The organism is Amycolatopsis jiangsuensis (assembly GCF_014204865.1).
In the GTDB taxonomy this organism is placed as follows: domain Bacteria; phylum Actinomycetota; class Actinomycetes; order Mycobacteriales; family Pseudonocardiaceae; genus Amycolatopsis; species Amycolatopsis jiangsuensis.
In genome coordinates this window covers 1,605,016-2,058,535 of record NZ_JACHMG010000001.1, presented here as the reverse complement: position 1 = coordinate 2,058,535, position 453,520 = coordinate 1,605,016, and the positions used below count along the sequence as shown (strand labels likewise).

Here is a 453,520-nt window from a genome sequence, read left to right as displayed (position 1 = left end):
GGCGGCCGGACGGGCGAACACGCCGGACAGCCGGTTCGCGCCGAATCCGAGCGCGCAGAACCACACCGCGCTCGCGACCGCCGCGCCGGCACCGAAGATCCAGCGGTCGCCGTCGTGCCCGGCGGCCACCGAACCGAGCAGCAGCACGGTGTCCAGGTAGACGTGCGGGTTGAGCCAGGTGAGTGCGAGGCAGGTGAGCAGCGTGCGCCGCGGTGCGGCGAAGGCGTCCGGCTCCGCGATCGGGGCCGCAGGGCGGACGACCCGGCGTGCGGCCAGCAGCCCGTAGCCGACCAGGAAAAGCCCGCCGGCCACCCCGATCACCCCGAGCGCGGCGGGCCATTGCTTCAGCACCGCACCGATTCCGCCGACCCCGGCGGCGATCAGCACCACGTCGGACAGCGTGCACACGAGCACCACCGGGACAACGAGCCCGCCGCGCAGTCCCTGGCGGAGCACGAAGGCGTTCTGCGCGCCGATGGCGACGATGAGCGACAGGCCGGTACCGAATCCGGCGGCGAGTGCGGCGATCACGGTCTCGACGCTACGACCGTTCTCGGGCTTCACTCCAGGTAAAGATCGTGACCTAGGATAAGCGATCGTGATGTCGGATCTTCCGCTCGACCAGGTGCGCACGTTGCTCGCGGTGGTCGACGAGCAGTCGTTCGACCGGGCGGCGGCGGTGCTGCACGTGACCCCGCCCGCGGTGAGCCAGCGGGTGAAGGCACTCGAACAGCGGGTCGGCCGGGTGCTCGTGCTGCGCACGAAACCGGTGCGGCTGACCGAATCCGGGCAGGTGCTGGTGCGCTTCGCCCGGCAGCTCACGCGGCTCGAATCCGACACCCGTGCCGAACTCGGGCTGGGCGGCCCGGAGCGGGACGGACCGGCGGCGACCGTGGCGATCGCGGTCAACGCGGATTCGCTGGCGACCTGGTTCCTCGGCGCACTCGAGGACGTGCCGGCCGATCCGCCGGTCTCGTTCGACCTGCGCAGCGACGACCAGGACCACACCGCCGCCCTGCTGCGGGAGGGACAGGTGATGGCCGCGGTCACCTCGGCCCCGCATCCGGTGCAGGGCTGCTCGGTGACGCGGCTGGGCACCATGCGCTACCGCGCGGTGGCCGCGCCCGCGTTCGCCGCGCGATGGATCGACGGCGGCCCGCTCGCGCAGCGGCTGCCCGCCGCGCCTGCCGTGCTGTTCGACCGCAAGGACGATCTGCAGGACCGTTTCCTGCGCCGGCTCACCCGGCGGCGCCGTCCGGAACCGGTGCGGCACTACATCCCCGCGTCGGTGTCCTTTGTGGACGCCGTGGCGGCGGGTCTCGGCTGGGGCATGGTGCCCGAGCTCCAGCTCGCCGGTCGCGGTCTCACCGACCTGGCCCCGGACCGGCCCACCGACGTCCCGCTCTACTGGCAGCAGTGGAAACTCGACTCGCCGCCGCTGGCCGGCCTCGCCGCGGCGGTGGCCAGGGCCGCGGCGCGGGCGTTGGCCCGCTGAACGCCGCGCTCGGCAGTGACAGGAACTCCAGGCCCGCTCAGTACTGCGGCAGTGGCCACAGATCGTCGCTGAGGAGGCGTTTCACGACCTTCCCGGTGGCGTTGCGGGGCAGTTCCGGCACGAAGTACACGTCGCGCGGTACCGCGAACCGGGCCAGGCGCTGGTGGATGTGGTGGCGCACGTCCTCGGCGTGCATCCGCGCTCCGCGGTGCAGCACCAGGTAGGCGGCCAGCCGCTGGCCGAACTCCTCGTCGGGCACCCCCACCACCGCCGCGTCCGACACCCCGGGCAGCGCGGCCAGTGCCTCCTCCACCGGCCGCGGGAACACGTTCTCCCCGCCGGAGACGATCATCTCGTCCGCGCGGCCGGTCACGAACAGCCGGCCGGCCGCGTCCTGGTAGCCGACGTCGCCGGTGGCCATCAGGTCGTCGGCGCGCGACACCGTGGTGCCGTTGGTGTAGCCGTCGAACAGCATGTCGTTGCCGACGAAGATCTGCCCCTCGTCGCCCGGTGGCACGCGGTGGCCCTCGTCGTCCAGTACCGCGATCCCGGTGCCCGGCGGGCAGCGGCCCGCGGTGGTCGGCGCGGCCCGCAGGTCGGCCGGATCGGCGATACTGGCCCAGGACACCTCGGTGGAGCCGTAGAAGTTGTAGAGCACGTCGCCGAAGGTGTCCATGAAGGCGGTCACGAACGCGCCCGGCATCGCCGATCCGCTGCTGGCCACGATCCGCAGCGACGACAGGTCGTAGCGGGTGCGCACGCGTTCGGGCAGGTCGAGAATCCGCTGCAGCATGATCGGCACCGCGAACAGCGCGTCGCACCGGTGCTCGGCGATGGTGCGCAGGGTGTCCTCCGCGTCGAACCGGCGGATCAGCGCCAGTTCCGCACGCACCGCCATGCCGATCTGCATCGCGGCCAGCCCCCAGCTGTGGAACAGCGGTGCGGCGACCGCGATCCGGTCCCGGGCGTGCAGCGGGATCCGGGCGAGGATGCTCGCCGACGTGCTGATGCCCTTGGGCGTCGGACGGCGCGCGCCCTTCGGCGTGCCGGTGGTGCCCGAGGTGAGGACGACGATGCGACCCGGCCGGGAGCTCGGCTTCGGCCGGGTGGCCGGCGCTTCGCGGATCAGCTCGTCGAGCGTGCGGTAGCCCGCCTCGGCGTCGTCCCAGGTGCTGATGCGCGGGAAGTCGCCCCGCACGCCGGCGATGATCGGCGCGAACTCGTCGTCGGCCAGTACCGCGGCCGGCGGATGCTCGGTGAGCACCTCCTCGACCGCCGCGGGGGACAGGCCGGTGTTGAGCAGCACCAGATCGGCGCCGAGCTTGCTGGTCCCGACGAAGGTCTCGATCATCGCCGCGTGGTTGCGGCACATGATCGCGACTGGACTGCCGGCCTCGACGCCGAGGGCGGCCAGCGCGTTCGCCAGCTGGTTGCTGCGCTCGTCGATCTCCCCGAAGGTGCGGCTGCCCCGCTCGTCGTGCACCGCGAGGTCGCCGGGCCCACGCGCGGTGGCCGCCAGGTAGCCGCCGGCGACCGTGGCGCCCCACTGGGTGATCGAGTTGAGCTGCCGGATCATCCGGTCCGGCCGTCCTGCGGCCAGCACACCCGCGCGCACCAGGGTGTTCGCGGTACGCAGCGACGTCGTGCGCTCCGGCGGCGGCTGCTCGGCCGGGGTGCCGGACAGCTGCTGCCCGATGCGCGTGCCCAGTGCCCGGAGCAGGGCCTTGACCGAGCTTCGGGAGGCCAGCCCGGAATGCTCCTCCGGCAGCGACGGCAGCATCATCCGCAGGATCAGCTCGGTGCCGCCGCGGGGGACCGGGCGCAGTTCGAGCGAGACCCAGGTGCGTTCGTCCGGAAGGCCGCACCAGACCACGTGCTCGCCGGGGCGGTACACCGCCGCGTGCACGGTGCCCTCCACGAACGTGTCCCGGTCCGGGGCCAGCCGCACCAGGCAGCGCGGGCCGCGGCCGCGTTCGGCCGCCTGGGTCACCTCGCACCAGCTGATCTCCGGGACGAACCTCGGGTACAGCTCCGGTGCTCCGACGATCTGCCACACCTGCCCTGGCGGGTGCCCGATGACCGCACTCGCCTCGACCACATCGTCTCGCATCGCGATCCGCCTCACCTCCGCACGCGTTGCGGCTCCCCGGCACCCACCGGACGCGTGTTCAGGTCGCGGGCACGCTACCAGCAGACGGCATGATCCGGGTACTGCCGAACCATCGGCGTTCCTACCTGGTGGGATGGTCACGGCAGGGCGGGGAGCGTGGCCGGGTCCGGACCGGGCGGCGATAATGACCGCGTGGAGCAACTGGTCGAGGAGTACGGCCCGCGCTGGGAGCCCGGGCCGTACGAACGGGGTACCGACGGACCGCTGGTGGTGCTGGCCGGGGTGGACACCTCGCCGACCGGGATGCGTGCGGCCGCCTACGCGGCCGGTCTCGCCCGAAGGCAACGAGCCCGTCTGGTGGTTGTGTACGTCGTCTCGCCCACGGTGTGGAGCGGGCTGGCCGCGGCCGCGGCGGTCGACGTGCAGCAGGAGACCTTCGCCGAGGAGATCCGGCAGCTGCGCGAAGAGCTGGCCTGCCGTGCCGAGGAGCTGTCGGTGCCGGTCCGGTTCGTGGTCCGGCGGGGGGAGACCTTCCCCGAACTGCGGCAGGCCGCCCTGGACGAGAACGCCGACCTGGTCGTGGTCGGCGCGTCCGAGCAGGGCGGGCACCGGCTCGTCGGCTCGATCGGCAACCGCCTGGTCCGGACCGCGACCTGGCCGGTCGTGGTCGTGCCCTGACCCCCCGGCTGTGCGCAGTCCTGAGTGGACAGTGTTGCCGGATGAAGATGCTGGTGTACAAAGACTTTCAGGTCAGCCGAGAATGAGGAACGGGTGGACTACGCCGACGTCGTGACGAGCCTGCGGGCCGCCGGATGCGTCTTCGCCGAGGATGAGGCGCGGCTGCTGGTGACCTCCGGTGCGCCGCTCGGGCCGATGGTCGAGCGCCGCAGTGCGGGAGAGCCGCTGGAGCACGTGCTCGGCTGGGCGGAGTTCGCCGGACGCCGGTTCGCCGTGGAGCCCGGCGTGTTCGTACCCCGGCACCGCAGCGAACTGCTGGTCCGGCTGGCCGCCGGGCTCGCGCGCGCCGGGTCGGTGGTGCTCGACCTGTGCTGTGGCTCGGGGGCGCTCGGGGCCACGGTCGCCGCCGAGATACCCGGGATCGAACTGCACGCGGCCGACCTCGAACCCGCGGCGGTGCGATGCGCGCGCCGGAACGTGCCGGGCCCGGTGTACGAGGGCGACCTCTACGAGCCCGTGCCCGCGCGCCTTCGGGGCCGGGTCGACGTGCTGATCTCGAACGTCCCGTACGTGCCGACCGAAGACATCCGGCTGCTGCCGCCCGAAGCACGCGAGCACGAACCGTGGACCGCGCTCGACGGCGGTGACGACGGGCTGGCCGTGCTGCGCCGGGTGGTCGCCGAAGCGCCGCGGTGGCTCGCCCCTGGCGGGCACGTGCTGTTCGAGACGAGCGAACGGCAGGCGCCGGTCGCGGTCGCCGAGGTGCGCCGCGCCGGGCTGGCCGCGCGGACCGAGCGTTCCGCGGATCTCGGGGCCACCGTCGTGCTCGGCGGCCGGTGATCTTCGCCCACTTTCCGTACTGCGCTTGACCGGCCGGGACGTCTAGGGTCGGGTCATGAAGGTCGGCTTGCTCACCCGGGAGTACCCACCGGACGTCTACGGGGGAGCGGGGGTGCACGTCGAGTTCCTCGCGCGGCAGCTGCGGTCGCTGGTCGAGCTGGACGTGCACTGCTGGGGTCCCGACCGGCCGGACGGCGCGCGCGGGCACCGCGACGCCCACGGTTACGCCCAGCCCGCGTTCGCGACGATGGACATCGCGGTGTCGATGGCCGATGCCCTCGCCGGCCACGATCTCGCGCACAGTCACACCTGGTACGCCAACCTCGGCGGGCATCTGGCGAAGCTCACGCACGGCATTCCGCACGTGATCACCGCGCATTCGCTCGAACCGCTGCGGCCGTGGAAGGCCGAGCAGCTCGGCGGTGGTTACCGCGTGTCGTCGTGGATCGAGCGCGAGGCCTACGAAGCGGCGGACGCGATCATCGCGGTCAGCGCGGGGATGCGCCGCGACGTGCTCACCGCGTACCCGGAGGTCGATCCGGCGCGGGTGCACGTGGTGCACAACGGCATCGACACCGGTCTGTACCATCCGGACCCGGGTACCGACGTGCTGGCCAAGCACGGCATCGACCCGGACCGGCCGTACGCGCTGTTCGTCGGGCGGATCACGCGGCAGAAGGGCGTGCCGCACCTGGTGCGCGCGGGTGCCGAACTGGACGAGGACGTGCAGCTGATCCTGTGTGCCGGCGGTGCCGACACTCCGGAGCTGGACACGGAGTTCCGCGAGCTGGTGGCGGACCTGCAGGCGAAGCGATCCGGGGTGCGGTGGATCCCGGAAATGCTGCCGCGGGCCGAGGTGGTGCAGCTGCTCACACACGCGCTGGTGTTCGTCTGCCCGTCGGTCTACGAACCGCTCGGCATCGTGAACCTCGAGGCGATGGCCTGTGGCACCGCGGTGGTGGCCAGCGATGTCGGCGGCATCCCGGAGGTGGTCGACGACGGGGTGAGCGGGCTGCTCGTGCACTACGACGAGGCCGATCCGGCGGCTTTCGAGGCCGGGCTCGCGGCCGGGATCAACGCGCTGGCCGCCGACCGTGACCGGGCCGCCCGCTTGGGCCTGGCCGGGAGGGACCGTGCCGTGGGAGAGTTCGGCTGGGCCGCGATCGCCGCCGCGACGGTCGCCGTCTACGAGGCGTGCGGGAGGGTTTCGTGATCGACGGATCCGATGTGCTGGGCATCGTGCTCGCCGGCGGCGAGGGCAAACGGCTGATGCCGCTGACCACCGACCGCGCGAAACCCGCGGTGCCCTTCGGCGGGGTGCACCGGCTGATCGACTTCGTGCTGTCCAATCTGGTGCACGGCGGGATCCGCCGGATCTGCGTGCTCACGCAGTACAAATCGCATTCGCTGGACCGGCACATCTCGACCACCTGGCGGCTGTCCTCGCTGACCGGCGAGTACGTCACGCCGGTGCCCGCGCAGCAGCGGCTGGGCCCGCACTGGTACCAGGGCAGCGCGGACGCGATCCACCAGAGCCTCAACCTGGTGCACGACGAGTCGCCTGCCTACATCGCGGTGTTCGGCGCGGACAACATCTACCGGATGGATCCGCGGCAGATGATCGACGAGCACATCGCCTCCGGTGCCGGGGTCACCGTGGCGGGCATCCGCGTCCCGCAGTCGGAGGCGCGGTCGTTCGGCGTGATCCAGACCGGCGACGGTACCCGGATCGACGCCTTCCTCGAAAAGCCCGAGGACCCGCCGAGCCTGCCGGACTCACCCGGCGAATCGTATGTGTCGATGGGCAACTACGTGTTCACCACGCAGGTGATGCTCGACGCGCTGCGGGAGGATTCGCGCAACGTCGGCTCGAAGCACGACATGGGCCGCGACATCATCCCGGCGCTGGTGGCCAAGGGCGAGGCCGCGGTGTACGACTTCACCGGCAACGTCGTGCCCGGCGAGACCGACCGCGATCACGGCTACTGGCGGGACGTCGGCACGATCGACAGCTACTACGACGCGCACACCGACCTGATCTCGACGTCGCCGATCTTCAATCTGTACAACCGGAAGTGGCCGATCCTGGCGCATCCGGGCCAGCGTGCGGCGGCGAAGTTCGTGGAGGGCGGCTCGGCCACTCAGTCGATCGTGAGCAACGGCTGCATCATCTCCGGCGCGCAGGTGGTCGATTCGGTGCTGTCGCCGGACGTGTTCGTGGAGAACGGCGCGGTGGTGCAGGGTTCGGTGCTGCTGGACGGCGCACGGGTGGGCCGCGGCGCGGTGGTCCGGCGCGCGATCCTGGACAAGAACGTGGTCGTCCCCGCGGGAGCGCACATCGGCGTCGACCTCGCGCGCGACCGGCAGCACTACCACGTGAGCCCGTTCGGCATCGTCGTGTTGGGCAAGGGCGAGACGGCGATTTAGGTTTGTCTGGCACAGGATTCGTCTGGCGGCTGTGATGCTGGTGGGTGTGTCGCGGTTTCAGTTCCTCTCGGATGCTCAGTCGGCGTTGATCGAGGATGTGCTGCTGGTCGCACTGGTCGGCGTGGTCGTCCGTTTTCTGATGCTCGGGCGATGGTCGAGGGGATCATCTACCGCGACCGCGGCATCACCGTGGTGATCCCCGAGCCGGCTGATCAGGTCGGGCATCGCACACGCCGCGGTCCGGCCACTCGGTATGACTCGCCATCGTCTACCGATCAGCGGTAGTCCTGCATACGGTGATCACCTGGACCACAGCATTGTCCGACACACCCTCGGTGTACTGACCCGCCGCCCGGCCCCAGAACGCGACCGTGGTTTCCCGGGCCTCATCGGTCAGGGTCCCGGGGTAAGCCAGGCGGGTGTGGGGTCATCCACGGCGTTGTGCAGGTAGGCGATGCGGGCCGGTCCCCAGCGCCGCACCCAGCTGTCCTGACGACACAGCGGGTCGGGCCACACCGTGCACCCTAATTGTTGACTGATCAGTCCAGATCAGGCAGAGTTGTGGACGTAATGGTCAATAACTCGAGGAGGTGGGCGGCGTGGCCGTCCTGACAGGCAAGGTCGCAGTGGTCACCGGTGGCAGCAGCGGCATCGGGCTGGCGATCGCGCGGTCCTTCCGCGACGAGGGCGCGAAGGTGTTCATCACCGGCCGTCGCAAGGAAGCGCTCGACGCGGCCGTCGCCGAGCTCGGCGAAAACGTGACCGCCGTGGTCGCCGACTCTGCGGTGCCGGCCGATCTCGACGCGCTCTACGAGACCGTCCGCGAGCAGGCGGGGCACCTGGACATCGTGGTCGCGAACGCCGGCATCGGCACGCAAACCCAGTTCGGTGCCGTCACCGAGGAACAGATCGACGAGCAGTTCGCCGTCAATGTCAAGGGAACGATCTTCACCGTCCAGAAGGCACTGCCCCTGCTGCGTTCCGGGGCTTCCCTCGTGCTGATCGGCTCGTCCGCCGCCACCAGCCCTTCGCCGGGCCTCGAGGTCTACGGTGCGACCAAGGCGGCGATCCGCAACCTCGCCCGCGGCTGGGCGCACAGCTCGCTCCAGCACGGCTTCCGCGTCAACGTGCTCTCGCCGGGCGCGGTCCCGACGCCGGGCCTGCTCGACCTCGTTCCCGCGGAAGTCCGGGAGCAAATCAAGACGACGGTCCCGCTGGGCCGCCTGGGCACCCCGGAGGAGCTGGCCGCGGCCGCCACGTTCCTGGCCTCGGACGCCTCGAGCTACATGAACGGCGCCGAGCTCGTCGTCGACGGCGGGGTCACGCAGATCTGATGCCCTTCACGACGCGTGGCAGGCGGCGACGGCGCGGGCCAGGACGCTGGCCGGGGTCGGCTGTGCGGCCATCTCCGCGCGGACTTCCGTTGCCGCGTCGCGGAAAGCGGGTTCGGTGAGCAGCCGGTTTACCAGCGTGCGCACGGTGGTGGCGTCGATCGTGGACGGATCGTGGGTCAGGCCCACGCCGCGGTCGGCGACACGCTGCGCGGACAGCGGGTTGTCCGCGAAGCCCGGCAGCACGAGCTGCGGCACGCCGTAGAACAGCGGCGCGGCAGTGGTTCCGGAGCCGCCGTGGTGCACGATCGCCGAACACGACGGCAGGAACACCGACAGCGGCAGGTAGCCGACCGAGCGCACGTTCGGCGGCAGCTCGCCGAGTTCGCTCAGGTCCGCCGTGCCCGCGGCCAGCACCACCTCGACGTCCATTCCGCCGAGTCCGGCGAGCACCGCGGCGAGACTGCTGACGCCGCTCACGCTCGGCACCACCGTGCCGAGCGTGACGGCGACCCGCGGGCGTTCCGGGCGGTGCAGTGCCCACTCCGGAACCACCGCGCCGCCGTTGTAGGGCACGAACTGCATGGGCCACCATGGCGCGGCGTCGCGTTCGTCCGGGTGCTCGTCGTCCGGATGCAGGCCGCCCATGCTGGGGGCGCGCGGGTCGATGCGGGCGAGCGTGCGGGTGCTGCCGATGCCCAGCTTCTCCCGCATCGCCATGGCGCCTTCGTTCTCGCCGAAGCTGCCGTGCCCTTCCCGCCAGTCCGTGTCGCGGACCGACCAGGAGACCCGGTTGCCGACCTCGAGCACGGGTACGTCGAGCGCGGCGGCGGCGAGCATGCCCGCGGCGTGGTCGGAGGTGGTGACCACCAGGTCGGGGCCGAACGCCCGGCCCGCCTCGATGGTGCCCTCGGTCATGGTCACGGTGAACAGCCCGAACGGCCCGTTGCCCAGGCGCAGGTTCCGGTACTCCTCCGGCAGCTCGGTGGTATCCCCGGTGTCCCTGCCCTGGCCGCTGACCATGGTCAGCAGGTCGTTCCAGACGTTGCGCTGCGGGAACACGTCGTACACCGGCAGCCCGGCCCGCGCACCGGCCTCGGTCATCTCGGAGGTGGTCGCGAGCAGGACCTCGTGCCCGGCGGCGCGTGCCGCCCAGATCAGCGGGATGACCGGCAGCGTGAGCCCGTACCCGGGCGCGGAGGAGAACAGGATCTTCACGCCCGCGAGCCTGCCAGAACCCGGGTGTCCCGCGCACGTGGATTGCCGCGCCGCGGTACCGGGCATCCGGCAAACGCCGACAAAGCTGCCGAAAACCCCCGAGACCGGGCTCCGGCGACTGGTCAGCGGCTGTGGTCGAACGGCAGCCACGCCGCCGCGCCCGGTACCGCGGCGCCGGCACTCACCCGGGTCAGCTCCGGGCCGGTCAGGGCCCGCCGGTAGAGCCGGGTGTCGTCGAGTGCGCCGGCCAGCTGCTGGGTGCCGTCGGGTCGTTCGCCCAGCAGCAGCTGGAACGAGACGGTTTCGCTGACCGACCCGGGGGAGTCCGGCCCGGTGGCGGCGACTGCTCCGTCCACCAGGATTCGCAGCGCCCCGCCGGTGCGTTGGAGTACGAGGTGGTGCCACTGCTGGTCGTCGTAAGCCTGCGCGGTGGTCACCGAGCGGCTGCCGGCCGAGGTGGTCATGGCGGCGACCAGCCGCCGGTCCGCGGGTTCCGCGCGCAGCCATAGCTGCGGTGCCGTCGCCCCCATCCCACTCAGCCACAGCAAAGCTTGCGGCTGTTTCGAAGCCCCGTAACGGAACCACGTGCTGTAGGTGAAGTCGCCCGCGCCCACGAGCTGGCCCGGCGAATACCGCACGCGGACGAAATCGTCGACGCCGTCGAGCCGTACCGCACCGCCGAACCGTCCGGGTTCCACGGTGGCACCACCGCCCAGAATGCCACCGGAGTGCCGGTTCGCCAGGTCCGGAGTGGACGGACCGGGGGAACGCCGCCAGCCGAGGTGGTTCTCGTCGAAGCGAACGAAGCGGATCTCGTCCCGGGCGTCGACCGCGCCGCCCTCGTACAGCAGGCCGATCCGCGCGTCGCGCTCGTGAGGTCCGCTCAGCTGCACCAGATCGGAGTATCCCGACCAGTCGGTGGTGATCCGTGTGCCCTGCTCGGTGTTTTCCCAGGTGCGGCCGCCGTCGTAGGACGAGCGGATGGTCATCCAGCGGCGACGGTCGGTGTCGGCGGGGGAGGCGAACAGCAGCCGTTGCCCACCCGGGCGTTCCAGTCGCAGCAGGCAGCCCTGCACCATCGGGGTCACGAGGTCCGGGATCGTGGTGAACCGACGGCTGAACGTCGCCCCGCCGTCGCGGCTCAGCGCGTAGTCCCGGTTGCCGACGTCGGTGCCGCCTTGCTCCCTGCCGCCCGCGTAGATCGTGCCGTCCGGCAGTTCGGCGACGCTGATCTCCGACGGCTTCTGCGCGTAGGTACCGCCCACCGGATGCGGGTAGCTGTCCACCGCGCCCACCTGCCAGCTCCGCCCGTGGTCGTCGCTGTAGACGAGTGCGCCGTAGTTCTCCACCGAGTCGGTGCCGGCACTGCGTTCGGCGTTGACACCGAACACGAGCCGGCCCGCGTGCCGGCCGTGCGCCAGCTGGATGCCGTGCACCGGACCGGAGGCGTACCACGAATCCCACTCCGGCAGCTTGGCCTGCGCGCTGATGTCGACCGGTACGGACCAGGTGCGGCCGTCGTCGTCGCTGTACTGCGCGTGTGGCGCACGCGGGCACGGCACGTCGCAGGCCTGGTCGTCGTCGCGGCCCTTGTTGTAGGTCGTGATCAGCACGATCCGGCCGGTCGTACTGTCCACGATGGGCACCGGGTTGCCGTGGGTGTCGCCGCCACCGGGGTTCACCACCCGCAGTGGTGACCAGGTGGTGCCGCCGTCGGTGGACCGCTTCACCACCAGGTCGATGTCGCCGGTGTCCCCGCAGTTGTCACGGCGGCCCTCGGCGAAGGCGAGCAGCGTGCCCGAGGCACTGCGGACGATCGCCGGGATGCGGAAGCAGGCGTAGCCGGTTTCCTGGTGCGGGTTGAAAAGCACCTGCTGGTCGAACGCGGGCGCGGCGTGCGCCTGGCTCGGCACGACGCCGATCAGCAGCAGGAAGGCCAGTGCCACCCGGGAAAGCCGGTTCATCGGTGCTCCTCCCGGTTCGCCGCGGCGAGCACCGCCACGCCGTACGGTTCCAGCGCCACCTCCGTCACGGACCGGCCCGGGTCGGCGAGCAGGTCCGTGCCGGGTTCCGGCAGCGCCACGGTGACCGCTTCCGTGCCGTGGTTGAGCAGGAACAGGTAGTCGGCGTCGCCGTGTCGTACCACGGCCTGCACCCCCTCGGGCAGGCCGGGCAGCACCGGCACCGCGCCGGCACCGGCGGTGATCCGGTCGAACAGCTCGCGCATCGCCTCCGGGGACGGGCGGGTGCCGAGGTACCACGCCACGCCCGCACCGAACTCGTGGCGCGTCACCGCCGGGCGCCCGCTCAGCGGCCCCTCGGCGAAGGTGGCCACCGTCGTGGCGCCCTCGGGTTCGATCCATTCCGACCAGATGGTGGCGGGAACGGTGGTCCCGTCCACCTCGATGCTGGTCGAACCGTCCTCGGGCAGCGGCCAGAACTCGTCCACCCGCAGGCCGAGGACGTCCCGCAGCGGGGCGGGGTAGCCGCCGAGGTACGCCCGGTCGTGTTCGTCCACGATGCCGGAGAAGAACGACACCACGAGGTGCCCGCCACTGTCCACATAGGACCGGAGATGGGCCGCCACTGCCGCGTCCATCAGATACAGATTGGGCACCACGACGAGCCGGTAGCCGGACAGCTCGCGGGCCGGGTGCACCACGTCGCAGGTCACGTTGGCGTCGAACAGGGGTGCGTAGTGCGCCAGATGCGCGTCGAGCTGGCGCAGGTCGTCGGACGGGTGCGAATCCAGTTCCAGCGCCCACCAGCTGTTCCAGTCGTGCAGGATGGCGACGTCGGCCCGGACGCGGCTGTCCGCGATCTCCGGTACGGACGCCAGTTCCCGGCCGAGATCGCGCACCTCGCGGAACGTCCGGGTGTCGCGCCCGCCGTGCGGGACCATCGCGGAGTGGAACTTCTCCGCCCCGCCCGCGGTCTGCCGCCACTGGAAGAACAGCACGGCGTCCGCTCCGCGCGCCACCGCCTGCCAGCTGTCCAGCCGCATCGCGCCCGGCGGCTTCGGCCCGTTGCGCGTCCGCCAGTTGACCGCGCTCGGCGCCTGTTCCAGCAGCAGCCAGGGTTTGCCTTGTTTGGCCGACCGCACGAGGTCGTAGGCGAAGGCCGCTTCCACGTGCCCGCGCGGATCGTGGGGGTCGGGATACGAGTCGAGGCTCACCACGTCCTCGTGCTGGACCCAGCTGTGCCAGTCCAGTGCCTTCTGCACCCGGCCGACGAAGTTCGTGGTCACCGGCACGTCCGGGGTCACCCGGGTGAGCACCTCGCGTTCGGCGCGGTGGCAGGCGAGTGAGGCATCCGAGGAGAACCGGTGGTAGTCGAGCTGTTGCGCCGGATTCGGAAAAGTCGGTGCGACGCGGGGCGGCTCGATCTCGGCCCAATCGTCGTAGCGCTGGGACCAGAACGTCGTGCTCCACGCGGAATTGAGCGCTTCGACCGTGCCGTAGCGCTCGCGCAGCCAGCGCCGGAAGTCCTCGGCCGACGCATCGCAGTAGCACGCGCGGATGTGGCAGCCGAACTCGTTGCCGATGTGCCACATGGCCAGCGCGGGATGCCCTGCGTACCGCGTGGCGACCTGCTCGACCAGCCGCACCGCGTGCTCCCGGTACACCGGGCTGGACGGGCAGAACTGTTGCCGCGCGCCCGCCGATAGCCGGGTGCCGTCCGCGCGTACGGGCAGAATTTCCGGATGCCGGTGGGAAAGCCACGGCGGGGGAGAGGCGGTCATGGTGGCGAGACAGACGGAGACACCGCCCGCGGCGAGCTTGTCCAGCACCTCGTCGAACCAGCCGAAGTCGAACTCACCCGGCCGCGGCTCGACCTGTGCCCAGGAGAAGATCCCGGCGGTCACCATCGACACGCCGGCCTCGGCCATCAGCTTCAGGTCCTCGTCGTGGACTTCCGGCGACCAGTGCTCGGGGTTGTAGTCCCCGCCGTAGTAGAGCCGGTCCATCTCAGAGCAACCCCGATTCCGCCAGTTTTTCCTTGATCTGCAACAGCTCCTCGGCGTTCAGCGGCAGCTGCGGAGGTGCGGTCACCGCGTTGTCGATGAAACCGCGCATCTTCATCGCCGCCTTGAACGCGCCGAGCGCGGCCGAGCCGCGGCCCATCCGGGCAGGTGGTGCGACGTCGGTGATGCCGAACAGGGACAGCAGCCGTTCCTGCTCGCGACGGGCGGCTGCCGTGTCACCGGTGCGGAAGTGGTCGTGGATCCGCACGTAGCCGGCCGGATCGACGTTCCCGAGGCCGGGTACCGCGCCGTCGGCACCCAGCGCCAGCGCGGAATCGACGAGCAGTTCGGATCCGGTGAACACGGCGAAGGAATCGAGCCCACGCTCCCGGCGTCCCTTGAGCAGGAAGCGGAATCCGGCCTCGTCGCCGCTGGAGTCCTTGACCCCGGCGAGCACCCCGTCCGCGGCCAGGGCCAGCACCAGCTGCCGGTCGAGCTTCGTGTGCACCGCGACCGGGATGTCGTAGGCGAAGATCGGCAGCTCGGTCCCGTCGTGCAGCAACCGGAAGTGCAGGTCGATCTCCGCGCTGTGGGTACGGGTGTAGTACGGCGCGGTCACCACCATCGCGTCCGCGCCGGCGGCCTCGGCCGTCTTCAGGTGCTCGGCCACCCGCAGGGTCGTCATGTCGATGCAGCCGGCCAGCACCGGTACCCGGCCGGCGACCTGGTCCACCGCGGTTTCGATGACGACTTGCCGCTGCCGGTCGGGCAGGAAAGCGACCTCGCTCGACGAGCCGAGCACGAAGACCCCGTGCACACCGGCCTCGAGCTGGAAGTCGATGTGGCGCCGCAAGGACGCGGTGTCCACCGTGAAGTCGTCGTGCAGCGGGGTGCACAGGGGCGGGATGATGCCGGCGAATTTCGGCGCGGTCATGAGGCGTTCACTCCGGTCGGGATCTCGGGATGGATGCAGCGGTAGGTGTGCCCGGCCGTGCCGTCCACCGGGGGCAGCGCGGCCGAGCACTCGGCGGTGGCCCGGGGGCAGCGGGTGTGGAACGGGCAGCCGGGCGGTGGCGCGGTCGCCGATGGAACGGGCCCGCTCAGCACGATCGGCTCGACCGGATGCAGCAGGCTCGGGGTGGCGGAGAACAGCGCCCGCGTGTACGGATGGTGCGCGTGCCCGGGCAGGTCCCCGGCCGGCGCCTGCTCGACGATCCGGCCGAGGTACATGGTCACGATCCGGTCGCTCATCCGCCGCACGGTCTGGATGTCGTGGGACACGAACACCATCGCCAGGCCGAGCCGCTCCTTCAGATCCAGCAACAGGTTCAGGATCTGCGCCCGGACCGACACATCGAGCGCGGACGTCGGTTCGTCCGCGACCAGCAACGCCGGGCGCAGCGCGAGCGCGCGGGCGATCGCCACCCGCTGACGTTGCCCGCCCGAAAGCTGCGAGGGCAGCGCGTCGGCGACGCTGCCGGGAAGCCCGACCAGGCCCATCAGCTCCCGTACCCGCTCGGCCCGCTGTGCGGCAGTGCCTTCGTGATGCACGTCGAGCGGGTCACGCAGGATCTTCTCGACCGGCAGCCGCCGGTTGAGCGCGGTGGCCGGGTCCTGGAACACCATGCCGACCGTGCGGCCGAGTTCGATCGGGCGCAGCGCGCTCAGCGGGGCGCCGGAGTAGCGGACCGTGCCCTCTGCCGGCTTCTGCAGCCCGACCAGCACCTTGGCCAAAGTGGACTTGCCGCACCCGGATTCCCCGACCACGCCGACGGTTTCGCCCGCTTCGATGGCCAGGCCCACGTCGGTCAACGCATATACCTGCTCGTGCCCGAACAGGCTCGCGCCGCGGACGCGGTGCACCACGTGCACGCCTTCGACTTCCACGAGGCTCATGCCTGCGCTCCTTCCGCCACCGCGGGCGACGTGCTTTCGGCCGGGTAGTGACAGGCCACCTCGTGGCCGTCACCGCGGGTTTCGGGCTGCACCTCGAAACAGTGTCCACGCGCGGCCGGGCACCGGGTCGCGAACCGGCAGCCGGGCGGGAAGTCCGCGGGAGCGGGCACGACGCCCTTGATCTGGGTGAGCGTGGTTTCGTTCTCCTCCAGCGACAGCACCGCGCTCAGCAGACCGCGGGTGTAGTGGTGCCGCGGCGAGCCGACGACCTGCGCGGTCGTCCCGCTTTCGGCCACCTGCCCGCCGTACATCACGACCACGCGGTCCGCGACGTCGGAAACCAGCGCGAGGTCGTGGGACACCAGCACGAGCGCGAAACCCAGTTCCTCCTGCAGCCGCAGCAGCAGCGCGATGATCTGCGCCTGCACGGTCACGTCGAGCGCGGTGGTCGGCTCGTCGGCCACGATCAGCTTCGGGCTGCGCGAAAGTGCCATCGCGATCAGCACCCGCTGGCGCTGGCCGCCGGACAGTTCGTGCGGGTACGCCCGCAGCGTCCGGTCCGGATCGAGGTTCACCAGCTCCAGCAGCTCCGCCGGGCTCCGGGTGCCGCCGCGGCGGGTGAACTGCTTGAGCTGCGCGCGGATCGTCATCGCCGGGTTCAGCGAACTGAGCGCGTCCTGGTAGACCATGGAGAGGTCGTGCCCGAGGTGCCGGCGCCGGGTGCCGGGCTTCATGGTCAGCAGGTCCTCGCCGGCGAAGCGGATCGCGCCGCCCAGGCACGCCCCCTCCGGTGCCAGACCCATGACCGACAGCGCGGTCAGCGATTTGCCGCAGCCGGATTCGCCGATCAGGCCGAGCACCTCCCCGGCCCGCACGGTGAACGACACGCCGTCGACCACCCGTACGCCCCGGTGCCGCTCCGGGAAGGAGACGGTGAGCTGGTCGACCTCCAGCACCGCGGGCCGGGCGGAGAGGTCGCGTGCTTTGGCCGACAACCGTTCCCCGGCTTCGCGGAGCCCGCGCAGCGGCAGGACGGGTGCGGTGCTCGTGGCCGCCTCCTCGACCAGCTGCGCGGCCTCACCCGCCTTGGCGGTGCGAGCGGGCGGCGCGGCCCAGGCGTCGGAAATCCCCTCGGACAGGATGTTCAGCGCCAGCACCGTGATCAGGATCAGCAGGCCGGGGAACAGCGTGGCCCACCAGCCGCCGGTGAGCACCAGGTCCTTGCCGTCGGACAGCACCGATCCCCAGGACGGGTTGGGTGGCTGGATCCCCGCGCCGATGAACGACAGGGAAGCCTCGAACACGATCGCGTCGGCCACCGTCACCGTGCAGTAGACCAGGATCGGCGCGGCACAGTTGACCGCGACGTGCCGGGCCAGGATGAACAGCCGCTTCGCGCCGAGCACCCGTTCGGCGGCCACGTAGTCCTCGCCGTACTGCGCCTGCACGTTCGCCCGCACCACGCGGGCCACCGGCGCCATGTTGAGGAACCCGATCGCGAGGATCAGCACCAGGATGCCGCGGCCGAACACGGCGACCAGCACCGCGGCGAGCGCGACCCCGGGGAAGGCCATCAGCACGTCGAGCACCCGCATCACCACGGAGTCGGTGCGCCGCCCGGTGGTCGCCGCGAACGAGCCGAGCACCGTCCCGGCGACCAGGGCCAGCACGGTGGCGCCGAGGCCGATCGCCAGCGACCACCGGGTGCCCGCCACGAGCCGGGAGAAGATGTCGCGGCCGGACTGGTCGGTGCCGAACCAGTGCGCCGCGCTCGGCCCGCCGGTGTCGGTGCTCAGCGCGTCGGGATCGTGCGTCACGAACAGGGCGCCGGCCACCGCGGTCAGCACGAGCACGAGCAGCACGGCCAGCGCGAGCCACGAGGACAGCGGTAGCCGCCGGAAGCGGATGCCGGGCCGGGACAGCCGGGCGGTCAGGCCCGGGCGCAGCACGGGGCGCATCACGACCGGCTCCGCAGGCGCGGGCTGGCCAGCAGGTAGAGCACGTCGACCACGAGGTTCACCAGGACGAAGGCGATCGCGATGGTGATCACGAAGCCCTGCACCTTGGCGGTGTCCCCGTCCTGTACCGCTTGGATCATGTTCTGTCCCATCCCGGGCAGTGCGAACATCGTCTCGATCACCACCGCGCCGCCGAGCAGGTAGCCGATGCGTAGGCCCAGCACGGTGAGCGGGGTGACCAGCGCGTTGCGCAGCACGTTGCGGCCCACCACGACCACCGGCGGCAGCCCGCCGCCGCGCGCGGTGCGCACGTAGTCCTTGTCCAGTTCCTCCACCATCGACGTGCGGATCACCCGGGTCAGTTGCGCGGCCACCGGCAGCGACAGCGAGATCGCGGGCAGGGTGAGCGCGTTCAGCCAGCCGGAGAACGAATCGCGGGGGTTGATGTAGCCGCTGGTGGGGAAGAGGCCCTTGCCCACCGCTAGCCACTGCACGAGCAGCAGCGCGATCCAGAACGCCGGAGCGGCCACCCCGGCGAGGGTGACCACCCGGATCAGGTGGTCCGGCCAGCGGCCGCGGAACAGTGCCGAGGTCACCCCCAGCAGCAGGGCCAGCACGAGCGCGAGCACCAGCCCCAGCAGGGTCAGCTGCACGGTCAGCGGGAGCGCGGTCGCGATGGTCTGGCCCACCGGCTCCTTGGTGATCACGCTGGTGCCGAAGTCGCCCTGCAGCAGATGCCACACGAAGTGCACGTACTGCAGGGGAAGCGGGTCGAGCAGGCCGTTGGCCGCGCGGAACTGCTGCAGCTGCTCCGGCGTGGCGTTGGCCCCGTTGAACGCGGCCAGTGCCGGATCGACCGGCGAGAACCGCATCACGATGAACACGAACAGGATCACGCCGAGCAGCAGCGGTATCAGAGCGAGGATGCGGCCGGCCAGCATCCGGACGACGACGAGCACAGTGGACTCTCCTAGTACTCCAGCCGTAGATCGTGATGTTCATGGTTCTCGGGTGGCTTGTCGCTGGTAGTGGGCCTGCCGTGCTCGGTATTGGTGTTGTCTGCGCCAGATCGAGCAGCGTAGTCGGTGCGCGATGTCGGTGATCGGTGTGATGGCGAGTGTGGCGAATAGGTGCTGGACTTCGTTGCAGGTCAAGGAAATCCAGTCGGTCGAGGTCGCTTGCCGGGTGCGCTCGGTGGCGGCAACGATGGTGAGGAAGGCGTGGGCGAGCATCGCCAGGATGGTCCAGCGGTGCCAGGAGGTCCAGCGGCGGACTTGGTGCTGGTCAAGTCCGGTGAGTCCTTTGCTGGTTTGGAAGGATTCCTCGACGCGCCATCGGGTTCCGGCCACCCGCACCAGAACGGGCAGCGCGGTGGCAGTGGCTGCGAAGCAGCGGTAGAACGCGAGTTCTTTCGTGCGGCGGTTGCGCCGGATCAGCAGCCACCGGTGTCCCGCCGGTGTGGTGTCAGGGTCGATGTCGATCAGGGCCCAGTCGTAGTAGCGGTGTCCTTTCGCGCCCGCACCGGCGGAGAAGCGTTGCCACACGTGTTTCGGCAGCCGTCCCGCGAGGTCGTCGGGGCGGAAGGTGCCGACTCCGGTCGCGACGCGGCGGTCGCGTCCGATGGCCAGCACGTAGCCGGCACCACGGTGTTCCAGTTCCGTGCGCAGGTGCGGGTCGGCGCCATACACTTCGTCGCCGGTCACCCAGGACGCCGTGATTCCGGCGTCGAGGGTGCGGGCGATCATCTCGGTGGCCAGCGCCGGTTTGGTCGCGAACGCGATGTTCTCGTCGATTCCGGCCGCGTGGCAGCGTTCGGGGTCGCTGGTCCAGGACTTCGGCAGATACAGGGCCCGGTCCACGAAGGCGTGTCCCGCGGTGGTGGCGTAGGTCAGATAGACCGCGACCTGGGAGTTCTCGATCCGCCCAGCAGTGCCCGTGTACTGGCGCTGCGTCCCGACCGTGTGGCTGCCTTTCTTCACATCCCCGGTCTCGTCCACGATCAGGACCGCGTCAGTCTCACCGAGGTGCTCGACCACGTAGTCACGCAGGTCGTCGCGTACCGCGTCGGCGTCCCACACCGCCCGCGCCAGCACATGCTGCAACCTGTCCGGGCTCGGGTCCCCGACATACTCGGCGATGGTCCAGCAATTCTTCCGCGGCAACTCAGACATCAACCCCAGCAACAACTTCTCCGCCCCACGACGCGGTTCGACCCGCCCGAACCGGCCCGCGATCCGCCCCATGAGCTCATCGAACATCGCCCGCCACCGGACAGGGTCTATGCTCACACCTGCGGCCGTCAGGCGATCTTGGGAAGTCCACACAACCAACCATGATCAACTGTCGGCCGCACCCATCTCCAGGCACCCCCCCACCAGCCCCGATCACGAAGTCCGGCTGGAGTACTAGCTGCCTCGTGAGTGCCTGCGCCGGTTTCTCACCGGCGCAGGCAATCAGGGGAGGGTGGGGGTCAGGCGGGTTCGGCCTGGTTGAGGTTGATCCCGGGATAGCCCTGGGCCCGCACACCGGAGATCTCCCGCGGATCCCACGCCGTGCCCATCCGGGTGAAGACGAGTGGGTAGATGACCGCCTCCCGTGAGATCAGGTCGAGCAGCTGCCGGTACCGGGCGGACCGCTTCGTGTCGTCGGTCTCGGCGGCGGCCCGGTCCTGCAGGGTGAGCAGGGCCTGGGCGTCCGCGCCGGTCCAGCGGGCGTACTCGGTCATCATCAGCGACTGCGCGTCGTAGTAGTAGCGGATCAGCAGATCCGGGTCGTTGCCGAACTGCATGGCGTTGGCCGTGGTGGCCACGGCCTGGAAGTCGGTTCCGTTGTCCAGTTTGGAGAACAGCGCCTTGGTGTCCTGGGAGTCCAAAGTGGTCTGCACGCCGATCGCGTCCCAGCCCTCCTTGATCACCTTCACGCAGTCGAGCACGAGCGAGGTGTTGGTGGTGGACAGGGACATCCGCAGGTTGGTGACGCCGGCCTCGGCGAGCAGCTTCTTCGCCTTGGCGGGGTCGTGGCGGAAGTCCTCGGCGGCGGGCTGGGACTGCGGCAGTTCCGGGTTGATGAACGAGGTGCCCGGGCTGCCCGCGCCACGCAGCCCGATCTCGATCATCTTCTCCTTGTCGATCGCGTAGTGCAGGGCCTGGCGCACGCGCCGGTCCCCGAACGGCGCGTGCGCGGTGTTGAACATCAGGTACAGGTTGTTCCCGCCGTCGGCGAATTCGACGGTGCGCCCGGCCGCCCGCAGCTGATCCGCGTTGGCCGGCGGGATGTTCTCCACGATCTGCGCGTCCGGCCGGGCACCGGAGACCGCCGCGACCCGGGGCGCCGAATCCACCACGGACTTCCAGATCATCTTGCGGTAGGCGGCCGGGCGCGGGCCGTTGTAGTCCTCGAACCGTTCGAACACGGTGTGCGACAACGGTGCCTGCTCGCTGACCCGGTACGGCCCGGAGCCGACGACCGTGCCCGCCGCGGCCGCGCCCCAGTTGTTCTCGAACACGTGCTTCGGCACGATCTTGCACATCTGGATACGTTGCAGTGCATAGGAGAACGGGAACTTCAGCACGAACTCCACGGCCCGTTCGTCGACCTTGCGCACCTGCGTCAGCCACTGCGAGAAGAAGCTGTGGATGAGCACGTTCTCCTGCGGATCGAGGACGCGCGCGTAGGTGAACACCACGTCGTCGGCCAGTACCGGCTGCCCGTCGTGCCATTTCGCGCCCGGACGCAGCTCGAAGCGCAGGCGCGTGCCGCGCAGGTCGGCCGGCAGCGCCTTGGCCAGTCCCGCGTACGGCTCGCGGCTCACCGGATCGCCCTCGACAAGGGATTCGTAGCTGTGCAGAAACCCTGCCATCGAGAACGCGGAGGCGGTCTGCAGGGGATCCCACGACTGGTTGTTGCCGTAGCCGATCACCGCGGTGATCAGATCGGCGGAATTGCCGACCCTGATCGTCGACGGCGGGCCGCCGCACGCCGCGAGCGCGGGCGAGAAGGCCACCGCCGCGAGCCCCGTGTAGCGCAGCAGCGCACGGCGGTCGAACGAAGGACCGGTCCCCGTGGTGGATCGGGACATCGAGTCTCCTGACTGGCGGGCAGCGTCGCCCGCCGGTGCAACCCCAGAAGTAGGACGTGGGATGTCCTAGGACTGCGCCGAACTGTAGGCCGAGCGGATCCGCCGGTCAAGGGGAATTCGCGCGCCATGACGTAGGATGTCCGGTAATGGCAGTGGGCCAGTGGAACGTGTCAGGGACCGTGCCAGTGGACAGGACTCCGGGAGAGACAGTGGTGGCGCGCCCCCAACGCAGTGAAGAGATCACGAAGCGGATCATCGACCTGATCGTCGACCGGGCACTGCCGCCGGGTGCGCCGATGCCGACCGAGCTGAGCCTGGCCGAGGACATCGGCGTCAGCCGCAATTCCGTGCGGGAGGCGGTGAAGGCACTGCAGGCGCTGGACATCGTGGAGGTGCGGCACGGCTACGGCACCTTCGTCGGGTCCGCGGGTTCGGAGGCCCTGCAGACCTGGCTGCTGTTTCGCACCCGGACCCGGGGCGCGACCGACGCCGGCCGGCTGCGCGACCTGCTCGAGGTGCGCGAAATGCTCGAGACGGAGCTGACCCGCCGGGTCGCGCGCGAGCACCGGCCGGAGCTGATCGGCGAGCTGGCCGCACGGGTGGCGCGGATGCGCCGCAAGGGACCGGACGCGGCCGTCGCGGACCGCGAGTTCCACGACCTGATCTGCGCCGAAGCCGGCTTCGACCTGGCCCGCGAGCTGACCGGGCTGTTCTGGGACGTCTACCGGGTCGCGGAAGCCGAGTTGGGCGGCCCGGCCTCGACCGCGAGTACCGCGAAACGGCACCAGACCATCGTGGACGCGCTCGTCAGCGGGGATCCCGACGCCGCGGAGGCGGCCGTGCACCGGCACTTCGACGAGGTGCGCAGGCGGGCGAAAGCGGGTCGCTACGGTGGGTTCGGCGAGGCCCGTCCTGGCGCCTCCGATCCGGCCGCGAGCTGACGGCCGGGCAGCCGGCAGGAGGAACCGTTGACTGCTCCGGAGATCACGCTGCTGCCTCCGTCGGCGGCCGGGGACGCCGCGCTGGTGGCCGCGGTGAGCACGCTGATCAACCTTGTCTACGCCCACTCCGAGGAAGGACTGTGGACGGGCTCGGCCGATCGCACGGCGCCCGGGGAGATCGCCGGGTTCGTGGCGGCAGGGGAGATCGCGGTGGCCCGGCTCGGCGGTCGCGTCGTCGGCTGTGCCCGGGTGCGCAGCCTCGATGCCGGCACCGGCGAGTTCGGCCTGCTCGCCGCCGCGCCCGCGGTGCGCGGCACCGGGCTCGGCCGGGAGCTGGTGCGCTTCGCCGAGGAGCGCGGCCGGGCCGCGGGGCACCGCCGGATGCAGCTGGAACTGCTCGTCCCTCGCGAGGGAACGCATCCGGCGAAGGAATTCCTCGACCGCTGGTACCGCAGGCTCGGCTACGGCGTGGTGGGCAAGTCGACGCTGGACGCGGACTTCCCGCAGCTGGCCCCGTTGCTCGCCGTGCCGTGCGATCTTCTCGTCTACCACAAGGACCTGGCCGCGTCCTGAGCCACGCGTCATCGCGGGTGAACCCGGTGCTCGACGCCTGGTGTCAATTCTGACCAGGTGGTAGGGATTGTTCCCGGACGCCTCTCCGGCACGACCACCCAAGGAGCGGGAATGGGCAAGCCTTCCGTGCAGCTGTACTCGGTCCGCGAAGCCTTCGCGGCCGATCCGGCCGAGGTCCTGCGGCGGCTGGCCGCGATCGGGTTCACCGCGGTCGAGCCGTACGGCGTGGTGGAGAACGCCGAGGCACTCGGCGCCGGCCTGCCCGCACACGGGCTGCGGGCCCCGACCGCGCACGCCAGTCTGATCGGCGCGGACCAGGACGCGGTGTTCGCCACCGCACGCGAGCTGGGCATCGGCGTGGTGGTCGAGCCGTTCGTGCCGTCCGAGCTGTGGCAGGACCCCGCCGGCGTCTCGGCCACCGCGGAGGCGCTCAACGCGGCGGCGAAACTCGCGCAGCGCCACGGCGTGCGCGTCGGCTACCACAATCACTGGTGGGAGCTGGAAAACCGGATCGACGGCCGCAGCGCGTTCGAGCTGTTCGCCGATCAGCTGGACCCGGAGATCGTGCTCGAAGTCGACACGTACTGGGCCACCGCCGGCGGTGAGGACGCGCCGGCGCTGCTGCGCCGTCTGGGCGGGCGGGTGCACGCGATCCACGTCAAGGACGGTTCGCTGGCCACCGACGCGACCGGTCAGGTCCCCGCGGGGCAGGGCCGGATTCCGCTGCCCGAAGTGCTGGCCGCGGCGCCGGAGGCGTTACGCGTCGTGGAGTTCGACCAGTACGACGGAGATGTGTTCGAGGGCATCGCCGGCAGCTTCGCCTACCTCACCGGTGCCGCGCGGTGACCGGCGGGCCGGTCGGCGTCGGCGTGATCGGCGCGGGCGTCATCAGCGATGCCTACCTGGCGAACCTCACCACGTTCCCGGACGCGCGGGTACACGCGATCGCCGACCTGGACGTCGGCCGCGCCCGCGCGCAGGCGGACAAGCACGGCGTGTCGCGCGCGGGGACGGTGGCCGAGCTGCTCGCCGAGCCGGCGATCGAGCTGGTGGTGAACCTGACCATCCCGGCCGCGCACGTGGAGGTCGGGCTGGCCGCGCTGGACGCGGGAAAGCACGTGTGGACGGAGAAACCCCTCGCGCTCGACCGGGAGTCCGCGGCCAAGCTGCTGGAATCGGCGCGGGACAAAGGATTGCGCGTGGCGAGCGCGCCGGACACCGTACTGGGTGCCGGGCTGCAGACCGCGCGGCGGGCGATCGAGGCCGGCCGGATCGGCGAGCCGCGCACGGCACTCGCGCTGTTCCAGACCCCCGGGCCGGAAAGCTGGCATCCCGCCCCGGAATTCCTGTTCCGCACCGGTGGGGGACCGCTGCTGGACATGGGGCCGTACTACCTCACCGAACTGGTCACGGTCTTCGGCCCGATCCGGAAGGTCACCGCCGCCGGTGGGCGGGCCCGCGAGACCCGGGTGATCGGCTCCGGCCCCCGCGCCGGCACGGAATTCCCGGTGACCGTCCCGACCACGGTCACCGCGCTGATCGAATTCGCCGGCGGGGGCAGTGCGCAGCTGGTGCTGAGCTTCGATTCCGCGTTGCTCCGCGTGGGTTTCCTCGAGGTGTCCGGAACGCTCGGCACCGCGGTGCTGCCCGATCCGAACCGGTTCGACGGCACGACCCTGCTGCACCTGCCGGGGACAGCCGAACCGGACACGCTGCCCGCGCTCGGGCACGCCGCCTCGCGTGGGACCGGAGTGCTGGAGCTGGCCAGGGCGATCCGGGCCGGGGTGCCCGAACGGTCGTCCGGGGACCTGGCCTTCCACGTGCTGGACGCGATGCTGTCGCTCGACGAATCGATCACCCGGGGCCACTCCGTGGAGCTGACGAGCACGGCGCGGGTGCCGCCCGCGCTGCCCGGCGACTGGGACCCGCATGCGCGCACCCTGTGAGACGACCGGCGCTCAGGGCTGCAGCGGAACTGTGAGCAGCGTTTGCAGGAAGCCGCGGAGCGCGCCGGCGAGATCCACCTCGGACGGGGTGGTGAGCCACTGGACCTGCAGGCCGTCCATGAGCGCGATGAAGGCGAGCGCCGCCTCGTCGGGATCGACGCCGGGACGCAGCTCGCCGGTGTCCGCGAGCACGCGCAGGGAGTCCCGCACGCGGTGGCGGGCGTCCCGGTAGTGGCGCTCGAAGTACTCGTGTGCGGGATGGCCGGGGGTGACCGCCTCGGCCGCGAGCCGCGAGTACAGGTCGACGATGCCGGGATGGCGCGCGTTGTGCTCGGCCAGCGTCAGGAACCGGCGCAGCACCTCGAGCCCGGGCGGCACACCGAGCTGCTCGCGGTCGGCGTCCTCGGCGTCCCGCCGTTCGAGCACCGCGGCCAGCAGCGCTTCCTTGGTGGGGAAGTGGTAGAGCAGACCGGCGTGGCTGATCCCGGCGCGTTTCGCGATCTCCCGCAGCGAGCCGCCGTGGTAGCCGGCCTCGCCGTACACCACGGCGGCCGCCGAAATCAGGTCCTCCCGGCGGATCCGGCCCTTCGGATAGCCCCCGCTCACGGCAGGGCGGTCGGCTCGGCGGCGTGCACCCGCCCATCATGCCCCAGCGTGGAAACCGCTGCCGACGCCGGGACCCGGCGTGCGACCATCGGGCGGACCCGCCCGCAGCAGGAGAATCGAGGACGATGACCGAGGTGTCCCCACCCGCCGGACAGACCGCCGCGCCACCGCGTGCCGCCCGCGCCGCGACGTGGGCGGTGTTCGCGATCAACGGGTTCACGGTCGGGATGTGGGTCGTGCACATCCCGGTGGTGGAGCATGCCACCGGGATCTCGCACACCACGCTGGGCGCGCTGCTGCTGGTGCTCGGCGCCGCCGCGCTCGCCGGCATGCAGATCTCCGGACCGCTGGCCGACCGGTTCGGCAACCACCGGATCGTGCCCGTCGCCGGGATCCTGCTGGGCGTGGCGGTGACCCTGCCCGGACTGGCGGTGAACTGGTGGACGCTGGGCCTGACCCTGGTGGCCTTCGGGTTCTCCAACGGTTCGCTCGACGTGTCGATGAACGCGCAGGCGGTGGTCGTGGAACGGGCCTACCCGCGGCCGATCATGGCGGCGTTCCACGCGATGTGGTCGATCGGGGGTGCGCTGGCCGCGGTGGTCGGTGCCGCGGTGCTCGGCGCCGGCGTGCCCACCGAAGTCTCACTCGGCGGCACCGGACTGCTGTGCGCTGCGGTGATGGCACTGGCGAGCCGGTTCCTGCTGGCCGCCCCGGCAGGCCCGGCGGAAGCGGCCACTGTGGACAATGGCGGCCGGCGGATCCCGGCGCGGACCGTGTGGCTGCTGGGGATCCTGGCGCTGGCCCTGATGCTGTCGGAGGGCGTCGCGAACGACTGGGCCGCCCTGTACCTGCGCGACGGGCTGGGTACTTCGGAGAGCACCGCGGCGCTCGCCTACGGTTCGTTCGCGGTCGCCATGACGGTGGGCCGGTTCGCGACCGACCGCGTCTCGGCGTTCGCCGGCCCGGTCGCGGTGGTCCGCTACGGCTGCGCGCTCGCCGCGGTGGGGCTGACCGTGGCGTCGGTGGCGCCGTGGGTGCCGCTCTCGCTGGCCGGGTGGGCAGTGTTCGGGCTGGGTCTTTCCGGCGGTGTCCCGCAGCTGTTCACCGCGGCCGGCAACCTGGACACCCGCGCGTCCGGCGCGCTGATGGCCCGGGTGGTCGGCCTGGGCTACCTCGGCCTGCTCGCCGGCCCGGCGGTGATCGGCGGGCTGGCGCACTGGATGCCGCTCAACGTCACGTTCGCGCTGCCGATCGTGCTGTGCGTGCTGGGCGTGGTCTTCGCACCCGCGATGAAGCCGCCCCCGCGATGAAGCCGCGGCAGTGCCGGAAGCGTTCAGAGGGAACAGGACTGCGGGGGCAGGAAGTGACCTCCGCCGCGCAGGGTGACCTTGCTGTGGCCGGCCCGGCTGGTAGCGGCGAGCAAGGTGCAGACGAGCTGTTCGGCCGCGTCCGGCGGCAATGTGGCGACGTCGGTGCTCAGATTCGCTTGGACGCTCGTGCCGGACGTCGTGACGGTGGCGGGCACGGCCGCTCTCGGCACTTCGGTGCGGAGGCCCTTCGCGCGTTCGGTGTCCTCCGGCCCGTAGGCGAGCAAGGTGACCAGACCCGCCGCGGGCGCCGTCATGTCCGATCGCACCACCGGAACCACCGCTCCGTCCCGCACGAAGTACAGCGTGACCTCGGGTGTGCCCGAGGACGCATCGGTGGGCACCGCCGGACCGCTCGGCGCCTCCAGCCCCGGGATCACCCCGCTCGGCCGCACCCCGCACCCGGTGACCAGCACCGCCGCGACGGCCAGCACGGCGAGTGCTCGCCTCATTCGCACGTGCCCGCGCTCGGCCGGTCCACGCCCCGGCGTCGATCCGGCCGGTGCCTGCTTCACCGCCGCCCGCTCGCGCCCGTCGCTCACTGGTCCGCCTCCGTGTTCCGGGGGTTCCGGGGCAGCCATACCGTGAACACCGCGCCCGCGGGGGAGCGGTTGGCCGCGGTCAGCCGTCCGCCGTGCAGGCGGGTGTTCTCCCAGGAGATCGCGAGCCCGAGCCCGCTTCCCTCGGAACGGCTGCGTGCGGTGTCGGCCTTGTAGAACCGGTCGAACACGTGCGGGAGCACCTCCTCGTCGAGTCCCGGGCCGCTGTCGGCGACCTCGATCGTGATCCCGGCCGGGTCACCGGTCAGCCGCACGGTGACCGGTTCGGCGCCGTGCCGCAGTGCGTTGCCGGCGAGGTTGGCCACGATCACGTCCAGCCGGCGCGGATCCACCCGGGCGCGGATGCCGTCCGGCAGCTCCGCGTGCACCGAATTCGTGAAGCCGCGGGTGCGCAGGGTGGTGCGCACGGCCTCGGCCACGTCGATGTCGTCGAGGGCGAGCGAAGCCGTGCCGGAGTCGAAACGGGTGACCTCGATGAGGTCGTTCACCAGCCGCGTCAGGTTGTGCGTCTCGCGGCTGACCAGCCGCACAGCCTGGCCGGACACCCCGGGCAGCCGTCCCGCCTCGGCGTCGAGCATGTCGGTGACCGCCGTCATCGCGGCGAGCGGGGTGCGCAGCTCGTGCGAGACGTCGGCGACGAACCGGCGCGCGTCGGCCTCCATCCGGCGCAGCTCGCCGACGTGCTGCTGCAGGGATTCCGCGGTCGAGTTGAACGTGCCGGCGACCGCGGCCAGCTCATCGCCGCCGCGCACGGTGAGCCGGGTGTCGAGATCGCCTTCGCCGAGCCGGTGCGCCGCGCGCTGCAGCTCCTGCACCGGCCGCAGCACGCTGCGCGCGGCGAGCACCGCGAGCAGCAGGGCCAGCAGCAGCGCGGCGCCGCCGATGAGCCACGCGTCGCGGGCGAGACCGTCGATGGTCTCGATCTCGCCGCTGAAGTCCCGCAGCTCGTAGACCTCGATCCCGGACGGGCTCGACGATTCGGCGTCCGAGCCGCCGGTGATCCGCACCTGGGAGCCGAGCGTCAGGAACGTGACCCCGCCCAGGTCGACCCGCTGCCAGGCGACCCGCCCGGACGCCACCTTCTGCCGCAGCTCCGGCGTGATCGCCGACTCGGGCATGTTCCCCGCGCTGCGGTCGCCGAGATACACGCGTGCGGAGTTCGACCGCCCGTTCATCTTGTCCACGAGCGTGGCCAGCCTGCCCTCGTACGCGTCGTCGGTCGGCACCGGGTACAACTGCCGGATCTGGTTGGTCATCTCGATCGCGGCGTTGTCCTGCGCGCGCTGCACGATCGCGTCCCGCGCCCGCCCGTAGCCGATCCCGGCGACCGCGGCCGCGGTCACCACGCTCACCAGTGCGAACGCGAGCAGCAGCCGCGCCCGCAGTCCCCAGTGCTGCCAATGCCGCCAGTGCTTCACAGCGGGCCGAAGCGGTAGCCGAACCCGCGCAGGGTCTGCACGTACACCGGCGCGGCGGGATCGTCCTCGATCTTCGAGCGCAGCCGCTGCACACAGGCGTCCACGAGCCGGGAGTCGCCGAGATATCCCTGATCCCACACCGATTCGAGCAGCTGCTGGCGGCTGAACACCCGGCCCGGCGAGGCGGAGAGTTCGAGCAGCAGGCGCAGTTCGGTCGGCGCGAGCGCGATCGGTTGCCCGTGCTTGCGCACGACGAGCCCGTCGCGGTCGATGATGAGGTCGCCGTGCCGTTCCGGTTCCGGCTTCGCTGCGCCGGCCTGGCGCGGTTCGGCCGCGCTGCGCCGCAGCACCGCGCGGATCCGGGCCTCCAGCACCCGGGCCTGCGCGGGTTTGACGACGTAGTCGTCGGCGCCGGCTTCGAGGCCGGCGACCACGTCGATGTCGTCGTTGCGCGCGGTCAGCATGATGATCGGCAGGTCACCGGACGCGCGGATGCGCCGGCAGACCTCGAACCCGTCCATCCCGGGCAGCATCAGGTCGAGCACCACCACGTCGGCCGCGTCGCCGGCCAGCCGGGCCAGGCCCTGTTCCCCGCTGTCCACGGCGTCCACGGTGTGGCCTTGGTAAGTGAGGGCGATCTGCAGGCCCTCCCGCACGGCCTGGTCGTCTTCGATGAGCAGCACCCGAGGCATGGTCCTCACTATCGCAGCGGTAGCCGGCCTCCGCCCGCCCGGCTCCCGGACAGTCCACAGCGGACACCACCGGACAGCGTTCCGGTCCGGCCTCATCGCGCCGTCCGCGGAGTGTCATGAGCCGGTAACGGACGGCGGCTGTCACAGAGCTGTTACCGAGCTGTCGGGCAGTGCGTACATCGCGTGCACCGGGCGCGCATAGTGGTGCCCGACTGTGGTCAACATGATCCGGTTCCTGCTCCGTCCCCGGCTGCTCGCGGCGATCACCCGGCTGCTCGGCGTGCTGCTGCTCCCGGCAGCCTTCGTCCGGGCGCCCGGCCGTGGCCGGCACCTGGCCTGCCAGTGGGCCCTCGCGCTGCGGTTCCCGGCCGAGGACCTGGCCGGCCTGGCCCCGCCGGTCCGCGCGGCGTTCACCGCGGCTCGCGCCGAGGCGTTCTGGCGGGACGGCCAGTTGGTCGGCCTCACCTCCGGGCACCGCGACGCGGCCGAACAGCACCGGCTCTTCACCGCGGAGACCGCGCGCACCGGATCGGTCGCCGCCGCACGCAGGCGGGTGCTGCCGCCGGGGGAGTCCGCGCACGTGGCGGGCACCGCACTCGACGTGCGCCCGGCCGAGGGTGCGGCCTGGCTGGAACGCCACGGCGCGGCTTACCGGCTGTACCGCCGCTACGACAACGAATGGTGGCACTTCGAGTACCACCCGTCGACGGTGCCGCTGCGGCTGCCGCGACCCGACGTGCTGCCGCGCCGCGGACCGTCCACAATGGCCTGTGCGACGACGGTGCCGTTACCGTCGCGCACCGGAAACCGGCTGTGAGCAGAGCGGTGGCGCACGTCAGCCGGCCGGCTGCGAGAGCCCGGCGAGCACGACGTCGACGGCACGATCCAAGGTGTCGCGCCGGATCTGCATCGTCGCCGACGCCTGGGACAGTGCGCGAATGAGCAGGTAGACCTCCTCGATCGTGGCCGAAGAGCGCACCGCACCGTGCTCCTGTGCCTGGCGGAGTACCTCGCCGACCGCGGTCTTCACCCGGTTCGACGCGGCGACAGCACGGTCCGGAAAACCTCCGGAGCCGGGCAGCGCCGAGGCCAGCGTGAGTTTCGTGGCTCCGGTCCCGATCATGGTCCGGACGAGGGTGTCCCAGGCCGCGGCCGGATCCGGACCGGCGGCGAGCGAACGGACCCGTGCGGCGAGCCCGTCGAAATGACGCAGCAGCGCCGCCTCGACCAGATCCTCCTTGGCCGGGAAGTGGCGGAAGACCGTGGCGATGCCGACCCCGGCCTGCCGGGCCACCTCCTCGGTCGACCCGGCGGCCCCGTGCGCCCCGAAGACCTCCTCGGCCGCGGCCAGGATCCGCTCACGGTTCTCCTGTGCGTCCTGCCGCATGCGGCTCTCTCCTCTGGTCGGGATCTTCCGGTCGGGACTTGACGCGAGCTTAACCGGAGTCGAGACTTCGGTATCGTACCGAAGTCTAGACTCCGCTTTCTGGGAGGATGCCATGCCGCAGCCGTCCACGCCGGCCGAAGTCGTCCGTGCCGTCGCCGCCGGGGTCAGCCGCCTGGCCGCCAGCGCTCTCTCCGAACAGGACGAGCGGGCGGAACTCGACCACCTGGCCGGCTGGTACGCCGAGCGCACCGATGTCCGGCACCTGTTCGCGCCGCTGGGGGACACTCCGCTGCGGACCCGGGCCGAGCTGCGCCGGCACTTCGCCGGGGCTGCAGCCCTGCTACGCGGAGCTGAGCGGTTCGCACCCGTCGGGCAGGTGCACGAGACCGCCGATCCGGAGGTGGTCGTGTTCGAGTTCAGCTACGTCGGTTCGGTACTCGGCCGTGCGGTGAGCGTGCCGTGTATCTTCGTGACGCGAGTGCGGGACGGCCTCATCGTCGAATCACGCGACTACGCAGACCATGTGGGCATGGCCCGCGCCTTCGGGCGGCTCGATCAGCTGGCCGCCGCACTCTCCGCGGGCCTCCCGTGACGGTCTCGGACAGGCTGCGGAGCCGCCGGAACCGGGTCAGTGGCTGATCACCACCTTGCCGACCCGTGACCGGCGGGCGAAGTACTCGAGCGCGAGAGGTGCTTGCTCGAACGGGAAAACGCGATCGATGACGGGGCGGAGGCGGTGCAGTCCGATCGTCCGGGCCAGCTGTTCCAGGTCCTCGCGGTTGCCCACGGTGATGGTGCGCAGGGTGGCACCGCGCTGGAGGAACCGGGTGAGGTCCATGCCTTCGCCCGAGGCGAGGTTGCCGACGAGGGAAATGCGCCCGCCGTAGGCGAGGGCGGTGAGGGACTGGGCGATCGTGCCGGCACCGCCGATTTCGACCACGAGGTCGACGCCGCGGTCGTCGGTGAGCTCGCGCACTCGCTTTCCCCAGTCGGGGAACCGGGTGCGGTCGAGGACGGTGGACGCGCCGAGTTCACGTAACCGGGCACCCTTCTCGGCGCTGGAGGTGGTGACGATGACCTGCGCTCCGAAGAGCCGCGCGAACTGCAGGGCGAAGACCGAAACGCCGCCCGATCCCTGCAGCAGCACGGTGTGGCCGGCTCCGGTTCCGGCGAGAGCCGACCACGCGGTGAGGGCAGCGCACGGAAGCGTGGCCGCCTCCTCGAACGAGAGGTGGTCCGGCACCGCGACGACGTTCTGCTCGCTCACGGTGATGCGCTCGGTCAGCCAGCCGTCGAGCTGCAGTCCGTACAGGTTGTTCCAGCCGGGCAGCGGGCCGTAGATCCAGTTCGGGTGGAAGCTGCTCAGCACGCGGTCGCCGGTGCGGAACCGCGTCACCCCGTCGCCGACCGCTTCGACGACACCCGCGCCGTCGGAGAGCGGCACCCGCCCCGGCGGTACCGGGCGGGAGTAGCGGCCGGTGGTGATCGGGAGGTCGCGGGCGTTGAGCGAGCTGGCCCGGACCCGCACCGTGAGCTGTCCGGCGGCGGGCGCCGCCACTTCGCGCTCGCGGGCGACCAGCGGAGCGCCGTCATCCTGGACTTCGAAGGCATGCGTGCGGAGTGCTCGTGGGGGAGGCATGCCTCGACCATAATTCGCGCCATCCGGACGTTCAGTAGCATTCTGTCTGAGATTCGGTTCCGATCGTCCGGGAGCTGCGATGGCGACCCCGCAGGTGAACGACCTGCTGACCACGATGCGGATCGAGGAGACCCGGTACGTGCGCGTGGTCGCGCGAACGCCGTGGGGCGTGGCTTTCCCCGCCCGGCAGGTCGCCCGGCTCCTGCTGATCACCCGGGGTTCGTGCCTGCTCACGAGCGACGGGCAGGCCGAGCCCCAGCAGCTGGGCGAGAACGACTGCTTCCTGGTCCGCGCGGGTGTCGAGTTCGCCTTGCAGGACGCACCCGGGCGGCCGCTCGTCGGCTGCGAAGGGTCGAAAGGCTCCGTGGTCGAAGCCGGTGGCGACGGCGAGCTCACCGAGATCGTCTCCGTGCGGTTCACCTTCGACGCGGTGGCGGCCGAGACGCTGTTCGCGTTGCTGCCGCCGGTGTTCCGCGTGTCCGCGGACGCGAGTACCGGGCAGCTGCTGCGCGCGACCTTCGACCTCATCGCCCGTGAGACCGCGGCGAACGGCCTCGGCGCCGGGTTCGTCGCCGGGCGGCTGTCCGACGTGCTGTTCGTGCAGGCGCTGCGAGCGTGGTGCAGTGACGTCGGCAGCGGCACGATCGGCTGGATCGCGGCGCTGCGGGACCCGCAGCTGGCCGCGGCGATCACCGCGCTCCACGGCCGGCTCGACCACCCGTGGACGGTCGGCTCACTGGCGGCGGTCGCCGGGATGTCGCGGTCGGTGTTCGCCGCCCGGTTCAAGGAAAAGACCGGCGACACCCCGCTGGACTACCTCACCGCGTGGCGCCTGTACCGCGTCAAGGTCCTGCTCCGCGACACCTCACTCAGCGTCCAGAAGATCGCCGAGCGGACCGGTTACCGGACCGGCACCGCGCTCAGCCGCGTTTTCCTGCGTCGCGAGGGTTGCGCGCCCGGAGCGTGGCGGAAACAGGCGGTCGGAACCGGCGCGTGAACGGCAGTCGGCGGCGAGGCGAGCTGATCGCCGCTCGTCCCGGGCGAACAGTAGAGTCACCGGACATGAGCGCGTTCCAGGTCTGCCTGTGGGTTTTCGCGGCGGTGTGCCTCGTCTGCTGGCTGCTCTCGGTGCTGACGCGGGAGTACTCGTGGGTGGACCGGATCTGGTCGCTCGTCCCGGTCGCCTACGCCGGGATCTTCGCCGGCCACGCGGGTTTCGCCGACGTCCGGCTGGACGTGCTGTTCGTGCTCGTGGCCCTGTGGGGCGCGCGGCTGACGTTCAACTACGGCCGCAAGGGCGGCTACGCGCGCGGGGGCGAGGACTATCGCTGGGCGATCCTGCGGGAGCGGATGGCGCCCTGGCAGTTCCAGCTGTTCAACCTCTTCTTCATCACGCTGTATCAGAACGTGATCCTGCTGCTCATCGCGCTGCCCGCGTGGACCGCGCTCGAGCACCGGACACCGTTCGGGGTGGCCGACGTGGTGCTCGCGGTCGCGTTCCTCGCCTGCCTGGCCGGCGAAACCGTGGCCGATCAGCAGCAGTGGGATTTCCACCGCTGGAAGGCGGCCGAACGCTCCGCCGGGCGCACCCCGGATCCGCGGTTCCGCCAGACCGGGCTCTTCCGGTACTCGCGGCACCCGAACTTCTTCTTCGAACAGGCGCAGTGGTGGCTGGTGGCCGGGATCGGCGTCGCCGCGGGCGGCGGTCTCACCTGGACGGTGGCCGGTGCGATCCTGCTGACGCTGCTGTTCCTCGGCTCCACCATCTTCACCGAGAGCATCACCCGCGGCCGGTACCCGGAGTACGCGGACTACCAGCGGCGCACTTCGCCCGTCGTGCCGTGGTTTCCCCGCCGAACTCCGTCCACTGTGGACTGATCAGCCGGGCACGCCCTCGTCGCCGAGCAGCCGGCGCAGCCCGGGCAGCACGGCGGAGAGGTCCTTGCCGGTGCGGAACGCGATCACGGTGGTACCCGGTTCGTCCGCACGCGTGCCGAACACCGCGACGGTGTCCGCCATCGCGGCGTCGAACTCGGCTTCCGGGTTCGTGCTCTGCCCGCGCAACCAGCGTCGCAGCACGTGGTTGTGCGCGGTGACCACCGCCGCGGCCAGCAGCTCGGCCCGCAGCGCGGTGCTCTCGCCGCCGCCCAGCCAGCGGTGCACGAACTCGCGGAAAAGCCGCTGGTACTGCTGGGTGCCGGCGATCTCACGCGCCCGCAGCGCGGGCACGCTGCGGGTCAGCCGGTAACGCGCCAGTGCGAGGTCGCCCTCCGCGACGTAGTGCCGCAGCACCAGCCGCGCGGCCTCGGTGACCGCGACCAGCGCGGTCCGCGGGTCCGCGCCGTCCAGCCGGTTGCCGATCGCGCCCAGCAGGATTTCGTGGTCCGGGAAGATCACCTCTTCCTTGGAGCGGAACGCGCGGAAGAACGTGGTCCGGCCGACGCCCGCCCGCTCGGTGATGTCCTCGATCGTGGTCGCGTCGTAGCCGCGTTCCTCGAACAGCGCGAAGGCGGCTTCGGTCAGCCGCTGCCTGGCCGGCTTCGCTGGCATCCGATCACCTCTCGCCGCGCTGTGCTCAGCCCGGGAGCGGTCGCGTGCGACCCGGCTTCCACTACCGGCTGGTACTGAGTACCGTATCAGGGGAACCTGGTACCAGTGGAGAGGAGACGCGGCGTGGAGCTCGTCGGCGTGGTCGGATGCGGGCAGATGGGGGCGGGGATCGCCGAGGTGTGCGCCCGGGCCGGGCTGGACGTCGTGGCGGTCGAATCCAGCGGTGCCGCCGCCGAGGCCGGCCGGGCGCGGCTGGAGGCGTCGCTGGCGCGTGCGGAGAAGAAGGGCAAGATCGACTCCGCGGCCACGGTGCTGGAGCGGATCCGGGTCGGCACGGACCTCGACGACCTGGCCGACCGCACCCTCGTGGTCGAGGCCGTGGTGGAGAACGAGGCGGTCAAGGCGGAGCTGTTCGGCCGGCTGGACAAGATCGTCTCCGCGCCGGACGCGGTGCTGGCCTCCAACACCTCGTCCATCCCGATCATGAAGCTCGGTACCGCGACCGGCCGTCCGGCGCAGGTGCTCGGCGTGCACTTCTTCAACCCGGTGCCGGTGCTGCCGCTGGTCGAACTGGTGCCCTCGCTGCTGACCTCGGAGGAGACGACCGCGCGGGCGCGTACGTTCGCCCAGGACGTGCTGGGCAAGCACGCGATCCTGTGCCAGGACCGGGCCGGGTTCGTGGTCAACGCGCTGCTGATCCCGTTCATCCTCGCCGCGGTGCGCATGCTCGAGTCCGGCTTCGCCACCAAGGAGGCGATCGACGAGGGCCTGGTGCGGGGTGCCGCGCATCCGCAGGGTCCGCTCGCGCTGGCAGACCTGATCGGGCTGGACACCACGAAGGCGGTCGCGGAATCGCTGTACGAGGAGTTCAAGGAGCCGCTGTACGCGCCGCCGCCGCTGCTGGCGCGGATGGTCGACGCGGGCCTGCTGGGCCGCAAGACCGGCCGCGGCTTCTACACCTACGCCTGAACCCCGCACGCCTGGTTCCGCACGCCCGATTCCGCACGCCTGATTCCGGAGGCATCGATGACTTTCGACCTGTTCACCGTGACCGAAGACCACGAGGCGATCCGCGAGGCGGTCCGCGCGGTCGCCGACGAGCGGATCGCCCCGCACGCCGCGGAGGCCGACGAGCGCGAGGAGTTCCCGAAGGCGTCCTACGACGCGCTGGTCGCCTCGGACTTCCACGCCCCGCACGTCCCGGAGGAGTACGGGGGAGCCGGCGCCGACGCGCTCGCGACCTGCATCGTGATCGAGGAGGTCGCGCGGGTGTGCGCGTCGTCCTCGCTGATCCCGGCGGTGAACAAGCTGGGCAGCATGCCGCTGCTGCTGGCCGCGAACGAGGACGTGAAGGCGAAGTACCTGCCGCCGCTGGCCTCCGGCGCGGCCGGGTTCTCTTACGCACTGTCCGAACGCGACGCCGGCTCCGACACCGCGTCGATGCGGTGCCGCGCAACCCGTTCCGGCGACGACTGGGTCCTGAACGGACAGAAGTCGTGGATCAGCAACGCGGGATTCTCGGAGTACTACACGGTTTTGGCGGTCACCGACCCGGACGGTGCCCGCGGTTCCAACGTGAGCGCGTTCGTGGTGGAGAAGTCCGACCCCGGTTTCTCCTTCGGCGCCAAGGAACGCAAACTCGGCATCAAGGGCTCGCCGACGCGTGAGCTGCTCTTCGAGGACACGCGCATCCCCGGCGACCGGCTCGTCGGCGAGGTCGGGCAGGGCCTGAAGATCGCGCTGCGCACGCTGGACCACACGCGGGTGACCATCGCCGCCCAGGCGGTCGGGATCGCGCAGGGCGCGCTGGACCACGCCCTGTCCTACGTCCGCGAACGCAAGCAGTTCGGCAAGCACATCGCCGATTTCCAGGGCATCCAGTTCATGCTCGCGGACATGGCGATGGCGGTGGAGACCGCCCGCCAGATGGTCTACACCGCCGCCGCGAAGTCCGAAAGGGGCGACGCCGACCTGTCGTTCTTCGGAGCCGCCGCGAAATGCCACGCCTCGGACGTGGCGATGCGCGTGACCACCGACGCGGTCCAGCTCCTCGGCGGCTACGGCTACACCCGCGACTTCCCCCTGGAACGCATGATGCGGGACGCGAAGATCACCCAGATCTACGAAGGGACCAACCAGATCCAGCGCCTGGTGATGGCCCGGCAGCTGCTGAAGGGCTGAGTTCTCGCTCCGGAAGCGGCCGGGTGTTTCGTGATCAATCCGCTTCCGGCCGGTGGCCCGCGTCCAGGTGTCTGGCTTCATTCCTCTGGGTGCAGGCCTGCTCGGGACAGCACCTCGTCGGCCAGTTCGGCCGGGGTGAATTCGTCCGAAGCGGAGCAGGAGTGTCCCGGGCGGCTGCCGGGAAGCGGCGGCCACGGCGTCGTCCACCGGGGTCAGCCCGAGCCGGCGGCCCGCCTCGTCCCAGCCCGGGCCGCCCGGGTCGACGGCGCGGGCGCGGGCGTCGAGCCGCTCGTGGAGCACGGCGGCGTCCGCTTCGAGGAAGACGTGCAGGACTTCCTCGCCCAGCTCCCGCCAACTCGGCAGATGCTGGAAATCGCCGCGCGGTTCGAGCCACTTCCAGAGCACGAGGTCGACGTCCTCGGGGTCGTACACGACCGCGTCCGGCAGTAGCCGGTTCTCGGGTCGCAGTGATCCAAGTCGCAACGCGCAGGGCCGGCGTTGAGGTCCATTGTGGATCAAATCTGTCTGCTGTGGACAGACCCCGGGCCGCGGAAATGCGCCGGGGCGGAGCTGTCCGAGTCGATGGTGTGGAGCGGGCGGCGGGAGTCCGGGCCAGTGGTGCGGATACGGTGACGGGCTCCCGTGAGCAGTGGTGCAGAGGACGCTGGCTCGAAGCGTTTCGCGCTGCGGGACGGCGGCATCTCCTACTCAGCAGTGCAGTGAAGCGTCCGATCACCCCTGTGTGCCGAATCGTGTAACTGGTTCAGTTGTCGTAGTACGACGACGGGGGTTGCTGGGGCCACTGGCGTGTCGGGGGAGGGGGTTCGCGGCGGGTGCGTTTGCGGTGGTGCAGGGTTCGGGCGTTCGCGGCCATGCTGCTGACCACGAGTGCGATCACCAGGCCGATCACCAGGTTGATCACCGCGGTCGCGATCTTCGCGCTCGGCGCCACGGTGAGGGTGAGCGGGAGGACGACCGCGATCAGCGTCACCAGCACCATGATCCAGCCGAAGAACTGGCCGGGTGCCGGGGTGGCGACGCTCAGCAGGTGCATCAGCCCGGTGGCCAGCAGGGCGACGGCCGCGGCCGTGACCGCGTACGTGGTGGTGCTCGCGTTGCCCCAGATGCCGTCCCCCTTCGGGGCGAGGACGGGCACGTCGAAGATGCCGCGGGCGATCAGCAGGCCGACGATCGCGACCAGCGCCGCCACCACCGCGGTCGCGACGCCGCCCGCCCACAGCCGGCCCGCGTCCACGCCGGGCCGGACGTCCTGCTCGTTGCTGCCGCGCGGATACTGCGTCATCACCGATCCCTTCGCCGCCGGGTGGTCGTGCTCCGATTGTCGCGCTATCGGCGCTGCCGCGCTGGCTCGGATTTCGCGAGCCGGCGCAGCCGGAACGCCAGCAGCACGAGCGCGATCCCGTACAGCAACGCGGCCACGCCGATCACGATCGCGATGCCGAACGCCCCGGCGATCGGGTGGATCAGCACCAGTATCCCGGCGGCGACCGACACGAGGCCGGCCACGATGAGCACTGCTTCGCCGGTGATCTGCTTGCGCAGCCGGATCGCCGCCGCGATTTCCGCGACGCCGGTGACCACCGCCCACGCACCGGCCAGCGTCGCGAGCACCAGCACGGTGACCGTGGGCCAGGCCAGCACCAGCACGCCGGCGACGAGCCCGAGCACGCCCAGCACTCCGTAGGCGAACCGGTGTGCGCCGTCGCCCGGCCGGAACGCCTGCACGAGCGCGCCGACCGCGTCGACCAGCGCGTAGATCCCGAACAGGACGGCGAGGGCCAGCACCGTGACCCCGGGCCGGACGAGGGCCAGCACACCGAACACCACCGCCAGCGCGCCGCGCACGGCGACCAGCGGCCAGATCCGCCGGGGATCCAGCACGGCCGGCCCGCGGACCGGCGTGGTCGGGGTTGCGGACATGCGTACCTCCCGGACAGGGTGCCGACTCCGGGGACGCTAGCGGCGCCGGGGCGCTCCCGCCGGGACGTCACTCGATCGAGGGCGCCACCCGCAGGGAAGCCAGCCGCCAGGTGCCCGGGTCCGGTACCCGCGGCGCCTCGAGCACGCGCAGGGCGGGGAACCGCTCGAACAGCGCGGCGAGCGCCACCTCGATCTGGACGCGCGCGAACGAAGCGCCGAGGCAGAAGTGCGGTCCGGCAGCGAATCCGAGGTGGGCTCCCGCGGCCCGGCGGACGTCGAGCCGATCCGGCTCGGCGAACACCCGCGGGTCCCGGTTCGCCGCGGCGATCGACGCCGTCACCTGGTCGCCTTCGCGGACGAGGACCCCGGACAGCTCGACGTCTTCGGTCGCGCGCCGGGGAATCGTCAGCAGCTGCGAACCGCACCAGCGCATCAGCTCGTCGACCGCGTTGGGCCAGCGCCGGGGTTCCGCACGCAGCAGGGCCAGCTGATCCGGGTGCGAAAGCAGCGCATCGACGGCGTTGGCGAGGAAGTTCGCCGGCGTCTGCCCGGCGAGCACGAGCTGCCAGACGAGGGCGACGGCTTCCTGCTCGCTGAGCCCGGCGTCGCCGGTGAGCCGGCGGAGCAGGTCGCTCTCCGGCTGGGCGACGAGGTCTCGTGCGCCGTCGATGATGCCCGGAACCGCGGCGGCGAACCCCGCACCGGAACCGCGGACCACGTTCGCGCCGTATTCGTGCCAGCGTGGCCGGTCGGCCTGCCGCACGCCGACCAGCTCGCAGATGACCTCCATCGGCAACGGCTGGGCAAAGGTGGTGAGCAGGTCGAACGGCTCTCGCGTGGGGAGCTGGTCGAGCAGCAGAGCCACGGCGCGTTCGATCCGCGGCCGGAACTCCAGCGCCCGGCGGGCGGCGAACGCCGGCGTGGTCAGCCGGCGGAGGCGAGCGTGTGGTTCGCCGTCCATTTCCTGCATGGTGCGCAGATACGGGCGGCAGTGCTCGGGCACTTCGAGCGCCTGGTAGGTGCCTTCGCCGAGCACGAAGCGCGGGTCGGTGAGCATCGCGCGGGCCTCGGCGTGTCGCGTCAGCACCCACAGCGGGCCGAAGCCGGGCCCCGCGAGTCTCGCGACCGGGCCCCGCTCCCGCGCGACGCCGTAGGCGGCGAACGGGTCGGTGACCAGTGTGGGATCGGACAGATCGAGTTCGAGAACGGCAGGCATGGCGATCTCCCTGGCATCGGGATGGTCAGTTCAGATGATCTCATCATATACCCGCGGAAGATACCGTGGCGGAGAGCGGAACGGAGGACCCACCATGGCCCGGCTGAGCAGGGCGGAGACGCAGGAACGCAACCGTGCGAAGGTGCTCGACGCCGCGCGGGCGGAGTTCACCGAACGGGGGTTCCGCGAGGCGAAGATCGACGTGATCGCCGAACGTGCCGAGCTCACCCGGGGGGCGGTGTACTCCAACTTCCCGGGCAAGCGGGCGCTCTACTTCGCCGTGCTGGCACGGGAGGCGGAAGGGTTCGCCGACGGACCGTCGAGCACGCGCTCAGTGCTGACTGCCGGCGACGCGCTGGGCGCTTTGGCTCGCGCGTGGGTGGCGCGGCTGCCGCTGGCGTCCGACCCCGGTGCGCGCCTCGGCGTGGACCTGCTGCCGGAAATCCTCGCCGAGGAGCTGACCCACCGGCCCTACGCCCAGCTGCTGCGGTTCGACGCGATCGTGTTCGGACTGGCTCTGGAACGGCTCTCGCGGCCGGAACAGGAGAACGGGCGGCTCGTCCGCGTGGCCGAGGCGGCGTTCACGATGCTGCACGGGGCGAGCCAGCTCGCGGCCGCCGCACCGGGCTTCGGGGAACCGTTCAACGTGGTGCGTGCGTGCGAATCGCTGCCGCTGCTCCGGTTTGACGACACCTGGCCCACGCCGCCGATCGTGCCGCAGGCGCGTGCCGCCGGGGAGCCGTGGGCGCCACCGGAGGCGTTCGACGCTCTGCGTGCCCGGCCGGCCCGGCTCGACGGTGACGGAGTGGTGGCGGTGCTCGGCTTGCACCGGCTGTCGGCGATCGAAGAGGCCGTGCGCGCCGCGTTCACGACCGACGAGGTGACGCTGGTCGTGGTCACCGGGCAGCCGGCCGAGCTGACCCCGCTGGTGACGCTGGTGCTGGCCGACCTGCGTGGCCTGCTCCGGCAGTCCTGTCCCGAGTCCGCGTGGCCGCGGCTGCGGGTGATCGTGGACGAGGCGGGAACGATCGCGTCCGCTGCGGGCGTCTCGGCGGTGAGCGATGCGACGGAAACCGCGATCCGTGTCGAATCGGGCCGGATCGCGGTGCGGGCGGAAGGTTTCGGCGCCTGCCATGCCGCGGCGACCAGCGCGCCGTGAAACCCCCGTCAAGAGGTTCCATCACCGCCCGGGATCGGGCAGGTGCCGGCGTGAGTGCCGGGCGACCACGAGCGTGCCGGCCAGCGCGAGCGCGGCGAGGCAGCCCAGCAGCAGGGGATATCCGGCCACTCCGCTCAGTGCGGCCAGCGCCGAGGGCAGGAGGAACCCGAGGTAGGCCAGCGCGTAGTAGACACCGGTCAGCTCCGCGATTTCCTCCGGACGGGCGAGCCGCTGCAGTTCCAGCAGCCCGGACACCACGACGATGCCGTAGGCGGTGCCCAGGACGAGTGCGGTGGCCAGGGCGAGCCACGGCGAACGTGCCGCGGCCGCCACGGCGCTCAGCACCAGCCCGGCGCACAGTACGGTCATGCCGGTGAGCACGGCCCGCGCGCTGTTCGCCCGGTCGACTCGTTTCGCGATCGGCTGAATGCCCACGCCGGCCCCGATCGCGCACACCGTCAGCAGGGTCGAGTAGCCGAGTGACCACGAGCCGAGACGGTCGTGCACGAGCTGCGGCATGATCGCGTACGCCACGCCGCACGAGCCGAAGATCCACGGCGCCATCGGCACGATCACCCGCCGGAAGCGCGGATGCCGCGTGGTGCCGGGCAGTCCGCGCCGCACCGGCGCCCGGTGCGTGGCCGGATCGACGGTCTCCACGCCGCGGGCGGCGATCGGCAGGGCGATCAGGGTGAGTCCGATGTGGACGAGGTAGGGCAGGACCATCGGCCACGGGCCCCACTGGGCCAGCACACCCGCGACGCCCGGGCCGACACCGAGCCCGAGCGTCAGGCACAGCGCGGCGCGGCGGGTGCCGAGGTCGCCGGCCGCGTGCGGATCGAGGTCGGCCTGCTCCTTGATCCAGGTCGAGCCGACAGCCATCGCGACCGCCACCGCCACCCCGGTGAGAAACCGGCCGGCGGCGATCCACGCGACGCCGAGCGGGCCGAGCGCGATCAGGGCGCTCGCCACGAGCGAGAACACGGTGCCGGCCAGCATCACCGGCCGGCGGCCGAACCGCGCGGACAGCGCCCCGGACAGCAGCAGGCCGGGCACGAGACCGACCACGTAGGCGCCCAGCAGCGTGTCGACGGTGAACGCGGAATAGCCCGCGGCCTGGTACATCACGAGCAGCGGGGTGAACTGGTTGCCGCCCCAGCCGCACACGAACACCGCGGCGGCGGCCGGGAACCAGGCGGTGCGGGCGACGGTGGCGGGGGAGCGGTACGCGGTCGTGGTCATCGGCGGTGCACCCGGTCCAGATGGGCACGCAGCGCCGGCGCGAACGCGTCCGCCTCGGTCTCCGCCGCGGCGATGATGCTCAGCAACCGCTCGTGTTCGCCGACGATGTCCGGCAGCTGGGCCCGGATGGGGCTGAGCGCGTGCACGTTCATCCGGCGCTGGCGATCGGCGAGCGTGGCGTAGAAGTCGAGCAGCAGCGCGTTCCCGCCGGCGGCCACGATCGTGCGGTGGAAGAGCTCGTCGGCTTCGGCGAAGGCATGCAGGGCGCCGGACTCGGCGTGCGCCCGCTGGGTGTCGAGGACCCGGCTCAGCTGCCCGAGCGTGTCGGGGATCAGCTCCGGACGGCGAGCCAGCCGCCGCACGGCGGAGGCCTCCACCGCCTCCCGGGCGTCCAGCACGTCCTCGGCCTCGCCCGGCGGCACCGGGACCACCACGGCGCCGCGTTTCGGGATCAGGTTGAGCAGGCCTTCCACCTGCAGCCGCAGGAACGCCTCGCGCACCGGGGTCCGGCTGACCCCGAGGCGTTCGGCGATCTCGCCTTCGCTGAACAGATGTCCGCCGGGCAGTTCGCCGGAGAGCACGAGCTCCTTGGTCAGTTCGTAGGCACGGTCGGCGGCGCCGGGCACGCGCTGCTGGGCTGCGTTCACCTCTGAGACGCTAGCATGCATCTCAGCTTGTATCTAAGCGACTGTGACCTGCGCTGCACCGACCCCGGTCGGGCCCCGGTGGACGGCGGCTTTCGCGCGGGACTCTCCGGCGCCGAAACGCTCGGCCGCGGAAACTTTCCGCCGCCGAAACCTTCCAGCGTCGAAGCGCTCCGGCACCGATTCCCCGGCGGGCTGATCGAAGCGACCACTGTGGACGGAGCACCCGCGGTGGTGCCCAGGATCACCGCGGTGGCCGGACGTGCCTCGCGGTGCTTCCTTGATCCGGGTGGCTCCTTCCGGGCAGGATCGCGGCTGTGAAGGTCCTGCTTGACGCGAAACCCACTGTGCACCAAGCCATCGAAGCACTGCGGACGGCGCTGGCCGGCGGGCTCGATCCGGACGCGGACCCGGCCCGGTCGGTGGTGCCGGTGCCCGCCGGGCAGCTGCTGCTCATGCCTGCTTCCTGGGGCGGGTTCACCGGCGTCAAGGTCGCGTCCGTCGCGCCGGGGAACGCGGAACGGGGACTGCCCCGTATCCAAGGCCACTACCTGCTGCTCGACGAGCCGACGCTGAGCCCGTTGGCGGTGCTGGACGGCGTCGCGATCACCTCGGTGCGCACGGCCGCGGTGTCCGCGGTGGCGGCCGCCGCGCTGGCCGAGCCCGAAGCGTCCCGGCTCGTGGTGTTCGGCACCGGTCCGCAGGCGCACAGCCACGTGGCCGCGTTGCGCGCCGTGCGGCCGGTGCGGGACTTGGTCGTGGTCGGCCGGGATCCGGCGCGCACGCAGGCTTTCGTCGCGCAGTACGCCGAGTTGTCCGCTCGGGCGGGGACGCCGGCGGATGTCGCGGACGCGGACCTCGTCGCCTGCTGTACGACGGCCCGGGCGCCGCTGTTCGACGGCGCGGCCCTCCCGGAGCACGCCACGGTGGTCGCGGTCGGCTCCCACGAGCCGGAAGCCCGTGAGGTCGACGACACGACGGTCGCACGGTCCACTGTGGTCGTCGAGGCGATCGCTGCCGGGCTCCGGGAAGCCGGTGACGTGGTGCAGGCCGTGCGCTCCGGCGCGCTCGCCGAGGAGGACCTGGTACCGCTCGCCGACCTGGTTTGCGGGCGGGCCGTGCCCGGACCCGGGCCACGGCTGTTCAAGAGCGTCGGAATGTCGTGGGAGGACCTGGTGGTCGCCGCGGCCACCTATCGGGCCGCAGTGGGGACGTGACCCGGAAACACCGGCCGCCCGTACGACTGTCGTCAGCCCAGCGCCAAGGAATCTCCCCATCGAGCACGTACACGGGCGCTGGCCGGGATACCGTGATTCCCGCCGACGAGGAGGGGAGTCCACGATGACCGGAACCGACCCGGCCCGGAAAGGCGGTGCGGCCGAACTGTTCGACGCGATCGGCGCCGGCTACGAGGAGGCGTTCGGCCGTCCGCCGATGGTGAACGCGGCGGTCCGCGACCTGATCGAGGTGCTGCCGCCCGGCTCGCGGGTGCTCGACCTGGGCAGCGGAACCGGCCGTCCGGTCGCCGCGGACCTCGCCGCGGCGGGGCACCGGGTGACCGGTCTCGACGTGTCCGCGGAGATGGTCCGGATCGCCCGCGAACAGGTCCCCGACGCCGATTTCGTGCACACCGACCTGCGGCAATGGCATTCGGAACCGTCGAGCTGGGACGCGGTCTGCGCGTTCTTCCCTTTCCTTCAGATGCCTCGCGCGGACACCGAAGCTGCGCTCGCGGACATCGCGGGGTGGCTCGCTCCCGGTGGCCGGCTGGCCCTCGTGACAGTGCCTTCCGACGTGGAGGACGTGCCGGTCGAGTTTCTCGGACACCGGATCCACGTGACCAGCTTCTCCGCCGGAGCACTGCTCGAGCGAGTACGGGCGGCCGGCCTGGTCGTGACCGAGACACGCTCGGAGACGTTCGCGCCCGACCAGCCGGGCGCCGAGGCGGAGGAGCACCTGCTGATCTCCGCCCGCAAACCCGGCTGACCCCCGACGCGGCCGGGTTCGCCGGGCCCGGTGGACGATCGGCCACCGGACACCCGGCTCCCGGCGCGGCGACAAACAGGCGGCCGACGCTGCGGACCACGCGGGCGGAATTGGCGCCCGCCGATTCCGGGCCGTTCGGGCCGCCACGGCTTTCGTCCGCCACTGTTCTGGTTCGCCGCTGTTCTCGTTTGTCATGGGCTTTCGCCGCCACGGCGTTTGCTCGCCACTGCCGCGTCGGCCGACTGCGTTCACCCTGGGTGCGCACCACCGCATTCACGCCGGTTTCCAGTCCTGGTCGCACCCGGTTCTTCGCCGGCCCTGCCTCGGCCCGGACCGGAATACGGCCCGGACCGAGGGGACAGTCCGCGGGAAGGACGGGTTACTGGCCGCCCTGGTCGCCGCCGGGCTGCGGTCCGCCGCCCTGCTGCTCGCCGCCGAACCGGTCCTTCAGCTTGTCCGCGCCCTGGCGGATCTGGTCGCCGTGCTTGCCGCCGGTCTTTTCGTCGGCGAAATCGGCGGCCTTGTCGACTCCCTGGCCGACCTTGTCCGGGTTCTTCCCCGCGAATTCCTGGATCTTGTCCTTGGCTTGGTCGAAAAAGCTCACGATTCGCTCCCTTGATTCGTTCGTGATCGTCGCGGACTGGATATCACTCGGGTACCCGCGCGGCTCGGTGGCGAGACATGGGGTCACCAGATCGGGGGATGAGCATCGTGGTCGCGGCGGGGGCCGCGGTACGGACGAGGTAACCCACGTCGCGCGGCCCGGCCGGTAGGGTCGGTTCGCAGTCCAGGAGAACCGAACCGAGGAGGGCGCGTGCCGGGACCGTTGGCGGGGCTGAAGGTCGTGGAGCTGGCGGGGATCGGGCCGGGTCCGCACGCGTGCATGGTGCTGGCCGACCTCGGCGCGGACGTCGTGCGGGTGGAACGCCCGTCCGGCTCACTGGACCTCACCGGCGGGCGGCCCGATCCGCTGCTGCGCGGGCGCCGGTCGGTGGCGGCGGACCTGAAGGCCGCGGACGGCCGTGACCTCGTGCTACGGCTGGCGGGCAAGGCCGACGTGCTGGTCGAAGGCCTGCGCCCGGGTGTCGCGGAGCGCCTCGGGGTCGGCCCGGCGGAGTGTCACGAGCGCAACCGGCGGCTGGTCTACGGCCGGATGACCGGCTGGGGCCAGGACGGGCCGCTGGCGCAGCGCGCCGGGCACGACATCAACTACATCGGCCTGACCGGCATCCTGCACGCGATCGGGCGGGCGGGTGAGCGCCCGGTGCCGCCGCTGAACCTCGTCGGCGACTTCGGTGGTGGCTCGATGTTCCTGCTCACCGGCGTGCTTGCGGCATTGTGGGAACGGGAACGCACCGGCCTCGGCCAGGTCGTCGACGCGGCGATGGTGGACGGCGCCGGCGTGCTCGCGCAGATGATGTGGGCGCTGCGCGGCGTGGGCTCGTGGTCGGACGAACGCGGCACCAACCTCCTCGACGGTGCTGCCCCGTTCTACGACACGTACGTGTGCGCGGACGGCCGCTACGTCGCCGTCGGCGCGCTGGAGCCGCAGTTCTACGCGGCCTTTCTCGCCGGCCTCGGCCTCGCGGAGGCCGGCCTCCCGGCTCAGCTGGACCGCGAAGGCTGGCCGGTGCTGCGCGCGACGTTCACGCGTGCCTTCCTCACCCGTACCCGGGACGAGTGGGCCGCGCTCTTCGCCGAGGCCGATGCTTGCGTCACGCCGGTGCTCGCGCCGGACGAGGTCGCCGCGCATCCGCACATCGCGGCCCGCTCCGGCCTGGTGGAGCTGGACGGCGTCGTCCAGCCCGCTCCCGCGCCGCGGTTCTCCCGCACTCCGGCGGACGTTCCGTCGTCACCGCCGGTCCCCGGCGCGGACACCGCGGAGGTGCTCGCCGACTGGGGTCTCTGATCAGCCGTACAGCCGCACCGGCAGCGCCAGGTGGCCGTTGGTGATGAAGGAGGGCAACGGCCGCAGCGCTCCGGCCGGGACGGCCGGCGCCAGGTCCGGGAACCGGGCGAACAGGGCGGGCAACGCGATCTCCGCCTCCAACCGGGCCAGCGGCGCGCCCAGGCAGTAGTGCACGCCGTGGCCGAAGGCCAGTGACGTCTTGTCGGCACGGGAGAGGTCGAACCGGTCCGCGTCCGGGCCGTAGTACTCCTCGTCGCGCCCGGACGGGGCGATCGAGGCGAGAATCGCGTCGCCCGCGTGGATCACGGTGGTGCCGGCCTTGATGTCCTCGCGGGCGAACCGCAGCGGAAGATGCGCTGCCGGCGACTGCCAGCGCAGCGTCTCCTCCACGACGTCGGACCACGCGCGGGTGCCGTCGAGGACCTGCCGCAGCTGCTCGCGATGCGTCAGCAGCGCGGTCACCGCCTGGTCGAGCAGGTTCACCGTGGTTTCGTGACCGGCCGTGATCATCAGGATCAGCGTGTCGACGAGCTCGGTCTCGGTCAGCCGCGAACCGTCCTCGTCGCGGGCCGAGATGAGCGCGGTCGCCAGGTCGTCGCCCGGGTCCGTGCGCCGCTGCGCGACCAGGCCGGCCAGGATCCGGTACAGCCGCTCGACGGTGGCCGTGGCGTCCGCGGGAGTCGCCGAGGTGGCGAACATCCCGGCGATCGCGGTGCGCAGCCCGGCGCGGGTCCGCTCCGGCACGCCGACCAGCCGGCAGACGACCTCGATCGGCAGCCGGTAGCAGTAGTCCTCGCGCAGGTCCGGATCGGGCGGCCCGGCGGCGAGATCGTCGAGCAGCCGCTCGGTGATCGCGGTGACCGCGGGGCGCAGTGCGGCGATCCGTCCCGGGGCGAACGCCTTGGACACCAACGAACGCAACCGCCGGTGTTCGTCGCCGTAGGCGGTGAACATGTTCCGCACCGACACCCAGATGTGCAGGGGCCAGTCTGCCGGGATCTCCCCGGAGACATAGGCGGGCCAGTGCTGCCGAGGGTCCTTGGACACCCGCGGGTCGGTGAACAGCTCGCGCAGCAGGGCGGGACTGGTGACCGCCCACGCGAGCACCCCGCCGGGCAGCTCGACCGGGGTGAGCGGCCCGCGCGCGCGGAGCCGGGCGCCTTCCCCGTGCAGGTCCCGGGCGAGCGGGTCGAGCACGAGGGGCGGGACGGCGTGATCCATCGGCACTCCTTCGCCACCGGTGGTCCACAGAGGACGTTCTGGGGTTTCCTTTCCCGGCCACCGGCTGAGTCCCGAGAGTAACGTACGAACCGGTTGGTATGTTTCGCAGGAGGGGTGCGCGTCTGCAGGGGTTGACCCGGGCTGTGGGGCGACGGGTTCGAGCCGGGGGCCGGGAAGCCGCACTCCGGGCTCGGTCAGGAACCTGGGCGACCCGGATGCTGCCCGCCGCCTTGAGGGGCTCCCGCCGGGAGGATCCGCGCGGTCGACGGGTTGAGCTCGATCGGCCCGTTCTCGCCGACGATCACCGTGCCGCCCAGGTAGGCGAGGTGACGTCCGACGACGTAGTTGGGTTCCAGTGCGAACGTCATGCCGGGCCGGAGTTCCAGGTCGGCGGCCATGGTCGGGTGGTCGTCTTCCGGGGGATAGGCGCCGGCACCGGCGAGCCGCCTGCTGGCGTCCGCGGGGAAGCCGCTCGCCGCGATCATCGGGTTGAGCGCGTGCAGTGAGGGACCGAATTCCCATCCGCCGGCCTCGTGATACGGCTCGCGCAGGTCGCGGACGACGTCGCCGAAGGTCCGGCCCGCGTGTAGTGCTCGCAGGCAGGCGTCGTAGGCCGCGCGTGCGACGTCCGCGGCTCGCAGCAGGTCTTCGTGTGGTTCGCCGACGGCGATGGTGACCTGGTGCTGCGTGTGCCGTCCGCCGACGTTGCTGAACACCTCGGCGGACACGATGTCGCCGTTTCGCAGGGTGCGGGGGCCTTGCGGGCGGTAGCTCCATTGCGGCAGACCCGAGGCGAGCGGGTCACGGCCCGACCAGAAATGCATGGCGGCCGGAGTCGTTCCGTGGGCGTAGCCGGCGGCCATCCCCGCCGCGTACACGACGCTCTCGGAAACGCCGGGTGCGGCCGCGGCGGCCATGGCGTGCGCCATCGCGTCGCCGATCGCCGCCGAGCGGCGGACGACGGCGATCTCCTCGGTCCCCAGCGGCATCATGAGCCGCGACAGAGCCATGCCCACCGGCTCGAACCGCGCGCCGGGGAATTCCCGCAGTACCGCGCTCCACAGCCGGTACGGCACGACGCCCTCAGGGTGCCACGGCGGGTAGGGCTCGAGGCCGACGACACCGATCGCCGCCCGGTCGAGCCCCAGCCGGTGCAGTTCCGCGATGACCGCGCGGGCATCCCGGGACGCCCGGATGCGCTCCGGCGGAATCCAGACGGGATCGCCCCGCCGGGTGGACTCGAGGTGGTCCTTGGTGAACATCTCCATCGGGAACAGGGAGATCGGCTCGCCGTCGCGGGGGAAGACGACCGTCGTGCCCGCCCTGCCGTTGGTGAACCAGGTGTCGTAGGCGAACGGCGCCGGCCCGGCGTCCTCGTGTTCTCCGAACACGAGCAGCGCGTCCAGGTCTTCACGCTCCATGAAGGCTCGCGCCAGCTCCCAGCGGCGATCGCGTTCCGCCATCGAAAAGGTCGGTACTTCGCTCGTGTCGATGCTGTCCATGTCGTTGTCCATCACCAGGGCAGCACGCCGGCGCGATCGCGGTACTGCGCGGTCTGCCCGGGTGAGGTCGTGGCCAGTTCGACGATGGCGTCGGTGCCTTCGGTCACCGTCTGGCTGCCCCGGTGCCCGTTCAGGTCGGTGGCGGTGAAGCCCGGATCGGCCAGATTGAAGCGGATTTCCGGGATGGCTTTGGCGTACTGGACGGTGATCATGTTCAACGCAGCCTTCGAGCCCGGGTACATCAGCTGGGGAAAGACGTCCTTGCGTTCGCCGTCGGTGGTGACCCCCATCGACCCCGCGCTGCTGGAGACCATCACCACCCGTGGGTCGTGGCCGGCCCGCAGCAGCGGCAGGAACGCGTGGGTCACCCGGACCGAGCCGAACACGTTGACCCGGAAGACGGGGATGAGGTGCTGCGGCAGCGTCTGTTCCGGCCCGATCAGCTCGCCGGTGACGCCCGCGTTGTTGACCAGCACGTCGAGGTGACCGGCGTGCTCACCGACGATCCGGACGGCGTCCGCGACCGATTCGTCGGAAGTGATGTCCAGCGGGACGAAAGTGACGTCGGCGCCCCCGGCGGCGAGTTTCCCTGCCGCTTCCCGGCCGCGGGTCTCGTCACGCGCGCCGAGGAAGACCCGCCAGCCGAGTTCGCCGAGACGGCGAGCGGTTTCGTGGCCCAAGCCCTTGTTGGCTCCGGTGATCAGGACAGTGGTGGTGTCCGGTGATTCGCTCATGTGCCGAGCGTGCCGGTGCGGCCGGAAGCCATCCAGGGACGTCCGAGGCTGGGAGCGGCCGTCCCAGGACGGCGCGCGCAGGAGAGCGCACACTGGCTGGATGGACCGTGCTGAGCTCGCCAACGTCCTCAAGGCTGCCCGTGCCCGCCTCATGCCCGAGGAGGTCGGCCTCCCGGCGGGCCCCAGACGGCGAGTGGCCGGGTTGCGGCGGGAGGAGGTCGCTCAGCTCGCCGGACTGAGCGTCGACTACGTCGTGCGCCTCGAGCAGGGTCGTGGGCCGCAACCGTCCACGCAGGTGCTCACGTCGCTGACGCAGGCCCTGCGGCTCGAACGCGACGAACGTGACCAGGTCTTTCGCCTCGCCGGTAGCGCACCGCCGCTGGCCGGCCGGATCGAGACGACGATCCGGCCGAGCGTGCTGCGGCTGCTCCAGCGCCTGACGGACCTGCCCGCGCTCGTGCAGTCGGCCAAAGGGGACGTCCTCGCGCAGAACGCGATGTCCAAGGCGCTGCTCGGTGATCTCGGCCGGTGGCCGGAAGGACGGCGCAACGTGATCTGGCAGCGCTTCCTTGGCGACGGCACCAAGCACGTCGCGCTCAACCCGCAGGAGGACGAGAGAGCGGCACAGCAAGCCGTCGGGCTGCTCCGCACCGCGGTGTCGCGGTATCCGCGCGATCCGGATCTCCTCCGGCTGATCGAGGAGCTGATCGCGGGCAGCGAGAGGTTCTGGAGCATGTGGGAGGAACGACGGTCCACGCTGTCCCGGTCGATGACCAAGACCATCGAGCACCCCGAGGCCGGACGCCTGACGCTGGACTGCGACACCCTGCTGCTGCCGGACACCGATCAGTCGATGATCGTGTATTCCGCCGCCGCGGGGACCGACGCGGCGGCTGCCCTGGACGAGCTGCGAGCCACCACCGGGGGACAGGCGACCGGTGAACTCGTGCTCGCGGTCCCGGCCGGGCATCGGGACGACGGACACCGGCGGGACTGAGCGGCCGGGTGGCGGGAGGGTGCGGCGGGCAATGCGTCAGGATCGATTCAGTGTCTTCTGCTAGCCTGCGTCCGGATGTGCGGCTCACCGTGGTGCCGCCTGCTGCCGCGGTGCCCACGGTGATGTCGCAGAGCGCTTCGGCCGGAACCTTCCGAGGAGCGCAATGACAAGCATCGTCTCGATCAAGGGCCGCGAGGTGCTCGACAGCCGCGGCAATCCCACCGTCGAGGTGGACGTGGCCCTGGCGGACGGGTCGATCGGCAGGGCGGCCGTCCCGTCGGGGGCCTCGACCGGCACCCGCGAGGCGGTGGAGCTGCGCGACGGGGACAAGCAGCGGTTCCACGGCAAGGGCGTGCGCAAGGCGATCGAGGCGGTCAACGGCGAGATCGCCGAAGCGGTCACCGGCCTGGACGCCGAGGCGCAGGGTGACGTGGACCGGGCGATGATCGCGCTCGACGGCACCGCGAACAAGGCGCGGCTCGGCGCCAACGCGACGCTCGGAGTTTCGCTCGCGGTCGCGAAGGCCGCCGCCACGGCCAACACCCTGCCGCTCTACCGCTACGTCGGAGGTGTGTACGCGCACCTGCTGCCGATGCCGATGATGAACATCGTCAACGGCGGTGCGCACGCGGACAACCCGATCGACTTCCAGGAGTTCATGATCGGCCCGGTCGGCGCGGAGACGTTCGCCGACGCGGTGCGGATGGGCTCGGAGGTCTTCCACACGCTGCGCAAATCGCTGCACGAGGCCGGCCACAACACGAACGTCGGTGACGAGGGCGGGTTCGCCCCGCAGCTCGGCTCGGCCGACGAGGCGCTGGAGTTCGTGGTCCGAGCGATCGAGGAGACCGGCTACACCCCGGGCGAGGACATCGCCCTGCTGCTGGACCCTGCCGCCTCCGAGTTCTACCGCGACGGCGTGTACGACTACACCGGCGAGGGGCGCAAGCGCAGCGTCGAGGAGCACGTGGCCTACCTCGCCGAGCTGACCGGGCGGTTCCCGATCGTGTCCATCGAAGACGGACTGGCCCAGGACGACTTCGCCGGGTGGAAGCAGCTGACCGACCGCATCGGCGACCGGGTCCAGCTCGTCGGGGACGATCTGTTCTGCACCAACGTGGAGATCCTGCGTGACGGGATCGACCGCGGCATCGCGAACTCGATCCTCATCAAGGTCAACCAGATCGGCACCCTGACCGAGACGCTCGCCGCGGTCGACACCGCGCACAAGGCGGGCTACTCGGCGGTCATGTCGCACCGCTCGGGCGAAACCGAGGACACCACGATCGCCGACCTCGCGGTGGCCACCGGATGCGGTCAGATCAAGACCGGTTCGCTGTCCCGTTCCGACCGCACGGCCAAGTACAACCAGCTGCTGCGCATCGAGGAGGAACTCGGCACCGAGGCCCGGTACGCGGGCCGGGAGACCTTGCGCCGCAAGTGATCCCCTGGTGGCGGCCCGGATCCCGGGCCGCCACCGCGGTGCGGCATCCGAGCCGTGACGGGGATCAGGAACAGGCCGGGATCGCCGGCTGACCCGACGCGGTCTTCACGTAGGCGTCGGAGATGAAGTTCCCCGGCCCGATCCGGTCCCACACCTTGCTGGTGCCGTACTTGCCGGTCACGGAGTCGCCGTTGGCGTGGCATTCGATGGGCACCTTGGCGTAGTTCGCCGCCAGGCCCTTGGCCGCGGCGCTCGTGCTCGCGCCGGCGCGCACGGTCACCGGGTCTCCCGCGGTGCCGACCACGCCGGTGGCCGCGTCCGAGCCGGTCCAGAGGTAGGTCACCTTGACGTTGCCGTTGTCGCTCAGCTTCAGGCCGGCGGTGAACACACCGTCGGCGAGGTCGATGCCCGCCGGATTGCCGACCTTGTAGCCGAGGTCGTCTCTTCCGCCGTTGTAACCGTTGTGATAGGCCGCGTACGCCTCGGGCTGTCCCTGCGGGAGGTCGGTGTACTCGGCGCGGACCGAGGCCGGGTTCCAGTAGTCGTCCTTGGTGTTCCACGGGCCGACATCCCACACCGGCGCGTACTCGCACCGGCTGCCGCTGGTGGTGCACACCCGCACCGAATAGCTGCCGCTTCCCTTGGCGGACAGGGACTTCCCCGAGGGCAGCGCGACGAAGTGGTCGTTCGAGGTGATCACGTGCCCGTTCGCCGTCGTGTGGCCGACGAGGCCTTCCCGGGTCGCGTAAATCGGGTAGGTGTGCGGAGCGGCCGCGGTGAGGGCGTTCGCCTGCGGATCGAGTGCGGCACCGAGCTCGACCTCCCGCACGACGGGGGTGCTGCCGTCGGTGGTGCTGGACAGGGAAACCCGGGTCTGCACCTCGCGTACCGGCTGGGTGAAAGCGGCCGGTCGCTCGCCTGCGGGAGTCCACTCCGTCCAGTCGTCGGCGCCGGCACGGCCCCGTACGTCGACCTCGACGCTGGTGCCCTTCGGCAGGTCCGCGGTGACCTTCGCGCGGACCCGGTTCACCGGCGTGTCGAGGCGCCGCACGGGGGAGACGAGGTAGCCCTCACTGCCCGAGGCCCGCACCTGCGTGCGGTGCCATGCGAGGTCGTGAAGCCTCAGCACGCCACCGGCCGCGGCCACGTTCAGGTCGTCACCGTCGACTGTGGACAGATCGGCACGCCAGTCCCCGGATCCTGCCGGTGGTGCCGCCCCGGCGGCCACTGTGTTCCCGGCCGTGAGAGCCCCCGCCGCGAGCAGTACCGCGGCCGCGCGCCGGACCATCGCATTCCCGACCACCATCGGTCTCCCGTCACTCGTCCGAATCGAACGGGACGGAGTCTGGGCACGGTGCGTACATGATCCGTACAACCGGCGTGACCGGTTCGTGTACTCCGGGGGCGGGCCCGCCGGCCTCCCCCTTCCGGAGGCCGGCGAACCCACCCGAGCACAGGGAACACCGCCCGACGACCGGAGACCAGCCCTCGAACGGGCGACGCGGGGTCCGAAGTGGACAGCCGCCACGTGGCGGCGGGGCGGCCCGCACCGTGGGGCCCGGGTGGGTGGCGTCGGTCTCAGTACCGGGTACGAACGGTGCTGGACCAGTTAGGTTGCCGAAAAGGACTCACCTGGGAGGGCCCGTGACCACGACGACGTTCGCCGCGGTGTCCGGCGTCAAGCAGCGGTCGGCCACCACGTTCGACGCCGACCTCAGCGCGGCGTGGACCATCGGCGGCCGCCCCAACGGCGGCTATCTGCTGGCCACGATCGCGCGGGCGGCGGGAATGGTCGCCGGGCAGCCGGACGTGCTCGCGGCGAGCGCCCACTACCTGCGCCCGCCCTCACCTGGGCCAGCCTCAGTGGTGATCGAACCGGTGCGTTCCGGTCGTACGGTGAGCCAGCTGCGCGGCCGGCTGGAACAGGACGGCCTTCCACAGGTCGAGGCCCTGCTGACCTTCGGTGTCCTCGGCGGTGGCGAGCCGTTCTGGCGTGACGGTGTTCCGGACCCGCAGCTCGACGCACCGCGCGGCGCGCGCGTGGAGACGGCATCGCCGTCCGGGCTCACCGTCGCTCTCATGGACGAGATCGACCTGCGGCTGGACCGGCCGATCCTCGAGGTCCCGACCGGCCGCGGGGAGCTCCGCGGCTGGCTCGCACTGCCCTCGGACGAGCCTTTCGACCCGGTCAGCCTGCTGTTCGCCATCGACGCGCTGCCGCCGGCCACCGCCGACGTCGCGAAGTCCGGCTGGGTGCCGACGCTCGAGCTGACCGCCTACGTGCGGGCCCGTCCGGAGCCCGGCCCGGTGCGCGTGCTGCACCGGGCGCACCTGATCGGCGACGGCCGGGTCGACGAGTCCTGTCACGTCTGGGACCGCACCGGCCGGCTGGTCGCCCAGGGCACGCAGCTGGCCGGCATCCGGCTCGACTGACTCGGGAAGTCCCGGCAAGCAGGGGAGTTCAGCCGAGTGCGGCGAGCTGCCGGGGGCCGATCAGCCGGTAGCCGGTCCGGCCGGAGAATTCCGCGGTGAGCGCGAACCGGTCACCGCGCACCAGGGTGTGCCGCCATTCGACCGGCGTGCCCGCGCTCGTGCCCAGGCGGCAGATGGAGAACGCGGCCGACGTGGGGGAACAGCCGAGCAGGGTGCGTTCGGCCGGGCTGGGCACGAGCGCGCGGATCTGCTCCTCGCCGTGGTCGAGCCGGACGCCGGCGCGGCGGTGCAGTTCGCCGTACAGGCTGGTGTGCTGGAAGTCGGCGGCCAGCAGCGGACGGGCGATGTCCGCGGGCAGCCACACCCGGTCGACCGCGAGCGGTTCGTCGCCGGCCAGCCGCAGCCGTTCCAGGTACAGCAGGGGAGTGGAGCCCTCCAGCGAAAGCCGCTCCGCCACGACGGCGTCCGCGCGGACGTCCAGCGTGCGTACGACGCTGTTCTGCGAGAGCCCGGCGGCCTCCACCGCGGCGAAGAGGCTGTAGAGCGCGCCGAGCGGCTGGACGATCTCGGTGGCTTCGGCGACGCGCGGCTGCTTGCCCCGCTCCGCGACGAGCGTGCCGTCCGCGCGCAGCTCGCGCAGCGCCTGCCGGACGGTCTGGCGGCTCACGCCGTACTCCTGTGCCAGCGCGAGTTCGCCGGGGAAGGTCCGGTCGAACTCGCCGGCGCGGATCCGGACGAGCAGCCGTTCCCGCAGCTGCCGCCACAGCGGCTGCCCGCCGGACCGGTCCAGCTCGCCTTCGTCCATTTCGCCTCCTCCGCTGCGGGAACAGTACCGCCCGGCCAGGGTTGTCAAATGTACGTACATCTCCTAAGTTAAATGTACGTACATTGGAGGTGCGTGTATGACATCGGACGGGGCCGCGGCGCTGGGCCGGACTGCGGCGGTGCCGCAGTGGCTGGTGAACTTCGGCCGCAAGGTGCCGGGCCTGCTGGTTGCGGTGCTGGTCGCTGCGGTGGCCACGGCGGGCGGGAAGCTCGTCCCGGTGGTCGGCGGGCCGGTGCTCGCGATCGTGCTGGGGGTGCTGGCCGGGACGGCCGTGCCCGGTCTGCGTGCGGTGCGCCTGAGCCCCGGGTACGCGTTCGCGTCGCGGACCGTGCTCCAGCTGTCCATCGTGGTGCTCGGCACCGGTCTGTCGTTGCAGCAGGTGGTGCACGTGGGCGGGCAGTCGCTGCCGGTCATGCTCGGCACGCTGGCCGTCGCCCTCGGCGGAGCGTGGCTGCTCGGCCGGGTGCTGGGCGTCCGCGGCGACACGCAGACGTTGATCGGGGTCGGTACCGGCATCTGTGGCGCGTCCGCGATCGCCGCGACGAGTGCCGTGCTCAAGCCCAAGGAGGCCGAGGTCGCCTACGCGCTCGGCACGATCTTCACCTTCAACGTGGCCGCGGTGCTGCTTTTTCCGCCGCTGGGGCACCTGCTGGGGATGTCGCCGCACGCGTTCGGGCTGTGGGCCGGCACCGCGGTGAACGACACTTCGTCGGTCGTCGCCGCCTCCTACGCCTACGGCGGCGACGCGGGGTCCTACGGGATCGTGGTGAAGCTGACGCGGACCCTCATGCTGATCCCTATCGTCCTGGTCCTCGCCGTGCTCGCTGCCCGCCGCGACGCGCGGTCCGGTCGGCTGTCCCTGCGCACCTTGCCGTGGCACCGGCTGGTGCCGCCGTTCCTGATCGGCTTCCTTCTCGCGGCCGGCCTGGACAGCGCCGGGCTGATCCCGGACTCCTGGCACGAACCGCTGTCGACCGCGGGCACGTTCCTGATCACCATGGCGCTCGCCGGGATCGGGCTTTCCCTCAAACCGGCCGACCTCCGCGCCGCCGGGCACCGGCCGCTGCTGCTGGGTGCGCTGCTGTGGATCGCGGTCGCCGCATCGAGTCTCGGCCTGCAAGCGTTGACCGGCGCACTGTGACCGGTTCCGCTCAGCGGACCCGGGGATTGCGCTTGCGCTGGCGCCGGGCGCTGAAGGCGGACACGATGCGGGGCAGTCCGCGCTGCCGGGTCACGAAGATCACCGGGGCGTCCGGTCCGGGTTCTTCGGACCGGCTCGCCGTGGCGGCCGCACGGTCGTGGAACTCGCGCAGCCCGGCGGCGAACTCGGCCGGATCGCCCCCGACGTCCGGATGGTGGGTGCGCACGAATTCCCGGTAGGCCGCCCGGTCCGCCTCGGACCACGCCCGCCGTTCGTCCGCCATGGCGCACCTCCCTCCCGGCCAGGATAAGGGCGCCCGCGGTTCACCGGGGAGCCTCGTGGGTAGTTCAGGGGTCGCCCCCTACTCCAGGAGGATCGGCGATGGCCGACCAGTCCCCGCCCGCCGCCGCGACGGCGGTCTTCGCCGGTGCGGACACCGCACCCGCTGCCCGCACCACGCTGCAGGCGATGCTCGCCCAGGTCGCCGGTCCCTTCGTGGCCGATGCGACGCTCCTGCTCGACGAGCTGCTCACCGACGCCTCCCGGGACGGCGCGGTCTGCCGCGACCTCCGCCTGGGTGTGCTGGCCGGGCCCGCGCGCCTGCGCATCGAAGTCACCCGCACCGAACCGGCTCGTCCGGTCACCGGCCCATCCTCGCCCGAACGCGGGTGGGGCCGGCTGCTGCTGGAGGACCTGGCCTCGGACTGGTCCTCGGACACCGACGGGGCACTGGCGACGACCTGGGTGGAGCTGCGGCTGCCCGGCTGAGACCGCGCACCGGCCTCAAGCCGGCCGGGTCAGCTCGGCCAGGTGTGCGCGCAGTACCGCGAGGCATTCCTCGCCGGTGGTGATCTCCGGCTGGAGCACCGCGCGGAAGGCGAGCCCGTCGAGCAGTGCGGCCAGCCGCGGCGCCTCGACGTCCGGATCGCGTGCCACGAACGCGCCGGTGCCGGCCAGCGCTTCGAGGATGCGCCGGGACAGGGTCACCGTGCCACGGCTCACTTCGGCGGCCAGATCGGACAGTCCCGGAACGGCTCGCGCGGCCATCAAGAACTCGACCAGCACGGTCATTTCGGTACGGCGCAGCTCGTCGAGCGGGAGTAGTTCGGCGAAGAGTTCGGTGAGCCGGCCGGCCACCTCGTCGCGTGGGCAGTCGGCCAGCGGTGCGATCTCCTCCCGGTGCCGGAGCAGCCGGGCACTCGCGCGGTCGATCGTGGCCCGCATCGCGAACCGCATCAGGTCGTGCTGGCTCTCGAAGTAATGCCGGACCGAGCCGATGTTCAGCTGTGCTTCGGCGGCCACGGTGCGCAGGGACACCGCGTGCAGCCCGTCCCGTGCGGCGAGGCGCAGCACCGCATCCGCGATGTGCGCCCGCCGCTGTTCTCCGTCCACCACTCTCGGCACTGGACTGTTCTATCACACCTGTGATACCAAGTGTTGTATCACAGGTGTGACAGAAAGGGTTGTGCGGTGGAGACGGTGCTGAACGTGCTGCTGATCCGGTTCGGGATCATCGCCGGTGTGGTCGTGGTCCTCGGCCTCGCGGTGTTCGCCGTGGTCGTCGCGCTGCGGCGGCGCGGTCAGGGGGACCGGGTGCGGGCCGGGGCGGCAGCGGTGGCCCGGTGTGCCGGGCGGGCGATGGACCAGCGCGGCGGCCGCGGCCGGGCCGGCGGGCGAGCCGCCCGGAAAGCGGTGCGGTGGCTGGAGGACGACCGGCGGCGGGACGCGCGGTGACCCGGCTCGCCGAGGGGGAGGAGATCCTGCACCACCTGCTGGCGGATCTGCTGATCAAGGGGCTGATCGTGGTCGCCGCAGTGGTCGTGCTGGTGCTGGGGGTGGTGCTGATCTGGAAGAAGGTGGGTCGCTGAGACAGCCTGTCCCGCGGTGCAGCTTCCGTGGTTCCGGCCGGGGCCGGTGGACGGCGGGGCGACGTCCGGCGGGCCGGTCCCGTGCGGAGCGCGACGGGTGGCGGGTGCCGGGAGCACCCGCGTCCCTGGAGGATGGCGGGACGAGGCCGAACTGCCGGAGGAGAGCCGATGAGCTACCGCTTCGATCCCGAAATCGCCGCCGCGATCTCAATGCTTCCGGACGTCGACGTGTCCGATCTGCCTGCCGCGCGCGAGCGGATGGCGCAGCTGCTGGAAGAGCGGCTCGCCGAAGTGGACGAAACCGGCGTGGAGGTGCGTGACGAATACGTGCCCGGCCCCGAAGGAGCGCCCGAGGTCCGCGTGCGCGTGTACACCCCGCAGCGGCGCGCGACGTCCGCGCTGCTGTTCGACGTGCACGGTGGCGGATTCGTCCTCGGCTCGCCGGAGGCCGGGCACGAGGGTTTCGTGGAGCTCTCCCGTGACCTCGGCGTCGTGGTGGTCTCGGTGGACTACCGGCTGGCGCCGGAAACGCCGTACCCGGGCGGGCTGGAGGACTGCTACGCCGCGCTGGTCTGGGCGGCCGAGCACGCCGACGAGCTCGGCGTCGACCCGCAGCGGGTGGTGATCCACGGGGTCAGTGCCGGCGGCGGGCTGTGCGCCGCGCTCGCGTTGCTCGCCCGCGACCGCGGCGGGCCGGCGATCGCGTTCCAGTACCTGGGCGTGCCGGAGGTGGACGACCGGCTGGAAACCGCGAGCATGCGGCGGTTCACCGACACTCCACTGTGGAACCGCCCGAACGCGGAGATCAGCTGGGACTCCTACCTCGGCCCCGGCGTGCGCGGCACTGGCGACGTTCCGGTGTACGCCGCGCCCGCCCGCGCGACCGACCTGTCCGGTCTGCCGCCCGCGTACGTCTCGGTGATGGAGTTCGACCCGTTGCGCGACGAGGGAATCGCGTACGCCCAGCAGCTGCTGGCCGCGGAGGTCCCGACCGAACTGCACCTGTTCCCGGGCACCTTCCACGGCTCGTCCCTGATCGAGCACGCCACGGTGAGCCGGCGCGAAGCGGCCGAGGTTCGCGCGGTGCTGGCCAGGGCGTTGGGTGTGGAGCAGCCGGGCAGCTGACGCGCGACTGGTCAGGCGGTCTCGGCCAGCCGCCTGGCCAGTAGCGCGAAGCGCGCGCGGAAGCGGCCCGCCGGATCGTCGAGTGACCAGCCGAGCACGTCCTCGACGTGCGCGAGCCGGGTGGCCACCGAACTGTGGTGGCGGTGCAGGGTGACCGCGGCTTGCCGCAGGGAACCCGTGCGGCAGAAGGCTTCCAGCGTTTCCAGGTCGCCGGCACCGGGCAGCGCGTCGAGCGCCCGCACGTCCGGCTGGGTCCGCAGCCGTTCGGCCGGGATGTCCGCGAGCAGGGTGAGTGCGCCGAGATCGCGGTGCACCACCAGCGGTTCGGCCTCGGGGACGGCGAACCGTTCGGCGAGCCGCGCCTGCAGCCACGAACTCCGGGCATCGAGCCCGTCGGCCGCGTCGCCCACGCCGATCCGGACGGTGCCGGGAAGGGCGTGCTCCCGTGCCCGGGAAGCCAGTGCCGCGCGAAGGGCGGTGACCACGGAGTCCGGACCTTCCCTCGGCTGCAGCAGTACGGCCGCGACCCCGCCGACCACCGCGACGCGCGCGCTGCTCGGACTACCGCCACGCGCCACCAGCGCGACCGCGGGGGCGCCCGGGTCGCGGCCGTCGCCGGCCCCGACCGCCACCACCCGGATCGGCCGCGTGCTGTCGAGGCCGAGGAGCACGAGGGCCCGCGCGCGATCCTCGTCGGCCGCCTGCTCACCGAGGACCAGCTCGACCAACGCGGGGTCGGCGAGGTGCGGCGTGGCCGGGCGGGGTTCCGCGGGACCGAGCAGCCGGGCGGCGATCGCGAACCGCTCCAGCACGAGGTCGTCGAGCGGCCCGGCACCGTCGGCGCGTTCCAGCCACACCTTCCCGGCGACCTCCCCGCCGAGCTCCGCGGAGACCGCACCGGCGGGTACCTCCGCGGTGTCCCCGGCGGGCGTCCCGCGCGGGCCGTACCGCAGCGGCGGCCGGTCCCCGTAGCGCAGCCCGGCCCCGCATTCGGCGAGTGAAGCCGCGGCGCGCACGAGATCCGGCAGCGTCGCACGGTGGGCGACCAGCTCGTCGAAGTACGCGATCACGCGTACCGCGGCCTCCGCACTGGAGTCGACCGCGGACAGCCGCAACAGCAACCCCTTCATGGCGCCAGCCTAGCGCTGTACGCGGGTCCGGTGAGTCGCATGTGGACGGTCGGCGCCGCGGTAGAGCTTCCCGAGCAGCGCCACCGCGGCGTGCGTGGCCGGATGCGGGTCGTCGCGGCGCCAGACCAGCCGTACCGGGACCCGCGGCGCGTCACGCACCCTGCGGTAGACGATCCCGTCCCGGCGGTACTGGGGCACTGTGCCGTGCGGAGTGACGCCCACGGACCGTCCGGTGGCGATGGCAGCCAGCCAGTCGTCGATGTCGTGGATCCGTTCGACCCGCGGGCGGGCGTCGGTGGGCCACAGATCAGTGGTCGTGGTGCCGGTGCGGGTGTCGATCACGAGCACCCGGGTGCCGACTTCGGCCAGGGTCACGCTGCGCCGGCTCGCCCACGGGTCGTCCGCGGCCATCGCGCAGTAGCGGTCCTCGTGCCCGACCGTGGCATCGGCGAACCGCCCCGCAGGCACCGGCGTACGGAGCACAGCCAGATCGCACAGTCCCTCGGCGAGCCCGCCGGTCGCGCTGTTCGTGCGGACGAGCAGGAGTTCGACCTCCGGATGGCGGCCCGCCCAGCGCCGCTGGAATTCACCGGTGTGGCGGCCCATCGCCGACCACGGGTGGCCGATGCGCAGCCGGGTGTGCCCGGTGGTGGCCTCGCGCACCAGGTTGTCGGCCTCGGCGAGCAGATGCCGGGCCCGCGCGAGCACCTGGACGCCGGCGGTGGTCGGGGTGAGGCTGCGGCTCGTGCGGTGCAGCAGGCGCACGCCGAGGACCTGTTCCAGCGAAGCCAGCGTGCGCGACACCGCGGCCTGGGAGACCCCGAGTTCGAGCGCGGCGTCGGTGAACGTGCCGGCGTCCACGATCGCGACGAGGCAGCGCAGCTGACGGAGTTCCAGATCCATACGGCCAGCGTATCGATACTTCGGTCAATGCATTTTGCGTATGGATTTCCGCGCGGCACGCTCGGCGCATGGTGACTGCGGAAGTGGCCGGGCGGGCCCGCGCGTCCGGGGCGGCGATGCTGCTCGGCGGGGCACTGTCCAACCAGCTCGGCGCGGCGACGGCGGCGCTGGCGTTCCCGGTGCTCGGCCCGGCCGGTGTGGTGGCGGTGCGCCAGTGGGTGGCCGCCGCGGTGCTGCTCGCGGCGGGACGGCCACGGCTGCGGACGTTCACCGCGGCGCAGTGGCGTCCGGTGCTCGGGCTCGCCGCGGTCTTCGCGACGATGAATCTCGCGCTCTACGCCGCGATCGACCGGATCGGCCTCGGCTTGGCCATGACGCTCGAATTCCTGGGCCCGCTGGCCATCGCGCTCGCCGGTTCGCGGCGGCGGGTGGACCTGGCGTGCGCGCTGGCCGCGGCGGCTGCGGTCGGGGTGCTGACCCGGCCGGAGCCGAGCACGGACTACGCGGGCATCGCGATGGCGTTGCTCGCCGCCGGGTGCTGGGCCTGCTACATCCTGCTCAACCGCACGGTCGGCCGTCGGCTGCCGGGAGTGCAGGGTTCGGCCGCGGCAGCCGGCGCGTCCGGGCTCGTCTACCTGCCGGTCGGCGTGTTCGCGTTCCTGCACCACCCGCCTTCGGCCGGGGCGCTGGTCGCGGCGCTGACCGCAGGCGTGCTGTCGTCGGCGGTGCCGTTCCTGGTGGATCTGCTGGCACTGCGGCGGGTGCCGGCACGGTTGTTCGGGGCGTTCATGAGTGTGCAGCCGGTGCTCGCCGCGCTGGTCGGGCTGGTCGTGCTGGACCAGCGGCTGGACGCCGTGGCCTGGGTGGCGGTCGGGGTGATCGTGGCCGCGAACGCGGTGGCCGTGCTCCGGCGTGTCGGCTGACCGGCGCCGCGGCGGGCGCCGTAGCGTCGGGTGCGGCCGGTGGCGGAGGAGGTGCGGCCGTGACGCGGATCCCGGACCGGGAATGGCCGGCGACGGTCGTGCCCGGCGACGAGCACGAGCGGGCCCAGGCGACCGGCGTGCTGTTCCGCCGCCTCGGCTGGGTCACCGAGCGGCTGACCCGCGACGAGCGCGACGACGTCGAACGGCAGCTCGAATTTTGGTACAGCAACGGATACTGCCCGGACGCGCTGCTGATCGCGGTGAGCGCGCTCCCGGGCGGCGACCGCCAGCGTCCGCGCACGGCGGCCGAGCGGCCGGGAGACTTCCTGCGGTCGCGGTTGAACGGCTGGTTCGACGATGACGCCGGCGCCGCGATGAGCCAGGTGCACGAGCCACCGCGGCGGGGGCAGACGTTCGAGGCGTGGTTCGCCAACCGGCGCAAGCAGGCTCGTGAAGAGGGCGGCTACCGGCGTCCGTCGAGGCTCGGCGGCGCGGGGGAGCAGGCGCGAGCGCAGGCGCGGGAGATTGCCGCGGCCCGGCGTCCGGACCCGGTGGCCCGCGTCCGCGAAGCCGAGCGCCGGCGTTCGGCGGCGCTGGAAAGCCTGCGGCCGGCCGGAAGTGCCGCGCCGGTCGTCCCGCCGCCCGCGGAAACCCGTGCGACGCCGCGGATGGTGGCGTCGTTCGCCGGAAGGCAGGCCGTGGCCGCGCAGTCCCCGGCCGTCCAGCGGATCGTGGAGCGGCTGCGGGCCGAGAACCGTGGCCCGTCCCCGGCCGAGAAGGCCGTGCTGCGCAACGCCGTCCGCGACGCCCACCACCACGCCGGCCTCGGCAGCCTGGCCGCGGCGAGCGCGGAGGTCACCGACGACGCCGGCGAGCTGACCCCGCAGGCCCGGCAGATCCGCGACCTGCTGGCCCGCGCGACCGACGACCGGCTGCCCGTGGACGCGGCCGTCCGGCTGCTGCTCACCGGACCGGAATCGGCCGGCGATCACACGATGCGGTGAGCCCCGCGTGTCGGGCGCCCCGGCGCGGCCGGGATGCTCCCACACTCACCCGGTGACGAACACCGCCTTGGAGGACGCCGGCCGCTGCCTGCTCTCAGTAGCATGGAACATCCGCACCGGCGGCCCCAGGGCCGACCCGTACGCCGACGCCGTCCGGTCGAGGCTGCGGGACCTGTGCCGCACCCTGGGCCACGCCACCTGCCACCAGGCAGCCGCCGGCGGCGCCGGGGACCACGAACCCCTGCTGCGCCTTGCGGATCTGGCCTACGAGATCGACACGCTGTTCCTGCTGGTCGGCACGGCCCTCGTCCCGTCCCCAGCCCGCGACGAACGCCGCCGGCAGGAAATCGACACCCTGCTCACCCACGTGGACACCTTGTCCGCCGAGGCGGCAGCGGTACTGGAACCGGTCTGCGTCCCCGGCTGACGCGCCCTGCGGTCACCAGCTCGGTCCGGGCGGCGGGTGGCCGCGGAGCTTGAGCGTGGCGGGTGACTGCGGTGGGTCTGGGGTGGCGGGTGACCGCAGTAGTGTTGGCTGGCGCGTGATCGCGCTGGATCCGGGGTGGCAGGCGACCACGGGCGCTGGAGTGGCACGTGACCGCCGAGAGTTTGCTGTAGATGGCTGACCACCGGAGTTTGGGGTGGTAGTTGACCACCGGCGTTTGCGGTGGTGGCTGACCCTGGTGGGTCTCGGTCACAGGTGCCACAGTGGATTGGGTGGCAGATGACCACAATCGCCTCGGGGTCGTCGGTGATCACGGAAGCTTGTCGTGGCAGGTGATCGCGGAGGGTTCCGGGCGACAGATGAACACGGGGGCGGGCCGACCGGAACCGGCTTTTGGCCCGCTCAAACCGGCGCAGGCTAGGGAGCCCCAAGCCCACCTGATCGCCTACCACAACAAGAGTCCGTGGCTAGCTGCTACCCCGAGCGCTGGTGGCCGCCTACCACTGCAAACCCCATGGTCGGCCGCCACCACAACGCCCGTGGTCGCCTGTCACCCGGATAGCTGTGGCCGCTGCTCGCGCATGGGGATTCCCGTCGAATCCGTGAAGTGCTTTCAGGGATTCGATTTCTGTAGGCCCCTTCATGGCCTCTTCGCGCGCTCCCCGTGCAAGAGCGAGCGTCCGAGCTGACGGGGGCGCGTCCGTGGGCGGGTCGGCGTCAGCTCGGACGCGCCGGGCGTGCGATCGCGGGAAGCGGGCAGGGTCAGGGGCGGCGGCGGACTCCGGCGAGTACTGCGCTCAGGCTGGGCAGCCAACGGTGCCGCGGATCCGGTGCGGTGAGCCACTCCGGGCCCGCGCCGGGAGTGTGGTGGCCGGCGGGCAGGGGGAGGAGCGCGCCGCAGTCGAGGACGTCGACGTCGTCGGGGAGGGAGCCGCGGAGAAGGAGCTGGCCGTCGGCTTCGGCGAGGATGGCCAGGCGCGGGCCGTGCGGCGTCGGGACGACCAGGGACGGGCCCTGGGAACCCAGCGAAGACAGGTGGGCGAGCACCGGGCTCGCGGTCAGCTTCGGCAGGGTGACCGCGCACAACCCGCCTTCGAGGGCGAGGAACAGTCTCGACTCCTGACGGCGGATCGACCAGCCGAACACCCCGCCGTAGTAGGCGGCGGCCGGTTCGGCGCCGGCGTTCGGACCGGATCCGGCGTTCGGCCCCGGGCCGGGTCGCAGCTGCTGATCGAGAGTCATCGTCGACGCCTTCCGCTCGCGAGGGTGCTGTCCCATGCTAACGGCACTCAGTGCCACTAGCAAGCCTGCTGCTACCGTCCAGGTCATGACGGAAACGCCGCGCACCCGCGTCGGGGCGACTCCCGCCGGGCGGCGGCAGTTGCGCCGCGCGCTGGCATCGGCCGCGGTGGATCTGTTCGCGGCCAACGGATACGAGGCGACCACGGTCGACGACATCGCCGCGGCCGCGGGCGTCGGGCGGCGGACGTTCTTCCGGTACTTCGACAGCAAGGACGAGGTCCTCTTCGCCAACCACGACGAGATCGTGGCCGAGATGGAGCAGGTTTTCGCTAACGCGGACCCGGGGCGGGACCCGGTCGAGGTGGCGTGCGCGGCGGTCGCGCTGGTGCTCGACTCGTATGCCGCCGAACTCGACGTTTCGCTCAAGCGGTTCACCCTCACCCGTACGGTGCCTTCCTTGCGGGACAAGGAAGTCGCGACCGTCGACCGGTACCAGCGCGTGCTGGCCCGGTACCTGGGTGAGCGCTTCGCGGCGACCGGCGACGAGACGGCGAACCTCCGCGCGGCCGTGGCCGCGGCCGCGATCGCGGCCGCCAACAACCACGTGCTGCGGCGCTGGCTGCGCAGCGGCGGCACGGAAGACATCGCGGCCAGCGCGAGCGAGGCGTTCACCTTGGTCGTGAACGCGTTCCGGCCGGCCGCGGTGGCTCCCTCGATGTTTTCCGGGGCGCCTCCCGCGGCGCAGGCGACACTTGCCGCGACGTCTTCTGCGACGCAGGCGGCGGGTCCTGCGACGTCTTCCGGAGCGTCTCGTGCGGCGCAGGCAGCGGCGTCCGCGACGTCTTCCACGGCGCCTTCCGGGGCGTCCGCTGCGGCGTCGTCCGTGGGGTCTCCTGAGTCGTCTTCTCCCTCGTCGCCTGATGTCCCGTCGTCTTCTGAACCGTCATCTACTGCACGGTCGTCTTCTGCGCAGCGTTCTGCGCCGCCGTCTTCTACAAAGTCCCCCGGGTCGCAGGAGCCCTCCGGCGAGTCCGTTGTAGACCGTCCGTCCGGCGAGGGCAGCACACACGACCCGTCCGGTGAGCCCGGCACGGTGGTGGCCGTCATGAGCACCACGACGCCGTTGCACGAGGTCGTCACCCGCGTCGGCGCGGCTCTGCGGGAGGCGGAACGCCGTTCACGCTGAGCGTTAGTGCACTCAGTGCCATTCGGTGGCCGGCCCGTCGAGGGCACAATGGCGGCATGGCCTCTCCCGATGTGCATGTGGCCCGGGTGTACGACCCGCCTGCCTCTGCGGACGGTGAACGAGTCCTCGTCGACCGGCTGTGGCCCCGCGGGCTGGCCAAGGACGCGGCCGCCTTGGACGACTGGTGCCGGGACGTGGCGCCGTCCACGGAGCTGCGCCGCTGGTACGGCCACGATCCGGCGCGCTTCACCGAGTTCGCCCGCCGCTACCGAACCGAACTGTCCGAGCCTGCTGCCGCGGAGGCACTGGCGACTCTGCGCACGCGCGCGTCCCGCGGCCGGCTGACCCTCCTGACCGCGACGAAGGACCCCGCGCACAGCCAAGCCGAAGTCCTGGCCCACCTCCTCCGCGGCAAGGACTGACCCGGCTGCGACCGGCACGGGCTCAGGGCAACCCCGGCGACGTCCGCGGGACGGGCGCCGATGTGTGGTTGCTGGGTGCCTTGGCGTGAGTGTGCGGTTCGCCTTGGTGCGAAGGCGCGGGCATGGGCAGACCCGTGGTCCGGCGTGTTCGTGGCCCGGTCTCTCGGTGTGGTGCGCCGGCGGGTGTCGGTGTGCTGGTGGTCGAGCGTTTCGTGTGGGCTGGGTGCCGGTGTGCTGGTGGTCGAGCGTTTCGTGCGGGGCCGGTGTGGGCGATGGGTGGTCGGGCGTTTCGTGCGGAGTCAGGGTGGGTGCGCTGCTGGTCGGGCGTTTCGGGGGCCAGTGCGCGTGACTGGGTGTCTAGCGCAATAGGCGTCGGTGTGCTGGTGACGGGACGTTCCTCGAGGTGGACGCGAGCCTGTGGGTGATCGGGTGTCTTGCGGATAGGTGGCGGCGTGCCGCTGGTCGGCGTCTTGCGAGGTGGGTGTCAACCTTCTGACGGGTGAAATCGTTCGTGGCGGGCTCGGCGTGTGGTGGCCGAGCTGGTTCGCGGGCGGGAGCCAATGTCCTTCTGGGTGGAGTCTTGCGTGGCGGCCTCGGCGTGCGGTGATCGGGCTTTTTCGCGGGTTGGGTGTTGGCGTTGAGGGCGGCCGGGTGTCTTGCGGATAGGTGTCAGTGCGTGGGTCGTGCTGGCCGTGGGGTAGGGCTGGCGGTGGAGTGATTGCGCGGTTGGTTTTCTGCGAGGGCTTCGGTGGGGTGGTTTGCGGCGTGGGGTCGGGACTTGTTTGGTGGCAACGGTGTTGGCCTGCAGGTGGTCGCGTGCATCGTGGATAGGTAACGGGGCGTTGGTGGTCAGGCGTTTCGGCTGAGTGGTTTCTGCGGGTGGGCCGTGGGAGTCTCGGCGGGGTGGTTTGCGGCGTTGGGGTCGGGACTTGGTTGGTGGCAGCGGTGCCGTTGTGTGGGTGGTCGGGCGGGGCGCGGGGTAGGTGGCGGGGTGCTCGTCATGGGGTGTTGTGTGCGGTCGGTTTCTGCGGGTGGGCCGCGGGAGACTCGGTGGGTGGTTCGCGGTCGTGGGGTCGGGGACTTGTTCGCCGGTAACGGTTTCGGTGTGGCGTGGTTGGGGCGGTGTGCTTGCCGCGGAGGCTCCGGGAGGCCGCGGTGGCTGCGGGTGGCTGTGGGAGGCCGGGGCGGCTGGGGCGGCTGCGGTGGCTGTGGGAGGCTGCGGTGGCTGTGGGAGGCCGTGGTCTCCCGCGGGTGGGGTTCATGAGCCTTGTACGGCGGGTTTCAACACCTCCTCACACCACGTGCGGAACGTCGTGGGTGCGTCGACGGCGTGGTGCGGGGTGCGGGCGACGCCAGAGTCCAGGCCGTTTTCCTTGGCTTCGGCCATGTCTGCCATGGCTTGCGCCATGGCGTCCGACGCGCCGCCGGCGAGCATGTGTTCTTTCATGGCCGCCAGGGAGATCTGTTCGTACTTCACGGGCGTCCCGAGTACTTCGGTGACGGTGGCGGCCAGGTCCTCCTGCGTCAGATCTTCCGGGCCCAGCACCGGAACCTCTTCCGCGCCCGTCCACGACGAGTCGGTGAGCAGCCGCGCGGCGACTGCGGCCATGTCCTGCGCGGCGGCCGTCGGGCCGACGTGCGTGGGGGACAGCGCGTCGAAGAAGACGCCCTTCTCGCGGATGGTCCGGACCTGCCGCGTCAGGTTGTCCATGAAGGTCGGCATGGCGAGCGCCCGGAACGCGGCGCCGGTGCCGGCGAGCAGATCGTCCATCGCCAGTGAGCCGGTCACGTTGCCCGCATGCCCGGCGTACGACGTGCCGCGGCCCAAGGCGGACACGCTGACGACCCGAAGCACGCCCAGGCGCCGGATCGCCTCTGCCGCGGGCCTGGTCGGTTCGGTGTAGGCCTCCACGACGTCGGAGGCACGCCGGTCGGCCGGCCACACCCAGAACACCGCCGCGGCACCCTCGAACGCGCGGCCGAGCACTGCCGGATCACGGTGCGAACCCTCGACGACTTCGGCCCGCGCCCGCACGTCGGCGGGGAGTGCGGCCGGAGCGCGGGCGATCACCCGCACCGGCTGCTCCTCGGCGAGCAGCCGGGTGACGAGGCGGCTGCCGATTCTTCCGGTGGGCGTGGTGACGACGATCATGGTGATACTCCTGGAAGCTGGATCGGACGAGAATGGCCGGGAGGGACGGCCGGGACGGGATCAGGTAAACTCGACCGTACCGTTTACTTTTCGGGAAGGCAAGGGCGATGGTGCGAGAAGGCGGTGCGCAGCTGCGGGGGGACCAGCTGCGCCGGCACATTTTGTGGGCGGCCAAGGAGGTCTTCCTGGAAACCGGCTACGAACGGGCGTCCATGGACGCGGTCGCCACCCGTGCCGGCACGTCCAAGCGGTCGCTCTACGCGCACTTCGAGAACAAGGACAAGCTGTTCCTCGCGGTTCTCGACCTCGTCGGCGAGCTGTACCTGGACAAGCTGCGCACGCCGGACGCGTACGCGGCGGAGCCGTCCGAGGCGGTGACGTTGTTCTGCGGGCGTTTCCTGCAGCTGATGGTGTGGGAACCGCAGGTGCGCACGACCCGGCTCACCATGACCGAGGCCGAACGCCAGCCGGCCAGCGCGTTCGCCTACTTCGAGGCGATGTACGGCGCCACCCGCGAGCGGCTGGCCGAATACCTGAGCAGCCAGTACGGGCTGGACGGTCCGGCCGCGGACGCCCTCGCCGAGGACCTGGTCGGACGCACGGTGCTGCCCCGGGTGTTCCGCACGCTGTTCGGCGTCGAAGAGGCGGTGGCGGCCGCGCCGGGGCCCGCAGTCGGTGACGTCGATCTGATCCCGATCCGCCGGATCGTCGTGGAGGCGTTGCCGGATTAGCGCGCGAGGTGCGGCCAGGGCCGGCGGCGGGTGAGCCCACCGGCCCGAGTCCTCGGTCGGCGCTGTGGCCGGTTCGCGCGGTCAGGGTGCTGATCGGACCGACGCCGACCGGACCGACGCCGACCGGCCGGGGCCGATCGGACCGACGCCGATCGGACCGACGCCGATCGGACCGACGCCGATCGGACCGACGCCGATCGGACCGACGCCGATCGGACCGACGCCGACCGGCCGGGGCACTTTCGCCGGGCCGAGGCAGCACGCGTGTCGAAGGCTGGGCGGAGAGCGTAGCTGCCGCCGGGAACGTGGACCGGGGCGGCAGCCGCACTCGCCGACGGACAGGCCGACCACTTCCGCCGCCGCGGGAACGCGAGCCGGGCACCGATGGCCTTCGTCGCTGCCGGAAGTGCCGGCCGCGATGAACCTCGTCGCTGCCGGAAATGCCGGGCGCCGACGATCTCCGCCGCTGCGGGAATGCCGACGGCGACGACCTTCGCCGCTGCCGGAGATGTCGACGGCGATGGCCTTCGCCGCTGCGGGAATGCCGACGGCGACGACCTTCGCCGCTGCCGGAGATGTCGACGGCGATGGCCTCCGCCGCTGCCGGGAATGCCGACCACGACGACCTTCGCCGCTGCCGGAGGTGTCGACCGCGACGACCCCGCCGCTGCCGGAAACGCCGACTGCGACGAGCTTCGTCGCCGGAACGCGAACCCGGCCGCGGCCATCTCGGCCGGCGGGAGCGTCCAGCCGTGGCGTTGCCGCCCGACAAAGCTGGTGCTGTGCCACGAAAGCGGTCGGCAGGGAGCGCCGGCTCGTGAGTGTCCAAGCCGGTGAGAACCGGCCTGAACACTCACGACACCACGGTCAGACCGTCGGCCGCGTCTGACCCAGCGCTAGCGTGCGGGGCCGAACCATGCCCGGTCGGCGTCGCTGAAGCGGGCCGACGTGCCTGCCGCCTGGTGCCAGTACGGGTAGGCCAGTACCGGGGCGCTGACCCGGTCCAGCCGGTCCACCTCGTCCTGGGTGAGGTGGACGTCGGCGGCACCCAGGTTGTCGGCCAGCTGCTCGTCTCGGCGGGCGCCGATCACCAGGGACGTCACGCCTGGTTTCGCGAGCAGGTAGGCCAGCGAGACCTGCGCCGGGGACACGCCGTGCCCGGATGCGATGTCGACGACCGTTTCGATGGTGTCGTAAAGCTTTTCCTCGTCACGGACCGGTGGTTCCGACCATTCGGTGAGGTGCCTGCCGTCGGCGGCCTGCTGCCCTCGGCGGTACTTGCCCGACAGCAGCCCGCCGGCCAGCGGACTCCAGACGAGGACGCCGAGTCCCTGGTCCAGTGACGCGGGCACCAGCTCGAACTCAGCGTCGCGCGATTCCAGCGAGTAGTAGATCTGGTTGCTGACGAAGCGCTGGTACCCGTGCGCGTCCGCGGTCGCCAGCGCCTTCATCAGCTGCCAGCCCGAGTAGTTCGACACCCCGAGGTAGCGCACCTTGCCGGAGCGCACCAGGGTGTCGAGTGCTTCCAGCGTTTCCTCGAGCGGCGTCTGCCCGTCCCATTCGTGCACGTGGTACAGGTCGATGTGATCGGTCCCCAGCCGGCGCAGGCTGGCCTCGGCCTGCGCGACGATGTGGTGGCGGGAAAGGCCGTCGTCGTTCGGGCCCTTGCCCATCGCGAAGCGCACCTTCGTGGAGATCAGCACCTGGTCCCGCCGCCCGGACACCGCCTCGCCGACGATCTCTTCGGACTTCCCGGCCGAGTACATGTTGGCGGTGTCGATCAGGTTGACACCCGCGTCGAGGCACTGGTCGATCTGCCGCCGCGCTCCCGCGACGTCGGTGTCGCCCAGCAACCCGAACTTGTCCTTGCCGCCGAAGGTCATGGTGCCCATGGTGAGCACCGAAACGCGGAGGCCGGACCGGCCCAGCCTGCGGTATTCCATGATGATCCTTTCGGTCGCGGAGCGTGCTCTCCCTGACTACCAGAGGTCACCCGGTCAGGCCCGGTGGTACTGCACCGGGGTGGTGACAGTGGCGCCCAGTTCCGCGGCCGCGCGCCGGGCCCAGTACGGGTCACGCAGCAGCTCCCGGCCCAGCAGCACCGCGTCCGCCCTGCCTTCGGCCAGTACGGCCTCGGCCTGGGCCGGTTCGGTGATCAGTCCGACCGCGGCCACCGGCATGCCGGCGTCCCTGCGCACCTGTTCGGCGAAGGGCACCTGATAGCCGGGTCCGGTGGGGATCTGCGCGTCCGGGACGCCCCCGCCGGTCGACACGTCGAGCAGATCGACGCCGCGGGAGTGCAGTTCCTTCGCCAGCGCCACGGTTTCCGCCGCGGTCCAGCCTTCGCGGCCGTCGCCGGGGTTTTCGCTGAGCCAGTCCGTCGCCGAGACGCGGAAGAACACCGGCAGCTCGTCCGGCCATTCGCCGCGCACCGCGTCGACCACCTCCACGGCGAGCCGGATGCGGCCCGCGAAGTCGCCGCCGTAGCCGTCGGTGCGACGGTTGGTGAAGGGCGACAGGAACTGGTGGATCAGGTAGCCGTGCGCGCCGTGCACCTCGGCCACGTCGAAACCGGCGGCGCGGGCCCGGCGGGCGGCATCGGCGAACTGCCGCACCACGGCGGCGATCTCGTCGGTGGTCAGTTCCTCCGGCGTGGTCGAATCCTCCCGGAAGGGCAGTGCGCTGGGTGCGACCGGCACCCAGCCGTACGGAGCGTCCGGCGGGATTGTCGCGCCCCGGTCGACCCAGGTGCGCTCGGTGGACGCCTTGCGCCCGGAATGCCCCAGCTGGATGCCTGCGACGGTGCCCTGCTCCCGTAGGAATCCGGTGATCCGGCGGAAGCCCGCGACCTGGGTGTCGTTCCAGATGCCCAGGTCGTACGGGCTGATCCGGGCCTCGGGGCTGACCGCGGTGGCCTCGGTGAGCACCAGTCCGGTGCCGCCGGTGGCGCGCGCGGCCAGATGCGCGAAGTGCCAGTCGTTCGGGACACCCGCCGCCTCGCCCGCCGGCGCCGCGCTGTACTGGCACATCGGTGCCATCCAGACGCGGTTCGGGATGGTCAGCGACCGGAGGGAGTACGGCTCGAACAGGGGACTCATGCGGTGATCTCCGAGGCATCGGACGGGCGCCCGGCGCGGGCGTGCTGTCGGTTCCGACAGTAGAGGTGTGCGCAGGCTAGTTTCAAGAACGTCGAACTATGGGGTGGCTCATACCCCGACCGCGGCGTCGTGGAACGCGTGGCGCACGGCCTCGATGCCCGCGGTCTCCCGGCTCGGATGCACGCGGTTGGTGAGCAGCACGTAGTAGCGGCCGCGGCCGGGCTCGAGCCACAGGCTGGTGCCGGTGAACCCGGTGTGCCCGTAGGCATCCGCCGTCAACGCGGTGCCCACCGGGGAACCTGGCACGTCGAGGCCCTGCCAGGCGAGGCCGCGACGCAGGCCTCGGGTGTGGGCGGTGGTCATCTCGGTGTGGGTGGCCGGTTTCAGCAGGGAAGCCGCGCCGCCGGCGAGGATCTGCCCGAGCCGCTCGAGGTCCGGCAGTGGCGCGAACAACCCGGCGTGCCCGCAGATTCCGCCGAGTACCACGGCATTCTCGTCGTGCACCTGCCCGCGGACCACTTTCCCCCGCCACGGGCAATCCTCGGTGGCGACCGCGCCGGGCACCGGACCGTAGCCGGTCGCGGTGAGGCCGGCCGGGCCGGTGACGTACTGCGCGACGAGCCGGTCGAGCGGTGCCTGCCCGGCCGCTTCGGCGATCAGGCCGAGCAGGATGAACCCTTGCGACGAGTACTCCACCTGCGTTCCCGGGCGGGTGCGCAGCGGGCCGGTGCGGATCGCGTCCAGTAACGCGGCGCGGGTGGAATGCGTGCGCCACAACGGGGTCGCGCCGGGCAGCCCGGAGGTGTGGGACAGCAGCTGCCGGACGGTGATGGCGGCCTTGTCCCCGCCGGCGTACTCCGGCAGGTGCCGGGGGAGTGGGTCGTCGAAGGACAGCCTGCCGCGCTCGGCGAGTGCCGCGATCACGATCCCGGCGACGGGTTTGGTCACCGACGCCAGGTCCCAGCGGCTGTCCTCGGTCACCTGCGGGCCGTCCCACCAGCGCGTGCCCAGCATGCCCCGGTCGAGTACGCCGTCGGCCGTGCCGACCGACCAGGCGGCCGCCGAGTACACCCGGTTTTCCCGGCCCGCACGCAGAATCCGCTCCAGTTCAGTCCTCATCGGACACCAAGTGCACGGGAGCTCCGCCGAGCGTGGCGGAAAGCCGGTTCGCGGCCTCGGCGACCAGCGGCCCGAGGGTGGCGAAGCTGTCCGGCTGCAGCGTGAACGTCAGCCCCGACACGCTCACCGCGCCGACGACGGACCCGTCCCCGGCCACCACCGGCGCGGCGACGCACCGGACGTGCTGCTCGTGCTGTTCGTCGTCGACGACGTAGCCAAGAGTGTCCACAGTGGCCAGTTCGCGCCGGATCGCCGCCGGGTCGGTGAGGGTCTTCGAGGTCAGTGCGCGCAACGGTGGCCCGTCGAGCAGGGCGGCGACCTCGCCGGCGGGCAGTTTCGACAGCATCGCGCGCCCGACTCCGGTGCAGTGGAGCGGGACTTCGCCGCCGGGGCGGGTGTTCAGCCGGTATGCCTGGTCCGGTTCGAGTTTCTCCACGTACACCGCCCGATCCGCATGCCGTACCGCGTAGTGCACCGTGTGTCCCGTCCGCCGCCGCAGGTCGGCGAGTACCGGCCGGATCGCCTGGTTACCGGACAGCGCGGCCGCGGACAGCCCCAGCAGCCGCGGGCCGACGTCGTAGCGGCCGCTCCCGGCGCTGACCGCGAAACCCGCTTCGGCGAACGTCTGCAGCATCCGGTGTGTGGTCGGTTTCGGCAGCGCACAGGCCTGCGCGAGATCCGCGAGCCGATGGGGCCGCCCGGGACGCGCGAGCATGGCCAGCACTTCGAGCGCTTTGTCGACCGCGCCGCGGGGGTCGCCGGACGGACCGTTGACAGCCTTCTTCACGCGGCCTACCTTAGCGCAATCGTGTTCCATGTGACGGAATAAGATTTCAATCCACGGAAAGGACGGCCGTGGCCGGACCTTCGCATCTGAGCCGCCGGACCGCTCTCCGGCTGGGTGGCCTGGCGTTGCCCGCGCTCGCCCTGCCCGGCGCGCTGACCGCGTGCGGCACCGCGACCGGCAGCCAGGGCCGGGTCCTGCGGGTGGCGCAGACCGCCGACCCGAAGACCCTCGATCCGCAGCGACAGGGCGATCTCTTCTCGATGAACGTGCTGATCAACCTGTTCGACACGCTCACCACCCGGGACCCGGACAACCGGCTCGCGCCCGGTCTCGCGCTGTCCTGGTCCGCGCCCGACCCGCTCACCTGGCGGTTCCGGTTGCGCCCCGGCGTCTGCTTCCACAACGGCGAACCGTGCGACGCGCATGCGGTGGCGTTCAGCCTGAACCGGCTGCTCGACCCGGCCACGAAGTCGCCGATCGTCGAACTGCGGTACGTGCGCCGGGCGGTCGCGGTGGACGCGCTGACCGTGGATCTGCAGTGCAGCCAGCCGGATCCGATCATCCCGGCGAAGGTGTCGCTGTTCGGCGGGGTCGCCGTGCCGCCCGGTTACCTGAAGCAGGTCGGCTCCGCGGGATTCGCGAAGCATCCGGTGGGCACCGGTCCGTTCACCTTCGAGCAGTTCCAGCGCGACCACCAGCTGCGGATGCGCGCGAACCCGCGGTACTGGGGCGGGAGACCGGACTACGACGAGCTGGTGTTCCTGCCGATGCCGGAGCCGTCGTCGGCGCTGGCCTCGCTGCAGAGCGACGAGGTCGACATCGTCGCCGGCCTGACCCCGGACGCGGCACTGCAGATCCAGGGGTACCGCGGTGTCGAGATCCGGCACTACCCGGGAATCCGCACGTCCTACCTGTCGCTGGACACCACCCAGGGGCCACTGCGGGACGTGCGGGTGCGTCAGGCGCTCAACCACGCCGTCGACGTGCCGCTGCTGATCAAGGCGGTGCTCGACGGCAAGGCCCGCGAGGTGCCCACGATGTTCCCGCGGGAGTCGTTCGGCTTCGATCCGTCGGTTGCGCCCTACACCCGCGACCTCGGCCTGGCGAAGAAGCTGCTCGCCGACGCCGGGTTCCCGGACGGGTTCGACACCACACTCACCGCACAGACCACCGACGCGAACGTCGCCGAGGCGATCTCCGGCCTGCTCGCCCGCGCCGGCGTGCGGGCGCGGGTGGAGCTGGTGGACACCGGCACGTACAGCAGCAGGCTCACCTCGAGCAACCGCGGCGCGCTCGGCCCGATCTACCTCGCCGCCAGCACCGGCTGGACGCTCGACGCGGAAAGCCTGGTCCAGTCCAACGTCCGCCACGACCGCAGGCAGAGCCGGTGGCACAACGCCGAGGCCGACCGGCTCGTCGACGCCGAGGAACAGTCGCTCGACCCGGCGGACCGGCAGCGGGCGTTCTCCGGCCTGCAGCGGCTTCTCAAGCAGGAGGCACCGTTCGTGTTCCTCTACCAGATCGACAACATCTACGCGGTCGACACGAAACCGCGGTGGCAGCCCGGTGTGGTCGGAGTCCTCGCCATGGCCGGGGCGAGGGTGAGCGCGTGAGCGCCCCGGCCGTCCCCGCCACCCGGCCGCCCGCCGCCAGCACCGGGATCCTGCGCGCGGTCGCGACCAAAGTGGTCACCGCGATCGTGGTGTTGTTCTTCGTGGCCACGGCGGCGTTCTTCCTCGTGCGGCTCTCCGGCGACCCGGTGAAGCTGATCCTGCCGCCGGACGCGACCGCGGGGCAGGAGGCGACGCTGCGGGCGAGTCTCGGCCTCGACCGGCCTCTGCTTACGCAGTACCTCGACTTCCTCGGCGGCCTGCCGAGGCTGCAGCTGGGCACCTCGCTCGTCTACGACCAGCCGGTGGCCGAGGTGCTGTTCTCCCGCGTCCCCGCGACGCTCGAGCTGGCCGGCGCCGCGCTCGTGATCGCTGTGCTGCTGGCGATCCCGGCCGGCACGTTCGCCGCGGTGCGCCGCGGCCGGGCCGGGGACAGCGGCGTGATGACCGGTGTCCTCATCGGACAGTCGACGCCCGCGTTCTGGGTGGGCATCCTGCTGATCCTGCTCTTCGCCGTGCAGTGGCAGGTGCTGCCGGCGTCCGGGTACGGCGGGCTGGACCATCTCGTCCTGCCCGCGGTCACCCTCGCGGTGTACTCCGTGGCGGTCATCGCGCGGCTGCTGCGTTCGTCGCTGATCGACGTGCTCGGCTCCGACTTCATCCGCACCGCACGGGCGAAAGGCCTGGGCACCGGCGGCATCGTGCTCGCACACGGGATGCGCAACGCGGCACTGCCGGTGATCACCGTGGTGGGCCTGGAAGTCGGCTCGCTGCTCGGCGGCGCGATCCTGACCGAGCAGGTGTTCTCGTGGCCCGGTCTCGGCCGGCTGACCGTGGAGGCCATCCAGAACCGGGACTTCCCGCTCGTACAGGCCGCCGTGCTGTTCTTCGCCGCCACGTTCGTGGTGGTGAACCTGCTGGTGGACCTGTCCTACACACTGCTCGACCCGAGAGTGCGGGTGACCTCGTGACCGCTGTGCCCACCGCCGTCCCCGCCGCGGCTTCGTCCCGGCCGGGTCTGCTCCGCTCGGTGCTGCGCAACAAACTGGGCGTCGTCGCGGTCACCGTGCTGGTGCTCGTGGTGCTGGCCGCCTTGTGCGCACCGCTGATCGCGCCGTACGACCCGGCCACCCAGGACCTGCTCGTACGGCTGAATCCGCCCGCATGGGAGTCCGGCGGCAGCTCCGCGCATCTGCTCGGCACCGACCAGCTGGGCCGCGACATCCTGTCCCGGCTGGTGTACGGCGCTCGCGTCTCGCTGCTGGTCGGCGCGTGCGCGGCACTGCTGGCCGGGGTCATCGGCGCGGCGATCGGCCTGGTCGCCGGCTTCCTCGGCGGCTGGTTCGACCGGATCCTGATGCGGCTGGCCGACATCCAGCTGGCGTTCCCGCCGATCCTGCTCGCGCTGGCCATCGTCGGCTTCCTCGGCTCCGGCCTGTGGTACGTGGTGCTGGTGCTCGGCTTCACCGGCTGGGTGTCCTACGCCCGTGTCCTCCGCTCCGAGGTGCTTTCCTTGCGCACCAGGGAGTTCGTCACCGAGGCGCGGGCGATCGGCGTCACCGACGCGGCGATCATGCGGCGGCATCTGCTGCCGAACGTGCTCGCGCCGCTGGCCACCATCGGCACCCTGCACGTGGCCGCGGCGATCGTGGCCGAGGCGTCGCTGAGCTATCTCGGCCTCGGCGTGCCGAAGCAGACCGTGACCTGGGGCGGGATGCTCAGCGACGGTCAGCTCTACCTCGGCACGTCGTGGTGGGTGGCGGTGTTTCCCGGGCTGGCGCTGATGATCACGGCGCTGGCAGTCAACCTCGCCGGAGACGTCCTGCGGGACGTCGCTGACCCGAAGGCGTACCGCGCATGAGTGCTCTGCTGGAAATCACCGATCTGCGGATCGAGTTCCGCCTGGCCACCGGGACGGTGACCGCCGCGGACGGGGTGTCGCTGGCCGTGGAGGCCGGGCAGACCCTGGCGCTGGTCGGCGAATCGGGCAGCGGGAAGACCGTGACCGCGCTGTCGGTGCTGCGGCTCAACCCGGAACCGCCGTGCGTGTACGCCGGGGGAGAGGTGCTGCTCGACGGCCGCGACGTCCTGCGGCTGCCGGAGAAGGACCTCCGGCGGATCCGCGGCAACGACGTGGCGATGGTCTTCCAGGACCCGATGACGAGCCTCAACCCGCTGAAACGGGTCGGCGCGCAGGTCGCCGAAGTGGTGCGCAAACACCAGGGCGCCTCCCGGGCACAGGCCGGGGCGGCCGCGGTGGAAGCGTTGCGGGAAGCCGGAATCCCGGATCCGCAGCGGCGGGCCGGGCAGTACCCGCACCAGCTGTCCGGCGGGTTGCGCCAGCGGGTGATGATCGCGATGGCGCTCGTCGGGCGGCCGCGGGTGCTGATCGCCGACGAGCCGACCACCGCGCTCGACGTGACCGTGCAGGCCCGGATCCTCGAACTGCTCGTGGACCTGCAACGCCGGCACGGGATGGCGATCCTGCTGATCACGCACGACCTCGGTGTGGTCGCCGAGGTCGCCGACCGCGTGGTGGTCCTGCGCTCGGGCCAGGTGGTGGAGTCCGGTGAGGTGACCGAGGTGTTCGAGCGGCCGCGCGAGGACTACACGCGGGAGTTGCTGCGGGCCACACCGAAACTGGAGCGGGCATGACGAACCTGGTGGAGATCCGCGGGCTGCGCAAGGAGTACGGCGCGGCGGCCGCGGTGGACGGTGTCGACCTGGATGTGCGGACCGGCGAAACCCTCGCGGTGGTCGGGGAATCCGGTTCGGGCAAGACCACGTTGACCCGGTTGCTGCTGCGGCTGGCCGAGCCGACCGCGGGCAGCGTGCACTTCGACGGTGCGGATCTGTTCGCGCTGCCCGCCGCGCGATTGCGCAAGGTGCGCCGGGAAATGCAGGTGGTGCTGCAGGATCCGTACTCCAGCATGAACCCGCGCTGGCGGGTGACCGACGTGGTGGCCGAACCGCTGGTCACGCACGAGCGCGGGATGCGCGGCCGTGGTGGCCGGGCGAAGCTGCGCGAGCGCGTCGGTGAGCTGCTCGACGCGGTGGGCCTGCCGCCACAGGTCCAGGACCGCTATCCGCACGAGTTCTCCGGCGGCCAGCGGCAGCGGATCTCGGTCGCCAGGGCGCTGGCGCTGCGGCCGCGGCTGGTCGTGCTCGATGAGCCGACCAGCGCGCTCGACGTGTCGGTGCAGGCCCAGGTGCTCGACCTGCTCGCCGACCTGCAGGGCCGGTTCGGGCTGACCTACGTGTTCGTCTCGCACAACCTCGCGGTGGTGCAGCAGATCGCCGACCGCGTCGCCGTGCTGCGAGCGGGCAAGGTGGTCGAGCTCGCCCCGGCTCGGCGGTTGTTCGCCGCACCGGAGCACGAGTACACGCGGGCACTGCTGGACGCGGTCCCGAATCCCGATCCACGGCAGGCGCGCCGCCGGGTGACGGCATGAACTCAGTGGCGCGACAACACCAGGCCCGCGCCGCCCAGCAGCGCGACGTCGTCGGCCGGACCGGGGTGGACCACGACCTCCGGCGGCCGCGCACCGGTGGCCCACGACGAATCCTCGCGCAGCCGCTGCTCGATGCGGGCGCGGAAGCGTTCGCCGCCGTCGGCCGCCTCGCCGTGCAGGACGAACAGCCCTGGCGCGAACAGCTGCTGGATGTTCACCAGACCGAGCGCGATGTTCGCGGCGTACTCGTCGAGCAGCGGATCCCCGGCGGCGGCCAGCTCCCGGACCGTCTGCCCGCGCAGCCCGCGCCGGTGTGCCTCGCCGCGCAGCCACGGCGTGGTCGCCACCGTCTTCCAGCAGCCGCGCGCACCACACGTGCACCGGCGGCCGCTCGCCGCGACCGTCATGTGCGCTCCGCTGCGCCCGCCGGGCGGGGCGAGCACTTCACCGTCGTGGAGCAGCCCGACGCCGAGTACCTCGCCGGTGGACACCGACGCGAACGCGCTGCGTCCACGACCGGGCCCGAACCAGCGGTCGCCCAGGACCTGCAGCCGGGCGCGGTGCTCGACGTGCACCGCCGCGCCGACCAGCCCGGCGAGCACCGGCACGATCGGGTACCCGTGCAGCGCGGGCACCTCGTTCACCTCGATGATCACGCCCGCGCTCGCGTCGACCAGCCCGGCGGCGGCGACCCCGACCCCGGCCGGCGTGGCGGGGAAGCGGACCGCCGCGGCCAGCGCGGCGTCGATCTCGCCGCGGTCGGAGGTGCCCGCCGGATAGGCCGCTTCCGCCCGCCACCGCACGGCGCCGGTCAGGTCGAGCAGCGCGGCCCGGACCCGGCCGGGCAGCAGTTCGACCGCGCCGAGCACGGTCTCCGCGGGACCCGGCGCCGGGGCCGGGGCCAGCCGCAGCGCCGGACGTTCGCCGGAACTCATGCGGTCACGATGCCACGACCGGACGCCCGAGGGGAGCCCACATGCCGGAACTGACGAGGATGACCTGGCGGGAAGCGGCCACCGCGGCCCGGACGGGGATCGCGCTGCTGCCGATCGGCTCGCAGGAGCAGCACGCCGGCCACCTGCCGATGGGCACCGACACGATGCTCGCCGAGGCCGTGGTCGACGACGCGCTCACGCGGCTGTGCGGCGACCCAGACGTGGTCCGGCTGCCCGCGCTGCCGTTCGGGCACAGCCCCCACCACCTGTTCGCGGCCGCGGTCTCCCTGCGGGCCACCACCTTGCAGGCGGTGCTCGACGACGTCCTGGACTCACTGGCCACCAGCGGCTTCCGCCGGGTGCTGATCGTGAACGGCCACGGCGGCAACGACGAGATCATGCGGCTGGCGGTCAAGCAGTATTCGCTGCGTGCCGACGTGGCGCTGGCGGCGTGCTCCTACTTCTCGCTCGGCGCGGACGCCGGAACGCCGGGGCACGCGGGCGTGTTCGAGACGTCGCTGATGCTCGCCGCGCATCCGGACCTGGTGCGGGAACCGGCACCACGCCCCGCGGTCACGCCACCGCCGTTGTTCGCCGAACCGCCGTACCCGGGACTCACCGTGGAGCGGCACGGCGAATGGGCGCGAGCCGGTGGCAGCACCGACGACGCCACCGCGGCCACCGCCGCCGGCGGGACCGCACTGCTCGGCCGGCGTGGTTCCGCACTGGCCGAGGCGATCCGGGCGTTCGACCTGGCCACCCGGGAAACCCACGCGTCCACTGAAGGGGAGGCATGAAGATCACCGACGTCGACGTGCGGGTCGTGAACCTGCCGTTGACCAATCCGTTCACCAGCTCGTTCGAGACCAAGACCGGGGAGACCCGCACCGTGGTGCGGCTGCGCACGGACACCGGCGCCGAGGGCTGGGGCGAGACCATGTGGGGCCGTCCGGTCGCCGAGCTGACCCGGAAACTCGGCGCGGAGCTGGTGGGCACCAGCCCGTTCGCGCTGGAGGCGTTCCACCGGCGTCACCACATGGTGCCGTTCTTCCACGGCTACCTGGGTTACGCCGCCCTCGCCGCACTCGACGTGGCCTGCTGGGACCTGATCGGCCGCGTCACCGGGCAGTCGCTGACCGACCTGCTCGGCGGCCCGGTGCGGACGGAGGTGCCGATCACCGCGTTGATCACCCGCGCCGACGCGCCGGGGGCGGAGGGCGCCGAACTCGCCGACGGGCTGGCCGAGCACGCCGCCAGGGTCGTCGCCGAGGGCGGTTTCACCGCGGTGAAGCTGAAGGGCACCAAGGACGTCCGCGGGGACGTGCGGATCCTGCGCGAACTGCGCCGGGCCCTGCCGGAGGTCGAGCTGCGGGTGGACCCGAACGCGGCCTGGTCGGTGCCGGACTCGATCCGTGCCGGGCTCGCGCTGGAGGAGCTGGACCTGGAGTACCTCGAGGACCCGTGCGTGGGCATCGAAGGGATGAGCCAGGTCCGGGAGAAGGTGCGGATCCCGTTGTGCACCAACATGTGCGTGGTCCGGTTCGAGGAGTTCGCCCCGGCCGTGCGGCTCGGCGCGGTCGACGTGATCCACGGCGACGTCTACAAATGGGGCGGGATCGCGGCGACGAAGGCGCTGGCCGCGCACTGCGAGACGTTCGGCCTCGGGATGAACCTGCACAGCGGCGGCGAACTCGGCATCGCCACCGCGGCGCACCTCGCGGTGGTGGCCAGCACCCCGGTGCTGTCCCGCGCCATCGACAGCATGTACTACCTGCACGCGGACGACATCGTCGCGCCGCTGGAGTGCTCCGGTGGCCGCCTCCGCGTTCCCGACGGTCCCGGTCTCGGGGTCGAGGTGGACGAGGAGAAGCTGGACTTCTACGCGGCCGTGAACGAACGCGAAGGCGACCTCACCGGATGAGGACGGTGCTCAGCGCAGGGCGTTGATCGTGATGGTGAGCGTGTCCGGGTCGCCGGCCTGGACCGCGCCGCTGAAGTCGGGCCCGGGCGTGACGTCGTCGTAGGGGAAGGCGTAACCGCGGTTGTCCGGCAGCTTGCTGTGCACGATCCGCGCGTAGTGGTTGGTCGCCTCGGCCTGGTAGAACTTCGCCGGGTCCTCGTCCACCGGCTGGTTCGCGTTGTCCAGCAGGGTGGTGCGGTTCAGTGCGGCGGCCAGGCGCGGGACGATCGCCTTACGGGCCTCGCTGGCGTCGCCGGCGATCGCGAACGGGCCGCTGTCGCAGCTCCACACGTCGGCGGTCACGGGTTTGCCGAAGCTCTCGCCGTTGTCGAAGGTGAGTGTGTCGCCCGAAACCTGGCCGGTGAACGTGCCCAGGTCGGGTCGCTGCGAGTCGACGGTCAGCTTGGTGCCGCCGTATTTCTCCCATACCTGGTCGATGTAGCCGTCGAGGTACCCGTCGAACTGGTCGGCGCGATGCTGTGCCGACAGCGCGCGCAAGGCCTTCCCGCCGTCGTCCTCGACCAGACCTGCCCACGGTCCGCCCTGCTTCTTCAGCTCGTCGCAGATCGGGTCGAGGGAACGGGCGGGCAGGCCCTGCACGGTCTGCTCGCCGGAACCGGCGGTGCTCAGGTGCAGGCCCATCGGGATCGCCACGAAGTCCACGTAGCTGATGTTCGCGAACAGCACGTCGTCGTTGAAGGTGAACTCGACGAACGACCAGTCGCGTGCGTAGTTCGGGTCCTCGCTCGCCAGGAAGTTCGGATGCACCATGGCAGGGCCGGGGTTGACGAAGAAGTCGAGCTTCGTGTCCAGCGCGAAGTAGATCCGGGCGCCGGCCATCTTAGGCACGCTCACCTGCGACAGCGATTTCAGCGGGATCGCGCAATCCTCCTCCAGCGGCGTCTGCGCGGCGCCCGGAGAGGGCGGGTAGTACGGGGTGCCGTCGGCCTTGAGGATGACCAGCCGGTTGTCCAGCGTGGTGCCGGTGATGTAGGCGTAGGTCTCGCCGGCGCCGGACTGGTCGTCGAAGGCGACCCGCACCGTGTCCGGTGTGGCGGCCGAGGCGAGATTCGTGCCCCACCAAGGGAAAGTCGCGGCCGCTGCGGAAGCACCGAGGAAAGTTCGCCGGGATATCAAGGAAAGTCGCCTCCTGAACGCGCCGTTGTCCGGTGCCGGGCACGCTAATCAGGACCGCGTCCGCCGGTCAACGAGGCACCGCGGAGGTGCCCGTTCGGCCAGTCGGGCACCACCGGAAACCGGCATGGGCGGGCAAGGGTCTAGACCAACTGAGTGATCTTCGGGTTCCCCGGTTGCGGGACGAGTGGTCTTCCCGGACGGCGAAGTCCTTGCCCCGCTTGGGTGACGACGAAAGTCGGGAAAGCGTGGACACAAACGTGCCCGGTAGCGCCGCCACGCTACCGGGCACGAGCTTTCGGGTGCGGGGTCAGCCGACCTGGAGGTCGATGCAGGAGTAGAAGGCGTTCGAGGTGTCGGCGATGTTCCACACGGCCAGCACGGTCTGGCGGCCGGTGTGCCCGCTCAGATCCACCTCGTGCGTCACGGTTTCCGGCGGCTGCTGGCCACCGCCGTCGATGTCGGCGACCTTCTCGTCGCCGATGTAGTACTCGTAGTTCGTGGTCGCGTGCCGGGCGGTGAACGTCCAGGTGAACGACGCCGTGGTGCCGGTGGGGGTGGCCTCCCAGCCCTTGCTGTCGTCGTTCAGCTCGGCGTACTGGGCGTTGCCGCCGCTGCAGTCGTGCAGGCCCTTGGGACCTTCGACACTCTGCGGTTCGTACTTGATCTGGCCGCAGTCGACGGTGCCCTGCGCGCACTGCGCCTGACGGCTGGGCGGGGAGTTGATGTAGCCGTGCGCACTGGCGATGCCCGCCGGGCTGATCAGCACCAGCGCGGGGGCGAGTGCGGCCCCGGTCAGCGCGGCGACGAGTTTCCGGTTCGCTTTCATGGCAGCTCCTTCGGGAGTGCTCGCCTCCCGCGTGCGGGCACAACGCATCCCGCGGACCGCACTGCGTGGCGACCCGGTGGGGAGGGTGGTCGAGCGAAGGGGTGGAATTGTGGTCTAGACCATACGCGGACATTCCGGGAAAGGTCAACAGGTCGCAAAGAGCGACTTTCGAGTGGTTACCGGGCAACGGCGGAGGGCTGTGGTTCCGGGGTCACACCACCCTGGGGGTCGCAGACGCTCGCCGGCGCGCGCGTGGTTGCCGGCTGGCCCGCGCGTGCTCGCTGGCCCGCGCGTGCTTGCGGGCGCGTTGTGCTTACCCGGAGCTGCCCGTGAAGACTCCCGCAGAGAATCTGATTCACGAGGGGAGGCCTTTACGGACCTCGCGACCCGTGCGAGCGGCAGCCCGAGGTGGTGGCGTCGCCGGTGTGGCCAAGGGTTACGCGGTTCTCTCCCAGTCGGCCCGGTTCGGTCGGCCCGGCTCCGTCAGTCCGGCCCGGTCAGCCCGGTCCGGCTCTGTCGGTCCGGTTCGGTCAGCCTGGCCCGGCCTTGTCAGCCTGGCCACAGCCGGCCCGGCTCCGTCAGCCCGGCCCGGCTCCGTCGGTCCGGCTCGGGCAGCGCGGTTCGGTCACCGGCGGTCCTGCCGTTCGGCGACGGCCTCGTCGATCGCCGATCCGAGCCAGCGGAGCGCGAGCAGCATCTGCTCCGGGTCCGGGGTGCGCGACACCAGGTCGGCGACCCGCACGGCCATCTCGGCCTCGGCCTCGGCGAGCAGCGTTTCTCCTTGCGGGGTCAGGGAAAGCGCGGTGGCGCGCTGGTCGCCGTCGACGTCCCCGCGGACGACAAGGCCCCGTTTGCCGAGCGAGTCGACCGCGGCGCTGATCGCCGGGCGGCCGAGCGCGAGCCGCCGCGCCACGCGGGAGGCCCGCTCGTCCCCGGAGGAGATCGCGGCGAGCACGCGGTAGTGGGCGAGGTTCAGCGCGGCGGACGAACGCTCGAGCACCCGGGAAGCCCGGGCGAGCGCTCGCACGGCCTGCGCCGTGGCCTCCGGCGCGGGGCCGGCGGGCGTGGCGGAAGCGGGGGAGTCGGGCACCGTCCCACCGTAACCCGGATCCGTTCGACCGCCGAACCATGTGTCCGGACGTCGGCCGGGTACGGACCGGGCTCGTTACGCTGGCCACGACCGGGCACGCCGCTGTGCCCGGGCACGAACGACGTTCGGAGGTACGGGTGAGTTTCAACCTGGCCACGATGCTGCGCGAGTCCGCACTCGCCCAGCCGGACAAGGACTTCCTGCGCTTTCCCGGGGGTGCCCGGACGTTCGCCGAGGTGGACGGGGCCGCCGGAGCGGTCGCGGTGGCGTTGCGCGCACGGGGCCTCGCCCCCGGGGACAAGGTGGCCGTGCTGCTGCCGAACGTGCCCGAGTTCGTCGTGGCCTACTTCGGGATCCTCAAGGCCGGGCTGGTCATGGTGCCGCTGAACCCGTTGCTCAAGGCCGGCGAGATCGCCTACCACCTGGCCGATTCCGACGCCCGGCTGCTGATCGCCGCCGACGCGGTGGCGCAGGAGGCGGCCCGGGCGCTGCGCGAGGTGCCCGCGGTCGAGCCGGTCGTCGTCGGGGATCTCGACACCGGGAAATGGCCGGAGAGCGTTACAGCGTTCGCGGATCTGCTCGCTGCCGGCGACGACGGCGAGCTGTACCCGGGCGCCGCCGACGACACCGCGGTGCTGCTCTACACCAGCGGCACCACCGGGCGCCCGAAAGGCGCCGAACTGTCGCATTTCTCGTTGTACATGACGTGCACCATCGGCAGCGAGACCTTCGGCACCGTGCCGGACGACGTGGTTCTCGCGGTGCTGCCGTTCTTCCACGTCTACGGCCTCTCCAGCATCCTCAACGCTTCGGCGCGCAACGCCCGCACGGTGTCGATCCTGCCCCGGTTCGAGACCGGGGCGGTGCTGGCCGCGATCGAACGGGACCGGATCACGGTGATGGCCGGGGTGCCCACCATGTACCACGCGCTGGCCGCCGCGGATTCCTCCGGATACGACACGAGCAGCCTGCGGATCGGCAGTTCCGGCGGGGCACCGATCCCGGAACAGGTCCTGCGGGCGTTCGAGGCGAAGTACGGCATTCCGGTCCTCGAGGGCTACGGGCTGTCCGAATCCGCCTCGACCGCCACCGTGAACCCGGGTGCGGACAACCGGAAGGTCCTCTCCATCGGCAAGCCGATCTGGGGTGTGCAGCTGCGCATCGTCGACGACGAGGGCACCCCGCTGCCGCCGGGGCCGGAGCACGTCGGCGAAATCGTGTTGCGCGGGCACAGCATCACCAAGGGCTACTACAAGCGGCCGGAAGAGACCGCGCAGGCCTTCCGCGGCGGCTGGTTCCACACCGGAGACCTCGCTTACGCCGACGAGGACGGCTTCGTGTACGTAGTCGACCGCAAGAAGGACCTGGTGATCCGCGGCGGGTTCAACGTGTACCCACGCGAGGTCGAGGAACTGCTGTACCGCCATCCCGCCGTCGCCGAGGCCGCGGTGCTCGGCGAGCCGGACGAACGGCTCGGCGAGGAAGTGGTGGCCGTGGTATCGCTGAAACCCGGCGGGCACGCCGAACCGGACGAGATCGTGGCCTGGGCGAAGGAGCGGATCGCGGCGTACAAGTACCCGCGCCGGGTGCGGATCGTGCCGGAACTGCCGAAGGGGCCGACCGGCAAGATCACCAAGGTTCCGCTGCGGCAGTCCACAGCGGACGGACCGGGCCGGGGCTGACCGCCGGGTCCCGGACCGTCCACTGTGCTCGTCCCGCTACCGTGGATGCCATGGCGGAGAACAGGACTGTGCGGGTACCGGTCGAAGGCGGCGAGCTGGCCGTGGAGGTCACCGGCGGCGGAGGCGCGCCGGTGCTGGCCGTGCACGGGGTGTCGAGCAACTGCCGGCTGTGGAACTGGCTGCGCGCGGAGGCACCGGAGCTTGCGCTCGTGATGCCCGATCTGCGGGGCCGGGCGGGCAGTCACCGGGTCGCCGGGACCTCGTCGATCCGCCGGCACGCCGAGGACCTGGTGCGGGTACTCGACGCGCTGGAGCTCGAGGTCGTCGCGGTGTGCGGGATGTCGATGGGCGGTTTCGTCGCGGTGGAGCTGGCCACCCGGTGGCCGGAGCGGGTGCGGGGGCTCGTGCTCGTCGACGGTGGGCTGCCGATGGCGCTGCCGGCGGGGCTGACGCCGGAGGCGGTGCCGGCCGCGTTCGCCCCGCAGCTGGAGCGGGTCGCCCGGCGCTGGGACGGCGTCGAGGACTATCTCGCGTACTTCTGCCGGGCCAATCCGCTGCTCGACGCCCGCGATCCGCTGCTGCGCGACTGTCTGGAGCACGATCTCGAGGACGGCCGGGTGCTGCTGAGCCGGGAAGCGGTGCTGGCCGACGCGACGGACGTGTTCTTCGGCGAGCACCGCTGGCGTGAGCTCGCGACGCCGACCGAGTTCGTGTGCGCCGAATGGGGCGCGGGCAAGAGCACGCCGCCGGCGTACTCCGCCGGTGCGCTGGAGGGGTTCCGCGCCGAGGTGCCCGCGCTGGGCCGTCCACGGCGGATCGCCGGCGCCGACCACGCGGCCACGATCATGACCCGCGCCGGTGCCGCGGTCGTCGGTGCCGCACTGCACGACGTCCTGCTGCGCGTGCGGTGAGCGGCCGCGGTTTCGCGGCCGCTCACCGGAGGTTCAGTGGCCCACCGCCGCCCGGACGGTTTCCTTGAGCGAGCCGAGCGTCGCGATCACCGCGGTCGGTTCGTAACCGCAGTGCGCCATGCAGTTGTCGCATCGCGGGTCCTTGCCGCGGCCGAAGGCGTCCCAGTCGGTCGTTTCGATGAGCTCCCGGTAGGTCTCGGCGTAGCCGTCGTCGAGCAGGTAGCACGGGCGCTGCCAGCCGAGCAGCGAGTAGGACGGGATGCCCCACGGCGTGCACTCCAGATCGCGTTTGCCCTCGATGAAGTCGAGGAAGACCGGCGAGTGGTTGAGCCGCCAGCGCTTGCGGTTGCCGCCGCCGAAGGCCTTCGAGAACAGTTCCCGGGTCTGGTGCACACCCAGCCAGTGGTCCTGGTCCGGGGCCTTCTCATACGCGTAGCCGGGCGAGATCTGCATGTTGTCGACACCCAGGTCGTTGAGGTAGTCGAGCACGTCGATCACGTCCTGCGGGGTGTCCCCGGTGAAGAACGTGGTGTTCGTCATCACCCGGAAGCCCTTGTCCTTGGCCAGTTTGATGGCCTCGACCGCGGCCTGGAACCCGCCCTCCTTGCGGACCGAGGCGTCGTGGCGCTCCTCCAGGCCGTCGATGTGCACCATCCAGGCGAAGTTGCGGTGCGGGGTGAACTTGTGAATGTGCTTGTGCAGCAGCAACGCGTTGGTGCACAGGAAGACGATCTTGTTGCGGTCCAGCAGCTGCCGGGTGATCTCGTCGATCTGCGGGTGCATCAGCGGTTCCCCGCCCGCGATCGACACCATCGGCGCGCCGCTCTCCTCGATCGCGCCGACCGCCTGCTCCACCGGCATCCGCTGTTTGAGCAGCGTGTGCGGCTGGGCGATCTTGCCGCAGCCGCCGCATTTGAGGTTGCACGCGAACAGCGGTTCCAGCTCGACCAGCAGCGGGAACTTCTCGTTGCGGCGCAGCTTCTGCTTCATCAGATAGCCACCGAGCCGGATGGACTGGCGTAACGGCATGGCCATGGGTCAGAGCACCTCCCGAGGTAGGGTGAACGTCACTTCTTCCTCCGTCAGCCTGCTTTCGGCGACGGTGACCGGCCCCAGTCCGCCCAGTCCCGCGAGCAGCTCGTCGACCAGGTGCGGGGGAGCCGACGCGCCGGCGGTGAGCCCGATCCGGCCCGCGCCGGCCAGCCGGCTCAGGTCGAGATCGGCGCAGCCGTCCACCAGCACGGCGGGTGTGCCCTGGCGTTCGGCGACCTCCACGAGCCGGCGTGAGTTGGACGAGGTGGCGGATCCCACCACCAGCACCAGATCCACCTCGCGGGCGATCGCCCGCAGGGCGTGCTGCCGGTTGGTGGTGGCGTAACAGATGTCGTCCTTGCGGGGCGCCGCGAGCCCGGGAAACCGTTCGCGCAGCACGGACGCGATTTCCTCGGCTTCGTCGAGCGCCAGCGTGGTCTGCATGGTGTAAGCGACCTTCGTCGCGTCCGGCGCGGTGACGATGCGCGCCGCGGCCGCGTCGCCGACCACCACGACGTCTCCGGGGGCCTCGCCGACGGTGCCTTCCACCTCTTCGTGCTCGGCGTGCCCGATGAGGAACACCGTGTCGCCGCGACCGCTGTACCGGCGGACTTCGTTGTGCACCTTGGTGACCAGCGGGCAGGTCGCGTCGATCACCGACAGCTCGCGCCCGGCCGCGTCCCGCCGCACCGCCGGTGAGACACCGTGCGCGGCGAACACCAGTGTCGCCCCTTCGGGCACTTCCGCGACCTCGTCCACGAACACCGCGCCCCGTTCCTGCAACCGGCGGACGACGTGGGTGTTGTGCACGATCTGACGCCGCACGTAAACCGGAGCCCCGTGCTTGTCCAGGGCGCGCTCCACGATGTCGATCGCCCGCTCAACGCCGGCGCAGAACGAACGGGGGCTGGCCATCAGCACCGCACGTGGCCGCGCCGCCGCCGCCCACGAGGCGACTACCGGTGCGGCCGCGCGGAGACTGCGCAACGCGGCAAGGCCGTTCGTGATGGTGGCGGGGCGCAGAACAGGTTCGCCGACAGTGTCCGCGATGGCCCGCACGACGGCGAACGGCTCCCCGGACGCCGCGAGCCACGGTGATTCCATGTCGACCGCCACCGCTCCGGTCTCCGCCAAAGCCGCCCGTTCCCGCTCCCGCACCACGTGATCGCTGCCGACGACTGGTCCGGTGTGGACAGTCAGGCCGCGGCGGCGCAGCTCGCCCGCGAGCAGCGGGGCGGACGGCACCGGAACAGTCCCGTGTGGACCGCGTACTTCGGTGGCGACCACGACGTCTCCCGGACGCACGTGGGCGGCCAGCCCGCCGCAGATTCCGGCGACGAGCCGCGGGCCGGCCGGAAGCCGGGCGGCCGCGGCAGCTGCCCGTCGCGGGCCGAGTCCGGTGTGGACGGTGCCGCGCACCGCCACCCGCTCGACCCGCAGCGGGCTGCAGACGAGCGCCGGGCTCACGAGCCGCCCCGGACGTACCGGCCCAGTGCGGACAGCGGAAACACCACCCGGTACAGGTGGTAGGCGAGGTAGAAGTCGCCGGGGAAACCGGTGCCGGTGTGCTTGTCCTCGTCCCAGCCGCCGTCGGCCCGCTGCCGTTCGCACAGCCAGGCCACGCCACGAGTGACCACTTCGGACTCCCGTTGCCCGGCGGCCAGCAGCGCGAGCAGTGCCCATGCGGTCTGCGACGGAGTGGAGTCACCCCGCCCCGCCCACGCCGGATCGTCGTAGGAGCGCAGATCCTCACCCCATCCGCCGTCGGTGTTCTGGTGGTCGGCCAGCCAGCGCACCGCCCGCCGGATCCGCTTGTCGCCGGCCGGGATCCCCGCGGCGACCAGTGCGGGCACCACCGCGCCGGTGCCGTACACGTAGTTGGCGCCCCAGCGGCCGAACCACGATCCGTCCGGCTCCTGGTTCGCCAGCATCCACCGCACTCCGCGCCGGCATTCCGGGGCCTCCGTTTTCCCTTCCGCGGCCAGCATTTCCACCACGTGCGCGGTGACGTCCGCGGACGGCGGATCGATCACCGCACCGAAGTCGCAGAACGGCAGCTTCGTGGCGAGCTCCCGGGTGTTGTCCGCGTCGAAGGCACCCCATCCGCCGTCGCTGGACTGCATTCCCTCCAGCCAGGCCACACTGCGGTCGACCGCGCCGCGGAGCCGGAGGTGGTCGGGCTTTCCCATCCGCCGCAGGGCGAGCACCACCTCCGCGGTGTCGTCGGTGTCGGGGTAGCCGTCGTTGGCGAACTCGAAGGCGAACCCGCCGGGCGCCAGCGTGGGACGGCGTACCGTCCAGTCGCCGGGCACCCGGATCTCCTCGCCGAGCACCCAGTCCGCCGCGCGCACGAGCGTTTCGTCGCCGGGGGAAACGCCCGCGTCGAGCAAGGCGGTCATCGCCAGCGCGGTGTCCCACACCGGCGACTGGCACGCTTCCAGCCTGCGCACCCAGCCCTGGTCGGTCTTCTCGCGGATGATGAAGCCTTCGAGCCCGGCCAGCCCGGCCTTGAGCGCGGGATGGTCGAGCGGGTAGCCGAGCAGGTGCAGCGCGAGGATCGAGTAGACCCACGGTGGCTGGATGCCGCCCCACGAACCGTCGGCCTCCTGCCGGGCCAGTATCCATTCCGCGGCCTGCTTCAACGCGACTTTGCGCACCGGGTTGAACGGCAGCTTCGCGTAGGTGTGCAGTGCGGTGTCGAGGTTCTGGAACAGCCCGTCCCAGGTCCACGGCGCGCGGGTCTTCGCGGGTGCCTTGCCGGTCCGCAACTCGCGGACGTCGAAGGGCAGGCTCCGGGCCGGCCGCAGCGTGCCGACGACGGTCAGCGGCACGATCGTCTGCCGCGCCCAGCACGCGAAGTCGTAGACGTTGAGCGGGAACCACGACGGCAGGAAGACCAGTTCCGGCGGCAGGTTCGGCAGCTCGTCCCAGGACCACTGGCCGACCATCGCCAGCCAGATCCGGGTGAACACCCGGGTGGCCTCCAGCCCGCCGTGGCCGCGGACGTACTCCGCGGCGGTGCTCAGCCACGGCGCGTCCGCCGGATCGCCGGCCAGCCGCAGCGCCACCCACGCCTCGACCGTGGTGGACAGGTCGGCCGGGCCGCCGGGGAAGGTCGCCCAGGTGCCGTCCGCCCGCTGCTGGGAACGGATCCAGCGCGCGGACTCCTCGGCCACCTGCGGGGTGAGGATGCCGAGAAAGTGGCGCAGCAGCAGGTCTTCGGCGTCCATCGTGACATTGGTGGCCAGCTCGCCCTTCCACCAGCCGCCCGCATGCTGTTCGCGGCGCAGGAATCCCACGGCCGCGGCGACGGTCTGCTCCGCCGTCCGCTCCGCGGTGCCGGTGCTGCTGGTGGACTCCGGAACGGTCTGGGTCATCACGCCTCCCGGTGCACGATGAAACGGGCGATGTCGGTGAGCTCCGCACGGGGTTGCGGTGGGAGCGCGGACAGGGCTTGTTCGGCGGTGGCGACGTGGCGCGCGGCTTCGGCGGTCGCCCACTCCCGTCCACCCGCCGCGGCGACCAGCGCGGCCACCCTGGCCAGCTCGGCCTCGTCGGCGGGGTCCGGCGCGGCGAGCCAGCCGGCCAGCTCCCGTCCGGCCGCGCCGCCGTGGGTGGTGGCGTAGGTGATCGGCAGCGACTTCTTGCCGGCCCGCAGATCCGAGTACACCGGTTTGCCGGTGGCGGCCGGATCGCCCCAGATGCCGAGCACGTCGTCGACGAGCTGGAACGCCAGCCCGATCTCCTCGCCGAACACCGCCAGCGCCTCGACCGCCTCGGCCGGCGCCCCGGCCAGTACCGCGCCGATCGCGGCGCTGCCCGACAGCAGCGCACCGGTCTTCCCGCCGGCCATTTCCACGCATTCGGCGAGCGTGACGTCGTCGCGCTGCTCGAAGGCGACGTCGAGAACCTGCCCCTTGATCAGCCGCCGGGTGGTCCCGGCCAGCAGCCGCGCCGCCGGGACGACGTGCGGGGAATCGGCCTCCAGCAGGACTTCCTGCGCGAGGCCGAGCATCGCGTCGCCGGTCAGGACCGCGCTCGCGGCGCCCCACAGCGACCACACCGTGGGGCGGTGGCGGCGTTCGGTGTCGCCGTCCATCAGGTCGTCGTGGACGAGCGAGAAGTTGTGCACCAGCTCGACGGCGACCGCGCCGGGCACGCCGGTTTCCGCGGGCGCGCCGGCGGCACGGGCGGACGCCACGGCCAGCGCCGAGCGCACGGCCTTGCCGCCGTTGCCCTGCGCGGGGACGCCGTGTGCGTCGGTCCAGCCGAGGTGGTAGGCGCTGATCGCACGGCTGGATTCGTCCAGCCGCGCCACCGCGGCACGCAACGCGGGCTGCACGAGGTCGCGGGTGCGGCCCAGTACCTGCGGAACCACCCCGGCCGCCGCCGAAGTGAGCACGTCGGTGGTCATGCTCCGACTCCCTCCTTCTTTTCGGGCACGTTCTGCTCCAGGAGGGCGGCGGCCGCGGCCGCACCGCTGCGCGCGGCGCCCTCCATCGTCGCGGGCCAGCCGGTGGCGGTCCACGCACCGGCCAGGTAGAGCCCGGCCGCGGCGGTCACCGAGGGCGGACGCAGCGACGCGGTACCCGGGCCGGGCCGGAACGTCGCGTGCCGTTCCCGGGTCACGAAGAAGTCGAGCACCTTCGCGTCGCGGGCCTCCGGCAGCAGGCCGGTCAGCTCGGGCAGCAGCCGTTCGCGCAGGGTCGCGGCGGGCAGGTCGATCTCGGTGTCCGCGGCCGACAACGACATGGCGAGGTACTGCCCGGAGGGCAGCCCGGACTGGCGGGTGCGGTCGAACACCCACTGCACCGGCGTGCGGACGCCGGCCACGAACGGTTCGGCGAGCACCTTCCGGTCCAGCACTACGTGCACGTTGACGATCGGGGAGCTGCCCAGCCCGCCGGACCAGCCGGCCGGCAGCCGGATCGCGCCTGCCGGGGTGAGCCGCTCGGTGACCGGCGGCGGGGTGGCGAGCACGACGTGGCCGAACGCTTCGACACCCGCGTCGGTGCGCAGCCGCCAGGTGTCCCCGTCGCGGGCGAGTTCCCGGATCTTCGTCCCGGTCCGCACCTCGGCGCCGGCCTCGGCGAGCCGGGCCAGCGCCGGTTCGCCGTGCAGCTCCCGCAACGGAACCAGCGACCACCCGATGTCGGCCGCCGCGGGATCGGTGAGCAGTCCCTCCTGGAAGACCGTCGCGGCAAGGCTCAGCGAAGCCTCGTCCGCGGTCGCGTTCAGCGTCGCCACGCCGACGAGGTCCCACAGCGCCTCGATCGCCCCCGCGCTCTGCCCGTGCCGGCGCAGCCATTCGCCGAACGACTGGCGATCCGTGCGGTCGTCGGCCGGGTCGACCCGGCGCAACGCGAGCGCGGCGAGCGCGAACCGGGCCCGGTCGAGCGGCCGCAGCGGTTCGTACCGCAGCAGCGAACCGGCCAGGTGCAGCGGCGCGGGCAGGTCGCCGCGGCGCAGCCAGGTGGCGCCGGCCGTGCCGGGGGTGCGGATGGGAATTTCCAGGCGAGGCTGCAGGTGGACGCGGCCGGCGACGCCGAGCCGGTCCAGCAGTGCGCGGTAGGCGGTGCAGCAGCGCAGGAACACGTGCTGGCCGTTGTCCACGTGCAGGCCGTCGCGAACGAACGAATGGGTGAGGCCGCCCAGGTGCGGGCGGGCTTCGAAGAGCGTGACGGGACGTCCGGCGTCCACGCAGGCGAGCGCCGCGGCGATGCCGGCGAGCCCGCCGCCGACCACCGCGACCGGGCCGCTCACCGTCCGGCCCCGGTGAGCGCGCGAACGGCCACCACGGCCTTTTCCCGTCCGGACAACGAAAGCCGGCGATCGAACACCCGCGACGGCTGCTCGTCGATCCGGTTCAGCAGGGTGCGGTAGATCCCCGACATCGCGGTGGCGCAGGCGGCGCTGCGGCGATCCAGCGACGGCACCAGCCGCAGCCCGCGGGCGTACCAGTCCCGGGCCCGCGCCGCGCTTTCGCGGATCAGCGCGGTGAGCCCGCCGCCGGGATCGGCGAGCGAGCCGTCCTCGCCGACGGAAAGCTCGACCCCGAACCGGTTCAGTTCCTCCTTCGGCAGATACACCCGTCCGTTGCCGAGATCCTCCCGGATGTCGCGCAGGATGTTGGTCTGCTGCAGGGCGATCCCGAGCTCGTCGGCGTAGGTCGGGGCGGCAGGCTCCGGCCGGCTGCCGAACACGCCGAGGCACAGCCGCCCGACCGAACCGGCCACGCAGCGGCAGTACTCCACCAGGTCCTCGAACCGCACGTACTCACGGCCCGTCACGTCCATCTCGACGCCGTCGAGCAGCTCGTCGAACGCGCCGAGCGGGATCGGGTAGCGACGGGCCGCGTCGGCCACCGCGACGTACACCGGATCGGTGCTCTCGGACAGGTCGCCGAGCGAGGTGCGCACTCCGGCGAGGCCGGCCAGCTTCGCCTCGGCCGGCTGCGCGGTGTCGTCGCCGATGTCATCGATGATCCGGGCCAGCGCGTACACCGCGCACAGCGCGGACCGTTTGTCCGGGGGCAGCAGCCGGATCCCGTAGTAGAAATTGCGTGCCTGTTCCCTCGTGACCTGCGCACAGTGCGTGTACGCGTCTTCGACCGTGGTCATCCGGACCGCCTCCCTGTCCTCGCGCTCACCTGGAGCCACCCGAGCCATCCCGCAACCCCGGCCCGGCTCGGCCGGACCGCCACGCCGAGCACGTCGCCCCGGCTCTCGCGCAGCGCGTCCACCGCGGCGAGCCCGCCGGCCAGGAAGCCGCTCACCGCGAGCCGGCCCCAGCCCGGCAGCAGCGCGACCAAGTCCGCGCCGCTGCCCAGCAGGGCGGCGGCGCGGTCGGTTTCCCAGCGCATCAGCTCTTTCAGGCGGGGCGAGGCGTGCGCGGCGCCCAGCTCGTCCTCCTCGACCCCGAACGCGGCCAGGTCCTCCTGCGGCAGGTACACCCGCCCGGCGCGGTAGTCCTCGCCCACGTCCTGCCAGTGCTCGACCAGCTGCAGGCCGGTGCAGATCCGGTCGGACAACTCCGCGGCCCGCTCGTCGCGCACGTCCAGCAGGGACAGCACGATCCGGCCGACCGGATCGGCCGAGAGCCGGCAGTACTGCCGCAGCTCGGGGTAACCCGGATAGCGCAGCACGTGCTGGTCCTGAAGATTCGCCTCGACCAGGTGCCGGAACGGTTCCTCCGCGACGCGGCCGTCGCGGATCACCGGAACGAGGGCGCGCAACGCCGGATCGGCCGGCTCGGTTCCCCCGAACGTGGCCGACAGCTCCGCCGCGAATGCCTCGAGCCGGGCGACCCGGTCGCCCTCGGCCTCGTCACCCAGATCGTCGATGGTGCGCGCGACGCCGTAGACCGCGACGAGGTCTCCGCGCAGCTGCCGCGGCAGGATCCGCAGCGCGACCGGGAAGTTCTCCGCACGGCGCTTCGCCCGCAGACCGTCCGCGTCCGGACTGTGACGGCCAGGTGAAGGGGATGTCATCGAACCCAGTCTCGCCCGCCCGGATGGGCGTCTTCTGCAACCGGAAGGAGAATTTTGGTGGCTTCGACTTGGCACGAGACGACAAAGTGGGGTGAGGATGGGGCCGCGGCGCATCGTGGGCCCGCAGGCGGCGACGGAGGGACGGCCGGGAGCAGATGGGATCGGATCAGGTGACCCGGCTCGGCGAGCTGGAATCCGTGGTGACCAGGCGATTGCCGGCAATTCTCAACGAGGTTCGCGACCAGCTGGTGGACCAGCACCCGGACTACGCCGAGTTCCTCACCGAGGAGCTGGCCGAGATCGTCACCGCCAGCGCCGGCTTCGTGCGGCGGCTGATCAGCCTCGCCGCCGAACCCGGCGAGGAGGAACCCCCGGAGCTGGGTTCGGGCGTCGAGCAGGTGGTGTTCGAGGAGATCGGTCGCAGCCAGTACCGCCAGGGCAGACGGGTGACCAGCCTGCTGTCGGCCTACCGGGTGGGGGCGCGCGTGGCCTGGCGGCACGTGTCGGAGGCGGCGCTGGACCTTGAGGTGGAGGCCGAGCTGTTCGCCTCGCTCGCGACCACCGTGTTCGCGCTGGTGGACCAGCTCTCGGAGTCCTCGCTGCGGGGCTACCTGCTGGAGCAGTCCGACGCGGTGCGGGTGCGGGAGCGGCTGCGCGACGACCTCATCGAGCTGCTGCTGTCCGACCGCGCGGACATGGCCACCGTCCGGGCCGCCGCGGCACGCGCGGCCTGGCGGCTGCCCCGTCAGGCCGCGGTGGTGCTGGTGGAGGACGAAAACGACCTGGGCCGGGAGCTGGTGTCCCGGCTCGACGACACCTGCCTGCGGCTGCGCCGGCCGGGTTCGCTCGTCACCATCGTGCCCGACCCGGGCGGTCCCGGGCGGCGGGCGTGGCTCGCGCGGGCGCTGCGCGGCGCGGGCGCGGTGGTGGGCGCGGCAGTGCCGGTGGACCGGCTGCCGGCCAGCCTGCGGATCGCCGAGGTGACCGCCCGGCTGCGCCGGGACCACCTGCTCAGCGACGATCCGGTGTTCGCCGACGAACACCTCGACGCGATCATCGTGCACCGCGACGACCGGCTGCTCGACGCGCTGCGCCTGCAGGTGCTGGCCCCGCTGGCGGAGCTGAACGACTCGTCGCGCGAACGGCTGTCCACCACGCTCACCTCGTGGCTGCTGCACCTGGGCGACCGCAAGGCGGTGGCCGAGGACCTGCACATCCACCCGCAGACCGTGTCCTACCGGCTCGGCCGGCTGCACGAGCTGTTCGGGCCGTCGCTGGACGACCCGGCCTCGCGGGCCACGCTGCTGCTCGCGCTGGCCTGGGGGCCGCCCGGAATTCCGGTGGAACCGGGGTGATCTCGGGAATAACCCTGATGCCCCGGATGCTTAGCAGGGCTAAGTTCTATTGCGTAGTTCCCTCGCGAGTTCTACCGCGTACGGACCCGCCGCGCGGGAGGAGGTGCAGTGAACCGGTCAGCTTCCGGCCCCGAAGCGCGTCGCGAGCGTGCGGTACGCGCCGGGCACCGCGCCCCGCAGCGCCACCGGCAGGCGCAGCCACCGCGGCACGTAGTAGTCGCCGGGTTTCTCCGCGGCACGCACCACGGCGGCGGCCACGCGTTCGGCACTGACCGGACGCGGGGTGCTGCGGGTGTAGGGCCGGCCGCGGCGCGCGAAGAACTCCGTGCGGACCACGCCGGGCACCACCACACCGACCTCGACCCCGGTGCCGTCGAGCTCGAACCGCAGGCTGTCGGCGAAGGCGTCGAGGCCGGATTTGGTGGCCGCGTACACCGCTTCGCCTGCGACGCCGGTGCGCCCGGCGATCGAGGACACGAACACGATCCGGCCGTGACCGCGCGCCAGCATCGCCGGCAGCAGAGCACGGGTCAGCTCCAGGGGCGCGGTCAGGTTCACCGCGACGAGCCGCGTCAGCCGGTCGGCGGGCAGTTCGGGCAGCGGCCCCGCCCAGCCCAGCCCGGCGTTGTGCACCAGCAGATCGAGCGGTCCGGAGAGCATCCGCTCGGCCAAGTGCGCGATGTCGGACGGCTCGGCGAGGTCCGCGGGCAGCGCGGCACCGCCGGTCTCCGCGGCGAGCGCGTCGAGCCGTTCACGGTCGCGGCCGTGCAGCACGACGTGCGTACCGCCGGCGGCGAGCAGGCGGGCGGTGGCCGCGCCGATCCCGGACGACGCGCCGGTGACCAGTGCGGTGCCGAACCCGGGCATCAGCCCACCGGCAGCGCCGCGGGACGGCGGCCCATCCGCAGCACGATGCCCTCCGAGCGCAGGGAGCGCCGGAACCACCAGAGTGAGCCGACGATGGCGAGCGCGACCAGGCTGTACGAGCCGGCGGTGCTGACCATCAGGAAGTCGCCGACCGTGGCCTTCGCGAGCAGCAGCAGCGTGACCGACCCGTTCACCGCGAACACGAGCGCCCACAGCAGCGAGACCCGCTGGAAGAACCGCCGCATCCCCGGATGGCCGGACAGCGTGTCCGGGAACGAGCAGAAGTCCCCGGCCAGCCGTGCGAGCAGCGGTTTGTTGAACGGCGCGGACACCAGGAACAGGCTCGCGATCACGAAGTTCTGCAGGGTCGGTTGCAGGAAGTACAGGAAGGCACTGCCGGTCGCCAGGCCCAGCGCGGTGCGGGCGATCAGCAGCGCGGTGGTGAGCAGCAGCACGGCGGGAACCGGTTTGCGCAGCACCAGCCGGGTAGCCAGCACCGTGACCGACCAGCACAGCGCGGCGATGACCCCGGAGTCGAAACTCACCAGGGTCAGCAAGAGGTAGAACAGGCCGGCCGGGACCAGCGTCGACTCCAGCAGATGCCGGCCCCCGCCCGTCACGAGATTGCGGAAGGAGGGGAGGTCGATCGTCAGCGCGTGTCGCATGCGGTTTCAGCTACCTCCGGTACGGGAGTCGACCGGGTCCCCCTCCGCGGCCTCCGGGTGTCCTCAGCATAGGCACGGCGGATGGGAACGGTGTGAGGTGAATGGTCCATGACTGCTGCCACAGGGATGTCGTTGTTCGTGGCCGTGCCCGCCGCGGTGCTCGGTGCGGCGGGCATGGGGCTCGCGAGCGCCGCCCAGGCGAGGGCGACCAAAGAGGTGGAGACCGGCAAGCCGCTGGACCTGACGCTCTTCCGCCGGCTCGTCGGTCGCCCATTGTGGCTCATCGGCATCGCGGCCACCGTGCTGGGGCTGGTTCTGCAGCTCGTCGCGCTGGCCTACGGGCCGTTGCTGCTGGTCCAGCCGCTGCTGGTGACGTCGCTGATGTTCGCAGGGTTCGCCTCCGCCCGGCTCGAACGGCGCCGTCCGGACCGGGTGATGAGCTTCGGCGCGCTGCTGTGCGTGGCCGGGCTGGCCGCGTTCCTGGTGGTCGCCCGCCCCAGCGGCAACGGCGACGTGCTGGTGACCGGGGCGCCGCTGCTGCCGCTGGGCATCACGCTGGCCGTGCTCACGCTGCTCGGGCTCGGGATCGCCGCCTCCAGCCGTCCGGGTTCGCTGCGGGTGCTCGGCCTCGCGGTCGCCACCGGCGTGCTCTACGGCCTGACCGCCGGGCTGATGAAGGTGGTCGCGAGCCAGTTCCGGGTCGGCATCGACGAGCCGTTCCGGCACTGGACGCTCTACATCGTGTGCGTCGTCGGCCCGCTCGGGTTCCTGCTCAGCCAGAACACCTTCCAGCAGGGCCGGTTCCTCACCCCGGCGCTGGCCGTGATCACCGCGCTCGACCCGCTCGTCGGGGTGGCGATCGGGTTGTCCTGGATGGGGGAGTCGGCCAACGGCTCGCCGCTCGCGTTGTTCGGCGAGGCACTGGGCGGGCTGGTGATCGTGGTCGGCATCGCGATGCTGTCCACCCGCGCCTCGCACCTGCCGGCCGACCCGCCCGGCCAGACCTCCGACGGCGCGGAGACCGACACCGCCGGATCCGGTGAATCCGCTGAACACACCGAAGAGGAAAGCCCGGAGCGGGACCCGGACGACGGGTACGGTCTCGCCGGGTCCGCCTGTTAGCTGAAGGGGGCACGGTGGAACGCGTGCTGATCGTCTCCGCGGACATGGGGGAAGGCCACAACGCCACCGGGCGGGCGCTCGAGGGCGCGGTGCGGCAGCGCTGGCCGGAGGCCACGGTGCGCTGGGTCGACGCACTCGACGCGCTCGGCCCCGGCTTCGGGCCGCTGTTCCGCCGGATCTACGTGGCGAACGTCGAGACCACCCCGTGGCTGTACGAGTTCTTCTACGGCGCGATCTGGCGGATGGCCTGGTTCGCCGCGGCCAGCCGCCGGTTCACCGCGGCCTGGTGCGGGCGGCGGCTCGCGGGCCCGGTCGCCGAATTCGCGCCGGACCTGGTGCTCTCGACCTACCCGATGGGCACCGCTGCGCTGGCGTGGCTGCGCCGGCGCGGCCGGCTCGCCGCGCCGATCGGCGCGTGGGTCTCGGATTTCGCGCCGCATCCGTTCTGGGTCTACGGCGCGGCCGATCTGACCATGGTGATGCACGACGTCGCGGTGGCACCGGCGCTGCGCTGCTCGCCCTCGGCGCACGTGGGCGTGTCCGCGCCGCCGGTGCGGGCAGAGTTCCGGCCGGGTGACCGGGCCGGTGCCCGCCAGTACCTGGACCTGCCGCCGGACGCGTTCGTCGCGCTCGTTTCGTGTGGTTCGCTCGGGTTCGGCGACGTCGAGGGGACCGTGCGGGAGCTGCTGGCCGCGGATCCGGTGGTACTGCCGGTGGTGGTCTGCGGGCGGAACGAGGAGCTGGCGGAGCGGTTGCGTGCGCTGCGTGAGCCGAGGGTGCGCGTCGTCGGCTGGACCGGGGAGATGGCGCGCTACACGATCGCGTCCGACGTCGTGGTGACCAACGCGGGCGGGGCGACCGGGCTGGAGGCGCTCGCCTGTGGTCGCCCGCTGCTGATGCACCGCCCGATCGCCGCGCACGGCCGGGCCAACGCCGCTTTGATGGCCCGAGCCGGGCTCGCGCTGGTGAGCGACGAGGACGGCGAGCTGACCACGACGGTCCGCTCCCTGCTGGCCGAACCGGAACGGCTCAAGGCAATGGCCGAGGCCGCGGCCCGGCACTGCGACACAGCGACCCCGCTGGCGCGGGCGCTGGAATCGCTCGTGGCGGACCCGCGCAACCCGCCGCCGCAGCGGCTGCGCGCGGAGGACGCGCTGTTCCTGCACGTTGCGACGCCCGAGGTGCCGCAGCAGGTCGGCGCGGTGCTGCTGTTCGACCCGAAGCCCGACGGCTCCCCGGTGACCCGTGCGGACGCGGAGCACCTGGTCTCGGCCACCCCCGGGCTGCGGGCCCGGCTGCTGCCCGGCACGGCACTGTGGCGACCGAAGTGGCAGGAGGATCCGGCGCGCACCGCGGCGGGCGTGCTCAGCCACGTCGAGGCGGCCCCGGGTACGGACCCGGACCTCGCCGTGACGGAGGCGATGGACGAGTTCTTCTCGGTCGCGGTCACGCCGGAGCACCCGGTCCGCGCCCGGCTGGTGACCGGCCTCGAAGGCGGCCAGGGCGCGCTGCTGGTGGCCCTGCATCACGCGGCCAGCGACGGTATCGCCGTGATCAGCGCACTGGTCGGCCAGACCCGGGGGAAGGTCGCGGTGGTCCCGCCGCCGGTCCGCGAGCGCGGCCGTTTCCCGCGTCTGCCGGGGAAGCGGCCGCTTCGGCAGGCCGTGACGTCGCGGCGCCGGCAGGCCGGGGAGCTGGTGCGCGGCGTGTGGTCTTTGGCCAAGGCCGGCGCCGCTCCGCCGGTGCGGTGGGAGAAGCGGATCGACGGTCCGCGGCGGCATTTCGCGCGGGTGCACCTGGCTGCGCCGGACGTGCGGGCGGCTGCACGGCGGATCGGGGTGCCGACCACGGATTTCGTGCTGGCACTCGTCGCCGAGGCACTGCATCGGGAACTGGGCGCGGACGCACCGGACCGGATGCGCGTGCTGATCCCGATGTCGATCCGGGACACCGGCACGTTCCGGCAGCTCGGCAACCACACCGGCGCCGCGTCGGTGGACCTGCCGACCGGCCGGATGCCGCTGCCGGACCGGGTGCGCCGGACCCGGGAACTGCTGGCGGCGCAGGTCGGCCGGGGTGCGCCACGCGCGGGCAACGCTGTGGTGCGGGTGCTGGGCATCCTGCCCCCGTGGCTGCACCACCGGCTCGCCCGGCTCGTCTACCGCGGCACCTGGTTCAGTGTGATCGCCTCGGTGCTGCCCGGTGCCCGTTCCCCGGTGCTGCTCGACGGAGCCCGCGTGCGCACGGTCTATCCGGTGCTGTCGCTGGCCCCCGGCGTCCCGGTCGCGGTCGGCGTGATGACCTGGGCGGACCGGTTCACCGTGTGTGTCACGGTGCCCGCCGGCCAAGCCGCACGGGGTGACCGGCTGGCGGCCGGGGTCACCGAGGCGTTCGGCAGGCTCTGACTCAGTCCCGCTGCCGTGCGCGGAACGCGGCGGCTTTGACCCGGTTCTGGCAGGCGGTGGAGCAGAACCGGCGGGTGCCGTTGCGGGAGACGTCCACGAACACCCGGTCGCACGCCACGGCCGTGCACACGCCGAGCCGGTCGCGGTCGGTGGTGCCGAGCACGAACGCGAGCCCGGTCGCCATCGGCGCGGCCCACGAGCGGGCCCATTCCGCGTCCACGGCGTGGAAGTGCAGATGCCACGGTTCGTCGTCGTGCCGCGCGAGCACGGGGGCGGCGTGGGTGTCGCGCAACAGCGTGTTGATCCGTTCGCAGGCGTCGTCGACCCGCCCCTCGTCCACGGCGGCGAACACCTCCCGCAGCCGCACGGCGTACTCCCGCAGCTGCTCGATGTCCGCAGTGGACACTTCGCGGGCCCGGGTGCGGCCGGAGCGGGGCGTGAGGTCGCTCAGCTGGGCTCCGGGGTCGTCGGCGGAGTACTCGCGGCCCCGCGCGTATCCCGGGGTGAGTGCGTTGACCGCCAGTACTGCGGCGGCCACCACCGTACTGGTGTGACTGTCGAAGTTCACTTGACCAGTCACCTCCTCGTATCCTACGGTCGTGACTGGCCATAATCATATCGACAGTGACGGAGGTGTGGGATGGGGGCGGAAACGCTGTCCCGGGAAACGGCGGCTGCGTGGATGCGGCGCTGGGACGCTCAGCAGGAGCGGTACGTCGCGGATCGCGAGGAGCGCTTCGCGGTGCTGTGTGACGTCGTCGAGCTGGCCGTGCGCGAGGTGGCCGAGCCGGTCGTGCTCGACCTCGGCTGTGGCCCCGGATCGCTGGCAGCGCGGCTGCGGGAGCGGTTGCCGCACGCCGCGGTCTACGGAATCGACTCGGATCCGCTGTTGCTCGGACTCGCCCGTGCGCATTACGGGGACGCGGTGACCTGGGTCGACGCCGACCTGGGCGGAGCGGCGTGGACGGATTCACTCCCCGAAACGGTGCACGCCGCGGTGTCGACCACCGCGCTGCACTGGCTGGCCACCGAGGAGCTGGCCGCGCTGTACCGCACCCTGGGGGCGCGGACGGCGCCGGGCGGGGTGCTGGCCAACGGCGACCACCTCGGCTTCGCCGACCGGCGGATGAACGAGCTGGCACTGGCGATCCGGGACCGCCGGGCCACCCGCGCCGGCGTGCAGGACAACGAGGAGTGGCTGCCGTGGTGGGACGCCGTCCTCGCGGAGCCGGAATTCGCCGGCCTCGCACTGGCGCGAGCGACCAGGAAGTCCACAGTGGATACGTCCGCGCACGACAGCCACCAGCAGAACACCCACCACGGCAACGGACTCACCGTCGAAGACCACCTCGGACTGTTGCAGGCCGCGGGGTTCACCAGCGCCGCCCCGATGTGGCAGTCGGGGGACGACCACGTGCTGGTGGCCGTGCGCTGAAGCCGGTCAGCGGGCGAAGTGCGTGTGGGGCCGGGGGAGCGGTTCGCCGTCGATCTCGATGTCGACCATCTCGTTGTAGAACGCCACCAGCCCGGTGATCGCGGCGACGGCCGGGACCGGGTGGTCGTAGCTCCAGGCCAGATCCTCGTGCAGGGTGCCGCCGGCGCGCACCGACCAGTACGCGCTCGTGCGGCCCTTGTACGGGCAGGCCGTCACCGCCGCGGTGGGCACCAGGTGGCTGAAGTCGACTTCGGTGCGGTTGAAGTAGTAGCGCGTGGGCAGCCCGGTCTCGAACAGCAGCACCGGCGACGACGATTCGGCGAGCACCACGCCGTCGAGGCTCACCCGCACGCGGCGGGTCGAGCGCAGCGCGTCCACCCGCGTGTACGGACTGCGCGGGTGGACGAAGATCTGCTCGTCCTCCTCGAACCACGCGTCGAGTGCGGACCAGTCGAACCGCACGTGCCCGGCCAGCCCGTCGCCGGTGTCGGAAACCCAGGCGGCGCCGGGCTTGTGCACGTCGTGCACGCGCAGCCCGTGCCGGCGGGCGGGACCGAGCGGCCGGGTTTCCCGGTGGTCCTCGTCGATCAGGACACCGTCGCGGACGTCGGCCACCGGGATGAAGAACTGCGGGTAGTACGGCCATTCCCACCCGTACTTCGCCCGCACGGTGTCCACGACCGTCTCGCCGGCGAGGACGGCACGCACCCGCCGCGGGACCGGCTCGACGTGGCCGGTCCCGGTGATCGCCGCCGGGTACCCGCTCACGCGTCCTGGCGCTTCGGGAGCTTCCAGCCCGGACGGGGGAAGTGGCAGGTGTAGCCGTTCGGAATGCGCTGGAGGTAGTCCTGGTGTTCCGGTTCGGCCTCCCAGAAGTCGCCCGCGGGGGTGACCTCGGTGACGACCTTGCCCGGCCAGAGACCGGAGGCGTCCACGTCGGCGATGGTGTCCTCGGCGATCTTCTTCTGCTCGTCGGTGGTGTAGAAGATCGCCGAACGGTAGCTGGCGCCGACGTCGTTGCCCTGGCGGTTCTTCGTGCTGGGGTCGTGCACCTGGAAGAAGAACTCCAGCAGGGCGCGGAAGTCGGTCCCGGCCGGGTCGTAGGTGACCTCGATGCTTTCGGCGTGCGTGCCGTGGTTGCGGTAGGTCGCGTTCGGCACGTCGCCGCCGCTGTAGCCGACGCGGGTGGCGGTGACCCCGGGCTGGTGACGGAAAAGCTCTTCCATCCCCCAGAAGCACCCGCCGGCCAGCAGCGCCTTCTCAGTCGCCATGATCGTCTCCCGTTCGGATCGGTCTGTACGGTGCCTGGTTAACGACAGTTCCCGGCCCCGGTCTATTCCTCCGGGCCCGCAGGTCCACCAGCGTACGCACGGCCCATTGTCCCGATGGGCAAGCTCGGGCGGCGAGGGTGACCCACGACTCTTCGTTTGGACTCAGCGCGTGGTCTCGCGGATCGTCGGAGGGGTGCAGACGCAGCAGACCACCCGCCGGCCGCTCGCCTCGATCCGGTGGCTTCCGCAGGTGAGCCACGGCTGGGGGTTCCGGATCATCGCCGTCGCGTTCGCCGTGTCGCTGGCGTTTTCCACGGTGCCCACCCCGCTGTACGCGCTTTACCAGCGGCGGGACGGGTTTCCGACCTTCCTGATCACGGTGATCTTCGCCGCCTACGCGGTCGGCGTGATGGTGAGTCTCTACCTGGCCGGGCACGTGAGCGACTGGCTCGGCCGCCGCCGCGTGATCCTGGCCGCGACACTCGCCGAGGCGCTGGCGGCGGCGCTGTTCCTGGTCTGGCCCGACGTCGCGGGCCTGCTCGTCGCGCGCCTGGTGTGTGGTGCCGGGATCGGTGCGCTCACGGCCACCGCGACCGCGCACCTGTCGGAGCTGCGGGCCCTCGCCCGGCCGGACGAGGACCCCGGCCGCGCCGCGCTGGCTGCGACCGTGGTGAACATGGGCGGCCTCGGCATCGGCCCGCTCATCGGCGGCCTCTTCGCGCAGTACGCGACCGGGCCGCTGACCACCACCTTCGTGGTTTTCCTCGGTGTGCTGCTGCTGTCCGCGCTGGCGGTGGCCCTGGTGCCGGAGACCGTCGAACGGCCCGCGCAACGACCGGCGTACCGGCCGCAGCGGGTGTCGTTGCCCTCCGGTTCGCGGGCGCTGTTCGCCGGAGCCGCGATCGGGGTGTTCGCCGCGTTCGCCATCACCGGGCTCTTCACCGCACTGGCCCCGACGCTGCTTGCCCAGGGCCTGCACGAGCCCGGACGGCTGCTGTCCGGTGTCACCGCGTTCGCCCTGCTCGGCGCCGCCGCGCTCGCGCAGCTGGTCCTTTCGCGGCTGTCTTCCCGGACCCAGCTCCGGCTCGGCTACACGCTGATGCCGCTCGGTCTCGTCGTGCTCTCGACAGCGGCTTTGCTGACGTCGCTGCCGGTGTTCCTCGCCGGGGCGGTCCTGGCCGGCGCCGGGGTGGGGCTCGGGTTCCGCGCGTCGGTCGGCACCGTCGCCGCGCTGGCCGATCCGCACGCCCGCGGCGAAGTCCTCGCGGCGTTGTTCCTGGCCGCCTACGCCGGCTTGGTGATCCCCGTGCTGACCGTGGGGCTGGCGCTGGTGTGGGTGTCCAGCCCGACGGCGTTCGTCGGGTTTTCCGTGGTGGAACTGCTGTTGCTGGGTTTCGCCGGCCGCCGGGTCCTGGCTGCGCGCTGAGGTGCTCAGGCGACCTGTGCGCCGCGGCGGGCCGCGCGGGCACTCCAGCGGCCGTCGTGGCGGGCGACCCGGATCGGGTGGCCGAACGCGCGGCTCACGGTGGCGGTGGTCAGTGCCTGGTCGATCGGCCCGCCCGCGACCACCGCGCCCTCGGAGACCAGCAGCGCGTGCGTCGTGGTCTCCGGCAGCTCTTCGAGGTGGTGGGTGACCAGGATCGAGGCGAGCCCGGGATGGCTGTGCGTGAGCAGGTCGACGGTCTCCAGCAGCTGTTCCCTGGCGGCCACGTCCAGTCCGGTGGACGGTTCGTCGAGCAGCAGCAGCCGGGGCTCGCCGATCAGCGCGCGGGCGATCAGCGCGCGGCCGCGTTCGCCCTGGGACAGCGTGGGCCAGCGCTCCGCGGCCTTGCCACCGAGGCCCAGCAGCCGGATCAGTTCGCCCGCCTTCGCGGCCTGTTCCGCGGTGGGATGCCAGCGGGGCGGGGTGTCCACGCTCCCGGTGAGACCGGTGAGCACGACGTCCTCGATGCTCAGCGGGGACCGCAGCGGGTGCCGCGGATCGACGTGGCCGATGTCGCGGCGCAGCGCCTGCAGCTCGACCCGGCCCAGCGTGCCGCCGAGCACCCGCACGGTACCGGTGGTGGGGTGGGTGAGCGCACCGCAGAACCCGAGCAGGGTGCTCTTGCCCGCGCCGTTCGGGCCGAGCAGCGCCCAGTGCTCGCCCGCGCGTACGGTCAGGCTCACGCCGTGCAGGATTTCCTTGCCCTGCCTGCGGAAGACCACATCGGCCAGCTCCAGCACCGTCTCGGCCGTGCTCACGAAAACGCCTCCTTGAACGTGCTCAGATGGGATCGGCTCCACTGCGCGGCGGCCCCCGGATCCCGGTCCGCGATGGCCTCGGCCAGCGCCCGGTGCGCGGCCTGGTCCTCCTCCGGCGCGGCGATCGGCCGGGCCCGCAGCAACTGGGTCATGGCCTGGTGGATGCGCGGTACGAAGCTGTCGAAGAGGTCGATCAGCACGTCGTTGTGGGCCGCGACGAGGACCGTCCGGTGGAACTTCGTGTCCGCGTGCACGAAGGCCTCGCCGACGGGTTCGCCGGTCACGCGGGCGGCCAGCGCGCGCCGGATGGCACGCAGGTCGGCGGGCGTGCGCCGCTGGGCGGCGAGGGCGGCGGCCTCCGCTTCGATCGCGATCCGCGCTTCGAGCACCGAGACGATCGAGGCCTGCCGCAGCACGTTCTCCCGGTCTTCGGCCACCTCGAGCGCGGTCACGAACACGCCCGCGCCCTGCCGGGAATCCAACACGCCCTTGCCGGCCAGCTCGCGGATCGCCTCCCGCAGCGTCGAGCGGCCCACGCCCAGTTCCGCGGCCAGCGTCGTCTCACCGGGCAGCTTGTGCCCGAGCGGCCACTCACCGCCGCGCACCCGCTCCAGCAGGTGCGCGGCGGCCTGCGCGGCCAGCGGATGGCGCTGGACAGCGGGGGACATGCTCGCGAGCGTACCTCTCAGCTTGTCTGAGGAGTTCAGCGGATCGCGCGGCTCCGCCACAGCAGCCAGCCGAAGTACGGAGCGCCGATGAGCGCGGTCACCAGTCCGGCGGCCACCTGCGTCGGCGCGAGCACCGTGCGGCCCAGCGTGTCGGCGACGCTCACGAGCACCGCTCCGAGCGCCGCGGCCACCGGCAGCGAGCGGGTGTGCCGCGACCCGACGAGCGCCCGTGCCGCGTGCGGGGCGACCAGGCCGACGAAACCGAGCGCGCCGACCGCACACGCCGCGGCCGCCGTGAGCAGCGCCGCGAGCGACACGAACCCGAGCCGTGCCCGGTCCATCGGCACCCCCAGCACCCGCGGCACGTCCTCGTCGAGGGAGAGCAGGTCCAGGGTGCGTGCGCCGGACAACGCGAGCGGCAGCGCCAGCAGCAGGCACAGCGCCACCGGCACGATCTGGCCGGGCGCGCGTCCGTAGGTCGATCCCGACAGCCAGGTCAGCGCCAGGTTCGAGTTCCACGGCGAGCCGAGCACCGCGACGAGCGTGGTGATCGCGCTCGCCGCCGCGCTGACCCCGACGCCGATCAGCACCAGCCGGTCCGACGACAGCCGCCCACCGGAGGCAAGCCGGTACACGAGCGCGAATGTCACGAAAGCCGCGAGCGCCGCGGCCCCCATCACCGGCCAGATCCCGATGCCCGGGACCAGCAGCACGATCGAGATGGCCCCGACACTCGCCCCGGGCGTGACGCCGAGCAGGCTCGGTTCCGCCAGCGGGTTGCGGCACACCGCCTGTACGATCGCGCCCGCCACGGCCAGCGCGGCACCGCCCAGCAACGCGGCGAGCACCCGCGGCCAGCGCAGGTCGAGCACGAACGTCACCTCGGTCCCGGAAACGCCGCGCCACCAGTTCGCCACGTCGCCGAGCAGCACGAGCCGGTCGCCGAGCAGCAGCGCCGCGACGAACGCGCCGGCGACCGCGATCCCGAGCACGACCCCGGTCACCGCGACCCACCGGCCCGACCGCACGGTGCCGTGCGCTGCCTGCGCGCGGACGTCTCCCGAGAGCCGGCGGCGAGCCAGCCACACCAGCACGACCGCGCCGGCGAGGGTGGTCACCACGCCGGTCGGCACCGCGGTCGCGAGGTCCGCGGGAACCAGCGCGCGCAGCAGGACGTCCGCGGTGACCACGACCAGCGCGCCGGTCAGCCCCGCGAGCGGGAGCAGCAGGGGATGCCGGCCGAGTCCGGGTACCCGTCCCGCGACGAGCCGGGCGATCACCGGCGCGCACAGCCCGGCGAACCCGATCGGCCCGGCGACGGTCACCGCGACCGCCGCGAGCAGCACAGCCAGCCCGACCGAGAGCACGCGGGTGCGGCGCACGTCGATGCCCAGCACTCGGGCCTGGTCGTCGCCGAGCCCGAGTACGTCGAGCCGGCCGGCGAGCAGGAGCGTGCCGAGCACCCCGGCGGCGATCACCGGGGCGGCGAGGCCGACCTGCGTCAGTCCGGATTGGACAGTCGTACCGCTGCCCCAGGCGAACAGCCCCGTGGTCTTCTCCTGGAACACCATCAGCAGCACGGTGGTGAGCGCGTTGAGCGCGAGCGCGATCGCCGACCCCGCGAGCACCAGCCGGGCCGGGCCACCCGCGCCGCCGCGCGCCACGAGCATCACGAGCCCGGCAGCCACCAGCCCACCGGCGAAGGCCACCGAGCCGGTCAAGTAGAACGGCAGGGCGACGCCGAACGCCGAGACCGCGACCACCGTCACGTACGCGCCCGCGTTGACCGCCAGGGTGTCCGGCGAGGTGAGCGAGTTGCGCGCGACCGATTGCAGGACACAGCCGGAGAATCCGAGCGCCAGCCCGACGAGCAGCGCTGCGGCGAGCCGGGGCAGCCGACTCGCCAGCAGCACCGCCACAGCCTGGCTGCGGGCGTCGCTGTCCTCGCCGGGAAGAATCGCGTGCAGCAGCTCGCCGATGCCGATGTGCGCGCTGCCCTGCAGCAGATGCACTGCCGACAGCACGGCCAGCGCCACGATCCCGGCCACGAAGACGGCCGGTGCGCCCCAACGGATCCGCGACGGTGCCGCGGGCCTGGCTGGCGTCTGCACCGAAGCAGGCATCAGGTCAGCGCGTCGACGACCGCGTCCACGTACGCGGACGCTGCCTTCGGACCGCCGAACATCCAGATCCCGTCCGGAATCCGGTGCACGTGCCCGGCTTTCACGAAGGGCTGCTGCTTCCACACCGCGTTGTCGGCGAGGTTCTGCTTGAACACGTCGCCCTCGCTGTCACTGGCGGTGTAGAGGAACGTGGTCGCCGGGTCGGTGATCTTGGTGAGGCCTTCGACGTCGGTGGAGGCCAGGCCGTAGACCTTGTCGCCGCCCTCGGTCCACTGGTTGGCCAGGCCGAGTTCCTTCGCGACGCCACCGAGGAACGAGCCCGGCGTGTACATCCGGACGGTGACGGTACCGGAGGTGGCGTAGCCGTCGGCCATCGTGAACGGCGCGCCGGTCTTGCCCGCCTTGGCGAGCTTTTCCTTGCCCGCGGTCACGCTGGAGTCCAATCCGGACAGTACCTCGCGCCCCTTGTCCTGGGTGCCGGTCGCCTCGGCCAGGGTGGTCACGGTGTGCCGCAGGTAGCCGATCGGGTCCGCCGGGTCCGAACCGCGCAGCGCGAGCACCGGCACCTGGCCGGCGATCTGGGCGAGGACGTTCTCCGGCAGATCCGTCGTCGCGACCACGAGATCCGGGTGCAGCGCGACGATCGCGTCGGTGCTCGGCTCACCGCGGGTGCCGACGTCCGGGGTGCCCGCGTCCAGCGGGGCCACCCGGTCGTAGATGTTGTAGTTCTTCACGTCCGCCGCGCCGATCGGTTTCACGCCGAGGGCCAGCAGGTTCTCCGTCAGGCCCCATTCCAGGGACACGATCTTCGCCGCGGGGGCGGGCAGGCGCACCTGGCCGCGTTCGTCGGTGATCGTGACCGGACCGGAGGGCTTGGCGGCGGTGGATCCGTCCGCGGTGGCCGGCGCTTCGGTGGTGCCGCACGCGGCGGCGAAGAGCACGACCAGGACGGCAGCGGCCGCCTTCACGAACGGTCTCCGGGTGGCTCGGGCGAGAGGGGACACGGGTTTTCCTTCTTGTCGGGGCTTTTGGGGCCGGCATGGGTGGGATGACGCTTGCGGGACGGTGTTTTCGGGGCCGGCACTTGCGGGACGGGATTCAGGCGGAGCGGGCCGGGCGTGAACGGGTGGTGTGCTTGCCGACCGGCCGGGTGCGCACCTGTCCGTCCTCGTCCACGTGCACGTCGATGCGCAGGCCGTAGACCTCGGTGAGCAGGTCGGGAGTGAGCACCTCGGCCGGGCGGCCGGTGGCGCGCACGGTGCCGTGGGACAGCAACACCAGCTCGTCGGCCACCGCCGCGGCCTGGTCGAGGTCGTGCAGTACCACGCCGACCGCGACGCCGTGCTCGTCGGCGAGATCACGCACCAGGTCGAGGGTTTCGACCTGGTAACGCAGGTCGAGGAAGGTGGTCGGCTCGTCCAGCAGCACCACTCCGGTGTCCTGGGCGAAGCAGGTGGCGAGCCAGACCCGCTGCAGCTCCCCGCCGGACAGCTCGCCGACCGGGCGTGCGGCCATCTCCGCGACGCCGGTGAGCCGCATGGCCTCCTCGACGACGGCAGGCCCCTCCGGGTCGCCGGAGCCGAACCGGCCACGGTGCGGATGGCGTCCGTAGGTCACCACGTCCCGTACCCGCACCCCGCCGGGCGTCGGACGAGACTGCGTCAGCAGCGTGACCCGGCGGGCGAAGCCCTTGGCGGACAAGGCGAGCGCGTCGACCGGCGCGCCCTCGCCGCCCGGGATGGTCACGGTGCCCGCGGCCGGGCGGTGCAGCCGGGCCAGCGAGCGCAGCAGCGTCGACTTGCCGGATCCGTTCGGGCCGATCAGGGCGGTGACCGCGCCGGGGCGCAGCGTGACGCCCGCGTCGTGCACCACCGGTTCGGCGCCGTAGCCGAGGGTCAGACCGGTGCCGGTGAGTGCCGGTGCGTCCGGCCAGGGGTCACTCATAAAGGTTAGCCTAACCTGATGGCCGGGGTTTTCGAAGACCGCCCGGCCGCCGGTGGCGCAGCTCACCGGCTGTCCTTTTGTACCGGATCATGCCGGGCGCAGGAACCAGGATGTGAAACGCCTTTGCCGCGTGCCGTTGCCGCTCTAGCTTCGGGTTTCGACAGAAATTGGCGGATTCGGCGGGACGAGGGGAGCCGGTGCGTGGCCACGGGCGAGCTCGCGACGACAGCGCCGGTCGGGCTGGGCTGGCTGGTCTCCCGGATCGGTGAGCGGACCGCGCGAGGTGTCGCGGGCACGGTGTCGGGCCTGATCCGTGACGGCGAGGTGCCGCCCGGTACCCGGCTGCCGACGGTGCGGGCGCTGGCCGCCGAGCTTTCGGTGAGCCCCACGACGATCGCCGAGGCCTGGTCGCAGCTGCGCACCGCCGGCCTGATCGGCACCGGCCGCCGCCGCGGCACGATCGTGCTCGAACCGCCCACCGGCCCGGCACCCGGTCAGGCGTTCGCGGGATGGCAGACGGTGGACCTGGAACACGGGCTGCCCGATCCGGCCCTGCTGCCCCCGCTGGAAGACGCGGTGGCCGCGGGTGTCCACACGGAACGGATCGGCGGCCACGACTCGGTCACTTCGCGGCTGCGGGCCGCGGTCCGCCCGACGTGGCCGTCGCCGGCCGAGGCGTGGACGATCGCGGCCGGCGGTCAGGACGGTGTCCTGCTGGTGTGCCAGGCCGTGGCGCGCCCGGGTGATGTCATCGCGCTGGAGGAGCCGACCGCTCCGTGGCTGCTGGACGTCCTGCGCCGCTCCCGCATCCACGTGGTCCCGGTGCGCTGTGACGACGACGGGCCTGCCCCTGCCGCGCTGGCCGCGGCGCTCGCGCATCGCCCGGTCGCGTTCGTCTACCAGACGCGTGCGCAGACCCCGCTGGGACACTCGGTGCCGGCGGAGCGCGTCGCCGAACTCGCCGCGGTACTGTCCGAAGAGGACATGGTGGTGATCGAGGACGACGACTTCGGTCCACTCGCCGCCGCGCCGCCGGTCAGCCTCGGCCCACGGCTGCCCGGCCGGGTCGTGCACGTGCGGTCGTACTGCACGGCGTTCGGCACGGAACTGCGCAGCTGCGTCCTCGGCGGCCCGGCGCCGCTGATCGACCAGGTCCGCCGCCACCGCGGCCCCGGTGCCGGCTGGTCGAGCCGCATCCTGCAGGACGCGCAGGCCTTCCTGCTCACCGATCCGAGCTCGGTGGAACTGCTGCGCCGCGCCCGCCGTCGTTACGAGGACCGGCGGGTCGCGCTGGCGGAAGCCTTGCGGGAGCAGGGAATCACGGTGCGGGCCCGCGACGGGCTCGTCCTGTGGGTGCCGGTGGCCGAGGAGTCCCACACCCTGATCGCGCTGGCTGCGAAGGGGGTTTCCGCCGGCGCCGGCAGCCGCGGGCACTCCGGGAATCCGGGCGAGCCCCATCTGCGGGTGGCCACCGGACAGCTCCCGGACGATCCGGCCCTGGTGGCCGACCTGGCGGGAATGATCGCCCGGGCCGCCCGCCGCGGCTGATCGGCCGCGTGGCGGAGACCTGGCAGACGGCTGATCCGCCGCGGCGGAGAGCCTGATGGGCACCGATCCGTCAGCCGGGCTCGCCGGACAGAGCCCCGGGACCCGGTCAGGCGGGTTCGCCGAACACGAGCCGGTCCAGGAAGGGATTGCGGAACTTCCCGTCCGGATCCAGCCGCTGCGCGAGGGCGCGGAACTTCGGCAACCCGGAATGTCCTTCTTCCAGGGGCGAGCCGTGCAGCAGCTTCCCCCAGTGCGCGCGGACGCCGAACGGGCGCAGCCGTTCTTCCAGCAGCGGCAGCAGTGCCTCGACTTCCGGCTGGCGGTGCTGCCAGGTGAAGTGCAGTGCCACCCGGTCGCCGCCGTAGCCGGGGCTCAGCCACAGGTCGTCGGCGGCGAGCGTGCGGATTTCCGAGACCAGGACGAGTTCGGCGATCCGGTCGCCGATGCCGCGCAACGCGTCGAAGGCGGCCGCGGCGTGCGCGCGGGGGACGAAGTACTCGCTTTGCAGTTCCGCGCCGACGCTCGGGGCGAAGCCGACCCGGAAGTGCGGCAGCCGGTCGTACCACGGCCCGGGCACTCCGCCCTGCACGGTGGTGTTCTCCGAAGACACGCCCGCCGCGTGCGCCGGATGCCGCGGTCCGTCCGCCGGGACGGCGCCGAAAAGCGTGCCCGGAACGTCGGCGGGCACGCGGTTCTTCAGCAGGACCTGGTCGACGGCGTCACGCGCCCAGTCGGTGAACATGCTGACGCTGTAGCCGGCGGCCTGGATCTCGTCGAACCGCTCCACCGCGGTGGTCCAGTGCAGCGTGTCGAACGCGTCCTGCCGCACGTCGAACGCGGGCTCGAGGTCGAGCGTGAGCCGGGTGAGCACGCCGAGCGCGCCGGCGTTCACCACCACGCCGGGGAAAACGTCCGGGTCGCCGGCCCGGGTGAACGTGTGCAGCTCGCCGTCCGCGGTGAGCAGCTCGACCGCGGACACCGCCGAAGCGAGACCGGGCTGGTGCTGCCCCGAGCCGTGCGTGCCGGTCACCACGCTGCCCGCCACCGTGATGTGGGGCAGCGACGCGAGGTTCGCCAGCGCGAAGCCCGCCTGGTGGATCTGCTCGACCACGTCGCTGTAGCGGACGCCACCGCCGAGGGTGACGGTGGCCGCCGCCGGATCGATCGTGGTGGGTACGTCCAGTCCGCTCAGCTCGAGCTGCAGGCCGTCCGGGCTGTCGGCCACCTTGTTGAAGCTGTGCCGGCTGCCGAGTGCCTTGACCCGCGGCGCGTGCGCGACCAGCTCCTGCGCCTCTTCGACGGTGCGCGGCGCCCGGATCTCGCGGGCCTGGTAGACGAGGTTCCCGGCCCAGTTCGTCCGGGTGGCACGGGCGGTTTCGCTCACGACCGCCGAGCTTAGCCCGCGCGTGGCTCGCGACCGCGGGCGAGCCGGGGCAGACTGGGCGCATCGCCGGCCTACGCGAGGGGACACCGAAATGCATGCCGCCGGGCTGGTTCTGCACCCGCGCCGGGACTCCGCCGAAGCGGTCGCCGCCGTACTGGGCTGGGCGGCCGAGCGCGAGATCGAGATCCTCGGCATCGCCGACGAGCTGGAGCGGCTGGACTGCGCGGCGGTCGGGGTCACCCCCGCCGAGCTGGGCAGCCGGTCGGATCTGCTGGTCAGCCTCGGTGGCGACGGCACGATGCTGCGTGCGATGCGGCTGGCCGACGGGCAGCGAGCGCCGGTGCTCGGGGTGAACCTGGGGAAGCTGGGCTTCCTCGCCGAGGTCGACGTGCCGGAGCTGCCGCACGCGCTGTCGGCCATCGACGGCCGGGATTTCACCGTGGAGCCGCGGCTCGCGATCGACGCCCGGTTCGGCGGACGCACGCACCCGGCGTTCAACGACGTCGCGGTGGTCCGCGTTCCCGGCGACGGCAGCGCGGTCGTCGCGGTGCGCGTGAACGGCGAGCAGTTCGTGAGCTATTCCGCCGATGCGGTGGTGGTGGCCACGCCGACCGGCTCCACCGCCTACAGCTTCTCCGCCGGTGGGCCGATCACCAGCCCGTCGGTGGAGGCGGTACTGGTGACCCCGGCCGCGCCGCATTCGGCCTACAGCCGGGGCGTGGTGCTGTCCGTGCACGACATCGTCGCGCTGGAGGTGCTGCCGGCCAGCGGACGGCTCGCGGTGGAGGTCGACGGACAGGTGGCCGGCTACGTCGAGCCCGGGGACATCCTCGACCTGCGTGCCCGGCGAGCCGCCGCGCGAGTGGTGCGGCTCGGGATGACGAGCTTCTACCAGCGGGCCCGGCGCAAGCTCCGGCTCAGCGACTCCGCGGAGATCCCGCTGGGCTGACTGTGGGAGCCGGTCCGGTGGTGGGCTGGTGGTGGTCCGACTGGCGTGCTGCCCCGCGCCCGGCCGGTCAGGTGTGCGGGTCCTCGGGCTGGCCGAGCAGCCGGTGCACGGTGTCCGAGCTGTCGTACTCCTGCTCGGGCAGGGTGCCTAGGCGGCCGAGGACGGCGTCATCCGCGCCGCCGGCCGTCGCACGACGCAGCAGCTCCGCCCGGTCGCACGGGTAGCGGACTTCGGTGAGGTACTCGTAGACCTCCGGCATCTCCGCACTCCTTTCCGCTGGGTGCTCCCTTCGCTTACCCGCCGAGCGCCGGGGTACACCTCGCCTCGCTGGTTCACTCGGTTGACGAACTACTTTCGCGACCTGCACTCTCGATAATCCGGGAATGTCAGGTAAAGTAGTTCTGGAGAAGAACTAAGGAGGAAGCGTGGCGGTCCTGCTGGAGCGGGCGCGGCCCCGTGCGGTGCGCGAGCATCCGCTGGCCGGGTGGTTCGCGGTCGGTGCGGTGTGTTTCGGCGCGTTCATGGGGCAGCTCGACGCCAGCATCGTCACGCTGACTTTTCCCGCACTGCAGCAGGAGTACGCCGAACCGCTGGCCGCGGTGCAGTGGGTGTCGCTCGCGTACCTGCTCACGCTGGTCGGGCTGCTGGCCGCGATCGGGCGGATCGCGGACGCGGTGGGCCGGAAGCTCACCTACGTGCACGGGTTCGCCGTGTTCACCACCGCTTCGATCGCCTGCGGGCTGGCACCGTCGCTCGGCTGGCTGGTCGGGTTCCGGGTGGTGCAGGCCCTCGGCGCGGCGATGCTGCAGGCCAACAGCGTGGCACTGGTCGTGCGAAGCGTCCCCCGCGAACGGATGCGGGCCGCGCTCGGGATCCAGGCCGCCGCGCAGGCACTCGGGCTCGCGCTCGGTCCCGCGGTCGGCGGGCTGCTGGTCGACAGCGTGGGCTGGCGCTGGGTCTTCCTGGTCAACGCGCCGGTCGGGCTGCTCGGCCTGATCGCGGGTCGCTACCTGCTGCCGCGGACCCGGGAACGCACGCCGCTCGGCCGGTTCGACGGCGCCGGGGTGCTGCTGCTGGCGACCGCGTCAACCGCGGTGCTGCTGGCGCTGTCCGGGGTGTCCGGGCTGGAGGTTCCCGGCTGGGCGGTCGCGGTGCTGATCGTGGTCGCGGTGGGTGCCGGAGCCGGGTTCGTGCTCCGGGAACGCACGGCGAGCAGCCCGATCGTGCGGCTGGACGTGCTGCGGCCGCCGGTGGTGTCGTTCGGGCTCGTGGGGGCGCTGTGCGGGTACCTGGTGCTGTTCGGGCCGTTGACCCTGTTGCCGCAGGTGTTCGGTGCCGAAGGTGGCCTCGGCCTGGTCCTGACCTGCCTGCCGGCCGGGTTCGCGCTCGCCGCGGTGCTGGCCGACCGGGTGCTGCCGGCCCGTCTCGGCGCGCGCGGCCGGACGGTGCTCGGCGCACTGGCCGCGGCGGCAGGCTGCGCCGGTCTGGGGGTGGCGTCCGCACCGTGGGAGGTGGGCGTGTCGCTGGTCGTGGCCGGTCTCGGTCTGGGAGTGTTCATCCCGGCGAACAACTCGGCCGTGATGGGCGCGATCCCGGCGGCGATGGCAGCCACCGGAGGTGGACTGGTGAACATGGCACGCGGCCTCGGTACGGCACTGGGCGTGGCAGTGGTGACGCTCTGCCTGCACACCGGCGGCGAACCCGCCGTCCTCGCGGTCCTGACCGGCGCCGGCCTCCTCGCGGCGGCCACCGGCCTGGCCTCCCGCGGCCAGGCGGCCCGGTGACGAGCGAGCCCGGCGCGCACCCCTCACGCACCGGCTCCGCCGCGGCGAAACCCGATTGCACAGCGCGAGCGTCCGACGCGCGGACCGGTCTCCAAGCGCCAGAACCCGGCGCGGGGTCCGGTCGTTCCGGGCGCGCGTCGGAAGCCGGCGCGCGGGGGCCGGCGTCGGCCGGTGGTGCCGCAGAGCCCGGCCGGGGTGGCGCTGGTTCCGGTCGGGAAGCGGTTGAGCGGGCGCCGGCGGGTGGTGCGGCGAGGTCTGGTCCGGGTGGCGGCGGTTCCGGCCAGCCCGGTCGGAAAGCCCGGCAGAGTCACGCCGGATCGTCGAAGTCCGGTGCGGAGGACGGTTCCGGTGCGCGGCCGGCGGAGTCCGGCCAGCCCGGCCGGGAGGTCCGGCAGAGTCACGCCGGATCGTCGAAGTCCGGTACGGAGAACGGTTCCGGTGCGCGGCTTGCGGAGTCCGGCTCAGAAAGTCCCGCAGCGTCGTCCGGGGGAACGCGGTCCTGGCCGGGGACCATGCCGCCGGAACCCGCGCTCGCTGACGTCGTGGCGCGGTTGCGGCGGGCGATGCGGCGGGCGGCCCGCACGGCCGATCCCGACAACACGCTGTCCGTCGCGCAGCTGGAACTGCTGTCCTGCCTTGCGGAAAACCCCGGGGCGCGGCCGAGCCGGGTGGCTCAGCTGCTGAAGCTCGCGCCGAACTCGGTCACCACCATGGTCACCGGGTTGCGGTCGCGGGATCTGGTCACCCGCACCAGCGGCGGTGACGACCGGCGGACGGTCGCGCTCGAGCTGACGCCGGCCGGCCGCGAGGCAGTCGACCGCTACCAGGGGCACAACGCGGCGATCCTCGCCGCCGCGCTCGACCGGGTGCATCCGGCGTGGCGGCACCTCATCGCCGCCGCGATCCCGGCGCTGGCTGAGCTCGTCGGCGCGATCGACGATCTCGCCGAGACCGGTCAGCCCGGCTGAGCCTCAGCTCCGCCGCGGTACCGCGTTCGTCCGCGGGCGCAGCGCGGCCAGAGCGCGGGCGAGGGTGAACTTGCCCGGCCCGGTGAACGCGAGCACCAGAAGCGCCCAGCAGAACATCGCCGATGCCTCGCCGCCGTTCTCGATGGGGAACAGGCCGCGCGGAAAGTGCACGGTGAAGTAGGCGAACGCCATCGAGCCCGACCCGAGCAGCGCCGCGACCCGCGTGCCGACGCCCAGGCACACGAGCGTGCCGGCGACGAACTGGATCACCGCCGCCCACCAGCCCGGCCACGCGCCCACCGGTGCCGGACCGCCCGCGCCGAGCAGCCCGAACAGGCTTTTCACGCCGTGGCAGGCGAAAAGGAAACCGATCACGATGCGGAACAACCCGAGCGCGTGCTCCCGGGCCGCATCCAGCCGATGCATACCGCCTCCACAGGGACTGATCAGGCGGACCGGGTGCACCCCGGTCCGCGAATGGTCCAGACCTTTCGGGTTCCGCGGCCCAGATATACCCGGGGCCACCAGGCGGCGACACCCGCGAAAGTCGGATTTCGCCCGATCTGCCCAATGCTTGCTGGCGTAATGCTGATTTCTGCGGTGCTTGCTTCACTTCGGTGCTGATGTGTGCGGTGCGTGATCCACCCGCTCCCTTCTCTCGGTGCCCGAGCCGAGATGTCCGATCCGTGGTGCTGATCCGTGGCGGCCGAACCCGCGGTGCCAGAGCCTCGATGCCCAATTCCCTCGGTGTTCGAGTTGCGATGCCTGATCCACTGGGCAGAACCCGCGGTGTCCGGTCCCTCGGTGTCGACGCTCGCGCTCGGTCCGACGGGCCCGCCCCGCGGCAGGCTCACCTCTGTGTCCTGGTTCCGCCGAGCGCCTCTGCGGCTACAGTGCTTTCCCATGGCTGATACCGAAATCCCCGTGGCGTTGCTGCATCCCGGTGCGATGGGTGCGGCGGTGGGTGCCGCGCTGTCCGGGCGCGGCGTACCGGTCGGCTGGGTGGCGCAGGGGCGTGGACCCGCGTCACGGCGGCGGGCGGCCGGATCCGGGCTCACCGAGCTGCCGGACTTCGCCGCGCTGGCCGGGTGCCGGATCGTGCTGAGCGTCTGCCCGCCCTCGGCGGCGGCCGACGTGGCGAGCCGGGTGGCGGCGACCGGTTTCGCCGGGATCTACGTCGACGCCAACGCGATCAGCCCCGGGCACGCGGTCGCGCTCGGCGAGTTGTTCGGACCGGACGTCACGGTCGTCGACGGCGGAATCGTCGGGCCGCCACCGCATTCGGCCGGTACCACCCGGCTTTACCTGTCCGGTGACGGGGACGCGCCGGCCACGGTCGCCGATCTCTTCGACGGCACGCCGTTGCGTGCGATCGTCCTCAATGGACCGTGCGGTCAAGCGTCCGCGTTGAAGCTGGGTTTCGCGTCGTACAACAAGCTCACCTTCGCCCTCGCCGCGCAGTCCTACGCGCTGGCCGCGCACCACGGCGTCGACGGGCAGTTGCGTGAGCTGGCAAGGGAAGTCCTGCCGGACACGCCACTGGGCAACCCCGCTCAGCTGGTCTCGGCCGGGCAGAAAGCCTGGCGCTGGGAGGGCGAGATGACCGAGATCGCCGCCGCGGTCGGGGCCGCGGACCTTGCCCCCGAGCTGGTCGCCGCGGTCGGCGAACTGTTCGCCCGCTGGCGGGAGCACCGCGACGACGCCGACGTCACGGTGGCGCAGCTGCTCGCCGCGTTGCGGCTCAGCGCCCGTTGAGGCGGGAGATCACCGGGGCGAAGGCCTCCAGGAACGCGCCGTTCACACTCACGTAGGAGGTGCCGTACTCCGCCCGCCGCCGTTCCAGCTCGTCGGCCGCCGCGCCCGGATCGTCGGGCAGGATCGTCAGGGACTCGTGCTCGATCAGCGTCGCGGCGTCGGCGCCGATGAAGCCGCGGACCCACGGCGGCACTTCGTCGCCCACCACGAAGACGTTCGTCGCCAGTTCCACGTCCCGGTCGCCGGCCGCGGCACGGACTTCCGCGGCGTGCGCGGCGAAATCCGCGCGACTGGTCAGCGGCGGGTCCGCCAGAGTCACGATGTCCGCCTGTTCGCCGGCGAGCTTCCGGGCACGAGGACCGCCCGCGGCGACCAGTATCGGAGTGTGCTCCTCGCCGTCGAGGCGACGCAGGTGGGCGATCGTGTCCGAGACCTGGGCGAGGCGTTCCTTGCCGGTGCCGTAAGGCAATCCCAGCTCGGCGGCGGCCGCACGCATGGCCGGCAGACCGGTGCCGAGGCCGAGTTCGAACCGGTGATCGGTGAGCACGCTCAGGCTGTGCGCCTCCCACGCGGCCGCGCGCGGCGTGCGCAGCGGACTGGCCAGCACGAACGAGCCGACCCGCAGCTCGGTCGTCACCGCCGCCGCCACCGCGAGCGCCGCCGTCGGCGTGGGCAACTGCAGATTGTCCGGCGACAGCAGGGTCGAGTAGCCGAGGTCTTCCGCGCGGCGCGCGGTCTCCCGCCACTGCGTGGCACCGCCCTGGGCCGCCGCCACCACTCCGAACCGGAACGCCTTCGTCGCCATGTCCGCTCACCCCCGGGAAAAGTAGTCGCTTCGATCCAACCACAAGCGCGGCACCGAGTGTGTCCCGTGGCCACTGGAAATCTCCCCGGAAGCCGAATCAAGCACTTGACTTAACTTGGCCGGGTCCGGTTGACTGATCACGAACCCGGACCGGCGCCGGGTGGGAGATCACCGCCTGCCGCAGGAGGACGCATGACCAGCACGCTCGATCCCGCCGGGGCGCCGGACTTCCCGATGCCCCGGGCGGCCCGCTGCCCGTTCGATCCGCCGCCCGCCGCCCGCGAACTGCAGGACGAGACACCGCTGGCCCGCGTGCGGCTGTGGGACGGCAGCACCCCGTGGCTGGTAACCCGCTACGCCGAGCAGCGCGCGCTGATGGCCGATCCGCGGGTCAGCGCGGACGTCACCCGGCCCGGCTACCCGGTGCAGGCACCGATGCCACCGGGCGGGACCGGAATCAGCTTCATCCTCATGGACGATCCGGAACACGGGCGGCTGCGGCGAATGGTCACCGGCGCCTTCACCGTCAAGCGCACCGAAACGCTGCGCCCGGCCGTGCAGCGGATCGTGGACGAGCAGATCGACGCGATGCTGGCCGGGCCGAATCCGGTCGACCTGGTGCGGGCCTTCGCGCTGCCGGTGCCGTCGCTGGTGATCTGCGAACTGCTCGGCGTCCCGTACTCCGATCACGATTTCTTTCAGGAGAACAGCCAGGCCCTGGTGCGCCGGTCCACCGATCCGGAGGAGCGCCACGCCGCGCACCGGGCGCTGATCGGGTACCTGGACGAGCTGATGGGCACGAAGCTCGCGCACCGCGACGACGCGCTGCTGTCCGGGCTGGCCGACCGCGTCGAGGCGGGGGAGCTGACCCGGGCGGAGGCCGCGCAGATGGGCGTGCTGCTGCTGATCGCCGGGCACGAGACCACCGCGAACATGATCGCACTCGGCACGTTGGCGCTGCTGCGTGATCCGGAGCAGCTGGCGCAGCTGCGGGACTCCGGTGACGATCCGGCCGCGGTCGCCTCGGCCGTCGAGGAACTGCTGCGCTACCTCACCATCACCCACAGCGGACGGCGCCGGGTCGCGCTCGAGGACATCGAGATCGCCGGGCGGACCATCCGCGCGGGTGAGGGCCTGATCATGGCCAACGACGTCGCCAACCGCGACGCGAGTGTGTTCCCCGACCCGGACCGGCTCGACCTGGCCCGCAATTCCCGCCGGCACGTCGCGTTCGGCTTCGGCGTGCACCAGTGCCTCGGGCAGCCGCTGGCCCGGCTCGAACTGCAGGTCGTGTACAGCACGCTCTACCGCAGGATCCCGACGCTCGCGCTGGCCGCGGACGTCGAGGACATCCCGTTCAAGCACGACGGTTCGGTCTACGGCGTGTACGAGCTGCCGGTCACCTGGTAAGCGGCGTCAGACGCTGCGCAGCACCGAAACCACGGCGCCGAGTACCACGGCCCGGTCTCCGTCGATCACGTCGTAGGCCGGGTTGCGCGGCTCGAGGAACACGTGCCCGTCGCGGCGGCGGTAGACCTTGACCGTGGCCTCCTCGTCGATCATCGCGGCGACGATCTGGCCCGAATGCGCCTCGGACTGCTGCTTCACCACCACGATGTCGCCGTCGCAGATCGCCGCGTCGACCATCGAGTCCCCGCGCACGCGCAGCCCGAACACCGTGCCCCGGCCGGTCAGCCCGCGCGGCAGCTGGAGGGTGTCGTCCACGTGCTCCTGCGCGGCGATCGGCGTGCCGGCCGCGATGTCGCCGACCACCGGCACGCTGACCGAGTCGCCGTCCTCGCGCGCCGGGACGTCCCCGAGGAAGGCCCGCACGTCGATCGGGCGTGACATCGTGGCGCTGCGGCGCAGGAAACCCTTGTCCTCGAGCGCGGCGAGGTGCCTGGACACCGTGGAGGTGGACCGCAGCCCGACCGCCTCGCCGATCTCCCGGGTGCTCGGCGAATACCCGTGCCGTCCGACCCAGTCCCGGATCGTGGCGAGGATGTGCTGCTGCCGCGGCGGCAGCGCCGAGGCGTCGAGGTCGTCGAAGAAGTCGTCGTAGGCACCCACCTGCGGAATCGTAGAGGTCGCGCGGCCGGTGGCGTGGGCCCGGGTCGGTTCCTGCAGTGGGCACCGGACCGGCGTCGCTAAACTGACTGCGACCGGACGGTGACGGAGGGGGAGAGTCGCATGGGATACCCGGGAATGCCGACGCCACCGGGGCAGGCCGGTCGGGGCGTGCAGGTGCCGCTGCGCCTGGTGGTGGCGGGGGTCGCCGGGCTGGCCGAGCTGGTGGTGCTGGGCATCGAGGCCGTGGAACTGATCGACCACCTCAACGACGACCTGAAGACCTTCGTGCACGGGGTGATCACGCTGCTCGGCCTGGTCGCCCTCGGCGGCGCAGCGCTGACAGCGCAGCGGCGGCTGGGGCCGGGCCGGATCCTGCTGCTGACCGCGGTGGTCCAGCTGGTGCTCGCGATCCTGGGCGCGAACGGCGCGTTCAAGTGGAGCCGCAGCAGCACCTTCGAAGCGCTCGTGTATCCGGCGGCGGTGGCCGGGCTGGTCGGGGTCGCGTTGTGCGTACCGAAGATCGCCGAGTGGGTGCAGCCGCAGGCCCCGTGGACCGGCGGCGCACCGGCGCCCCCGGGATGGGGATACCCCGCCCTGCCGCAGCCGGGCGCCGTGCCGCAGAACTGGCCGGGACCTCCGCTGCAGCCAGGATTCGCGGCGCCACCGCCACAGCCCGGGGAGGCTGCTGCACCGTCTTTCGGCGACCCGACAGCGCCGCAGCCTGGTTTCCCGGCCGGCTGGACGCCTGGTTTCGGGGCGGCGCAGCAAGTTCCGTCGGGTTATGCGGCACCGCAGGCGCCGCAGCCGCAGTCGGGTTTCCCGGTCGGCTGGACGCCTGGGTATGGCGCGGCGCAGCAACTCGCGCCGGGTTGTCCGGCGCCGCAGCCACAGTCTGGGGCGTCGCCCGGGTTCGGGGCGCCGCAGCAATCCCCGCCGGGGCAGCCCGTGCAGCAGGCACCGCAGCCGGGGTATCCGCAGCCGCCGTACCCGCCTGCGGGACCGTCCTCACGGTAGCCGCGTCGTAGCTCCACAATGGACTGACCGGTCCACCGGGTCACCATCCGGCTGGCTTGTCCACCTCCTTGCCGGCCAGGGCGATCAGGCGGGTGGGCGCGGGTGAGGATCGCCGTTTCGGTCCGGGCGCCCGCCCGGGGCCGGGGGAGACCACCGCAGGCGCAGCGCGTGCACGAAGGCGAGCGCGCACGTCGCCAGGAAACCCGCGAACCCGAGTCCGCCCGAACCGGCGAGCACGCCGGTCGCGAACGCCACCACGGCGGTGAAGTCGGCCAGCAGGAGCACGGTGCGCCAGCGGATGCGTTCGACGCGCGCGCGGGCAGCGAACGTGTGCCCGGTCAGCGAGGGCGGCAGGTCATCCTCGAGTTCGCGCAGGACGTCGTGCTCGTTCGGCATGGCAGCTCCTCGGGTGGGTGACCCGGTTCGCGTACCCGCGCGTGCGCCCGTTATGCGTGAGGTCGTGAAGCCGGTGTCCTAGACGGACTGGGCGAGGTCGAGGGTGCGGTCGCGTTCGTTGAGGGGGATCACGATCGCGTCGGTCACGCCGGCGTCCTGGTAGCGCTTCAGTGCGTCGCTGATGGCCGTTTCGTCACCGATGACGACGGTGTCGGCAGGGCCGGCGAGACCGGCCCGGTCGAGCGACGCGCGATAGGCGGGCAGGTTGCCGACCCCGGCGAGCTGGTCGGTGACGCCCGCGCGTGCCTGGTCGGCGTCCGGCGCGAGGTAGGTGACGACCGCGGCGACGAGCCGGGCACCGGGACCGGTGTGCGGGGCGATGAGACCGCTGATCATGTCCGGGGTGACCCAGGTGGTGATCACGCCGTCGGCCAGGTCGTGGGCCAGTTCGAGCATCTTCGGGCCCAGGGCGGAGAGCAGCAGGGTGGGTGCGGGCGCGGTGACGTCGAGGTGGGTGTCGACCCGGAAGAACTCGCCGTCGTGGTGGACGGGCTCGCCGTGCAGCAGCCCGCGCAGGACGGTGAGGTATTCGCGGGTGTGGCGCAGCGGTGAGGTGTAGGACAGTCCCAGTTGGTCTCGGATGTACCAGGCGTGGCTGGGGCCCACGCCCAGCACGAGGTCGGCAGGCGTCGCGGCTTGGAGGGTGAGGGCTTCGGCGGCCGTGGTGACCGGGTGCCGGGGTTAGGTGGCGGTGATGGCGGTCCCGACCTCCCGGGGACGGAGGGGCAGGTGGCGAGGAGGGTGAGCGGGTCCCAGCCGCCGGGGTTCTGGCTCGTCCAGAAGCTCGTGAGGCCCCGTGCGGCGGCGTCCGCGGCCGCCGCGGCGACCACGGTGGCGCTGGCAGAGCTGATCAGTGAGGTGCCGATGTTCATGGGGTGATCCCACCGGCTTCCTCTGCCGTGAGCGAGACCCAATCGCACTGTGTGGCGATGAGTTTTCGTTATCGTCAGTGATGAGGGCCGGCTGCGGAGGTCGTGGTGGAGCTGAGGGCGTTGCGGTACTTCGTCACGGTGGCCGATTAGCTGCACTTCGGCCGTGCTGCCGAGCGGTTGGGGATCGGGCAGCCGGCGGTGAGTCTGCAGGTGGCGCGGCTGGAGACCACGCCCGACCTGCGTGTCGTCGTTCGTACGGGCGTTCGCCGGCCCGAAGCCGTCTCCCCGCTCGACGCCGCGATGAGCTCGTCGCTGTAACGGGTCGAGGCCGGAATGCTCGCCGGCCCGCAGACAGGCCTCCTCGCGCGTTCGGAGAGAGGCGTCACGGCGCTACCGTTGCGGCGATAGTCCTTTGTAGACTCAGCGAGGTCTTCAGGGAGACCCGCGCGATCCGCGTCTATCCGCGGTTCGCCGGGGTACCCGGGTGACATGCTGAAGATCGATCCCGACGCGGCACGGACCATCCAGCGGCTGGCGACCGAGCAGGGCGTGGCGCCCGAGGGCGGGCTGCGCATCACCGCCCGCGACGGTTCCGCGGACCTGGCGACGTCGGTGTCCGCGATGGCCACGGACACCGACACCGTGCTCACCGACGACCGGACCGGCGCCCGCGTGTTCCTCGACCAGGCCAGCTCCGACGCCCTCGACGGCCGGGTCCTGGTCGTCGGCGAGCACGGGGACTTCACCACCCGCTGAGGCTCAGGACCGCGCGGGCAGCACGCAGAACTCGTTCCCGCCCGGATCCGCCAGTACGATCCACGGATCGTCCGGCGGGTCCTCGAGCACCCTGGCGCCCAGCGTCACCAGACGCTCCACTTCGGACCGCTGGTCCAGCTGGTCCGGGGCCACGTCGAGGTGCAGCCGGTTCTTGCCCGCCTTCCCCTCGGGTACCGGCTGGAACAGGATCGACGGCCGGTCCGGCGCCTTCAGCTCCACGTACGTGCGCCCGTGGCTGTCCTCCCACCGCTGTGGCAGCGGGTAGTCCAGCGCTTCGCGCCAGAACTCGGCGAGCGCGTCGGCGTCCCGGCAGTCGATGGCGATCGCGATCAGGCGGCTGCTCATGGAGGCGGCGTACCCGGATCGGAGCGGGATTACCCGCCGGTGCGGCGGGGTAGCCGTGGGGACGACCGAACAGGAGGCGAACCGCGATGAAGGCAGTTGTCTACGAAGGCCCGCGGCAGGTGGCGGTGAAGGAGGTTCCCGAACCGCGCATCGAAACGCCAGGGGACGCCGTCGTGCGGATCACCACCACCAACATCTGCGGGTCCGACCTGCACATGTACGAGGGCCGCACCAACGTCGAGGAGGGCAAGATCCTCGGCCACGAGAACATGGGTGTGGTCGTGGAAACCGGTCCCGGCGTCACGCGGATCGCGATCGGGGACCGGGTGTCGGTGCCGTTCAACATCGCCTGCGGGGCGTGCCGTTCGTGCGAGACCGGGTGGACGTCGTTCTGCCTGCGCGCGAATCCCACCGACGGGGTGGACGGCGCCGCCTACGGGTACGCCAACATGGGCCCCTACGACGGAGGTCAGGCCGAGTACCTGCGCGTGCCGTGGGCCGATTTCAACCTGCTGGAACTGCCGCCGGGTGACGAGCACGAGAACGACTTCACCATGCTCTCGGACATCTTCCCGACCGGCTGGCACGGCACCGAACTGGCCGGGATGACCCCCGGCGACCGGGTCGCGGTGTTCGGCGCCGGTCCGGTGGGGCTGATGGCCGCGCACAGTGCCGTGCTGCGCGGCGCGGCCGAGGTCTACGTGGTCGACAAGGAACGCGACCGGCTCGCGATGGCGGAGAAGATCGGCGCGAACCCGATCGACCTGGCCGAGGCGGATCCGGTGGAGCAGATCCTCGCCGCGACCGGCGGGGTCGGCGCCGACTGCGGCGTCGAGGCGGTCGGGTACCAGGCCCACGATTCGGCCGGTGCCGAGCACCCCGAACTGGTGCTGGACAACCTCGTGAAGGTCGTCCGGTCGACCGGCGGCATCGGCGTGGTCGGCGTCTACCTGCCCCAGGATCCCGGCGCGGCCAGCGAAGGGGCCAAACAGGGCCGGATCGCCTTCGACTACGGCAGTCTCTTCATGAAGGGCCAGCAGATGGGCACCGGGCAGGCGCCGGTGAAGCGGTACAACCGGCAGCTGCGCGACCTGATCATCGAGGGCCGGGCGCGGCCGTCGTTCCTGGTGTCCCACGAGATGTCCCTGGCCGAAGCCGCCGAAGGCTACGAGCGTTTCGACCGCCGCGATGACGGCTGGACCAAGGTTCTCCTGCGTCCGTGAGCACTTCGCGGCCTGCCCCGCGAAATCACGAGTGGCGCGACAGCAGCCGGATCGTCGCGCGCTCCAGCACCTCCCGCGCGTCCTCACCGTCGAGCCGGCCCGCACGTCGCAGCGCCGGCTCGATGGTGCTCGCGTCACGGTAGGCGGACACGATCCGAGGGTCCACATAGGACGCCCGGCAGACCGCTGGGGTGTTGCCCAGCGCCTCGGACACCTCGCGCATCACCGCGGCTTCGTGGCGTTTGCCCGCTCGCTGTGACTGCGCCGGACCGGTTGCCGCGAACGCGGTGGCGGCCAGTACGGTCGCATTCCAGGTACGCAAATCCTTCGCGGTGCAGCCGTTCCCGGCCAGTTCCTTGAACCGCTCGTTGACGGCGTCCGCGTGAATTTCCCGCCAGCCGTCGCGGGTCCGGTACACCAGCAGCCGGTCATTGCCGGGGTCGGCGCGCAGGAGAGCGCGCACCACCCCGACAAGTGCTTCGTCGGAAATGCAGACGCTGCGGTGGAGGCCGCCCTTGGCGGGGTACTCGAAAACGCAGGCGTCGCCGCGGATCCGCGCGTGTTCCCGCAGGAGGGTTGCCACTCCGTGCGTACCGTTCTCTTCGGCGTACTCCTCACCCCCGGTGCGGAAGATGCCGCGGTCGAGCATCCGGAGAGCAGCGGCCAGGACCCGGCGTTCGGTGAGCCCCCGGCCGGCGAGGTCCGCGTCGATCTGGCGGCGCCATTCCGGCAGCCGTCTCGCCATCGCGAGGACCCGGTCGTGTTTCTCCTCGTCCCGGCGACGGCGCCATTCTGCGTGGTAGAGGTACTGTTTGCGCCCGGCGTCGTCGGTGCCGACCGCTTGCACGTGCCCGTGCGGATCCGGCGAGATCCACACGTCGCGCCAGGCAGGCGGAATCACCAGCCGCTTGATCCGCGCGAGCGTTTCCGGATCGGTCAGGCGGGCGCCGGACGGTGCGCCGTAGGAGAAGCCGCGCCCGCGCCGCCGCCGGCTGATGCCCGGTTCGCCGAGCGCGCTGCGACGGAGTTTCACCGGCGCCGAATACCCGCTCTCGCGGGCCCGACACGGATCTACGCCAGCAATGTACCGAGCCCCGCCCCGGTGGCTGGCTGTCCGAGCAGAGTGAGCGCATGCCACACGGTCACCTGCGTCGCGGTGAGCACGGGCTTTCCCGTACGCCGTTCGAGATCGGCCAGCAGGGGCGCGGTGTGCAGGGCGGTCTCGGGCACCAGCACGGCGGCGGCATCCGGGCTGTCGGCTTCGCGCACCAGATCGGTGATCGGGCCGGGACCCCAGGTCGCGAGATCCCGGTCGGAGGCCGCGTCGCGCGAGACGTCGCTGACCGTCTCGATCCCTTCCGCAGCCAGGAAATCGACGAACGCTTCGGTGATGTCGGGCTGGTAGACCGAGGCCAGTGCGATCCGCGAGAGACCGAGGTGCCGTGCGGCCGCGACGAAGGCCAGCGACGTGCTGCTCGCCGGGATCCCGAGCGCGGTCCGCAGTGCCTCGGCCTGGGCCCGCGCCCCAGCCGGGCCGTCGAGGAAACTGCAGCTCGAACACGCCCAGCTGACCACGCGCGGTTTCGGGTCGAAGGCGGCCGCCGCCGCGACGAGACGGCCCGGCTCGCCCAGTTCCCGCACCGCGGCCCGCAGGCTTGCCCGCTCGATGGTCGCGGGCTGCTGTCCCCATGGCACGTAAGCGAAATCCACTGCCGGGCTCGAGTCCAGCCGCCCGGCCAGCAGGGTGAAGTCGTCCTCACCGCAGTCCCGGGTCGGGTACAGCAGGCCGATCATCGGGCCTCCGCCGGGACGGCACCCTCGCGGGGCGGGCCGGTGAAGTCCTGGGTGGGGCCGATGCGGAACAGGACCCGGAGCGGCATGGGCTCTCCTCGTCGTAGGGGCCGGATCGCTCCACCCTAGGCACGGCTGCCGGCAGGCCGCAGCCTGGCCAGGACCGCGTGCACCGACGGGCCGCCGCCGAGGCACCACACCGCGATGATCGGGTCGCAGAACGCGCAGCCGAGCGAGGAATGCGCGGCGAACGGGATGATCGGCGTTCCCCGCAGATGGTGCACGACATCCCATCCGGTGTGCAGCAGCCAGGCGACTCCGATCCAGGGGTAGGACTCCAGCCCGCGGTAGGCGCAGTAGGTCACTGCCGCGGTGAACACGAATTCCCAGCCGCCCATCGACCCGCCGCTGAGGTAGGCGGCACCGGCCCCGGCGACCAGCACGGCGTCGACCTTCCGGCACGCCGGTTCCGGCAGGAACGACTGCAGTGCCACGTAGGCGAGTCCGACGAGGACAGCGGTGACGATGACCATGCGGCTCACGCCAGGACCGGCGCCCCTCCCCGGACAGGCGCCGGGAAGACAGGTACCGACGGGATTTCGCCAACCCGGTCCGAAGTGGACGCGCCCGTCCGTTCACGGCAGCGCCCGCACCACTTCGGCGGTGGCTTGGGCGAGCAGGGCGTCGTCGTAGTCGGCGTCCTGGGCCTGTTTGCTGCTGAGCAGCACGAGCACGATCGGCGCGCGGTGCGGGGGCCACAGGACCGCGATGTCGTTGCGGCCGCCGTACTCCGCGCTGCCGGTCTTGTCGGCGACCTGCCAGCCGGACGGCACGCCCGCGCGGATCGTCGCCGCACCCGTGGTGTTGGCGCGCATCATGCCCAGCAGGATGTCCCGGTCGCCGGGGGACAAGGCGGCGCCCAGCGCGCACCGGCGCAGATCGGCCGCCCAGGCACGGGGCGTGGTCGTGTCGCGGACGTCGCCGGGGGTGGCTTCGTTGAGGCTGGTCTCGGTGCGGTCGACGTGCGTGGTGGCGTCACCCATCCCGCGCAGCGACGAGCCCAGTGCGGCAGGCCCGCCGATCTGCCGGAACATCAGGTTCGCCGCGGTGTTGTCGCTGTAGCGAAGCGCCGCGTCCAGTACCTGCCGGAGCGGCATCCCGGTGTCGGTGTGCTTCTCGGTGATCGGCGAGTTCGCGACGAGGTCGCCGGCCTGGTACCGGACGATCTGGTCGAGGTCGTCGTCCCGCTCGAGGATGGTCGCCGCGCTGAACACCTTGTGCGTGGAGGCGTAGGCGAACCGCTCGTCGGCGCGGTAGGCGACGTCGCGACCGTTCGCGGTGTCCACCGCATAGACGCCCAGGCGGGCGCCGAAGGTGCGCTCCAGCTTCGCGAAGCCAGGACTCGGTGCGGCAGCGGACGTCGCGGCCGAGGTCGCGGCGGGCGCCGGTGCGGCGCAGGCGGTGAGCGAGACAACGGCGGCGAGGGCGGTGACGGCGGTGGCGACAGCGGCAACGGCACGAGAGCGACTGGAGCAACGGCAGCCACGTGAGTCCCGGGAGTCCCGGGAGTCACTGCTGCCACGGGGACCCCTGAAGCCTTTGCGGCCTCTGGTGACGGGATTCGGCCTGCGGGACACGAAGGTCTCCTTCCGGAAGTCGATCAGCTCCCGTAGTCTCACCAGCCTTCGTCATGCTGTCCAAGACGCGTCTGCACATCATGATGCGATTCCGGCATACTGTCTGGTCATGGACCTGGTCGGCAGCTGCAGAGCGTTCGTGAGTGTGAGTGAAGCGGGCAGCTTCACCGCCGGCGCGGCCGCCGCGCGCATCCCGCAGCCGGTGGCCAGCCGCCGGATCGCCGCGCTGGAGCGGCATCTGGGGGAACGGCTGTTCGATCGTTCGACGCGGCGCGCGCGGCTGACCCCGTTCGGCCGCGACATGCTGGCTTCCGCGCACCGTCTCGTGCGGCTGGCCGATGCGATGGAGGACGACGCCGGGCGCGCCAAGCGAAGGCCACTGCTGCTGGCCGTGCCGGACACCTGCACGACCCGCGATCTCGCCGAACTCGACGCCGAGGCGCGCGGACACGAGGTGTTCCTGGAATTCCGCGTGGCCGGCCCGGCCGAGCGCGCGGAGCTCGTGCGCAAGCAGGAGGTGGCGGCCGCGCTGGCCGCGGTGCCCGCCGAGGAGGGCGCCTGGACCGTACCGCTCGGGCTGGCGGGCGAGACCGAGCCGGAAGACCGGGTGATCCACCTGGAGACGTTGCGGGCCGGGCGATCCGCCGCGGCGCGCCGCCGGGTGTGGATCCAGCCCGAGGACGACGTGCCGCACCTGCGCGACCGGCTGTTCCGGGCCCGGGACGCGGCGGGGCTGCGACCGGCGCAGGTCGTGGTCGCCGGCACGCTCACCGCGGCCGCGGCGAGTGTCTTCGGCTCCGCGGATCTGCTGCTGTGCTCGGCCGGGCAGGCTCGGGAACTGGGCCTGGCCTGGCGCCCGGCCGGCGGGATCCGGCTCGCCCGCGGTTTCGAAGTGGTGGCCGGCCTCGGCGACGACGCCCGGAAACTCCGTGCCCGGCTGCGGCCGGCGATCGCCCGCTGTCTCGGCGCCGGCGAGACGGAGGTGGCCCGGTGAACTTCGAACGACTGCTGCGGCGGCTGCGCGACGATCTGGCCGAGGGCGGGCTGCGTGGTTCGTTCCTGGTGCGGGACCTGGCGACCGGTGCGGAGATCGGACTCGACGCGGACCGCGAGTTCCCGGCCGCGTCACTGGTCAAGGTGCCGCTCGTGGCAGTGACGCTGGACCGGATCCGCCGCGGCGAACTGGACGGCGCCCAGCCGGTCGAGTTCACACCGGAGCCGGCCGCGACCGCCGGGCTGACCGGCCTCGCCCGGTTTCGGCATCCGGCGCGGGTGGCCGTGGACGACCTGCTGTACCTGGCCGTCGCGATCAGCGACAGCACGGCCGCGGACGCGCTGTTCGCGCTGACCCCGCCGACCGAGGTCGCCCGGACGGTCCGCGGCTGGGACCTGACCGGGATCTCGGTCCGGCACGGGCTCGCCGAACTGGGGGACACCCCCGCGGAACGGTTCGCCGACGACGAGCTGCACCTGGCACATTCGCTGGCCATCGGCGCGGCCACCGCCGGACAGGGACACCCGGTGTCCCAGCTGGACATCAGCCGGGCCAGCTCCTGCTCCGCCCGTGCCTGCACCGACCTGCTGACCGCGCTGTGGACGCCGTCGAAGATCGACGCCGGCGTCGCCGCGCAGGTGCGTGAGCTGATGGGCCAGAACCTGCTGCGGCACCGGCTGGCCCCGGATTTCGCCGCCGACTCCGCGAAGTGGTCCTCCAAGACCGGCACGGTGCTGAACCTGCGGCACGAGATCGGGGTGGTGGAACACGCCGACGGACAGTCGTTCGCGGTCGCCGCGCTCACCGAGTCCAACGTGCCCGCCGGGGTGCAGCCGGAGGCGGAGATCCTGATGGCCCGCACCGCCCGCGCACTGCGGGACCACCTGCGTGGCCGTGGCTGAGCACCGGCGCCGCCGTAGGGTGAACCGATGAGCGAGGGCGCCAGTCCCACCACCGGTTCCACGGCCGGTCCCAGCACGGGATCGACCACCGGCCGGCCGTTGCGCCGGGACGCCCGCCGGAACCGGGACCGGATCCTGGAGGCGGCGAGGGACCTGTTCGCCCGGCGCGGCCTCGACGTCGGGATGGCCACCGTGGCCCGGCACGCGGGCATCGGCGTGGCCACGCTCTACCGGCGCTTCCCCACCAAGGAAGCGTTGGTGCGGGCGGTGTTCACCGAGCAGTTCGCCGCGTGCGGCGCGGTGCTGGACGAGGCGGTCGCCGATCCCGACCCGGGACGAGGATTCCGCACTCTGGTGGAAAGGCTGTGCGAACTGCAGGCAGCCGACCGCGGGTTCAGCGCGGCGCTGCAGGCCGGGTTCGCCGAACCGGAGGAGGTGGCCACCGAACGTGCGCACGCCTTGGGCCGGTTCGCCGGCCTGGTCGAACGCGCGCAGGCCGCCGGTGCCCTGCGCGCGGACTTCGTCCCGGAGGACCTGATTCTGGCGATGGCCGCCAACAACGGCGTGATCGCCGCCGCGCCGGCCGCCGATCCCGCTGCCTCGCGCCGCCTGGCGGGCTACCTGCTGAGCGCCTTCCGGCCGGGCGACCCGGAAACGCTGCCGCACCCGGTACGGCTCGCGCCGCACCGGGTGCTGTGACTTGCCGGGTGATACCGCACCCGGGCCCGGCGCGCGGGGCGCCGGACCCGGGCACGGGGATCAGACGCCCGCGACCGAGGAGATCCAGTCGCGGTACTGGGTGATGTTGATGTAGGCGGTGTAGGACTGCCGGTCGCTGGTGGAGGCGACACCGACCTGCTTGCCGTTGGCGTACATCGGGCCGCCGGAGTCGCCGCCGGCGGTGATGCCGTCACCGCGGTCCGCGCACACCGAGACACCGGCCGCGCCGTCCGGGCAGTCCACCGAGTTGACGCTGACCTTGGCGACCTTCAGCAGCTGCGACTGGCACTCGATCTCCGGCTTGTCGGTGCAGGTCGCACCCCAGCCGAAGACCTGGGCCTCGTCGCCGACCTTGACGTCACCCTCGCTGCCCAGTGGCGCGTAGTCGGTCTGCACCTGCTGGTCGATCTGCACCAGCGAGATGTCCGCGTCCGGCGACTCGTGCACCGAGGTGGCCTTCACCTCGGTGCCCTTGGTCTGGTCCAGATCGCCGACGTGGAAAGTGATGTCCTGGCCGTCGGCACCCTGGGTGCAGTGCCGGGCGGTGAGGATCCAGTCCGGCGCGATGATCGTCGCCGAGCAGATTTCCTGGCCACCGGCGAACATCCGGGCGGCGGCGTGCAGGGAGTCGGCGTTGCTCCCGTCGATGATGGCGGGCTGGGCGCCGCCGGGGGCCGGGGCGGCGGCAGCCGGCACGGCGGCGGCCAGTGCGGTGAAGGCGAGGCCGGACAGAACGGCGGCGGTACGTGCGATGCGCACTTCGAGATCAGCTCCAACTGGGCCAGGATCCGCGGGGACACGGTGTTGGTCAGGGACGCACCCACCGTCGCGATTGTCGGTGAATTACGGAACCCGACGAAGGTCGGTCGCTGCGAAGATCCGACTTTCGTCGTGGTCCCGCGGGAGCATCCGCCGGTTACCCCGCCGAACGGGCCGGACGCGGAGTGTGAGCGGGCTCACTGCGGGCCGCAGGCCAGAATGGAGGCATGGCAGCCGGATCGCAGGGATCGCCACGGCTCAGGTCGTCGTACCGCTACGACGACCTGGACGTGCTCACCGTGCTGCTGTCCGGGGAGCTGGACGAGGGCACGGCGCTGGTCGTGGTGCGTGCGGTGACGTTCGCGCTCGACAAGCGCCCGCACGCGCTGGTGCTCGACCTCGCGGACCTGAGCGCGCTGACCCGCGCCGGCCTGCACGTGCTGCGCGCGGCACAGGACCGCGCCGCCACGGAAGGCGTTGCGCTGCGGCTGGTCGTCCCCGCGGCCGGGGTGGCCGGCCGCACCCTCGCCGAGGCCGGGATGGCGGCGGTGTTCGACGTCTACCCCGACCTCGCCGCGGCGCGGGTCGAGAACGACCGCACCCGGTTCCTGCGGCGAATGCGCCGGAGGCTCGGCGGCCGGTGAACGGTCGCGCCGGCCGGCCCGGCAACGGCCGCGGCGGCGGCGCGGGTCAGGAAGCGGTGGTCGCCGAGCCCGGGTGGACCGAACCGACCCTCAGGTAAGGGCCGCCGTCACTGCACGTGGTGTCCTGCATCGGGATGAACGCGGCCGCGGTGTTGCCCGGCGGGTAGATCCGCAGGCCGCGGGCCTGGACCTGGGCGCAGTCGCTCTTGTGCGGGGCACTGGACAGGAACAGGGCCGCCGAAGCGCTGGAGCCCGGAGCGATGGTCACGACCGGGCCACCGGTGCGCCGGGTTGCCGGCACGCCCACCTGCTGCCCGCTGCCACCGGTCACGTAGGACACGCCAGGCGCGGACTGCAGGGTGCACGAACGGCTGCCGGTATTGGTGAACACCAGTGGCAGATGCGAACCCTGCATGTCTGCGTCGCCGGCGGATTTGTTGAGGCTGACCCGCAGGTCCGCGGTACGGCACATCGACCCGCTCGAGCCGCTGCTGCCGTCCGACGGCGGTTCGGTCGCCGAGGTCGCCGTCGCCTGGCTCGTCGTGCTCGAAGTGGCCGGGTCGCTGCTGGGCGGCGGGGTCGTGCTGCTGGCGGCGGTGGGCGCCGCGCTGGTCGCCGGCGGATTCTGCGTGGCCGAGCCCGGCGAGGCGGTGTCCTGCGTGGATCCGCAGCCGGCCAAGATCACTGCGGCCAGTACGGCGCCACCGGCGAGTGCGCCGTGCGCCACCGTGGTTCGGGTACTCATGATCTGCCACCTCCGTCTGCCGGTTCGCTACCGGACGAAGGGAGGATGCCCAGCGAGGGGGAAACGATGCGTGCCCGAGAGGATGGCCACCTCGGCGCAACCCGACGGCTGCCCGGCACGTCTTCACTGGTGTGAGTGGTGGGTGCGCGCCCGCTCGCGCGACCACGCACCCACCGGCGCACCACTGCGTTCACGGCGTCCAGTGTGTCCACAGTGGACACTTCTGGAACCATGAGCGCTGGACGCCTCACTCGTTCCGGAGCGCGTCCTTCACCTTGCCCGCGGCGTCCTTGACGTTCTCGGCCGCCTTCTTGACCCCGGCCTTCGCCTGGTCGGCCTGGCCTTCCCCGGTGAGTTCCTCGTCGCCGGTCGCGCGGCCGGCGGCTTCCTTGGCCTTGCCGCCCAGCTCGTCGGCCTTGCTCCCGATCTTGTCGCCCAAGGACATGCGCTCGCTCCTTCCGGTCGGACGGGCACGGTGCCCGTCACACTGCCGACCCGCGCCAGGGGAGAACGGCACGGTCCCGGCCGCGAGATCCGGTTCACACGATCGTGTGCGTGACGTTCCCGCCGAGCCGGTGTCCTCCGGGCAGTGGCGATCACCCGATCGCCCTCATCGGCATCCAGCACGGAGGAGAGACCATGGCCGACTCGACCGCCACCCAGCCCCGCACGCAGGCGGAGGTGGAGAAGACCAAGCCGGGCACCCTCACCACCAAGGAGGGCCTGACCACCATCGCCGACGTCGTGGTGCAGAAGATCGCCGGGCTGGCCGCACGGGAGGTGCCCGGTGTGTACGCGCTCGGCGGCGGCGCCGCGCGGGCGTTTTCCGCGCTGCGTGAGCGCATTCCCGGTGCGAGCGCCTCGGCAGGGCAGGGCGTCTCGGTCGAGGTGGGGGAGAAGCAGGCGGCGGTGGACCTGCAGGTCGTCGTCGACTACGGCGCCTCGATCGCCGACGTCTCCCGCGCCATCCGGCGTGACGTGATCACCGGGGTCGAGCACATGACCGGGCTCGAGGTCGTCGAGGTCAACATCGCGGTGTCGGATCTGCATCTGCCCGAGGACGACGAGGAAGCGCCGGCCGACTCCGGCCGGGTGCAGTGACGCCCGAGGCCGCCGCGGACCGGATCGCCGCCGCCGTGACCGCCCTGCCCCAGGTGGCCGGGCTGCACGGCGGGCGGTTCGGGGAGATCGCGACGCTCGCGCCGGGACGCCGGGTACCCGGCGTCCGGGTGCGCGACGAGGAGGTCACCGTCGCGGTGATCGCGCGTTTTCCGCTCGCGGCAGGCGATCTGGCCGAGGCCGTGCGCGTGGCCGCCGGGATCCGTGACCGCCCGGTGCACGTGGTGGTCGCCGATCTGGCGCTGCCGGATCTGCCGGACGATATCGCCGAAGAGGAGAAGGACTGATGAACGCGACACAACTGGGACTGCTCACGGGTCTCGCGCTCGGGCTGGCCGCGGCGTTCGGCGGCTTCGGCGCGTTCGTGGTGGTGCTCGTGCTCGCCGCGCTGGGACTGCTGGTCGGGCGGGTGCTCGACGGGAAGCTCGACCTGTCGCAGCTGACCGGCCGCGACCGCGGCTGAGGCGTGGATGAGCGAGATGACCACCGCGAGCCCAGCCACGGAAACCGACGCCGCCGAGCGCGGCGCACTGACCATCGAGGATTCCGTCGTGGCGGCCATCGCCGCCAGGGCGGTGCGTGAGGCCGGCGACATCGGGGGCGCCGCCGGCCGGGTGCTCGGGATCGGCTCGGCCGACCCGGAGCGCGCGGCGAAGGTGACCGCCCGCATCGACGGTGACCGGGTGTCGCTCGACGTGCGGCTTTCCATTGCCTACCCGGCATCGGTGACCCGCACGAGCGAGCGGGCCCGCGAGCACCTGACCCGGCGGGTCGGGGAGCTGACCGGGCTTTCGGTGTCCAGAGTGGACATCACGGTCGGCGCCCTGCATCGCGCGCAGGCGAACGGACGGAGGGTGCAGTGAAACGACGTCCGCGCCGCTCGACCGCGGCCACACTGACCGCGCTGATCGTCCTGGCCGCCTGCGTGGTGGTGACCGTGGTGGCCGTGCAGCTGATCATCGGCGAACGGCCGTGGATCAGCTATTCCGCGGTTGCCGGCGCACTGCACCGTACACAGTGGACGAATTGGTGGACCGCGTTCGGCGCGGTGGTGGCGGTGGTGCTCGGGCTGTGCCTGCTGCTGGCCGCGATCCTGCCGGGGCGGCGCACCGTGCTCCCGCTGGCGGGCGAACCGGATTCGGGAGCGTCCCGGGCCAGTTACCGCTCCACCCTGCGGGCCGCCGCGGCCGGAGTCGACGGCGTGTCCGCGGCGAAGGTCCGGCTCGGACGCAAACGGGTCCGGGTGCGGGTCCGCACGCAACGCACCCGGTCCGACGGGCTGCCCGAGGCCGTGCGGACCGCGGTCACCCACCGGCTGGACGAGGTCGGCCCGGCCGCGCAGCCCGCGGTCCGGGTGGCCGTATCGGCGACGAGGAGCACATGATGGCCAGCCTGAACCGTCCTGTCCGGCTCAACCGCGGGCTGCTGGCAGTGCTCGGCGTGGTTCTCGTGGCCGCGGGGGCGTTCGCCTACGCCACCCACGCGAGGTGGCTGACCGTGCTGGAGCCGGCCGCGCCACTCGTGCCGGGGACCGCGCTCCCGCCCACCTGGGTGCTCTACGTGGCCGCCGCCGTGGCGGTCGTGCTCGGGCTGCTGAGCCTGCGCTGGCTGCTGGCCCAGCTCGCCCGTCGGCCGAAGACGCAGACGTGGCGCTATGAGACGGACCCCGCGCGCGGCCGCACCGAACTGCCGGCCGACGCGGCGGTGGTCCCGTTCACCGAGGAGGTGCGCGCCGGCGAAGGCGTGCACGCCGTCCGCGCCACGCTGGCCGGTGCGCGCAGCGCGCCCACGCTGGCTCTCGTCGTGACGGTCGACCAGGACGGTGATCCGCGGCGGATCCGGGAGCGGCTGACCGGGGAGCATCTGCCCCGGCTGCGCCAGGCGCTGGACCTCGACGATCTGCCAGTGACCATCGAATTCCGCTTCAGCACCTCGCGGGCCGCCCGGATCCACTGAGGTCTGCCCCGCCCGGACGTCCGGTGGACAGCGGCCGGACAGGATCGCCGCGCGCCGTTGTCCGGGCGGATCCGGACTCCCTAGCATCGCCGGGGAAGTCCGCGGCGGAACGGAGACCGTGATGAGCGATGCTGGGCGGATCGGGCGGCGGGGATTTCTCACTCTGGCGGGAGCCGCGGGGGTCGCTGGGACGGGAGCGCTGCCGGCGGCGGCGGAACCGGCGCCGGCGGCAGGATCCCAGGGGCACCGTCAGTCCACATCGGACCGTGTGGTGTACGCCCTGCCGACGCTCGAGTTCGCGAATCCGCAGCGGCAGCGGCTTTTCGGCGACCAGTACGAGAGCGCGCTGACCAACGTCGTCGGCATCAACACCGTGTACGCCGACCGGCCCACGTACGACCACGCGGACCTGCTGAGTTACCCGCCGGGCACGTTCGTGCGGGCCGGCGGCGGCTACCCCGAACCGCAGCGGTGGACGCGGGACGCCGCGGTCAACGCCTGGAACGCCGGCAGCCTGCTCGGCCCGCCGGTCGGGCGCAACACGCTGCTGTCGGTGGTGGAGCGCGCCGGTGGCGCGCTCGTGGTGCAGCAGGACAACCAGTGGTGGGACCAGGTCGTCTGGATCCTCGGTGCCCAGTACCACTGGCAGGTGACCGGGGATGCGGAATTCCTGGCGCTGGCCTATGAAATCGGTACCGCGACCGTCGCCGAGCGGAAGTCGCGGAACTTCTCCGCGCGGCACGGCCTGTTCACCGGGCCGAGCTTCATGAACGACGGGATCGCGGGCTACCCGCAGCCGCCGTGGCAGGCGGGGACCGCGTCGTCGTTCGTGCTCGACTATCCGCTGACGCACGAGCTGATGTGCTTGTCCACCAACTGTCTTTACTACGGCGCGTATCTCGCTCTCGCCGACCTGGCCGAGGCGCTGGGCAAGGACGGACGCGGCCACCGCGCCGACGCCGCCCGGCTGCGGACGTCGATCAACCGCTCGTTGTGGCGCCCGGATGCCGGCACGTACGGCTATTTCCTGCACGGCGACGGCAGTCTCGACCCCTCGCAGGAAGGTGCCGGACTGGCTTTCGCGATGCTGTTCGGCGTGGCCGGAGCGGAGCAGATCGGCAAGCTGCTCGAGGCAGTGCACTGGGAACCGCACGGAATCGTCAACAGCTGGCCGCATTTCCCGCGCTTCAGCGATGCGAAACCGGGGCGGCACAACGTCGTCGTCTGGCCGATGGTGCACTCGTTCTTCGGCGAGGCGGTCGCCCGCGCGGGCCGTCCCGACCTGTTCGGCCGCGCGCTGACGAACGTGGCCGACCTGGTGGCGGCGACCGACGGCGGCTTCTACGAGATTTACGACGCGAAGACCGGCGCGGTCCAGGGCGGCTGGCAGACCGGGGGTTCGGGGGAGCAGGAGCAGTTCACCTCGCAACCGGACCAGGCCTGGTCCGCGACCGGCTACCTGCGGATGATCTTCGGCGGCCTGTTCGGACTCACGTTCTCCGGCGACGGCCTGGCTTTCGCCCCGTGCCTCCCGTCCGGCTGGGGCCCGGTGACCCTGCGCGGCCTGCGCTACCGCGACGCGACCCTGGACCTGACCCTGCACGGCGCGGGATCACGGGTGACCGCGTGCACGGTGGACGGCCGCCCATCCCGCCCCGCGGTCCCCACGAACTTGACCGGCCGGCACGAGGTACGGCTGGTCCTCACCGAAGCCTGACAGCGGCCGGACGGGATGGCCTGCTTCGCCGCGGAGGTGCGCGGGGCGTGCCGATGGGCTGGGATGGCGGCGCGCGGGGCTGCCGGTGGGCTGGGATGGCGGCGTGCCGGTGAGCTGGGAAGGGCGGCGCCCGTCTCGTCGGCTGTGACGGTGCCGTGGTGGGTTGTGCGGCTGCGGGTTGCGCTGCGTCGGTGGGTGGGTGGGTGCGGTCTGCGGGGGTTGTGCCGCGGTGAGTGGTGTGGCCCGGGGTTGCGCCCTGGCGTTGTCGGTGGGGCCGGCTGGCGGGCGCGGCGGCTTCTCCTCGCCTGGCGCTGTGGTGCGGGGTCGCCGCGCGGGGGATGGGGCGTTCGGCAGGTCCGGGCCGGGACGTGATCGACCGGGCGGCGTAACTCGTTTCCGCCGGTGGCCGCCGGTCGAAACGCTTTTCGGGGCACGGGGACACGCGGGCGACAGGAAACGGACAAAAACCCGCATCAGGTCTGGACCATTCCCGGTGAGCGACGCACACTTCTGCGAGCAGTGTGTTTCTTTCTCCCCTTTCCCCCGGAGGAATTGCCATGCGTCGAAGAATCGCCCTGTCCCTCGGCGGTACCGCGTTGCTCGCGGCCGGTCTCGCCACTGCTGTGCTCACCCCCGCCACCGCGCAGGCCTCGCCCGGGCTGCTCGCGGCCATGCAGCGTGATCTGGGCCTGACCGCCGGCCAGGCCCAGGCCCGCCTCGGGCAGGAACAGACCGCCGCGAAGGTGCTTCCGGTCGCCGAACGCGCGGCCGGCGCGGCCTACGGCGGCGCCTGGTTCGATCCGCAGCTGGGCAAGCTCGTCGTCGGCGTGACCGACCCCGCGGCGGCCGGCGCCGTGCGCGCCACCGGTGCGGAGACCACGCCGGCACGGGTCACCGCCGCGGCTCTCGATGCGGCAAAACAGAAACTGGACGTGTCCACCCGGTCCGAGCCGGCCCCGGCGGCGGTCAGCAGCTGGCGGACCGACCCGCGAAGCGGCACCGTGGTCGTTTCACTCGTGCCCGGTGCGCACGGCGCGGAGGTGGACGCCTTCCTGGCGCGGGCACGTGCGGCCGGCCCGGTGACCGTCGCGACCGCGCCGAAACCGCAGACGTTGTCCGCGGGCACGGTCGGCGGGGATCCCTACTACATCAACGGGAACGTGCGCTGCTCGATCGGATTCTCCGTGCAGGGCGGCTTCGTGAGCGCCGGGCACTGCGGTGGCACCGGCAGCTCGGTGACCGGCTGGGACGGCTCCGCGATGGGCTCGTTCGCCGGGTCTTCCTTCCCCGGCAACGACTATTCGTTCATCCGGATCGGCAACGGCTGGTACACCACCCCGGTCGTGCTCGGCTGGGGCACGGTGAGCGACGCACTGGTGCGCGGTTCGGCGGTGGCCCCGGCGGGCTCGTCGATCTGCCGCTCCGGCTCGACGTCGCACTGGCACTGCGGCACCGTGATCGCGCTGAACGAGACGATCAACTATGCCGACGGCGCGGTCTACCAGGCCACGCACACCAACGCCTGCGCCGAACCCGGTGACTCCGGCGGTTCGTTCATCTCCGGCGACCAGGCCCAGGGCGTGACCTCCGGCGGCTTCGGCAACTGCAGCTCCGGCGGCGAGACCTGGTTCCAGCCGGTGAACGAGATCCTGCAGACCTACGGCGTCGGCCTCGTCACCGCCTGACCTCCACTGGCCTGCCGGATCGCGTCACAGCGGTGTCCGTGCGGGTCTCCTTCAGGGACGCAGATTCCCCGAAGGAGGCCCGTACGGGCGGACAGCTGCGGCCTCAGGCTTGCTGGCTGACCGCTGGACGGCTGGACCGGACGAACCACGCGCCGGCCAGCGCGGCCACGCCGATGCAGCCGGCGACCACGAACGAGAGGTGCAGCCCACTGGCGTCCGGACTGCCCGCCGTGCGGTTCGCGCTGCCGACCGTGGCCACCGTGACGAACACGGCGGTGCCCAGCGCCCCGGCGACCTGCTGGAGGGTCGAGAGGATCGCGCTGCCGTGCGAGTACAGGTGATCGGGCAGCACGCCGAGGGATTCGGTCATCAGCGGCGTCATCATCAGGCCGAGCCCGATCATCAGCAGCACGTGGATGCCGATCACCGCGATCAGCGGCGAACCCGGGCCGAGCATGGTGAACAGCCACAGCGACACGGTCATCGCGGCCGCCCCCGGCAGCACGAGCGGCCGGGCACCGACCCGGTCGAACAACGCCCCGACCGGACGGCCGAGCAACCCGAGCACCAGCCCGCCGGGCAGGACGGCCAGGCCGCTGACGAACGTCGAGGTGTGCAGCACGGTCTGCAGGTACAGCGGCAGCAGGATCGCGCCGGCGCCGATCAGGCACATGAACAGCAGTGCGGTGAGTACCAGGGTGACGACGAAGCTGCGGTAGGTGAACGGCCGCAGGTCCAGCAGCGCGCGGTCACGCCGTTGCAGCCGGAGCTGCCGCCAGCCGAACAGCGCCAGCGAGACCAGCCCCACGACCACCGGCAGCCACGCCGGTACCGGCTGCTCCGCCCCGGCCGATTCGCCCGCGGCGGACAACCCGTAGAGCACCCCGCCGAAACCCACCGCGGACAGCACGACCGACAGCACGTCGAGCGGTACCGCGCGCGTTTCACTGGGGATGCGCAGCTGCAGCATCCCGGTGACCAGCGCGGCCAGCGAAAGCGGCAGCACGATGAAGAACATCCACCGCCAGCCGAGCGACGAGAGCACCGCGCCGCCGATGGTCGGCCCGATGGCCGGGGCGACCGCGATGACGATGCTGATCGTGCCCATCGTCGCGCCCCGCCGCTGCTGCGGGACCAGCCGCATCACGGTGGTCATCAGCAACGGCAGCATCACCGCGGTGCCGCACGCCTGCACGACCCGCCCGGTCATCAGCAGGCCGAACCCGGGGGCGACGGCGCACAGCAGCGTGCCCAGGCTGAACGAGGTGAGCGAGACGAGGAAGACCTGCCGCGGGGTGAACCGCTCCAGCAGGAACCCGGTGGTCGGGATGACCACCGCCATGGTCAGCAGGAATCCGCTGGTCAGCCATTGGATCGTGGTGGTGGGCACGCCGAGGTCGACGGTGAGGTCCCGCAACGCGACGCTCAGGATCGTCTCGTTGAGGATCATCACGAAGGCGGACAGCACGAGCACGCCGATCAGCAGCCCGGCCCGCGTGGGCGGGCGCACCGGACGCACCGGCGTCTCCGCGGCGACGCCGGTCATGCGTGCCACCCCGCACGGCCGGACGGCACGGACGTGGCGGCACCGGCACCGGCCGGCAGGGCACCGGACAGCGCGGCAGTGGACGGGCGCGCACTGGACGGCCACACGTCGGACAGGCGGGCGGTGGACAGCGGGCCAGTGGACAACCGGGCACTGGACGGCTGCGCATCGGGCAGCCGGATGCCGGACAACCGTGTGCCGGACAGCCGGACATCGGACAACCGGGCACTGGACGACTCGGGTTCCGTGGTCCGCGGGACCACGGTTCGGAGCAACGAGGACTGGTGGACTCTCACCCCGCCAGGATACGGACATCCACCGACAAGAACGGCGGATCGCGGAAGGTCTCAGGGGTTGGTCGCCAGCACCAGGAAGCCGGCGAGCAGGACCAGGTGCACGCCGCCCTGCAGGCGGGTCGCTCGGCCCGGCACCACCGTCAGCACGCTGACCACCACGGTGAGCGCGAGCAGCACGATGTGCGTCGGGCCCAGGCCCAGCCGCAGCGGGCCGGTCATCCACACCGAGGCCAGCGCGATCGCCGGGATGGTCAGGCCGATGCTCGCGATCGCGGAGCCGTAGGCGAGGTTGAGGCTGATCTGCATCCGGTCGCGGCGGGCCGCGCGGGCGGCGGCCAGCGTTTCCGGGGCCAGGACCAGCAGGGCGATCACCACGCCGACGAACGACTGCGGCAGCCCGGCCCCGCGGACCCCGGCCTCGATCGCGGGCGATTCCACCTTCGCCAGCCCGACCACCGCGACGAGGGCGACCAGCAGCAGCACCAGGCTCACCAGGGTGGCCCGGCCGCTCGGTGGCTCCGCGTGCTCCTCCTCCCTGGTCTGCCCGTCCGAGCCGACCGGGAGAAAAAAGTCGCGGTGGCGCACGGTCTGGGTCAGCACGAACGTCGCGTACAGGACCAGTGACGCGATCGCGGCGAAGGTCAGCTGGGGACCGGAGAACTCGGGCCCGGGCCGGCTCGTGGTGAACGCCGGCAGCACGAGGCTGAGCGTGGCCAGCGTCGCCACGGTCGCCAGTGCCGCGCCGCTGCCCTCCGGGTGGAAGCGCGTCTCGCCGTACCGCCGGGCGCCCAGCAGCAGGGCGAGCCCGACGATGCCGTTCGTGGTGATCATCACCGCGGCGAAGACCGTGTCACGCGCGAGCGTGTCGGCCTGGTCGCCGCCGGAGGCCATCATCGTGACGATCAGTGCGACCTCGATCACCGTGACCGCCACCGCGAGTACGAGCGACCCGAACGGTTCCCCCACACGGTGCGCCACGACTTCCGCGTGGTGCACCGCGGCGAGCACTGTGCCGGCCAGTGCGAGTGCCACGAGCGCGACCGGCACCGGCCCGAGGCTGCGGCCCCAGGTGAGCACCAGCAGGATCACCGCGATCACCGGCAGCACAGTGGTCCACGACGTGACGTAGGAGCGCGTGGTGGCCATGGGGGCCAGCCTGGCACACCGGCTTCCGGGCCGCCTGGGGAAACGAGCGGGTCCGAAGTGGACTCCGGGTGCAGCGGGTCACCGCCCGAGCAGCGCGAACACCTCCGCGTCGGTCGTCTGGCCGAAGTCCGCGTACCAGGTGCCGACGGCCTGGAACCGGGCCGGTTGCCGGAGGCAGACGACCTCGTCCGCCTCGGCGTCCAGGAGCCGGACCGCTTCCGGGGCACCGACCGGGGCAGCGAAGACGACCCTGGCCGGGGCGCGGTCCCGCAGTGCCCGCAGCGCGGCGATCGCGGTGCCACCGGTGGCCACCCCGTCGTCGACGAGGAGGACGTCCTGGCCGGCCACCGAGGCCGGCGGCCCGCCGCCGAGATAGCGGCGGACGGTGTCGCGCGCTTCGGCGCGCGCCTGCTCGACCGCGGAACTCAGCTCGTCCGGGGTGAGCCCGCAGGCGGAAATCCCGGCGTGGTCGAGGAAGGGCGGGCCATCCGCGGGTACTGCACCCAGACCGAACTCGGGGCGTCCGGGCGCCCCGATCTTGCGGGCCACCGCGACGTCCAGCGGTGCGCGCAGGGCCGCCGCCACGGGCGCGGCGACCGGCAGCCCGCCGCGGGCCAGGCCGAGTACCACCGGATGGTGCCATGTGCGGGCGGCGAGCTCGGCGCCCAGCCGGAGCCCGGCGTCGGTGCGGTCGGCGAACGGAGGTTCCACGGTGCGGGGAATTCCCGTTCCCGGCAGCGAGGAAACGAGCCGCTCCCCGGGAACGAGCCGGTGCCGTCCGGGTTCGCGGTTGCCGGGACCGGGTCCTGCCATGGCCGGGGGCTGGAGGCGAGGGGCGTGGGATCGGCGAGGTCGACGGGTCGGCGGGGTCGACGGGTCGGCGGAATCGACGGATCTGCGGGATCGACGGGTCGGCGGGGTCGGTGGGATCGACGGGTCGGCGGGTTCGGTGGGATCGGCGGATCGGTACCGGGCACGCCCGAGCGGACCCGGTCGGACCGCTCGGCGCCGTGTTTTTCCCACGCCGAACCGCTCGGTTTCGTGCCTTTGCCGCGCCGGACGGCTCGGCGCCGTGCTCTTTCCGCGCCGCGCCGCTCGGCACCGTGCCCTATCCGCGCCGCGCCGCTCGGCGCCGTGCCCTACCCACGCCGGACCCGAGCTCGGCAGGCCTGGCCGTCCACGCGCGAGGACCGCCCGGCGCGGTCCACTGTGGACGGCGACGCTCAGCCGTTGCGGTTGCGGAACTCGTCCAGCACCCGGCGCTCGCGTTTGGTCGGGCGGCCCGCGCCGCGTTCGCGGCGGGCCACCGGGATCGCCGCCTCCGGGGGCGGGGCGGGGGTGCGGTCGATCAGGCAGGTGGCCGCGATCGCGGCGCCGACGCGTTTCTGGATGACCTGCACGACCTCGACCACCCGGGTGGTCGAGGCGATCCGGACGCGGACCTCGTCGCCGGCCACGACCGACGTCGCCGGTTTCGCCGGGCGGTCGTTGACCCGCACGTGCCCGCCCCGGCAGGCGTCCGCGGCGTCCGCGCGGGTCTTGGCCAGCCGGACCGCCCACAGCCAGCGGTCGACTCGGGTGGATTCCATGCCCTCCATCATGGCCCGGACACCCCGCCGCGCGCCGCCGGTGTCAGTCCCAGCGCCAGCGCAGGCCGACGATGCCCGGGGACACCCCGGCCGACACGATGTGCACCGGCAGCCCGGGCACCAGCGGCAGCGCGGTCACCCCGGTCTCCGGCCCGGACGGCGACCCGCGCCGGTAGCCGTGACACTCGGCCGGTTCGGCACCGGGGGCGAAGTGCAGCTCCAGCAGATGCTCGTGCACGCCGGTGCGGAAGCGGCGGTCATAGGAGGTGTCCGGGACATCGTCGGTGAAGGTGAACTCGTACTCCACCAGCGCGGTCTCACCCCGGTCCAGGCTCCGCGGCAGCAGCAGCTCGGTGACGGTGAAGCCCTGCTCGGGCAGGCTTTCGCGGCGTCCGGCGGTGCAGTACCGGGTGCCGGTCAGCTCCGGCGGGCAGCCCGGGCGGAACCCGCGCACGGTCACCAGCCGCACCTGCGTGCCGTCCTCGGCCGCGCGCACCACCTCGCGTGCCCGCAGCCGGTGCAGCAGCCGGTCCGCGCCGACGTGCACCTCCTCGTGCAGGCTGACCACGACGGCAGCCGGTCGGTACTCCGCCTCGAACGAGGTCAGCAGCGGCAGCACCCGGTTGCGCCGTCCCCACAGCCGTTCCCACGCCACGAAGGGAACCGGTGGCTCCGGCTGCCCTCCCGGGTCGGTGTCCAGCAGCCGCAGCAGCGCTCCGGCCGGCAGCTCCAGCAGGTCCTCCAGCAGTCGCACCGCCTCCCGCGAACGAGCCCGCGCGGGTGCCGTCCGGCCGGTGCGCCAGTAGCTGAGCGTCGTCGTGCTGACCGCCGCGCCGGCGGCGGCGAGGCGGTCGCGCAGCCGGTCGAGACCGAGCCCGCTGACGTCGATCGCCAGCGACAGCGCGTGCCGGAACGGGCCGTGCTCGAGCGCGGCGGCAAGCTGTTCCCGGCGGTCCGGCGCCAGCGCCGGAGAGGTGGCGAACACGCTGCTCCTCCTCCCGTGGGGGATGGCCCGTATCCAACCCATCCGGGCGCCGCGAAGTCATCCGCCGAAGGTCGGGTGTTCTTCCGTTGATCGGCTCCGGACGTTCAGCGGGTGCCCGCGGGCGGTCGCGCTGCCTAGTTTCGAAGGATCTCCCCGGTCCCCCTGGTGAAGGAGCTCCCCAATGCGTTTGCCCGTCCGTTCCCTCGGCCTGCTGACCGGTGCCTGTGCCGCGCTCGGCGCGTTCACCGTCACCCCGGCCACCGCCGCGCCCGCCGATCCGTACATCATCGGCGGCAGCACCGCGCAGAACCCCGGCTACATCACCCGTTTCAACGGCCATGCCAACGGTTACACCTTCTTCTGCACCAGCAGCCTGATCGGCTCGCGCTGGGTGCTCACCGCCAAGCACTGCATGTACGACAACAACGGTGCCGAGCTCAGCGACATCGACCTGTACATCGGTTCGAACCAGTCGGACGGCGGGGTGCACGCCAAGGCCGAATCCACCTATCTCTACTCCGGCGGGGACCTGGCCCTGATCGAGCTGGACACCGACGGCGGCAGTACCTTCGCGCAGCTGGCTTCCAGCGGTTCCGACGCGAACGAGGGCGACAACGCCACGGTGTACGGCTGGGGCGCGACGCAGTCCACCGACGAGGGCCAGCACCAGTCGCCGGTGCTGAAGAAGGCGGAGGTGACCATTTCCGACACCAACGCCAGTGACAACGCGGGCGGCCCGGGGATCAGCGCCAGCACCCCGGACGGCGCGGTCGCGGGCGGCGACTCCGGCGGTCCGATGGTTGACGGTGACGTGCAGGTCGGCGTCTGCTCCACCAGCGACCGCAGCAGCATCACCACCTACGGCAGCGTGGCCGCCGGCCGCGACTGGATCCGTCAGGTCGCCGGGGTCTGAGCCCGGGCGGTTTCCTCGCCGGTCGTCCGGGCGCGGCCGGCGAGGAAATCGTCCACCAGCCGGGCGCAGAACCGCGCGTCGCTGGCCCGCCGGGTGACGAGCGTGTTGAACAGCAGGGGCCCGGCCAGCTGCGCGGCGGCCAGCTCGACCTCGTGCCCGGACAGCGTTGCCCCGGGCAGGCAGGCGGTCAGCACCTCCTCGAACGGCGCGCGGTAGTGCTCGATCACGTGCTCGCGCAGCGTGGCGAGCCGGGTCCGCTCCTCGGCGTCCGACGGCAGGTCGGCGGACTTGCCGATGGCGGTCATCCACACCACCGCGGCCAGCGCCGGTGCCTGCTCGAACTGGTCGGCGTGTGCTCGCACCAGGTGCAGCAGCCGGTCCCGCGGTGCGCCGCCCTCGGGCGCCGGCGGCAGGGCCGGAAGCAGCTCGCGGAAGGCGGCGGCGAGCAGTTCGGTGCCGGTGGTGAAGTGCCGGTAGAGCGTGGAACGGGCCACCCCGCTGCGTGCGGTGACCGCCTCGATGGTGACCGCGCGGACGCCGCCCTCGGACAGCAAGGCCACCGCGGCGGCCAGGATCGCCGTGCGGGATCGGTCCAGGCGTGGGTCGCGGCGCGGGGCGGCGGGCTGTTCGGGCATGCCCGGATTCTCTCCGGATCGGGTCGGCAGCGGGTGGGTCCGGTGTTGACGAGGCAGAAACGAAACTGCTAGTTCTACTACGATACCGGTGTTCCGGCCGGCTGCCCCGTGCCCTGCGAGGTGCTCATGGTCCAGTACCGCCCGGCGTCGAGCGCGCGCCGGGCCTGGACCGTCGGCGTCATGTGCGCCGCGGTCGGGCTGGTCATCGCGATGGTGACCATCGCGAACACGGCGCTGCCCGCGCTGGCCGCGGACACCGGCGCGACCCAGTCCGAGCAGACCTGGATCGTGGACGGCTACACGCTCGTACTGGCCGCGCTGGTCCTGCCCGCCGGAGCGCTCGGCGACCGCTACGGCCGGCGCGGGGTGCTCGTCGCCGGGCTCTGCGTGTTCGCCCTCGGCTGCGCGGCACCGCTGCTCACCGGCTCCTCCACGCTGCTGGTGGCGGCACGCGCGGTGACCGGTCTCGGCGCGGCGATGATCATGCCCGCGACACTGTCGATCATCAACGGGAGCTTCCCGCCCGACCGGCGCGGCCGCGCGATCGGCATCTGGGCCGCGGTGGCCGGCGTCGGCGGGCTCGGCGGGCTGATCTTCGCCGGGCTGCTGCTGCGGTACTTCTCCTGGCATTCGGTGTTCGTCGGCCCGGCCGTGCTCGCCGTGGTGCTGGCGCTGGCGTGTGCGACGGTACCGACCTCGCGCGAACGGAATCCGGCGCCGTTCGACGTCCCCGGCGCGGTGCTCAGCGCGTTGGCCGTGGGAGCGCTGGTCTTCGGCATCCTGCGCGCGGCCGACGGCGGCTGGGGCGATCCGGTCGTGCTCGTCGCGCTGGTCGCCGGGGTGGTGCTGGCCGTGGTGTTCGGGCGGGTGGAGACGCGCCGGGCGGAGCCGTTGCTCGACGTGCGGCTGTTTCTCGACCGCGCCTTCGCGCTCGGCTCGATTTCGGTGACCGTGCAGTTCACCGCCGCGTTCGGGTCGCTCTACGCGCTGGCGCAGTACCTCCAGCTCGTTCAGGGGTATTCGGCGCTGGATTCCGGGCTGGTGCTCTGGCCGATCGCCGTGTCGCTGCTGCCGGCGTCGATGGCCTCGGCGCCGCTGGCGAAGCGGATCGGGCTGCCGGCGCTCACCGGGACCGGGCTCGTCGTGGTCGTCGCCGGGGTCGTGCTGCTCGGCAGGCTCGGGCCGGACAGCGGGTACCCGGCGCTGGCGATCGCGGTGTGCGTGCTCGGCGGCGGTCTCGGGCTGACCGCGCCCGCGGCGACGAGCGCGATCCTCGACAACGTGCCACCGGACAAGTACGGCGTGGCCTCCGCGGTGAACGACGCCACCCGGGAAATCGGTGCGGCGCTGGGCATCGCGCTCACCGGTACGGTCCTGTCGGCCACCTACACCGCGTCCGTGCACCCGGCCACCGCGGCTCTGCCGCCGGCCGCGCAGGAGGTCGCGGACGGTTCGCTGGCCGGTGCCCTCGCGGTCTCCGGGCGGACCGGCCCGGCGCTGGCCGACGCGGCGCGCACGGCGTTTGCCGACGGGATGGAAAACAGCCTGCTGGCGCTCGGCGGCATCGTCGCGGCCGGGATCGTGGCCGCGGTACTGCTGCGCGGGGCGCGCCGGGGGGCGGGCCGGCCCCCTGCGCCGACCCGCCCCCCGGTGGTCCCCTCGCCCCCCGGCGAACGAGGGGGCCGCGGCTCCCGTCCACGGAACCGGCCCACGCGCGGGACATGACGGCGGTCCCGCCGGAACCCACCCGGCCGGGGGAGCAGAGGCGCGAGGCCGCTCCGGCGGCCCGTTTCGGTAAGGTTCACGCTCATGCGGCGCGAGCGAATCGAGTTCCCGGGATCGCAGGGCGCGCCGCTGGCCGCGCGGCTCGACCTCCCGGAGGCGCAGCCGCGCGCGTACGCGCTGTTCGCCCATTGCTTCACCTGCGGCAAGGACGTGGTCGCCGCCGCGCGGACCGCCCGTGCCCTGACCGAGGCCGGGATCGCGGTGCTGCGCTTCGATTTCACCGGCCTCGGCGGTTCCGGCGGCGACTTCGGCAACACCGGCTTCAGCTCCAACGTCGACGATCTGGTGCTGGCCGCCGACCACCTGCGCGCGCAGTTCACCGCGCCCGCGCTGCTGATCGGGCATTCGCTCGGCGGCGCGGCCGTGCTCGCCGCCCGGCACCGGATCCCGGAGGCCCGCGCAGTCGCGACGATCGCCGCCCCGGCCGACCCGGCGCACGTGCGGCACCTGCTGGGTGAGGGCACGGCGGAGATCGAGCAGCGCGGCGAGGCCGAGGTGCGGCTGGGCGGACGGCCGTTCTGCATCCGCCGCCGGTTCCTCGACGACATCGCCGCCCAGCCGCAGCGCGAACGCATCGCCGGACTCGGCGCCCCGCTGCTGGTCGTGCACTCGCCGGTCGACGAGCTTGTCGGCATCGACAACGCGCGGCGGATCTTCGACGCCGCCCGCCATCCCAAGTCGTTCCTCGCCCTGGACGGCGCGGACCACCTGCTGCGCCGCACTGCCGACGCGGAATACGCGGCGGCGATGATCGCGGTGTGGGCGTCCCGCTACGCGTTCGGGCGTTGAGTCCGATGTGGACGGATGCTCAGGTCAGCATCCGCATGCCACCGAAGAAGGCGATGGCGAGCACTCCGGCGGCGAAGCCGGCGAGCAGTGCCGCACCCAGGCCCGGCCGGAGCCGGACGCCGGCGTAGGCCAGCCCCAGCGTGAGGATCAGCCATGATCCGATGAGCGCGACACTGCTCATCATGGACCCGGCGAACAGCACCAGCACCCGCGCCCCGGCCGCGACGAAGAGTGCGAACCCGGCCGCCGCCGCGGGAATCGCCCAGGCCTTGCGCCCGGGCGCGGAAACCCGGACCGGTTCGTGTTCGTGCGGGTCTTCCACGGCATCCTCCTCGCTGACGTCCCTCGTGCTCAGCAGTGTGCGCCGGAGCGGGGAAGAAATCCCTTACCGTCGGCTAACGCCCGGTCTGTCCGCAGTGGACCGAGCCGTCGTCCGTCCCGAACCCGCGCCCCTGCCCGCGACGAGGGCGGCCCTGCCTGGCGTGCTGCAGTCGGCGGAGACGGCCGGCGAGTGCACAGCCGTGCGGGGGAGCCGTAGTGAGCGGACGGTAGGGTTGGCCGTATGCCGTGGCCGGTCGGGTGCGGGAGCGCCGGGCGGAACACGCCGGTCCGTGCTCCCGGTGCGTGGTGAAGCCGTTGTCTACTCCCGTTTCCGCGTCCGATCCTGGGTCCGGTGCGCTGCCGGATTCGGTGCCTGCGGACGTGCTGGGCGTCTCGCTGGTCGAGCGGCTGTTCGGCCGCGCCGGAGACCAGCGGCCCGCCTACACCCACCAGGACCACCTCGCCGGCGTCGAGGACACCGTCACCTGGGCCGAGCTGGTCACCCGCGCCGGAGTGGTGGCCGCGCACCTGCGGCGGGCGGCCGAACCGGGGGACCGGATCGCGATCGTCGCGGCGCAGGAGATCGCCTACCCGGTCGCGTTCTTCGGGGTGCTCGCCGCCGGGATGACCGCCGTGCCGCTGATGGATCCGGCGAGCCGGGGGCTCGGACGCCGGCTCGCCGGAATCCTCGAGGACTGCTCCGCCTCCCTCGTGCTGACCTCGCGCCGGGTCGCGGACCGGGTCCGCGAGTTCGTGCCGGCCGAGCGGCTCGTGGTCGCCGACGAGCTCTCCGGCCCGCCCGCCGAGCCGGTGCTGCCCGCTCCCGAGGCGCCAGCGTACCTGCAGTACACGTCCGGTTCGACGCGCGACCCGGCCGGCGTGGTGATCCCGCACCGTGCCGTGGCCGCCGCGTGCTGGCAGGCGAGTGTCGCCTACGCCGTGGGACCGGACACCACGTGTGCCGGCTGGATCCCGTTCTTCCACGACATGGGGCTCGTCCAGCTGCTGTGCCTCCCGGCGTTCGCCGGATGCCGGTCGGTGTTCATGGCCCCGCTCGAATTCGTGCACCGCCCGCAGCGCTGGCTGCGGCAGCTGGCGGACTACCCGGACGTGTTCACCGCGGCGCCGAACTTCGCGTTCGACCTGGCCGCCGTGGAGCCGCCGCCGGACGGGCTCGACCTCTCCCGCGTGCGCGTGGCGTTGAACGGCAGCGAGCCGGTGCGCCCGGAGACGGTCGCGCGATTCCAGGAGGTGTTCGGGCCGCTGGGATTCCGGCGTGAGGCCCACCGGCCGTCCTACGGACTGGCCGAGGCAACGGTCTACGTGACGAGCGCGGGCGAGGAAGGACCGGTGAGCGCCGTCTTCGACCGCGCGAAGCTGGCCGCGGGCGAGGCAGTGGAAACCGAAGGCGGACAGGAGCTCGTGTCCGTCGGACGGCCGGTGGGGCAGCAGGTGCGGACCGTGGCGGACGGCCGGGTGGTGCCGGACGGCACGGTCGGTGAGGTGTGGGTGCACGGCCCGCACCTCGGCACCGGGTACTGGGCGCGCGAGGACGACACGTTCGACGCACACCTGGAAGGGCACGGCGGCTGGCTGCGCACCGGCGACCTCGGCGTGTGGCACCGGGGCGAGCTGTACCTGACCGGACGGCTGAAGGACGTGATCGTCGTCGACGGCCGCAACTACCATCCCCACGACCTGGAAGTGACCGCGGAACAAGCGCATCCGGCGGTGCGGCGGGGCCGGGTCGCCGCGTTCGGCGTCACCGGCGAGGCGGGCGAGGGCGCCGCGGTCGCGGCCGAGTGGACCGGCGAGGCGAACCCGACCGAGGTACGCCGGGCCGTGCTCCGGGCGGTGTCCGGAGAATACGGCCTCACGCTGCGTGATGTCCGTTTGGTCGATCCGGGTGCCCTCCCGCGCACTTCGAGCGGCAAAGTCGCGCGGGCCGCGGCGCGGGCGCGGTACGGTGACGCTCGTGGTTGATCTCTGTGCCGAGGTCGTGAAGGTCGTCTGCAGTCTGTTCTTCCTCGATCCGGCGAACGTGGCCGCGGACAGCCCGCTCGAGGAGCTGGGCATCGACTCGAAGGGGCGGGTCCGATTGCTCGCCGCGCTGGAGGTCCACCACGAAGTGACGATCGACCTGGAGCAGCTGGACCGGTTCACCGACATCGCTGCCGTGGCCGAAGTCCTCGCCGAGGCCCTGAACGAACGGACCGGCACCGGCCGGGCCAGCTAGGAGAGAAGCGCAGATGAGCGGCAACGGGGGATACACCGCCTCCACCCAGGCGATGAGTGACGCGTCGAAGAAGCTCACTCAGTCCGCCGAGGACCTTCTCGACGACAATCCGGATCTGGGCACCCCGGCGGTGGTCGAGGAGAACTTCGGGAACGCGCACAAGGCGCACTCCGGGAAGTACACCGAGGGTGCCAAGAACCTTTCCGATGCGCTCAACGGGTACGACACCATGCTCACCACGCTCGGCTCCAACATCAGCACCGGTGCGAAGACCTACGACAGCAACGAGGACGAGCAGACCGGCGAGATCGACACCGCGGGGGCCTTCTGATGGCAGAGCCGTCCTGGGAAGACGTCAAGAAGGTCCTCGACGACCCGGCCGTTCCGGCCGACCAGAAGAGCAAGCTGATGTCGGCGTGCGTGTTCAACGGCATGGACATCCCGAAGGAGGATGCCGAGAAGTACCAGCACGCCTACGTCTCGAACAAGGAGATCGGTTCCTACGGGCTCGGCGGCACTCCCTCGATCGAGGACACCTACAACGAGGCCAAGGCGGACGGCGACCAGGCCTCCTACAACGACGACGAGCACAAGAAGGCCGTCGACGACGGCAAGAAGGACCTCGACGAGAAGAAGCCGCCGGCCCCCGACGACACCAGCGGCACGAAGACCTCGGACGAGCTGCTCGACACGGCCAAGCCCGCGCTGAAGATTTTCGAGACGTTCGGCTCGCTGTTCAAGGACATGCCCGACGACTGCAAGGGCAACACCCATGAGCTGAACATGGACAAGGACATCAACCAGCGGTTCGACGAGCAGCGGAAGATCTCCTTCGAGAACTTCATGAAGGACGCCTCGCACTTCCAGACCGGTGCGGACACGATCGACCAGACCATCCAGGACACCGGCTCGACGCTGAGCACGCTGATGCAGAGCTGGAAGGGCGCGGCCGCCGACGCGGCGTGGGACCACTACAACGACGACGTGGCGCCGAAGGCGACCAAACTGCAGCAGTCGTTCAGCAGCGCGGCCGAGGCCACCAAGACCACGACGTCCACGATTTTCGATCTGTGCAAGAACAAGGCCGACAACGTCATCAAGCTGTACAACGACCACCTGCTGGTCGCCTGCGCGGACTTCACGATGGCCAAGCTGGTCGTGAAGGTGGCCAAGGGCGACGACGTCAGCGACGACGACCTGGCCACCATCGCGGGCTGGATGGACGCGAACTTCGGCACGAACCTGTACCAGACGCTCAACGATCGCGGCTGCTGCGACAAGACGGACATGAAGAAGGAAGGCCAGAAGCTCGCCAAGCAGTGGATCCAGCAGCACTTCAACCCGGAGATGTGGGACACCATCTACCAGGACGGGTTCGTGAAGATCTGCGACGACGCCAAGGAACTCACCGACAAGGCCTATGACGAGCTCGACAAGATCATGGGCAAGATCGAGAACGAGTTCGGCGACGCGGGCGACGGCAAGGGTGGCTCCGGCGACGGTACGGGTGGCGACGGCCCGGGCGGCACTGGTGGTGGCGACGGTCCCGGTGGCACCGGCGGTGACGGCACCGGTGGTGACGGGCTCGGTGGCGATGGCACCGGTGGTGATGGCACGGGTGGTGACGGGACCGGTGGTGATGGCACTGGCGGTGACGGCACCGGTGGCGGTCAGGGGCCCGGTGGCACCGGCGGTGGTGAGGGGACCGGCGGCGACGTGCCGGACACCGACCTGCCGCCGGGCGGTTCTGGCGGTGGCTCCGGTTCCGGCACCGGCGGTGGCTCCGGCTCCGGTTCGGGTGGTTCCGGTTCGGGCGGCGGGACCCCGCCGCCGATCCCGGAGACCACCATGCCCGAGGGGGAGAGCCCGATCGGTGGGGACACCGGCGGCGGAAGCGGTGGGGGTGCGCCGCCGGAGGTGCCGGACACGGACCTGCCCGGTTCGGGCGGGGGCACCGGCGGTGGCTCCGGTGGCGGTTCGGACACCGGTGGTGGTTCCGGCGGTGGTTCGGACAGCGGCGGTGGCTCCGGCGGCGGGATGCCGACCCCGCCGCCGATCCCGGAGACGACCATGCCCGAGGGCGAGAGCCCGATCGGCGGGGACACCGGCGGGGGCAAGCCGGAGGTGCCGGACACGGACCTGCCCGGTTCGGGTGGGGATACCGGTGGCGGTTCCGGTGGCGGCTCGGACAGCGGCGGCGGTTCCGGTTCGGGCGGCGGTACCCCGACCCCGCCGCCGGTCCCGGACGTGGACCTGCCCGGCGGCGACGACCCGACCGGCCAGGACGGGGACGACCCCGCCGGCCAGGACGGCGACGGCAAGCACGACGGCAAGGACGGAGACAAGCCCGGCGACGGCAAGGACGGCGACGGGAAAGACGGCGACGGGAAAGACGGCGACGGCAAGGACGGCGACGGCAAGGACGGCGACGGCAAGGACGGAGACAAGCCCGGCGGCGGTGGCGGTTCGAGCGGCGGCGGCGGGGAAGGTGAGGACGGCGACCGGGAGACCCTGAAGGTCGACCAGGACGGCAAGACCTTCGAGATGACCGAGCCCGACAAGGACGGGCACATGGACATCAAGGTCGGCGAGGGCGACGGCGAGCCGAAGGACTTCAAGCTCGACTGGTCGGCCGACGACGGCTCCTCCGCCGGCGGTCAGGACGGTGACGGCCAGGGCGCCGACGGCAAGGACGGCGACGGGCCCGCCGGCGGCGGCAAGGGTGGCGACCACACCTACCATCCCGGCCCGGACGGCAAGATCCACATCAAGGACGGCGACCTCAAGATCACCGCGGAACGGCCGGACGGACCGGACGGCCCGACGAAGGTGACCGTCGACGACGGCAGCGGCAAGCCGACCAGCTACACGTTGGGAGACAACGACAAACCGGACTCGGGCGATGTGCCGAAGCCGATGGCGAGCGTCCCGACGAGCGAGCACGTCCCGGACGACCTTGGCAAGGATCTGCCGGCTGGGGACCCAGGGGGAGACTCGGTCCCCGGGGGAGACCCGGTTCCCGCCCACGCGGGTGACGGGCCGGAAGGGATCACCCCGTTCGACGGCACCGAAATGCCGTCGTCCGACACACCGGGAGGCCTCCATCCCCCGATGGAGGGCACCACGATGCCGGACGGGGCGCAGCCGGTCGACCACGGCGTGCCTGCCGATGGCTCGACGTCACCGACGCACGGGCACCTCGCCGACGCGCCCTCGAGCGTGCCCGGTGAGCCGCAGCACGCGGGGGCGCCGGGTGTGCCGGCGGGCGACGCGCACCACGCCGGTGTGCCGGGCCAGCCGGTGCAGGGGGCGACCGACACTCACTTCGCCGGCGCACCGGCCGGGCAGCAGCTCGGCGCTCCTCCGATGACCGGCGGAGACCAGTCGATGCCCCAGCACAGCGGCACGGACTCCGTTCCGGCGCAGGGCGGCGCAGCCCCGTCCGGAACCCAGGGCCACCCGATGGGCGGCGGCATGCCGATGGGCGGCGGCATGGGTGGGGCCGGTGGCGGCGGCGGGGGAGAGGACCAGGACCGCGGCCGGACCTACCGGGTCGACGGCGGGGGCCTGTTCGACTCCCAGACCGAGCCGGCCCAGCGGATCACCGGTTCGCTCGACGACGACGATGACGACCTTTCGCCAGTGCACCGGATGAGGAAGTGAGGAAGTGATGGACGACCTCGATGGGCTGAGGACGCGCCTGGCCGCTCTCGTCCGGGAGCAGACCGACCGCGAAACCCTTCGTGAGCAGCGTTCCGACCAGGCCAAGGCCGAGGCGCTCGAGCACATGACGAAGCAGGTGAAAGCCGCCGAACGCTACGTCATGCATCGCCGGGAACTGGGCAAGCGCGAGGACGCGAAGGGTCGTCCGCAGCAGGAATCGGTGCGGGAGTTCGACTTCGAGCCCGAGGCGCACCAGGCCGAGAACGGCTCGCAGGGGCTGGACTTCACCCCGACCCCTCCGACGGGCCGGGGTACGGGCCGGCATGCGGCCCCGATCCCGCCCCCGGCGGCGCCGGCTCCGCCCTCGGGGCCGCCGGCGCCGATCCCGTCGGCACGCGCGGAGCGCCCGGCGGCGGCCCCGTCCCGGCGCCGCCGTGCGACCCCGGAGGAGCTGGACGACGAGGACGACGCCTTCATGAACAACCGGTGGCGCGGCTGAGCCTTCCTTCCGCCTGAATCCCGCCCGGGTGGGCACTGCCGACTGCAGCTGCCCACCCGGGTTTTTCACGCCCTCTTCCGCAGCCGGCGAAAACCACCCTCGCCACTGTGGTGTCCGAAAAGGACAGTACGGAAGCGTCGGCGCTACCTGCCGTCGGATGAACGCGCTGGTCGAACCCGCCCTGGCCGCGCCCCGCAGTACGGGCCGGCGGCGTGCGTCCCCGCGCAGTGGCCGCCGTCACGGTGCCGCGGGGAACCGGACACCGCCGCGGTCCGACTCCTGGGGAGGCGGAATCTGCGGGAGGAGCGCCTGTGCCAGTGCCGACGTCGGAACCGGTTTCCCCGGACACCATCCCCGATCCACCCCCGCCCCGTGCCGCGCCGGGGTGGGCCGCGATCCGGCCGCTGCTGCTGCGGCTGCACTTCTACGCGGGTGTGTTCGTCGGGCCGTTCCTGCTGGTCGCGGCGCTGACCGGGATCGCCTACGTCTGGACGCCGCAGGTGGAGCAGGCGGTCTACGCCCACGAACTGCACGTGCCCGCCGCCCCGGGTGCGGTGCCGCTCGACCGGCAGGTCGCCCTCGCCGGGGCCGAGGTCCCGGACGGCACGCTCACCGGCGTCCGCCCGGCACCGGCCGCGACGGACACCACGCAGATCATCTTCGACCGGCCGGGTCTCGAACCGAGTTACCACTACACGGTGTTCGTGGACCCGCACACCGGCGAGGTGCGCGGTGCGCTGGAGACCTACGGGTCGGGACAGGCGCTTCCGTTGCGTGGGTGGATCGACACCCTGCACCGCAGTCTGCACCTGGGTGATTTCGGCCGGCTGTACAGCGAATTGGCGGCGAGCTGGCTGTGGGTGGTCGTCGTCGCCGGGGTGGTGCTGTGGCTGGGCCGCCGCCGGTCGGCTCGGCGCGCGCGGGGACGGCGGCGGCTGCTGTCCTGGCACGGCGGTGTCGGCCTGTGGGTCGCGGCCGGGCTGCTGTTCCTGTCCGCCACCGGGCTCACCTGGTCCCTGCACGCGGGCGCGAACATCACCGATCTGCGGTCGTCCTGGAACTGGACGACCCCGACGGTGACCGCGACCTCGCCGGCGACCCCGGGCGACGTCGGATGGCAGCCGGTGCGGGAGGCCACCGCGCGAGCCGGACTGGCCGATCCGGTGGAGATCCGCCCGCCCTCGGCGGCCGGGGAGAGCTACGTCGTGCAGCAGGTGGGGCGGAGCTGGCCGGTGAAACAGGACGCGATGACCGTGGACCCGGGAACCGGCCAGGTCACCGGATCCCTGCCGTTCGACGACTACCCGCTCGCCGCGAAACTGAGCACCTGGGGCATCGACGCGCACATGGGCTTCCTGTTCGGGGTGGCCAACCAGATCGTGCTCACGGTGGTCGGGGTGGCGGTGGTGTGCCTGGTGTGCTGGGGATACCGGATGTGGTGGCTGCGCAGGCCCGGCAGGGGCGAGGCGCGGTTCGGCCGTCCACCGGCGCGGGGTGCGTGGCGGCGGGTGCCCGGCCGCGTACTGGCGCCGGTGCTGGCCGCGGCGGCGGTCGTGGGGTGGTTCCTGCCGGTGTTCGGGATTTCGCTGCTCGGGTTCCTCGCCGTCGACGTGCTGCTGGGCATGCGCCGTCAGGAGGTGGCCCGGTGATCACCGACCTCGGGCTGCGCTGGATCCTCACCCTCCTCTTCGCCGCGGCCGCGGCTTTCTGCCTGTACCGCTGTGCACGCCGGACACGCTTCAGCGGCCGGGTGTCGGAGGGGCTGCACGCGCTGATGTGCGCCGGGATGGTGACGATGGCGTGGCCGGCGACGATGGATTTCGCGCGGCTGCCGCAGATCGTCCTGTTCACCGCTGCGGCGGTGTGGTTCGCCGTGACCACCGGCGGACACGGCTGGTTCGCCCGGACCCACCACACCCTGATGATGGCCGGGATGGCGTGGATGGTCTTCGCGATGCCGCTGGCGATGGCGGGAATGACTGGTATGACGGGGATGACGGGGCCCATGACCGGCGGTGAGCACGCCGGGATGGACATGGGTTCGGGGATGACGATGACCGGGCACGCCCCGGGGCACGTCGTGGTGGTTGCGGTGGCGCTCACGGTGTTCTTCGTGGCCGCCGGGCTGGTGTGGCTGTCCCGTGCGATCGACCGTGCCCGCGGTGAGCAGCGTCCGGGCCGGCGCACTGCCGGGCTCGCGACGGAAGGCGTGATGAGCCTCGGCATGGCGGTGATGACGCTGACGATGGTCTGACCACGCTGAGGACGCTGCCGATGGTCCGACCACGCGCGGCGCCGGGTCAGGCCGCCCTGCGCCGTCCGGTGGGTCGTTCCGTGTCCCGGCCGTGCTTCCCGTGCGGACGGGCCAGTGCGAGGGCACCGTGGTACCGCACAGTGGTTTCCTCCCCGCTGTCCACGGCGTCGGCGAGGTCCGGGCCGGGGCGATGCCGCGCGCGGTGCTGCCGGTGCACGGCGAAGAGCAGCACCAGACCGACCACCAGGAAGGTGTGCGACAGCACCCGCGCGGCCGTGACGCGGTCGCCGAGGAGATCGCCGGTGGTGAGGACGGCCAGCACCACGACGAACCCGGTGATCATCGGCAGCAGACCGGACGCGGCGCGGGTGCGCAGCGCCGCCCACAGCAGGCCCACGCCCACCGCGAGGTTCCACGCCGCGCTCTCGTTGAGCAGATGCCCCTCCATGAACCCGCTGTGCGCGTCGTGCATCCCGGGGTCCATACCGAGCAGCTGTGCGAAAGCCAGCCCGCACTGCACCAGCCCGACCAGCGCCAGCGCGACCCGCAGCGCCCACTTCTCCCGCGGCGGGGCCGGCGTCTCCGCCATGATCCGCGCGGTCAGGTCGGGTACCGGTGGTGCCGCACGCACCAGCATCGATCGGCGCAGCGTCGCACTGCGCTCGTACCAGCTCCGGCACGCGGCACAGCTCGCCAGGTGGGCGTCGACCTGGTCCTCGGGCAGCGGCCCCGCCTCGCCGTCGAGCCGCGCCGACAGGGCTTCGCGGAAGATTTCACAGCTCACGTCTTCCATAGTCGCCCCGCGGCCCGCCGGAGTTCCGGGGCCCCCGCGGTTTGCCCAGCGCAGCCGCCCGCGCACCCGGCGCGGCCGGTGGTGTACTAGCGTGACAGGGGTGTCCACCGGCCGCGGCAACGACGACGAGCGGATCACCGCGCTCGCGCTCGCCGGTGGCCGCGGCGACCGCGTCGCGCTGGAACGCTGGGTCCTGGAGACCCAGGCGGACGTGTGGCGGTTCCTCGCCCACCGCACCAGCCCGGCCGAGGCCGACGACCTGACCCAGGAGACCTACCTGCGGGCGTTCGGGTCCCTGCCACGCTTCGCCGGCCGGTCCTCGTCGCGCACCTGGCTGCTCTCGATCGCCCGGCGGGTGGTCGTGGACCGGATCCGGGCCCGCTCGGCGCGCCCGCGCGAATCGGCCACCGCCGACTGGCAGCACGTCGCCGAGGAACAGTCCGCCCGCAGCCGGTCCGCCGGTTTCGAGGAGCTGGTCGAACTCGGTCTGCTGCTGGGCACCCTCGACGACGACCGGCGCGAAGCACTGGTGCTGACCCAGTTCCTCGGCCTGTCCTACGCCGAGGCGGCCGAGGTGTGCGGCTGCCCGGTCGGCACGGTCCGCTCGCGCGTCTCCCGCGCCCGCGAGGACCTGCTGCGCGCGCAGGAGGAAACCGACAGCGCGATGTAGCTCGCGTGCTGCTCCGCCGCGTCTGCTGTGTCGCTCGCTGGTCTCTTGTCTGGCGCGCTTGTGCGGACTTCCTCTCTTGAGCTGGTGGCAGGGATCACGACGCCCGCCATCCGCCTGAAGGTTAGGCTTGCCTAAACCATGACGGAGAGGCGGGAGGTGCGGTGGTCGCAGAGGTGGGGATCGACGGCCGGGTCGCGCTGGTCACCGGGGCCGCGCGCGGGATCGGCGCGGCGGTGGCGGCGGCGCTCGCGGAAGCCGGGGCGGTCGTCGCCGCGGTGGACGTCGACGAGGACGGGTTGCGCTCGGTCACCGAGGACGGGCGGATCACGCCGTTCGCGGCCGACGTGCGGGATCCCGCCGCGGTGGCCCGGGTGGTCGAGGACGTCGAGCAGCGGCTCGGGCCGATCGGTGTCGGAGTGTCGGTCGCCGGGATCCTGCGACCGGGCGCGGTGTGCGACACGAGCGACGAGGACTGGGCGGACACGTTCGCGGTCAACGCCACCGGCGTGTTCACGGTGCTGCGCGAGATGGCCCGCCGGATGCGCCCGCGGGGGAGCGGTTCCCTTGTCACGGTCGGTTCGAACGCCGCCGGCGTCCCCCGGTCGGGCATGGCCGCCTACGCCGCGTCGAAGGCGGCCGCCACCATGCTGTCCCGCTGTCTGGGGCTGGAGCTGGCCGGTTCGGGGGTCCGGTGCAACATCGTGTCGCCCGGTTCCACCGACACCGCCATGCAACGTCTGTTGTGGACAGACGAAAACGGTCCCGCGCAGGTGATCGCGGGCAACCCGGAGCAGTTCCGCGCCGGCATCCCGCTCGGCCGGATCGCCGACCCGGCCGACATCGCCGACGCCGTGCTGTTCCTGGCCTCCGATCGGGCCCGCCACATCACCATGCAAAACCTCTACGTCGACGGCGGCGCCACCCTGCGCGCATGAGTCCCGGCACACCGGGGAATCCGTGGCCGGATGTGCGACGGCGTCCGAAATGGGCGGCGAGTGGCGTGGTGACGATGGCCGGACCCGGGACGAGTGGCGTAGCGATGGCGTCGGGATGCGAGGCCGGGCACGGGACGGCGTCCGAATGCGGGCCGGCACCGGCGCCGCGTGCCCTCGATGGCCGGAATCCGTCCGGACGGCGTTCGGTTCGCCGCGGGCCCGGCGTGAGATCGCTGACGCGTTCGGCGGGTTTTCCTTTCGCCTTCGTCACGTTAAGGTGGATTAGGTTAGGCTAACCGAAGGTCTGGCCGACAAGTCCAACAGGCGCCGCGGGGCGGGTGACCCGGTCGCCGGCGCGTTCGGAAAGGGAACACACGTGCCCTCACCTGTTCGGGTTCGTCCGCGGTCGGTGCACGGCGCGGCTGATGTGCTGGCCGCGTACCTGCCGGGGTCCTTCTACTACTCGTCTCCCCGGGGCGCGCTGCTCGCGGACGGGGTGCGCACGCGGGTCCGCACCGGTGCCGCCGGTCGTGGGGAAGCGGCGGCGGAGGCGCTCGACGAAGCCGTGCTCGCCGGAGCCGAGGACCCGATCGTGGTGGGGGCGATCGGGTTCCGGCCTGACGCACCCGCCTCGTTGGTCGTCCCTGCGGTGGTGCGGTGGGCCGGCGCGCCCGGGACGGACGGCCCGCGGGGCGGGGAAGAACCCGTCGCCGGCGGAGGCTGGTCGGTCGTGCCGAGGCCGGCGCCAGAGGTCTACACCACCGGGGTCCGCCGTGCGCTGGAGCTGATCGGTGACGGCGCGCTGCGCAAGGTCGTGCTCGCCCGGTCGCTCGAACTCACCGCCGCGGAGCCGGTTTCCGTACCCCGGCTGCTGACCCGGCTCGTGCGGGCGGACCCGGCCGCGCACGCGTTCGCCGCAGACGTCACCGGGGACGGCGACGACGCGCCGCGCACCCTGGTGGGCGCGAGCCCGGAGCTGCTGGTTTCCCGCCGCGGTCAGGTGGTGAGCGCCAACCCGCTGGCAGGCTCCCGTCCGCGTGCCGGTGACGCGGTCGAGGACGAGCGCCGGATCGCCGAGCTGCTCGCGTCCGGAAAGGACCGTGCCGAACACGCGCACGTGGTCGCTCAGGTCGCCGAAGTGCTGGGCCGGTTCTGCACGGACCTCGAGGTGCCCGCCGAACCGGAGGTGATCGGCACGCCGACGATGTGGCATCTGTCCACCCGTGTCACCGGACGGACCGGTGCCGGCGGGCCGTCCGCCCTCGCGCTGGCCGAGGCGCTGCACCCGACACCCGCGGTCTGCGGAGTCCCGGCGCCGCTCGCGCGGGACACGATCGCCCGCCTCGAACCGGAGGACCGGGGCTATTACTCGGGTCTCGTCGGCTGGACCGGCGCGGACGGCGACGGCGAGTGGGTCGTGACCATCCGGTGCGCGGAGGTCAGCGGTCGCGGGGTGCGGCTGTTCGCCGGTGCCGGGGTGGTCGAGGGTTCCGACCCCGAAGCCGAGCTGGCCGAGACGAGCGCGAAGTTCCGGACGCTGCTTCGTGCGCTCGACGCGGAGGAAGCAGCGTGAAGGACCACACTCCCTGGCCGTCCGAGACGGCCGCGCGGTATCGCGCCTGGGGCTATTGGCGGGGACAGACTTTCGGCGCGCTGCTCACTTCGGTCACCGAGGCTCACGCCGGACGCACCGCGGTGGTGGGCGAGCACGAGCGCTGGACGTTCGCCGGTCTCGACGAGCGTGCGCATCGGATCGCAGCCGGCCTCATCGAGGCCGGAATCCGTTCCGGGGAACGGGTTGTCGTGCAGTTGCCGAACATTCCGGAGTTTCTGTCCGTGGTGTTCGGGCTGTGGCGGGCCGGGGTACTGCCGGTGTTCGCGCTGCCCGCCCACCGGCACAGCGAGCTGCGGCATTTCGCGAGCCAGAGCGAAGCTTCGGCGATCATCACCGTCGAGGAGCACGGCGGACACGGGTACGCGGGGGTCGCTCGCGCGGTGGCGCGAGACGTCGAATCGGTGCGTGCGGTGTTCGCGGTGGGTACGGAGGAATTCACGCAGCTGGCGTCGGCGGCGCCTCGCGAGCTGCCCGACCCCGATCCGGCGGGCGTCGCTTTCCTGCAACTGTCCGGCGGTAGCACCGGTCTGCCGAAACTGATTCCGCGTACCCACGACGATTATCTCTACAGCGTAAGGGAAAGTGCCCGGATCTGTGCGCTACGGCCGGAGAGCGTGTACCTCGCGGCGCTGCCGGTTGCGCACAACTTCCCGCTCAGTTCGCCGGGGGTGCTCGGCGCGGTGCACGCGGGCGCGGCCACCGTGCTGGCGCCGCGTCCGGACGCCGACACCGCGTTCCGGCTGATCGAGGCCGAGCGGGTCACGATCAGTGGGGTGGTGCCGCCGCTGGCCGCGGCCTGGGTGCAGGCGGCCGCCCGCACCACCCATGATCTGTCCTCTGTGGACGTTCTGCTGGTCGGCGGGGCGAAGTGCGGCCGGGAGCTGGCCGAACGCATCGGGCCGGCGCTCGGCTGCCGGCTGCAGCAGGTGTTCGGCATGGCCGAGGGCTTGGTCTGCTACACGCGGCTGGACGATCCGGCCGAGCTCGTGCTCGGTACCCAGGGCCGCCCCATCTCGCCGGACGACGAGGTTCGCGTGGTGAATCCGGACGATCCGCGGGCGGGCTCGTCGGACGAAGTCTCGCCGGGCGAGGTCGGTGCGTTGCTGACCCGCGGTCCGTACACGATCCGCGGCTATTATCGCGCGGACGATCACAACGCCACCGCGTTCACCCCGGACGGCTTCTACCGCACCGGGGATCTGGTGCGGCGCCGGCAGTCCGGCCACCTCGAGGTCGTCGGGCGGGCGAAGGAGCAGATCAACCGCGGTGGCGAGAAGGTCGCCGCGGAAGAGGTGGAGAACCATCTGATGGCGCACGCCGGCGTCCTGGACGCGGCCGTGGTCGCGGTACCCGACGAATATCTGGGCGAGCGCACGTGCGCCTACGTCGTGCCGGTCGAGGGCGCGGCACCGACCGCCGCCCAGTTGCGCCGGTTCGTGCGCGAACGCGGGGTGGCCGCGTTCAAGGTGCCCGATCTGGTGCAGGTGGTCGAGCAGTTCCCGGCCACCGGCGTCGGCAAGACCAGCAAACGTGAACTGCGGGCGGCGCTGACCGCCCTGGCGAAGGAGAGGTGAGGCGTGTCCCTGCCGAAGATCCGGCCGTACCCGTTGCCCGGTACCGGAGAACTGCCCGCCGGGCGGGTGGGCTGGCAGCCCGACCCGGCGCGGCTGGCGCTGCTCGTGCACGACGTGCAGCGGTACTTCCTCGCGCCTTACGCGGGCGCTCCGATCCCGGAAATGGTGGCCAACATCGCCGCGCTCACCGAGGCGGCGCGGACCGCGGGGGTGCCGGTGTTCTACACCGCGCAGCCGGGACGTCAGGCCGTCGCCGATCGTGGCCTGCTCACCGAATTCTGGGGCGAGGGCATCGGCGCGGTGATCGACGACGACCCGGCGGCCGCGGACGTGGTCCCCGAGCTGACGCCGCAGCCGGGCGACACCGTGCTCACCAAATGGCGCTACAGCGCTTTCCAGCGCAGCACTTTCCGGGAGCAGCTGGCTTCGGCGGGCCGTGACCAGCTGCTGATCACCGGCGTGTACGCGCACATCGGCTGCCAGGCCACCGCGGTCGAGGCGTTCATGCGCGACATCCGGCCGTTCTTCGTGGCCGACGCGGTCGCGGACTTCGACCGGGCGCGGCACGACCAGGCGTGCGAGTACGTCGCGCAGCGCTGCGGAGTCGTCACCACCGCTGCCGGGGCACTGGCCGCGCTGGCGCCGGTCGCCGCGGGAGCGACCCGATGAGCGGGCTGAGCGCCGACCAGGTCCGCGCGGATCTCGCCGAACTGCTCGACTGCGAACCCGGCGAGCTGACCCCGGACACCGACCTGACCGATCTGGGACTCGACTCGATGCGCATCATGGGGCTGGTCGAGAAGTGGCGCGCGGCGGGTGCACAGCGGCTCGAATTCGCCGATCTGGCCGAGGATCCGCGCCTGTGCCGGTGGACGAGGCTGCTCGCCGGCGAGCCGGAGTGAGCCGCGCGGCCGCGTTCGTCCGGCGCCCGGGTGAGCAGCATCCACCGGACGCGCTGCCCAGCCCGGCCGAGGTGACCGGCGGCCGGTCCCCGGACGTCGGCGGGCACCGGGAGACGGTCGCCGCCGTGCTCGGCCGGCGGGACCCGCGGCTGCTGGTCGTGGTGGGGCCGTGCTCGGTGCACGATCCGGCGGCAGCGCTGGAGTACGCCGGGTTGCTCGCCGGCGCGGCCGCCCGGTTCGCCGACGATCTCGTGGTGGTGCTGCGCGCGTACCTGGAGAAGCCGCGCACCGTCACCGGCTGGACCGGGCTGCTGCCCGACCCGACGCTGGACGGCAAGGGTGACCTGGCGGCCGGGTTGCGGCTGGGGCGGCAGTTCCTGATGGCCGCTGCGGCGACCGGGCTGCCACTGGCCTACGAGTTCGTGGACCCGGTGCTCGCGCCGTACGTCGCGGACACGGTGAGCTGGGCCGCGATCGGCGCGCGGACCGTCGCGAGCCAGCCGCACCGGCAGCTGGCGTCGTGGCTGCCGATGCCGGTGGGGATGAAGAACTGCGTGTCCGGGCGGATTTCCCCGGCGGTGGAGGCGATCCGCGCCGCCGGGCAGGCGCACGCGTTCCCCGGGCTCGGCGCCGACGGCCGGATGAGAACGCTGCGCAGCACCGGGAACCCCGATGCGCACCTGGTCCTGCGCGGTGGTCCGGCACCGAACCATGACGCCGGTTCGGTCGCGGCCGCACTCGGCGAGCTGACCGAAGCCGGCCTGCCGCGCCGCGTCGTGGTCGACGCCTCCCACGGCAACAGCGGCAAGGACCACAACCGCCAGCCCGTCGTGGTGGCAGACCTCGCCGCGCAACTCCGTGCGGGCACGGACGCTCTGGCGGGCGTCATGCTCGAGTCCTACCTGGCCGACGGTCGCCAGGACCCGTCCGCGCTACCCGCGAACCCGGCCCTGAGCCGCACGGACGCCTGCCTCGGCTGGTCCCGCACGGTGCCGCTGCTGGAAGAACTGGCCAGGGCGAACAGCCGGCGCGGGAAGGTCAGAAGTAGCGTTTCCCGCTGAGCGCGAGCGTGGCCGGCCGCCCGCACCGGAGTTCACACTCGCGTGCTTCGGCTGGACGGCGGTCGGTCACGTCCGCCGATTCGGTACGGGAGTGCTCACTGTCCGATGTGGACGGGCAGCGTCCGAACGATCGGCTGGATGAGTCCACTTCGGACGCGGGCGTACCGGCCGCGCCGGTTCAGCTCGTGGCGCTGAACTGGGTGGCCAGCGCCTGCGATCCTTGGGCCTTTTCGTTGCCCTTCGGGTCGGTTTCGATGCGGTCCTTGGTCACGCCGGCCTGTTCGAGTTCGGTCGAGATGGCCTGGGCTCGCTGCTGCGACAGGGTTTTCGACATGTCCGCGTTCGCGTAGCCGCCGTGGGTCTCGACCTTCAGCCTGACCGGATTGCCCTGCATGGCTTTCGCGATCGTGGCGAGGGTCTGCTTGCTCTGGTCGGTGAGGTCGGCCTTCTCCAGGCTGAACGTCACCGGCGAGCTCTGCGTCGCCTGCTGGATGGCCGAGTCCACCTGCTGGACCGCCTGGTCACCCGCCTTCTGCTGGCCGGCGCCGGCGCCGTCGGAGGAATCCGATCCGCAGCCGGTCGCGACCGCGGCCACCAATGCCGCACCCGCCACCGCCTGGATCCTGGTCCGGTTCATGAGCTCTCACCTTCCCTTGGCTGTGTTCCGGGGGTGTGCCTCCGGATCGGAACACGGCCCGGGCACGGGGGCAAATCGGCACCGCACTGTGTGCGGTATCGGTGAAGAAGTCACCGAATGCAGGCCCGAGCAGGGGTTGACTCGGGACACGGAGTGATGACCGGGCAGTGGTACCGGAGAAAAGGTCCACCCGGATGAGGGAAGTCGCCGGGCGACGGCACGACTATCCACTGTGGACCGGGCCGAAACTGTACAACGACCTGTACGGCGTCGCTGCGGATCCGGTTCCGGGGTGCGGTAGGGGGTGGCACGGACCCACCCCGCGCGTAGCGTCGAGCAGGTCACGCCGCACTTCTAGCCCTGGGGGGCCGTTGAGCGAGTCCGAACGCAGTCTGGTCGCCGCCCTGCGGGCGTCGTTGAAGGAGAACCAGCGGCTCAAGGACAAGAACCGGCGGCACACCGGCGCGCCGGTCGCCGAGCCGATCGCGATCGTCGGCGCGGGCTGCCGGTTGCCCGGGGACATCGCCGCGCCCGAACAGCTGTGGCGGTTCCTCACCGACGGCGGTGACGCGGTCGGCGCGTTCCCGGACGACCGCGGCTGGGACACCGCCCGGCTTCACGATCCCTCCGGTACCCGGCCGGGGTCGATTTCGGTGTGCGAGGGCGGTTTCCTCACCGGTGCGGCCGAGTTCGACGCCGGGCTCTTCGGGATCAGCCCCCGCGAAGCCGTGCTGATGGACCCGCAGCTGCGGCTGCTGCTGGAGACCGGCTGGGAAGCGCTGGAACGGGCCGGGATCCCGCCGCGCTCGCTGGGCGGCAGCCGGACCGGAGTGTTCACCGGGGTGATGTACCACGACTACCCGGGCAGCTTCGCCGCGTCCGGCATGGCGTCCGGCCGGGTGGCCTACTCGTTCGGCTTCCAGGGCCCGGCGATCACCGTCGACACCGCCTGCTCCTCGTCGCTGGTGACGGTGCACCTGGCGGTCCAGGCGCTGCGGGCCGGGGAGTGCGACCTCGCGCTCGCGGGCGGGGCGACGGTGATGTCCAGCCCGCGGACCTTCGTCGAGTTCAGCCGGGACGGCACGTTGTCCCGGGGAGCGCGCTGCCGGAGCTTCGCCGAATCGGCCGACGGCACCGCGTGGTCCGAGGGTTGCGTGACGCTGACGTTGCAACGGCTTTCCGACGCCCGCAAGTCCGGTCGCCCGGTGCTCGCCGTGATCCGGGGCAGTGCGGTGAACTCCGACGGCGCGTCCAACGGCATCACCGCGCCGAACGGCCCGGCGCAACGCCGGGTGATCCGCCAGGCCTTGGCCGACGCGCGGCTGTCTCCGGAACAGATCGACGTCGTCGAGGCACACGGCACGGCGACGCCGCTCGGCGATCCCATCGAGGCGCAGGCGCTGCTGGCCACCTACGGCGCCGACCGCGACGGCGGGCCGCCGCTGTGGCTCGGCTCGCTGAAGTCGAATCTCGGGCACTCGCAGGCCGCGTCGGGCGCGGCCGGCCTGCTGAAGCTGGTTTTGGCGCTGCAGCACGAACTTCTGCCGAAGACCTTGCATGTCGACGCGCCCAGCAGCCGCGTCGACTGGTCCGCGGGCGAGGTCGAACTGCTCACCGAGGCGGTGCCGTGGCCGCGTGGGCCGCGGCCGCGCCGGGGCGCGGTCTCCAGCTTCGGGCTGAGCGGGACGAACGTCCACGTCGTGGTCGAGGAAGCTCCCGCCGCCGAGACCGCCGAGACCGCCGAGACCGCCAGGGCCGCCGAGGGCGCCGAGGCCGCCGCGAGCGCAGCCGAGCAGGTGGCGGTGCCGGTGCCGCTCAGCGGGCACAGTCCCGCGGCGCTGCGGGCGCAGGCGCAGCGGCTGGCGACGCGGCTTCGCGACGACCCGGAGCTGCGCCCGGCGGACGTGGCCCGCACCCTCGCGACCGGCCGCACGCATCTGGAACACCGCGCGGTGGCCGTCGCCCGGGACCGGGAGGCGCTGCTGACCCGGCTGGTCGACGTGCCCGCGCGGGCCGCCCGGGACGAGGGGGCGCTCGCGTTCCTCTTCTCCGGTGCGGGCTCGTACCGGACCGGGATGGGGGAGGAGCTGGCCGCGGCGTATCCGGTGTTCGCCGAGGCGTACGCCGACGTGTGTGCCGAACTGGACCGGCATCTGGACCGTCCCCTGCGCGAGGCGATCGGGGATCCGGGCGCGCTCGCCGAGTTCCGGTACGGGCAGGCCGCTCTCTTCGCGATCGAGGTCGCGCTGTTCCGCCTGGCCGCGTCGTGGCAGCTGGTCCCGGACGTCCTGTGTGGACACTCGGGCGGGGAACTGGCGGCGGCGCACTGCGCGGGGGTGCTCTCCCTGACGGACGCGGCGGAGCTCGTCGTCACGCGGGCCACGCTGATGCAGGCGCAGCCGGCGGGGGCGATGGTGGCCGTCGAGGCGGATCCGCGGGAACTCGACGGGGAACCGGTCGATGTCGCCGCGGTCAACGGTGCGCGCTCGGTCGTCGTCTCGGGCGAGGAGACGGTGGTGCTGGAGGTTGCCGGCCGGTTCTCCGCGGCGGGCCGCCGGACCACACGGCTGCCGCTCGAAGTCGCCTGTCATTCGCGGTTGCTGGACCCGGTGCTGGAACCGTTCCGGGCGATCGCGGACCGATTCTCCTACGCGACGCCCCAAGCGACGATGGTGTCCACAGTGACCGGCGAACCGGTCGAAGTCGTTGACGCGGACCACTGGGTGCGCAACATCCGTGGCACGGTCCGGTTCGCCGACGCAGTCCGCACACTGGAAAGCCAAGGCGTCAGCCGGTTTCTCGAACTCGGTGCAGACGGACCGCTGACCGCGCTGCTGCCCGACGCGCCGGTGGCGGTCGCGGCTCTGCGCCGGGGTGTGCCCGAGGACATCGCCATCGCCGAAGCGGCCGGCGAGCTGCATGCGCACGGGGTGCCCCTGGATTGGGACGCAGTCCTCGCGCCGCGTGGCGGGAAAATCGTCGACCTGCCGACCTACGCGTTCCAGGGTGTGCACTACTGGCTGTCCACTGCGGACGAACCCGGCGAGGTGTCCTCGACCGGTCTCGAACCGGCCGGGCACCCGCTGCTGGGCGTCGCGATCCCGTTCGCCGAGGGTGACGGATTCCTTTTGCACGGCCGTATTTCGACGGCCACGCAGGCGTGGCTGTCCGGACACGTGGTCGGCGGCTCCGTGCTCCTGCCGGGCACCGCCTTCCTGGAGCTGGCCCTGCGAGCCGGCGAGGAGGCCGGCGACCTGCGGGTAGGGGAGCTGACGGTGCGCGCCCCGCTACCGGTCGGCGCCGAGGGCGTCCGCGTGCAGGTCCGGGTCGGTTCCTCCGACGATGCCGGGGTACGTGCGCTCAGCATCCATGCGCAGACCGGCGACGGACCGTGGGTCCGCCACGCGGACGGCACGCTGGCTCCCGCTGGTCCGCCGCCCGCCGCGCTGATCTCGTGGCCGCCGGCCGGGGCGGTGGAGGCCGACCTCGACGGAACGTATGACATCCTCGCCGAGCGCGGCGTCGTGTACGGGCCGTGGTTCCGAGGCCTGAAAAAGGCCTGGCGCCACGGGGACGAGGTGTTCGCCGAGGTCGCGCTGCCGGAATCCGCGGTGCTGGACGCCGCGGCGTTCGGCGTGCACCCGGCGCTCGCCGACTCGGCACTGCACGCCATCGGCCTCAGTCCGACGGCGAGCGAGGAAACCCTGCTGCCGTACTCGTGGTCCGAAGTGACCCTGTGGACGAAAGGCGTTTCGGAACTTCGCGTCCGCGTGAAGCCGCTCGGGGACACGACAGCGGAACTGTCGTTTTTCGACTCCGCGGGGTTGCCCGTGGCGACGGTGGGTGCCCTCACTCTGCGACCGGCAGGGCACGCGGTAGGGGTGGCTCCGCGGCAGGGACGGCTACTGCGTCCTGAGTGGACAGAGGTGACGCTGCCCGAGGCGCGAGCCGCCGCACGTACTCTGGTGGTCTCGCCCGGCGCTGATGCCGCCGGAGCGCGCCGCGAGATCCAGCGGCTGCTCACCGCGTTGCGCGACGAACTCACGCGGGACGAGCGGATCGTGGTGGTCACCCGGTACGCGGCCGGGAGGCCGGGCGAACCGGTGGACCTGGCCGGAGCGGCCGTCGCCGGGCTGGCCCGGTCCGCGCAGACCGAGCACCCGGGCCGGATCGTGCACCTGGACACCGACGAGCAGCCGGACGACGATCTGCTCGCCGCGGTGGCGGCCGCCGGCGAACCCGCGATCCTGCTGCGCGACAAGGGTTACCTCGCTCCGCGACTGGCCGGGGTCATCCCGGCGCCCGCCGGGGGACCGGACTGGGGCGAGGACGCGGTCCTCATCACCGGTGGTACCGGCAGGCTGGGCCGGCTGGTGGCCGAGCACCTGGTCCGCCACCACGGCGTGCGCCGGCTGGTACTGGTGAGCCGGAGCGGACGCGGTGGCGACGACCTGGTCACCGCGCTGATGGAACTCGGCGCACAGGCGGAGGTGGCGGTCTGCGACCTCGCCGACCGCTCCGCGGTCGCGGCGTTGCTGGCCGCGCACCCGGTCGGTGCGATCGTCCACGCGGCCGGCGCACTCGCCGACGGGGTGCTCACCGCACTGACTCCGGACCAGGTCGACACCGTGTTCGAGGCCAAGGCGACCGCCGCCTGGAACCTGCACGAGCTGGCCGGCGACGTCCGCGCGTTCGTGCTGTTCTCCTCGGCGGCCGGTGTCCTCGGCGCCCCGGGACAGGCGAACTACGCGGCGGCGAACGCGTTCCTCGACGCGCTGGCCCGGCACCGCCGCACCCTCGGCCTCCCGGCGCAGTCACTGGCCTGGGGATCGTGGGACTCCGCCGAACGCACCGGCGGCCTCACCGCGGAGGCCGGCCTGGCGTTGTTCGACGCGGCACTGACCGACCCGGCACCGGTGCTGGCGGCGCTGCGGCTCGACACCTGGAGTACCGGAGACGACGTCCCCACCCTGCTTCGCGGGCACGTGCGGGTGGCCCGGCGATCCGCCGGTTCCCCGGCCGCGCGGTGGCACGGCGCGGCACCGGCCGAGCGCCGGGACCGGTTGCGTGAACTGGTCGGGGCACAAGTGGCCGCGGTGCTGGGACACAGCGAGACCGTGCCGCCCGATCGCGCCCTGCCCGGACTCGGCTTCGACTCACTGACCGCGGTGCAGCTGCGCAACCGGCTCGCCGAGTCGACCGGGCTCACTCTCAGTTCGTCGCTGGTGTTCGACCACCCCACCGTCGCGGAACTGGCCGACTTTCTCGACGGCTCCTTGGCGCAGCACCCGCAGCCGGCGGAGGTGACGAATTCGGTCGAGGCCGTGGGCCCGCCCGATCCGGTGGCGCAGCTGTTCGCCGAAGCCGTGGCGACCGGACGGGTGCCGGAAGGGATCGCACTGCTCGGTGCCGCCGCCCACCTGCGGCCTTCCTTCCGGACAGCGCCTTCGGGGCACCGGCCGATCCGGCTCGCCGACGGACCGCGCCGTCCGGCCCTGCTGTGCGTGCCGTCGCCCGCCGCGATGACCGGAGCCGTCCAGTACGGACGGCTGGCCGCGCAGTTCCAGGGACAGCGCAGGTTCGAGGTGCTGCCGCTGCCCGGGTTCACGCCGGACGGGCCGTTGCCGGCCGACCTGGACACGCTCGTCGCCTTCCTGGCCGGGCACGCGCGGGAGGCCGCGGGTGCCGAACCCTTCGCGCTGCTCGGGTACTCGGCGGGCGGGCTGCTGGCCGAGGTGGTGGCGGCCGCACTGGAACACACCGGAGACGGCCCGGCCGGTCTGTGCCTGCTCGACACCTACGAGGTGGGTGGCCCGACCGAAACCGCCGTGCACGGCCTGGCCGCGGAGATCCTCGGCCGGGACGAGGGGGACGGGTTCGACCGCGCGCAGCTGACCGCGATGGGCCGCTATCTCGGCTTGCTCGCCGACGTGGCGCCACCGGCGGTCCGTGCTCCCACGGTGCTGGTGCGGGCCGCACGCAGCTTCGGGACAGCCGCGGGCGCGCAGTGGCAGACCACGTGGTCGCGCGCGGACCACATCGAAACCGTGCCGGGAGACCATTTCAGCCTTGTCGCCGAGGACGCGGGCAGTACCGCCTCCGCGGTCACCGCCTGGCTGGACTCCACCGCAGCTGTGACCGATCCGACCGTGGAAACCGTTACCGGTGTTGGGAGTTCGTCGTGACCAGTGGAGTGTGCCCGTACCCGTTCGAACCGGCGGGACTCGCCGTCGACGCCCGGTACGCCGGGATGCGCGAGGAAGGACTGAGCCGGGTACGGCTGCCCTACGGGGGCGAAGCCTGGGTGGTGACCCGGTACGAGGACGTGCGGTCGGTGCTGTGCGACCGGCGGCTGATGCGCAGCCTCACCGTCGGCAAGGACGTGCCGCGTGGCACCGAGTCGATCGAGAGCGAAAGCTCCATCATCACCATGGACCCGCCGATGCACTCGCGGCTGCGGCGGCTCGTCGCCACGGCGTTCACCCCGAAACGCGTCGAGACCCTGCGGCCGCGGATCCAACAGCTCACCGACGGCCTGATCGACCGGATGATCGACCAGGGCCCGCCGGTGGACCTGGTGCACGCGTTCTCGATCCCGCTGCCCATCACCGCGCTGTGCGAACTGCTCGGCGTTCCCGGGGAAGACCACGCGAAGGTGCACGCCTGGACCGACACGATGACGATGATCAGCGGGGACGGCTCCGACCACGCGTCGATCATGAACGCCCAGCAGTCGTTGTGGGGCTACATCGCCGGACTGGTGGCGCAGCGCCGCGAGACCCCCACCGACGACCTGATCGGCGCGCTGGTGCGGGCACGCGACGACGAGGGCCGGCTCACCGAGGGCGAGCTGATCGACCTGTCCGGCGGGATCCTCGCGGTCGGCCACGAAACCACCGCGAACCACATCTCCAACCTGCTCTACACCCTGCTGACGCATCCGGACCAGCTCGCCCGGCTGCGGGACGATCCTGGGCTGCTGCCCTCGGCGATCGAGGAACTGCTGCGTTTCGTGCCGCTCGGCGCGAGCACGGGCTTCGCGCACATCGCGAACGAGGACGTGGAAATCGCCGGTCGGCTCGTCCGCGCCGGCGAGGCGGTGTTCGCCGATCTGGAAGGTGCCAACCGGGACGCGGCAGTGTTCGAGCGCCCCGAGGAACTGGACCTGGCCCGCCCGCGCAACCACCACGTCGGCTTCGGGCACGGCCCGCACCACTGCCTCGGCGCTCAGATGGCACGGGCGGAGCTGCAGATCGCACTCGGTACTCTGCTCACCCGCTTCCCCGACCTGGAACTCGCGATGGACGCGGCCGAAGTGCCCTGGCAGCGCGGCAACCGTCAGCGCGGTCCGGCCTGCCTGCCGCTGTCCTGGAAGACGGCGTTGCCCGCACAGTGACGCCCGGCGGGTTCTCCGGAGGATGCACCCGGAGAACCCGCCGGATGCGGTCGCGGTTCATCCGGCCGGGCAGGTCATCCCTTCGCCGCGGGGACCTGGACCTGGACCGTTCGGGTCACCGTATTCGCGCCCAGACCGTTCACCTTCACCTGTACCGGATACGTCCCGGACGCGGTGCCTGCTGGAACGCTCACCGTGATCGGCACCGCCTGCTGCTTCGGCAGCCGCCCGGACCACAGCACCTGCAGCGGCTGGTTCCGCACCCGCCAGCCCTTCGGGGCACTGGCCGTCAGCAGGATCGGCTGCACGGCCGGACTCTGCCCGAGCACGTCCACGTTCAACCGCACGTCCTCGCCGGGCTGTCCGGTCGCCGACGCCGGGGTCACCGTCGCGTCCACATGCCGCCGCGAGTCGCCGAGGGAGGTGTTCACCGACGGCGGTTCACTGCCCGCGCCGGTACCCCACTTCGACGGCTGGGAACCGAGCTGGTGGCTCAGCTCCCCGCCGTGCGCGAGCGCGGACCAGTCCAGCCAGGTCTTGCCGACGTCCCGGCCGTCGAGGGAAACGCTCTGCACGTAACGGTTGGTGTCACTGGCCCCGGGCGCGGACACGGTCAGCGTGCCGCCCTGGCGAGCGCCGTACTGTCCGATCCGGACAGTCGCGGACTCGAACTGCGGGCTCGAGACCGCCAGGAAGTTCGCGCCGCTCATCGTCGGGTACAGGCCGAGCGAGGAGAACACGTACCAGGCCGACATGGTGCCGAGATCGTCGTTTCCGGTCATCCCGTCCGGTCCGGTGGTGAACAACGTCATCGCCGCCCGGACCACGGTCGAGGTCTTGGCCGGTGCGCCGACCCAGTTGTACAGGTAGGGCGCGAGCAGGTCCGGTTCGTTGTTGGGGTTGTAGGTCGGCTTGCCGTAGTAGTCGTACGGGCTGGCGATCCAGTCCTCGCGCGCGGTGCCCGCCGGGTCCTTCAGCAGGTTGCCGTAGGCGAAGAACGCGTCGAGGCGTTTCTCGGTCGCCGGCTTGCCGCCCATCAGGGAAACGAGACCGGCCGGGTCCTGCGGCACGAGCCACTGGTACTGGTAGGCGCCGCCCTCGTGGAACTGGTGGTCGGCGTCGACCGGGTCGTACGGGGTGAGCCAGGTGCCGTCCGTGGTGCGCGGGCGGAACTGCTGGATGCCCGAGTCCCACACGTTGCGGTACCACTGGCCGCGTCCGGCGAACATCCGCGCGTCGGACTGGTGGCCGAGACCCTTGGCCATCAACGCGAGCGCGGCGTCGGCCGCGGAGTACTCCATGGACGCCGACGTCGGGTGCTCACAGTCGTTGTCGCCGCCCTTGGCCGCGCAGTCCTCGCCGAGCGTCAGTCCACTCGGGATGTAGCCGCGGTCGTTGTAATAGTCCACACCGGACCGTCCGTTGTAGGGCGAGTCGGCGGGCGGGGTCTCGGTCGCGTTCTTCTTCAGCAGCGCATACGCCTCTTCCTCGTGCCCCGCGAGCAGCCCTTTCGACCACGCTTCGACGAGGAACGGGGTTACCGGGTCGCCGGTCATGATGTTGGTCTCGCTCTCCGCGAGCGCCCATCTCGGCAGCCAGCCGCCGTCGCGTCCGATCGCGAGGATCGACAGTGCCACGTCGCGCGCGACGTGGGGTTCCAGCAGTTCGAGCAGCTGGTTCTGCGGGCGATAGGTGTCCCACAGCGAGAAGTTCTGGTACGGCGTGTAGCCGTCCGCCGGGTGCACCTTGCCGTCGAAACCGGTGTAGCTGCCGTCGGTGTCGCCGGCCAGGTTCGGGTGCAGCTGGGCGTGGTAGAGCGAGGTGTAGAACGCCGTCTGCCGCTCGGTGCTGCCGCCGCCGATCTCGATCGCGCCGAGTCTGTCCGCCCACTGCCCGCGCAACGTGTCGCGGGTGGCGTCGAAGTCGTAGCCGTCGCCGGTTTCCGCGGCCAGGTTCTTCCGCGCGCCGTCGAGGCCGGTGTAGGACAGGCCGACCTTCAGCACCACGTCGTGGTCCTGGGTGGCGTCGAAGCTGACCCACGAGCCGTTGCCGCCGGTGCCCGCGGCATCGCGGCTGCCGGGCGTGCGCTCAGAACCCCGCCAGGTGCCGAAGGAGCTGAACGGGCGGTCGAACGTCGCGGTGAAGTAGACGGTGTGCTCGTCGTGCCCGGCGCAGAATCCGCCGGCGCGCACCCGGCCTTCGAGGGTGTGGTCGCCGACCACGTGGATCTCGGAGTCCTTCACGGACTGGTTGGCCTGCCCGGTGTTGAACAGGACGTTGGCCGCACCTGTCGACGGGAAGGTGTAGCGCTGCCAGCCGGTGCGCGGGGTCGCGGTGAGTTCGGCGTTGACGCCGTACTTCTCCAGCCCGACGCGGTAGTAGCCGGGTTCGGCCTGTTCGTCGTCGTGGCTGTAGGTGGACTTGTAGGTGTCTTTGTCGGCCGATTCGACCGCGCCGGTGGTGGGCATGATCGGCAGCTCGCCCATCACGCCGCAGCCGACGCCGGAGAGGTGGGTCTGGCTGAAGCCGTAGATGGCGTTCTGCTGGTAGTCGTAGCCGCCCTGGCCGCCGGTGTCCGGGCTGACCTGGACCATCCCGAACGGCGCACTCGCGCCGGGGAAGGTGTTGCCGAAGTTCTGCGTGCCGACGAACGGGTTGACCAGGGAGACCGGATCCGCCTGCCCGGCGGGTGCGGCCTGCCCTGCCCGCGTGCCGTGCCGCTCCTGCCCCGCCTGCGCGGGCGCCGTGCCGAGCCCGGCGATCACCAGTCCCGCTGCCGCCAGCGCGGCCACCCGTCTGCTCTGCGACCGCATGGACGCACCTCCAGGAAGCTGACAACGTTGTCATCATGCGAGCGGGGCCCTTCCGCCCCGGACGGTGCGTAGCTTGTCATCCCGCGGCGGGTTTGAGAAGTCCTCACCCGAGCCCGAGCCCGAGCCCGAGCCCGAGCCCGAGCCCGAGCCCGAGCCCGAGCCGGGCGAACCGTTAGCCGCGGCGCCCGAACGGCAGGCGCGGATCGACGTCCTGGGTGTCCCAGGTCGCGCGGACCCAGGCGTGCGCCGGGTCGTCGCAGATCAGCCACGCGCGTTCCGGTCCGGGGCCGGCCATCACGTTGAGGTAGTACAGGTCGTAGCCGGGCGCGGCCATGGACGGGCCGTGCCAGCCGTGCGGGATCAGCACCACGTCGCCGGAACGCACCTCGGCCAGTACCTCGATCGGCCGGTCGGCGGTGCCGTACACGCGTTGGTACCCGGCACCGCCGCCGGCGACTTCGAAGTAGTAGATCTCCTCGAGTTCGCTTTCGCCCTCGCGTGCCTCGTCGTGTTTGTGCGGCGGGTAGGAGGACCAGTTCCCGCTCGGCGTCAGGACCTCGCACACGAGCAGCTGGTCGGCCTCGAACGTGTGGGGCAGGCAGTAGTTGTTGACCTGGCGGCTGCAGTTGCCCGCTCCGCGCAGCTCGACGGGTACCCCGGACGCCGGACCGTACCGGGCGTCCAGCCGCTTCGACGTCTTCGCCGAGGGCAACGCGAATCGGCCGCTGCCGGTGATCTCTGCTTCGGCATCCCTGGGCAGGTAGGCGAAATCGGTCACCGAGTCGAAGACGCCGGTGCGCCCGGCCAGTTCGAAGGTTTCCCCGTCGACGCGCACGGTGCACCGGCCCGACAGCGGCAGGACCAGTGCCTCGGAGTCCCCAGTGGACACTGCTGCGGTGCCGTCCAGTTCCAGCACGCGCAGGCCGGAGTATCCCCAGCCGGCCGATTCCGGGGTGACGACGAGGCTGAACGGTGCTTCGGCGGTGCTGCCCGCCTTCCGGTGGAGGTTCACAGCAGCCCCACCGCCGTGTCCACGGCTTTGGCGACGTCGCCGTCGTGCGGGTAGAGCAGCGACCGGCCGACCACCAGGCCCTGCACGGTCGGCAACGCGAGTGCCTTCTGCCACGCCGAGAACGCCGCGTCGGCGTCCTTGACCTCGCCGCCGAGCAGGACGGCCGGCAGGGTCGAGGCGGCAAGCACGCGCTCCATGTCCTCGACCACCGGCAGCTTCAGCCAGGTGTGGGCGGACGTGCGGCCGAGGCCGGCGGCGATGGTGATCGAGCGGATCACCGCCTCGGGGGAGAGGTCGTTGCGCAACCGCCCGTCGGACCACTCCGACAGGAACGGTTCGACCATCGCGATCAGCCGGCGGTCGGCGAGGTCGCCGATCGCCCGCGCGGTGTTCTCCAGCACGCCCGGTGTGGCGGGGTCGGACAGGCAGATCCGGGTCAGCATCTTGCCGCCGTCGAATCCCATCCGGGCGATCGTTTCCGCGTCGTAGCAGGCGAACCGGTCGTCGACCTCGAAGCTCGACCCGGCCAGTCCCGTGCGGTTCATCGAACCGAGCACGGTCTTGCCCTCCAGCACACCGAGCAGCAGCAGATCGTCGAGCACGTCCGCGGTGGCCAGCACGCCGGTCACGCCCGGGCGTTCGAGGGCGAGGCACAGCCGCTCCAGCAGTTCGCCGCGGTCGGCCATCGCGAGGGCGTCGCCCCCGACGGCGTTCGCGCCGCGTGCCGGGTGGTCCGCGGCGATGATCATCGCCGCGCCCCTGTCGTTGAACGGCGATTCCGCACGCACCCGCGCGGCGGCCGCCTCGGCGATCGCCTCCGGTTCGCGTACCCGCCGGGCGACGATGCGCCGCACCGTATCCGTCACTGGTTCCCTCCGAGCTTCCGCAGTACCTGGTCGTGTGGGCCTCGCGTCGGAGCAGGCCGATCTCCCGGCCCGCGAGTGGCGCGGGACCGACCCTGCCAGCGGGCCCGGGACTTGCCAAGCGGCGGCACGGAGTTCCGCGCCAGGGCCCGCCGCCGTCAGTGGCCGGGATCACCTGGCACCGTCGGGAACCGGGCCGGGGTCCGGGCCGACCGGTGAGACGTGAAGAGAAGCAGGTTCCGCGGTGCGATCGTGGCCGCGGTGGTGGCGGGACTGGTCCTGCTGCTGATCATCGTCGCCACCGCGGGTGACGTCTACACCCCGCTGGGGACCGCCGACCCCGGCGAAGCGGTCACGTTCGGGTTTGCGATCGTCCGGTTCGCCGCGGAAGCGGCCGGGGCGGGCTGCGTCGGCGGACTGGTGTTCGCGGCGTTCGTCGCACCCGGCCGGCGAGACGGGAAGCTGACGGCGGAGTCCTACGCCGCGGTCCGGTTCGCGGCCGGCAGCGCTGCCTGCTGGCTGGCCGCCGCCATCGCTGCCGTGCCGTTGTCGGCGGCCGTCGCCGCGGGATTGCCGCTCGGCACCGCGCTCCGGCCGGACGCCCTGCTCTCGACGATCGGTGCGGCCGAGGAGCCCAAGGCGTGGCTGTGCGTCGTGGTCGCCGCGGCCATCGCGACCGCACTGGCGTGGCCCACGATGGCCTGGCGTCCCGTGGTTCTCGCGCTCGTCGTCGCGGCGGCAGGACTGCTGGCGCCGGTAGTGGTCGGCCACGTGTCGGTCGGCGCCGGACACGACTTCGCCACCGACGCGCTGTTCTGGCACGTGCCGGCTGCCGCGATCTGGCTCGGCGCGCTGCTCGCGTTGCTCGGTCACCTCCGCCGCCGCACTCCGGACGAGCTGATCCTGCGCCGCTACCACCGGCTTTCCCGGATCTGCTTCGCGGTCGTGCTGGTGTCCGGGGCGGTGGGTGGGCTCGTCACCGCCCGGCCGGACGGGTTGTTCAGCCGCTACGGCCTGCTGCTCGCGGTCGAGGTGGTCCTGCTCGGGGCGGCCGGCGCGATGCTGGCCGCCGCGCGGGGCCGGTCGCCGGGGCGCGTCGCGGCGATCGAGCTGCTGCTGCTGATGCTCGCGACCGGTGGTTCGGTGGCGCTCACCGTGCTCGTGCCCCCGTCGTTCGTGAACCATCCGGCGTCGGTCCAAGAGACCATTCTCGGGTACGGGCTGGACACGCCACCGTCGTGGCTTCGGCTGGTTACCGACTGGCGGCCCGATCTGGTGCTCGGCCCGATCGCCGTGCTCGCCTGCCTGCTCTACCTGCTCGGAATGCGGCGGCTGCGCCGGCGCGGCGACGCATGGGCGGGCGGCCGCGCGGCCGCCTGGCTGCTGGGCTGGCTGCTGGTGCTGGTCGCGACCTCATCCGGTGTCGGCACCTACTCGCCGGGCACGTTCAGCCTGCACATGGTCACGCACATGACGCTCAACATGTTCGCGCCGGTGCTGCTGGTGCTGGGCGGGCCGGTCACGCTCGCGCTGCGGGCGCTGCCCGCACGCTCCGGGGTGCCGGGTGCGCGCGAATGGCTGGTGGATCTGCTGCACGCGCCGGTCACCCGGTTCCTCGCGCATCCGGCGGTGGCGGCGATCCTGTTCGCCGGATCGTTCTACGCGCTGTACTTCTCGGACCTGTTCGGGCAGGCGATGCTCTTCCACTGGTCGCACGAGCTGATGCGGGTGCACTTCCTGGTCACCGGCTACCTGTTCGCCTGGGTGGTGGTCGGCACGGACCGCACCCCGCGCCGGATGCCGCACCTGGCCCGGCTCGGCGTGCTGTTCGCGGTGATGCCCTTCCACGCGTTCTTCGGCGTGATCGTGATGAGCAAGCAGACCGTGATCGCCGCGACCTACTACCACTACCTCGCTCTGCCGTGGGCCGGCGACCTGCTCGCCGACCAGCGGCTCGGCGGCGGAATCGCCTGGGCCAGCGGGGAACTTCCGCTGATCGTGATCGTGGTCGCCCTGCTGGTGCAGTGGTCCCGCGACGACGAACGCCGCGCCCGGCGTGCCGACCGCAGCGGCGAAGCCGAATTCGATGCCTACAACGCCATGCTCGCCCAGCTCGCCCAGCGCGGGCGCTGAGCGCACGGCCCGATCCCGGAGAACCGACATGACCACCGCCACCCCGGCACCGCCGGCCGTTCGCACGGTCGAGCTGAACGTGACCGGTATGACCTGTGCCGCCTGTTCCGCCCGTGTCGAGCGGGCGCTCAACAAGATCGACGGCGTCCGCGCGTCGGTCAACTACGCGACCGAACGCGCCACCGTGCACGCGTCGGCCGCGGTCGGCGACGACGTGCTGCTGGAACGCGTCCGCAAGGCCGGTTACCGGGCGAGGCCGCGGGAGGCCGGCTCACCCGACCTCACCGAGGCCCGGGTACGGGACCTGCGCCGGCGCCTGATCGTGGCCGCGGTGCTCGCGGTCCCGGTCGGTGATCTGTCGATCACGCTGGCGCTGGTGCCGTCCCTGCGGTTCCCCGGCTGGCAGGTGCTGTGCCTGGCGCTGGCGGTGCCGGTCGTGTTCTGGGCCGCGCTGCCGTTCCACCGCGCCGCGCTGCGGAACCTGCGGCACCGCTCGTCGAGTATGGACACGCTCGTCTCGCTCGGCGTGCTCGCCTCGTTCACCTGGTCGGCCTGGACGACGCTGAGCAGCGGTACGGAATCCGGCTACTGGGTGGGTTTCGGGCCCACCGCGCCCGGCGCGGACGCGGTGTACCTCGACGTCGCAGCCGGGGTCACCACGTTCCTGCTCGCCGGGCGCTACTTCGAAAGCCGTTCCCGGCGCAGTGCGGCCGGCCTGCTGGAGGCGCTGGATGCCTTGGCCGCCAAGGAGGTCCGCGTGCTGCGGGACGGCACCGAAGCACTGGTGCCGATCGCCGAGCTGGCGGTGGGGGACCGGTTCGTGGTGCGGCCGGGAGAGGCGCTGGCCGCCGACGGGATCGTGGAAAGCGGACGATCCACAGTGGACACTAGTGCACTCACCGGCGAACCGGTGCCCGCCGAGGTGAGCCCGGCGGACCGGGTCATCGGCGCCTCGGTGAACCGGGAGGGCCGCCTCGTCGTGCGGGCGGTGGCGGTGGGAGCGCACACTCAGCTTGCGCAGATGACGGCGCTGGCCGAACGTGCCCAGGCCCGCAAGGCATCTGTGCAGCGGCTGGTGGACCGGATCTGCGCGGTGTTCGTCCCGGCCGTACTGGCGCTGGCTGCGCTGACCTTCGCGGGCTGGTGGTGGACCGGGCATCCGGTGCGGGACGCGTTCACCGCGGCGATCTCGGTGCTGATCATCGCCTGCCCCTGCGCCCTCGGCCTGGCGACGCCGACCGCGCTGGCCGCGGGCGTCGGCCGGGGCGCGCAGCTCGGCATCCTGATCAAGGGCCCGGAGGCGCTGGAGGCGAGCCGCCGCGTGGACACAGTCGTGCTGGACAAGACCGGCACCGTCACCACCGGCCGGATGACGTTCACCGCCGGGTATCCGGACGCCGGCCGGACGGTGAACGACCTGCTGTGGTTCGCCGGCGCGGTCGAAGCCGGCTCGGAACACGCCGTGGCCGCCGCGGTGGTGACGGCCGCGAACGCCGAAGTCGCCGAACTGCCTGCGGTGACGGAGTTCGAGGCGTTGCCCGGCCTCGGTGCACAGGGCACAGTGGACGGTCGTCGGGTACTCCTCGGCAGTCCGCGGCTGTTCGCCGACCGGGGGATCGGCCTGCCGGAAGAGAGCGCGGCGCGGGTCGCCTCGGCTCAGGAGCAGGGCGCGGTGCCGGTGGTGGTCGCGGTCGACGGCGACGTGGCCGGTGTCCTCGTCGTCCGCGACGTGGTCAAGCCGTCCGCTCGCGCCGCGGTCGCCGCGCTGCGCGAGCTGGGACTGCGGACCGTGCTGCTGACCGGCGACCACCGGATCGCGGCCGAGGCGGTCGGCGCGGAGATCGGCGTCGACGAGGTCCGTGCGGAGGTGCTGCCCGCGGCGAAGGCGGAGGTCGTCGAGCGGCTGCGGGCGGACGGGGCCCGGGTGGCGATGGTCGGCGACGGGATCAACGACGGCCCCGCACTGGCCGGCGCCGACCTCGGCATGGCCATGGCGCACGGCAGCGACATCGCGCTGCGGTCGGCGGACGTCGTGCTCGTGCGGGAGGACCTGGCGGTGGTGCCGGACGCGATCCGGCTCGCCGACCGCACCCTCGGCGTGCTGCGCGGCAACCTGGCCTGGGCGTTCGGCTACAACGTCGCCGCGCTGCCGCTGGCCGCGCTCGGCCTGCTCAACCCGCTGATCGCCGGCGCGGCGATGTCGCTGTCCTCGGTACTCGTGGTGTCCAACAGCCTGCGGTTGCGCACCTTCCGCTGACGGATCACACGCCCAACAGCTTTTCCGCGTTCCCGTGCGCGATGCGGTGCTTGTCCTCGGTGGTCAGGTCGGCTGCTTCCAGGAACTCCACGGCACCGTCGTTGCCGACGAACGGGTAGTCGACCGAGTGCAGGATCCGTCCGGCGCCCACGGCCTCCACGCAGAATCGCAGCTGTGCCTGGCTGAACATGCCGCTGGGCGTGAGGTGCACGTGGTGGCGGACGTAGTCGGCGAACGGGCGGTCCAGGCCGGTGATCCGCGTCGGGAACTGGTCGTCGAGGCGGTCCAGGTAGAACGGGATCATCTCGCCCCAGTGTCCCAGGATCACCTGCAGGTCCGGGTGACGGTCGAACACCCCGGACAGCACCACATGGACGAAGTGGGTCGCGGTCTCCACGTGCCAGCCCCACGCGGCCGCCTGGAACCGGGCGGTGACGATCGGGTCGAGTCCGGCGTAGGAGGCGTCGGTGACCGCGCGTGGCGGCAGGCTGGGGTGCAGGTAGATCGGGACCCGCAGCCGGGCCGCCGTGGCCAGCACCGGCTCGAACCGTGGCGCGTCGAGGAAATCCCCTTCGGTGCGGCCGTTGATGAGCGTGCCGACGAACCCGAGCTCGGAGACGCAGCGCTCCAGTTCGCGGGCGGCGGCTTCGGGAGCGGCGGTGGGCAGCGTGGCGAAGGCGGCGAACCGGCCGGGATACGCGGCCACCGCGGCCGCGGCCGTTTCGTTGGCCCGGCGGGTCAGCGCGGGAGCGACGTCGGCCGGAGCCTGCTGCCCCCACAGTCCGGAAAGGACCTGCATGGTGATGCCGTGCCGGTCCATGTCCGCGATCCGGGCCTCGCCGAGTTCCTCGAGACGCTCCGCGGGCGCCGCGGTGGCGGTGGTCGCGGTTCGGCCGTTGGCCGAGTACGCGCGCAGGAAGTCGGGAGCGAGCTCCCGCAGTGCCGGGGCGCTCGCCGCGGTGAGACCGGGGTCGGAGAAGTGCTCTTCCAGCGTGACGATCCGCATCGGGTCTCCTCGGGATAATTAATGGACAAGCTGTCCACTAATTCGATGTTAGGCTTCCGCCCCATGGAGCGCAACGACGCCGAACCGGCGAAGCGCGGCCGCGGCCGCCCGCCGTCGGCGGAGGTCCGCCGCCGCGTCCTCGAAACGGCGGCGGCCGTGCTGCTGGAGAACGGGATCTCGGAGGTCACCTTCGACAAGGTCGCGCGCCGGGCCGGGGTCAGCAGGATGACGCTGTACAAGTGGTTCCGCTCGCCCGCTTCGCTGGCGCTGGCCGCGTTCGAGGACACCTACGCGGATTCGCTGCGGCCCGAGTCGAGCGGTGACCTGTGGGCCGATCTGAGGGCCCACCTGCGCGAGTTCGCCGCGAACCTGTCCGAGCCCCGCACCGCGCCGATGGTCGCCGGGCTGCTCGGCTCCGCCCAGCACGATCCGAAGCTCGCCGAGGAGATCTCCGCGACCTACACCCGTCCCCGCCGCGAGGGCGCGGTGGCGTTGCTGCGCGCTGGTCGCGAACGCGGCCAGCTCCCGGCGGCGGTCGACGCCGAGGCGCTCGTCGATCAGCTGTGGGGTGCCTGTTACGCGCGTTTGCTGCTGCCCGAAGGGAAACTCGACGAAGCGTTCGCGGACGCGCTGGTGGACAACCTCCGCGCGCTGGCCGACCCGGGGTGACTCAGCCGCGCACGACCGGCGGCCGCGCCGAGGTCCGGGAGGCGCGCAGGTACGCCAGTACCAGCTGCTCCAGCTCCGGCACGGTCGCCTCCCATTCGGCAGGGACGGTGCCGGCTCCGCGGACGAGCAGCATCGCCTGCCGTCCGGTCCGGTTGGCTTCGATCACCTGCTCGGCCGCCGGCGCCGCGGCGCCGGCCGGACCGACCAGCAGCCGGTGCTCGTGCAGGGTGTCCTCGACGTCGCCGGCCAGCCGCAGCTCTCCCCGGTCCAGCAGGACCAGGTGATCGCAGACCGGGGAGAGGTCGGTCAGCAGATGCGAGGACACCAGCACTGTGGTGCCCCGCTCCGCGACGTCGGCCATCAGGATGCGCAGCGTCTCGTCCCGGGCCAGCGGGTCGAGGTCGGACAGCGGCTCGTCGAGCAGCAGCAGCTTCGGCAGCCGTCCGAACGCGACGGCGAGCGCGACCTGCGTGCGCTCGCCCGCGGACAGCTGCCGGATCCGGCGATCCAGCGCGACACCGGAGAGCAGGTTCAGCGTCTGCCGGGCGTACTCGTCGGACCAGCGGTCGTTGAGTTTCGCTCCGGCCCGCAACGTTTCCGCGACGGTGAAATCGCCGTACAGCGGGCGGCTCTGCGCGAGGAACGCGACGTCCGGGTGCATCCGGCCGCGCACCGGGGCGTCCGCCACGGTGATCGTGCCCTCGCTCGGCAGGAGCAGCCCGGCGACGAGCGAGAGCAGGGTGCTCTTGCCCGCGCCGTTCGGTCCGACCAGTGCGCTCACCCGGCCTTCGGGCAGGGTGAACGAGCAGTCGCGCAACGCCCGCTTCGAGCCGAACCGCCTGCCCAGGCCCCGCACGCTCAGCATGCCGCGTCCTTCCTCGCCCGATCCGTTCACGACTGCCGGTCCCGCCGGACGTCCTGGTACAGCGCGTCGATGTCCTCCACACCGAGACCCTCGCCCAGCGCGCGGTCCATCCACTCCGCCAGCTCCCGGCGCAGCGGCGTCTCCCGCCCGCCGGCCTCGCTGCCGAGACTGGCCGTGATGAACGTGCCGACCCCGCGCCGTCCTTCGGCCAGCCCCTCGTGCTCGAGCTCCCGGTAGGCCTTGTTCACCGTGTTCGGGTTGACCGCGATCGCCTCGACCACCTCGCGCGTGGTGGGCAGCCGGTCACCCGGCTTCAGCAGGCCGAGCCGCAGCGCCTGTCTGACCTGCTGGACGATCTGCAGGTAGGTGGAGACCCCAGATCGCCGGTCGATCCGGAACTCGATCACCTGCGGGAGCATAGCCGCTGCCCGGCCGGCATCCGGGGAAGACGTGGCGTCACACCCGCCGGTGCAGGGCCCACCGGGCCACCGGCAGCGACAGGACCGCCAGCCCGGTGAACACCGCGAACTCGACCCAGTGCACCGTCGGCGCGGCCGACACGGGCAGGACGTCGACGAAGTACTTGGCCAGTCCGTGGTCCCGGTAGCAGTCGGTGAGACCGGGCACCACCGTGCCGTTCGTGTGCGAACCGCACGGGGCGATCTGCGCCATGGCGGCCTTGCGGTCGAGCGTTTCCCCCTGCGCGGTGAGGTACCCGCTGTCCACGTACTGGGCGCCTTGTGGCTGACCCGGAGAGTTGGTCGGATCGTCGGACACCAGCCGCTGGGTGCCGACGAGTCCCTGCGACTGGCCCAGCAGCACCCGGAGCACGATGAAGGTGGCCAGGGTGGTGGCCATCGCGACGAGGCTGCGCCGGGTGAGTATGCCGATGGTCATCCCGAACGAGAGGCAGAACAGCAGGTAGGACAGCGGGGCGACCCCGGATGTGCCGAAGGTGGTCCACTGGAATTCGCTGTACCCGTCGGGACTCAGCTTGCCCGCACTGTCGACCCAGGACTTCACGGCCTGCTGCAGCAGTAGGACCAGGAGCAGTGACGGCACCGCGGTGACCGCGAATTTGGTCAGCATCCACCGGGTGCGCCCGACCGACTGCGTGAAGGCCAGCAGGTGCGTGCCGTGCTCGATCTCGCGCGCGATCAGCGGAGCCGCGCAGAACATGCCGAGCAGCACCGGCAGCACGATCACCACGAACTCGCCGACCTTCATCAGGTCGAACCAGCTGTCCTTGAAATCGGAGCCGAGAGATCCGCACGAGCCGCTCACCGAGCTTTCGGTGGCACAACTGCCGAGCGCGGCCACGTCGGCCCGCATCGACCCGTGCAGCAGGAGCACCGTGACGTAGCCGGCCACGAGCAGAGCGAGCAGGACGATCACTTGGGCGCGCTGCTGGCGCCAGGCCACCCAGATCATGCGGCCACCTCCTCGTGCGCGGCGCGCAGGTATCCGAGAGCGAGCTGGGTCAACGTGGGCGGACGGCCGTGCCAGACCGGATCGGCACCGGCACCGGCACCGGCCGTGACGAGCAGGTGCGTGCCCCGGTCGCCGCGTGTCGCGTCCACCACGGTGCGGGCGGGGACCGGGATCGGCCCACCGAGCGGGCCGGACAGCACGGTGTGCCCGGCGATCAGGTCCCGGACGTCGCCGGCCAGCCGGACCTGCCCGCCGGCGAACAGCAGCAGGTGGTCGCACACCTCTTCGAGTTCGGCCAGGACGTGCGAGGACAGCACGATGGTGGTGCCGTGCCGTTGCCGCTCCTCGGCCAGCGCGGCGAGCACCGAACCACGCGCCACCGGGTCGAGGTCGGCCAGCGGTTCGTCCAGCAGCACCAGCTCCGGGTGCGTACCGAGCGCCACCGCGAGCGCGACCCAGGTGCGCTGGCCACCGGAGAGCGTGCCGATCCGCGCACCGGCCGGGACGCGTCCGCGGGTTAGGTAGTGCTCCGCGTGCGCCTGGTCCCACTGCGGGTTGGCCGACCGGCCGAACCGCAGCTGATCCTCCACAGTGAACTGCGGGTAGAGCGGTTTCTCCTGGGACAGGAAGGAAACCCGGTGATCGGGTTGCCGGCCGGACGGGCGGGCACCAGCGACCTCGACCTGTCCTTCGGTGGGCTGCAGCAGGCCGGTGAGCAGGCCGAGGAAGGTGCTCTTGCCCGCCCCGTTCGGGCCGACCAGGCCCACCACCCGCCCGGACGGCACGGCCAGCGTGCAGTCCCGCAGCGCCCAGCCTCTCCGGTAGCGCTTGCCCAGCCGGTCGGCCCGCAGTGCGGGCCGGCTCTCGCGCTGTGTCATGTCCCCGGTCATGTCCCCTTGTTCCGTTCCGTGGTCAGGATAGAGCGTCGGTGACGCTCAGTACTCGCAGGTCACTTGCGGCTCGGCCGCGCTGCCGCCGGCGGTGCAGGTGAGGCTCGTCCCGGCGTCGATCGGGGCGTAGCCGATGATCGGCTCTCCGTCGCTGAAGAACGTGACGGTGCTCCACGTGTTCGGCGGCGTCGGGTAGTCGCGGACGCTGTCCGGCTGCTGCGCACTGGAGTAGCCGTCGCCTGCCGCAGTGCTCAGCCGGACTTCGAGCGGGTAGCCGGCGGAGTGCACGCGCAACGGCGTCACGTCCGCACCCCCACCGGAGGTGGCCTGCCCGGCGAACGCGGTGCCGGCCAGTGCGAGTGCCGCGGTCGCGGTCACCGCCGCGCCGGCCGTGACACGGTGGACGATCCGGCGGCTGTCCGAGGCGGTCATGTCCCCTCCCTATTTAACTACTTAACTAGTAAAAGTACGTTAGCACTGGATCCGGTCCGGCTGTCAACGCGGGGGACCGGCCGGCCGAGCACGGTGACACCGGCCACCCGCCGGGCGATTGACTGCCGGGGTGGCTGGTCGTACGGTTCAGCACGCGCGGCGGTTTCCCGAAGCCGGTGAGAATCCGGCACGGTCGCGCCACTGTGAGTCCTCCCCGGAGGGCGAGTCAGGTCGAGGAGCCGCCGTTTGTTCCACCCGCAGGGGACGCGTCATCCCGAAGGAGAACACCATGACCAGCATTCCGGCCGAGCGTTCCACGCCGGTCGTCCTGCCCGTCTCGAAAGCCGTGCTGTGGCTGGGCCTCACCGTGCTCGCGGCGCTGCTGCTGTACTACTTCGTCGGGGTCGACCAGGGCGCGGTGTCGGTGTTCGGCAGTGACACGCACGTGCACGAGTTCGTCCACGACGCCCGGCACCTCCTCGGCTTCCCCTGCCACTGACCCGGCACATGGAACGCACCCTCATCCTGCGCGGCCTGCTCGCCGGCGCACTCGGCGGACTGCTCGCGTTCGTTTTCGCGCGGGTCTTCGCCGAACCGCTCGTGCAGTCCGCCATCGACTACGAGGCCGGCCGCGACGAAGCCCAGGCCGCGCTCGACAAAGCCGCCGGGCTGCCGGTCGAGACCGAAGGCCCGGAAGTCTTCAGCCGGGCCGTCCAGGGCAACCTCGGGATCGGCGTCGGCATGGTGCTCTTCGGGGTCGCCATGGGCGCATTGTTCGCGGTGGTCTACACCGTGCTGCTCGGCCGCACCGGCCGGATCCGCGCGCGGGCACTCGCCACGCTGATCGCCGGTGCCGGATTCCTGACCCTGTACCTGGTTCCGTTCCTCAAGTACCCGGCCAATCCGCCTGCGGTCGGCCACCCGGGCACGATCGGCGCCCGGACCGGCCTGTACCTGCTGATGGTCGCCGCGTCGGTGCTGTTCCTGGTGGCGGCGCTGCTCGTGGGGCGGCGGCTCGCGCCGCGGCTGGGCACCTGGAACGCGACGCTGGTCGCCGGCGCCGCATTCGTGGTGCTCTCGGCGATCCTGATGGCGGTGCTGCCCTCGCTCGGCGAGCTGTCCGGCGCAGCCGGCAGTGAAACACCGCTGCCGCTGCGGGATCCGGCCGGCCGGATCGTGTACCCGGGATTCCCCGCGGACACGCTGGCGGAGTTCCGGCTGTACTCCGTGCTGGCCCAGGTGATCCTGTGGACCACGATCGCGCTCGTGTTCGGTCCGCTCGCCGAACGCGTGCTGCGGCGGGACGCTCCGGTGCGGGCTGTCGCCGAGGCGTGAACCCTCTTTCCGGGCTGGGCCCCTTTTTCGCCGCCGAAACGCATCCGCCTGATGCCAGGCCGCCCGCGCCGTGGCGTCCACTGGCCGAGGTGCTCGACGACGGACCCGTGCTGCGGCACCGGGTCGAGCAGGTCCGGGACGTGCTCGCGGCCGGCGGCGGCCGGGTGGAAGGGCGGGTCGCCGCCTCGGTCGCGCATCTGGGACTGGCCGCCCGGCTCTGCTCGCCGGCACTGGCGCTGGCGGCCGGGCACGCGATCGTGCCGGACTTCGCCGGTGCCTGGTGGCAGCCGGTGGTGGGTGGCGCGATCCCGTTGTCCCTGGCGGAAAATCCCGCGCCGCTCGCTCCGTCCGAAGTGGTCGCCGCCTTCCGTGAGCGGGTTCTGCACGGCCCCCTGGCCCGGCTGGACCGGGCCGTCGGGGAGTTCTCCCTGGCCGCCACCGTGCGCCGGGGGAATCTCGCGTCCGCGCTGAACGGCGCGGCCACCGTACTCCGTGCTGAGCGTCCGGAGTGGACGGACGCGGTTTCGGCGCTGCTCGGTGCGCTCGAGGTCCTTCCGCCGCTGGCCGGTGCGGCCACCCGCACCGGCGGCCGGTTCCGCCGGAACAGCTGCTGCCTGATCTATCGTGCCGCGCCGGACCGTGCCGGGCCGAAGTGCGGCGACTGTGTCCTGAACGGTTAGGAAGTCCGACAATGGTGGAAAGCCCGGGCGCGGCGGCCCGCTCGCCGCTCAGCAGGCGTGGGTTCCTGCTGGGTACCGGCCTCGCGGTGGGTGCGCTGGCGAGCGGCTGCGCCGATGCCTCCGGCAGTGGCGTCGACACGTTCTCCGCGGTGTTCAAGGGATCGGGTGCCGACGAAAGCCTCGATCCGGGCACCAGCCACCTGTTCATCGACGAGGCGCGGCTGAAGGCGTTGTACGACGGGCTGTTCGAAGTCGATGACGCCATGCGCCCGGTGCCACGTCTCGCCACCGCCGCCGAGCCGAACGCCGACGGCACCCGGTGGCGCATCACCCTGCGGGACGCGCGCTGGCACGACGGGGCGAAAGTCACCTCCGCCGACGTGCTCCACACCCTCTCCCGGATCCTCGGCCCGGCCGGACAGCAGCCGTTCATCGCCGCCACGACGCTGGACCTGGTCGACCTCGGGCAGTCCCGCGAGGTCGACGAGCGCACCGCCGAGATCGCCCTGCACCGCCCGTCGTTCGAGTTCCGTACCGCACTCGCGGCCTACGGCACGCGGATCATCCGCGCCGGCACCCGGGACTTCCGCCGTCCGGTCGGCACCGGACCGTTCCGGTTCGACTCCTTCCGGCCGGGCCGGGAAATGGTGGCCACTTCCTACGACGGCTACTGGGACGGGGCACCGCGGATCGGCCGTCTGCGTATCCTCAGCGCGGAGAACGACGCCCGCACCGCCGCTGTGCGCAGCGGGCAGGCCGATTTCGCCGACGATCTCACGCCGGCCGCGGCGAAGCAGATGCGCGGCGACGGGAATCTTCGCGTCCAGGCGACGCCGAACAGCGGGATCTACTACTTCGCGATGAAGACCGACCGGCCGCCGTTCGACAACGCGGACGTCCGGCGTGCGCTGATGCGGATGGTGGACCGCGAGGAACTGGTGAAGGTGGCCCTGCAGGGCGACGGCGAAATCTCCAACGACGTGTTCGGCAAGGGGTTCCAGTACTACGCCGAGCTTCCGCAGCACACCTTCGACCCGGACGCGGCGAAAGCCTTGCTGCGCAAGGCCGGAGTGCCGAACCTAACCATCGACCTGTTCACCGCGCCCGCCGCCACCGGCTTCGTCGAGGCCGCGAACCTGTTCGCGGAGCAGGCGAAACAGAGCGGTGTCACGGTACGGGTGCGGGTCGGCTCCGGGGACACCTACTACGCCGAGGCACTCAAGACCGGGCAGTTGACCATGGGCCAGTCGGGACCGCTGTCGATTCCCAACCACTTCGCGTCCCGGCTGCTCACCGGTTCGCCGCAGAACCGCACCAACTGGCACGATCCGGAGTTCGACGCGCTGTACGGCCAGGCACTGGCCACGGCCTCCGAGCCGGAACGCGCCGCGCTCTACCACCGGATGCACGAGATCCTTCACGACCGTGGCGGATTCGTGTTCTGGGGCATCTCGTCGTGGAACAGCGCCGCGGCCGCCGGCTACCGCGGCATTCCGGCCGGCGTGCCCAACGCGCTGAACTGGGCGCGGTTCGACAAGGTGGCCCGATGACCGCCGGGTCTCGCTGACCGCCGTGCTGACCCGTTTCGCCTTGCGCCGGCTCGTCCTGGGCGCCGGGCAGGTGCTGCTCCTGCTCGTGCTGGTGTTCGGGTTGTCCCTGCTGCTGCCCGGCGATGCCGCCGACGCACGGGCCGGCGAATGGTTCAGCGAGCAGCAGCGGACGCAGACGCGGCAGCTGCTCGGGCTCGATCTCGCTCCGGTCACCCGGTTCCTGCGCTGGCTCGGGCACGTGCTCACCGGCGATCTCGGCACGTCGTATGCGGGCGGCGAACCGGTGGCCCGGGTGATCGGCGAACCGTTCGCGGTGACCGGGCTGATGGCGGCGCTGACCACCCTCGTCCTGCTGCCGGTGGCCGGATGCGCGGGATTCGCCGCCGGCCTGCGTCCGGGTTCGGTGCGCGACCGCGTGATCACCACGGTGAGCGTGGTCCTCGACTCGATCCCGGATTTCGTGCTCTCCGTGCTGGCGGTGGCCTACCTGGCGGTCCGGCTGCGGCTGTTCCCGGCGACCTTCCTCGGCGTCGATCTTTCGGGAATGCTTGCCGAACCGGGTTACCTGGTCCTGCCGCTCACCGTGATGGTGGCCAGGGTGGCCGCGCCGATCGTGCGGCTCGTCCGTGCCGGGGTGATCGACGTACTGGACCAGCCCTACATCCGGCAGGCGCGGCGTTTCGGCGTGGGCCGCGCGTCTTTGCTGCTGCGGCACGTCGCACCCAACGCACTCGGCCCGGCTTTGCAGGAACTCGGCCGCACCGGCGACGGCCTGCTGTCCGGGGTGCTGATCGTCGAGGCGGTGTTCGCGCTGCCCGGGATCGCGTCCACGCTCATCGAGGCGATCGGGGACCGCGACCAGCCGGTCATCCTGGCCATCGTGCTGATCACCGGTGTGGTGGCGATCGCGGTGAACACGCTGATCGATCTCGCCGGTCAGCGGATGGTGCCCCGGCGGGGCCGGTCGTGAAGCGCGCGCTCCGCGTGATCCTGGTCGCCGTCCCGGTGCTGTTCGCGTTCGTCGGGCCGTTCCTGGCGGACCTCGCACCGGCCGGCAGGCAAGCCCCGTTCGGGCCCTCGACGTGGTCGCCCTTCGGCACCGACCGGCTCGGCCGCGACGTACTGGCGGCAGCACTCGACGGCGGCCGTCCCCTGCTGCTGGTCACCGTGACGACGGTGCTGTGCGCCTACGTCGTCGGATTCGGCCTGGGCATGCTCGCTGCCGCGACGGAGCGGCCCTGGCTGGAAGACCTGCTGATGCGACCGCTGGATGTGCTGCTGTGCCTGCCGTCGCTGCTGATCATCATCGTCGCGGCAGTGCGCACCAACGGATCCGCAGTGGCGATCGCGGCGGCGGTGGGGCTGGCGTTGGTCGCCCCGATCGCGCGTTTCGTGCGGATGGCGGCGCGTGCTGTCGTGCAGGGCCCCGTGATGGACGCCTTACGCATGCAGGGCGAGTCCCGCTGGCACCGTTACGGCCGGTACGCGTTGCGGGAACTCTCCCGGCCGGTCGCCGCGGACCTCGGCGTGCGCATCGCGGCGGCGATCTACTTCCTCTCGTCGGCGAACTTCCTCGGGCTCGGGTTCGACCCGGCTTCGCCGGACTGGGCGGTTTCGGTGGCTGCCAACAAGGACGGGCTCGCCACGGCACCCTGGTCGGTGTTCCTGCCGGCGAGCCTGATCGTGCTCCTCGTGCTCGGCATCAACCTGCTGTGGGACGACCTGCTCGCCGACCCGCGCACGCTGGCGGTCCGCGACGAGATGCGGGCGGCGCGTCGTGGCTGACTCGATCACGGTCCGCGGCCTCAGCGCAGACGCGGGGCAGACGCCCCTCCTGCGGGACGTCTCGTTCGAGGTCCGAGCTGGGGAGGTGGTCACGTTGTTCGGCCCCTCCGGCGCCGGCAAGACGACGATCGCCATGGCCGTCGCCGGGCTCACCCGGCCCGGGGTTTCGCTGGACGGGACCGTCGAGGCTCCGGCGCGGACCGGATACCTGCCCCAGCAGGCGGCCGGAACGCTCAACCCGGCGCGCCGCGTGGGCCACGCACTGGGCGAACTGGTGGGCTTGCGGGTGCCGCGGATGACCCGGGCGCAGCGTCGGGCGCGGGTCACGGAGGTACTGCGTGCGGTGGCGTTCGAGGGAGATCTGGGCCCGGTACTGCGGCGGTATCCGGCGGAGTTCTCCGGCGGCCAGCGCACGCGGCTCGCCTTGGCGCAGGTGCTCGCGACCCGGCCGGATGCCCTCGTGCTCGACGAACCGACCACCGGTCTCGACGCCGGGCGCAAGACCGAACTCGCCGGTCACCTCGGCGCACTCGCCCGCAACGGGGTGGCCCTCCTTGTCGTCACGCACGATCCGGATGTGGTGGCAGCACTGGACACCCGGCTGCTGCGGGTGCACAACGGCGTCGTGACGCCGTCGGAAGCCCCGCAGCCACGGCCGACGGGGGCGACACGTCCGTCCGTCTCCTGCTCCGGTTCTCCCGCGGCGGAGCTGCGTACCGTGTCCGTCCACTTCGGCTCGGCGAACGTACTTCGGGAAGCCGATCTGGCGCTGTTCCCGGGTGAAACGGTGGGGTTGGCCGGTGCGTCCGGTGCCGGTAAGTCCACAGTGGCCCGGTGCCTTGCGGGCCTGGAGCAACCCAGCCGCGGCACGGTGCTCGCCGGCGGCCGTCCGTTGCCCCCACTGCGTCGCCGGACCCGCGCGCAGCTCGCCCGGGTCCAGTACGTGTGGCAGGAGGCGGCGCCGTCGTTCGATCCGCGCCGCCCGGTGGAAGTCCAGGTGGCCGCCACCGCGACCCGGCTGCGCGGAGTGTGCCCGGGGGAAGCGCTGGCGGAAGCCCGGGAGGAACTGGCCGAACTCGGCCTCACCCCGGCACAAGCGGCCCGCTACCCACCGGGGCTGTCCGGTGGCCAGCTGCAGCGCGCCGCACTGGCCCGCGCTCTGCTGGCCCGCCCCGAGGTCCTGCTCTGCGACGAGGTGACCACCGGACTGGATACGAACCTGGCCACCCACCTCCTCGGCCACATCGACGCCTACCAGCGGCGAACCGGCGCCGCAGTACTCTTGATCAGTCACGACCCGCACGTACTGACCGGACGCGCGAACCGGGTGCTGACTGTCGAGAATGGACAGATGGTCGGTTGAGGACGTTCGGTCGCTGCTCGGCAGGGCAGTTCGTGCCCTGGCAGCGGCCAGGGCTGTTAGCTTGATGCGATGGCTGACGACACCTGGGCCGGTCTGGCAGGCCAGTTCGCCGACGGGGCCTACGCGTCGGTCAAGGGACACGTGCGTACTTACGTGATCCACCACCAGCTTCTCTCGCACCTGCCGCCTCCGCCGGCGGCGATCCTCGACGTCGGCGGAGGTGCGGGCCACCAGTCGTTCCCGTTGGCGCAGGCCGGGTACGACGTCACGGTCCTGGATTCGTCGGCGGGCATGCTGGACAAGGCGCGGCAACGGCTCGCGCTGCTGCCCGCGGAGACCCGGCAGCGGGTGTCCTTCGTGGAATCCAGCGGCGAGCACGCCGCCGAGGCAGTGCGTGGCCGCCGGTTCGCCGCGGTGCTGTGCCACGGCGTGCTCGGCTATCTGGAAGAGCCGGAGCCGCTGCTCGATCAGCTGTGCCACTGCACCGAGGACGAGGGGATCGTCTCGATCATGACCGGCAACGCCGCCGCGGCCGCGCTCCGCCCGGCGATGGAGCAACGCTGGGAAGACGCACTCGCCGCATTCGACACCGACCACGAGATCGGGGTGCTGGGCCTGCCCACCCGCGCCGACACCGTGGAAGAACTCGGCGGACAGCTGCGCCGGCGCGGCGTCGAGCCGCAGGACTGGTACGGCGTCTGGCATTTCGTCGATTGGCTCGACCTCGGCGGTGTGGCCCTGGACCCCGCGGACACCGCGAAGGTCGCTGCCGCGGCCCGGGTCGAACTCGAAGCCGGCCGGCGGGACCCCTACCGCCGGCTCAGCCGTGTCTTCCATCTGGTCGGGCGCAGAACCCCGCGCTGACCGAGAGCCGGCCGGCGTGCACGCGGTTGCTCACGAGACGCCGGCCGTTCGCCGCGGCCCTGCCCGCCGAGCGAATCGGATCAGCGAATCGGATCAGCGCGGTTCCTGTGGGGCGGCTCTCGCCGCCGCGACGGCGCTGGCCCGCCGCGCCGGTACACCGTCACCGCGACGGCGCTGGCCCGCCGCGACGGCGCACCGGCGTCAGCGGTTCGGGCGGTGCAGGCCGAGGTTGTCGCGCAGTGTGGTGCCGCGGTATTCGGTCCGGAAGCGGCCTGAGCGTTGCAGGCTCGGAATCACCTCGTCGACGAAGGTGGTCAGTTCGGTGGGCAGGGTGGAGCCCATGATGGTGAAGCCGTCGGCGGCGCCGGCGTCCTGCCAGGTGGTGATGTGGGTGGCGAGCTGCTCCGGGGTTCCGGCGAAGTGGAACTGGCCCGCGCCGCTCTTGCGGTCTCGGGTGAGGTCGCGCAGGGTGGCCTCCGGGCGGGCGCGGGCGGCGGCGTAGAGCTGCTCGGCCCGGCTCGACGGGGCGGCGCGCCCGGCCCACAGCTCCGGCGGCAGCGGGGCGTCCGGGTCGAACGCGTCCGGGTCGAGTCCCGCCGTGTACAGCACGTTCTGCCAGCCGAATTCCGGGCTCGCCAGGTCTTCCAGGTGCCGTGCCTTCTCCCGGGCCTCGGCTTCGGTACCGCCGAGGGTGATCATCAGCGCCGGGAGGACGAGCAGCTGAGCCGGATCGCGTCCGGCCGCCGCTGCCTGGGTGTGCAGGTCGGTGCGGAACGCCACCGCCGCGTCGAGGGAGGGCGGCCCCGAGAACACCAGCTCGGCGTAACGTGCGGCGAGGGCGATCCCGGCCGGCGACTGTCCTGCTTGGACGAGCACCGGCCATCCCTGCGGGGACCGCGGGAACGGCAGGATGCCCTCCACGTCGTAGAACTGCCCGTGAAACCGCGGCGCGTGCAGCTTGCCGCGGTCGGCCCACACGCCGCGTTCGCGGTCGCCGACCAGCGCGTCGTCCTCCCAGCTGTCCCAAGCCCGGGTGACGACGTCGACGAACTCGTGCGCGCGGGTGTACCGGTCGGCGTGGTCGGGGTGCGCGGACTCGCCGTAGTTCGCCGCGGCCAGCGGGGTGACCGTGGTGACGATGTTCCAGCCCGCGCGGCCGCCGCTGAGGTGATCCAGCGTCGCGAAGCGGCGGGCGAGGTCCCACGGCTTGGTGTAGGTCGTGGACCCGGTACCGATCAGCCCGACGTGGCTGGTCACCCCGGCCAGCGCGGACAGCACGGAAATCGGGTCGAACTGCGTCTGCGGCAGATGCGTGGTGCGGTATTCCGGGATGGCGATGTTGTCGGCCAGGAACACGGTGTCCAGCAGCCCGCGTTCGGCCGTGCGCGCCAGGTCCGCGTAGTAGGACAGCCCGAGCACGCCGCGGACGTCGTCGGGTACCACCCGCCAGGCCGATTCGTGGTATCCGTTGGGCCAGACGAACGCGTTGAAGTGCAACTCTCGCGCACTCATGATGGGACTCCTCGACCGGGACGGGATCAGGCAAGACCCTGCTGTGACAGCCAGTCCTTCGCGACGTCGGCGGCAGGCTCGCCGTCGGCGTCGACCCGGGCGTTGAGCTCACGCAGGCCGTCGGTGGTCAGCTTCGCGCTCACCGCGTTGACCGCATTCGCGAAGTCCGGACCCCGTTCGCCGAGCACCTTCTTGCTCACCGCGGGCACCACGTTCTCGGTCGGCTCGATGCCGAGATCGTCCTGGAGCACCACGTACTTGCCGTCACCGGCGACCGGGCTCACCGAATCGACCGGGATCACCGTGGCCGCGCCGGACTCGAGCTGCTGCACCCGCGGCCCGATCTCCTGCACGGTCTGGAACGTCGCGTTGCTCAGGTGGTACACGTCCTGGAAGCCCCTGAAACACGGCAGCCGCTTCTCGCACTCCGGCCCGCCGGCCAGGACGACCTTGTCGAGCTTCTTCAGGTCGCCGATCGTGCGCAGGCCCTTCTCCTTGGCCAGATCCGCCTTCACGAGGTAGACGTCCTTGTCCTCGGCCGCGGCGTAGTCGAGCAGCCCGATGCCGTCTGCTTCGAACAGCTTGGCCAGCTGCTCGTGTTCGCCCTTGGCGTCCTTCACCGCGTCTTTGCCGAAGCCGGTGGTGATCGCCGCGCCCTGGTACTCAGGAAGGAACTGCAGCTCACCGGACTTGAGCGACGGGTAGATCAGCTCCCGCGAGCCGAGGTTGAGCTTGCGGGCGACCGGATAGCCCTTCGCCTCCAGCGCGCCCGCGTAGATCTCGGCGAGGATCTGGCTGTCGGTGAAGTTGAACGAGGCCACGACGATCGGCGCGCCGCCCTTGCTCGGCGCGGCCGGCTGGTCACCGCTCCCGCCACCGCACGCGGTCAGGCCGAGCGTGGCCACCACCGCGAGCACAGCCAGCACGGCCCCTCGGATGTTCCCGGTCCAGCGCACGTACCCACACTCCTTCGTCCACAAGCGTCGGGATCACCCTAGCCGCGGGCACCGACAGAATCCGTATCGTGGGAGACGCGGGTAAGTCTTCGGTAACCCGCCGCGGCACGGTCGAGGAAGGGAAAACGTGTACTCCAGCAGCACCGACGAGGATCACGGGGCGTTCGTGTGGATGGTGAAGAACGCGATCGTCCCGCGGCCGATCGCCTGGGTGAGCACGGTGGCCGTGGACGGCACCCGCAACCTGGCACCGTTCAGCTACTTCGCGCCGGTGGTCATGGATCCGCCGACGGTGCTGTTCTCGGTGACCGGGCGGACCGACACACTGGCCAACATCGAGGCGAGGCGGCAGTTCGCGATCACGATCGCGCTCGCCGGGCAGGAGGAGCTGATCGCCGCCACCGCGGCCGAGGAGCCCGCAGAGGTGGACGAGGCCACCCGCGCCGGGCTGCGGTGGGAGGACGGGCACCGGATCGCCGTCCCGCATCCGGCCGGTGGCGGGCCGAGCCTCGAATGCGAGTTGCTGGAGACACGGGAGTTCCGCGGTTCCCGGCTGGTGTTCGGCGAGGTGCTCGGCGTCGTGGTGGACGATCGCCTGCTGCGTGCGGACGGCCGCCTCGACCAGGACCGGTACCGGCCGGTCGGGCGCATGGGCGGGGCGACGTTCACCCGCGTCGGGAACTGGTCCCGGCATCCGGTCCCGCCGGCGGGCGGCTGAGCCGCAACTTCGGGAGAACCCGCGGGTGCGGCGGTGCCCGGGACCGGCTGCTCGGCCGCGCCGCGAAGGCCGGCGGCTCGCCGCGCACCCGTGGAGAGTGGCGGTTCGACTGCGCACCAGTCGAGACCCGCGGTTCAGCCGTGCAGACGTGCGGTTCAGCTGCACCCGCGGAGAAGGGCGGCGCAGCTGTGCGCCAGCGAGGGCCGGCAGCCCAGCCGCGCACCGCTGGAGACCGGCGTTTCAGCCGCGCACCCGGGACCGGGCCGGGGCGCGTACGTCCGGTCCGGCGGCTTCGCGCAGGGTCCGGGCCGGCACCCCGAGCAGCAGGATCAGCCCGCCCAGTACGACCACCGCGGCGCTGATCTGCAGGCCGAGGTCGAGGCTGCCGGTGGTGGTCTTGATCCAGCCGAGCAGTGCCGGGCTGGTGGCCGCGGCGAACGAGCCCATGGTGGTGACCACGGCGATCCCGCCGGCCGCGGCGGGGCCGGACAGGTAGATCGACGGGATCGAGTAGAACACGGTCAGCCCGGAGTAGTGCGCGGCGGTCATCAACGCCAGCAGCACGATCACCAGGTACGGGTTGCCGCTCGCGAACGACAGGGCGATCAGGCAGGCGGCGGCGAAGAACTCGGCGCCCGCGGCGTGCCAGCGGCGTTCCAGGGTGCGGTCGGAATGCCGCCCGACGAGCAGCATCACGCCCATGCCGAGTACCGGCGGGATGGCCGCGAGCAGGCCGATGTCCAGCACGTTGGCGACACCGGAGCTGTTGATGATCAGCGGGGTCCAGAACGACACCGCGTTCGCCAGCGTGTAGCAGCCGCAGGACACCAGGCCCAGTACGTACACCCGCGGATCGCGCAGCGCGCGGAGCATCCCGCTGTGTTTCGCGCCGGTCGGCTTGCGGTCCTGGTCGGCGGCCAGGTCCGCGGCGATCGCCTCCTTCTCGGGCGGGCCGAGCCATTTCGCCCCGGCCGGGGTGTCCTGGAAGAACACCAGCACCAGCACGCCGAGCAGGATCGGCGGCAGCCCCTCCAGGACGAACAGCCACTGCCAGTCCCGCAGGCCCAGCGAGCCGCCGAGGGTGTGCATGATCCAGCCGGAGATCGGCGGCCCGAGGATGCCCGACAGCGGTACGCCGAGGAAGAACATCGCGGTCATCCGGGTCCGGCGGGCGGACGGGAACCACTGGGCGAGGTAGAACAACGCGCCCGGGAAGAACCCGGCCTCCGCGACACCGAGCAGGAACCGGGCGCCGTAGAACAGCTCCGGTGTGGTCGCCAGCGAGGTCGCCAGTGTGATCACGCCCCAGGTCAGCATGATCCGCACGAGGGTCTTCCGCGCGCCGATCCGGGCGAGCAGCATGTTGCTCGGCACCTCGAACAGGATGAAACCCACGAAGAACAGTCCCACGGCCAGGCCGTAGACCCCGTCGCTGAATCCGAGGTCGGCCTTGAGCCGCACCTGGGCCACGCCGACGTTGGTCCGGTCGATGAAGCTCACCACGTAGCAGGCCAGCAGCAGCGGCATGATCCGCAGGGCGACCTTGCGGTAGAGCCGGTCGCGCGGAACGTCCGGACGGGACTGGGGGGAGGACGGCATCGTCTCACTCCGGGTTTCGGGGGCAGGGCACTCAGGTCCGGTGCCGTCCCGAGTCTCTGTCCACTCTGTTGTGAATGTCAACACCCGGTTTCCCGCAGCGGGGCCCCACCGTGGCCTAGACTCGCGGGATGAGCACCCTGCTTCCCATCTCCGAGCTGCTGTCCTACCGGATGCACCGGGTGGCCAACGCGATCTCGCGCAGTGCCGCGACGCGGTACCGCCGCGACTTCGACGTCAGCCTGGGGGAGTGGCGCACGCTCGCGCTGCTCGGTGAGGAGTCGCCACTGACCCTCAACCGGCTGGCCGCGCGGGCCGGGCTGGACAAGGCGCAGATGAGCCGGGTGGTCGCCAAGCTCGACGAGCGCGGGCTGCTGGTGCGCGCGTCCGGTGCCGGCCGGAGCACGCAGCTGTCGTTGAGCCGCAAGGGCAGATCCGTCTACCAGGGGCTGATCGAGGCGGCCAACGAGCGGAACGAGGCGTTCCTGGTGTGCCTGAACCCGGCCGAGCGCGAGGCGCTGGACTCGGCGCTGGACAAGCTCGGCACGCTGGCGAAGGCGCTGGAAAGTCAGCGATCTCTCTAGCTGTTGACTTAATCAACACTGCTCGGGTAGTCCTGGGGATGAGCGATTCCCAGGAGGCCGCCCCATGGCAGACCGCGTGACGATCTGCGAATGCTTCGCCCGCGACGGGTTGCAGCACGAAACCGCGTTCGTCCCCACCGAAACGAAGCTGGACCTGCTCGCCGCCTTCACCGCGGCCGGGTTCCGCCGCGTCGAGGCGACGAGCTACAGCCACCCCCGCCACGTCCCGGCCTTCGCGGACGCCTCGGCGGTGCTGGCTGGCCTTCCGGTGCGGGAAGGCGTGGCGTACAAAGCCACCTGCCCGAACCCACGGGCCGTGCGGCGGGCGATCGCCGACCAGGACGCCGGGCGGGGCGCCGAGGAGCTGAGCTTCCTCGTGTCGGCCACCGAAGGACATTCCGAACGCAATCTGCGTACCACGCGCGCCACGCAGTGGGAGAACGTCGCGGAGATGGCACGGCTCGCCGAAGGCCGCTTCACTGTGGTCGGCGTCGTCTCGGTCGCCTTCGGCTGTCCGTTCGAAGGTGCCGTGGACCCGGGATCGGTGGTGGCCGACATCGTGCGCTTCGCCGAACTCGGTGCCGGCCTGATCACCCTCGGCGACACCATCGGCGCGGCGAACCCGCGTACCGTCGCCGACCTGTACCGGCGCATCGATCGGGCCGGCGTCCGGGTTCCGGTCGTCGCGCACCTGCACAACACCCGGGGCACCGCACTCGCCAACTGCGTTGCCGCGCTGGACGCGGGCTGTCGCCATTTCGACAGCGCGTTCGGCGGGGTCGGCGGCCATCCCGCCCGGATCGCCTACGGGCAAGGGCTCACCGGCAACGCCTGCACGGAGGACCTGGTCGCCCTCTTCGCGTCGATGGGTGTCGAGACCGGACTGGACCACGACCGCGTCGCCGCGGCGTCCGCCCTGTGCGAACGCGCGCTCGGCCGGGAGCTCTACAGCATGATCGCCAAGGGGCGGAAGGAGAAACTCGATGCCTGACGTGCTGCTCACCGAGGACGACGGTGCGGTGCGCGTGCTGCGGCTCAACCGGCCGGAGAAGCTCAACGCACTCGACACCGAGCTGACCCAGGCGTTGCACGACGCGCTGCTCGCCGCCGACCGCGATCCGGACGTCCGCGCGGTGGTCCTCGCCGGCAACGGCAGGGGGTTCTGTGCCGGCGCGGACCTGTCGGAGTTCGGGCAGCTGACGCCGGACCAGCCCGCCGCGGTACTGGCGCGGGCCGACCTCACCAGCCGCACGCAGTCGTTGCTGCCGGAGCTGTCGACGCCGGTGGTGTCCGTGGTGCAGGGTGCGGCCGTCGGCGGCGGAGCGGGGCTGGCCATCGGCGCCGATCTGACGGTGGTGGCCACCGACGTCAAGTTCGGCTACCCGGAGATGAAGCATTCGATCGTGCCCGCGGTCGTGATGACCGGCCTGCAGCGTCACCTCGGCCCCAAGCTGGCGTTCGAGCTGATCAGCCTCGGCCGCCTGCTCACCGCGGCGGAGATGCTGGAGCTGGGCCTGGCCAACCGGGTCGCCGAGCCGGGCGACGTGCTCGCCGAGGGCCTGGCCATCGCGCATCGGTGGGCCGAGGCGAGCCCGCTGGCGATGAGCACCACCAAGACGCTGTTCCACCGCGTCGCCGACCTGCCGCGCGCCGAGGCGATGCGGGCGGGCCGCGACGTGAACGTGATCATGCGCGGCTTCCGGGAGCGCGTGTGAAACCGTTGTCCGGCATCACCGTCCTCGACTTCTCGCGGGTGCTCGCGGCTCCGCTGGCCACCCAGACGCTCGCCGAGCTCGGCGCCACCGTGGTCAAGGTGGAGCGGCCCGGCCGCGGTGACGAATCGCGCGGCTGGGAACCCCGGCTGCCCGCCGGGGAGAGCGCCTACTTCTTCGCGTTCAACCGGGGGAAGCAGTCGATCACGCTCGACCTGAAGTCCGCCCGCGGCCGCCGGATCGCGCGTGACCTGGCCGCCCGTGCCGACGTGCTGGTGGAGAACTTCCTGCCCGGCACGCTGGCCAAGCTGGGACTGGGCTACGAGGAGCTGGCGGAGCTGAACCCGGGTCTGGTCTACGTGTCCAACACCGGGTTCGGCCAGGACGGCCCGTACCGCGACCGCAAGGGCTACGACACGATCTTCCAGGCTCTGTCGGGGATCATGCACCTCACCGGGCATCCGGACGGGCCGCCGGCGAAGGCCGGCATCCCGGTGTCCGACCTGGCTTCCGGGCTGTGGACGGCGATCGCGGTGCTCACCGGCCTGCTCGGGCGGGCGAACACCGGCCGCGGCTCGCAGGTGGACGTGGCGATGATGGACGTGCAGGTCAGCCTGCTCGCCCTTGCCGCGGCGCGGCTGTTCGCCTACGACGAGGATCCGATGCGCCAGGGCACCCAGCATCCGGGGCGGGTGCCCTCGGCGGCGTTCCAGTGCCGCGACGGCCGGTGGCTGCATCTCAGCGCGAGTGATCAGCACTGGGCGCCGCTGTGCGAGGTGCTGGAGCTGACCGAACTCGCGGCCGATCCGGACCTTGCGGCCAACGCCGGGCGGCTGGACCAGCGGGAGCGGGTGCTGGGTGCGCTGCGGGCCGCGTTCGCCCAGCGGCCGCACGCAGAACTGGCGCGGGCGTTGCGGGCCCGGGACGTGCCGGTCGGTGAAGTCAACTCCGTCCGTGAGGCGCTCGAGGATCCGAACACCGTCGCACGGGGCATGGTCGGGCATTTCGAACACCCGGCCGAAGGGCGTTTTCCCGCGCTGCGCACGCCGTTGCGGATGAACGGGTACGAAGATCCCGAACCCGCCGTGCCCCCGCGGCTGGGTGCCGACACCGGTGTGGTGCTGGCCGAGCAGCTCGGGCTGTCCGAGGCCGAGGTGGCGGCTCTGCGTGCGGAAGGGGTGATCTGAGGTGGATCCGGTGCTGGTGCGCACGGAGGCAGGCGTCGCCGAGGTGAGGTTGAACCGCCCCGAGGCACGCAACGCGCTGAACTTGCCCATGTGTGTCGCCTTGCGGGAGATCTTCGCCGATCTCGACGCGGACGAGCGGGTGCGGGTCGTCGTCGTTCGGGCCGCGGGCCCGGTCTTCTGCGCGGGCGCGGACCTGAAGGAGCGCAGGGACAAGGACGAGGCCTGGGTGCGTCGTCGCCGGCTCGCCTCGTTCTCCGCCTACGAGACGATCGAACGCTGCGGCAAGCCGGTGGTCGCGGTGGTCGACGGCCCGGTGGTCGGTTCCGGCGGCGAGATCGCGATGAGCTGTGACTTCGTGCTCGGCTCGGACGCCGCGACGTTTCGTTTCCCCGAACCGCACCGGGGCACGGTCGGGGCGACCCAGCGGCTGCAGCGGGTGGTGGGCAAGCGGCGGGCCAAGGAACTGCTGTTCACCGGCCGGGTCCTCCTTGCGGCGGAGGCCGCCGCGATCGGCCTGATCACCCGGCTCACGTCGCGAGAAGGTCTCGAGGCGCTCGCGGCGGACACGGTCTCGGCCATCGCGGCCGCACCGCCGCTGTCGCTCGGCCTCACCAAACAGTCCGTCGACCTCGGGGAGGAGGTCGCGCTGACCACGGGCATCCGGATCGAGCTGGCCGCGATCGAGCGGAACCTCGCCGAGGGTGAATGGCGGCGTGGTGTCGAGGAGTTCGGCGATCGGAACGGGAAGTGAGCGGGAACATGCGCACTGTGGACCTCGCCGGTGTCTGTCCACTCACGACGGACGCGGCGCTGCGGCGGGCGGCGGCCGTGGTGCCGGACGTCGAAGCGGTGGTCAACGCGGACGAGCGGGTCACCTATGCCGAGCTGGCCGCGGAGGTGGCCAGGCTCCGTTCGGCTTTGCACCACGCGGGAATCGGCCGTGGTGACCACGTCGGTCTCTGCCTCGGCAACGGGCCGCGGTGGGTGGCGCTGTTCCTCGCCATCACGTCGCTGGGTGCGGTGACCGTGCCGGTGAACACCCGGTTCAAACAGTCCGAACTGGACTATGCGCTGCGGCAGTCGGACGTGCGGCTGCTGTTGCTCGCCGACCGGGTGCTGAGCTCGGATTTCGTGTCGATGCTGCGGGAGATCTGCCCGGCGGTGGAGACGCGGCTGCCCGATCCCGCCTTGCCGGAGCTGCGCCAGGTCGTCGTACTGGGGACCGAGGTACCCGCCGGCGCGCAGAGCTGGGCGGAGTTCACGGCGCGGGCGGGGAAGCCGGTCGAGCCGTGCAGTACGCCCGATGACGTGGCGCTGATCCAGTACACGTCCGGGACGACGTCCTTTCCGAAGGGCGTGTTGCTGACCCACCGGAACATGTGTGCCGACGCGTTCTTCTCCGGCACCCGCCTCGGCCTGCGCGCCGGTGACCGGTTCTACAGTGGACGGCCGTTCTTCCATGTCGCCGGGACGACGCTGTCGATCCTGGCCTGCCTCCAACAGCTGTCCACTTTGGTCACTGCGGAACGCTTCACGCCCGGCAATGCATTGCGGCTGCTCTCCGACGAGCGGTGCACCCACTTCGCGGGCAACGACACCATCGCGCTGATGATGCTCAACCATCCCGACCGTGACCGGTATCCGCTGGTGTTGCGCGGTGCCTGGCTCGCCGCTTCGCCGACGGTGGTGCGCCGGGTGATCGACGAACTGGGCGCCACCGAGGCGGTCGTCGGGTACGGGCTTTCCGAAGCGTCGCCGAACGTCGCGCAGTCGGCGTGGTGGGAACCCGAAGAACTGCGGGTGGACGCCAGCATGCCGCCGGAACCCGGGGTGGAGGTCCGGATCCGGGAGACCGGGGAGGGGCAGCCGGGGGAGATCCTGGTCCGCGGCTGGAACGTGATGCGCGGCTACTACGCGATGCCGGAGCAGACCGCCGCGGCGATCGACGCCGAGGGCTGGCTGTCCACCGGTGATCTCGGCGTCCTGCGCCCGGACGGGCGGCTGGTGTTCCGCGGCCGGGCGAAGGAGCTGATCCGGGTCGGCGGGGAGAACGTCGCGCCCACCGAGGTCGAGGCGGTGCTGCACCGGCATCCGGCGATCCGGCAGGCCGCCGTCGTCGGGGTGCCCGACGCACGGCTGGTAGAGGTGCCCTTCGCCTTCGTGGTGCTGAACGAGGGGGCCACGACCTCCGCGGACGAGCTGCTGGGCTGGTGCCGCGACGAGATGGCCGGCTTCAAGGTGCCGCGGCACCTGCGGATCGTCGAAGGTTTCGAGGGGATCGGCATGACCGCCAGTGCGAAGATCCGCAAGACGCAGCTGGCCGAACATGCTGTGGGCCTGCTGGAGTCTTCACGGTGACCCGGATCGAGACGGCGCTGACCCGGCTGCTCGGTATCGACCTGCCGATCGTGCAGGCCGGGATGTCGTGGGCGTCCTCGGCCCCGGAGCTGCCGCTGGCCGTCTCCCGCGCCGGCGGGCTGGGCGTGCTCGCCGCGGGGCCGATGCGCCCGGACGACCTGCGCAGCGCGATCCGGACCGTGCGGGCGGGCACGGACCGGCCGTTCGCGGTCAATCTGCCGCTGTATCGCAAGGGTGTCGAGGAGACGCTGGAGCTGCTGCTGGCGGAGCGGCCGCCGGTTCTCATCGCCTCGCAAGGCGGTCCGCGTCGCTACCTGGACCGCTTCCACGACGCGGGGGTGCTCTGCCTGCACGTGGTCGCCGGTCCCGAGCACGCCCGCAAGGCCGCGGCCGCCGGAGTCGACGGACTGGTGGTCGTCGGCGCGGAGGCCGGTGGCCACCCGCCGCCCGACCTCGTGTCGACGCTGGTGCTGGCGCGCGCCGTGGCCGCCGCGGTGCCGGCCACGCCGTTCCTGGTGTCCGGTGGTTTCGCCGACGGGCACGGGCTGGCCGCGGCGCTGGCTCTCGGCGCTGGAGCCGCCCAGTTCGGCACCCGCTTCCTGCTGAGCACCGAGGCGAACGTGCACCCTGCCTACCAGCGTGCCGTGCTGGCCGCGTCGGTCGCCGATCCCCAGCCGGTGGGTCGCGACCTGGGCGTGATCCGCGCGATCCCGAACGCCTTCACCCGGGAGATGCACCGCCTCGAAGCCGACGGCGCCGCCCTGGAAGACCGCCGCACCCGGTTCTCCGCGTCGACGCTGAAGATGGCCGCGTTCGACGGCGACGTGGACCGGGGCAAAATCGAAGCCGGACAGAGCGCCGGGCTGATCGGCGAGATCCGCCCGGCGGGCGAGATCGTGCGAACGATCGCCACCGAGTACGAAACAGCCCGACGAAGCCTGCCGGAAGCGCGGTAACGGCCGCGGCCCGGTTCGGGTGATCGCTGCGGTGACGCTGCCGAGCTTGGCCGGCTTGTCCGAGGGCCGGCCGGTTTCGGTTCGGGTGACTGTTGTGCTGAGGTTGGCCGGCTTGTCCGGTGGGGCCGGCCGCGGCCCGGTTCGGGTGATCGCTGCGGTGACGTTCCCGAGGTTGGCCGGCTTGCTGCCGCCCCGACGTGCCCGGGCCGGTCGGCGAGACCGGCCGGCTCCTCCGGCAAGGTGACCCGCGTGGCCGCTTTCCGCTGACCTGTTGACTCCGCCGGGACGCTGCCCGTAACCTTGGATCCCATTGATATATCAGTCCTCCTGGAACGGTATACGAGAGGTGGTCCCATGTCCGCACCGGCTGATCGCCCGGAGGTGTCCGCTGCCGTTCGGGGGCTCGGCGTGCCGGCGGGTCCGGAGGCGCGCGCCGCGGCCGGGTGGGAGCCGGCCCGGCACCCGCTGTACCCGGAGGTGGTCGCGTGAGCACGCCCGGCGCGCACCTTCCGGAGCATCCGGACTTCCTGTGGCGCAATCCCGAACCCCGGAAGACCTACGACGTCGTGATCATCGGCGGCGGCGGGCACGGCCTGGCCACCGCGCACTACCTCGCGAAGAACCACGGCATCACGAACGTGGCGGTGCTGGAGAAGGGCTGGCTCGCCGGCGGCAACATGGCCCGCAACACCACGCTGATCCGGTCGAACTACCTGTGGGACGAGTCGGCGGCGATCTACGAGCACTCGCTGAAGCTGTGGGAAGGCCTGGAGGAGGACCTCGGGTACCCGATCCTGTTCTCCCAGCGCGGGGTGCTCAACCTCGCGCACACCGAACAGGACGTGCGCGATTCGGTCCGCCGGGTCGAGGCCAACAAACTCAACGGGGTCGATGCGGAGTGGGTGAGCCCGGAGCAGGTCAAGGAGATCTGCCCGATCGTCAACATCTCCGGCGACATCCGCTATCCGGTGCAGGGGGCGACCTACCAGCCGCGCGCGGGGATCGCGAAGCACGACTACGTCGCTTGGGGATTCGCGCGCCGCGCCGACGAGGCCGGTATCGACCTGATCCAGGACTGCGAGGTCACCGGGTTCACTGTGGACGGTGACCGGGTCACCGGCGTACGCACGAGCCGCGGCGACATCGGGGCGGGCACGGTCGCCCTGTGCGCCGCGGGCCACACCTCGGTGCTGCTGGAGATGCTCGGGGTGCGTACGCCGTTGCAGTCGCACCCTTTGCAGGCACTGGTGTCCGAGCTGCTGAAGCCGGTGCACCCGACGATCGTGATGTCCAACGCCGTGCACGTGTACGTGTCGCAGGCGCACAAGGGCGAGCTGGTGATGGGCGCGGGCGTCGATGCCTACAACGGCTACGGCCAGCGCGGAGCGTTCCACATCATCGAACGGCAGATGGCCGCCGCGGTCGAGCTGTTCCCGGTGTTCGCTCGTGCGCACTTGCTGCGCTCCTGGGCCGGGATCGTGGACGTCACCCCGGACGCGAGCCCGATCGTCGGGCACACGCCGTACGAGAACGTGTTCGTCAACTCGGGCTGGGGCACGGGCGGTTTCAAGGCCACGCCCGGTATCGGCTGGTGCTACGCGCACACCATCGCGCACGGCGAGCCGCACCCGTACGTCGCGCCGTTCGCCCTTGACCGCTTCGTGACCGGCGCGCTCGTGGACGAGCACGGCGCGGCCGCAGTCGCCCACTGACCCCAGCGAGGACAACCATGCAACTGATCCACTGCCCGTGGTGCGGCCCGCGTGAAGAGGTCGAGTTCCACTACGGCGGCCAGGCCGAGGTGGCCTACCCGGACGACCCGGCCGCGCTGTCCGACCGGGAATGGGCCGAGTTCGTCTTCTACCGCGACAACCCGAAGGGACCGTTCGCCGAACGGTGGAGCCATGCCACGGGCTGCCGCAAATGGTTCAACGCGGTGCGCGACACCCGGACCTACGAGTTCCTGGCGACCTACCGCGTCGGTGATCCGGTACCCGCCGTCGTGCGGCGTCATCAGGAGGTGTCGGCATGAGCCGAGTCGCCGGATACGGCCGGGTGGAACGCGGCCGCACCCTCACTTTCACCTTCGACGGCCGCACGTATGCGGGCCATCCCGGTGACACCCTCGCGTCCGCGCTGCTGGCGAACGACGTGCACCTGGTCGGCACGAGCGTGAAGCTGGGCCGGCCGCGCGGGATCGGCGCGGCGTGGACGGAGGACCCGACCGGGCTGGTGCAGATCGAGAAGCCGTTCCCCGAGCCGATGCTGCAGGCCTCCGTGGTCGAGCTGACCGACGGCCTCGTCGCGTACGGAGTGGACGGTCAGGGATGGCTGGCCGACGCGCCCGATCCGGCGCGGTACGACCGGAAACACACCCACACCGACACTCTCGTCGTGGGCGCGGGCCCGGCAGGGCTGCTCGCGGCGCGCAGTGCGGCACGGGCCGGGGAGAGCGTGGTGCTGGTCGACGACCGTGCCGAGCCCGGCGGCACGCTCACCGGCACCGAGATCGTCGGCGGACGCCTGTCGCGCGAGTTCTTCGCGGGAGTCGTCACCGAGCTGGCGGCGAACCCGCAGGTACAGCACCTGCAGCGGACCACCGCGTTCGGCCACTACGACGACGGGTTCGTGCTCGCGCTCGAACGCCGCACCGATCACCTGGGCACCGCGGCCCCGGCACACCGGGCGCGTCAGCGCGTGCACCGGATCCGGGCGTTGAAGGTGGTCATCGCGACCGGGGCGATCGAGCGGCCGGTGGTGTTCGAGGACAACGACCGGCCCGGGATCATGCTCGCCTCGGCGGCGCGGGACTTCCTGCACCGCTACGGCGTGCTGGCGGGCCGCGAGGTCGTGGTCTTCACCACCGACGACGCGGCCTACGCGGTGGCTGCCGATCTCGCGGAAGCCGGCGCCGCGGTGACCGTGCTCGACGCACGCGACCACAGCCCGGTCGAGTGGGAAGCTCGCTGCGCGGCCAAAGATATTTCCGTGCTGCCGTCCACAGTGGTCACCGCCACCGAGGGCGCGGAACGGGTCGCCGGAGTGCTCGCACGCACACCGGACGGCACCATCCGGCTTCCGGCGGATCTCCTGCTCGTCTCCGGTGGCTGGAATCCGGCGGCGCACCTGTTCAGCCACGTCAAGGGCGAGCTCGGCTACGATCCGGCGCTCGGCGCGTTCCGGCCCGCCGGCACGCTGCCCGGGATCAGCGTGATCGGTGCCGCCAACGGGACCTTCGCTCTCGCGGACGTGCTGCGGGCCGGCGCCGGCGACGAAGCTCCGGTGGCCGGTCCGGAACCGGCGCACACGCCGGTGAAGGTGCTGTGGCGGACCGAGGGGGACCAGGCCCGGCAGTTCGTGGACATCCAGCGCGACGCCACGGTCGCCGACCTGGCCCGGGCCGTCGGTGCCGGAATGCGGTCGGTGGAGCACGTCAAGCGCTACACGACCGTCGGCACGGCACACGACCAGGGCAAGACCTCCGGGATCCTCGCCTCGGGAATCACCGCGGACCTGCTCGGCAGCAGCACCGGCACCGGCATCGCCGAGCTCGGCACGACGACGTTCCGTCCGCCCTACACGCCGGTCGCGTTCGCCGCACTGGCCGGCCGGGAGCGCGGGACGTTGTTCGATCCGGAGCGGATCACGGCGCTGGATGCCTGGCACGTGGCCAGGGGTGCGGTGTTCGAGGACGTGGGGCAGTGGAAGCGCGCCCGCTACTACCCGCTGCCCGGTGAGGACATGGACGCCGCGGTCCTGCGGGAGTGCGCCGCCGTCCGTGGTGGCGTCGGCATTCTCGACGGGTCGACGCTGGGCAAGATCGACGTGCAGGGCCCGGATTCCGGGGTGTTCCTCGACCGGCTCTACACGAACATGATGAGCACCCTGAAGGTCGGCCGGGTGCGCTACGGAGTGCTGTGCCACAACGACGGCATGGTCTTCGACGACGGCACGGTCCTGCGTATCGCGGAGAGCCGGTTCCTCGTCACCACCACGACCGGCAACGCCGCCGCGGTGCTGGAGTGGATGGAGGAGTGGCTGCAGACGGAGTGGCCGGACCTGCGGGTGTATCTCGCCTCGGTGACCGAGCAGTGGTCGGTCTTCCCGGTCGCCGGCCCGCGTTCGCGGGACGTCCTCGGCGCGGTGTTCCCCGGAGTGGACGTCTCCGCCGAGGGATTCCCGTTCATGTCCTGGCAGGACACCACCCTCGACGGCGTCCCGGTACGGCTGGCGCGCATCTCCTTCTCCGGGGAGCTGGCCTGGGAGGTCAACGTGAGCGGGTGGTACGCCCCGGCGTTGTGGAACCGGCTGCTGGCCGCGGGGGAGCGTTACGGCATCACGCCCTACGGCACCGAGACGATGCACGTGCTGCGTGCGGAGAAGGGCTACCCGATCATCGGGCAGGACACCGACGGCACCGTCACCCCGCAGGATCTCGGGATGAGCTGGGTGGTGTCGAAGAAGAAGGAGGACTTCCTCGGCAAAAGGTCGTTCTCCCGGCAGGAGAACCACAATCCGCTCCGCAAGCAGCTGGTCTCGCTGCTGCCGACCGATCGGCGGACCCGGTTGCCCGAGGGCTCGCAGATCGTCGAGCGGTGCGAAGACGGGCGGCTGCCCGCACCGCCGGTGCCGATGCTCGGTCACGTCACCTCCAGCTACCACAGCGCGGCACTCGGCCGTCCGTTCGCGCTCGCGCTGGTGCGCAACGGTCGCGCCCGGGCCGGCGACCGTGTGCACGTCCCGGTGGACGGAGTGCTGGTGGAGGCCGAGATCGGCGGAACCGTCCTCGTGGACCCGGAAGGAGCCCGCCGCGATGGCTGAAGTCCTCTATCCCACCCACCCGCTGGAAACCTGGGCGCCGGCACTGGACGAGCTCTCCCGGGCGGGTCTCGGGCTCGTGGTCACGCTCGAGCCGCCGGTGTCCGCCGTGGACGTGCGCCTGGACGCCACCGGCCCGGGCGCCGACGCGTTCGGCCGCGCGGTCGGCACGGCGCTGCCACTGACGCCGAACACCTGGACGCACACGGCAGATGGTCAGATCATCTGGCTGAGTCCGGACGAATGGCTGGTGACCGCGGAGGACAGCCCGCCGCACGAGCTCGAGGACGAGCTGGGCTGGGTCCTGTCCGCCTACGACGGCGCCGCCGTCGACGTCTCGGCGCAGCGCACCGCGCTCCGGGTGCGGGGGCACTACGCCCGGGACCTGCTGTCGTTCGGCTGCTCGCTGGATCTGCGGCCCACGGCGTTTCCGCGCGGTTCGGCCGCGCAGACCGCGGTGGGGCAGACCGCGGTACTGCTGCTCGCACTCGGCGAACAGGACCTGCGGCTGTTCGTGCGGCCGTCTTTCGCCGGGTACCTCGCCGAATGGATTCTCGACGCGGCGCAGGAGTACCGCCCGGCCGGCTGAGGCCCGTCCGGTTGAGCACCGCGCCGCCGGCTGAGCCTCCGTCCGGCTGAGCAGCGTTCGGTTGAGACCGCGCCGCGGGCTGAGCCCCGCCCCAGGCCGCCCGACCCCGTCCGAAGAGGAGAGAAGCGCCATGAGCACCACCCCCCGCGTCGTCGTCATCGGGGCCGGCATCGTCGGCGCCAACCTGGCCGACGAGCTGACCGCGCGCGGCTGGACCCGGCTCACCGTCCTCGACCAGGGACCGTTGCCGCTGACCGGCGGCTCCACCTCGCACGCACCCGGGCTCGTCTACCAGACCGGGCCGTCCAAGACGATGACCGCGTTCGCCACCTACACCATGGAGAAGTTCACCGGCCTTTCCGACGGCGACGCCTGGTGCTTCAACCAGGTCGGCGGCCTGGAGGTCGCGACGACCCCGGAGCGGCTCGCCGACCTGCACCGCAAGCAGGGCTGGGCGACCTCGTGGGGCGTGCCGGGCGAGGTCGTCGGCCCGGATCGCTGCGTGGAACTGCATCCCCTGCTCGACCGTGACCAGGTGCTGGGTGGCTTCCACACGCCGACCGACGGGCTGGCGAAGGCTTCGCGCGCGGTCGCAGTGCTGATCAGCCGGGCCGAAGCGCGCGGTGCGCAGTTCCGTGGCTCAACCCGGGTTGTCGAGGTGCTGCAGGACAGTGGCCGCGTGACCGGCGTACGCACCGACGCCGGCGACGTCGTTCCGGCCGACATCGTGGTGTCGTGTGCCGGGTTCTGGGGTCGCGAGGTCGGGGCGCTGGTCGGTATGAAGGTGCCGCTGCTGCCGTTGGCGCACCAGTACGTACGCACCGGCCAACTGCCCGAACTCGCCGGCCGCAACGACGACGTGATCGAGGCCCGCCTGCCGATCCTGCGGCATCAGGACAACGACCTGTACTACCGCGAGCACAACGACTGTCTCGGTATCGGCTCCTACGCTCACCGTCCCATGCCCGCGAGCGTTTCCGAGCTTCCCGAGAACGGCGAAGTCACCGACGACGCCATGCCTTCCATGCTGCCGTTCACCGAAGAGGACTTCTTGCCTTCGTGGGAGCACAGCCGCACGCTGTTGCCCGCGCTACGGGACGCGAAGATCGAAACCGGCTTCAACGGCGTCTTCTCCTTCACCCCGGACGGTGGCCCGCTGATCGGTGAGTCGGCGGACGTCGCGGGCTTCTGGATCGCCGAAGCGGTCTGGGTGACGCATTCGGCGGGCGTCGCGCGCGCTGTCGCGCAGTTGCTCGTCGACGGACGCAGTGAGATCGAGCTGCACGGCTGTAATGTGCACCGTTTCGAAGAGATCGAGACTGCTGACGCGTACGTGGCCGAGACGTCCCAGCGGAACTTCGTGGAGATCTACGACGTCCGGCATCCGCTGGAGCCGCGGCTGTCCCCGCGAGACGTGCGCGTCAGCCCGTTCCATGCGCGGCAGAAGGAACTCGGGGCGTTCTTCCTGGAGGCGCACGGCTGGGAGCGCCCGCACTGGTACGAGGCGAACGCCCGGCTGGTGAAGGACCTGCCGCAGGAGTGGCAGGCGCCCTCGCGCGATGCGTGGTCGGCGAAGTTCCATTCGCCGATCGCCGCTGCCGAGGCGTGGAAGACCCGGACCGCGGTCGCCATGTACGACATGACCCCGTTGAAGCGGATCGAAGTCAGCGGTCCCGGCGCCGTCGCGTTCCTGCAGCGCCTGACCACCGGGAAAATGGACAAGTCGGTCGGCTCGGTCACCTACACGCTCGCCCTCGACGAGGCCGGCGGGATCCGCTCGGACCTGACCGTGGCGCGGCTGTCCGAGGACGTGCTGCAGGTCGGCGCGAACGGCAATATCGATCTCGACTACTTCCGCCGCCAGGCACCGGCCGACGGCAGCGTCCGGCTGCGCGACATCACCGGCGGCACCTGCTGTGTCGGGGTGTGGGGACCGCTCGCGCGCGATCTGGTGCAGCCGCTGAGCGACGACGACTTCTCCCACGAGGGCCTGAAGTACTTCCGCCTGCGGCACGCGCACCTCGGCGGCATCCCGGTGACCGCGATGCGGCTGTCCTACGTCGGGGAGCTGGGCTGGGAGATCTACACCAGCGCCGAGTACGGGCAGCGGCTGTGGGATCTGCTGTGGGAGGCCGGGCAGCCGCTCGGTGTCATCGCGGGCGGGCGCGCGGCGTTCAACAGCCTCCGCCTGGAGAAGGGCTATCGCGCGTGGGGCACCGACATGACCACGGAGCACAACCCCTACGAGGCCGGGATCGGTTTCGCGGTGAGCAAGAAGAAGGAGGGCTACGTCGGGTACGACCGGATGGCAGGCCTGAGCGCCGAAACCGTGTCGAGGCGGTTGACCTGCCTGACCGTGGACGACGGGCGCAGCGTCGTGCTCGGCAGCGAGCCGGTGTTCGTCGGCGGGGTACCCGCGGGTTACGTCACTTCCGCCGCGTTCGGGCACACCGTCGGCAGGCCGATCGCCTACGCCTGGCTGCCCTCGACGTTGACCCCCGGCAATGCGGTGGAGATCCAGTACTTCGACCGGAGGGTGAAGGCGACCGTCGCCGCCGAACCGCTCGTGGACCCCGAGATGACCCGGATCCGCCGCTGACCGTCGACGATGGGCGACGCATGCGCACGGACCCACTCGAGGAGTTCTTGCGCATGAGCCTGCGCTCGGGCTGTCCACTGAGGACAATCTCGTCCTGCTGTCCTCAGTGGACTCGTTCGGCGAACTGGCGCGGATGCCTGGCCCGGCCGCGATCCTGGGGCGGGTGGTCAGATGATCGCGCGGATGGCTTTTTCGAAGCCGGTCACGTGCACGCGGGCCAGCTTCTCGGCCCGCTCGGTGTCCCCGGCGGAGATCGCGCGCAGCAGGCCGGCGTGCTCGCCCACGTGCCGGTCGAAGTGCGCCATGCGGTCGAGGAACAGGCAGAAGATCCGGGTCGCCAGATTGTGGTAGCGCACCAGGGTGTCCTCCAGGTGCGGGTTGCCCGCGGCGCGGTACATCGTGCGATGCACCCGCAGGTCCCACTCCATGAGGGTGCGGCGGTCCATCGCGTGCACGTCGCCGGCCTCGAACTCGTCCGCGAGCGCGGTCAGCCCGGCGCGGACCTGCTGTCCGGCGCTGTCGGCGGCCCGGCGCGCGGCCAGCGGCTCGAGCTGGACGCGGATCTCGGAAATGTAGGCGAGGTCGGTGATGTCCACCGCGGTCGCGAACGTGCCGCGCCGGGGATAGGAGACCACCAGCCGGTCCAGTTCCAGCCGCTTCAGCGCCTCTCGCACCGGCGTGCGGCCGATCCCGATCTGCTCGGACAGCACCCCGTCCTCGATCGGCGCCATCGGCGGGATGTCCAGCATGATGAGACGGTCCTGGATCGCGAGGTAGGCACGGTCGGCCAGCGAACGCGGCCCGGCGTCGGCATCGAGGGGTGCGATGGTCACCCCTCGATGATAGCGCACTGGTAACCAGCTGTACTTCCACTGTCGTAGGTCATGGATATGACTGTGAGCAGACTGATATATTAAAGACGTCGCCGGGCTGGCGCGGCCGATGCCGGTCGTGGAGGCCGCGAACATGGCTTCGCGCCGGCGATTCCAGCCCCGGGCCCGGCCGGTCTCAGCCGTGGTTCCCTACGCGGGGTGGGGCGTGCTCGGCCGTGGTTCCATCCCAGAGTCGGGGCGTGCTCGGCCGTGGTTCCATCCGCGAGTTCGGGTGTGCTCAGTTCCGGACGTGGTCCCCGATGCCCGCTGCCAGGGCCAGTGCCGCCGCTTCGCCGCGTGAGCCGGCGTCGAGCTTCTTGAGCACTCCGGTCACGTGGAACTTGACCGTGCTCTCGGTGATGCCCAGCTCGCCGGCGATCGTCTTGTTGCGCTTGCCCTGCGCGACCAGGCCGAGCACTTGCAGCTCACGCCGGTTGAGGCCGGACAGCGGATCCTCCCCGGACCGATCCGGGGCCACGTGCAGGGGAAGCGTGATGCTCGCGCGGCTGCCCCACTCCGGCACGGCGTCGAATTCGACGGTGCCGCCCAGTGCGCGGGCCCGTCCGTCGAGCTGGTCGCGCACAGCAGCCACGTCGAGGCGGCCCGACTCGTGGTCGCGGACGTCGATGCGCAGGCTCACCCCGTCGCAGCTCCACGCGATGCGCAGCCTGGCCAGATCGGGCTGCGCGGTGAAGGCCAGCACCGAGGTGCGGGTCAGTGCGCGGGCCGCGTGCGCGATCTCGCCGGGCAGCGGCGGCGCGGAGCGGGGCGGCGCGGAGAATTCCAGCTCCGCGTCGTGGTGCCGCAGGATCTGACGGATCTCCTTGCGCAGCTTGGTGAACGCACTCAGCGGCGGCTCTTCGGACACGGCGAGGTCCGACGTGCGCGCCGACCGCAGCGTCACCAGTGCGGTGGCGGCGGAGTCCGTCGCGGTCAGCCGGGCGTGGCGGTCGTCGAGACTCCGTGAGCGCAGCGTGGTCAGGATGGCCACGAGTGCGGATTCCTGCGCCGCCGCCATTTCACCGATCGTGCGTGCGCGTTCTGCCGACGCCGCACGGGATTCGGCGAGGTAGTCGGGACTGGCCTGGGTCACCTGCTGCCGGATGGACGTCGCCACGATGCCGAACACCTCGGCCAGCAACGCGGGTTCCGGAAGCCGTTTCGCGGTGCGGGTGACGAGCACGAGCAGGGTGCCGGTGCGGTCGCGCACCGCCCATACCGCGCGGGCCCTGCCACCGATCGTGGCAGTCGTGCTCAGCGGCTCCCCGGGTGCCGTGGCGGCCTTGAGGTCCTCGAGTTCGGCGATCGTGATCCGGTCGACCGTCCCGACCGGACCGGCCACCTTGCGCGGACGGCCGGTGCATTCGCGGGTGAAGATGACGAGCGCGGTGTGCGGCCAGCGTTCGCCGAGGAACCGCGAGAAGCGGCCGGCGATCCCGTGCAGCGGTCCTTCGACGACTTCACGCAGCGCGGTCAGGTGCACGCGCCTCAGGGTAGCCCCGGCCGGACCTGTCCGGAAGTCCAGGTGTTCCTGTCCGGCCGACCAGGTCACGGCCGGTCGTTGCCGGAACTATCGTCCCGCGCGGGGCATGCGTGGGCACGCATACCCCGGGCCCGTCCACCTCGGAACAGTGAAGGAACCAGTCGAATGCCACAGCAGGTGCGCGGTGTGATCGCACGTTCGCAGGGAGCTCCGGTCGAGCTGACCGACATCGTGCTGCCCGATCCCGGTCCCGGCGAGGTCGTCGTCTCGGTGGCGGCGTGCGGGGTCTGCCACACCGACCTGACCTACCGCGACGGCGGGATCAACGACGAGTTCCCGTTCCTGCTCGGCCACGAGGCGGCCGGCACGGTGGAGACCGTCGGTGCCGGCGTCGAATCGGTGCGGCCCGGCGACTTCGTGATCCTCAACTGGCGCGCGGTGTGCGGACAGTGCCGGGCTTGCAAGCGCGGCCGCCCGCAGTACTGTTTCGACACGTTCAACGCCACCCAGCGGATGACGCTCACCGACGGCACCGAACTGACCCCGGCGCTGGGGATCGGCGCGTTCGCGGACAAGACGCTCGTCCACGCCGCACAGTGCACCAAGGTCGATCCCGCGGTGGACCCCGCGGTCGCCGGGCTGCTCGGCTGCGGCGTGATGGCGGGGCTCGGCGCGGCGATCAACACCGGAGGCGTCGGCCGCGGCGACTCGGTCGCGGTCATCGGCTGCGGGGGAGTGGGGGACGCGGCCATCGCCGGCGCACGCCTGGCCGGTGCCACCACGATCGTCGCCGTGGACCGGGACGACAAGAAGCTCGAATGGGCGCGTGACCTCGGCGCGACGCACACGGTCAACACCACCGGCACCGACGCGGCCGAGGCGATCGCCGGCCTGACCGGCGGCTTCGGCGCGGACGTGGTGATCGACGCGGTCGGCCGTCCGGAGACCTGGAAGCAGGCGTTCTACGCCCGCGATCTGGCCGGCACCGTGGTGCTCGTGGGCGTGCCGACGCCGGATCTGCGCCTGGAGATGCCGCTGCTCGACTTCTTCTCCCGTGGTGGCGCGCTGAAATCGTCCTGGTACGGCGACTGCCTGCCGGAGCGGGACTTCCCGATGTTCGTCGACCTGCACCTGCAGGGCAGGCTGCCGCTGGAGAAGTTCGTCACCGAGCGGATTTCCCTGGCGGACGTGGAGAAGGCCTTCCACACCATGCACGCCGGTGAGGTGCTGCGGTCGGTGGTGGTCCGGTGAGCGGCGAACTGCGCATCGAGCGGGTCGGCACGTCCGGGGTCTTCGCGCTGGACGGCGGGACCTGGGAGGTGGACAACAACGTCTGGCTGATCGGCGACGACGACGAGGTCGTCATCGTCGACGCGGCGCACGACGAGAAGACCATCACCGAGGCGGTCGGGAACCGCGACGTCCTCGCGGTGGTGTGCACCCACGGCCACAACGACCACGTCACGGTCGCACCGCAGCTCGGGGAGAACCTGCACGCCCCGGTCCTGCTGCACGAGGGCGACCGGCAGCTGTGGGAGATGACCCACCCTGGCGTGAAGTTCTGGCCGCTGGTCGACGCCGAACGGATCGCGGTGGCCGGCACGGTCCTCGAAGCGATCCACACCCCGGGCCATTCACCCGGGTCGGTCTGCCTGCACCTGCCCGAGGCGAAGGCACTGTTCTCCGGGGACACGCTCTTCTCCGGTGGTCCCGGGGCGACCGGGCGTTCGTTCTCCGACTTCCCGACGATCATCGCCTCGATCCGGGACCGGCTGTTCGCGCTGCCCGGCGACACCCGCGTCCACACCGGACACGGTGACGGCACGACCATCGGCACCGAGGCGCCCCATCTGGAGGAGTGGCTCGCGCGCGGGCATTGACCACGCCCGGTCAGCGGTGGGCGGCGACCGGGGCGGAAACGGTGGCATTGCGCCGGAACTCGCTCGGGCTGGCGCCACGCACGCGTTTGAACGCGGCGCTGAACCCGAACGGATCGGAGTAACCCACTGTGCGCGCGATCTGCGCGACGGTCACGTCCTCCCGCTCGATCAGGAGGTCCGCCGCAAGGGTCATGCGCCAGCGCGTGAGGTAGGCCAGCGGCGGTTCGCCGACCAGGTCGGCGAACCGCTTGGCCAGCGTCGAGCGGGACACCCCGCTGCGGGCGGCCAGCGTGGCGACCGTCCACGGTGCCGCTGGCTCGGCGTGCAGCAGGCTCAGTGCGCCGCCCACCACCGGGTCCCGCTGGGCCGCCCACCAGGCCGGTGGCTCGCCGCTCGGCCGGTCGAACCACTCGCGCAGCGTGCAGACCAGCATCCAGTCCAGCAACCGGTCGAGCACCACCTGCTGGCCCGGTGCGTCGACGGAGACCTCGGCGGCGACGTGGTCCAGCACGGCGTCCGCGGTGCCACCGGCCTCCGCGTGCAGGACGACGGGCAGCGTGTCCAGGAGGCGGCGGCTGATTTCGCCGCGTACCGGGTAGGCGCCGACGATCAGCGTCGTCGCACCATCCCGGGCGTCGTCGTTCCAGCCGAGGCGGTGCCGGGTCCCGCCCTGATCGGGCGTCGCGCAGTGCTCGCCGCACGCGACCGGCTCGGCCGGGGTACCGAGCTCGTCGACGAAGGTGAACGTCCCGGGCCCGCGCACGACGATCGTCTCGCGGGCACGGAGCAGCACGGGTGGGGCGTCCTCCGGAACGATCCAGCCGGCTCCGGTGAGCACGGTGCACAGGGTCAGCGGCGCGCCGTCCACGAAGTGCAGCGCCCAGGGCGGAACCAGGGTCGAGCTGCCGAACAGGGAGCCGTGCGCGCGGACTCCGCGGATCAGGTCGCTGAAGACGTCCACTCCGGCGAGGCTAGACGAATACACAGGCAATCCGGCTCCTCACCCATGGGTTCGTCCGGCTCGCCGGTGTTCACTCGGAGTTATGAGCAACGCGAGCACCGACGCCGGTTCCCTGACCACCGAGGACCGGGAATTTCTCCGGTGTCCCCTGTACGGCTTCCTGTCCATGGCCGGTGGCCCGGTCCCGGCACAGCCCCGTCCGGTGTGGTTCGAGGTCACCGACAACGGCTTGATCCAGCTGTTCAGCCTCTCCGGCTCGCCGAAAGTACGGCAGGCGCACCGCGACCCCCGTGCCTCGATCGTCGTCGCCGCACCGGTGGGTGAACGCGATCGCTGGGTGTCCGTCGCCGGCCACGTCGCACTGGAGTCCGAGGGAGCAGCGGAGCTGGCCACCCGCCTCGCCGCCCGTTACTGGGATCTCGGCGACGCGTCGCGTGCCGGCGACCTGGCGGGAATGCTGGCCGCGGACCTGGTCCGGCTCGTGCTCCACCCGGAGTCCGTGCGCCGGGGACCGTGACCTGTCGGTCGCCTGTCGGCGGCGGTGACCACGTGCGCGTGACTCAGTCGCCCAGTTCGGCGCGGAGCCGGGGAAGTGCGTCGAGCAGGGCGGCGATACCCGGGCGGTCGGCGTTGGCGGCGAGATGCACGAACCGGAGTTCCACACTCCACCGCGGCAGGCGCAGCGGTAGTTCCCGCACCCGCTCCTCCCGCAGGAAGGCGCGGGCGGCGAACCGCGGGACCACCGCGACGTGATCGGAATCGATGGCGAGGCGCACCGCGGCCTCGGGTGATCCCGTGGTGTGCACGGGATGGTCGCGCCGGCGCCGGGGATGGTCGAAGATCGCCGCGAGCGGTTCGCCCTCCGCGTCCCAGCGGTAGACGACGAGGGTGCTGGCCACCAGGTCGTCCAGGGTCAGGCCGGAGCCTGCGGACAGCGGGTGGTCCGGACGGCACACCGCGACCAGCGGCGACGCCGCCAGCCGTTCCGAACGCAGCGACCCGGTCGCGACCTGGGTCAGCAGGAACCCGCCGTGCGCGCTGCCGTCCCGCACCTGCTCCACCACCTCCCGGCTGTGCGCGACCCGTCCGTGCACGGCGATCGGAAGCCCGTCGAGCGCGCCGAGCGCCAGCGGGAACACCGTCGTCGCGAAGCTGTTCGGCGCGGCGAGGACGAGCCGTTCCGGCGTTCCGGTGTCGAGGTTCTGCACGGCTTCGTCCAGCAGGTCGAGGCACCGCCGTGCGTATCCCGCCAGCCGCTGCCCGGCCGGGGTGAGCGTGCTGCCGCGCGCGCCCCGTTCGAACAGCGTCGTGCCCAGCCGCCGTTCCAGCGTGGCGATCCGGGTGCTGACCGAGGGGGCGGCGAGGCGCAGTTCCGCGGCGGCGGCACTGAAGCTGCCGAGCCGCGCGATGGCGGAGAACACCGTGAGGTCCTGGGTCTCCAAGGCAGGTGCTGGCATAGCCGCAGCCTAATGCCAGCGGTAGCAGGATTCGGTCTACCGAAATGCCGGGTGCTCCCCGAAGCTGGGCTGCGAACCACCGTGCAGCACCGGAAAGGACGACCGCCGGATCGGACCCCACCCAGCAGGAGGCTTTCGATGAGCAGAGCACGAACTCTCACGGCCGGGGTGGTGTGCGCGTGCCTGCTGGCCGCGTGCGCGAATCCCGACGACGGCGCGGAGGGCTCCGCCGGCAGCCACACCGCGGACCTCCTCACGGAGGTGGCCCGGGATCCGGCGCTCGCCGCGATGGTGCCGCCGGAGATCGCGCGCCGGGGGTCGGTCACCGCGGCGGTCAACCCGTCGTCGCCGCCGATCAAGTTCCTCGACGGCGCCGGGCGGATCACCGGCTTCACCCCACGGCTGGTGGCGGCCGCGGGCAAGATGCTCGGCCTGGACGTGGTGCTGCAGCAGACGTCGTTCGACGCGCTGATCCCCGGCCTGGAAGCCCGCCGGTTCGACCTCGTGCTGTCGGTCAACGATCTGGCCGGCCGCCGCGAGAAGACCGACTTCATCGACTACCTCCGCACCGGCACCGCCATCCTCGGCGCGAGCACGCTTTCGCGGGATTCGGTCACCCCGCAGACCCTGTGCGGACTCTCCATGGGTTACGTCCGCGGGAACGTCCAGCAGGATCTGGTCGCGGCCGCCGGCCGGTCCTGTGCGCGCGCCGGGGCCGCGACGGTCTCCGGCTCGGCGTTCCAGGACCTCAACGCCGCCATCCTGGCCGTCCAGAGTGGACAGATGGACGCCGCGTGGGGCGACGCGCCGTCGATCTCGTACAACGCGGAGAAGAACCCCGGCCGCTACAAGGTGCTCTACCGCGAGATCTCCGGCCCCTACGGGATCGGGGTCGGCAAACAGCAGGCCGCACTGCGGGATGCCTTGCGCGCCGCCCTGCTCAAGTGCGTCCGGGACGGGATCTACCAGCGGTTGCTGGAGGACTACGGGCTGACCGACTACGCGCTGCCGGAGTTGCCGCTGAACACGGGGCCCGCCGATGACGCTGAATGAGACGATGGCGCCCGGCCTGCGTGCGCGCCCGGCGCCGCACGAGAAACCGATCCGCAACCCGAAGCGTCTCGGGCACTGGCTCAGCTACCTGCTGGGTGTGCTGGTCCTGGTCTTCGCGGTCCGGTTCTTCGTGGTCAACCCGCGATGGGAATGGCCGACGATCGGCAGCTGGTTGTTCAGCAAGCGGGTGCTCTCCGGGTTGCTCAACACCGTCCTGATCACCGTGGTGTCCACAGTGGCCGGTCTGCTGGCCGGGCTGGTGGTGGCGGCGTTCCGGCTCTCGCGTTTCGCCGTGCTCCGCACGATGGCCGCCGCGTACGTCTGGGTGATCCGGGCGACGCCGGGGCTCGTGCTCATCCTGTTCGTCTACTTCCTCGCCGCACTCGTGCCGACGCTCAGCCTCGGCCTGCCGTTCGCCGAGCCGGTGCTGGAAGTGCCGACGAACCACGTCATCTCCCAGTTCTCGGCGGCGGTGCTCGGGCTTTCGGCCTACCTCGGCGCGTACTCGGCGGAGATCTTCCGCGGCGGTGTGCTGTCGATCCACCCCGGCCAGTTCGAGGCCTGTCATGCGCTCGGTCTTTCCCCATGGCGGACCTACACGAAGGTGGTGGGACCGCAGATCGTCCGCGTGATCACGCCTTCGCTGGCCAACGAGGTCGTGACGATGTTCAAGAACACTTCGCTGGTGTCGGTGATCGGGTACGTGGAACTGCTGACCACCGTGCAGCTGGTCTACTCGCAGAACTTCAAGACCATCCCGATGCTGACCGTCGCGGTGATCTGGTACCTGGTGCTGACCAGCCTGGCGATGTTCGGGCAGTCCCGGCTGGAGAAGCGCTTCGGCCGCGGTTTCACCCGGCGGTCCGTGCGGTCCGCCTCCGGCGACGCGGAGCGGGAGGACGGCCATGGCTGAGCCACTGCTGGAACTGTGCGGGGTCGAGAAGCGCTTCGGGGACTTCGCCGCACTCAAGGGGGTGAGCCTGACCCTGGCAGCGGGGAGCGTGACCTGCCTTGTCGGCCCCTCGGGTTCGGGCAAGAGCACGCTGCTGCGTACGGTCAACCTGCTGGAGACCATCGACGGCGGCGGGATCTACCTGCGCGGCGAGATGCTCGGATTCACCGGCAGGGGCGACCATCGCCGTCCGGTGCCGAAGAAGGTGGCCCGGCGCCAGGCGGTCAACTTCGGCATGGTGTTCCAGAGCTTCAACCTCATCCCGCAGCTGACCGCGACGGAGAACGTGGCGCTCGGGCCGGTCGAAGTGCTCGGCACCGGCCGGGCGGCGGCCCGCGGGCAGGCCCGTGAGCTGCTGGGCAGGGTCGGGCTGGCGCAGCGCTGCGAGCACTATCCGGCCGAGCTGTCCGGCGGGCAGCAGCAACGCGTGGCGATCGCCAGGGCGCTGGCCATGAAACCCAGTGTGCTGCTCTTCGACGAACCCACGAGCGCGCTCGACGCCGAGCTCGTCGCCGAGGTGCTCGCGGTCATCAGGGAACTGGCGAAAGAGGGCTACACCATGCTGATCGTCACCCACGAACTCGCCTTCGCCCGCGACATCGCGGACGAGGTGATCATGATGGACGAGGGCCGGATCGTCGAATCGGGGCCACCGGCGAAGATCCTGCTCGAACCGGAGACCGAGCGGGCGAAGAGGTTCTTCGCGAGCGTGCAGCACTGATGGGCGCGGATTCGCTGGACCGGGCCGCGCTGGCCGCGCTCACCGCGGCGGAGCTGGCCCGCGCCGGCAGTGCGAAGTGGTGCCGGGTACCCGGTGCACTGGGTGCTTCGGTGGCCGAGATGGACTTCGGTGTCGCGGAGTCCATTTCGGACACTCTTGCCGAGGCCTGCCGTCGCGGCGGCTTCGGCTACTTCCCGCCGGAGCTGGCTCGCCGGCTCGAGGAGTCGTGTGCCGAGTACCAACGGGTGCACTACGGCTGGACGGTCGGCCCGGACCGGGTGCGCGCGGTCGGGGACGTGCTCGTCGGACTGGAGACGATCATCGACCGGTTCACCCCGCCGGGCTCACCGTTGGTGGTGCCGACGCCGGCGTACATGCCGTTCCTGACCGCCCCGGCACGGCTGGGCCGCCGGGTCGTGCGGGTGCCGGGGAACGCGGCGGGGGAGCTCGACCTCGACGGGATCGCGAAGGCACTCGGCGCGGGCGCCGGTCTCGTCGTGCTGTGCAATCCGCACAACCCGATCGGGCGGGTGTACCGCGAACCGGAACTGCGTGCACTGGCCGAGGTGGTGGAGCGGCACGGGGCACGGGTCTTCGCCGACGAGATCCACGCCCCGCTGATCTACCCCGGCGCCCGGCACCAGTGCTACGCGGCACTGGGGGAGCACACCGAACGGCACACCGTCACCGCCACCTCGGCGTCCAAGGCCTGGAACATCCCCGGCCTCAAATGCGCGCAGCTGATCCTCGGCACCGAGGATCAGCAGGCTTGGCAGCAGATCCGGCACAGCGCCTCGCGCGGCGCCTCCAACCTCGGCGCGGAGGCGACGATCACCGCCTACCGCGACGGCGGCCGGTGGCTCGCGCACGTGCTGGACTACCTCGACGAGAACCGCCGGCTGCTCGGGCGGCTGGTCGCCGAGCACCTCCCCGGCGTCCGGATGACCCCGCCCGAGGGGACCTACCTGGCCTGGCTCGACTGCCGGGACCTGCGGCTGCCACCGAGTCCGGGCCGGTACTTCCTCGACCACGCCGGGGTTTCCGTCGCCGACGGGGCACTGTGCGGGGCCGAGGGCTTCGTGCGGCTGAACTTCGCCACCCCGGCGCACCTGCTCGATCGGCTGCTCGCCGCGATGGGCGCCTCCCTCGTCTCCCGAACCGCAACCACGAGAAAGTGAGCACCAGCATGAGCCGACCGTCGATCGCCGTCATCGGAGCCGGGGCCGTCGGGCTGTCCGTCGCGCGCTCCCTGTCCGCGGCGGGCGCCGAGGTCACCGTGTTCGAACGCACCCGGATCGGCGCCGGGACCAGTTCGGCCACGTTCGCCTGGGTCAACTCGAACGGCAAGTCCCCGGCGTCCTATCACGAACTGAACCTGGCCGGCATGCGGGAACACGAGCAGCTGCAACGCACCTCGCCCACCGAGGCGCAGTGGTACCTGCAGACCGGGACCTTCGAGTGGACTACGAAACCGGAGGTGGAGCAGCGGCTGCAGACCCGCGTGCAGCGCCTGACCGACGCCGGCTACCCGGTCCGCAAGATCACCGCCGACGAGCTGCGGGCCCGGATCCCGGAACTGCGCGTGCACCCGCGGTCCTCGGAGATCGTGCACTTCCCGAGCGAGGGCTACGTCGTGCCGAGCGTGCTGCTGGCGCGGCTGTGGTCGGAGGCCCGCGCGCACGGTGCCGAGCTGCGGGCGCCGGTGGACGTGGTCGACCTGACCGAGGACCGCGGTGGGGTGACCCTGGAGCTGAGCACCGGGGAGAGCTGGCGGGGCGACTTCGCGGTGAGCGCGACGGGCCGCTGGAGCGAGGCGGTCATGAAGGCGCTCGGCCAGCAGTTCGCGATGATCGACCCGGACCTGCCGAACAAGTTCGCCTGCGGATTCCTGGGCTGGACCGATCCGCAGTACGTCCAGCTGAGCTCGAACCTGATCACCCCGGAGATGAACGTGCGGCCGGACGGCGGGGGACGGCTGCTGCTGCAGACGCCGGACCTCGACCACCGCGCCGATCCCGCGTACCAGGCCGATCCCGCCGCCCTCATCGGCGAGGAGATGCTGCGCCGGCTGAACCGGCTGTTCGACGGCACCGCCGCGGCGCGGATCGAGAAGCTGAAGGTCGGCCAGCGGGCCCGTCCGGCGGACGGCCTCCCGGCGGTCGGGTTCGCCACCGAGGCCGAGCGGGTGTACCTCGTCGCCACGCACAGCGGGATCACCCTGGCGCCGCTGCTGGGCAGGCTGGTGAGCGGGGAACTGCTGACCGGCACCCGCTCGCCGCTGCTCGCGGACTACGCGCCGGGGCGGCTCGTCGGCAAGACGATCGCGGACTTCCCGAAGTTCGCGACCCTGCACTTCCCCGCCGCGCAGTAGCGGGCTCAGCCCGGCGGACGGGCCGGGGCGGCCGGTCTCGGGCGTCCGGTGCGCGGGATCCAGGTCCACATCGCCGCGGCCGCGGCGAAGCCGACCGTCCCGCTGACCGTGATCCCGAGGCCGAGCCCGGCCAGCGCGGTCACCGCGGACAGCAGCACCGGGCCGAGGCCGGAGCCGATGTCCGCCAGCTCGTTCCAGATCCCGAGGTGGGTGGGCAGCCCGACCGGCGGGGACACGTCCGCGCCGAGGGTCATCACGATGCCCGAGCCGATGCCGTTGCCGAACCCCATCACCATGGCCGCGAGCGCGAGCGTGCCGGCTCCGTGCGTGAACGGCATGAGCACGAAGGAGGTCCCCAGCACCAGCGTCGAGGGCACCGCCACCCAGCGGCGGCCGTAGTGGTCCATCACTTTCCCGGCCGGGTAGAAGGTGAGCACGTCGATCACGCCGGCGATTCCGTAGACGACCGAGCTGGTGGTCGGCGAGAGCCCGAGGTGCGCGGCCCACAACGGGATCACCGTCTGCCGGGTCTGGCGGATCGCGGACAGCAGCAGGACACCGGTGCCGAGTGTCGTGTAGACCCGCCAGTTCTGCTTCAGCATCCCGCCCGTGGTGACCGATGCGACGGCCGCGCGGTGTTCCTCGGTGGACGCCAGATCCGGCGCGCGGTACACGAGCACACCGGCTCCGGCGATCGCCACGAGGCCGACGAGGTAAGCGCCGGGCAGCCCGCACAGCTGCATCGCGCCGGCCCCGGCGAACGGCCCGACGAAGAGACCGATGCGCATCGCACCACCGAGCGTGGACAGCGCGCGGGCCCGCAGGTGCCCCGGGACCACCTCGGCGAGATACGACTGGCGCGCGAGGCTGTACACCGCGCCCGCGGCGCCGATCGCGAGCACGCCGAAGCCGTAGAGAAGCAGCGACCGGGGACTGTCGCCCGCGTCGACGAGGCAGATGCCCAGTCCCGCCACGGTCACCAGCGCGGCCAGCAGCATCGACCGCCGCTCGCCGATCCGCTTCGCCAGCACGCTGGCGGGAATGTTCATGACGAGAGAGCCGATGCCGAGCTGGGCACCGACCAGCGCCGCGACCGAGACGCTCGCCCCGCGGTCGATCGCACTCAGCGCGACGACCGGGATCATGGCCCCTTCCGCGAGCCCGAACAGAGCCGCGGGACCGTACGCGGCGACTGCGATCGAGCGCAACCGGAACTCTTCAGCCACAGCGGATCATGCTGGCACACCGATGTGGAGCACGATGAGGGAACGTGCCTGCCGCCACTGCCGGCGTTCGCCTCCCGAGAACCCGGGCCGGTTCCCGCACTGAGGGCGATAGTCTCGGCACCGGTGCGCGGGTCGAGCGACTGGCTCAGAGGGTGGGCGCCGGCCAGGCCACATCGTCGACGGCCAGCCACGGGGTGGTGGCCACGGTCGAGGGGTTCATTCCGGTGAAGGCGGTGATCTCGCGGTGCAGGTGGGACTGGTCGGCGTAGCCGGTTTCCGCCGCGACGGCGGCGGCGCGGCCTCCGGCGGCGAGGCGGTGCACGGCCTCGTCGAAGCGGATGAGCCGGGCGGCGCGTTTCGGCGTGACGCCGATCTGCGCCCGGAACCGGGACCACAGCCGTTGCCGGCTCCACCCGGATTCGGCGGCCAGCCGGTCGACCCGCACCCGGCCGCGGCCGGCGACGAGCCGGTGCCAGGCGAAGGACACCTCAGGGTCAAGTGCCGGGCCCGCGGCGTACCGGTGGGCGAGCGCGTCCTCCGCGAGCGCGAAGCGCTCGGCCCAGGAACCGGTGTCGCGCAAGCGTTCCTGGAGCCGGCCACGGTCAGCGGTCCAGAGGTCGGCGAACGCGACGACAGTTCCGCTGACCGCCGCTACCGCGTTCAGCACCGCGTGCGCGACCGGGGGCGAAAGCCGGATCTGCAGGCAGTCGATGTTCTGCCCCACGCCGCGCGCGCCGCGCGGTGCGAGGCCCGCGACGGCGCTGCCACAGCGGGTTTCCCCTCCGCCGTCGGTGATCAACAGTGCGTCGCCGAAATCGAGGAACAGCGTGACCGCGGGGTACGGGATCAGTGGCAGGTCGATGAGGTCCGTGGTCCGGCCGGTGAATCCGGCCATCCGCACGCCCGGCAGCCGGCCCGGCTGGTCCGGCACGGCGACCTTCCACACCGCGGCACCGTCGCGTGCCCATTCGCCAGGTCGCATCCCGCCATCCTAGGGCCCGACATTCGTCCAAGACCCAGGATGCGGTTTTCCGCGACGGTGGAGCACGGACATCCGGAAGAAACGGGGAACTGCTGATGACGATCGATCCGTACACCTGCGCGGTCGACCTTGCCGCGGCCATCCGTGGCAAGGAGGTGAGCCCGGTGGAGGTGGTGCAGGCCTGCCTCGAGCGCATCAACGAGCTGGACCCGCAGCTGAACGCGTTCTGCCATCGGGCCGACGACGAAGTGCGCGCTGCCGCCGCCGCGGCGGAGGACGCGGTGGTGCGGGCAGGCTCGCCCGACGAGCTGCCGCCGTTCCACGGCGTCCCGCTGCCGATCAAGGATCTGGCCGACGTGGCGGGCTGGCCGACCACCTACGGATCCGCGGGCGCCGATCGCCGGCCGAAGAGCACCTCGGATCCGGTCGTGCGCCGGTTCGTGGACGCGGGATTCCTCTTACTGGGCAAGACGACCACGTCGGAGTTCGGCGCGGTGTCGTTCACCGAGAGCGAAGCGCTCGGCATCACCCGCAATCCGTGGGACCCGCACCGCACACCGGGCGGCTCCTCCAGCGGTGCGGCCGTCGCGGTCGCGAGCGGCATGGCACCGCTCGCGCACGCTGCCGACGGTGGCGGGTCGATTCGCGTCCCCGCCTCGTGCACCGGCCTCGTGGGGCTGAAGCCCACTCGCGGCCGGGTGACCAATGCCGTCGTCGAGGTCGAGGGCTTCGGTACGCACGGGGTGCTCACGCGTTCGGTCGAGGACACCGCGGCGGTGCTGGACGTGCTCGCCCGGCACGATCCGGGCGCCTGGTGGTCGCCACCCACCCCCGCGGTCTCGTTCGCCTCGGCGCTGACCAGGGAAGTACCGAAGCATCTGCGCGTCGGCGTGCTCACCGAACCGCTTCTCGATGGGGTCACCGTGGACCCGGCGTGCACGGCGGCGGTGCACGAGGTGCTCCGCGCCCTGGAAGCGGCCGGGTACCACCACGTCGATCGGCCGTTGCCGCTGCCGTCGCCGGACGAACTCCTCTCGAGCTTCATGAAAGTGTGGGCAGTCGCCAGTGCCGGGACGCCGGTGGCGGAGCCGGATCGCGTCGAGCCACACAACCTGAGGCAGCGCGAAGCGGCGAAAGCAGTCGACTCCTGGGCGTACGTCGAGAGCGTGCAGCGGACCCAGCAGCTGTCGCGGCGCATCGTCGAATCCTTCGTCGAAGGGTTCGACCTGCTGGTGACCCCGACGATGGCCTGCCTGCCACCGCGGGTCGGTGCCTGGCGCGCCGGCCCGGGCCAGGACCCGCTGGCCGCGGTGGTCGCCAGCCACCCGATGGCGGTCTTCACCTCGCTGTTCAACGTGACCGGGCAGCCGGCGATCTCCGTCCCGGTCCGCCACGACGCCGGCACCGGGCTGCCGGTCGGGGTGCAGCTCGTGGCCGCGCCGTGGCGGGAGGACCTGCTGCTGCAGGTGGCCGGGATGCTGGAACGGGAGTACCGGTGGACGCAGCGGCGAGCCCCGGCCGGAAGGCCGGGGCAGCCGGGGTAGTGCTCAGCTCCCGCCGGTCGCGCAGTACGCGGCCAGCGGCTGCTCCCACAGATCCTTGCTGATGACCGGGTCCTGCACCAGGTTGTGCTCGTTGTTCGCGACCACCACCTGGCGCCGGCCGTCCGGGCTGGTGAGCCAGGTGCTCGCGTAACCGAGTACTTCACCGGTGTGTGTCCACACCGGACCGCACTCCGTCCGCACCAGACCGACACCGAGGCCGTAGCCACCGGCGGCCGGATCGTCCGACATCGGCACCGTGGTCTGCAGCTCCTGCTGCTGTGCCGGCGGCAGCAGTTCGCCGGAGAACAACGCCCGTTCGAAGTCCGCCAGGTCGTCCACAGTGGACACGATGGCACCGGCCGCGCCGAAGAACCGGACGTTGGAGGCCGTGACGTCGCGGATCAGGAAAACGGGGCCGTGCACGTGGAAGTGCCCGCTGAGGTGGTCGGCGGGCATCGCCGGGTCGCTGGTCGGGAACGTGGTGTCCGAAAGCCCCAGCGGCGCGATGATCCGGGTGCCGATCTCGGTCGCCGGATCGTTTCCGGTGACCGCCTTGATCACCATGCCGGCCAGCACGTAGTTGGTGTTCGAGTAGTGGTAGGCCGCACCGGGTGCGGACGTCGGCTTGTCGGCGACGGCGGCGGCGACGAGCTGCTCCGGCGGATGCGGTTCGCTCGGGTTCAGGTTGCCGCCGTAGTCGAGCATCAGCCGGCCGGTGGCGTACTCCGGGAGGCCGCTGGTGTGGTTGAGCAGCTGCCGGACGGTGATATTCGTGCCGTCGTTGCCGTTCGAGTCGACCAAGCCGGGCAGCCACCGGTCCACGGTGTCGTCCAGCGACAGCTTGCCCTCGGCCTCCAGCTGCAGCAGCACGACGCTGGTGAACGCCTTGGTGTTGCTGCCGATCCGGAACTTCGTGTGCGGATCCGCCGGTGTCCCGGCGAAGTAGTCGCCGGTACCGGCGGCGGCGTACTGGGTGGTCTCGCCGTCGCGGACCATGCCGATCGCCCCGATCACGCCGTCCGTGCCGGTCAGCTTCTGCAACCCGGCCGCGAGCGTGTCCCCGGGCGTGCCCGCCTCCGCCTGCGCGACGCCGCTGCCCAGTACCGCGGTGAGCGCCACCGCGGTTCCTCCGCACCACTTCCTGAAACGCATCTGTTCCCTCCATCGGACACGCCGGATTCCCACCTGCCGAGGAAAAGGTAAGGGCGGGTCATGAAATTCCGATGAAGTACCAGGTTCCGGAGTTTGACTGTCCACTGTGTACTCACAGTGCGCGGCGGGCCGCCTCCCGGGGAAGGGGGGCGGCCCGCCGTGGGGCGAACCGGGCTCAGCCGCGTGCCGCGGTGAGCGCGCGCTGGTCACCGGTAGGCGGCACCAGCTTGGGGTATTCCTTCTGGAACTTCTCGATCATCGTGGCGGACGGGACGATCCGGTTCGGGTTGTTCTGGCCGGTGGCCTGCTTCTCGCCCCAGGCGCCGGCGGCCTTGCGCTGGTCGGGGGTGCCGTGGCTGTGGTAGCAGTCGCCGATGGACGCGTCGAGGTAGGTGGTCTCCTGCTGGGCGCGGGCGTTCCAGGCCTCACCCTTGGCGTGTGCGACGAAGTAGCCGCCGTAGGCGTCCGGGCCCATTTCGGCGGATTCGTTGGCCGGGTGGTTGTCGTGCGCGAAGTCGACCTGGTGGCCGTACTCGTGGCCGATCACCGATTCCACCGAGACGTCGTCGTAGCCCAGCAGGCCGACCACGTCGAGCAGGCCGTCACCCAGCGCGACGCGCTTGCCGCCGAGGCTTTCGGCGGGTGCGGAGAACGCGTTGAGGGTGAGCAGCGGGTTGCGGCCGCCCTGCAGTACGGGGACCTCGTAGAGCACCTTCGCGGCCAGCGCGGCGGCGTCGGGCACCTTCGCCGGCGCGAGGCCGAGGCCGAAGGTCTGCTTCAGTTTCGCGTCGCTGCCCAGGTCGGTGCCTTTCCACGCGACGAGCTGGACGTTCCAGCTCTCGATGTCCCAGAAGCCGCGCAGCTTGTCGATCGTGGCGGTCGCGCGCGGGGTGTACTGCCCGTCGGTGCCGAAGACCTGCGGCGTCTTGTCGGTGGCCACGGCCTGGGTGTAGAGCTGGCTGAGCCCGGACAGCGCGCTGAGCGCCTTGCTTTCGACCGGGGTCAGGTCGGCCGAGAGCTTGTCCGCATACGTCAGCAGCGCGCCGTCGGTGCAGCCGGGAATCGGGCCCTGCGCGGCGCGGCTCTGGCGGCCGATCTGCGGGATCGGCGACTCGAACAGGTGGTCGACCCCCTGTACGGCACTGGCGGGCAGGCCGCCGTAGAGGTCGATCACGTTCTGGTACAGCTGATCGACGTCCTGTTCGACGGTCGAAGGTTCGTCCGCGGACGCCGGGACGGCCGTGGCGAGGCCCAGTGCCACCAGCGTGCCCGCCGCGGCGAGCGTTCTGCCGAAGAATCCGGTCCGGTTGCGCATGGCTGGTTCCCCTCTTCTGTCCGGTTCAAGATCAGCGAGCACCGTCACAGTAGGGCGGCGTCCGGGTCCCGGACCGCTGCCGCGGCAAGAAGCCCGGGATGGCCCACGTCTTTCGGCGGGTTTTCGCCGTGCGGAGGTCGGCCGAAAGTACTAACGGGCAGTCTTGCGGCCAACTGGGGCCAACTGTGGCCGCCGGGGTGCGCACGACGAGCGCGGCACCCTGACCATGATCACCGTGCCGGTCAATCCACTCGCTGTCCTCCGAACCGGCGTCCCAGGGGGATTCGGCCGGCGCGTGGGTCCGATCGGGACGGAGCAAACAGTTTACGAGCCAACGAAATCCCGTCTACCGCGGCCTCGCCGGCCGGGTTCGCTGGTCCTGCGCGAAGGGCCCCAACTGGTACTCTGCGCGGAACCACCGCCTTCGTATCGTGAGGCGAACCACAGCACCACTCCCCACGGTCGACGGTGCCTCTCCCGGTGACTTCGCGCGAGGCGCCAGAAGGAGGAGACGTGAGTTCTGCGTCCGACGAGCGGCAGGCCGGCGGATTGCGCCAGGGCCTCAAACGACGCCACATGAACCTGATCGCGCTGGGCGGGGTGATCGGTGCGGGCCTGTTCGTGGGCAGTGGCGTGGTCATCCATTCCGCCGGGCCGTCCGCGGTGGTCTCCTTCGCGATCGCCGGCGGGCTGACCATCCTGACCATGCGGATGCTGGCCGAGATGACGGTGGCGAAACCAGCGATCGGCTCGTTCTACGTCTACGCACGCGAGGCGCTCGGCGACCGTGCCGGATTCTCCGTCGGCTGGATGTACTGGTATTTCTTCGTGGTCGTCGTCGCGGTCGAAGCGGTGGCCGGCGGACGGATCCTTCAGCTGTGGCTGCCGCACGCACCGTTGTGGGTGCTGAGCCTGGTGCTGATGGCCCTGCTCACCGCCACGAACCTGGTCTCCGCCCGGTCCTTCGGCGAATTCGAATACTGGTTCTCCTCGATCAAGATCATCGCGATCGTGGTGTTCCTGTTCCTTGGTGTGCTCTATCTGACCGGGCTGTGGCCGCAGGCGCAGGCCGGACTCGGCACACTCGTGGACCACGGCGGCTTCTTCCCGGCAGGGGTCGGCGCGATGCTCGCCGCGGTCGTGCCGTGCATGGGTTTCTACACCGGAGCCGAGATCGTCACGATCGCGGCGGCCGAGTCCGCGGAACCACAACGGGCGGTGGCGAAAGCGATGCGCTCGATTGTCGTGCGGGTGCTCACTTTCTACGTCGGTTCGGTATTCGTGGTGGTCGCGGTGCGGCCGTGGGATTCCGCGGACGTCGAGGTCAGCCCGTACGCCGCGGTCCTGGGCGCGCTGCACATCCCGGCGGTGGAGACGATCATGAACGCGATCGTGCTCATCGCCGTGCTGTCCTGTCTCAATTCCGCGCTCTACACGTCCTCGCGGATGCTTTTCGCGTTGACTCGCAACGGAGACGCGCCGCGCGGGTTCACCAAGCTCTCGCGCGGCGGGGTGCCGCGGCGGGCGATCCTGGCGGGCACGGTGGTCGGCTTTCTCTCCGTGCTGGCCGCGTACTTCTCGCCCGAGCTGATCTTCGGCTTCCTGGTCAATTCCTACGGTGCCGTGGCGTTGTTCGTGTACCTGGGCATCGCGCTGGCCCAGGTTCGGCTGCGCCGCGTACTCGAACGCGAAGCGCCGGAAAGGCTGACGCTGCGGATGTGGCTGTTCCCCTGGCTCAGCTATGCGACGATCGCACTGATGGTCGCCGTGATCGTGGCGATGGCGGTGCTCCCGGCCAGCCGTTCGCAGGTGCTGATGAGCCTGGTCACGCTGGTGTTGATTCTCGGTGCTTACCAGGTGCGGGTGTGGCGCCGGGCGCGGGCCGCCGAACCCGTCGCGGTGGCCGAGATCCCGGCCGAGGCGGACCGGCGCCGGTGACGCACGGGAAACGGGCCGGGCACCACCAGGGTGCCCGGCCCGATTCCCGCGGGTCAGCGTGGTAAGGCCGCTTCGATGTCGGAGAGTATTCCGTCCAGGCCGTGCAGCAGGTCCGAGAGGATGGTGCGGTCGGCGACCAGCGGTGGTGAGATCATCAGCATCGTCGCGCCGCGGTCGTCGCCACGGAGGATCACCCCGGTCCGGTCGAACGCGGCGGGGATGACCTCGCGCAGGACGCGGGTCGATTCCGCGGCGGTCAGCTCGCGTCCGGTGTCGTGGTCGGCGGTCAGTTCCACGGCGTAGAAGTAGCCCGTGCCGCGCACTTCCCGCACACAGCGATGGTTCGCGGCGAGATCGTCCAGCCCGGCGCGCAGGTGCGGGCCGAGCGTGCGCACGTTGTCCAGTACGGCTTCGCCGGTCATCGCGTCGATGACCGCCGAGGTGATCGCGGTGGGCACCGGGTGCCCTCCCCAGGTCGCTCCGTGGGTGAACGCGCCCGTCAGCGGGGAATCGAACAGTCCCTGCATCAATGGTTCACGAACGATCATGCCGCCGAGCGGGGCGTACCCGGAGGTACTGCCTTTCGCGAAGGTCAGCACATCCGGTACCACGCCGAACCTTTCGCTGCCGAACCAGTGGCCGAGCCGGCCGAACGAGCAGATCACCTCGTCGGCGACCAGCAGCACCCCGTACTCGTCGGCGATCCTGCGCAGCTCGGCCCAGTAGCCGTCGGGCGGAACGAGCGCACCGCGGCCGTTCTGCACCGGCTCGGCGAAGATCGCCGCGACCGTCTCCGGCCCCTCCTGGAGGAGGGCCTCCTCGATCGCCCGGACGCAGTCGAGCGCCGCGGCCTCGCCGCAGTCCCCGGTGTACCCGAGGGTGTTCGGCACATGCCGGATCCCCGGCAGCAGCGGGCCGAACGCCTCCTTGATCTTCGGCAGCCCGGTGACCGACAGCGCGCCGAGTGTGGTGCCGTGGTAGGCGAGGTCCCGGCTGATGATCTTGGTCCGGCCCGGCTCACCTTGGCTGCGGTGGTACTGGCGGGCGAACTTGATCGCGCTTTCGGCCGCTTCGGAACCGGAACTGACGAAGAACGTCGTGCTCAGGTCCCCCGGTGCCAGCTCGGCGATCCGCGTGGCCGCCTCGATCGCGGGCGGGTGCGCGGCGCCCCAGTTGGTCGCGTACGGCAGCGTCTCCATCTGCTTCGCCGCGGCGGCGACCAGGTCGGTCCGGCCGTGGCCGAGGTTGACACAGAACAGGCCGGCGAGCCCGTCCAGGTACCGGCGGCCGGCGGAATCGTAGAGATGGCAGCCCTCACCCCGGACGAACACCGGGAAGTCCGCGCCGTGCCACTGTGCACCCCGGGTGAAGTGCGGGCCGAGGTGACGCCGTGCCTGCGCCCTGAGCTGTGTCGTGTCGACCACGAATGCCTCCTTGTACCTGCTCGTGCTGACTGCCCCCGTCTCGACCATGACAACCGGCCCGACCAGCGGACAGAGCCAGATCCGGGGAGCTTGCCGGGTCCAGGCTGGTCCTGCCGGATCCACCGGTTCTGGTACTTTCGGCAGGGCCAGGGGGCAGGCATGCTCGGTCGCGGGAGGCCCGATGGCACGTACTCTGATCGACATCGACCGGAAGTCCGGTGAACCGCTGTACCGGCAGGTGCGCCGGGCTCTCGAGCGCGGTATCGCGGTGGGCGCCTTCGACCCCAGCCGGCGGCTGCCCAGTTCCCGGGAGCTGGCCGACGAGCTGGGAATCTCCCGCAACACGGTCAATCTGGCCTACCAGGAGCTGATCGCCGAAGGCTATGTCGACAGCCGGGAACGCCGGGGGCTGTTCGTCAACGCCGAGATACGCCCCGCCGGGGGAGAACCGGAACGGCGGGTGCCCTCGCGGATCGACTGGGCGGCCAAGGTGCGCCGCTTCCCCGACCGGAACGTGCCGCACATCGAGAAGCGCGTGGACTGGCACCGGTACCGATATCCGTTCGTGGTCGGTCAGATCGACGTCCAGGCGTTCCCGTCGCGTTCGTGGGACCGCTGCCTCCGCGAGGCGCTGTTCCACCCCCACGTGCACTACAGCCTGGGGGACAGCGTCGCTTCCGACGACCCGATGCTGGTGGACATGATCTGCCGGCAGCTGCTGCCCGCCCGCGGTATCGAAGCGCGGCCGGAGGAGGTGCTGGTGACCGTGGGTTCCCAGCAGGGCCTCGATCTGCTGAGCAGGCTGCTGCTGGCCGAGGGCCGGACGGCCGGCGTCGAAAACCCCGGTTACCTCGACGCCCGGCATATTTTCCTTCGGGCCGGCGCGCGGGTACGGGGGCTGCCGGTGGACCGCGCGGGCATGGTCGTGCCGGAGTCGCTCGCCGGATTCGACCTGGTACACGTCACGCCGAGTCACCAGCATCCGACCAACGTGACACTCGGCATCGGCCGCCGCCGGCGGTTGCTGGAGCGGGCCGCGCAGGCCGGCACGGTGCTCGTCGAGGACGACTACGACAGCGAGTTCCGCTACCAGGGCACGCCGACGCCCGCGCTCAAGGCCCTCGACAGCACCGGTGACGTCGTCTATCTCGGCACGTTCTCGAAGTTCCTGTCCCCAGGCCTGCGGCTGGGTTACCTCGTCGGGCCCGCGGACCTGGTCGCCGAACTGCGAGATCTGCGCCGCTACTCGCTGCGCCACCCGTCCGGCCACTTGCAGCGGGCGCTGGCCTTGCTGATCGACAGCAACGAATACCACCGCGCGCTGCGCCGCTACCGCACCAAACTGATGCGCAAGTGGGAGGCGGTCTGCGCCGCGGTGCACGAACACCTGGAATGGGCACCGGCGTCCTATCCGCCCGGCGGGGTGAGCCTGTGGGTCACCGGACCGCCCGAACTGGACTGCCGGGCGCTGGCCCGCGACGCCGAAAGCCGCGGTCTGCTGCTCGAGCGCGGGGACATCTTCTTCCTCGACGACGAACCGGCACGCAACCACTTCCGGCTGGGCTTCGCGGCGGTTTCGCTGCGCTCGATCGACGCGGGCGTGACGCTGCTCGGCGAGGTTGCCGCGGATCTGCTCGGGTAGCGGCTGGCACCCTCGACGCACGCCGTTCTGGACCTACTCGCGGAGCCAGCCACGGCCCAAGGTGAACGAGGTCTGCCGACATGCCCACACTCCCGGTGGAGGTCCGATGCCGTACCCGTCCAGTGCAGAGTCCGCCGATCCCCGCGGCAGCGCGGATTTCGTGATCCGGAACGGAACGGTCCTGACCCTCGACCGGGCGGGACGGCGGGCGAGCGCGCTCGCCGCCCGGCACGGGCGCATCCTCGCGGTCGGTGGGGACCGGGAGATCTCCGAGCTGGCCGGTCCGGACACCGTGATCCTCGACCTGGCCGGGCGGACCGCGATCCCGGGGTTCGTCGAGTCGCACAGTCACCCGGTGTTCTTCGGCCTGTCCCTGGCCGCGGCGGTGGACGCCGGGACTCCGCCGAACGAGTCGGTCGCGGACCTCGTCGAACGGGTGGCGCAGGCGGTACGCGACGCCGGTCCCGGCGAGTGGATCCGCGGTTACCGTTACGACGACACGCTGCTCTCCGACGCCCGGCACCCCGGCCGGGCGGACCTCGATCCGGTCTCGCCGGACAACCCGGTGCTGCTGACCCACGTCTCCGGGCACTTCTGCGTGGCCAACTCGGCAGCGTTGCGCAGCGCCGGAATCACCGCGGACACTCCGGACCCGCCGGGCGGCCGCATCGCACGCGACGAACACGGAGCGCCGAGCGGGCTGCTGATCGAGTCCGCGGCTTTCCTGGTGTCCTCCCGGCTGCCGGGCCAGGACGCCGGCACACTGGCCGATGCGCTGCGGCTGGCCGGGGCGGAGTACGCCCGCCACGGGGTCACCAGCGTGCACGACACCGGGATCGGGCTCGTCGGCGGACACGACGAGCTGGCCGCCTACCGGCGGGTGCGGACCGCCGGGCAGCTGCGGACCCGGATGACCGGCTACCTGTTTCACGAACTGCTGGCCGGGATGCCTGCCGCGGCACCGGGCGACGTGACCGATGCCGGTGACCCGGACGACCGGTTCCGGCTGACCGGGATCAAGCTCATCGCCGACGGTTCACTGCAGGGGCTGACCGGGTGCCTGGCCGACGGCTACACCTGCGCGCCCGGTGAACACGGCATGATGCTGCTGGAGCCGGAAGACCTGGCGCGCCGGATCGCGGCGTACGACGGTGCGGGCTGGCAGGTCGCGGTGCACGGCAACGGTGACGCGGCGATCGAAGCGATCATCGACGCCTACGCGCGGCTGGGCACTCCGCCGGGCAGGAGCCGGCGACATCGGATCGAGCACTGCCAGACGGTGCGGGAGGACCAGCTCGCGCGCATGGCCGGGCACGACGTCCTGGCATCGTTTTTCATCAAGCACGTCTACTACTGGGGCGACCGGCACCGCGACCGCTTCCTCGGACCCGAGCGTGCCCGGCGGATCAGCCCGCTGGCCTCCGCCCGCCGAGCCGGGGTCCGTTTCGGGCTGCACTCGGACACGCCGGTCACGCCGGTACCGCCGCTGGAAGGGATCTGGTGCGCGGTCGCCCGTCGTACCCGCGACGGGTTCGAACTCGGCCCGGAACAGGCGGTGGATGTGACGACGGCTCTGCGCGGGTACACCGCCGAGGCCGCGTACCTGGCCGGGGAGGAAGCCGACAAGGGCACGCTGGAACCCGGCAAGCTGGCCGATCTGACAATCCTGACCGCGGATCCGACCACCGCGGGCGCCGAGCGGTTGCGGGCGATCTCGGTCGCCGCGACGATCGTCGGCGGCGAAGTCGTGTACTCCGGAGGAGGAACGCAGTGATCCGCAGCCGTGCCAGTGTGGTGATCGGCCTCGGTGTGCCGGTGGTCGCGGTCGTGGCCGGGATCCTCGTGCTGGCGGGGAATCCGACGCTCGTGTTCGGCATCCCGGTGGTCTTCTGCTGGATGTTCTGCTGCTTCCCGCTCACCACTGCGTGCTTGTGGGTGAGCTGGCGGTTCTTCGATTCGCGCCACTACCGGCAGGACGGTGAACGATGATCGTCGTGATCGTGTGCGCCGTGGTCGTCGCTTCGCTGGCGCTGGCGGTCTGGGCGGGCCGTGCGGGCCGGGGTGGCGGGATCTCGGAATTCCTGGTCGGCGGGCGCTCGTTCCCGCCCTGGCTGATCTACTTCCTGGCCGTCGGGGAGGTGTACAGCATCGGGACGATGATCGGGTTCCCGAGCGGAATCTACGCCCAGGGACCCGGCTACGGCGTCTGGTTCCTCGGATACATCCTGCTCGCCTACTCACTGGGCTACTTCGTCGCGCCGCTGATCTGGCGCGCGGCGAAGCGCTACGACGCGATGACCGTGCCGGACGTGTTCGGCCGGCACTTCGCCAGCCGACCGCTGGAACTGGTCACTTGTGCGACCATGCTGATCGCGCTGATTCCGTGGGGGCAGTACCAGTTCATCGGTCTGCAGGTCGTGCTGAGCGCGCTGGGCCTCGCGCTCAGCCCGGTGCAGTGCGTGCTGATCGCCGGGGTGGTGGCCTTCTGCTACCTCGTGGTTTCGGGCGTGCGCTCGCCGGCTTTCGTGTCCATCCTGAAGGACGTCTTCATGCTCGCCGCCATCGTGGCGGTCGGGCTCGCGGCGGTCCTGGCCGGTGGGGCCGGCACGGAACGGGCCTCCGCGCCGGTACCCGCGACCGCGACCATGGACGGCAACGCACTCACCTTCGCCCTGACGACGATCGTGTTCCAGAGCCTGGTGTTCTACTTCGGTTTCGGGGGTTCGTACGTGTTCCCCGCCCGGTCCGAACGCGCCGTCAAGTCTTCGACGGTGTGGATGCCGCTCTACATGCTGGTGTACCCCTTCCTCGTGCTCGCCGCCTACTACGGGGTGCGGCACCACCCGGGCCTGGAGAACCCGAACACCGTCTTCATGGTGACCGCACGCGGCCTGCTGCCGGACTGGGCGCTCGGGGTGGTCGCCGCGGGCGCGGCGTTGTCCGGATTGCTCGTGCTCGCCGCGACGGCGCTCGGTATCGGCGGGATGGTTTCCCGCAATCTGGCCCCGAACGTGCGGCCCGCCGCGCAGCGTCGCTGGACGACCGTCGCGGTCGCCGCTTTCCTCGTGCTCGGTGCGGTGCTGACCGTGTACGCCTCGACGCTGATGCTCACCGTCTTGAACCTCACCTACATGCTGCTGGCCCAGGTGGTGCCCGGGTGGCTGGCCGTGCTGTACGCACGGCGCACGGCTGCCGGTGCGGTCGCGGCCGGAATGGTGCTGGGTGTCGTGCTCGCTGTGGTGCTCTACGTGTGGCAGCCCTCGCTGGGCGGGGTGAACAGCGGGCTGATTTCACTGGGTGCCAACATGCTCGTCACCTTCGGTGGGAGTGCGGTGTGGCCGGGCCCGGCCCGGCCGGCCGTGGCCCGGCACGGGTCACCGGTGCTCGGCCGCGGTGGCCGGCTCCGCGGCGCGCAGGTCGTCGCCGAACAGGTCGCGGCGGCGGATCGCCAGGGTGCAGGCGACGCTGACCACCGTCGTGGCGGCTAGGTAGCCGAGCACCCCGCCGGTGCCGGTGCGAGCGGCGAGGTAGGCCAGCACCAGCGGGGTGAACCCGGAAGCGACCACACCGGAGAGCTGGTAGACGACCGAGATCCCGGTGCAGCGCCGGGAAACCGGGAACAGTTCCGCGTAGAACGCCGCCTGCGGCCCGTACATCAGCGGGTAGCTGATGCCCAGTACGGCGACCAGAGCCAGGGTGATGAGGGCCGGATTGCCGCCGTGGAGTGCGGCCAGCGCGGGAACGGCCAGCACGAGGGTCGTCACGGCGCCGGCGGCGAACGCCCGCCGCCGTCCGATCCGGTCGGAAAGCCGTCCGAACAACGGGATGCACGCCACCATCACGGCCGCGGCGACCATCACCGCGAGCAGCAGCGGCTGCCGGGCCAGTCCGAGGGTGCCGGTGCCGTAGGAGATGACGAAAACGGCCCAGGCGTTGAAGGCGACGCCCTCGGTGAGCCGGCTGCCCATGCCCAGCAGCAGATGCCGACGGGAGATCCGGTCCCGCACCAGTTCCAGTGCGGGGACGGAGGCCTCGCCCTCGCGGGTGGCCATGGTGCGGAACGCGGGCGTGTCCATGATCTTGACCCGGATCAGCAGGCCGACCACCACGAGCACCGCGGACAGCAGAAAGCCGATCCGCCAGCCCCAGGCGAGGAAGGCCGCCTCGGTGGTCAGCGCGTTGAGCGCGGCGAGCACTCCGGTACCGAGCATCAGCCCCAGCGCGAGGCCGATTTGCGGAAAACTCCCGTAGAGGCCCCGTTTTCCGGGTGGCGCGTACTCGGTCGCCATGAGTACCGCGCCGCCCCATTCCCCGCCGACCGCGACGCCCTGGGCCAGGCGAAGCACCACGAGCAGGATCGGTGCGGCCGGGCCGATCTGCGCGTAGTCCGGCAGTATCCCGATGAGGCAGGTGGACACGCCCATGATCAGCATGGTCGCCACGAGGATCTTCTTGCGTCCCACCCGATCGCCGAGGTGGCCGAAGATGAAGCCGCCGACCGGGCGGGCGAGGAACCCCAGCGCGAACGTCGCGAACGAGAGCACGGTGGCCACGAGTGGGTCACTGCCGGGGAAGTACAGCTTGTCGAAGACTATCCCCGCGGCCGTGCCGTAGAGGAAGAAGTCGTACCACTCGACCGTGGTGCCGAAGACGCTCGACGCCACGACCAGGCGGACGTCGGTGCTTCGTGAAGTGGGGTCGCGCGGAGTCGTCGTCATTGAGAACTCCGTTGCAGTCAGAGGGAACGGCGGAAGATGTCTTCGAGCGCGGCCCGGGTGACCGGGCGCGGCACCACGGCGAGCTGGCGGGTCTGCTTGAGCGTGCCGTCGACGAGGGTGCTGACATCGGACTCACCGTAACCGAAGGCGTGCAGTCCCTTCGGCATCCCGATGTCGGTCATCAGCTCTTCGAGCACGTGCGGCAGCGCCTCGGCGCCGTCGGTGGTGGTGAAGGTCTGCCCGCCGGACAGCAGGTGCGCGGCACGCAGGTGGCGTTCCGGCGAGGCGGGATAGGTCCATCCGAACACCGCCGCCGCGGTCGCCGAGACCGCTTGCCCGTGCGGCACCATCGGCATTTCCGGGTATCCGGCCGCTCGGTAGTCCCGCACCGCGCCGGCGACGGGGTAGGCGTTCGCGTGCGGAAGATGGGTGCCGGCGTTGCCGAACCCGGTCCCCGCGTAGGTCGAGGCCAGTGCCATCTCGGTGCGTGCCTTCAGGTCGCGGCCGTTGAGAACGGCGGCCCGCAGGTGCTTGCCCACGAGTGAGAGGGCCATTTCGCACCACACGTCGCTGATCGGGTTGGACCCGCAGAACGCCGGGCGGCGCATCGGGTCCTCCGGCGCGGGCTTCGCGTCGAAGGCCACCGCGGTGTAGCTCTCCAGCGCGTGGGAGAGCACGTCCATGCCGCTGGCCGCGGTCACCTCGGGAGGCAACGTGACGGTGGTCCGTGGGTCGACCACGGCCAGCACCGGACGCAGCGCCGGATGGCTCACGCCTGCCTTGAGGTGCAGACCGAGCAGGTCGACCACGCAGATGGTGGTGGATTCCGAGCCGGTACCCGCGGTGGTCGGGACCGCGATCAGCGGTTTCAGCGGCAGCCATGGCGCGGTGCCCGCACCGATCGGCGGCGTGACGAAATCGAGCAGCTCGCCGGGATGCGTGGTGAGCAGGTTGACCGCCTTGCCGGTGTCGATCGCGGAACCGCCGCCGATCGCCACGAAACAGTCCCAGTCCCGCTCACGGGCGAAAGCGACCGCCTGCTCGATGCTCTCGTCGGTCGGTTCGACTCCGACGCCGTCGAAGATCTCCGCCTTGACCCCGGCCGCGCGGACGGCGTCGAGCGCGCGGTCCGGGATGCCGGTCTGCCGCACCCCGGGGTCGGTGAGGATCAGGCAGGACCGCGCCTGCCGGGCGGCGACCTCGGCGCCGAGCTCGTCGAGCGCGCCGGGGCCGAACTTCAGCGGCGGCGCGGCCCAGGTGAACACACTTTCGTTGCGGTGCAGGTCCGGCACGGGACCACTCCTCACATCAGCGTTGACAATATGTGGAAGCTATATCCACTATGTGGTGACTGGATACGGTAGCCGCGAACGCAGCCGCTGTGAACCCCGAATTCCCCGGAGCAGCCCATGTCGTCCCCCGCAGATCCACGACCCGCGTTGCAGCGAGCCCTTCAGGCGGTGGTGTCCGGCGAGGTGGCCGGCGACCCGGCGACGCTCGCGACGCATTCGACCGACGCGTCCAACTACCGGCACCTGCCCGTGCTGGTCGTGCGCCCGCGCTCCGCGGAGGAGGTGATCGCGGCGTTGCGGGTGTGCGCCGCACACGGCGTGCCGGTGCTGCCCCGCGGCGCGGCGACCAGCATCGGCGGGCAGGCGGCGAACGAGGCGGTCCTGCTCGACTTCACCCGGCACCTCGACCGGATCCTGGAGATCGACGTCCCGGCACGCACCGCCCGGGTCGAACCCGGAGTGGTGCTGGACCGGCTGCGGGAGCGTGCCGCCGAACACGGGCTCACGTTCGGGCCGGATCCCTCCACCCACAGCCGGTGCACGATCGGCGGGATGATCGGCAACAACGCCTGCGGTTCGCATTCGATCGCGTGGGGCAAGACCGTCGACAACGTCCGGTCCCTCGAGATCGCCCTGCGCGAGGGCACCAGGCTCGACGTCGGCCGCACTTCGCCGCACGAACTGGAAACACTGTGCGCGCGCGACGACGAGGTGGGTCGGCTCTACCGGTCGCTGCGCGCGCTGCGGGACGAGTACCTGGCCGACATCCGCACGGGATTTCCCCGGCTACCGCGCCGGGTTTCCGGCTACAACCTCGAATATCTCCTGCCGGAGAACGGTTTCGACGTCGCCAAGGCGCTGGTCGGCACCGAGGGCACCTGTGTGACGATCCTCAGTGCGGTGGTGGAACTGACCGAGGCGCCGAGGTACCGGGCGCTCGTCGTGTCGGGCTACGACAGCAGTGTGGCGGCCGCCGACGCCGTGCCCGAGCTCCTCGGTCTGCCGGTGCTCACCATGGAGGGCATCGAACGGGAGCTGGTGCGTGCGCTCGACGCCCGCAGGCCCGGCGATCGGAGCACCCTGCCCGACGGCGACGCCTGGCTGTACCTGGAAACCGGAGGTGCCTCGGCGGCCGAGGCGCTGGCGCGTGCCCGCGAGGTGGCCGAGCGGGCGGAGCGAGGCGGCGGCCGCGTGATCGTGGTCGCGGATCCGCAGGCGCAGCGGAAACTCTGGCGCATCCGGGAGGAAGGCGCCGGCCTGGCCACCCGGCTCGCGGACGGATCCGAGGCGTGGTCGGGATGGGAGGACGCCGCGGTACCACCGGAACGGCTCGGTGGGTATCTACGGGAGTTCGAGTCGTTGCTGGACAAGCACGGTCGCGAAGGAGTGGTGTACGGCCACTTCGGCGACGGCTGTCTCCATGTGCGGGTCGACTTCCCGCTCGCCGCGGCAGAGGCCAGAACGGCTTACCGTGCCTTCTTGACCGACGCGGCCGAACTCGTCGTCGCGCACGGCGGTTCGTTGTCCGGCGAGCACGGTGACGGCCAAGCGCGTGCCGAACTGCTGCCGCTGATGTTCCCGCCGCGGCTGATCACGGCCTTCACGCAGTTCAAGGCCGCGTTCGATCCCGGCAACGGGATGAACCCGGGCCGGGTCGTCGATCCGGCACCGCTCGACGCCGATCTGCGTACCGTGGTGGCGCCGCCGGTGCTGCCCACCCGTGCGCGGCTCGCGCTCCACGCGGACGGTGGTGACCTCGCCGCCGCGTCGCGCCGGTGTGTCGGCGTCGGGAAGTGCGTGTCCGCGTCCGGAAGTGTGATGTGCCCGAGCTTCCGCGCGACCGGCGAAGAACAGCACTCCACACGTGGCCGGGCACGGTTGCTGTTCGAAATGCTCGCCGGGGACGTGATCACCGGGGGATGGCGGTCCGCGGAGGTCCGGGACGCCCTCGACCTGTGCCTGGGCTGCAAGGCGTGCAAGTCGGATTGCCCCGTCGGGGTGGACATGGCGAGCTACCGTTCGGAATTCCTCAGCCGGCACTACGACCACCGGGTCCGTCCCGCGGCGCACTACACGATGGGGGCGCTGCCGCGGTGGCTGCGACTGGGAGCGCCGCTGGCCAGGATGGTCAACGCGGTGGCGGCGAGCCCGGCCCGGCGGCTGCTCGCCCGGATGGGCGGGCTCGCACCGGATCGTGCGCTACCGGAGCTGGCGGCCCCCACCTTTCGCGCATGGTTCCGCGCCCGGCACGCGCACCGGCGGGCGTCGCCGGCCTCGGTCGTGCTGTGGCCGGACACCTTCACGAACTTCTTCGACCCGCAGGTGGGCCGCGATGCGGTGGCCGTGCTGGAATCGCTCGGCCAGGAGGTCCGGCTCCCCGAGCGCACTGTCTGCTGTGGACTGACCTGGCACAGCACCGGACAGCTGCGCACGGCCCGGCGGGTACTGCGCCGAACGCTGGACGCGCTCCAGCCGGCGCTGGAACAGGGACTGCCGGTGATCGGGCTGGAGCCGAGCTGTACCGCGTTCCTCCGGGAGGACAGTGCCGAACTGCTGCCGGACGATCCGCGGGTGGAGCTGCTGCGCCGGTCGGTGCGCACGTTCGCCGAGCACGTCGGCGACGTGGCGTTACCTTCGGCGCCGACCGGTCGTGTCCTGACGCAGGTGCACTGCCACCAGCACGCGGACCTGGGCTACGACGCGGACACGCGGCTGCTCGACCGCGTGAGCGGGGAGGTGCGGATACTCCGCGAAGGCTGCTGCGGTCTGGCCGGGAACTTCGGCTTCGAACGCGGCCACTACGACATCTCGGTGGCAGTGGCCGAGCACCAGCTGCTCCCCGCCCTGCGATCCGAACCGGAGAGCACCGTGGTGCACGCGGACGGGTTCAGCTGCCGAACGCAGATCCGGCAGCTGGCCGGGAGGGAGCCGGTGCACCTGGCGACCCTGACGGCGCGGGCGCTGGGGCTCAGTGGCGGGTGAAGCGGTCCGGTGGCAGGAACTGGGCGACCTCGGCCGCGGCCGCGACCGCTCGCGCGCCCAGATGCGGGAGGCGCTCGTCGGGCAGCCGCACTGTCGGCACCTGGATCACCACAGCGGCCTTCGCCAGCCCCTGGTCGTCCAGCACCGCGGCGCCGACGCAGCGCACCCCCGCCACGTTCTCCTCGTCGTCGATGCTGTAGCCGCGATCGCGGGTCTGGGCCAGCTGCAGGGCAAGCTCCTCGCGGGTGGCCAGGGTGTGCTCGGTCAGCGCGGACAGGTGTTCGGGCAGGCCGGCCAGATAGCTCTCCGCATCCAGCGACCATGCGAGCATCGCCTTGCCGGAAGCCGTGGTGTACAACGGGAAGCGGGCTCCGGGATGCTGTTCGAAGCGCAGCGGGAGGGTGGACTGGGCGCGCAGCAGCACCACCGACTCACCGCCGTCGCGGATGGTGATGTTGACGGATTCGCCGGTGTCCTCGTTGACCCGTTCGATCACCGGTAACGCGCGCTCCAGCCCGTGCACCCGTTGCGCGGCCTGGCCGAGCAGGATCGCGCCCGGCCCGAGGTGATAGGCGTCGGTGTGCGGATTGTGCGTCACGAGACCGTCCACGCTCAGCGCGCCGACGACGCGGTGCGCGGTGCCCGGAGTGAGGTCGAGCCGCCGCGCGATCGCCGGGAGGGACAACTCGCCGTCCTCGTTCACGAGCAGTCGCAGTACGCCGAGCGCACGCCGGATGGCCTGGGTCCCGGCGGGTGGCTGAGCTGGTGAGTGATTCACGGGCGTCCGTCGTGCTGGCTGGTTTGCTGGCCGGGCCAGATTAACGCAGTGCGCGGTGGGTCAAGCGCACGCGGTCGCCACGCCGGAGGCGATGACGAGGACTGCCACGACGACCTTGAAGGCCTTCCGGGGCAGCAGTGCCGACACCGCAGTACCGAGCTGGTTGCCGGCGACGGCGGCTACCAGCAGGATCGGCAGCAGCGGCAGCAGGCCGTGCGCCGGGATGCCGCCGCTGAGCGCGAGTGCGGCGAGGGAGATCAGGTTCGTGGTGATGAAATAGCAGGCCAGGTTCGCGATGAACCGGCGCACCGGCAGATCCGCCCGGCTGAGCAGCGCGGCGACCGGCGGGCCGTTCAAGGAGACCGAGGTGGCCAGGTAGCCGCTGGCCAGCCCGGTCGCGACGTGACTCGTCCGGCCCGGGACTCGGCCTGCCGACGGGAGCAACAGCAGCAGTCCCAGCGCGGCCACCGTGACGCCCGCGAGGATTCGCAGGAGCTGCGCCGGGACCAGGCCGACAGTCAGGGCGCCGAGCACGGCGCCGGGCGCGCTTCCGGCGACGAGCAGGCCGATCCGTCTCGGCTCGATCGACCGCCATGATCGGCACACCACCAGAATTCGCGACACGAGCGTCGCGCTGAGGTTCACCGTCACGACCAGCGGCACGTCGTAGCCGAGCAGCAGCAACGCCGGCGTGGCCAGCAGTGACGACGCGAATCCCGTCGCCCCGCCGATCAGCGCGGAGAAGGCGACGGCGAGCGCCGCGAACAGGAGCGTCATCCGGCTCCGGTCCCGCCGGACGCCCGGACCGCCGTGAGCACCGCGGTCACCGCGATGTCGGCCGCCGTGCAGCCGCGGGAGAGATCGTTGACCGGCGCCGCCAAGCCCTGCAGAACCGGGCCGAACGCGCGGGCCCGGCCGAGCCGCTCGGCGATCTTGTACCCGATGTTGCCCGCGTCGAGGTTGGGGAAGACGAGCACGGTGGCTCTGCCCGCGACCTCGGAACCCGGTGCCTTGCGCCGCCCGATGCCGGCCACCACCGCGGCGTCGAACTGCAGTTCTCCGTCGACGCGGTAGCCGATGTCCCGCCTGCGCAGCAGCTCGGTCGCCCGGCGCACCCGCTCGACCCGCTCGTGCGAGGCGCTGCCGAGGGTGGAGAACGAGAGCATCGCGATGGTGGGCTCCTGTCCGGTCAATGCCTCGTGCGTACCGGCGGAGGCTACGGCGATGTCCGCGAGCTCCTCCGCGGAGGGGTCGGGCACCACCGCGCAGTCGGCGAAGGTCAGGCACCGGCCGGTCGGCAGGACGAGCAGGAAGCAGCTGCTCAACGTGGCAGTGGCCGGCCGCAGGCCGGCGTAGCGCAGGGCCGCGCGCAGCACGTCGGAACTCGGCCGCGCCGCGCCGGCCACGCACACGTCGAAGACCCCGGCGGCGGTGCCGGCCACCGCCGCGGCGAGCGGATCGGCCAGCGCGTCCGGGATCCGGTCCGGATGCTTCGCCAGGCGGGTCTCGATCCGTCGCCGCACGCGTGGGTCGCCGGCGAGCGCCCGGGCGTCCACGACGACGTCCGGGGGCAGCCGGATCCCGGTTTCCCGGCACACGCGGTGAATCGCGGCCGGATCGCCGATGAGCCGCGGCGCGATCACCGCTTCGTCGTGCAGCTGCTTCGCGGCCTGGACCGCGCGGGGGTCTTCGCCGTCGGCCAGCGCGACCGTGCGCGGTTCGCCGTCCAGGACACCGAGCCACCGGCGGTACAGCGGGAAGGGCTCGGCCAGCACTTCGGAGGTCGGCACGGTGCACCGCTTTCCTGAGGAGGGCGGTCCGGCGCCGGGCCGGACCGCCCCGGTTCGGTCAGACGTAGTCGCGGTACTTGTCCAGCGTCCGCACCGGCTTGCGCAGTGCGTCCCGGCGGAACGGGTCACCGAGCTCGCGGGTGCACATGACCTCCACGACGGTGGTGCGACCCTCGTCCATCTGCGCGGACACGGCCTTGCGCAGCGCGGGGCCGACCTCGTCGAGCGAGTCGACCACGATGCCGTCCGCACCCATCGCGCGGGCGATTCCGGCGAAGCTTTCGCTCTCCAGCTCGCCCGCGACGAACCGGCGGTTGTAGAAGTCGACCTGGTTCTTCTTCTCCGCGCCCCACTGCCGGTTGTGGAACACGACCGCGGTGACCGGGATGTCGTGGCGCACCGCGGTCATGATCTCGCCCATGCTCATGCCCCACGCGCCGTCGCCGGCGTAGGCGATGGCGGGGCGGTCCGGGGCGGCGACCTTGGCGCCGATGATGGTCGGCAGCGCGTACCCGCAGTTGCCGAAGCTCATCGGGGCGAAGAAGCTGCGGGGTTCCTCGAACCGCAGGTAGCTGTGCGCGACCGAGTTGATGTTGCCGATGTCGGTGGACACCATCACGTGCTCCGGCATCGCCTTCTCGAGCTCACGCAGAACCTGGCGCGGATGCAGCCAGTTGCCGTCCTCCTGCTGCTGTTCGGTGATCATGTCGAGGCTGTAGGAGTCGGTCTCGTGCAGCCACGAGTCCAGTTCGCGTTCCCACGCCAGCTTCTCGTCGCGGATCTCGTCGGCGCGCTGCCCGCGGCTCGCGTCGCAGGCCAGGGTCCGCTTGCGCAGCCGTTCGGTGAGCGCGGCCGCGGACTCCCGGGCGTCCCCGCAGATGCCCACGTCGATCTTCTTGACCAAACCGAGCATCCGGTGGTCCGCGTCGACCTGGACGATCTTCGCCTGCTTCGGCCAGTAGTCGAGGCCGTGCTGGGGGAGCGTGCCGAACGGCCCGAGCCGGGTGCCCAGCGCGAGCACCACGTCGGCCTTCGCGATCAGCCGCATCGCCGCCTTGGACCCCTGGTAGCCGAGCGGGCCGCACCACTGCGGATGGCTCGCCGGGAACGAGTCGTTGTGCTGGTAGCTGTTCACCACCGGGGCGCCGAGCCGCTCGGCGAGCTCTCGGCACTGCTCGACGCCGCCGGAGAAGACCACTCCGCCGCCGGCCACGATCACCGGGAACTCCGCGGTGGCGAGCAGCTCGGCCGCCTCGTCCAGGCTGCGCGTGCCGCCGGGGCCGCGGTCGACCCGCTGCGGTACCGGGATCTCGGTCTCGATCTCGCCGTAGAAGTGGTCGCGCGGGATGTTCAGCTGGGTGGGGCCCATCTCCGACATCGCCCGGTCGAACGCCCGCCCGGTCAGCTCCGCCATCCGTGCCGGGTTGTTCACGTGCGCCTGGTACTTGGTGAACTCCTGGAACATCGGCAGCTGGTTGGCTTCCTGGAAACCGCCGAGCCCGATGCCCATGGTGCCGGTTTCCGGGGTCACCATGACCACCGGGCTGTGCGCCCAGAACGCCGCCGCGATCGCGGTGACGCAGTTGCTGATGCCCGGGCCGTTCTGCCCGATCACCACGCCGTGCCGCCCGCTGACCCGGGCGTAGCCGTCGGCCATGTGCGCCGCGCCCTGCTCGTGCACGACCGGGATCAGCTTGATCCCGGCCGGCGCGAAGATGTCCATCGCGTCCATGAAGGCCGAGCCCATGATGCCGAAGATCTCGGTGACTCCGTTGGCCGCCAGGGTTTCGACGAAGGCCTCCGACGGGGTCATCTTCTGCGGCCCGGTGGTCTGCTCGCCCATTACCAGCTCCCTGCCCATTGAGTGTCCATTGAGTGCCTACCGAGTTGAAAAAACGGAACGATACGTCCCGGAAACTTGGATTGGTTCGGACTGTAGGTGGCAAGCTTGGTGCGCGTCAACGGGTTGCCATCAAGAATGAGACGGGGTGTACTGTTTTCCGAGACGGAAGGGGAACTGGTGGAACTGATCCAGGAGCCCGGCGGGCCGCTGTCCGGCGACACTCCGGCCCTGCGCCTGTTCGCGCTGCTCGAACTGATCGTGGCCGGCGACCAGCAGGTGTCGCTGCCCGCGTTGGTGACCGAAACCGGCCTGCCGAAACCGACGCTGCACCGGATGCTGCAGCAGCTGGAGTCGGCGGGGCTGCTGCTGCGCGAGGCCGACGGGCGCAGCTACACGACCGGCGCGCGGCTGCACCGGCTCGCGGAGAACCTGCTGCGCAGCGATTCCCACAACGCCGGACGGCACGTGATCCTCCGGCACCTGGTGCAGGAACTGGGGGAGAGCTGCAACATCACCGCGCTTTCCCGGGGGGAAGTGGTTTACCTCGACCGCGTGGAGACCCCGGAACCGCTGCAGTTCTACCTGCGCCCCGGTTCCCGCGTGCCGGTGCACTGCTCGGCGAGCGGAAAGCTGTTCCTCGCCCAGCTGCCCGCCCAGCAGCGGCAGCGGCTGCTGGGGTGCACGCCGCTCAAGCAGTACACGCCCAAGACCATCACCGAACCGGCCGCGCTGGAGGCCGAGCTCGAGCGGATCCGTGAGCAGGGCTATGCCCTCGACGACGAGGAGTACCTGCCGGGCTTGGTGTGCGTGGCGGTGCCGGTGCCGCGTGCGGACGGGACGCGGCCGGTGCTCGGTGTCGCGGTCCAGGCGCCGGTGATGCGCCTGCCGCTGGACGACGTCACCACCACGCTGCCGGAGCTGCGCCGCGCCGCGGAGGCGATCAGCCGGCACGAGACCGCCGGCGATCCGGCCGAGGACGACCCCGAGGACAACCACGAGCAGGAGCACGAGTGAGCATCCGGACACCGGACACCACCGCCGACGCCCAGCGGCTGTTCGGGCTCGACCTGCCGCTCACGGTGCCCGCGTTCGCCGATCCCGACGAGTACGTCCCGGAGCGGGACGAGAGTTACCACTTCGACCCGGAGACCACCCTCGCCCTGCTGCTCGGGTTTGCGCACAACCGGCGCGTCCTGCTGCACGGCCGGCACGGATCGGGCAAGTCCACGCACATCGAGCAGGTCGCCGCCCGGCTCAACTGGGGCTGTCTGCGGGTGAACCTCGACGGCCAGGTCGGGCGGCTGGAGCTCGTCGGGCGCGACGTGGTGACGGTGCGGGAAGGCAAGCAGGTCACCGAGTTCCGTGAGGGAATCCTGCCGTGGGCGGTCCGCCGCCCGGTCGCGCTGGTGCTCGACGAGTACGACGCGGCCCGGCCGGATGTGCTGTTCGCGCTCCAGCGGCTGCTCGAGAAGGAGGGCCGGTTTCCGTTGCTCGAACGCAACGAGGTGCTGCGCGCGCATCCGGCGTTCCGGATCTTCGCGACTGCCAACACTTCCGGGCTCGGCGACCAGGACGGCCTCTACCAGGGCGTACGGCGGCTGAACCACGCGCAACTCGACCGCTGGAGTGTGGTGGCCCGGCTCGACTACGTCCCGGCGGCGGCCGAGGTGGGCATCGTCACCGCTCAGGTGCCCGGGCTCGACCGGCGGACCGCGGAGGCGATGGTCGAGCTGGCCCGGCTCACCCGGCGGGGCCAGGAATCCGGCGACCTCGCCACGCTGATGTCCACCCGCACCGTGGTGACCTGGGCGGAGAACACCGGATATCTCGGTGATCCGGCGCTGGCGCTGCGGGTGAGTTTCATCAACAAGTGCTCGGAATTCGAACGGGAGGTCGTCGGCGAGTACTTCCAGCGGTGCTTCGGCCGTGATCCGGAACACCGCGAGCTGCGGGCCAGCGCTTGAGCACGCTCGAGGACCGCGCGGCGGCCCGGGCCGCACGCCGGTCCGACGTGCTGCGCGCGAGCACCGTCCGCGCGCTCGGCCGGGACTCTTCGGTGTGCTTCCGGGCCGGGCTGCCCTACCGTGGGTCGGCGCGGATGCGGATGCTGGCACCGCATCTGCACGCCACCACCGACGAGGACGCCGCGTGCCGGCGGGGTGCCGCCGACGCACTCGCCCTGCACCTGCGGGCCACCGATGTGGCGGTACACCAGCGGTACCGGCCGGTGGGTGCGGTCGGCTGCCTGGTCTATGACCAGCTGGAGCAGTTCCGGGTCGAATCCTCGCCACCGCGGTCGCTTCCGGGCATGACGGCGAATCTGGCGCACCGCACCGGGCATTGGCTGGAGAAGGCCGCGGCGAACGGGTTGACGCACACCGAGTCGGGTCTGCTGCTGCTCGCGGTGGCGGCGATGTCCTGGTCGCATCTGACCGGTCGCGCCGTGCCCATCGGAATCGAGGAGACGATCGAGCCGATGCGGGCGGTACTGGCACCCGAGTTCGGCCCCCGCGCCGGCCGGTTCGCGCGGCTGCGTGGTGCGCAGGACCGGTTCGCCCCCATGGCCGCCGAATTCTCCCTCGCCGTCGCCGATCTGCTCGGTTCCGCCTCGGGCCCGCCGCGCCGGGCACGGTCGGCCGGGCAGCGTGCCCTCGCCGACCTCCTGCACGGATCCGGCCCGGACGCTGCCGGGAACCCGTCGGTCACTGTTCCCGGCGTTTCCGCGGGCGAGGGCGGGTACCGGATCTTCACCACGGCGCACGACCGCCAGCGCACCGCTGCCGAACTCGTCCGTCCCGCGCAGCTGAAGGAATTCCGTGCCCGGCTCGACGAGCTTGTCGCGCAGGCACGGCTGCACCACGGCAGAACGCGCCGCGCACTCGCCGCGTCGCTGACCGGGCCGTCCATCGACGGTTGGGAGCACGGGCTCGAGCAGGGCCGTATCGACGGCCGACGGCTGTCCACTCTGGTCGCCTCTCCCGGTGAGCACCGCATCTTCCAGGACGAGGCGATCGCACCGCGGGCCGCCGCGTCGGTCACCGTGCTGCTCGACTGCTCCGGCTCGATGAAACAGCATGTGCCGCTCACCGCGGTGGTCGTCGACGCACTGACCCGGGCGCTGGACGCGCTGGAGGTCCCCACCGAGGTCCTGGGTTTCACCACTGCCGCGTGGAACGGCGGCCGCGCCCTGCGGGACTGGCACCGAGCCGGCCGGCCGGCCGAACCGGGTCGTCTCAACGACCGCCTGCACCTGGTCTTCAAGGACGCGGACACCTCGTGGCGCGGGGCCCGCCACGGTCTCGCCGGACTGTTCAAAGCAGACCTGTTCCGCGAGGGCCTCGGAGGCGAAGCCTTGCGGTGGGCAGCGACCCGGGCCCGCACCTTGGACGCGCGCCGCACCATTCTGGTGGTGGTGACCGACGGTGCCCCGGCCGACAGCGCCACCGCCCGGCTGAACCGGCCCGATTTCCTGGAGGCCGACCTGGTGCACGCGGCCCACGAAGCGGAGGCCGCCGGGACCGAGGTCCGAGCCCTCAGCCTGGGCGTGGACCTCGGCCGGTTCTTCCCACGCTGCCTGGTGCTGCCGGCGGAGGAACGAGCAGGACAAGCGCTCGTCGACGAGGTCGTCGCCACACTGGGGCGCCGCCGGTAGGTGATCCGGCTGGGCGAGCCGCTGGTGCGGGACCTTCTCCGGGAGGACGCAGAACGCGCCCGCTGTCACATTCCGCGGTGCTGTCGTGTTCTCACTGGCGTAAGGGTGAAACCTCAGTCATGACGGAGTGAGCAATGACGACAACGATTCTGGTCACCGGCGGTACCGGGCGGCTCGGGCGGGCACTCGTGCCCCTGCTGGCCGAGGCGGGGTATCGCGTGCGGGTGCTGACCCGCGCGCAGCGTGCGCCCGCGGCGTGGGAGTGGGTTCGCGGTGACCTGCGTACCGGGCGCGGCGTGGCGGAGGCGATCGAAGGCGCTGACGTGCTCGTCCACCTGGCCACTTCGCTCGGGCGCGGCGACATCGCGGCGACGCGGACGCTGCTCGGGGCCGTCGGGGCCGGGAAGCCGCATCTGGTGTACCCGTCGATCGTCGGGATCGACAGCATCGCGTTCGGTTACTACCGGGCGAAGCTGGCCTGTGAACGGCTCGTCGAGGATTCAGGGCTGCCGTGGACGATCCTGCGGACGACTCAGTTCCACGAACTGATCGCCACGGTCTGCGACGCCCAGCGACGGCTTCCGGTGACGGTGATGCCGTCCAGGGTGTGCTTCCAGCCGATCGACGGCACCGAGGTCGCCGAACGGCTGGCCGGTCTCGTCGCCGCGCCCGCCGCGGGACGGGTGCCCGATCTCGGCGGGCCGCAGGTGCGGGACGCGGCGGACCTGGCCCGCAGCTATCTGCGCGCGATCGGGCGCCGCCGTCCGGTGTGGCCGGTTCCGCTGGCGGGCAAGGCGATCCGGGACTTTCGCGCGGGCAGGCACCTCGCCAGGGAGCGGGCGGCCGGGCGGATCACCTTCGAGGAGTTCGCGTCCGGACGGCGCTGACGCCGGCGGTCAGTGCACCGAGCGCGCCCCCTCGCGCCAATGCGGTTTCCGGAGCTCGCGTTTGAGGATCTTGCCGGCGCCGGACAGCGGGAGCGTGGTCACGAATTCGGCGCTGCGCGGTGCTTTGTACCCGGCGATGTGGTTCTTGCAGAATTCCCGCAACGCATCCGCGGTGGTGGTCTCGCCATCGCGGAGGACGACGACGGCGTGCACGCGTTCGCCGAGGTTCTCGTCGGGGACGCCGATCACCGCGCAGGTCTCCACCGCGGGGTGCCGGGCGAGTGCCTTCTCCACCTCCACGGAGTACACGTTCTCGCCGCCGGTGACGATCATGTCCTTGATCCGGTCGACGATGTGGAGGTAGCCGGCGTCGTCGAGGTAGCCGCCGTCGCCGGTGTGCATCCAGCCGTCCCGCACGGCGTCGGCGGTGGCCTCGGGCTGGTTCCAGTAGCCGAGCATCACGTGCCCGCCGCGGCTGACGACCTCCCCGACGGTGCCGCGGGGCACCTCGTCGCCGTCGGCGCCGACGACCCGGATCTCGGCGTGCGGTGCGGCCCGCCCGGCGGACCGGCGCAGCCCCGGCTCGTGGTGGTCCTCCGGAAGCAGGACAGTGGCCACGGGGGAGAGTTCGGTCATGCCGTATGCCTGCAGGAACCCCGCGCGCGGGAACAGCTTCATGGCCTTTTCCAGCACCGGCTCGGAAATCGGCGACGCCCCGTAGAGGAGGTGGCGGACGCTGGACAGGTCGTACGTGCCGGCGTCCGGGTGCTCGACGAGCATGCCGATCATCGTCGGGACGAGCAGGACGCTGGTGATCCGGTGCTCGCTGAACGCGGTGAGCACCGCGGCCGGTTCGAAGGACGGCACGATCACGTGGGTGCCGCCGAGCGCGGTCTGCGCGGCCCAGGCGGCCCCGTCGGCGAGGTGGAACATGGGTGCCGTGTGCAGCATCCGGCCACCCGGTTCGCAGAACCGGCCGGTGGCGGCCGTACCGAGTGCGGACGTCAGCAGGTTGGCGTGGCTGAGCATGACCCCCTTGGCCACGCCGGTGGTGCCGCCGGTGTAGAAGACGCCGGCGAGCGTGTCTCCGCCGCGGCGGGCGTCCTCGACCGGCTCGGCCTGTTCGATCAGCTCCTCGTAGCCGAGCATGCTCGCCGGCAGCGCGCCGTCCCCGCAGTGGATCACCGTGAGCCCGGGCTGCCGTTCGCGCAGCGCGGGCACCATCGGCGCGAACGCGTCGTCGACCAGCAGCACACGGGCATCGCAGTCGAGGAGGGAGTCGCTGATCTCCGGCATCGCCCAGCGGACGTTGACCGGCACGAACACCGCGTCCGCCCACGGGACGGCCAGCAGGAATTCGGCGTAACGGTCGGAATTCAGGGCGAGGATCGCCACCCGGTCCCCGCTGCGTACCCCGAGCCCGTGCAGGGCCGCGGCGAACCGGGCGACGCGGTCGGCGGTCTCGGCGAAGGTCCGGGTGCGCGTGCCGAAGACCGTCGAACAGCCTTCCGGAGTCTGCTGCACCGAACGGTGCACGCCTTGCGTCAGGTACATCCGGTCGCTCCGTCCTCACCAGTTGTGAACCAGGACAAGTGTGTCAAGGGTCACCGTCTCGTGTCGACATCGCCCTGTCAAGCGCTAACGTCTGACAAGTGAATGATCGATAGCCGTGAAGGTGAATGTGGTGGAGCGGGACACCGTGGCACAGCCGCGCGTCGAGCACGACAGTCCGGTCACCGCGCTCACTCTCGACCGTCCGCAGGCTCGCACCGCACTGCCGTTGCTGCAGGAACTCCTTGCGGCCTACCGCCGTCCGGACTTCCGGGCAGCGCAGCCGCGCGCCTCGGGTACAGTCGTCGGACACCGATGAAGGCCAGGACGTGAAAGCCGAACCGCAGCAGGCGATACCCGACCGTCCGCGGCGTACCCGGCCGCGCAACCGGCGCGCGCTGATCGTCGCCGCGGCCGCCGAGCTGTTCGCCCGCAACGGGTACGACCAGACCGGGATGAGCGATCTCGCCGCCGCGGTCGGGATCGGGCCCTCGGCGTTGTACCGCCACTTCCCGGGCAAGCAGCAGCTGCTCGCCGAGGTCGTCACGACCGGCCTGCAGCCGATCCACCGGCTGGCCGGGGACCTGGATCTGACCGAGCGCGCCACCGCGCTGTCCCGGCTGGCCGCGCTCGGGCTCGACGAACGCCATCTCGGGGTGTTGTGGCAACGGGAGGCACGGCATCTGGCGCCCGGTGACGGGGAACGGGTGCGGGGCGAGATCCGGCACGTCGGGGCGCAGTTCACCGAGCGGGTGCGCGCGGTGCGCCCGGAACTCGGCCACGACGGCGCCGAACTGCTCGCCTGGTCTCTGCTGGCGGTGCTCACCAGCGTTGCGTTCCACCACGTCGAGCTGGCCCGCCCGGCGCACGACGAGCTGCTGGCCGGGTTGCTGGCGAAGGTGCTGGACACGCCGGTGCCGGCCGGTTACCGCACGCCGCCGTCGCCGGCCGTGCCGCCAGGCCTGCTCCCGGCCTCCCGGCGGGAAGCCCTGCTGGCCCAGGCGGTGCGGATGTTCGCCGCGCACGGCTACACCGAGGTCGGCATCGAGGACATCGGGGCCGCGGCCGACATCACCGGTCCCAGTGTCTACAACCACTACGGCAGCAAGGTGGAACTGCTCGCCACCGCCTTCCAGCGTGGTGCCGCCGCACTGTTCACCTCGGTGGCCGCGGCCTACTCCGCGGCCACCGAGCCCGCCGGTGCGCTGACCGCGCTGATCCGGTCCTATGTGGACTTCGGCCGCGCCCACCACGACCTCGTGGGGTTGCTGATCACCGAGATCGGCCATCTGCCCGCCGAACAGCAGCGGCGCGGCCGCCAGGACCAGCACGACTACCTCGGCGAATGGGTCCACCTGCTCCGCCAGGTCCACCCGGACCTCGCGCCGCCGGAGGCCCGGATCCGGGTGCACGCGGCGATCGACGTCATCAACAGCGCGGTCCGGATCCCGCACCTGCGCCGCAACCCGGACCTTCCGGCCGCGCTGAGCACGCTGTGCGGCGGCTTGCTCGGCGTGTGACGCCGCTCAGCGGGGGTCCGGCGCCGCTGGGGACGCGACCCGGGAATCGGGGAGATCTTCGGCCCGCAGCAACGGGGTTCCCGCCGTCTCGTGCAGCGAGAACGCGGCGATCAGCCCGATCACGGCGGCGACCATCAGGTACGGCCCGGGCACCAGTGAGCTGCCGGTGGCCGAGATGAGCACCGTCATCAGGTAGGGCACGGTGCCGGCGAACAGCGCGGCGGTGAGGTTGTAGGCGATGGACAGCCCGCCCTGGCGGGTCCGGGTCGGGAAGATCTCCGCAGACCACACCGCGTACGTGCCCAGGATCGCCGCGAGCACCGCACCGAGCACCAGCCCGCCGATCCACGTCCCGACGAGACCGGTGCGCATCAGCAGGTACGCGGGCGTGGCGAGGACGAACAGCGCGATCCCGGCTCCGATCAGCACCGGCCGTCTGCCGACCCGGTCCGACAGCCTGCCGAACGACGGGACGAGCACGAGACCGACCAGGGAGATGACCGTGGACAGGGCCGCCGCGCTGCCGGCGGAGTGCCCGAGGTAGTCGGTCTCGTAGGTGACCAGGTAGGTGAGCACGGCGTAGAACGGCACGTGCATCATGGTCATCAGCCCGGCCGCCTGCAGCAGCTGCTTGCGGTTGGCGCGGAACAGTTCCCGCACCGGGCTGCGGGCCACGTTGCCGGTCGCTTCGAGGGTGCGGTACTCGGGGGTGTCCTCGATCTTGCTGCGGATGACGAACCCGATGATGCCCAGCGGGGCGGCGATCAGGAACGGGATGCGCCAGCCCCATGAGCTCAGCTGCTCGCCGGTGAGGCCGACCGACAGCAGCAGGAACACGAACGATCCGGCGAGGAAACCCAGCAGGGACCCGACTTCGAGCCAGCTGACGCCGAACCCGCGGCGCCGGCGTGGCGCGTACTCGGCGAGGAAGCTCGCCGCGCTGCCGAATTCGCCGCCCGCCGCGAAACCCTGCAGCAGCCGCAGGAAGACCAGCAGCAGCGGGGCGGCGATGCCGATCTGCGAGTAGCCCGGCAGCAGGCCGATGACCAGCGTCGCGCCGGACATCACGAAAATGACGACCGACAGCGTGCGCTTGCGCCCGATCCGGTCGCCCAGCGGGCCGAACACCAGCGCGCCGAGCGGGCGGATCCCGAACGACACCGCGAACACCCCGAACACGGCGAGCAGGCCTGCGGTGTCGTCGCCCTCGGGGAAGAAGACCGAGGCGATGGTGCCGGCGAGGTAGGCGTAGGCGGCCCAGTCGAACCAGTGCACGAAGACTCCGACGGCGCCCGCGGCCACGCTCCGGCGCAGCGTCGCGGGATCGGCGGCCGGCTCCCCGTGCTTTCCGGCGGGAACGGGTTCAGCGGCGGTCATGACTGTCCTCCTCGGGCCGGCTCCCGCGGTACGCCGGCGCGGTCCACACCGGTCCACGCCAAGGCGATCGCGCTGTCGAGCAGGGCGCGTTGCGCGGTGCCGCCGACGCAGTGCGCGGCGAACTCGCGCTGGTGATTGATCGCCGGCAGGGATCCGATGCCGATGTAGGGGTGGATGGCGGGCACCACTTGGGAAACGTTGCCCATGTCGGTGGACGCGCGGTTCATCCGGGACGCCGCGGCGTCATCCGCGAACTCGCGACCCAGCCGCAGCGCGTTGTCACGGTAGGCCGCCAGCGCCGCTTCGTCCGCGCGGAACTCCGCGTAGGGCTTGCTTTCCGGCTCCACCGTCAGCTCGCAGCCGGTGGCCAGTGCCCCGGCTTCGAACGCCCGCAGCACGCGTGGTTCCACCTCGGCCAGCTCGGTGAGCGTTTCGGCGCGGACGTACCAGCGGCCCTCGGCGTGTTCGGGAATGGCGTTCGGCGCGTCTCCGGCGTTCGTCACGATGCCGTGCACCCGGGCGGAGGCGGGCAGCTGCTGGCGCAGCAGCCCGATGGCGACCTGGGCGACGGTGAACGCGTCGGCGGCGTTGATCCCGGCTTCGGGGTAGGCGGCGGCGTGCGCGGACTTACCGGTGTAGGAGATCCGTGAGTGGCTGACGGCGAACGGCCGGGCCTCGGCCACGTCCACCGGTGCCGGATGCGCCATCATCGCCAGGTCCACCCCGGCGAACGCGCCGCGGTCGAGCAGCTCGATCTTCCCGCCGCCGCCCTCTTCCGCGGGGGTGCCGTAGACCTCGACGGTGATTCCGGCGTCGTCGGCGACCGCGGCCAGCCCGAGTGCCGCGCCGACGGAACCGGCCGCGATGAGGTTGTGTCCGCACGCATGGCCGAGGCCGGGCAGCGCGTCGTACTCGGCGCACAGCGCGATCTTCGTGGGACCACTGCCGAAACTCGCGTGGAAAGCGGTGTCGAGCCCGAGGTGAGCCGAGGTGACGGCGAAGCCGGCGCGGTCGAGCAGCTCGGGTACCGAAGCTGCCGCACGGTGTTCTTCCCACGCTGTCTCAGGGTCGGCGTGCAGGCGTTCGGACAGCCGGATCAACTCGTCGGCGTGCCGGTCGATCGCCGCGCGGGCCGCGTTCTTCAACGCTGTCATCACCGGTCTCCCGGTACGCCGTAGGACGGCGCGGCGGTGGGGTCGAGGCCACGGGTGACGTAGTCGTCGCGCTGCGGCAGCCACACATCGAGCACCTCGGCGAGCCGATCGACGGGGTCCTCGGCCCAGTCCACCCGCAGGTCGGTGATCCACCAGTCCACATCGGACACCACCGCGACGCCCGCGGAGTGCACCGGCCCCTCCTCGCCGCCGGCGGCGAGCGCGGCCCGCAACGCGGTGACGAGCCGCTGTTCCAGCTCTCCGGTCGCGGCGGTGAAGGCGTCCACCATGGCCCTCGGGATCTCCTCGGTGGCCAGCATATTGCCCGCGGTGACGACCCCGTCGGCGGACGCAGACCCGTGCGTGCCCAAGGTCTGTGACCCGCTGTAGGCGACGCCGGGTCCGGTGCGGCCGAGCAGGGTGAGCTGCCGGTAGCCGACATGGTCCGCGGCGGCGGTGACCTCGGCGAGCGCCCGCTCGGAGTCCCCGTGCCCGGCGAGCCGGTCGAGGCAGCGACCGCCGAGCCGCGGATCGGTGACGTTCTGCGAGGCCGCCGCTCCGACGCCCGGGCGCAGGTGCGCGACCCTGGCGGCGATCGCCGGGCTGGACGAGCAGGCTGCGACACCGAACCGGATCGCGGGCCCGGAGCCGTCGCGGGCGACGATCGAAAAGGTCACTTCTCCTCCTCCGGGAGCACGGCGATCGCGTCGATCTCGCACAGCCACTCCGGACGGGCGAGCGCGGACACCACCACGCCTGTCGAAATCGGGTACACGCCCTTGGTCCAGCGCCCGACGACGCGGTAGACCGCCTCGCGGTAGCGCGGATCGACGAGGTAGATGGTGAGCTTGACCAGGTGCTCCATCCGGCTGCCGGCTTCCTCCAGCAGCATCGCGATGTTGGCCATCGCCTGTTCCGCCTGCGCTCGGGCGTCGCCGATGCCGACCGATTCGCTGGTGTCGAGATCCTGGCCGATCTGCCCGCGGACGTAGACCGTGCCGCCCGCGACGACGGCCTGGCACAGGTCGTTGTCGAGGTTCTGCTCGGGATAGGTGTCGCGCGTGTTGAACGGGCGGATGCGACGGTGCACGGTCACTGCGGGGCCTCCCTCGGGCGGCGGTCGGACGTGCCCCAGCCTGACCTCGGCACCGAGATTCTGTCCAGTAGATGTTTTCGCTGCAATGAATCGATCGAACCGATGCAAGCTTGCATCGGAAAATCAGATCCTCGGTGCCGGAAACATCTGTTGGACACAGGCAATGCCGCGCGGTGAGGATCCGCAGAGCAGATGCGCCGAGAGTGGAGGTCCGGGATGTCAAGCCACGAGGTGGACGCCGTCGTCGTCGGCGGGGGCCAGGCCGGGCTGGCGATGAGCGAGCACCTGAGTGACTGCGGCGTGCCGCACGTCGTGCTGGAACGCGACCGGATCGCGCAGCGCTGGCGCACCGGACGGTGGGACTCGCTGGTCGCGAACGGGCCGGCCTGGCACGACCGGTTCCCCGGCATGGAGTTCCCCGGCCTCGCGCCCGGTGCCTTCCCCTCCAAGGAGCAGGTGGCCGACTACTTCGAGGCCTACGCGGAGAAGATCGCCGCGCCGGTGCGCACCGGCGTGGAGGTGACCGCGGTCCGCCGCCACGAGGGACGGCCCGGATTTCGCGTGGAGACCACCGACGGGCCGATCGACAGCCGGTACGTCGTCGCCGCGACCGGGCCGTTCCAGCGGCCGGTGATCCCGCCGATCGTGCCCGCGGGCGCGGGCCCCGAGCAGATCCACTCCAGCGCCTACCGGAACCCCGCGCAGCTGCCCGAGGGTGCGGTACTGGTGGTCGGCGCCGGATCGTCGGGGGTGCAGATCGCCGAGGAACTGCGCCGGTCCGGGCGGCGGGTGTACCTCTCGGTCGGCCCGCACGAACGGCCGCCGCGCAGCTACCGCGACCGGGATTTCTGCTGGTGGCTCGGCGTCCTCGGCAAGTGGGACGCGGAGACCCCGCCGGCCGGGGCGGAGCACGTCACCATCGCCGTCAGCGGTGCTCGCGGCGGCCACACTGTGGACTTCCGCGCCCTGGCCGGGCTCGGTATCGAGCTGGTCGGGATGACCGCCTCGGGTGAGGGCGGGGTTCTCCGGTTCGCACCCGACCTCGCGGACCACCTCGCCCGCGGCGACGCGAGCTACCTCGCGTTGCTCGACGAAGCCGACGCCTACGTCACGCGTAACGGGCTGGATCTCCCGGAGGAGCCCGGCGCCCGCGTGCTGGGCCCGGATCCGGCGTGTGTCACCGATCCGATCCGCGAACTCGATCTCGCCGCCGCCGGGGTCACCTCGATCGTGTGGGCGACCGGTTTCGCCGTGGACTACGGCTGGTTGCCCTCCGGTGCGCTGGACGAGCGCGGCAGGCCGGTGCACCGGCGCGGGGTGTCGGCCGAGCCCGGGGTGTATTTCCTGGGCCTGCCGTGGCTCGCGCGCCGCGGTTCGAGCTTCATCTGGGGCGTGTGGCACGACGCCAAGTTCGTCGCCGACCACATCGCGACCCAACGCGGCTACCTGCGCCACGGTGGCGTTCAGTCCGCGTAGCGGGCCCGGCACAGTTCACGGAACTCGTGTGCCCGCCGGGTGAGGCGGGCGCCGCGCATCGAGGCGATGACGATGTCGAGCGGCGGGACGTCGTCGGTGAGCGTGAGCGGTACGGCCCGCACGCCCGAGTACGTGGTGTCGGTGGACGGGCGCTGGTTGAGCAGCGCGAAACCGTGGCCGTGCGCCACGAGCGCACGTACTGTCTCGTAGCCGGTGGTGCGGTGGCGGACGCGGGGTTCCACCCCGGCGTCGCTGAGGATCGACTGCAGGTACTCGCGGCTGTGCGGCAGGTCGAGCAGCACCATCGGCTCGTCGGCCAGGTCCCGCAGTGACGTCTTGCGGCTTTTCCGCCGCGCGAGCCGGTGGTCTTCGGAGACCAGCGCGTACGGCGGTGCGGTGCCGACCACGTCCCGATCGATGTCGTCGTCGAGGTCGTAGCCGTACAGCAGGGCGAGCTCGGTCTCCCCGCCGCGCAACGCCGAGGTGAGCGCGTGGTGCTCGTCCTCGCGCACCGACACGTGCACGCGCGGGTGCCGGGTTTCGAACTCGGCCAGCAGGCTGGGCAGCCGGAACGGGGCGAGGGTGGAGAAGCAGCCCACCGTCAGCGTGCCGACCAGTTCGGTGCCGGATCGGCGCGCCGTCTCGACCAGTTCGACGCTGTGCGCGAGAAAATCCAGCACTCGCTTGTAGAACGCTTCCCCGGCGGTCGTCAGGCTGAGGCCGCGGGCGTGGTGGCGCAACAGGAACTGCACGCCCATTTCCTTCTCCAGCTGCGCGATCGCGGTCGAGACGGCCGACTGCGAAACGACCAGCTCCTTCGCGGCCGCGGTCATGCTGAGGTGCCGGGCCGCCGCCTCGAAGTACCGCAACTGCACGAGGGTGAAGGAGGGCTCGCTCATGGAGTCATCCTGCCCCGGCCGCCCGGAACTCGTCGGATGCACCCGGAAGCACGTGCTTGACAGGCATACTTTGTGACTTCTATAAGTATACGGACAGCCGAAGTTAGTATCTTACGGCTCGACTCCGAAGGGGAGTGCTCCGTGTACGACCGTCTGCCTGCGCTCGAACTGCCGGAGCGAGCCGCTGCGCGCCGGGACTCGGGGGCCGACCTCATTCCCCTGCAAGGCGTGCCCACGCTGCCGATGCCACCGCACGTGGTCGACGCCGTGGTGCGTGCCGCGGGAGCCGTCTTCCCGAGACAGAGCCGTGGCTCGGAGGCGTTGCGGTCGGCGATCGCTGACCAGCTCGCGACGCGGTACGGGCTCGCGGTTGACGCCAGTACCGAGCTGCTGATCACGCACGGGGCGCAGCACGGGATGAGCGTTGCCCTCCGTGCGCTGCTTTCCCCGGGCGACGAGGTGCTCATCCCGGCCCCGACCTACTTCTTCGACGCCGGGGTGCGGATGGCCGGCGCCGTGCCCCGGTACGTGGCCTCCGGCGCGGAAGACGGGTGGGCTCTCCCGCTCGACCGGCTGGCCGCGGCGGTCACCGGCGCGACGAAGGCGATCATCATCTGCAACCCGAACAATCCGACCGGGAACGTGGCCGGCGAAGCGGACCTCGTCGCACTGCTCGAGCTGGCGAAGAAACACGATCTACTGGTGTTCGCGGACGAGTCCTACGAGGACTACGTCCACGACGGACCCGGTTACCGGCCGCAGCAGTGCTTCCGGCACGTGCACGACCGCCTGGTCACCGTCACCAGCTTCAGCAAGAATCTGGCACTGACGAGCTGGCGGGTCGGCTACCTGCACGCGCCGGCGGACCTGCTCGAAGCGATCCACCACGCGTTCGAATGGGACGCGATCAACGTCGGTGACCTCTCGCAGATCGCCGCCCACGCCGCGCTCACCGGTCCGCGTGACTGGCTGGAGCCGGCTTTCCGCACCTTCCGCGAGCGTCGCGCCCTGCTGCTGGAAAGCATCGCAGCGGCGGGTTTCACCGCATGGTCACCCTCGGCGGGGGTCTTCTGCTTCGCCGACTTCTCCCGGACGGGCTTGTCGGGCGACGAACTCCAGGACGCGCTGCTCGCGGTCGGTGTCCCGGCGCTGACCGGGAACCACTTCCGGGGGAGTGGATCGTTCGCCCGAGTCCTCTATGGAGGGTCGGCGGAATCCCTGCGAGAGGTGGCCGGCCGGCTGAAGCTGCTCCCACGGGCCTGACTTCGAGCCGCCGGCCCCGACGAGACCGGCCCCGACGAGAAAAGGAAACGCATGGAGCACCCTTCACGCAGCTCTTCCGGCTGGCTGGTGGCCGCCGACATCGGGGGCACCTTCACCGACGTCATCGCGCTGGGCCCGGACGCCCGGATCGTGCCGGTGAAAACCCTGTCCACTCCGCCGGATTTCGGGACCGGCGTGCTCGACGGCGCGGTGGACGCCCTGCGGCTGGCCGAGGCCGAGCCCACCGACGTCACCGGGGTCCTGCACGCCACCACCGTGGCGACGAACGCCATCCTCGAGCGCCGTGGCGCGAAAACCGCGGTGGTCACCACCGCCGGGTTCCGGGACGTCCTCGAGATCGGACGCCTCCGCCGTCCGGCGCTCTACGACCTGTCCTGGCGCAAACCCGAGCCGCTGGCGCGACGGCGGGACCGGCACGAGCTGGCGCAGCGGATCTCCGCGGACGGCTCGGTGCCCATCCCGGTCGACGAGGGCGAGCTGCGGCGGCTGGCCCGGCAGCTGTCCGGGGACGGAATCGAAGCGGTCGCGGTCTGCCTGGTCAATTCCCCTCTGGTACCCGACGAGGAACGCGCGGTGGCGGACGCCCTGCGTGCCCTGCTGCCGGGGGTGTACGTCTCCGCGTCAGTGGACATCTCCCCGGAGATGGGGGAGTTCGAGCGCACCAGCACCGCGGTGGTCAACTCCTATGTCGGACCCGTCGTGCACAGCTATGTGACCGACCTCGGTGCAGGCCTGCGGCGACGGGGGATCTCCGCGCCGTTCTCCATCATGCAGTCCTCCGGCGGCCTGCTCGACGCCCGGTCGGTCGCCGGGAAGCCCGTGCAGATCATCGAATCCGGCCCGGCCGCGGGGGTGATCGCGGTGCAGAAGCTCGCGCGGCTGCTGGGCCTCGACAACGTCGTGGCCTTCGACATGGGCGGGACGACCGCGAAGGCGTCGCTGATCGAGCACGGCAGGCCGTTCGTGGCCGGCGATTACGAGGTCGGCGGAGGCATGAACCGCACGCGTGCCATGGGAAAGGGCGCCGGGTACACGATCCGCGTCCCCTCCATCGACATCGCCGAGGTCGGCGCCGGCGGCGGGAGCGTCATCACCGTCGACACCGCCGGCGCGGTGCACGTCGGCCCGCAGAGCGCGGGGTCGCGGCCCGGGCCCGCGTGCTACGGGCAGGGCGGCGACAGTCCGACGCTCACCGATGCGAACGTCGTGCTCGGCTACCTGAACGCCGAGGCGATCGCCGGGGGCCGCGTCGCGATTTCCCCGGCGCTGGCCCGGAAAGCGCTTGAACCGGTGGCCGGCGAGATCGGCAAGGACGTGCTCGGCGCGGCCCGCGGCGCCTACGAGATCGCGGTGTCGAACATGACCTCGGCGGTGAAAGCGGTCACGAGCGAGCGCGGCCGCGACCCGCGCGACTCGGTGATGGTCGCCTTCGGCGGCGCCGGTCCGCTCTACGCCGCCGAACTCGCCAGGGAACTCGGGATCGGCAAGGTCGTCGTGCCGGTCCACACCGGACTCTTCAGCAGCCTGGGTCTGCTGGTGGCCGACACCGAATACCAGGCGGCCGCCCCCTACCAGCCGGAAATGCGCGACCTGGCGGTGCTCGCCGGGCAGTTCGACGTGCTGCGCGAGCAGGTGCGCGCCGGGCTGGCGCCGGCGCGCACGGAGGCGATCACCTTCGAGCGATCCATGGACCTCCGCTACCGGGGCCAGCGGTTCGAGCTGCGCATCCCGCTGCCCGACGGACCGGTGGACGAGCGATCGCTGGTGGCGACGTTCGCGCGTTTCCACGAGGAGCACCTCCGGACCTACGGCCGCGCGAGCGGGGACGAGCTGGTGGAGGTGGCCAACCTGCGGATGCGGGGAGTCGTGCCCAATCCCGTGCGGATCGACCGGGCACTGGCGCTGCCGCCCGATGAGGGCCGGTCACCGAGCTCGCGGGTCTGCCGTTTCGCCACGGACGTCACGACGCCGGTCATCCGGCGCACGCAGCTGGACGCCGAGCCGAAGCCGGGTCCGCTGGTGGTCGAGGACATGGATTCGACGACTCTGGTCCCGCCTGGTGCGCGAGCCCGCCTCGACACCCACCACAACATCGTCATCACCTGGAACGACAGCGAGGTGCCCGAGTGAGCGGCCCGATCCTGCGCGACGCGGCGACGTTCGAGGTCTTCCGGAACGCGGTGGACGGACTGGCCGACGAGCTGGCCATCACCATCCTGCGCACCGCGCATTCCCAGATCGTCGCCTCCAGCATGGACTTCTCGGCGGCGTTGTGCGATCGCGACGGCCGGACCATCGCGCAGGCGAACACCTGCCCGGTCCACCTCGGCTCGATCCCGGACGCCATGCGGGCGGTGCTCGACGCCTTCGGCGACGAGATCACCGAAGGCGATCTCTACGTGCTCAACGACCCCAGCCTCGGCGGGATGCACCTGCCGGACCTCTTCGTCGTCGCGCCGGTGTTCTTCGAGGACGACCTGCTCGGGTACGTCGTGACGGTCGTGAACCACAGTGACGTCGGGGGCTGGTCGCCGGGTTCGATGGCCTCGCAGTCCACCAGCATCTTCGCCGAGGGCATCCAGATCCCGCCGTCGCGGCTCCGGCACGCCGGCGTGCTCAACGAGACGTTCTTCCAGCTCGTCCTCCGGAACGTGCGTGAACCGGACCTGATGCGAGGCGATCTCGAATCGCAGCTCGCCGCCTGTCACGCGGGCGCGGCCGGCCTGCGGAACCTGGCCGCTCGCTACGGCCTCGCCGAGTACCGGGCCCTGGTGGACGAGTTGCTCGACTATTCCGAGGCGCTCGTGCGGGACGCGCTCGGGCACGCCCCCGACGGCGTCTACTCCTTCGAGGACCAGATCGACGACGACGGTCTCGGTTCCGGCCCGATCCCGTTCCGGGTCCGCATCACCATCGAGGGCAGCGACATCACCTTCGACTTCACCGGTTCGTCCCCGCAGGTGGCTTCCGCGCTGAACGCGACCTCGTCGTTCACGCGGTCCGCGGCCTACACCGCGCTGCAGGGCGCGATGGGCGCGGACATCCCGGCCAACAGCGGCTTCTACCGGCCCTTCCGGTTCGTCATCCCGGAGGCCTCGATCCTCAACGGCCGCCGCCCGGCCGCACGGGGTGCCCGTGGCCTGGTCGCCTACCGGATCATCGACCTCGTCCTGGGCGCGCTCGCCCCCGCGCTCCCCGAGCACGTACCCGCCGCGGGGGACGGCGGGCCGGGTTCGGTGGCGCTGGGGGTGACCGAGCCCGACGGCAGGCAGGTGGTCGTCTGGGACTTCTTCATGGGTTCGTGGGGAGCCACCCGCTCCGGTGACGGCAACGACGGGATCAGCCCGCTCGGTGCCAACATGGCCAACATCCCGGTGGAGGAGGTGGAGTCCTCCGGTCACGTCCGGATCGACCGGTACGGGTACGTGCCCGATTCCGGCGGTGCGGGAAGGCACCGCGGCGGGCTGTCGCTCGTGCGCGACCTGACGGTGCTGTGCACCGGCGCCACCATGCAGATCCGGTCCGACCGCAGCGTTTCCCAGCCGTACGGACTGCACGGCGGTCGTGCGGGCGCACCCTCGCGGAACCTGCTCGACCATGGCACGGACAGGGAACGACTCCTGGCCACCAAACCGTTTCTCGCGGTCGGGCAGGGTGCCACGCTGCGCCACGTCACAGCCGGCGGAGGCGGCTACGGAGAGCCGTTCGAACGCGCGGAGAGTGCGGTGCTCGAAGACGTCCTGGAGGGCAAGGTGAGCATCGAAGCAGCGGCGGGGGACTACGGCGTGGTCATCGATCCCGGGACGAGGGCGGTCGATTCCGCTGCCACCGCCCGGCTTCGCCAGCGCCATTCGGAAAGGCGGCAATCATGAGTGCGCACCCGGAATCCGCCACGCTCGACCCGCGGGCCGAGGCACGCATGTGGCGCAGGATCAGCTTCCGGATCATGCCGGTGATCGGTCTCGCGTTCATGGTCAGCTACGTGGACCGGGCGAACCTCGGCTACCTCGCCGAACCGCTGTCCACCGATCTCGGTCTGTCCGCTGCCGGCCTCGGGCTGGCCGGCAGCCTGTTCTTCATCGGGTACATCCTGATGGAGGTACCGAGCAACATGATGCTCGAACGGTTCGGGGCGCGGATCTGGATCTCCCGGATCATCATTTCCTGGGGCGCGGTCACGGCGGTGACCGCGGCGGTCCATTCGCCCGGGCAGCTCTACCTCGCCCGGATCGTGCTCGGTGTCGCGGAAGCGGGACTGTCCGCGGGAATCATCCTCTACCTGACTTTCTGGTATCCGAAGAAACAACGTGCCTGGGCGATGTCCACGTTCTTCCTGATGATCCCGATCTCGAACATCATCGGGGCACCGGTCGCCGCGGCACTGCTCGAATGGGGAAAGGGCCTGTTCGGGATCGCCGGCTGGCGCTCGCTGTTGCTCGTCGAGGGTGTCGCCACGGTGCTGGTCGGCGTCGTCGTGCTCGTGCTGCTGCCCAGCAGGCCGAGCCGGGCGAAATGGCTTTCCGCCGAGGAGCGGGCCTTCCTCGAGCAGACCCTGCGGGCCGAACGGGAGGAGCACGCGGCGCGCGGTGCCCTGACCGGGATGCGCCAGGCACTGACCAGCGGCCGGGTGTGGGCGCTCGCGGTCGTGTTCTTCGGTGTCGTGTTCGGCCTGTATCCGCTGGCCTTCTTCCTGCCCACGATGATCGATTCGCTGAACCGTTCCGGGAGCGCCAGCGGGAGTGTGTCCGGCATTCTGCTCGCGGCCATTCCCTATTTCGCCGCACTGGCCGCGATGATCGGCTGGGCCCGGCTGGGTGCACGCCGTTGCGCCGTGGTCGCCACGGCCGCCCCGATGCTCGTCGGTGTCGTGGGTCTGGTGCTGGCCACTTTCGCCGGGAACGGGACACTGTTCATCGTTGCGGTGTGCGTGAGCGTGGCCGGCATCTACGCGGCGTTCGCGCAGTTCTGGCGCATTCCGGCGATCGCGCTCAGCGGGGCGGGCGCGGCGGCGGGCATCGCGCTGATCAATTCGGTCAGCAACACCAGCGGGCTCGTCGGGCCCTACCTGACCGGATTCCTGCAGGAACGCACCGGCAGCTACACGCCGGCTCTGCTGCTCATCGCGGCGGTGATGCTGGTGGCCGTGCTGATCCTGGTGACCGTCGGCCGTGCGGCGGAACGGGTCGGCGGCGGACCCGGCTCCGAACCGGCCGCGCGACGGCGGCTCACGAGCCGGTGACGGTGATGGGCGCCGAGGCCACCCCGGGGCTCAGCGCCAGTGCGTCGAGGATCTCCCGTTTCGCGGACTCGGCACGGGTGCGCATCGCGGTACCGGCGCGTTTCGCGTCGCCCGACTCGATGGCGGTCACGATCGCGTGGCGTGCCCGGGTCCGGTCCGCGGACAGCGCCGGCGCCAGCTGGACGGTGATGCGGACGATGCGCTCGATCTCGTCGAAGATGTCGGCGATGGCCGCGGCCAGCCGTTCGTGGCCGGCGCCGTTGGCGATGATCGCTTCGAACTCGAAGTTCTGCTTCAGCCGTTCGCTCAGGTGCGGTCCGGCCAGCTGCCCGTAGCCGTCGTCCGAACTCAGCGCCTGCAGCCGGAACAGCCGCTCCGGGGGCAACCCGGAGGCGGCGCAGCGCGCGGCGGCTTCCCCCTGCAGCAGAGTGCGCATGTCGCAGAGTTCCGCGGCGTCCGCGAGCGTCACCGGGGCCACCACGTACCCGGCCCGCCGGATCGGCTGCACCAGCCCGTCGCGGTGCAGCCGGGCGAGCGCCTCACGCACCGGCGTCTTGCTGAACCCCCAGGCCTCGGCGACCTGCTGTTCGGTGAACCGGTCGCCGGGCGGCCTCCGCAGCTCGATGATGTCCCGCTTCAGCCGGTGGTAGGCCTGCTCCATGAGGGTGGCCCCGCCGACCGGCTCGACCAGCTCTGGCAGGTGTTCCACGTCGACCGGGCCCTCTCGTCCGCACACGTTTCGTTGCGAAGAGTATCTTACCTGGCCGCCTTCGGTATCCTAATCGCCGGCGGGGCATGCGTGTACCGCGTCAGTCGCCGGCGATCCTGAGTACCAGTCCGGCAACGGCCAGACCGACCAGGCCCAGCCCGCCGAAGAGTACGACGGCGGCGGCACCGTTCATCGGGATGTCGAAGGTTCCACCGCGGGCGTGGCAGGTCACCGAGATCGACGAGCGGAAGGTGACCTCCGCCCAGCCCGCTCCGGCAGCCCCGAGACCCCGGGAGCAGGCTCGGGCGGCCTCGGCGAAGTTCAGCATGGCACCGATCACGGCGGCGAGGAGCATCGCGACCGCCCACACGACGGCGATCACGCGGAAGAGCCGGCGCCGATCGAGTCGTGGTCGAGGACGAGAAGTGCCGGTGTGCGGTCCGGTGCCCGGGTGGTTGTCGGAGTTGATCTCGAGCGGTTCGTCGTTCATCGGTTCAGCCCAGCGGATTGAATCCGTCGAACCAGTCGTCGTCGTTCTGCGGTGGCCGGCGGGCCTGGCCGGCCTGTCGTTCCTCGGCGATGTCCTCGACCCTGGCTTTGAGCGCCGGTGCGTCGTTCAGTTCGGCGGCGAGTTCGGCGACGTCGAAGTCCAGTGCAGTCGCGGACTTCTGCGCTGCTGTGGTCGCCACCGCGATCTCGTCGGTGAGCCACTGCTCGCCGCCCTCGTACAGCACGCCCGGGGCCAGGTGGATCCGCTTGAACCGGCCCAGCAGGTCGACCGACACGGTGACTCCACCGCCACGGGAGGTTCCCTTGAACTCGCTGAAGAGAGCGAGTTCCGGGTTCTCCTTGATCTTGCCGAGCCGGCTCTTCATCTGTTCGGCTGTCTCCGTCGGTTCGTTCTCCGGTTCGGTCACGGCCGTCCTCCTCGCTCTCGCGCCCGTCGCTGGGTCATGGCTTGGCGGTGGTGGCCGAGTTCATCGTCTCGCCGGCTTCGCGGGAGGCGCTCTCCAGAGCTTCGATCTTGGCTTGTTCGTTGCTGTGGATGGTCCACCAGATCGAAACGGCGCCGACGATGATGCTGATGACGCCGATGATCAGCCCGACGACCGCACCGACCCCGGTGACGCCCACGATGATGGCGGCGACCACGCCGATGATCGACAGGATCAACCCGATGATCGCGAGGATGTCGGCGAAACTACTGCCGAAGATCTGGTCCCACGCGTCGGCGATCGTGACGAGCGCCTTGCCGACGTCCTGTGCCGGGCGCTCCATGTCTTCCAGCGCCTTCTTGGTCTGATTCACGCGGTGCACGTAGGCGTTGTTCGCGTCGCCGGTCCAGGCCGCGGTCTGCTCGCTGGCTTGGGACAGGCCCCCGATGCAGGCGTTGACGGATGTGCCGACGAGGTCGGCTCCGTCTTCGCCGCCGATTCCCCAGACGTCCTTGCCGACAGTCCGCAGCCGGTCCGTGTCGACGTCGCGGACCAAGCGGAGGGTGTGCTCGACCGACGGCAAGGACTTTCCGTGGTCCCGCGCGAATGCGTCGATCTTGCGCGCATCGGCCAGTACCGAGTCATCGATCAGATCTTTCAGCGCCATGGTCAGCCTCCCCGTTCTGCCGGCCTACCGGTGACCGCGGCCGAGCCGGCTATTTCGGTTCATGGTCTTCCATCCACTTCGTGACGTCGTCCTCGGTGGCCTGGTATTTCTCTCCGGCCTTGGCCACCCCTTCGGCGGTGCCGATGATGGTGACATGGGCGCGGGCGATGAACGTGTCCATCGCGTCGACGACTCCGGGGTACTTGTCGTTGCAGAATTCGCTCAGCTTCCGGACCTTCTCCTCGACGGTCTCTTCGACGTTGCCGTACGCGGCGACCTCTTCGACCGTCAGGAACCCCTCCAGTGTCGCTCGCTGCCGGAAGTCGTTCATCCCGAGATCGTCACTGGCACCTTCGAGCAGCTTCTTCAGCTTCGGGATTTCGTCGGGTTCCAGCCCGTAGCCGCCACCAGGACCAGTCATGGTGCTCCTCTCCCGAAGGTGTGGGCCCCCGGCGGTGACCGAACGTGGTGGCGTCACAGTCGTACCAACGCGGGAGGTCGTCGAGACTGTCGCGGACGAGCAAGAACACGCCGCGGTTTTTCAGGCCGGCCATGGTCACCCACACCGTAGTCCGAATCCGGGGAGACAGTCCTAGGGAATCACCCGATTGCGCAGGTTGCCGGGGTACGGTCCGGCGCCGTGGACGGCGAGTTCGGTACCGACGTCGAAGCTGTAGAACGGGTGCGAACTGAAATAGCCGCTGAGATCGGTGATGGTGCTCAGGAAACAGATCCCGTCCGCGCCGCCCTCGGCGCGGGGACCGTTGCACAAAGTGAGTGTGGGGTAGGCGAAACCGTCCTGTGGGCGGAGCCCGGATCCGCCGGGTCCCGGCACCGGGAGGTGCCCGATCAGCCCGCCCGGATCGCCCGGCCAGCCCGACTCACCGGACTGGCGCCGGCCGTCGGAGAACAGGACGCCCTGGATGTTGCGTCCCGGCGGTTCGGTTTCCAGCACGGTCCCGGCCACCAGCGCGCCCAGGCTGAAGCCGACGATGTACACCTTGGTGCTCAGATCGCACTGCGAGGTGACGTACAGGTTGTACAGGGCGGTCCGCAGGTTGGCGACGCCCGCGTCGACGTCGGCGTACAGGTTCACGTCGGCGGCCGCGTTGGGATAGGGGATGCGGACCGGGTTCGCGCCCTCGGGAGCCAGCGCCGGGTCCAGCAGCTTGGCCGCACCGCCGTCCTGGTAGCCCGGGAGCACGAACATCACCGGGCCGCAGGCGCCGGCTGTCCGCGCGGGAGCCGCCTGGGCGGGCGCCGCGGTGGTGAACAGGCTGCCGAGCAGGAGCAGCACCGCTGCCACCGGCAGCCACCTTCGTGTGAGGTCCACGCTTTCTCTCACCGTCCGTTCGTCCGGGGAAGGTCATTTTTTCCGAAACTAGGGGCGAGGGATGAAATTTTCGTGACACCCGGTGGCCCGCCGGGGCCGTGGTGAGCACTCACCGTAGGAACCGGGCCGTTCCCCGCGGTACTGATCACCTTCGGACCGGCGAGTTGGTTGAACGGACAATCAAAAGCGGGTAGTAGTGGCGGCAGGGCCAGTCCGGTCCACTCGGGTGTCCAGGGAGTTTCGCTATGCGGATGGGATTCAGTCTTCCGGTGTTCGGCACGGCGGCGGCCGAGCCGGGCGGGATCGCGCGGTACGCGCGCGAAGCCGAGCGGGCCGGGGCCGCCGGTCTCTGGGTCGGCGACCGGTTGTTGTCGCCGGTCGCCCCGGTGGTGTCCTATCCCGGCTACGACGGCATGCCCGAGGAGTTCGGGACGGCGCAAGACCCGTTCGTCGCCCTCGCGACCGCGGCCGCGGTCACCGAGACGGCGATTCTCGGGTCGAGCACGATCAACGCCACCCAGTACCAGCCCGCGAACCTGGCCCGGCTGTTGACCGGCATCGATGTGGCGAGCAACGGCCGGCTGCTGCCCGGCCTGGGCATCGGCTGGTCGCCGGACGAGTACTCCGCGGTCGGCGTCCCGATGGCGCAGCGGGGCAAGCGTCTCGACGACCTGCTCGACCTGCTGGAGACCTGGTGGAGCCGGGACCTCGTGGCGCACCAGGGGGTCGGCTACGAGATCCCGGAGTCACGGGTCGGGCTCAAACCGGTCCGCACGCCGCCGGTGCACCTGGCCGGGTTCGGCGAGCGGGCGCTGCGCCGGGTCGCCGAACGCGCGGCGGGCTGGCTGCCGGTCTGGGCGATTCCCGAGCAGGCGCCGGTGGAGGCCCTCACCGGAACCCTCGCCACCCTCCGCGCCGACGCCGAACGAGCCGGCCGCGACCCGGGAGCGCTCAGCGTGGCACTGCGGGTGAACGCGGCGCCCGGCACCACACCGGAGCAGATCACCGAGTCGCTGGCGAAAGTCGTCCCGGCGCTGGAACCCGACCACACCTTCGTCGACCTCACCTATCTGACGCGCAGCGTGGACGAGCACCTCGACCTCACCGGGACGGTGCTGGACCGGATCGCCAAGGGCTGACCCCCGCGAGGTCCGTGGAGGCCTCCTCGACGGAGCCCGATTCTGTCGTGGAGGCCGTCACGGACCGTCCGCTCCGGGGGTTTGACGCACTGCCCGCCGGGCTACCCGCGCATCCGTGGGCCCGGGCAGGCCGGTGGTTGCCGGGCGGATTCTCGCGGTGTGGGAGGACGGGCGATGACCGAGCTGAAGTCCCGGCCCGCCGCGGTGGCGTCGGTGCGTCCCCGCGGCAAGAAGGGCGGGGTCCTGCTCTCGCTCGCGCGGACCACCGATCCGAAACAGATCGGCCTGCTGTACCTGACCACCTCGATGGGGTTCTTCCTCGCCGGTGGTGCGTTGGCGCTGCTCATGCGTGGAGAACTGGCCCAGCCGGGGTTGCAGTTCCTTTCCCAGGAGCAGTACAACCAGCTGTTCACCATGCACGGCACGATCATGCTGCTGCTGTACGCGACCCCGAACCTGTTCGGGTTCGCCAACTTCGTGCTGCCGATGCAGATCGGCGCGCCCGATGTCGCGTTTCCCCGGTTGAACGCGTTTTCCTACTGGTTGTACCTGTTCGGCGGACTGATCGTGCTGGCGGCGTTCCTCACCCCCGCCGGCGCGCCGGACTTCGGCTGGACCGCCTACACCCCGCTTTCGGAGGCGATGCATTCGCCCGGGATCGGTGCCGATCTGTGGATCACCGGGCTGATCGTGTCCGGACTGGGCACGATCCTCGGCGCGGTCAACATGACCACCACGATCCTGTGCCTGCGGGCGCCGGGGATGACCATGTTCCGGATGCCGTTGTTCACCTGGAACATCCTGTTCACCGCGATCCTGATCCTGCTCGCGTTCCCGATCCTGACCGCCGCGCTGTTCGGGCTGCTGGCCGACCGGCGGCTCGGCGCGCACGTGTTCGATCCGGCCAACGGCGGGGCGATCCTGTGGCAGCACCTGTTCTGGTTCTTCGGCCATCCGGAGGTCTACATCGTCGCGCTGCCCTACTTCGGCATCGTCACCGAGATTGTCCCGGTGTTCAGCCGCAAACCGCTGTACGGGTACCGGGTCATGGTGCTCGCGACGATCGGGATCACCGGGCTGTCGGCGACCGTGTGGGCGCACCACATGTTCGCCACCGGCGCCGTACTGCTGCCGTTCTTCTCGATCCTGACCTTCCTCATCGCCGTGCCGACCGGGATGAAGTTCTTCAACTGGATCGGCACGATGTGGCGGGGCTCGCTGAGCTTCGAGACCCCGATGCTGTGGTCGGTCGGGTTCATGGTCACCTTCCTGCTCGGCGGGCTGACCGGGGTGATCCTCGCCGCGCCCGCGCTGGATTTCCACGTGCACGACACGTACTTCGTGGTCGCGCACTTCCACTACGTGCTGTTCGGCACGATCGTGTTCGCCACGTTCGCCGGGATCTACTTCTGGTTTCCCAAGATGACCGGCCGGATGCTGCACGAACGGCTCGGGAAATGGCATTTCTGGACGACCTTCCTCGGCTTCCACGCGACCTTCCTCGTGCAGCACTGGCTGGGTGCGGAGGGGATGCCGCGCCGGTACGCCGACTATCTGTCCACGGACGGATTCACCCTGCTGAACACCATTTCCACCATCGGGTCGTTCGTGCTCGGGGCTTCCACGGTGGTGTTCCTGTGGAACGTCGTGCGCAGCTACCGGTACGGCGAAAAGGTCGAAGTGGACGATCCCTGGGGGTTCGGCAACTCGCTCGAATGGGCCACGAGCTGCCCGCCGCCGCGGCACAATTTCCTCGACCTGCCGCGGATCCGTTCGGAACGCCCGGCGTTCGAACTGCACTATCCGCAGCTGCGCGAGCGGATGGAGGACGAACGCTACGTGCACATGTTCCGCCGCCGGCAGTGATCGGCCACTCAGCCCGCAACCACGGTGTACTCCGCGCGCGGCAGCAGCTCGCCGATGACCGGGTAGCCGGGCACCTCGCCGGCCACGAGCAGGCCGCCGGAGGTCTGCGCGTCGGCCAGCAGCAGGGCTTCGGATTCGGGCAGCCGGGCGAGATCGGTGTGCGGGCGGACCCAGTCCAGATTCCGGCGGGTGCCGCCACTGACGTGCCCAGCCGCGAGAGCTTCGCGGGCGCCCTCCAGGTACGGCACGGCCGCGGGATCGATCCGTGCGGTGACCCCGCTGGCCCGCGCGAGTTTGTGGAGATGGCCGAGAAGGCCGAAACCGGTCACGTCGGTGGCGCAGACCGCGCCCTCGGCCAGCGCCGCGGCGGAGGCGGCGGCGTTGAGGGTCGTCATGGTCTCGATGGCGTGCGCGAACCGTTCGCCGGTCGCCTTGTGCCGGGAGTTCAGTACCCCGACGCCCAGCGGCTTGGTCAGCGTGAGCGGCACCCCGGGTCGCCCGGAGTCGTTGCGCAGCAAGTGATCCGGATCGGCGACCCCGGTCACGGCCAGTCCGTACTTGGGTTCCGGGTCGTCGACGCTGTGCCCGCCGGCGAGGTGGCAGCCGGCCTCGGCGCACACGTCGAGACCACCGCGGAGGGCTTCGGTGGCGAGTTCGAACGGCAGCACCTCGCGGGGCCAGCCGAGAAGGTTGACCGCGACGACCGGGGTACCGCCCATCGCATACACATCGGACAGTGCGTTCGCGGCGGCGATGCGGCCCCAGTCGTAGGCGTCGTCGACGACCGGGGTGAAGAAGTCCGTGGTCGCGATGAGCGCGGTCCCGCCGGCGATCCGGACGGCGGCCGCGTCGTCGCCGTGGTCGAGACCGACCAGCAGTTCGCCGGCCGGGTGCTCGGGGGCGCGTCCGGTCAGGCCGCGCACCACCTCCTCCAGTTCGCCGGGCGGGATCTTGCACGCGCAGCCGCCGCCGTGGGCGTACTGGGTCAGCCGGTACTCCATCCTCGTCATCCTCCTCGGGCTGCGCGGTCCCCGCGACCTTGGCAGGATGGGTGGATGCCCCAGGGAGGCGTTTCCGGCCTGGTGACCGGCGCGGTCTTCAAAACCGTCGAGCGGCAGGTACTGCCACTGGCGGGTTCGATTCCCGTCCGCCTCCGCCATGGGGCCCTCCGGTGACCGACCCGCGGCGCGCGATTCCCCGCACAGACGTGGTGCTGGCCGATCCGCGGGTGGCCAAGGCCGCGGCCACGCTCGGGCGTGAGCTGGTGAAGCAGGTGGTGTCGCGGACCCAGCAGCGGGCGAGGGCCGGCGAGATCGCTCCCGGCGCCGTGCTCGAGGAGGTGCTGGCGGGTCTGCCCGGCGGTGCTTCGTCGATGCGGCCGGTGGTGAACGCGACCGGCGTCATCGTCCACACGAATCTGGGTCGCGCGCCGCTTTCCGCGGCGGCGCTGGACGCGGTGGCCGCCGCGGGCGGCACCACGGATGTCGAGTTCGACCTTCGTGACGGCAGCCGGGCCAGCCGCGGCCGGGGTGCCCTGGAAGCGCTGGCCGCGGCGGTTCCCGGGGCGGGCGGCGTGCACGTGGTCAACAACAACGCGGCCGCGCTGCTGTTGTGCGCGCTGACGCTCGCGCCGGGCCGCGAGATCGTGGTCAGCCGCGGCGAACTGGTGGAAATCGGCGACGGGTTCCGGATTCCGGACCTGCTCGCCTCGACCGGGGCGCGGCTGCGGGAAGTGGGGACCACGAACCGCACGCGGGTGGCCGACTATGCGGACGCGATCGGGCCGGACACCGGGTTCGTACTGAAGGTGCATCCGTCGAACTACCGGATCAGCGGGTTCACCGCCGAGGCCACCGTCGCCGGGTTGGCGGAGCTGGCGGTGCCGCTGGTGGTCGACATCGGCTCGGGGTTGCTGGAGCCGCATCCGTTGCTGCCGGACGAACCGGACGCCGCCACCTCCCTGCGTGATGGCGCCGCGCTGGTGACCGCCAGCGGTGACAAGCTCCTCGGCGGCCCCCAGGCCGGGTTGCTGCTCGGCGAAGCCGCCCTGGTGCAGCGGCTGCGACGGCACCCCGCGGCACGCGCGCTGCGAGTGGACAAGCTGACGCTCGCCGCGCTCGAAGCGACGCTTCGTGGCCCGGTGACGCCCGTGCGAACGGCGCTGGAAGCCGATGCGGACGAGCTCCGCCGGCGCGCCGTGAAGATCTGCGAAGCCTTGCACCGGCACGGAATCGCCGGCGAAGTGGTTTCGTCGGCCGCGGCGGTCGGTGGCGGCGGCGCGCCCGGGGTGGAGCTGCCGAGCGTCGCGGTGAGCCTGCCGGCCCGATACGCGACGCGGTTGCGGCTGGGGGAGCCCGCGGTGGTCGGCCGCCTGGTGCGGGAACGGTGCCTGCTGGACCTGTGTGCGGTGCCGCCGGAACAGGACGCGCTGGTGGTGGAGGCGGTGCGGCGGTGCGGGTGATCGCGACTGCCGGGCACGTCGATCACGGGAAGTCGACGATGGTGCGGCGGTTGACCGGGATGGAGCCGGATCGCTGGGCCGAGGAACGGCGACGCGGACTGACCATCGACCTCGGGTTCGCCTGGACCCGGCTCGACGGCGAGGAGATCGCGTTCGTCGACGTGCCAGGGCACGAGCGGTTCGTGCCGACCATGCTCGCCGGTGCCGGGCCGGTGCCCGCGGTGGTGTTCGTCGTGGCTGCGGACGAGGGGTGGATGCCGCAGTCGGCCGAGCACCTGGCGGCACTGGACGCGTTCGGTGTCGGGCACGGGCTGCTCGTCGTCACGAAGGCCGATCGCGCCGATCCCGCGGCCGCGACGGAAGCCGCGCTCGCCGAAATCGCGGCGACGTCGCTGGGGCGGGCGCCGGCGGTCGCGGTCAGCGGGCTGACCGGCGCCGGTTTCGAGGAGCTGCAGGGGAAACTCGCGGAGCTGGCGGCGGGTCTGCCGACGCCGGACCCGGCGGCGGATGTCCGGTTGTGGCTCGACCGGGTGTTCACGGTCCCGGGAGCCGGCACGGTCGTGACCGGGACACTCGGTTCGGGCACGATCGCCGTCGGTGACGAACTGGCTCTCGGTGAGACCGCCGTGACGGTCCGTGGCCTGCACGCGCTCGGACGGCCCCGCGAACGCGTCAGCGGTGTGGCCCGGGTCGCGGTGAACCTGCGTGGCACGCCACGGAACGCGGCTGCCCGCGGTGCCGCACTGCTGCGGCCGGATGCCTGGCGCAGCACCGAGGTCGTGGACGTGCGGCTGCGCAACGCCACCGAGCTGCACCGCGAAGCGGTGCTCCACCTCGGTACCGCGGCGGTACCGGTCCGGGTCCGTCCACTCGGGACGGACACCGCGAGGCTCACCCTGCGTGGCCCGCTGCCGTTGCGGGTGCACGATTCCGGCCTGCTGCGTGACCCGGGAGCCCGCCGCATCTCGGCCGGGGTCACCGTGCTGGACGTCGATCCGCCCGCGCTCACCCGGCGGGGCGCGGCGAGCGCACGGGCGAGGGAACTCGACGCGCCCGATCCGGCCGCGGCCTGGCTGAGCCGCCGCGGATTCGTCCGGGAACGCGAATTCCGTGCGATGGGCTTGTCCGGCACCGGGGAGCGGATCGGTGGCTGGCTGGCCGATCCCGCCCGGCTGGCCCGGATCCGTGCCGAGGTGCCGGAGGTGCTGGCGGCGTGGCGCCGGGCGCATCCGGTCGCCGCCGGGATGCCGGCCGAACAGCTCCGCCGGCGACTCGGGCTGCCCGCTCCGGAACTGCTGTCCGCGGTACTCGGGGACCAGGACGTGGCCGCCGGAATGGTCCGTGCCCACGACGCGGGACTCGGCGAACAGGTCGAAACCGCGCTCGCCGCGCTGGACGAACAGCTGGCGCGACACCCGTTCCGCGCTCCGGAAGCCGATCGGCTGCGTGAACTGGGCTTGGGCAAACGGGAACTGGCCGCGGCGGTGCGGGTGGGACGGCTGACCACGATCGCCGACGGCGTCGTGCTGGGCCCGGACGCGCAGCGCCGCGCGATGGCCCTGCTCCGGGACGTCGAGCAGCCGTTCACGGTGTCCTCGGCACGGCGGGCGCTGGACAGCACGCGCCGGGTGGTGGTGCCGTTGCTGGAGGGGCTCGACGCGGCCGGGTGCACCGAATCCCTCGGCGACGGCACCCGGGTGACCATCTGACCTGCGCGCCGCCGCGAGCGGGGTTACGGTGCAAGGTATGGGTGTCCGGCAGTGGATCGAAGGCTGGCCGGTGTACCGGCAGCTGGCCGGTCCCGACCGCACCGCGCGGGGTGCCGCGGCCAAGTCCGCGGGCTCGGAAGCATGGCACGCGCGCACCCGGGACGCCGACCAGGTCGTGAAATCCATCTGCCCGTACTGCGCCGTCGGCTGCGGCCAGAAGGTGTACGTGCAGGACGGGCGCGTCACCCAGATCGAGGGGGATCCGGATTCGCCGATCTCCCGGGGCCGCCTGTGTCCGAAGGGTTCGGCGAGCAAGCAGCTCGTGACCAGCCCCAGCCGGGTGACCGAGGTGCTCTACCGCCGTCCGCACGGCACCGAATGGGAGTCCCTTCCGCTGGACCAGGCGATGGAGATGATCGCCGACCGCGTACTGGCCACCCGTGCGCAGACGTGGCAGGACAGCGACGAGAACGGGGTCCGGCTGAACCGCACGCTCGGCTTCGCCAGCCTGGGCGGCGCGACGCTGGACAACGAAGAGAACTACCTGATGAAGAAGCTCTACACCGCGCTCGGCGCGATCCAGATCGAGAACCAGGCGCGTATTTGACACTCCGCCACGGTTCCCGGTCTGGGGACCTCCTTCGGTCGTGGGGGCGCCACGACGTTCCAGCAGGACCTCGCCAACGCCGACTGTATCGTCATCCAGGGCTCGAACATGGCCGAAGCCCATCCGGTCGGGTTCCAGTGGGTGATGGAGGCGAAGGCCCGCGGCGCGAAGATCATCCACGTCGACCCGCGGTTCACCCGCACCAGCGCGCTGGCGCACACGCACGCCGCGCTGCGCGCCGGTTCGGACATCGCCTTCCTCGGCGGCCTGGTCAACCACGTGCTGAGCAACGAACTGGACTTCCGCGAGTACGTGGTCGCCTACACCAACGCCGGGGCGATCCTGAACGAGGACTTCCGGGACACCGAGGACCTGGACGGCCTGTTCTCCGGCTACGACCCGGAGCGCAAGCAGTACGACGTGACGAGCTGGGCCTACGAGGGCGCCGACGCGGTCCCCGCCGCCGGGAAGCGGGAGGAGGGCCCGCGCGGCGAACAGCACCACGGCGGGGAGGGCCACCAGAGCTCGGCGCGCGCCGAGTCCTACGGCAGCGGTGGTGCGGCCATCGGCGCCAAACCGCGGATCGACGAGACGCTGCAGCACCCGCGGTGCGTGTACCAGGTGCTGAAGCGGCACTTCGCCCGCTACACCCCGGAGGTCGTCGCCGACGTCTGCGGGATCCCGGTCGAGCAGTTCCGGGAGATCGCCGACGCGGTCACGCGCAATTCCGGCCGCGAGCGCACCACGGCCTGGGTCTACTCGGTCGGCTGGACGCATCACACCGTGGGTGCCCAGTACATCCGCACCGCCTCGATCCTGCAGACGCTGCTGGGCAACATCGGCCGTCCCGGCGGCGGGATCCTCGCGTTGCGCGGGCACGCGAGCATCCAGGGTTCCACCGACATCCCGACGTTGTTCAACCTGCTGCCCGGTTACCTGCCGATGCCGCACGCGCACCAGCACTTCGGCCTCGAGGAGTACGTGGCCACCGACGCGGGGTCCACCGGGTTCTGGGGCAACATGCGCTCGTACGCGGTGAGTCTGCTCAAGGCCTACTGGGGCGAGCACGCCCAGCCGCACAACGACTTCCGCTTCGACCATCTGCCGAAGCTCACCGGCGACCACGGCACCTACACCACCGTCAAGGCGCAGCTGGACGGTGAGTGCAAGGGCTACTTCCTGGTCGGGGAGAACCCGGCGGTCGGGTCGGCGAACGGAAAGATGCAGCGGCTCGGCCTGGCGAACCTCGAGTGGCTGGTGGTGCGTGACCTGCAGATGATCGAGTCCGCGACGTTCTGGAAGGACGGTCCGGAGATCGAGAGCGGCGAACTGGCGAGCACCGAGATCGGCACCGAGGTGTTCTTCCTGCCCGCCGCCGCGCACACCGAGAAGGACGGCAGTTTCACCAACACCCAGCGGTTGCTGCAGTGGCACCACAAGGCCGTCGAACCGCCCGGTGACGCACGCAGCGACCTGTGGTTCTACTACCACCTCGGCCGGATCATCCGGGAGAAGCTGGCCGGCAGCACGCAGCCGAGGGACCTGCCGGTGCAGGAGCTGACGTGGAGCTACCCGACGGAGGGCCCGACCGCCGACCCGTCGGCGGACTCGGTGCTCGCCGAGATCAACGGGCACGGCCCGAACGGTCCGCTCTCGGCCTACACCGAGCTCAAGGACGACGGTTCCACCACGTGTGGCTGCTGGATCTACTGCGGGGTGCGCGCGGACGGCCACAACCACGCGGCCGACCGCACCCCCGGTTCCGAACAGGACTGGGTCGCCTCGAAGTGGGCCTGGGCGTGGCCGGCGAACCGGCGGATCATCTACAACCGCGCCTCCGCCGACCCGGCGGGGAAGCCGTGGAGCGAACGCAAGAAGTACGTGTACTGGGACGAGGAGAACGGCCGCTGGACCGGTCCGGACGTGCCGGACTTCGAGGCCTCGAAACGCCCGGACTACGTGCCGCCGGACGGCGCGAAGGCGCAGGACGCCCTCGGCGGCGCGGAGCCGTTCATCATGCAGACCGACGGACGGGCGTGGCTCTACGTCCCGGCCGGGCTCACCGACGGCCCGCTGCCGACGCACTACGAGCCCTTCGAATCGCCGGTGGACAACGCGCTCTACCGCCAGCAGGACAACCCGGCCCGGCAGACACTCGACATCGCCTCGAACCCGTACAACCCGTCCCGCAGCTCGGTCTACCCGTACGTGTTCACCACCTACCGGCTGACCGAGCACCACACGGCGGGCGGGATGAGCCGGACCCTGCCGTACCTGTCCGAACTGCAGCCGGAGTTCTTCTGCGAGGTCTCCCCGGAGCTGGCGGCCGAACGCGGGCTGGAGAACCGGGGCTGGGCCACCATCGTCTCGGCGCGCACCGCGATCGAGGCGCGGGTGCTGGTGACCGCGCGGATGAAGCCGCTGCGGGTGCGGGGACGCACGATTCACCAGGTCGGGCTGCCGTATCACTGGGGTCCGAACGGGCTCTCTCGCGGTGATTCGGCGAACGACCTGCTGTCGGTGGTGATGGACCCGAACGTGCACATCCAGGAGGCGAAGGCGGCGACGTGCGACATCGTGGCAGGCCGCCGTCCGCGTGGCCGGGACCTGCTGGACCTGGTCGAGGACTACCGCAGGAGGGCGGATGGCTGACTACGGCACCCAGCCCCGGATGGGCTTCTTCACCGACACGTCGGTGTGCATCGGGTGCAAGGCGTGCGAGGTCGCGTGCAAGGAGTGGAACGACGTGCCCGGCCGGGAGCTCGACCTGCTCGGCACGTCGTATGACAACACCGGGGATCTCGGGGCGGATGCCTGGCGGCACGTGGCGTTCGTGGAGCAGCCCGCGGTGGAGCTGGGGATGCCCTCGATCGGCGCGCCCGAACAGGACGGTGATCCGGGGGTGCGCTGGCTGATGTCCAGCGACGTGTGCAAGCACTGCACCCATGCCGGCTGCCTGGACGTCTGCCCGACCGGCGCGTTGTTCCGCACCGAATTCGACACCGTGGTGGTGCAGGAGGACATCTGCAACGGGTGCGGCTACTGCGTGCCCGCCTGCCCGTACGGCGTGATCGAGAAGCGGGAGAGCGACGGGCGCGCGTTCAAGTGCACCCTGTGCTACGACCGGCTCGGTGAGGGGCTCGAACCGGCGTGCGCCAAGGCGTGTCCGACGGACTCGATCCAGTTCGGTGAGCTGGACGAGCTGCGGGAGCGCGCGGCCGAACGGGTGGACGCGCTGCACGAGGCCGGGATACCGCAGGCGCGGCTGTACGGACACGACCCGTCCGACGGCGTCGGCGGGGACGGCGCCTTCTTCCTCCTGCTGGACGAGCCCGAGGTGTACGGCTTCCCGCCGGATCCGCAGGTGCCCACCAAGAACCTCGCGCAGATGTGGAAGCACGCCGCGGCCGCCGCGCTCGGCGTCGCGGGCACGCTGGCGGTTTCGTTCCTGGGGCGGCGCCGGTGAGCCCGCGCCGCGAACCGACGATGGTCGAGCCCGCGGAGTTCAGCTCCTACTACGGGCGGCCGATCCTCAAGGAACCGGCGTGGAAACAGCCGGACGTGCCGCTGTACCTGTTCCTCGGCGGCCTGGCCGGATCGTCGGCGACGATCGCGAGCCTCGCCGGGCTGACCGGCAGGCCGAGCCTGGCGCGGATCGGCAGGCTGGCCGCGGCGGGCGGGGCGAGCGCCAGCGTCGTCGCGCTGATCCACGACCTCGGGCGGCCGGCGCGGTTCCTGCACATGCTGCGGGTGCTGAAGCCGACCTCGCCGCTGTCGGTCGGTTCGTGGATTCTGGCGCCGTTCTCCGGGCTGGCCGCGGTGTCGGCGGGTTCCGCGGAGACCGGGCTGCTGCGGCCGGCCGGGAAGCTCGCGGGCGCCGCGGCCGGTGTTCTCGGACCGGCGATGTGCACGTACACCGCGGTTCTGCTGGCCGACACCGCGACCCCTTCGTGGCACGAAGCACGGCGGCACCTGCCGTTCCTGTTCGCCGGAAGCGCGGTGACGAGCGGTGCGGGGCTGGCGTTGCTCGCCGCGCCGAAGTCCGAGGTGGCGCCGGTGGTGCGTGCCGGATTGGCGGGAGCGGCGGCGGAACTGGCGGTGGCGCACCAGGTCGAGCACGGATTGGGCCTGGTGTCCGAACCGTACCGGGAAGGCCGTGCGGGGAAACTGCTCAAGGCGGCGCGGGGGCTGACCGCGGCGGGTGCGGCGTTGTCGCTGGCCGCGACGCGGAGCAAGGCGGCCGCGGTGGCGGGCGGCGCGGCGTATCTCGCCGCCGGGTTGTGCACGCGCTTCGGTGTGTACCAGGCCGGCGTGGCTTCCGCGAAGGATCCGAAATACGTGGTGCTGCCGCAGAAAGCCCGCAAGGCCGCGCGAGAGCAGTGAGAGCAGGCGGTCGGCTGCCGATCGGGCCCGATGAGCCGGCCGCATCCCTGGCAACGGTCAGGCGGTCGCCTCGCGGGCCAGCGACAGCTCTTCCCGGGACTGCACCGCCAGTACGGGTACCGGCGCGTCCGGGCCGCTGATCACGCTGTCGTCGTCGCGGGACCGGGAGAGGCCACCGTGGATGCCGAGGACGGGCAGGCCGCCGGCCACGGATTCCGCGACCTCCGGCTGGTCCCAGCCGATGTCGCCGGTGAAGACCAGCGCATCGATCCGGGGCAGGCTCGCGGCGACGGCGGCCAGTTCCCGGCGGACGTGGTGTTCGAAGACCGCCATCGTGAAGCTGGCTTTGACGTCGCCGGCGTTCGCCGCGCGGACCAGTTCGCGGGTGTCGTCCGAGGTGGTGGACAGGCCCCGCAGTCCGGAATGGTGGTAGAGGCCGTCTTCCAGCTCCTCGACGGTCAGATGGCCTTCTCGCAGCAGCCACAGCAGCATGCCGGGGTCGACGCTGCCGGACCGCTTGGCCATCATCGTGCCCTCCAGCGGGGTGAAACCCATCGAGGTGTCGACGCTGCGCCCGTGCGCTATCGCAGTGACCGAGCAACCGCCGGACAGATGCGCCACCAGCAGGTTCAGCTCGCCGGCGGGCCGGTCGAGCAGCTCGGCCGTCCGTCGCACAGCCCACGAGAACGAAAGCCCGTGGAAGCCGTAGCGGCGCAGGTCCCAGCGGGCGCGCCAGCGTTCGGGCAGCGCGTAGGTGCGGGCGATCTCCGGCAGCCCCCGATGGAACGCGGTGTCCGGGCAGACCACGTGCCGGGCGTCCGGCAGCAGCTCGGTCAGCAGGTCCAGCAGAGCCTCGGTGTTCGGCACGTGTTCCGGTGCCAGGGAACGGCAGGCGGCGATCGTCTCGCGGACCTGCCGCGTCACGGTGGTCGGCGTGACGAGATGCGAGCCACCGTGGACGAGCCGGTGCGCGACGACGCCGACCTCGCGCCACTGCTCGGCGAAGGCCCGTACCTGCGACTCGGCTTCCCCGAGCGGCCCGGTTTCCCGGCTGTCGAGCACCTGCTCGTCCTCGACCACGTGCAGGCGCAGGCTGCCCGAGCCGGGGTTGACCGTCAGCACCTTCATCCCGGCCACCGCCATCCGGTGATCCCTTCGGGATCCTGTCCGTCGCGATAGGATTGTTCGAGCACCTCGTCGCGTTCCGCCACCAGCGCGCGGGCGATGTCGCCGCCCTCCGAAGCCCAGCCACGCGCCCGGCGCACCGCGTCGGCGGCCAGGTCGTGCCGGCTCATCCGGTTGCTCGCCAGCAGGTCGAACGGGGTGGTCGTGGTGCCTTCCTCGAGGTACCCGTGCACGTGGAAGCGGCCGGAGCCGGCGCGGCCGTGCAGCACCTCGTGCACTGCGGACGGGTAGCCGTGGAAGGCGAACACCACCGGTACCGCTTTCCCGAAGCAGTCGGTGAACTCTTCGGCGGACAGACCGTGCGGATGCCGGTCCGCCGGGCACAGCGAGAGCAGGTCCACGACGTTCACCACGCGGACTTTCAGTCCCGGTGCGCGTTCCCGGAGCAGAGCGGCCGCGGCGAGCGTCTCGACCGTGGGCGTGGTGCCGGCGCAGGCGAGCACCACGTCCGGGGCGCCGGAACCGGTGCCCGCCCACGGCCACTCCGCCGCGCCGGCACGGCAATGCACCGCGGCGTCGTCGTGCGAAAGCCACTGTGGACCGCCCTGCTTGCCCGCGACGACCACGTTGATGAGATCGGTCGAAGCCAGGCAGCGGCGCATGGTGTGCAGCAGCGTGTTGGCGTCCGGCGGCAGGTAGACGCGGGTGGTGCTGGCCTTCTTGGTGAGCATCTGGTTGATGAAGCCGGGACCCTGGTGGCTGTAGCCGTTGTGGTCCTGGCGCCAGCCGTCGCTGCTGAGCAGGTAGTTCAGGCTCGCCACCGGGGCACGCCACGGTACCTCGCCCGACATCTTGAGGAACTTGGCGTACTGGTTGACCATACTGTCCACAATGGAGACGAAGGCCTCGTAACACGGGAACAGCCCGTGCCTGCCGGTGAGCAGGTAGCCCTCCAGCCAGCCCTGGCACAGATGCTCGGACAGCACTTCCAGCACCCGGCCGCGGCCGCCGAGATGTTCGGTGTATCCGGGTACCGCACGGTCGAACTGCCGCGGTGTCGCGTCGAGGAGCGCCCCCAGCTTGTTGGACTGCAGTTCGTCCGGGCAGACCACGCGGAAGTTCTCCGGGGCCTCGCGGACCAGTTCGGCCAGCCAGGCACCGAGCACCTCGGGCGCGCTCGCGTCGGTCGAACCGGGACCGCGGACGTCGATGGCGAACATCCCGGTGTCCGGCAACGGCAGATCCTCGCGCAGGAGCCCGCCGTTGGCCTGGGGGACCCGGCCCAGCCGCAAACCGGGCTCGGGGGGCACGTCGAGCAGGTCCGGTGCCGGGACGCCGTCCGCGTCGAACAGCTCCTCCGGACGGTAAGAGCGCAGCCACCGCTCCAGCGCCGCCAGCTGCTCCGGATCGCCCGCGGCCCCGGGGAGCGGGACCTGGTGCGCGTGGAACGTCCCGGCGAGCGGGGTGCCGTCCGGCGCGGCAGAAGGCAGGCCGAATCCTTTCTCACTGCGGAGCACGATCATCGGCGGCGGGCCGCCGTCGTGGGCGTGCGCCCGGCTCAGCGCGGTGCCGAGCAGCTCGTCCGGATTGTCCGCACCCCGGACGTCGACGAGCAGCGGGGTCCAGCCGCAGCCGGCGAAGTACCGCTCGAGCTCGGTGGCGCTCATGCTCTCGTACAGCGTCGGCGACGAGATCTTGTAGCCGTTGAGGTGCAGGATCGGCAGCACCCGGCCGTCGCCGGACCCGGTGAACTTCGGGCTGTGCCAAGAAGCGGCGGTGGGGCCGGTCTCGGCTTCGCCGTCGCCGACCACGCAGGCGACCAGCAGCCCGGGATCGTCGAACGCCGCTCCGAACGCGGTGGCCAGCGCGTAGCCGAGTTCGCCGCCCTCGTGGATCACCCCGGGCACCTCGGGGGAGAGGTGGCTGGGGAATCCGCCGGGCCAGGAGAACCGGCGGACCAGCGCCGCGAGCCCCCGGCCGTCCCGCGACAGCCCGGCGTCGTACTCGGCGTGCGTGCCCTCCAGCCACAGGTTCGCGTGGATGGCGGGTGCTCCGTGGCCGGGACCGGTGACCAGCAGGGTGCGCTGTCCGGTCTCGGCGATCAGGCGGTCCAGCCCGGCGTAGATCAGCGTGAGCCCCGGACAGGTGCCCCAGTGACCGAGCGGACGCGGTTTCAGGTGCTCGGGTCGCAACGGCTCGGTGAGCAGCACGTTGTCCTTCAGGTGGATCATCGCCGCGGCGAGGTAGTCGCAGGCACGCCGGTAGCGGCGCAGGGTCCCGGCATCCGGTCGGCCGGCCACGGAAGCTCCCTTCGTCGGCTGCTGGTCCCGAATCCCGCTGCCTACTCCGTGGTGCCTCCCGTCGGTGGTACGTCGGGTTCGTCCTCGGCATCGGGAAGCTCGGGATCCCGCCAGTCCTCGGCACGGGCCGGGCCGTTGCCCTTCAACGTGCCCTGCAGTTCCGCCTTCAGCTCATCGTCGGCACGGGGCGAATGCTGGTCGCTTTCGCGGGGCATGCACACCTCCAGCACATCGGGTATCGACGCCGGGTTACCCGGTCGCCGGGAGCGGAAAACCGATCGGCGGTCACAGCCACGCCAGCCCGGCCAGGACGGTGACGCCCACCAGCAGCCAGGCCACGTAGTCGCCCACATGCCCGGAATGTGCGCGGTGCAGAGCGTGGATCCCGTCGCGTACCGCGGACGGTGCCCGTCGGCGAGGCCACAGTCCCGCTGCGGCGACGGCCAGCGCCAGCAGCACGGCCGCGGCCGCGTGAACCAGGCCCGTCCCGGTCCACGAAACCTCCGCCGGCGGGATCGCGGGCGCCGCGGGCAGCACCGGAAGGACGGCGTGCAGGTACCCCGCCCGGTCGGCGACCTGCGCACCCGCCACCGCCGCCGCTTCGCGGAGCCACGGCACCGTTCCGGCGGCCAGCGCGAGCGCCAGGAGCAGAACCACCGCACCCAGCATGGTCGCCGGGATGCGCTGGATCCGCTGGGTGGTTTCGGGTTCCTCACCGCTTCCGGTCGACTTGTCCCCGGACCCGCCACGGGGCTGCCTGCCGAGTCCGAAGTGGACGCGCAGGCCCGCGCGCAGCACCGCGCCCGCGGTGACGGCCGAGATCAGCACGGCCAGCCCGGCCGTCCACTCGGGCGAGGCCCCTTCGGTGACGTCCTTGCCCAGTGCGCTACCGAACGGTGGCAGCCCGGCCAGCCCGAGCGCGGCGACGACGAACAGCACGCCCTGGGTCCGCGAGCCACGGCCGGCCAGCTCGTTCTCGTCCACGCTTTCCCACCGATTGAGCAGCACTCCGACGAGCAGGAACAACGCCGACTTCGCCCCGGCGTGGCCCAGCACCGACAGCACGAAACCCGCGCCCGCCCGCGGTCCGGAAGCCGCCAGCCCGCACAGGAACAGGCCGGTGTGCGCGATCGTCGAATACGCGAGCATCCGCTTGAGGTGCCGTTGCGTCACGCAGAGCACGGCGCCCAGCACCGCGGTACCCGCGCCCAGTACCAGCAGCACGCGATCCGGTGCCTCCGGGAACAGCACGGACCGGACACGCAGGACCCCGTACAGGCCGAGTTCCACCATCACGCCGGAGAACAGCACACACACCGGCGCCGGGGCGACCGCGTGCGCGTCGGCGAGCCAGAAGTGGAACGGCACCGCGGCGGCCTTGACCAGCAGCCCGGTGCAGACGAGGACGAAGGCGGCGGTGGTGAGCGCGTCGGTGCGCCCGCCCAGCGCGACGCCCAGCTGCGCCAGCCCGAGCTGCCCGGCACGGGCGTAGAGCAGGCCGATCCCCATCAGCGTGAAGTAGGCGCCGAGTGAGTTCACCACCCCGAAGTTGAACGCGCCCTGTACCGAATCCGCCTCTTCCACCCGATATCCGGTGAGCGCGTACGCGACTCCGCCCATCAGCTCGAAGAACACGAACATGGTGAACAGGTCGCCGGTCACCAGGAAGCCCAGCATGCCGGCCAGGAACAGCAGGATCAGCGCGTGGTAACGAGCCTCGACCGCGGCGAAGTAGCGCCAGCTGTACACGAGCGCGCACATCGTGAGGAACGCGGTCAGCGCGGACAGCACGGCGCTGAGCGAGTCCACGACGAGGACGATGCCGGTGGAGCGGGTGCCGTCCGGGTGATGCCCGCCGAGCCACGTCACGACCCGCTGGTCCTGTGCCCGTACGACCAGCATGCCGGCCAGGACGGTGACCGCGACGGCCGTGCCGGTCGCGAACGCGTCGGCGGCGGCGCGCGGCAGGACGGGACCGAGGCCGAGCAGCAGGCACGCGGCGATCAGCGGTACCGCCACCAGGAGCGCGGGCAGCACAGTCAGCCTCGCAACGAGCGCAGCTCGTCGGGGTCGACCGTGCCGTGCCGCCGCGAGATCTGGACAGTGAGTGCGAGCAGGAGCGCGGTGATGGTCGCGGAGACGACGATGTCGGTGAGCGTGAGGGCCTGGACAGTCGGGTCGACCACCGGAAGTTGTTGTCCCTGAACGACGATCGGGGCGCCGGCGCCTTGCTGGTACCCGATCGCGAGCAGCAGCACGTATGTTCCGGCCTGTGCGACCGACAGCGACACCACCGTGTGCACCAGGTGCCGGCTCCGCACGATCCCCGCGCAGCCGAGCAGCAGGAGCCACCCGGCGACGCCGTAACACGCACCCGAGAGGACAGTCATCGCGCGTGTCCCAGCCCGTGCGCCAGGAAACGGGACAGCAGCACGATCACGCCCGCCGCGACCTCGATGCCGATCAGCAGGCTCAGCAACGGCACCGTGCCCGCCGACAGCAGCGAGCCGAACCGGCCTGATGGCAGGAAGTTCGTCAGGAAGTGTCCGGTCGCGACGAGCCCGGCGAGGCCGGTCACGACGTACAGCCCGGTGGCCGCGGCTTCGGTGTGCTCCAGCCAGGCCAGTGGGCGGAGCCGCTGCAGTGCGGAATAGCTCCCGGACAGGTAGAGCAGGTGCCAGCCGGTCGCGAGGACGACGCCGCCCTGGAACCCGCCGCCGGGGCTGAGATGCCCGTGCACCACCACGTCGATTCCCAGTACGACCGCGAGCGGCAGGAGCAGGTAGCCGGTGAACCGGACCGCCGGCAGCACGTAACCGGGCTGCGGGGGAGCGGATCTCCGCCGCGGCGGCGGCAGCAGGGTCAGTACCCCGACCACTGCCGCGACGACGATGGTTTCCTCGCCGAGGGTGTCGAAGGCGCGCAGGTCGAAGTTCACCGAGGACACCAGATTCGGGGTGTCGGCCCGCAGCGCTGCCGGGAGCACCAGATCGCGGTAGGGGTGCGCGGTCCCGCCGGCGGCGGGCATCCGCAGGAACGCGGAAACGAGCAGCGCTGCCACCCCGGTTCCGCCGACGAGCGCGAGGCCGTCGCGCGCCCTCACCGGCGACCCACCCGGCGCACGGTCAGCAGCACCAGCAGCGGCAGCACGGCGGCGCCGACCGCCAGCTCCGACAACGCGACGTCCGGTGCCTGGAAGACCATGAACAGCACCGTCAGGCACAATGAGAACACCGAGAACGGGACAGCCTGGCGCCGCGGGTCGCCAGTGGCCACGACCACCAGGCCGGACACCGCGACGAGTGCCAGCGACACCAGCAGCAGGGCCGTGGTCACGACGGCAGGTCCTCGTCGAGCGCGCCGCGGCGCACGGCCTCCAGCCGCGCGGTTCCCGCCTGCACGACCGGGCCGGTGACGACCAGCAGCGCGACGGTCACCACGATCGCACCGGAGCCGAGGTGCCAGCCGTTGACCAGGACCAGCCCGATTCCGATCAGAGGCGCGCCGAGGGTGGTGACCGGGGAGAGCAGGTGCAGGCGGGTGAGCAGATCCCGGGCACGCACCAGCCCCGCCGACGACAACAGCACCACGGCCACTCCGGCGAACACGAGAACCTGTGCGGCAACCGTCATCGCGCACCCAGCAGGCGGATGAACACGAGCGTGCCGGAGAACGCGAGCACCACCAGTACGAGCGGCAGCACCACGGCGCTGGACGGCCCGTAGGCCTGAGTGAGCAGCAAAAGCACCAGAACCGTGACCGCGGAAGCCTGCTGCAGACCGGCGAGCCGCTCAGCGGGGCGGCCGCGCGCGGACAACCACAGCGCCGGGCCCAGTCCTCCGGCGAGGAGCAGCAGCGCGGCCAGCAGGAGCCAGGTCATCGGCGCACCTGTCGCAGGATTTTCCCGCCACTGCCCGGAAGCCGGTGTACGACCAGCCTTCCCGTGCCGGGCGCACCGGCCACGACCATCGTGCCCGGTGTGCAGCCGACCACGAACGCGGCGGCCGCCAGACGGCCGTCGTGCACGGCACGCGACTCATCCAGCAGCTCGACGTGCTCGAGTCTGCCCGCTTCCGGATTGCGGGCCACGGTGGTCAGCGCCACCGCGGACTCCCGTACCGCGGAGACCGGAAGCGACGTGAACCAGCGAAGCCAGCCGAGCCGGAACCGCCATCGTCCGGTGAGCGCTCGCCGCGCTCCGAACGCCGCGGCGGCGGCCACGAGCGCGGCGACGGCGCCGGCGCCCAGCTCGGGCGCGGACGGGGTGGAAAGCGTGAGCAGCCACAGACCGGCCAAGCCGCACCACCACGCGGCGATCTCCACTGCCGTTCGCATGGGTGGGGCTTTCCCGTTCGGGGGGTTCGGCAAACGCGGCGGGTTTTCCCGGCATTCAACCGGGTATCCGGGACTTGACGACCGTATCGAGGAGGTTGGCATGCCGGAGCAGAGCTGGAGCGGCAAGCGGGAACGACAGTACGAGCACATCAAGTCTTCGCAACAGGACCGCGGCGCGAGCACTGGCCGTGCGAAGGAGATCGCCGCGCGTACGGTCAACAAGAACCGCGCGCAGGAGGGCGAGTCCCGGCGGGCGAGCAAGACGTCCACAAAGGACGTCTCGCCACAGCACCGCGGCGGCAAGCGCTCGGGGAACCGGCAGGGCCCCGGCGGGCCGACGCGTGACCAGCTCTACAACGAGGCCAGGCAGCGCAACATCAAGGGCCGGTCCTCGATGACCAAGAAGCAGCTTCAGGACGCGCTCGGCAGGTGAGCCGGACGGAAGGGCGGAGACACCGGCTGTGTCTCCGCCCTTTCCAGCTGTGTTCCTTCAGTGTGCAGCGAAACTCATTCGGTACGCAGGGAATCCGCGACCGAACCGCCCGCCTCGTCGGCCTGCTCGACCGGATCGGGGTCCGAGTGGTGAGCGGGGACGTCGTCCGGGACGAGCTCACCACCGTCGGCGGGGGCGGCGTCGACCGAGTCGTCCAGCTCGGCGGCCGGGGTGGCCGCGATCGGACGTTCGGGGACCGCACCGGGCTGGACGTCCGGCTCCTCCTCGGCCAGCCTGCGGCCGAGGGGTTCGCCCTCGCGCACCTCGGCCGGCGTGGTGCCGGACCGCGCGGCCGGGCTCCAGTGCTCGGGGGGCTCCACGCCGGTCTCCAGCGGGTCGACGCGCAAGTCGTCCTCGTCCAGGGATTCCATGGGCGTGAGGGTCTCCGGTTCGGACGGTTCGCGGTCGGTCATCCGTACTCCTCTCGGTGGGTCAGGAATCGGTCCTCGCGCGAGAACGGCGGCGGACCAGCAGCCGGATCACCAGCAGGCCGCCCAGCACCGCGCCGAAGATCGGCAGCGGATTGTCGCGAACGGCTTCGGCGCCGCTGCGGAACTTCCGCGCGGCCGGCGCGGAAATCTTGTCCTCCACCCCGGCTGTAGCCTGCTCGATCGTCGCGTCGACGCGTTCGGAGGCCCGGGTCCGCACATCCAGCTTGTGTCCCAGCGCATCGATCGTCTCGGCCAGTTCCTCCCGCGTGACGTCACGGTCGGCCCGCGCTCGCTCCGCGTCGGTGGGCGCCGTCTCACGCTCGGTCATGACCGCACCTCCTGCTTGATGTCCTCGACGTCCTCGCGGACGTTGCCGACCGCTTCCTCCGGTACCGGTGGTACCGCGCGGCCGACCTGCTTCTTCCCGGCCAGTGCGCCGATTCCGGCTCCCAGCAGCAGAACTGCGCCGATGATGACCGCGGCCAGCCAGCCCGGCAGCACCAGGGCCAGCGCCAGGATCGCCGCGAAGACCAGCACTCCGGCACCGAAGAAGGCCAGTACCCCGGCCACGCCGACCAGCCCCGCGCCGAGACCGAACCGCTTGCCCTTGGTCTGCAGTTCGGCTGTCGCGAGCCGTAGTTCGTCGCGGATCAGGCGTTTCACTTCGTCACTCAGGTCGGCGGCCAGCTCGGTGGTGGACTTCTCCCGGGCCGGCGTCCGGTTCATCTCCTCCAACACGGCTCCTCTCCTCTCCGGGTCCGCTTACCCGCGGTGCCGCCGGTCAAACCCCGGCCCGCGTTTGCCGGTGCGGCGCCGGGGTAAGCCGGGGACATGCGTATCGGCTACACCCTGATGACCGAGCAGTCCGATCCCCGCGAGCTGGTGGGCTGGGCGGCTGCCGCCGAGCAGGCCGGCTTCGCCTTCGAGGTCTGCAGTGACCACTACTCGCCGTGGCTTTCCGAACAAGGGCACGCACCCTATGCGTGGAGCGTGCTCGGTGCGGTGACCCAGGCCACCGAGCAGGTCGAGCTGATGACCTACGTGACGTGCCCGACCATCCGGTACCACCCGGCGGTCGTCGCGCAGAAGGCCGCGACGGTGCAGCTGCTCTCCGGTGATCGGTTCACCCTCGGACTGGGTGCGGGGGAGAACCTCAACGAGCACGTCGTGGGCGAGGGCTGGCCGTCCGTCGCCGTCCGGCACGAGCTGCTGGCCGAAGCTCTGCAGATCATCGGCGGTCTGTTCGACGGCGGCCCGTTCAGCTACGCGGGCAAGCACTTCCGGGTCGATTCGGCGAAATTGTGGGACCTCTCGGAGGTACGGGTTCCGATCGCGGTCGCGGTGTCGGGCCCGGAGTCGGTGCACCGGTTCGCCCCGGTCGCCGACGCGATGGTCGCCGTCGAACCGAACGCGGACCTGTGCGCGGAATGGGATCGGACCCGGCTGGGTCAGCCGGCCCGCAAGATCGCGCAGCTGCCGGTCTCCTGGGACACCGACCGCGACGCCGCGGTCCGCCGTGCGCACGAGCAGTTCCGCTGGTTCGCCGGCGGCTGGCCGGTGAACTCCGAGCTGCCGAGCCCGCGTGCCTTCGCCGCGGCCACGCAGAACGTGCGTGAGGACGACGTCGCGGCCGGGATCCCGTGCGGCCCGGACGTCGAGCCCATTCGCAAGGCCGTGGACCAGTTCGCGGACGCGGGCTTCACCGACGTGGCGCTGGTGCAGGTGGGCGGCGCGAACCAGGCGGAATTCCTGGACTTCGCCGCGCGTGAGCTGCTGCCCGCTTTGCAGTAGAAGACTTCGCTGGTGCCCGCCGTGCGACAAGGCGGGCACCAGCGGCGGCTCAGGAGGCTTTCAGCGCGGCTTCCAGGTCGGCCCGCGACATCTTCGAGCGGCCCTTGACGTCGCGTTCCTTCGCGAGCTTCTGCAGGTCCGCCTTGGAAAGGCCGGAGACGTCCGGGGTCCGGCGCTTGCGGCTGCCGCGCACGCTCTTGGACAGGGCCTCGAACAGGTCGACCACCTTCGTCGGTTCCTCGGGTGCTTCGGCGGGAGTGACCGTCTGGCCCGCCTTCTTGGCCTTGACCAGGTCCTCGACGCGTTCGCGGTAGGTGTCGTGGTACTCCTCGGGCTGCCAGGGCTCGGTCATCGAGTCGACGAGCCGGACCGCCATGTCGAGTTCCTTGTCCTTGGTCTTCGCCTGCGCCGGCAGGTGCGGCACGTCCCGTGCGGGATCGCGGACCTCGGCGGAGAAGTGCAGGGTGTTGAGCACCAGGACGTCGTGTCCGGCACGGGCGAGTGCGAGGTGCTCCTTGCCGTGCAGCACGAACTTCGCGACCGCTGCCTTGTCCCGCCGGGCGAGTGCGTCGAAGAGCAGGACGTACGGCCGTTCGGCGTCGTCGTTCGCGGGCGCCAGCCAGTAGGTGCGGTCGAAGTACACCGGATCGACCTCGGCGAGGTCCACGAAGCTCTCCACCTCGAGCGACCGCGAACGACCCGGCGCGATCTCGTCCAGCTCGTCCTGTTCGACGAGCACGTACTCCCCGTCGCCGACCTCGCGGCCGCGGACGATGTCCTCGTACTTGACCTCGTCGCCGGTACGCTCGTTGACCCGGCGGTAGCGGATGCGGTCCCGGGTCCCGCGCTGGAACTGGGTGAACCGCACCGCGTTGTCCTCGACCGCCTTGTACAGCCGCACCGGGACGTTGACCAGCCCGAACGCGAGCGCTCCCTGCCAGACCGGACGCATCAGCGCCTCCTTCCCGTCTTCGCCAGGCCGACCCGGACCAGCGCGGCCGCCAGCCGAGCGACGTCGTCCCCGGAGACCAGCCGGGCGAGCCGGCGCGGATCGCCGGGCAGCCCGGCCTTGTCCGCACCGCGCAGCGCCCGCTGATCGAAGTAGGGGCGCAGCCACGGCCACACGGCCTGGGCCTCACGGCAGAAGATCTGCGCGCCGGTACGCCCGATCCGCGGGAACTCGGCGACGAGCTTCTCCAGCTGTCGCGGGTCCTTGCCCGCGGCGTCGTTCATCCGGCGCAGATCGTCGCGGTAGCGCTCGCGGACGAAGTCCGCAGCCTCGCCGAGATGAGTGGAAGTGCTTTCGTCGTACCGGACGTAGTGCGCGCGCCCGAGCGCGTCGACCCGCTCCTGCCACGTCGAGGCCCGCATCGCCGACGGTGAGCGCGGAAGTTCTTTCGCGGCCGCGACGGCGAGCTCGGCGTTGATCCGGGTGGACAGCAACGTGGTCAGCACCAGCAGCCGGTACAGCGGCTGCGGTTTGTCCGCCAGCGTGATCCCGGCCTCGGCGGCGTAGGTCGTGCCGTGCTCGGCCAGCAACTCCTCGACTCGGGCCATGCGTACCGGTTTCCCGGCCGGCTCCGGAGGCAAACGCTCCTCAGGGTTTGCGGGCGACCCCGGCGGCGATGATCCGCTGGGCGATCGTGTCGGGGCCGAGCCGGGGACCGTCCGGCCACCAGTCGGCCACCGGCACGATCTCCCCCGGCCGGCCCGGCCCGGACGGGACGAGCTCCAGTCCGTGGAAGAGCTCCCGGATCTCCTCGCGGGTGCGGGCGGTGATGTCGCGCATCGACCCTTCGCGGATGACCTGCAGGGTTTCCTGCAGCGTTTCGTCGTCCTGGCTGCCGTCGCGCGGGTCGAGCACGTGCGAGATGACCACGTAGGACCCCGACGGCAGCGCGTCGAGGTAGCGCCGGGTGATCTCGGCGGGCTGGCCGTGGTCGCCCTTGTAGTGGTGCAGAGCCGCGACGAACAGCAGCGCGATCGGCTGGTTCCAGTCCAGGTGCCCGCGCGTGAGCTCGGCGTCGAGGATGCTCTCCGGTGCGAAGATGTCGGCCTCGAGGTAGTTCGTCCGCTCGTCCTCGACCAGCAGCGCCCGGCCCCGGCTGGCCACCACCGGGTCGTAGTCGCTGTAGAGCACCTTGGCGTCGTCGTGGATGCGCTGGACGACCTGGTGCACGTTCTCCGCGGTGGGCTGGCCGGAACCGCAGTCGAGGTACTGGCGGATACCGGCGTTGGTGGCCAGGAACCGGCAGGCGCGGATGAGGAACGCCCGGTTCTCCCTGGCCACGTCGCGGACCTCGGGCATTTTCGCGAGGATCTGGTCGCCCATGACCCGGTCCACCTCGTAGTGGTCCTCGCCGCCGAGGAAGTAGTCGTAGACCCGCGCGACGCTCGAGCGGGTGGGATCCACGCCCACCGGGGCGTTGTCCTCGTCGAGCACGGCGGCGACCTCCGGGTTCCGGGCGTGGTGACTGCGGGCCGAGCGTAGTGCTCACCCGGTCCGGGGCCGAACCCGGCCGGACCCGGCGGGCTCACTCGCCCGAGGCGAGCCGGCGCAGCAGGGTCGAGAGCCCGTCGGGTGCCCGCCCGTCGAGCCGTGCGCTGGTGCGCACGATGGCACCCGGCTCCTGGCCGATTCGGTGTCCGGCCGCGCCGAGCCGTCGCCACAGTGCGTGGTCCTCCCCGGCGTCCAGCAGGGAGATCTTCTCCGCGCTCGTCTCACCACGCAGGAAGTTCTTCGACAGCGGAGGCCGTTCGTAAGGTGGGTCGACGTCGGCGCTCAGGATGCGGACCGGGCCGGTGCCGCCGGCTTCGCGATAGGCACACGCCGCACTGACCCCGGCCGCTCCGCTCCCGAGCACGACGAGTTCGTCGGCATCCATGCACGACTTCCCGGCGACGGCGGCGGTTTCTTCATGACTGGCTTTCGTGCGGCGGTGTCCTCAGTGCGGGATCTCAGTGCTGGATCAGTTCTGGGGTGGCCGCTGCACGTCACCGCGCCAGGAACCGGTCTGCTGCCCGCCCCGGCGTTCGATGAACGTCTTGAAGCGGTCCAGGTCGCCCTTGACCCGGCGGTTGAGGATGCCGAGCTTGTCGGCGGCCTTCTCGGCGAAGCCGTCCGGGTCGAGGTCCATCTGGGCGGTCACCCTGGTGGTCTCGTCGTTGATGCGGTGGAAGGTGATCACCCCGGCGTGGGTCGGCCCGGAGTCCGAGGCCCAGGCGACCCGTTCGTCGGGATGCTGCTCGGTGATCGTCGCGTCGAACTCGCGGGTCACGCCGCCCACCGAGATCGTCCAGTGCGTGTGGGTGGGGTCGACCTGCCGGATCTCGTCCACGCCTTCCATGAACTCCGGGAACGATTCGAACTGGGTCCACTGGTCGTAGGCCGTGGACACCGTCACGTCCACGTCGACGGACTCGGTGATGGTGCTCATCGGGCACGTCCTCTCCTCGGTTGTGGGGTTCTCCCCGGCTTACCCGCTGTCTCTCGGCGGAAACGGGGTTTCGCCGTGCCCTCGCCGGGTACCGGCACAGCTGTGGCGCATACGTCGATCGCTCTGTTCACCCGCGACCTGCGGGTGCACGACAATCCGGTGCTGCACGCGGCGGCCGCGGCCGGACAGTGCATTCCGGTGTTCGTGGCCGACGAGGCGATCAGCCGGTCGCCCTTCCACTCGGCCAATCGTTCGGCCTTCCTCGCGGACTGCCTCGCCGATCTCGACCAGGCACTGCGGAAGCGGGGCGGACATCTCGTGGTCCGAAAGGGCGATCCGGTCGCCGAAGTCCTCGAGCTGGTGCGGCGTCACGGCGTCGACGAGGTCCACGTCGCGGGGGACGTCAGCGGATTCGCGCAGCGTCGTGAGCGTCGGCTCGCGGAAGCGGTCGACCTGTGCGTGCACGAGACTTCTGTCACCGCGGTGGAACCGCTGTCGCTGACCCCGACGGGTAACGACCATTTCGCCGTCTTCACACCGTACTTCCGCAAGTGGCAGGGAGTGCCTCGCCGTGGGGTACTCCGCGCGCCACGCGCGATCTCCATGCCACGCGTGTCGCCCGGAAAACTTCCCCGGGCGCCCAAGCCGGATTCGCCCGAGCTGCCCCGCGGTGGCGAAACGACGGCGCGGAAGCTGATGAACCGCTGGTGCCGCAAGGACATTCTCGACTACGAGAGTGCACACGACGCACTCGCCGCCGACGCGACGTCCCGGTTGTCGCCGTACCTGCACTTCGGTGCGCTCTCCCCGGTCGAACTGCTCGATCGAGCCGGGACCGAGTCCGAAGGTGCCCGCGCGTTCACCCGGCAGCTTGCCTGGCGCGACTTCCACCATCAGGTCCTCGCCGCACGCCCACAATGCTCCACAAAGGACTACCGGCCCCATGGTGACCGCTGGCGCGGCGCGAACGCGGACTTCGAGGCGTGGCGACGCGGCCGAACCGGCTATCCGATCGTCGACGCCGCCATGCGCCAGCTCGCGGGTGAGGGCTGGATGCACAACCGCGGGCGGCTCATCGTCGGTAGCTTCCTGACCAAGAACCTCTACCTCGACTGGCGCCTGGGCGCGCGGCACTTCATGGAGCTGCTGGTCGACTGCGACATCGCGAACAACCAGATGAACTGGCAGTGGGTGGCCGGCACCGGGACCGACACCCGGCCGAATCGGGTGCTCAATCCGCTGGCCCAGGCCCGGCGCTACGATCCGGACGGCGACTACGTCCGCCGATACGTTCCGGAGCTGGCGGGGGTGGCGGGCTCGCGGGTGCACGAACCGTGGAAGCTGTCCGGCCGCGATCGGGACGAGCTGGACTATCCCGAACCGATCGTGGACCTCGACGCGGAGGAGTTCCGCATGGCGCGGGGGAAAGCCGGGTAACCGGCGGCCATGGCGGAGAAGAAGCAGAGCACGAGCGGACATCCCGAGCACGACGACGCCTACGGCGAGACGCGCGACGAGGAACGGGAGACCATCCGGGGCGAACAGGGCACGTCGTCGGGCGATCCGCACGACGACACCGACCCCCAGCAGGGCCGGTAGCGTTGCCCTTGTGGTTCAGGCCCTCGTGGTTCAGCTCGCCGAGCGCGGTTCGCCGCGGGCACCGGTGCCGGTGGCGGTGCCGGCGAGCGCCACCACGAGAGCGATCAGCGCGGTGATGCCGTGCAGCCAGTTGTCCGCCCAGTTGAGGTTGACCGGATCCTGCGGCACGCTGCCGAACGAGGTGGCCAGGATGCCGTAGGCGGTCAGCCCGGTGAAGGCGACGAACAGCACCCAGCAGTACCCCAGCGCGCTCGAAAGCTTCCGAGCCGCGAGCAGCCCGAGCACCCCGAGCAGCACGTGCACGATGTTCAGCACCGTGCTGGAACTGAACACCCAGATCAGGCGCGAAGTGTCGTGCCCGGCGGCGTAGGCGGTTTCCGGCACGATGAACCCGGCCACCCCGAGGACCAGGTAAACCAGCCCCAGGACGGCCACGACCGGAAGCGCCCAGCGCCGGGTGGTGATGGCCGCCATCGGTTCTCCTTCCCTTCGGCAGGAGGACGGCATACCCGCCTCAGCCGGCGGTAACCGGGCTCGGTCGCCGGCCGGGCCCGCTCACGGGTGCCGGACCGGGCCGGGCGCCGCTCGCGGGGTGGCGAGCGTCGTCGCGCGGCCACGGCCGCGGAGGGTGACCTCGTCCGCCGTCGTCCAGTGCCCGGCTTCGTCGGCGGACGCGGCCTCGACGGCAGGCCAGGAGGCGAGGAGGCGGCTGTCGGCGTTCTTCGCGAGTTCGGTCAGGCGGGCCGCTTCGTTGACCGGATCGCCGATCACGGTGTACTCGAACCGGCGGGGGTCGCCGACGTTGCCCGCGACCGCGTCCCCGGTGGCCACGCCGACGCCGGCCGGGCATTCCGGCACCTCGGCCGCCAGCCGCGCGGCGATCGCGCGGGCCGCGCCGAGCGCGTGCCCGGCGTGGTCGGCCAGCGGGACCGGCGCGCCGAAGATCGCCAGCGCGGCGTCGCCGACGAACTTGTTCACCAGCCCGTGCTGCCGGCCGACCTCGTCGACGACGACGGCGAAGAAGCGGTTCAGCAGGTCCACGACCTCCTCGGGCGGGCGGCTGGCGGCCAGCGCGGTCGAACCGATCAGGTCGACGAACAGCACCGACACCGCCCGCACCGTGCCACCCAGCTCGGTGGAGGTGCGCATCGCCTCGACCGCGACCTCGTGACCCACGTGCCGGCCGAACAGGTCACGCAGCCGCTCGCGCTCGGCGAGCCCGGCCGCCATGTCGTTGAACCCCGCCTGCAGCAGCCCGAGTTCGGTCCCGTCGTAGACCGGGATGGTGACCGCGAAGTCCCCGGACCGGACCCGGCCGAGCCCGTCGCGCACCGACGAGAGCGGGTTCACCACCGAGCGCGCGGTGAACACGGTGACCAGCAGGCCGAAGCACAGCACGACCAGTCCGAGCGCGATCACCGACACGGCGAGTTTCGTGGTGGACACGTTGCCGCGCACCAGGGCGAGCACGGCGGTGACCACGAGTCCGGCGACCGGCACCCCCGTGCCCAGGCACCAGAACAGCAGCATCCGCCGGTTGACCCCGCCGTGCAGCAGCCGCGGCGGCGCCGCTCCCCGCAACGCCAGCGCGACGTACGGGCGCAGCGAGAACTCGCCGAACAGGTAAGCGATCGCGCACACGACGACGCTGGCGAAGGCGACCACCAGGAAGACGGTCAGCGCGATGTCCGGCTGGACGAGCACGGCCAGGCAGCCGAACAGCACGGTCGCCAAGCCCCACAGCACCGCCTGGACGAACGTGAGCCGGAGCGGGACGCGCAGCGTCGCCGTGCGCTCGGCCTCGGTCGGCGGGCGTGCCTCGGCGGCCCAGTGCAACGTCCGCAGCGCGCCGCGGGTTCCCCAGAGCGCACCGGCGACGACCGCGGCGACGACGTAGCCCGGTACCGAGATCGCGGTGACCCGCACGAGGCCGGCGGACATGCCCGGACCGGGGATCAGCAGGGCCGCGAGCCCGACCACGACGAGCGCGCCGATGACGTTGGTGGCGATCAGCGTGGCGGTCAGCAGGACCTGGACCCGCCGGCGCAGGGCCGGGGCGCTCTGGCCGAGCGGGCCGAGCAGGGTGGAGCCGAACGGTCCCGTGCGGCCGGGGGAGTGCTGGGCTGGGTGCACCGGATCCTGTCGTCTCACCCTCGCCGGCGGCGAGGTTCGGGCTGATCCCGGGATGGTGGCAGCCCGGCGCGGGCACGGCAAGCCGAACCGCCGGGTTTTGCTCACCGCGGACAGGGTGCGCGGGCAGGGAATTGTCGTGCGGCGCCTCGCGATGACAACGATGGGGTTCCCGGATTCTGGTGCGCGTGAGCAAAATCTGACGGAAACGGTGCTGCGGTGCCGGGAAGCACCGGAATCGGTTAATTTCCTACCAGCAATTTTCCCGGTGCAGCAACGGAAAAGGAGCTGGATGTGAAGACGATGACGCAGCGCGTTCCCGGCCGGTTCTTCGCCAGAATGGGGGTGCTCGCCACCGCGACCGCCGCGGCGGTGACGGTCCTCGGCGCCGGCGTGGCCAGTGCCGCGGACAAACCGCTGGACTTCAAGGGCTCCTTCCCGCTGATCGGCGAGCAGACCGTCTCGACGGTGGTGCACGTCGACGTGCCGGAGTCGGCGACGATCGGCCAGACGGTTTCGGTGCCCTTCAGCCTCGACGCGGACGTGGGCACCGCCGCGGCGGACGGCCTGCGCCTGGTCGGGGTCACGACGCTGGGCGGTTCGATCGACGCCTCGGTGACCGTGCAGATCGGCGACCAGCCGGTCGCGCTGCCGGTCAGCCTGCCGATCCCGGACACCGCGATTCCCGACGAGGGCACGCTGGCGTTCACCGCGGAGGGCAGCGTGGACTTCACGGTGCCCGAAGGCGTTCCGGCCGGCGAGGCGACCACCTCGGTCGACCCCGAAGCGGTCACGCACGTGACGACCGACGCTTCGGACCCGTCGCTGGCGAACTTCGACGTGAACCTGGCGCTGGACCCGGCCGACCAGGACACCGTACTGGGCACGACGCAGATCAGCTGAGCACGATCACGAAGGCCGTGGAGGCCCCTTCCCGGGAAGGGGCCTCCACGGACTCCGCGTTCCCGGACGTCGACGGGCCCGCGTTCACCGGGGCACGTCAGCGGTCGTCGAGGCCGGCGGTGTGCGCACAGCGCGCCCAGACTCGCTGAAGGCGTGCCGGATCGTCGTGCTGCCCCGGCAGGTAGTGCGTGGGCCGCTGCCGGCGGTCGTGCCAGAAGCGGCCGGATTCCGGGGCCGGGGAGGTCGCGGCGAGCCAGACGGCGGTGTCGGCGCCCTCCGCCGGAGTGCGCAGCAGCGGGCCGATCACCCGGTGGAATCCGGGCAGTGAGTCGGCCACGCCGGGAGTGTCGGCCCAGCCGGGGTGCAGGGAGTGCACGCCGATGCCGTCCGGGGCGTAGCGGCGGGCCAGCAGACCGGCGAACGCGACCTGCAGTCGTTTGGTGCGGGAATAGGCGACCGCACCGCGGTACCGGCTTTCGCGGAATTCGAGGTCCTCGGTGATCGGCTGGGTGTACATCCCGCCCGACGACATCCACAGCACCCGGGCGTCCCGGCTGCCGGCCAGCGCCGGACGCAGCCGTTCGGTCAGCCGGAGCGGGCCGAGGACGTGCGTGGCCAGGGTCAGTTCGTGGCCCTGCGCCGATTCCGAGCGCTGCGCGGGCAGCACGCCCGCGTTGTGCACCATGACGTCGAGCACCGGATGGCGAGTCGTCAGCCGCGCGGCGCAGCCGTCCACTGCGGACAGGTCCGCGATGTCGCACAGCTCCACGTCCACTTCGGACTCCGGTACTGCCCGCCGGATTTCCTCCCGTGCGCGTAGCCCGCGTTCTTCGTTGCGTACCAGGAGGATCACCCGTGCACCCAGGCGGGCGAGCCCTTCGGCGGTGGCTTGGCCGAGGCCGGAACTGGCACCGGTGACGAGCGCGGTGCGCCCGGCGAGCGCGCCCGGTGGTGGGCCAGGTGCCCAGCTGCGGTGGCGCAAGCGGTAGCCGAGCCGGCTGTATCCGATCAGGACACTGCGGTCAGCGACGGTGTCGAGCAGCGTGGCGCACAGTTCACGGGCGGACAGAATCATCATCTCCGGTGTCGGGGCGGTCGAGGATATCCGGATCGAGTACCGGCGGGTGCGGCCCGTAGGCGTTGGCCCGCGCGGCTCGGCGGCGTGCTCCCGGAAGCGCGGTGAGGACGGTGAGCAGTGCCTTCGAGACGAGTGGCCGCCCGGTTTCGCGGGCGGCGGCGACGCGCTGTTCGGTGCGTACCTGCGCGGCCTGCACCTTTCGCACGGCCGGTTCCCGGTCGGTCTGCACCGCTGCCAGCACCGCGTCCGGCACCGGGCTGTCGGCGCGCAGTGCGGGGACGAGCCGGTTGGCCGCGGCCACCGCGTCCTGGATCGCCATGAGGATCCCGTTTCCGCCGACCGGGGAGATCACGTGCGCCGCGTCTCCGACGAGCAGCAAACCCGGCCGCCACCAGCGCGGCACCCGCGCGATGTCCACTGACAGCAACGTGGTCTGCGAGAAGTCGGTCAGCAGGTGCACCCGGTCGGCCAGCCACGGCACCAGTTCCGCGACCGCGGCGCGGATCGGCGCCACGCCCGCCTCGCGCGCGGCCGGGTAGCCGCCCTTGGGCAGGCTGTAGCCGACCTGGCGGCCTTCGGTGCCGGTCAGCAGCCCCACGTAGTGATCGCGGCCGAAGAACAGGTCGACGTCGGCGTCCGCGGGATCGGTGTCGCGCTGGGGCAGCCGGAACCACAGCAGATCCGTGCTTGCGCCCAGCGAGTCCGCGGTCATCCCGGCGGCCCGGCGCAGCCGCGAGAACCGCCCGTCGGCGCCGATCACCAGATCGGCGGCCAGTTCGTGGTGTCCGGCACCGTCGCGGTACCGCACACCGGTGACCCGTCCGCCGGGATCGGTGGTCACGCCGGTGACCGTGCAGTCGGTGCGGAGCCGGGCGTTCGGCAGCTGCTCGAGTTCCGCGGCCAGGAAACCGAGGAACCGGGCCTGCGGCATCAACGCGACGTAGGGGAACCGGGTGCGCAGCTTCCCGTAGTCGGCCGGGGTGATCGTCGCCGACGGCGTGTGGAACCGGAAATACCGCGCCCGGTGGTGCGGCAGGCACAGCAACCGGCCGGCGAGGCCGAGCCGGTCGAACAGCTCCAGGGTGTACGGGTGCAGCGAGTCGCCCCGGAAGTCACGGTCGAAATCGCCGCGCGCTTCCAGCAGCGTGACCGGCACTCCGGCACGGGACAGCAGATACGCCAGCACCATGCCGCCCGGCCCCGCGCCGGCCACCACACATCGCGAGGCGACGGCGCTCGCCGATTCGCGGGAACTGTCCGGCACGCCACCAGGTTAACCGCCGGACCGCGCCGGCGCGCCGTTACGGCCGAGGGCTGGGCGATCCGGGGCGGTCCAGGGTTTCCAGGCTCTTGCCCGATGTCTCCGGCAGTGCCTTGGCGACGAAGATCGCGGTGGCCAGTCCCATCAGGCCGAAGAACAGGAAGATCCCGGTGGGGCTTCCGGCCACCAGATCGGGGAAGTAGAGGGTGAGCAGCACGGTCACCAGGATCTGCGCGCTCGTGGCCACCGAGACCCCGGACGCCCTCGCCCGCAGCGGGAACAGCTCGGGCAGCACGATCCACACGACCGGACCCCAGGTCAGCGAGTAGCCGGCCTTGAAGATCGACAGCATGCCGAGCGTCAGGTACTGGCCTGCGGGCGTGTCGAGCAGATCGAAGGCGAAGACCGCGCACACCGCGAGCATCGCGATGCCGAGCACGATGCCACCGCCGATCAGCAGCGGGCGCCGGCCCGCCCGGTCGACTGCCCAGCCGCACGCCAGCGTCATCAGCACCGACAGCACGCCGAAGCCCACCGTGTTGATCAAGGCGGCCGACGTGCCGAACCCGACCTGGGTGAGGATGGTCGGCGCGTAGTAGACGATCGAATTGATCCCGATGAGCTGCTGCGCCATCGAGAACAGCACGGCCACCACCAGGATGCGTCGCAGCGCACGGGAACCGGCCAGCGTGCGCCAGCCGGTCGCGGCCGGGCCCGGTGCCGGTTCGCTCGCCGTGGTCAGCTCCGCGAACGCCTGTGCGGCTTCGTCCGCGGGCAGCACCGAGTCCAGGACGGCGCGGGCTTCGCGGGCGCGGCCCTTGAGGATCAGCCAGCGCGGCGTTTCCGGCTGACGCAGCAACGCGACCAGGATCGCGGCCGCGGGCAGCGCGGCGAGGCCGAGCGACCACCGCCACGACAGGTCCTGGGCGAAGGCGTAGTTGACGATGGCGGCCAGCAGGATGCCGCTCGCGATCATCAGCTGGTTGGCCGAGGTGAACCGGCCTCTGGTCCGCTTCGGCGCGATTTCCGCGAGGTAGGTCGGCACGGTGCTCTGCGTGGCGCCGACCGCGAGCCCGCCGAGGACCCGGCCGGCCAGCAGCCACCCGTAGTCCGGGGCCAGCGCCATGAGCAGGCTGGAGACCACGAACAACGCGCACGCCACGAGGAGCGTGCCCCGCCGGCCGATCGCCTGGCCGAGCCAGCCCGCGAGGGCCGATCCGGCGACCGCGCCGACGAGCAGAGTGGTGACCACCACGCCGCTTTCGAACGGCGTGAGCCCGAACTCGGGCTTGATGAACAGCAGCGCGCCGGAGATCACGCCCATGTCGTAACCGACCAGCAGCGCCGCGACCGCGGCGATCCCGGCCGCCCGCCGTCGGTGCCGGCGGCGGGCCCGGTCGGGCGCGGCCGTCGCAGCGGCAGTACCCGGAGCAGCTGTTTCCCGCATGTCTCGCCTCCCGGGGCGCGGGCCGGCACTGCCCGTCGCTTGTCGGGTGAGTGTGCGCATCGTCCGTCTTTATGTCAACGGGATCGACATAATCATTCGGTCGTGATCTCAACGGATGGGTACTTTTGACAAACCCGTATGCATAATGAGGGCGGACACCGGAGTGGAGGATGCGATGACGCGGAGCGGCGAACCGGCGCGCGGAGGCTCGGCGGCCAGCCGGGCGGCGATCCTCGGCGCCCTGCGCAGGCGTGGTCCGCTGACCCGGCAGCGGCTGGCCGCCGAGACCGGCCTGTCCCGGGCGACGGTGTCCGCGGTCCTGCGCGCGCTGACCGAAGACGGTCAGGTGCGGGAAAGCGCGTCCCGCGTCGAGGGAGGCCGCGGCCGGCCGTCCTCGGTCGTCACGGTGAATCCCGCGCGTGCCGAACTGGTCGGGATCGAACTCGGCAGAGCGCACCTGGCGGTGGCGGTGGCTGACGGCGCGGACACGGTGGTCGGCCAGGCCGGGCACGAGATGCCGGTCGGCACCTCGGTCACGGCGGCGACCGCGGAGGCGCTGGAGCTGCTCGACCGGCTGGCCGCGGAACGAGGCCTCGACCTCAGTGTGGTGCGGTCGGTGGCAGTCGGGACACCGGGGCCGAAGTTCGGCGGCACCGGCCGGCCTTCGCCCGATCTCGCGCTCGCGCGGTTCGCCCACGACCGGGCCGAGGTCGCGAACCTGCTCACGGCACGGTTCCGCTGTCCGGTGCGAGCCGACAACAACACCCGCTACACCGCGCTCGGCGAGGCTTCCCACGGCGCGGGAGCCGGCGCCGCGAACGTCGTCTGCGTGCGCCTGGACGAAGGCGTCGGCGGCGGCGTGGTCGTGGACGGCTCACTGCTGTCCGGTCAGTGGGGGACCGCGGGCGAATTCGGCCACGTCAGCGTGGATCCGGCCGGCGCGCGATGCGCCTGCGGAGGACGCGGCTGCCTCGAACTGTCCGCCGCTCTGCCCGCGTTGCTCACGGCGACCGGCACTGCCGGCGCCGCCGCGCTGGCCGAGGCGGTGACGACCGGCCCCGGCCGGGCCGTGCTGGAGCGGGCGGCGCTGGCCACCGCACAGGCGCTGGCCGGCCCGCTCACCGCACTGGACGTCCCGGTGCTGGTACTCGGCGGACGGGTGGCCCGGCTGCCCGGATTCCTCGCCGCGGTCGGCGAAACACTGCAGGACCTGCTGCCCACGTGGTGCGCTGCCGGGCTGAGCGTGCGGCCCGCGGCCGACGACGGGGCAGCGGGCGCACTCGGCGCGCTGATCCGGGCGCGCGCCGCGGCAGAGACCGGCACCGCGCTGAGCATGAAAAGGATGAAGCAGTGACCCACAACCCGACCCGGAACATCCTGTTCCTGATGACCGACCAGCATTCGGTCTCCACCCTGGGCTGCTACGGCAATCCGACGGTGGAAACGCCCGCGCTCGACCGGCTCGCGGCCACCGGGACGTGTTTCACCGACGCGTTCACCCCGACCGCGATCTGCACCCCGGCGCGGGCCAGCCTGCTGACCGGGGCGGCTCCGTTCCGGCACCGGCTGCTGGCCAACTACGAACGCAACGTCGGGTACCTGGAGGACCTCGCGCCGGACCAGTTCACCTTCGCCGAGGCGCTGGGTGGCGCGGGCTGGAACCTCGGACTGATCGGCAAATGGCACGGCGGGGTACGCCGGAACGCCGCCGACTACGGGTTCGAAGGACCGGACCTGCAGGGCTGGCACAACCCCGTCGACCACCCCGACTACCTCGCCTACCTGGCCGAGCACGACCTGCCCGGCTACCGCATCAGCGAACCGATCCGCGGCGTCACGCCGAACGGCGGACCCGGCAACCTGATGGCGGCGCGGTTGCACCAGCCGGTGGAGGCCACCTTCGAGCACTACCTGGCCACCCGCACGATCGAGATGATGGAGCGGTTCGCCGCCCAGGACCGGCCGTTCTACCTGGCGGCGCACTTCTTCGGCCCGCATCTGCCGTATCTGCTGCCGCCGGAGTACTTCGACCGCTACGACCCGGACGAGATGGAACTCCCGGTGTCGGCGACCGAGGAGACCTTCGAGGACAAGCCGTCGGTGCAGCGCAACTACAGCGCGCTGTGGGCGCACGACACCCTCGACGAAGCCACCACCCGGAAACTGATCGCCGCCTACTGGGGTTACGTGAGCCTGGTCGACCACGAACTCGGCCGCATCCTGGACGCACTGGACCGCCTGGGCCTGGCCGGCGACACCGCCGTGGCGATGACCGCCGACCACGGCGAGTTCACCGGGGCGCACCGGCTGCACGACAAGGGCCCGGCGATGTACGACGAGATCTACCGGATCCCCGCCCTGCTGCGGGTTCCGGGCGCCCCGGCCGGGCAGCGGCGGGACGAGTTCGTGACGCTGATGGACTTCACCGCCACGATCCTGGACCTGGCCGGCCTGCCCGCCGTGGACGCGGCCGACGGCACCAGCCTGCTGCCGCTGGCCCGCGGCGAAGCGCCGCCGTGGCGGGACCGGATGCTGGCCGAGTTCCACGGCCACCACTTCCCGTACCCGCAGCGCATGCTGCGCACCAGGACGCACAAGCTGATCGTCAACCCCGAGTCCACCAACGAGCTCTACGACCTGCGCGCCGATCCGCACGAGCTGGTCAACCGGATCGGCGACCCGGAGCTGGCCCCGGTCCGGCGCGCACTGATGGCCGACTTGTACGCCCGGCTGCGCGACCGCGGCGACAACTTTTACCACTGGATGACGCCGATGTTCGAGATCGGCGGAGCCGACCACGACGCGACACTGAGCGCGTTCGAGACCTGAGCCGGACGGCCGGTGCTCGCGGATCAGGACCCTGGGTCAGGGACGGGGGTCCGGTGTCGCCTGGAGACCGCCCGCGGGCACCCGGTCGGCGCCCCAGCTGCGTTCGAGGAACCCGGTGATCCGCGCGATGTCCTCGGCCGGCACCTTGTCCGGGGCGCCGTGTTCCAGCGGGTCGACGTGGAAGATGTAGAGCCGTGAGGTGAACTGGTCGAAGGGCAGCGACGATTCGCCGTAGCGTTCGCCGTTGCCCGCGGTCGAGACCACCACGCCGTCGCCCCAGTCCTGCCCGCTGTCGTTGTTGGGGTTGAAGAAGTACACCCGCATGCCGCCCTTCGGGTCGGGCGCGACGCGCAGGATGGTGATCGCGTGCCAGCCGACGTAGCGCGCGGCGCTGTCGGTGACCGCGATCCCGGCCGGCTGCGGGTGGATCAGCGGGCGGCCGCCGTTGTAGTCCGGGTGGTAGCTGGCGTGGAAATCCCGCAGGAACTCGTCCAGGCCGATCAGCTTCCCGGTCGCCACGTCGACGTTGATGTGGAACCCGCGGGCGGCCCACCAGCCGTGGAACTCCGGGTTGACCCAGCGGTGCGGATCGCCGGGACGGTCCGCGCAGCGGCGGCCCATCTCCGCGTAGATCCGGTCAAGGTGCGGCACCACCAGCAGGGACACCGGGTCCAGATCCACCGGGAGCAGTTCGGCGAGCCCGGTCGCGCTGTCCTTCGACGAGATCGGCTGCCCCTCGAAGTGCATGATGACCTCGTCGTCCCTGGCCGCCCACGTGACGATCTGCAGCAGGTAGTCGGGATCGTTGTAGGCCCACATCGACAACGCGCGCGCCGACTGGCAGGTCGGGTTGTCGCCCTGCCCGACCCCCAGCGGCAGCCCGAGCATCGAGAGCACACCGGCGGTCAGCCGGGCGGCCGGGCTCGGCTGGTCGCCGAACAGGCTCGTGAGCCGGTCCAGCGCGGCGGGGGAGAGCTCCAGCGCGAGCTGCCGCCACAGGGCGGGCACCACCGGCGGCTCGTAGAGGATGCCGCGGTCCAGCAGCAGGGCCAGTCCGTAGATGCACTGCGCGGTCTCCGGATGCACGGCCACCTCGATCAGGCGGTGGACCAGATCGCGGTAGCGCAGCAGGCAGTTGCGGCCGGTGTCGGACAGGCCGAGTGCCTCGCCGAGCAGGTAGTCGCTCTCGTGGCACAGGTACCGCAGCAGCTCGGCGTGATACGGCGACACGAGCCCGGTGTCGTGCATCGCGCGGGCGAACCCGGACGCCTCGTACTGCAGGCCGCTGGAATCCATCGCCTCCAGCCGGGAGCGGAAGACGTCGACGCCGGGATCCTCGCGGCAGGCGTCGGTGGTGCCGAACAGGCTGGTGATGAGCCGGTCCAGGCCCTGGCCGGACGCGCCGAGGTCCACGTCGGGGTCACCGCGGTAGATCGAGATGCTGGTGATCAGCGAGCGCACCTGCTCGACCTGGATCGGACGCTGCCGCAGGATCCGCCAGATCTCGTCGACCAGCTCGTCGAGCACGCTGTCGTAGCCGATCCCGTCGGCGAGGTGCCGGAACAGGGCGCGGATCAGCTGCGCCGTCCGGCCCTCGCGGGTCCGCTCGGCCTCACTGGGCGGCGCGAACAGCAGCTCCAGGTTCATCGCCAGCACGTGGGAGAGGAACTGGCGCGCGTCCTCGGCGCTCAGCGTCGGGTGCACGTAGTCGCCGCGCGCGACGGCCAGCACCCGCAGCTCACTGGTGGCCTCGATCACGACGGTGTCCTGGTTCCCGCCGTGCAGGCTGGTGCCGACCAGCGCCGGGATGAGGATCTCCGGGGTGTCCCAGTCCGTGCCGCGGAAGACCCCCGCCTCCTCGATCGCCTGGGCCCTGGCCTGCACCGCGGCCGCCCCGCCCGGCTGCAGCAGGACCCGGCGCAGTGCTTCCAGGACCCGTCGCAGCTTGCCGGGCTTGCCGAAGTCGGGGGTGTCGGCCATGGCCTGGACGGCCTGTTCGAGCGAGGTCACGCGCTTGTCGAGCGTGCTGGCCGCGGCGGCGTCGCGGGCGGTCGGGTTCACCGGTCTCCCTCGGGTCGTGCTCCGGGCTCCACGGGCGGCCTCAGACGTAGAAGTCGAGGTCTTCCTGCCGTTTCAGCAGCTCGCGCATCCGGTAGGGGTCGTCCCCGAAGAAATACAGTAGTCCCCAGTGCGTGCCGAACGCGGTTCGCTTCGTCACTGTCTCCTCGACCGGCGCGGAGAGGTCGTGCGACTCGTAGTAGTCGTCGTCCTCGGTCTCCTGCGGGATCTGCAGGTCGCTGACCACCCGGCGGCGCGGGTACACGCCGAAGCAGCCGGCCACGCCGGTCGCGTCCACCACCTCACGCGGGAAGAAGGCGTCGATCTCCTCCTCGGTCGTCTTCGGGTCGAACGCCAGCACCAGGCCCTGGTAGGCGTTGAACCCGTAGGCCCGCTCCAGCAGTTCGAACACCTTGAAGCCGGGCGGCCGGTAGGCCACCTCGCCGAAGTACATCTCGCCGTCGCTGGTCACGAAGTACTCCGGGTGCAGGAACCCGAACTCGATGTCGAACGCCTTGACCAGCTTCTCGATCTGCGCGGTGATCTGCGGCCGGTACCGCTCCAGCTCCGGGGTCGCCGGCACGAACACCGAGTACCCGAGCGTGACGTACTCGGAGATGTTGAGGAACTTCACCTTGCCGTTGTGGATCCACGCCTCCACCGCGAACTCCCAGCCGTCCAGATGCGACTCCATCAGAACCGGGAACTCCTCGTCCGGGATGGTGTCGATCTCGTCCGGGGTGCGGATCACCCGATGCCCGAGACAGCCCGCCTTGTCGAAGGCCTTGAGGTGGATCGGATCGTTGGGGTCGCCGTCGAGCTTGAGCAGGGTCTGGTTGACCCGCTTGAGGAACCGGATCACGTCGTCGCGGTCGTGCGCCTCCTCGAAGATCCCGACCCGGATCCCGCCCAGCTGCGCGCGGCGCTTCATCAAAGCCTTGTCCCGCAACAACATCGCCTGCCCGAACAGCCGGGGATTGTCGAGCAGCACGGAGTTGATCGCGCCCGCCCACTCCACGGTCTCCTCGAACAGCGGGATCGCGACGTCGACCCCCTCGTCCCGGAGAATTTCCGCGATTTCCATCGAACGGTCGTTGAGCCGCTCGAAGTTCCACGTCAGATAGGGAATGCCGTGTTCGGCGCAGTACTGCTCGGCCCAGTCCGGGGCGACGACCAGGTACCGCCGGTCGAAACGTTCGAGCGCCTCGATGGCGTTCAGGCTCCATCCCAGGAGCGCGATGTACCCCTTGTCCGGGTCCTTGCTGACGTGCGCGGCCTCCGAAATAGGCACGTTCCTCCGTTCCGGGTGAGCTCGACCCTCGATAGCGTGGCGTCGTTTCACGGTAAGGGGCCGTGGCTGCCGACGCTGAACGAGGGTGCGCTGCGGCGTGCCCTCGCGGGGCCTCGGCACGGCGGACCTATCATGGCGCGATGGCGAGGGAATCTGGCTCCGCGTCGACCGCGGCCGGTGTGAGCAGTCGAGAGACCATCCTGAACGGGGCTCGTGCCCTCATCGCCGAAAAAGGCTACGACGGCATGGCGATTTCGGACCTGTGCACGAAGTCCGGCTTCCCGCCGAGTTCGATCTACTACCACTTCGGGAACAAACTCGGCGTTCTCGCCGCGCTCCTCGAGCGCACTTTCGAGGAGCTGCACGCACTGTTCCCCAATCCGTCGTCGTTCGACGACCGGGCGCCGCTGGACCGGCTCGAGGCGTGGTTCACCGCGGCGTGCGCCTCGCTCGACGAGCGGCCCGACTATCTCCGGCTCCTGCTGGTGATCAGTGTGGGCCCGCAGAAGGATTCCGAGTCGGTCCGCGCCACGGTGCGCCGGATCCGGGACTACGCGCACGCGTCCTGGGTGGACGCACTCACCCCCGTCCTGGCACCGGAGGGCGGCAGGGAGAACGAGGCCCTGATCGACCAGCTGGCAGTCCTCGGCCAGGCCCTGACCGACGGGCTCTCGGTGGCCAACAGCCTCGACGGGGTGACCTACCGTTCGCAGGTCACCCCGTTCGTCGCCTTGATCCGCGGCCTGGCCGAGCAGCGCGCCCGTCCCGCCACCAAGCGGAAACGCTGACGCCGGGCGCATCCGGCGGGGGTCAGTCGGGTTGGATCCATGAGGCTTGGATGAGTTGGCGGCCGCCTTTGCGGCTGAGCATGATGCCGCGGCCGGGGGGCATGGGGCCGGCTTTGATGTTGCCGATGAGGGCGCCTTCGTCTTTGGAGCCGTTCATGACCATGCCGGGTGCGGCGAGTTCTTTGAGTTTGCCGATGACGGGGTCGTAGGAGGCGCGGGAGGCGCCGCCGGTGCGGCGGACGACGATCAGGTGCAGGCCGACGTCTTTGGCTTGGGCGAGGAATTCGGACAGCGGTTTGAGTGGGTTGTTGGTTTGGGTGGCGACGAGGTCGTAGTCGTCGACGAGGATGAACAGTTCGGGTCCGGTCCACCAGGAGCGGTTTTTGAGTTGGTCCTGGGTGACGTCGGGTCCGGGCAGGCGCCGGGTCATGGAGCCGTGCACGTCTTTGATCATGGTGTCCAGCTGTGCGGAGGACACGGCGTAGCCGAGCAGGGAGTCGCCGGAGAGGAAGCCGAGCATGGTGCGGCGGTAGTCCACGAGCAGGATGACGCCTTGTTGGGGGGTGTAGCGCTCGGAGATACCGCGGGCGATCTGGCGTAGCAGGTTGGTTTTGCCGGATTCGCCGTCGGCGAAGGCGAAGAAGTGGGGTTCGGCGTCGAAGTCGAGGTAGACCGGCGCGAGGTTTTCCTCGTTGACCCCGAACGGCACGAGCTGGGTGTCGCGGCGGTGGTCCTGGGCGAGGACCTCGTCGTAGGTGATCAGGTCGGGCAGCAGCCGGACCTGGGGTGCGGTGCGGCCGCGCCAGGCGCCGCGGATTTTCGCGACGGCGTCGGCGACGCCGGCGGCGATGGTGTCGGGGTCGCTGGAGCCGTCGATGCGGGGCAGCCCGGTGAGCAGGTGGAGTTTGTCGCGGGTCAGGCCGCGGCCGGGGCGTCCGGTGGGGACGTTGCCGGCGGTGCGGCGGTCCATTTCGGATTCGGTGGGGTCACCGAGGCGTAGTTCGAAGCGGGTGCCGATCATGTCTTTGATCGCCGGGCGCAGGTCGGCCCACCGGTTCGCGGAGATGATCACGTGCACGCCGTAGGCGAGGCCCTGGGTGGCCAGGCGGGTGATGGACTGTTCGAGTTCGTCGAAGTCGTCGCGCAGGGCGCGCCAGTTGTCCACGATCAGGAACGCGTCGCCGAAGGGGTCCTGCTCGGCGGTGATCTCGCCGCGGCGTTTGCGGTTGCGGAACTCGGTCATCGAGTCGATGCCCAGGGTGCCGAAGCGGCCTTCGCGTTCGGTCATCAGGGTGGTCAGCTCGGCCACGATCCGGCGGGCTTTGTCGGGTTCGCGGCGGGCGACCGCGACCCCGCCGACGTGCGGGAGGTCCGCGAGCCCGGCCAGGGTGCCGCCACCGAGGTCGAGGCAGTAGAACTGGGTTTCCTCCGGGGTGTGGGTCAGGGCCATCGACATGATCAGCGTCCGCAGCATGGTCGATTTGCCCGACTGGGGGCCGCCGGCGACGATGCCGTGCCCGGCCGCGCCGGAGAAGTCGCCCCAGAGCATGTCGCGGCGTTGCTCGAAGGGCCGGTCCACGATCCCCAGCGGCACCTGCAACCGGCCGTTGCCGAAAAACCCGACCGGCGAGAGACCGCGGTCCTCGGTGGGGTTGAGGTTGGGCAGCATGGTGTCCAGCGAGTTGGGTTCGTCCAGCGGCGGCAGCCACACCTCGTGCGCGGGCGGGCCCTGCCCGATGAACCGATCGACCATCACCTCCAGCTCGCTGGGCTCGCTCGCCTCGTCCGACTCTTTGCGCTGCGGTTCCTCCTCGGCGATCGGTTCCGGTTCGGGTTCCGGCTCGGGGGGCAGCTCGACGAAGTCCGGCACGAACAGCTGCGGGCGCTTGTCCGCCCGCACCACCGTCGCCGCCGGCCCGGCCGCCTTGATCCCGGCCGGGCGGTAGGGGCCGGAGACGTAGGAGGCTTTGAACCGCACCATGGTCGAGGTGTCGAACTTCAGATACCCCGAGCCGGGGATCGAGGGCAGCTCGAACGCGTCCGGCACCCCGATCGCCGCCCGGGACTCGGCCGCGGAGAACGTTTTCAACCCGATCCGATACGACAGATACGTGTCCAGGCCACGCAGCTTGCCTTCCTCCAGCCGCTGCGAGGCAAGCAGCATGTGCATCTGCAGCGACCGGCCCACCCGCCCGATCTGCAGGAAGATGTCGATGAAGTCCGGCTTCGCGGTCAACATCTCGGAAAACTCGTCGATACAGATGAACAACGCCGGCAACGGATCCAGATCCGCCCCGTTCTCCCGGGCCTTCTCGTAATCCCACACGTTCTTGTAGTTGCCCTTGGCCAGCGCTTCCTGGCGGCGGTTGACCTCACCGGCGATCGCGTCCTTCATCCGGTCCACCAGCGTCAGGTCCCCGGCGAGGTTGGTGATCGTGGCCGCCACGTGCGGGGCCTTGTCCAACCCCAAAAACGTCGCGCCACCCTTGAAGTCCACCAGAATCATGTTCAGATTCGTCGACGAATGCGTGGCCAGCAGTCCCAGCACCAAGGTGCGCAGGAACTCCGACTTACCCGACCCGGTCGCCCCGATGCACAACCCGTGCGGGCCCATGCCCTCCATCGCGGCTTCCTTGATGTCCAGCTCGACGGCCTGCCCGTACTCCCCGACCCCGAACGGCACCCGGTACCGATCCCGCACCGGCCGCGGCCGCCACGCCCCCTGCACATCGAACGTCATCGGGTCCCCGGGAATCCCCAGCAACTCCAGCAACGTCGGATTCGACAGCAACGGCTCGTCGTCACTGACCTCACCACCACCGGTCCCCACCCGATACGGCGCGATCAACCGGGCCAGCGCCTGCGCCTCCACCACACTCAACCAGTCCGGCCGGCCGAACCACTCCACCCCACCGGCACTCCGGGCACCCAGGCGGTCTTCCTCCACCACCAGCCGCAACCCGCGCCGCGCCGCCAGATTCCCCAGCGAATCCGACAAATCGATCAACGTGACCCCGACCAGACCCTCCTCCAGGATGATCTGCTCCTCACGCGTGACCTCACCATCATCGATGATGATCACCACATGCGGCTGGTCCGGCGCCGGCGTCGCATTCCGCGAAAACCGCTGCCGCTCCCCCAGCTCCTCATCCAGCCACGCCTCCAGCTGCGCCAACGACCCCGCCATCATCCGCAACTGGCCGATACCATCCGACAACGACGGATGCTGCACATGCGGAAGCCACTTCGCCCACTCCCACTCCTGCATCGCCCGACCACTCGTCGCCACCGCGATCATCACGTCATCCGGGCCATGAAAGGAAACCAGCTGGGCGAGCATCGCCCTGGCCAGTCCTCTCGTCAGCTCGAGGTCGCCGCGCAGGCAGACCGCGGCGAAGCCACGCAAGGCGATCTGGGTCGGGAGATCCGGCACGATCGAATGCGACTGGACGAACCGGCGCAACGCCAATGTCGTGATCGGTTCCAGTTCGTCGATCGGGCCCGTCTGCGGGGGAACCAGCCTTGTCGCCAGGCGATGGGAACTGAGTCCCACCCGCAGATGCAGAAAATCGGAGTCGTTGTGCCGGCGCTCCCACATCCGGCGGCTCGCCCCCAGCGACCACAACGACTGCGGATCCGGATGCACCCACTCCAACGCGGCCCGCTGGTCGACCATCGCCTCCCGGGCACGGTCCCGCATCTGACCGAGATACCGCAGATAATCCTTGCGATCCTCGTCCATCTCGGCCTTCTTCTGGCCGCCACCCTTGCCGCCGCCACCGGCGATCATTCCCAGCGAGCCGAGGAAAGTCGTGGCGCCGAAGACGATCGTCAGCGGGTTCCCGTTGCCGGTCTGGAACAGGAAGACGAGCAACCCCAGTGACACCACGACCATGACGATGGGCAGTGCCTTCGCCAGGATGCTCGCCGGGATGGTGCGGGGGACCTCGGGCGGCGGCTCGAGATGCACCTCGCCGCCCGGCGGACGCGGCGCGGCCAGCCGCGGCGGCCTCCTGAAATCCAGCCTGCTCATCGAAGATCCCTCATTCGAACTCGAGCCGCGACGGCCGCGTGGCGCGCTGTCCCGTCGACGGGTGGGGTGCGGGGCAGACGAGTATGGAACGCTCGCTACACGGAACCTAGCGGGATGCTCAGGTGCGGTCAAGACCGAACGTTCTCTCCGGCTGTGCGAGTGACACTTTCGACCTGGACGAGTGAACGTCCACGGGCGCGCTCGACCGACGTCCGGTCAGGTCGCAAGCGGCCCCGGCGGAGGGGCCGGCTGGGCAGGTCAGGGATGGAGCGGTCGGCGGCCGGGGTGGCCCTGCGAGCGGACCGGCCGGTGATTGTGCGAGTCAGGGGACGGGTGGATCAGTGGCCGTGTGAGCCGGAGAGGCTCCGGTCGGTGGCCGCGTGAACCAGATGCAGCGCTGGCAGCGGCGCCGGAGAGTTCCGTTCGGTGGGCGCGTGAACCATGGTCGGCCCAGTCGGCGGTCTCACGTCGCGTGCGGGCTGGGGCGACGGCCCGGCGGATCGTCGTGGGCAGGCGGGACTTCGCGCCGCCTGTGCATGCGCGGGTGTCGTGAGTGCGGCGTCGTGGGGTTGCCGGACGGTGGTGGTCAGGCGGTTCCGGTCGATGCGGGGGCGATGCGGGACTGCAGCAGTCCTTCGACGCCGCGGAGGAACGTTTCGCACACTGCGCTCGGGTCGGACAGGCAGCCGGCGGCCATGGCGCCGTCTCGCAGCATCACGAAATGGCGGCCCGCCGGCTCGGGGGTGTCCCCGACCCGGGCGAACAGGTCGATCACGGTCTGGAGGAACCACTGCCGGTGGGTGAGGACCGTCTGGTGCACCGGATGGGCCGGGTCCGGGTACTCCGCGGCGGCGTTGAGGTAGGCGCACCCGCGGAACACGTCCGACTGGATGCCCTCGGCGATCGACTCGGCGACGGCCCGCACGACGTCGGCCGCGGACCGGTCGCTGTCGAGTGCGCTGCCGATCTGGTCGCGCTCGGCCTGGTCGATGCCCTGCAGATACGCGACGACGAGCTCGTCCTTGCCGGCGAAGTGCCGGTAAAGTGTTGCCCGGGTCACCTTCGCCTCCGCGACGATCCGGTCGATCCCGACCGAGTGGATCCCCTCCGCGTAGAAGATCCGGGTGGCCGTCGCCAGCAGCCGTGCGCGCGCCTCGGACACGTGACCTCCCGCAGTACTCGCCATCCCGTCAGTGTAGCAGACAGAACGTTCAGTACGGCTGATATGCAAGCAAGAGAGAACGTTCGGTCTTGACACCGCGTCGCCGGGTCGGCATGCTGAATTCCGGGAGGGTTCGGAAGCGCCGAGATCCACTGTGGACGCTCGCACGCCCGGCGGGTGCCCCTCGACGCGCCGGGTGCCCGCGGGCAGGGAAACAGCCGGGTGCCTCCGAGCACAGTGCTGCGCCGCAGGTACCGGGACCATGTCGTCTTCGCATGCCAGGGGAAAGGATCGTCGTGACCACTGTGGACGCATCCGTTCCACGGCCCGGCAGGGAAGGCGGGTCGCGATGATCCGGGACGGGGACCTGATCGCCGGCCTCGAACGCGAGTTCGCCCTCCTCGTGCGCCGGGACCATGCCGCGTCGGGACGGCTCGGCCGGGACGCGCATCCGGGGCTCAACGCCGGTGCGTACGGCCTGCTGGCCCACCTGGCCGAACACGGCCCCTGCCGGCCCACCGCGCTGGCCGGGCACATCGGCATCACCGCGCCCACCGTCTCGCGGCAGCTGCAGCAGCTGGAAGAACTCGGCCTCACCGCCCGCCTTCCGGCTCCGGACGACCGTCGCGCGTACCTGGTCGCCCTCACCGGTCCCGGCCGCCGCCGGGTCGCGGAGGTCCAGGCCGTGCGCACCAGGTGGCTGGGTGACCGTCTCGACTCGTGGCTCGAGCACGATGTCCGCGCCCTCACCGAACTCCTCGCGAAGTTCAACGGCAACGCCGGCGAGGGGACTCCCGGCGCGAAGCACGCTTGCTGAGGTACCTCGGCGCAGCGCTCGCCACCGGTGGCGGCGGTCCGCGGCCCGGCAGCGCAGGCCGTAGGATCTTGCGGTCGACGGCGAACGACGCGGCGGTGCGGGAGGGAGGCCGGTGATGGCCGAAAGGGAACCGGGCACGTCCCGGGCCGGTGGCGCGGACCCGGGTGCCACGCGGGCCGCGCAGGCGTACTCCGATCTCCGGACGCAGATCCTGTCCGGGCATTACCAGCCTGATTCGCGGCTCACCGAATCCGAGCTCACCGCCCGGCTGCAGGTCTCCCGGGGCACACTGCGTTCGGTGCTCGCCCGGCTGGCGCAGGAGGGGTACGTCACCGCGGAGGCGAACCGCAGTGCGCGGGCCCGATCGTTCTCGGAGGACGAGGCGGTCGAGATCCTCGAGACCCGGGAGGTCCTCGAGGCGGCGCTGGCGGCCAAGGCGGCCGAACGGGCCACCGAGGAGGACCTCGCCGAGCTGACCGACACCTGCCAACGGATGTGGGCGGGACGGGAGTCCGACGGGCAGGACGAATCCTCGGCGCTGAACCGCCGGTTCCACGAGCTCATCCGCCGCGCGGCGCGGCAGGCCACGCTCTCCCGGTTCGTCGACAGCCTGCTTTACCCGCTGGTGCTGCGGCAGTACCGCGACATCGAGCGCCCGCGCCCTCGCGCCACGATCATCCACGAGCACGAGGCGATCCTCGCGGCGGTCGTCACCCGTAATCCGGAGGCGGCCGCGGCCGCCATGCGCCATCACCTGTCCGCGGTGCGGCGCGCACTCCAGCTGAAACCCGAGGCGTGAGCGCGGACCTCACGTCCACAGCGCGATCGTCCACTCCGGATCCAGCGCCACCCGGACCTCGTCGCCGGGACGGGCGTCCAGGTGGGCGTCGGCGTGGGCGCGCAGCACCAGATCGTCCACGGCGACGGTCACCTCGCGCCGGTCGCCGAGGTATTCGGTGGCGGTCACGCGTGCGGTGAAGACATTCGGCTCGGTCGTGGCCGTCGCCGCGGTAAGCACGCGCACGTGTTCCGGGCGGACGCACACATGCAGCTCACGGCCGGGGGACACGGGTTCGGCCGGGGTCGTGAACCGTGCGCACCGCACGGTCCCGATGGCCGTTTTGGCCTCGATCACGTCGCCGTCGTGCCGGTCGACCACGCCGGCGACGAGGTTGGCGCTGCCGACGAAATCGGCGACGAACCGGGACGCGGGGGAGTCGTAGATCTCCGCCGGTGCACCGATCTGCTCGATCCGGCCCCGGTTCATCACCACGATCGTGTCGGACATGGCCAGCGCCTCGCCCTGGTCGTGCGTCACGTAGATCGTCGTGACCCCGAACTTCTGCTGGAAGGAGCGCAGTTCGGCCCGCAGCTGGGCCCGCAGTTTGGCGTCCAGATTGGACAGTGGCTCGTCGAGCAGCAGTACTTCCGGCTCGCACAGCAGGGCTCTGGCCAGTGCGAGCCGTTGCTGCTGGCCGCCGCTGAGCTGGGTGGACCACCGGTCGGCGTACTCGGCGAGGCCCACCTGGTCGAGCATGGCGAGCACCCGGGTCCGCGCCTCGCCGCGGGAGCAGGTCGTGCGACCGTGGCGCAACGGGAACGCGGCGTTGTCGAAGACCTTCATGTGCGGCCAGATCCCGTAGGACTGCGGCACCATCGCGATCGGCCGGTCCTCGGGCGCCACGTCCCGGCGCGCGCCGGCGGAGAAGACAGACCTGCCGTTCATGGCGATCTCGCCGCGGTCGGCGCTTTCCAGCCCGGCGAGGCAGCGCAGGGTGGTCGTCTTGCCGCAGCCACTGGGCCCCAACAGCGTGAAGAAGCTGCCGCGTGCCACGGTGAAGCCGACATTGTCGACGGCGAGGCTCACTTCGCCGTTCTGCTTGCGGGTGAAGTGCTTCTCCAGCCCGGAGATCGCCACGGCGGGTTCGGGAACGACGGTGTTCTGCATGGTCACGACACCTCAGATGTGTTGTTGGTAGCCACGGCGGTTGACCCACCACACGGCACCGGCGGAGACGGCGAGCAGCAGCACGGCGAGCGCGCTGGCCTCGGGATAGTTCGCGCTCTCGCCGATCATGTCCCACAGCAGCACCACGACGGTGCGATTGTCCGAACTGGACAGCAGCAGCGCGATCGGGAGCTCGCCCAGCGCGTTCGCGAAGACCCATAGCCAGGTACGGGTGACCGAGGGAGCGATCAACGGGAGCACGATGCGCCGCAGCACCACGGCGCGCCGGGCGCCGGAAACCCGGCCGACCTCCTCGAGCCCGCCGTCGAGCTGAAGCAGGGCGGTCTGGGTCATGCGCGAGGCCCGCGGAATGTAGCGCGTGGTGAGCGCGATGACGATGATCCAGATCGTGCCGTAGACCGGAATGGGCAGGAACAGGTACAGGAACAGCACCGCCACCCCGAGCACGACGCTGGGCACGGCGAAGACCAGGAACGACAGGTCGAACAGCGTGCGCCCGGCGCGCCCGCCCCGTGCCGAGGCCAGTGCCAGCCACAGCCCGAAGCCCGCGGTGAGGGTCGCCGTGACGAGACTGATCACCAGAGTGTTGACGATCGCGTGGGTGAGGCTCGGATCGTCGAAGATCGCCGCGTAGTTGCCGAAGCCGAGATCGCCGAGGTTCCCGAGGCTGACCGGCTGCAGGAACGGGGTCAGGCTCGTCCACGCCAGGGTCAGGATGGGGATGACGATCGCGACGAGCACGTACAGCGTGACCAGCACGGCCGCGGGGATCCGCCAGCGGCCCAGCCGCACCGGCGTGGCGCGGTAGCCCTTGCCGCTCACCACGCGGAACCGGTGCGACTCCCGGGTCTGGCGCCGGTAGACGGCGATCATCACCAGCGACAGCAGCACCAGCAGCACCCCGTAGGCGCTGGCGCGGCCGTAGTCGGCCAGGCCCGACGGAGGTTGCAGGGCCGCCTGGACCAGGCTGCTGAAGACGAAGATCTGGTCCGGCGTGCCGAGGATGGACGGGATCGCGAACTCCTCCAGCGCGACCACCGCCAGCAGCATCGCGGCCGCGCTCATCGCGGGCACGGTCAGCGGCAGCACCACCTTGCGGGTGCGGGTCAGCCAGCCGGCCCCCGACGTCGCCGCGGCCTCCTCGAACTCGAGGTTCAGCCGGGCGAAGGCCGGCGCGACCATGAGGTACATGCTGGGCACACCGAAGATCCCGGCCACCAGGATCATCCCGGGCAGCGAATAGATGTCGACCGGCAGACCGAAGACCCGCCGCGCGAGGATCGCGAGGGGACCGTTCGCGGGGTTGGCCGCCAGTACCCAGGCCACTGCCATCACGGTGGCCGGCACCGCCATCGGCGCGAGCGTGCTCGGCGCGAGGAACCGGCGGCCGGGCAGGTCGGTCCGCTCGAACAGGTAGGCGAGGCTGACGCTCACGATCAGCGCGAGCGCCACCGTGCCGACCACGAAGATCAGCGAGTTGACCGCGACCTCGAGCACCCGCGGCGAGGAGAAGACCTTCCCGAAGTTGCCCAGCGTGAAGCCGGGGATCTGGAAGGGCAGCTTCAGTTCGCTGTCCTTGAGGCTGCTGTAGACGAGCATGCCCAGTGGGAACAGCACGAGGTAGGCGAGCAGGACGCCGATGGCGATGTTCACGGCGGTCAGGACGCGGTCCCGGCGAGGTGGCCGGACGGAGTCGTCGGGTGGGCGAGGTGGTGCGGCGGGGGCGACCCGGGTGCCGGACTGCATCGGTGGAGTCTCCAAACGGGGCGGCGGGATGGCGTCAGTTCACGTCGGTGCCCAAAGCGTGCTCGACCTGGGGGAAGAAGTCTGCGAACTGCTGGTACTGCCGGATGTCGGTCTCGCTGAACCACCCGACACCGGCCTGGCAGAGGGCGGCCACGACCGGGTTGCGGCCGGCCTGCGAGCAGTCGGTGTCGTCCGGGATGATCGAGTTGTAGCTGCCGACCAGCGCCGACTGCCCCTCCGGTGAGGCGAGGAACGCGGTGAGCAGCCGTCCCGCGGCCGGATGCGGCGAACCGTCGGGCACGAACAGGTAGGCCTTGTTCGCGTTGGTCGGCCCGACCGGGGCCACCGCGATCGGGGCGCCCTTGGCGCGGTCGGCCAGCACGAGGTTGATCAGGTCGGTGCCGACCGGGGTCTGCCCGGAGATCACGTTGGTGTGCGCCTGGGTGGTGTTGTCGGTGTAGTGCGGATGCAGTTGCCCGAGACGGGAAGCGAACCGCAGCCCTGCGTCCGTGCCCAGTGCCCGGTCCTGGGCCCACACCGTCATGAACGATCCGCGTGATTCGACGGTGAGCTTGCCGCCGTTCCACCGCGGGGAGAGCAGGCCGTCCCAGTCGCGCGGGGCGGCGCCGGCGGGCAGGGCGTCGGTGTTGTAGGCCCACACCTTGGGCACGGCCCAGACGTAGACGAAGTTGCCGTCGAAGATCTGGTCGCCGGGCACCTGGTAGGCCGACCAGTCCACCGGCGCGGCCATGTCCAGCGAGGGCAGTACGGTGAGGCCGCCCGCGTTGGAGACGTCGAAGCTCACGCGGCCCGCGGCCTGCTCCACGTTGAGCTGGGTGACCAGGTCCGGGGCCTTCTTGTTGGTGTACTTGACGGTGATCCCGGGATACTTCTTCTCGAACGCCCGGATGGCCGGGCGCATCTGCGCCTCGGGTTTCGGCGCGAACCAGATGACCTGGCCCTCCGCCTTCGCGGCCCGGTAGAGCTCGCCGAGGTTGCGGGCGTCGGGTACCGGCGGCGGCTCACTGCACGCGGTGCCGAGCAGCGCGATCAGGACCGCGAGGACGCCGAGGCGGAGCATGCGGCGGCGCCTCGGCGCGGATCCGCGGTGGTGCTTCCGGTTTCCGTGCACGGGATCACCGTCCTCCCGTGGCGGGCAGGCCGTACAGCCGGGCCGCGGTGCCCCCGGTGATCAGGGCCAGCTCGGCGTCGCCGAGCTCCGGCAGCGCGGCCCGGACGAGCGCGGCCAGTTCGCTCAGCGAGCCGGCGGAGGCGGGGAAGTTGGAGCCCCACAGCACGTGTGCCGCGCCGAATTCGCCGACCAGGGCGCGGAACAGCGGTTCTGCCGACCCGGCCTCGCGCTGGGCGCGCAGGACGGCGGGCGGGGTCAGCTTGACGAAGACCCGGCCGGTCTCGCTGAGCCGCGGCAGGCCGTCGGCAGTGGGGTACGGGTCGGTGCCCGCGTCCAGCCGCGGGCGCGCCGCGTGGTCGAGGACCACGGTGAGCCCGGGGTACCGCGCGAGCAGCCCGGCGAGCACCGGCGCGTGCTGGGCGTGCATCTGGATGCACACCGGAACCCGGTGCCGGGAAAGGAATTCCCACACCGGCGTCATGCGCTCGTCGTCGAGCCCGCGGCCCGGGGTCGGCACCGCCGTCGTCCCGTCCGCGGCGCGGATGCGGACCCCGGAGAAGCCGCGTTCGCCGATCCAGTGGCCCAGATCGTCGACGGCCTTCGGCGAGAGGAAGTCGACCGAACAGACGCCGCTGAGCCGGCCGGGGTGCCGGCCCAGCTGGTCGGCGACGTAGCTGTTGTCGAACCCGTACACCGTCGAAGCCTGGACCAGCACGAGGTGCTCCACCCCGGCGGCATCGGCCTGGCGCAGCAGCTCGTCGAGGTCGGCGGGCCGCTCGCGTGACCATTCCGAGCGGTGCCCGCCCAGCGGCGCGGCGGGGTAGGCGGTGGTGTCGGGGGAAATGATGTGGGTGTGCGTGTCGACGCTGAACATGGCACCTCGGGTCGGTCGGAGCGGACGGGGCGGTGGCCGGGGGTCAGGCCCGGTCGCCGAAATGGCGGGTGAAGTCGCCGAGCAGTTCTTCCACCGTCACCGGCGTGCGGATCACGTTCTGCCGCAGGGCGTAGTCGATGGCGACCTGGAGCCCGGCGACCAGCTCGTCCGTGACGCCGTACCGCAGGGCGCGAACGCGGGGACCGGGCGCGGGATCGGCGGCCTTGCGTTCGTCGATGCGGGCGCCGAAGGCCTTCAGCAGCTCGGCCACCGTCTCGGGTTCGCGGTCCAGGAGGTCCCGGCGGACGGTGAGCAGGTGGTTGATCGGCACCGTCGCGTGCCGGACGCCCCACGCCTCCTCGGCCGCGCGCCAGCCGGGGATGATCGGCACGAGCGGACCTTCGGCGCTGTCGAGCGCGGGCGGACCCAGCACCGCGGCGTCGACCTCGCCGCGGCGCAGCACCTCGAGCAGCTTGCCGCTGGTCCGCACGACGTTCGAGGGCTCCTCGTACTCGGCGACGTGCGGTTCCTCGACGGTCACCCAGGTGACGTCCTCGGCGTCGAGGCCGTACTCCTCGTGCAGGATTCCGCGGACCCAGAGGCCGGTGGTCTGGCTGTAGGCACGCACGCCCACCTTGCGGCCGGCCAGCTCCGCCGGCGCCAGCTCGGCCGAACCGGGCCAGCGCGTGAGCGAATGGTGGTGGAAGTCGCCGCTCAGCGCGACCGGCAGCAGCGAGATCGGCACGCCGGCCTCGTGGGCCTGCAGGAAGGTGGCGAGTGCCAGCTCGCTGACGTCGTAGCGCAGTTCGCGCACCATCGGGGCGAACGCGCGGTAGATCGGATCGGCCGCGGCGAGGGTGACGGGACGCCCGCCCGCGGTGAACGCGGGATCGGTGAGGAACTCCGTGTGCGGATAGGACTTCACCGCGACGGACAGGGGCCTGGCCATGGGACTACTCCTCGGATGCGCTGGAGCCGGGGGCGGGGTGGCGCGGTGCCGGAGCGTGGTCACCCGACGACCGGGCGGACACCCCGGAATGTTGAACAGTGTCAGCGACCGTACGCCGTCGCCCAGGGTGTTTCAAGCAGGTTGCCGCTGCATCGTCTAACAATCTTGGTCGGTTGACGGAGTGTCGAGCGTGGCGGCCTTCCGGCTTCCGGCAGGTCGCGGCGCACTTTCGGGGTGGCGCCGCGACGCGAACCTCAGTGGGGAAAGTTGTTAAACAAACTCAGACGACCACTGGCGGCATGTCGATCAAAAACCAGTCAGGTGAACAAGTTCTTGCTGGATGCGGGGACACACTGCTACGGTGCCGAGGAAAGTTGTTAAACAATCTGGCTGCCGGGTCCGTGTCGTGCAGACCGCCGGCGAACCGCCAAGCGAGGTCACAGCTTTGATCAAGATCGACGAGGAGATCCCGGTCCCCGCGCCGCCGGAACGGGTGTGGGAGGTCGTGTCCGATCCCGGCCAGGTGGTGTCGTGCATCAGCGGTGCCGAACTCGGCGAATCGCACGAGGACGGCTCTTTCGACGGCACGCTGGTCGTGAAGTTCGGCGCGGTGCGGGTGCGGTTCGGCGCCCGCATGTCGCTGGACCTGGAGGAACCCGAACGGGAAGGACGGCTCTCCGCCCGCGGCCGGGACGGGCAGGGCGCCACGCGGTTCTCCGCGCACGCCACCTTCCGCGTGACCGAGGACGCCGGGGGCTCCTGGGTCCGGGTCACCGGCGAGGTCAGTCTCGCGGGCAAGCTCGCTTCACTGATCGAAGCCGGTGCCGGCGCGGTGGTTTCCCGGATGACCAAAGAGTTTTCCGACGAACTCGTCCGCCGATGCGCGGGCAGCACCGCGGTCGTCCCGGCGCCGCGGCGCACGGTCTGGAGCCGGCTGCGGGCGTGGTGGCAGCGGATCGTCCACAAGCGACAGGACAACCCGAGCGAGGTGCGCAGTGGCAAGGCTCAATAGCGTGATCGGCGCCCTGGAAGCGGGGCAGCACGCGTTCGCGGCGTTCGTGCCACCGGAACCGGCCGCGGCGCGGGACTTCGCGACCGTGGACTACGACGGTCTGGTGTTCGAAGCCGAGCACAAGCCCTGGGACGCGGCGAACCTGCGGGACAGCCTGCAGTACCTGCTCGACCGGCGGCGCATCCTCGAATCCGGCACGCTCGCCGCGTCGCCCACGCCGCTGGTCCGGGTACCGGTCAACGGCGCGGAACTCGGGCAGTGGCACGCGAAACAGGCGCTCGACCTCGGTGCGTACGGTATTGTCTGGCCGCACATCTCGCGGGTCGAAGAGGCCCGCAACGCGGTGGCCGCCTGCCGCTATCCCCGGCTGCCCGACGCGGCCCGCTACGAACCCGCCGGTATCCGCGGTGACGCGCCCGCCGCGGCCGCCCGGTACTGGGGCCTGTCCACTCAGGACTACTACGCCAAGGCCGACGTGTGGCCGCTGGACCCGGACGGCGAAATCCTCGTGGTGATCCAGATCGAGGACCAGCTCGGCATCGAGAACCTGCCCGCCATCCTCGAGCAGGTGCCCGGGATCGGGCTGGTCCTGATCGGCGAGGGCGACCTGAGCCAGGAACTGGGCGTGCCGCGGCAGCTCGAGCATCCGCTGCTCGAGCGGGCCCGGAACCGGATCGTGGCGACCTGTCTGGAGCACGGCGTGGCGGTCGGGCACCCGCACGTCACCGCCGGGAACGCCGAGCAGGTCATCGGCGAGGGCTACCGCTTCCTCATGACCGCTCCGGTGCGCAGCCACCCCGGCCTGGACCGGGGCCGTGCGCTGACCGGCCGCGGCTGATCCCCTCGGAGGTACCATGATCATCGACTGCCACGGGCATTTCACCACTGCTCCGCCCGCGCTCGGGAAGTGGCGCGAGCGCCAGATCGCCGCGTTCGAGGAATCCGGCGCGCGCGTCTCGCCGGACGAGCTGCGCATCCACGACGACGAACTGCGCGACGCGATCGAACAGGGCCAGCTGAAGCTGCAGCGCGAACGCGGCACCGACCTCACGCTGTTCTCTCCGGGTGCCGGGAAAATGGCGCACCACTACGGCGACGCGGAGACCAGCCTGGTGTGGTCGCGGGTCAGCAACGATCTCATCGCGCGGGTCTGCGACCTGTTCCCGGACCGGTTCGCGCCGGTCTGCCAGCTGCCGCAGTCACCCGGTGCCGCGCTGGCCGGCTCGGTCCGGGCTTCGGCCGCCGAGCTGGAGCGCTGCGTCGGCGAGCTCGGGTTCGTCGGCTGCCTGCTCAACCCGGACCCTTCCGACGGCTACTGGCAGGCTCCGCCGCTGACCGACCGGGTCTACTACCCGCTCTACGAGAAGATGGTGGAGCTGGACGTGCCCGCGATGGTGCACGTGGCGATGTCGCGCAACGACGCGGTCCAGGGCACCTGCGCGCATTACCTCAACGGCGACACCGCCGTGTTCATGCAGCTGTGCGAATCGGACCTGTTCCGGGATTTTCCCACTCTGCGGCTGATCCTGCCACACGGCGGCGGCGCGGTGCCGTACCACTGGGGCCGCTACCGCGGGATGATGCTGGACCGTGGTCGTCCGCCGCTGGAGGAAGCGTTGCTGGGCAACGTTTTCTTCGATACCTGCGTGTACCACCGGCGCGGCCTGGAACTGCTCACCGACGTCATCCCCGCCGCGAACGTGCTGTTCGCCTCGGAGATGATCGGCGCGGTCCGCTCGGTCGATCCCGAGACCGGCCATCGGTTCGACGACACCTTGGCCCAGCTGGACGCCATCGGCTCGATCACGCCGGAGGACCGCGGCGCCATCTACGGCGGCAACGCGCTGCGGGTCTTCCCGCGCCTGCGCGACCGGATCAACCACCACGAACAGCAGCGGGAGGCCGCGCGGTGAAAGTCTACGAAGCACTGGCCGCGGCGTTCGCCGCCGAGGGCGTCACCGACGTGTTCGGCATGATGGGCGACGCCAACATGCACTGGATGAACGCGCTCGCCGGGCACGGCACCCGGCTCTACGAGGTGCGGCACGAGGGTGCGGGGCTGAGCATGGCGCACGGGTTCGCCCGCGCGTCGGGCCGGCCCGGGGTGGTGACGACCACGAGCGGTCCGGGCACCGCGCAGCTGGCCACCTCGATGATCGTGGCGAGCCGGGCGCGGATCCCGCTCGTCGCGTTCTGCGGCGAGACGCCGCTCGGGGACGAGTCCGCGGTGCAGTACCTCGACCAGCGGCGGTTCGCCGCCGCGATCGAATGCGCGTTCCTGCGGGTGGCCAAGGCGGATTCCGCGCACGAAGTGGTGCGGCGGGCCTTCCACCTCGCCCGCACCGAATCCCGGCCGGTGATGATCAGCGCGCCGATCGACGTGCAGCTGCAGGAGTTCGAGGACGACCTGCCCTACGCGCCGTCCACCGAACTGCTTCCGGCGCCGCAGCTGCTGCCCCATCCGGACCGGGTGGCGCAGGCCGCCGAACTGCTCGCCGCGGCGAAGCATCCGGTCCTCATCGCCGGGCGGGGCGCACGCCAGGCCGGGGCGGCGGACCAGGTCCTCGCCCTGCAGCAGCGGACCGGCGCGCTGCTCGCCACCACTTTGCAAGCGAAGAACTGGCTGCACGGCCGGACCGGGTACCACGTCGGCATCGCCGGCCTGTTCGGCAGCAAGGTCGCGATGGAGCTGTTGCAGGAGGCCGATTGCGTGGTGGCGGTGGGCGCGAGCCTCAACCACTACACGATCGAAAGCGGATACCTGTTCCCGGACGCGAAGTTCGTGCAGATCGACACCGCGCCGAACGTGGTGATGGGCAACGGCCGCGTCGCCGACTGCTACCTCCAGGCGGACGCCGTCAGCGGGCTGGACGCACTGACCACCGCGCTGGAGCGGCGGGGTGTGCAGCTGGAAGGCTTCCACACGCCCGACGTGCACGGCCGGCTCACCGCGCCCCTGACCGACCCCGCCGAGTACCGCCGCGAACCCGGTCTGCTCGACCCGCGCGAGGCGATCGAAGTGATCGACGCCGAGCTGCCCCCGGAGATCGGACTGGTGCTCGGCAGCGGGCACCAGACCGACTTCGGCACCATGCTGTTCCAGCGTTCCCGCGAGGTCACCTCCAACTACGGGATGTTCGGGGCGATCGGGCAGGCGCCGCTGCTGACGATCGGCGCGTCCGTGGCCGGCGGTGGCGAGCCGCTGTTCGTCGTGGAGGGCGACGCGAGCTTCCTCATGCACCTGCCGGAGTTCGAAACCGCCTGCCGCTACCGGCTTCCCGTACTCGTGGTCGTGCTGAACGACGAGGGTCTCGGTGCGGAGTACCACAAAGCGAGCGCGAAGGGCCTCGACCCCGGGCTCGCGGTGATCCCGACCCCGGAGCTGGGCGCGGTCGCGCGGGCGCTGGGCGGTGACGGGGCGACCGTGCGCAGCACCGGGGAGCTGCGTACCGCGCTGGGCGAGTACGTGCGTGCGCCGCGCCCGACGGTGATCGACGTCCGCATCACCCGCGAAGTGCTCAGCGTGCCCTACCGGCGCATCCAGTACGGCGAGGACGTGTGAGTGTGCGTGACCAGGAGAGGAACCGGAAGATGAAGATCGTGCTGGGCTCCGACGAGCTCGCCGCGGCGGCGGTCGAAGCGGCCGGGGGCGGGGCGGAGCGCCTCGACGTGCGCCCGGTGCACAAGGCGTCCCGCGGATTCGTCGACGAGGGCGCCGCGCAGGTGTGCGAGCTCGCCGTGGTGACCCTGCTGCAGGCCGTCGCCTTCGGGAAACCGGTGGCGCTGCTGCCGATCACGGCACTCGGCCGGCACCAGCACCAGACGCTGGTGACCCTGGGCGAGCCGGGTGTCGAACGGGTCCGCGGGCGGACGGTCGGCGTGCGGTCGTGGAGCCAGACCACCGGGGTGTGGGTGCGTGGTTTCCTGTCCGGGCAGTACGGTCTCGATCTGTCCGAAGTGGACTGGATCACCTACGAGGACGGCCACCTTCCCGAGTACACCGACCCGGAGCGGGTGCGCCGGGCGCCGGACGGCGTGAAGCTGCCGGCCGAATTCCTCGCCGGCCGGGTGGACTACGCGATCCTCGGCAACGAGCTGCCCTCGGACGAGCGGATCACCACGGCGATTCCGGATGCCCTCGGCGTCGCCGGGGAATGGGCCGTACACAAGGGTTTCGCCCCGATCAACCACGTGGTGGCCTTCGATCCGCGGGCGGAGGCGAAGGCCGTGCTCGCGGTGTACGACGCGCTGGCCGCCGCCACCGCAGCCACCGCCGGGCCGGTGAACCTCAAGCCCGTCGGGTTCGAGGCGCTGCGCGGGCCGGTCACCGAGGTCGCGCGCTACGCGTGGGAGCAGCAGGTGCTGCCGCGGCCGGTCACGTTCGACGAGCTGGTCGAGGCGACCTGCGCCGCCCTGGACGTGCGTGCCTCCCGGCTCGGTGGCTGAACCCGCGATCCCCGACTCAGAAAGGCAGAACATGGAAAAGCTGTCCACGGTACTGGGGGACTACGCGCACGGGCGCGCGCTGCTCGGCGGGGACACCGAAGTCCCCGGCTACGCGATCGAGCCGGTGCAGGTCAGCCCGGTCATCGGGGCGTACCGGCGGATGGTCCGGGACCTCGAGTTCGACGTGTGCGAGCTCGCCCCCACCTCCTACCTGATGGCGGTGCAGGCCGGGGTGCCGCTGACCGCGATCCCGGTCTTCCTCAACCGCCGCTTCCACCACGCCGACGTGCAGTGCGCCGCGGCGTCCGGAGTCCGGTTCCCCGGCGATCTCGCGGGCAAGCGGATCGGGGTGCGGGCCTACACGGTCACCACCGGGGTGTGGGTCCGCGGCATCCTGCACGCCGAGTACGGCCTCGACCTCGGGTCGGTGACCTGGGTCGTCGACGACGAGGACCACATCGAGGGCCGCGCGCCGGCGAACGTCGAACGGGTCACCGACGGCCGTTCGCTGGGTGCGCTGCTGCGGGCCGGGGAGATCGACGCCGCGTTGAGCGGCAACGCCGGCACCGGCCGGGCGGGTGCCCCGCTGGCCGGCTGGTCGGCGCCGGCCGAGGAACCACCCGGTGCGGCCGGCGAGCCCTACCCGCTGTTCCCGGACCACGACGTGCTCGCCACCGACTGGCACCTGCGCACCGGGATCTATCCCCTGCACTCGGTGATCGCGCTGCGCCGCGAGCTGGTCGAACGTGATCCCGGCCTGCCGAGCGCGCTGTACGCCGCCTTCGCGGAAAGCAAACGCCTTCAGGTCGCCGCGGACCCCGAGTGGTCGGCACTTCCCCGGCTGGGGAAGCAGGCCCGGCAGCTCGGTGCCGACCCGATCCCGTACGGCGCGGACCGGAACGACCGGAGCCTGCGGGCACTCGTGGAGTTCTCCCGCCAGCAGGGCCTGCTCGACGCGGACTTCCCCGCCGAACCCCGGCGGCTGTTCGCCGAGGGCGACTACCCGGACGCCTGAATCTCCCGAGAAAGGGACAGCCCATGGACATCGTCGACACACACTGCCACGTCGTCTCCGCCGACCTCGCGCGTTATCCGCGTGCCCCGCTGGGCGGCAAGCAGTCCGGCTGGGCCACCACCCGCCCGGTCACCGCGGACGGGATGGCCGAGCGGATGAACGAGGCGGGCATCACCCAGTCCGTGCTGGTGCAGGCCACGACCGCGTACGGCTACGACAACTCCTACGTGCTCGACAGTCGGGCCCGGCGCCCGGACCGGTTCCTCGCGGTGGGGACCGTGGACCCGCTGCGGCCGGACGCGGCCGAGCACCTCGCGGCCGTGACCGGTGACGGCGGTCTGTCCGGCGTACGGCTGTTCACCAGCGGCAGCACCGTTCCGGTGCAGGGCGAGTGGTTTGCGGCGCCGGAGACCTACCCGTTCTGGGAACGCGCGGGCGAGCTGGGAGTCACGGTGTGCCTGCAGATGCGGCTCGGCCCGGCGACCCCGCAGCTGGTCGCGCTGCTGGAGCGGTTCCCGTCGGTGCGGGTGCTGCTGGACCACCTCGGCTACCCGGAGATCACCGATTCGCCCGCGGACGCCGGAGCCGCGGTGGCGGAACTCGCCGTGCATCCGGGCCTGCACCTGAAGCTGACCCACCGCAACCTGGAACCCCTCCGCGACGCGGGCAAGGAGGCCGCCGCGTTCCTCGACCCGGTGCTGGCTTCCTTCGGCGCGCAGCGGATCGCGTGGGGATCGAACCTGCCCGCGGCCGAGCAGTCGCTGCCGGAACTCGTCGCGCTGGCCCGTCAGGTCCTTGCCGAGGTTCCGGAGCCGGAGCAGCGGGAGATCTTCGCGGGTACGGCACGCCGGCTGTATCCGGGGCTGCCGGGTTAGGGCCACGTGGACAACGGCGACGGCAAGGCCACCACCACGCGCTACGGCCAGGTGTACGAGGAACTGCGCACAGTGCTGCTCTCGGGTGGTTACGAGCCGAACACCCGGCTCACCGAGGCGGACCTGACGAGCCGGTTCGCCGTGTCCCGCGGGACGATCCGCTCCGTGCTCGTGCGGCTGGCCCAGGAGGGGTACATCACCAGCGAAGCCAACCGGGGCGTCCGCACGAGGAGTTTCACCATCGAGGAGGCAGCCGACATCCTCGAAGCGCGCGAAACCCTGGAGGCGGCGCTCGCGGGCAAGGCCGCGGAGCGCGCCACCGACCGGGAGATCGAGGGGCTGGCGCGGACCCTGGAACAGATGGAGCTGGCGCAGGAACGCGGTGACCAGACGGCTTATTCGAGGGGCAACCGGGCGTTTCACCAGCAGGTGAAGGCGGCTGCCCACCAGGCCACGCTGGCGCGTACCTACGACACGCTGCTCTATCCGTTGGTGATGCGCCAGTACCGCAACATCTCGGCGCGGCATCCGCGGTCCGGCTCGCTGGCCGAGCACCGGGCGATCCTGCTGGCCATCCTCACCCGCAACCCGGAGGCGGCCGCCGCCGCGATGCGCCACCACGTCGGCTCCGCGCGGCGGGCGCTGCTGCTGGACCGGGGCGGGAGCACCTGAGCGATCGCCCGCGGAACGGACGGAGGACAGCGGTGGACAGTGCCGCGGCGGTCTGCGGGCCGGTCGTCGTCGCGTTCGACGGCAGCCCGCGCGCCGAGCATGCCCTGGACTGGGCTGCGCTCGCGGCAGCCGGCCGGGGCACGAGCCTCGTCATCGCCAGTACGACCTGGTGGCCCGCCGTCTTCGAGCCGGCGGCTCTGGCGGTGCGCCTGGTCCCGGATGCATGCGTCGACGAGGCCGTCGCCGCCGTGACCGAGGCCTGGCCCGCGCTGGAGGTGTCCGGGGTCGAGGCCGGTGGCGCGGGCGAGGTGCTCGGATGCGCTGCCGAACTCGACGCGGCGCTGCTCGTCGTCGCCGCGGACGCGGGGATTCCGGTGCGCGGCTTGGTGCGTGGCGCGGCCGTTCCGATCGCGTTCGCCGGCGGGCCGGTGGGCGGCGGTCCGGTCGTCGTCGGGATCGATGCTTGGCGAATCCGCCCCGCCAAGCTGGCCTTCGCCTTCGACCTCGCGAACGCTGCCGGACAAGAAGTGCACATCCTGCACACTGGCACCCGGCGATGGCGCGGCACAGCAGCGCGGGCCTTCGCCGGGTTCGCCGTGGCGGAACTGGGGGATTGGCTGGTGTCCTATCCGGACGTTGCGGTGCGTTACGAGTTCACCACGGCAGGGCGCACGTCCGTACTGGCCCGGCGCGCCCGTGCGGCCTCGCTGCTGGTCGGGTAGGCGGCGGCTCAGAGCACCGAAGTCATCCCGCCGTCCACGAAAACCACTTGGCCGCTCACGAAATCCGAGGCGGGGGAGCACAGGAACAGCAGCGTGCCGACCAGGTCCGTCACCGTGCCCCAGCGGCCGGCCGGGGTGCGGCCGCGGATCCAGGCGCTGAAGTCCTCGTCGGCGACCAGCGCGGCGTTCAGCTCGGTGTCGAAGTAGCCCGGGGCCAGGCCGTTGACCTGGACCCCGGCCGGGCCGAGGTCGGCGCACATGCCCTTGGTCAGCATTTTCAGGCCGCCTTTGGAACCGCACCCGGGCGACCGCGGCGGCCTTCGGCAGCGCCGCGGTCGACCATCCCGCAGACCTGGCCGGCGGGCGCCAAGGCCTCGCCACCGCCACCGTGGTGCTCAGCAAGGCCCGACCGGCACTCCGTGCGGCAGGAGAATCCTGTGCCGCCGCAACGGAAGCACTGATCGCGGCGGTGCGTCCCGGCGCACCGCTGCGGGAGGGCTACGCCGCCGCGGCACGGGAGTTCGGCGACCGGCCGGGGACCGCCCGGATCCTCGCGTTGCGGGGTGGCGGCGCGCTGCGCCTGGCGCGCTCGAGCGAGGTGCCGGCCGAACCGGGCACGGTGCTCGGCGTCCACCTGGCCGTCGAGGTGCCGGACGGGGGAGCGGTGGAGCTGGCCGAAACGGTGCTGGTCACCGCGTCCGGAGCGGAGCCGCTCGCGAAGACCCCGCTGCGGCTCGTCGAACTGTACTGACCCACGATCGCAGGAGGAGAACCCCGTGACCGCGCGACCACAGTCCGAAGTGGACCGGGTACCCGTCGCCGACCTCGGCGGCCTGCCGATGCCGCTGATCGGCTACGGCACCCATCCGATGCGTGGGCCACAGGCCACCGAGGCGGTACTGGCCGCGCTGGAGGAGGGCTACCGGCTCGTCGACACCGCCACGCGCTACCGCAACGAAGAGGCCATCGGCGCGGCGCTGGCGCAGACCGGCGTCCCGCGCGAGGACCTGTTCGTCACCACCAAGATGCCGCCGGACCGGGTCGGGCTCGAACGGCGCACGCTGGAGGAAAGCCTCACCGCACTCGGCGTCGACCACGTCGACCTGTGGCTGATCCACTGGCCACCCGGCGGGTACCCGGGCGTCACCAGCTGGGGTGAGTTCGCCCGGGCGCGGGAGGAAGGCCTCGTGCGTGCCATCGGCGTCAGCAACTACTCGATCGAGCTGATCGACGCCCTGCACGAAGCGACGGGCCAGTACCCGGCGGTGAACCAGCGCCAATGGGGGCCGGGGGAGTACGCCCCCGCGTTCGCCGAGGCCCTCGCGGCGCGCGGAGTGGTGCTGAGCGCGCACAGTCCCTTGCGCAGCACCGATCTGAATGACCCTGTCCTGGTATCCATCGCGCGGGCGCACGACCGCAGCGTGCAGGAAGTCGTCGTCGCGTGGAACCTGCATCATGGTGTCGCCGTGACGGTCAAATCCGCCCACCGCGACCGGATGGTGCGCAACCTGTCCGCGGCCGGCCTCACCTTGTCCGAGGACGAGGTCGCGGCGATCGATCAGCTCGGCGCGGCCTGACCGACGCTGTGGGGCCGGACCGGTGCTGTGGGCCGGCCGGTCCGCCGTCCGGCCGGCCTCTTCCCGGGTCAGCCGCTTCTCCGGCTCAGCCGGTGAGGTCGGCCGGCGCGAGGGTGCCGTCGATGAGCGCGCCGGTCATTTCACGCTGGACGCGGTCGTGCCGGGCGGTGTACCGGCGCACCAGTGCGCGCGCCGCGTCCGGCGAGATCCCGAGCGTGCCGGCGACCACGCCGATCGCCTGGCCGTGCTGGACCCGGTCGTTCAGCGCACCGACGGTGGCCTCGAGCAGCCGGTCCGTCCGGCGCTCGCCGCGCTCCTGCACCAGGGCCAGCACCGTGAGGTCCGCCGTGACCTGCGCCAGGGCGAGCTGCCACGGCTCCAGCGTGGTCCGCGGTTCGTACAGCAGGTTCAGCCCGCCGACCGCGGCGCCGTCCAGCCGGAGCGGGATCGCGACCACCGCGTGGTACCCGGCCTCCAGCGCCGCGGGGACGAAACCGGGCCAGCGGTTCCGTTCGCGCCCGAGATCCGGTGCGGTGACGAGCGTGGCCGAGGTGATGCACTCGACGCAGGGGCCCTGCTGCACGTGGGTCTGCAGCAGCTCCACGAACTGCGCGGTCTCGTCCGACGCGGCCGCGACAGCGGGTTCCCCATGCGCGTCGAGCAGCAGCACCCCGGTCGCGTTCGCCCCGAGCAGGTCGACACCGGCCTCGGTGATCAGGCGCAGCACGGTGCCGTTGTCCGGGCGCCCGACCAGTCGCGCGGTGATCGCGGCCAGTGCCTCGGAGGCTTCCGGCGGCAGGACCGCGGTCGCTCCGCGCGCCGCGTGGTGACTGGTGTTTCTTTCGGATGGGCGGGTCATTCGGCCGACTCCTCGAGGGTGCTGCGGCGCTCCAGTACATCCCGGGCCACGTCCAGGACCGACCGGTTCGTGGTGTAGGCGTGGGCTCGCAGGCGGGTGAACGCGTCGTCGAGGCTCATGCCCAGCCGGGCGGCGAGCATGCCGGTCGCGACGTGCACGTCCTGGTAGGACACCATCGTGCGGGGCGCTAACTCGTGCCCGGCGCGGGCCGCCTCGCGGGAATGCCGGAGCAGGGCAGTCGTGGTCAGGTCGGCGGCCAGTGCGGCGTCCTTCGCCTCCGCGCTGCTCAGCCCGCCAGGACGGTGGCGGGCCAGCTCGAAGGTGCCGAGCCGGATCGCGCCGAACTGCAGGGGGAACGCGAAGACCGCGCCCAGTCCTGCGGCGAGCGCGGACTGGGCGAAGCCGGGCCAGCGCACCTGATCGGCGGCCAGGTCCGGCACGAGTACCGGGCTCCCGGCGCGGAAGGCCTCGACGCCGGGGCCTTCGCCCGCGGTGTACTGCAACTCCGACAATCGGGTGGCCCAGGGGGCGCTGGCGCCCAGCACCTCCTGCGACCGCCCGGTGCCACGCAGCGACAGGATCGCCCCGTCGACCTGGTCCATGGTCTGGGTGCAGGCCACACACACCCCCTCGGCCCAGCCGTCGCGACGGTCCGGTTCTTCGGCCGGAGTGGCGATCGCCTGCCACAGCAGCTCCCGGTGCCGGCCCTTCACAGTCGTGCTCCTCCGGTGTCGCAGGCTCGTCGGCCCGCACTCTGGCGCACCAGCTTACGAGACGCCACCCGGGCGGGCAGCACGGTCCGCGTCCGCGCTCCCGAGTGGACGGATCCGGCGGACACCCGGATGCGGTTGGTGACCGGTGGGCCCAGGGCACTCAGGCCCCCTGTTCGGCGATGCCGGTGGTGAGGGTCGCCGCGATCAGCTCCAGCTCCCGGTCGGTGGCCGGGCGCCCTTCGAGACGCTCGTCCAGTGCGGCGCGCGAGATGACCGGGATCGCGCCGCTGTCACGGGCATCGGCCGGCACGGTGCGCAGGCGGCCCTCCACGAGAACGAGGATCGCACCGTCGTCCGGCGATCCGAGAAGTCCGCGCAGATCCGCCACTGTCACGTCCATGGTCCCCACCTTCCGCTGCCGGGCAGCAGCGTGCCGGCCCGGCACCTACCCGGGTTCAGCTGAGCTTGTTCTTGACCGACTTGGCCTTCCCCTTCGCGGTGACGCGGCTGTTCTGGCCGGCCGCGTAGGTGCCGTACAGGTCCGGGTCCGGTTTCGGCGCGGTACCGGGCCCGCCGGAGCCGTCGGACAGATGCCAGACGTCGTTGTTGTGCTCCTGGTTCTCCACGTCGAACAACGCGGTCGGGGCGATGTCGCTTTCGAGTCCGTCGGCCTTCAGCTCCTCGATCGCGGCGAGCCACTGCTTCTGGTGCACGGTGTCGCGTGCGAGGTTGAACTTCAGCATCTCCTTCACGCCCGGGTCGTCGGTCATGTTGTACAGCCGGGCGGTCTGCAGCCGGCCCTGTGCCGCGGCCGCGGCATGGGCCCGGAAGTCCGCGAGCAGGTTGCCCGACGCCCACGATGTACTTGCCGTTCCAGGCCTGGCCGTTGGAGTCGGCGAGGGTCGCCCCGCCGCCGGAGACGATCGCCTGCTGCGGGTCCATCCCGCCGAGCATGGCGGCCATCACCGGGTCCTTGACCGATTCCGCGGTCGCCGTGGCCGGTGCGCCCTCGAGCAGCCGGGCGACCATGGTGGCGAGCATTTCGACGTGCCCGATCTCCTCGGTCGCGGTGTCCATGATGAGGTCCTTGTACTTGCCTTCGATCCGGCAGTTCCACCCCTGGAACAGATATTGCATGGTCACGGTCATCTCGCCGTACGCGCCGCCGATCAGCTCCTGCAGCTTGTGCGCGTAGACCGGATCGGGCTTGGCTGGTTTGGCTTCGAACTGCTGCAGTTTGGTGTGCCGGAACACAGTTTCCTCCTCTGCGGCCCGGAGTCGCGGACCGGCAGCGGCTACCCCGCCGCGGGAGGACGAAACCGGGCGTCCGACGCCGTGCGCCGCCGGTTTAGACCTCGCTCTACCGGGTACAGATCCAGGGGGAGTGCAGCTGATCGGGTGAGGCGGGCACTTCCGGCAGTTCCGGCTCAGCGGCCCTCGCCTGTGCGCGGCAGGCGGGGCGGACCGCTACCGGGTGCTGCTCCGGCGTGGAGGGACAGGGTCATGATCGTATCCAAGGTGGTGCTGGGCGGGCCACGCGAGGAATGGCAGATGGGGAACGACCGGTCGGTCGTCGAGGTCGCCCTCGAGGCGCTGCTGCGGTGCCTGCCGCCGGTCGAACAGGCAAAACTGCGTCTGCCCCGGCTGCCCGGACCTCGTGAAGCGTGGATGAGGGAAGGGGAAGCGGTGCTGCTGGAGGTCGCCGCGGGCACCGGGCGGTCGCCGCGGGCGGCCCGGAACCTCGTGCGGGCGGTGTACGTCGGGCTGGCGACCACCGCGCCGGAACTGGCGGCACGGTTGCGGGCCGGGGTGAGCCCCGATGTGCTTTCCCTGGTCGACGGAACACGCATGCAGTCCGCGTGGACCCGGGAGTTGCCCCTGCGGCGCCGGGCGCCGCGGAACACCACCTCGCCCCGTCCGCCGGGCCGGACCCGCCGCCGGAAGGGCCGGGCGGTTCACCACCGGTACCGCAAGTCGTTGCACCGCAGGCTCAGCGCGGAAGGATCCCCGTGACGAACCCGGGCGCCCGGCGCTTCCGCAGTGCGGGGTGCCTCAGGAGACCACCTTGTCGAAAACCTCGTTGAGGCCTTCGGTGATGCTCGGGTGCGTGTAGATCGAATCGCGTAGTTCCGTGGCGGTCACGTTGTGCCGCATGGCCAGCGCCACCGTGTTGACGACCTCCTGGGCTTCGGCGACCAGCAGCGCGGCGCCGAGGATCAGGTCGGTGTCGGCGTCCACGATGAACTTCATGACCCCGCGGGTCTCTTCGATCGCGTACGCGCGCGGCATGGCGACGATGTCGGCCACCTTCTCGCGCGAGACCTTGATGTTCAGCCCCTGTTCGCGTGCCTGCGCCTCGGTCAGGCCGACAGTGGCCAGCGGCGGCGTGGTGAACAGGGTGTGCGGCACCGCTCGGCGGTCACTTGTGGTGCGCTTGCCCTGTCCCAGCAGGTCGTCGAGCACGATTCTGGCATCGTCGAGGGAGATATAGGTGAACTGTTCGCCGCCGTTGACGTCGCCGAGCGCGTAGATGTGCGGCTGGCTGGTGCGCAGATGTTCGTCGACCTCGATCGCGCCGTTCGCCTTCGTCAGGACTCCCGCCGCGTCCAGCCGCAAGTTCGCGGTCACCGCCCGGCGCCCCGTCGCGGGCAGCAGTGCGCCGGCCTCGACGCTCAGCTGCTGACCGTCCTTTTCGTACTGCACGGTCGAGGTGGCGCCGTTGTCGCGGACTTCGGTGACCTTCGCGCCGGTGATGATCGTGATTCCGTCGCCTTCGAGGACGTTGGTGACGGCCGCGGCGATGTCCTCGTCCTCCCGCGGCAGCAGCCGTCCTGCCGATTCGAGGATCGTCACGTGCGTGCCGAAGCGCTGGTAAATCGACGCGAACTCGAGGCCGAGGTAACCACCGCCGATCACCACGAGCCGTTCGGGCAGGTTGGTCGTCTTCGTCAGCTGCGTGCTGCTCACCAGATGCGGGCTCGCAGTCAGCCCGGGCACCGGCGGGACGACCGGCTCGGAGCCGGTGTTGACGAGGACGACCGGTGCGGTGACGGTGATGCGATCCTGGCCATCGCCCACGGAAACCGTGTGGGGGTCGACGAAACTGGCCGCACCCGTGAGCACGGTCGCGGTGTCCCGCCCGTTCAGCGACTCGAAGTTGCCGGCACGGAAGGCGCTGGTGAGCGCGCGGACCCCGGCCACCGAGCCGGCGAAGTACTCCTGCGCGTCGTCGGCGAGACGTCTCCCGCCCGAGTAGTGGACCAGCATCTTGGTGGGCACGCAGCCGACGTTCGGGCACGTTCCGCCGTACATGTCCGCGGACTGCTCGATGAGCACGACGCGTTCGCCGGCTTCGGCGTAGGCGTGCGCGACGGTCTTGCCGCCCTTGCCGAATCCGACGACGACGAGATGCGCAGTGAGGGCCGTGGTGTCCATCCCCCGAGTGTGCCGGGGCCGGAAGTGGTACAACCAGGCCTGTCAGTCTCGGTTTTCCGCCCGAAAGTGCCACCATGGATTCGATCACCGGTTGCTGCGCATGGCGCAGCTCGAAGCGCGTCTGGAGCGGCGGTGTCTGCTCGGGGTGCTCGGGGTAGGCACCCGGATGGACGCCGCGCGCCGGGCACCGTTCGAGGCACCCTTCCACGTGCTCCTGGAGGGCGAATGCCGGCTGCAGGCGGGCAGCACCCTGCTGCACCTGCGTGCCGGGGACATGGTGCTGCTTCCGAGCGGGGCACCGCACCGCATCTTCACCGTGGGGCCGGGAGAACCGCGCGGTACCACCGAGACGCCGGGCGAGGTGCTGATCCGCACGCTCAGCGAGCCCGGCGCCGGCGACCCGGTGATCGACCTGTTCTGCGGGCACTACGTCTTCGGCACCGGCGCGGGGCGGCTGCTCTTCCGCAGCCTGCCGGATCCGGTGCACGTGTCCTTCGGCCAGGTGGCCGAGAGCGACGAGGTGCTGCGCATGCTGAGTGTCCTGCTACGGCGCGAGGCCGAGCGGGAAGGCGAGGGGACGGCGGCCATCCTGGCGTCGCTGTGCACGGTGCTGCTGGCGATGGTGCTGCGGACCTCGCGAGGCGCGGCCACGACCGCCACCCTGTGGACGGCAGCCACGGACGGCCGGATTTCCCGCGCTGTCGAAGGGATTCTGCGCGATCCGGCGGCCGGCTGGTCGATCGAACGGCTGAGCTGTGAGGCGGCGATGTCGCGGGCGAGTTTCCTGCGCCACTTCACCGACGAAACCGGCGCGACCGTCGGCGCCTTCCTCGCCCGCGTGCGGCTCATGGCCGCCGCGGAACTGCTGACCTCGACCGAGGAGACGGTCGCGAGGGTCGCCGCCCGGTCGGGTTACCAGTCGGAATCCGCGTTTTCCCGCGCGTTCCGCGCCGCGTTCGAGACCACGCCGGCGCGCTTCCGTCGAGAGCAGGCCCGCGCGCGGCGGCCGGAAAGCCTCCCGGCGAATCCGCCGCAGCGGTAAGGATCCGGTGCGAAGGCGAACAGCATCGGACGGGGCCGAGGACATCGGTCACCGCCGGCTGACCGGGTGGCGGGCGCGGTCACATCCCGCCCATGCCGGAATTCGCCAGTCCGCTGATGAACCGCCGCTGCAGCAGCAGGAACAGCACCAGCATCGGCGCGATCATGATGAACCCGGCCGCGCTGATGAGCGTGAAGTTCTGCGTGAACCCCTGCTGGAAGGTGAAGAACGTCGTCGACAGCGGCATCGCCGTGTCCGACTGGATCATCGTGACCGCGAACAGGAACTCGTTGTAGGCCGACAGTCCGGTGGTCAGCGCGACGGTGAGCAGGCCGGGAAGGACGTTCGGCAGCACGATCCGGAGGAACACTCGCAGTTCGCCGGCCCCGTCGACCCGGGCGGCCTCCTCCAGCTCACGCGGGAGCCCGAGCATGAACGACCGCAGCAGCAGCGTCGCGAACGGCGAGAACAGCCCGCAGTAGATCAGGATCAGCCCGAACCGGGTGTCGTAGAGCCCGGCCTTCGCCCACAGGTAGAACAGCGGGATCAGGAACAGCTGCGACGGCAGGGCGCTCGCCACGAGCAGGTAGGTCATGAACGCCGACCCGCCGCGGACCTTGATCCGGGCCAGCGCATAGGCGGCGCACGCGGCCACGGCGCAGGTGAGCACGATGGTGCCGGCCACGACGACGAGCGAGTTCACCAGCCCGGCGCCCATGTTGGCCTGCGTCCATGCGGTCGTGAAGTTGCCCCACTCCCACGTCTTCGGCAGGCCCAGCGCGCCCTCGGCGTACTGGCTGTCGGTCTTGAGGGCGTTGAAGAAGAACAGCACGATGGGCCCGACCGCGAAGATCGCGAGCGCGGTCAGCACGACGTACACGGTGGTACGGCCCAGGACGAACCGCCCGCGGGGGCCGAGCCACGGCGAAGCGGGAGCTGCGGTGGTGCTCATGTTTCCCACTTCCTCACTTTGCGGATGATCAGGTACCCGGTGACGACGACGCCGCTGATGAGCGCCATCACGACGCCGACTGCGGAGGCGTAACCGCCTTGGAGGTTGGTGAAGGCGTCCCGGTAGGCGACAGTGGAGAGCAGATCCGTCGAACCGGCAGGGCCGCCCTGGGTGAGGATGAAGACGTAGTCGAAGGCCAGAAACGACCAGATGATCGTCATCAGCCCGAGAAAGGCGAAGGTCGGGCCGATGGAGGGCAGCGTGACCGAGAAGAACTGCCGGACCGCACCGGCACCGTCCACAGTGGCCGCTTCGTAGAGACTGCGGTCCACGCCCTGCATGGCCGCGAAGAAGACCACGACCAGAAAGCCCCACCACGCCCAGTTGTTGACGAACTCCACTGTCCACAGTGCGAGGTCCGGATCGCCGAGCGGGTTGATGCCCAGCAGGTCGCCGAGCCCGTTCTGCGGGTCCAGGATGCTGCGCCAGATCGAGGAGTTCACCACGCTGGCGACGATGTAGGGGATGAAGTAGAGCGTGCGCAGCAGCAGCCGGAAGCGGGTGATCCGGGACAGCGCGTAGGCGCCGAACAGGCCCATCACCATGGGGACGATGAGGAAGAACAGCGTCCACAGGATGTTGTGCACGAGTCCCTGCACGAACTCCGGGTCCCGTACGAGGCTCGCGTAGTTGCCGAAGCCGATGAAGTTCGCCTTGCCGCTGATGCCGGTCCAGTCGGTGAAGGAGTACCAGATCGAGAACCCACTGGGCACCAGGACGACGACGAGGTTGAACAGCAGCAGCGGCAACAGGAACAGCCAGCCGGAGATCCGGCGGTCACGCAGCTTCCCCCACAGGCGGCCGCGCCGTGGTGCCGGGGCGGCCCGGCGCTGGGAGGGGGCGACGAGGGTGGATTCGGTCATCAGAGCTCCCCACCGGGCTTCGGCGCGGTCGGCACCCGGCCTTCGGCCCGTTCGGTGTCGAAGCGCGAGGCGATGCCCTCGCAGTACTCGCGCGCGCTCAGCCGTCCGGTGATCACGTTCTCGAAGTAGTTGATCAGGTAGGTCTCGGTTCGCTGGGGGAAGAACGTCCAGGTGGTGTAGCCGACGGACTTCGCCGCCGACAGCCGGGAGTACAGGTCCACGATCCGGGGATCGGCGCGCTGGGAGAAGTCGCCGGCGCCCAGCCGGATCGGGGCCGGTTCGAAGTTCATCCGTTCGACGCCTTCGACGATCGTCTTCCGGTCCGTGGTGAGGAAGTTCAGGTAGCCGGCCGCGGCATCGGTGTCGCGGAAGTTGGTGTTCACCCCAGCGGACTGGCCGACCGCGAGGTCCCACACCACCTTCGGGACGCCTTCGCCGAGCGAGGGCACGGTGGACCACTGCCAGGTGGCGTCGTTTCCCGCCGCTGCCCCGAAGTACGGCGTGAGATTCGCGAACTCCCAGGTGCCGGAGATCATCGCGGCCGCCTTGCCGGACGCGAGCTGCTGGTAAATGGCCGGGAAGCTGTTCGTGAAGTACATCCCGACGTCTCCGCCGAACCAGCCCTTCTTGAAGTACGAGGCCAGCCGGTCGATCGCCTCGACGAACACCGGATCGGTCCATTTCGTCTCGCCGGTCAGTGCCGAGTAGACCGCCTCCGGGCCGGCGCCGTGGTTGAGCGCCACTCCGACGAACCATTCGTTGGCGCCCTTGTAGTCGGCGTTGCCCGCGGCGACCGGGACGTAGCCCTTGCCCTTCGCTTCGGTGCAGAAGTCCTCGAACTCCTCGCGGGTGCTGGGCACTGGCCGGCCGATCCGGTCCACTGTGGCCGGATTGGTGTAGAGCACCATGCTCTCGTACGAGGTCGGCAGGGTGACGAGCTTTCCCCCGACGCGGGACGCGGCGAGCGCCCATGGCGCGAACACGTCCGCCCAGCCGTATTCCCGTTCGTAGGGCCCGAGGTCGGCCAGGTACCCGGCCGAGTAGTAGGCGGACACGAAGCTGGACGGGCCGGGCGTGACGATGATCGACGGGCCCGATCCGGCCGCGAGCGCGGTCTGGATGAGCCGGTCGATGGTGCCGCCCGACTTCGCGGTGAACCGGACCGGGTACCGGCCGCGGTAGGCCTCGGCGAAATGGGTGCGGAAGTAGTCGTTCTGCTGGGCGTTGTCCAGGTTGTTCCAGATCGTGAGGACATCGTCGGCGCCGCCGGGGGCGGTGGACCCGCACGCGGCGAGTGCCGCGGTGAGCCCGAGCGCGCCCCCGGCTCCGAGGAACCGGCGACGGGTGATTCCAGCCATCCTCATCTCCGTTGATCGAGGGGACCGGCGGGGACCCGGAGCCCGGGCCCGCCCGGGGTCAGGCGAAGGGGGCGAAGCGGGTGGTGCGTTCGGCCAGCTCCGAGATGACCGAGTTGTCGAAGCCGAACAGCGCCGACCGGGTGCGGTCGTGCAGCGGTTCGATCAGGTGCGCGGGCAGGGCGGCGGTGCCCGCGAGGATGCCCGCCACCGAACCGGTGGTCGCGCCGTTGGAGTCGGTGTCCCAGCCGCTCATCACGACCTTGCCGACGGCGCTGGTGTAGTCGCCGTCGCCCCACAACAGCGCCGCGGTGACCGCAGCGGCGTTGTTGACAGTGTGAATCCACGCGTAGTGCCCGTAGGCGGCGTGGATTTCCTCCAGGGTGGCTTCCCATGTCGCGCCCTCGGCATGCAGCCGCACCACGTGGCTGATCGCCTCGTGCAGCCGGGAACCCTGCGGGACGACGGTGAGCGACGCGTCGATCGCCTCGGCTGCGCCGGTCGCGGTGAACGCGCTCGCGACCAGCGCGGCGGCCCACATCTCCCCGTAGATTCCGTTGCCGGTGTGGGAAAGCGTGGCGTCCTGGTAGGCCAGCCCGGCCGCGGCCCACGGATCGCCGGGGTTGACGTACCCGAAGACGTCGCCGCGGATCTGCGCGCCGATCCACTCCCGGTACGGATTGCGGAAGCGCGCCACCTCCGGCACTCGCAGGCCGTTGACCAGGTTGAGGTAGGCCGCCCGTTCGGCGGTGTAGACCTGCTCCACCGGGAACAGCGAGGTCCACGCCTGCCCGACCTGCTCGGGCCGCAGCGCGCGGCCGTGGGTTTCCAGCAGGTGCAGTGCGAGGATCGCGTAGTCGATGTCGTCGTCGCGTGCCGAACCGTCGACCCGGCCCCGGGTGGTTTCCGGCCAGTTCTCCCGGAATTCGAAGCCCTGGGGCATCGGGTCGAGCGCGAGGAAGTAGTCGCTCAGCGGATAGGAATCGGTGCGCTGGAGGTAGTCCCGGATCCGGTCCACGGTCCAGTGATCGCCCGATTCCACCGGCTTGCCGAGATTGCAGCCGGCGATGCGCCCGAGCCAGGCTGCGTGCACCTGGTCGCGGTAGCGGTCCCGATCCGGGGCGGTCACACGCGGAGTGCCGGCGGCTGCGCGGATGTCTTCGAGCGTCTCCGGTTCCTCGTATGGCCAGTCCGCCGAGCGGGTGGCGTCGGCCATGCGGTCGACGAGCGCCAGTACCGCCGCCCGGTCTTCCGGGTCTGTGGCGTTCGCCGCGCGTACGACGTCATCGACGTCGTAACCGCTCTCGCGGCGCTGTGCCACTTCGTCGGCGAGGAGATCCTTCGGGCGCAAGGCGTCGAACGTGCTGTGCCGGTAGGCCTCCGTCAGCTCCACAGTGGAACGCGATGAGGTCCGAGTCATGGGGTTCGCTTCCCTCCAACGGTGTACAAAACGATTTGCGTCGGGGTGTGAGGTATCGGCCCGCGCTCCGTGCCGTCCTCAGGCGGACTGCCGGACGACCAGGTGCGTGGGCAGGACGGTTTTTCGGTACGGCGCGCCGGGGCCGTGCTCGACCCGCCACAGGATGGTGCGGGCGCAGGCGTCCCCGACTGCGGCCGCGGGGTTGACGACAGTGGTCAGGGCCGGGCTCACGAGGCTCGCGGTGTCGATGTCGTCGAACCCGACGATCGCAACGTCCTCGGGCACGCGCAGGCCGGCTGCCCGCGTGGCCTCCACCGCGCCGATCGCGATCAAATCGTTGGCGCACAGGATGGCGCGCGGGCGGTGGGGGAGCGCCAGCAGCCGGGCGGCCGCGGCTTCGCCGCCTTCGCGGGTGAACGTCGCATGCTCGATCCACCCCTCCGGCACCGAGGCGCCGCCGATGGCCGCCTCGAACGTGTCGACCCGCAGCGGTCCCGCCGAGGCCCCCGGGAACCCGCCGATGAAGCCGAGTTCGTGCACGCCTTGGTCCGCGAGGTGCGTGACCGCTTCGGTGAGCCCGCGGACGTCGTCGGTCAGCACCGCGTCGGCGGGCATCTCGCCCGCCTCGGTCGTGGTGATCACCAGCGCGGTCTCCGGGCCGGCGATCTCCCGCACCTCCGCGGCGGACAACGCGACCGGCTGCATCACCACGCCGTCCACCCCGCGCGCCACCATTTCTTCGAGGAGCTTGCGTTCGGTGTCGGCGTCGCCGTCGGTGTTGCCGATGAAGGAGACGTACCCCTCGGCCGCCAGCACGTCGTGGATCGCCCGCGCGACCGCCGGGTAGTACGGGTTCGCGATGTCGACGAGCAGCAGCGCGACCGACTGGGTCCGCCGGCTGCGCAGGCCCTTGGCGACCATGTTGGGACGGTAGTTCTGCGCCTCGATGGCCGCGAAGATCCGCTCCCGCGTCCGGGGCGAGACGGCGCGTTTGCCGCTGAGCGCGTGCGACACGGTGGTCGGACTGACCCCGGCGGCGTCGGCGACGCTCTGGATGCTCGACCGCTCCCCGGTGCCCGCCATTGCGCACCACCTCCTCGAGCCGAGCCGGACGCAAAACGTTTTGCATCAGATGTGCGAGGTATTCAACGACACCGATGGCGGCGCTGTCAACCGCGCTGCTCCCCTGCGGCGGGCAGTGAAGGGGTCCTTGGCGACACCAGTCTTGTTTACCTACTGTGGTTGTCATGGGTGGCAGCGACGAGGTTAGTGCAGGTCAGGGCCGGCGGCAGCCAAGTTGTTGGACTCGTATGGTCGGTTGTCGAAGGTGCCGGAGACGGGTGAGCTGGAGAAGATCGACACTCAGTGGGCGGACAACCGCACGGTGATCACGCGGGTGGGGGCCTGTCTGGGTGTGGAGTTGAAGGACGGGCTGTCCGCGTGGAAGCGGGGGGTTCGGCGGCCGGGGTGGGAGCGGCTGTTGGAGCGGGTGGAGTCGGGTGAGTCGGACGGGATTGTGGTCTGGCATACCGACCGCCTGTTCCGGCAGCCGCGCGACCTGGAAACGTTGATCGAGTTGGGTGAGCGCGGGTTCAAGGTGTATTCCGCGCATGGTGAGCGGGACTTGGCCGACCCGGACGACCGGTTCATTCTGCGGATCGAGGTCGCGCACGCGGCCCGCTCCTCGGATGACACCTCACGGCGGCTCAAGCGACGGTTCGCGACGTATCGAGAGCAAGGTAAGGACACCGGTGGTCAGCGTCGGTTCGGGTTCCCGGGCCGTGACACGCGGTGGGTGCCGGGGCCAGACGAGACGAATGCGGATCGGCCCCAGGTGGCGGGTGAGCAGGTCGAGCGGGAACGCGCTGCGATTCGGGACGGGGCGGAGTTGCTGTTGTCCGAGGATGGGTCGGCGCAGAAGGTGGCCGATCTGTGGAACGGGCGCGGTTTGCGGTCGGTGAACGGCCTGGAATTCACTGCGGACACTGCCACGGCGATCATGAAACGGCAGGCGCTGGGCGGGTTCATCGTCCATCACGGTGCGGTTGCGGGCCGGTTGCCGGGCGTACCGGTGTTGGACCAGCGGACGTTCGAGCGGGTGCAGGCGCTGTATGCGGGCCGTAAGCGGGGACGGGTCGCGGGCAAGGCGCATGTGGGGACCGGGATTCTGCGGTGCGCGGTGTGCGGCCGGAAGTTGAGCGCCCGCAACAATAAGGAAGCGACCTACCCCGAGGATGGGCAGTGGCGCTACCAGTACTTCTGCCCCAAGCAGCGGCGGGGGTGCGGCACGGTGTTCATCGACGGACGCGCCGTCGATCGGGAGTTGCTGGCGTTCACCGTGGCGCGTCTCTTGGACGAGCAGCACGCACGCGAGGTGTCGGCATTGCAGTCGCGGACCAGCGACCGGCTGGGTGAGGTGCGGGCGGAGATTACGCAGATTGAGGGGTTACAGCAGGCGCTGTCGGAGCGGTTGGGGGCGCGCCGTATCTCGCTGGACGCGTTCGACGTCGCGAACGAACCGTTGGCGACTGATCTGGCGCGGTTGAGTGCGGAGCGGTTTGCCTTGACTGCGCAAGGCCCGGCGGGGCCGACTGAGGCTGCGTCGGCTCAGACGCTGGCCGATGAGTGGGAGACCGGCGATATCGCCGAGCGGCGGGCGATGCTCACGCGTGCGTTGGGGCGGGACCGGATGATGGTGTCTCCGGCTGACCGCACCGGGAAACGGTCGTTCGACAGGAACCGCCTCCGGCCGCTGCCTCCGCCAGAGGTGCCCTGACACACCAACGTTGGCATGCTGATATGGCGGATCCGGCAACCTGACGTGGTGATCGTAAGATGTGGAGGGATTACGCGATGAACGATCCGAGGTCGGCTATACGGCTCTTCAGGCGCGCGTTTCTTATCACGTTCGCTGTTGGCGCTGTCTTGCTCATCGTGTTTTACGGGTCCCAGGTGACCCACATTGGGTCGCTCGGTCAGGGAGCTGACATAGGCGGCGGACTCATCGCTCTCGCTGGGTACGTACTGGCGGGTATCGGCGTCATTGGCTTGCTGGTCACTGCAGTTGTGTCGCTCGTGAACGCCAACAGGTGACACAAACGTCGGGTTGCCGACTTTGGGGTCCGGCAACCCGACGTGGTGATCGTAGGGGCTGGTCATCGCTGTGCCTATCCGGAAATGTCGGTGCCCGTCGAGTCGTGTCGTGCCTGGATGCGGCGCAGGATCGCGGCGACGTCGGCAAGTTGTTCGTGGGTCATCGGTTCCATCGCCGCGACGATGGGGCGCCAGTAGGCCCAGGATTCCTCGCTGATCTGTGATGGCGGTTGGCGCGGCGTGCGCTCGTCGTCGGTGGCCGGTGGCCTACCGGTCATCGGCGCCCCCGGGGAGGGACCCGGGTCCAGTGGTCTCCGGACCCTGTTTCCGGGCGTTCTCGGGGTTGTTCCGGTGGCGGGTCCCCGTAGCTCCTGAGACGTGTTTCCGCTGGTCAGTCCAGGGATTTTGGGTCAGGGACCGGTCAGGGATAAGTCCCTGGCTCCCTGTCTGGTCCCTGTCTGCCTCCCTGCCGTCGTCGGCGCTGTCACGCTGCCGGTCAGCAAGCGCGGTGGCGAGGTCGTCGGCGCGGACGACCTTGTTCCCGTCTGACTTGGCCGGGGCGAGGCCGTGCGCCGCGAGCGCGGCGGTGAGGTCGCGCAGGGTCCACCCGTCGTACTCCTCCGGGTTGCGGGCGATCAGCCGGGCGAGCACGACCTGTGTGCGTACGCGCTTCTGCCCGTCGCAGACCGCCGCGATATCGGCGAGGTGGTCGACCTCCACAGGTTCGGTTGCTTCGGTCTCCGGTCGTGAACCGGACTCGATCTCCCGGCCTGCTCCCTCGATCAGTTCCATGGCGCGTGCGATGACCGGAGTCACGTCGTCGGCCCCGTCTTCGAACGGGACGTAGAACGTGCGCACCAGCTCGAACGTCTCATCGGTGATGCCGACGGCTACGCACGTTCCCCGGTCGGTGTTGATGCGTAGCTCGGTGGCGCGGATGCCGGCCGAATACTTGCCCGACCCCAACAGCCCGTCGTTCGCGACCTGGTCGGCCACGGAGAACGCGACACCGCAGGAGACGTTGCGGGTGATCTCGCGAGGTATGCTGTCCTTCGTCGGTGACTGGGTCGCCAGCAACAACACGATGCCGTACTTGCGGCCCCGCTTGATCAGCCGCACCGCCAGTTCGGCTGCCTTCTTGCCGTACTTCGGGTGCTGGAACAGTTCGTGACACTCATCGATCCCGCACGCCAGCGGGTGCAGCCCAAGTCCACGCTTGTCGGCCAGCTTGCGCGACACCTTCGGCGGACGGCCCGGCTGCTCGCCCAGTACCCGGCCGCGTCGCTCCATTTCGGTCAGGAGGTCCGCGAGTGCCTGAGTTGCGGCTTCGGCCACGCTGTCGTCCATGCCCATCCGGTAGCGGGTCAGGCGTGGCGCGAACGGGTCGAAGTCGGGCGACTCGCCCATGACGAACGCCCACAGTTCGGCGGTGGGATCGAGCGCGGCGCCGAGCAGTAGCGTCCGCAACGCGGCCGACTTGCCTTGGCCGGGCCTACCGCCGATCAGCCAGTTCACCCCAACCAGCGGGGCGTTGATGACTCGGCCGCGTTGCGACAGTCCGAACGGGACACCCTCGAATATGTCTACCTGTCCTTCGTGGACCAGGGGCCAGGCACCGGCCCCGCCTTGCAAGACACCCTTGTCGGCTACCCACAGATCGAGAAGCCCGTCTTCATCTCCCTTGGTGGGCCAGGTTTCCAATGACGCGCGGCCGAGGTTTGCGGCCAGTTTCGACCGTCGGGCCGCGACCATGTCCGCAGTGACGCCGAGCGGCAACCTGATCTGCGCGAACGTGCCGTCTCCGTCCTTGCGTGCCACAACGGTGTAGACCAGATCGCCTCCGTCCTTGTAGAACCGATCCAACGGAGCGATTCCCAGGTGCGCCAACGCTTTTGAGATCATCCGTTCATCGATCCAAGAATCGGCGTCCTCGCGGTCGGGACGTACGAGCCAGCTGGCACCGGGCGTGCGGTCGCGTCCTTCAAATGCTGCTGCCACCGCCCAAGCGGTCGGCGCCAGCACCAGCACGACCGGAATTGCCACTGTGAGTGCCGACCAGACGGCCGTCAGGTCCGCGTACACCTCGGCCAGCCAGGGCCACATGTCCGAGCGGGTCATCACTGAGTCGACCAGCCACAGCAGTGCAGCAACCGGGGCGGCCACCCGCAGCGTCATCGCGCACCGGCGGAGCGCGATACCTACCTTGGCCCACCTCGCCGTGGCGTCCGACCGGATCAACTCCTGTGCCGTCCTGCGCGCTTCACCATCACCGGCCAGCCGGGCACGCCGCGCGTCCGCCCGCAGGTCGGCATAGGTAGCCCAACTCCAGAACTTGACCAGCCACCGCCAGTTTCCGCGTAGGACGAACCAGATCAGCCGCGAGAGGTCGAGCGGGGCTTTACGTGCCCGGTACGTCCCGATCGACCGCGCCCGCAGCAGCGGACCGGAGCGCCAGAGTCGACCAGCGGCCTCGCAGCAGGTTCGCCACCACCTCGCCCCACGGCCGGACGCCGTGCGGGTTCGTGGTTGGGGCAAGGTGTCGTCGATCAGTTCGCCGTCCAGCACTGGGCCGACGTGCTCGACGCCCTGTGTGCCGGTGGAGGTCAGAGCCGCGTGATTGTCCTCGTGACGTTGGGGGTCAGCGCTCATCGCCGTCCCCCTTCCCGACTTCGGCGGCCAGCGTGGTGGCAAGCCGGGAGGACAAGCCGCGCGAACAGCCGGAGACGTCCCGCACCCACGCCGGGGTGACGACAACTCCCGGCGCCCACGCTTGCCGAGCGGCGGCGAGGTAGTCACCGAACAGCTTGCGCCGTACCGGACGTTGCGGGTCCGGCAAGCGCGGTTCATGAACTTCCGCTCCGTTCATGGCGTGTGTGAACGCGACCTGTACGCCTTCAGTGAGCTTGTCCCGCAGATCCGTCACCGCCTCGGCCGCGACGAACACGACGAGCGGCGGAACGGAATGCAGCACCACTCCCGCCGGCGAGCCTGCCGCCCATGATGACCAGGTGTTCATCACGTACGTGGCGGCAAGCGTGAACCACTTCGCCGCGCGCACCCACCGGCCCGTCCGTACCTGGTATCGCGCGGTGACCTGCTCGGCGCGCAAGATCGCGAGCAGCACGAGGCACACGGTCGGGTCCAACAGCCACGCGGTCGACCACGGCAACGACCAGGCCGCCGCGCCAGCGGCGGCGAAGCCCTGGACATTGGCGGTCGTGAACGCCAACCCGAGCAGAATTCCTGCCCAGCACAGTCGGTCTACCTGAGTGCGGATGCGTTCCACCCGCAGTGCCACTACCTCAGGGTCGGTCTGCCAGCGGCGTACCTCCGCTGCCGCTGCCGAGTCTTCGGCCAGCCGCAACGCCTTGTTGTGCGCCATCATCGGCGATCACCGCCCCGGCGCGCGGTGTCCAGCGAGGTCACGGTCAACACGCGGGTCAAGAGGTAAGCGGCCACCAGGTCGGGCAGCCCGAGCACCACGAGCAACAGTGTCGGATTGCCCGGGTGCGTGATCACCAGCCACTGAACGCCCGTGAACGCGGCGCCCGTGAACAGCACACGACCGGCCAACGACACCACGCGCGCACCGGCCCGAACCCGTTCCTCCGCGCGACGCGCCTTCCGTACGCCCAGTCGCCACACCGCGAACAGTGCGGCCAATACCATTGCCCCGACGAGGACCTGAGCCGCAGTAAGATGGAACGTCATCACGCCCCACCTCCCCGGCGGCGCGTCCACACCGGATGCAGCGCACGCCGGTCGGTGTCCGGCAAGGCTCCCCACACCCCGAGCGTGTCCGGACCGGCGGTGCGGAGATCCAGTTCAAGACATTCGTCGATCACTGGGCATCCGGAGCAGAGGCGGGCGGCCAGCTCGCGGTCCGGCTGGTCATGCCCGGTCAACGGGGGCATGTCATTCCGGTCGAAAGCCCAAAAGCACAGTCCGTCCCTGGTCACCAAGTTGGTGAGCACGTCGTTCGGCACATGTGCGTATCGATCGAGCCGAGCGGCCATCTCCTTCAAGCGGTATTCGATCATCGCGTACCCCCGTTGAGCGCACGCCGCAGTTCAGCGGCGGGGATGACGAGCCGGGACCGGCGTCGGACCGCACGGAGCGCTCCGACCCGGACAGCGCGATGAACTTCGTTGTGGTCGATGCCGAGAATCCACGCGGCGTCGGCCAGTGAGTAGAACGCCGGACCACCGGCGTTGGAAATCTTCTTCTGCATTGGATTGAGTCCCTTGAGTCAGAAAATGATGATTTGAGCGGAAAATAAGAGCTGATTTGAGCGCAACAAGGCGCGTAAATGGTCCGAACGCGCGACGCGAAGTCGATCTAGGCCGCGGGGAATCCGTTACGCGCTAATGTCGGCGCTGAGGCGGACCACGGAGGAATGGGTGTCGGAAGACTGGGCGGCGGTTGCGAGGGTCATCAACGAGCGCGTGCAGGCGCTCGGATGGAAGCAACGCGAACTGGCCGCGCGTTCGCAGGTCTCCCAGGCGATTGTCCGGGAAATTCAGAACCACACCGTCGAACGCAAGCGCAGCGATCGGACCTTGGAAGCCCTGGCGCTGGCCCTCGAACTGCACCCGCAGCACCTGCTGGCCGTGTTGCACGGCCGGATTCCGCCGGCCCCGGGCCAACCTCGGGAAGACATGGAGGACGCAGTGTCCGCACGGCTTGCGGTGATTGAGCTCCGGCTGTCCGAGATCACCGAACAACTCGCCGGGCTGAGGGCTGACCTCGGTGCGGCGCTGGGCAACCGGGACGAGCAGTAGGGGGCTGATGTTCAGCGGCGCGCCGCGCTTCTGCGGCTGGACCACTGGCCGGTGTTCGAGTTCCTTCATGCCTCAAGAGAACGGCACCGGGGCACCTTTTCGCAGGTGGCTGAGGTTAACCGCGAAACCATTAACTGCAATTAACGTCGCAGGTCAGCGCGGTTATCGCGCGGGTCCGGCCGATGGCTGATACGAGGCTTCAAGCCGTCCGCAGACAGCTGGACTACAAGGCCGAAGAAGTCATTCGGATGCTGCTGCGGCGCGCTGACGAACTCGGCACGCCGGTCATGTCGGCAGCAAGTCTCAAAGTCAAGCTGTCGCGCTGGGAGAACGGCCACGAAGCCGTCAGTCAGCCGTACCGGCGGCTGTTCCGCGAGGTATACGGCCGGACGAACGACGAACTCGGATTCCCGCCCGAGGAGACGGACGACGAGGCGGAAGAACTCGTGTCCCGCCTGACTCTCGCGCGGTCGGTCGACGCCGAGACCGTCGAGATCTTCCGGCGCCAGGTCGACCAGGCACGACACGTCGACCGACGGTTGGGCGGAGTGCCCCTGCTCGACCAGCTACGCGGCAATATCGATCAGCTTCAGGGCTTGCTCGGCTTCAGCACCATGCGTGGCCAGCGCGAAGCACTGGCCGGGGTGCTGACCGAGGCGTCCGCGTTGGCCGGCTGGGAAGCACTCGACCGCAACGCCACCCGGCAGTCGTGGGAGCACCACGAAACGGCCAAGTCGGCGGCCCGCGAGGCAGGCTCACAGATCTTGCTCGCCCACTCGATCGCGCAACAGGCATTCATCTTGATCGACCTCGGGGAAGCCGAGATGGCGGTAGAGCAACTCGCTGAGGCACGCAGAATTGCCGAACATTCAGCGCCACCACTGTTGCGTTCCTGGATGGCAGCGGCGCACGGCGAAGGACTCTCGGCAGCAGGTCAGCGCGACAACGCGTTGCGCGCGTTCGACGCCGCAGACGTGCTGCTGCCCACCGACCCCGTGGACCCGTCGCTGCCGTTCCTCTTCCTGGGCGGGGCGCACCTTGACCGCTGGCGCGGCCACGCGCTGAGCAAGCTCGGCGAATCGGACGCAATCCAGCAGCTCAACGACGCGCTGCCTCGCCTGCCGATGGACTTCATTCGGGCCAAGACGGGAATGCTGGTCGACCTGGCAATCGCCTACGCGGCAGCGGGTGACCGTGACGCCGCGCTCACCCATGCACGGCAGGCGCGGCGGCTCGCCGCACAGATCAAGTCCGACCGGCAGCTACGCAGGCTCGGGCGCTTGATCCTGCCCAGCAGCATTCCCGGTGCCGCGTGAGGCGACGTAGTACAGCAGCGGCACCAGCGCACCCGCGCCGAGAAGTTCTTGCCGCTGCGCCAGTTCGAGTATCCGGCTGATCGGAACCCATTCCAGCCTGCCGACTTCCTCGGTATCGGTCGGCTCGCCAACCTTCTCGGCTGCGCGCCACAGATACACCTCGGTACCCGCGGTGACCTGGCCGGGCAGCGGCTCGAAGCTGATCAAATGTTCGGCTTCGCCGATCGGCTGATAGCCACTCTCTTCCCGGATCTCGCGGGCGGCCGTGGCGGCCGGTTCCTCGTCCTCCTCGACCAACCCGCCGAGCAGTTCGTAGCCCCACTGGTCAGTGGGGAACCGATAGCGCCAGAGCATCAACACCCGATCCCGGTCGTCCACGATCAGGCCGATGGCGATTCGAGCCAGGTGCACGACGTGGTAGTCCCACCGCTCGCCGTTCGGCGCCTGCACGTCGGTCAGGCCCAGCCGGACCCATTTGTTGTCGTAGATGGTCCGCTCACCGAAGGTTTTCCATGCACCATGCTCGTCAGCCACGCCCAGCACCCTACGGGGTGCTCAACGTCGGTGGCACGTCCATCCGACGGACGTCGGACGCCTTGGGGTGAATCTCCCTGCGATCGTATATCGCCACGTCAGACGTGGTGCAGACGCTCACAGGGGTGATCTCCGGCGTTCTCCGGACAGGTTGTTGCCGGTTGGCTACTATCGGTGCGAGGCTAGATGCCCACAGTGCGACAGGGGAGGCAGCAAGTGGCAGGGCAGGAGCAGGCGGTGAACACGCCGACGTTCGTCGTGGCCGGCGCCGGAGGCGGAGGCGCATCCGGCGGTTCGGCCGGTGGAGCGTTCGCGCTGGACCGGGACGCCATGACCACCGAGCTGGCGAACCTCAAAAAGTTGCAGCGGCGAATCGGGGATCAGCGTGACCATGCCGCGCCGATGTGGTCCATCCAGTCTCCCGGAAACGATCCCGCTTCGCTGCGCAATACCGAGGCAAGCAACAATTCTGGTCTTGCCTATCGTGATTCCCTCACGCGCCAATACGACTTTGTAGGTTTCTTTATCGCAAAGATAGAAAAGGCACTGGGGATACACGAAGAGAATGATGAGCAGGCCGCACAGACGGTCAACACCAAGAGCGACGGGGGTCGCTTCTGATGGCTCTTGTGTCGAGGTTTGGCGGCGGCGTGACCGGTTTGGCCTTGTTGTCTGTGCTTGTGGCGTGCTCGGGCACTACGGCGGGTACGGCGACACCTGGCCCGAGTTCCGCACCCGTCACATCGAGCAGCGGGTTTCCAGTCCCTACGGTTGCGAATCCGTTGCCTGCGTCTCTAATCCAAGGTGACCCCTGCAAAGCTCTCACCGATGCGCAGATTGGCGGCCTATTCACGAACACGCCGACACGTAGTCCGGCAGCGAAGGACACCGGGGTCGCGAAATCGTGTTCATGGGGTGACGACGATCGCGGTTCCATCGCCGGTATCCAGTTTGTGTACGCCTGGAAGCGCGGCCTTGCCGATGTGTACGCGACTCAGGAGCGGGGCGGGTTTTTCAAAGTGCTGGCCCCAGTTCAAGGCTATCCGGTGGTGGCCTATGGCCCTTCCGATGATCGCTCACGGGGACGGTGCAGCGTCGCAGTGGGGATTTCCGATAATGCAGCCTTCGAAGCAGACGCAACGGTGGCCAGGTCTGAGGTAAGCAAGGGTGATCCGTGTGATGACGCGCGGAAGATTGCCGACCTGGCGCTCACGACGTTGAAGGGAAGCGCGTGATGTCCGGTCCGGCTGACGCGGTCAGAGCGTGGATGCAGTTGCAGCAGAGCCAGGGCAACTTGATCCTGCCCGGGGAACTGGTGCGGCGGGTGAAGGGCGGCCCGGGTCCGGGCAGCCTCGGAGAAGCCCAGCAGGTCAGCATGTCCCAGGCGTCCGAGCAGCACGAGATCGAATCGGACACGCGGGCGATCGTGGCCCGGCTGGAGGCTGCGTGGTCCGGACAGAGCGGTGACGCGGCCCGGGGTGGGCTGCAGCCGCTGACGCAGGCAGCAACTGCCGCGTCGATGGCGTTGGGTACCGGGCAGAACACACTGACGGATCAGTCACATGCATTTCAGTCCACTCGGGACTCGATGCAGGAGGTATCCGACTCGCCACCGGAGCGGGACGCGGTTGATGTACTGACGGTGTGGGACACCGACACCGAGGATCAGATCAACAAGAACAACGCGGCAATCCAGCAGAACAAGCAGATCTACCAGGGGTTCACCTCCACCAGTGACGGGCACGCGCAGACGATGCCCACCGAGTATGGACAGATGCCCGACGCACAGGGTGACTTCTCCATCGGAAATTCTTCCGACACAGGAAATCAGCAGGCTGCGAATTCCGGGCATTCCGCATTCCAGCCGCACTTGTCCGGTCCGGGTAGCTCGGCACAGGACGGTTCGTCGGTTTCGTCACCCACGCAGTACCACCCGGGAAACGTCGGGACCGGCTCCGCGGGCAACCTGCAGGTGCCTGCCGCGCAAGGAAACGATGGCGACGGAACACATACCTCCGGCGTAGTCCCGCCCCCGGCGTCCGGTCCGGTAGGCGGCTGGAACGGCGACCCGGCGCGGCTCAATCCGATTGGGCCGGGTGGCGGAGGGTCGTCCTCCTACGGTCCCGGGAGCGGGCTTGGCGGTGGGTCTGGCTTCGGTGGCGGCTTCGCATCCGGCGTGTCCGGCCCGGGAGAAGCGGGCACCGGTGAAAGGACGCCGGGGGCGACCGGTGGAGGTTCCCGATCAGGTGGTCTTGGCGGCGCGGGGCGGTCGACCGGTTCGGGCGGCAGGTTCGGCGCAGCGGAAGAGTCGATGACGCGCGGTGGGAGCGGGACAGGTTCGTCCGGCGCCCGGGGTGCGAACGGCATGCCGATGGGTGCTGCAGGCGGAAAGGGCAACAAGGAAGAGGACAAGGAGAAGAAGTCCGCTTCGTACTTGTTGGAACCGGATCCGAATGCCTTGTTCGGATACGATGGCAAGGCCGTTCCGCCGGTGATCGGCAAATAGCCGATCATGGTGATCGACAAACCGGTGACGGTGCCACGGGTGGCTCTCGCCTGGGCATGGGAGGGCGAACGAATCGGTCCAGCACACCCCGTGCTGGGGATCGTGGAATGGTGGCTCGAAAACGACGCAGTAGCATCGTTCAGCGAACTGATGCGGCAATCCCTCGCTGAGCCCGGCTTCTATGACCTGCGTCGGCAGCGGCTGACCGGAGACTTCCGGGACGTGCTGCTGGGCATCTCGACCGCCGACGCGGAGTGCTACCGGATATCCAGTCGGCGTGACGAACGCAAATCGGGTTCGCTGGCTGTCCTCGCTGGGCGTTCTGCCTTGCTGATCACCGTGGACGATGACGAGGCGACATTGGTGCAAATTCCGGCCGGCCGGTTGTGCCGGGCGACGGTGGACACCCTTCCGGACGTTCGCCCTGCCAAAATTAGCGAGATCCGGGTGCCCCGTTCGGAGTACGGGACGGGATCCGCATCCGAGTCCTTCGACCTGGACCTGACCAGCGACTACACCGCGCCGGATGCGGCAGAGCAGGTCCGGGCGCTGATGGCCGCGCCGCGCCGCGCGGTACACCAGTTCTACGTGGCCAGCCGGACGAATGGCGTGCGTTCGTCCAGCTATCCGCTGACCGCCGTGGACACAGTCGACCACGGGCGATTGCTGACGTTCCTCCAGAACGGTCCGAACGGCAACGACATTATCTCGTGTGGCCCGGGAAGCGCCGACTACATCACCGCGACCTTGGACCAGACCCTGCGCGGACTAGACGCCTGACCATGCTCGTCGCTGTCACGCATCCGACAGAGCGGCGAGGCGGCGTAGCTGGCGGACTGAGCCAATTTCGGCTGCCAGCGCGTGTGCTTTCGTGAGGTGCTGGCGTGCTTCGTCGCGTTCTCCGCTTGCGATCAACGCGGTTGCCAGATCGACCCGGAGTCCTGTTTCCGCACGCGTGAACGTCGGATCGAGGTTCCGCAAAGCTGCGGCGAGGACGTCGACAGCTTCTGCCTCGCCGATGCGGGCAAGTGCGTTTCCTCGCCAACGGGCGAGGTGGATGGTGTCAAGAACGAGGTAAGGGCTCTCCGCGTCGGCGGGGCCGGGCGGCATCAGCGATTCCGCGCGGTCGAAGGCTCGCAAACTGGCAGAGCGTTCCTTGCTCGCGGCGAGTGCTTCCCCGTGTGCGGCTGCCAGCCAGGCACGCAGAAGACGTCCGGACGTGCCTCGTGCGCTGTCCTCGGCGGTCGCCAGTAGCTCGGCTGCTTCCTTCGCATGTCCGAGGTCCAGCAGCACAAACGCTTGTTCCGCCTCGACGTGTACGGCTGCGGCGGCGTCTCCCTGCTGACCCGCGGCCTGTTTCGCACGTTCGTAGTGGTCCCATGCAACAGAGACTTGGCCTTGATCGGGTCACGTCCGGCGGAGTGGTGTATGAGATCGACTCCGCGTGATCTTGGTTCGGGATTCTAGGCGGTTATTGCCTCGGTTGTCATGAGTGCCTCGCTGCCGGTCGGTGCGGCTTCGGTGGTGACGATGCGGATGCGTGAGCGGGCCAGTAGATCGAGGCCCATGTAGCGGCGGTTCTCGGTCCACTCATCACTCTGTTCGGCCAGGACGGCGCCGACGAGGCGGATCAGGGAGTCGCGGCCGGGGAAGATCCCGACCACGTCGGTGCGACGGCGGATCTCCTTGTTCAGTCGCTCTTGAGGGTTGTTCGACCAGATCTGGCGCCAGACCTCGCGCGGATATGCGGTGAACGCCAGCAGCTCATCGCGGGCGTTGTCGAGGTGCTCGGCTGCGTCGGGCCAGCGCGCGGTGAGAGTGTCGACCACGCGTCCGTACTGGGCTGTGACGGCGTCGGCGTCGGGCTGGTCGAAGATCGTGCGCACCTGCGTAGCGACATGCGGCTGCGCCGACTTCGGAACACGGGAGAGCAGGTTACGCAGGTAGTGGGTGCGACACCGCTGCCACGCCGCACCCGGCAACGCCGAGGCGATCGCCGCCACCAAGCCGGGATGGGCGTCGGAGATGACGAGCTGGACCCCGGACAGGCCGCGGGCGACCAGACCGCGCAGGAACGCCAACCAGCCCGCTCCGTCCTCGCTGGAGGCCACATCCAGGCCGAGGATCTCGCGGTGCCCGTCGGCGTTCACCCCGGTCGCGAGCAGCGCGTGCACGTTGACCACCCGGCCGTCTTCGCGGACCTTCACCGTGAGCGCGTCGACCCACACGAACGTGTACGGGCCCTGGTCGAGCGGGCGCTCGCGGAACGCGGCGACCTGCCCGTCGAGGTGCGTGGCCATCTCGCTGACCTGCGAACGCGACAGCGACTTCACCCCGAGTTGTTCGGCCAGCTTCTCCACCCGCCGGGTGGAGACACCGAGTAGGTAGGCCGTGGCCACGACGGTGACCAGGGCCTGCTCGGCGCGGCGGCGGTGGGTCAGCAGCCAGTCCGGGAAATAGGAGCCCTGGCGCAGCTTCGGCACCGCCAACTCGATCGTGCCCGCTCGGGTGTCCCACTCCCGGGCCCGGTAGCCGTTGCGCTGGTTCGTCCGCTCGCTGCTGCGCTCGCCATAGCCGGCCCCGCACTGCTGATCGGCCTGCGACGACATCAACGCGTTCGCCATCGTCGCGATCATCGTCTGCAACAGATCCGGCGACACACCCGCCGAGGCGAGCTCCTCGACAAGCTGGGCAGGGTCCACACTGTGTGGTGCGGCCATCGTGGTGGTCCTTCCTGGAGTTCCTTGGTCGGTACTCGAGAAAGATCACGCGGTGGCCGTCTCACGTCACGACGCCACGCCGCTCACCAGCGACGAACCCGTACACCACCTCCGCGGACGTAACCCTTGATCGAGGGCTTGCCATCCGGCGAGTGCGCTCAGTTCCGCGAGGAGTGCGGCAAGTTTGTCGCGCGTCCCGGCCAGCAGGCTGTGGGAGTGCAGGCGCATCACCTGATCGATCTTGACCGCGACCTCGTCGTAGGTAGCAGCTGCGCCCAATTGCCGGTCGAGCTTGCGCACGGCCGCCAGTTGGCCGCGCAATAGCATCACGACCTCCGGCGTGACTCTCCGGGCGATCGCAAGGGCTGTCTGCAGCTCGCGCTGATCTGATTGCGCTCCGGCGGCACGCTCGGGTGACGCCAGAAGCTCATCTATACCGGTGCCGAAGATCCGTTCCAGCAGACGAGCCGTGGCCGGACGGGGACGCCCGACTGGGGCGCCATCGGTCCGGCGTCCGGCTACGAGCCGCTTGAGGTTCCGTTCACTGAGCGTGCCCGGCTCCCCGGAGCTGCGCGCAAACTCCTCGGCGAATTCCGCGAACTCGGCCAACGACTGGTTACGTCCCCAGATTCGCTGTTCCAGCAGCGTCCGTGGTCGCTTGGCTGCATCCACCACGTGCACCTCCCTACGTCCCCAAAGCGGCCCGTTACTGGCCCGCATACGTCCTTACGCCGAAATAGGCTCATCGTACACGCTTATATCGGCCCAAAAATGGAGATGACGCCCTGGTGCGGACGCGCCGGCGGAGGGGACCGAGGACATGGCAGTGACTGCGGAACCGCTTTACTTGGTGTGGCACCGCTGCGCCTACGACGGGCACGACCATGCCGTCACCGACGAACAATTCGCCCGGGTACGGCACGAGGGGTCAGTCGGGCGTTATCCGGCAGTCTGTGGCCACAACGTTCTGGTCGGATCGATGCTCCAAGGCCCCGGCGCGCCATGCGCTGCGTGTCGGGCGTACGTCGCCATGCGAAATGGGGCTCTGGCGCCGGTTAGCCGACCGAAGCGAACCCGGCGGCGCGCCGACTCGCTCTGGTCCAGGATGCGGCGCTGGACACGTCACTCAACGGGCTTCGCGACCGCTGGTGGTGGCACGCGGTGACCGGGCACGTCTTTCTCGCTCGTCCCGTGCGAGGAACCGTGGGCGAAACCCGTCGAGTAGTGCACGTGTTTGCCGTACCGCCCGGGGAAATCCCGTCCCGGCTCAGCGCACTCTGCGGTGTGGACTTCGGCCCTGGCGAACTGGCACCCGTCCACGCTCTAGATGAGTGATTCCGTGAAGGTCGTGTGAAGTGGCCCCGAGTGTGGGCATGAGTGGAGGGTGCTCATGATCATTTTGTGAAGAACGACCTGAACACCCTCCTGACGGCACTGTACGTGCTCGTCGATGACCATGTGGTGCTGCCCCGGACCGGCCGGGGACGGCGCCCACTACTCACGGACAGTGAGTTGATCACGCTGGCCACTGCCCAAGTGTTGCTGCGGTATGACTCCGAGCGCCGATGGATTCGCCATCTTCATGCCGACTCCCGGTGGCGTGAATGGTTTGCTCATCTTCCTGGGCAGTCCGGCTACCACAAGCGGTTAAAGGCATCAGAACCGTTGCTGCGCAAGACCATCCTGGCCCTTTCCCTGTGCTGTCCGTCCTGGTTTGACGACATGTGGATCACCGATGCCACCCCGGTGCCGTGCGGGATGTCCCGGGAAACCGTGAAGCGCTCCGACCTGGCCGGCCACGCCAGTTACGGCTACTGTGCGTCACACTCTCGGTGGTATTGGGGGCTCAAGCTTTACCTCGTCTGCGCCGGCGACGGCATGCCGATCATGTGGTGCCTGGCCAACCCGAAACTCGGCGAACGCGAGGTCTTGGCCGCCCTGCTCGAGCACAACCACCACCTCGTTCGTGACGGCCAGACCCTGTTGGCGGACAAGGGTTTCGCCGGCAAGGAATTCAAGAAGCTGACCGCGGCGATGGGGCTGGAGTTGCTGCGCCCGGACCGCAAGGACGAGACCTACCGCAACGGCAACCTCGGCGGTGTCCGTCAACGGATCGAGTCGGTCAACCAGACCCTCAAGGGCCAGCTCGACCTCGAAGCCCACGGCGGACGCACCCCCGCCGGAGTGTTCACCCGCGTCGCCCAACGCCTGCTGGCCATGGCCGCCGGCATCTGGCACAACTGGAACACCGGCCTGACCAGCAAACGATCACTCATCGCCTACGACCACTAACACTAACTTCACGGAATCAGCCGTCTAGGTGGTATGCCCTGTACGGACTGCCTACGGCAGACGCCGACCAGTCCTGAACTGAGCGGCGCCTGATGGCAAGGTTCGTTCACGTCAGCGGCTTCACCGAGGACGTAGACCCGTCCCTGGTCCCGCCCGTGGGGGTTACGTCCGCGGAGGTGGTGTACGGGTTCGTCGCTGGTGAGCGGCGTGGCGTCGTGACGTGAGACGGCCACCGCGTGATCTTTCTCGAGTACCGACCAAGGAACTCCAGGAAGGACCACCACGATGGCCGCACCACACAGTGTGGACCCTGCCCAGCTTGTCGAGGAGCTCGCCTCGGCGGGTGTGTCGCCGGATCTGTTGCAGACGATGATCGCGACGATGGCGAACGCGTTGATGTCGTCGCAGGCCGATCAGCAGTGCGGGGCCGGCTATGGCGAGCGCAGCAGCGAGCGGACGAACCAGCGCAACGGCTACCGGGCCCGGGAGTGGGACACCCGAGCGGGCACGATCGAGTTGGCGGTGCCGAAGCTGCGCCAGGGCTCCTATTTCCCGGACTGGCTGCTGACCCACCGCCGCCGCGCCGAGCAGGCCCTGGTCACCGTCGTGGCCACGGCCTACCTACTCGGTGTCTCCACCCGGCGGGTGGAGAAGCTGGCCGAACAACTCGGGGTGAAGTCGCTGTCGCGTTCGCAGGTCAGCGAGATGGCCACGCACCTCGACGGGCAGGTCGCCGCGTTCCGCGAGCGCCCGCTCGACCAGGGCCCGTACACGTTCGTGTGGGTCGACGCGCTCACGGTGAAGGTCCGCGAAGACGGCCGGGTGGTCAACGTGCACGCGCTGCTCGCGACCGGGGTGAACGCCGACGGGCACCGCGAGATCCTCGGCCTGGATGTGGCCTCCAGCGAGGACGGAGCGGGCTGGTTGGCGTTCCTGCGCGGTCTGGTCGCCCGCGGCCTGTCCGGGGTCCAGCTCGTCATCTCCGACGCCCATCCCGGCTTGGTGGCGGCGATCGCCTCGGCGTTGCCGGGTGCGGCGTGGCAGCGGTGTCGCACCCACTACCTGCGTAACCTGCTCTCCCGTGTTCCGAAGTCGGCGCAGCCGCATGTCGCTACGCAGGTGCGCACGATCTTCGACCAGCCCGACGCCGACGCCGTCACAGCCCAGTACGGACGCGTGGTCGACACTCTCACCGCGCGCTGGCCCGACGCAGCCGAGCACCTCGACAACGCCCGCGATGAGCTGCTGGCGTTCACCGCATATCCGCGCGAGGTCTGGCGCCAGATCTGGTCGAACAACCCTCAAGAGCGACTGAACAAGGAGATCCGCCGTCGCACCGACGTGGTCGGGATCTTCCCCGGCCGCGACTCCCTGATCCGCCTCGTCGGCGCCGTCCTGGCCGAACAGAGTGATGAGTGGACCGAGAACCGCCGCTACATGGGCCTCGATCTACTGGCCCGCTCACGCATCCGCATCGTCACCACCGAAGCCGCACCGACCGGCAGCGAGGCACTCATGACAACCGAGGCAATAACCGCCTAGAATCCCGAACCAAGATCACGCGGAGTCGATCTCATACACCACTCCGCCGGACGTGACCCCAGTGCGACTACTGATCGCCGTCTTCCTGGCGGACCAACAGTGGCACGACTACTCGGCGCTCCGCGAAGAACTGGGGCTCCCTCCGGCCGTTCTGTCGAAACAACTGGCCACGCTGCGCATAGCGGGTTACCTGACCACGCGACCGACAACGGACGGGCGGCGGTCAGCATGGCGGCTCTCGGACCGTGGCCGTGACCAACTGCTCTCACACCTCGCCGGATGGCAACGCCTGATCGGTGCCGCGTCCAAGGCAGTCGCGGCAGCCCGCGCGAACGATTGCCGCTGAGCCTCCGCTCACCGGCTGGCCGGGACAGCCACCGGCCCCAAAGCAGGGCGGGGCGGGTTCCCCCGACGACCCGTCCCGCCCGTCCCATCGGGCTTCCGACGCGCCTCGACCGTCAGTCGGCGAGCGTGTCGGCGGGCATCAGCGCAAGTAGACGCCGTGTGGTGGCCTCGTACTCAACGTATGCCCGAGCGTCGTCCGGACCACCGGCCGCGATCATCTCGTCGTAAGCGAGTGCTTGCGCGGCGTTCACCGAAGCCACCTGCGTCAGCATCCGCACAGCACGCTCGGAACGGCTCCGCATGTCGGCCATGCCGGGGAGCCCTCGCTCATCAAGCCCGGCGAACAACCCGGCGGCCCGTCCCTCGGTCTCCGCACACGCCCGGAAAGCTGCCGCCCTCCGGCGCAACTCATCGGCGAAGCTCGGCGGGACATCGTGACCAGAGGTCGCGTCGGCAGGCTCACTCACGTCAGCCATCATGCCCGACACCCGACGAGCACACGACCGATTAGGTCTGACGAACCGCACTACGGCGTGGTCCGGTCGGCTGCCCTGCTCAACCTCCCGACGAGCCGTCGTCCGAGTTCACAAGTAGGTAAACAATCAGGCAGTCGCCTTGGGGGACTCCAAGTCCCTCAAGGACCCCTTGACAGCCCAGCTTGATCGGACAGGAAGCGTAAGTAGAGCGGAGGTTGGTTGGTGTCGTCCGTGGGTGCTGTTACGGCCGGTCTCCTCGCGGCGATCCGGGTGCGGCAACCCCGTGTCTTGGCGACTCGGCGAGCCTTGTGGCACGAGCAGAAAGCGCAGATCTTTGCCCACACATCGACCTTGGGCACCTCCCCCTTCTGCCGCCGACGCGACCCCACTTCACACGAACTTCACGGAATCACTCATCTAGATGAGTGATTCCGTGAAGGTCGTGTGAAGTGGCCCCGAGTGTGGGCATGAGTGGAGGGTGCTCATGATCATTTTGTGAAGAACGACCTGAACACCCTCCTGACGGCACTGTACGTGCTCGTCGATGACCATGTGGTGCTGCCCCGGACCGGCCGGGGACGGCGCCCACTACTCACGGACAGTGAGTTGATCACGCTGGCCACTGCCCAAGTGTTGCTGCGGTATGACTCCGAGCGCCGATGGATTCGCCATCTTCATGCCGACTCCCGGTGGCGTGAATGGTTTGCTCATCTTCCTGGGCAGTCCGGCTACCACAAGCGGTTAAAGGCATCAGAACCGTTGCTGCGCAAGACCATCCTGGCCCTTTCCCTGTGCTGTCCGTCCTGGTTTGACGACATGTGGATCACCGATGCCACCCCGGTGCCGTGCGGGATGTCCCGGGAAACCGTGAAGCGCTCCGACCTGGCCGGCCACGCCAGTTACGGCTACTGTGCGTCACACTCTCGGTGGTATTGGGGGCTCAAGCTTTACCTCGTCTGCGCCGGCGACGGCATGCCGATCATGTGGTGCCTGGCCAACCCGAAACTCGGCGAACGCGAGGTCTTGGCCGCCCTGCTCGAGCACAACCACCACCTCGTTCGTGACGGCCAGACCCTGTTGGCGGACAAGGGTTTCGCCGGCAAGGAATTCAAGAAGCTGACCGCGGCGATGGGGCTGGAGTTGCTGCGCCCGGACCGCAAGGACGAGACCTACCGCAACGGCAACCTCGGCGGTGTCCGTCAACGGATCGAGTCGGTCAACCAGACCCTCAAGGGCCAGCTCGACCTCGAAGCCCACGGCGGACGCACCCCCGCCGGAGTGTTCACCCGCGTCGCCCAACGCCTGCTGGCCATGGCCGCCGGCATCTGGCACAACTGGAACACCGGCCTGACCAGCAAACGATCACTCATCGCCTACGACCACTAACACTAACTTCACGGAATCAGCCGTCTAGCGTCCGTCCGTGGTGGAGGCGAGGCGCAGCAAGGGGTCGAACTGGGCCGGGCCGTCCGCGGTCAGGTCCACGGGGCTCGCTGCCGGTTCGTAGCTCGTCACGATCACCTGGTATTCGCCGGGGAAGAGGCCGTCGACGGCGTAATGGCCGGCGGCGTCGGTGATGGTGGTCCGCTGGACGTGGCCCGCGGTGTCCACCACGGTGACCTGTGCACCCCCGAACGGCCCCGGGGCCGCGTGCACGGTGCCGACCAGGCGCGCGGACAGCGGCAGCTCGACGTCTTCGCGGACCGGGTGCGCGCCGACCGTCACGTGTCGCGCGATCGGTTCGTGACCGTCCACTCTGGCCAGCAGCACGTAGGTGCCCGCGGGTGCGGCGAGGGCGTACGCGCCGTCGGCGCCGGTGACTGTGCGGTGGACTTGGTGCGTGTCCAGTGAGGTCAGTGCGATCGCGGCCTGCTCGCCGGGCGGGAGGCCGCGCACCGTGCCGGTCACGCTGTCGGCGGGACGCTGTGGGACCGGTGCGGCCCCGGTGTCGGGCTCGGGGGTGGCCGCCGGTGCGCCGCGGCGCTTGCGGGCGCGTGAAAGCACGATGTCGGTGATGCCGAACAGCAGGGCCAGCACGACGAGTGCGGTCGAGCCGAGCAGGCCGTGCGTTGCTGCGGAATGGTAGTCACCGTGCGAACGGCCGAGCTCGCTGAAGAACAACGAGCCGCCGAGAGCGGTGCCGATCGCCGCGCCGATCCGCTGCCCGGTCTGCAGCACGCCACCCGCGGTGCCGCCTTCGGCGGGGGAGATGTCCTCCAGCGCGAGCGTGGAGTTCGGTGCGATGACCAATCCACTGCCGAAACCGGCGACGAACAGCGGCCCGGCGAGCACGAGTGCGAGACTGCCACCGGAATAGCCGTGCACGAGCCAGGCCGTGCCGGCGAGCCCGAGCGCCACCAGCAGGGTGCCGGACACCACCATCGGCCTGCCCAGCCGGTGCACCAGCCGTCCGCCGATCGCGGGCGAGATCGCCGACCCGATCGCGAAGGCCAGCATCGCGGCGCCCGACTGGAGTGCGCTGTAGCCCTCGCCCTGCTGGAAGAACAGCGTGAGGACCAGGAAAATCCCGGTGAACCCGGCGAAGTAGACCAGCCCGAGCGCGGCGGCCATCGTGTAGCTGCGCACGGTGAGCAGCTTCAGGTTCACCAGCGGATGCTTCCCCCGCCGGCCGAGCCACTGCTCCCACAGCACGAAGAGCACGAGCAGCGCGGCCGCGACGCCCATCAGCCACCAGTGCGGCTGGGCGGACTGCTCCTCCTGTTCGACCAGCGGAAGCATCACGAGCACCACGGCCGCGCCGAGCAGCACCGTGCCCAGCAGGTCGGGGGTGCGTTTGCGTTCGGCGCGCACGTCCTTCGGCAGCAGCCGCAGCCCGAAGAGGATCGCCAGGATGCCGATGGGCAGGTTGACGTAGAAGACGTAGCGCCAGCCCTCGCCGGCACCGAACCCCTGGATCAGCAGGCCGCCGAGCACCGGCCCGATCGCGGTGGACAGCCCGACCGTCGCGCCGAAAGCGCCGAAGGCCTTGCCCCGCTCACGGCCGGTGAACAGCTGCTGCATCATGCCGATGATCTGCGGGTTGAGCAGACCGCCCGCGACGCCCTGGGCCAGCCGGGCCACGACCAGCCAGGTCGCGTTCGGTGCGGCCCCGCACAGCACGCTGGTGATCACGAACAACGCCAGCCCCAGCAGGAACATCCGGCGGCGGCCGTAGTCGTCGCCGAGCCGGCCGGACGGGACGAGCGCCAGACCGAACGTGAGCGCGTACCCGGAGACCACCCAGGACACGTCGGACGCGGTCGCCCCGATGCCCTGCTCCATCGAGGGCAGCGCGACGTTGACGATGCTGACGTCGAGCAGGGTCATGAAGCCCGCGATCAGGCAGACCGCCAGCGCTCGCCAGCGCCGCGGATCGGCGGGGGGTGCTGCGGCGACGGACATGCTCACGGGACCACCTGGGGAAGAATTCGAGACCAGTAAGATAATGACTGCTGTTAGGGTACCCAGCCATGCCGAGCCCGCGTGATCATGTCGACGGTGTCATGGCGCAGATCACTGAGGTCACCGAGGACGAGCGGGTCAGCAAGGCGCTGAGCATGCGGTTGCTGCGGGTGGCCCGCCTGCTGGAAACGGAGTTGCGCCGCGAGCTGGCGGCGTTCGGCATCGAGCTGTGGGAAGTGGAGCTGCTGGGCGCCCTCGTGCGGTCGGGCGCGCCGTACCGGCTGTCCGCGGGGCAGCTGCTCGAGAGCATGCGCCTCACCTCCGGCGGGGTCACCAAACGGGTCGCCGGCCTCGAAAGCAAGGGGCTGGTCCGCCGCGACGTCAACCCCGGCGACCGCAGGCAGATCCTCGTGACGCTCACCGAAGAGGGCCGCCGCCGGGCGGCGGAGGTCTTCAGCACCAAGACCGAGACCGAGACCCGGCTGCTCGCCACCCTGCCGGCCGCGGTCCGCCGCGGCCTCAACGACGACCTGCGAAGCCTGCTGCTCGACTGGGAAGGCCCGCGTTAGCCCGTCCGCACCGGCGTCCCCGGCCCGGCTCACCCGCGCAACAGAGGCAGCAGCTGGTCTCCCTGGCGCCGGATTTCCGGCAGATACGGCGTGTCGGACAGGACGAAGTGCGTCACCCCCAGTTCCTGGTACTTCCGCAGCGACTTCGCCACCTCGCCCGCGGTGCCGACCAGCCATGTGGTGGCCGCGCCGCCTCCGCCGTACTTGCCGGGGGTGGTGTAGAGGTTGTCGTCCAGCACCTCGCCCCGGGCGGCCAGATCCAGCAGCCGCTGCTGGCCGGTCGCGGCCTGGCGGCGCGGATCGCGGGCGAGGGTGCCCTTCGCCATGGCCGCGACCCTCGCTTCCGCGTCGGCCCAGGCCTGTTCGGTTGTGTCGCGCACGACCGTGGTGATCCGCAGGCCGAACTCCAGCGGCGGATGCCGGCGCTCCTGCCGGGCGCTCAGCTCGCGCAGGCGGTCGATGCGTTCGGCGATGCCATCGAGGGGCTCTCCCCAGAACAGCTGCACATCGGCTTCGGCGGCGGCGACCTGTTCCGCGGCCGGGGACGCACCGCCGAAGTACAGCCGCGGGTGCGTTCGCGCGCCGCGGACCACGGTGCGCGGCGCGACCGTCGAATCGGTGACGGAGAAGTGCTCGCCGTGGTAGGTCACGTGTTCTTCGGTCCACAAGCGACGGACGATCTGCAAGAACTCTTTGGTCCGTGCGTACCGGTGCGCCTGGTCGCCTTCGGTGTCGCCGTAGGCGGCGAGGTTGTCCAAACCGGACACGATGTTCACCAGGACCCGGCCGCCGGTGAGGTGGTCGAGGGTCGCGGCCGCGGCGGCGAAGTTCGCCGGACGCCAGTAGCCGGGGCGGATCGCGACGAGCGGCTGGAAGCTCGTGGTCTGCGCGGCCAGCGCGGTCGCGACCGTGAAGGTGTCCGGACGTCCCCAGCCCGCACCGAGCAGAGCGCCGTCCCAGCCGTGCTGCTCGAGGGTGCGTGCGTGGCCGGTCAGCGTCGCGAGGCTGTTGTGACCGTCGACGGCGTCGTCGCCGCGATGGCCGGGTTCGGCCTGGTTCGGGATGTACCACAGGAACTGCTCGCTCACCGCAGGGCTCCGTTCGTGCGGGCGTGCGCGAGCCCGAGCCGGCCGCGCAGCGTGGGGTCGCCGTACTCGGTCTGGAACAGCGCACGCTGCTGAAGCAGCGGCACCACGAGCCGGGCGAAGTACTCGAAATCGACCGCGGTGTCCGCAGGCATCACGGTGAATCCGTCCGCGGCACCCGCGGCGAACCAGGCCGCCAGATCGTCGGCCACCTGTTCCGCCGAGCCGACGAGCAGGCGGTGCCCGGCCCCGCCCGCGCTGCCCTGGACCAGTTCGCGTGCGGTATGCGGGCGCTGCGCGATGAGAGCTCGCGTGGACGCGGCGAAACCGCTGGAGAACGCGTTGTCGGGTACCGAGTCCGGCAGGTCCGCGGCGGTGATCGGGTCGTCCGGGCCGAACCGCTCCGGCGAAAGCCCGAGGTTGCCCAGCAGGACCCCGGAAAGCCGCTCGATCGGCAGCGTCGCGTGCAGCTCGCGCTCCCGTCGCAGCGCCTCGGTTTCGGTCGCCGCGGTGAGCACGACGACGCCCAGCGAGATCTTCACGTCGTCCGGGTCGCGGCCCGCTCCGGCCGCACGCCGCCGGATGTCGTCGCGGAACGCGACCGCGCCGTCGAGGGTCTGCGAGACGGTGAACACGACGTCCGCGAATTTCGCGGCCAGGTCGCGGCCGCCCTCGGAACCGCCGGCCTGCACGATCACCGGACGGCCCTGCGGCCCCGCGCCGACCGGCAGGGGCCCGGCGACGGAGAAGAACTCCCCGGCGTGGTCGAGCCGCCGGATCCGCGCCGGATCGGCGTAGCGGCCGGTCGCCTTGTCCGCGACCACCGCGCCGGGTTCCCAGCCGTCCCACAGCCGGGTCACCACGTCGAGGAACTCGTGCGCCCGCCGGTAGCGTTCGGCCTTGGCGGGATGCCCGGTGCGGCCGAAGTTCGCCGCCGCGGCCGGGGTGCCGGTGGTGACGACGTTGACCGCGGCCCGGCCCTTGGTGACGTGGTCGAGCGCCTGGAACCGGCGGGCCAGGTTGTAGGGGGAGTTGTAGGTCGTCGAACTCGTCGCGATCACGCCAAGATGCGTGGTGACCGCGGCGAGGTTGCCGAGCAGCACGAGCGGGTCCAGCCCGGTTCCCGGTGCGTCCTCGATCTCGCCGCGCAGCGCGGGACCGTCCCCGAGGAACACCGCGTCGACCTTTGCCTGCTCGGCGATCCGCGCCAGCCGCTGGAAATGGTCGATGTCGAGATAGGCCAGCGGATCGGCGTGCGGCAGCCGCCATGCGTGCCGGAAGTGCCCCGGTGTCATCAGCGACAGGTTCAGGTGCAGCCGGGTCATCGCGTGCTCACCTCGGGCGCGGGTTGCCAACCGAGTGCCGGGGCGAGCCGCTGGGCGGTGTCGGTGAGCAGCCGGAGGTGTTCCTGGTGTTCCGGGACGCCGGGGACGAAGCTGACGAGGAGGTCGGTGGCCCAGCGCAGCGCCGGGTCCTGCGCCAATTCGGTCGCGAGGTCCTCGGGCGGGCCGATCAGGGCGTGGTCGGCGGCGAGGTAGTCGTCCACGCTGAGGCCGGACGCGTCCCTCCGGTGGGACTGCCAGCTTTGCCACCGCCGCACGCCGGGTGCCACCAGCTCGCGGGCGATCGCCCGGTCCGGGTGCGGGTACACCGCGCGCGACACCTGGACACGGGGTGCGCGGTCGGGCTCGTGCCACGCGTCGCGGTAGGTCCCGATCCACTCGGCCTGCGCTCGCTGCGCTTGCGCCACCGTCGATCCGCTCCACGCGGTCGCACGCGAGAGCTGCAGTCCGTCGCCGGCTCGCCCGGCGGCGGCCGCTGCCCGGTGCGCGTGGGCCGGGGCGCTCGTCGTGGCCTGCCACAGCCGTTGCCGCACACCGGTTCCCGGTGGATGCAGCACCTCGCCGAGGTCGTTGAGTACCTTGCCCTCCAGCACTTCGTGCAGCCGCGTGACCGAGGCGCCGAAGAGGTCGTGCCGCTCGGCGAGGTCCCGGCCGAACGCCGCCCAGGCACCGGGGAACGGGCCCGACCCGACGCCCAGTTCGAGGCGGCCGGCGCTCAGCGCGTCGAGGGTGGCCGCGTCTTCGGCGACCCGCAGCGGGTCCTCCAGCGGCAGCACCAGCACGCCGGTGCCCAGCCCGATCCGCGTGGTGTGCTGGGCGATCGCGGCCAGCACGACCAGCGGCGCGGACACGTGTTCCCTGCCTTGGCGGAAATGCCGCTGGATCACCCACCCCGAGTCGTAGCCCAGCTCCTCGGCCGCCACGAAGATCTCGGCCGCCTGCCGGTAGGCCCGCGACGGCGGTACGTCGGAGTCCAGGTGCAGCAGGAAGTTCAGCCGGAACCGGCGGCCGTCCTCGATTCCGGCGCCGATCGGGGCGGTCACAGCTTCAGCCCCGTGCCGTGCACGCCGTGCTCGTCGATCGACGCCAGTTCCGCCTCGGTCAGCGGCGGAAAGTCCAGCGCCTGCAGGTTGTGGTCCAGCTGGCCGGTGCTGCTCGCGCCGATGAGCGCGGAGGTGACTTCCGGGCGCCGCAGCACCCACTGCAGCGCCAGCTGCGCGAGCGATTGCCCGCGCTCCTCGGCGATCTTGTTCAACGCGGCCGCGCGTTCCCGATAGGTGGCGTCGATGACGTCCGGGGAGAGGAACGCGCTGTCCCGCGCCCGCGCGCCGTCGGGAATGTCCACGAGGTACTTGTCAGTCAGCAGCCCCTGCGCGAGCGGCGAGTAGACGACGAGCCCGAACCCGTCCTCGGCGGCCGCCGCGAGCAGACCGTTGCGTTCGGGCCTGCGGTCGAAGATCGAGTACCGCGGTTGGTGCACCAGCAGGGGGACGCCGGCTTCCCGCAGCAGCGCCGCGGCCTTGCGGGCGCGGTCGGGCAGATAGTTCGAAATGCCGGCGTAGAGCGCCTTGCCCTGGCCGACCGCGCTGACCAGCGCACCGACGGTCTCCTCCAGCGGTGTCGTCAGATCGGGGCTGTGGCTGTAGAAGACGTCCACGTAATCGGTGCCGAGATCGCGCAGGCTGTGCTCCAGCGAGGCCAGCAGCGACTTCCGCGAGGCGCCCTTCTGGTACGGGCTCGCGCCGATCGGGTTGCCCGCTTTGGTCGAGAGGATCAGCTCGTCCCGGTAGGGCGCGAGGTCCTGCGCGAGCACCTGGCCGAAGAACTTCTGCGCCCCGCGCGTGGGCGGTCCGTAACGGTCGGCGTTGTCGAAATGCGTGATGCCGAGGTCGAACGCGTGCAGGATGATCTCGCGGCGCTTCTCGTAGCCGTGCTCGGGGCCGAACTTCTGCCACAGCCCGAAGGAGAATGCGGGCAGGTCGAGCCCGGACCGGCTGGCGCGGCGGTAGGGCAGGTGCTCGTAGCGGTCCTCGGCGGGGGTGTGGATGGGGGAGCTCACAGGGATCCTTTCCGTTACGGGGTACGGCGGCGCGCGGACGGCTGCAGCGACGGCGTGTCCTGGCCGGTGTCACGTTCGAGGAACTGGGTGCCGGGATCGACGATCTCGTCGATCCGGTCGAGCACTTCGGGATCGAGTTCGACGGTCGCGGCCTTGAGGTAGGCGTCGAGGTGCTCCTGGGTGCGCGGGCCGATCAGCACGGTGCTGACCGCCGGATGACTCAGCGCGAACGCGACGGAAAGCTCCACCAGCGACAAGCCGCGTTCGGCGGCCAGCCGCGCGAGCGCATCCGCGGCCGCCAGTTTGCGGTGGTTGCGGGCCAGCCCGACGTCGAACCGGCCGGGGACGAGGTCGGCCCGGGCCGACACCGGCTGCGGCCCGCCGAGGCGGTACTTGCCGGACAGCCAGCCGGCCGCCAGCGGGCCGTAGCTCAGCACACCGACGCCGTACTCGCGCACGACCGGGAACACCTCGCGTTCGGCGCCGCGCACCAGCGCCGAGTACGGCAGCTGCTCGGTGTGCGGTGCGACGAGCCCGTGTTTTTCGGCCAGCCACTGGGCTCGCACCAGCTGGTGTGCGGGGAAGGCCGAGGTGCCGTAGTAGCGGATCTTGCCGTGGCGCACGAGATCGTCCAGGGTCTGCAGGGTCTCCAGCAGATCGGTGTGCGGATCCGGCCGGTGTGCCTGGTAAAGGTCGAGGTGGTCGGTGTCCAGCCGGCGCAGGCTGTCCTCGACCGCGCGCAGGATCCAGTGCCGCGAACTGCCCGCCCGGCGTGGATCGTCGCCGAGCCGTCCGTGGAACTTGGTCGCCAGGAACACCTCGTCGCGGCGTCCGCGCAGGGCGTTGCCGACGATCTCCTCCGACCGCCCCTGCCCGTAGACGTCGGCGGTGTCCACGGAAGTGATCCCGGCCTCCAGCGCCGCGTGAATGATCCGGACGCTCTCGTCCTCCTCCTGCCGACGGCCGAAATTCATCGCGCCGAGGGTGAGCGGGGTGATCGGCACGCCGGTGCGGCCGAGTACCCGTGCTGCTCCGATGGTCATCCGGGGCTCCTCAGAACAGTCCGGTGGTGGGCGGGTCCTCGCCGGTCAGGTGGAACGCCCCGGCGACCGCGGCCTTCCACTGCCGCGGGTTGTGGTTGGCGACCGTGCGGGCGTTGCGCCAGTGCCGGTCGAACCCGAGGGCGCGGTCGGTGGCCGAACCACCGCCGACGTCGAACAGCAGCTCGGCGGCGCGGAACGCCGATTCGATGGCGATCACACCGGTCTGCGCCACCGTCACCGCGGCTTCCGCCGCCGCGACGCGGTCACCGTCGCGGGCGGCGTCCAGCACTTCGGCCGCGAGCAGCACTGCCGACCGCGCAGCCTGGGCGCTCGCACCGATCCGGCCCACGGTTTCGCGCACGTACGGGTCATCGACGCTGCGGGTGGCGGTGCTGTGCTTGATCGGCCGGGCTTTCGCCCGCACGAACCGGACAGCGTCGTCGAGCGCGGCGGCGGCGATCCCGGCTTCGACCGAGGCGAGATAGAGCTGGGCGAACGAACCGCGCCACGGAGCGGCGGGCGGCACGTCGTGCGGGGTCAGCTCGTCGGCGTGCACCCGTACGTCGACCAGCCGCGTCGTACCGCTGGCGGTCAGTCGCTGGCCCACCGCGTCGAAGTCGTCGAGCCGATGCACGCCCTCGCGGTCGAACGGCACGGTGAAGCCGACCACGGTCCCGTCCTCGTCGGTCGCCGAGGTGCTGAACCAGGTCGCGTACAGGCCGCCGGTCGAGTAGTACTTCTCGCCGTTGACCACATATCCGTCGCCGGCGCGGCGGAGGGTCGCGTTGACCGAACCGCTGGCGCCGCCGGTGCGTTCGTTGCCGCTGCCGGCGAACAGGTCGCCGGCATTCAGCCGCCGTAGCGTCCGTTCCCGGTGCGGGAAACCGGGACGGCGCACGCGTTCGGCGACCAGGAACGTCGGCCGCAGCGCTTGTGCCACATTGGAATCCGCTCGGGCCAGTGCGGTCACCAGCTCGGCGACGTCGCGCAGCGAGCCACCCGCGCCGCCGTCTTCGACCGGGACGCCGAGCAGCCCGATCCGGTGTGCCGCGAGGTCCCGGACCTCGGCGAACGCGTACTCCCGCGTCCGCTCCCGTTCGGCGGACCCGGCGGCGAGCCGGGCCAGCACCGGGGTGATCGCGGTGCGGATCCCCGCCACGGTGTGCCCGGCGGACACGAGTTCGGCGGTCATGCGGGCACCAGCCCGAAGCTGCCGCGCAACGTGTCGGGCGCCGCCCGCGTGCCGGCCCATTCCCGCAGCACAGCCGTGACGTCGTCCGCGCTGCCTGCCGGCACCAGTTCGACGCCGTCGAGCCGGTGCCGCGTGATCCAGGCGCGGGGATCGGGAACCGCGCCGGGAGTGAGGCGGCCGAGCAGTGCGACCTCGGCGCGCGCCCGGCCGGCGCGGTGCAGTGCTTCGGACAACGCGGTGTCGGCGCCTTCCGGCTCGTCGGTCACCACGACATCCGCCGAGGCGGCGACCACTGCCGGTGGCAACTTCCCGAGATCGGCGACCACGAGCGGGCGGCCCTGCACGGACGAGGGGCCGTCGATCGGTCCGGCGACACGGTAGAACGTGCCCTCGTGCGCGATCGGTTCGATCAGCACGTCGTTCACGACCACCGCGGCCTTCCGGTCGCCGAGCAGCGCCTCGCGCGGGAACGACTCCCACAGCCGGGTCAGGATTCCGGCGTGCTCGGCCCACCGCCGTACCGGATCGGCCGCGGCCGGGTCCGGCGCCGACACCGCGCTGACCTCGTCACCGTCGCCGGGGCGCAGCGCTATCCCGGCCCGGCCGCCGGTGGCGCGGTCCAGCGACAGGATCCGCCGCGCGAGGTTGTACGGGGCGTTACCGGTGGTCGGCACCTCGGCGACGTAGCCGATGCCGGGGTGCACTCCGGCCAGGTAAGCGGCGACCACCGACGGGTCGAGCGCACCGGTGTCGGCTAGCCGGATCGCGGTGACCCCGGAGTCCGCGGCCAAGCCGGTCAGCGCGACCGCCTCGGCCAGGGAGACCCCGTCGGCGGGACCAACTCGCAAGGACAGCTGGACCAGGGTGCTCATCGGGCGGTCACCTCTTCCGGGACGGGAACGATCCGGGGGACGGGCAGGCCGAGGTGGCCGCGCAGGGTGGTGTCCTCGTAGTCGGTGCGGAAGAGCCCGCGGCGGCGCAGCTCGGGCACGACCTGCCCGGCGAAGTCGTCGAACCCCGAGGGCAGCACGTCGGGCATCACGTTGAACCCGTCGGCGGCGCCCGCGCGGAACCAGGTTTCGATGTCGTCGGCGATCTGCTCCGGCGTGCCGGTAACGATGCGGTGCCCGCCGCCCCCGGACAACCGCTTGAGCAGTGCGCCGAGCGTCGGGTTCTCGCGGTCGATGATGTCCTTGACCACCCGGTAGAACGTCTGCGAGCCACCGGCCTCATCCGGCGGCACGAGCAGGTCGCGGGGGATCGGTTCGTCGTCGCTGAGCCCGTCCAGTGAGATGCCCAGCTGCCCGGCGAGCCGGCCGCGGCCGTAGGCGTCCGGCAGCAGCTCGTCCAGCAGTTCCCGGCGGGCATTCGCTTCCGCCACGGTACTGCCGACCACAGTGGACAGTCCGGGAAGGACCACGACGGCGCCAGGGTCGCGGCCGTGGCGCGCGGCCCCGGCGCGGATCTCGGCCCGGAAGGCGCGGGCGCGGTCGAGGTCCTGGTCGGCGGAGAACACCACCTCGGCCACCCGCGAGGCCAGCTCCCGCCCGTCGCGGGACCCACCCGCCTGCACCACCACCGGTCGCCCCTGCGGTGACGAGTAGCGCGTGCGCTCCGACCAGGCCCGCACGACCTGTTCGGTGAACGCAGCGGCCCGCTGGTACCGGGAGCTGTGTTCGGGTTCGCGGTCCCGGCCGAAATTGCGCGCGGCCACCGCACCCGCGGTGGTCACCACGTTCCAGCCCACCCGGCCGCCGGACACGTGGTCGAGGTCGCCGAGCCGGCGGGCCAGCTCACCGGCGTCGTGATAGGAGGACGACAGTGTGCCGATCAGGCCGATCCGCTCGGTCTGCGCGGCGATGCGCGCCAGCACCGTGGTGGGTTCGAAATTGTTGCCGGTGCGATGTTTCACGCTCGGGTCCAGCGAGGGACCGTCGGCGAGGAACACGGCATCGAGCCGGGCCCGTTCGGCCTTTTTCGCGATGTCGGTGTAGTGCTCGATGCGGTAACTGGAAAGGGGATCGGTGCCGGGGAAACGCCAGGAGCCACCGAAGACCCCGGCGTTGAGGATGTTGACGTTGAGATGCAGCTGACGAGGCACGGGAGGGCTCCTCTACGGGGTGGGGGCGAGAGACGCCCCGGGGACGGCGGCCAGCAGCCGGCGGGTGTAGTCGTGCCGCGGCGAGTGCAGGGTCTCCTCGGCCGGGCCGGTTTCGACCACCGCGCCGTCCTGCATCACCGTCACGTCGTGGGCGATCAGCCGCACCACGCCGAGATCGTGGGTGACGAACACGTAGCTCAGCCCGTACTCGGCCTGCAGATCGACGAGCAGCTGCAGGATCTGTGCCTGGACCACCACGTCCAGTGCGCTGACGGCTTCGTCCAGCACCAGCACCCGCGGCGTCAGGGCGAGCGCGCGGGCGATCGCGACCCGCTGCCGTTGCCCGCCCGAGAGCTGCAGTGGAAGCCGGTCGAGGTGGCTCTCGTCCAGCGCGACGGCCTCCAGCAGCTCCACGATCCGGGCCCGCTCCTCGTGCGCGCTGCCGGCGAGTCCGAACGCCCGCAACGGTTCGGCGATCAGCCGCCGCACGGTGAACCGCGGGTCGAGGGAGGTGAACGGGTTCTGGAACACGAACTGCAGATCCCGGCGTGCCTCGCGCAGCTCCCGGCGGCGCAGCCCGGTCAGCGTCCGGTCGCCGAGGTGCACGGTGCCGCGGTCGGCGGTGGTGAACGCCGCGAGGATGCCGGCGAGGGTCGACTTGCCGGCACCGGATTCCCCGACGATCGCGTGCGTGGTCCCCGCCCGCACCACCAGGTCCACCTCGTCGAGTGCCCGTAGTTTCCGGTGCGCGCCGCGGAGCCGATAGGTCTTCGACAGCCCTTCGGCCCGGACCACCGGCGGTGCCGTGCCGTCCTCCGGACGCGACCCGGAGGACGGCTCGAGGCGGCCCGCGTGCCGGGCGGGGGCGGCGTCGAGCAGCTTGCGGGTGTACTCGTGCGCGGTGTGTTCCAGCACCTGCGAAACCGGGCCGTCCTCGACGATCCGGCCGCCGTGGCTGACCAGGATCCGGTCGGCCCGTTCCAGCGCGATCCCGAGGTCGTGCGTGACCAGCAGGATGCCGATGCCGAGCTCGGCGCGCAGCCGGGCGAGGTGGTCGAGGATGACCTTCTGCACGGTCACGTCGAGCGCGGACGTCGGTTCGTCCGCCACGATCAGCTTCGGCTTGCCGGCCAGGGCGATCGCGATCAGCGCCCGCTGTTTCATCCCGCCGGACAGCTCGTGCGGATACTGCGCGAACACCCGCTCGGCGTGCTCGAGTCCCGCCTGCCGCAGGCTTTCCAGCGCGGCCGCACGATACTGTGCGGCCGGTTGCCTGCCCGGCGCGTTGAACCGCACCGCTTCCACGACCTGTCTGCCGATCTTCTTCGCCGGGTTGAGCGAGGTGTTCGGATCCTGTGGCACGAAGCCGACGAAGTTGCCGCGCACCAGCGCCATCCGGCGGTCGTCCCAGCCGGTGACGTCGACGCCGGTGTAGGCGATCGACCCGGCCCGCACCCGGGCGCCGCCCGGCAGCAGCCCGAGCGCGCCTTGCACGATCGTGGTCTTGCCCGAACCGGACTCGCCGACGAGCGCGAGGAACTCGCCCGGTTCGACGTGCAGACCGGCGTCGTGCACCGCGGTGCGCCAGCCCCACCCCGCGGTGCGGTAGTCGACGGTGAGCCCGGAGATCCGCAGCAGCGGATCGTCCGGCTCCTCGCGCGCGGACGCGGTCTCGGTGCTGCCGGCTGAGGTGAGGGTCATCGGCCGTGGTCCTTCCTGAACGAGGTGTTGATGCGGTGCGAGGCGAGGACCACCGCGGCGAGTGCGGCGCCCGGCAGCAGCGAGATCCACGGGTGCACGGCCACGTAGTCGCGGCCCTCCGCCACGAGCAGACCCCACTCCGGGGTCGGCGGCGGTGCGCCGTAGCCGAGGAAACCGAGACCGGCGACGGCGAGGATCGCGCTGCCGATCTCCAGCGCGGCCAGCGCCAGCACCGGGCTGACCGCGTTCGGCACGATGTGGCGCAGCACCACACCTCCTCGCCGTACTCCCAGCCCGTAGGCTGCGCGCACATAGTCGCGCGCGGCCACGGCGAGCACCTCGGCCCGCATCACCCGCGCGAACGAGGCGATCGACGAGATCCCGACGGCGAGCGCGATGTTGTTCGTCGAGTAACCGAGCACGGACACCAGCACCATGGCCAGCAGCAGGTTCGGGATCGCGAGGAACACGTCCACCACCCGCATCAGCACGGTGTCCGCCCAGCCACCGGAGAATCCGGCCGCGAGCCCGATCAGCGAACCGGCGCCGAACCCGGTCAGCACCGCGAACAGCGTCGCGGTGAGCGTGGTGCCGGCGCCGTACACGCTGCGGGCGAACAGATCCCGGCCGAGCCGGTCGGTGCCGAACCAGTGCTCGGCACTCGGCGGCGCGAAGCCGGCGTCGGCGTTGCCGTCGAAGGGGCTCGCGGAGGTGAACACCGACGGGAACACCGCCCAGCCGATCGCGACCACCACGATCACCCACGCCAGGACGAGGCTCGGTGTGCGGGCCAGTTCGGTGAGCCGGGCGAGCGCGGCCGGACGACGGCGCACCCCGGGCAGGGTCGCGACGGTCATGCGGTACTCCTCTCCGCAGCCCCGGCCACCGGCTCCGCTCCGGCCGGGTCGGTGGCGAGCGCGGCCCGCAGCCGCGGATCCAGCAGGGGATAGACGAGGTCCACGACGAGGTTGAGCACCGCGAACGTCGCCGCCACGAACACGACGATTCCTTGCACCAGTGGCAGATCCAGGGTGTTGATCGCGTTCTGCGTCATCCGGCCGAGCCCCTTGCGGGCGAACACGGTTTCGGTGATCACCGAGCCCGCGATGAGGTTGCCGAAGGTGACCCCGGCGATGGTGAGCGCGGGCAGGCTCGCGTTGCGGAAGACGTCCCCGGCCAGGACGCGGCCCCGGGTGGCGCCCTTGGCCCAGCTCGTGGTGACGTACCCGGCGCGGAACTCGGTGGCGAAAGACCGCACCAGCAGTTGCGCGATCGGCCCGGCGACCGGGACCGCGAGGGTGAGCACTGGCAGCACCAGGCTCTGCCATCCGGCGTCACCGAACGGCGGGAACCAGCCGAGCCGGAACGAGAAGATCTGCAACAGCAGGATCCCGGACAGGAACACCGGGATCGACACCGCCGCGGTCGGCAGCGATTCGAGGAGGTTGCGCAGCCACCGCTGCCGCGCCGAGGTGGCCAGGACCGCGACGGCGAACGCCAGGACGACAGCCAGCAGCAGCGCCCCCGCGGCCAGCAGCAGGGTGTAGGGCAGCACATCGGTGATCGAAGCGCTCACCGAACGTCCCGATTGGACGGAGCTGCCGAAGTCACCCCGCAACGCGTGGCCCAGCCGGTCGAGGTACTGCAGCAGTACCGGTTCGTCGAATCCGTAACTGCCGGCGACCTGTGCCCGGACCTCGGGTGGCACGGTGTTGAGCTCGGCCGGATCGAACAGCAGGTCCACCGGATCGGCCGGCAGGACGAACAGCAACGCGAAGGTGAGGGTGAACGCGGCCCATACGACGAAGACGGCGCGGCCGGTTTTCAGCAGGACGTAGCGCAGCATCGGACCCTACTTCCCGTCGCTCTTCCAGGCGTTGACGAAGTGGTTGCGGGACTGGGCGTCGAAGACGATCCCGTGCACGTACGGGGCCTGGGCGATGACCTGCGACGGGTTGTACACCGGATTCGCCAGGGCGTACTTGTCCAGGATCAGGTCCTGGGCGGCCTTCGCGTACTGTGCGCGCTCCGCTGGGTCGAGAGTCGTCTCCAGCTTGCCGAGGGTCCGCGTGACCTCGTCAAGGTCGATGCCCGGAGCCGACGGCGACAGGTAGGAGGTGTTGCCGCCGGCGGGGCTGAACTGCAGGTTGAGCACCGCCGGGTCGTTGCGCGAGCGGTTGGCGGCGGTGATGTTCCAGCCGTCCTTCGCCTTGGCCTGCTGGGCGGTGTAGTCGGGGATGGGGACCACGGTGAGCTGCAGATCGATGCCAATCTTGCGGAGATCCTGCTGCACGGACTCGTAGGCGGGTTTGTTCGCCACGAGGTTGTTGATGCCGAGCAGTTTCACGGTCAGCTTCTTGCCGTCCTTGACCCGGATGCCGTCCGGCCCCGGCACCCAGCCTGCCTGGTCCAGCAGCCGTCCGGCCTGCCGCGGGTCGTACTTCAGCGACGAACCGCTGTAGTCGGCGTAGCCGGGCACGGACGGTTCGAGAATCGACTTCGCGATCGAGTACGACGGGGTGAGCACGGCCTTCTCGATCGTCTCCCGGTTCCAGCCGAGCTGGATCGCCTTGCGTACGGCGAGGTCGTTCGTGGGGAACAGCGAGGCGTTCAGCGCGAAGTGGATGGCGGTACCGGAGACCCCGCGGTGGATGATCCGGAACCCTTGGCCGGTCAGCGGTTTCTCGTCGGTGGTACTGACGTCGAGGGTGGCGTCGACCGCACCGGAGGTCAGCGAACCGGTGCGCACGCTGGCTTCCGGGATGGTGTTGAACGTGACCTTGTCCAGGTAGGCCTCGCCGTCGTGGTGCAGGGCCGGCGGTGCCCAGTGGTACCCCGCCCGCCGGGCCAGCACCGTCTTCACCTGCGGCTCCCACGAGTCGTAGACGAACGGGCCGGTGCCGATGACCTTCTTCGCGTCGGTCCGCTGCCGAGCGCTGAGCTTGAGGGTGGACAGCGAGAGGAACCCGGGCTGGGCGTTGGCGGTGAACGACGAGCCTTGCAGGAAGCTCGCGCTGGGCTGGGAGAACCGGACCACCGCGGTGTGGTCGTCGACCACGTCGGTGCCCAGGTAACCGGGCAGCAGGGTGGCGCCGTTGGGCAGGATCCCGAGCGCGGGGTCGCCGTGCACGTACTGGTCGAGGTTCGCCTTCACGACCTGCGCGTCGAACGGCGTGCCGTCGCTGAAGGTGACGTCCCGGCGCAGGTGGAAGGTGAACGAGGTGAGCTCGTTGTTGTACTCCCACTTCTCCGCCAGCCACGGGGTGATATTCCCGGTTTCCGGGTCCTGCCAGGTGAGCTTGTCGGTGACGTTGTTGCCGATGAGAGACTCGGCGTAGTTGGTGCCCCACTGCGGGTCCGGGCTGCGCTGGTAGTCGATAAGCGCGAATTGCAGCGTTCCCCCGCGCACCGGGGTGCCCTCGGCGGCCGATGCGCCGGAGCTTTCGCCGCGGCTGAGCGCGACGACGGCCGCGGCGACGACCACGACGACGGCGCCCGCCGCCAGCCAGGGCCACTTTCTGCGGCGGGGGACCGCGTTTTCCAGGACGGTGCGAAGGTCGGACATGGCTTCTCTCGCGTTCGGAGGGGATGGCTCGCCGATCACCCGCCGGGGAAGGAAACGGGGATCGGGCCGGGAGGACCTGCGCTCAGCGGCGACAGTGCGCGCAGGCCCCGGGCGGCAGCCGTTGCCGCCTCCGAAGGGAAGCGGACCTGCTCACGAAAGCGACTATATGCGGCGGGTACAGACCGGCCAAGCAATCCCGCAGAACAGGAAATCGGCTGGTTTTGCCCCGGCACAACGGGGTTTGTTCGGCCCCGGTGTCCACAGTGGATCTCCTGGCCCGTGTCCGTCCATTGTGGACACTGGCGTCCGCGATGGACGCCGGTACCCGGGAGGCGGTGTTCCACCTGCTGGACAGGGCGGACGGGCAATCGCCGAGGGCCTACAGTCCCGCGGTCATGAGCGACGATGAGAATCCGAATCCGGCCACGCGGATCAGCGCCGACTGGGCCGCGGTGGCGGTCGCGGGTGTGCTGGTGGTGCTGGCCGCGCTCGGCTGGCTGCCGACGATCCCGTTCCCGGTCTCGTGACGACCCCGGCGGGGACCGCCCCGGCCGGGGGACGCGGCGTGACCGGTGCTGCGGTCCTGCGGCTGGTTCCCGGTCTCTTGTTGCTCGCCGCGGTCGGGGTGGTCGGCACCCTGGCCCAGAACGGCGTGCGCAGCATCGGCGAGGCCACCGGCACGTCGCTGCCGGACCTGGAGTACGTGCTGTGGGCGATCGTGCTCGGGCTCGTCATCCGGAACACGGTGGGCATCCCGGCGCTGTTCCGGCCGGGCGTGGGGACCTACGAGTTCTGGCTGAAGTCCGGCATCGTGCTGCTCGGCGCCCGCTTCGTCCTGGGTGACCTGGCCAAGCTCGGCGGCTTCAGCCTGGGCTTGATCCTGGTCGACATGGCAGTGGCCACCACGGTCATCCTCCTGGTGGGCAAGGCGTTCCGGCTCGGCGGGAAGCTGTCGTCGCTGCTGGCGATCGGCACCTCGATCTGCGGGGTGTCGGCGATCATCGCGGGCCGGGGTTCGATCGACGCCGACGACGAGGATTCCGGCTACGCCATCGCCGCGATCCTCGCCCTCGGCGCGGTCGCCCTGTTCTCGTTCCCGGCGATCGGGCATGCGCTCGACCTGTCCGACACCGAGTTCGGCCTGTGGGCGGGGCTGGCGGTGGACAACACCGCGGAGACCACGGCGACCGGCGCGGCCTACTCGCCGCACGCCCAGGACGTCGCGGTCGCGGTGAAGAGCACCCGCAACGCGCTGATCGGCCTCGTCGTACTCGGCTACGCCGCCTACTGGTCCACCCGGGGCGGCAGGTCCGTCGCGAGCGGGTTCCTCGGCCGCGCTGGGTTCGTGTGGCGCACCTTCCCCAAGTTCGTGCTCGGTTTCATCGCGGTGTCCGCATTGGCGACCGCGCACGTGTTCACCAAGGCGGAAGTCGCCGACCTCGGCAATCTGTCCAAATGGGCCTTTCTGTTGTGCTTCGCCGGGGTCGGCCTCAACTTCGACTTCCGGCAGATGGCACGCAGCGGGCTGCGGCCGCTCGTGGTCGCCGCGCTCGGCCTGGTCGTGGTCGCGGCCTGTTCGCTCGGGCTGGTGCTGCTGACCGCGCAGTGGTTCACTTTTTGAGTGCTACGGAAGACCACGGCAGAAGCGGACATCAGCTGACCGGTACTGCTGACAGAGTCGGTGTCGCGGCCGGAAACCTCCGGCGGCGAACCACTTCTGAAGGACCGGAACACCATGTCGCTCAACGCTGTCGTCCACCTGAACTTCCGCGGCCAGGCCCGCGGGGCGCTGGAGTTCTACCAGTCGGTCTTCGGCGGGCAGACCACTGTCACCACCTACGGCGACTTCGGGATGCCCGCGGAAGCACCCGACGCCGCGAAGGTGGTGTTCGGCCAGGTCGTCGCCGACAACGGCTTCCGGGTGCTGGCCTACGACGTGCCCGGGGACGAGATCCCGGTCGCCGAGGGCGAGCCCACCACCCGCCGCGAGAACGGCACCACGATCACCGACGAGCCGTTCTTCCTGTCCGTGAGCGGGGAAACGGTCGAGGAGGCCACCGGGTTGTGGGAGCGGCTCGCCGACGGTGCGACCGTGATCGAGAAGTTCGGCCCGTCCCCGTGGGCAGCCGGGTTCGGGATGCTGGCCGACCGGTTCGGCGTCACCTGGATCGTCGACGTCGCGGCCGGGTCCGCACCGGCCTGAAGCCGTTCCTCGCGGGGTGGGTGCGGCCTGCACGCGCCCACCCCGTCCTGCGCACTGGAGATTCCCCATGCACACCCGAGCACTGGGCCGCACCGGCATCCAGGTCAGCGCGTACGCGCTGGGCACGATGATGTTCGGCCCGTACGGCAATCCCGACCACGACGAGTGCGTGCGGATGGTCCACCGCGCGCTCGACGCCGGGATCACCCTGATCGACACCGCCGACGTCTACGGCGACGGGGAGAGCGAGCGCGTCGTCGGCAAGGCCCTGCGGGGCCGTCGCGACGACGTCGTCCTCGCCACCAAGGGCAACGGCCCGATGGGGCCGGGACCGAACCAGCGGGGCAACTCCCGCCGCTGGATCGTCCAGGCCGTCGAAGGGTCGCTGCGCCGCCTCGGCGTCGACCACCTCGACCTCTACCAGGTCCACCATCCGGAACCGGACACCGACATCGAGGAAACGCTGGGTGCGCTGACCGATCTGCTGCGCGCGGGGAAGATCCGCGCGATCGGACACTCGAATCTGCCGCCGTCGGACATCGTCGAAGCCCAATGGGTGTCCGAACGCCGTGGCCTGGCCCGGTTCCGTACCGAACAGCCGCACTACTCGATCCTCAACCGCGGTATCGAACGCGAGATCCTGCCGGTCTGCGAGCGTTACGGCCTGGGCGTGCTGGTGTGGAGTCCGCTGTCGATGGGGCTGCTCTCCGGCCGGCTGCGCAAGGGAGGCGCTGAGCAGCCGTCGGCCGGCCGCCTGCGCTGGGCGCGGAAGCATATGACCGACGAGCGCAAGCTCGACGTCGTGGAAGCGCTGGTGCCGCTGGCCGAGCAAGCCGGGCTTTCCCTGCCACACCTGGCGCTCGCCTTCGTCACCAGTCACCCCACGGTCACGTCCGCGATCCTCGGTCCGCGCACCGGCGGGCAGCTGGACGATCTGCTGGCGGGTGCGGAAACCGTGCTGGACGACGACCTCCTGGACCGGATCGACGAGATTGTCCCGCCGGGGACGGATGTGGGGCCGGTCGACGTCGCGTACGTGCCGCCGTCCCTCCGGCAGCCGCGGCTGCGCCGCCGAGCCGCCGCGCTTCGCTGACGCAGCCACGGAAGACCCGTGCCGCGGTCACGGTGCCCGGAGCGCGTCCCGGCAGGCGGTGAGCAGAGTGCGGAGGCGGCCGGCCCCGGTGGTTCCGAGGCCGGCCGTCATGGCCTCCGCGACTCCGGCGACATCGTCGCGGGCCTGGCGCACGAGGGCGGTTCCGGCGGCGGTGACGACCGTCGCGCGCTCGCGGCGCCGGCCGGGTTCCTCGGCACGCTCGACCAAGCCCCGTTTCTCGAGGCCTTGCAGCAGAACGTTCATCGACTGCCGGGAGACGAAGGCCCGCCGGGCAAGTGCGGAACCGGTGACTTCCGGGGTGTCGTGGAGGGCCTGCAGGCACGCGTACTGCGGCACACTCAGCCCGAGCGGACGCAGCACCTCGTCCATGCGTTGGTTCAGCAGCGCCTGGGTCTCCTTGATCAGCACGCCCAGCTCCTCCGGCACAGACCGGTCATCCGTTCCCGTCATGTCAACAGTTTGACACAAGTACGTAAGTGTCAGTATGTTGACACGGTACCGAGTGCGCCAGTCCAGGAGGAGTGCGATGACGACCACCACGAGCGGTCCCGATTTCGTGTCACTGCAGGTCCGCGACCGCGAGGTGTCCGCGGAGTTCTACGAGAAGAAGGTCGGGCTGACCCGGCTCACCGCCAATCCGGGCGCGGTGGTGTTCTCCGCCGGCGGGGTCGTGTTCGCGGTGCGGGACCCGTTCCCCGGCGTGGATCTCGACGCGCTGGGCACGCTCGGCGCGGGCGTCGGGATCTGGTTCCACAACGAGGACGCGGCCGGGCTGCACGGCCGGCTCGCCGGCCAGGACGTGCCGATCGTGCAGGAGCCGTTCGAGGGCCCGTTCGGGACGCAGTTCGCCTTCCGCGATCCCGACGGGTACGTGATCACCGTTCACTCGCGAGCCTGAACGAAGATGCGACACACGACGACGATCGAAGTCACCGGACCGTGGTCGCTGCGGACGGGCAAGCGGTTCTGGGAGGGCTTCACGCCCGCCGCGATCCCGCGCCGCGGTGACCCGGACGCGCTATACGTGAGCTTCCTCAGCGAGTACGACTGGACTGCCGTCACCGCCACCGTCACCCAGCACGAAAACCGGGCGACGGTGACGGTGTCCGGCGACGGGGATCTCGACGCCGCGGCCGGACAGGTCGCCCGGTTCCTTTCGCTGGACGTCGATGCGACCGGATGGCCGGCGATCGGCGGACGGGACCCGGTGATCGCGGCCGCACGGGAAGCGCTCCCGGGATTTCGGCCCTGTGGCTTCACTTCGCCTTACGAAGCCGCTGCGTGGGCGGTGCTTTCCCAACGCACCAGCCGGGTTGTCGCCGCCGGGCACAGTCGTCGCCTGAGTATCACCCATGGCCGCGAAGGCGTGTTTCCCGCGCCGTCAGTACTGATCCGCGCGATCGAGTCGGGTGAACTGACGTTGCCCGGACGCAAGGCGGATTATCTGGCGGCGGTCGCCGGGGCCGCGGCGGACGGTGTGCTCGACGCCCGGCGGCTGCGGGCGTTGCCCGAGGACGACGCCCGTGCGCAGCTGAGGGAGATCAGCGGGATCGGACCGTTCGGCGCAGACCTCGTGCTCATCCGCGGCGCCGGCACCGCCGATGTGCTGCCCCGCGCGGAACCGCGGCTCGACGCGGAGATCACCCGCCGCTACGGCCCCGGTCGCGGGCTCGGTGAGGTGGCGCGGGCGTGGCGGCCGTTCCGGTCCTGGGCCGCGGTGCACCTGCGGGCTACTGCGGCAGCGCCGATTCCAGTGCCTTGATCACCTGCGCCACGTGCCGCCGAGTCGACTGCTCGGCGGCGCCGGTGTCGCCAGAGCGCAGGGCATCCAAGATTTCCCGGTGCTCGTCCAGACTCGCCTCCGGGCGGCCAGGCACGGTGATGGTGACGTTCTGCCCCAGCTGCAGCTGCGCCCCCAGCAGGTCCGCGATCGCCAGCAGTCTGCGGTTGGCCGACCCCCGCCAGATCGCGGTGTGGAAGGCCCGGTCGAGTTCGGCGTAGCGGTCCACGTCGCCGGAGTGCAAGGCCTCGCGCTGGCCGTCCAGCAGTCCGGTGAGCTCGCCCAGCAGCTCGGGTGGCCTGCTCCGGGCCAGGTCACGTGCGGCCAGGCTGTCCACCGCGGACCGCAGCTCGTAGATGTCGCGCATGTCGGCCGCGGTCAGTTCGGCGACGAAGTACCCCGAATGCCGCCGGGACACCAGGAAACCCTCGCGCTCCAGTACCGCGAGCGCCGCCTTGACCGGCGTGGGCGAGATGCCCAGTCGTTCGGCGAAAGGCCGGACCGTGACGCGTTCGCCGGGGGCCAGCCGGCGGGTCAGCACGGCGGTGCGGACCGCGCGGTAGGCGGTCTCGACCAGGCCGGGCTCCTCATTCACCGGGCTCCTCGCTCACCGGACTCCTCGAGTGCATCGGGATCAGGTCGTGGCGTTGCCACGGGGTCAGCTGGTCAGCGTAGTGCGGCGAGCCGGGAACGCCGGACGCGCCGCCCGGGATCACCCAGGCGGAGGCACCCAGGTCCGCCAGGTCCAGGACCTGCCGGTAGACCGACAGGTTGGTGATGTCGAACGCGGAACCGGGCACCCAGCCGTAGGCGCCGTTCTGGATGGTCTCGTTGTCGCCGCCCAGCCCGGCCCGCGGGGGATCGAAGTCCGCGCCGACCAGCGGGTGCAGGGGATGGCGGGCCGCGGTGCGGTGGACCTCGCCCCATGGCCGCAGCCCCAGCCCGGTGGCCCGGTGCCAGGCCGCCTCCAGCGCGCTTTCGAGCACGGCGTCGTCCAGCGCCGAACCGGGCCAGTGGCCGTCCTTCGGCCAGGTGAGGGTGGCGAACCAGCGGCGCAGCACGACCGGCATGCCCGGGAGCCCGCAGCTCATCAGCCACTCGCGCGCCGGTGCGCCCAGCAGCCGGTCCAGGAGGAGTTCGGCCAGCTCTCGCCGGAAACAGGCGTGGACAAGGCCGGTGGTGTGCTCGGGCCCCAGGTCGCCACGACCGAAGACCAGGAGCGCGCGGGCCTGTTCGGCGTCGCCGGAGTAGGGACCGCGGGTGTCGAGGAGCTCCGCCCAGCGCCGCGCCGCCACCGAGGTGGTGTCGCCCTGCCAGGCACGCAGGTCGGCGAGAGTGGCCGGACCGGCGGCCGCGGCGAGTTCGTGGATCCGCTCGGAGCGGTAGCAGTCGTTGACCGCGTGGGAGACGAACGGTTCGGCCGCCGCGGTGACCGTGTTGTTCGCGGTGACGATGAGGCCTTCGGGCGGATCTTCCAGCCGGGGCATCTCCGCGAACGGTACGTGCCCCGTCCAGGCGTGGCCGGGCTCCCACCCGGGCACCGGCAGCTGCGTGGCGGCGAGGCTGCCGCGGCGGGGGAGACGGCCGCGGAGCAGGTACCCGATGTGCCCGTCGACGTCGGCGACCAGCAGGTTGTTGACCGGGTCGATCCAGCCGTCCTGAGCGTCGAGCAGGTCCGAGGCGGACCTCGCCGACAGCATCGCGCGAAGGATCCCGAACTGGTCGCAGGCGGTGTCCGTGGCGGTCCAGCGGAACGACAGCGCGGCGCCGGTCGCCGGGTCGCCGTGCACGACCGGGCCGTTCGGGGTGAGCCAGCAGCGTTCGACGTGGTCCTCGCCGTCGCGCACCGCGATGCGTTCCTCCCGGCTGGACGCCTCGGTCCAGCCGTCGGCAACCCGCACCTGCGAGCCGCGGAAGTGCTCGACGTACAGGTCCTGCGCGTCGGCCGCGGCGTTGGTGATGGCCCAGCCCACGTGGCCGTTGTGCCCGAAGTGCGGGAAGCCGGGCAGCCCGGGAAAGGTGGCGCCGGAGACGGTGAAGCCAGGGCAGCGGACGTGCGCCTGCCAATAGGCGTTGGGTGCGTCCAGGGAACGGTGGGAGTCGTTGGCCAGCAGGGGCTTCCCGCTGACTGTCCGCTGTGGACCGAGCACCCACGCGTTGGAGCCACCCTCCACTTCGGACAGGAAACCTAGATGGACGGCGGCGGCCTCGACGTCGGCCCGCGCTTGTTCGGCGAGCCGCGCGCGCTCGGCCGGGACTCGGCCCGTCGCCGGTACCGTGACGCGCATCCCGGGCAGCGGCTGGGGATCCAGCTCGTCGGCGGCCTCGGTACCCGCGGTGGCCCAGAGCGCGGCGCGGGCGATCTTGTACTGCCACACCCCCATCAGCACGTGCCGGACCTTGAACGCCAGCAGCGAATCACGGGGCGTCCACGGCTCCCAGCCGACACCCGAACGCGCGTATTCGACCGGCAGCCCAGCCGAGGCGACCCAGGCGTTGATGCCCGCCGCGTACTGCTCGAAAGTGCGTAACGTGCGGGGATCCATCGCGGCCAGGTCCCGGCCCGCGGCGTCGGTCAGGCGCAGGCGGCGGGCCAGCCGGTCGGCGGGCACCGCGGACCGGCCCACGACCTCGGCCCAGCGGCCGCTCGCTCGCCGGCGGTCGTATTCCAGTTGCCACAAGCGGTCTTCCGCCGCGGCTTGGCCCAGCTCGTACCACGCCTGGTCCTCGTCGGCGGCTTCGACGGCCGGGATACCGTGGGCGTCTCGGGTGATCATGCGGCAACAGTTTCGGCGTAGTGGCACGCGACGCGCCGGTCGGTCAGGTCGCGCAGGGCAGGGTCTTCAATCCGGCACCGATCGGTCGCGCGGGGACATCTCGGAGCGAAGGCACAGCCCGTGCCACGCGGTCCGGTGTTCGTGCTTTCCACCACCGCAGGGGTTTCGCGCACGCGTGGCCGGGGCGCGGAGGCCAGCAGGAGCTGCGTGTACGGGTGGCGAGGGTCGGAGAACAACGCCTCGGTGTCGGCTTCCTCAACGATCCGGCCGAGGTACATCACCGCCACCCGATGCGCGAGATGCCGGACGAGCGCGAGGTCGTGGCTGATGAACAGGTACGTGATCCCACGCTCGGACTGCAGGCGCCGCAACAGGTTCACCACCTGCGCCTGGACCGAGACGTCCAATGCGGACACCGGTTCGTCGCACACCAGGAACTCCGGATCGAGCGCGATCGCGCGGGCGATCGCGACCCGTTGCCGCTGCCCGCCGGACAGCTCGTGCGGATAGCGCGAAGCCAGCGCGGGGTCCAGGGTGACCGCGTCCAGCAGCTCGCGCACCCTGGCCTCGAGGTCGCCGGAGAACCGGTGCACCCGCAACGGTTCCGCGACGATCTGCGCGACGGTCATCCGGCCGTTGAGCGAGTCGTAGGGATCCTGGAACACCGGCTGCATCGTCCGCCGCAGTTCCCGCAGCGAGCGGCGGCTCAGCGCGTGCACGTCGTGGCCCGCCACTTCGACCCGGCCGGAATCGGGGCGTTCCAGCGCGAGCAGCAGCCGGCCGGTGGTGGACTTGCCGCAGCCGGACTCGCCGACCAGCGCCAGCGTCGTGCCGCGGTCGATCCGCAGCGACACCCCGTCCACCGCTGCCGTGGCGCCGTAGTGCTTGACCAGCTCCGCTGCGCTCACCAGGGTCATGCCGGAACCTCCGTCCGCGGATGCCAGCACGCCACGCCGCCGGTCAGCGGGGGCGTGGTGTGGCACGTGTCGTCGGCGTGGCCGCACCGCGGCCGGAACGGGCAGCCCTCGATCTTCGCGCCCACGGCGGGCACCTGCCCGGGGATGGTGGGCAGCTCACCCGCCACGGGCCGGTCCGGATCGGGGACCGACCGCAGCAGCGCGGCGGTGTACGGATGCCGTGGCGTCTCCAGAATCGCCCGTACGGTGCCGGTCTCCACCACGCGTCCGGCGTACATCACCGCAACCCGGTCGGCGATCTCCGCGACCACGCCCATGTCGTGCGTGATGAACAGCAGTGCCGTGTCGCGGGTGCGCTCCCGCAGCAACGCCAGCACCTGGGCCTGCACGGTGACGTCCAGTGCGGTCGTCGGCTCGTCTGCGATCAGCAGCTCCGGGGAACCGGCCAACGCGATCGAGATCATCACTCGCTGCCGCATCCCGCCGGACAGCTCGTGCGGCATCTGCTTCGCGCGCCGTGCGGCGTCGGTGATGCCGACCGACTCCATCAGCTCCACGGCACGGCGCAGGCGCTCCCGGCGGCCCAGCGACGTGTGGATCGCCAGCACCTCGGCGATCTGCGTGCCGATGCGGGTGGTCGGGTTCAGTGAGCTCATCGGATCCTGGAAGATCATCGCCGCGCGCTTGCCCCGAAGCCGCCGCAGCTCGCGGTCCGCCCGGCCGATCAGCTCCGTACCACCCAGCGTCGCCGAGCCCGACACGTGCGCCGCCGGCGGGGCGAGGCCGAGCAGCGCCAAGGCGGTGAGGCTCTTCCCGCATCCGGATTCCCCGACCACGGCGAGGGTCTTGCCGCGGCCGACGGTCAGCTCCACGCCGCGCACGGCCTCCCGGCCGCCGAACGCGACGCGAAGGTCGTGGATCTCCAGCAGTTCGGTCATGGCCGCCCCAGTTCGTCGAGGGTGACCCGAGGGCCTTCGCCGTGTTCGCGGTGCCACGCCGCCAGCTCGGCGGCGGCCGGGGTGCACAGCTGCGCGTCCGCGACCACCGGCGCCAGCAGTTCCTCCAGCGCGGTGACCCGGGCCGGGCGGCCGGACAGCCACGGGTGCACGGTGATCATGCACAGCGAGCCGCACCGTTTCGCCGCCGCGATCTCGGCGGCCCAGCCCGCGCGCACGACCGGTGCCGTCGCGGGTGGCCGCGGATCGCCGCTGGTGTAGCGGTAGTACGGCGCGTCGTCGGTGGCCCAGTCCACCGGAAGTTCCACCAGGTCGTCCACGACGTACGGCCGATCCTCACCCATCAGCGAGCTGTCGTAGCCCACTCCCAGCTCGTGCAGCACCGGGAAGACCTCGGCCGTCATGTCCCAGCTGGGGGAGCGGTAGCCCTGCGGCCGCTGCCCGCCGAGGTCGGCGAGCGTGGTGGCGGCACGTTCGAGGGTGCGTCGGAGGTCGTCGCGCGGCAGCGCACTGGGTGGTTCGTGGCACCAGCCGTGCAGGGCCAGTTCGTGACCGCGCCCGGCGATCTCGGCGACCTGCTCCGGGTACCGGTCGGCGATCCAGCCGGGGGTGAAGACCGTGGCGCGGAGACCGAGGTTGTCCAGCATGGACAGCAGGTTGCGGATGCCGCGGCGGGGGCCGTAACGCCGCTGCTCCAGTTCGCCCAGCGAATCCGGCGGGTCGGCGCGGGTGCGCCACAGGTGCGGTGACTCGCCGTCGAAATCGAGGGTGACGCACACGGCCGCCCGGGCGCCCCCTGGCCAGGGATAGCTCATCACGCGCCTCCGGAAGGGGTGAAGTCGCCCGCGGTGCGGCCGCCGTCCACGTCGAGCACCGTGCCGGTGACGAACGACGCGGCTGCCGAGCACAGCCACAGGATGGCCGAGGGTGCGTCGCCGGGACCCGACGTACGGCCCAGCGGGATGCCGCGCCGCATCTTCGCCACGTGCTCGTCCGGCAGCTCGCTGACCTCGCTGCCCGGTGCGAACCCGGGGCCGACGCCGTTCACCCGGATGCCGGACTCGCCCGTCTCCAGCGCCAGCGAGCGGGTGAGCATGTCCAGCGCGGCTTTGCTGGCCGAGTAGACACCGCCGGTGCGGGTCGGGCGTTTCGCCGCGCCGGAGGAGAGGTTCACGATGCTGCCGCGGGTACCAGTGCGCTGCATCGTGGCAATCACGTGCCGCGCCAGCTGGTACGGCGCGAGGACGTTGATCGCGAAGATCCGCTCCACCGTTTCCCGCTCTGTCGTGGCGACCGGGGTGCGCGGGTACACGCCGGCGTTGTTCACCAGTACGTCCACTGTGGACCATCGGGAATCCAGCTCCGCGAGGAGCCCGGAAACGCCGGCGCCGGTCGAGAGGTCGGCGACCGCGTAGGCGGCACCGAGACGTCCGGCCACCTCGGACAGGGGGCCTTCCCGGCTGTCGGTCAGCAGCAGCTGCGCGCCCTGGTCGTGGAAGGCTTCCGCGATCCACGTGCCGATGAGCCCGGCCGCGCCGGTGACCAGCACCCGCCGCCCGCGGAACTCGTCGCCGTAGTCGATCATGCCGCCACCTTCCTGCGCAGCAGCCGGGCCCTCGGCAGCTCCGCGCGCTTGGCCGGGTCGAGGCGGTCGCGTGCCGCGTCGCCCAGCAGATTCACCGCCAGCACCAGGATGAACAGCGCGACGCCGGGGAACGTGGCCAGCCACCACGCCGAGGCGATGTACTGCTGGCCGTCGGACAGGATGGATCCCCACGACGCCGTCGGCGGCTGCACGCCGAGCCCGAGGAACGACAGCGACGCCTCGTAGATCACCATCAGCCCCAGTTCCAGCGTGCCCACCACGATCGCCACGGGCAGCACCTCCGGCAGCACGTGCCGCAGCACGATCCACCAGCCGCCCGCTCCGGTCGCCGTCGCCGCGCGCACGAACCCGCGGCCGCGGGCCTGCAGCGTCGTCGAGTGGGCGATCCGGGCGTAGCGCGGCCACCGCACCAGCGCGAGGCACACCACGACGTTGACGAGGCTCGGTCCGAGCACCGCGACGACGAGGATCGCGAGCAGGAAGAACGGCACGGACAGCACGACGTCCACCAGCCGCATGATCACCGCGCCCAGCCAGCCGCCACGCCAGCCCGCCAGCACGCCGAGCGCGATCCCGACGACGCCGCCGACCAGCACCGCACCCACGGCGACCAGCAGCGACACCTGGGTGCCGTAGATGACGCGGGACAGCACGTCCCGCCCCAGAGCGTCGGTGCCGAGCAGGTGTGTGCCGCTGGGGGCGAGCAGCCGCTGCGCGAGCGTGACCTTGTCCGGGTCGTACGGCGCGACCACCGGTGCCAAAAGAGCGGCGAGCACGTACACCACGAGAATCGCGAGAGGGAATCCGAGCCGCTTCACGCCGCACCTGCCTTCGTCCCGCCGGCCACCCGCCGGTCGAGCACCCCGTAGAGCAGATCGGTGAGCAGGTTGACCACGATGTACACCGCCGAAGCGAACACCACGATCGCCTGCACCACCGGGAAATCACGGGCCGAGACCGATTGGATGGTCAGCTGCCCGATCCCGGGCCAGGCGAAGATCACCTCGGTCACCACGGCGCCGCCGAGCAGGTTCGCCAGCTCCAGTGCGGCCACGGTGAGCACCGGGATCGCGCTGTTGCGCGCGAGGTGGCGAAAGACCAGCCGGGTCGTGCCGGCACCCTTCGCGCGGGCCGTGCGGATGTAGTCCTGGGACAGCTGCTCGAGCACCGCGCCGCGGGTGACCCTGGCGATCGCCGCGGCCGACAGCGAGGCGAGCGTGACGCTGGGCAGCAACAACGACAACGGGCCGTCGTACCCCGTGGACGGCAGCCACCGCAGCGCGACGGAGAAGACCAGCACCAGCAGCAGTCCGGTCCAGAACGCCGGCATCGCCTGTCCGATGAGGACGATCGGCATGAGGACCTTCTCCTGCCACCGGCCCCGTTTCAGCGCGGTGACCATGCCGATCGTGACACCGAAGACCACGGAGAGGATGAGTGCCGCGACCGCGAGATTGGCCGTGTAGGGCAGGCGTTCGGCGATCAGTTCGGTCGCGGGCCGGTTCTGCACGTAGGAGTAGCCGAGGTCGCCGCGCACCGCGTTGCCGAGGAAGGAAAGGTACTGGTGCCAGAGGGAATCGCTGAGCCCGAGCTGGTCGCGGACGCGTTCGATGTCCGCGGCGGAGGCGCCTTCGGGTACCAGCAGCCGTGCGGGGTCGCCGGAGAGCCGCAGCGCGAAGAAGACGATGGTGGTCACGCCGAACAGCGCGAGCACGGCCTGCGCCAGCCGCCCGGCGAGGTAACGCGGGCTTGCCGGGAAGCTTCGCGGACGGCGGCTGCCTGCTGCGAGCGCCGTCATGTCAGCTCACCTTCATCCGGTCGAGAAACAGGCTTTCCGACGCGTCGGGTGTCCACTGCAGACGGGAGTTCGCGCCGTACACGGCGTAGGACTGGAACAGCCCGATGCCCGGCAGATCGCGTCCGAGCAGGTCGAACGACTGCCGGTACAGCGTGGTGCGACGAGCGACATCGGTGGTTTCGCGGGCCTGCTCGACGAGCGTGTCGAATTCCGGGTTCGTGTAACTGCTCCAGATCTCACCGGTGTGGAAGAGCGGGTAGATCACCCCGTCGGAGTCGAGGCACGAGCACGACCACTTGCCGAACCGGATGGATCCCCAGTCGTGCCCGGGATCCTGCACCTTCTTGAGATAGGTGGCCTGGTCGCTGTTGCGGATTTCGACGTTCAGCCCGACCGCCGCGAGATCACCCTGGATCGCCTGCACCACCTGCGGGTCGAAGGAGGGCGAGGTGGCCATCACGAGCGTTGCGCCGACCGCGTTCGCCTGCCGCAGCAGCCGTTTCGCGGCCTCGGGATCGTGCTGGTTGTCCGGGAGCGACCGGTCGTAACCGAAGGCCAGGGGAGTGGCCATGGAGTTGATGGGTTTTGCATAGCCGCGCTGGAGGTTCCTGATCAGCGCGTCGTAGTCGATCGCCTGGGAGATCGCCTTTCGCACCCGCGGGTCGTCGGTGGCCCCGCCCTTGATGGTGTTGAAGGCGAGGTAGGCGACGCGTTCGGTCGGGGTGGACAGGATCGCCAGCTTCGGGTCCCGGCGGATCTGGTCGGCCGCGTCGGGCGTGAGCGAGGTGGCGAGGTCGACCTTGCGGGACTGCAGATCCGCGACCCGGCTGGCCACGTTCGGCACCGCGCGGAACACCGCGGTGCGGATCGACGGCGCCGTACCCCACCAGCGCGGATTGGCGGTGAGCACGATCTGCGAACCGGCCGTCGCCGAGGCCAGACGGTACGGCCCGGATCCGACCGGCTTGACGGCGAACTGCTTGTCGCCCACCCGCCGCACGTAGGCCTGCGGGACCACCGAGAGCGTGGTGAGGTAGCTCAACAGCGTGGGGGAGGGCACCGAGGTGCGGACCACGAGGTCGGAACCGTCCGCGGCGGCCGAGTCGATCACGGAGAAGTTGGCGTACTGCTGGCTGCCGTACTTCTTGTCCAGGATCCGCGAGATCGAGAACGCGGCGTCGGCGGCGGTGAGCGGACTGCCGTCGCTGAACCGCACCCCGGGACGGATCGCGAACCGCCACGTCAGCGGGTCGGTCTGCCGCCAACTCGTGGCCAGCCACGGCACCACCCGGTTCGTCCTCGGATCGCGGCGCAGGAGCTGGTCGAAGATGTTGCGGTACACCGAATAGGTGTCGGTGTCGTACTGCTTGCCGGGGTCCAGTGTGGACGGATAGTTCGCGGTGTCGATCGTGATGGTGTCCGGGCCGCGGTCCGCGCTCGCCGGTTCGATGCCGCAGGCGGCGCTGCCCAGGGTCAGCAGGGCGGCCAGCAGCGCCAGTGCGGCGCGGGTACGTCTGTGCATGGCTCACTCCCTGCGGTTCGCCGGACAGGATCGGATCCGATCGCCTCAGCCGGGGATGACGCCGTCCTTGGCCAGCAGCGGCGCGTCGACCTCGACGGTCTCGGGGTACTTGATGCCCGCACCGGTGTTGAGCACCACGACCTCCTCGTCTTCGCCGACCCAGCCGGACTCGCGCAGCTGACCGAGCGCCGCGAAGCAGGCCGCACCCTCGGGACAGATGAACGCGCCTTCCAGCTCGGCGAGCTGCTGCTGCGCGGCGAGCAGTTCGTCGTCGGTGACCGCGATGGCGGTGCCCTCGGTCGCGTACACCGCGTCGAGAACCAGGAAATCGCCGAGTGCCTTGGGGACCGTGATGCCGAACGCGACCGTGTGCGCGTCCGGGAACGGCACGCTCTCCCGCGCGCCGGTCTTGACGGCCTCGACGATCGGCGCGCAGCCGGTGGCCTGGACGGCGACCAGCCGCGGCAGCTTCTCGCCGATCCAGCCCAGCTCCTGCATTTCGAGCAGGGCCTTGTGGATGCCGATGATGCCGACCCCGCCGCCGGTGGGGTAGAGGATCACGTCGGGCACCCGCCAGCCGAGCTGCTCCACGATCTCGTAACCCATGGTCTTCTTCCCCTCGAGCCGGTAGGGCTCCTTGAGGGTCGAGACTTCCTGGTAGCCCTCGCGTCGGGCGACGGCCGCGGCCACGAGTTTTCCGGCGTCGCCGATCAGGCCGTCCACGCGGTACAGCTCGGCGCCGCTGGCCACGCATTCCTTCATCGTGATCGCCGGGGCGTCGGCGGGCATGGCGATGAGGCTTTTCATTCCGGCGCGAGCGGCGTACAGCGCCCACGCCGCGCCCGCGTTGCCATTGGTCGGCATCGCCACCCCACGCACGCCCAGCTCGGCCGCGCGGGAGACTCCGACCGCGGCACCCCGGGCCTTGAAACTTCCGGTGGGCACCAGGCCCTCGTCCTTCATCAGCAGCTTCGGCACGCCGAGTTCCTTGCCCTGGCCGGGCAACGGCAGCAGCGGAGTCATGCCTTCGCCGAGGCTGACGATGTTCCCGGCTTCGCGCAGCGGCAGCACCTCGTGGTAGCGCCACAGGTCCGGCGGACGCGTGGCGATGTCCCGCGGCGTCACGGTTTCGCGGACGCGTTCCAGGTCGTAGCGCGCGAGCAGCGGAGCGCCCGCCGCCGAGGTGCCGGCCACCTGATCGGCCTCGTACCGCTCGCCGGTGCGAGAACACTCCAGATGGCTGAGGAACGAGTACGCCATGCCGCCTCCGAACCGTGGATGGAATGCCGAAGAGTTTGGATCCAAAATGCGGCAGCGTCAAGACGGCCCGGATACTGGACTTCGCGGTTCCCGGCGGGCGTGCCCGCGCGTTCCGTACCCCGACTCAACGCCCCTGACCTGCGGAGACGGTAGTTGATCTGTGTGGACAGTCACTTGACGGTGACATGGCCGTGTCCTTTTCGTAACGTCGGCGCTGGTTCGCGGGAACCGCAGCCCCGACCTGGCGGTTCCCGTTCCCCGAGTGAAGAAGAGATGTGACGAGATGTCCGGCAGACACCGGGACGGATCGAGATCCTGGCGGCTCCCGGCCGCCGTGGGTGCGGTGGGTTCCCTGGGCATGGCGGCGGCGGTCTGGCTGACCTCCGGCCCGCTGGCCGAAAGCGCGCCCGCGGCCGACACCCTCGCGCTCAGCGCGGTGCGGCCGTCGAGCAGCACGCCGCCGTCCCCATCCTCGGCCACCCCGGTCGCGCCGAGCACCTCGGCACCCCCGGCGTCCTCGTCGTCGAGTACCCCGACCTCGACGACGAGGACCGCCACTTCCCCGCCCAGCACGACGAAAACCAGTCCGGCGGCGAAGGCGTGTTCGTCCGCTCTGGCCGGTGCGCGGCCGGACGCGGCCCGCGCGGGCAACTACCTGCTGACCAAGTTCGACGTGGACGACGTCGGCGGCCGGGCGGGCCGCAGCAACGCCAGCGACCACCCCTCCGGCCTCGCGCTGGATTTCATGGTCGACACCGGAACCGGCAACGACCTGGCCGCCTACGTGCTGGCACACCAGGAAGAACTGGGAGTGAAGTACGTGATCTGGCGCCAGCGCTACAACGACGGCGACGGCTGGTCCACCATGGAGGATCGCGGCGGCACGACGGCGAACCACTACGACCACGTGCACGTGTCGTTCACCGCGGGCGCGGACGTCTCACTGAACTGCTAGACGGCTGATTCCGTGAAGTTAGTGTTAGTGGTCGTAGGCGATGAGTGATCGTTTGCTGGTCAGGCCGGTGTTCCAGTTGTGCCAGATGCCGGCGGCCATGGCCAGCAGGCGTTGGGCGACGCGGGTGAACACTCCGGCGGGGGTGCGTCCGCCGTGGGCTTCGAGGTCGAGCTGGCCCTTGAGGGTCTGGTTGACCGACTCGATCCGTTGACGGACACCGCCGAGGTTGCCGTTGCGGTAGGTCTCGTCCTTGCGGTCCGGGCGCAGCAACTCCAGCCCCATCGCCGCGGTCAGCTTCTTGAATTCCTTGCCGGCGAAACCCTTGTCCGCCAACAGGGTCTGGCCGTCACGAACGAGGTGGTGGTTGTGCTCGAGCAGGGCGGCCAAGACCTCGCGTTCGCCGAGTTTCGGGTTGGCCAGGCACCACATGATCGGCATGCCGTCGCCGGCGCAGACGAGGTAAAGCTTGAGCCCCCAATACCACCGAGAGTGTGACGCACAGTAGCCGTAACTGGCGTGGCCGGCCAGGTCGGAGCGCTTCACGGTTTCCCGGGACATCCCGCACGGCACCGGGGTGGCATCGGTGATCCACATGTCGTCAAACCAGGACGGACAGCACAGGGAAAGGGCCAGGATGGTCTTGCGCAGCAACGGTTCTGATGCCTTTAACCGCTTGTGGTAGCCGGACTGCCCAGGAAGATGAGCAAACCATTCACGCCACCGGGAGTCGGCATGAAGATGGCGAATCCATCGGCGCTCGGAGTCATACCGCAGCAACACTTGGGCAGTGGCCAGCGTGATCAACTCACTGTCCGTGAGTAGTGGGCGCCGTCCCCGGCCGGTCCGGGGCAGCACCACATGGTCATCGACGAGCACGTACAGTGCCGTCAGGAGGGTGTTCAGGTCGTTCTTCACAAAATGATCATGAGCACCCTCCACTCATGCCCACACTCGGGGCCACTTCACACGACCTTCACGGAATCACTCATCTAGGGCGGGTTGGCGAACGGTGCTCAGCGGACGAGTCGTACCGTGGCGCCGACGGGCCCGAACGTCGACTCGGCGCCGTCAGGTTCGAAGCCATTGCGTCGGTAGAACGCGCGAGCGCGCGGATTGTCCGCCGCCACCCACAGCGAGGCCGGACGTCGGCGAGCACCGCGTCGAGCAGCGACTGCCCGGCCCCGCTGCCGTGAGCGCGGGCGAGCACGTACAGCATGGTCAGCTCCTCGGGACGCACTGCGTCCCGGTCGGCCGTGGCCTGGGCGGCGGCGAACCCGACAACGCCGGTTCCGTCGACGGCGACGGCGACGTCGGCCGTGAACGATTCGTCCTGCAGGTTCGAGCGCCACATCCGAATGCGCCGCCCGACGTCGAACCACGGGTTGGTGTCCGGGTCTGCCACCAGCCGGCCGTAAGTCTCCCGCCAGGACGTCGCGTGCACACGGGCGATGCTGTCCGCATCGTCGAGAACCGCGACACGGATCGACGTCGTCCCGACGTCTTCTGCTCCCATGCTCGAGCCACCACCGGAACAACTCGTCGTTCGGCTCGCCAAGGCGGACAGGTCGGAGCGACTCACGAGCTAGCGCTGCGCGCCGGCACGCCGGCGTACGAGCAGCGTGTACACGCCGAGGATCACCACGAGGCTGATCAGGCTCAGGTACAGCTGCGAGCGGGTGTCCGCGTCGACGAAGAGCATCGACGCGACGACGCCGAGGGTGAGTACCAGGCTCACCCAGGTGAGCCAGGGGAATCCCCACATTCGCAGCTTCAGCTGGTCCGGGGCCTCGGCTTCCAGCCGCCGGCGCATCCGCAGTTGCGAGCCGGCGATGATGGCGTACACGAACAGCGCGACGGCGCCGGCCGAATTGACGATGAAGTAGAAGATCTTGTCCGGGGAGACGTAGCTCATCACGACCGCGACGTAACCGACCAAAGTGGACACGAGGATCGCTTTCCACGGCACGCCACGGGAGTTGGTGTCCGCGATCCACTTCGGCGCCCAGCCGTGCCGGCGTAGCGCGAAGAGCATGCGGGAAGCCGTGTACAGTCCGGAATTCAGCACCGAGAGCGCGGCGGTCAGCACGACCGCGCTGACGATCGTGGCCGCGGCCGGGATGCCGAACCGGTCGAACGCCGCGGCGAACGGGCTGGTCTCGCTCGGCACCTGCCGCCACGGGGTGATCATCACCAGCAGCGCCACCGAGCCGACGAAGAAGATGATGACCCGCCAGACGATCGTGGAGGTCGCGCGGCGGACCGCGGCCGCGGGCTCGTCGGATTCGGCGGCGGCGATGGTGACGATCTCGGTGCCGAAGTAGGAGAAGATCACGATCACCACCCCGTGCAGGACGGCGAACCACCCGTTGGCCACGAAGCCGTCCTGGGCGATGTTCCCGACCGAGAACGTCGCGTGCGGCCACAGGCCCAGCACGAACAGCACGCCGAGGACGAGGAACACCAGGATGGTGGCGATCTTGATCGAGGCCAGCCAGAACTCGGTCTCGCCGAACGACCGGGCCGAGGCGAGGTTCGACGCGGTGAGCAGCAGCATCAGCACCAGCGAGAACACCCACTGCGGGACCGAAGGAAGCCAGCCCTCGAGGATCTTCGCCCCGGCGACCGCCTCGAACGCGACCACGCCGACCCAGAAGTACCAGTACAGCCAGCCGATCGTGAAGCCGGCCCAGCCGCCGAGCGAATCCCGCGCGTACTCCATGAACGAGCCCAGCGTGGGGGCGGCGGTCGCCATCTCGCCGAGCATCCGCATGACGAGCACGACGAGCAGCCCGCCGACGGCGTAGGACAGCACCGCCGCCGGGCCGACGGTGTGGATCACCGCGCCACTGCCGATGAACAGGCTGGCCCCGATGATCCCGCCCAGCGCGATCATCCGGACGTGCCGCTGGCGCAGCGCCGGTTTCAGGTCCTGCTCGGCCGCCTGGTCCTTCGTTCCCACCGGATGCGTCCTCTCGCCTCGCCTGAGTCGCGTGATTCTCGCACCGAGCACTCGTTCAGGGAAGGAAATTCCGCAGCCGGTCAGAACACGCTCAGCAGTACCGCCGAAAGCACGCTGGCCGCCATCACTGCCCCGGCCATCGCGACGGTGACCCGCCACGACAACGCCCGGCCGGCCATGACCATCGACGGCAGACTCAGCGCGGGCAGCGCGATCAGCAGCGCCCCCGCCGTCCCCGGGGAGGCGCCGGCGGCGGTGAGGGCGAGCACCACCGGGATCTCGCCGCCGGTCGGGATCACCAGCAGGGTGCCGACGACGGCGCACACGGCGACTGCCGCGACGCCCAGGCGAGCAGTCAGGCCGGAGAAGTCCGACAGCCAGCCACTCAGCGCTCCGACCAGGAGGACCACCACCAGGTATTCCGGAACGAAGACCACAGCGAAACGGATCAGCGAACGCAGGTAGCGCGACGGCAGGTCGCGCACGCGCGTCGGTTCGTCTGATATCTCCGCGTCGGGGCGCGGACGGGCAACGCGCGCCACGAGCGCGGTCGCCCCAAACACCAGCAGTGCGCCGGCGATCAGGCGCACCACCCCGAATTGCCACGGCGCAACCAGGAACAGGAACACCAGCACGGCCGGATTGAGCACCGGGTTGCCCACCCAGTAAGCGAGACTCGCCGCCGTTGTGGCCCCGCGCCGGCGCAGGCCCACGGCGACTGGTGCGGTACAACAGGTGCACATGAGGCCGGGCAGGGCGGCCGCGCCGCCGGCGAGGCTCTGCCCGAACCGCGATCGACGGTTGAGCGCGGCGAGCAGCCACGTCTTCGGCACCAGCGCGTCGACAGCCGCCGCCAGCACGAGACCGACCACCGCGGCAGGCCACACGGACTGGAAGTACGCGACGGTGAACTGCCACGCGCCGGACCACGACGGCGCGGAACCGGGTGCGCCTGCCTTCGCGAAGATCGCCCCGCCGGACCACGTGCGCGTGTCAGCCACGGTGGATGCTTTGCCCGCGTAGGGGATCCACTTCGCCCATAGCAGTCCGGCGATGAACAGCGCCGCAAGTACCGCGATGCCGGCTATGCCCGCGCGGAGGTTCGGTCGGACAGCGGTAGTGGTCATCCCTGCTCCCGTTCCGCGAGGTGGCCGGCCGCGAAGGCGTCGTCGACAGGCCGGGGTTCCCCGACGGTGGGCAGGTAATCGTCCGGACGTCCCGGGTTGTGCTCAGTCCTCCGGTGCCGGGTCCGCTCCCAGCGGCTGCCAGTCGAGCCGGCCGCCGCGGATCTCGTCGACGAGCGCTCGGGTGAGGTCGAGGTCGGCGCGCTGGTGGGCTTGCAGGTGCCGGATCTCCACGAGCGCGACCGCGGGCATCCCGTGTTTGCGCAGCGCGTCGTATTCGGTCTGGGACGCGGCGAGCTGGCCTTCGAGCAGTACGCACCGGCGCTCGAGCCGCTCGGCCGCGGTTTCGGTGCTCAGGAGCGAGAGGCAGGCGAGCGCGGTGCCGTACGTCGAATACTCGGCAGCCGGGCTGACCAGCAGCGCCCGCAGCCGGTCGCGGGCGAGTTCGCGGCCGGCTGCGGTGATCGAGTACACCGTCCGCTCCGGGCGTTTGCCCTCGCGCAGAGTGGCGACCGGCTCGATCAGCGCTTCCTTCGCCAGCGTCTCCACTGTGTGGTAGAGCGCGCCGTGGGTCACCTTCACGAACTGGTCGAGACCCTGTTCCCGCATTTGCTGGCGCAGTTCGTAAGGGTGCGACGGTGCGTCGGCGAGCAGCCGCAGCACGGTCAGGCCCAGTGCGGTGAGAGTACGCACGCTTGCTCCTTCCGGACTTGATCCGGCTAATATAGTCCAAGTGGACTATATAGAGGAGACGGGTGGTGCCGCGCCGGAAATCCGCGCGGAGCGGGAGTTCATGGAGCTGTGCCGCGCGAAGCTGCTGCGGATGCGGGGCGAGGCCGAAGCGATGCTCGACCGCGGCGCGGCCGAGGGCGACGCGGTGGTGGACAAGTACTTCAACCACGCGTTGCGGGAGTTCCGGAAGAAGACCGTCGCCGACCTGTCCGGGTTCGATGATGCGCCGCTGTTCTTCGGCCGGCTGGATTACGCGGCGGGTGAGGTGTTCGACGACCGTCCGGAGACGGCGGATCCGGACGGTACGGGGCTCGCGCACACGCGTACCGAGGACAGCGACCTCCTCTACGTGGGCCGGCGCGGAGTGCGCGACGCCGACGGCGAGCCCGTCGTCATCGACTGGCGTGCCTCGCTTTCGCGCGCGTTCTACGAGGCCTCGCCACTGGAGCCGATGGGTGTGCGCGTCCGCCGCCGGTACGGGTTCGACCAGGCAGGCCTGCTCAGTGCTTTCGAGGACGAGCCGATCGAGGGCGCGCCGGTTTCCCCTGGCGCGAGCCGACTGGTGACGCGGGAGATCGAACGACCCCGGCAGGGACCGATGCGGGACATCGTCGCCACGATCCAGCCGGAGCAGATGCGGCTGGTCCGGGCGCCGCTGGACGAGACGGTGTGCATCCAGGGCGCGCCCGGCACCGGTAAGACCGCGGTCGGCCTGCACCGCCTGGCGTATCTGCTTTTCGCCGAGCGTGAGCGGCTGCGCAAGGAGGGCGGGGTGGCGGTGATCGGGCCGAACAGCGCGTTCCTCGCCTACATCCACAACGTGCTGCCGGCTTTGGGGGAGGTCGAGGTCGTCCAGCTGACCATCGACGACCTGACCGGACCGGGCCTCGAGGTCTCGCGGGTGGACGACGCGCGGGCGGCGCGGGTCAAGGGCGGCCCGGCGATGGCCGAGGTGCTCCGGCGGCACCTGTGGGCGCGGATCGGCGAGCCGGACGAAGAGATCGAGGTCAGGCACCAACAGCGCATCTGGCGCGTGCCGGTCAGCGAGCAGGCCGAAGAACTCGCCGCTGTGCTCGAGCGCGGGACCACCTACGGTGCGGGTCGCGAGCTGTACGCGCAGCGGCTGGCCAACCTGGTGCTGCGCCGGATGGAGCGGGCCTCCGGCACGAGCACCACGCTGACGCAGCTCAGCAAGAACCGGGGGATCGGCCAGGCGTTGCGCCGGCTGTGGCCGGTGGTCGATCCGGGGCGCCTGGTCTTCGAGCTGCTCACCGATCCGGTGCAACTGGCCGGCGTGGCGGCGGGCGTGCTCTCCGCGGAGGACCAGCGGGCGATCGTCGTGGCGCCGCGGCCGCGCAGCATGCGATCGATGCCGTGGTCCACGCTCGACCTGGCACTGGTGGACGAGGTTGCGGGTCTGCTCGGTCGTCCGGTCCGGCTGGGGCACGTCGTGGTCGACGAAGCGCAGGACCTCAGCCCGATGCACCTGCGTGCGATCGCCCGCAGGCTGGCCGGCGCGTGCACCGTGCTGGGCGATCTGGCCCAGGCGACGAGCCCGTCCGCGGTGCGCGGCTGGCCGGAGGTGCTGACCCGGCTCAACCGGCCGGACGGCGCGATCGAAGTCCTCGACCGCGGCTACCGCGTCCCCGCCGAGGTGCTCGGTTTCGCCGCCCGGCTGCTCCCGCACCTCGCCCCGGACCTGACGGGCCCGACGTCCTTCCGGCCCGGCGAGGACTCGCTCCGCGTGACCGGCACCGGCGTGCGTGAGCGCACTCCTGCGATCGTCGAGGCCTGCGAGAGCGCGCTGGCGGGCGAAGGGTCCGTCTGCGTCCTCAGTGCGGACGCGGATGTTCCCGCGCTGCACCGGGAACTCGTCGCGGCCGCGCTCGCTCACACAGTCCTGGGCGAAGAAGTTCCGAATCCGGAGCGGCTCACCCTGGCCCCGGTCTCACTCGCCAAGGGCCTCGAGTACGACACGGTCGTGGTCGTCGAACCCGCGCGGATCGTCGCCGCGGAACCCCGTGGCCTGCAACGGTTATACGTCGCGTTGACCCGTGCGGTGAGCCGGCTGCACGTGATCCACGCGGAGCCGCTGCCGGAACCGCTCCGTGAGGCGGTCCCGGCAGCGGGCGTGGTTGTAAGAAGCGTGTCTTAGCGCTACGCTCGGGACAGTAAGAAGATCGTCTTACGAGGAGCGTGCCGTGGATACGCGTCGCGAACAGGCGGAGGCGACCCGGGAACTGCTGCTGCGGGCCGCGGAGCGCCTGTTCGCTGAGCGTGGGCTCGCGCAGGTGTCGAACCGGCAGATCGTGGAGGCGGCCGGGCAGGCGAACAACTCGGCGCTGGCCTACCACGTCGGCAGCCGGACGGCGTTGATCCAGGCGATCACGCGGTCGCACGTCGAGCCGATCGCGGAGCGGATGCGCGAGCGGGTGGGGCGGACGCGGCGTTCGGCGCGTCCGCGGGATCACGTCGCCAGCCTGGTGCTGCCCTACACCGAACACCTGGCGAGCCTCGGCAATCCCAGCTGGTGTGCCCGGTTCCTGGCCCAGGTCGTGACCGATCCGGCGCTGATCGACGTGAGCGAGGCCGTCGACCCGGTGCTGGCGGTGGAGTTCGTCGACGGCTCGGCGGCGGTGTGGCAGCACGTGGCCGAGCTGCCGGCGGCGGAATCCGCGCTGCGCCGGCAAACCGCGCGCGTCGCGGTGATCCACACGTGCGCCGAGCAGGAGCGGGTCGCGGCGGCCACCGGGGCGGCCGCCGACTGGTCGCTGGTCGGCGAAGCCCTCACCGACGCGCTCACCGGCATGCTCACCGCTTCGCGCCACCACCCGGAAGGACATTGATGACCACCACGAAACCGCCCACCATGCGCCGCCCGGTCCCGCCGGAAATGCTGCGGCGCGGCAGGTGTCCGTTCGATCCGCCGGCGGAGCTGGCGAAGCTCGACGACCAGGCGCCGCTGTCGCGGATCGAGCTGCTCAACGGCGCGCACGCCTGGGTGATCACCGGCTACGAGCAGGCGCGTGCGATTCTCGCCGACACCCGGTTCAGCTCCGACAACGTGCGCCACCGCACGGCGATGGACCTGCGCCCGGAGGAGGCCGGCGAGCCGCGGCGCCCGGTCGAGCTGCCGCAGCGTGCGGACGGGCGGTTCCTGTTCATGGACCCGCCGGAGCACACGCGGCTGCGCCGGCTGCTCACCGGCCAGTTCACCGTCCGGCGCATGCAGCAGCTCGAAGCACGCATCCGGGAGATCGCGGTCGAGCACCTCGACGCCATGCGTGCGGCCGGAAACAGCGGTGACGTCGTACCGGCGTTCGCGTTGCCCTTGCCCTCGCTGGTGATCTGCGAGCTGCTCGGTGTGGACTACGCCGACCGCGCGGAATTCCAGGAGCGCACAGCGGTCGCGCTGAACCTGACCAAACCCGAGGAGGAACGCCAGGCGGCGTCCGAGGCGATCCAGGGTTTCATGCGCGGACTGGTGGCCTACAAGCGCGAACACCCGGCCGACGACCTGTTGTCCGGCCTCATCCACGGCGACGCGGAGCCGGCGCTGACCGAGGAGGAGCTCGTCGACATCGCGACGGTGCTGCTCGGCGCCGGCCACGAGACGACGGCGAACATGCTGGCACTGGCCACTTTCGCGCTGCTGGAACACCCGGACCAGCTGGCGCTGGTGCGCGAGGACCCGTCGGTGCTCGACAACGGCGTCGACGAGCTGCTGCGCTACCTGTCGATCATCCACATCGGACCGACGCGCGTCGCGACCGAGGAGATCACCGTTGCCGGGACGACGATCGCGGCTGGGGACACGGTGCTGATCTCGGTGCCACAGGCGAACCGCTCGGCCGAACACTGGCCACAGCCGGAACGTCTCGACCTGACCCGCCCGCGGACCTCGCACCTGGCCTTCGGACACGGTGTGCATCAGTGCCTCGGCCAGCAGCTCGCACGGTCGGAGCTGCGCGTCGGCCTCGCCGAACTGGTGACGCGGCTGCCGGATCTCCACCTCGCGCTCGACCCCGGCGAAGTGTCACTGCGCACGGACATGCTGGTCTACGGGGTGCATTCACTGCCGGTGACCTGGTCCTGACTCCGGACGCGCGGGGCGCCGGAAAGCGGGCGTCCCCGCAGGTCCTGGGCGACCGGGCTGGGGGAGAGAAAACATGGCTCGTTTCCGCACGATGGTCCGGCCGTCCCCGGATCGCGTCGCGAAAGCGGTGGCCGACGGGCAGCTTCCGGGACTGATCACCACTTTGGAGAACCGGGCGTACAAGACCTATCGTGCGCGGCTCATGGCGCACCGCAGGCTGATGTTCCGGAAGAATGCGTGGAATTGCTCGCTGATCGCACTCGCCACCTCCACGACCATCGCTTCGGTCGGTCTGCTGATCGAAAACACCCTGTACGGCGCGGGCGGCAATGCGTTGATGGTCGCGCTCGCGATCCTGTCCCTGATGACGTCGCTGGTGGTGTCGAGCATGAACTACGGCGCCCGCGGCCGCGCCATGGAGGCGAACTACAAGAGCATCCAGCATCGCCGTCGAACTGGAGAGCTTGTCCACGAGACGGTCCGGGAATCTCCGGTCGGAGCATCAGGAGTTGAACCGCCGCTACCTGAACGCCGTGGACTCGTCGAAAAACCATTCCCCGGCGGACTACTTCCGGACTCTCGGGACCGCCCTTTCGCCGCGCGACCCCAGGAAAGTGTGGCTCGGCACCGCTGTGACGGTGTTTCCGGTCCGTGCGCTCCGCTGCCGGTGGTGATCCCCTTCGCGGCGTGGTTCGTGCGGGGCTGCCGTCCTGGTCTCGGCTCGGGCGGTCCTGACTCGGGCTGTGCCGGCTCGGGCGTGGTTCAGGGTGCCGGTTTCGCCGTGCGGCGGCCCGCGATGTCCTCGAGGGCGGTGAGCGCGGTGGCGATCACCGGCTGCCGGCGGCTGCCGCGGCGGACGCCGGTCAGGATGTGCCGCGCCGGGGTGGGATCGCCGCGCAGCGGGACCCGGACGATCCGGTCCCCGGTCGGGATGCGGGCCAGCCGGGGGATGAGCGCGACCCCGAGACCCGCACCCACCAGCGCGGCCGCGGTGTCCCATTCCGAGGACTCGTGGGCGATCGACGGGGTGAAGCCGGCGTTGGCGCACGCGGTCAGCACGAGCCCGTGGTGGGGCCGCCCGGGACGGTCCATGATCCACGATTCCGCGGCGGCTTCGCTCAGCAGCACCGAAGCCCGGTCCGCGAGCGGATGGTCGGCGGGAACCAGCAGGTCGAGCGGATCGTCGAGAAGGGACTCCTGGTCGAACCGGGTGTCGGTGCGCGGGGGAATCCCCGCGGTCGCCACGACGACGGCCAGATCGGCCTGCTCCCGCAGCAGCAGTTCGAAGCAGTCCTCCGGGTCGGCCTCGATGATCCGCACCGCGCACAGCGGATACGCCGCACGCACCTGGGTGACCACGTAGGGCAGGAGCGCGGCCGCGGCGGTGGAGAATCCGCACAGCCGCAGCGACCTGACCTGGTCCGGATCGGTGTCGGCCAGCTCGCTGCGGATCTCCTCCCACAGGGTGTGCAGGTCCACGGCACGCGCCAGCAGGATCCGGGCGGACTCGGTGAGCCGGACGCCCCGGCCGTCCTGTTCGAGCAGCGGCACCCCGAGATCCGTGGCCAGGGAACGGATCTGCGCCGACACCGCCGACGGGGAGAAGTTCAGCGCCTCCGCGGCGGCCGTGACCCCGCCGCACGCGGCGACGACGCGCAGGACGTTCAGCCGTCGATCGATCATGCGGTTATTGTGCACGGTTATCTGCGGGAACATGCGCTTCTTTTCGCAAGTGGGTGGGGTCACACTCCAGACAAGCGTTGCGGCGCGGCTGCCGAACGCCACCTCAGCGACCGGAGGAGGACACCGTGACCGCACTGGCCGAGCCGGCGAGCGAACGCCGCGACACTGCCGGACTCGTGGCTCGGCGGCTGCCGGGCCACGCACTGGAGGCGCCGTTCTACGTCAGCGACGAGTTCCTCGCCCTCGACCTGGCGGCCGTCTTCTCCCGGCACTGGATCTTCGTGGCGACCGAGGCGGAGGTCCCCGAGGCGGGGGACTACGTGACCATCGACGTCGGGCCGTATTCGGTCATCGTGCTGCGCGACGACGACGAGCAGGTGCGCGCGCTGCACAACGTCTGCCGGCACCGCGGCTCGCGCATCCTCCACGACGCCGCCGGGTCGGTCGGCAACCTGGTGTGCGGCTACCACCAGTGGACCTACTCCACAGACGGGACGCTGATGCACGCGGGGCAGCAGGCCCCGGGCTTCGACAAGAGCTGCTTCGGCCTGAAACAGGTCGCCGTGCGCTCGGTCGAAGGGCTGATCTTCGTGTGCCTCGCCGCCGACCCGCCGGCCGATTTCGACGACGTCGCCGCGCGGATCACGCCGTACCTCGCGCCCCACCAGCTGCGCACCACCAAGGTCGCCGCCCAGGAGGACCTGATCGAGCACGCCAACTGGAAGCTCGTGATGGAGAACAACCGCGAGTGCTACCACTGCGAGGCCGGCCATCCGGAGCTGACCTGCACGTTCTTTCCGACCTACGGCTACGCGGACGACGAGATCCCGAAGCGCCTGTTGCCCGCCCACAGCCGCTACCTGGAGGCGACATCCGAGCTGGAACGCGAGTGTGACGCGCGCGGGTTCCCGTACGCGCTGATCTCGGAGCTGTCCGGACGGCCGACCGGATTCCGGGTGCGCCGCGAGGCGCTGGACGGCGCGGGCGAGTCCTACACCCGGGACGGCCGGGCCGCGTCCCGCATCCTGCTCGGCGACCTGGACACGCCCCGGATGGGCCGGCTGTCGCTGCACTTCCAGCCCAACTCGTGGTTCCACTTCCTCGGTGACCACATCGTCACGTTCTCGGTGCTGCCGCTGGCCGCCGACCGGACTCTCGTCCGCACGACCTGGCTCGTGCACGCCGACGCGGTCGAAGGCGTCGACTACGACCCGGCAACGCTCACCGAAGTCTGGCACCAGACCAACGCCCAGGACGGTGCGTTCGTGGCCCGTGCGCAGGCCGGCGTCCGCGATCCGGCCTACTCGCCGGGACCGTACGCACCCACCGAAACCGACGTCGAGGAATTCGTCGCCTGGTACATCGAGCGGCTGAAGGAGTACGCGAACCGATGACCGACATGCTGACCGCACCCGTTGCCGCCCCGGACCACGCGGGCACCGGCGCCCCGTTCCGCGTCGGCGAACTGGACGGCTACCTCACCTGCACCGGCGTCACCGACGTCACCCACGACGTCCGGAGCTTCACCTTCGCACTGCCGGAGCGGGCGGGGCTGCACTTCCTTCCCGGGCAGTTCCTCACTTTCCGCTTCCTCATCGACGGCGAGCGGAGGGAACGCTGCTACACGATCTCGTCACCGCCGACCCGGCCCGAAACCCTGACGATCACGGTCAAACGCGTACCGGGCGGGGTGGTCTCGAACTGGCTGCACGACCACCTGCGGGCGGGGGACGTGATCGGCGCGTCCGGGCCGTTCGGGCAGTTCAGTTCCACGATCCACCCCGCGGACAAGTACCTGTTCCTCACTGCGGGCAGCGGGATCACCCCGGCGATGTCGATGCTGCGCACCCTGCGCGCCACGGGGGACCCGGCCGATGTCGTGTTCGTCCATTCCGCACGCACGCCCGACGACCTCGTCTTCCGTGCCGAACTCGAAGCGCTGGCCGCGGAGTCCGGTACCTCGGTGGTGTTCCTGTGTGAGAACGACTCCCCGGGTGAGCAGTGGCACGGCCGGCGTGGCCGGCTGAGCATGGCGACGCTGGGGGAAGCCGCACCGGACCTGCTCGGCCGGGAAGTCTTCACCTGCGGACCGCCCCCGTACATGGCCGCGGTGCGCGAACTGCTCGGCCGGGCGGGGGCCGATCGGCGGCGGTGCCACGAGGAATCCTTCGTGTTCGGTACGGCGGCGCCGGCCACTTCGGCGCCGGCCGGCACCGCGACCAAGCACCGGGTGGACTTCCGGCGCAGCGGGCGGACGGTCGAATGCGACTCGGACACGACCGTGCTGGAAGCGGCGGCCGGTGCGGGACTCACCCTGCCCTCCTCGTGCGGGGAGGGCATGTGCGGTACCTGCAAGCTCACCCTCCTGTCCGGCCGGGTCGACATGCAGCATGCCGGCGGGATCCGGCCACGGGAGATCAAGCAGGACAAGGTCCTGGCCTGCTGTTCGAAACCGCTCGAAGACCTGGCGATCGACGCCTGACCCGGCACGCCCGAGTTTCACTGGAGGTGCGATGTGACCGCCCCGGACCCGTTGCTGAGCCCGTTCACCCTCAAGGGACTGACGTTGCGCAACCGCATCGTCAGCACCTCGCACGAGCCCGCCTACAGCGAGGACGGCCTGCCCACCGACCGGTACCGCGCCTACCACGTGGAAAAGGCCCGCGGCGGGGCCGGTCTGACCATGATCGGCGGCAGTGCCCTGGTCAGCAGGGACAGCGCACCCGCGTTCGGGAATCTCCAGCTGTGGAAGGACGAAGCGGAACCGCTGCTGCGCCGGCTGGCCGACGAGGTCCACGACCAGGGTGCCGCGGTGATGACCCAGCTGACCCATCTGGGCCACCGCACGAGCAACTACGCGGGTGAGTGGCTGCCCGCCGTCTCGGTCGGCACCGTCCGCGAGCCCGCGCACCGTGCCTTCACCAAGGCCGCCGAGCAGTGGGACCTCGACCGGGTGCTGCAGGATTTCGTGGCCGTCGCCCAGCGATGCCGGTCCGCGGGCCTGGACGGCATCGAGCTGATGGCCTACGGGCACCTGCTCGACGCGTTCTGGTCGCCGTTCTGGAACGACCGGGACGACGAGTACGGCGGCTCCTACGAGAACCGGATGCGCTATCCGCTGCGCGTGATCCGGGCGGTCCGGGAGGCGGTGGGGCCGGACTTCGTCGTCGGCGTGCGCATGAGCTTCGACGAGCAACGCGACGGCGGTCTCGAACCCGGCGAGGCGCTGCGCGTCGCCGAGGACATCACCGCCGCGGGAATCGACTTCCTCAGCCTGATCCGGGGGTCGATCAGCACCGAAGCCGGCCTGGCCAGGGTGATCCCGCCGATGCACACCCCGGCCGCTCCGCACCTGGAATTCGCCGGGCAGATCAAACGGAAGGTCGCGGTGCCGGTCATGCACGCGGCCCGGATCGCGGACGTGGAGACCGCGCGGTACGCGATCGCCGAGGGACTGCTCGACCTCGTCGGCATGACTCGCGCGCTGATGGCCGATCCCGAGTTGCCGGCCAAGGTCGGTGCGGGGCAGGCGAACCGGATCCGCCCCTGCGTCGGCGCGGGCATGTGCATCGACGGCATCTACCAGTCCGGTGCCGCGTACTGCATCCACAATCCGTCGACCGGACGTGAACTCGAGCTACCGCACCGCATCGACCGCGCGGAAACGCGCAAGCGCGTCGCGGTGGTCGGCGCCGGGCCCGCCGGGCTGGAGGCCGCCCGCGTGCTCGCCGAACGGGGTCACGAAGTCCAGCTGTACGAGGCAGGCGACAAGGTCGGCGGGCAGCTGCTGCTGGCCTCGCTGGCTCCCCGGCGGCGAGATCTCCGCGGGATCATCGACTGGCGGCAGGACGAACTGGCACGGCTGGGAGTTCCGGTGTCGCTCAACACCTACGTCGAGGCGGCAACGCTGCGCGAGGAGGACTGGGACGTCGTCATCGTCGCGACCGGTGGCACCCCGGCCGCACCCCGCGTACCGGGCGCGAACCTGGTGCTCGACACCTGGGACGTGCTGACCGGCGTCCGCCACCCACGAGGGCGCGTCCTGGTGTACGACGACCATGGCGGCAATCAGGCACTCGACGCGGCGGAGGCGCTGGTACGAGGGGGAGCGCAGGTCGAGATCGTCACACCCGAGCGCACGGTTTCCCCGGACGTCGGCGGCATCACCGCGTCCACCTACTTCGAAGCACTGGCCGAAGCGGGCGTGCCGGTGACCGTGCTCCGGCGTCTGCACGGCGTCCGCAGGACCGAGGCCGGCCTGGAGGTGGAGTTCCGCATGGACGGTTCGAAGGTCTGCGAACACCGGACCTACGACGGCGTCGTCGCCGAAATGGGCACCGAGCCGGTCGCGGAGGTCTACGAGGGCTTGGCGGAACGGTCGGCGAACGGGGGAGCGGTGGACGTCGCCGACCTGCTTGCGTTGCGCAGCCAGAAGATCGTGCGCAACGCGGACCGGAACTGGCAGCTCTTCCGCATCGGCGACGCGGTGGCGAGCAGGAACGTCCACGCGGCGATGCTGGACGCGGCACGCCTCTGCCGCGCTCTGTGATCTCCGGGAATCCGGCGCTGCGCCGAGCAGCGATCAGGTGCTGGACGCACGCACCGTCAGCGACACCGGCAGGATCCGCCGCTGTGGCGTGGGGGCCTGGCCGTCCACGAGCCCGGTCAGGATGGCGACCATCGCGCGTACTTGCTCGCGCGGGTCCTGGTGTACCGACGTCAGCGGAGGCGTCATTGCGGGGGCGAGGGTCACGTTGTCGTCGAAGCCGACGAGTGCGACGTCCTCGGGCACACGGCGCCCGGCGCCTTCCAGGGTGCGCAGGGCGCCGAGGGCCATCATGTCGCTGGCGACGAACACCGCGTCCACGTCCGGGGCCCGCTCGAGCAGCGCGGACATCGCGTTGGCGCCGCCGGCGAGGGTGAAGTCGCCTTCCTCGGCCAGGCCGGCCGGGTCGAGCCCGGCGTCGAGCAGGGTCTTGCGCCAGCCGGCGAGACGGTCGATCGGCGCGTTCTGGTCCTGCGGCCCGGACACGGTGGCGATCCGCCGCCGCCCGGCGGCGAGCAGGTGCTCCACGGCCAGCCGGGCGCCGCTCTCGTTGTCGAAGTCGACCACGTGCGCGCCGCGTTTCAGCCCGGCGGGCTGCCCGCCGAACACCACCGGGATCTTCAGCAGCCGTAACGCTTTCGGCAGCGGATCGGCGCGGTGCGGCGCGAACACGAGGGCGCCGTCGACGTGCCCGCCTTCCAGAAACCGCACGGTACGGCGGAGATCCTCGGTGGTGTCGCTGAAGATCAGCACCATCTGGCGGCCGATGTCGGCCAGTTCGCGGTAGCCCGCGCGCATGACGGCGGTGCGGTACGGATCGTCGAGCAGCCGCGCTTCGGGCTCGGACAGGACCACCGCGATCGCGTCCGTGCGCCGCGTGACCAGCGACCGCGCCGCCTGGTTCGGCGAGTAGCCGAGGTCGCGCGCCGCGGCGAGGACCTTCTCCCTCGAGGCGGCGCTGACGTACTCGTCCTCGTTCAGCGCCCGCGACGCGGTCGACCGCGATACGCCGGCGAACGCGGCGACGTCCTCCAGCGTCGGCCGCGCGCCGTCCTCCGCCCGAGCCATCACGGCATCCCTCACTTCCGGTCACGGCGAGCATAGCTCGTCCGGGAGCGCTCCTGGATAGTCCGGGTCACTTGACAGTGCTCAGTACGGCGCTCACACTGCCACAGGCTGGGAGCGCTCCCAGTGAGGAATCGTGGCGGGGATCCGGCGAGGTGCCGTGAAAGGGTGGTCATGACCGCACATCCCGAGCAGGTCCGGGACCAGGCCGTGCTGAGGTTTCCGGAGGGTTTCGTCTGGGGCGCGGCCACCGCGGCGTTCCAGATCGAGGGGGCTGTCTCGGCCGACGGGCGCACCGAGTCCGTCTGGGACGCTTTCGCCCGGCGCCCGGGCGCGATCGCCGGCGGGCACACCGGCGAGCCCGCGGCCGACCACTACCGCCGCTACCGGGAAGATATCGGCCTGATGCGCGACCTCGGTCTGCGGGCGTACCGGTTTTCCCTGTCCTGGCCGCGTATCCGGCCGGACGGCGGGGCGCCGGAGCCCCGCGGGCTGGCGTTCTACGACCGGCTGGTCGACGGGCTCCTGGACGCGGGGATCGAGCCGTGGGCGACGCTGTACCACTGGGATCTGCCGCAGGCGCTGGAGGAAGCCGGCGGCTGGACCGCGCGGGACACCGCCTTCCGGTTCGCCGACTACGCCGAGACCGTGCTGACGCGGCTGGCCGACCGCGTCGCGAGCTGGTCCACGCTCAACGAGCCGTGGTGCGCGGCGATGCTGGGCTACGCCGGGGGGATCCACGCACCCGGTCGCCGTGACCCGGCCGCGGCCGTCGCCGCGACCCACCACCTGCTGCTCGGGCACGGCCTGGCGCTGGAGGTGATCCGGCAGCACGCGCCCGACGTGCCCGCGGGCATCACGCTCAACCTGTACCCGGTGCGGCCCGCCGATCCGGCGGCCCCGGCCGACGCCGAGGCGTGCCGCCGGATCGACGGGCTGCAGAACCGGCTGTTCCTCGATCCGGTCCTCGCCGGTGGTTATCCGGCCGACCTGCTCGGCGACCTGGCGCCGTTCGGTCTCGCGTCGCTCGTCCGTCCCGGTGACGCGGCGGCCATCGCGGCGCCCGCGGACTGGCTGGGCGTGAACTACTACCGTGGCTACCGGGTGTCCGGGACGCCGGTGCACGGCAGCACCCCGGCCGGGCCGGAATGGCTCGGCGCCCCGGACGTGCACTTCGTTCCGGACCGTTCGGCCGCCCGCACGGACTCCGGCTGGGAGGTCCAGCCCGCCGGCCTCACCACGACACTGCTGGACGTGCACCAGGGTTACCGCGCGATCCCGCTTTACGTCACGGAAAACGGTGCCGCGTACCCGGACGAGCTGGTCGGCGGCGCCGTCGCCGACCACGACCGCACCGCGTTCCTCGACTCGCACCTGCGCGCGGCGCACGAGGCCATCGGTTCGGGAGTGGATCTGCGCGGGTACTTCTACTGGTCACTGCTGGACAACTTCGAATGGGCCGAGGGCTACGCGAAACGCTTCGGCCTGGTCCACGTCGACTACGCGAGCCAGCGGCGCACGCCCAAGCAGAGCGCCCGCTGGTACGCCGAGGTGATCGAGCGAAACGGACTCGGGTGAGCGCGGCGTGCGTCGACGCGGGACGGCACACCTAACCCCAGAGCGGGAGGCGCGGCGCACCGAGGTCGATGTTGACCACCTTGGGCGCGCTGAACTCCAGCATCGTTTCCCGGCACAGTTCGCGGCCGAATCCGCTGTCCTTGATGCCGCCCATCGGGACTCCCGCGGGGAGGTCGAACCACTTGTTGACCCAGACGATCCCGGCGTCGAGGTCGCGTGCGATGCGGTGGGCGCGGGTGAGGTCGTTCGTCCAGACGCCGGAGGCGAGGCCGTAGCGGGTGCTGTTGGCGCGTTCGACGGCGTCGGCGTAGTCGGTGAACCGCTCGGCGACGGTGGCCGGGCCGAAGACCTCCTCGCTCGCGACCTCGGCCGTGACCCTGTCCCCGTACAGGATCGCCGGGCGCAGGTAGAAGCCTCCGCTCCGGCTCGCGGGAAGATCGAGCGGCTCGTCGCCGGCACACAGGCGCAGCCCTTGCCGGCGCGCCGAGTCGAGGTGGGCGCGCACCCGGTCGTGCTGCTGCCGGGAGACCAGCGGGCCGACCTGCGTTTCGGGATCGAGTGCGTCGCCCACCCTGATCGAGCGCGCGGTGCCGGCGAAGCGTTCCAGGAGCTCGTCGGCGATCGCGTCGTGGAGCAGGATCCGGGACGAGGCGATGCAGGCTTCGCCGTTGGCCAGGTAGATGCCGAGCGCGGCATCGGCGACCGCGCGCTCCAGATCGGCGTCCTCGGCGACGATCAGCGCGCTTTTCCCGCCCAGTTCCATGATGGTCGGGGTGAGTGCCTCCGCGGCCGCGGCCATGATCCTGCGGGCGGTCGGGCCACCGCCGGTGAGCGTCACCTTGGCGACGTCCGGATGCGCCACCAGCGCGGCCCCGACCCGGCCGTCGCCCGTGACGACGTTGAACACGCCTGGGGGAAGCAGGTCGGCCACGAGCGCGGCGAACTCCAGGACGCTCGCGGTGGCGAACTCGCTGGGTTTCACCACCACCGTGTTCCCGGCCGCGAGCGCGGGCGCCACCTTGTTGGCCAGGGTGATGATCGGTGAGTTCCACGGCAGCACGGCGGCGATGACGCCGAGCGGCTCCCGGGTCGTGTACACGAGTGTGTGCGGATCCTCGACCGGGAGCTGGTCGCCGTGGTGGTCGCGAGCCAGCCCGCTGAAGTAGCGGAAGATCGCCGCGCTGCTGGGCACGTCGGCGACGGTGGCCTCGCGGATCGGCCTGCCGTTCTCGGTCGCGAGAAGCTGTGCCCAGCGGCCGGGGTCGGCTTCGATCCGGTCGGCGATCTTCGCGAGCACCTGCTGCCGCGTGGCCGGGCTGCTCCGCCGCCAGTCCCGGAACGCTCGCCCGGCCGCGCGCACGGCGTGTGCGACGTGCGCGGGAGCGGCCAGCGGCAGCCGCGTCCACGGAAGCCCGGTGCTCGGATTGACTGCGTCGTACTCCGTCTCGCCGGCCACCCATTCTCCGTCGACGTACATCCGGTAACGCCCGGGCGGGACGAAGGCGGGAGGCTCCTGAGCTGCCGGCTGGGTCATGGTTTCTCCGCTCCGATCGGATGTCCACCGGCGCCGGCCGCGCACACCGGTGACGTCCACGCCCGTTCGCCCGAGGTGGCCGGCGGCCGATCCTGGCACGCCCGCCCGTCCGCGGATTTCGCGTGGTCCGCTGACCGAACCCGCGATTGGCCGCTGTCCGCGCCTGCGTCGATAGTCGGCGCACGCGACGAGCGGCGGGCGCGTCGTGCCCACCCGGGCGCGCGTTCCCGCTCGAGCCGGAGGAGGCAGTCATGACGGCTCCCGCACCACCACACAGCCAGCCCGCCCGCGCGACTTTCGCCGGATGGCTCGGCACCGCGATCGAGTACTACGACTTCGCGATCTACGGATCCGCGGCCTCGGTGCTGTTCACCAGGATCTTCTTCCCGGCGGCCGATCCGGTCGTCGGCACGCTCGTCTCGCTGTCGAGCTTCGGGGTCGGCTACGTCGCCCGCCCGCTCGGCGGCCTGCTGTTCGGTCACCTCGGCGACCGGGTCGGCCGCAAGTCGATCCTGGTCATCACGCTGACGATGATGGGCCTGTCCACTGTGCTCATCGGCCTGCTGCCGGGCTATTCGGCGATCGGCATCGCCGCACCGATCCTGTTGGTGATCCTGCGCATCGTGCAAGGGATCTCCCTCGGTGGCGAGTACAGCGGCGCGGCGCTGATGACCGTCGAGCACGCCGGGCGCGGCCGGCGTGGCTTCTTCAGCGGCCTGATGAACACCGGTACCGCGGCGGGCATGATCCTTGCGAACGTGATCTTCCTGCTGATCACCCGGCTGCCCGAGGACCAGCTGCTGTCCTGGGGCTGGCGGATCCCGTTCCTGTTCAGCGCGCTGCTGGTCGGGGTGGGTCTGCTGATCCGGCTGACCCTGCGGGAGAGTCCGGAGTTCGCGGAGGTCAAGGACGAGGGCGAGGTGCGCAAGCTCCCGCTGCTGGAGGTGCTGCAGGCGTGCGGTGGCCGGGTGCTGCTGGTGACACTGGGGACGGTCGGTGCCGGGATCGTGTTCACGATGGCGACCGTCTTCTCGCTGACCTACGGGAAGTCGGAACTCGGCCTGAGCACGTCCGGAATGCTCGGCGTGCTGCTGCCCGCCGCACTGGTGATCATGGTGGTCATCCCGGTCTACGGGCGGCTGTCGGACCGGATCGGGGAGCGGCCGCTGTTCCTCGCCGGTGCCGCCTCGATGATCGGGTTGCCGTTCGTGTGGTTCGCGTTGCTCAACACCGGCAACTACGGGCTGATGGTGCTCGGCTTCGCGCTGCTGTTCGCCGGGTACTCCGCCAATTACGCGGTGTTCCCGGTCTTCTTCTCCCAGGTGTTCCCGATCTCCCTGCGGTTCAGCGGGATGTCCATCGGCTTCACCGTCGGCACCATCGCCGGCAACGCGTTCGCGCCCACCATCGGCGCGGCGTTGCTGGACTCGACCGGGGGCTGGGTCCTGATCGCGGTCTACATGGCAGGCGCCGCCCTGATCAGTCTCGTCGCCGGGTGCTTCCTGCGGGAGGATGCTCCGGTGCGGGAGTCGATCGCCCGGCCGGAGGTCGCCGCCGGATGAAGAGCGGGATGAAGATCGGACTGCGGGTCCCGCCGTGCGCCGCGCTGCCCGAGCTCGCGGAGTTCGTCCGCGAGGTCGAGGCAGCGGGGTTCGACGAAGCGTGGCTCCCCGATTCCCAGCTGCTGTGGCGGGACGTGTTCGCGACGGCGGCGGTGGCCGGGATGGCGACTTCCCGGCTCACTCTGGGCACCGCCGTCACGAACGTCGTCACGCGCCATCCCGCCGTCGTCGCCTCCGCGGCTCGTACGGTGGCCGAGGCGGCACCCGGCCGGTTCGTCCTCGGTCTCGGGGTGGGCAACAGCTCCGTGGGACCGGTCGGGCTGGCGCCGTCCAGACAGGCCGAGCTACGGTCCGGGATCGCGGTGATCCGGGATCTGCTCGCCGGGCAGGACGTCGGTTTTCCCGGGGTGAAAGCGAAACTGCGCGATCCGATGACGGTGCCGTTGCACGTCGCCGCGAGCGGTCCGCGCAACCTCCGCCTCGCCGGTGAGGTCGCCGACGGCGCGATCCTGCTCTCCGGCGTCTCCCGGGAACCGCTCACCGCCGCGCTGTCCGCCGTCCGCTCCGGCGCGGACAGCGCGGGCCGCGCGCCGGTGCCCGTCACGGTGTCGGCATTCTGCCGGGTGACCGATGACGTCGAGCGGGATGCCCGCGAGCTGAAGCCGATCTGCCTCGGGATAGCGAGCAACGGCGGTACCGCGTCGCTGGCGCGGGCCGGAATCTCCGTGCGGGTGCCCGAGCGGCTGCCTCAGGCGTACCCGGATCTGGTGCACGCCGAATCGTGGCCGGCCGCGATCGAGGCGTGTGACCCCTACGTGAGCGACGAGGCCGTGCTCGCCTTCGCCCGGGAGTTCTGCCTGTTCGGCACGATCGCGGAGATCCGGGGCAGGCTGCGGGAAGTCGCCGGCTTCGGGGTCGCGTCGATCCTGTTGCAGCACATCGGTTCCTACGACCTGCCCCGTGCTCTGCTGGGGGTGGCTGGTGGGTGAGCACCGGCTGGTGGTCAACGGCGAACCTGTCTCCGTCGCGGTCACGGGACTGCGGTCGCTGGCGGAGGTGCTGCGGGCCGAACTCGGCCTGACGGCGACGAAAGTGGCCTGCGGCCGGGGCGAATGCGGGGCCTGCACAGTCCTGATCGGCGGTGAGCCGAGGATGGCCTGCTCGACGCCCGTGGTCTTGGTGCGCGACGAGGTGGAGACCAGTGAGGGGCTGGCGCGGGAAAGCGAAAGCCTGCGCCGGTCGTTCGCCGACCACGGTGCGTTCCAGTGCGGGTTCTGCACGCCCGGTCAGGTCGTGCACGCGACCGCCCTGCTGCGGCAAGGAATCCGCGACCGTGAGCGGGTGCGCCACGCGCTTTCGGGAAACATCTGCCGCTGCACGGGCTATCAGGCCATTGTGGACTGTGTCGTGGCGGCCGCGGAGGAGCGGACATGAGCGTCGGACGCCGCGTACGCCCGATCGACTGGGAACAGCGCAGTCTCGGCCTGCTCCGCTACACCGCGGACCTGCCGGGAGCGCACCTGTACGGGGCGATTCTGCGCTCACCCCACGCCCACGCCGAAATCCGCCGGCTGGACACCGCTGCGGCCGAGGCGATGGCGGGCGTGCACGCGGTGGTCACCGCCGCGGACTTCGCGCCCGGTATCCGGTACCTGCATCGTGGTGGGCCGCTGTCGGATCGGCCTCCCTTGGCCGACGGCGTGGTGCGGCACGTGGGGCAGGAAGTCGCCGCCGTGGCCGCGGAAACCCCGGACCAGGCGCTCGCGGCGATCCGCGCGATCGAGGTGCGTTACCGGCGGCGCCGCGCGCCGCTGACGGTGTCCGAGGCACGCAGCTCCGGCGCGCGTCAGCTGCACCGGAGAACCTCGGGCGAGCCGAATGTGTCGATGATGCTGCGGACGGATTGGGGAGACCCGGACGGTGGCCTCGCCGCCGCGAGCGTGACAGTGGAAGGACGGTTCGTCTACCCGAGCGTGTCGCACGCGTGCATGGAACCGAACACCACCCTGGCCGCCTGGGACGGGGAAACCGAGCGAATGCAGCTGTGGACCTCGACGCAGGCGCCGTGGTTCATCGCGAAGGAGGTGTCGCATCTGCTCGGTTTGGTGCACGAGCAGGTGGTGTGCCGGGAGGTGGCCGTCGGCGGCGGGTTCGGCAGCAAGTCGAAAGCCTCCGAGCACGAGGTGCTCGCGGCCGCGCTGGCCCGCAAGGCCGGGCGCCCGGTGCTGGTGGCGCTGGGACGAGAGGAGGAGTTCGGCGCGAACAAGCCCCGGCACCGCTTCGAAACCCGGCTCCGCAGCAGTGCGGACCCGGCGGGGCTGCTGCGCGCCCTCGAAGCGGATGTCGTGGTGGACAACGGTTCCTACAACCACATGGGCACGTCGGTGATGCGGGTCGGCGTGATCACCCTCGGTTCGATGTACCGGCCGGACGGCGTGCGCTTCACCGCGCGGCTGGTGGACACCGCGACCCAGCCCGGCGGGCAGTTCCGCGGTTACGGCACGCCGCAGGTCTCGCTGGCGATGGAGTCGCAGCTCGACGAGCTGGCCACACGCCTCGGTGCCGACCCGATCGAGCTGCGGCTGCGCAACCTCGGGGCCCCGGACACGACGACCCTGTGCGGTTACCGGGTCGGGTCGAACCGGTTGGGAGACTGTCTCATCGCGGTGCGCGACGGGCTCGACTGGGACCAGGCCCGTGCTTCGCGGCCCTCCGGTGACGTCGCGCGTGGCTGGGGTGTTGCGGCCGGTTCACACGGAAGCGGCGCGTACGCCTACGAGTTCGCGAACCGCAGTGACGCGGCGGTGGACCTGTACGCTGACGGGCACGTGCGCGTCCGGCACGGCAGTGGCGACGCGGGAACGGGCCAGAACACCATTCTCGCGCAGATCGCCGCCCACGAACTCGGCGTCGACCTGACCGACGTGCAGGTGCTGTCGATGGACAGTGAGCAGACGCCGTTCGAACTCGGGGCCTGGTCCTCGCGCGGCACGCACATGACCGGTTCGTCGGTCGGGCAGGCGGCGCGGGAACTCGCCGACCGGCTTCGCCTGCTGGCCGCCGGCAAATTCGGTACCGCCGCCGGTGAAATCACGTTGCACGCGGGCCGGGCGATCGCCGGTGAGGAGACGGGCGACCTGGCCGGCCTGGCCGACGATGCGGTGGACGGCGTGCTGAGCCACGAGACCAGCTACCTGCTGGAAGGCACCGAACCGCTCAACCCCGACCGCGACACAGCCAACCTCTCGCCGAGCTACGCCTTCGCCGCGCACGGTGCTGTGGTCGACGTCGATCGCCGTACCGGTGTGGTACGCGTCGCCGACTACCTGGCCGCGCACGACGTCGGCACCGCGATCAACCCGACCGCGGTCGAGGGCCAGATCATCGGCGGCGCCGCGATGGGCCTCGGTGCCGCGCTGGGCGAGGAGCTGATCCGCGAAGGCGGGCGGGTCGTCAACCCGACCTACCTGCACTACGCCATGCCGCGCAACGCGGATCTCCCGTCCGTTCGCGCGGTGATCGTCAAGGGGCACGACGAAGCCGGGCCCTACGGGGCGAAGAGCGTGGGCGAGATGTCGATCATCCCACCCGGCGCCGCTGTCGCGAACGCCGTGCACGACGCGCTCGGGATCCGGGTCCGCGAGCTTCCGATCACGCCGGACAAGGTGCTGACGGCACTGGCCGAACGCGAAGGGCGCAGGCGCCGGCACCGGGTGTGGCGGAGGCCGGACCGTTGGTGGATCGCCGCGGTCCGCTGGAGTTACCCACGCGGACTGCACTGGCTCCTGGACCGGTACGGCACCCGGCTCGGCGCGGCGTACCGCGCCCGGCGCCGTCCACCCGAGCCGCCGCCGGTCGTGCGCGTGGTGCAGACGGTGCCCGAGGTGACGCGGCTGCTCGCCGCGCCAGGGACGGCAGTGCTCGGCGGGGCAACAGATCTTCCGGTGGAGCGGCAGCGGCAGGCGCGGCCCGCACGGACGCTCGTGGCGGTCTCGGCGGTGACCGGCCTGCGCGGAATCGAGCGGACCCCGGAGGGGCTGCGTATCGGTGCGGCGACGACGTTGAGTGAGCTGGCCGCGCACCCGGACCTGCCAAGCGCGATCAGTGCCGCGGTGAACACGATCGCGTCGCCGCAAATCCGCAACGCCGCGACTGTGGGCGGAAACCTGACGCAGGAGAAGCGCTGCTGGTTCTTCCGCACCGGATTCGACTGCTACAAGCGCAACGGCGCGACGAGTCCCTGCTACGCGGTGCTCGGGGATCACCGGTTCCAGCACGCGGCGGTCGGCGGACACCGCTGCCAGGCCGTGACGCCGTCGGACCTGGCTACCGTGCTGCTCGCGCACGACGCCACCATCGAGGTGGCGGACACGGACGGTACGCGCACGCTCACTGTCGCGCAGTTCTACACCGGCCCCGGCGAGACTGCCCTGCGCACGGGTGAGCTGGTCACCGCGGTGACGATCCCAGCGCACCGCCGCAACGGATCGTTCGCGAAACTGGCGCTCTACACCGGGGATTTCGCGACGGCGTCCGCGGCGATCACCGCGGACCTCGGCGCGGACGGCCGGTGGAGCGCGGTGCGCCTGGTCCTGGGCGCGACAGCCCCCACGCCGTGGCGGCTCACCGAGGTCGAACAAGTCCTGGAGGGCACGGTCGTCACCACGCGTTCAGCCCGCGCGGCGGTCGACGCCGTGCTGGACCGGCACGCGCATCCGTTGCCACGCAACGCGTGGAAGCTCGACGCCGCTGCCGGGCTGGTCGAACAGGCCGTCGAGCAGCTGCTGACCAGCGCCGCGAGCGAACAGTGCACAAGTGGATACCGACGGTAGTACAACCGTGCGGTCCGCTGAGCGGACCGGGGAAGGTGTGCCGGCGCCCACACGTGGCCGATACTGGCCGGATCCACGGCGGGGTTGCCTGGAACACCGCCGCGGACGCAGGATCGATCTCGGCACAGGCGGTGTGAAGGGTGCGCTATCCCGGTGAGCTCCCGAGACGGCAGGAGGTGTCCGGCCCCGCTCGGTCCACAGTGGACTGAGCACGGGTCACGCGATGTTCACCTGGCTGCGGCCACCGGAAACTTCACGCTGGTGGACTGGTCGAAGCGGGAACGGTGAGACCAGGACGGGCGGGGCAGAGGGTGAAGGAGGCGGCTCGTGACTTCCGGCGTGTTCGTGGAATCGTCCCCGGTGGGCGACCAGGAGGGTGTTCCGTGCCCGAACTCGGTGCTGGGCAAGGCGCAGCTGTTGCTCGGTGCCTTCCAGTCCGGGGCGTACCGGCTGCGGCTGTCCGAGCTGAGCCGTCGCTCCGGGGTGCCGAAGGCCTCGGCCTACCGGCTGGCCCAAGAGCTGGTCCAGTGGGGCCTGCTGGACCGCAGCGGCGACGCCTACCAGCTCGGCCTGCGGATCTTCGAGCTGGGCCAGCGGGTGCCGGTCTCGGCGGTCCTGCGCTCGGTGGCGCGGCCGCTGCTGGCCGATCTGTTCGCCGCGACCAGGGCGACCATCCATCTCGCCGTCCTTGACGGCACGCACGTGATGTACCTGGAAAAGCTCGGCGGCAAGGCGAGCGTGCACACCCACTCCCAGGTCGGTGGGCGGCTGCCCGCGGCCTGCACTGCCACCGGCAAGGCACTGCTGGCGCACGCCCCGGAGGTCGAGGACCTGCTGACCGAGCTGACACGGACCGGGCTGACCAGGCTGACCTCGCGCACGGTCGGCTCGGTCGAGCAGCTGCGGGCGCAGCTGGACGAGGTGCGTGCGCGAGGTTTCGCCCTGGAACAGGAGGAGACCGCACCCGGGCTCGCCAGCGTCGCGGTCCCGCTGGCCGGTGCGGACGAAACGGTGTACGGCTCGGTGTCGGCGACGGCGCCGGTGGCCTGGACCGATCCCCGTCGCGTGGTGCCCGTCCTGCTGGCCACGTCGGCCACCATCGTGCGGGCTCTCGAACAGCGGCTGCTGGTGGCCTCCGACGGCTGAGGCACCGGGTCCGGTCACCGGACCGCGCCGGCCGCGCCGGGACGGGGCGCGCCCTACGGTCGGGAGATCGCCGACGGACCGGGAGAAGCCGTGCCTGACCAGAGTGTCCCGTTGCGGGTGCTGGACCTGACCGACGAACTCGCCTACCAGGGGGCCCGGTTGCTGGTCGGGCTCGGCGCCGACGTGGTGCGCGTGGCGAAGCCCGAGGACCGGGGCCCGGCCGATGCGCTGCACTGGCACGCGGGGAAACGGCTCGTGCGCGCCGATCCGGACGAGCTGGCGCCCAGTGCGGACATCGTGCTGGAAAGCGGGCCGGTGCACCGGCTTCGCGGCGTCCGGGAGGACGGGTCCTCGCGGTGGCCGGACGCCGTGCACGTGGTCGTCACGCCGTTCGGCCTGACCGGGCCGAGACGGCACTGGACCGGTGACGACCTCGTGCTCGCCTCGGCCGGCGGGATGACGTGGCTCGGGGGAATGCCCGCCGGGCAGCCGAAACCGCCGCCCCGGGAGCAGGCCGTGCAGCTCGCCGGCGCGCACGCGGCCCTCGGCGCGCTGCTCGGCGTGCACTCCGGAACCGGGCAGCTGGTGGACATCTCCGTGCAGGAGGCGGTGGCCGCGACGCTGGAGACCGGCGCCATCGCCTGGGTCCACGGCGGGCACCATCCGATGCGCAACGGCGGTGTCTACGAACACGTGGCGCACCGGATCTTCACCGCGTCGGACGGGTACGTGGCCGGCGGCTACTCGGGCAGCGATCGCATGTGGACAGACCTGCTCGCGTGGCTGGCCGAGGAGGGCGAAGCCGGCGATCTCACCGGCGAACGGTGGTCCGACGCGGTGACGCGATGGCGGGACCGGCCGCACGTGGACGAGATCGTGCAGCGGTTCGTGGGCAGGCGCACCGCGCGGGAGGTCGCCGAGCAGGGCAGGGCCCGCGCGCTGCCGTGGGCGGAAGTCGTGGAGCCGGCACAGCTTCCGGACAATCCTCAGTTGCGTGCCCGCGACTTCTTCCTGCGGGTCGGCGAGGCGCGGGACGTCGGATTTCCCTGGCGGACACCGGAGTCGCTGGAGCCGTTGGCGGAAGCGGGGTCCTGGCGGACGCCGGCCCGCAGGCCGCGTCGCGGGACCGCGCCGGGCGGTGCGTTGTCGGGAGTCCGGGTCCTCGACCTGACGTGGGTGCTCGCCGGGCCGTACGTGACGAAGACACTGGGCGAACACGGCGCGGACATCATCAAGATCGAGTCGAGGCACCGCCAGGATCCCACCCGGTTCGCCCCGTCGATGCGGCTGCGCCCGGGCGCCGGACCCGACGACGCCGGGTACTTCCTGAACTTCAACCGGAACAAGCGCAGCGTGGCGCTCAACCTCCGGACCGAGCAGGGCCGGGAGCTGGTGCGGGCACTCGTGCCGCACTGCGACGTCGTGGTCGAGAACTTCAGCCCGGGAGTGCTCGCGAGATGGGGCATGGACTACGACTCGCTCACGGCACTCAACCCCGGGGTGATCCTGGTGTCGATGGCCGGTGCAGGGCAGACCGGTCCGTGGCGGGACGCGGTCACCTTCGCCGACACGCTCGCGGCAATGTCCGGGCTGTCCGGGGAAACCCGGGACCCCGGCGGGCCGCCGCAGGGGCTGACGTTCGGGCTCGGCGACATGGTCGCGGCGAACGCGGCCGTGCTGGCCACGCTGGAGCTGCTGCTGGGCGAGGAGGGCGGACACGTCGACCTGTCGCAGTTGGAGGCGATGGCCGCGACCATGGGCCCGGCTCTGCTGGAGGCCCAGCTCGGTGCGCCCGGGGACGGGCGGAAGGCGGGGTACCCGAACCGGAGCGCGTGGGCGGTTCCGCACGGGGTGTACCCGGCCGCGGGGCCGGACCGCTGGGTGGCGATCGCCGCACTGGACGAAGGCCAGTGGCAGGCGTTGCGGGACCTCGCGAACCTGCCCGATCCCGTCGACCGCCGCACGCACGAGGACGAGATCGACGAGGCGCTGGGCGCGTGGACCCGTGACCAGCGGGCCGAAGACCTGGCCCGGCGCCTGCAGGACGCGGGGGTGGCCGCGGCGGTGGTCGCGACCGGAGAGGACCTGGTCGACCGCGACGAGCACCTGGCCGCGCGTGGGTTCTACCCGGTGCTGGAGCATCCGCTGGCCGGGCCGGTCAAGCACGAAGGGATCGTCGCGCGGCTCTCGCGCACGCCCGGCGCGCTCACCGCCGCGGCGCCGCTGCTGGGTGAGCACACCGCCGAGGTACTCGGCGAACTGGTGGGGCTGGACGAGGAACGCCTCGTCCGGCTGAAGGCCGAAGGGGTCACGGAATGAACAGAGCTCCGGTGCTGGCTGTGACGATCGAGGACGCGGTGGCGACGGTCCGGATCGACCGGCCGCCGGCGAACGCGGTCGACCCGGCGATGATCGAGGAGTTCCTGAGCGTGCTGGCGCCGCTGGTCCGGGATCCCGGAGTGCGGTGCGTGGTGATCACCGGTACCGGCCGGTTCTTCGTCGCGGGTGCCGACATCGCCGTGATGCGCGACCTCTCCGACCGGAACCAGGCGAAGATGCGGCGCTGGATCGAGGTGCAGCGGATGCTGGAGCTCGCGCCGAAGCCGGTGGTGGCCGCGATGAACGGGCACGCGCTGGGTGGCGGAGCGGAACTGTCGCTGGCCTGCGATCTGCGCATCCTCGCCGACGACGCGAGCTTCGGTTTCCCCGAGATGGCGCTGGGCCTGTTTCCCGGCGCGGGCGGCAGCCAGCGGCTGCCGCGTCTGGTCGGCCCGCACCTGGCGAAGCGCCTGATGATCGACGGCGCGCGGTTGTCCGCTCCGCGAGCGCTGGAACTGGGACTCGTGGACGAGGTGGTGCCGCGGGTGGAATTCGCGGACGTGGTGGGGCGGAAAGCTCGTGCGCTCGCTGCCGGCCCCACGTCCGCGGTCGCACTGCTGAAGCGCGTGGTGGACGAGGGCTACGGGCTGCCGATCGAGGAAGCCCTGGCACAGGAGGAAAAGGGCGTCCGGGAGCTGATGCGCAGCGCAGACGCCGCCGAAGGGCTGCAGTCCTTCCTGGACAAACGGTCCCCGCGGTTCACCGGACGCTGAGCCCTCCTTTTCACGGCTGGTACCCGGTCACGAATCCGGTGTCCGTTCCGATCTCCCCGAGCACCCCCGCGCCGCCGGGATCGCCCAGCGGTGCCGCACGGCCGGGAAGTGCGTCGCTGAAGAACGCGATCGAGTCCCCGACGAACACGGTCCTGTCCTCGTCGCCGCGTGCGGTGCGGTCGGCGAAGATCGCGTCCACCGGGCATTCCGGCTCGCAGGCACCGCAGTCGATGCACTCGTTCGCGTTGATGTAGCTCTTGCGGGCGCCGACGTAGATGCAGTCGACCGGGCACACGTCGAGGCACGCGCGGTCGGTGACGTCGATGCAGTTCGCGCCGATCACGTAGGACATGGGGGCCTCCTTCAGGCGGTTTCGGTGGAATGGCCGGGAAACAGGGAAAGTCCCGGATCGAGTTCGACGGCGGCGTTGTGCACCGCGGTGGCGACCTCGCCGAAGCCCACGGACATCAGCCGTACCTTGCCCTCGTACTCGGTGAGATCGCCGGCCGCGTAGACGCGGCCGAGGCCGGTGCGCATGCGGGTGTCGACCACCACCGACCGGCGGTGCAAGGTCAGGCCCCACGTGGCCAGCGGACCGAGATTGCTCACGAAGCCCAGCGCGGCCACCACGCTGTCCACCTTGACGACCTCCAGGCCGCCCTCGGTGCGGATGTCGGCTTCACGCACGGTTTCCCCGCCACGCAGGGCTTCGACCTCGGTGTTGGTGAGGATCCGGGCGCCGGAGCGTTCGACGGCGGTGACGCCGGCCGCGTGCGCGCGGAACCGGGCTCGCCGGTGCACCAGCGTGACCGACCTGGCCAGCGGCTGCAGTGCCAGCGCCCAGTCGACCGCGCTGTCCCCACCGCCGACCACCAGCACGTCGTGGTCGGCGTGCACCGTGGGATCGGGCACGAAGTAGCTCAGCCCGCGACCGAGGAACTCCTCACCCGCGGGCAGCGGCCGCGGGGTGAACGTCCCGATCCCCGCGGTGAGCACCACGGCCCCGGCGTCGATGATCCGTCCGCTCGCGAGCTCGACCTGTGGCCGGTCGCCGGTGTGGGACAGGGTGAGGGCCTGCTCGCCGAGCAGGTACTCCGGGCCGAACTGGTCCGCCTGCGCGAGCAGCCGGTCGACGAACTCCCGTCCGCGCAGCCCGGGAATCCCCGCCACGTCCCGGATTTCCTTCTCCGGGTACAGCGCGTTGACCTGTCCGCCGGGCTGCGGCAGAGCGTCGACGACGGTCACCCGCAAGCCGCGGAAACCCGCGCAGTAAGCCCCGTAGAGCCCGGCTGGGCCGGCGCCGACGATGAGGATGTCGGTGACAGAGACTGACGGCATGGCGGCTTCTCCCGGATCGTCGACTGTGGACAGTGGCCACGGTAGGGAAGCGGCGTCGCGCTGCCACGCGCTCCGGACCGGTGAACGGACCACCGCCCGCGGTGACGGACCGGGTCCGGTGAGCGGACCGCACGTGTTGGCCGGGCGTCGCCGCGGTGGTGCACTCGGGCCTCAGCCAGGCATTCGAGAAGGTGAAGGAGCGCCTCATGACTGCAGAGGTCGGGACGCCCGGGGGCAGCCAGACCGCCCGGCCGGGGCGCCGCCGGTCGCGGCTGGGCCGGCTGCCCGGCCGTCAGGACTGGTCGAGCTGGCCGCACTACCAGGCGGCCGCGGCGGGGTTCCGCGGGTACTGGTACCCGGTGGCCTACGGCTCCCACATCGGCGGCCGGCCGAAGCAGATCACCCTGCTCGGCGAGAAGATCGTGCTGATCAGGGACGGTGGCCGGCACGGCGCGGTGTACGCGCTCAAGGACCGCTGCCCGCACCGCGGTGTCCCGCTGTCGGAGGGAAACCAGCAGTTCCCCGGCACGATCTCGTGCCCCTACCACGGCTGGACCTTCGATCTGGCCAGCGGGGACCTGAAGGCCGCGATCACCGACGGGCCGGCCTCCCCGATCTGCGGGAAGGTCACCCAGCCGACCTACGAGGTCGCCGAGCGGCTCGGGCTGGTGTGGGTGTTCGTCGGCGACGGCGAGGACGCACCGCCGATCGACGAGCAGCTGCCGGAGGAGCTGGTCGCCAACACCGCCGTGCTCGGCTCGCGGATCCAGCCGCGCGTGGGCAACTGGCGTTTCGCGTGCGAGAACGGCTACGACGAGGGGCACGCGAAGTACCTGCACCGCACGTCGTTGTGGCGCATGTTCAAGGCGATGCCGGTGTGGAACGAGACGCGCATCGTGCAGCGCGGCCGGTGGATCTTCCGCGTCCAGGAGCAGCAGTACTGGGATGCCGACTTCCCCGGTCTCGGCCCGTGGAACAACCAGGCCTGGTACAAGCTCAAGCCCCCGGCGAAGGTCAGCAACATCGGCAACACCGGCGGGCACCGCGAGGTGGACCCGGTGATCGCCGCGCAGGAGTTCCCCGGTTTCGCGTCGGTGAGCATGCCGGGGGTGCTGCGCATCGTGTACCCGACGTTCATCCACTACGAGTTCTACGTCCCGGTGGACGCCGGCAACCACCTCTACGTCGGCGTGCTGGCCGAGTTCCGCACAGGCCGCAGGGTGCTGCCGTTCTACGCGAAGTACCTCGGCTTCATCCGCTGGTTGTTCCACGGCGAGTTCTCCGCACAGGACAAGTGGATGGTCGAGGTGACCGACGCACCACCGGAGCGGCTCTACCGCCCGGACGAATCGCTGCTGAAATGGCGCAAACTCGCCGAGGACGTCACCGAGGAACGCGTTGCACGCCTTGCCGGGCAAGGGATCGAGCCCATCGCGGCGAAGGACTGAGGAGAGCGGTATGTCGGACATCGTGGTCGGCGCTGGGGCCTCGCACTCCACGTTGATGAACACCCACTGGGACCAGGTCGTGCACACCGACCGGGCAGAGCGGTTCCGCGACGCGCTCGGACAGGCCCGCGACGCCGTCGCCGCGGCCCGGCCCGACGTCGCGATCATCATCGGGTCAAACCACTTCCGCGGGTTCTGGCTGGACATGATCCCGCCGTTCACCCTCGGCGTCGGCGAGGTGCTCGGGGCCGGCGAAGCGAAGACTCCGTCCGGCCCGCAGCGGACCGAACCGGAGTTCGCCCGCGCGCTGGCCGAGCACCTCATCGACCGGGGGACCGAGGTGGCGATCTCCGCGCGGCTGCAGATCGACCACGGGCAGACACACGCCATCCAGTACCTGCTCGCGGATCTGCCGATTCCGGTGGTGCCGCTGGTGATCAACGTGTTCGCCGCGCCACTGCCCCGGCTGGACCGGTGTGCCGAACTGGGCCGCAACGTGGCGGACGCGGTCCGCGCCCTCGGCGGTGACCGGCGGGTGGCCGTGCTCGCTTCCGGCGGCCTGTCACACCAGCTGCCCTGGCCGGCCGACTGGCGCGACCCGCGCGGCGACGACGAGGAGTTTCTGGTCGAAGCCTGGCTCAACGGGCGCGGTGACTGGCAGCGTTACGACAAACGGCGCCGGGAGATCATCACCGCGGCCCAGCCGGTGCTGTTCCCGGAGTTCGACGAACAGTTCCTCGCCGACCTGGAGAGCGGACAGCTGGCGCGCTACACCGAGTACTCCAGCGCGGAGCTGGAAAAGCTCGCCGGAAACGGCGGCCAGGAGCTGCGAACCTGGCTGACCATGGCCGCCGCACTGGGGTTTGCGCCGGGCCGCAGGCTCGCCTACTCGCCGATGCCGGAGTGGCTGACCGGCATGGGCGTCGGCCTGATCGAACCGGTGGGCGTGTCGTGAGCGTGCTCGACGCTGTGCTCGCCGAGATCACCGCGGAACGGCTGCGCGAAGCCGTGCACGCGGTGACCGCCATCCCGAGCCCGACCGGCCGGGAGGCACCGCTGGCGCGGTTGCTGGCCCAGCGCCTGGGCGCGGCGGGCTGGGCCGCGACCACCCAGCACCTCGACGAGCACCAGGCGAACGCGGCGGGCCGGCTGCGGGGCTCGGGCGGCGGCGAGGACCTCATGCTCTACGCGCCGATCGACACCTTCACCACCGGGGACCCGGACCTCGACGTCCCGTGGATCGGCCCGGAACTGCGGTCCGACATGCTGCCCGAGCCGCGTGACGAGGGTCCGTTCGTGTCCGGTCTCGGGGCGAGCAACCCCAAGGGGCACGCGGCATGCATCCTCGTGCTCGCCGAAGCCCTCGGCCGGGTCCGGCCGGAGCTGGACGGCGACCTCGTGGCCGCGTTCGGCGCGGGCGGGATGCCGGCCAACGCCGTCGAGGCGCCGGGCTTTCCCGCCCGCGCCAACACCGGCCAGGGCGTCGGCTGCTCCTTCCTGCTGGAACGCGGCTGGGTCACCGACCACGCCGTCATCGCCAAGCCCGGTGACTTCGTCGCCCACGAGGAGGTCGGGCTGTGCTGGTTCGAGGTCACCGTGCCCGGGATCCACACCTACGCGGGCAGCCGCCACCGCCTGCCCTACCGGAACCCGATCGTCACGGCCGCCGAGGTCGTCACCCGACTGGAGGGCTGGCTGGCCGGCTACCCCGAGCGGCACCGGACCGGCACCGCGCTGCCGCAGGGGATCATCGGCTCCATCGCGGGCGGATGGGAGCGGCTGCTCGCGGCCACCCCGGCGGCCTGCCGGATCCGGCTGGACATCCGCATCGCGGCAGGGATGGCGCCGTTGGAGCTGAAACGCGAGCTGACGGCGTTCACCACCCGGCTGTCCGCGGAGCTGGGCACCGACCTGGGTGTCGAGATGGTGCTGGCGATCCCGGGCACGCACACGCCGCCGGACGCACCGGTGGTGCGTGGTGCCATCGCCGCGTGGGAAGCGGCGAACGGCCGCAAGCACGAACCGGTGCCCGGCAACAGCGGCGCCACCGACGCGAACATCCTGCGGGCCCGCGGCATCCCCACCGCGCGGGTCGGCATGCCGAAGGTGCGCAGCGACGAGTTCGACGTCGACTTCTCCCGCGGCATGAACACCGTCGACATCGCCGCCATGCGGAGGCTGTGCGAAGTCCTCGCCCGCACCGCACTGAAGATCACCACGAAGGGACCGGCATGACGCCACCACCGGAGAGCCACTACGCCGACGGCGCGGGAGTCCGCTACCACTACCACGACCTCGGCAGCGGGCCCGACACCGTGTTCCTGCACGGCGGCGGTCCCGGGTGCACGGCGTGGAGCGATTTCGGCCCGGTCGCCCCGCTGTTCGCCGCGGATCGGCGCTGCCTGCTGGTGGACATCCACCAGTACGGCAAGTCGGAGAAGTCCCGGATCACCGGCCCGATGTGGGACCACCACGCGGACAAGACCGCCGGGCTGCTGGACACGCTGGGCGTGGACCGGGCCGATTTCGTGTGCAACTCCTGGGGCGGGACCATCGCGCTGAACTTCGCGGCGCACCACCCGGACCGGGTCCGCTCGCTCGTGATCACCGGGAGCATGCCGGTGTTCCACGGTCCGCTGGCGCCGCTGCCGGAGAACGGCCACCGCGGCCGTACCGCGCGAGACGTCTACTACGGCGGCGAAGGCCCGACCCGGGAGAAGATGCGCCGGCTGATCACCAGCCTCGAGTGGTACGACGCCGACGCGCTTCCCGAGGAGACGCTCGACCTGCGGTACCGGCAGAGCCTCGACGAAGGCGAGCGTGAGCTGGCCGCGATGTCCGACTCGCCCCGCGGCGACTGGCAGGACCTGTCCGGCGTCCTCCCGCGGATCCAGGCGCCGGCGCTGTTCCTGTGGGGCATGTACGACGCGTTCCTGACGCCGGACTACCCGCTGATGCTGGCCCGGATGCTCCCTCGCGGCAGCCTGCACGTGATGGACCGGGCTTCGCACCATCCGCAGGAGGAGCGTCCCGGGGCTTACCACAGCGTGGTGAGCGGATTCCTCGATTCCGTGGGCTAGAAAGCCAGAGGCTGGGAGGCCGACCGTGAAGAAGATCATCGCCGTGCTGGCGGCCGTCGCGGCCGCCGCCGGGCTGCGGGTCCTCGCACGCCGCAGCAACACCCAGGTCCACCGGATCAACCAGCACTGAAAGGGAGTCCCCCGTGACCATCTGGACCGAACTGAGCCCGACCGCCTACCGGGTCGAGTACGTCGACGCCGGGGGCGTGCGCACCCGGACGCTGCGGGCAGGCGACCCGGACGCCGCGAGCGTCGTCTTCCTGCACGGCACCAGCGGCCACCTGGAAGCCTTCAGCCGCAACATCACCGCGCACGCCGCCTACGACCTGCACGCGATCGACATGCTCGGGCACGGGTACACCGGGAAACCGGCGCGGCCCTACGAGATCGCCGACTACGTCCGTCACCTGCTCGACTACTTCGACGCGACCGGAATCGGCGAGGCCCACATCGTCGGCGAGTCACTCGGCGGCTGGGTCGGCGCGCGCACCGCGATCGACCATCCGGACCGGGTGGCGAGCCTGCAGCTGCTGTGCGCGGGTGGCACGGTGGCCAACCCGGAGGTGATGGACCGGATCCGCACCAGCACCAAGGCCGCCGTCGCCACCGACGACGTCGAGCTGACGCGCAAACGGCTTCGCCTGCTGATGGCCTCGGAAGAGGACGCCACCGAGGAGCTGGTGCGAGTGCGCCACGCGATCTACCACGAGCCCGAGTTCGTGGCCAATGTGGACAACCTGCTTTCGTTGCAGGACATGGAACGCCGGCAACGGAACCTGCTGCGGCCCGAGGACCTTGCCCGGATCACCCAGCCCACGCTGATCGTGTGGGGACGGCAGAACCCGTTCGGCGAGGTGCCCGAGGCCGACCGGATGCACGAGCGGATCCCCGGTTCGCAGCTGGAGCTGTTCGAGGAGTGCGGGCACTGGCCGCAGCACGAGAAGGCCGGCCGGTACAACCCGATCAGCCTCGAATTCCTGCGCAAGGCGGCGGCTTGATGCGTGCCGCGCGATTCCACGGCTGGGGCACCGCGCCGGTCGTGGACGAGGTGCCCGAGCCGGCGCGTGCGGACGGTGAGGTCCTGGTGCAGGTGCGGGCCGCCGCGGTCGCGCACCTCGACGCGACGATCGCCGGCGGCACTTTCGGGCTGAAGCCGCCGCTGCCCTACGTCGGCGGGGTCGAGGGCGCGGGCGTCGTGCTGGAGGCCGGCGACCTGGCACCGGGCACGCAGGTGATGCTGCGTGGTGGCGGGCTGGGCGTGAAACGCGACGGGACCTGGACCGAGCGCGTTCGCGTGCCCCGCAAGGCCGTCCTCCCGCTCGATCCGGAGCTGCCTGCCGAGGTCGCGGCCACGTTCTTCGTCCCGGCCACCACCGGGTACGTCGCGGTGCACGACGTCGGACGCGTCGAGCCGGGTGACCACGTGATCGTGACCGGCGCGGCCGGTGCGGTCGGAGCGATGGCGGCGCAGCAGGCTCTCGCCGCCGGCGCGCGGGTGCTGGGCGCGGTGTCGCGAGAGGACGGTCTCTCGCGGATTCCCGCCGGAGTGGAAGGTTTCGCGCTGAGCGACACCGCCCGGCTGGCGGAGCTGGCGAAGCAGCGCCCGGCGGCGGTACTGATCGACACCGTCGGCGGACGGGATCTGGCGGCCCGCGCCAAGTGGGTGCGGCCCGGAGGGCGGGCCGTGCTCATCGGGTATGCGCACGGGCCGGCGGTCGAGATCGACCTCTCCTCGTGGCTGCTCGACGACGTGGCGTTCCTGCCGGTCAACATGATCCGGCAGGAACGGCGTGCGCGGGCAGTGGCCGGCGGGCTGCTGCGGCAGCTCGCCGCGGGTGAACTCCGGGTCGAGACCCAGACCTTCGAGCTCGACGGCATCGCGGACGCGCTGGCCGCCCTGCGTGCGGGTCGGGTGCGGGGGCGGGCGGTGGTGACCCCCCGGTGAGCAGCGCGCTGCCGGTGCCCGGGTCGCACGCGGGGGACGTGAACAGCGTGCTGGGCAAGGTGCAGCGCATCCTGGAGGCCTTCGGACCGGACGACGAGCACCTGAGCCTTTCGCAGCTGTCGCGGCGCTCCGGGGTGGCCAAGGCGTCGGTGCACCGCCTGGCGCAGGAGCTGCTGGGCTGGGGTGTGCTGGAACGGCGTGGCGCGCAGTACCGGCTCGGGATGCGGCTGTTCGAGATCGGCCAGCGCGTGCCCCGGCAGCGAATCCTCCGCGACGCCGCGCGGCCGTACATGGAGGACCTCCACCACGCGACCGGCGAAACGGTGCACCTCGCCGTGCTCGACGGGATCGAGCTGCTCTACCTGGAAAAGATCTCCGGGCACCACCAGGTGCGCAGGCCGTCCCGGATCGCGGGCCGGATGCCGTTGCACTGCACCGCGACCGGGAAGATCCTGCTCGCGTTCGGCACGCGCGCGCTGGTCGACGAAGTCGTCGCGCTGCCGCTGGAACGCCGGACACCGCGCACCGTGGCGACCCCGGGGCTGTTGCTGCAGGAGCTCGCCCGTGCGCGCGACCTCGGCTACGCGGCCGAGCACGAGCAGACACGCCTCGGCTACCTGAGTGTCGCGGTCCCGCTGCTGGGCTCGACCGGGGCCACGGCCGGGGCACTGGCGGTGACGGCTCCGCTGGTCCGCGGGGACGTGCCGAAGTTCGCGGGACTGCTCGGCATGGTCGCCCGGCGGATCACGACGACGCTGGCGAGTGAATGAGCGCAGGTTTCGCTCACCGGACCGACGCGTTGTCCCGGAGCTGCTTCCGGAGAACTGTCCACGGGCAGCCGGCCGCTGGAAGGGGACCACGTGAGCGAACCACAAGGCCCGGACACCACGAAGACTCTTTCGGCGGTGTGCGACGCGTTCCTGCCGTCACTGCCACCTCCGGACGCGGCGGGCGCCGCGCTCGCGCAGTTCTACCGCGACGGCGCGCTCGTCAGAGGAATTGAGCACACCGTGCGTGCCGGTCTCGCGGGGCTGACAGCGAACCTGCGGGACGCGGTCCGCGCTGTCCTCGAACACCTGACGGCACAGGGGTTCGCCGGCCTCGGTCTCGACGAGCGGGTGCGCGCCCTGGCCACCGCCGCCGAGCACAGCGCCGTGCTGCGGCTGGGTGTCCGGCAGCTGCGGGCGATGACGTTCGGCACTTTCGTCGGTGCGGTGGACGAGCAGGGCCGCAACCCGGTCTGGCCCGTCATCGGTTACCCCGGCCCGCCCGCGCTGGAGATCGCCCGGGCGCCGGGGCGGATCACGGTGACCGCGCTGGACGGTGAACTGGCCGCGGACGTGTGCGTGATCGGCTCGGGCGCCGGGGGTGCGGTGATCGCCGCACGGGCCGCCCAGGCAGGGCTTTCGGTGGTGATCGTGGAAGCCGGACCGCGCCGTGACGAAACCGATTTCGACCAGATCGACTCCCATGCCGGCGAGATGTTCCTCCGCGGCGGCGCCCTGTACTCCGACAGCGGCAGTGTCGGCGTGCTCGCCGGTTCGGTGCTCGGCGGCGGCACCCTCATCAACTCCATGGTCTGCCTCCGCACGCCGGCGGCGATCCGCGAGCAGTGGGCGGCCGAAGGCCTGTCCGGGCTCGACGGTCCGGAGTTCGACCAGTACACCGATCTGGTCTGGGAAGCCCTCGGTGTCACCACCGACGCCACCGTCCACAACGCGAACACCCGCGCCATGATCACCGGACTCGCCGCGCTCGGCTACGCCCACCATGCGTTGCCCCGCAACGCGAAACTCACCGATGAACCGGCGTACTGCGGCTTCTGCAACGCCGGATGCCGCAGCGGCAACAAGTCCTCGGTACTGCACACCTACCTGCAGAGCGCGGTGGACGCGGGCGCGCGGATCGTCACCGACTGCACGGTGGACCGGATCAGCACCCACGAAGGCCACGCGAGCGGAGTTCTTGCCACGCGGGGAGGCAAGCCGGTCCGCATCGCCGCGCGGACCGTCGTGGTCGCCGCCGGCGGGGTCGAGTCTCCCGCGGTGCTGCTGCGGTCCGGCATCGGTGGTCCTGCCGTGGGGAAGAACCTGCGGCTGCATCCCGCGTGGATCGTCACCGGCGTCTACGACCAGCCGGTCGAGGCGTGGAGCGGGCAGATCCAGTCCGCGGTCAGCTTCGACCTCGCCCACTGCGAGGACGGGACCGGATTCCTCGTCGAGAGCCTGACGCTCAACCCGCTGACCTGGGCGGGTCAGACCCCGTTCCGCGGCCCCGCCGAGCACCGGCGGACGCTGCGGGACCTGCCGTGCTTCGCGACCTGGCACGGCGTCGCGCACGACCACGGCAGCGGCGAGGTGTACCTCGACCGCGAGGGCCGGGCGGCGATCCGCTGGGACCTCGACGACGAGTACGACCTGCGCGTCGCCCGCCGCGCCCACACCGAACTCGCGCGCATGCACCGCGCCGCGGGCGCCCGCGAGATCTTCACCTTCCACTGGAACGACCACAGCTGGCGCCGCGGTGAGGACTTCGACGCCTACCTCGCCCGCCTCGCCCATGCGCCGGCCGCCGAGCACACCGCGTTCTCCGCGCACCAGATGGGGTCCTGCCGGCTCGGCGCCGATCCGTCGGCCTCGGTCGCGGACGGTCGCGGTCAGCTGCACGACATCGCCGGGGTGTGGATCGGCGATGCCTCCGCACTGCCCACCGCCCCCGGCGTCAATCCGATGATCACGGTCATGGCACTCGCCGAACGCACCGCCGCCGCGCTCGTCGCCTCGGTGCGCGCTCCCGCGCCGTCCGTGGGCGGGTGAGAACGCCGCCGTCTTCGCCCCCGCCTTCAGCCCCGGAGGAACTGCCTTGCTGGACCAGACGAAACCCGAAGCGCAGGCCGACGGCGTCCGCCACGCCATCGACGACAACTCGCTCACCCCGGTCCCCGCCCACGAACGCAAGTCCGGCTGGTACCTGTCCTGGCTGCCCGCGGGCGTGGCCACCTCGCTGCTGCAGCTGACCCTGGCGGGCACGATCACCGCGCTCGTCGGCTCGGCTGCGGGCCTGCTCGCCGGTGTCCTCGTGGCTGCGTTCGTGCTCGCGATCGGCTGGCTGTTCGGCAACATCGCGCGGGTCGAGGGCCTTTCCGGCACCGTGCTGCCCCGTTTCCACGGCCTCGGGGTGCGGGGCTCGGCGCTGTCGTCGCTGGCCTTCGCGATCATGATCATCGGCTTCTGTGCGAGCGAGAACGTGCTGCTCTACAACGGAACCCTGTTCGCGCTGGGCTGGGAGGACAGCATCGGCACGCGCCTGCTCGTCTACGGGGTGCTCACCGCGGCGTGGATCGTGCTGTCGATGTTCGGGATCAAGGTCGTCACCCGAACGTCCTCGGCGCTGGTGATCGTGTTCCTGCTCCTGCTGGCCTATATGGTGTTCCGCATCTACGACACCTCGCAGGTGACTCTCGGCGAGGCGTTCGCCAAGGCCGCGACCGTGACCGCGGGCTCGGGCACGTCGAGGTTCTTCGAGGTGATCGGCATCCTCGGCGGCCAGGGCGCGGCACTGATCCTGGTCAACGCCGACTACACCCGCTACGCGCGCAGCCGCGCGTCGGTGGGCGGGGTGAACCTGGTCGGGGTGATCATGCTCGACCTCGTCGGCATCGCGCTCGGCGTCCTCGTGCTCACCGGCGGCAGCAGCCTGGCCGGTGACTACCTGGTCGCGCACGGGCAGGCCAGTCCCGGGGGAGCGGCGGCCGCCGCGGCGGCGCTGGCGACCACGAACACCGGCGCCTACTTCGTGATCGTGTCCGGCGTGGTCGGCTTCGTGCTGATGTACGTCGCGCAGGCGAAGGTCCAGGTGCTCAACGTCTACTCCGGGTCGCTGGCGCTGGCGAACCTGTGGCACGTGCTGACCGGCCGCACCCCGAACCGGTTCGTGATGATCCTCGTCGCGAACGCGGTGTGCCTGCTGCTGATCGCCGCCGGGGTGTTCTCGCACCTGTCCGGGTTCATCAGCGTGCTCGGCATGATCATGATGGGCATCATCGCGACCGCGATCGCGGACTACTACGTCGTGGCCCGACGCGAGCGGCGAAGCCGTGACCTGGTCGAACCGGTGAACTGGGCCGGTGTCGTGACGGTGGCCACCGCCTCGCTGGTGTCGTACGTGCTCTCGGAGACCGGAGTGTTCCCGTTCGGCTTCCTGAGCGCCACTGTGCTCTGCCTCGTCCTGTATCCGCTCGCACGGACGTCTGTGCTCAAGCCGAAGACGGTGTCCCATGACTGACTGCGTCCGCAAGGCCTATGCCGACACCTCGCTGGGCCAGGTGCACTACGCGGAGGCGGGCAGCGGCCCGGTCCTGGTGCTGCTGCACCAGACCCCGCGTTCGCACGACGAGTTCCGCGAACTGCAGCCGCTGCTGGCGGCCGAACATCGCGTACTCGCCCTCGACATGCCCGGTTTCGGGCAGAGTGTCCGGTTACCCGCGCCGCAGACCATCGAGGCGTTCGCCGGTGGGGTGCTGGCCTTCCTCGACGCGCTGGGACTGGCGGAGGTGGCGGTGCTCGGCCACCACACCGGGGGAGCGGTCGGGATCGAGCTGGCCGCCCGGATCCCGGAACGCGTGCGGTCGTTGGTCCTGTCCTCCACCCCGTGGACGGGACCGGAGTACCGGGCCGCGCACGCCGGCCGGACCACCGTGGACGAGGTCGCACCCACCGAGGACGGGCAGCACCTGGTCGAAATGTGGGGCATTCGGCGCCCGTACTACCCACCCGGGCGCGCGGACCTGCGCGACCGCTTCCTGCACGACGCGCTCGCCCCCGGCGTCGACCCCGCCGAGGGGCACCGCGCCTGCGTGCGCTACCGGATGGAGGAGCGGATCGGGCTGGTCAGG

Annotated in this window: 424 protein-coding genes, 1 tRNA gene, 7 pseudogenes and 1 riboswitch (2 of these 433 running past the window's edge); of the genes and pseudogenes, 218 read left to right on the top strand and 214 right to left on the bottom strand. The window is 71.2% G+C overall.

What is annotated here, in order from left to right:
* Positions 1–531, bottom strand: partial view of a LysE/ArgO family amino acid transporter gene (locus BJY18_RS08880; RefSeq protein WP_184779315.1) — the 5' portion only. The gene continues 72 nt to the left of window position 1, outside the view; the window shows 531 of its 603 coding nt (coding positions 1–531); the start codon lies at positions 529–531; its stop codon lies off the left edge, out of view.
* A gap of 70 nt (positions 532–601) precedes the next feature.
* Between BJY18_RS08880 and BJY18_RS08875 the strand changes: the two genes are divergently transcribed.
* Positions 602–1,495 (top strand): LysR family transcriptional regulator ArgP, encoded by an 894-nt coding sequence (locus BJY18_RS08875; RefSeq protein WP_184779313.1) that lies wholly within the window; start codon positions 602–604, stop codon positions 1,493–1,495.
* Between the two features lie 37 nt (positions 1,496–1,532).
* Here BJY18_RS08875 and BJY18_RS08870 read toward each other — a convergent pair whose 3' ends face one another.
* A complete protein-coding gene (locus tag BJY18_RS08870) occupies positions 1,533–3,605 on the bottom strand; it encodes an AMP-binding protein (protein ID WP_184779311.1) in 2,073 nt (690 codons plus the stop codon).
* A 192-nt stretch (positions 3,606–3,797) separates the two neighbouring features.
* Here BJY18_RS08870 and BJY18_RS08865 point away from each other — a divergent pair, with 192 nt between their 5' ends.
* The 4 genes from BJY18_RS08865 to glgC all read left to right on the top strand — a co-directional run bounded on the left by BJY18_RS08865 (position 3,798) and on the right by glgC (position 7,550).
* A complete protein-coding gene (locus BJY18_RS08865; protein WP_184779309.1) occupies positions 3,798–4,283 on the top strand; it encodes a universal stress protein in 486 nt (161 codons plus the stop codon).
* A gap of 93 nt (positions 4,284–4,376) precedes the next feature.
* Positions 4,377–5,123, top strand: a complete 747-nt coding sequence (locus tag BJY18_RS08860; RefSeq protein WP_184779307.1) for a putative protein N(5)-glutamine methyltransferase — start codon at positions 4,377–4,379, stop codon at positions 5,121–5,123.
* Between the two features lie 55 nt (positions 5,124–5,178).
* Entirely contained in the window at positions 5,179–6,336 is a 1,158-nt protein-coding gene (gene glgA / locus BJY18_RS08855; RefSeq protein WP_184779305.1) for a glycogen synthase, read from the top strand.
* Positions 6,333–7,550 carry a glucose-1-phosphate adenylyltransferase gene (gene glgC / locus BJY18_RS08850; protein ID WP_184779303.1) on the top strand — a complete coding sequence of 406 codons (1,218 nt, stop codon included), beginning with the start codon at positions 6,333–6,335 and terminating at the stop codon, positions 7,548–7,550. The genes glgA and glgC overlap by 4 nt, the downstream gene beginning before the upstream one ends.
* Positions 7,551–7,625: 75 nt before the next feature.
* Here glgC and BJY18_RS08845 read toward each other — a convergent pair whose 3' ends face one another.
* Positions 7,626–7,775 carry a hypothetical protein gene (locus BJY18_RS08845; protein ID WP_184785069.1) on the bottom strand — a complete coding sequence of 50 codons (150 nt, stop codon included), beginning with the start codon at positions 7,773–7,775 and terminating at the stop codon, positions 7,626–7,628.
* 374 nt (positions 7,776–8,149) lie between these two features.
* Between BJY18_RS08845 and BJY18_RS08835 the strand changes: the two genes are divergently transcribed.
* Positions 8,150–8,884, top strand: coding sequence for an SDR family NAD(P)-dependent oxidoreductase (locus BJY18_RS08835; protein WP_184779301.1), 735 nt, complete (start codon positions 8,150–8,152; stop codon positions 8,882–8,884).
* A 6-nt stretch (positions 8,885–8,890) separates the two neighbouring features.
* On the opposite strand, the gene BJY18_RS08830 is transcribed toward BJY18_RS08835, so the two are convergent.
* The 9 genes from BJY18_RS08830 to BJY18_RS08790 all read right to left on the bottom strand — a co-directional run bounded on the left by BJY18_RS08830 (position 8,891) and on the right by BJY18_RS08790 (position 21,995).
* Positions 8,891–10,099, bottom strand: coding sequence for a glycosyltransferase (locus tag BJY18_RS08830; RefSeq protein WP_184779299.1), 1,209 nt, complete (start codon positions 10,097–10,099; stop codon positions 8,891–8,893).
* 122 nt (positions 10,100–10,221) lie between these two features.
* Entirely contained in the window at positions 10,222–12,063 is a 1,842-nt protein-coding gene (locus BJY18_RS08825; protein ID WP_184779297.1) for a sialidase family protein, read from the bottom strand.
* On the bottom strand, positions 12,060–14,066 hold the full coding sequence (locus tag BJY18_RS08820; protein ID WP_184779295.1) for a beta-galactosidase: 2,007 nt from the start codon (positions 14,064–14,066) through the stop codon (positions 12,060–12,062). The genes BJY18_RS08825 and BJY18_RS08820 overlap by 4 nt, the downstream gene beginning before the upstream one ends.
* 1 nt (position 14,067) lies before the next feature.
* Positions 14,068–14,997 (bottom strand): dihydrodipicolinate synthase family protein, encoded by a 930-nt coding sequence (locus tag BJY18_RS08815; protein WP_184779293.1) that lies wholly within the window; start codon positions 14,995–14,997, stop codon positions 14,068–14,070.
* Positions 14,994–15,959: an oligopeptide/dipeptide ABC transporter ATP-binding protein gene (locus BJY18_RS08810; RefSeq protein ID WP_184779291.1), complete on the bottom strand. Its 966-nt coding sequence runs from the start codon at positions 15,957–15,959 to the stop codon at positions 14,994–14,996. The genes BJY18_RS08815 and BJY18_RS08810 overlap by 4 nt, the downstream gene beginning before the upstream one ends.
* Positions 15,956–17,917, bottom strand: coding sequence for a dipeptide/oligopeptide/nickel ABC transporter permease/ATP-binding protein (locus BJY18_RS08805; RefSeq protein ID WP_184784513.1), 1,962 nt, complete (start codon positions 17,915–17,917; stop codon positions 15,956–15,958). The genes BJY18_RS08810 and BJY18_RS08805 overlap by 4 nt, the downstream gene beginning before the upstream one ends.
* A complete protein-coding gene (locus BJY18_RS08800; protein WP_184779289.1) occupies positions 17,917–18,876 on the bottom strand; it encodes an ABC transporter permease in 960 nt (319 codons plus the stop codon). The genes BJY18_RS08805 and BJY18_RS08800 overlap by 1 nt, the downstream gene beginning before the upstream one ends.
* 39 nt (positions 18,877–18,915) lie before the next feature.
* Positions 18,916–20,175: an IS701 family transposase gene (locus tag BJY18_RS08795; protein WP_446680338.1), complete on the bottom strand. Its 1,260-nt coding sequence runs from the start codon at positions 20,173–20,175 to the stop codon at positions 18,916–18,918.
* Between the two features lie 212 nt (positions 20,176–20,387).
* On the bottom strand, positions 20,388–21,995 hold the full coding sequence (locus BJY18_RS08790) for an ABC transporter substrate-binding protein (protein ID WP_184779286.1): 1,608 nt from the start codon (positions 21,993–21,995) through the stop codon (positions 20,388–20,390).
* Positions 21,996–22,207: 212 nt separating this feature from the next.
* Here BJY18_RS08790 and BJY18_RS08785 point away from each other — a divergent pair, with 212 nt between their 5' ends.
* The 4 genes from BJY18_RS08785 to BJY18_RS08770 all read left to right on the top strand — a co-directional run bounded on the left by BJY18_RS08785 (position 22,208) and on the right by BJY18_RS08770 (position 25,455).
* Entirely contained in the window at positions 22,208–22,936 is a 729-nt protein-coding gene (locus BJY18_RS08785) for a FadR/GntR family transcriptional regulator (RefSeq protein ID WP_184779285.1), read from the top strand.
* A gap of 27 nt (positions 22,937–22,963) precedes the next feature.
* Positions 22,964–23,509 carry a GNAT family N-acetyltransferase gene (locus BJY18_RS08780; RefSeq protein WP_184779283.1) on the top strand — a complete coding sequence of 182 codons (546 nt, stop codon included), beginning with the start codon at positions 22,964–22,966 and terminating at the stop codon, positions 23,507–23,509.
* Positions 23,510–23,620: 111 nt separating this feature from the next.
* The gene (locus BJY18_RS08775) at positions 23,621–24,355 is read left to right on the top strand and encodes a sugar phosphate isomerase/epimerase family protein (RefSeq protein WP_184779281.1); all 735 of its coding nucleotides are present in this window, start codon (positions 23,621–23,623) and stop codon (positions 24,353–24,355) included.
* Positions 24,352–25,455, top strand: coding sequence for a Gfo/Idh/MocA family protein (locus tag BJY18_RS08770; protein WP_184779279.1), 1,104 nt, complete (start codon positions 24,352–24,354; stop codon positions 25,453–25,455). Before BJY18_RS08775 ends, BJY18_RS08770 begins: the two co-directional genes overlap by 4 nt.
* A gap of 12 nt (positions 25,456–25,467) precedes the next feature.
* Here the strand turns inward: BJY18_RS08770 and BJY18_RS08765 are convergent, their stop codons facing one another.
* The gene (locus BJY18_RS08765; RefSeq protein ID WP_184779277.1) at positions 25,468–26,061 is read right to left on the bottom strand and encodes a TetR/AcrR family transcriptional regulator; all 594 of its coding nucleotides are present in this window, start codon (positions 26,059–26,061) and stop codon (positions 25,468–25,470) included.
* A 125-nt stretch (positions 26,062–26,186) separates the two neighbouring features.
* Here BJY18_RS08765 and BJY18_RS08760 point away from each other — a divergent pair, with 125 nt between their 5' ends.
* Positions 26,187–27,371: an MFS transporter gene (locus BJY18_RS08760; RefSeq protein ID WP_184779275.1), complete on the top strand. Its 1,185-nt coding sequence runs from the start codon at positions 26,187–26,189 to the stop codon at positions 27,369–27,371.
* A 23-nt stretch (positions 27,372–27,394) separates the two neighbouring features.
* Here BJY18_RS08760 and BJY18_RS08755 read toward each other — a convergent pair whose 3' ends face one another.
* The 3 genes from BJY18_RS08755 to BJY18_RS08745 are packed head-to-tail and all read right to left on the bottom strand — an operon-like array spanning position 27,395 to position 30,098.
* A complete protein-coding gene (locus tag BJY18_RS08755; RefSeq protein WP_312873795.1) occupies positions 27,395–27,970 on the bottom strand; it encodes a hypothetical protein in 576 nt (191 codons plus the stop codon).
* Positions 27,967–29,406: an ATP-binding protein gene (locus tag BJY18_RS08750; RefSeq protein WP_184779273.1), complete on the bottom strand. Its 1,440-nt coding sequence runs from the start codon at positions 29,404–29,406 to the stop codon at positions 27,967–27,969. Before BJY18_RS08750 ends, BJY18_RS08755 begins: the two co-directional genes overlap by 4 nt.
* Positions 29,403–30,098 carry a response regulator gene (locus tag BJY18_RS08745; protein WP_184779271.1) on the bottom strand — a complete coding sequence of 232 codons (696 nt, stop codon included), beginning with the start codon at positions 30,096–30,098 and terminating at the stop codon, positions 29,403–29,405. The genes BJY18_RS08750 and BJY18_RS08745 overlap by 4 nt, the downstream gene beginning before the upstream one ends.
* Positions 30,099–30,321: 223 nt before the next feature.
* Between BJY18_RS08745 and BJY18_RS08740 the strand changes: the two genes are divergently transcribed.
* A complete protein-coding gene (locus tag BJY18_RS08740) occupies positions 30,322–30,915 on the top strand; it encodes a D-alanyl-D-alanine carboxypeptidase family protein (RefSeq protein WP_184784511.1) in 594 nt (197 codons plus the stop codon).
* Positions 30,916–30,933: 18 nt separating this feature from the next.
* Here the strand turns inward: BJY18_RS08740 and BJY18_RS08735 are convergent, their stop codons facing one another.
* On the bottom strand, positions 30,934–31,485 hold the full coding sequence (locus BJY18_RS08735) for a TetR/AcrR family transcriptional regulator (RefSeq protein ID WP_184779269.1): 552 nt from the start codon (positions 31,483–31,485) through the stop codon (positions 30,934–30,936).
* A gap of 112 nt (positions 31,486–31,597) precedes the next feature.
* On the opposite strand from BJY18_RS08735, the gene BJY18_RS08730 reads away from it, so the two are divergent.
* Positions 31,598–32,077 (top strand): nuclear transport factor 2 family protein, encoded by a 480-nt coding sequence (locus BJY18_RS08730; protein ID WP_184779267.1) that lies wholly within the window; start codon positions 31,598–31,600, stop codon positions 32,075–32,077.
* Positions 32,078–32,113: 36 nt separating this feature from the next.
* Here BJY18_RS08730 and BJY18_RS08725 read toward each other — a convergent pair whose 3' ends face one another.
* Positions 32,114–33,124, bottom strand: coding sequence for a zinc-dependent alcohol dehydrogenase family protein (locus tag BJY18_RS08725; protein ID WP_184779265.1), 1,011 nt, complete (start codon positions 33,122–33,124; stop codon positions 32,114–32,116).
* A 79-nt stretch (positions 33,125–33,203) separates the two neighbouring features.
* Between BJY18_RS08725 and BJY18_RS08720 the strand changes: the two genes are divergently transcribed.
* Together BJY18_RS08720 and BJY18_RS08715 are read left to right on the top strand one after the other, a co-directional pair.
* Positions 33,204–34,121: an AraC family transcriptional regulator gene (locus tag BJY18_RS08720; protein WP_184779263.1), complete on the top strand. Its 918-nt coding sequence runs from the start codon at positions 33,204–33,206 to the stop codon at positions 34,119–34,121.
* A 65-nt stretch (positions 34,122–34,186) separates the two neighbouring features.
* The gene (locus tag BJY18_RS08715; RefSeq protein ID WP_184779261.1) at positions 34,187–35,002 is read left to right on the top strand and encodes a DUF1295 domain-containing protein; all 816 of its coding nucleotides are present in this window, start codon (positions 34,187–34,189) and stop codon (positions 35,000–35,002) included.
* Here the strand turns inward: BJY18_RS08715 and BJY18_RS08710 are convergent, their stop codons facing one another.
* On the bottom strand, positions 35,003–35,674 hold the full coding sequence (locus BJY18_RS08710) for a TetR/AcrR family transcriptional regulator (protein ID WP_184779259.1): 672 nt from the start codon (positions 35,672–35,674) through the stop codon (positions 35,003–35,005).
* 123 nt (positions 35,675–35,797) lie between these two features.
* Here BJY18_RS08710 and BJY18_RS08705 point away from each other — a divergent pair, with 123 nt between their 5' ends.
* The 3 genes from BJY18_RS08705 (at position 35,798) to BJY18_RS08695 (ending at position 38,305) form a co-directional block, all read left to right on the top strand.
* On the top strand, positions 35,798–36,643 hold the full coding sequence (locus BJY18_RS08705; protein WP_184779257.1) for a 3-hydroxybutyryl-CoA dehydrogenase: 846 nt from the start codon (positions 35,798–35,800) through the stop codon (positions 36,641–36,643).
* A 57-nt stretch (positions 36,644–36,700) separates the two neighbouring features.
* Positions 36,701–37,855: an acyl-CoA dehydrogenase family protein gene (locus tag BJY18_RS08700; protein WP_184779255.1), complete on the top strand. Its 1,155-nt coding sequence runs from the start codon at positions 36,701–36,703 to the stop codon at positions 37,853–37,855.
* Positions 37,856–37,990: 135 nt separating this feature from the next.
* The gene (locus BJY18_RS08695; RefSeq protein WP_184779253.1) at positions 37,991–38,305 is read left to right on the top strand and encodes a hypothetical protein; all 315 of its coding nucleotides are present in this window, start codon (positions 37,991–37,993) and stop codon (positions 38,303–38,305) included.
* A 313-nt stretch (positions 38,306–38,618) separates the two neighbouring features.
* Here BJY18_RS08695 and BJY18_RS08690 read toward each other — a convergent pair whose 3' ends face one another.
* From BJY18_RS08690 to BJY18_RS08680, 3 genes are all read right to left on the bottom strand, one after another.
* A complete protein-coding gene (locus BJY18_RS08690) occupies positions 38,619–39,158 on the bottom strand; it encodes a DUF6069 family protein (protein ID WP_184779251.1) in 540 nt (179 codons plus the stop codon).
* 44 nt (positions 39,159–39,202) lie between these two features.
* Complete coding sequence (locus BJY18_RS08685; RefSeq protein ID WP_184779249.1) at positions 39,203–39,796, bottom strand: HdeD family acid-resistance protein; 594 nt, start codon at positions 39,794–39,796, stop codon at positions 39,203–39,205.
* Between the two features lie 67 nt (positions 39,797–39,863).
* The gene (locus tag BJY18_RS08680) at positions 39,864–41,012 is read right to left on the bottom strand and encodes a cytochrome P450 (RefSeq protein WP_184779248.1); all 1,149 of its coding nucleotides are present in this window, start codon (positions 41,010–41,012) and stop codon (positions 39,864–39,866) included.
* 94 nt (positions 41,013–41,106) lie between these two features.
* Here BJY18_RS08680 and BJY18_RS08675 point away from each other — a divergent pair, with 94 nt between their 5' ends.
* Positions 41,107–42,171, top strand: coding sequence for a TetR/AcrR family transcriptional regulator (locus BJY18_RS08675; protein WP_184779246.1), 1,065 nt, complete (start codon positions 41,107–41,109; stop codon positions 42,169–42,171).
* Positions 42,172–42,192: 21 nt separating this feature from the next.
* Here the strand turns inward: BJY18_RS08675 and BJY18_RS08670 are convergent, their stop codons facing one another.
* Both BJY18_RS08670 and BJY18_RS08665 read right to left on the bottom strand, forming a co-directional pair.
* Entirely contained in the window at positions 42,193–43,413 is a 1,221-nt protein-coding gene (locus tag BJY18_RS08670; protein ID WP_184779244.1) for an MFS transporter, read from the bottom strand.
* Positions 43,410–44,060 carry a GntR family transcriptional regulator gene (locus tag BJY18_RS08665; protein WP_312873794.1) on the bottom strand — a complete coding sequence of 217 codons (651 nt, stop codon included), beginning with the start codon at positions 44,058–44,060 and terminating at the stop codon, positions 43,410–43,412. Before BJY18_RS08665 ends, BJY18_RS08670 begins: the two co-directional genes overlap by 4 nt.
* Positions 44,061–44,374: 314 nt before the next feature.
* Here BJY18_RS08665 and BJY18_RS08660 point away from each other — a divergent pair, with 314 nt between their 5' ends.
* Positions 44,375–45,274: an ornithine cyclodeaminase family protein gene (locus tag BJY18_RS08660; RefSeq protein ID WP_184779240.1), complete on the top strand. Its 900-nt coding sequence runs from the start codon at positions 44,375–44,377 to the stop codon at positions 45,272–45,274.
* A gap of 124 nt (positions 45,275–45,398) precedes the next feature.
* Positions 45,399–46,043: a class I SAM-dependent methyltransferase gene (locus tag BJY18_RS08655; RefSeq protein WP_184779238.1), complete on the top strand. Its 645-nt coding sequence runs from the start codon at positions 45,399–45,401 to the stop codon at positions 46,041–46,043.
* A gap of 379 nt (positions 46,044–46,422) precedes the next feature.
* Here BJY18_RS08655 and BJY18_RS36730 read toward each other — a convergent pair whose 3' ends face one another.
* A complete protein-coding gene (locus tag BJY18_RS36730) occupies positions 46,423–46,647 on the bottom strand; it encodes an antitoxin (RefSeq protein WP_184779236.1) in 225 nt (74 codons plus the stop codon).
* Positions 46,648–46,857: 210 nt separating this feature from the next.
* On the opposite strand from BJY18_RS36730, the gene BJY18_RS08645 reads away from it, so the two are divergent.
* Positions 46,858–47,952: a CaiB/BaiF CoA transferase family protein gene (locus BJY18_RS08645; protein WP_184779234.1), complete on the top strand. Its 1,095-nt coding sequence runs from the start codon at positions 46,858–46,860 to the stop codon at positions 47,950–47,952.
* Here the strand turns inward: BJY18_RS08645 and BJY18_RS08640 are convergent, their stop codons facing one another.
* The 3 genes from BJY18_RS08640 to BJY18_RS08630 form a co-directional block, all read right to left on the bottom strand.
* Complete coding sequence (locus tag BJY18_RS08640; protein WP_184779232.1) at positions 47,953–49,173, bottom strand: cytochrome P450 family protein; 1,221 nt, start codon at positions 49,171–49,173, stop codon at positions 47,953–47,955. It lies immediately after the preceding gene.
* Positions 49,174–49,367: 194 nt separating this feature from the next.
* The gene (locus tag BJY18_RS08635; protein ID WP_184779231.1) at positions 49,368–50,675 is read right to left on the bottom strand and encodes an aminopeptidase P family protein; all 1,308 of its coding nucleotides are present in this window, start codon (positions 50,673–50,675) and stop codon (positions 49,368–49,370) included.
* A gap of 11 nt (positions 50,676–50,686) precedes the next feature.
* A complete protein-coding gene (locus BJY18_RS08630; protein ID WP_184779229.1) occupies positions 50,687–51,409 on the bottom strand; it encodes an SDR family NAD(P)-dependent oxidoreductase in 723 nt (240 codons plus the stop codon).
* Positions 51,410–51,509: 100 nt separating this feature from the next.
* On the opposite strand from BJY18_RS08630, the gene BJY18_RS08625 reads away from it, so the two are divergent.
* Both BJY18_RS08625 and eno read left to right on the top strand, forming a co-directional pair.
* Positions 51,510–52,406, top strand: coding sequence for a helix-turn-helix transcriptional regulator (locus tag BJY18_RS08625; RefSeq protein ID WP_184779227.1), 897 nt, complete (start codon positions 51,510–51,512; stop codon positions 52,404–52,406).
* 163 nt (positions 52,407–52,569) lie between these two features.
* Positions 52,570–53,850, top strand: a complete 1,281-nt coding sequence (gene eno / locus BJY18_RS08620) for a phosphopyruvate hydratase (RefSeq protein WP_184779226.1) — start codon at positions 52,570–52,572, stop codon at positions 53,848–53,850.
* 64 nt (positions 53,851–53,914) lie between these two features.
* Here the strand turns inward: eno and BJY18_RS08615 are convergent, their stop codons facing one another.
* Positions 53,915–55,156 carry a DUF8814 domain-containing protein gene (locus tag BJY18_RS08615; RefSeq protein WP_184779224.1) on the bottom strand — a complete coding sequence of 414 codons (1,242 nt, stop codon included), beginning with the start codon at positions 55,154–55,156 and terminating at the stop codon, positions 53,915–53,917.
* A gap of 338 nt (positions 55,157–55,494) precedes the next feature.
* Here BJY18_RS08615 and BJY18_RS08610 point away from each other — a divergent pair, with 338 nt between their 5' ends.
* Positions 55,495–56,283, top strand: a complete 789-nt coding sequence (locus BJY18_RS08610; RefSeq protein ID WP_184779222.1) for a thioesterase family protein — start codon at positions 55,495–55,497, stop codon at positions 56,281–56,283.
* 28 nt (positions 56,284–56,311) lie between these two features.
* Here the strand turns inward: BJY18_RS08610 and BJY18_RS08605 are convergent, their stop codons facing one another.
* A complete protein-coding gene (locus BJY18_RS08605; protein WP_184779220.1) occupies positions 56,312–57,088 on the bottom strand; it encodes a GntR family transcriptional regulator in 777 nt (258 codons plus the stop codon).
* 97 nt (positions 57,089–57,185) lie between these two features.
* Here BJY18_RS08605 and BJY18_RS08600 point away from each other — a divergent pair, with 97 nt between their 5' ends.
* Positions 57,186–58,250 (top strand): YeiH family protein, encoded by a 1,065-nt coding sequence (locus BJY18_RS08600; RefSeq protein WP_184779218.1) that lies wholly within the window; start codon positions 57,186–57,188, stop codon positions 58,248–58,250.
* Positions 58,251–58,260: 10 nt separating this feature from the next.
* On the opposite strand, the gene BJY18_RS08595 is transcribed toward BJY18_RS08600, so the two are convergent.
* Positions 58,261–58,533: an SGNH/GDSL hydrolase family protein gene (locus tag BJY18_RS08595; RefSeq protein ID WP_184779217.1), complete on the bottom strand. Its 273-nt coding sequence runs from the start codon at positions 58,531–58,533 to the stop codon at positions 58,261–58,263.
* Positions 58,534–58,631: 98 nt separating this feature from the next.
* On the opposite strand from BJY18_RS08595, the gene BJY18_RS08590 reads away from it, so the two are divergent.
* Entirely contained in the window at positions 58,632–59,018 is a 387-nt protein-coding gene (locus BJY18_RS08590; RefSeq protein WP_184779215.1) for an ATP-binding protein, read from the top strand.
* A 15-nt stretch (positions 59,019–59,033) separates the two neighbouring features.
* On the opposite strand, the gene BJY18_RS08585 is transcribed toward BJY18_RS08590, so the two are convergent.
* Positions 59,034–59,645 (bottom strand): TetR/AcrR family transcriptional regulator, encoded by a 612-nt coding sequence (locus BJY18_RS08585; RefSeq protein ID WP_312873793.1) that lies wholly within the window; start codon positions 59,643–59,645, stop codon positions 59,034–59,036.
* A 75-nt stretch (positions 59,646–59,720) separates the two neighbouring features.
* Here BJY18_RS08585 and BJY18_RS08580 point away from each other — a divergent pair, with 75 nt between their 5' ends.
* The 3 genes from BJY18_RS08580 (at position 59,721) to BJY18_RS08570 (ending at position 61,243) form a co-directional block, all read left to right on the top strand.
* On the top strand, positions 59,721–59,984 hold the full coding sequence (locus tag BJY18_RS08580; RefSeq protein WP_184779211.1) for a hypothetical protein: 264 nt from the start codon (positions 59,721–59,723) through the stop codon (positions 59,982–59,984).
* A complete protein-coding gene (locus BJY18_RS08575) occupies positions 59,981–60,118 on the top strand; it encodes a hypothetical protein (protein WP_184779209.1) in 138 nt (45 codons plus the stop codon). Before BJY18_RS08580 ends, BJY18_RS08575 begins: the two co-directional genes overlap by 4 nt.
* A gap of 168 nt (positions 60,119–60,286) precedes the next feature.
* Positions 60,287–61,243: an alpha/beta hydrolase gene (locus tag BJY18_RS08570; RefSeq protein WP_184779207.1), complete on the top strand. Its 957-nt coding sequence runs from the start codon at positions 60,287–60,289 to the stop codon at positions 61,241–61,243.
* Positions 61,244–61,254: 11 nt separating this feature from the next.
* On the opposite strand, the gene BJY18_RS08565 is transcribed toward BJY18_RS08570, so the two are convergent.
* Positions 61,255–62,373: a helix-turn-helix domain-containing protein gene (locus BJY18_RS08565; protein ID WP_184779205.1), complete on the bottom strand. Its 1,119-nt coding sequence runs from the start codon at positions 62,371–62,373 to the stop codon at positions 61,255–61,257.
* 9 nt (positions 62,374–62,382) lie between these two features.
* The gene (locus BJY18_RS08560) at positions 62,383–63,276 is read right to left on the bottom strand and encodes a LysR family transcriptional regulator (protein WP_184779203.1); all 894 of its coding nucleotides are present in this window, start codon (positions 63,274–63,276) and stop codon (positions 62,383–62,385) included.
* Positions 63,277–63,344: 68 nt separating this feature from the next.
* On the opposite strand from BJY18_RS08560, the gene BJY18_RS08555 reads away from it, so the two are divergent.
* Genes BJY18_RS08555 through BJY18_RS08545 form a run of 3 tightly spaced genes read left to right on the top strand, consistent with a single transcriptional unit; the run spans position 63,345 to position 65,630 of the window.
* Positions 63,345–64,199 (top strand): EamA family transporter, encoded by an 855-nt coding sequence (locus BJY18_RS08555; RefSeq protein WP_184779201.1) that lies wholly within the window; start codon positions 63,345–63,347, stop codon positions 64,197–64,199.
* A 59-nt stretch (positions 64,200–64,258) separates the two neighbouring features.
* The gene (locus tag BJY18_RS08550; protein WP_184779199.1) at positions 64,259–65,203 is read left to right on the top strand and encodes a hypothetical protein; all 945 of its coding nucleotides are present in this window, start codon (positions 64,259–64,261) and stop codon (positions 65,201–65,203) included.
* Positions 65,204–65,255: 52 nt separating this feature from the next.
* Positions 65,256–65,630, top strand: coding sequence for a hypothetical protein (locus tag BJY18_RS08545; RefSeq protein WP_312873792.1), 375 nt, complete (start codon positions 65,256–65,258; stop codon positions 65,628–65,630).
* 780 nt (positions 65,631–66,410) lie between these two features.
* Here the strand turns inward: BJY18_RS08545 and BJY18_RS08540 are convergent.
* Positions 66,411–66,890, bottom strand: a complete 480-nt coding sequence (locus BJY18_RS08540) for a hypothetical protein (RefSeq protein WP_184779197.1) — start codon at positions 66,888–66,890, stop codon at positions 66,411–66,413.
* An 85-nt stretch (positions 66,891–66,975) separates the two neighbouring features.
* On the opposite strand from BJY18_RS08540, the gene BJY18_RS38230 reads away from it, so the two are divergent.
* Together BJY18_RS38230 and BJY18_RS08525 are read left to right on the top strand one after the other, a co-directional pair.
* Positions 66,976–68,076, top strand: a complete 1,101-nt coding sequence (locus tag BJY18_RS38230) for a TetR family transcriptional regulator (protein WP_446680340.1) — start codon at positions 66,976–66,978, stop codon at positions 68,074–68,076.
* 56 nt (positions 68,077–68,132) lie between these two features.
* A complete protein-coding gene (locus BJY18_RS08525; RefSeq protein ID WP_184779195.1) occupies positions 68,133–68,498 on the top strand; it encodes a DUF488 domain-containing protein in 366 nt (121 codons plus the stop codon).
* 1,258 nt (positions 68,499–69,756) lie between these two features.
* On the opposite strand, the gene BJY18_RS08520 is transcribed toward BJY18_RS08525, so the two are convergent.
* Positions 69,757–70,650, bottom strand: a complete 894-nt coding sequence (locus BJY18_RS08520; protein ID WP_184779194.1) for an NAD(P)H-binding protein — start codon at positions 70,648–70,650, stop codon at positions 69,757–69,759.
* A 107-nt stretch (positions 70,651–70,757) separates the two neighbouring features.
* Between BJY18_RS08520 and BJY18_RS08515 the strand changes: the two genes are divergently transcribed.
* Positions 70,758–71,381 (top strand): TetR/AcrR family transcriptional regulator, encoded by a 624-nt coding sequence (locus BJY18_RS08515; RefSeq protein ID WP_184779192.1) that lies wholly within the window; start codon positions 70,758–70,760, stop codon positions 71,379–71,381.
* Positions 71,382–72,277: 896 nt separating this feature from the next.
* On the opposite strand, the gene BJY18_RS08510 is transcribed toward BJY18_RS08515, so the two are convergent.
* The 4 genes from BJY18_RS08510 to BJY18_RS08495 form a co-directional block, all read right to left on the bottom strand.
* Entirely contained in the window at positions 72,278–73,324 is a 1,047-nt protein-coding gene (locus tag BJY18_RS08510; RefSeq protein WP_184779190.1) for an aldo/keto reductase, read from the bottom strand.
* A 54-nt stretch (positions 73,325–73,378) separates the two neighbouring features.
* Positions 73,379–74,479: an NADH:flavin oxidoreductase/NADH oxidase gene (locus tag BJY18_RS08505; RefSeq protein WP_184779189.1), complete on the bottom strand. Its 1,101-nt coding sequence runs from the start codon at positions 74,477–74,479 to the stop codon at positions 73,379–73,381.
* Positions 74,480–74,587: 108 nt separating this feature from the next.
* Positions 74,588–75,598, bottom strand: a complete 1,011-nt coding sequence (locus tag BJY18_RS08500; RefSeq protein ID WP_184779187.1) for a serine hydrolase domain-containing protein — start codon at positions 75,596–75,598, stop codon at positions 74,588–74,590.
* Positions 75,588–76,385 carry an IclR family transcriptional regulator gene (locus BJY18_RS08495; RefSeq protein ID WP_312873791.1) on the bottom strand — a complete coding sequence of 266 codons (798 nt, stop codon included), beginning with the start codon at positions 76,383–76,385 and terminating at the stop codon, positions 75,588–75,590. The genes BJY18_RS08500 and BJY18_RS08495 overlap by 11 nt, the downstream gene beginning before the upstream one ends.
* 68 nt (positions 76,386–76,453) lie before the next feature.
* Here BJY18_RS08495 and BJY18_RS08490 point away from each other — a divergent pair, with 68 nt between their 5' ends.
* From BJY18_RS08490 to BJY18_RS08470, 5 genes are read left to right on the top strand one after another with little or no spacing between them, the layout of a single operon-like run.
* A complete protein-coding gene (locus tag BJY18_RS08490; protein ID WP_184779183.1) occupies positions 76,454–77,998 on the top strand; it encodes an ABC transporter substrate-binding protein in 1,545 nt (514 codons plus the stop codon).
* A complete protein-coding gene (locus tag BJY18_RS08485) occupies positions 77,995–78,966 on the top strand; it encodes an ABC transporter permease (RefSeq protein ID WP_184779181.1) in 972 nt (323 codons plus the stop codon). Before BJY18_RS08490 ends, BJY18_RS08485 begins: the two co-directional genes overlap by 4 nt.
* A complete protein-coding gene (locus BJY18_RS08480) occupies positions 78,963–79,856 on the top strand; it encodes an ABC transporter permease (protein WP_184779179.1) in 894 nt (297 codons plus the stop codon). The genes BJY18_RS08485 and BJY18_RS08480 overlap by 4 nt, the downstream gene beginning before the upstream one ends.
* Positions 79,853–80,650, top strand: a complete 798-nt coding sequence (locus BJY18_RS08475) for an ATP-binding cassette domain-containing protein (RefSeq protein WP_184779177.1) — start codon at positions 79,853–79,855, stop codon at positions 80,648–80,650. Before BJY18_RS08480 ends, BJY18_RS08475 begins: the two co-directional genes overlap by 4 nt.
* Positions 80,647–81,447, top strand: a complete 801-nt coding sequence (locus tag BJY18_RS08470) for an ATP-binding cassette domain-containing protein (protein WP_184779175.1) — start codon at positions 80,647–80,649, stop codon at positions 81,445–81,447. Before BJY18_RS08475 ends, BJY18_RS08470 begins: the two co-directional genes overlap by 4 nt.
* A 2-nt stretch (positions 81,448–81,449) precedes the next feature.
* Here BJY18_RS08470 and BJY18_RS08465 read toward each other — a convergent pair whose 3' ends face one another.
* On the bottom strand, positions 81,450–82,382 hold the full coding sequence (locus BJY18_RS08465; protein ID WP_184779173.1) for an ROK family protein: 933 nt from the start codon (positions 82,380–82,382) through the stop codon (positions 81,450–81,452).
* Positions 82,383–82,423: 41 nt separating this feature from the next.
* Here BJY18_RS08465 and BJY18_RS08460 point away from each other — a divergent pair, with 41 nt between their 5' ends.
* Positions 82,424–83,179 (top strand): creatininase family protein, encoded by a 756-nt coding sequence (locus BJY18_RS08460; RefSeq protein ID WP_184779171.1) that lies wholly within the window; start codon positions 82,424–82,426, stop codon positions 83,177–83,179.
* Positions 83,176–84,303 carry a mandelate racemase/muconate lactonizing enzyme family protein gene (locus BJY18_RS08455; RefSeq protein ID WP_184779170.1) on the top strand — a complete coding sequence of 376 codons (1,128 nt, stop codon included), beginning with the start codon at positions 83,176–83,178 and terminating at the stop codon, positions 84,301–84,303. The genes BJY18_RS08460 and BJY18_RS08455 overlap by 4 nt, the downstream gene beginning before the upstream one ends.
* Positions 84,304–84,312: 9 nt before the next feature.
* Here BJY18_RS08455 and BJY18_RS08450 read toward each other — a convergent pair whose 3' ends face one another.
* From BJY18_RS08450 to BJY18_RS08440, 3 genes are all read right to left on the bottom strand, one after another.
* Positions 84,313–85,383, bottom strand: coding sequence for a glycoside hydrolase family 64 protein (locus BJY18_RS08450; RefSeq protein WP_446680339.1), 1,071 nt, complete (start codon positions 85,381–85,383; stop codon positions 84,313–84,315).
* 403 nt (positions 85,384–85,786) lie between these two features.
* Positions 85,787–86,305: a lytic polysaccharide monooxygenase auxiliary activity family 9 protein gene (locus BJY18_RS08445; protein WP_184779166.1), complete on the bottom strand. Its 519-nt coding sequence runs from the start codon at positions 86,303–86,305 to the stop codon at positions 85,787–85,789.
* 625 nt (positions 86,306–86,930) lie between these two features.
* A complete protein-coding gene (locus tag BJY18_RS08440; protein ID WP_184779164.1) occupies positions 86,931–87,395 on the bottom strand; it encodes a MarR family winged helix-turn-helix transcriptional regulator in 465 nt (154 codons plus the stop codon).
* 137 nt (positions 87,396–87,532) lie between these two features.
* Here BJY18_RS08440 and BJY18_RS08435 point away from each other — a divergent pair, with 137 nt between their 5' ends.
* Together BJY18_RS08435 and BJY18_RS08430 are read left to right on the top strand one after the other, a co-directional pair.
* Entirely contained in the window at positions 87,533–89,077 is a 1,545-nt protein-coding gene (locus BJY18_RS08435; protein WP_184779162.1) for a long-chain-fatty-acid--CoA ligase, read from the top strand.
* A gap of 50 nt (positions 89,078–89,127) precedes the next feature.
* Positions 89,128–89,988, top strand: a complete 861-nt coding sequence (locus BJY18_RS08430) for an alpha/beta fold hydrolase (RefSeq protein WP_184779160.1) — start codon at positions 89,128–89,130, stop codon at positions 89,986–89,988.
* Positions 89,989–90,021: 33 nt separating this feature from the next.
* Here BJY18_RS08430 and hpnH read toward each other — a convergent pair whose 3' ends face one another.
* From hpnH to hpnC, 7 genes are read right to left on the bottom strand one after another with little or no spacing between them, the layout of a single operon-like run.
* Positions 90,022–91,023 (bottom strand): adenosyl-hopene transferase HpnH, encoded by a 1,002-nt coding sequence (gene hpnH, locus BJY18_RS08425; protein ID WP_184779158.1) that lies wholly within the window; start codon positions 91,021–91,023, stop codon positions 90,022–90,024.
* Between the two features lie 3 nt (positions 91,024–91,026).
* Complete coding sequence (gene ispH, locus BJY18_RS08420; RefSeq protein ID WP_184779156.1) at positions 91,027–92,487, bottom strand: 4-hydroxy-3-methylbut-2-enyl diphosphate reductase; 1,461 nt, start codon at positions 92,485–92,487, stop codon at positions 91,027–91,029.
* Complete coding sequence (gene shc / locus BJY18_RS08415) at positions 92,484–94,397, bottom strand: squalene--hopene cyclase (RefSeq protein WP_184779154.1); 1,914 nt, start codon at positions 94,395–94,397, stop codon at positions 92,484–92,486. Before shc ends, ispH begins: the two co-directional genes overlap by 4 nt.
* The gene (locus BJY18_RS08410; RefSeq protein WP_184779151.1) at positions 94,397–95,434 is read right to left on the bottom strand and encodes a polyprenyl synthetase family protein; all 1,038 of its coding nucleotides are present in this window, start codon (positions 95,432–95,434) and stop codon (positions 94,397–94,399) included. The genes shc and BJY18_RS08410 overlap by 1 nt, the downstream gene beginning before the upstream one ends.
* Positions 95,431–96,783, bottom strand: coding sequence for a hydroxysqualene dehydroxylase HpnE (gene hpnE / locus BJY18_RS08405; RefSeq protein ID WP_184779149.1), 1,353 nt, complete (start codon positions 96,781–96,783; stop codon positions 95,431–95,433). Before hpnE ends, BJY18_RS08410 begins: the two co-directional genes overlap by 4 nt.
* A complete protein-coding gene (gene hpnD, locus BJY18_RS08400) occupies positions 96,780–97,640 on the bottom strand; it encodes a presqualene diphosphate synthase HpnD (RefSeq protein WP_184779147.1) in 861 nt (286 codons plus the stop codon). Before hpnD ends, hpnE begins: the two co-directional genes overlap by 4 nt.
* Complete coding sequence (gene hpnC / locus BJY18_RS08395; RefSeq protein ID WP_184779145.1) at positions 97,637–98,509, bottom strand: squalene synthase HpnC; 873 nt, start codon at positions 98,507–98,509, stop codon at positions 97,637–97,639. Before hpnC ends, hpnD begins: the two co-directional genes overlap by 4 nt.
* A gap of 155 nt (positions 98,510–98,664) precedes the next feature.
* On the opposite strand from hpnC, the gene BJY18_RS08390 reads away from it, so the two are divergent.
* The gene (locus BJY18_RS08390; protein ID WP_184779143.1) at positions 98,665–99,864 is read left to right on the top strand and encodes a PucR family transcriptional regulator; all 1,200 of its coding nucleotides are present in this window, start codon (positions 98,665–98,667) and stop codon (positions 99,862–99,864) included.
* A gap of 117 nt (positions 99,865–99,981) precedes the next feature.
* On the opposite strand, the gene BJY18_RS08385 is transcribed toward BJY18_RS08390, so the two are convergent.
* Positions 99,982–100,731, bottom strand: a complete 750-nt coding sequence (locus BJY18_RS08385; protein WP_184779141.1) for an SDR family NAD(P)-dependent oxidoreductase — start codon at positions 100,729–100,731, stop codon at positions 99,982–99,984.
* The gene (locus tag BJY18_RS08380) at positions 100,731–101,396 is read right to left on the bottom strand and encodes a VC0807 family protein (RefSeq protein WP_184779139.1); all 666 of its coding nucleotides are present in this window, start codon (positions 101,394–101,396) and stop codon (positions 100,731–100,733) included. The genes BJY18_RS08385 and BJY18_RS08380 overlap by 1 nt, the downstream gene beginning before the upstream one ends.
* Positions 101,397–101,504: 108 nt before the next feature.
* Between BJY18_RS08380 and BJY18_RS08375 the strand changes: the two genes are divergently transcribed.
* A complete protein-coding gene (locus BJY18_RS08375) occupies positions 101,505–102,518 on the top strand; it encodes a DMT family transporter (RefSeq protein WP_246458810.1) in 1,014 nt (337 codons plus the stop codon).
* Positions 102,519–102,532: 14 nt separating this feature from the next.
* Complete coding sequence (locus tag BJY18_RS08370) at positions 102,533–104,923, top strand: MGDG synthase family glycosyltransferase (protein ID WP_312873790.1); 2,391 nt, start codon at positions 102,533–102,535, stop codon at positions 104,921–104,923.
* 1 nt (position 104,924) lies between these two features.
* On the opposite strand, the gene BJY18_RS08365 is transcribed toward BJY18_RS08370, so the two are convergent.
* Complete coding sequence (locus BJY18_RS08365; protein ID WP_184779137.1) at positions 104,925–105,491, bottom strand: CGNR zinc finger domain-containing protein; 567 nt, start codon at positions 105,489–105,491, stop codon at positions 104,925–104,927.
* Positions 105,492–105,563: 72 nt separating this feature from the next.
* Between BJY18_RS08365 and BJY18_RS08360 the strand changes: the two genes are divergently transcribed.
* On the top strand, positions 105,564–106,358 hold the full coding sequence (locus BJY18_RS08360; protein WP_184779136.1) for a class I SAM-dependent methyltransferase: 795 nt from the start codon (positions 105,564–105,566) through the stop codon (positions 106,356–106,358).
* A 6-nt stretch (positions 106,359–106,364) separates the two neighbouring features.
* Here BJY18_RS08360 and BJY18_RS08355 read toward each other — a convergent pair whose 3' ends face one another.
* Together BJY18_RS08355 and msrA are read right to left on the bottom strand one after the other, a co-directional pair.
* On the bottom strand, positions 106,365–107,126 hold the full coding sequence (locus tag BJY18_RS08355; RefSeq protein WP_184779134.1) for a DUF427 domain-containing protein: 762 nt from the start codon (positions 107,124–107,126) through the stop codon (positions 106,365–106,367).
* The gene (gene msrA, locus BJY18_RS08350; protein ID WP_184779132.1) at positions 107,123–107,629 is read right to left on the bottom strand and encodes a peptide-methionine (S)-S-oxide reductase MsrA; all 507 of its coding nucleotides are present in this window, start codon (positions 107,627–107,629) and stop codon (positions 107,123–107,125) included. Before msrA ends, BJY18_RS08355 begins: the two co-directional genes overlap by 4 nt.
* Before the next feature lie 193 nt (positions 107,630–107,822).
* Here msrA and BJY18_RS08345 point away from each other — a divergent pair, with 193 nt between their 5' ends.
* Positions 107,823–109,055, top strand: coding sequence for an MFS transporter (locus BJY18_RS08345; protein WP_312873789.1), 1,233 nt, complete (start codon positions 107,823–107,825; stop codon positions 109,053–109,055).
* 5 nt (positions 109,056–109,060) lie between these two features.
* Here the strand turns inward: BJY18_RS08345 and BJY18_RS08340 are convergent, their stop codons facing one another.
* The 5 genes from BJY18_RS08340 to BJY18_RS08320 form a co-directional block, all read right to left on the bottom strand.
* Positions 109,061–109,870, bottom strand: coding sequence for an ABC transporter ATP-binding protein (locus BJY18_RS08340; RefSeq protein WP_184779128.1), 810 nt, complete (start codon positions 109,868–109,870; stop codon positions 109,061–109,063).
* Positions 109,867–110,538 carry a FadR/GntR family transcriptional regulator gene (locus BJY18_RS08335; protein WP_184779126.1) on the bottom strand — a complete coding sequence of 224 codons (672 nt, stop codon included), beginning with the start codon at positions 110,536–110,538 and terminating at the stop codon, positions 109,867–109,869. Before BJY18_RS08335 ends, BJY18_RS08340 begins: the two co-directional genes overlap by 4 nt.
* A 35-nt stretch (positions 110,539–110,573) precedes the next feature.
* Positions 110,574–112,661 carry an iron ABC transporter permease gene (locus tag BJY18_RS08330; RefSeq protein ID WP_184779124.1) on the bottom strand — a complete coding sequence of 696 codons (2,088 nt, stop codon included), beginning with the start codon at positions 112,659–112,661 and terminating at the stop codon, positions 110,574–110,576.
* On the bottom strand, positions 112,661–113,665 hold the full coding sequence (locus BJY18_RS08325; RefSeq protein ID WP_184779123.1) for an ABC transporter substrate-binding protein: 1,005 nt from the start codon (positions 113,663–113,665) through the stop codon (positions 112,661–112,663). The genes BJY18_RS08330 and BJY18_RS08325 overlap by 1 nt, the downstream gene beginning before the upstream one ends.
* A 94-nt stretch (positions 113,666–113,759) precedes the next feature.
* A complete protein-coding gene (locus BJY18_RS08320; protein WP_184779121.1) occupies positions 113,760–114,605 on the bottom strand; it encodes an ABC transporter ATP-binding protein in 846 nt (281 codons plus the stop codon).
* Positions 114,606–114,806: 201 nt separating this feature from the next.
* Between BJY18_RS08320 and BJY18_RS08315 the strand changes: the two genes are divergently transcribed.
* Entirely contained in the window at positions 114,807–116,153 is a 1,347-nt protein-coding gene (locus BJY18_RS08315) for an aminotransferase class I/II-fold pyridoxal phosphate-dependent enzyme (RefSeq protein ID WP_184779119.1), read from the top strand.
* A gap of 106 nt (positions 116,154–116,259) precedes the next feature.
* Here the strand turns inward: BJY18_RS08315 and BJY18_RS08310 are convergent, their stop codons facing one another.
* Positions 116,260–117,537: an FAD-binding protein gene (locus tag BJY18_RS08310; RefSeq protein ID WP_312873788.1), complete on the bottom strand. Its 1,278-nt coding sequence runs from the start codon at positions 117,535–117,537 to the stop codon at positions 116,260–116,262.
* Between the two features lie 91 nt (positions 117,538–117,628).
* Here BJY18_RS08310 and BJY18_RS08305 point away from each other — a divergent pair, with 91 nt between their 5' ends.
* Entirely contained in the window at positions 117,629–118,486 is an 858-nt protein-coding gene (locus tag BJY18_RS08305) for an NAD(+)/NADH kinase (protein ID WP_184779114.1), read from the top strand.
* Positions 118,487–118,553: 67 nt separating this feature from the next.
* On the opposite strand, the gene BJY18_RS08300 is transcribed toward BJY18_RS08305, so the two are convergent.
* On the bottom strand, positions 118,554–118,745 hold the full coding sequence (locus BJY18_RS08300) for a DUF2795 domain-containing protein (protein ID WP_184779112.1): 192 nt from the start codon (positions 118,743–118,745) through the stop codon (positions 118,554–118,556).
* A 166-nt stretch (positions 118,746–118,911) separates the two neighbouring features.
* On the opposite strand from BJY18_RS08300, the gene BJY18_RS08295 reads away from it, so the two are divergent.
* Positions 118,912–120,270: an MFS transporter gene (locus BJY18_RS08295; RefSeq protein WP_184779110.1), complete on the top strand. Its 1,359-nt coding sequence runs from the start codon at positions 118,912–118,914 to the stop codon at positions 120,268–120,270.
* Positions 120,271–120,782: 512 nt separating this feature from the next.
* Positions 120,783–121,238, top strand: a complete 456-nt coding sequence (locus BJY18_RS08290) for a MarR family winged helix-turn-helix transcriptional regulator (RefSeq protein WP_184779108.1) — start codon at positions 120,783–120,785, stop codon at positions 121,236–121,238.
* 3 nt (positions 121,239–121,241) lie between these two features.
* Here BJY18_RS08290 and BJY18_RS08285 read toward each other — a convergent pair whose 3' ends face one another.
* A complete protein-coding gene (locus tag BJY18_RS08285; protein ID WP_184779106.1) occupies positions 121,242–121,664 on the bottom strand; it encodes a DoxX family protein in 423 nt (140 codons plus the stop codon).
* A gap of 477 nt (positions 121,665–122,141) precedes the next feature.
* Here BJY18_RS08285 and BJY18_RS08280 point away from each other — a divergent pair, with 477 nt between their 5' ends.
* Positions 122,142–122,993 (top strand): NAD(P)-dependent oxidoreductase, encoded by an 852-nt coding sequence (locus BJY18_RS08280; protein WP_184779104.1) that lies wholly within the window; start codon positions 122,142–122,144, stop codon positions 122,991–122,993.
* Here BJY18_RS08280 and BJY18_RS08275 read toward each other — a convergent pair.
* On the bottom strand, positions 122,980–123,798 hold the full coding sequence (locus tag BJY18_RS08275; protein WP_184779102.1) for an LLM class flavin-dependent oxidoreductase: 819 nt from the start codon (positions 123,796–123,798) through the stop codon (positions 122,980–122,982). The genes BJY18_RS08280 and BJY18_RS08275 overlap by 14 nt on opposite strands.
* Before the next feature lie 192 nt (positions 123,799–123,990).
* Here BJY18_RS08275 and BJY18_RS08270 point away from each other — a divergent pair, with 192 nt between their 5' ends.
* Positions 123,991–125,208, top strand: coding sequence for a cytochrome P450 (locus tag BJY18_RS08270; protein WP_184779100.1), 1,218 nt, complete (start codon positions 123,991–123,993; stop codon positions 125,206–125,208).
* Between the two features lie 6 nt (positions 125,209–125,214).
* On the opposite strand, the gene lexA is transcribed toward BJY18_RS08270, so the two are convergent.
* A complete protein-coding gene (lexA, locus tag BJY18_RS08265) occupies positions 125,215–125,868 on the bottom strand; it encodes a transcriptional repressor LexA (protein ID WP_184779098.1) in 654 nt (217 codons plus the stop codon).
* A 120-nt stretch (positions 125,869–125,988) separates the two neighbouring features.
* Here lexA and BJY18_RS08260 point away from each other — a divergent pair, with 120 nt between their 5' ends.
* Positions 125,989–126,882, top strand: a complete 894-nt coding sequence (locus tag BJY18_RS08260; RefSeq protein WP_184779097.1) for a hypothetical protein — start codon at positions 125,989–125,991, stop codon at positions 126,880–126,882.
* Positions 126,883–126,966: 84 nt separating this feature from the next.
* On the opposite strand, the gene BJY18_RS08255 is transcribed toward BJY18_RS08260, so the two are convergent.
* Both BJY18_RS08255 and BJY18_RS08250 read right to left on the bottom strand, forming a co-directional pair.
* Positions 126,967–127,278 carry a hypothetical protein gene (locus BJY18_RS08255; protein WP_184779095.1) on the bottom strand — a complete coding sequence of 104 codons (312 nt, stop codon included), beginning with the start codon at positions 127,276–127,278 and terminating at the stop codon, positions 126,967–126,969.
* A 78-nt stretch (positions 127,279–127,356) separates the two neighbouring features.
* Positions 127,357–127,956 (bottom strand): annotated as a pseudogene (locus tag BJY18_RS08250) (LLM class flavin-dependent oxidoreductase); the annotation flags it as partial.
* A gap of 123 nt (positions 127,957–128,079) precedes the next feature.
* On the opposite strand from BJY18_RS08250, the gene BJY18_RS08245 reads away from it, so the two are divergent.
* The 3 genes and pseudogenes from BJY18_RS08245 (at position 128,080) to BJY18_RS08235 (ending at position 128,966) form a co-directional block, all read left to right on the top strand.
* Positions 128,080–128,217 carry a hypothetical protein gene (locus tag BJY18_RS08245; protein ID WP_184779093.1) on the top strand — a complete coding sequence of 46 codons (138 nt, stop codon included), beginning with the start codon at positions 128,080–128,082 and terminating at the stop codon, positions 128,215–128,217.
* A 143-nt stretch (positions 128,218–128,360) separates the two neighbouring features.
* A pseudogene (locus BJY18_RS08240) lies at positions 128,361–128,468 on the top strand (helix-turn-helix domain-containing protein); the annotation flags it as partial.
* A 231-nt stretch (positions 128,469–128,699) separates the two neighbouring features.
* Positions 128,700–128,966, top strand: coding sequence for a hypothetical protein (locus BJY18_RS08235; RefSeq protein WP_184779091.1), 267 nt, complete (start codon positions 128,700–128,702; stop codon positions 128,964–128,966).
* Positions 128,967–128,969: 3 nt separating this feature from the next.
* On the opposite strand, the gene BJY18_RS08230 is transcribed toward BJY18_RS08235, so the two are convergent.
* Positions 128,970–129,332: a VOC family protein gene (locus tag BJY18_RS08230; RefSeq protein WP_184779089.1), complete on the bottom strand. Its 363-nt coding sequence runs from the start codon at positions 129,330–129,332 to the stop codon at positions 128,970–128,972.
* An 86-nt stretch (positions 129,333–129,418) separates the two neighbouring features.
* Here BJY18_RS08230 and BJY18_RS08225 point away from each other — a divergent pair, with 86 nt between their 5' ends.
* Complete coding sequence (locus BJY18_RS08225) at positions 129,419–130,555, top strand: glutathione-independent formaldehyde dehydrogenase (protein WP_184779087.1); 1,137 nt, start codon at positions 129,419–129,421, stop codon at positions 130,553–130,555.
* 25 nt (positions 130,556–130,580) lie between these two features.
* Here the strand turns inward: BJY18_RS08225 and BJY18_RS08220 are convergent, their stop codons facing one another.
* The 4 genes and pseudogenes from BJY18_RS08220 to bla form a co-directional block, all read right to left on the bottom strand.
* The gene (locus BJY18_RS08220) at positions 130,581–131,588 is read right to left on the bottom strand and encodes a DNA topoisomerase IB (RefSeq protein WP_184779085.1); all 1,008 of its coding nucleotides are present in this window, start codon (positions 131,586–131,588) and stop codon (positions 130,581–130,583) included.
* Between the two features lie 38 nt (positions 131,589–131,626).
* Positions 131,627–132,349, bottom strand: a complete 723-nt coding sequence (locus BJY18_RS08215; RefSeq protein ID WP_184779083.1) for a maleate cis-trans isomerase family protein — start codon at positions 132,347–132,349, stop codon at positions 131,627–131,629.
* A gap of 122 nt (positions 132,350–132,471) precedes the next feature.
* Positions 132,472–132,879 (bottom strand): DUF6010 family protein, encoded by a 408-nt coding sequence (locus BJY18_RS08210; protein WP_184784507.1) that lies wholly within the window; start codon positions 132,877–132,879, stop codon positions 132,472–132,474.
* A 102-nt stretch (positions 132,880–132,981) separates the two neighbouring features.
* A pseudogene (gene bla, locus BJY18_RS08205) lies at positions 132,982–133,919 on the bottom strand (class A beta-lactamase).
* A gap of 173 nt (positions 133,920–134,092) precedes the next feature.
* Here bla and BJY18_RS08200 point away from each other — a divergent pair.
* Genes BJY18_RS08200 through BJY18_RS08190 form a run of 3 tightly spaced genes read left to right on the top strand, consistent with a single transcriptional unit; the run spans position 134,093 to position 136,578 of the window.
* The gene (locus tag BJY18_RS08200) at positions 134,093–134,977 is read left to right on the top strand and encodes a LysR family transcriptional regulator (protein ID WP_184779081.1); all 885 of its coding nucleotides are present in this window, start codon (positions 134,093–134,095) and stop codon (positions 134,975–134,977) included.
* A complete protein-coding gene (locus tag BJY18_RS08195; protein WP_184779079.1) occupies positions 134,974–135,879 on the top strand; it encodes a serine hydrolase in 906 nt (301 codons plus the stop codon). Before BJY18_RS08200 ends, BJY18_RS08195 begins: the two co-directional genes overlap by 4 nt.
* A gap of 27 nt (positions 135,880–135,906) precedes the next feature.
* The gene (locus BJY18_RS08190) at positions 135,907–136,578 is read left to right on the top strand and encodes a TetR/AcrR family transcriptional regulator (protein WP_184779077.1); all 672 of its coding nucleotides are present in this window, start codon (positions 135,907–135,909) and stop codon (positions 136,576–136,578) included.
* A gap of 60 nt (positions 136,579–136,638) precedes the next feature.
* On the opposite strand, the gene BJY18_RS08185 is transcribed toward BJY18_RS08190, so the two are convergent.
* On the bottom strand, positions 136,639–137,358 hold the full coding sequence (locus BJY18_RS08185; RefSeq protein ID WP_184779075.1) for a S1 family peptidase: 720 nt from the start codon (positions 137,356–137,358) through the stop codon (positions 136,639–136,641).
* 227 nt (positions 137,359–137,585) lie between these two features.
* Here BJY18_RS08185 and BJY18_RS08180 point away from each other — a divergent pair, with 227 nt between their 5' ends.
* Entirely contained in the window at positions 137,586–138,002 is a 417-nt protein-coding gene (locus tag BJY18_RS08180) for an STAS domain-containing protein (RefSeq protein ID WP_184779073.1), read from the top strand.
* A 46-nt stretch (positions 138,003–138,048) separates the two neighbouring features.
* Here the strand turns inward: BJY18_RS08180 and BJY18_RS08175 are convergent, their stop codons facing one another.
* Positions 138,049–138,747, bottom strand: a complete 699-nt coding sequence (locus tag BJY18_RS08175) for a DUF4232 domain-containing protein (RefSeq protein ID WP_184779071.1) — start codon at positions 138,745–138,747, stop codon at positions 138,049–138,051.
* 247 nt (positions 138,748–138,994) lie between these two features.
* Entirely contained in the window at positions 138,995–139,192 is a 198-nt protein-coding gene (locus BJY18_RS08170) for a CsbD family protein (RefSeq protein ID WP_184779069.1), read from the bottom strand.
* Positions 139,193–139,386: 194 nt separating this feature from the next.
* On the opposite strand from BJY18_RS08170, the gene BJY18_RS08165 reads away from it, so the two are divergent.
* From BJY18_RS08165 to BJY18_RS08130, 8 genes are all read left to right on the top strand, one after another.
* Positions 139,387–139,848, top strand: a complete 462-nt coding sequence (locus BJY18_RS08165; RefSeq protein WP_184779067.1) for an Asp23/Gls24 family envelope stress response protein — start codon at positions 139,387–139,389, stop codon at positions 139,846–139,848.
* Positions 139,845–140,153: a hypothetical protein gene (locus BJY18_RS08160; protein WP_184779065.1), complete on the top strand. Its 309-nt coding sequence runs from the start codon at positions 139,845–139,847 to the stop codon at positions 140,151–140,153. Before BJY18_RS08165 ends, BJY18_RS08160 begins: the two co-directional genes overlap by 4 nt.
* Positions 140,153–140,329 (top strand): hypothetical protein, encoded by a 177-nt coding sequence (locus BJY18_RS08155; protein WP_184779063.1) that lies wholly within the window; start codon positions 140,153–140,155, stop codon positions 140,327–140,329. Before BJY18_RS08160 ends, BJY18_RS08155 begins: the two co-directional genes overlap by 1 nt.
* A gap of 7 nt (positions 140,330–140,336) precedes the next feature.
* Complete coding sequence (locus BJY18_RS08150) at positions 140,337–140,729, top strand: Asp23/Gls24 family envelope stress response protein (protein WP_184779061.1); 393 nt, start codon at positions 140,337–140,339, stop codon at positions 140,727–140,729.
* Positions 140,726–141,250, top strand: a complete 525-nt coding sequence (locus BJY18_RS08145) for a DUF6286 domain-containing protein (RefSeq protein ID WP_184779059.1) — start codon at positions 140,726–140,728, stop codon at positions 141,248–141,250. The genes BJY18_RS08150 and BJY18_RS08145 overlap by 4 nt, the downstream gene beginning before the upstream one ends.
* Positions 141,250–141,822 carry an alkaline shock response membrane anchor protein AmaP gene (locus tag BJY18_RS08140; RefSeq protein ID WP_184779057.1) on the top strand — a complete coding sequence of 191 codons (573 nt, stop codon included), beginning with the start codon at positions 141,250–141,252 and terminating at the stop codon, positions 141,820–141,822. Before BJY18_RS08145 ends, BJY18_RS08140 begins: the two co-directional genes overlap by 1 nt.
* 271 nt (positions 141,823–142,093) lie before the next feature.
* A complete protein-coding gene (locus tag BJY18_RS08135; protein WP_221457627.1) occupies positions 142,094–143,539 on the top strand; it encodes an MGH1-like glycoside hydrolase domain-containing protein in 1,446 nt (481 codons plus the stop codon).
* Between the two features lie 557 nt (positions 143,540–144,096).
* Positions 144,097–145,224, top strand: a complete 1,128-nt coding sequence (locus BJY18_RS08130; RefSeq protein WP_184779053.1) for a S1 family peptidase — start codon at positions 144,097–144,099, stop codon at positions 145,222–145,224.
* 103 nt (positions 145,225–145,327) lie between these two features.
* On the opposite strand, the gene BJY18_RS08125 is transcribed toward BJY18_RS08130, so the two are convergent.
* The 6 genes from BJY18_RS08125 to BJY18_RS08100 all read right to left on the bottom strand — a co-directional run bounded on the left by BJY18_RS08125 (position 145,328) and on the right by BJY18_RS08100 (position 150,786).
* Complete coding sequence (locus BJY18_RS08125) at positions 145,328–146,770, bottom strand: MDR family MFS transporter (RefSeq protein ID WP_184779051.1); 1,443 nt, start codon at positions 146,768–146,770, stop codon at positions 145,328–145,330.
* Entirely contained in the window at positions 146,767–147,066 is a 300-nt protein-coding gene (locus tag BJY18_RS08120) for a hypothetical protein (RefSeq protein ID WP_184779049.1), read from the bottom strand. Before BJY18_RS08120 ends, BJY18_RS08125 begins: the two co-directional genes overlap by 4 nt.
* Before the next feature lie 51 nt (positions 147,067–147,117).
* A complete protein-coding gene (locus tag BJY18_RS08115) occupies positions 147,118–148,212 on the bottom strand; it encodes a calcium:cation antiporter (protein ID WP_184779047.1) in 1,095 nt (364 codons plus the stop codon).
* Between the two features lie 78 nt (positions 148,213–148,290).
* A complete protein-coding gene (locus BJY18_RS08110) occupies positions 148,291–149,025 on the bottom strand; it encodes a phosphoribosyltransferase (protein WP_184779045.1) in 735 nt (244 codons plus the stop codon).
* 410 nt (positions 149,026–149,435) lie between these two features.
* Positions 149,436–149,801 (bottom strand): Hsp15 family ribosome-associated heat shock protein, encoded by a 366-nt coding sequence (locus BJY18_RS08105; protein WP_184779043.1) that lies wholly within the window; start codon positions 149,799–149,801, stop codon positions 149,436–149,438.
* 43 nt (positions 149,802–149,844) lie between these two features.
* Entirely contained in the window at positions 149,845–150,786 is a 942-nt protein-coding gene (locus BJY18_RS08100; protein ID WP_184779041.1) for a hypothetical protein, read from the bottom strand.
* 181 nt (positions 150,787–150,967) lie between these two features.
* Between BJY18_RS08100 and BJY18_RS08095 the strand changes: the two genes are divergently transcribed.
* On the top strand, positions 150,968–151,699 hold the full coding sequence (locus BJY18_RS08095; RefSeq protein ID WP_184779039.1) for a S1 family peptidase: 732 nt from the start codon (positions 150,968–150,970) through the stop codon (positions 151,697–151,699).
* Here the strand turns inward: BJY18_RS08095 and BJY18_RS08090 are convergent.
* Positions 151,681–152,334, bottom strand: a complete 654-nt coding sequence (locus BJY18_RS08090) for a TetR/AcrR family transcriptional regulator (RefSeq protein ID WP_184779037.1) — start codon at positions 152,332–152,334, stop codon at positions 151,681–151,683. The two genes, BJY18_RS08095 and BJY18_RS08090, sit on opposite strands and share 19 nt — an antisense overlap.
* Positions 152,335–152,460: 126 nt before the next feature.
* On the opposite strand from BJY18_RS08090, the gene BJY18_RS08085 reads away from it, so the two are divergent.
* Positions 152,461–154,059 (top strand): MFS transporter, encoded by a 1,599-nt coding sequence (locus tag BJY18_RS08085; RefSeq protein ID WP_184779035.1) that lies wholly within the window; start codon positions 152,461–152,463, stop codon positions 154,057–154,059.
* A gap of 84 nt (positions 154,060–154,143) precedes the next feature.
* Entirely contained in the window at positions 154,144–154,908 is a 765-nt protein-coding gene (locus tag BJY18_RS08080) for an alpha/beta hydrolase family protein (protein ID WP_184779033.1), read from the top strand.
* Positions 154,909–154,927: 19 nt separating this feature from the next.
* On the opposite strand, the gene BJY18_RS36725 is transcribed toward BJY18_RS08080, so the two are convergent.
* Complete coding sequence (locus BJY18_RS36725; RefSeq protein WP_246458807.1) at positions 154,928–155,230, bottom strand: hypothetical protein; 303 nt, start codon at positions 155,228–155,230, stop codon at positions 154,928–154,930.
* 314 nt (positions 155,231–155,544) lie between these two features.
* Between BJY18_RS36725 and BJY18_RS08070 the strand changes: the two genes are divergently transcribed.
* The 7 genes from BJY18_RS08070 to BJY18_RS08040 all read left to right on the top strand — a co-directional run bounded on the left by BJY18_RS08070 (position 155,545) and on the right by BJY18_RS08040 (position 163,881).
* Positions 155,545–157,212 (top strand): fatty acyl-AMP ligase, encoded by a 1,668-nt coding sequence (locus tag BJY18_RS08070; protein WP_246458805.1) that lies wholly within the window; start codon positions 155,545–155,547, stop codon positions 157,210–157,212.
* The gene (locus tag BJY18_RS36720) at positions 157,205–157,465 is read left to right on the top strand and encodes an acyl carrier protein (protein WP_184779031.1); all 261 of its coding nucleotides are present in this window, start codon (positions 157,205–157,207) and stop codon (positions 157,463–157,465) included. Before BJY18_RS08070 ends, BJY18_RS36720 begins: the two co-directional genes overlap by 8 nt.
* Positions 157,466–157,478: 13 nt before the next feature.
* Entirely contained in the window at positions 157,479–157,796 is a 318-nt protein-coding gene (locus tag BJY18_RS08060) for a hypothetical protein (protein ID WP_184779029.1), read from the top strand.
* Positions 157,796–161,128, top strand: a complete 3,333-nt coding sequence (locus tag BJY18_RS08055) for a WXG100 family type VII secretion target (protein WP_184779027.1) — start codon at positions 157,796–157,798, stop codon at positions 161,126–161,128. Before BJY18_RS08060 ends, BJY18_RS08055 begins: the two co-directional genes overlap by 1 nt.
* A 7-nt stretch (positions 161,129–161,135) precedes the next feature.
* Positions 161,136–161,627: a hypothetical protein gene (locus BJY18_RS08050; RefSeq protein ID WP_184779025.1), complete on the top strand. Its 492-nt coding sequence runs from the start codon at positions 161,136–161,138 to the stop codon at positions 161,625–161,627.
* A 317-nt stretch (positions 161,628–161,944) separates the two neighbouring features.
* A complete protein-coding gene (locus BJY18_RS08045) occupies positions 161,945–163,276 on the top strand; it encodes a PepSY-associated TM helix domain-containing protein (protein ID WP_184784503.1) in 1,332 nt (443 codons plus the stop codon).
* A complete protein-coding gene (locus BJY18_RS08040) occupies positions 163,273–163,881 on the top strand; it encodes a DUF5134 domain-containing protein (protein ID WP_184779023.1) in 609 nt (202 codons plus the stop codon). Before BJY18_RS08045 ends, BJY18_RS08040 begins: the two co-directional genes overlap by 4 nt.
* Before the next feature lie 46 nt (positions 163,882–163,927).
* On the opposite strand, the gene BJY18_RS08035 is transcribed toward BJY18_RS08040, so the two are convergent.
* A complete protein-coding gene (locus tag BJY18_RS08035; protein ID WP_184779020.1) occupies positions 163,928–164,674 on the bottom strand; it encodes a zf-HC2 domain-containing protein in 747 nt (248 codons plus the stop codon).
* A gap of 100 nt (positions 164,675–164,774) precedes the next feature.
* Here BJY18_RS08035 and BJY18_RS08030 point away from each other — a divergent pair, with 100 nt between their 5' ends.
* From BJY18_RS08030 to BJY18_RS08000, 7 genes are all read left to right on the top strand, one after another.
* Positions 164,775–165,344, top strand: a complete 570-nt coding sequence (locus tag BJY18_RS08030; protein ID WP_184779018.1) for a sigma-70 family RNA polymerase sigma factor — start codon at positions 164,775–164,777, stop codon at positions 165,342–165,344.
* 161 nt (positions 165,345–165,505) lie between these two features.
* Positions 165,506–166,279: a 2,3-dihydro-2,3-dihydroxybenzoate dehydrogenase gene (locus BJY18_RS08025; protein WP_312873787.1), complete on the top strand. Its 774-nt coding sequence runs from the start codon at positions 165,506–165,508 to the stop codon at positions 166,277–166,279.
* Positions 166,280–166,655: 376 nt separating this feature from the next.
* Positions 166,656–167,852 (top strand): isochorismate synthase, encoded by a 1,197-nt coding sequence (locus tag BJY18_RS08020; protein WP_312873786.1) that lies wholly within the window; start codon positions 166,656–166,658, stop codon positions 167,850–167,852.
* On the top strand, positions 167,849–169,468 hold the full coding sequence (locus BJY18_RS08015; protein ID WP_184779016.1) for a (2,3-dihydroxybenzoyl)adenylate synthase: 1,620 nt from the start codon (positions 167,849–167,851) through the stop codon (positions 169,466–169,468). Before BJY18_RS08020 ends, BJY18_RS08015 begins: the two co-directional genes overlap by 4 nt.
* Positions 169,469–169,471: 3 nt before the next feature.
* On the top strand, positions 169,472–170,137 hold the full coding sequence (locus tag BJY18_RS08010; protein WP_184779014.1) for an isochorismatase family protein: 666 nt from the start codon (positions 169,472–169,474) through the stop codon (positions 170,135–170,137).
* The gene (locus tag BJY18_RS08005; RefSeq protein WP_184779012.1) at positions 170,134–170,370 is read left to right on the top strand and encodes a phosphopantetheine-binding protein; all 237 of its coding nucleotides are present in this window, start codon (positions 170,134–170,136) and stop codon (positions 170,368–170,370) included. The genes BJY18_RS08010 and BJY18_RS08005 overlap by 4 nt, the downstream gene beginning before the upstream one ends.
* Positions 170,367–171,431, top strand: a complete 1,065-nt coding sequence (locus tag BJY18_RS08000) for a 3-deoxy-7-phosphoheptulonate synthase (protein ID WP_184779010.1) — start codon at positions 170,367–170,369, stop codon at positions 171,429–171,431. The genes BJY18_RS08005 and BJY18_RS08000 overlap by 4 nt, the downstream gene beginning before the upstream one ends.
* Positions 171,432–171,609: 178 nt before the next feature.
* On the opposite strand, the gene BJY18_RS07995 is transcribed toward BJY18_RS08000, so the two are convergent.
* Positions 171,610–172,068 (bottom strand): OmpA family protein, encoded by a 459-nt coding sequence (locus tag BJY18_RS07995; RefSeq protein WP_184779008.1) that lies wholly within the window; start codon positions 172,066–172,068, stop codon positions 171,610–171,612.
* Positions 172,069–172,448: 380 nt separating this feature from the next.
* Here BJY18_RS07995 and BJY18_RS07990 point away from each other — a divergent pair.
* A pseudogene (locus BJY18_RS07990) lies at positions 172,449–178,253 on the top strand (SDR family NAD(P)-dependent oxidoreductase); the annotation flags it as partial.
* The gene (locus tag BJY18_RS07985) at positions 178,250–179,464 is read left to right on the top strand and encodes a cytochrome P450 (RefSeq protein WP_184779004.1); all 1,215 of its coding nucleotides are present in this window, start codon (positions 178,250–178,252) and stop codon (positions 179,462–179,464) included. The pseudogene BJY18_RS07990 and the gene BJY18_RS07985, both read left to right, overlap by 4 nt.
* 74 nt (positions 179,465–179,538) lie before the next feature.
* Here BJY18_RS07985 and BJY18_RS07980 read toward each other — a convergent pair whose 3' ends face one another.
* The 3 genes from BJY18_RS07980 to BJY18_RS07970 form a co-directional block, all read right to left on the bottom strand.
* Entirely contained in the window at positions 179,539–182,277 is a 2,739-nt protein-coding gene (locus BJY18_RS07980; protein ID WP_246458801.1) for a GH92 family glycosyl hydrolase, read from the bottom strand.
* A gap of 172 nt (positions 182,278–182,449) precedes the next feature.
* Positions 182,450–183,289 carry a 5-deoxy-glucuronate isomerase gene (gene iolB / locus BJY18_RS07975; protein ID WP_184779002.1) on the bottom strand — a complete coding sequence of 280 codons (840 nt, stop codon included), beginning with the start codon at positions 183,287–183,289 and terminating at the stop codon, positions 182,450–182,452.
* On the bottom strand, positions 183,286–184,155 hold the full coding sequence (locus tag BJY18_RS07970) for a Cgl0159 family (beta/alpha)8-fold protein (protein ID WP_184779000.1): 870 nt from the start codon (positions 184,153–184,155) through the stop codon (positions 183,286–183,288). The genes iolB and BJY18_RS07970 overlap by 4 nt, the downstream gene beginning before the upstream one ends.
* Before the next feature lie 219 nt (positions 184,156–184,374).
* On the opposite strand from BJY18_RS07970, the gene BJY18_RS07965 reads away from it, so the two are divergent.
* Positions 184,375–186,285, top strand: a complete 1,911-nt coding sequence (locus tag BJY18_RS07965; RefSeq protein WP_312873785.1) for a cytochrome c oxidase assembly protein — start codon at positions 184,375–184,377, stop codon at positions 186,283–186,285.
* Between the two features lie 28 nt (positions 186,286–186,313).
* The gene (locus tag BJY18_RS07960) at positions 186,314–188,542 is read left to right on the top strand and encodes a heavy metal translocating P-type ATPase (protein WP_184778998.1); all 2,229 of its coding nucleotides are present in this window, start codon (positions 186,314–186,316) and stop codon (positions 188,540–188,542) included.
* A gap of 4 nt (positions 188,543–188,546) precedes the next feature.
* Here the strand turns inward: BJY18_RS07960 and BJY18_RS07955 are convergent, their stop codons facing one another.
* Positions 188,547–189,548, bottom strand: coding sequence for an amidohydrolase family protein (locus BJY18_RS07955; RefSeq protein WP_184778996.1), 1,002 nt, complete (start codon positions 189,546–189,548; stop codon positions 188,547–188,549).
* Positions 189,549–189,611: 63 nt separating this feature from the next.
* On the opposite strand from BJY18_RS07955, the gene BJY18_RS07950 reads away from it, so the two are divergent.
* Positions 189,612–190,217 (top strand): TetR/AcrR family transcriptional regulator, encoded by a 606-nt coding sequence (locus BJY18_RS07950; protein ID WP_184778994.1) that lies wholly within the window; start codon positions 189,612–189,614, stop codon positions 190,215–190,217.
* Position 190,218: 1 nt separating this feature from the next.
* On the opposite strand, the gene BJY18_RS07945 is transcribed toward BJY18_RS07950, so the two are convergent.
* The 5 genes from BJY18_RS07945 to BJY18_RS07925 are packed head-to-tail and all read right to left on the bottom strand — an operon-like array spanning position 190,219 to position 193,835.
* On the bottom strand, positions 190,219–191,082 hold the full coding sequence (locus BJY18_RS07945; protein WP_184778992.1) for an ABC transporter ATP-binding protein: 864 nt from the start codon (positions 191,080–191,082) through the stop codon (positions 190,219–190,221).
* Positions 191,083–191,108: 26 nt separating this feature from the next.
* The gene (locus BJY18_RS07940) at positions 191,109–191,489 is read right to left on the bottom strand and encodes a GntR family transcriptional regulator (RefSeq protein ID WP_312873784.1); all 381 of its coding nucleotides are present in this window, start codon (positions 191,487–191,489) and stop codon (positions 191,109–191,111) included.
* Between the two features lie 49 nt (positions 191,490–191,538).
* Complete coding sequence (locus BJY18_RS07935; RefSeq protein WP_184778988.1) at positions 191,539–192,513, bottom strand: ABC transporter permease; 975 nt, start codon at positions 192,511–192,513, stop codon at positions 191,539–191,541.
* Complete coding sequence (locus BJY18_RS07930) at positions 192,510–193,391, bottom strand: ATP-binding cassette domain-containing protein (protein ID WP_246458800.1); 882 nt, start codon at positions 193,389–193,391, stop codon at positions 192,510–192,512. Before BJY18_RS07930 ends, BJY18_RS07935 begins: the two co-directional genes overlap by 4 nt.
* A 57-nt stretch (positions 193,392–193,448) precedes the next feature.
* Positions 193,449–193,835 carry a hypothetical protein gene (locus tag BJY18_RS07925; protein WP_184778984.1) on the bottom strand — a complete coding sequence of 129 codons (387 nt, stop codon included), beginning with the start codon at positions 193,833–193,835 and terminating at the stop codon, positions 193,449–193,451.
* A 157-nt stretch (positions 193,836–193,992) separates the two neighbouring features.
* A riboswitch (adenosylcobalamin (AdoCbl) riboswitch) is annotated at positions 193,993–194,080 on the top strand.
* Between the two features lie 44 nt (positions 194,081–194,124).
* Here BJY18_RS07925 and BJY18_RS07920 point away from each other — a divergent pair.
* From BJY18_RS07920 to BJY18_RS07885, 8 genes are all read left to right on the top strand, one after another.
* Positions 194,125–194,334: a CbtB domain-containing protein gene (locus tag BJY18_RS07920; RefSeq protein WP_184778982.1), complete on the top strand. Its 210-nt coding sequence runs from the start codon at positions 194,125–194,127 to the stop codon at positions 194,332–194,334.
* An 8-nt stretch (positions 194,335–194,342) separates the two neighbouring features.
* Entirely contained in the window at positions 194,343–195,170 is an 828-nt protein-coding gene (locus BJY18_RS07915; RefSeq protein ID WP_184778981.1) for a CbtA family protein, read from the top strand.
* Positions 195,167–195,850: a (2Fe-2S)-binding protein gene (locus BJY18_RS07910; protein WP_312873783.1), complete on the top strand. Its 684-nt coding sequence runs from the start codon at positions 195,167–195,169 to the stop codon at positions 195,848–195,850. The genes BJY18_RS07915 and BJY18_RS07910 overlap by 4 nt, the downstream gene beginning before the upstream one ends.
* A gap of 11 nt (positions 195,851–195,861) precedes the next feature.
* Entirely contained in the window at positions 195,862–197,400 is a 1,539-nt protein-coding gene (locus tag BJY18_RS07905) for an ABC transporter substrate-binding protein (protein WP_184778977.1), read from the top strand.
* Between the two features lie 22 nt (positions 197,401–197,422).
* Positions 197,423–198,370 (top strand): ABC transporter permease, encoded by a 948-nt coding sequence (locus tag BJY18_RS07900; protein WP_221457625.1) that lies wholly within the window; start codon positions 197,423–197,425, stop codon positions 198,368–198,370.
* Positions 198,367–199,185, top strand: coding sequence for an ABC transporter permease (locus tag BJY18_RS36715; protein WP_221457623.1), 819 nt, complete (start codon positions 198,367–198,369; stop codon positions 199,183–199,185). The genes BJY18_RS07900 and BJY18_RS36715 overlap by 4 nt, the downstream gene beginning before the upstream one ends.
* Positions 199,178–200,548 carry an ABC transporter ATP-binding protein gene (locus tag BJY18_RS07890; protein ID WP_184778975.1) on the top strand — a complete coding sequence of 457 codons (1,371 nt, stop codon included), beginning with the start codon at positions 199,178–199,180 and terminating at the stop codon, positions 200,546–200,548. The genes BJY18_RS36715 and BJY18_RS07890 overlap by 8 nt, the downstream gene beginning before the upstream one ends.
* A 69-nt stretch (positions 200,549–200,617) precedes the next feature.
* Positions 200,618–201,412: a class I SAM-dependent methyltransferase gene (locus BJY18_RS07885; protein ID WP_184778973.1), complete on the top strand. Its 795-nt coding sequence runs from the start codon at positions 200,618–200,620 to the stop codon at positions 201,410–201,412.
* 201 nt (positions 201,413–201,613) lie between these two features.
* Here BJY18_RS07885 and BJY18_RS07880 read toward each other — a convergent pair whose 3' ends face one another.
* Both BJY18_RS07880 and BJY18_RS07875 read right to left on the bottom strand, forming a co-directional pair.
* Positions 201,614–202,924: an NtaA/DmoA family FMN-dependent monooxygenase gene (locus tag BJY18_RS07880; protein ID WP_184778972.1), complete on the bottom strand. Its 1,311-nt coding sequence runs from the start codon at positions 202,922–202,924 to the stop codon at positions 201,614–201,616.
* 26 nt (positions 202,925–202,950) lie between these two features.
* On the bottom strand, positions 202,951–203,880 hold the full coding sequence (locus BJY18_RS07875; protein WP_184778970.1) for an ABC transporter substrate-binding protein: 930 nt from the start codon (positions 203,878–203,880) through the stop codon (positions 202,951–202,953).
* Positions 203,881–204,007: 127 nt separating this feature from the next.
* Between BJY18_RS07875 and BJY18_RS07870 the strand changes: the two genes are divergently transcribed.
* Complete coding sequence (locus BJY18_RS07870; protein WP_184778968.1) at positions 204,008–204,598, top strand: flavin reductase family protein; 591 nt, start codon at positions 204,008–204,010, stop codon at positions 204,596–204,598.
* Between the two features lie 240 nt (positions 204,599–204,838).
* Here the strand turns inward: BJY18_RS07870 and BJY18_RS07865 are convergent, their stop codons facing one another.
* Complete coding sequence (locus BJY18_RS07865) at positions 204,839–206,197, bottom strand: MFS transporter (RefSeq protein ID WP_184778966.1); 1,359 nt, start codon at positions 206,195–206,197, stop codon at positions 204,839–204,841.
* Between the two features lie 128 nt (positions 206,198–206,325).
* Here BJY18_RS07865 and BJY18_RS07860 point away from each other — a divergent pair, with 128 nt between their 5' ends.
* From BJY18_RS07860 to BJY18_RS07805, 13 genes are all read left to right on the top strand, one after another.
* Complete coding sequence (locus tag BJY18_RS07860) at positions 206,326–206,778, top strand: MarR family winged helix-turn-helix transcriptional regulator (protein WP_184778964.1); 453 nt, start codon at positions 206,326–206,328, stop codon at positions 206,776–206,778.
* Positions 206,779–206,842: 64 nt separating this feature from the next.
* A complete protein-coding gene (locus BJY18_RS07855) occupies positions 206,843–207,769 on the top strand; it encodes a hydroxymethylglutaryl-CoA lyase (RefSeq protein ID WP_184778962.1) in 927 nt (308 codons plus the stop codon).
* Entirely contained in the window at positions 207,762–208,493 is a 732-nt protein-coding gene (locus tag BJY18_RS07850) for an enoyl-CoA hydratase/isomerase family protein (RefSeq protein ID WP_184778960.1), read from the top strand. The genes BJY18_RS07855 and BJY18_RS07850 overlap by 8 nt, the downstream gene beginning before the upstream one ends.
* Entirely contained in the window at positions 208,490–209,677 is a 1,188-nt protein-coding gene (locus tag BJY18_RS07845; protein ID WP_184778958.1) for a CaiB/BaiF CoA transferase family protein, read from the top strand. Before BJY18_RS07850 ends, BJY18_RS07845 begins: the two co-directional genes overlap by 4 nt.
* Before the next feature lie 10 nt (positions 209,678–209,687).
* On the top strand, positions 209,688–210,428 hold the full coding sequence (locus BJY18_RS07840) for an enoyl-CoA hydratase/isomerase family protein (protein ID WP_312873782.1): 741 nt from the start codon (positions 209,688–209,690) through the stop codon (positions 210,426–210,428).
* 8 nt (positions 210,429–210,436) lie between these two features.
* Entirely contained in the window at positions 210,437–212,035 is a 1,599-nt protein-coding gene (locus tag BJY18_RS07835; RefSeq protein WP_221457619.1) for an AMP-binding protein, read from the top strand.
* Positions 212,032–212,991 carry an NAD(P)H-dependent flavin oxidoreductase gene (locus BJY18_RS07830; RefSeq protein WP_184778954.1) on the top strand — a complete coding sequence of 320 codons (960 nt, stop codon included), beginning with the start codon at positions 212,032–212,034 and terminating at the stop codon, positions 212,989–212,991. Before BJY18_RS07835 ends, BJY18_RS07830 begins: the two co-directional genes overlap by 4 nt.
* A 354-nt stretch (positions 212,992–213,345) precedes the next feature.
* A complete protein-coding gene (locus BJY18_RS37405) occupies positions 213,346–213,480 on the top strand; it encodes a hypothetical protein (RefSeq protein ID WP_281393651.1) in 135 nt (44 codons plus the stop codon).
* Positions 213,477–214,703 carry a sarcosine oxidase subunit beta family protein gene (locus tag BJY18_RS07825; protein ID WP_184778952.1) on the top strand — a complete coding sequence of 409 codons (1,227 nt, stop codon included), beginning with the start codon at positions 213,477–213,479 and terminating at the stop codon, positions 214,701–214,703. The genes BJY18_RS37405 and BJY18_RS07825 overlap by 4 nt, the downstream gene beginning before the upstream one ends.
* Before the next feature lie 17 nt (positions 214,704–214,720).
* Positions 214,721–215,023 (top strand): sarcosine oxidase subunit delta, encoded by a 303-nt coding sequence (locus BJY18_RS07820; RefSeq protein WP_184778950.1) that lies wholly within the window; start codon positions 214,721–214,723, stop codon positions 215,021–215,023.
* Positions 215,020–217,812: a 2Fe-2S iron-sulfur cluster-binding protein gene (locus BJY18_RS07815; RefSeq protein WP_184778948.1), complete on the top strand. Its 2,793-nt coding sequence runs from the start codon at positions 215,020–215,022 to the stop codon at positions 217,810–217,812. Before BJY18_RS07820 ends, BJY18_RS07815 begins: the two co-directional genes overlap by 4 nt.
* Positions 217,805–218,398 (top strand): sarcosine oxidase subunit gamma, encoded by a 594-nt coding sequence (locus BJY18_RS07810; protein ID WP_184778946.1) that lies wholly within the window; start codon positions 217,805–217,807, stop codon positions 218,396–218,398. The genes BJY18_RS07815 and BJY18_RS07810 overlap by 8 nt, the downstream gene beginning before the upstream one ends.
* Before the next feature lie 130 nt (positions 218,399–218,528).
* Complete coding sequence (locus BJY18_RS07805; RefSeq protein WP_184778944.1) at positions 218,529–220,997, top strand: GcvT family protein; 2,469 nt, start codon at positions 218,529–218,531, stop codon at positions 220,995–220,997.
* Between the two features lie 167 nt (positions 220,998–221,164).
* On the opposite strand, the gene BJY18_RS07800 is transcribed toward BJY18_RS07805, so the two are convergent.
* Positions 221,165–221,830 carry a GntR family transcriptional regulator gene (locus tag BJY18_RS07800; protein ID WP_312873781.1) on the bottom strand — a complete coding sequence of 222 codons (666 nt, stop codon included), beginning with the start codon at positions 221,828–221,830 and terminating at the stop codon, positions 221,165–221,167.
* Positions 221,831–222,107: 277 nt separating this feature from the next.
* Positions 222,108–223,352 carry a LuxR C-terminal-related transcriptional regulator gene (locus tag BJY18_RS07795; RefSeq protein WP_312873780.1) on the bottom strand — a complete coding sequence of 415 codons (1,245 nt, stop codon included), beginning with the start codon at positions 223,350–223,352 and terminating at the stop codon, positions 222,108–222,110.
* 165 nt (positions 223,353–223,517) lie between these two features.
* Between BJY18_RS07795 and BJY18_RS07790 the strand changes: the two genes are divergently transcribed.
* Entirely contained in the window at positions 223,518–224,603 is a 1,086-nt protein-coding gene (locus BJY18_RS07790; RefSeq protein ID WP_184778940.1) for an S-(hydroxymethyl)mycothiol dehydrogenase, read from the top strand.
* Positions 224,600–225,232, top strand: coding sequence for an MBL fold metallo-hydrolase (locus tag BJY18_RS07785; RefSeq protein WP_184778938.1), 633 nt, complete (start codon positions 224,600–224,602; stop codon positions 225,230–225,232). Before BJY18_RS07790 ends, BJY18_RS07785 begins: the two co-directional genes overlap by 4 nt.
* A gap of 10 nt (positions 225,233–225,242) precedes the next feature.
* Here the strand turns inward: BJY18_RS07785 and BJY18_RS07780 are convergent, their stop codons facing one another.
* Positions 225,243–226,193 carry an AraC family transcriptional regulator gene (locus BJY18_RS07780; protein ID WP_184778936.1) on the bottom strand — a complete coding sequence of 317 codons (951 nt, stop codon included), beginning with the start codon at positions 226,191–226,193 and terminating at the stop codon, positions 225,243–225,245.
* 82 nt (positions 226,194–226,275) lie between these two features.
* Between BJY18_RS07780 and BJY18_RS07775 the strand changes: the two genes are divergently transcribed.
* A complete protein-coding gene (locus BJY18_RS07775; RefSeq protein ID WP_184778934.1) occupies positions 226,276–226,710 on the top strand; it encodes a pyridoxamine 5'-phosphate oxidase family protein in 435 nt (144 codons plus the stop codon).
* Between the two features lie 43 nt (positions 226,711–226,753).
* On the opposite strand, the gene BJY18_RS07770 is transcribed toward BJY18_RS07775, so the two are convergent.
* Positions 226,754–227,650 carry a LysR family transcriptional regulator gene (locus BJY18_RS07770; protein WP_184778932.1) on the bottom strand — a complete coding sequence of 299 codons (897 nt, stop codon included), beginning with the start codon at positions 227,648–227,650 and terminating at the stop codon, positions 226,754–226,756.
* 138 nt (positions 227,651–227,788) lie between these two features.
* On the opposite strand from BJY18_RS07770, the gene BJY18_RS07765 reads away from it, so the two are divergent.
* From BJY18_RS07765 to BJY18_RS07745, 5 genes are read left to right on the top strand one after another with little or no spacing between them, the layout of a single operon-like run.
* Positions 227,789–228,703, top strand: coding sequence for a transporter substrate-binding domain-containing protein (locus BJY18_RS07765; protein WP_184778930.1), 915 nt, complete (start codon positions 227,789–227,791; stop codon positions 228,701–228,703).
* On the top strand, positions 228,690–229,616 hold the full coding sequence (locus tag BJY18_RS07760) for an amino acid ABC transporter permease (RefSeq protein WP_184778928.1): 927 nt from the start codon (positions 228,690–228,692) through the stop codon (positions 229,614–229,616). The genes BJY18_RS07765 and BJY18_RS07760 overlap by 14 nt, the downstream gene beginning before the upstream one ends.
* Complete coding sequence (locus BJY18_RS07755) at positions 229,609–230,376, top strand: amino acid ABC transporter ATP-binding protein (protein ID WP_281393650.1); 768 nt, start codon at positions 229,609–229,611, stop codon at positions 230,374–230,376. The genes BJY18_RS07760 and BJY18_RS07755 overlap by 8 nt, the downstream gene beginning before the upstream one ends.
* Positions 230,376–231,554 carry a MalY/PatB family protein gene (locus tag BJY18_RS07750; protein WP_184778926.1) on the top strand — a complete coding sequence of 393 codons (1,179 nt, stop codon included), beginning with the start codon at positions 230,376–230,378 and terminating at the stop codon, positions 231,552–231,554. The genes BJY18_RS07755 and BJY18_RS07750 overlap by 1 nt, the downstream gene beginning before the upstream one ends.
* An 8-nt stretch (positions 231,555–231,562) precedes the next feature.
* Positions 231,563–232,747, top strand: coding sequence for an NAD(P)/FAD-dependent oxidoreductase (locus tag BJY18_RS07745; protein WP_184778925.1), 1,185 nt, complete (start codon positions 231,563–231,565; stop codon positions 232,745–232,747).
* Positions 232,748–232,752: 5 nt separating this feature from the next.
* Here the strand turns inward: BJY18_RS07745 and BJY18_RS07740 are convergent, their stop codons facing one another.
* Positions 232,753–233,973 (bottom strand): MFS transporter, encoded by a 1,221-nt coding sequence (locus tag BJY18_RS07740; protein ID WP_221457615.1) that lies wholly within the window; start codon positions 233,971–233,973, stop codon positions 232,753–232,755.
* 145 nt (positions 233,974–234,118) lie between these two features.
* The gene (locus tag BJY18_RS07735) at positions 234,119–234,955 is read right to left on the bottom strand and encodes a helix-turn-helix domain-containing protein (protein ID WP_221457614.1); all 837 of its coding nucleotides are present in this window, start codon (positions 234,953–234,955) and stop codon (positions 234,119–234,121) included.
* Positions 234,956–235,050: 95 nt separating this feature from the next.
* On the opposite strand from BJY18_RS07735, the gene BJY18_RS07730 reads away from it, so the two are divergent.
* Positions 235,051–236,499, top strand: a complete 1,449-nt coding sequence (locus BJY18_RS07730) for an amidase (RefSeq protein WP_184778924.1) — start codon at positions 235,051–235,053, stop codon at positions 236,497–236,499.
* 3 nt (positions 236,500–236,502) lie between these two features.
* On the opposite strand, the gene BJY18_RS07725 is transcribed toward BJY18_RS07730, so the two are convergent.
* Together BJY18_RS07725 and BJY18_RS07720 are read right to left on the bottom strand one after the other, a co-directional pair.
* A complete protein-coding gene (locus BJY18_RS07725; RefSeq protein ID WP_184778923.1) occupies positions 236,503–237,651 on the bottom strand; it encodes a serine hydrolase domain-containing protein in 1,149 nt (382 codons plus the stop codon).
* Between the two features lie 175 nt (positions 237,652–237,826).
* Complete coding sequence (locus BJY18_RS07720; RefSeq protein WP_184778922.1) at positions 237,827–238,966, bottom strand: hypothetical protein; 1,140 nt, start codon at positions 238,964–238,966, stop codon at positions 237,827–237,829.
* Positions 238,967–239,542: 576 nt separating this feature from the next.
* Here BJY18_RS07720 and BJY18_RS07715 point away from each other — a divergent pair.
* Positions 239,543–240,904 (top strand): amino acid permease, encoded by a 1,362-nt coding sequence (locus BJY18_RS07715; RefSeq protein WP_184784492.1) that lies wholly within the window; start codon positions 239,543–239,545, stop codon positions 240,902–240,904.
* Between the two features lie 53 nt (positions 240,905–240,957).
* On the opposite strand, the gene BJY18_RS07710 is transcribed toward BJY18_RS07715, so the two are convergent.
* Positions 240,958–242,328, bottom strand: a complete 1,371-nt coding sequence (locus tag BJY18_RS07710) for an aspartate aminotransferase family protein (protein ID WP_312873779.1) — start codon at positions 242,326–242,328, stop codon at positions 240,958–240,960.
* Positions 242,329–242,509: 181 nt separating this feature from the next.
* Between BJY18_RS07710 and pdxR the strand changes: the two genes are divergently transcribed.
* The 4 genes from pdxR (at position 242,510) to BJY18_RS07690 (ending at position 247,458) form a co-directional block, all read left to right on the top strand.
* A complete protein-coding gene (pdxR, locus tag BJY18_RS07705; RefSeq protein ID WP_184778920.1) occupies positions 242,510–243,970 on the top strand; it encodes a MocR-like pyridoxine biosynthesis transcription factor PdxR in 1,461 nt (486 codons plus the stop codon).
* 106 nt (positions 243,971–244,076) lie between these two features.
* The gene (locus BJY18_RS07700; protein WP_184778919.1) at positions 244,077–245,744 is read left to right on the top strand and encodes an amidohydrolase; all 1,668 of its coding nucleotides are present in this window, start codon (positions 244,077–244,079) and stop codon (positions 245,742–245,744) included.
* Positions 245,741–245,959 (top strand): DUF3311 domain-containing protein, encoded by a 219-nt coding sequence (locus tag BJY18_RS07695; protein WP_184778918.1) that lies wholly within the window; start codon positions 245,741–245,743, stop codon positions 245,957–245,959. The genes BJY18_RS07700 and BJY18_RS07695 overlap by 4 nt, the downstream gene beginning before the upstream one ends.
* Positions 245,956–247,458 (top strand): sodium:solute symporter family protein, encoded by a 1,503-nt coding sequence (locus BJY18_RS07690; RefSeq protein WP_184778916.1) that lies wholly within the window; start codon positions 245,956–245,958, stop codon positions 247,456–247,458. Before BJY18_RS07695 ends, BJY18_RS07690 begins: the two co-directional genes overlap by 4 nt.
* Here BJY18_RS07690 and BJY18_RS07685 read toward each other — a convergent pair.
* On the bottom strand, positions 247,345–248,688 hold the full coding sequence (locus BJY18_RS07685; RefSeq protein WP_184778914.1) for an MFS transporter: 1,344 nt from the start codon (positions 248,686–248,688) through the stop codon (positions 247,345–247,347). The genes BJY18_RS07690 and BJY18_RS07685 overlap by 114 nt on opposite strands.
* Before the next feature lie 17 nt (positions 248,689–248,705).
* Entirely contained in the window at positions 248,706–249,980 is a 1,275-nt protein-coding gene (locus tag BJY18_RS07680; protein ID WP_184778912.1) for a hydroxyacid-oxoacid transhydrogenase, read from the bottom strand.
* A gap of 117 nt (positions 249,981–250,097) precedes the next feature.
* Between BJY18_RS07680 and BJY18_RS07675 the strand changes: the two genes are divergently transcribed.
* Entirely contained in the window at positions 250,098–252,962 is a 2,865-nt protein-coding gene (locus BJY18_RS07675) for an FAD-binding and (Fe-S)-binding domain-containing protein (RefSeq protein ID WP_184778910.1), read from the top strand.
* On the opposite strand, the gene BJY18_RS07670 is transcribed toward BJY18_RS07675, so the two are convergent.
* The 4 genes from BJY18_RS07670 to xsc are packed head-to-tail and all read right to left on the bottom strand — an operon-like array spanning position 252,949 to position 257,373.
* A complete protein-coding gene (locus BJY18_RS07670; RefSeq protein ID WP_184778908.1) occupies positions 252,949–253,740 on the bottom strand; it encodes an IclR family transcriptional regulator in 792 nt (263 codons plus the stop codon). The two genes, BJY18_RS07675 and BJY18_RS07670, sit on opposite strands and share 14 nt — an antisense overlap.
* Before the next feature lie 60 nt (positions 253,741–253,800).
* The gene (locus BJY18_RS07665) at positions 253,801–254,517 is read right to left on the bottom strand and encodes a sulfite exporter TauE/SafE family protein (RefSeq protein ID WP_184778907.1); all 717 of its coding nucleotides are present in this window, start codon (positions 254,515–254,517) and stop codon (positions 253,801–253,803) included.
* Complete coding sequence (locus BJY18_RS07660; RefSeq protein WP_312873778.1) at positions 254,514–255,530, bottom strand: phosphate acyltransferase; 1,017 nt, start codon at positions 255,528–255,530, stop codon at positions 254,514–254,516. The genes BJY18_RS07665 and BJY18_RS07660 overlap by 4 nt, the downstream gene beginning before the upstream one ends.
* Positions 255,531–255,588: 58 nt before the next feature.
* Complete coding sequence (gene xsc / locus BJY18_RS07655; protein WP_184778905.1) at positions 255,589–257,373, bottom strand: sulfoacetaldehyde acetyltransferase; 1,785 nt, start codon at positions 257,371–257,373, stop codon at positions 255,589–255,591.
* Positions 257,374–257,550: 177 nt separating this feature from the next.
* On the opposite strand from xsc, the gene BJY18_RS07650 reads away from it, so the two are divergent.
* From BJY18_RS07650 to BJY18_RS07635, 4 genes are all read left to right on the top strand, one after another.
* Positions 257,551–258,387: an IclR family transcriptional regulator gene (locus BJY18_RS07650; protein ID WP_312873777.1), complete on the top strand. Its 837-nt coding sequence runs from the start codon at positions 257,551–257,553 to the stop codon at positions 258,385–258,387.
* Positions 258,384–259,337, top strand: a complete 954-nt coding sequence (locus tag BJY18_RS07645; protein WP_184778901.1) for an AAA family ATPase — start codon at positions 258,384–258,386, stop codon at positions 259,335–259,337. Before BJY18_RS07650 ends, BJY18_RS07645 begins: the two co-directional genes overlap by 4 nt.
* Complete coding sequence (locus tag BJY18_RS07640) at positions 259,334–261,025, top strand: cobaltochelatase CobT-related protein (protein ID WP_184778899.1); 1,692 nt, start codon at positions 259,334–259,336, stop codon at positions 261,023–261,025. The genes BJY18_RS07645 and BJY18_RS07640 overlap by 4 nt, the downstream gene beginning before the upstream one ends.
* Before the next feature lie 134 nt (positions 261,026–261,159).
* Positions 261,160–261,912, top strand: a complete 753-nt coding sequence (locus BJY18_RS07635) for an SDR family oxidoreductase (protein ID WP_184778898.1) — start codon at positions 261,160–261,162, stop codon at positions 261,910–261,912.
* 9 nt (positions 261,913–261,921) lie between these two features.
* Here the strand turns inward: BJY18_RS07635 and BJY18_RS07630 are convergent, their stop codons facing one another.
* Positions 261,922–263,466 (bottom strand): long-chain-fatty-acid--CoA ligase, encoded by a 1,545-nt coding sequence (locus BJY18_RS07630; RefSeq protein WP_184778896.1) that lies wholly within the window; start codon positions 263,464–263,466, stop codon positions 261,922–261,924.
* A 130-nt stretch (positions 263,467–263,596) separates the two neighbouring features.
* On the opposite strand from BJY18_RS07630, the gene BJY18_RS37710 reads away from it, so the two are divergent.
* Positions 263,597–263,782: a hypothetical protein gene (locus BJY18_RS37710; protein ID WP_184778894.1), complete on the top strand. Its 186-nt coding sequence runs from the start codon at positions 263,597–263,599 to the stop codon at positions 263,780–263,782.
* Between the two features lie 10 nt (positions 263,783–263,792).
* Positions 263,793–264,983, top strand: a complete 1,191-nt coding sequence (locus BJY18_RS07620) for a TetR/AcrR family transcriptional regulator (RefSeq protein WP_184778892.1) — start codon at positions 263,793–263,795, stop codon at positions 264,981–264,983.
* 6 nt (positions 264,984–264,989) lie between these two features.
* Here BJY18_RS07620 and BJY18_RS07615 read toward each other — a convergent pair whose 3' ends face one another.
* From BJY18_RS07615 to BJY18_RS07600, 4 genes are read right to left on the bottom strand one after another with little or no spacing between them, the layout of a single operon-like run.
* Entirely contained in the window at positions 264,990–266,360 is a 1,371-nt protein-coding gene (locus BJY18_RS07615; RefSeq protein ID WP_184778891.1) for an MFS transporter, read from the bottom strand.
* A complete protein-coding gene (locus BJY18_RS07610; RefSeq protein ID WP_184778889.1) occupies positions 266,357–267,514 on the bottom strand; it encodes a M20 family metallopeptidase in 1,158 nt (385 codons plus the stop codon). Before BJY18_RS07610 ends, BJY18_RS07615 begins: the two co-directional genes overlap by 4 nt.
* Positions 267,514–268,191, bottom strand: coding sequence for a DUF1028 domain-containing protein (locus BJY18_RS07605; protein WP_184778887.1), 678 nt, complete (start codon positions 268,189–268,191; stop codon positions 267,514–267,516). The genes BJY18_RS07610 and BJY18_RS07605 overlap by 1 nt, the downstream gene beginning before the upstream one ends.
* Complete coding sequence (locus tag BJY18_RS07600) at positions 268,188–268,610, bottom strand: RidA family protein (protein WP_184778885.1); 423 nt, start codon at positions 268,608–268,610, stop codon at positions 268,188–268,190. The genes BJY18_RS07605 and BJY18_RS07600 overlap by 4 nt, the downstream gene beginning before the upstream one ends.
* Positions 268,611–268,826: 216 nt before the next feature.
* Here BJY18_RS07600 and BJY18_RS07595 point away from each other — a divergent pair, with 216 nt between their 5' ends.
* Complete coding sequence (locus BJY18_RS07595) at positions 268,827–270,086, top strand: flavin-containing monooxygenase (RefSeq protein WP_184778883.1); 1,260 nt, start codon at positions 268,827–268,829, stop codon at positions 270,084–270,086.
* On the opposite strand, the gene BJY18_RS07590 is transcribed toward BJY18_RS07595, so the two are convergent.
* Positions 270,074–270,985 (bottom strand): LysR substrate-binding domain-containing protein, encoded by a 912-nt coding sequence (locus BJY18_RS07590; RefSeq protein ID WP_184778881.1) that lies wholly within the window; start codon positions 270,983–270,985, stop codon positions 270,074–270,076. The genes BJY18_RS07595 and BJY18_RS07590 overlap by 13 nt on opposite strands.
* A 141-nt stretch (positions 270,986–271,126) precedes the next feature.
* Between BJY18_RS07590 and BJY18_RS07585 the strand changes: the two genes are divergently transcribed.
* From BJY18_RS07585 to BJY18_RS07570, 4 genes are read left to right on the top strand one after another with little or no spacing between them, the layout of a single operon-like run.
* Positions 271,127–272,248 carry a pyridoxal phosphate-dependent aminotransferase gene (locus BJY18_RS07585; RefSeq protein WP_184778879.1) on the top strand — a complete coding sequence of 374 codons (1,122 nt, stop codon included), beginning with the start codon at positions 271,127–271,129 and terminating at the stop codon, positions 272,246–272,248.
* Positions 272,249–272,299: 51 nt separating this feature from the next.
* Positions 272,300–274,399: a hydantoinase/oxoprolinase family protein gene (locus BJY18_RS07580; RefSeq protein ID WP_184778877.1), complete on the top strand. Its 2,100-nt coding sequence runs from the start codon at positions 272,300–272,302 to the stop codon at positions 274,397–274,399.
* The gene (locus tag BJY18_RS07575) at positions 274,396–276,141 is read left to right on the top strand and encodes a hydantoinase B/oxoprolinase family protein (RefSeq protein WP_312873776.1); all 1,746 of its coding nucleotides are present in this window, start codon (positions 274,396–274,398) and stop codon (positions 276,139–276,141) included. The genes BJY18_RS07580 and BJY18_RS07575 overlap by 4 nt, the downstream gene beginning before the upstream one ends.
* A complete protein-coding gene (locus BJY18_RS07570; protein WP_184778875.1) occupies positions 276,138–277,508 on the top strand; it encodes an MFS transporter in 1,371 nt (456 codons plus the stop codon). The genes BJY18_RS07575 and BJY18_RS07570 overlap by 4 nt, the downstream gene beginning before the upstream one ends.
* Here the strand turns inward: BJY18_RS07570 and BJY18_RS07565 are convergent.
* The 6 genes from BJY18_RS07565 to BJY18_RS07540 all read right to left on the bottom strand — a co-directional run bounded on the left by BJY18_RS07565 (position 277,495) and on the right by BJY18_RS07540 (position 281,125).
* Positions 277,495–278,217: a GntR family transcriptional regulator gene (locus BJY18_RS07565; protein ID WP_312873775.1), complete on the bottom strand. Its 723-nt coding sequence runs from the start codon at positions 278,215–278,217 to the stop codon at positions 277,495–277,497. The two genes, BJY18_RS07570 and BJY18_RS07565, sit on opposite strands and share 14 nt — an antisense overlap.
* Before the next feature lie 100 nt (positions 278,218–278,317).
* Positions 278,318–278,707, bottom strand: coding sequence for a hypothetical protein (locus BJY18_RS07560; protein ID WP_184778873.1), 390 nt, complete (start codon positions 278,705–278,707; stop codon positions 278,318–278,320).
* 4 nt (positions 278,708–278,711) lie between these two features.
* Positions 278,712–279,134, bottom strand: coding sequence for a YbaB/EbfC family nucleoid-associated protein (locus BJY18_RS07555; RefSeq protein ID WP_312873774.1), 423 nt, complete (start codon positions 279,132–279,134; stop codon positions 278,712–278,714).
* A 34-nt stretch (positions 279,135–279,168) separates the two neighbouring features.
* Positions 279,169–279,819, bottom strand: a complete 651-nt coding sequence (locus BJY18_RS07550) for a hypothetical protein (RefSeq protein WP_184778871.1) — start codon at positions 279,817–279,819, stop codon at positions 279,169–279,171.
* A 49-nt stretch (positions 279,820–279,868) separates the two neighbouring features.
* On the bottom strand, positions 279,869–280,240 hold the full coding sequence (locus BJY18_RS07545) for a hypothetical protein (RefSeq protein ID WP_184778869.1): 372 nt from the start codon (positions 280,238–280,240) through the stop codon (positions 279,869–279,871).
* A gap of 171 nt (positions 280,241–280,411) precedes the next feature.
* Positions 280,412–281,125 carry a hypothetical protein gene (locus BJY18_RS07540; protein ID WP_312873773.1) on the bottom strand — a complete coding sequence of 238 codons (714 nt, stop codon included), beginning with the start codon at positions 281,123–281,125 and terminating at the stop codon, positions 280,412–280,414.
* Positions 281,126–281,403: 278 nt separating this feature from the next.
* Here BJY18_RS07540 and BJY18_RS07535 point away from each other — a divergent pair, with 278 nt between their 5' ends.
* Together BJY18_RS07535 and ctaD are read left to right on the top strand one after the other, a co-directional pair.
* Positions 281,404–282,291 (top strand): TIGR03619 family F420-dependent LLM class oxidoreductase, encoded by an 888-nt coding sequence (locus tag BJY18_RS07535; protein ID WP_246458798.1) that lies wholly within the window; start codon positions 281,404–281,406, stop codon positions 282,289–282,291.
* 174 nt (positions 282,292–282,465) lie between these two features.
* On the top strand, positions 282,466–284,157 hold the full coding sequence (gene ctaD, locus BJY18_RS07530; RefSeq protein WP_184778866.1) for an aa3-type cytochrome oxidase subunit I: 1,692 nt from the start codon (positions 282,466–282,468) through the stop codon (positions 284,155–284,157).
* A gap of 8 nt (positions 284,158–284,165) precedes the next feature.
* On the opposite strand, the gene selD is transcribed toward ctaD, so the two are convergent.
* Positions 284,166–285,158 carry a selenide, water dikinase SelD gene (gene selD, locus BJY18_RS07525; RefSeq protein ID WP_184784486.1) on the bottom strand — a complete coding sequence of 331 codons (993 nt, stop codon included), beginning with the start codon at positions 285,156–285,158 and terminating at the stop codon, positions 284,166–284,168.
* 63 nt (positions 285,159–285,221) lie between these two features.
* On the opposite strand from selD, the gene BJY18_RS07520 reads away from it, so the two are divergent.
* The 6 genes from BJY18_RS07520 to nrfD all read left to right on the top strand — a co-directional run bounded on the left by BJY18_RS07520 (position 285,222) and on the right by nrfD (position 293,317).
* Positions 285,222–285,316, top strand: a tRNA-Sec gene (locus BJY18_RS07520).
* Between the two features lie 12 nt (positions 285,317–285,328).
* Complete coding sequence (selA, locus tag BJY18_RS07515; protein ID WP_184778864.1) at positions 285,329–286,618, top strand: L-seryl-tRNA(Sec) selenium transferase; 1,290 nt, start codon at positions 285,329–285,331, stop codon at positions 286,616–286,618.
* Complete coding sequence (selB, locus tag BJY18_RS07510) at positions 286,609–288,327, top strand: selenocysteine-specific translation elongation factor (RefSeq protein ID WP_184778862.1); 1,719 nt, start codon at positions 286,609–286,611, stop codon at positions 288,325–288,327. The genes selA and selB overlap by 10 nt, the downstream gene beginning before the upstream one ends.
* A gap of 37 nt (positions 288,328–288,364) precedes the next feature.
* Complete coding sequence (gene fdh / locus BJY18_RS07505) at positions 288,365–291,586, top strand: formate dehydrogenase (RefSeq protein WP_184778860.1); 3,222 nt, start codon at positions 288,365–288,367, stop codon at positions 291,584–291,586.
* Complete coding sequence (locus BJY18_RS07500) at positions 291,579–292,400, top strand: 4Fe-4S dicluster domain-containing protein (protein ID WP_184778858.1); 822 nt, start codon at positions 291,579–291,581, stop codon at positions 292,398–292,400. The genes fdh and BJY18_RS07500 overlap by 8 nt, the downstream gene beginning before the upstream one ends.
* Before the next feature lie 20 nt (positions 292,401–292,420).
* The gene (gene nrfD, locus BJY18_RS07495; protein WP_184778856.1) at positions 292,421–293,317 is read left to right on the top strand and encodes an NrfD/PsrC family molybdoenzyme membrane anchor subunit; all 897 of its coding nucleotides are present in this window, start codon (positions 292,421–292,423) and stop codon (positions 293,315–293,317) included.
* Between the two features lie 57 nt (positions 293,318–293,374).
* On the opposite strand, the gene BJY18_RS07490 is transcribed toward nrfD, so the two are convergent.
* From BJY18_RS07490 to BJY18_RS07445, 10 genes are all read right to left on the bottom strand, one after another.
* Positions 293,375–294,460, bottom strand: coding sequence for an acetate/propionate family kinase (locus BJY18_RS07490; RefSeq protein WP_221457613.1), 1,086 nt, complete (start codon positions 294,458–294,460; stop codon positions 293,375–293,377).
* On the bottom strand, positions 294,442–296,742 hold the full coding sequence (locus BJY18_RS07485) for a phosphoketolase family protein (protein WP_184778854.1): 2,301 nt from the start codon (positions 296,740–296,742) through the stop codon (positions 294,442–294,444). Before BJY18_RS07485 ends, BJY18_RS07490 begins: the two co-directional genes overlap by 19 nt.
* Positions 296,743–296,783: 41 nt before the next feature.
* A complete protein-coding gene (locus tag BJY18_RS07480) occupies positions 296,784–296,957 on the bottom strand; it encodes a hypothetical protein (RefSeq protein ID WP_184778852.1) in 174 nt (57 codons plus the stop codon).
* A 70-nt stretch (positions 296,958–297,027) separates the two neighbouring features.
* Entirely contained in the window at positions 297,028–298,779 is a 1,752-nt protein-coding gene (locus tag BJY18_RS07475) for a complex I subunit 5 family protein (RefSeq protein WP_184778850.1), read from the bottom strand.
* 2 nt (positions 298,780–298,781) lie between these two features.
* Positions 298,782–299,132 (bottom strand): sodium:proton antiporter, encoded by a 351-nt coding sequence (locus BJY18_RS07470; protein ID WP_184778848.1) that lies wholly within the window; start codon positions 299,130–299,132, stop codon positions 298,782–298,784.
* On the bottom strand, positions 299,129–299,845 hold the full coding sequence (locus BJY18_RS07465; protein WP_312873772.1) for an MnhB domain-containing protein: 717 nt from the start codon (positions 299,843–299,845) through the stop codon (positions 299,129–299,131). Before BJY18_RS07465 ends, BJY18_RS07470 begins: the two co-directional genes overlap by 4 nt.
* Positions 299,842–300,078 carry a Na(+)/H(+) antiporter subunit B gene (locus BJY18_RS07460; RefSeq protein WP_184778846.1) on the bottom strand — a complete coding sequence of 79 codons (237 nt, stop codon included), beginning with the start codon at positions 300,076–300,078 and terminating at the stop codon, positions 299,842–299,844. The genes BJY18_RS07465 and BJY18_RS07460 overlap by 4 nt, the downstream gene beginning before the upstream one ends.
* The gene (locus BJY18_RS07455; RefSeq protein WP_184778844.1) at positions 300,075–300,374 is read right to left on the bottom strand and encodes a monovalent cation/H(+) antiporter subunit G; all 300 of its coding nucleotides are present in this window, start codon (positions 300,372–300,374) and stop codon (positions 300,075–300,077) included. The genes BJY18_RS07460 and BJY18_RS07455 overlap by 4 nt, the downstream gene beginning before the upstream one ends.
* The gene (locus tag BJY18_RS07450; protein WP_184778842.1) at positions 300,371–300,622 is read right to left on the bottom strand and encodes a monovalent cation/H+ antiporter complex subunit F; all 252 of its coding nucleotides are present in this window, start codon (positions 300,620–300,622) and stop codon (positions 300,371–300,373) included. The genes BJY18_RS07455 and BJY18_RS07450 overlap by 4 nt, the downstream gene beginning before the upstream one ends.
* The gene (locus tag BJY18_RS07445; protein WP_184778840.1) at positions 300,619–301,077 is read right to left on the bottom strand and encodes a Na+/H+ antiporter subunit E; all 459 of its coding nucleotides are present in this window, start codon (positions 301,075–301,077) and stop codon (positions 300,619–300,621) included. Before BJY18_RS07445 ends, BJY18_RS07450 begins: the two co-directional genes overlap by 4 nt.
* 100 nt (positions 301,078–301,177) lie before the next feature.
* On the opposite strand from BJY18_RS07445, the gene BJY18_RS07440 reads away from it, so the two are divergent.
* Positions 301,178–301,510, top strand: coding sequence for a plasmid stabilization protein (locus BJY18_RS07440; protein WP_184778838.1), 333 nt, complete (start codon positions 301,178–301,180; stop codon positions 301,508–301,510).
* Positions 301,511–301,584: 74 nt separating this feature from the next.
* On the opposite strand, the gene BJY18_RS07435 is transcribed toward BJY18_RS07440, so the two are convergent.
* Genes BJY18_RS07435 through BJY18_RS07425 form a run of 3 tightly spaced genes read right to left on the bottom strand, consistent with a single transcriptional unit; the run spans position 301,585 to position 302,739 of the window.
* Entirely contained in the window at positions 301,585–301,983 is a 399-nt protein-coding gene (locus tag BJY18_RS07435; RefSeq protein ID WP_184778836.1) for a hypothetical protein, read from the bottom strand.
* A 19-nt stretch (positions 301,984–302,002) separates the two neighbouring features.
* The gene (locus tag BJY18_RS07430; protein WP_184778834.1) at positions 302,003–302,329 is read right to left on the bottom strand and encodes a DUF3618 domain-containing protein; all 327 of its coding nucleotides are present in this window, start codon (positions 302,327–302,329) and stop codon (positions 302,003–302,005) included.
* Positions 302,326–302,739: a phage holin family protein gene (locus BJY18_RS07425; RefSeq protein ID WP_184778832.1), complete on the bottom strand. Its 414-nt coding sequence runs from the start codon at positions 302,737–302,739 to the stop codon at positions 302,326–302,328. The genes BJY18_RS07430 and BJY18_RS07425 overlap by 4 nt, the downstream gene beginning before the upstream one ends.
* 93 nt (positions 302,740–302,832) lie before the next feature.
* Here BJY18_RS07425 and BJY18_RS07420 point away from each other — a divergent pair, with 93 nt between their 5' ends.
* Positions 302,833–303,792, top strand: coding sequence for a TIGR03557 family F420-dependent LLM class oxidoreductase (locus BJY18_RS07420; RefSeq protein WP_184778830.1), 960 nt, complete (start codon positions 302,833–302,835; stop codon positions 303,790–303,792).
* Positions 303,793–303,841: 49 nt separating this feature from the next.
* Here BJY18_RS07420 and ku read toward each other — a convergent pair whose 3' ends face one another.
* The 5 genes from ku to BJY18_RS07395 form a co-directional block, all read right to left on the bottom strand.
* A complete protein-coding gene (gene ku / locus BJY18_RS07415; protein WP_184778829.1) occupies positions 303,842–304,744 on the bottom strand; it encodes a non-homologous end joining protein Ku in 903 nt (300 codons plus the stop codon).
* Positions 304,744–305,349 (bottom strand): endonuclease, encoded by a 606-nt coding sequence (locus BJY18_RS07410; RefSeq protein WP_184778827.1) that lies wholly within the window; start codon positions 305,347–305,349, stop codon positions 304,744–304,746. Before BJY18_RS07410 ends, ku begins: the two co-directional genes overlap by 1 nt.
* Positions 305,350–305,389: 40 nt before the next feature.
* Positions 305,390–306,235, bottom strand: coding sequence for an SAM-dependent methyltransferase (locus BJY18_RS07405; RefSeq protein WP_312873771.1), 846 nt, complete (start codon positions 306,233–306,235; stop codon positions 305,390–305,392).
* A 91-nt stretch (positions 306,236–306,326) separates the two neighbouring features.
* Positions 306,327–306,677 carry an FAD-dependent oxidoreductase gene (locus BJY18_RS07400; RefSeq protein ID WP_184778825.1) on the bottom strand — a complete coding sequence of 117 codons (351 nt, stop codon included), beginning with the start codon at positions 306,675–306,677 and terminating at the stop codon, positions 306,327–306,329.
* Between the two features lie 84 nt (positions 306,678–306,761).
* Positions 306,762–307,229 carry an SRPBCC family protein gene (locus BJY18_RS07395; RefSeq protein WP_184778824.1) on the bottom strand — a complete coding sequence of 156 codons (468 nt, stop codon included), beginning with the start codon at positions 307,227–307,229 and terminating at the stop codon, positions 306,762–306,764.
* A gap of 102 nt (positions 307,230–307,331) precedes the next feature.
* Here BJY18_RS07395 and BJY18_RS07390 point away from each other — a divergent pair, with 102 nt between their 5' ends.
* Together BJY18_RS07390 and BJY18_RS07385 are read left to right on the top strand one after the other, a co-directional pair.
* Positions 307,332–308,666, top strand: a complete 1,335-nt coding sequence (locus tag BJY18_RS07390) for a cryptochrome/photolyase family protein (RefSeq protein WP_312873770.1) — start codon at positions 307,332–307,334, stop codon at positions 308,664–308,666.
* Positions 308,667–308,675: 9 nt separating this feature from the next.
* Entirely contained in the window at positions 308,676–308,828 is a 153-nt protein-coding gene (locus tag BJY18_RS07385) for a hypothetical protein (RefSeq protein ID WP_184778822.1), read from the top strand.
* A 30-nt stretch (positions 308,829–308,858) separates the two neighbouring features.
* Here the strand turns inward: BJY18_RS07385 and BJY18_RS07380 are convergent, their stop codons facing one another.
* The gene (locus BJY18_RS07380) at positions 308,859–309,302 is read right to left on the bottom strand and encodes a DUF4383 domain-containing protein (protein WP_184778820.1); all 444 of its coding nucleotides are present in this window, start codon (positions 309,300–309,302) and stop codon (positions 308,859–308,861) included.
* An 81-nt stretch (positions 309,303–309,383) separates the two neighbouring features.
* The gene (locus BJY18_RS07375) at positions 309,384–310,961 is read right to left on the bottom strand and encodes an adenylate/guanylate cyclase domain-containing protein (protein ID WP_184778818.1); all 1,578 of its coding nucleotides are present in this window, start codon (positions 310,959–310,961) and stop codon (positions 309,384–309,386) included.
* A gap of 300 nt (positions 310,962–311,261) precedes the next feature.
* On the opposite strand from BJY18_RS07375, the gene BJY18_RS07370 reads away from it, so the two are divergent.
* A complete protein-coding gene (locus BJY18_RS07370; RefSeq protein ID WP_246459541.1) occupies positions 311,262–311,861 on the top strand; it encodes a DUF6801 domain-containing protein in 600 nt (199 codons plus the stop codon).
* 97 nt (positions 311,862–311,958) lie between these two features.
* Here BJY18_RS07370 and BJY18_RS07365 read toward each other — a convergent pair whose 3' ends face one another.
* The 3 genes from BJY18_RS07365 to BJY18_RS07355 are packed head-to-tail and all read right to left on the bottom strand — an operon-like array spanning position 311,959 to position 315,647.
* The gene (locus BJY18_RS07365; RefSeq protein WP_246458796.1) at positions 311,959–312,936 is read right to left on the bottom strand and encodes an SDR family NAD(P)-dependent oxidoreductase; all 978 of its coding nucleotides are present in this window, start codon (positions 312,934–312,936) and stop codon (positions 311,959–311,961) included.
* Entirely contained in the window at positions 312,917–314,203 is a 1,287-nt protein-coding gene (locus BJY18_RS07360) for an FAD-dependent oxidoreductase (protein WP_184778813.1), read from the bottom strand. Before BJY18_RS07360 ends, BJY18_RS07365 begins: the two co-directional genes overlap by 20 nt.
* A 37-nt stretch (positions 314,204–314,240) precedes the next feature.
* The gene (locus BJY18_RS07355; protein WP_184778811.1) at positions 314,241–315,647 is read right to left on the bottom strand and encodes a sugar porter family MFS transporter; all 1,407 of its coding nucleotides are present in this window, start codon (positions 315,645–315,647) and stop codon (positions 314,241–314,243) included.
* A 175-nt stretch (positions 315,648–315,822) separates the two neighbouring features.
* Between BJY18_RS07355 and BJY18_RS07350 the strand changes: the two genes are divergently transcribed.
* Together BJY18_RS07350 and BJY18_RS07345 are read left to right on the top strand one after the other, a co-directional pair.
* On the top strand, positions 315,823–317,001 hold the full coding sequence (locus BJY18_RS07350) for an ROK family transcriptional regulator (protein ID WP_184778809.1): 1,179 nt from the start codon (positions 315,823–315,825) through the stop codon (positions 316,999–317,001).
* On the top strand, positions 316,998–318,476 hold the full coding sequence (locus BJY18_RS07345; protein ID WP_312873769.1) for a sulfatase family protein: 1,479 nt from the start codon (positions 316,998–317,000) through the stop codon (positions 318,474–318,476). Before BJY18_RS07350 ends, BJY18_RS07345 begins: the two co-directional genes overlap by 4 nt.
* A gap of 36 nt (positions 318,477–318,512) precedes the next feature.
* Here BJY18_RS07345 and BJY18_RS07340 read toward each other — a convergent pair whose 3' ends face one another.
* Both BJY18_RS07340 and BJY18_RS07335 read right to left on the bottom strand, forming a co-directional pair.
* On the bottom strand, positions 318,513–320,537 hold the full coding sequence (locus BJY18_RS07340; RefSeq protein ID WP_184778807.1) for a hypothetical protein: 2,025 nt from the start codon (positions 320,535–320,537) through the stop codon (positions 318,513–318,515).
* Positions 320,538–320,577: 40 nt separating this feature from the next.
* On the bottom strand, positions 320,578–321,825 hold the full coding sequence (locus BJY18_RS07335) for an ATP-grasp domain-containing protein (RefSeq protein ID WP_312873768.1): 1,248 nt from the start codon (positions 321,823–321,825) through the stop codon (positions 320,578–320,580).
* A 140-nt stretch (positions 321,826–321,965) separates the two neighbouring features.
* On the opposite strand from BJY18_RS07335, the gene BJY18_RS07330 reads away from it, so the two are divergent.
* Positions 321,966–322,613 carry a TetR/AcrR family transcriptional regulator gene (locus BJY18_RS07330; protein WP_184778805.1) on the top strand — a complete coding sequence of 216 codons (648 nt, stop codon included), beginning with the start codon at positions 321,966–321,968 and terminating at the stop codon, positions 322,611–322,613.
* 22 nt (positions 322,614–322,635) lie between these two features.
* Here the strand turns inward: BJY18_RS07330 and eccCa are convergent, their stop codons facing one another.
* Both eccCa and BJY18_RS07320 read right to left on the bottom strand, forming a co-directional pair.
* Positions 322,636–326,646 carry a type VII secretion protein EccCa gene (eccCa, locus tag BJY18_RS07325; RefSeq protein WP_184778803.1) on the bottom strand — a complete coding sequence of 1,337 codons (4,011 nt, stop codon included), beginning with the start codon at positions 326,644–326,646 and terminating at the stop codon, positions 322,636–322,638.
* Positions 326,647–327,232: 586 nt separating this feature from the next.
* Positions 327,233–327,832 carry a TetR/AcrR family transcriptional regulator gene (locus tag BJY18_RS07320; RefSeq protein ID WP_184778801.1) on the bottom strand — a complete coding sequence of 200 codons (600 nt, stop codon included), beginning with the start codon at positions 327,830–327,832 and terminating at the stop codon, positions 327,233–327,235.
* A gap of 325 nt (positions 327,833–328,157) precedes the next feature.
* Between BJY18_RS07320 and BJY18_RS07315 the strand changes: the two genes are divergently transcribed.
* Positions 328,158–328,625 (top strand): MarR family winged helix-turn-helix transcriptional regulator, encoded by a 468-nt coding sequence (locus tag BJY18_RS07315; protein WP_184778800.1) that lies wholly within the window; start codon positions 328,158–328,160, stop codon positions 328,623–328,625.
* 115 nt (positions 328,626–328,740) lie between these two features.
* A complete protein-coding gene (locus tag BJY18_RS07310) occupies positions 328,741–329,424 on the top strand; it encodes a GntR family transcriptional regulator (protein ID WP_184778798.1) in 684 nt (227 codons plus the stop codon).
* A 9-nt stretch (positions 329,425–329,433) separates the two neighbouring features.
* Here the strand turns inward: BJY18_RS07310 and BJY18_RS07305 are convergent, their stop codons facing one another.
* From BJY18_RS07305 to BJY18_RS07285, 5 genes are read right to left on the bottom strand one after another with little or no spacing between them, the layout of a single operon-like run.
* Positions 329,434–330,573, bottom strand: a complete 1,140-nt coding sequence (locus BJY18_RS07305; protein ID WP_184778796.1) for an ABC transporter ATP-binding protein — start codon at positions 330,571–330,573, stop codon at positions 329,434–329,436.
* Positions 330,574–330,585: 12 nt separating this feature from the next.
* Positions 330,586–332,340 carry an ABC transporter permease gene (locus BJY18_RS07300; RefSeq protein ID WP_184778794.1) on the bottom strand — a complete coding sequence of 585 codons (1,755 nt, stop codon included), beginning with the start codon at positions 332,338–332,340 and terminating at the stop codon, positions 330,586–330,588.
* A gap of 34 nt (positions 332,341–332,374) precedes the next feature.
* Positions 332,375–333,421, bottom strand: coding sequence for an ABC transporter substrate-binding protein (locus tag BJY18_RS07295; RefSeq protein WP_184778792.1), 1,047 nt, complete (start codon positions 333,419–333,421; stop codon positions 332,375–332,377).
* A gap of 55 nt (positions 333,422–333,476) precedes the next feature.
* Entirely contained in the window at positions 333,477–334,346 is an 870-nt protein-coding gene (locus tag BJY18_RS07290) for an amidohydrolase family protein (protein WP_184778790.1), read from the bottom strand.
* A 43-nt stretch (positions 334,347–334,389) separates the two neighbouring features.
* The gene (locus tag BJY18_RS07285; protein ID WP_184778788.1) at positions 334,390–335,295 is read right to left on the bottom strand and encodes a substrate-binding domain-containing protein; all 906 of its coding nucleotides are present in this window, start codon (positions 335,293–335,295) and stop codon (positions 334,390–334,392) included.
* Between the two features lie 445 nt (positions 335,296–335,740).
* Between BJY18_RS07285 and BJY18_RS07280 the strand changes: the two genes are divergently transcribed.
* The 9 genes from BJY18_RS07280 to BJY18_RS07240 are packed head-to-tail and all read left to right on the top strand — an operon-like array spanning position 335,741 to position 344,037.
* Positions 335,741–336,307: an SRPBCC family protein gene (locus tag BJY18_RS07280; RefSeq protein ID WP_184778786.1), complete on the top strand. Its 567-nt coding sequence runs from the start codon at positions 335,741–335,743 to the stop codon at positions 336,305–336,307.
* Positions 336,291–337,145: an HpcH/HpaI aldolase family protein gene (locus BJY18_RS07275; protein ID WP_184778784.1), complete on the top strand. Its 855-nt coding sequence runs from the start codon at positions 336,291–336,293 to the stop codon at positions 337,143–337,145. The genes BJY18_RS07280 and BJY18_RS07275 overlap by 17 nt, the downstream gene beginning before the upstream one ends.
* 16 nt (positions 337,146–337,161) lie before the next feature.
* Positions 337,162–338,220 carry an amidohydrolase family protein gene (locus tag BJY18_RS07270; RefSeq protein WP_184778782.1) on the top strand — a complete coding sequence of 353 codons (1,059 nt, stop codon included), beginning with the start codon at positions 337,162–337,164 and terminating at the stop codon, positions 338,218–338,220.
* Complete coding sequence (locus BJY18_RS37705) at positions 338,217–339,869, top strand: thiamine pyrophosphate-binding protein (protein ID WP_184778780.1); 1,653 nt, start codon at positions 338,217–338,219, stop codon at positions 339,867–339,869. The genes BJY18_RS07270 and BJY18_RS37705 overlap by 4 nt, the downstream gene beginning before the upstream one ends.
* A 29-nt stretch (positions 339,870–339,898) precedes the next feature.
* Entirely contained in the window at positions 339,899–340,753 is an 855-nt protein-coding gene (locus tag BJY18_RS07260; RefSeq protein WP_184778777.1) for a hypothetical protein, read from the top strand.
* A 31-nt stretch (positions 340,754–340,784) separates the two neighbouring features.
* Positions 340,785–341,768, top strand: coding sequence for a substrate-binding domain-containing protein (locus tag BJY18_RS07255; protein ID WP_184778775.1), 984 nt, complete (start codon positions 340,785–340,787; stop codon positions 341,766–341,768).
* A 23-nt stretch (positions 341,769–341,791) separates the two neighbouring features.
* Positions 341,792–342,643: an amidohydrolase family protein gene (locus tag BJY18_RS07250; RefSeq protein WP_184778773.1), complete on the top strand. Its 852-nt coding sequence runs from the start codon at positions 341,792–341,794 to the stop codon at positions 342,641–342,643.
* Positions 342,644–342,649: 6 nt separating this feature from the next.
* Positions 342,650–343,315, top strand: coding sequence for a GntR family transcriptional regulator (locus BJY18_RS07245; protein ID WP_184778771.1), 666 nt, complete (start codon positions 342,650–342,652; stop codon positions 343,313–343,315).
* A gap of 32 nt (positions 343,316–343,347) precedes the next feature.
* Positions 343,348–344,037 (top strand): universal stress protein, encoded by a 690-nt coding sequence (locus BJY18_RS07240; RefSeq protein WP_184778769.1) that lies wholly within the window; start codon positions 343,348–343,350, stop codon positions 344,035–344,037.
* A gap of 8 nt (positions 344,038–344,045) precedes the next feature.
* On the opposite strand, the gene BJY18_RS07235 is transcribed toward BJY18_RS07240, so the two are convergent.
* Entirely contained in the window at positions 344,046–344,387 is a 342-nt protein-coding gene (locus tag BJY18_RS07235) for an SDR family oxidoreductase (RefSeq protein ID WP_281393786.1), read from the bottom strand.
* 2 nt (positions 344,388–344,389) lie between these two features.
* Here BJY18_RS07235 and BJY18_RS07230 point away from each other — a divergent pair, with 2 nt between their 5' ends.
* Together BJY18_RS07230 and BJY18_RS07225 are read left to right on the top strand one after the other, a co-directional pair.
* Positions 344,390–344,788 (top strand): M24 family metallopeptidase, encoded by a 399-nt coding sequence (locus BJY18_RS07230; protein WP_376774755.1) that lies wholly within the window; start codon positions 344,390–344,392, stop codon positions 344,786–344,788.
* Positions 344,789–344,813: 25 nt separating this feature from the next.
* Entirely contained in the window at positions 344,814–345,614 is an 801-nt protein-coding gene (locus tag BJY18_RS07225) for an aldo/keto reductase (RefSeq protein ID WP_221457612.1), read from the top strand.
* Positions 345,615–345,699: 85 nt separating this feature from the next.
* On the opposite strand, the gene BJY18_RS07220 is transcribed toward BJY18_RS07225, so the two are convergent.
* From BJY18_RS07220 to BJY18_RS07205, 4 genes and pseudogenes are all read right to left on the bottom strand, one after another.
* A complete protein-coding gene (locus BJY18_RS07220) occupies positions 345,700–346,473 on the bottom strand; it encodes a GAF domain-containing protein (RefSeq protein ID WP_184778765.1) in 774 nt (257 codons plus the stop codon).
* A complete protein-coding gene (locus BJY18_RS07215; RefSeq protein ID WP_312873767.1) occupies positions 346,470–347,186 on the bottom strand; it encodes a GAF and ANTAR domain-containing protein in 717 nt (238 codons plus the stop codon). Before BJY18_RS07215 ends, BJY18_RS07220 begins: the two co-directional genes overlap by 4 nt.
* Before the next feature lie 160 nt (positions 347,187–347,346).
* On the bottom strand, positions 347,347–347,586 hold the full coding sequence (locus BJY18_RS07210) for a hypothetical protein (protein ID WP_184778764.1): 240 nt from the start codon (positions 347,584–347,586) through the stop codon (positions 347,347–347,349).
* Between the two features lie 55 nt (positions 347,587–347,641).
* Positions 347,642–348,440 (bottom strand): annotated as a pseudogene (locus BJY18_RS07205) (manganese catalase).
* 249 nt (positions 348,441–348,689) lie between these two features.
* On the opposite strand from BJY18_RS07205, the gene BJY18_RS07200 reads away from it, so the two are divergent.
* Positions 348,690–349,199, top strand: coding sequence for a DUF2267 domain-containing protein (locus BJY18_RS07200; RefSeq protein ID WP_184778763.1), 510 nt, complete (start codon positions 348,690–348,692; stop codon positions 349,197–349,199).
* 39 nt (positions 349,200–349,238) lie between these two features.
* On the opposite strand, the gene BJY18_RS07195 is transcribed toward BJY18_RS07200, so the two are convergent.
* Positions 349,239–350,621: an FAD-dependent oxidoreductase gene (locus BJY18_RS07195; RefSeq protein ID WP_184778762.1), complete on the bottom strand. Its 1,383-nt coding sequence runs from the start codon at positions 350,619–350,621 to the stop codon at positions 349,239–349,241.
* A 100-nt stretch (positions 350,622–350,721) separates the two neighbouring features.
* Between BJY18_RS07195 and BJY18_RS07190 the strand changes: the two genes are divergently transcribed.
* Complete coding sequence (locus BJY18_RS07190; RefSeq protein ID WP_184778761.1) at positions 350,722–351,663, top strand: AraC family transcriptional regulator; 942 nt, start codon at positions 350,722–350,724, stop codon at positions 351,661–351,663.
* 79 nt (positions 351,664–351,742) lie between these two features.
* Here BJY18_RS07190 and BJY18_RS07185 read toward each other — a convergent pair whose 3' ends face one another.
* The 5 genes from BJY18_RS07185 to BJY18_RS07165 form a co-directional block, all read right to left on the bottom strand.
* The gene (locus BJY18_RS07185; protein WP_184778759.1) at positions 351,743–352,615 is read right to left on the bottom strand and encodes a carbohydrate ABC transporter permease; all 873 of its coding nucleotides are present in this window, start codon (positions 352,613–352,615) and stop codon (positions 351,743–351,745) included.
* Positions 352,612–353,538 carry a carbohydrate ABC transporter permease gene (locus BJY18_RS07180; protein WP_246458795.1) on the bottom strand — a complete coding sequence of 309 codons (927 nt, stop codon included), beginning with the start codon at positions 353,536–353,538 and terminating at the stop codon, positions 352,612–352,614. The genes BJY18_RS07185 and BJY18_RS07180 overlap by 4 nt, the downstream gene beginning before the upstream one ends.
* Positions 353,538–354,896 (bottom strand): ABC transporter substrate-binding protein, encoded by a 1,359-nt coding sequence (locus tag BJY18_RS07175; RefSeq protein WP_184778757.1) that lies wholly within the window; start codon positions 354,894–354,896, stop codon positions 353,538–353,540. The genes BJY18_RS07180 and BJY18_RS07175 overlap by 1 nt, the downstream gene beginning before the upstream one ends.
* 58 nt (positions 354,897–354,954) lie before the next feature.
* Positions 354,955–356,313: an ADP-ribosylglycohydrolase family protein gene (locus tag BJY18_RS07170; RefSeq protein WP_221457611.1), complete on the bottom strand. Its 1,359-nt coding sequence runs from the start codon at positions 356,311–356,313 to the stop codon at positions 354,955–354,957.
* Positions 356,314–356,391: 78 nt separating this feature from the next.
* Positions 356,392–357,396: a LacI family DNA-binding transcriptional regulator gene (locus tag BJY18_RS07165; protein ID WP_184778755.1), complete on the bottom strand. Its 1,005-nt coding sequence runs from the start codon at positions 357,394–357,396 to the stop codon at positions 356,392–356,394.
* 235 nt (positions 357,397–357,631) lie between these two features.
* Between BJY18_RS07165 and BJY18_RS07160 the strand changes: the two genes are divergently transcribed.
* The gene (locus BJY18_RS07160; protein ID WP_246458793.1) at positions 357,632–359,089 is read left to right on the top strand and encodes a recombinase family protein; all 1,458 of its coding nucleotides are present in this window, start codon (positions 357,632–357,634) and stop codon (positions 359,087–359,089) included.
* 391 nt (positions 359,090–359,480) lie between these two features.
* On the opposite strand, the gene BJY18_RS07155 is transcribed toward BJY18_RS07160, so the two are convergent.
* From BJY18_RS07155 to BJY18_RS07130, 6 genes are all read right to left on the bottom strand, one after another.
* Complete coding sequence (locus BJY18_RS07155) at positions 359,481–359,684, bottom strand: hypothetical protein (protein WP_184778753.1); 204 nt, start codon at positions 359,682–359,684, stop codon at positions 359,481–359,483.
* Complete coding sequence (locus BJY18_RS07150) at positions 359,674–361,971, bottom strand: FtsK/SpoIIIE domain-containing protein (RefSeq protein WP_312873766.1); 2,298 nt, start codon at positions 361,969–361,971, stop codon at positions 359,674–359,676. Before BJY18_RS07150 ends, BJY18_RS07155 begins: the two co-directional genes overlap by 11 nt.
* A 73-nt stretch (positions 361,972–362,044) precedes the next feature.
* Complete coding sequence (locus tag BJY18_RS07145) at positions 362,045–362,791, bottom strand: hypothetical protein (RefSeq protein WP_184778751.1); 747 nt, start codon at positions 362,789–362,791, stop codon at positions 362,045–362,047.
* Positions 362,788–363,117, bottom strand: coding sequence for a hypothetical protein (locus BJY18_RS07140; protein WP_184778749.1), 330 nt, complete (start codon positions 363,115–363,117; stop codon positions 362,788–362,790). Before BJY18_RS07140 ends, BJY18_RS07145 begins: the two co-directional genes overlap by 4 nt.
* Positions 363,117–363,446, bottom strand: coding sequence for a WhiB family transcriptional regulator (locus BJY18_RS07135; protein WP_184778747.1), 330 nt, complete (start codon positions 363,444–363,446; stop codon positions 363,117–363,119). The genes BJY18_RS07140 and BJY18_RS07135 overlap by 1 nt, the downstream gene beginning before the upstream one ends.
* Complete coding sequence (locus tag BJY18_RS07130; RefSeq protein WP_184778745.1) at positions 363,443–363,637, bottom strand: helix-turn-helix domain-containing protein; 195 nt, start codon at positions 363,635–363,637, stop codon at positions 363,443–363,445. Before BJY18_RS07130 ends, BJY18_RS07135 begins: the two co-directional genes overlap by 4 nt.
* Positions 363,638–363,806: 169 nt before the next feature.
* Here BJY18_RS07130 and BJY18_RS07125 point away from each other — a divergent pair, with 169 nt between their 5' ends.
* Positions 363,807–364,187, top strand: coding sequence for a helix-turn-helix domain-containing protein (locus BJY18_RS07125; RefSeq protein ID WP_184778743.1), 381 nt, complete (start codon positions 363,807–363,809; stop codon positions 364,185–364,187).
* A 182-nt stretch (positions 364,188–364,369) separates the two neighbouring features.
* A complete protein-coding gene (locus BJY18_RS07120; protein ID WP_184778741.1) occupies positions 364,370–365,503 on the top strand; it encodes an NsdA family TPR-like regulatory protein in 1,134 nt (377 codons plus the stop codon).
* Here BJY18_RS07120 and BJY18_RS07115 read toward each other — a convergent pair.
* Entirely contained in the window at positions 365,450–366,037 is a 588-nt protein-coding gene (locus tag BJY18_RS07115; protein ID WP_184778739.1) for an NUDIX hydrolase, read from the bottom strand. The two genes, BJY18_RS07120 and BJY18_RS07115, sit on opposite strands and share 54 nt — an antisense overlap.
* Before the next feature lie 216 nt (positions 366,038–366,253).
* On the opposite strand from BJY18_RS07115, the gene BJY18_RS07110 reads away from it, so the two are divergent.
* Genes BJY18_RS07110 through BJY18_RS07095 form a run of 4 tightly spaced genes read left to right on the top strand, consistent with a single transcriptional unit; the run spans position 366,254 to position 369,323 of the window.
* On the top strand, positions 366,254–366,658 hold the full coding sequence (locus tag BJY18_RS07110) for a hypothetical protein (protein WP_184778737.1): 405 nt from the start codon (positions 366,254–366,256) through the stop codon (positions 366,656–366,658).
* Entirely contained in the window at positions 366,658–367,272 is a 615-nt protein-coding gene (locus tag BJY18_RS37975; protein ID WP_184778735.1) for a DUF3558 domain-containing protein, read from the top strand. The genes BJY18_RS07110 and BJY18_RS37975 overlap by 1 nt, the downstream gene beginning before the upstream one ends.
* Positions 367,273–367,304: 32 nt before the next feature.
* Positions 367,305–368,543 (top strand): hypothetical protein, encoded by a 1,239-nt coding sequence (locus BJY18_RS07100; RefSeq protein WP_184778733.1) that lies wholly within the window; start codon positions 367,305–367,307, stop codon positions 368,541–368,543.
* 6 nt (positions 368,544–368,549) lie between these two features.
* Positions 368,550–369,323: an ESX secretion-associated protein EspG gene (locus tag BJY18_RS07095; protein WP_184778731.1), complete on the top strand. Its 774-nt coding sequence runs from the start codon at positions 368,550–368,552 to the stop codon at positions 369,321–369,323.
* A 15-nt stretch (positions 369,324–369,338) separates the two neighbouring features.
* Here the strand turns inward: BJY18_RS07095 and BJY18_RS07090 are convergent.
* The 3 genes and pseudogenes from BJY18_RS07090 to BJY18_RS07080 form a co-directional block, all read right to left on the bottom strand.
* A pseudogene (locus BJY18_RS07090) lies at positions 369,339–369,935 on the bottom strand (hypothetical protein); the annotation flags it as partial.
* Between the two features lie 71 nt (positions 369,936–370,006).
* Entirely contained in the window at positions 370,007–371,263 is a 1,257-nt protein-coding gene (locus BJY18_RS07085) for an IS256 family transposase (RefSeq protein WP_184776778.1), read from the bottom strand.
* Positions 371,264–371,329: 66 nt separating this feature from the next.
* Entirely contained in the window at positions 371,330–371,935 is a 606-nt protein-coding gene (locus BJY18_RS07080; protein WP_184778727.1) for a hypothetical protein, read from the bottom strand.
* Positions 371,936–372,664: 729 nt separating this feature from the next.
* On the opposite strand from BJY18_RS07080, the gene BJY18_RS07075 reads away from it, so the two are divergent.
* From BJY18_RS07075 to BJY18_RS07065, 3 genes are all read left to right on the top strand, one after another.
* Entirely contained in the window at positions 372,665–373,555 is an 891-nt protein-coding gene (locus tag BJY18_RS07075; protein WP_184778676.1) for an IS982 family transposase, read from the top strand.
* Between the two features lie 285 nt (positions 373,556–373,840).
* A complete protein-coding gene (locus tag BJY18_RS07070; protein WP_184776778.1) occupies positions 373,841–375,097 on the top strand; it encodes an IS256 family transposase in 1,257 nt (418 codons plus the stop codon).
* Positions 375,098–375,158: 61 nt separating this feature from the next.
* Positions 375,159–375,443: a transcriptional regulator gene (locus tag BJY18_RS07065; RefSeq protein WP_184778725.1), complete on the top strand. Its 285-nt coding sequence runs from the start codon at positions 375,159–375,161 to the stop codon at positions 375,441–375,443.
* 112 nt (positions 375,444–375,555) lie between these two features.
* On the opposite strand, the gene BJY18_RS07060 is transcribed toward BJY18_RS07065, so the two are convergent.
* The gene (locus BJY18_RS07060; protein ID WP_184784472.1) at positions 375,556–375,918 is read right to left on the bottom strand and encodes a hypothetical protein; all 363 of its coding nucleotides are present in this window, start codon (positions 375,916–375,918) and stop codon (positions 375,556–375,558) included.
* A gap of 495 nt (positions 375,919–376,413) precedes the next feature.
* Here BJY18_RS07060 and BJY18_RS07055 point away from each other — a divergent pair, with 495 nt between their 5' ends.
* Positions 376,414–377,304, top strand: a complete 891-nt coding sequence (locus tag BJY18_RS07055; protein WP_184778676.1) for an IS982 family transposase — start codon at positions 376,414–376,416, stop codon at positions 377,302–377,304.
* Between the two features lie 24 nt (positions 377,305–377,328).
* On the opposite strand, the gene BJY18_RS07050 is transcribed toward BJY18_RS07055, so the two are convergent.
* Positions 377,329–379,320, bottom strand: a complete 1,992-nt coding sequence (locus tag BJY18_RS07050) for an MFS transporter (RefSeq protein WP_184784471.1) — start codon at positions 379,318–379,320, stop codon at positions 377,329–377,331.
* Positions 379,321–379,421: 101 nt separating this feature from the next.
* Here BJY18_RS07050 and BJY18_RS07045 point away from each other — a divergent pair, with 101 nt between their 5' ends.
* Positions 379,422–379,889: a MarR family winged helix-turn-helix transcriptional regulator gene (locus BJY18_RS07045; RefSeq protein ID WP_246458791.1), complete on the top strand. Its 468-nt coding sequence runs from the start codon at positions 379,422–379,424 to the stop codon at positions 379,887–379,889.
* Between the two features lie 29 nt (positions 379,890–379,918).
* Here the strand turns inward: BJY18_RS07045 and BJY18_RS07040 are convergent, their stop codons facing one another.
* Genes BJY18_RS07040 through BJY18_RS06985 form a run of 12 tightly spaced genes read right to left on the bottom strand, consistent with a single transcriptional unit; the run spans position 379,919 to position 393,978 of the window.
* Positions 379,919–380,977, bottom strand: coding sequence for an LLM class flavin-dependent oxidoreductase (locus BJY18_RS07040; protein WP_184778722.1), 1,059 nt, complete (start codon positions 380,975–380,977; stop codon positions 379,919–379,921).
* A complete protein-coding gene (locus BJY18_RS07035; protein WP_184778720.1) occupies positions 380,974–382,299 on the bottom strand; it encodes an NtaA/DmoA family FMN-dependent monooxygenase in 1,326 nt (441 codons plus the stop codon). The genes BJY18_RS07040 and BJY18_RS07035 overlap by 4 nt, the downstream gene beginning before the upstream one ends.
* Positions 382,296–383,360: an LLM class flavin-dependent oxidoreductase gene (locus tag BJY18_RS07030; RefSeq protein WP_184778718.1), complete on the bottom strand. Its 1,065-nt coding sequence runs from the start codon at positions 383,358–383,360 to the stop codon at positions 382,296–382,298. The genes BJY18_RS07035 and BJY18_RS07030 overlap by 4 nt, the downstream gene beginning before the upstream one ends.
* A complete protein-coding gene (locus BJY18_RS07025) occupies positions 383,357–384,376 on the bottom strand; it encodes an aldo/keto reductase (RefSeq protein ID WP_312873765.1) in 1,020 nt (339 codons plus the stop codon). The genes BJY18_RS07030 and BJY18_RS07025 overlap by 4 nt, the downstream gene beginning before the upstream one ends.
* Before the next feature lie 14 nt (positions 384,377–384,390).
* Entirely contained in the window at positions 384,391–385,419 is a 1,029-nt protein-coding gene (locus BJY18_RS07020; protein ID WP_184778716.1) for an aldo/keto reductase, read from the bottom strand.
* A gap of 10 nt (positions 385,420–385,429) precedes the next feature.
* Positions 385,430–386,611 carry an acyl-CoA dehydrogenase family protein gene (locus BJY18_RS07015; RefSeq protein ID WP_184778715.1) on the bottom strand — a complete coding sequence of 394 codons (1,182 nt, stop codon included), beginning with the start codon at positions 386,609–386,611 and terminating at the stop codon, positions 385,430–385,432.
* A complete protein-coding gene (locus tag BJY18_RS07010) occupies positions 386,608–387,483 on the bottom strand; it encodes an LLM class oxidoreductase (RefSeq protein WP_184778714.1) in 876 nt (291 codons plus the stop codon). Before BJY18_RS07010 ends, BJY18_RS07015 begins: the two co-directional genes overlap by 4 nt.
* Positions 387,480–388,712, bottom strand: coding sequence for an LLM class flavin-dependent oxidoreductase (locus BJY18_RS07005; protein ID WP_184778713.1), 1,233 nt, complete (start codon positions 388,710–388,712; stop codon positions 387,480–387,482). The genes BJY18_RS07010 and BJY18_RS07005 overlap by 4 nt, the downstream gene beginning before the upstream one ends.
* 12 nt (positions 388,713–388,724) lie before the next feature.
* Positions 388,725–390,413, bottom strand: a complete 1,689-nt coding sequence (locus BJY18_RS07000; protein WP_184778712.1) for a dipeptide ABC transporter ATP-binding protein — start codon at positions 390,411–390,413, stop codon at positions 388,725–388,727.
* Entirely contained in the window at positions 390,410–391,270 is an 861-nt protein-coding gene (locus BJY18_RS06995; protein WP_184778711.1) for an ABC transporter permease, read from the bottom strand. Before BJY18_RS06995 ends, BJY18_RS07000 begins: the two co-directional genes overlap by 4 nt.
* Positions 391,267–392,259 carry an ABC transporter permease gene (locus tag BJY18_RS06990; protein ID WP_184778710.1) on the bottom strand — a complete coding sequence of 331 codons (993 nt, stop codon included), beginning with the start codon at positions 392,257–392,259 and terminating at the stop codon, positions 391,267–391,269. The genes BJY18_RS06995 and BJY18_RS06990 overlap by 4 nt, the downstream gene beginning before the upstream one ends.
* A 6-nt stretch (positions 392,260–392,265) precedes the next feature.
* Entirely contained in the window at positions 392,266–393,978 is a 1,713-nt protein-coding gene (locus BJY18_RS06985; RefSeq protein ID WP_184778709.1) for an ABC transporter substrate-binding protein, read from the bottom strand.
* A 395-nt stretch (positions 393,979–394,373) separates the two neighbouring features.
* Here BJY18_RS06985 and BJY18_RS37385 point away from each other — a divergent pair, with 395 nt between their 5' ends.
* The 4 genes from BJY18_RS37385 to BJY18_RS06970 all read left to right on the top strand — a co-directional run bounded on the left by BJY18_RS37385 (position 394,374) and on the right by BJY18_RS06970 (position 397,274).
* Positions 394,374–394,505: a hypothetical protein gene (locus BJY18_RS37385; RefSeq protein WP_281393647.1), complete on the top strand. Its 132-nt coding sequence runs from the start codon at positions 394,374–394,376 to the stop codon at positions 394,503–394,505.
* A 38-nt stretch (positions 394,506–394,543) separates the two neighbouring features.
* Entirely contained in the window at positions 394,544–395,599 is a 1,056-nt protein-coding gene (locus BJY18_RS06980; RefSeq protein WP_221457606.1) for a YeiH family protein, read from the top strand.
* Positions 395,600–395,713: 114 nt separating this feature from the next.
* The gene (locus BJY18_RS06975) at positions 395,714–396,181 is read left to right on the top strand and encodes a VOC family protein (protein WP_184778705.1); all 468 of its coding nucleotides are present in this window, start codon (positions 395,714–395,716) and stop codon (positions 396,179–396,181) included.
* A 67-nt stretch (positions 396,182–396,248) separates the two neighbouring features.
* Positions 396,249–397,274 (top strand): aldo/keto reductase, encoded by a 1,026-nt coding sequence (locus BJY18_RS06970; protein WP_184778703.1) that lies wholly within the window; start codon positions 396,249–396,251, stop codon positions 397,272–397,274.
* 27 nt (positions 397,275–397,301) lie between these two features.
* Here the strand turns inward: BJY18_RS06970 and BJY18_RS06965 are convergent, their stop codons facing one another.
* On the bottom strand, positions 397,302–397,745 hold the full coding sequence (locus BJY18_RS06965) for a MarR family winged helix-turn-helix transcriptional regulator (RefSeq protein ID WP_184778701.1): 444 nt from the start codon (positions 397,743–397,745) through the stop codon (positions 397,302–397,304).
* Positions 397,746–397,821: 76 nt separating this feature from the next.
* Between BJY18_RS06965 and BJY18_RS06960 the strand changes: the two genes are divergently transcribed.
* Positions 397,822–398,193, top strand: coding sequence for a VOC family protein (locus tag BJY18_RS06960; protein ID WP_184778700.1), 372 nt, complete (start codon positions 397,822–397,824; stop codon positions 398,191–398,193).
* Between the two features lie 6 nt (positions 398,194–398,199).
* The gene (locus BJY18_RS06955; protein ID WP_184778698.1) at positions 398,200–399,057 is read left to right on the top strand and encodes a DNA-3-methyladenine glycosylase family protein; all 858 of its coding nucleotides are present in this window, start codon (positions 398,200–398,202) and stop codon (positions 399,055–399,057) included.
* Here BJY18_RS06955 and BJY18_RS06950 read toward each other — a convergent pair.
* The 10 genes from BJY18_RS06950 to BJY18_RS06905 are packed head-to-tail and all read right to left on the bottom strand — an operon-like array spanning position 399,026 to position 409,911.
* The gene (locus BJY18_RS06950; protein WP_184778696.1) at positions 399,026–399,670 is read right to left on the bottom strand and encodes a GntR family transcriptional regulator; all 645 of its coding nucleotides are present in this window, start codon (positions 399,668–399,670) and stop codon (positions 399,026–399,028) included. The two genes, BJY18_RS06955 and BJY18_RS06950, sit on opposite strands and share 32 nt — an antisense overlap.
* Positions 399,663–401,852, bottom strand: coding sequence for a penicillin acylase family protein (locus BJY18_RS06945; protein ID WP_184778694.1), 2,190 nt, complete (start codon positions 401,850–401,852; stop codon positions 399,663–399,665). Before BJY18_RS06945 ends, BJY18_RS06950 begins: the two co-directional genes overlap by 8 nt.
* Positions 401,849–402,769, bottom strand: a complete 921-nt coding sequence (locus tag BJY18_RS06940) for an ABC transporter ATP-binding protein (RefSeq protein WP_184778692.1) — start codon at positions 402,767–402,769, stop codon at positions 401,849–401,851. Before BJY18_RS06940 ends, BJY18_RS06945 begins: the two co-directional genes overlap by 4 nt.
* Positions 402,766–403,707: an ABC transporter ATP-binding protein gene (locus BJY18_RS06935; protein WP_184778690.1), complete on the bottom strand. Its 942-nt coding sequence runs from the start codon at positions 403,705–403,707 to the stop codon at positions 402,766–402,768. The genes BJY18_RS06940 and BJY18_RS06935 overlap by 4 nt, the downstream gene beginning before the upstream one ends.
* Entirely contained in the window at positions 403,704–404,540 is an 837-nt protein-coding gene (locus BJY18_RS06930; protein ID WP_184778688.1) for a polysaccharide deacetylase family protein, read from the bottom strand. The genes BJY18_RS06935 and BJY18_RS06930 overlap by 4 nt, the downstream gene beginning before the upstream one ends.
* On the bottom strand, positions 404,540–405,310 hold the full coding sequence (locus BJY18_RS06925) for an SDR family NAD(P)-dependent oxidoreductase (protein ID WP_221457604.1): 771 nt from the start codon (positions 405,308–405,310) through the stop codon (positions 404,540–404,542). The genes BJY18_RS06930 and BJY18_RS06925 overlap by 1 nt, the downstream gene beginning before the upstream one ends.
* Positions 405,307–406,149, bottom strand: coding sequence for an ABC transporter permease (locus BJY18_RS06920; RefSeq protein WP_184778686.1), 843 nt, complete (start codon positions 406,147–406,149; stop codon positions 405,307–405,309). Before BJY18_RS06920 ends, BJY18_RS06925 begins: the two co-directional genes overlap by 4 nt.
* A complete protein-coding gene (locus BJY18_RS06915; protein ID WP_184778684.1) occupies positions 406,146–407,129 on the bottom strand; it encodes an ABC transporter permease in 984 nt (327 codons plus the stop codon). The genes BJY18_RS06920 and BJY18_RS06915 overlap by 4 nt, the downstream gene beginning before the upstream one ends.
* Before the next feature lies 1 nt (position 407,130).
* The gene (locus tag BJY18_RS06910) at positions 407,131–408,651 is read right to left on the bottom strand and encodes an ABC transporter substrate-binding protein (protein ID WP_184778682.1); all 1,521 of its coding nucleotides are present in this window, start codon (positions 408,649–408,651) and stop codon (positions 407,131–407,133) included.
* Between the two features lie 45 nt (positions 408,652–408,696).
* The gene (locus BJY18_RS06905) at positions 408,697–409,911 is read right to left on the bottom strand and encodes a threonine synthase (protein ID WP_184778680.1); all 1,215 of its coding nucleotides are present in this window, start codon (positions 409,909–409,911) and stop codon (positions 408,697–408,699) included.
* A 283-nt stretch (positions 409,912–410,194) separates the two neighbouring features.
* Between BJY18_RS06905 and BJY18_RS06900 the strand changes: the two genes are divergently transcribed.
* Entirely contained in the window at positions 410,195–410,866 is a 672-nt protein-coding gene (locus BJY18_RS06900) for a VldE C-terminal domain-containing protein (RefSeq protein ID WP_184778678.1), read from the top strand.
* A 24-nt stretch (positions 410,867–410,890) separates the two neighbouring features.
* On the opposite strand, the gene BJY18_RS06895 is transcribed toward BJY18_RS06900, so the two are convergent.
* The 5 genes from BJY18_RS06895 to BJY18_RS06875 all read right to left on the bottom strand — a co-directional run bounded on the left by BJY18_RS06895 (position 410,891) and on the right by BJY18_RS06875 (position 415,642).
* A complete protein-coding gene (locus BJY18_RS06895; RefSeq protein WP_184778676.1) occupies positions 410,891–411,781 on the bottom strand; it encodes an IS982 family transposase in 891 nt (296 codons plus the stop codon).
* A gap of 70 nt (positions 411,782–411,851) precedes the next feature.
* On the bottom strand, positions 411,852–412,379 hold the full coding sequence (locus tag BJY18_RS06890) for a GNAT family N-acetyltransferase (RefSeq protein WP_221457602.1): 528 nt from the start codon (positions 412,377–412,379) through the stop codon (positions 411,852–411,854).
* Between the two features lie 69 nt (positions 412,380–412,448).
* Positions 412,449–413,759 (bottom strand): amino acid permease, encoded by a 1,311-nt coding sequence (locus tag BJY18_RS06885; RefSeq protein ID WP_184784468.1) that lies wholly within the window; start codon positions 413,757–413,759, stop codon positions 412,449–412,451.
* 146 nt (positions 413,760–413,905) lie between these two features.
* Positions 413,906–414,952, bottom strand: a complete 1,047-nt coding sequence (locus BJY18_RS06880; RefSeq protein ID WP_184778674.1) for a permease — start codon at positions 414,950–414,952, stop codon at positions 413,906–413,908.
* A 102-nt stretch (positions 414,953–415,054) separates the two neighbouring features.
* Positions 415,055–415,642 carry a PadR family transcriptional regulator gene (locus BJY18_RS06875; protein ID WP_184778672.1) on the bottom strand — a complete coding sequence of 196 codons (588 nt, stop codon included), beginning with the start codon at positions 415,640–415,642 and terminating at the stop codon, positions 415,055–415,057.
* Positions 415,643–415,682: 40 nt separating this feature from the next.
* On the opposite strand from BJY18_RS06875, the gene BJY18_RS06870 reads away from it, so the two are divergent.
* The 4 genes and pseudogenes from BJY18_RS06870 to BJY18_RS37970 form a co-directional block, all read left to right on the top strand.
* Positions 415,683–417,836, top strand: a complete 2,154-nt coding sequence (locus tag BJY18_RS06870) for a HelD family protein (RefSeq protein WP_312873764.1) — start codon at positions 415,683–415,685, stop codon at positions 417,834–417,836.
* Positions 417,837–417,882: 46 nt separating this feature from the next.
* Positions 417,883–418,527 carry a TetR/AcrR family transcriptional regulator gene (locus BJY18_RS06865; protein ID WP_184778670.1) on the top strand — a complete coding sequence of 215 codons (645 nt, stop codon included), beginning with the start codon at positions 417,883–417,885 and terminating at the stop codon, positions 418,525–418,527.
* Positions 418,527–419,777, top strand: a complete 1,251-nt coding sequence (locus tag BJY18_RS06860) for a cytochrome P450 (RefSeq protein WP_184778668.1) — start codon at positions 418,527–418,529, stop codon at positions 419,775–419,777. The genes BJY18_RS06865 and BJY18_RS06860 overlap by 1 nt, the downstream gene beginning before the upstream one ends.
* A 73-nt stretch (positions 419,778–419,850) precedes the next feature.
* Positions 419,851–420,159 (top strand): annotated as a pseudogene (locus BJY18_RS37970) (hypothetical protein); the annotation flags it as partial.
* A 380-nt stretch (positions 420,160–420,539) separates the two neighbouring features.
* On the opposite strand, the gene BJY18_RS06850 reads toward BJY18_RS37970, so the two are convergent.
* Positions 420,540–421,460: a LysR family transcriptional regulator gene (locus tag BJY18_RS06850; protein ID WP_184778666.1), complete on the bottom strand. Its 921-nt coding sequence runs from the start codon at positions 421,458–421,460 to the stop codon at positions 420,540–420,542.
* 125 nt (positions 421,461–421,585) lie between these two features.
* Between BJY18_RS06850 and BJY18_RS06845 the strand changes: the two genes are divergently transcribed.
* Genes BJY18_RS06845 through BJY18_RS06835 form a run of 3 tightly spaced genes read left to right on the top strand, consistent with a single transcriptional unit; the run spans position 421,586 to position 426,009 of the window.
* Positions 421,586–422,854 carry an aromatic ring-hydroxylating oxygenase subunit alpha gene (locus tag BJY18_RS06845; RefSeq protein ID WP_312873763.1) on the top strand — a complete coding sequence of 423 codons (1,269 nt, stop codon included), beginning with the start codon at positions 421,586–421,588 and terminating at the stop codon, positions 422,852–422,854.
* The gene (locus BJY18_RS06840; RefSeq protein WP_246458788.1) at positions 422,851–423,942 is read left to right on the top strand and encodes an FAD-binding oxidoreductase; all 1,092 of its coding nucleotides are present in this window, start codon (positions 422,851–422,853) and stop codon (positions 423,940–423,942) included. Before BJY18_RS06845 ends, BJY18_RS06840 begins: the two co-directional genes overlap by 4 nt.
* 33 nt (positions 423,943–423,975) lie before the next feature.
* Entirely contained in the window at positions 423,976–426,009 is a 2,034-nt protein-coding gene (locus BJY18_RS06835) for an oxidoreductase (protein ID WP_184778664.1), read from the top strand.
* Positions 426,010–426,042: 33 nt separating this feature from the next.
* On the opposite strand, the gene BJY18_RS06830 is transcribed toward BJY18_RS06835, so the two are convergent.
* Positions 426,043–427,074 carry a LacI family DNA-binding transcriptional regulator gene (locus BJY18_RS06830; protein ID WP_184778662.1) on the bottom strand — a complete coding sequence of 344 codons (1,032 nt, stop codon included), beginning with the start codon at positions 427,072–427,074 and terminating at the stop codon, positions 426,043–426,045.
* A 171-nt stretch (positions 427,075–427,245) separates the two neighbouring features.
* On the opposite strand from BJY18_RS06830, the gene BJY18_RS06825 reads away from it, so the two are divergent.
* Entirely contained in the window at positions 427,246–428,649 is a 1,404-nt protein-coding gene (locus BJY18_RS06825) for a GH1 family beta-glucosidase (protein ID WP_184778661.1), read from the top strand.
* 31 nt (positions 428,650–428,680) lie between these two features.
* Here the strand turns inward: BJY18_RS06825 and BJY18_RS06820 are convergent, their stop codons facing one another.
* Positions 428,681–430,183 carry an aldehyde dehydrogenase family protein gene (locus BJY18_RS06820; protein ID WP_184778659.1) on the bottom strand — a complete coding sequence of 501 codons (1,503 nt, stop codon included), beginning with the start codon at positions 430,181–430,183 and terminating at the stop codon, positions 428,681–428,683.
* A 251-nt stretch (positions 430,184–430,434) separates the two neighbouring features.
* Here BJY18_RS06820 and BJY18_RS06815 point away from each other — a divergent pair, with 251 nt between their 5' ends.
* From BJY18_RS06815 to BJY18_RS06785, 7 genes are all read left to right on the top strand, one after another.
* Positions 430,435–431,745 (top strand): MFS transporter, encoded by a 1,311-nt coding sequence (locus BJY18_RS06815; RefSeq protein WP_184778657.1) that lies wholly within the window; start codon positions 430,435–430,437, stop codon positions 431,743–431,745.
* An 8-nt stretch (positions 431,746–431,753) separates the two neighbouring features.
* Positions 431,754–432,734, top strand: coding sequence for an LLM class flavin-dependent oxidoreductase (locus BJY18_RS06810; RefSeq protein ID WP_184778655.1), 981 nt, complete (start codon positions 431,754–431,756; stop codon positions 432,732–432,734).
* Positions 432,727–433,179, top strand: coding sequence for a (2Fe-2S)-binding protein (locus BJY18_RS06805; protein WP_312873762.1), 453 nt, complete (start codon positions 432,727–432,729; stop codon positions 433,177–433,179). The genes BJY18_RS06810 and BJY18_RS06805 overlap by 8 nt, the downstream gene beginning before the upstream one ends.
* A complete protein-coding gene (locus BJY18_RS06800) occupies positions 433,176–436,577 on the top strand; it encodes a molybdopterin cofactor-binding domain-containing protein (protein WP_184778651.1) in 3,402 nt (1,133 codons plus the stop codon). The genes BJY18_RS06805 and BJY18_RS06800 overlap by 4 nt, the downstream gene beginning before the upstream one ends.
* A 327-nt stretch (positions 436,578–436,904) precedes the next feature.
* Positions 436,905–437,723 carry an IclR family transcriptional regulator gene (locus BJY18_RS06795; protein WP_184778649.1) on the top strand — a complete coding sequence of 273 codons (819 nt, stop codon included), beginning with the start codon at positions 436,905–436,907 and terminating at the stop codon, positions 437,721–437,723.
* A 90-nt stretch (positions 437,724–437,813) separates the two neighbouring features.
* Positions 437,814–440,042, top strand: coding sequence for a CaiB/BaiF CoA-transferase family protein (locus BJY18_RS06790; RefSeq protein WP_221457600.1), 2,229 nt, complete (start codon positions 437,814–437,816; stop codon positions 440,040–440,042).
* A complete protein-coding gene (locus BJY18_RS06785; RefSeq protein ID WP_184778647.1) occupies positions 440,039–440,815 on the top strand; it encodes an enoyl-CoA hydratase/isomerase family protein in 777 nt (258 codons plus the stop codon). Before BJY18_RS06790 ends, BJY18_RS06785 begins: the two co-directional genes overlap by 4 nt.
* Before the next feature lie 10 nt (positions 440,816–440,825).
* Here the strand turns inward: BJY18_RS06785 and BJY18_RS06780 are convergent, their stop codons facing one another.
* Positions 440,826–441,167, bottom strand: a complete 342-nt coding sequence (locus BJY18_RS06780; protein ID WP_184778645.1) for a ferredoxin family protein — start codon at positions 441,165–441,167, stop codon at positions 440,826–440,828.
* 11 nt (positions 441,168–441,178) lie between these two features.
* Entirely contained in the window at positions 441,179–442,153 is a 975-nt protein-coding gene (locus BJY18_RS06775) for an NAD(P)/FAD-dependent oxidoreductase (RefSeq protein WP_184778643.1), read from the bottom strand.
* Positions 442,154–442,359: 206 nt separating this feature from the next.
* On the opposite strand from BJY18_RS06775, the gene BJY18_RS06770 reads away from it, so the two are divergent.
* From BJY18_RS06770 to BJY18_RS06725, 10 genes are all read left to right on the top strand, one after another.
* Complete coding sequence (locus BJY18_RS06770; RefSeq protein ID WP_184778642.1) at positions 442,360–443,601, top strand: Rieske 2Fe-2S domain-containing protein; 1,242 nt, start codon at positions 442,360–442,362, stop codon at positions 443,599–443,601.
* Positions 443,602–443,611: 10 nt separating this feature from the next.
* The gene (locus tag BJY18_RS06765; protein WP_184778641.1) at positions 443,612–444,556 is read left to right on the top strand and encodes a DODA-type extradiol aromatic ring-opening family dioxygenase; all 945 of its coding nucleotides are present in this window, start codon (positions 443,612–443,614) and stop codon (positions 444,554–444,556) included.
* Positions 444,553–445,836: a M20 family metallopeptidase gene (locus BJY18_RS06760; protein ID WP_184778640.1), complete on the top strand. Its 1,284-nt coding sequence runs from the start codon at positions 444,553–444,555 to the stop codon at positions 445,834–445,836. The genes BJY18_RS06765 and BJY18_RS06760 overlap by 4 nt, the downstream gene beginning before the upstream one ends.
* Positions 445,833–446,681 (top strand): alpha/beta fold hydrolase, encoded by an 849-nt coding sequence (locus BJY18_RS06755; RefSeq protein ID WP_184778639.1) that lies wholly within the window; start codon positions 445,833–445,835, stop codon positions 446,679–446,681. The genes BJY18_RS06760 and BJY18_RS06755 overlap by 4 nt, the downstream gene beginning before the upstream one ends.
* 143 nt (positions 446,682–446,824) lie before the next feature.
* On the top strand, positions 446,825–447,679 hold the full coding sequence (locus tag BJY18_RS06750; RefSeq protein WP_184778638.1) for an alpha/beta fold hydrolase: 855 nt from the start codon (positions 446,825–446,827) through the stop codon (positions 447,677–447,679).
* Positions 447,679–448,626 carry a quinone oxidoreductase family protein gene (locus BJY18_RS06745; protein ID WP_184778637.1) on the top strand — a complete coding sequence of 316 codons (948 nt, stop codon included), beginning with the start codon at positions 447,679–447,681 and terminating at the stop codon, positions 448,624–448,626. The genes BJY18_RS06750 and BJY18_RS06745 overlap by 1 nt, the downstream gene beginning before the upstream one ends.
* Positions 448,623–449,396 carry an IclR family transcriptional regulator gene (locus BJY18_RS06740; RefSeq protein ID WP_184778636.1) on the top strand — a complete coding sequence of 258 codons (774 nt, stop codon included), beginning with the start codon at positions 448,623–448,625 and terminating at the stop codon, positions 449,394–449,396. Before BJY18_RS06745 ends, BJY18_RS06740 begins: the two co-directional genes overlap by 4 nt.
* 90 nt (positions 449,397–449,486) lie before the next feature.
* Positions 449,487–451,442, top strand: coding sequence for an FAD-dependent oxidoreductase (locus BJY18_RS06735; RefSeq protein ID WP_221457598.1), 1,956 nt, complete (start codon positions 449,487–449,489; stop codon positions 451,440–451,442).
* A 46-nt stretch (positions 451,443–451,488) separates the two neighbouring features.
* Positions 451,489–452,910 (top strand): purine-cytosine permease family protein, encoded by a 1,422-nt coding sequence (locus tag BJY18_RS06730; RefSeq protein WP_184778634.1) that lies wholly within the window; start codon positions 451,489–451,491, stop codon positions 452,908–452,910.
* A protein-coding gene (locus BJY18_RS06725) for an alpha/beta fold hydrolase (RefSeq protein ID WP_184778632.1) crosses the window boundary here: on the top strand, positions 452,903–453,520 show its 5' portion. The gene runs 186 nt beyond the window's last position; only the first 618 of its 804 coding nucleotides appear in the window; the start codon lies at positions 452,903–452,905; its stop codon lies off the right edge, out of view. The genes BJY18_RS06730 and BJY18_RS06725 overlap by 8 nt, the downstream gene beginning before the upstream one ends.

Excerpts from the sequence above, each read along its gene's own strand:
- BJY18_RS08560 (WP_184779203.1), bottom strand. The coding sequence starts at position 63,276 with ATGGATCTGGAACTCCGTCAGCTGCGCTGCCTCGTCGCGATCGTGGAC.
- BJY18_RS08095 (WP_184779039.1), top strand. The coding sequence starts at position 150,968 with ATGCGTTTGCCCGTCCGTTCCCTCGGCCTGCTGACCGGTGCCTGTGCC.
- BJY18_RS06755 (WP_184778639.1), top strand. The coding sequence starts at position 445,833 with ATGACGCCACCACCGGAGAGCCACTACGCCGACGGCGCGGGAGTCCGC.
- BJY18_RS06885 (WP_184784468.1), bottom strand. The coding sequence starts at position 413,759 with ATGATCGCGCTGGGCGGGATCATCGGGGCCAGCCTGTTCATCGGCAGT.
- BJY18_RS08870 (WP_184779311.1), bottom strand. The coding sequence starts at position 3,605 with ATGCGAGACGATGTGGTCGAGGCGAGTGCGGTCATCGGGCACCCGCCA.
- BJY18_RS06880 (WP_184778674.1), bottom strand. The coding sequence starts at position 414,952 with ATGACCACTACCGCTGTCCGACCGAACCTCCGCGCGGGCATAGCCGGC.
- BJY18_RS07145 (WP_184778751.1), bottom strand. The coding sequence starts at position 362,791 with ATGATGGCGCACAACAAGGCGTTGCGGCTGGCCGAAGACTCGGCAGCG.
- BJY18_RS08730 (WP_184779267.1), top strand. The coding sequence starts at position 31,598 with ATGCCGCAGCCGTCCACGCCGGCCGAAGTCGTCCGTGCCGTCGCCGCC.
- BJY18_RS08430 (WP_184779160.1), top strand. The coding sequence starts at position 89,128 with ATGGCGGAGAACAGGACTGTGCGGGTACCGGTCGAAGGCGGCGAGCTG.
- BJY18_RS07350 (WP_184778809.1), top strand. The coding sequence starts at position 315,823 with ATGACGCGGAGCGGCGAACCGGCGCGCGGAGGCTCGGCGGCCAGCCGG.
- BJY18_RS07775 (WP_184778934.1), top strand. The coding sequence starts at position 226,276 with ATGAGCAACGCGAGCACCGACGCCGGTTCCCTGACCACCGAGGACCGG.
- BJY18_RS06930 (WP_184778688.1), bottom strand. The coding sequence starts at position 404,540 with ATGAGCTATCCCTGGCCAGGGGGCGCCCGGGCGGCCGTGTGCGTCACC.
- hpnH (WP_184779158.1), bottom strand. The coding sequence starts at position 91,023 with ATGGCCATGCCGTTACGCCAGTCCATCCGGCTCGGTGGCTATCTGATG.
- BJY18_RS08285 (WP_184779106.1), bottom strand. The coding sequence starts at position 121,664 with ATGCATCGGCTGGATGCGGCCCGGGAGCACGCGCTCGGGTTGTTCCGC.
- BJY18_RS08725 (WP_184779265.1), bottom strand. The coding sequence starts at position 33,124 with ATGCCTCCCCCACGAGCACTCCGCACGCATGCCTTCGAAGTCCAGGAT.
- BJY18_RS08875 (WP_184779313.1), top strand. The coding sequence starts at position 602 with ATGTCGGATCTTCCGCTCGACCAGGTGCGCACGTTGCTCGCGGTGGTC.
- BJY18_RS08035 (WP_184779020.1), bottom strand. The coding sequence starts at position 164,674 with ATGGAAGACGTGAGCTGTGAAATCTTCCGCGAAGCCCTGTCGGCGCGG.
- BJY18_RS08140 (WP_184779057.1), top strand. The coding sequence starts at position 141,250 with ATGGCCAGCCTGAACCGTCCTGTCCGGCTCAACCGCGGGCTGCTGGCA.
- BJY18_RS07535 (WP_246458798.1), top strand. The coding sequence starts at position 281,404 with ATGGGATTCAGTCTTCCGGTGTTCGGCACGGCGGCGGCCGAGCCGGGC.
- BJY18_RS08630 (WP_184779229.1), bottom strand. The coding sequence starts at position 51,409 with ATGAGCGAATCACCGGACACCACCACTGTCCTGATCACCGGAGCCAAC.
- BJY18_RS08760 (WP_184779275.1), top strand. The coding sequence starts at position 26,187 with ATGACCGAGGTGTCCCCACCCGCCGGACAGACCGCCGCGCCACCGCGT.
- nrfD (WP_184778856.1), top strand. The coding sequence starts at position 292,421 with ATGGTCGAGCCCGCGGAGTTCAGCTCCTACTACGGGCGGCCGATCCTC.
- BJY18_RS08255 (WP_184779095.1), bottom strand. The coding sequence starts at position 127,278 with ATGCCGAACGAGCACGACGTCCTGCGCGAACTCGAGGATGACCTGCCG.
- BJY18_RS06960 (WP_184778700.1), top strand. The coding sequence starts at position 397,822 with ATGACGACCACCACGAGCGGTCCCGATTTCGTGTCACTGCAGGTCCGC.
- BJY18_RS07445 (WP_184778840.1), bottom strand. The coding sequence starts at position 301,077 with ATGCGAACGGCAGTGGAGATCGCCGCGTGGTGGTGCGGCTTGGCCGGT.
- BJY18_RS37385 (WP_281393647.1), top strand. The coding sequence starts at position 394,374 with ATGAGCGACGATGAGAATCCGAATCCGGCCACGCGGATCAGCGCCGAC.
- BJY18_RS07420 (WP_184778830.1), top strand. The coding sequence starts at position 302,833 with ATGCGTATCGGCTACACCCTGATGACCGAGCAGTCCGATCCCCGCGAG.
- BJY18_RS08150 (WP_184779061.1), top strand. The coding sequence starts at position 140,337 with ATGAGCGAGATGACCACCGCGAGCCCAGCCACGGAAACCGACGCCGCC.
- BJY18_RS07120 (WP_184778741.1), top strand. The coding sequence starts at position 364,370 with ATGGCTGATACGAGGCTTCAAGCCGTCCGCAGACAGCTGGACTACAAG.
- BJY18_RS07860 (WP_184778964.1), top strand. The coding sequence starts at position 206,326 with ATGAGCACCCTGCTTCCCATCTCCGAGCTGCTGTCCTACCGGATGCAC.
- BJY18_RS07260 (WP_184778777.1), top strand. The coding sequence starts at position 339,899 with ATGAAGATCGTGCTGGGCTCCGACGAGCTCGCCGCGGCGGCGGTCGAA.
- hpnC (WP_184779145.1), bottom strand. The coding sequence starts at position 98,509 with ATGACATCCCCTTCACCTGGCCGTCACAGTCCGGACGCGGACGGTCTG.
- xsc (WP_184778905.1), bottom strand. The coding sequence starts at position 257,373 with ATGGGCGAGCAGACCACCGGGCCGCAGAAGATGACCCCGTCGGAGGCC.
- BJY18_RS08675 (WP_184779246.1), top strand. The coding sequence starts at position 41,107 with ATGGCCCGGCTGAGCAGGGCGGAGACGCAGGAACGCAACCGTGCGAAG.
- BJY18_RS07290 (WP_184778790.1), bottom strand. The coding sequence starts at position 334,346 with ATGTTCAGCGTCGACACGCACACCCACATCATTTCCCCCGACACCACC.
- BJY18_RS08125 (WP_184779051.1), bottom strand. The coding sequence starts at position 146,770 with ATGACCGGCGTCGCCGCGGAGACGCCGGTGCGTCCGGTGCGCCCGCCC.
- BJY18_RS07315 (WP_184778800.1), top strand. The coding sequence starts at position 328,158 with ATGATCCGGGACGGGGACCTGATCGCCGGCCTCGAACGCGAGTTCGCC.
- ku (WP_184778829.1), bottom strand. The coding sequence starts at position 304,744 with ATGCGTCCGGTCTGGCAGGGAGCGCTCGCGTTCGGGCTGGTCAACGTC.
- BJY18_RS06985 (WP_184778709.1), bottom strand. The coding sequence starts at position 393,978 with ATGTCCGACCTTCGCACCGTCCTGGAAAACGCGGTCCCCCGCCGCAGA.
- BJY18_RS07370 (WP_246459541.1), top strand. The coding sequence starts at position 311,262 with ATGACGCAGCGCGTTCCCGGCCGGTTCTTCGCCAGAATGGGGGTGCTC.
- BJY18_RS07925 (WP_184778984.1), bottom strand. The coding sequence starts at position 193,835 with ATGACCGCCTCGGACAGCCGCCGGATCGTCCACCGTGTCACGGCCGGC.
- BJY18_RS07395 (WP_184778824.1), bottom strand. The coding sequence starts at position 307,229 with ATGAGCACCATCACCGAGTCCGTCGACGTGGACGTGACGGTGTCCACG.
- BJY18_RS06860 (WP_184778668.1), top strand. The coding sequence starts at position 418,527 with ATGACCACCACGAAACCGCCCACCATGCGCCGCCCGGTCCCGCCGGAA.
- BJY18_RS08605 (WP_184779220.1), bottom strand. The coding sequence starts at position 57,088 with ATGGACGAAGGCGAGCTGGACCGGTCCGGCGGGCAGCCGCTGTGGCGG.
- BJY18_RS08625 (WP_184779227.1), top strand. The coding sequence starts at position 51,510 with ATGGACCGTGCTGAGCTCGCCAACGTCCTCAAGGCTGCCCGTGCCCGC.
- BJY18_RS08565 (WP_184779205.1), bottom strand. The coding sequence starts at position 62,373 with ATGAAGGGGTTGCTGTTGCGGCTGTCCGCGGTCGACTCCAGTGCGGAG.
- BJY18_RS07135 (WP_184778747.1), bottom strand. The coding sequence starts at position 363,446 with ATGATCGAATACCGCTTGAAGGAGATGGCCGCTCGGCTCGATCGATAC.
- BJY18_RS06975 (WP_184778705.1), top strand. The coding sequence starts at position 395,714 with ATGTCGCTCAACGCTGTCGTCCACCTGAACTTCCGCGGCCAGGCCCGC.
- BJY18_RS07435 (WP_184778836.1), bottom strand. The coding sequence starts at position 301,983 with ATGACCGACCGCGAACCGTCCGAACCGGAGACCCTCACGCCCATGGAA.
- BJY18_RS07865 (WP_184778966.1), bottom strand. The coding sequence starts at position 206,197 with ATGCCGTCCTCCCCCCAGTCCCGTCCGGACGTTCCGCGCGACCGGCTC.
- BJY18_RS07595 (WP_184778883.1), top strand. The coding sequence starts at position 268,827 with ATGTCAAGCCACGAGGTGGACGCCGTCGTCGTCGGCGGGGGCCAGGCC.
- BJY18_RS07180 (WP_246458795.1), bottom strand. The coding sequence starts at position 353,538 with ATGACCGAATCCACCCTCGTCGCCCCCTCCCAGCGCCGGGCCGCCCCG.
- BJY18_RS07675 (WP_184778910.1), top strand. The coding sequence starts at position 250,098 with ATGTCGTCCCCCGCAGATCCACGACCCGCGTTGCAGCGAGCCCTTCAG.
- BJY18_RS07060 (WP_184784472.1), bottom strand. The coding sequence starts at position 375,918 with ATGGCTGACGTGAGTGAGCCTGCCGACGCGACCTCTGGTCACGATGTC.
- BJY18_RS07045 (WP_246458791.1), top strand. The coding sequence starts at position 379,422 with ATGGCGCAGATCACTGAGGTCACCGAGGACGAGCGGGTCAGCAAGGCG.
- BJY18_RS07000 (WP_184778712.1), bottom strand. The coding sequence starts at position 390,413 with ATGACCCTCACCTCAGCCGGCAGCACCGAGACCGCGTCCGCGCGCGAG.
- BJY18_RS07635 (WP_184778898.1), top strand. The coding sequence starts at position 261,160 with ATGACGACAACGATTCTGGTCACCGGCGGTACCGGGCGGCTCGGGCGG.
- BJY18_RS08390 (WP_184779143.1), top strand. The coding sequence starts at position 98,665 with ATGGGATCGGATCAGGTGACCCGGCTCGGCGAGCTGGAATCCGTGGTG.
- BJY18_RS07450 (WP_184778842.1), bottom strand. The coding sequence starts at position 300,622 with ATGACCTGGCTCCTGCTGGCCGCGCTGCTGCTCCTCGCCGGAGGACTG.
- BJY18_RS08805 (WP_184784513.1), bottom strand. The coding sequence starts at position 17,917 with ATGCGCCCCGTGCTGCGCCCGGGCCTGACCGCCCGGCTGTCCCGGCCC.
- BJY18_RS07750 (WP_184778926.1), top strand. The coding sequence starts at position 230,376 with ATGGGCGCGGATTCGCTGGACCGGGCCGCGCTGGCCGCGCTCACCGCG.
- BJY18_RS07185 (WP_184778759.1), bottom strand. The coding sequence starts at position 352,615 with ATGAGCACCACCGCAGCTCCCGCTTCGCCGTGGCTCGGCCCCCGCGGG.
- BJY18_RS06770 (WP_184778642.1), top strand. The coding sequence starts at position 442,360 with ATGACTGCAGAGGTCGGGACGCCCGGGGGCAGCCAGACCGCCCGGCCG.
- BJY18_RS08540 (WP_184779197.1), bottom strand. The coding sequence starts at position 66,890 with ATGACTCTCGATCAGCAGCTGCGACCCGGCCCGGGGCCGAACGCCGGA.
- BJY18_RS37405 (WP_281393651.1), top strand. The coding sequence starts at position 213,346 with ATGTCCGCACCGGCTGATCGCCCGGAGGTGTCCGCTGCCGTTCGGGGG.
- BJY18_RS07305 (WP_184778796.1), bottom strand. The coding sequence starts at position 330,573 with ATGCAGAACACCGTCGTTCCCGAACCCGCCGTGGCGATCTCCGGGCTG.
- BJY18_RS07885 (WP_184778973.1), top strand. The coding sequence starts at position 200,618 with ATGGCTGACGACACCTGGGCCGGTCTGGCAGGCCAGTTCGCCGACGGG.
- BJY18_RS08260 (WP_184779097.1), top strand. The coding sequence starts at position 125,989 with ATGGGATACCCGGGAATGCCGACGCCACCGGGGCAGGCCGGTCGGGGC.
- BJY18_RS07320 (WP_184778801.1), bottom strand. The coding sequence starts at position 327,832 with ATGGCGAGTACTGCGGGAGGTCACGTGTCCGAGGCGCGCGCACGGCTG.
- BJY18_RS07155 (WP_184778753.1), bottom strand. The coding sequence starts at position 359,684 with ATGACCGGTAGGCCACCGGCCACCGACGACGAGCGCACGCCGCGCCAA.
- BJY18_RS08410 (WP_184779151.1), bottom strand. The coding sequence starts at position 95,434 with ATGACCACCGACGTGCTCACTTCGGCGGCGGCCGGGGTGGTTCCGCAG.
- BJY18_RS08790 (WP_184779286.1), bottom strand. The coding sequence starts at position 21,995 with ATGTCCCGATCCACCACGGGGACCGGTCCTTCGTTCGACCGCCGTGCG.
- BJY18_RS07490 (WP_221457613.1), bottom strand. The coding sequence starts at position 294,460 with ATGGCGGTGGCCGGGATGAAGGTGCTGACGGTCAACCCCGGCTCGGGC.
- BJY18_RS07355 (WP_184778811.1), bottom strand. The coding sequence starts at position 315,647 with ATGCGGGAAACAGCTGCTCCGGGTACTGCCGCTGCGACGGCCGCGCCC.
- BJY18_RS06890 (WP_221457602.1), bottom strand. The coding sequence starts at position 412,379 with ATGGGAGCAGAAGACGTCGGGACGACGTCGATCCGTGTCGCGGTTCTC.
- BJY18_RS08745 (WP_184779271.1), bottom strand. The coding sequence starts at position 30,098 with ATGCCTCGGGTGCTGCTCATCGAAGACGACCAGGCCGTGCGGGAGGGC.
- BJY18_RS07480 (WP_184778852.1), bottom strand. The coding sequence starts at position 296,957 with ATGCCCCGCGAAAGCGACCAGCATTCGCCCCGTGCCGACGATGAGCTG.
- BJY18_RS08130 (WP_184779053.1), top strand. The coding sequence starts at position 144,097 with ATGCGTCGAAGAATCGCCCTGTCCCTCGGCGGTACCGCGTTGCTCGCG.
- BJY18_RS06775 (WP_184778643.1), bottom strand. The coding sequence starts at position 442,153 with ATGCCGTCAGTCTCTGTCACCGACATCCTCATCGTCGGCGCCGGCCCA.
- BJY18_RS08080 (WP_184779033.1), top strand. The coding sequence starts at position 154,144 with ATGCGGCGCGAGCGAATCGAGTTCCCGGGATCGCAGGGCGCGCCGCTG.
- BJY18_RS07170 (WP_221457611.1), bottom strand. The coding sequence starts at position 356,313 with ATGACTCGGACCTCATCGCGTTCCACTGTGGAGCTGACGGAGGCCTAC.
- BJY18_RS06765 (WP_184778641.1), top strand. The coding sequence starts at position 443,612 with ATGTCGGACATCGTGGTCGGCGCTGGGGCCTCGCACTCCACGTTGATG.
- BJY18_RS08050 (WP_184779025.1), top strand. The coding sequence starts at position 161,136 with ATGGACGACCTCGATGGGCTGAGGACGCGCCTGGCCGCTCTCGTCCGG.
- BJY18_RS07365 (WP_246458796.1), bottom strand. The coding sequence starts at position 312,936 with ATGATTCTGTCCGCCCGTGAACTGTGCGCCACGCTGCTCGACACCGTC.
- BJY18_RS07930 (WP_246458800.1), bottom strand. The coding sequence starts at position 193,391 with ATGACACAGCGCGAGAGCCGGCCCGCACTGCGGGCCGACCGGCTGGGC.
- BJY18_RS08775 (WP_184779281.1), top strand. The coding sequence starts at position 23,621 with ATGGGCAAGCCTTCCGTGCAGCTGTACTCGGTCCGCGAAGCCTTCGCG.
- BJY18_RS07330 (WP_184778805.1), top strand. The coding sequence starts at position 321,966 with ATGGCGAGGGAATCTGGCTCCGCGTCGACCGCGGCCGGTGTGAGCAGT.
- BJY18_RS08740 (WP_184784511.1), top strand. The coding sequence starts at position 30,322 with ATGATCCGGTTCCTGCTCCGTCCCCGGCTGCTCGCGGCGATCACCCGG.
- BJY18_RS07410 (WP_184778827.1), bottom strand. The coding sequence starts at position 305,349 with ATGGCCCGAGTCGAGGAGTTGCTGGCCGAGCACGGCACGACCTACGCC.
- glgA (WP_184779305.1), top strand. The coding sequence starts at position 5,179 with ATGAAGGTCGGCTTGCTCACCCGGGAGTACCCACCGGACGTCTACGGG.
- BJY18_RS06945 (WP_184778694.1), bottom strand. The coding sequence starts at position 401,852 with ATGATCACCCGAGACGCCCACGGTATCCCGGCCGTCGAAGCCGCCGAC.
- BJY18_RS07805 (WP_184778944.1), top strand. The coding sequence starts at position 218,529 with ATGAGCACCACCCCCCGCGTCGTCGTCATCGGGGCCGGCATCGTCGGC.
- BJY18_RS07200 (WP_184778763.1), top strand. The coding sequence starts at position 348,690 with ATGATCGTATCCAAGGTGGTGCTGGGCGGGCCACGCGAGGAATGGCAG.
- BJY18_RS08375 (WP_246458810.1), top strand. The coding sequence starts at position 101,505 with ATGACTGCTGCCACAGGGATGTCGTTGTTCGTGGCCGTGCCCGCCGCG.
- BJY18_RS07630 (WP_184778896.1), bottom strand. The coding sequence starts at position 263,466 with ATGTACCTGACGCAAGGCGTGCACCGTTCGGTGCAGCAGACTCCGGAA.
- BJY18_RS06935 (WP_184778690.1), bottom strand. The coding sequence starts at position 403,707 with ATGACCGAACTGCTGGAGATCCACGACCTTCGCGTCGCGTTCGGCGGC.
- BJY18_RS08115 (WP_184779047.1), bottom strand. The coding sequence starts at position 148,212 with ATGGCCACCACGCGCTCCTACGTCACGTCGTGGACCACTGTGCTGCCG.
- BJY18_RS08270 (WP_184779100.1), top strand. The coding sequence starts at position 123,991 with ATGACCAGCACGCTCGATCCCGCCGGGGCGCCGGACTTCCCGATGCCC.
- BJY18_RS08455 (WP_184779170.1), top strand. The coding sequence starts at position 83,176 with ATGAAGATCACCGACGTCGACGTGCGGGTCGTGAACCTGCCGTTGACC.
- BJY18_RS07380 (WP_184778820.1), bottom strand. The coding sequence starts at position 309,302 with ATGGCGGCCATCACCACCCGGCGCTGGGCGCTTCCGGTCGTGGCCGTC.
- BJY18_RS08735 (WP_184779269.1), bottom strand. The coding sequence starts at position 31,485 with ATGCGGCAGGACGCACAGGAGAACCGTGAGCGGATCCTGGCCGCGGCC.
- BJY18_RS07165 (WP_184778755.1), bottom strand. The coding sequence starts at position 357,396 with ATGGCGGGCACCGGGGAGCGGTCGAGCATCCAGAGCGTCGCCGACGCC.
- BJY18_RS07385 (WP_184778822.1), top strand. The coding sequence starts at position 308,676 with ATGGCGGAGAAGAAGCAGAGCACGAGCGGACATCCCGAGCACGACGAC.
- BJY18_RS07175 (WP_184778757.1), bottom strand. The coding sequence starts at position 354,896 with ATGGCTGGAATCACCCGTCGCCGGTTCCTCGGAGCCGGGGGCGCGCTC.
- BJY18_RS06940 (WP_184778692.1), bottom strand. The coding sequence starts at position 402,769 with ATGACCCTGGTGAGCGCAGCGGAGCTGGTCAAGCACTACGGCGCCACG.
- BJY18_RS07920 (WP_184778982.1), top strand. The coding sequence starts at position 194,125 with ATGACCAGCATTCCGGCCGAGCGTTCCACGCCGGTCGTCCTGCCCGTC.
- BJY18_RS07790 (WP_184778940.1), top strand. The coding sequence starts at position 223,518 with ATGCCACAGCAGGTGCGCGGTGTGATCGCACGTTCGCAGGGAGCTCCG.
- BJY18_RS06810 (WP_184778655.1), top strand. The coding sequence starts at position 431,754 with ATGAAGATCGGACTGCGGGTCCCGCCGTGCGCCGCGCTGCCCGAGCTC.
- eno (WP_184779226.1), top strand. The coding sequence starts at position 52,570 with ATGACAAGCATCGTCTCGATCAAGGGCCGCGAGGTGCTCGACAGCCGC.
- BJY18_RS07995 (WP_184779008.1), bottom strand. The coding sequence starts at position 172,068 with ATGAACCGGACCAGGATCCAGGCGGTGGCGGGTGCGGCATTGGTGGCC.
- BJY18_RS07725 (WP_184778923.1), bottom strand. The coding sequence starts at position 237,651 with ATGCGTTTCAGGAAGTGGTGCGGAGGAACCGCGGTGGCGCTCACCGCG.
- BJY18_RS08500 (WP_184779187.1), bottom strand. The coding sequence starts at position 75,598 with ATGAGGACTGAACTGGAGCGGATTCTGCGTGCGGGCCGGGAAAACCGG.
- BJY18_RS07195 (WP_184778762.1), bottom strand. The coding sequence starts at position 350,621 with ATGGACACCACGGCCCTCACTGCGCATCTCGTCGTCGTCGGATTCGGC.
- BJY18_RS07820 (WP_184778950.1), top strand. The coding sequence starts at position 214,721 with ATGCAACTGATCCACTGCCCGTGGTGCGGCCCGCGTGAAGAGGTCGAG.
- BJY18_RS07020 (WP_184778716.1), bottom strand. The coding sequence starts at position 385,419 with ATGACCATCGGAGCAGCACGGGTACTCGGCCGCACCGGCGTGCCGATC.
- BJY18_RS07455 (WP_184778844.1), bottom strand. The coding sequence starts at position 300,374 with ATGACGGTTGCCGCACAGGTTCTCGTGTTCGCCGGAGTGGCCGTGGTG.
- BJY18_RS07720 (WP_184778922.1), bottom strand. The coding sequence starts at position 238,966 with ATGCGCAACCGGACCGGATTCTTCGGCAGAACGCTCGCCGCGGCGGGC.
- BJY18_RS06905 (WP_184778680.1), bottom strand. The coding sequence starts at position 409,911 with ATGGCGTACTCGTTCCTCAGCCATCTGGAGTGTTCTCGCACCGGCGAG.
- BJY18_RS07570 (WP_184778875.1), top strand. The coding sequence starts at position 276,138 with ATGAGTGCGCACCCGGAATCCGCCACGCTCGACCCGCGGGCCGAGGCA.
- BJY18_RS08300 (WP_184779112.1), bottom strand. The coding sequence starts at position 118,745 with ATGCCGGAGGTCTACGAGTACCTCACCGAAGTCCGCTACCCGTGCGAC.
- BJY18_RS07815 (WP_184778948.1), top strand. The coding sequence starts at position 215,020 with ATGAGCCGAGTCGCCGGATACGGCCGGGTGGAACGCGGCCGCACCCTC.
- BJY18_RS07210 (WP_184778764.1), bottom strand. The coding sequence starts at position 347,586 with ATGGACGTGACAGTGGCGGATCTGCGCGGACTTCTCGGATCGCCGGAC.
- eccCa (WP_184778803.1), bottom strand. The coding sequence starts at position 326,646 with ATGAGCAGGCTGGATTTCAGGAGGCCGCCGCGGCTGGCCGCGCCGCGT.
- BJY18_RS08710 (WP_184779259.1), bottom strand. The coding sequence starts at position 35,674 with ATGCCAGCGAAGCCGGCCAGGCAGCGGCTGACCGAAGCCGCCTTCGCG.
- BJY18_RS07580 (WP_184778877.1), top strand. The coding sequence starts at position 272,300 with ATGGAGCACCCTTCACGCAGCTCTTCCGGCTGGCTGGTGGCCGCCGAC.
- BJY18_RS08290 (WP_184779108.1), top strand. The coding sequence starts at position 120,783 with ATGCCGCCGGAACCCGCGCTCGCTGACGTCGTGGCGCGGTTGCGGCGG.
- BJY18_RS07755 (WP_281393650.1), top strand. The coding sequence starts at position 229,609 with ATGGCTGAGCCACTGCTGGAACTGTGCGGGGTCGAGAAGCGCTTCGGG.
- BJY18_RS07715 (WP_184784492.1), top strand. The coding sequence starts at position 239,543 with ATGAACCTGATCGCGCTGGGCGGGGTGATCGGTGCGGGCCTGTTCGTG.
- BJY18_RS08225 (WP_184779087.1), top strand. The coding sequence starts at position 129,419 with ATGAAGGCAGTTGTCTACGAAGGCCCGCGGCAGGTGGCGGTGAAGGAG.
- BJY18_RS08215 (WP_184779083.1), bottom strand. The coding sequence starts at position 132,349 with ATGATCGGCCTGCTGTACCCGACCCGGGACTGCGGTGAGGACGACTTC.
- BJY18_RS08720 (WP_184779263.1), top strand. The coding sequence starts at position 33,204 with ATGGCGACCCCGCAGGTGAACGACCTGCTGACCACGATGCGGATCGAG.
- BJY18_RS07095 (WP_184778731.1), top strand. The coding sequence starts at position 368,550 with ATGGTGATCGACAAACCGGTGACGGTGCCACGGGTGGCTCTCGCCTGG.
- BJY18_RS06995 (WP_184778711.1), bottom strand. The coding sequence starts at position 391,270 with ATGACCGTCGCGACCCTGCCCGGGGTGCGCCGTCGTCCGGCCGCGCTC.
- BJY18_RS07810 (WP_184778946.1), top strand. The coding sequence starts at position 217,805 with ATGGCTGAAGTCCTCTATCCCACCCACCCGCTGGAAACCTGGGCGCCG.
- BJY18_RS07855 (WP_184778962.1), top strand. The coding sequence starts at position 206,843 with ATGGCAGACCGCGTGACGATCTGCGAATGCTTCGCCCGCGACGGGTTG.
- BJY18_RS07770 (WP_184778932.1), bottom strand. The coding sequence starts at position 227,650 with ATGCCAGCACCTGCCTTGGAGACCCAGGACCTCACGGTGTTCTCCGCC.
- BJY18_RS07130 (WP_184778745.1), bottom strand. The coding sequence starts at position 363,637 with ATGCAGAAGAAGATTTCCAACGCCGGTGGTCCGGCGTTCTACTCACTG.
- BJY18_RS06955 (WP_184778698.1), top strand. The coding sequence starts at position 398,200 with ATGCGACACACGACGACGATCGAAGTCACCGGACCGTGGTCGCTGCGG.
- BJY18_RS07560 (WP_184778873.1), bottom strand. The coding sequence starts at position 278,707 with ATGAACGACGAACCGCTCGAGATCAACTCCGACAACCACCCGGGCACC.
- BJY18_RS07615 (WP_184778891.1), bottom strand. The coding sequence starts at position 266,360 with ATGACCGCCGCTGAACCCGTTCCCGCCGGAAAGCACGGGGAGCCGGCC.
- BJY18_RS06800 (WP_184778651.1), top strand. The coding sequence starts at position 433,176 with ATGAGCGTCGGACGCCGCGTACGCCCGATCGACTGGGAACAGCGCAGT.
- BJY18_RS08385 (WP_184779141.1), bottom strand. The coding sequence starts at position 100,731 with ATGCCCGGGTTCGGCACCGCACTGGTCACCGGCGCGTCGTCCGGGATC.
- BJY18_RS08670 (WP_184779244.1), bottom strand. The coding sequence starts at position 43,413 with ATGACCACGACCGCGTACCGCTCCCCCGCCACCGTCGCCCGCACCGCC.
- BJY18_RS07915 (WP_184778981.1), top strand. The coding sequence starts at position 194,343 with ATGGAACGCACCCTCATCCTGCGCGGCCTGCTCGCCGGCGCACTCGGC.
- BJY18_RS08090 (WP_184779037.1), bottom strand. The coding sequence starts at position 152,334 with ATGCCCGAACAGCCCGCCGCCCCGCGCCGCGACCCACGCCTGGACCGA.
- BJY18_RS07100 (WP_184778733.1), top strand. The coding sequence starts at position 367,305 with ATGCAGTTGCAGCAGAGCCAGGGCAACTTGATCCTGCCCGGGGAACTG.
- BJY18_RS08110 (WP_184779045.1), bottom strand. The coding sequence starts at position 149,025 with ATGGCAGGACCCGGTCCCGGCAACCGCGAACCCGGACGGCACCGGCTC.
- BJY18_RS07665 (WP_184778907.1), bottom strand. The coding sequence starts at position 254,517 with ATGACGCTCCTGTTCGCGGCGCTCGCCGTCGCCTTCTCCGCGCTGATC.
- BJY18_RS08700 (WP_184779255.1), top strand. The coding sequence starts at position 36,701 with ATGACTTTCGACCTGTTCACCGTGACCGAAGACCACGAGGCGATCCGC.
- BJY18_RS07035 (WP_184778720.1), bottom strand. The coding sequence starts at position 382,299 with ATGACCCGGCTGCACCTGAACCTGTCGCTGATGACACCGGGGCACTTC.
- BJY18_RS07955 (WP_184778996.1), bottom strand. The coding sequence starts at position 189,548 with ATGCGGATCGTCACGCTGGAAGAGCACTTCTCCGACCCCGGTCTCACC.
- BJY18_RS08595 (WP_184779217.1), bottom strand. The coding sequence starts at position 58,533 with ATGGCGGACGAACGGCGGGCGTGGTCCGAGGCGGACCGGGCGGCCTAC.
- BJY18_RS08235 (WP_184779091.1), top strand. The coding sequence starts at position 128,700 with ATGCTGAAGATCGATCCCGACGCGGCACGGACCATCCAGCGGCTGGCG.
- ctaD (WP_184778866.1), top strand. The coding sequence starts at position 282,466 with ATGACCGAGCTGAAGTCCCGGCCCGCCGCGGTGGCGTCGGTGCGTCCC.
- BJY18_RS06970 (WP_184778703.1), top strand. The coding sequence starts at position 396,249 with ATGCACACCCGAGCACTGGGCCGCACCGGCATCCAGGTCAGCGCGTAC.
- BJY18_RS08165 (WP_184779067.1), top strand. The coding sequence starts at position 139,387 with ATGGCCGACTCGACCGCCACCCAGCCCCGCACGCAGGCGGAGGTGGAG.
- BJY18_RS06840 (WP_246458788.1), top strand. The coding sequence starts at position 422,851 with ATGACCGACATGCTGACCGCACCCGTTGCCGCCCCGGACCACGCGGGC.
- BJY18_RS08820 (WP_184779295.1), bottom strand. The coding sequence starts at position 14,066 with ATGGACCGGCTCTACTACGGCGGGGACTACAACCCCGAGCACTGGTCG.
- BJY18_RS08655 (WP_184779238.1), top strand. The coding sequence starts at position 45,399 with ATGACCGGAACCGACCCGGCCCGGAAAGGCGGTGCGGCCGAACTGTTC.
- BJY18_RS08685 (WP_184779249.1), bottom strand. The coding sequence starts at position 39,796 with ATGTCCGCAACCCCGACCACGCCGGTCCGCGGGCCGGCCGTGCTGGAT.
- BJY18_RS08635 (WP_184779231.1), bottom strand. The coding sequence starts at position 50,675 with ATGGACAGCATCGACACGAGCGAAGTACCGACCTTTTCGATGGCGGAA.
- BJY18_RS08445 (WP_184779166.1), bottom strand. The coding sequence starts at position 86,305 with ATGAAAGCGAACCGGAAACTCGTCGCCGCGCTGACCGGGGCCGCACTC.
- BJY18_RS06820 (WP_184778659.1), bottom strand. The coding sequence starts at position 430,183 with ATGACCCAGCCGGCAGCTCAGGAGCCTCCCGCCTTCGTCCCGCCCGGG.
- BJY18_RS07255 (WP_184778775.1), top strand. The coding sequence starts at position 340,785 with ATGGAAAAGCTGTCCACGGTACTGGGGGACTACGCGCACGGGCGCGCG.
- BJY18_RS07960 (WP_184778998.1), top strand. The coding sequence starts at position 186,314 with ATGACCACCGCCACCCCGGCACCGCCGGCCGTTCGCACGGTCGAGCTG.
- BJY18_RS07250 (WP_184778773.1), top strand. The coding sequence starts at position 341,792 with ATGGACATCGTCGACACACACTGCCACGTCGTCTCCGCCGACCTCGCG.
- BJY18_RS08230 (WP_184779089.1), bottom strand. The coding sequence starts at position 129,332 with ATGAGCAGCCGCCTGATCGCGATCGCCATCGACTGCCGGGACGCCGAC.
- BJY18_RS07270 (WP_184778782.1), top strand. The coding sequence starts at position 337,162 with ATGATCATCGACTGCCACGGGCATTTCACCACTGCTCCGCCCGCGCTC.
- BJY18_RS08005 (WP_184779012.1), top strand. The coding sequence starts at position 170,134 with ATGAGCGGGCTGAGCGCCGACCAGGTCCGCGCGGATCTCGCCGAACTG.
- BJY18_RS07220 (WP_184778765.1), bottom strand. The coding sequence starts at position 346,473 with ATGACCCGCCCATCCGAAAGAAACACCAGTCACCACGCGGCGCGCGGA.
- BJY18_RS08470 (WP_184779175.1), top strand. The coding sequence starts at position 80,647 with ATGACGAACCTGGTGGAGATCCGCGGGCTGCGCAAGGAGTACGGCGCG.
- BJY18_RS08320 (WP_184779121.1), bottom strand. The coding sequence starts at position 114,605 with ATGAGTGACCCCTGGCCGGACGCACCGGCACTCACCGGCACCGGTCTG.
- BJY18_RS08465 (WP_184779173.1), bottom strand. The coding sequence starts at position 82,382 with ATGAGTTCCGGCGAACGTCCGGCGCTGCGGCTGGCCCCGGCCCCGGCG.
- BJY18_RS07980 (WP_246458801.1), bottom strand. The coding sequence starts at position 182,277 with ATGCGGTCGCAGAGCAGACGGGTGGCCGCGCTGGCGGCAGCGGGACTG.
- BJY18_RS08335 (WP_184779126.1), bottom strand. The coding sequence starts at position 110,538 with ATGTCCCCCGCTGTCCAGCGCCATCCGCTGGCCGCGCAGGCCGCCGCG.
- BJY18_RS07610 (WP_184778889.1), bottom strand. The coding sequence starts at position 267,514 with ATGACAGCGTTGAAGAACGCGGCCCGCGCGGCGATCGACCGGCACGCC.
- BJY18_RS06830 (WP_184778662.1), bottom strand. The coding sequence starts at position 427,074 with ATGGCTCGGGCGGAGGACGGCGCGCGGCCGACGCTGGAGGACGTCGCC.
- BJY18_RS08060 (WP_184779029.1), top strand. The coding sequence starts at position 157,479 with ATGAGCGGCAACGGGGGATACACCGCCTCCACCCAGGCGATGAGTGAC.
- BJY18_RS08525 (WP_184779195.1), top strand. The coding sequence starts at position 68,133 with ATGGCCTCTCCCGATGTGCATGTGGCCCGGGTGTACGACCCGCCTGCC.
- BJY18_RS07285 (WP_184778788.1), bottom strand. The coding sequence starts at position 335,295 with ATGGCCAGGCCCCTGTCCGTCGCGGTGAAGTCCTATCCGCACACGGAG.
- BJY18_RS07190 (WP_184778761.1), top strand. The coding sequence starts at position 350,722 with ATGGCGCAGCTCGAAGCGCGTCTGGAGCGGCGGTGTCTGCTCGGGGTG.
- BJY18_RS08475 (WP_184779177.1), top strand. The coding sequence starts at position 79,853 with ATGAGTGCTCTGCTGGAAATCACCGATCTGCGGATCGAGTTCCGCCTG.
- BJY18_RS07295 (WP_184778792.1), bottom strand. The coding sequence starts at position 333,421 with ATGCTCCGCCTCGGCGTCCTCGCGGTCCTGATCGCGCTGCTCGGCACC.
- BJY18_RS08155 (WP_184779063.1), top strand. The coding sequence starts at position 140,153 with ATGAACGCGACACAACTGGGACTGCTCACGGGTCTCGCGCTCGGGCTG.
- BJY18_RS08330 (WP_184779124.1), bottom strand. The coding sequence starts at position 112,661 with ATGCCTGCTTCGGTGCAGACGCCAGCCAGGCCCGCGGCACCGTCGCGG.
- shc (WP_184779154.1), bottom strand. The coding sequence starts at position 94,397 with ATGACCCAGACCGTTCCGGAGTCCACCAGCAGCACCGGCACCGCGGAG.
- BJY18_RS08280 (WP_184779104.1), top strand. The coding sequence starts at position 122,142 with ATGGCTGATACCGAAATCCCCGTGGCGTTGCTGCATCCCGGTGCGATG.
- BJY18_RS08615 (WP_184779224.1), bottom strand. The coding sequence starts at position 55,156 with ATGGTGGTCGGGAATGCGATGGTCCGGCGCGCGGCCGCGGTACTGCTC.
- BJY18_RS07935 (WP_184778988.1), bottom strand. The coding sequence starts at position 192,513 with ATGATCTGGGTGGCCTGGCGCCAGCAGCGCGCCCAAGTGATCGTCCTG.
- BJY18_RS08600 (WP_184779218.1), top strand. The coding sequence starts at position 57,186 with ATGACATCGGACGGGGCCGCGGCGCTGGGCCGGACTGCGGCGGTGCCG.
- BJY18_RS08810 (WP_184779291.1), bottom strand. The coding sequence starts at position 15,959 with ATGAGCCTCGTGGAAGTCGAAGGCGTGCACGTGGTGCACCGCGTCCGC.
- BJY18_RS06990 (WP_184778710.1), bottom strand. The coding sequence starts at position 392,259 with ATGCTGCGCTACGTCCTGCTGAAAACCGGCCGCGCCGTCTTCGTCGTA.
- BJY18_RS06780 (WP_184778645.1), bottom strand. The coding sequence starts at position 441,167 with ATGTCCTACGTGATCGGCGCGAACTGCATCGACGTCACCGACCGCGCG.
- BJY18_RS07500 (WP_184778858.1), top strand. The coding sequence starts at position 291,579 with ATGGCTGACTACGGCACCCAGCCCCGGATGGGCTTCTTCACCGACACG.
- BJY18_RS08590 (WP_184779215.1), top strand. The coding sequence starts at position 58,632 with ATGGCCGACCAGTCCCCGCCCGCCGCCGCGACGGCGGTCTTCGCCGGT.
- BJY18_RS08380 (WP_184779139.1), bottom strand. The coding sequence starts at position 101,396 with ATGCGACACGCGCTGACGATCGACCTCCCCTCCTTCCGCAATCTCGTG.
- BJY18_RS06850 (WP_184778666.1), bottom strand. The coding sequence starts at position 421,460 with ATGATCGATCGACGGCTGAACGTCCTGCGCGTCGTCGCCGCGTGCGGC.
- BJY18_RS06910 (WP_184778682.1), bottom strand. The coding sequence starts at position 408,651 with ATGCACAGACGTACCCGCGCCGCACTGGCGCTGCTGGCCGCCCTGCTG.
- BJY18_RS07545 (WP_184778869.1), bottom strand. The coding sequence starts at position 280,240 with ATGACTGGTCCTGGTGGCGGCTACGGGCTGGAACCCGACGAAATCCCG.
- BJY18_RS08795 (WP_446680338.1), bottom strand. The coding sequence starts at position 20,175 with ATGTTCGATGAGCTCATGGGGCGGATCGCGGGCCGGTTCGGGCGGGTC.
- hpnD (WP_184779147.1), bottom strand. The coding sequence starts at position 97,640 with ATGACCACGGTCGAAGACGCGTACACGCACTGTGCGCAGGTCACGAGG.
- BJY18_RS08845 (WP_184785069.1), bottom strand. The coding sequence starts at position 7,775 with ATGCCCGACCTGATCAGCCGGCTCGGGGATCACCACGGTGATGCCGCG.
- BJY18_RS06900 (WP_184778678.1), top strand. The coding sequence starts at position 410,195 with ATGTCCGGCAGACACCGGGACGGATCGAGATCCTGGCGGCTCCCGGCC.
- BJY18_RS08360 (WP_184779136.1), top strand. The coding sequence starts at position 105,564 with ATGGGGGCGGAAACGCTGTCCCGGGAAACGGCGGCTGCGTGGATGCGG.
- BJY18_RS08275 (WP_184779102.1), bottom strand. The coding sequence starts at position 123,798 with ATGGCGACGAAGGCGTTCCGGTTCGGAGTGGTGGCGGCGGCCCAGGGC.
- BJY18_RS08690 (WP_184779251.1), bottom strand. The coding sequence starts at position 39,158 with ATGACGCAGTATCCGCGCGGCAGCAACGAGCAGGACGTCCGGCCCGGC.
- BJY18_RS08460 (WP_184779171.1), top strand. The coding sequence starts at position 82,424 with ATGCCGGAACTGACGAGGATGACCTGGCGGGAAGCGGCCACCGCGGCC.
- BJY18_RS07880 (WP_184778972.1), bottom strand. The coding sequence starts at position 202,924 with ATGAGTGCGCGAGAGTTGCACTTCAACGCGTTCGTCTGGCCCAACGGA.
- BJY18_RS08715 (WP_184779261.1), top strand. The coding sequence starts at position 34,187 with ATGAGCGCGTTCCAGGTCTGCCTGTGGGTTTTCGCGGCGGTGTGCCTC.
- BJY18_RS07470 (WP_184778848.1), bottom strand. The coding sequence starts at position 299,132 with ATGACTGTCCTCTCGGGTGCGTGTTACGGCGTCGCCGGGTGGCTCCTG.
- BJY18_RS07310 (WP_184778798.1), top strand. The coding sequence starts at position 328,741 with ATGGCCGAAAGGGAACCGGGCACGTCCCGGGCCGGTGGCGCGGACCCG.
- BJY18_RS07050 (WP_184784471.1), bottom strand. The coding sequence starts at position 379,320 with ATGTCCGTCGCCGCAGCACCCCCCGCCGATCCGCGGCGCTGGCGAGCG.
- BJY18_RS37975 (WP_184778735.1), top strand. The coding sequence starts at position 366,658 with ATGGCTCTTGTGTCGAGGTTTGGCGGCGGCGTGACCGGTTTGGCCTTG.
- BJY18_RS08190 (WP_184779077.1), top strand. The coding sequence starts at position 135,907 with ATGAGCGAGGGCGCCAGTCCCACCACCGGTTCCACGGCCGGTCCCAGC.
- BJY18_RS06925 (WP_221457604.1), bottom strand. The coding sequence starts at position 405,310 with ATGATCGACTACGGCGACGAGTTCCGCGGGCGGCGGGTGCTGGTCACC.
- BJY18_RS08305 (WP_184779114.1), top strand. The coding sequence starts at position 117,629 with ATGCATGCCGCCGGGCTGGTTCTGCACCCGCGCCGGGACTCCGCCGAA.
- BJY18_RS38230 (WP_446680340.1), top strand. The coding sequence starts at position 66,976 with ATGACGGAAACGCCGCGCACCCGCGTCGGGGCGACTCCCGCCGGGCGG.
- BJY18_RS08640 (WP_184779232.1), bottom strand. The coding sequence starts at position 49,173 with ATGGATCACGCCGTCCCGCCCCTCGTGCTCGACCCGCTCGCCCGGGAC.
- BJY18_RS06815 (WP_184778657.1), top strand. The coding sequence starts at position 430,435 with ATGACGGCTCCCGCACCACCACACAGCCAGCCCGCCCGCGCGACTTTC.
- BJY18_RS07950 (WP_184778994.1), top strand. The coding sequence starts at position 189,612 with ATGGAGCGCAACGACGCCGAACCGGCGAAGCGCGGCCGCGGCCGCCCG.
- BJY18_RS07070 (WP_184776778.1), top strand. The coding sequence starts at position 373,841 with ATGGCCGCACCACACAGTGTGGACCCTGCCCAGCTTGTCGAGGAGCTC.
- BJY18_RS07440 (WP_184778838.1), top strand. The coding sequence starts at position 301,178 with ATGCCGGAGCAGAGCTGGAGCGGCAAGCGGGAACGACAGTACGAGCAC.
- BJY18_RS08105 (WP_184779043.1), bottom strand. The coding sequence starts at position 149,801 with ATGGAATCCACCCGAGTCGACCGCTGGCTGTGGGCGGTCCGGCTGGCC.
- BJY18_RS07735 (WP_221457614.1), bottom strand. The coding sequence starts at position 234,955 with ATGCGACCTGGCGAATGGGCACGCGACGGTGCCGCGGTGTGGAAGGTC.
- selD (WP_184784486.1), bottom strand. The coding sequence starts at position 285,158 with ATGGAGTACCGGCTGACCCAGTACGCCCACGGCGGCGGCTGCGCGTGC.
- BJY18_RS07850 (WP_184778960.1), top strand. The coding sequence starts at position 207,762 with ATGCCTGACGTGCTGCTCACCGAGGACGACGGTGCGGTGCGCGTGCTG.
- BJY18_RS07690 (WP_184778916.1), top strand. The coding sequence starts at position 245,956 with ATGATCGTCGTGATCGTGTGCGCCGTGGTCGTCGCTTCGCTGGCGCTG.
- BJY18_RS08505 (WP_184779189.1), bottom strand. The coding sequence starts at position 74,479 with ATGAGTCCCCTGTTCGAGCCGTACTCCCTCCGGTCGCTGACCATCCCG.
- BJY18_RS08815 (WP_184779293.1), bottom strand. The coding sequence starts at position 14,997 with ATGACCGCGCCGAAATTCGCCGGCATCATCCCGCCCCTGTGCACCCCG.
- BJY18_RS08570 (WP_184779207.1), top strand. The coding sequence starts at position 60,287 with ATGAGCTACCGCTTCGATCCCGAAATCGCCGCCGCGATCTCAATGCTT.
- BJY18_RS08520 (WP_184779194.1), bottom strand. The coding sequence starts at position 70,650 with ATGATCGTCGTCACCACGCCCACCGGAAGAATCGGCAGCCGCCTCGTC.
- BJY18_RS07400 (WP_184778825.1), bottom strand. The coding sequence starts at position 306,677 with ATGGATGCCGACGAACTCGTCGTGCTCGGGAGCGGAGCGGCCGGGGTC.
- BJY18_RS07730 (WP_184778924.1), top strand. The coding sequence starts at position 235,051 with ATGACGATCGATCCGTACACCTGCGCGGTCGACCTTGCCGCGGCCATC.
- BJY18_RS07905 (WP_184778977.1), top strand. The coding sequence starts at position 195,862 with ATGGTGGAAAGCCCGGGCGCGGCGGCCCGCTCGCCGCTCAGCAGGCGT.
- BJY18_RS07835 (WP_221457619.1), top strand. The coding sequence starts at position 210,437 with ATGCGCACTGTGGACCTCGCCGGTGTCTGTCCACTCACGACGGACGCG.
- BJY18_RS06965 (WP_184778701.1), bottom strand. The coding sequence starts at position 397,745 with ATGACGGGAACGGATGACCGGTCTGTGCCGGAGGAGCTGGGCGTGCTG.
- BJY18_RS08200 (WP_184779081.1), top strand. The coding sequence starts at position 134,093 with ATGGACCTGGTCGGCAGCTGCAGAGCGTTCGTGAGTGTGAGTGAAGCG.
- BJY18_RS08555 (WP_184779201.1), top strand. The coding sequence starts at position 63,345 with ATGGTGACTGCGGAAGTGGCCGGGCGGGCCCGCGCGTCCGGGGCGGCG.
- BJY18_RS08680 (WP_184779248.1), bottom strand. The coding sequence starts at position 41,012 with ATGCCTGCCGTTCTCGAACTCGATCTGTCCGATCCCACACTGGTCACC.
- BJY18_RS07085 (WP_184776778.1), bottom strand. The coding sequence starts at position 371,263 with ATGGCCGCACCACACAGTGTGGACCCTGCCCAGCTTGTCGAGGAGCTC.
- BJY18_RS08085 (WP_184779035.1), top strand. The coding sequence starts at position 152,461 with ATGGTCCAGTACCGCCCGGCGTCGAGCGCGCGCCGGGCCTGGACCGTC.
- BJY18_RS07550 (WP_184778871.1), bottom strand. The coding sequence starts at position 279,819 with ATGGCGCTGAAAGATCTGATCGATGACTCGGTACTGGCCGATGCGCGC.
- BJY18_RS07760 (WP_184778928.1), top strand. The coding sequence starts at position 228,690 with ATGACGCTGAATGAGACGATGGCGCCCGGCCTGCGTGCGCGCCCGGCG.
- BJY18_RS07765 (WP_184778930.1), top strand. The coding sequence starts at position 227,789 with ATGAGCAGAGCACGAACTCTCACGGCCGGGGTGGTGTGCGCGTGCCTG.
- BJY18_RS06785 (WP_184778647.1), top strand. The coding sequence starts at position 440,039 with ATGAACAGAGCTCCGGTGCTGGCTGTGACGATCGAGGACGCGGTGGCG.
- BJY18_RS08210 (WP_184784507.1), bottom strand. The coding sequence starts at position 132,879 with ATGGTCATCGTCACCGCTGTCCTCGTCGGACTCGCCTACGTGGCACTG.
- BJY18_RS06825 (WP_184778661.1), top strand. The coding sequence starts at position 427,246 with ATGACCGCACATCCCGAGCAGGTCCGGGACCAGGCCGTGCTGAGGTTT.
- BJY18_RS07140 (WP_184778749.1), bottom strand. The coding sequence starts at position 363,117 with ATGACGTTCCATCTTACTGCGGCTCAGGTCCTCGTCGGGGCAATGGTA.
- BJY18_RS08510 (WP_184779190.1), bottom strand. The coding sequence starts at position 73,324 with ATGGAATACCGCAGGCTGGGCCGGTCCGGCCTCCGCGTTTCGGTGCTC.
- BJY18_RS07745 (WP_184778925.1), top strand. The coding sequence starts at position 231,563 with ATGAGCCGACCGTCGATCGCCGTCATCGGAGCCGGGGCCGTCGGGCTG.
- BJY18_RS08175 (WP_184779071.1), bottom strand. The coding sequence starts at position 138,747 with ATGAGTACCCGAACCACGGTGGCGCACGGCGCACTCGCCGGTGGCGCC.
- BJY18_RS07945 (WP_184778992.1), bottom strand. The coding sequence starts at position 191,082 with ATGCTGAGCGTGCGGGGCCTGGGCAGGCGGTTCGGCTCGAAGCGGGCG.
- pdxR (WP_184778920.1), top strand. The coding sequence starts at position 242,510 with ATGGCACGTACTCTGATCGACATCGACCGGAAGTCCGGTGAACCGCTG.
- BJY18_RS08180 (WP_184779073.1), top strand. The coding sequence starts at position 137,586 with ATGGCAGCCGGATCGCAGGGATCGCCACGGCTCAGGTCGTCGTACCGC.
- BJY18_RS08055 (WP_184779027.1), top strand. The coding sequence starts at position 157,796 with ATGGCAGAGCCGTCCTGGGAAGACGTCAAGAAGGTCCTCGACGACCCG.
- BJY18_RS06745 (WP_184778637.1), top strand. The coding sequence starts at position 447,679 with ATGCGTGCCGCGCGATTCCACGGCTGGGGCACCGCGCCGGTCGTGGAC.
- BJY18_RS06915 (WP_184778684.1), bottom strand. The coding sequence starts at position 407,129 with ATGACGGCGCTCGCAGCAGGCAGCCGCCGTCCGCGAAGCTTCCCGGCA.
- BJY18_RS08825 (WP_184779297.1), bottom strand. The coding sequence starts at position 12,063 with ATGAACCGGCTTTCCCGGGTGGCACTGGCCTTCCTGCTGCTGATCGGC.
- BJY18_RS07015 (WP_184778715.1), bottom strand. The coding sequence starts at position 386,611 with ATGACCGCCGAACTCGTGTCCGCCGGGCACACCGTGGCGGGGATCCGC.
- BJY18_RS07010 (WP_184778714.1), bottom strand. The coding sequence starts at position 387,483 with ATGAGCACCCTGGTCCAGCTGTCCTTGCGAGTTGGTCCCGCCGACGGG.
- BJY18_RS08515 (WP_184779192.1), top strand. The coding sequence starts at position 70,758 with ATGGTGCGAGAAGGCGGTGCGCAGCTGCGGGGGGACCAGCTGCGCCGG.
- BJY18_RS08170 (WP_184779069.1), bottom strand. The coding sequence starts at position 139,192 with ATGTCCTTGGGCGACAAGATCGGGAGCAAGGCCGACGAGCTGGGCGGC.
- BJY18_RS07700 (WP_184778919.1), top strand. The coding sequence starts at position 244,077 with ATGCCGTACCCGTCCAGTGCAGAGTCCGCCGATCCCCGCGGCAGCGCG.
- BJY18_RS07430 (WP_184778834.1), bottom strand. The coding sequence starts at position 302,329 with ATGACCGAGCGTGAGACGGCGCCCACCGACGCGGAGCGAGCGCGGGCC.
- BJY18_RS07685 (WP_184778914.1), bottom strand. The coding sequence starts at position 248,688 with ATGACGACGACTCCGCGCGACCCCACTTCACGAAGCACCGACGTCCGC.
- BJY18_RS07300 (WP_184778794.1), bottom strand. The coding sequence starts at position 332,340 with ATGCAGTCCGGCACCCGGGTCGCCCCCGCCGCACCACCTCGCCCACCC.
- msrA (WP_184779132.1), bottom strand. The coding sequence starts at position 107,629 with ATGGCGACTGAGAAGGCGCTGCTGGCCGGCGGGTGCTTCTGGGGGATG.
- BJY18_RS07590 (WP_184778881.1), bottom strand. The coding sequence starts at position 270,985 with ATGAGCGAGCCCTCCTTCACCCTCGTGCAGTTGCGGTACTTCGAGGCG.